Raw genomic sequence first — 445,987 nt, 5'->3', positions numbered from 1 at the left:
TTTTTTTATGAAATTTCGCTTTACGAAGGTTAAAGACCTGCGTATTATGCGCCCCACAGCAGGCACATAGCTCAGTTGGTTAGAGCACCACCTTGACATGGTGGGGGTCGTTGGTTCGAATCCAATTGTGCCTACCAAACAAATCCACACTGCTGTGTGGTAACAAAAAGGGCGATCCGCAAGGGTCGCCCTTTTTGCATTTCAGCTGTAGGAGCGGGCTTGCCCCGCGATAGGGCCCTAAAGGCCAGCCAAGAATGCTAAAATCCGCCGCTTGCATTCAGGAGATAGACGCGTGCGCAAAGTGGCGGTGGTAATGGCGGTGCTGGCTCTGGCCGGTTGCGAAAACGAAGTCGAAGGCGTGCACAAGCAGGTAGCCGAACACCTGCAGAACCCCAAGACAGCCAAGTTCGCCAACGTGCGATTCGACCAGCAAGGCATTATTTGCGGCCAGGTGCGCGGCAAGGACGACGCCGGCGTGTTCGTGCCGTATCGCAGCTACGTGGCGATCAAGCAGGCCGCGGGCGACTATCAGCTCATTATTGCCGATCAGGGCAGCAACCTGGCCATTCGCGAAAAATGCGGTGGCGCCGACCTGCAGCGCGCCGCCGACGCTGCGGCAGACAAACCTGCGCCCCAAGGCTGGGATGTCGAGATCGTCCAGGGCGCGAACATGGGCGCCCTCAGCGACATGACCGCACGCCTGATCGAAAAGCAGATTCCGTCCTCGGTGGTCTACCGCAACGGCAAGCCGGTGGTGCTGCTCGGCCCTTATCCCGACAAGGCGCAAGCCGAGGCGCAGCAAGCCGATGTCATGGCGCGCCTGGGCACCGACTCGATCGTCATCCAGCACGACGCCCCGCGCTAGTTTATTAAGGTTGAGAGTTATGAGGGCGAGGTATTCATTCTCAACTGATTGACTATGCTATGCGTGACGGTGAGTTGATCGATGTCTACAGCATGGCGCGTCTACGACGCCAGCCGCGCTGAGCAGGAGGGCCATATGTCTACGCTGGAGCGGGCCATTGCGGTTGCGGCGAGGGCACATGAAGGGCAGCGCGACAAAGGCGGAGCGGCCTATATCCTCCACCCGTTGCGGGTGATGCTGAGGGTGGCGACGGCCGAGCAGCGCATTGTCGCGGTGCTCCACGACGTGCTCGAGGATTCACCGATGACCCTCTCTGACCTTGCCCGCGAAGGCTTCGCCCTGAAGATCCTGGCCGCCGTGCAGGCGCTGAGCCGGCGCGATGACGAAAGCTACGAAGCCTTCGTGGTGCGGGTCGGCGATGATCCGCTGGCGCGGGTGGTCAAGCTGGCTGATCTGGCCGACAACAGCGACCTGTCGCGCATCCCCATGCCCGGCCCCGATGACATCGCCCGCCTGGCCCGTTACCAGCAGGCCAGCGCCTACCTGCAGGCGCTGGCCTGAGCCTCAACCGCAGGCGCTGAGGTTGACCGGGCCGACGAACTCGTTGCCATGGCCCATCACACAAGCCACCCGCTGGTTGCGCTGGCGCTCCCAGGGCTGCGGCGGGTAGGTCTTGTTCCAGGCTTCGTACAGCTGGCGGTCCTGCTTGGACAGTTTGAGGCTGTACTGCTTGCTCATATAAAAGTAGGTGCGCGCAATCATGCCGCGAATGGACGGCCGCGGCATGACCTTCTTGGCTTTGAAGTCCACCTGGGTCAGGCATGAGCCATATTGCCCACGCTGCTCGGGCAGCCAGCCGAAACTGAAGTTGCTGCGGTCGCCATTGACCTCGCCAATGCTCGGCACCAGGTTGTGCAGGTCGGCCTCGGCGCGCTGGTAGACCTTGTCATTGCGCGAGCAGTTCTTGCGCCCGCCGCTTTGCCAGCACTGGCGCTGGTGGCCGATCTGCCAGGCCGGGACGATATGCTCCCACTCGATGCGCGAGGCGCGGTTGGCATTTTTGCGCGGCACATACCCGCAGGCCTGCAAATCGACCTTGTTGCCGTTGTATTTGCAGCCGCAATAAAACTCGGTGGACTGCGGCGCATATAAACGCCAGGCGACCTTCTTGGCTTCGCTGAAGGTGCGCGGTGCATCGGCGTGGGCGGTGGTGGCACTGAACAACAAACAAGCTACTGCAAAAACCGGAAATCTCATGCGCTTTCAATCTTCCTTCGGCACAACCCAGAAAATCTGCACGCCACCGTCATCGCGGTAGGCGAGGGTGACGTTGTCGTTCTCGGCGATTTCGTCGAGCAGGGTGGCCCAGTCTTCAGGCGTTTCGTGCTCCAGGCGGAAGATCAGCGCGGCCCGGGCTTTTTGTGCGGTGGGGGAATTGATGATTTTCTGGATGCGGGTGCCCAGTTGCTCGTAGCTGCTGGCAGGGGCGGAAGTGGTGGCCACAAAGCGTTCCTTTTTTAGCTGTATGCGCATACAGTATTTTACTGTAAGCAATTTCGCAACAGCTCGTCGGTGAAAGAGCGCATGTGACCGCAAACCGCGCCATTTGCTGCGGTCTGTTTAAAGTATTTTTTGCCAGGGTAGGGGAGGCAGGCTTGCCCGTCCTACAGGGCGGGCAAGCGCTTGGGGGCTACTCGATCAGTATTCCCAGAAGATCCGCTGCAGCTCTTTGCTGTCCTGGGTCTTGGTCATTGCAACCATGGCCAGAATCCGGGCTTTTTGCGGGTTCAGGTCGTGGGCGACGACGAAGTCGTTCTTGTCGTCAGGCTGCTCGGCGTTGCGCAGCACGAAGCCGCCGGCATTGACGTGGGAGGAACGAATGATCTGCACGCCTTGCTTGCGCAGGTCGATCAGGGTCGGGGCTACTTTCGAAGACACCGAGCCATTGCCGGTACCGGCGTGGATGATCGCCTTGGCGCCATTTTGTGCCAGGGCCTTGTAGGCGGTGTCGGTGACGTTGCCGTAACCGTAGGCGATGTCGACGGCAGGCAGGCTGCTGATTTTCTTGATGTCGAATTCCGAGTCGACGGTGTGACGCTTGGCCGGCAGGCGGAACCAGTAGGACTTGCCTTCGACGACCATGCCCAGCGGGCCCCATTGGCTCTTGAAGGCTTCGGTCTTGATGTTCACCGATTTGCTGACGTCGCGACCCGACTGGATCTCGTCGTTCATAGTGACCAGCACGCCCTTGCCGCGCGAGTCCTTGTTGCTGGCAACAGCCACGGCGTTGTACAGGTTGAGCATGCCGTCAGCCGACATGGCGGTGCCCGGGCGCATCGAGCCGACCACGACGATTGGCTTGTCGGTTTTTTCTACCAGGTTGAGGAAGTAGGCGGTCTCTTCCAGGGTGTCGGTACCGTGGGTGATGACGATGCCGTCGACATCCTTGCTGTCGGCAAGCTCGGCAACGCGCTTGCCCAGTTGCAGCAGGTTTTCGTTGCTGATGCTTTCGGAAGCGATCTGCAGCACTTGTTCGCCGCGCACATTGGCCAGGGTGGCCAGTTCCGGAACGCCGGCGATCAGCTTGTCGACACCGACCTTGGCGGCCTGGTAGGTGGCGCTGTTGGCGGTGCTGGCGCCGGCGCCGGCGATGGTGCCACCGGTGGCGAGGATCACCACGTTGGCCAGTTTCTGTTGGTTTTCGACTTCCTTGGCGTTGACGCCTGCGGGCATTAACAGCAGCAGGGCCAAAGCGCCCGGAACGAAGGAATTAAGCGCAGCTTTCATCGTTGATCTCTCTTGTGTCTGGAGTTCGCTGTGTAACGCGCTAACAGAGGCAGATTCCGTACCAGAACAGCCGTTCGTCGGTTTTCATCTTCAATCTATTGATTTTCATGGGCTCAGAGCGCCTGGAAAAACATCGGCAAAGCATTTTCCTATTCGGAATTCCGAATATTGTGTACAAGAGGTGTTCGGTTTTCCGGTTATTTTTAGGATAATTCCTACGTGCGCTTTCCAAATGGTCTGCGGCAGCGGATTTGACAAAGTTTGGTTACGTTTTCATAGTGAGTTAACGCAAACGTTTGCGGCCCGATAAAAATCATAAGATCCGGAGTAAACCCATGAAGCTGCCCTTTGCTGGACGCCTGCTGGCGCTCGCTATGCTTTCCTCACTGTCCCTCGCCGCCCCCGTTTCCCACGCCCTGGCCGACGACGCCAAGCCGAAAGTCGCGCTGGTGATGAAATCGCTGGCCAATGAGTTCTTCCTGACCATGGAAGACGGCGCCAAGGCCTACCAGAAAGACCACGCCAATGAATTCGAGCTGGTGTCCAACGGCATCAAGGACGAGACCGACTCCAGTAACCAGATCCGTATCGTCGAGCAGATGATTGTTTCCGGGGTCAACGCCCTGGTCATCGCTCCGGCCGATTCCAAAGCCCTGGTGCCAGTGGTGAAAAAGGCCATGGATGCCGGCATCACCGTGATCAACATCGACAACCGCCTCGACCCCGAGGTGCTCAAGAGCAAGCACCTCAGCGTGCCGTTCGTAGGCCCCGACAACCGCAAGGGCGCGCGGCTGGTCGGTGAATACCTGGCCAAGGAGAAGCTCAAGGCCGGCGATCAGGTGGCCATTATCGAAGGCGTCTCGACCACCACCAACGCCCAGCAGCGCACTGCCGGCTTCAAGGATGCAATGGAAGCGGCGCAGATCAAGGTGGTCTCGGTGCAATCGGGCGACTGGGAAATTGCCAAGGGCAATGCCGTCGCCGCCTCCCTGCTCAACGCCAACCCCGACCTCAAGGCACTGCTGGCCGGCAACGACAGCATGGCCCTGGGCGCTGTATCGGCGGTGCGCGCCGCAGGCAAGGCCGGCCAGGTGCAGGTGGTCGGCTACGACAACATCAACGCCATCAAGCCGATGCTCAAGGACGGTCGCGTGCTTGCCACCGCCGACCAGTACGCCGCCAAACAAGCGGTGTTCGGCATCGAGGCGGCGCTGAAGATGCTCAAGGGTGAGAAAACCGATGTCGACGCCGACAACGTCATCCAGACCCCGGTCGAGCTGGTTACCCAACCCTAGTCGCAGCGTGCGCGCCTGCCACGGGGTGGGCGCCAGGAGAACAGGCAATGTCAGCGACTGCGGATGTCGTACTTTCAGTCAGCGCCATCGGCAAGACCTACGCGCAGCCGGTGCTCGGCGATATCGAGCTGAGCCTGCTGCGGGGCGAAGTGCTGGCCCTGACCGGTGAAAACGGCGCGGGCAAGAGCACCCTGTCGAAAATCATCGGCGGCCTCGAACGGCCCACCACCGGCCATATGCTTTACCAGGGCCAGCCGTACCAGCCCGGTAGCCGCGCCGCTGCCGAGCGCTTGGGCGTGCGCATGGTCATGCAGGAGCTCAACCTGCTGCCGACCCTGACCGTGGCCGAGAACCTGTTTCTCGACAACTTGCCCGGGCGCGCCGGCTGGATCAACCGCAAACGCCTGCGCCAACTGGCGGTGGCGGCCATGGCCCAGGTCGGCCTGGACGCCATCGACCCGGACACCCCGGTGGGCGAACTGGGCATCGGCCATCAGCAGATGGTCGAGATTGCCCGCAACCTGATTGGCGACTGCCATGTGCTGATTTTCGATGAGCCGACGGCGATGCTCACCGCCCGCGAGGTGGAGCTGCTGTTTACCCAGATCGAGCGCCTGCAGCAGCGCGGCGTGGCCATCGTCTACATCTCCCATCGCCTCGAAGAACTCAAGCGCATCGCCCAGCGCATTGCCGTGCTGCGCGATGGCAAGCTGGTGTGCGTCGAGGCGATGCAGCGCTACAACAGCGAGCAACTGGTCAACCTGATGGTCGGCCGCGAGCTGGGCGAGCATATCGATTTGGGCGTGCGCAACATCGGCGCGCCGATCCTCAAGGTCAACGGCCTCGGCCGTAGCGACAAGGTCAAGGACGTCTCGTTCGAGGTGCGCAGCGGCGAGATCTTCGGCATCTGCGGCCTGATCGGCGCCGGGCGCACCGAGCTGCTGCGGCTGATCTATGGCGCCGACCGCGCCGACAGCGGCACTATCGAGCTGGGCAATCCCTTGCGCGAAGTGTGCGTCGATTCGCCGGTGGCGGCGGTGCGTCAGGGCATTGCCCTGATCACTGAAGACCGCAAGGGCGAAGGCCTGCTGCTGAGCCAGTCGATCAGCGCCAATATCGCCCTGGGCAACCTGCCGGCGATTTCCCGCGCCGGCATCGTTAACAGCGGCGCCGAGCGCGAACTGGCCGAACGGCAGATCGCCGCCATGCGCATCCGCAGTTCCAGCCCCGAGCAGGTGGTCGGCGAGTTGTCGGGCGGCAACCAGCAAAAGGTGGTGATCGGCCGCTGGCTGGAGCGCGACTGTTCGGTGCTGCTGTTCGATGAGCCGACCCGCGGCATCGACGTCGGCGCCAAGTTCGACATTTATGGCCTGCTGGCCGAGCTTGCGCGCCAGGGCAAGGCGCTGGTGGTGGTGTCCAGTGACCTGCGCGAGCTGATGCTGATCTGCGACCGCATTGGCGTGCTCAGTGCCGGGCGCCTGATCGACACCTTCGAGCGCGACAGCTGGACCCAGGACCAACTATTGGCCGCAGCCTTTGCCGGCTATCAGAAACGTGATGCGTTGCTGCACGAAGCGGCGCCCAGGACGACCCCATGAAAACCACCCAACTGGACACCGCTGCCCCCAGCGCCAAGCGCAGCGGCAGCTACTACGGCCTCGGCACCTACCTGGGCCTGGCCGGCGCCTTGCTGGCGATGATCGTGCTGTTCTCGTTGTTGAGCAGCCACTTTTGGTCTTACGCCACCTTCAGCACCCTGGCCAACCAGATCCCCGACCTGATGGTGCTGGCGGTGGGCATGACCTTTGTGCTGATCATCGGCGGCATCGACCTGTCGGTGGGTTCGGTGCTGGCCCTGGCCGGTTCCGCGGTCAGTGTGGCGATGCTCGGCTGGGGCTGGAGCGTGATGCCGGCAGCCTTGCTCGGCATGGCTGTGGCGGCGCTGGCCGGCAGCATCACCGGCTCCATTACCGTGGCCTGGCGCATTCCGTCGTTTATCGTCTCGCTCGGCGTGCTGGAAATGGCCCGGGGCACGGCCTACCAGCTGACCGATTCGCGCACCGCTTACATCGGCGATGCCTTTGCCTGGCTGTCCAACCCGCTGGCTTTTGGCATCTCGCCGTCGTTCCTGATCGCCTTGCTGGTGATCATCCTCGCCCAGCTGGTGCTGACGCGCACGGTGTTCGGCCGCTACCTGATCGGCATTGGCACCAACGAAGAGGCGGTGCGCCTGGCCGGCATCGACCCGCGCCCGTACAAGATCCTGGTGTTCTCGCTGATGGGCCTGCTCGCAGGGCTGGCTGCGCTGTTCCAGATTTCCCGCCTGGAAGCCGCCGACCCCAACGCCGGCTCCGGCCTTGAACTGCAGGTGATCGCCGCCGTGGTCATCGGCGGCACCAGCCTGATGGGCGGGCGCGGCTCGGTGATCAGCACCTTTTTTGGCGTGTTGATCATCTCGGTGCTGGCCGCAGGCCTGGCGCAGATCGGCGCTTCGGAGCCAACCAAACGCATTATCACCGGGGCGGTGATCGTCATCGCCGTGGTCCTCGACACCTACCGCAGCCGGCGCGCGCGCAGGCGGAACTGAAACAATGGCAACCATCAAAGATGTCGCGGCACTGGCGGGGATTTCCTACACCACCGTGTCGCATGTACTGAACAAGACCCGCCCGGTCAGCGAGCCGGTGCGCCTCAAGGTCGAAGCGGCGATCGCTGAGCTCGACTACGTGCCCAGCGCCGTGGCCCGCTCGCTCAAGGCGCGCAGCACCGCAACCATCGGCCTGCTGGTGCCCAACAGCGTCAACCCGTACTTCGCCGAACTGGCCCGTGGCATCGAGGACGGCTGCGAGCGCAACGGCTACTGCGTGATCCTCTGCAACTCCGACGACAACCCGCAAAAGCAGCGCAGCTACCTGCGCGTGCTGCTGGAAAAACGCATCGACGGCCTGATCGTCGCCTCGGTCGGTGAAGACAACGACCTGCTCGATAGCCTGGCCAGCGTGCGCACGCCGATGGTCATCGTCGACCGCGCCCTGGAAGGCGTGGCCGCCGACCTGGTACGTATCGACCACGAGCAGGGCGCTTATCTGGCGACCCGCCATCTGCTCGAGCTCGGACATCGCGACATCGCCTGCATCGGCGGCCCGGCGACCACCAGCGTCGCCCAGTTGCGCCTGGCCGGTTTCCATCGGGCGCTGGCCGAAGCCGGGGTCAGCCCGCGCCAGGAGTGGCTGCTGAGTAGCGAATTTACCAGTATCGGTGGCTATAGCGCGGCAGCGGCGCTGCTCGAAGGCGAGCGGCCGACGGCGATTTTTGCCGGCAACGACATGATCGGCATCGGCGTATTGCGCGCCGCCGCCGAACGCAACATCTGCGTGCCCAGCGAGCTGTCGGTGATCGGCTTCGACGATATCCAGATCAGCCAGTACGTATTCCCGGCGCTGACCACCGTTGGCCAGTCGATTCGTGAGCTGGGCGAGAGCGCCGCCGAACTGCTGCTGCGGCGCATCGCCGAGCCGCTGCGTGGCGCGCCAGAGCAGCGCATTGTTGCGCCGAGCATCGTCCTGCGCGAATCCACCGCGCCGCGCCCCGACCTTTTCAATGATTACCGCTGAGAACGAGCCCGCACATGCAAGCCAATGTAGTAGTGGTAGGTAGCCTGAACATGGACCTGGTGACGCGTGCCCAGCGTCTGCCGCGCGGCGGCGAAACCCTGGTGGGCGAAAGCTTCGTCACCGTGCCGGGCGGCAAGGGCGCCAACCAGGCGGTAGCGGCGGCGCGCCTGGGCGCGCAGGTGGCGATGGTCGGCTGCGTCGGTGACGATGCTTACGGCCAGCAACTGCGCCAGGCCCTGGCCGATGAGCAGATCGACTGCCAGGCAGTGAGCATCGCTGCCGGGGTGTCCAGTGGCGTGGCGCTGATCGTGGTCGATGCTGCCAGCCAGAACGCCATCGTCATTGTTGCTGGTGGCAATGGCCAGTTATTGCCCGAGTCGGTGCAGCGCTTCGACGCCTTGTTGCAAAACGCCGAGGTGATTATCTGCCAGCTCGAAGTGCCGATGGCCACCGTCGCCTACACCCTTGAGCGGGGCAGGGCGCTGGGCAAGACGGTGATCCTCAATCCGGCACCGGCCAGCGGCCCGCTGCCGGCCGAATGGTTTGCCCATATCGACTACCTGATCCCCAACGAAAGCGAAGCCGAAGCCCTGTGCGGGCTGCCGGTCAACGACCTGGACAGCGCCAAAGCGGCCGCCACGCATTTGCTGGCCATGGGCGTTGGCAAGGTCATCGTCACCCTCGGTGCCCAGGGCGCGCTGTTTGCCGATGGCCAGGTGTTCAGGCATTTCCCGGCGCCAGTGGTGCAGCCTGTGGACACCACAGCGGCCGGCGACACCTTTGTCGGCGGTTTCGCCGCGGCCCTGGCGCGTGGCGAAGCGCAGGGCGCGGCGATTGCCTTCGGCCAGCGCGCAGCGGCGTTGTCGGTCACCCGAGCCGGTGCGCAGCCTTCAATCCCGCACTTGAGCGAGCTGCAGCCATGAAGAAGACGCCCTTGCTGAACATCGCCCTGTCGCGCCTGATCGCCTCCCTCGGCCATGGCGACATCCTGCTGATTGGCGATGCCGGTTTGCCGGTGCCGGCGGGGGTGGAGCTGATCGACCTGGCGCTGACCCCGGGTATTCCGGATTTCGCCAGCACCCTGCGCATTGTGCTGACGGAAATGCAGGTCGAAAGCCACGTGCTGGCGGAGGAAATCCTTCAGCATCAGCCGCCGGGCCTGACCGCCGTCGAGCAGTTGACCGCCCAGGGCGAACTGGGCGCCCGACGCCTGCTCAGTCACGAAGAGTTCAAGCAGTTGAGCCGCAGTGCCCGCGCCATCGTGCGCACCGGCGAGTGCCAGCCCTACAGCAACATTGCCTTGGTTGCCGGGGTGACCTTCTAGCTGTTCCATCTGATCATAAGGACGTGTCTTATGTTGAGCTGTGCCAAACGTTTGCTCCAAGGAGTGTTGCTGATGTCCGTGCTTTCGGCTGGCGCCCAGGCGGCGCCCATTGACCTGATTATCGATACCGACCCCGGCGCTGACGACGTGGTGGCGCTGTTCCTGGCCATGGCTTCGCCAGATGAACTGAAGATTCGCGCCATCACCACCGTGGCCGGCAACGTGCGACTCGAGAAGACCTCGCGCAATGCCCGCCTGGCCCGCGAATGGGCCGGGCGCGAAGACATTCCGGTATACGCCGGCGCGCCGAAACCGCTGGTGCGCACGCCGATCTACGCCGCCGATATCCATGGCGAAGAAGGCTTGCCCGGGGTAACGGTCAGCGAGCCGCAGAAGGGGCTGGCCAACGGCAGTGCGGTGCGTTACCTGATCGACACCTTGAGCAGCGCCAAGCCGCACAGCATCACTATCGCCATGCTCGGCCCGCAGACCAACCTGGCTTTGGCGCTGATCGAAGCGCCGCAGATCGTCAATGGCATCAAGGAAGTGATCGTCATGGGCGGTGCTCACTTCAATGGCGGCAATATCACCCCGGTTGCCGAGTTCAACCTGTTCGCCGACCCTCACGCTGCCGAAGTAGTGCTTAATAGCGGAGTCAAGCTCACCTACCTGCCGCTGGACGTCACCCACAAGGTGCTGACCAGCGAGGCGCGGCTCAAACAGATTGCCGACCTCAACAATGGGGCGAGCAAGCGCGTGGTGGATATCCTCAATGCCTACGTCAAGCAGGACATGAAACACTACGGCATGCCCGGCGGCCCGGTGCATGACACCACGGTGATTGCCTACCTGCTCAAGCCCGAGCTGTTCCGCGGCCGCCAGGTGTTCATGCAGGTCGACAGCCGCGACGGCCCGACCTTCGGCCAGACCATTACCGACTGGTATGGCACCCTGAAAGAGCCGGGCAACGTCACCTGGATTACCGAGGGGAATGCCCAGGGTTTTTTTGATCTGCTCAGTGCCCGTCTGGCGCGTCTGCCATAACCGGCTGGCTGTAACGCTCAAAGACCTGGTCGACGTAGCTGCGTGCGTCGTCCGGGCCCAGGTCCTTGACCAGCAAGTCGAGGGCGATCAGCAGCAGTTCTTCGGCGCTGGCCGGGCTGTAGGCGCTCTGGCCCTCGGGCCATTTGACCTTGATGTCGGCATCGATGATGTGGCTTGTCATGAACATTCTCGAATGAAACCTGCGCGCGCTGTCGGTTCAAATGCCGGGCCCTGGCGTTTGAAGGGGAGGCTGGCCTGCGCTCCGCCGATAGCTGCAGTAAATCATGGCCGCTGCGTGCAACGCACTGCGACTTAGGCATAAGCGCAGGGGGCGTGGCAAACTATCGGTGTTTTAGCTTGCCGGGACAGCGCAGTGCAGATCGACCTGAACAACCCCAACGACTTTACCCTCGACAACGTCCGGGCCCTGCTGGTGGCCGGCAATGGTGCGGTTCACAACCAGCTGCGGGTCAATCACAAGGGCATCGCCTGGTTGTCCCAGGTCACCGGTGGCCGCGAACTGCAGGGCCTGTCCTTTCGTCTGGAAACCTGGGCGGCAGGCTCCGGTTGTGTCGGCCCGCAGGTGGCCGATGACGAGCGCTGGATACGCCAGGTGTACAAGGCCCTGAAAAATAACTGGCCCAAACCTGCCAGCGATTACATCGACCTGTATTGAGCCTGTGCAAAATCCGGTCACGATTGCCCTTGGCCTGGAACGCTCTGGCTCGGGCACAATGGTCCGGTTTTGCAACGAAAAACCAGGAGTGCTGTCACATAGGCAGCATTCAAGTATTTAAGGAGGATTCATGTTCCGCACGCGTGCATCATTGGTAAGCCTGTTGGCTGTCGCCGTATTGGCAGGTTGCAGCAGCACTGGCGGCTCTTCGTCGAAGGCCCCGCAGGCTGCTGCCAACACCGATGGCCGTTGCCAGGCCAGCGGCGCCGAGTTCGCCATCGGCAAGCCGGCCACCCCCGAGTTGCTCGAGCAGGCGCGTAAAGCCAGCGGCTCGCAACTGGCCCGTGTGCTCAAGCCTCACGACGTCATGACCCTGGAATACCGCTCCGAGCGCCTGAACCTCAACGCCGACGAACAAGGCGTGATCACCCGGGTAAACTGCGGCTAAAACGGTCTCTGAGGGAGCGGGCTTGACCCGTGATAGGGCCATTACTGGTTCTATCGCGGAGCAAGCCCGCTCCCAAATCCCAGGCACAAAAAAACCCGCCACAAGGACGGGTTTTTTTATTCGGTCAGATCTTACTCTGGACGAACTTGTGCAGCCTGCATGCCCTTCTGGCCTTTTTCGGCAACGAAGGAGACAGTCTGGCCTTCCTTCAGGCTTTTGAAACCGTCGGTTTCGATAGCCTTGAAGTGAACGAACAGGTCGTCGCCGCCACCTTGTGGAGTGATGAAGCCGAAGCCTTTCTCATCGTTGAACCATTTTACGGTGCCGGTTTGGCGATTAGACATGGGTGTATCTCCAGGAAACATGATTTTCAGTAGTGCGGTGTTGCCGAGGCCAACAGGGTGCACGCCGACCATCATAGTCTAATTATGGGCTTGTAGCCCCTTTTACCTTCGCAGATTGCTGATCTGGAGCAAATTAGCGATGGATAACTGGCCAAAGGCCCTATTATTTCGGGTTTTTCGGGCCGCAGACCGCTGCAATATTTTTTTGCGCGCGCTCCATTACCGCTGCATCAACGCCATCCTCCAGGCTATCGAGGTCTTTCATCTCTTTGTCGCTGAGATTTTTCTGGAGCACGTCTCCGGCGCATTTGCAGTGCTGTTCGGCTTTATCCTTTGCCAGGCCTTGCTTCTGCGCCTGCGCTACGCAGGTCGACTGGTAGTTGCCGGGCAGTTTGCCGGCATGGGCTCCCAACGGCAGCAGCAGGGCAGAGGCAGCCGCCAGGGCCAGAAGAGACTGAAGTCGCATAACCAAACACTCCTTGGGGTCGAGTCTCACAAGAGTAGGACGCTTCACAAACTCTGAGCGGAAAAAATCCACGCAAGTTCACCGCCAAAGCTCAATTTGCGAATATTTCTGCCCAGCCGGCCAATCTGCCCGCAATCGCCCGAAGCCTTGTGCTAGCATGCTGCCCTTGAGCTCGCCGCCGGCTGTTTCTTGCAGCTTGCAGCTTGCAGCTCCCAACTGTTTTTTACTATTCCAGTCACTCTGGTTCGTTCCCTGGCAGGCCTTCGGGCTTCTGCCACTGTGAGGCAGGCTTTGCTTGTGCAAAGACAGGGGCGGATCGCGTACTGGCTCATCCCAACCCACGTGACCTTTGGTAGGGGTCACCACTAGGAGAGGAGGCGCCATGCCCATTATTACTCTTCCCGATGGCAGTCAACGTTCATTCGACAAGGCAGTTTCGGTTGCCGAAGTCGCCGCATCCATTGGTGCGGGCCTCGCCAAAGCCACCGTCGCCGGCAAGGTCGACGGCAAGCTGGTCGACGCCTGCGACCTGATCGAGAACGATGCCAGCCTGCAAATCATCACGCCCAAGGACGAAGAGGGGCTGGAGATCATCCGTCACTCGTGCGCCCACCTGGTCGGCCACGCGGTCAAGCAGCTGTACCCGACTGCGCGCATGGTCATCGGTCCGGTCATCGATGAAGGCTTCTATTACGACATCGCCTACGAGCGTCCTTTCACGCCCGAAGACATGGCGGCGATCGAACAGCGCATGCAGCAGCTGATCGACACCGAATACGACGTCATCAAAAAAGTCACTCCGCGCGCCGAAGTGATCGAAGTGTTCAAGGCCCGCGGCGAAGACTACAAGCTGCGCCTGGTCGAGGACATGCCGGATGAACAGGCCATGGGCCTGTACTACCACGAAGAATACGTCGACATGTGCCGCGGCCCGCACGTGCCGAACACCCGTTTCCTGAAATCCTTCAAGCTGACCAAGCTGTCCGGCGCCTACTGGCGCGGCGACGCTAAAAACGAGCAGCTGCAGCGCGTCTACGGCACCGCCTGGGCCGACAAGAAGCAGCTGGCTGCTTACATTCAGCGCATCGAAGAAGCAGAAAAACGCGACCACCGTAAAATCGGCAAGCGCCTGGGCCTGTTCCACCTCCAGGAAGAAGCGCCGGGCATGGTGTTCTGGCACCCGAACGGCTGGACCCTGTACCAGGTACTCGAGCAGTACATGCGCAAGGTTCAGCGCGACAACGGCTACCTGGAGATCAAGACTCCGCAGGTTGTTGACCGTTCGCTGTGGGAAAAGTCTGGCCACTGGGCCAACTACGCCGACAACATGTTCACCACCCAGTCGGAAAACCGCGACTACGCCATCAAGCCGATGAACTGCCCATGCCACGTGCAGGTGTTCAACCAGGGCCTGAAGAGCTACCGCGAGCTGCCGCTGCGTCTGGCCGAGTTCGGTGCCTGCCACCGTAACGAGCCGTCGGGCGCGCTGCACGGCATCATGCGCGTGCGTGGCTTTACCCAGGACGACGCGCACATCTTCTGCACCGAAGAGCAGATGCAGTCCGAGTCCGCCGCCTTCATCAAGCTGACCATGGATGTCTACGCCGACTTCGGCTTCAAAGACATCGAAATGAAGCTCTCGACCCGCCCTGAAAAGCGCGTCGGCTCCGATGAGCTGTGGGATCGCGCCGAAGCCGCACTGGCCGCCGCCCTCGACAGCGCCGGCCTGCCGTACGACCTGCAGCCGGGCGAGGGTGCCTTCTACGGGCCGAAGATCGAGTTCTCGCTGAAGGATTGCCTTGGCCGCGTCTGGCAGTGTGGTACCCTGCAGCTCGACTTCAACCTGCCGATCCGTCTGGGCGCCGAATTCGTCTCCGAAGACAACGGCCGCAAGCATCCGGTGATGCTGCACCGTGCAATCCTCGGTTCGTTCGAGCGTTTCGTCGGAATTCTCATCGAGCATTACGAAGGTGCATTCCCGGCCTGGCTCGCGCCAACCCAGGCGGTGATCATGAATATCACCGACAAGCAGGCCGAATTCGCCCAGAATGTTGAAAAAACTCTCAATGAAAGCGGGTTCCGTGCCAAGTCCGACTTGAGAAATGAGAAAATCGGCTTTAAAATCCGCGAGCATACTTTGCTCAAGGTCCCTTACCTTTTGGTTATAGGGGATCGCGAAGTCGAAACGCAAACCGTCGCTGTGCGTACTCGTGAAGGCGCTGACCTGGGCTCGATGCCCGTCGCTCAATTCGCTGAATTCCTCGCTCAAGCGGTTTCCCGGCGTGGTCGCCAAGAATCGGAGTAATTACTATTAAGCGTGAAATGAGAAACGATAAACGAGCTGCACCGAAGGCCCCGATCAACGAGAATATCTCGGCACGCGAGGTTCGGTTAATTGGCGCTGACGGCGAGCAGATTGGCATCGTCTCGATTGATGAAGCGCTTCGTATCGCTGAAGAAGCGAAGCTGGACCTGGTAGAGATTTCTGCCGACGCAGTACCGCCTGTCTGCAAGGTCATGGACTACGGCAAGCACCTCTTCGAAAAGAAGAAGCAAGCTAACGAGGCCAAGAAGAATCAGAAGCAGGTCCAGATTAAAGAAATCAAGTTTCGTCCAGGGACGGAGGAGGGGGATTACCAGGTAAAACTACGCAACCTGGTACGTTTCCTGAGTGATGGGGACAGGGCCAAGATTTCCTTGAGATTTCGCGGTCGTGAGATGGCCCACCAGGAGCTGGGTATGGAACTGTTGAAGCGGGTCGAAACTGACCTTTTGGAATACGGTTCCGTCGAACAGCATCCTAAGATGGAAGGACGCCAGCTGATCATGGTCATCGCACCCAAGAAAAAGAAATAACCACCAGGGCACGGCAGGCCTTGCGGTTATGTTTATCAACTGAATGCGGAGTATCCGAACATGCCAAAAATGAAAACCAAAAGCGGTGCGGCCAAGCGTTTCTTGAAAACGGCTAACGGCATCAAGCACAAACACGCTTTCAAGAGCCACATCCTGACCAAAATGTCGACCAAGCGTAAGCGTCAACTTCGTGGTAGCAGCTTGCTGAACCCGTCGGACGTGGCAAAAGTCGAGCGCATGCTGCGCCTTCGTTAATTTTTGGTTCTAGATAGAGGAAGTTACTCATGGCTCGTGTAAAGCGTGGCGTCATCGCTCGTAAGCGTCACAAGAAAATTCTGAAACTGGCTAAAGGCTACTACGGCGCTCGCTCGCGCGTATTCCGTGTTGCCAAGCAAGCGGTCATCAAGGCAGGCCAATACGCCTACCGCGACCGTCGTCAGAAAAAACGTCAGTTCCGCGCTCTGTGGATCGCTCGTATCAACGCTGGTGCGCGTATCAACGGTCTGTCCTACAGCCGCCTGATCGCTGGCCTGAAAAAAGCGTCGATCGAAATCGACCGCAAGGTTCTGGCCGATCTGGCAGTGAACGAAAAAGCGGCGTTTGCTGCGATTGTCGAGAAAGCTAAAGCCTCGCTGGCTTAAGTACCCCCGACAATCACCAGGTGTCATTTCCGGCGCCTGGTGTTAAACGTCTTAATAGGGGAAGAGCCTGCGCTCTTCCCCTATTTCGTATCTGGAGTCTGTACATGGAAAACCTGGACGCGCTGGTCTCCCAAGCCCTGGAGGCCGTGGAACGCGCTGAAGACATCAATGCCCTGGAACAGATCCGGGTGCAATTCCTTGGCAAGAAAGGCGAACTGACCCAGGTGATGAAGACCCTGGGCAACCTGCCAGCCGAAGAGCGGCCGAAAGTCGGTGCGCTGATCAACGACGCCAAGGAACGCGTCACCGAGGTCCTCAACGCGCGCAAAGCGGCGTTTGAAGAGGCCGAGCTCAGCGCCCGACTGGCCGCCGAGTGCATTGATGTAACCTTGCCGGGCCGTGGCCAGACCTCCGGTGGTCTGCATCCGATCACCCGTACCCTGGAACGCATCGAGCAGTTCTTCACCCACATCGGCTACGGCATCGCCGAAGGCCCTGAGGTCGAAGACGACTACCACAACTTCGAAGCGCTCAACATTCCCGGCCACCACCCGGCCCGGGCAATGCACGACACCTTCTATTTCAATGCCAACATGCTGCTGCGTACCCACACCTCGCCGGTGCAGGTGCGGACCATGGAGTCCACTCAGCCGCCCATCCGCATTGTCTGCCCGGGCCGCGTTTACCGCTGCGACTCGGACCTGACCCACTCGCCGATGTTCCACCAGGTCGAAGGCCTGTTGATCGATCGCGACATCAATTTCGCCGACCTCAAAGGCACCATCGAAGAATTCCTGCGGGTGTTCTTCGAAAAAGAGCTGGCGGTACGTTTCCGTCCGTCGTTCTTCCCCTTCACCGAGCCTTCGGCTGAAGTCGACATCCAGTGCGTGATCTGCAGCGGCAAAGGTTGCCGTGTGTGCAAGCAGACCGGCTGGCTGGAAGTCATGGGCTGCGGCATGGTTCACCCGAACGTGCTGCGCATGTCCGGCATCGACCCGGAAGAGTTCCAGGGCTTTGCCTTCGGCATGGGCGCCGAGCGCCTGGCCATGCTGCGTTACGGCGTCAACGATTTGCGCCTGTTCTTCGACAACGACTTGCGGTTCCTTGCGCAATTTCGCTAGGTCGCGCACCCGTAACGAATCTTTCAGGAGAGCAGGATGAAATTCAGTGAAAAGTGGCTGCGCGGTTGGGTCAACCCGCAGGTATCCCGTGACGATCTGGTCGCCCGTCTGTCGATGGCCGGCCTTGAGGTCGACAGCGTCACCCCGGCCGCCGGCCAGTTCAGCGGCATCATCGTCGGTGAGGTGCTGAGCACCGAGCAGCACCCCGATGCCGACAAACTGCGCGTGTGCCAGGTCAGCAATGGCAGCGAGACCTTCCAGGTAGTGTGCGGCGCGCCCAACGTGCGCCCTGGCCTGAAGATCCCGTTCGCGATGATCGGCGCCGAACTGCCGGGCGACTTCAAAATCAAGAAAGCCAAGCTGCGTGGCGTTGAATCCAACGGCATGCTCTGCTCGGCGGCCGAGTTGCAGATCAGCGAAGAAAACGACGGCCTGCTGGAGCTGGCGGCCGACGCCCCGGTGGGCACCGACATTCGCCTGTACCTGGACCTGGACGACGCCAGCATCGAGATTGGCCTGACCCCGAACCGTGGCGACTGCCTGTCGCTGGCGGGCCTGGCGCGCGACGTCGGCGCCCTGTACGACGTACCGGTGACCCGTCCGCAAGTGCCGGCTGTTGCCGCCACTCACGACGAAGTGCGCCCGGTTGAAGTGCTGGCACCGGCTGCCTGCCCACGCTACCTGGGCCGCGTTATCCGTAACGTCGACCTGACCCGGCCGACCCCGCTGTGGATGGTCGAGCGCCTGCGTCGCTCCGACCTGCGCAGCATCGACGCTGCCGTCGACATCACCAACTACGTGATGCTCGAGCTCGGCCAGCCGATGCACGCCTTCGATCTCGCCGAAATCAACGGCGGCATCCGCGTGCGCATGGCCGAAGAGGGCGAGAAGCTGGTACTGCTCGACGGCCAGGAAGTCACCCTGCGCCCCGACACCCTGGTCATCGCCGACCACAGTCGCGCCCTGGCCATCGCCGGCGTGATGGGCGGTGAGCACAGCGGCGTTGCTGCTGGCACCCGCGACATCTTCCTCGAGAGCGCCTTCTTCGAGCCGATTTCCGTGGCTGGCAAGGCCCGTTCCTACGGCCTGCACACCGATGCCTCGCACCGGTACGAGCGCGGCGTCGACTCGCAACTGGCCCGCGAAGCCATCGAGCGCGCCACCGGCCTGCTGCTGGAGATCGTCGGCGGCGAAGCGGGCCCGGTGATCGACGTCACCAGCGAAGCGCACCTGCCCAAGGTGGCCCCGGTCACCCTGCGTGCCGAGCGCCTGACCCAGATGCTGGGCATGGAAATGGCCAGCGCCGAGGTCGAGCAGCTGCTCAACGGCCTGGGCCTGAAAACCACCGCCGGCGAAGGCCAGTGGCAGGTTGAAGTGCCAAGCCATCGCTTCGACATCAGCCTGGAAGTTGACCTGATCGAAGAACTGGCGCGCCTGTACGGCTACAACCGCCTGCCAGTGCGTTACCCGCAAGCGCGCCTGGCCCCGCAAGCCAAGGCTGAGGCCCGTGGCGAACTGCCAGCCCTGCGCCGCCTGCTGGTGGCCCGTGGTTACCAGGAAGCCATCACCTACAGCTTCATCGACCCGAAACTGTTCGAGCTGTTCAGCCCGGGCGTCGAGCCGCTGCTGCTGGCCAACCCGATCTCCAACGACATGGCGGCCATGCGTGCCTCGCTGTGGCCGGGCCTGGTCAAGTCGCTGCAGCACAACCTCAACCGCCAGCAAGACCGCGTGCGCATGTTCGAAAGCGGCCTGCGCTTCGTCGGCCAGCTGGGCGACCTCAAGCAGCAGCCGATGCTCGCCGGTGTGGTCTGCGGCAGCCGCCTGCCGGAAGGCTGGGCCAACGGCCGTGACAGCATCGACTTCTTCGACGTGAAAGCCGACGTTGAAGCGGTACTGGGTTTCTCCGGCTCGCTCGCCGAGTTCACTTTCGTTGCGGGCAAACACCCGGCGCTGCACCCGGGCCAAACCGCACGCATCGAGCGCGACGGTCGCGAAGTCGGCTACCTGGGTGCCATCCACCCGGAGCTGGCCAAGACCCTGGGCCTGGATCGTCCGGTGTACGTCTTCGAGCTGGTCCTGGGTGAAGTGGCCGAAGGCCGCCTGCCGAAGTTCAGCGAATTGTCGAAATTCCCGGAAGTGCGTCGTGACCTGGCCTTGGTCGCAGGACGTGATGTTGCTTCGAGCTCGGTGCTTGAAGTAATTCGTGACAATGCAGGCGAATGGCTCACAGACCTCAGGCTGTTTGATGTTTATCAGGGTAAAGGCATTGATCCTGATAGAAAAAGCCTGGCCGTCGGCTTGACCTGGCAGCATCCATCGCGCACTCTTAATGATGAAGAGGTGAATACTGCAACCCAGAACATCCTCACCTCGCTCGAACAAAGGTTGAACACCACGTTAAGGAAATAGCGTATGGGTGCTCTGACGAAAGCTGAGATGGCCGAACGGCTGTACGAGGAGCTGGGCCTGAACAAGCGCGAGGCCAAGGAATTGGTCGAGCTGTTCTTTGAGGAAATCAGGCACGCTCTTGAAGACAACGAGCAGGTCAAATTGTCCGGATTCGGCAATTTCGACCTGCGCGACAAGCGCCAGCGGCCGGGCCGCAACCCCAAGACCGGGGAAGAAATCCCGATCACGGCGCGTCGGGTCGTCACCTTTCGTCCAGGGCAGAAGTTGAAAGCCCGAGTTGAGGCCTATGCTGGAACCAAGTCATAACGACGAGCTTCCGCCGATTCCAGGCAAACGCTACTTCACCATTGGTGAAGTGAGCGAGCTTTGCGCGGTAAAACCGCACGTGCTCCGCTACTGGGAGCAGGAATTCCCGCAACTCAACCCGGTAAAGCGCCGCGGCAACCGGCGGTACTATCAGCGCCAGGACGTGCTGATGATCCGCCAGATCCGCGCGCTGCTGTACGACCAAGGCTTCACCATCGGCGGGGCGCGCCTGCGCCTCTCTGGCGACGAAGCCAAGGACGACACCACCCAGTACAAGCAACTGATCCGGCAGATGATTGCCGAGTTGGAAGACGTCTTGGTGGTGCTGAAGAAGTAACCCTTATCGGGCCCGGAATTTTGGAAAAAATGCTTCCATAATTCAAAAGGTTAGGGTACATTCTTCAACGTTCTCAGCAACCAGGGGAACATGCTTCAAGCCCAGTCGGGGCGTAGCGCAGCCCGGTAGCGCACTTGCATGGGGTGCAAGGGGTCGAGTGTTCGAATCACTCCGTCCCGACCATTATTTACTGAGTAAAATCAGGCAGTTAAGCCGGTTATCTGAACCGGCTTTTTTGTGCCCGCGCAAAACATGCGCAAAACTCGCGCAAAACTACCCGGCGAAATCGCCGATATCCAGGTCAGCTTCGACCTCGGACCACACCACATCTTCGTGCCCTTTCTGGTAGTTCCTGGTCATGCCCTCGGTAGCATGCCCGGCGATCTTCTGCCCATCTTTGCCTGCTCGTTTGTACAGGTGAAGGGATAGGGCGCGCACCTCATGAAACCCCGGCATCTCCTCCTCTTTGAGGTCGCTGTAGCAGCCGGCGGCATCTCTCGCATCCTTGAAGGCCCGGGTGAGAAACCTCTCGTCCACCTTCGTCCAGTGATCTTTCCCTTCGCGTTTCTTCTTTCTTTCCGGCCGGCGGTGCACCAGATACGGCGACAGGATGTCGTCCCGGCACCTGGTCAGCACTTCGCCCAGTTGGTCGGTGATCTTGATTTTCAGCCAACCTGCGTCAGATGCTTTCTCGGTCTTGCTCTGGACCACGTACAGGAACCCGTCTCGCGCATCTTCAAACTTCATGTTGAGGATGTCGCCGCGGCGCTGTGCGGTGATCAACGCCAGGTCGATCGCGTTCTGCAGCCAGCGCGGGGACTTCTCGCGGATGGCCTTGAGGCCTTCGACGGTGTGGCGCTTGCGCTGCTTCTTCTCGATCTTGGGGATGGTGCTGGCCGCCGGGTTGTCCGGGCACAGCCCCTTCGCCGCAGCGTGATTGAACACATCGATGAGGATTGCCCGGGCCTGGTTGCTGGCGCGGGCCGTCAGTGGCTCCAGGAACTCAGCGACCATGCGGATGGTGATTTGGTCCACCGGCCGCTCGCCGAGGGCAGCCCTGACTTGCTTGAACCTGACTGCGTACAGGTCGAGCGTTGCCTTTGCCAGCTCCCGGGGCGGCAGTACGTCCCGCTCGTAGGTATCCAGGAACTCGGCGGTGGTGACTGTGGTTTCGCCCAGGACAGCGGCCACCAGGTCGCCGCCGCGCAGGAAGGTGGTATTTAGTTGCGAGGCAGCGTCGATAGCGTTGCCGCGGTCGGCGCCGAACTGGAACCACTTCCCGTCTGTGGGGCGCCGGTAGCGGTATGTGCCCCGGCGCGCGTCGAAGTAGAGGTTTTGGGGCAGGCCCTTGTTGGCCTTGTTCCTTGGTCGAGGAACCATCACGCAGCTCCTTTCAGCACCATGTCGACCAGCGGATTGCCGGTGGTCCGTTGGTAGGCAGACCAGTCAACGTACCAGATTTTCCCAATGCGCTCGCCGGGCAGCTTGCGGTTGCGCAGGTAATTGCGAATGGCTTGGGAGCAGAGCGGAGTGCCGTTCTCGCCCCATTTTCGGCGCTGGAATTCACTGATCTTGATCAGTTCTCTTTTCATGATTTTCTCCACGCCGCGCATGGCGGCAGAGGTGGGGAGGGGTTAGGCGATCGCTTCGAAGAGATCGATCTGCGGTACCGGGGTGTCCCGGGTGGTGATGGCGTCAGCGATGCGCTGTTGCGCGGTACCGAAATGGTCCTGGTCTTGCTCGATGCCGATGAACTGCCGGCCGAGCTGGATGCACGCGACGCCGGTTGTGCCGCTGCCCATTGTGTTGTCGAGCACCACCTGGCCCGGGTTGGTGTAGGTGGCGACCAGAAAGCGCATCCAGCTGACGGGCTTCTGAGTGGGGTGGTAGTTCGCCGTTTGCTTGTCGCTCGAGAAGAACTGCACCGATCTTGGGTACCGCTCTGTCGAGTCGTACTCGGTGAGCGACAGGGCCTTGCCGTAGCATTCCGAATTGACTGTCTTGCGCTTGGCTGTCCGCCGCTCGTGGCCTCTGGTCATCTGCGGGTTATACACGGGCTGGCGCCGATAGAAGACCTGGGCGCTTTCGTGGGCGCGCAGCGGCTGCTTTTTGGCGTTGAGAAATCCGGTTGCGTTGCCTTTCTCCCAGATCCATTCGTAGCGGTAGTCGGCTGGGTTACTGGCGATGACCATCGATGCGAACGGCTGGGCCGCGCAGAGCACAATGGCTGCCTCTGGCTTCGCGATCCTCAAGTACTGCTGCCACAGTGGCGCGAAAGGGATGATCACATCCCAGGCGCACTGGGTGGTGCCGTAGGGCAGGTCAGCCAGCACCAGGTCAACGCTGGCGCTGGGTATCGACTTCATCACCTCCAGGCAGTCGCCGTGGTGAAGGCTGATCTCTGTCATGGCCTCGGCCCCTTCCAGATCATCCAGGCCATGTAGAGCGGGGCGGCGATGGGTAGGAGGATCATGGTGTCAGTCCTTCAGCGGGAAGCAGTTCGGCAGCCATCTCGGCAGCGAAACCCACCGGCCACCAGTAGCGCGGGCGGTGATGCTCGGGGTAGCTGGCTTCGCGCAGAACAAGGCCTTTGCGCTCAAGGGCTTTGAACGTGCTGAGCACAGATGCAGCGGAGAGGTCGAGGCGGGCACCCACCTGGTAGCTCAACCCGCCCAGGCCGAAGGCGCAGGCTTGGTCGCCGCGCGCAAGCTTTTTGCAGTCTTGCTCATAGAGGTACGGCGTTTTGTTTCGGTATCGGAGCACGTTTGTGCGGGAAACCTCGCGAAGGGCATCGAGAACACCCTGCTGTTTGTCGGTCAGCTTCACAGCTCATACCTCTCTTCATTCCAGCGCACTGGCGCCTTTGCAGGGGTAGGGGTGTCTTGTTCGTGCGGGGAGAGCTGGCGTTCGGTGCCGGCCACTTGCGGCAGCCAGACTTTCACGCAGCTGATTGCGTTGTTGCCTAGCGAGTTCATGACGTAGCAGACGACACCGCGCGGCTTATCCTCGAAGGACCAGACACCGGACGGTAGGTCGCCTGCGCTGGCGCCGGTGGCCAGCAGCAGGAGGCAGAGGGCGAGGCGGGTCATGGTCAGCCCTCGGTGCCAATCAGGTAAGAGGGCTCTGTGGCTTCTTCCAGCCACTGGCGAAGGCAGCCGCACTCCGCGTGTGGTGGATCCTCATCGACCCATTGCTTGTCGAGCATGCTCTCGCTGGTCAGCTCAACGTCCCAATCCGCGTAATCGGAAGGGTCATCGCCGTTCATTTCGGCCAGTACGCGCCGCGCCTCCTCTTCGTTGGTGGCTGCCACCCAATCGCAGTCGCCGACCTGGAAGCAAAGGAGAAGCGGCCGAGCAGGCTGGCTGCCGTTGAGTTCAAAATCTGGGGCTTGGTTTTCAGCAGGCATGACTTCGTCCTTGCCGCCATATAGCGGCTGTTCAATAGAGGGGAGAGGGGTTAAAGCGGAAAGAGTACAAATGTACTCAATTGGTGAGAGTCAGGCATCGGGCCGCACGCCGTTGCCATTTACGTCTTCGCTCAGCTGAGCGTCGCACTCCGGGCAATCGGTAAGCCCGCAGGCCTCTGCCTCTTCGCACTGCTTGCAGCCTGGGGTTGGACCGTATTCAACAGGCGGCACAGCGCTGCCAGACAGAGCTGCCCGTGCGATAGAGCCGTCTTCAACAAACCATGCCTCGGACTCATGCCAGAGGATGTTCGCTGGCTCGCCGCTCACGTTGTCCCAATCGCCGCCCATGTCTTCCGAGAAGTGGTCTCGATCGGCGTAGAACTGCAGGGCAGAGCGCAGCGCCTTAACTTCCGGATCACGCGCAGCGAACGCCTTGGCACCCTGGTCGGCCATGTCGCCGGCGCTAAAGCCGCCGGAGCTTGGAGGGTGGAGGAAGATTTCGGCGCTTCCGTCTTCGTCGCACAGGTCGTTGGCAGTTGGCAGAGCGAATAGAACCTGGCCAGGGAATTCCATTTCAGCGATTCCACCTTCAAGCAGCCACTCCAGGCGCAGGCCTTCATCGGCATCCGCACGGGTGACTGCCACCGCTTGTATCAGGATTGGCTCGCCCTGGTGCTGGGCGGCTGGCTGGGCGAGAAGGGCGCGCAGTTGCTCCCGCGAATCTCCCAGGGCAAAGCCATTACGCGGGTTCGCGATGCTTTCGGCCAGTTCACGCGGCACGCTGACCATCTGTTCGGTGTTGCTGGATCGGTTTTCTGTGGGCATGGGGATACCTCGCGGCTATAGTTCTGGTGTTAAGTGCGAAACCTGGGAGAGAAAGTGGTGATCAAAAACAAGTTTCATGTTTTCTTGCTTGGTGCGGGGGGCGTGGCGTTATCACTGATAGTTTTAGTGGCTTCAATGTACGTTAATTATTTTTCGGCTCACATAGTGGTGGATCAGGAGAAATGGGGTCAGTTTGGTGACTACTTTGGTGGTGTTCTTAATCCAGTTCTTTCATTTATGGCGTTCGTGGCTGTTCTTTATAATGTTAAGTTTGGTGTAGGTGCGGAAGAGAGAAGTGAGATTCGGCATCGAGAACAGCTGGCGGAGCAACGGTTGTTTCAGTTGTTAAGTCTGATGGGAAATGCCGTTGAGCGCTCTGCAATTGTTGTTTCTGGCGCCACCGTTTCTGAATTCGAAACACATGTTGGCCTGCAGGCGCAACATTCCGCGGCGAGTGATTTGCGCATGATTCTGTCGACGGCAGCCAGGAAGGCGCAAGATCTTCAATGCGTAGAAGTGTACGGCGAGCTAAGAATGGAGTTTCGCTCGTGGAGGAGAAGGTGTTGGGGTGGTGTGGGTCAATATCTTGATTCAGCCTTTCTTGTATTGGATTACATTATGCGTGGCTCGACTTTGCCACCGGATTTTAAAAGGTTCGCGCTAAATGCACTTCGGGTTCAGATGACTGAGAGTGAGAGGCTTTCGCTCTGGTATTCAGCATTATTTTCTGCGGAGTACTCACACTTTCTTGAGCCGATGCTCGATGCCGGGTTTGTCGATGATCCTCATGGCTCATTGAATGATTTTATCAAGCCTTGGCGTGGTGAGTTAATGGCTGCAGCGATGGGTGCTCCCTCAGGTCAAAATTGAGCTGAGCCATTGCCTCAAAGGGCGTCATCTTTTCGTGCGAGGAGCGTTCCTTGCCGGGGTGGCGTGATTCGTTGAAGTGGGGAGGCGCTGGCGGGCAGCGTGGGAGGGTCAGTCGGTAGCGGCGTCGTCAGCTGCAGGCTTTGGCTGGTAGGTAAGCGTGCCGTCGAGGATGGCGGCCTTGATCGCTTCGAACTCCCAGGCGTAGTACTGCGACTCTACATAAACCCGCAGCTCGGGATAGTCGTGCTGCTTTCGGCGAATGAACGCTTCGGCCGCTTCCTTGGTGAAGTGGCTGTTCACGATTTCCCAGCGCTTGTTCCAGCCAGTGACGGTGTGGTCGTCGTGTTCGCCCAGGACTTCCCATTGGTCATCGGCATCAAGCTCCAGAAAATCGCACTCGTTTCTGGCCTGCACCACCCGATTCAGCTCTTCCTGCTCTTCCTCGTCGAGATCTGACCAGTATTCCTCGGGGCTGAACCAGCTGCTGTCTTCCAAGCACACCACCAGCCCCTCCGCGTAGTCAGGGTCATAGCCGTAGTCGATGCGCTTCTGCTGCACGGTAAACAGCGCGCATGCCGTGTGGTGCCACTTCACGCCCTGGCCGTTGCAGTGGTGGCGAAGGCGGGTGACGAAGTCCGACCAGGTGTCCGTGGTCATCGGGTGGCCGGTTGCCAGGCTTGGGCTGGCTTCGGTATCGCTCATGGCTTTCTCCATGCATGCGCCGCCCTCCGTGGCCGGATGCGGCATGGTGGCAATTTGGTTTTGGATGGGGTATTACGGGTGACCGGCATGGGGCCGGATCAAGGATAGAAAATGGTCGACTTGAAAGTAATTGATGAAGCAAACAAGCTTTCCGCGGCGATACCGGCTGCAATCAGTAAGCTTCAGGAATATGTGACTGAGCACGAAAAATCAGAAGACGATTATCTTGAGGTGGTAAGAGAGCTCGAAAGAGCAATCTCATCTGCTCATTCGAAGTGGCAGAAATTTGCAGAACAAAACTTCCCTAATTGGGGCTGATGATCTCGTCGCCAGGATCGCGTTTCAGCTCGGCCCGACTGGCTTGATCAAACTGTCGCGCTAGCTTTGGTGATATCTCAAAAGCTGGCGCGTCAGGTTGTTGCAGTCGGCGCGCCTGCTCTTGCGGCGAGGCTGCCAGGAACGACCGGTGCAGGTTCTGCAGTAGCTCCTGTAGTTGGGTGTAGCCGTGGGTTTTCATCGCTCCCTCCATTCCCACCCGCGTTCCGGCAGCCATCTCCACTTGCATCCGCTCGATGCCAAAGCGTTCTGCTTCGGCCTTCTTTCTGTCGCGGTAGTCCGCCGAGTGCTTGGCTGCCCCTGTCTTCTTCTCGGCCATTGCCGATACCTCGCAAGCCGCTGGGCGGCAAGTTGATCCATTGCTGGCGCCGGCCGTGCCGGACGCGGTTCATGCGTTTCAAGGCCTGTCGCTCCAGCGCGGAAAGTCGATTCCGTTTTCCTCGGCCAGGCGTACCAGGTAGTGGTTGCTGATGCCGAGTTTCTTGGCAACGAAGTTCCGGCTCAGGCCGATGCCGCTGTTCGCCCTGATCAGCTCGACCAGCTTGGCCTTTTCTTCGGCTTTGGCCTGGCGGGCAACTTCGCGCCGCTGGCGCTCTTTGTCGCAGCTCTGGAAGAAGATCCCGGCCTCTTTGGCAAGACGGTGCAGCTCCGTGCGACTGATGCCGAGGGAGCGATAGGCTTCGTCGAGGGTCATGGTCTTCGCCGCCACCCTCGCGCGCTCTACCAGTTGGCGCTTCTGCGTGGCAGCAGCCCGGGCGGTTGAGTCGCCTTCGGCGTTATGGCTGCTGTGGTGCGGCCGGCGAGGGCAGTATTCGAACGCGGGCAATTCGACTGGCTGCCCACCACCTGCAAAGAACTGGTCAATGCTGGCGCTGAGCTGATCCAGCACCTGCTGGCGCTCATTGGGGATAGGGCCGCCGATCATTGCCGCCCCACCAGCTTGCGCGTCGCAGCTGCCTCCAGAGCATCAACAAACCGCAGGGCTGCCTTGTAGGTGAAGCAGAAGCAGCGCGTCTTGCCGGTCTCCACGTCGACGATGTGCCACGCCTTGCCCTTGGCTACGGCCTTGTACCGCGGCTCGGTCGTTGGAGCGGGAAGGCCGATCTTGGCGTAGAAGTCAGCGGTGGCCAGGATGGTGCGTTCGCGCAGGGCGGCCAGGCCGTCCACGCGCTGCTGCATGGCTGGGTGCATGGTGAACTCCTCGGGGTGGGTGTCAGGCGTGCAGGTCGAAGGATTCGGCCTTGCGGATGATTCGAACTTGGGCAATGCGGCGCTCTGGCACACGGCGGTCGCGGCGCATCGGGTCGGTGTCGCCCGTGACAGCGTGCATAGCCATCAACCCGACCAGCAGGATGCACATCGGGCTGATGATCTGGCGCTTCATGGCTTCGGCGACCAGGGCCGCACGGCGGTGAACGCCGAGCTTGTACATCGCGTTTTCGATTCGGTTGGCCACGGTGCCCGGGGTGATCTGCATCAGGCGGGCAATCTCTTTGGCTGTCATGCCCTGAGCTACTGCAAGCAGTGCTTCAAGTTCACGCGGAGCCAGGCCGCGCCCGAGGAAGCCCTTCCAGGAGCCGCTGGTGATCGTTTCCATGATGAGTAACCTCGGGTGTTGGCTGCATTGGGGTGTGATCTGCCGGCGCTGATCTCCGGCTTGGCGGCCTAACTCTCTGATGCCTCAGTAGCTCGCCAACGAGACTAGGTTTGCGCATCAGCCTGCGCATTCAGATCACACTCCGATGCAGCCTGGTGATGGGGAACCAGGTGATCGGGCAGTTAACGTCAGGCTGACGTGGCGCTGGTTGTTACTGCTGAGTGCGCAGCTCGCTGCGCGGCACCCAGGAGGCGCCGGTTTTCACCATGCAGCCGACGTAGGGTGCGAAGCGGGTTTGGCGCTCGGTCTGATAGCCGTACCAAGAGCAGGATGCCCAGTTGGCGGCAGCGCTAATGGCCAGAGCCATCGCGCCGATGCCTGCTACTGCTGCCAGGCCTAAGCGCTTGCGCTTCAAGCTTCGATCCCGAAGTCTTTGAGGCGCAGCCCCAACTGGGTGCCGATCTCGGCCAGCACCTTCAGTTCTTCGGCGCTGATGTTGCCGTCGCCTTCCGCCACGGTGATCATGTTTACGAACACCTCCTCAGCATCGAGTGGGTTGTTTTTGATGTCTGCGATCTCACGCATGATGTTCATGCGACCCAGGCGGAAACCGGCCTGCAGTTGCTCGGTGAACAGGTTTACCGTGGTGGTGATTTCCTGGCCGAAGTGCTCCAGGTTCTTGTTGGCGCGGATCTGGATGTCGATCTGCGCCGCTTCGTTCTTGCTGATCTCGCCATCTGCCGCGGCGACCAGCAGGCAGCCGCCGACGATGGCTTGCATCAGGTCGCGATTTTCCAGTTTCTTGACTGCGCGCTTGGCGCCGAACAGTTTCTTTCCGATACCGAACATGGGGTGTTCCTCTGGTTGATTTCCCGTCTGGCCCTGTCGCCAAGGCCAGCCAGTGAAATCTGCCGCGACCCGCTACTGGCGTCGGTCTTTGGCAATCTTCGAATTGTTCTCTCCGGCCGCGACCCTGGTCCGCCGGATAACTGTTCTTGGCGCTTTACGCTGCACGCCTGGGTCAGTTGCCAACCCTCTGGACTGTTGAGGCCTGTCCATCGCTGCCTTCGTTGCTGGCCGGTGGTGATCCGGCATGGCGCTAATATCACGCAACGTGTTTATTCAAGTCAACACGTAACGTGATTATTTTTTTCGAAGGCAACAAAAAGCCCGGCACTTGGCCGGGCTTCAGGGTGTTGAGTGGGGCGCTACCAGAGCACTGAGGACCAGAACACCTTACCGAGAACAATGATCTCTTTTGCGATCATCTCCTCTGCGGTGTACTCCTCATCGGGGTGTTCATCGCGATTAAAGCTGCGCATCCTGATACCGCCACCAGGCAGGCGGTAAAGGGTCTTCACCCGTAATTGCCCGCCGTGGTTTATCGCGTACATCTTGCCGTCAACGATTGATGTTGAGCCTTGATCGACCCCGACAGTACTTCCGTCGGGAAGAACAGGCTCCATGCTATTGCCGCCAACGGTGACACAGACGGCTTCACTTGGCTGCACGTTTTGGCGCCGCAGTGTCAGCTTGCCAAATCGCAACCTGCGAGACTGTGACTGCTCGATGACCGTTCTACCTTGGCCTGCTGAAAGCTCAACTTCTTTGAGGTAAGGCACGTAAACCTCATCTCCATCCAATGGCGTGTCGTCATCCCATACGTCAATGGGGCCCAGGTAAGTCGCGTTTGCTTCCACCTTTGTTGCCGGCATTGCTTCAGCTTCGGTCTTCGGTTTGAAGTCGAGAATGAGCTCGGACGCCTCTACGCCAACCGCCTTGGCGATCAGGCTTAGATCGGCAAGGGTGGGCTCCCGGGTGTCCGTTTCATAGTTCCCGACACGGGATTGGGACTTCCAGCCGCACGCTGCTGCCAGGGCCGCCTGTGAAAGTCCGGCAGCCTTTCGGTGCCTTTTGATGCGCTGTCCAAGGGTCTCTTTCATAGGCGTGATTGTAATCACGTTATGAAATACCTTCCTTTCACTATTCGTGATTGTCATTAACACGATACGTGTTTATCCTGAGCGTACGTTAATGAGGAACCCCTATGAACAACGTTCGAAAGATTCGAGAGGGGGCGCGAATCAGCCAGGCCGCTTTGCGGCGGCAACTCAACTGGAACCAGTCGCGCCTCGCAAATTATGAGGCCGGGCGTCGAAGCCCAGGCCTTGAAGAAGCCCGGCTGATTGTGGCTGCGCTCAATGCGCTCGGTGCCGCTTGCTTGCTGGATGACGCTTTCCCGCCAGCGGATGGAAACAAAGACGCCGCCTGATTGCGAAACGAAGTATCCCGATCCTGGCACTGCGCCAGTAGATGACCAAAACACCTGCGAATCCATCCAGTACTGGAACTGCAGGCGAAAAAAAACCGCCTGGCAGGGCGGCTTCTTCAAAACAACGTGAGGTCGATTATGCACACTGCAGTCGATGCAAGCAACACCAAGCCCAGCGCGTCAGTTTTCGACAATTCGCCAAACCTGTCGCGTCAGGTCATGTCGTCTCGGGAGGTCGCCGAGCTGACCGGCAAGGCCCACGACAACGTGCTGCGGGATGCCCGCGCACTGGTAAAGCAGGGTGTCCTCAAATCTGAGGAGACCCCATACACCCACCCGCAGAACGGCCAGTCCTACCCGGAGTTCCTGCTCGGCCAGCGTGACACCTTCGTGCTGGTATCCGGCTACAACGCCAAGCTGCGCGCGAAGATCATCGATCGCTGGCAGGAGCTGGAGGGCAGGGTGGTTGGCCAGTTCCAAATCCCGACCACCTTCGCTGAGGCGCTGCGTGTTGCCGCTGACCAGGCCGAGCAGAATTTGCAGTTGCAAAAAGTGGTTGAGCAGCAGGCGCCGAAGGTCGCGGCCATCAAGCGCCTGGCTGCCGCCGGTGGCGCCATCTGCATCACCGACGCCGCCAAGCACCTGCAGTTGTCGCCATCCAAGCTATTCGACTGGCTGGAGCAGCACCGCTGGATCTTCCGTCGCAAGGGCTCTCGCCGCTGGATAGCTTATCAGCCGCGCATCACTGCCGGCCTGATGAAGCACAAGGTGACCGGCCTCAAGCCTGATGCTGAAACCGGCGTAGAGCGCGCCGCCTTTGATGTGCTGGTGACGCCGAAGGGCATTGCCCGCTTGGCTGAGCTTCTGCTGGAGGGCGTGTGATGGCTGGCGACTGGATCAAGTTTGAACTGACCACCCTGGACAAGCCTGAAGTCTGCCAGATCGCAGACCTGGCCGACATCGATCTCGACGCGGTGGTTGGAAAGCTGATGCGCGTATGGGGCTGGTTCGATCAGCAAACCGAAAAAGGTAACGCTCCCAGCGTTAGCAAAAAGTTACTGGATCGCTTGGTCGGCGTTATCGGCTTCTGCGAGCACATGAAGTCGGTCGGCTGGATGGTTGAAGCTGAGGGGGTTATTACCCTGCCTCACTTCGAGCGTCACAACGGCAAGACCGCTAAAAATAGGCTTCTCACGGCAAAGCGCGTAGCCAGCCACAAGGCTGCTAACGCAAAAGGTAACGCTGCTAGCGTTAGCGGCGCGTTACCTAAAGAAGATGTAGAGAAGAATGAAGACCCTCTCTCTGCGCACGAGCCTGTCGACCCTCGCATGCCTGGCGAGATGACCCTGGCTTGGGCGCCAGATGCCAAGCTGCTGAAGACCTATGCCGTGCACAGCGGCGTGGCGTTGACCCTGTTCACCGAGGAAGTGCGCCGTGCTTTCACCGCCCACTACCAAGCTCGCGGCCAAGTGAACACCCAGGCCGAGTGGGTGCAGATGCTGGTCAAGTGGGTGATCACCGATAAGGCCCGGGCGGCCGCCTCCAATGTCACGCAATTCAGGCCAAAGGGCGCACCAGTCGACGACTTCGATGCCGACGACGATCAGTGGGTGCCGGAGGTGCAATTGTGAAGAGCGTATCCGTGATTGCTCAGGGGCTGTGGTCCGATGCCAAGGCTGGCGAATTTATCCCGGCTACCACCCGCGATCAGCAGCCTCGCGACAGTGAAGACCGCAGCACGCTAGTCGCGGCGATCAACGATCTGTTCAAGGAGCTTCGTTCGATTCGGTCTGCATGGCGTCAGGCCTGGCCGGACAAGGAGACTTACCAGGCGGCGAAGCGCCAGTGGTACCAGGCGTTTCTCGAAGAGGGAATTTGCAGCCAGGGCCAGGTCGCGTTCGGCATGGCACAGGCCCGCAAACAACCCGGTGACTTCATTCCCAGCCCTGGCCAGTTCATCGAGTGGTGCAAGCCGTCGCCTGAAATGCTCGGGCTTCCACCGCTCGCCAAGGCCTATCGCGAAGCCTGCCGCAATGCTCACCCGGGAATGGCCGGGCAGGGCAACTGGTCGCATGACGCTGTCTGGCATGCCGCCAAAGAGTGCGGTTTCGAGAATCTGAACCGTCTGGCTGCCGACTTGAGCTTGAAGCTCTTCGAGCGGAACTATGCCATTGCGGTCCGCCGCGTCCTTGCCGGCCAACCTCTTCAAGCCATGCCGCTGGCAATTACGCTGCATGCCCCAACGCGCTCCACGCCAGAGGTAGCCCGTGAAGCATTGGCCGCATTGCGAGCGTTGCGAGGCGCCCGGACATGATCGATCCGATGCTGATCAAGCCCGAACTCACCGAGTACCACTGGGCTCTGTACGCCTGTGGCCATCTGCTCGACCTCACCTCCGAGCCACATCCGCCTGTGGGCCTGTATCGCGACGAACAGTCGGCGACCTTGCATGGCCTGCAAATGTGGCCCGCCACTTTCACCGTCATCGACCTCAACAAGGACGACCGAGCATGAAGCAGAGCAAGTTGACCAAAGCAGCGCGTGGCCGGGAATGCCAGGTGCGCATTCCGGGCGTCTGCAACGGCGATCCCGGCACTACCGTGCTGGCCCATTACCGCATGGCCGGCACCTGTGGCGTCGGCATGAAGCCGAACGACCTGCAGGGCGCCCATGCCTGCAGCGCCTGCCACGACGCCTGCGATGGACGCAGCAACATCGTTGATCGCGAGACCGCGCGCCAGTATCACGCCGAGGGCGTCATGCGCACCCAGGCCCTGCTGATCCGCGAGGGGGTGATTGCCGCATGAATAGCCAGAAACCTCCGACTCGAAATCCGCCACCACTCTTCCCCGGCAAGAAGACCCGCGCCAAGCCGGTAGACCGTGAAGGCCTGGAGCAGGCCTCGCTGATGCAGGAGCTGAAGTTGCGCTTCCCTGAGGCCTACAAGCTGACCTATCACGTCCCGAATGGCGGGCACCGGGTGAAGGCGGTCGCCGCCAAACTCAAGGCCCAGGGTGTGAAGGCCGGTATCCCTGACTTGGTGCTGCCGATGGCGCGCGGCGGGTACTTCGGGCTGTACATCGAATTCAAGGCGAAGCCGCCATACGACGCCGCCGTGTCGCCGAGCCAGGACGCCTGCATCCAAGCGCTGCTCGAACAGGGCTATCTGGCCATCGTGTGCCGCGGTGCCATCGATGCGATTGAAGCGATCCGCGCCTACCTGCTGCAGCCGCAGACGAGGGCGGCGGCATGAGCAAGACCCGCGCTGTGAAGTTCACCGACGCCGAGATTCGCCGGCAGGCCGCCGACCCTGCCGTGCACGACTTGCGCGACCCGCGTCACCCCGGCCTGTACCTGCGTTTCGGCCAGGACCGGCAGCGCGGGTCGTGGTACCTGGTCAAGGGCAAGGCCTGGAACCAGATCGCCCGTTATCCTGAGCTGGGCGCCGCCGCGGTGCTGGCCGAGCTGCCTGCGCTGCGTCAGCGCCTGCTCCGTGATCCAGACGCCGCCGTTGCTTTGGGCGGCCTGTCCACCGTTGGCCAGTTGCTCGACTGGTACAGCGACCGTATGAGCCGCGACCGCTCGCTGTCGGCCAAGCGCAAGACCGGCGCCAAGTCGGCCATTGCGTGCCACCTGAAGCCACGGCTGGCCGATCTGCCGATTCGGGCCCTGTCGGCACCTGAGTTGGACAAGCTGTTGATGTGGCCCGCGCAGGAAGTGCTTTCTCTGTCCTACGTGCGCCAACTGTTCGGCCTGCTGGTCGTCGCGTTCCGTCAGGCCCATAAGCTGGGGCTGATCGATACCAACCCCATGGCCGCGCTGAAGTTCGTCGACTTCACCAAGGCCCGGATCATGCCCAAGCCTGCCCGGCTGCGTGGCGTGCACCTGGTCGAGCTGGTACCCATGCTGGCCGGCCTGTTCGACAGCGAGCCCGGCGAGGCCATGCTTGCGCTGATGATGCTGTGCCACGGTACCCGGGTGGGTGAGACCCGCCTGGCGCGCTGGTCCGATATCTCGATGGCCGACAGCGAGTGGTTCATTCCGGCCGAGCACACCAAGACCCGAACCGAGCACCGGCTGCCGCTGACGAACCAGACCAAGGCCATGCTGAGCCGATACCGCGCTGCTCAGACCGCCCAGGGCTATGAGGGCATCTACCTGTTCCCGTCGCGGCGTGGCCGGGCCCTGAGCGAGGGTCAGGCCAGCGCCGTGTTCACCCGTCTGGGCCAGGGCGAGTGGACTAGCCATGACCTGCGCAAGGTCGCCCGCACTGCCTGGACTGACCTGGGCATCGACGGTCACATCGGCGAGATGCTGCTGAATCACTCGCTGGGCAAGATCGCCTCCACGTACATCAACACCCAGGCCCGGGAGCAGCGTCTGGCCGCGTTGGAGAAGTGGCACGCCTGGTTAGATGAACGCGGATTCAATGCGGTTCACAACCTGACAGGCGCCCAATATGAAGATTCGCAAAACCCTGTGCAGCCCTTGAGCGACGTGGCCTGCAAGGCAAATCCGAAAATTGTTAATAGCGAGGTTTCGAAATGACCAAAGACCCGTTTGCTCCGAGCATCAGCGTCTGCCAGCACGCATCCACCATCCTGGCGCTGCTCGTTGCCTGGCTCATGGGTTTCACGGGCTGGAGCGCGCTGCTTTTCATCTTGATCGTTGCCGGTGGAGGCGCCCTCGAGGGTGCCGTGCTGGCCCTGCGCAAGACTGGTTACCGAGGATGAGAAATAGCCACGGACCGGCCTTTGGCAAGCAGGCGGTGGAGCTGGATCAGTGCCCGGCCTGCCACGGCAAAGCGGTGATCAGGGGTGTGTTCCATGACCTGGCCTGCGTGCAATGCAACGCCTCGGGCTGGGTGGCTACCGCGACGGGGGAAGCGCTGCCAGTGGATGAGCTGGTCACCCAATTGAGCCTGCGCCTGCAGGCCGCACAGCGACAGATCAACGAATTGAAACAACCTCGGGCCGTTGGGCCGGAGGCGATTTATCAGGAAGGCAACCGGCTGGGCGCCGGGGGCATCAACTACACCGGGGATTGAGGGGAAGGACATGATCTATAGCAGTGTACTGGCGGCGGTCGTTTCGGCTCTCGCAGCGGAGGCGATCGACAATACAAGCAAGCAGGCCTGGCAGGAGCTGTATCAGCCCGGCAGCGAAGATGGGCACGACCTGGCGACATTGAGCCGGTCGGTGGAGCAGGGCGGAGTTACCCGCATGGATGCTGACTGCTGGGTATTCGCTCGGCTGCACAGCCTGTTGAAGCCGCGACACTGGGATGTCCTGGTTGCGAAGTTCAGCACCCACAAAGGTCGCAAGGTCCAGTCAATTGGCCGCCTGCAACCACTGGTGGCATCGCATGCGCCAAGCCTGTTCATTGTCAGTGCGGTGACGGCCTGGGCAATTCCAAAGCTGAAAGGTGCCGATGGTAAGCGCTCCAGCGACATGATCGTGCTGCCAGTAGAATTCTACGATATCAACCGCTGGGACCCGGAGGCCCGACCGGAACGCACTCGACGCCGCTGGAAGAAGGGCATTGAAGACCTGCTTGAGGAGATGGTGACTGAAGCGCTTGAGGCTGCCGCCGTGATTCTCGACTACGAAGGGCTCGCGATGAAAAATGCCGCTTGACATCAAATGGCCGCATGGCCGATTATTTACCCATGATGTCATTTCTGCGCGTTATCAGTAATTGCATCTTCAGAAGGTTTTAGGCAGCAGCGGCTACAGTGTCCGCTGATGCAGGTAGCAGGTCGGCGGCTTCACGACCCGTCAAGGTACTTGGGTTCCTCCTGGCATTCGTTCTTTTGGTTGGTCTCAGTTTTTCATCGAGCCTTCTTTTGAATATGCCGACCACGGCGGCACAGAGCGTGGAATGGAGTTTGTTTATGGTAAAAGCCCTTGTTTCGTCCCTGCTGGCTACTCTTAATTCGCTTGGAGTGAACTACCTTTCTTCAAGCCTGCTGCCTAAAGCCTTCTGAGATCATTTAACCCCGCGATTGCGGGGTTTTTTGTTTTTGAGTCAAGCCCGCCAAGTGCGGGCTTTTTCATTTCCGCTCCCCGAAAGGGAGGAATCGAGATGGCCCATATGCCAGAGAAAGACCCCGGCCTCTGGGCCGCCTTGATCGCCTGGGTGATCGCCCATCAGCCACAGCTATATGCCGCTGGCCTGTCCGTTGTTATCGCTGCGCTGCGTGTTGTGTACGGCGGCGGGACGCGGCGACAGATGTTCTTGGAGGGCGCCTTGTGCGGCCTCATCACCCTGGCCTTGGTGCCGCTGCTCGAATGGATGGGCCTGCCGCAGGGCATGGCCACCTTCGCCGGCGGTGCTGTCGGCTTCATGGGTGTGGAGAAACTGCGCGGCTACTCGGACCTTTTCCTGTCGCGCAAGGCGCAGGGCTGACCAATGAATCGAAAGCAGATTGCTACAGCAAACAGCCTGTTCTTCACGCGCGACCAAGTGCAGCGTCGCCTGGACACCGTTCTGAGTGGTTCCGGTGTCTCGCTGATGATTACTGGTGACTATCAGGTGCCGACTGTTCTGGCTGCTGTTGTGGAGCCGCTGGCAGATCACTTCAGGAAAGAGCTCGCCGACATTGATGGTCAGCTCAAGCTGATGGGATGGAGCGGCGAGTAAGCGGCGGGCCTCCAGAGCTGCGCCACGAATTCAAGAAGCGCCATTTCGTGGCGCGTCCAACCAGAGGTTCACCATGGACAACCAGCACAAGAAAATCACCGGCTACCGCGACCTTAGCCAGAGCGAGATCGACGGCATGAATTCGATCAAGGCCCTGGAGGCTGATGCCGGCGAGCTGTTCAAGCAGATCGGGCAGATTGAGGGGGTCGACCCACGCCTGCTGGCTCTGGCCAAGACCAACCTGCAGCAGGGCTTCATGTGGTTCGTGCGCTCGATTGCCAAACCTGCCGACCCCTTCAGCTGATGGCCAGGCTCACCTCCCTCAAGCCCCCCATGCAGGCGCAGCCGTCCCGGCTTGCCTCGGTGAACTCTGACTCATGGCGATCAACCAAGGGCACAGCCGCGCAACGCGGGTATGGGTACAAGTGGCAGAAGGCGCGGGCTGCCTGGCTAGAAGCTCACCCGCTGTGCGTGTACTGCCAGCGCGAAGGGCGGGTAACTGAAGGCTCAGTCGTCGACCATATCATCCCGCACAGAGGCGACATGAAGCTGTTCTGGGATCGGAGCAACTGGCAGACCCTGTGCCGTCCCTGCCATGACGTGGTCAAGACCGCCGAGGAGGCGTCAGGCCTGATCGGTTGATGCACGTCAGTGGCGTGCTGCATCGAGTTGAAGCACGTCAATTCCCCGATCTGGCGGGGGGGGGTGGGTCGAGAGTTCGAGGCTTTTCGCTCCTAGACCACCCCTCCCCGCACGCGCAGATTTTATTTCCCTATTGAGGTTTTTGTTAATGGCTTTAACACCCAAAAAACGCGACTTCATCGCCGCGGTGAGGGGAGGTGCGTCCAATCGCGACGCGGCCATTGCGGCTGGATGCCCCGAAAAGACTGCCTCTGCGGCTGGTTCCCGGCTCGCAAAAGACCCGGATGTGATCGCCGAACTGCACAAACTGAACGCCCTGCATCCTGTTAATGGGGCTGTTAAAGGTGTTAAAGGCGAAGCGGATGAGTCGGGCGTGGCGGAAGCGGTCGGCGAGGTCGAGCCTGCCGGTTTTGATCTTGGCGCGGCCTTGATGCATCGAGATCCCAAGTCATTCCTCCTGGCAGTGATGAATGACTTGGGCACCGAGCCAAAATTGCGCGTCGACGCGGCAAAAGCGCTCATGCCTTTTGTGCATCAGCGCAAAGGTGAGGGCGGCAAAAAGGAAGAGCGCCAGAAAGCCGCCGAGCAGGCTGCGAGCAAGTTCGGCCGCCAGGCGCCACCAAAGCTGGTCGCTGAGAACGGCAAGAAGGTGTAGCGATGGAATGGACCACCGCCTGCATCGATTGGGAAGAGCGCTTGATTTCAAGGCGTTCGATCATTCCGCCGCCGATTTTCCCTGAAGAAGCCGAACGAGCCCTGCAGATTTTCAAGGAGCTCAAGGTTCCCGATCTGCCTGGCAAGCCGCGCATGGCGGATTGCTGCGACGAATGGGTTTTCGATTTTGTCAGAGCCATCTTTGGTGGGTACGACAGCGAAACCGGTAAGCAGCTGATCCGTGAGTTTGGCCTGCTGATCAGCAAGAAGAACACCAAGTCCACTATCGCTGCGGGAATCATGCTGACAGCATTGATACTCTGCTGGCGTGAGGAAGAGGAACACCTGATCCTGGCGCCGACGCGCGAGGTTGCAGACAACGCCTTCAAGCCGGCCGCCGCGATGGTTAGGGCGGATGAAGAGCTAACCGCGATGTTCCACGTCCAGGACCACATTCGGACGATCACCGACCGCACCACCAAAAATAGCCTCAAGGTAGTGGCGGCCGATACCGACACGGTATCCGGCAAGAAGGCCGGCAAGGTTCTGGTGGACGAGCTGTGGGTTTTCGGCAAGAAGGCCGGCGCCGAGGCCATGTTCATGGAGGCCCTCGGCGGCCAGGTGTCGCGCAATGAGGGTTGGGTCATATACCTGACCACGCAGAGCGACGAGCCGCCAGCCGGCGTGTTTAAAGAGCGGCTGAAATATTGGCGTGATGTTCGGGATGGGATTGTCGAAGACCTCAAAACGCTGGGTATCTTGTACGAGTTCCCGGCCTGCATGGTCAGCGACAAGGATTACCTGAAACCCGAGAACTTCTACATCACCAACCCGAACCTGGGGCTTTCCGTCAGTGCCGAGTGGCTCGAAGATCAGCTCAAGAAAAGGCTGGCTACCAGCGACGGCTCGCTGCAGAAGTTTCTGGCGAAGCACCTCAATATTGAGATCGGACTCAACCTGCGCACCGACCGGTGGGCTGGTGCCGACTATTGGGAGTTTGCTGCCGAGACCGGTTTAGAGCTGGAGAGCCTGCTGGAGCGCTCCGAAGTAGTGACGGTGGGAGTTGATGGCGGCGGCCTTGATGACTTGCTCGGCCTGACCGTGCTTGGCCGGGAACCTGTCACGCGTCGATGGCTCCACTGGTCTCACGCCTGGGCGCACAACATCGTATTTGAACGGCGGAAGGATATCGCCAGCGCGCTGCGAGACTTCGAGCGGGCCGGCGACCTCACTGTCGTCGACCGACCTGGTGACGACGTCCAGCAGGTTGCCGACATTATCTGCGACATCAGGGATCGGGGCTTGCTGCCGGAGAAGCTGGCAATCGGCGTCGATGCGGCAGGCATCGGCGATATCGTCGACGAGCTGACCACCCAAGAGCGCGGGATCGTCATGGAGCAGATCGTGGCTATCTCCCAAGGCTGGAAACTCAACGGCGCGATCAAGATGACCGAGCGCAAGGTGGCCGGCGGTGAGCTGGTCCACTGCGGCAGCGCACTGATGAACTGGTGCGTCGGCAATGCCCGGGTCGTACCTCAAGGCAATGCCATCACGATTACCAAGCAGGCCAGCGGCTCGGCAAAGATCGACCCGCTGATGTCGACGTTTGACGCTGTTTCGCTGATGGCTCTCAACCCCGAAGGCGCTGGTGATATCCAGGGCTTCTTTGATAACCCGATCATGGTAGGAATCTGATGGCCGAGAAGAAACCGGGCCGGGTGAAGGCTGCGCTGCAAAACTGGCTTGGGGTGCCCATCGGCCTGAAGGACGGCGCATTTTGGCAAGAGTGGTTCGGCAGCTCTGCATCTGGAAAGCATGTATCGGTCGATAAGGCCATGCAGCTGTCCACGGTGTGGGCGTGCGTGCGATTGCTGTCCGAATCCGTTTCCACTCTCCCGCTTAAGCTATACCGGCGCCTCCCGGATGGGTCGCGCGAGGTGGCCAAAGAGCACCCACTGTACCGCTTGCTGTGCCGCATACCGAACGCCGAGATGACGCCGCAGCGCTTCATGCTGCTGGTGGTGGCGAGCATTTGCCTTCGAGGCAATGCCTTCGTAGAGAAGAAGATGATCGGTAGCCGGGTGATCGCCCTGGTGCCGCTCTTGCCTCAGTGCATGAAGGTCAAACGGCAGGACAACGGACGCCTCAAGTACACGTATAACGAGAATGGCGTTGAGCGCGACATTCCCGAGAAGAACCTGATGCACATCCGGGGGTTTGGTCTGGATGGAGTGTGCGGGATGCTCCCTGTCACCACCGGCCGCGAGATCTTCGGCTCGGCCATGGCGATCGAGGAGGCCGCGGCGAAGGTGTTCGCTCAGGGCATGCAGGCCTCCGGCATTCTGAGCAGCGACGCCAAGATCACGCCGCAGCAGCGCGAGCAACTTCGGACCAGCATGCAGGCGTTCATGGGATCGAAGAACGCCGGCAAGATCATGGTGGCGGAAGCAGGCTTCAAGTACCAGGGCATCACGATGAACCCTGAGGCTGCGCAGATGCTGGAATCCAGGTCTTTCGGGATCGAAGAAATGTGCCGCTGGTTCCGCGTGCCGCCCTTCATGGTTGGCCACATGGACAAGCAGTCCAGCTGGGCTGCCTCGGTCGAGGCGCAAAACCTCCACTTCCTCACCAACAGCCTGCGACCACTGCTCGTCAACATCGAGCAGGAAATCACCCGCTGTCTCATTGGCGAGGCTGATGCTGAAGAGTTCTTCGCTGAGTTTTCGGTGGAAGGCCTGCTGCGCGCGGATAGCGCCGGCCGCGGCGCCTGGTACAACACTGCGCTGCAAAATGGCTGGATGTCTCGCAACGAGGTGCGCCGCCTGGAGAACCTGCCTCCTATCCCTGGTGGCGATACTTACACGGTGCAGTCCGCGCTTGTCCCCCTGGATCAGCTCGGAAAGCCGGCCGCGGGTGTCTCGCCGGCAGCTTCGGCATTCATGCTTCGGCTGGTTTCGGCGCGCAACAACGACGACCGAGAGGCCATCAACAAGGCGGTCGAACTGGCTTCCGAGGCCCTCGAAACCGGAAACCCCGATGGGCCAATGATGGCTCACGCGCTGATATCGATGCCGCTGCTCAAAGCGGCCTGACCCGGAGCACCCCATGACACTGAAGACCCTTCCGGCAGCGCCGGCGGTGCGGCCGCACGCGCGCGTCGAATCCGACCTACTGCCAAAGGCCATGGAGCGCTGGAATCCAGCGATCAAGGCGGCAGCCGGTGACGACTCTACCACCATCACAATGTACGACCCGATCGGCATGGACTGGTGGACGGGTGAGGGCGTCACTGCCAAGCGCGTTAGCGCTGCACTTCGCAGCATCGGCGACAAAGACATCACCGTGAAGATCAACAGTCCAGGCGGCGATGTTTTCGAGGGCTTGGCGATCTACAACTTGCTGCGCGAGCACAAGGGCAAGGTAACCGTCCAGGTGCTTGGCCTGGCCGCCTCCGCTGCATCGTTCATCGCCATGGCCGGCGATGAAATCCAGATCGCCCGAGCCGGCTTCATGATGATCCACAACGCCTGGACCATCGCCGCTGGCGACCGAAACGACTTCACGGAAGTCGCTGACTTCCTCGACCAGATCGACGCAACCCTGGCCGACATCTACTCAGTCAGGACGGGTGATGAAGCCGCGGCGATGCGCAACCTCATGGACGTAGAGACCTGGATGGGCGGCAGTTTGGCAGTCGAAGCCGGCTTCGCGGACGGCCTGCTCCCATCGGATGCGGCACAGGAAGACCCGCAGGCCATTGCGCCTCAGCAGGTTGCGGCGCGCCGCCTGGACACGATCCTGGCCAAGCAGGGAATGCCTCGCTCAGAGCGCCGCTCCCTGATTCAAGAACTCAAGGGTGGTACGCCTGGCGCTGCCCCCTCCGGTACGCGCAGCGCTGCCGAAAACCAGGCCGACTTGGCCAACCACTTTGCCGATCTACAGGCCGCCATGTCGCGGTTCTCGGCAGCAGCCCTCAAGTAACCGGAGAAGATCCCATGGCAGACAATACCGCTGACCTGTTGAAGCAGGTCTCCAACGAGCTCAAGCAGGCCACCAGCGATTTCAGCAAGCAGGCTGAGAACGCGCTGGCTGAGGCCAAGAAGGCCGGAAGCCTGTCCGAAGAAACCAAGAATGCCGTCGACGAACTGGCGACCAAGTTCAACAGCCTGACCGAGGCCGAGAAGCAGCTGAAAGCCCAGCTGGGCGAGCTCGAGCAGGAGTTCGCCCGCCGGCCTTCGGCTGGCACCCCGCAACCCCAGGACAGCCTCGGCGGCGTTGTGATCAAGAGCGAAGCGCTCAAGCAGTTCGCGGCCAGTATCGAAGGTGGCAAGCGCGTCAACATTCCGGTCAGTGCCGCCCTGCTGTCTACCGATATCCCGGCCGGCATCGTCGAGCCCCAGCGCCTGCCCGGCATCGACACCGCGCCGAAGCAGCGCCTGTTCATCCGCGACCTGATCGCCCCGGGCCGAACCACTGCCCCGGCGATCTTCTGGGTGCAGCAGACCGGCTTCACCAACGCCGCCAAGGTCGTGGCCGAGGGTACCGCCAAGCCGTACTCGAACATCGAATTCGCATCGAAGCTCACCGGCGTGTCGACCATCGCCCACATGTTCAAGGCCTCCAAGCAGATCTTGGACGACTTTGCCCAGCTGGGTTCGACCATCGACGTTGAAATGCGCTACGGCCTCAAGTACGTCGAGGAGCAGGAGATCCTGTTCGGTGACGGCACTGGCGTGCACCTGCACGGTATCGTCCCTCAGGCCTCGAAATACGTCCCGGCATTCGAGGTGGAGAAACGGTCGGGCATCGATGATCTCCGCCTGGCGATGTTGCAAGCTCAGCTGGCGCGCTTGCCTGCTTCTGGTCATGTCTTGCACTTCATGGACTGGGCCAAGATCGAGCTGACCAAGGACTCCCTGGGCCGCTATATCCTCGCCAACCCGCTGGGTCTGGCTGGCCCCGTGCTGTGGGGGCTGCCTGTCGTGGCTACCGAGGTCGCTGCTTTCCTGGGCAAGTTCCTGACCGGCGCATTCCAGACCGGCGCTCAGTTGTTCGACCGTGAAGACGCCAACGTGGTCATCTCGACCGAGAACGCCGACGATTTCGAGAAGAACCTGATCTCGATCCGCTGTGAAGAGCGTGCAGCCTTGGCGGTGAAGCGTCCAGAAGCGTTCATCTTCGGTGAGTTCGCCGCCCCGGTCACTCCGTAACCCAATGTGAGGGCCGCACAAGATGCGGCCCCTGGAGGCATTCATGAAGCTGAAAACCCTGAAACCTCTGTACCTGGGCGGCCAAACGCTGGTGGAGGGCACGCCATTCGAGACCATTGAGCAGCACGGGCGCCAGTTGATTCAGAAGGGCTATGCCGAATTGGAAGACTCGGAGCGCGAGGTGGTGGTGACCATCTCGCAGGAAGATGCAGTTGGCGCGGGCGTGCTGACCGCCGGTAGCTTGGGCGCCGTCACCTTGCCGACTGCCCAGCCAATCGCCGCCTTCAAGGCGAAGCACAAAGGCGGCGGTAAGTGGATCGTGGTTGATGCCGGTGGAAATCAGGCCGGCGCCTTCTCTGGCGATCAAGAAGCAGCCAATGCGGAAGCCGAGCGTCTGACCGCCGGTGGCGAGCCAGAGCAGGCCGAGGAGTAAGCCATGTCCGTGATCGCCATCGACATTGCCATGCATCACTTGCGCGCAGAATCTGACGACCAGGTGCTGGTTCAGGCGCAACTGGAAGCGGCGGAAGAGGCGGCAATGCGGTTCCTCAATCGCCGTTTCTACTTGGATCAGGTAGCCCTCGACGAGGCCAGGGCTGGCGTGTCACAAGCGATGCAGGATGCCAAGGCGGCCAACGTGGCGGCTGTTGCCGCTGCCGAGGCCGAGCAGGATCACGCTCTTCGCTGCCGGCTGCTCGAGCATGCGCGACAGGCGCTGGCCGAAGCCTATGACCAGGCCGACACCATCGCCTATGGCATGGTGCTCAACCCGGCAATCCAAGCTGCCTGCCTGCTCAAGCTGGGCCACCTGTTCGCTAATCGCGAGGAGGTGGTGACCGGCACCATCGCCACCGAGCTTCCGCTGGCTTCACAGCACCTGTTGATGCCTTACCGCATCCGGATGGGTGTGTGATGCGAGCCGGGCCACTACGTCATCGTTGTATGCGTCGCGGTTATGTCGAGGGTAAGGACGCCCTCGGTCAGCCAACAAAGACCTGGGGCGACCTCGGCAAGCTGTGGGCTGAGATCAACATTCCATCGGGCCGCATGTATGAAGCCGCAGCGCAGATGCAGGTTCAGGTCAGCGCTGAGATCAACATCCGGTACCGCAAGGATGTGGTCGCTGGTCAGCACCTGGTCCACGACGGCATCAGTTACGAAATCATCGCCCCGCTGGCAACCAACCAGCGGGACATGCTCAAACTCATGTGCAAGACGGTGAAGCCCAAATGAGCAACGGATCATTGACTGTCGTCGGCCTGGGCGACCTGCAGGCCGACTTCGAGCGCCTGGCTCGGTCGGTGGGCAACAAGGTCGTGCGCGATGCTGTCATTGCTGGCGCGCGGGTCGCCCGGGACAAGACGCGGCAGGCGGCCCCATTCAAGACCGGCAAGCTGAAGAAGAACATTGAAGCCACCCGCGTGAAGCAAGGGGAAACCCCTGGTGGAGCGACGGCCGGAGTTCGCGTGAAGAGGCCAGCCGGCAAAACAAGTAAACCCCGCAAGCGTCCAGGCAAGGCAGGGAAGTCGACCACAACCGACTACGACGCGCCGTTCTACTGGCGATTCCTCGAGTACGGCACATCGAAGATGCCGGCGGCGCCGTTCATTCGCCCAACCTGGGATGCCAACCTGGCCGAGATCGAGAAGGCCACCGCCGACAAGCTCGCCGAAGGCATCGACAACGCAATCACCCGGTAACCCCCATGATTGAGCAATCCCTCATCGCCAGGCTTTCGCCCTTGGTGGACGGGCGCGTTTTCTTTGGCGTTGCCCCGGCCGATGCCGAGCAGCCGCGCCTGGTGATCCAGACCATCGGCAGCGATACAGGGTTCACCCTGGCCGGCTGGGATGGCTCCAAGGACCTCACCATCCAGCTCGACGCCTGGGGGGAGAGCTTCCTTCAGGCGTTGACCCTGGCCGGCGAGGCTTTCGCGGTCATGACCGCCGACGGCGATGACTTCACCACCGGCAGCGCAGATCGCCTGCCGGACGTTTTCGAAGATGATACCAAGCTCTTCAGCGTCAGCTGGGAGTACACCCTGCAACCATAGGAGGCCCCATGGCCGCGCAGAACCCAACCAAAGCGAAGTTCGTCAAAACGCAGGGTACCCAGCTCAGCGTTTCCAAGACCACCACCCTCGACCCGGCCGAGGTCGGCCTCGAGTTCGCGGACCTCTCGGTCACCATCAAGCAGCCCCAGTTCCAGGGCGGTCAGTCGGATGAGATCGAAGTGACCACCCTGGCCAGCGAGGCCAAGGAATACACCGTGGGCCTGGCTGACAACGGCACCTTCAGCATGTCCGGCAACTGGAAAGCTGACGATGAAGCCCAGACCGTGCTGCGCACCGCCCGAGATGATGGCGAGCCGCGGGCATTTAAGTCGGTGTTCAAGGACGGCACGTCCTCTGAGTTCCTTGGCCTGGTTACCCAGTTCACCTGGGACGCCGCACCCAACGGTACCGTTAACGGCACCTTCAACGTGCGCATCACCGGCAAGGTCGCCTTCAAAGTTCCTCCGGTGACCCCGTAATGGCGCGCGCAAAGATTGCAGGCGCACAAAGCCTGCGTACCATGGCGCTCGACCCTGCTCGCAACTTCAAGCATGAGCTGCTGGACGTGACGGAGTGGGATGGCGCAAAAGTCGTCGTGATGGCGCTCAGTGCTGGCGATTGGGCTGAGTACCGCCGCCGGGCTGCAGCTGCCGTGGCCGCCGCTCGCGCGGCTGTCGGGCTGAGCGAGATCCCTGAAGCGGAAGAGGGGGAGGCGCCGGCCGCGCGGCTGGTCGATATCGACTCCTCGCCGCTCTACGCCTTTGTTCTGGTGCGCACCCTGCTGGACGAGTCGCACGCCCGAATCTTCGAGGATGCGGATGTTGAGACCGTGGCCAAGGCGTTCAGCCCTGTGCACGACCGTCTGGTCGGCAAGGCCTTCGAGCTCAGCGGCGTTGAGGCTGGTGCTGGCGCTCAAGATCCAGTGGAAGCAGCGGGAAACGACTGACGGAGGAGCCAGAGTTGGCTTTCATGCTGACTCTGGCCCTCCGGCTGGGCATGACTTTGCAAGACCTGCGGGAGCGCATGAGCGCTGAAGAGCTGTTCCTATGGATGGCCTACAACGAGGAATCCCCGCTCAGCGATGCCCGGGGTGATATCCAGGCCTCGATCATCGCCGCGTCTACGCTCCAGGCCCAAGGCGCCAAGGTCACACCGATGGACCTCTTGCCGAAGTGGAAGCCGGACGCAGTGCGATCAGCCGAGGAAACGCCAGAAGAAGGGGAGGAGCTGTTCAAGGCATTCTTGATGGCCAGCGCCGACGGCGAATAGCGCCAACATTTTTAGAGCAGCATCCGTAGTGATAGAGTTCCCATTTTGCCGTCGAATAGGTGGGCAAGTGCTCAAGTACACGGAGTTCGATCGACAGAAGGTCAGGGATCTTCTGGATGAACATAACGCTGCAGTTGAAAGAGACGAAAGGATTATTGGTCATTCGCATGAAGCTATTGCGAGAAATAATCAAGAAATTGAGCGGCTTCGCGAAATCATGAGCGATTCCGAAAGAGCAATTTTTGATGAACTACTCGACTCCGAGATGCGAGTTGATGAGCGCAAGGTTAGAGAGGCATTGATCATTGCGCGACATGAGAGTCGAGAGGCTCAGGCCTCTTTGAAGTCTGAGCAAGACCAAGATCTAAAAGAAGCAGAAAACGGAGCGAAGATCACCTATTACCTGGTTTTTGGGGTATTGGGCGTGCTGCTTTTGCTGTTCCTTTTCCGTTAGTTTCAAGCCAACCTCAAACCCGCTTACTGCGGGTTTTTTTATGCCTGGAGAAAAGTATGGCAGGGCAGACTCTGCGCTCTCTGATTGTTAGCGTCTCGGCGGAAACAAGCGCGTATCAGCGTGAGATGGCTAGAGCTGGGCGAATGGGGCAGAGCTACCTCCGGACTATCACTTCTGGAAACCGGGACGCGACCAGTTCGTGGCGATCGCAAGAAGCTGCTGTTCGCGCTCAGGGTGCTGCGATGCAGTCGCTTACCTCGACGGTTGGGAGTTATGCAGCGGCTATGGCTGGCGCGCTGGCGGTGGGCAATGTTATCCATCAGGCTGATGCTTGGAATCAGGTCAATGCCCGGCTGAAGCAGGCCACCACCAGTACTGAAGATTTCGCAGTCAGCCAGAAATCGCTGTTTGAACTCAGCCAGCGAACCGGCACTTCGTATTCTGATAATGCTGGACTGTTTAGCCGGTCAGCATCATCGATGCGCGAATTTGGATATTCAACCTCCGAAGTACTTGGAGTAACCGAAGCGCTATCTATTGGGCTGCAGGTATCCGGCGCAAGCTCTGAGGGCGCATCAGCTGCTATTACTCAGTTTTCTCAGGCACTGGCTCAGGGCGTACTGAGAGGTGAAGAGTTCAACTCTATCGCTGATAGCGGAGATCGCGTTCTTCGAGCCCTAGCGGCCGGGATGGGAGTTGCACGGGGTGACCTCAAGGCAATGGCGGACCAAGGGCTCATCACTATTGATAAGCTCGTTCCGGCCCTGATCAGTCAGCTTGGCGTGCTGAACGCTGAGTTCGGCAAGCTGCCTCCTTCGGTAAGTCGCTCATCGACGGCATTTACCAACGCGTTCCAAGCTTGGATTGGTGGGGCGGATGAGGCCTCAGGAAGTATTGCTCTTCTGGCTGGCTCGATAGACCTTGTCACCAAGCACATGGACACCCTTGCCGCCTCTGTGCTGGTAGCCGGCGCTGCCTATGGCGGCTTGAAATTCGGTGAGATCGTCAAGGGGCTGAAGGATCAAGCTAACGCATCGCGCGATGCTCGCGCCGCCGAAATTGGTCGTACTGCTGCGCAGCTCGATGCCGCCACTGCTGCAGCCAGGCGCACTGCTACCGAGGTTGCTGCTGCTGAATCGCAAGTGGTTGCCACCAGATTCACCGATGCGCATACGGCTGCTCTCAGCCGCCTGCGCCTGGCTAGGTTGGCAGATGCCCAGGCAACGGCAGCGCAGACGGCAGCGCAGGTCGCGCAAACGGCAGCGTCCTCCCTGGCTGGCCGCGCTGGTTCGGCGCTGTTAGGCGTCCTGGGCGGACCGGCTGGATTGGCGATTACTGCCGGCACAGTTGCAGCGAGCTACTTACTGTTTCGCGACAGCAGCGACCAGGCTCGCCGCGCAACTATCGACCTGAAACGACCGGTGGAGGAGTTGCGCAAAGAGTTCGCAGCACTCGGCAAGGAACAGGCAAATTACAAGCTTGATGGCGTCTTGGAGCAGCAGGCTGCGGCGCAAGTAGCCGCCCAGAAGGCGCTTCGGGAAATCAGGGCTTCCGCTCAGGCGGGAGATAAGTGGGGAGATACCTTTAGCGCGAATCCATTTCAGCGGGATCGTGCGGTCACAGACTTCAATCGGCGAATTGCCGGCGGTCAGGATATCTACTCTGCTAGTCAGCAACTTGTTGCGGCTATCGGTCCGAATGAGCAGATGACCAAGGCAATCAATGCCTCGGCTGCTGCGTATGGCGATGCGATAAAAGCGTCGGGCGAGTATGGCGATGTAGCCAACATGCTGCGCGGCAGGTTGGATGACGTTGCTGCAGCTGCGGCCGGGGCTGGCGCAGGGCTCAAGAAGATTGAGGGGCCAGACCAGAAGACGATCGACGGCTGGACCAATTACACCAAGACCCTGGTGGAGCGCCTGAATGCTGCCCGCGATGGCGGCGACCCCATGGGCGAGCTGAATCGCCGCATCCAGCGCGAAGGTGTTGACCCCGGGGTTGCAGAGGGCTGGCGCATCCTGGTGCAGGCTGAGACGCAGGCCAAGGAGGTGGCGAAGGCGGCCGACGAAGCGCAGCAGAAGGCCAAAAAGGCTTCGGAGGACATCCAGCGGCAGGCCGAGCGGCTGAACGATGCCTACAAGCAAACCCTGGGTAACCTGACCCAGCAGGTCGCGCTCTATGATGAAACGACCGAGCTGGGCCGACTGCGTTACGACTTGGCCAACGGTGAGCTCTCTAAGCTGAGCGACCGGAACAAGGCCTTACTCGAAGGTAAGGCCATCGAGCTTGATGCGCTGAATGCCCGCAAGGCTTACGACGGTCTGATGTCCAGCCTGCAAAGCAAGGAGCAGGCTCTACTCGCTACCACACGCGAGCGGATGAAGGTGCTGGAAACGGCCAAGCGCGCCGGCACCCTGAACTCGGACCAGTACCGGGCGGGCGCTGATGCGATCTCCAAAGCGACCATCACTGAGGCGCCGGAGTATGGCGGCCTCGATGCTTCTGTCGCCGGGGCTTCCGGTGAGCTGATCAAGATCGCCGAGGCCGAAGCCGCGCTCAAGAAGTGGCACGACAAGCAACTGACGCTGCAGGCCGAGCTGCGCGACCAGATCCTGGCCGACCAGCAAAGTACGAATGAACAGCGCCTGGCTGCCGAACAGCAGTACCTGGACCGCGTAGCGGATATCACCAGGACCAACAACGAGCGCCTTTCCGGCATTCAGGATTCGTACAAGGTGGCGGTGGTCAGCACCTTCAGCGAGCTTTCGGGCCAGGCAGCGGACATGGTCGGCAAAATCGCCGGCGAGCAGTCCGGGGCTTACAAGGCCTTGTTCGTCGCGCAAAAGGCCTTCGCGGTCGCCTCGATCATCATGAACGCGCAGATCGCCGCGGCGAAAGCGCCGGCTGAGCTGACAGTGCTGGGCGGTATTCCAGTGGGTGCGGCGCTGCTGGCTGCTGGCTACGCGAACGCCGGCATGGTCGCCGGCATGGCCCTGGCTGGATTTTCCAGCGGCGGTTACACCGGCGACGGTGGCAAGTTCGAACCCAAAGGGGTGGTGCACGGCGGGGAGTTCGTCCTGCGCAAGGAGGTAGTGCAGCTGCCGGGCATGCGCGACTACCTCGAAGGCCTGAACAGGCGCGGCTATGCCACTGGCGGCTACGTCGGGTCGGCTGCTGCGCCTGCTTCGCTCGGGTATTCAATGCCACCTGTCGCCGATGGCGCTACTGCAGCGCCGCGAATTTCCATCCACATCAGCGGCGATGGCACGGGCGGCTCGGTTACATCCACTGAGGGCTACGAGGCCATGGGCCAGGCCATTCTCAACACGGTGCGCCAAGAAATGCCCAAGGTTGCCCGGGGCGTAATCATCCAGGAGAAGGGCCAGAACGGCCTGCTTGACCCCAGCAACAGGAGGAATGGGTGATGCCTGAAGTATTCACCTGGTCCCCGCGGGTGGGGTCGAGCGGGGACGTACAGGCCAATGTGCTCACTTCCCAGTACAACAACGGCTACAGCCAGCGTCTGTCGGTCGGGATCAACAACCTGGCCGGGTCTCATCAGGTTTCGTTCACGGGGACTGAGGCCTATCTGGCACCGATTCTGGCGTTCTTCATTCGCCACAAGGGCGCGATCAGCTTCCTCTGGAAGCCACCCTTGCAACCCCAGGGTCGGTACATCACCACAGGTGGATGGCAGACAGCGAGCCACGGCAAGGGGCGATACACGCTCAGCACCACCTTCCAACAAGTCTTTAGTCCATGAGGTAAAACATGATCACGGCAGACGACCAGAAGCTTGAGCCCGGCGACCTGATTCAACTGCTCGAGCTGGACGGCGAGTCGCGGGGTATGGGCACTTTGCGTTATCACGCGCATCAATGGGATGGCCCGATCTATTGGAAGGGGCAGGCCTACCTGCCAAGGCCGTTCGAGGTTGGCGGCTTTGGCCGTGGCACCGAGGGCAACACCAGCACCCCAATGTTGAAGCTGGGCAACCTCGACGGCGTCATCACGGCCCTGTGCGTTCAGTTCCACCACCTGGTGGGGATCAAGGTCACTGTCCGTGAGACGTACGCCAAGTACCTCGATGCCGCCAACTTCCCTGGCGGCAACCCGACGGCCAGCGACCAGGAGCGCACCAGTATTTCGTTTATCAACGTGCCGACCAGTATCGGCCGGCCGGAGATTGTGTTCGGCCTGGCGCCGCCGACCTCGGTAAAGGGGCAGATGCTGCCGGGCGGCTTGATCATGAACCGCTGCGAGTGGTGCCTGTGGGGTGAGTACCGCGGGCCCGACTGCAACTACACCGGCACCAAGATGTTCGATGCCGACGGCAACCCCGTCGACGATCCCGCGCTGGACCGGTGCGGTGGGCGCCTGAGCGATTGCAAAAAGCGTCACGGCGAGAACAGCCCTTTACCCTTTGGTGGCGTCCCTGGCGCCGGCCTGGTGTGACCATGAACAAGACTTTGCTGAAGCAGGTGCAGGCCCATGCCCAGGCCGAGCTACCCCGCGAATGTTGCGGGGTAGTGATTCGGGAGAATGGTCGGCGTGTGTACGTCCCGTGCCGCAACGACGCCCAGACGCCGAGCGAGCACTTCATCATCAACCCGGAAGACCAATGCGCCGCTGAGGATCGCGGCGAGATCGTCGAGATCGTGCACAGCCATCCGAATGCGCTGGCCGCGCCCAGCATGGCCGATCGCGTCAGCTGTGAGCTGCACGGCGTGCCCTGGTTCATTCTGGGCTGGCCGGGAGGCGACACGGCGACTATCAAGCCGGAGGGTTACCAGGCTCCGCTGCTGGACCGCGAGTTTCACCATGGCATTCTCGATTGCTATGCCTTGGTGCGCGACTGGTACGCCCGGGAGTGGAGCATCGACCTGCCGAACTTCCCGCGCCGCGATGGCTGGTGGAACGAGGGCGAAAGCCTGTACACGCGCCACTATGAGGATGCCGGGTTCTATCGTGCCGCCGACCTGCGCAAGGGCGACCTGATCGTGATGCAGATCGCCGCCCATGGCGGCGCCATGCCGGCAGCACCCAACCACGCCGGCGTGTACCTGGGGGACGGCCTGCTTTCCAGTGCGCCGGACCTGCATGCGGCGCCTGGCACTTTCCTGCACCACCGTTACGGCAAGAGGTCTACCCGGGATGTGTATGGCGGGATGTGGGCTGAGCGCACGGTGATGATTCTTCGCCACCAACGAGCACCGGAGAGCACCTGATGGCTATGCCAGTACCAGCCCCGGCTTTGCCGCCGGTTGTTGCCGTCCGCCTTTATGGCGTATTGGGCTCGCGCTTTGGCCGGGTTCACTACCTTGCAGTCGCATCTTGCAGCGAGGCGATTCACGCCCTGTGCGTGATGCTGCCGGGCTTTAGGCGCTTTCTGCGCCTGGGGCATGAGCGGGGGCTTGAGTTCGCGGTATTCCGCGGCAAGCAGAACCTCGGCGAAAGTGAGCTTGAAATGCGCTCGACCCAGGCTGATGACATCCGCATTGCTCCAATTGTGGTCGGCAGCAAGTCCGGCGGCTTGTTCTCCACCATCGCCGGTTTCGCCCTGATCGTGGTTGGCGCAATCACCCAGCAGTACTGGCTGGCTGCAATCGGCGCCGGCCTCATGCTGGGCGGTATCGCGATGAACATGGCCCCGTCCACTGCCGGCCTGCTGGGCGAGGAGGGCGACGGCAACAAATCGTCCTATGCGTTTGGCGGCGCTGTAACCACCACAGCGCAAGGACGCTGCAAGCCATTGCTTTACGGTGAACGCGATGTAGGGGGTGCCCTGGCCTCGGCGGGCGTTTATGCCGAGGACCAGGTCTGATCGAACAGCTTCAACGAACCGCCTACGGGCGGTTTTTTATTGCCCGGAGGAAAGCATGGGTGCAGCACTGAAGATTAGTGGAGCCAAGGGCGGAGAGAGCAAGCCTCGGCAGCCGTACAAGGCGCCCGACAGCGCGTTGTCGATCGCCACCGCCAAGATGCTCTACATCATCAGCGAAGGTGAGGTTGCAGGGCCGGTCAACGATGCACGGTCCTTCAAGCTGGACGGCACGCCGCTGATTGCACCCGATGGCAGCGAAGCGTTTCCGGGCACAACCTGGGAGTTTCGCTCGGGATCAGTTGATCAGGAGCATATCGCCGGCTTCCCGGCTGCCGAATACGAGCAGTCCGCCGGGCTGCCTGTGGAACTGCGGTCGGATGCCCCATGGACGCGTGCCATCACCAACCGCGAACTGTCGGCCGTCCGGGTTCGGCTGTCCTGGCCGCAAATCTGGGAAGTGAAAACCAATGGTGATCAGGTCGGCTACCGCATCGACTACACCATCGAACTGTCCGTGGATGGCGGGGCGTTCAGCACCGTGCTGTCTGCCACCCTCGATGACAAGGGAACCACCGAGTACGAACGCAGCCATCGCGTCGATTTGCCCCAGGGGTTCAGCTCGGCCGTTATCCGGCTTCGCCGCCTGACCCCGAACCGTAACGACAGCAACTTCGCCGACATCATGCGGGTGAAAGCCTTCACCGAGGTGATCGACGCCAAGCTGCGTTACCCGAACCTGGCCCTGGCGGCGCTGCAGTACGACGCTTCCCAGTTTTCCAACTTTCCCAAGTTCAGCCTGTTGTGCCGTGGCCGCATCATCAAGGTGCCAAGCAACTATGACCCGGCGACCCGCACCTACACCGGCAACTGGGATGGCACCTTCAAGCTGGCGTATTCGAACAATCCCGCCTGGGTCTGGTACGACCTGCTGTTGCATCGCCGATATGGACTTGGGCGACGCATCACCGCCGACATGGTGGATCGCTGGTCCCTGTATGAGATCGGCCGCTATTGCGACGTGATGGTGCCAGATGGCAAGGGCGGCCAGCAGCCGCGAATGACCACCAACGTTTACATTCAGGACCAAGCCGAGGGCTATGCCTTGCTGTCGGACCTGGCCAGCGTGTTCCGCGGTAGCAGTTGCTGGAATGGCTCTCAGGTGACAGTCATCGCCGACATTCCGGGGAATGATGACGGTTACGTGTTTACACGCTCGAACATCGTCGGCGAGTTTGAATTCGGTGCGATCGCGCTGCCTGACCGCCATACCCGCGCCAAGATCGGCTGGGACAACCCGGAGAACGAATTCAAGACCGAGCCTGCGGCGGTCACCAACGAGGACATGATCGGCGTGCTCGGGCACCGGATGCTCGATGTTGCCCGTTTTGCCTGCACCGTCGAGGGGGAAGCGATCCGCCACGGGGTGTGGGCGCTGAAGTCGGAGCAGTTCGAGACCTGGACCGTACGCTTTACCACCGGCATGGAAGGCCGCAACATCGAACCGGGTTCGATTATTGGAGTGGCCGATGAGCTGCTTTCGGGGCGCCCGAACGGTGGCCGCATCAGCTCCGCCACCAAACGCGTGATCACGCTCGATATCGATGCCCAGGTGCAGCCGGAAGACCGTTTGATTATCAACCTGCCGAGCGGCAAGGCTGAAGGTCGTATCGTCAAGTCGGTCGCTGGTCGTGCCGTCACTGTCCTGGCCGACTATTCGGAGCTGCCTGAGGCAGAGTGCGCGTGGTCTGTTGAGAGCGCTGACCTGGCTGTCATGCGGTTCCGCGTGCAGACCATCGAGCCGAAGGCGATGCATCAGTGGGAGATCAGTGCTGTTCAGTATGAGCCGGACAAGTTCGACGCGATCGACCACGGCGCGCGGGTAGACCCGCAGCCGATCACGATTTTGCCGCCAGGCGTGATTGATCCTCCGGCAAGCGTTAGCGTCGATTCGCGCAGTGTGGTGTCGCAGGGAATCGCCGTCACTACCATGCGGATCTCCTGGCCCGCGGTGAAAGGCGCAATCTCCTACAACGTCGAATGGCGCAAGGATAACGGCAGCTGGATCAGGCTTCCGCCAACCGGAACGCTCGGCGCGGAGGTCGAGGGAATCTACTCAGGGCTGTACACGGCCAGGGTCAGCGCCGTCAGCGTCATGGATGTTGCTTCTGTCTTCGCGATGAGCGCGGCCACTCAGTTGAATGGCAAGGACGGCTTGCCGCCGGCGGTCAGCCACCTGAACACCACCCCGCTGGTCTACGGCATCAAGCTGGCCTGGGGCTTCCCTGCTGGCGCCGAGGACACCCAGCGGACGGAAATCTGGTACAGCAAGACCACCTCGCGCGACGACGCGATCAAGTTGGGCGACTTCGCCTATCCGCAGGCCGAGCACGAAATGCACGGCTTGGCCGCCGGCGTGTCCTTCTTCTTCTGGGCGCGCCTGATCGACCGCACCGGAAACATCGGCCCGTGGTTTCCGGCAGGCGTTGGCGTCAACGGCCAGTCCAGCTCTGACCAGAGCGAGTACGAAGAGTACTTCAAGGACAAGATCGGCAACGGCGCGCTGTACCCGGTAGTGCGTGAGGAGATCGAGAAGATTTCCGGCGATGGCCCAGGCTCTGTGAATGAGCGCCTGGGCGAGCTCAACGAGCAGCTGCAGGAGCAGATCGGCAACCTGGTTGACGCGCTGGAGTACAACCCAGAGCAACCGTACCTGAAGGATGACGCTGTCCGCCTGGGCCAGCGCCTGTACCAGGCCAAGCAACCGGTTCCGGCAGATCCCTCTGGGGCGAATGCGCCACCGAACCCGCTGTACTGGCTGGATATCGGGCAGGTGGTGCAGAGCGCCAATGCCCTTGCTGCGCAGGTAGAACAGAATACGACCGACATTACCGATCTGGACGGCGTGGTCACCGCCCAGGCAACAAGCCTGCAATCGCTGCAGGCAGCTTGGCGTGCTGACGTTGACGACGATGGCGGCATGTCCGACGCCAACGCAGCCTGGGATGCCCAGGCCGGTATCAGTGAGCAGCGCAAGGTGTTTGCAACTGAGCAGCAGGCATCCGCTGAGCGCTTCATCGCGATTGACGCCAAGGTCGGGCAGAACGCCGCCGGGCTTTCCACCCTGGAAAAGGCGGTGGCCACCCAGAACGAGGCCACGGCCACGCGCCTGGATCAGCTGAAGGCGAAGGTCGACGACAACGCGGCGGACATTCAGGAGGTGTCCGAGGCGCAGGTGACAACCGACCAAGCCGTGGCTTCGATACGAACCTCTGTCGAGGCGGTTTACACCGCCGGCCGGGATGATACGGGGGAGGGCGACCTGCTCAGCGCATTGGACGCCCAGAAGTCGCAGGCCAAGTTCGCAAGCGATGTTCGCATCCTGGCGGATGCCGATCAGGCCCTGGCCCGGAAGTCCGAGACGCTCGAGGCCTCGATCGGCGAGACCAGCGCTTCGGTTCAGCAAGTCAGCCAGGCCGTGGTGAACCTGGATGGGAAAGTGAGCGCCCAGGTGACCATCAAGGCACAGACCACATCCGGCGGCAGAACCGTAGTTGCCGGATTGGCAGTGGGCAGCAATGGGGAAACCTCGGAGATCCTTGCATTCGCACAGCGCTTTGCGGTGGTCGATGAGGTTTCTGGCCAGATCTCTGTGCCGTTCGTGGTGCAGAACGGTCAGGTGTTCATCAACCAGGCGTTTATCAGCAAGGCCTTCATCGAGGAAGTGATCCTGGGGTCGACACTGCGGTCCACTGCAGTGAACTCGCAAGGGCTCCCGCTGCTGGAAATCAACATTCCGGCGGGCACATTCGTGCTTCGTGGCCAGGACGCCGACGGCTCGACGCTGCTGAATAACGGTGGCCATTACGTCTATGACGCCAACGGCAAATTGAGAACGGCAACCGGTCGATTGGTTTTGTGAGGGATTATGTCTATTTATGGAATGAGCGTGAGGGATGCCAATGAAGTGGAAACATTGGGCATGTCAGATTTCACATTGTCCAAGTTGGCACAAGTCATTATTCCGGCCTCTAACTCTACCGGCCAAGGTTTGCGGTCTGACTACATCGAACTTGATGTTCCGGGGTACGATCCTGCGACTTGCTTCGTAACGATTGTACCGCGTGTTTATGCTCAGTACGAACAGCCTGGATACTTCGATGGGTGGGGGTGTGTTCCTGTATATCGTGATCTGGGTGGCACTAAGATCGCGATATACACGTACACCAACAGGCGCTTCGCAACGGGTGTTGGCGGTAACTACCGTGACGAATGGATTTCATCGGTCGTTGAAAGCGTTGTTGAAGTCGTGAGGGTGATGTAATGGCCGAATATGGTTTTTACGCATCCAATGACTTTGGCTCTGTCACCATCACAAGTACCTATAAGGTCATGGTCTTTTCCGAAAGAGGCACCTTCAACATCACCTCTCGGTACACGGACCGCCCAGGAAGCGGACTTGTTACATTTGCGAAGCCCATCCTGACCCTGGAGCCCCCGCAGGTTTTTCTCCGGCATGTCTCAGGGGTGCACAGCACTCTGGGGCTATACGTCACGATGCTCGGATCATCGGGCGGCTGGACAGGGTTCTTAATCACTTCGGCGGTAAGGGGCGGCAATCAGTTGCAGAACTACCTGGTGGAGTATGTTGCCTGTAAGTATGCAGATGCGCCCAGCGCTGAAGTGTATGGGCGAAACATATGGGACGCCAACGGTCGAATTGTTTTTTCCTCCAGTGATCGTGTTGTCAGGTTCAATAAATTTACAAAGAACTGGACGAAATCACAGGGCGTTAACGTAGATGAGTATTTCAGCGGTTTAACGATTGACTCCGATGATTATATTTCTGTCACCAGTTTCGATCGAGGGGTTGAATGGTTTGCTGGTGGCGCTCGCTATGCCGGGGTAACCATTTGGGATTTTAACGCGCCTGCGCTAACTATCTTTTGCGACAAGCAAACGGGTGGCGGCTACAGCTATCCGTATGGTACTGACGGGACAAGCTTTTCAATTCCCGTCTGTAAGTTTCCAATTTCCAAGTATTACAACTAGGGGCGATCATATGCCATGGTACAGAACAGGCACGGTCGCCATCACGGCCGGCCAGAACACGGTGACCGGTACCGGCACGACGTTCACCTTGAATGCCCGGGTCGGTGACGCCTGGGTTGGCCCGGACGGCCGGCAGTACGAGGTGACTAACATCGCCAGCGGAACAGTACTGAGCATTCTCCCGGCTTACCAGGGCGCCACCGTAACCGGTGGCACCTACTCAATCACACCGATGCAGGGGTACGTGAAGGAATCAGCTGATCGGCTGCGCCAGGTCGTCGAGCAGTACGGCGCAACGCTGGTTCTGTTTGGTGGTGCTGCTGATGCGGTGACGCTAAGGGCAAACATTGCTGCCGCGACCCGGGGCCAGAACTCCGACATCACGGCGCTCCTGGGCCTGACCACCGCACTCAGCGTTGCCCAGGGCGGCACCGGCGGCAACACAGCTGCGGCTGGCCGCGCCGGGCTGGGGCTGGGAACGGCCGCCACGGCAAATGCCGTTGGCACGGTTTCCCAATCGGGCGGGGTATCGACGGGCGCGATCATCGAGCGTGGCTCCAACGCCTCGGGCCGCTACACGAAATTCGCCGACGGCACGATGATCTGTTCGGCAACGCTGAACTTCTCCCAGGCGGTCACCTTTGCCCAGGACGGGCTATTCATCGGGGCCACGCCGACGTTCGGCTTTCCGGCGGCCTTCATCGCGCCACCTCAGTTCACATTCAGCGCGCGGGCGCAGACGGTTTCCACCCAGCCCAATGCGGTGACCGCGACGACCTATCAGGGCCTGGTCATGTCCATGACTTCAAGGACCATCACAGCAGACTTCGTAATGACAGCCCAAGGCAGGTGGTACGCATGAGACTGAAACTGACCCCGATCCGCTCCGACGCCACCCTGGCCATTCACAAGCTGGGTGACGTGCTGACCATCAATGGCCTGGCCTATGACTTCGGTCCGCTGCCAGATGGCGCCACGCTCCCGGCCGAGGCCATTGGCTGCCCGTGGATCAACCAGCCGGTGGAGCGCATCAACGGCGTGTTGGTCATTCCGATCACCATGCCGCACGGCGCCGAAGCCGGGGAGCGATCGCGCTTCCCCGCGGACATTGTCGGCGCCCCGGACGGCCCGATTGCGCTGCCGACCGACCAAGATCCCAAGCCAACCGTAGCGGAAGCAACAGAGGAGACCGACGCATGATCGACTTCAGCCAGGTCAAAACCGCAGAGCAGAAAGCCAATGAGGCCCGCCAGGCAGAGCGCGAGGCGGCGCTGGCGTCCCGGCGTGCCGCCTATACCGCCGAGAGCGATCGCCTGAAGTTCGAGGCTGAATATGACGCGCTGGCGGCCAGCACTGAGCCCGATTACAGCACCTGGATCGCCGCGGTCGCCGCCATCAAGGAACGTTACCCGCTCCCGCAGTAACGGTCAGAGCGTCAGCGCACCCGCCATTGAGCGGGTTTATTTTTGCCTGGAGAAAAGCATGCCCTGGAGCAGAGCAGGAACAGTGGCCGTAACGGCTGGCCAGAAGACGGTCACCGGTACCGGCACGGCGTTCACCTTGAATGGCCGGGTCGGTGACGCCTGGGTCGGGCCGGACGGCCGGCAGTACGAGGTCACGAACATCATCAGCCCGACGTCGCTGAGCATCGAGCCCGGGTATCTGGGTTCGACGGTTACCGCAGGCACCTACGCCCTGGTGCCGATTCAGGGGTGGCCCAAGGCTGCAGCTGATCGGATGCACCAGATCATCGACCAGTGGGGCGTAGCGCTTTCCTCGCTGGGCGCCGTGTCGACAGAGAACGTGGTGCCGGTGACCAAGGGCGGGACGGGCGGCACGACGCAGGCTGGTGGTCGGAATGGTCTCGGCCTGAAGACAGCGGCGGTGGCGGATATCGTCGGCACCGTCTCGCAGGCCTCGGGTGTGCCCACCGGCGCGATCATCGAGTCAGGCACCAACGCGAATGGCGAGTACGTGAAGTTTGCCAACGGCACCCTCATCTGCACGGCGGCGGTTGTGCTCGAGTTCAGTTCGGCCACCACATTACTCAAGACCTGGCCATTTCCTGCCGCCTTTTCGGCAGCGCCAAAGGTCACCGCCACTCCGATTCAGGGCTCGTCAGCAGACTCAGCGCCAGTAACGTTTGCTGAGTACGGTCCCGCGATGGCCGCCTCTATCAACACCGTCCAGTGTGTGCCGCGCTTGTGGCGTACTGCCGGTGGCACCAACAGCTTCATCAGCACGTCCGTGGTCACCGCGCACTGCCACGCCATCGGCCGCTGGTTCAACTAGGAGAAACGCATGCCCCCTTTGACCGAGCAGCAGTTGCTGCAGATCCTCCCGAACGCCCGCCCAGTCGCGGGCATTTTTTTGCCTGCGTTGAACCGGGCCATGGCGCGCTACAAGATCGACAGCCAGGTGCGCGTGGCGGCGTTCCTGGCCCAGGTGGGGCATGAGTCGGGTCAGCTGCGCAACCTGGTGGAGAACCTAAACTACAGCGCCGAGGCGCTGGTGCGTACCTGGCCCAGCCGGTTTACCGCAGTGTCGGCCGCCGCCTGCGCGCGGCAGCCGGAGAAGATCGCCAACATCGTGTACAGCGGTCGCATGGGCAACACTCGCCCAGGGGACGGCTGGCGGTACCGTGGGCGCGGCCTGATCCAGCTCACCGGCCGGTCGAACTATGTCGCCGCCGGCGCCGGCCTGGCCCTGCCGCTGGAGGATAACCCCGAGCTGCTCGAGCAGCCCGAGCACGCCGCCATGTCCGCCGCCTGGTGGTGGTCGACCCACGGCCTAAACGAGCTGGCCGACGCTGGGCGCTTTCAGGATATTGGCAGCGTGATTAACACCGGCAAGCCCGGCCGGGTGCCGCACGGCGCCGCTGAGCGAAAGGCCCTGTATGACCGCGCGCTGAAGGTGCTGGCGTGATCAGCTGGCGCACGATCGGTGCAGCGGCATCGCTGGCGCTGGTGCTCTGGGCGTTCTGGGGCACCTACGAGCACGGCCGCTCGACCATGGATGCTGAATGGCAGGCCAAGAGCGAGAAGCAGGCCAATGAATTCCAGGCTGAACGAGAAGCTGCTGCTGTGGCGGTGATCAACTGGCAGGACGCAGAGCAGGCCCGGCGCCGCGCCCTTGAAGATCGGCTACAGGCCAACGATAAAACCCACCACCAGGAGCTGACCAATGCTCAAGCAACCCAGGCTCGCCTGCGCGATCGCCTCGCTACTTCTGATCTCCGGCTGTCAGTCCTACTCGCCGCCCCAGCCCAGGGTAGTGGCTGTGGGGTGCCAGCCGCCTCCGGCACCGGCGGCATGGTTCATGGAGCCGCGCGAGGCGAACTTGACCCAGCGGCTGCTCAACGAATTGTCGCCATCACAGATGCCGGCGACCAAGGATTGATTGCCTTGCGGGCGTGCCAAGCGTACGTGCGGGAAGTGCATAAATAGGGGGAGGTAATCAGTCGGCAGAACGCCGGAGGAGGGTGTTTTCTCTGTCTAATACTGCCGGTGTAAATGGCCTATTTGTTGGCCGAAAACCGTCGAAAATGGCGAATGCATATTAGACACTTGCAATGCATACGCCACGGATTTCAAGGCCTGGAGCCGATCTTTACCCATACTGCTGCAGTACTGATGGCTGGTTGCTACTTGGAGAAAAAAGTGCGCTCTACCTCAGCGATAAATTCTTGATAGAACTGCAGCCCCATTCTGGCCAGGATCGTAGGGTGCTTATCGGAAATCGGGTTACCCAGATGCGATGCTGGAGGGTTGTACCATTGACCATTGTTTTTTACGGGGAGGGCTACTGGGCGCGGCGGTATCTCAATGACATGGATAGGATCGCCACGGTACTGCAAAATCTCCCCGTTGGCGCCGATCTCTAAACTCTCGATGCGCCCTCCGCGAGGGTTAACAAAGTTCAATCCTCTGCCGCCAGGTTCGATTTTCGTCAAATCCTGAATGGAATGGGTGTCAGCATCGCGGGCGGCTTTCAGATAACGGAGCAGCATGTCTTTCCTGCGGAGTGCCTGGTACTTCCCCTGCCAGGGCTGAAAACTTGCCTGGATGGGAATGCAAGCCCGCTCCACCTTTATCCATGCCTTCTCAATGTGCCCCAGGAAATCCCTCCAATCGCTCTCGTACTGCTCAAATGAGCGAGCTTCCAACATGGCATCAACAGCTTGCTGAGCGGCTGTAAGGTTTGCTTTCGAGTGTTTCAGCTGATCGGTCATATCGCATCCTTTCTAGAGGCAGGCCTTGAAGTCAGTGTCTCATGCCGCGATTGGCCTGCGCAAAACCACCCGTCCAGGCCGCGTGTTTCCGTTTGCAAAACCACGAAAAACCCGATACTGTGGCGGTCCGGTTTAGGGTTTAATGTGAGTGAAATCAGCTACTTACTGACCTTTCGCCCGCTGCATGGGGTGCAAGGGGTCGAGTGTTCGAATCACTCCGTCCCGACCATTATTTAGAACGACTAAGCCACCTTCGGGTGGCTTTGTTGTTTCTGGGGTAGGGGGCTTTTTGGTTGAATTGGCCTTGTCAATATCCCGATTTTCTCCTCAGAATGGTTAGTGCTGGTCCTCGTGAAGCGGTGGCTCACATCGTATTTGTCGCCACTATCAACTGGTAAGCCCGGCGTCTGAGTTGTGGCTGCTGGTGCTTCCGTTCTTGAGATTAACCTTAATGAAAGGCCTGAGGTGCTTGGGCATCAATGTGCCGGGGGGATTTGAACCCCCGTCTTCAGCAAACTACTATACGAGAGCCCAAGCAAACCACTTCTCGCACAGACCCTAAGCAGGCCAATAAAGCCTCTTCAAGGGAACAATCCTCTTCGTCTCAGCATCCGTAGCATCGTAATGCTCAATCAACGCTCTAACTACATGATCCAGCGTCCACAGCGATAACGGAATCGATGCACGATCCGCTTCGTAAAGTGCGTCCTTACTGAAACCACCTGTACTGACGTACAAGCCACGATCGTCTTTATGCCGGCCACCGAGGAAACTACGAATATTCTGGCTACCCATCTGTCCCTTGCGGTGTTTCACCTCGACAACGATGCGAGGGTTCTCAAAGCCAAATCCGTCTGGGGAAGCAACAATGTCTTTCCCTCGGTCTGAACCCGGTGGTGAAACCTGAGTTTTGTAGCCCATCGCACGTAAAATCCCCGCAACCAGATGCTGCATTTCGTCCCAATCAATCTCGCTCAACCGGTCTTTGATTCGCTCGACTGCTTGAGATTCGATATCAGCAAGTGGGTCGGCAATAGCTTCATCGGTGACGTCGTCGGGCTCTGGTGCTGGGCCACCTTTTAACGCAGCCAAGACTTCTGCTGCCGCTCGGGCGGGCACTTCGAAAACGGTCAGGGTAGAACCCAGGCTGTTTTTGGTGGTTACACCCAGTTTCTCGCGTGACAGTTCTAGCGGTTGCCACTGTACTTTTCGAGCCAGCGCCATACCTTGCTCTGCCCATTCTGGGTGGTGTTCTGCCGCGCCGGTGAATGTGCCCACCTGGTAGAGCCGGTTTGCAGGAGAGTAGGTGATGACCCAATCTCCACTCTGGATTTCGTTCACGAAACGCCAAACTTGAGATGCACCCGAGACGATGGTGCCTTGCTTCATCTGAGGCTCGATTGACTGATACAAGGACATTAGCTGTTTGCGTCCGACGCCCGGTTTGGCATGTGGCGCTAACTGGACCCATCCGATGGCCGCTACTTCTCTTTCGCGAAAAGCGTCGTACAAGCTTCCCCCTTCGCCGCGAACCATCCACATCCGTGTCATATCATTTGCCTTGTCAGTTGATTTTGATGCCAGGCCACTGGGGCCGTGCAGGTCAGTAGGTCTATAGCGCGGAGTTTACTCGATCTGGAAAACGCCCCTACGCAAAACTAAATCGCTTGCGGTGCTTCTCAAGGTAGCGGCGATTGCCCTCACTCAAGGTAGGAATTGATGTGTATTGGTCTAGCCCCAGGATCTTGTGTTCCTCCGCTGCCAACTCGTCGCTGATCAGCAGTTGCCCATCCTCACCAAAAGAAATCAATCCACAGTCGAAGAGTCGATCAATGTGGGTGGCCAGCAGCAATCCGTTATCTGTATCCAACCTGGCTTTGTTGTCGGCTAAGGCCCAAGCTTGAATGTGCGAGGCGACTAATAGGTTGGGATTTTTTAGCCCGGTCAACGCACACTTTTTCTCCCAGCGTTTGAGCAGCCCTGTTCGAAACGCACCTTGGCCAACTCGAGCCTTTACGAGCGCTTCTCGCGTCGTAACGGAAGGGCTTTTTCCTGGCGATCCGGCATCTACGAGCTGGTCTTCGTAGTCAGCAACAACCTCGGCTTGTTCCAACAAATACAGCGCAGCATCGGCAGGCAACTGCGCCATGTAGATCTGATTCACACTGCCTTTGTTGTTGAACAACGATGGCTCTGTGCGGGCATCGAATTGCGCCTGGTAGGTGGGTGCAATGTCGTCGCTGCGTAAGAGGTGCTTGAGGTCGGTGAGGGTGATATCGACTCGGTGCCCTTGGTTGCTCCACTCGTTGAACGAGCGAGTTGGAGGGCGTTCGGCTTGGTAGGCATCGCGCTCGGCTTTGGCAATCGCGCGTAGGTAGTTGTCGTGGTAACAGAAGATCAAGTCTCCGGCTTTAACTTTACCGACGTTGTCCCAGTGGCGACGGGTTTGTACCTTGCCGGCTTGTGTACGCGAACTCAGTGGGGCCCAGAGAAAATTGCCGGCCCTGGCCTCTTTGTGCGTGGTACCTAGGTTCACCCAGAAAAATTGCATCTCGCGTCCTTACAGGTCTGGCATATCGCCAGCAACCATACCGCGAGATCCTACGAAAATGAAGGAATGGTCCTACTTGTTGTTACCAAATCGAGCGCAGGAAGGAGGTCCTCTGGCCAAGTCCTGATCTTGTCCAGCATGTCTGCATCAGGCACGGAAATCGCTGGGGGATCTTCGCGCCTGATGGAAAAACACTAAGCCAACGGCTCAATTACAGGTGGAAATCGCCCGCAGACTCCGGCTGGTACAGCACTTTCCTGATCCCGATCCGGCGGGTGCGGTCAGAAACTCGCCAGTCGATGGCGTCCCCCTCCTGATAGCCCAGGATGGCGGCGCCGATGTCGGAGCACACGGAGTACTTTCCGGCGCTGCTGTCTGCGTCTTCAGGGTAGACCAGGGCCACTTCGATCTCTTCGTCGTCCAGTTGCAGCAAGGCCCTGGAGTTCATCGTGACGACATTGCGCGCCACCTGCTGCGGTGTGACGACGATGGCTCGCTCAAGCTCATGTTCGAGCTCAACAACGGCCGGGCCTTGCTCGAGCGCGATCAGGCTCTCGAGCCTGGCTTTGTCGATTTCGGTGATGTAGATCTCGGTGGAGTCGGCAACGGCACCTTCGCGCAAGAACTGCAGATAGCGCGCCGCCGTCATGGAAAATGACTTCAATGTCGGCGTTTCGCTTTCAAGCAGAAAACCGCTGCGCACAAAGGCTTTCAGCGAGCGGGTGTTGTCGGGGTGGATTTTGGCGATGAGCTTCTCGGCGCGCATGTCGAGGAAGGCCAGTTTCATGCCTTCGCGGATTGTGCGCGCGCCAAGGTTTCGGCCCCATTTGTCGCTGTCTCCAATAACCAGGACGATCTCGCAATTGGAGCCGGTCTTGATCAGGCGGACAAAGCCCACCGGGGCATCATGCCGGTCGTAGGCCATGAAGAATCGGCCGCCCCGGTTGAATAGATGGGTCAGGATCGGCAATTGAGTCCGATCGATAACTTGCTCGATGGAGCGGGAGACATGACGCGAATCGCTCAAGTAGCAGGTAACGCGCTCATCTTCCAACCAATCCATGAGCGTCAGTGCATGTGCCCGAGTAATTTCCGGGCACAGCGAAATGAAAGGCTTGTTCATCTTCACCACAGTTATTTGGAAAGAATGAAAGCCCTTCATGGCTATGGCCATGACGGTTCTTTCGGCAACCGGCCATTTTATGGCAAAACGCTAGTGAATGGCGAATAGCCTGCGCACTCTGGCAGGCTTTTGCCGTTCTTTTCGATGACCTTGCCGATGAACATCCGCCCCTCAAATTCTTCAGAATTTCCTGATTCCCTGTAGTCCATTTCCCAATCATACTCGCACCGCCTTTAAGCCATTGCAGTGGTTCCTTGAGCGCTCTAGTCTCCGCCAGTCGTTGCCAATTCAACGACCGGTTTTGACAGACCGCAACAAATGAAACCATCTGTGCACCTGCGTAATGGCGGCTGTGCGTGGGGCACCTTCGTGTGCGCCGGGTTTCTTCGTTTACCGGTCTGTCAACCCGCGTACAGCTGCCACCTCTTTGTTTGACAGCTTGGGTGTGGCGGCTCCATCTAAACGGAGCAATACCTGATGTTAAAAATCGTCCCCGACCCACCTCACCACCCCAACCAATCCCTCGAAGACCTCCTGGTCCAGACCTCCGAATACCTGGTCCGCGCCCAGACCATCGCCCGACAATCCGTCCTGCTCTATCCCAAAGCTCCCGACCAGGTCCTCACCTTGGCGACCCTGCATGAAATCGAACACGCCTGGGCTCTGGTCGAAGTGGCCTTGAGCAAGGTGCAGTCACGCCACTGAGTTGCCAATAAGCAGACGCCCGCGTTGCTGACGAAATCCCTTGGCAACGCGGGCTAGCGATTTCAGCAGGAGGACCTGTCAATGGATGAGGATTTGAAGGCAGCCAGTACCTTGAAGACCGCTGGCATCGCGGCCTTCGGTGAAGGCGAAAGTGGGCATTCCACACAAAGGCTGTTCCGCGTCGAGCCCGGACACAGTGCGGCGTTCGCTCTGGAGCAGTCGTCGCTGCTGATGGGCTGCGTAAACCGGCTGACCCTGCAAGCCGGCATCGAGCACGACCCCAAGCTGGTCTGGGCGGCGCATTACCTCAGCGGCATGGCCAAAGCTCTGGTGGAGGATGTGGCTCACGCCATGCTGGACCGGCCGCAATGACGCAGCTGTTGGACCAGCGCTCGCCGAAGAGGCCGAGGCGATGACTGCGGGCGGGCAGCGCGGGCTAGTCCTGCGCCTCGTCTTCAAGCAAACGCAGCACCAGCGGCTCGATATCCAAAGCGCCTTTATGGTTAGCGTCCAGCAACTCGAGGTTCAACACCCAGTGCTTTTTCCCACGGCTCACTAGCTGAATCACCCCGAGGTCCTCAAGGATCGCAGCCAGGCGGCTCGACTCCGGCACCCGCTGTTGCCGGTTGATTGCCTGGTAGTAAGCGGTGCCGATGCCTGCTTCGCTGGTGCCGGCCGGCACACCGTCGGCGCTGTTGGCCAAGGGGAATTGCCCGCGGCCGAACTGCTGCCACAGGTAGTTGAGAGTGTCGTTGATTACCTGCAGCGGATAGCGGGTGATACTCGTGCCGCGGGCTTCAAAGCCCTGTTCGGTCAGGCGATAGAGAAAAGCCTTGCGCTGTGTGGGCGTCCAGCCTTCAGTCCAGCCAACTGTTGGTGCGATCATCGCGCTCTGGCTGGTAGCCTTTGGCTGCGGATTCGTTACCGTACCGCCGCCCAGGTCGTAGCCGATCATGAACAATGCCGCTTCCAGGCGTCGCAACGGGTTGCTGCCTGTACCGTCGTCCTGGTTGAAGCCGCTGTGCTTTGCATTGTCATGGGCAAGTACCGCCGCCAGTATCTGGCTGGCGCGGATGTTCCACTGCGCGTGCAGCGTACCGGCCTGCAGCGGCGGGAACTGCAAGTTGCCCTGGGACGGATCGCGCTGTTTGGATATGCCCTTGTTCGGCCTGGCCGACGCCCAGGGGAAGGCGAGCTCGGGCGGTACCTGGGTAAGTTCAGGCTCGACCTGCTTGCAGAACTTCACCACCGCCCAGCCCAGCGCGGCAGCAACGCGGCTGTCGTAGATCACCAGCTGCTTGCAGATCAGCGAGTAAACCTTGGTCATGCCGGCGTTGAAGCGCAGCTCGGGGTCAAGCAGCAGTTGATGATTCAGAGCACCGCTGTCGATTGCGTCGCGGGTGTCGATCAACACCTGGGCCAAGCCCTCTGCATTGTTGGTCAGCCAACTGACGTTACCGTTTTGTACGCCACCCCAGATCATCACATCAATGGCCGCGCGGCTGGCGGCCAGGTCTTCAGGCGCGGGCGCCAAGGCGCGTTGCAGTTGCTGCTCAAGCGCCGTCAGTGCGCGGGTGTTACTGGTGATGTCGCTGCCCTTGTCGATGTCCAGGTGCGCAATCGCCGGGTGCGGCCAGTGGTAGGTTTCATAGGCGTTGAACAGGCTACTGCAGTGCCAGGGCTCGCCACTCATGCGGTTCTGGTAGCCGTGGGCGAGGGTGGCGTTGTCCAGGTTGGCGCTCATCCATGCAATGAAGGCGTCGAGCAGGGGCTGGGCCATGGCGGTTTCCTTGTGGGGCGGCTTGGGCGTGCTGGGGGCGGGATTTTGGGCTAATCGGTTGATAGTGGCAATGTAGTATTATCGACAGAGATTCGTACAAGGAAGCCGACGATTGAAGTTCACTAGCAATATCGTGCCGCTGATAAAAGAACAGCTGCAAAACGACAAGGTTGATCTGAAGATTTTCTCGCCGTACCTGACCGGCTCGGCCGCGCTGGAAATTGCCCAGCTGGGTAAAAGCGCCAAGGTTTATACGTTGGTCAATGTGCAGGTGCTTGCCTCGGGCGCTTCGAATTGCGACACCATCAAAACCCTATTGGACAATGAGATCCCGGTCTACGTATTGCCCAAACTTCACGCGAAGATGGTTGTGGCCCGAGACCGCTTCGTGACGTTAGGTAGCCAGAATTTTACCGAGCGGGGTGCGACTGCGAACCTTGAAACCAACATTCGCGTTCGTGGGGTCAGCAAGGGCGTGCAGGCGTTGGTGGCGAAGATGGAGCGCCAGGCCACCTTGCTGACGCCAGGCTTTTTGGAGTCGGTGAATAAAGCCGCGCAGGTGCTGGTTGGCAAATACGATGCGTTGCGTGAGCAGGCCGACAAACTGGATCGCGACTTGATTGCTGCCGAAAAATCGCGCGCAAGTGCGCAACGCGGCGAACGGGCAATCGATGCCGAGGTTCGCTCGGAACTAGCCAAACGGCCGCAGTCCAATCCCCGCAAGTGCAGCATCGTTTCTCGCTTTGATGAGAAATACGCACGTCTTCAACACTCATTGAAAGGCGAAGAGTTGCTGACCTGGCCTATCGGCAAGAAAACCCACGACCTCAAACCCCAGCATCGCTATTTGTGTATCTCCGGTGCCGGCAAGCTTGGCTGGGTCAGGGTGAACAAGACCGTGTATTCGTTCATCGAGAATCGGATCGGCGTTGACAGAGGTCAAATCAAGGGCCAGGCGCAGTGGGGGGTGGCAATTGATGCGAGCGACAAAGCCTGCAAGGCCAAGAAGGGCGATTACAACTTGCGCGTGGCCGTGATCGATCGCGAGGATAAAGAGCTGTGCCATGTGTTTATGCGCTACAACACCGAAGACCTTGATGTTTATCCTGCCGTGATGCTCCGCAATTCAGGTAAACCCAAGGCGCCTGCCGATGAACGACGCAAGGCGGTCGAGTGGATCGATGCCAACACCGAAAGCTTCGCGCGGGACATCAAACGGCTGATCACCACGCCGTTCAAATTCGAGGAAAACCTGACGGGCGAGAGGGCGGATAAGTTCTTTGGCGCGGAGGGTACATCGCACACTTTGTGCCTGGTCAAACTGCGCTCCAACGTTGCGTTGCGGGTGCTTGAGCCCGAGGAAGAACCGGCTGGGTAGGGCAAAGTATGTTTATCTCACGCTCTGCAGGACTATTCCTACATATCATTGTTTTTCTTCTGGCTTTTGAAAAGTAGGACGACATACCTGGCAAAAATACACTTCTGAAACGTTGATTTTTAGCTGCTAAAACTAGGCCGCTCAAGCGCCTGCAACCTTCGGGTTTGCAGGCGCTTTCACGTTTCAGGAGACCCCATGAACGACTCAAGAATGAGCGGGCTTGGCGCGAGCCCGTCGCAGTACTTTGGGGGAAGCAGTGCTGTACAGTCAGTAGCGCTTAGCCTAACCGAGGAAGTGAATCGTGATCAGCCAGGCCCAGATGTGGGTATTTATTCGTCGATTCTATCCGTGTTTGATCGGTACATACCTATTGGCACTTTTCGCTACGGCAATGGCTACATTAAGCGTAATCAATACCTATTTTTTGAAGCACGCCTACGAGTCAGAGCTTGCGATGGGCATGCTGGCGGTCGGTACGCTGGCGATCACGTTAGGGACCTTCATCCTGATTCGTGGTCGCACTTGGGCGGTATGGATGATTGTTGTGCTGCTGTTTGTTTGCTTCCTTGCCACGCTCTCAACCTACGGTCGGTCATCTCATATGCTTCTGTTTGTGGCCTCATTGGCTGCATCCTTGTTCGGTTTGCTAATCATCAACAGCCGACGTTACCGCCAAATGTGCAAACGTGTGGTGGTCATACGCAGGATGCGGAATCGATGGCTAGCAAGCGGTGGTAAAGCATGATTGGCAAGGTAAGCAGTACAGGCTTCATCGCGGGGCAAGCCCGCTCCCACTCTGGCCGACAGAGGTTAAAGGGAGAGGGGATGGCCGTTCCTGGAGTTGTTACTCGGCGTCATTGCCCAGCCATGAGGTCAGTCCTTTGAAAGCGCCAAGCTTGCACGCCAAGAAAGCCCATTGCGCCAAGACACGTCAGTCCAATTATTCGGCCAGCCTGCGTCTCGCAGGCATCGATGTCACACCGGATGATGCTGAACGCAAGCTACCTGCCCGTGAAGCGATCCTCGAAGCCTATCGACAACAAGCCAAGGGCTAATTCTTGATCAGTATGGGGTAGGTCAGGATCCATACCGCTATACCGGTATGACGATTCAAGACGGCACTCTGCTGCGCGCTTAAGATTTGTATCGAGTGTCTGGCATGACTATTGGCACGACTTAAAACGTGTGCATAGCAGACGTTTGTCGTATCACTCGTGTACACCGGTCCAGGATATCGGCAACTAGCAATCTGATGGGGCACGATCATTCAAGCATCAAAAGATGCGTCCTACGCCCCTTCGTTTACTTCCTCTTTTGAGCGTGTAGGACGACACACACAGCAAAAATACACTTCTGAAACGTTGATTTTTAGCTGCTAAAACTAGGCCGCTCAAGCGCCTGCAACCTTCGGGTTTGCGGGCGCTTTCACGTTTCAGGAGACCCCATGAACGACTCAAGGATGAGCGGGCTTGGCGCGAGCCCGTCGCAGTACTTTGCGCGCCAGCGGATTGAAAGCCTGGTCAACGTGCCGAGGCTGTTTGCAGCGATTGATGCCGATCCTGGGATCGTTGGGGCAGGGGTGGTGTACATCGATGCGGACTACAACGTGGTGACGTTGCGGGAGTTTCGGCCGATTTGTAGTGTATTGCCCAAGCGGGTGGTGTTGCGGGAGGTGAAGCGACACTTGGCGCCAATGCAATACGTGGATCACTTGGTGCATCACCCCAGAGAGTCACAGGTTGTAACGGAAGCGTTGAAAACTTCCGTGACATGCGCTGGGGCGGTGATAGCGCTACGGGCTGTACTTGATGGTCCGGCAGTGAAGTTGTTTTCGCCCCCTATTGCATTGGCGATCAAGATCGTCGGGACGGTGGTCGCGGGCGCTGGGTTATTACTGTGTGGCATTGGTTCAGTCAGTACCGCTCTAGAGATTCATGATCCTGAGCTCAATGACAAGATGATGGAGCAGGAGTGGTATCGAACGATAGTCCCTCTGCTCGATTCGATTTCTTTGTTGGGGGCTGCGATCTCAACGCATGTGATCTTGCGATACCTTCAAATGCGAAAGGCTGCCACAGGGAACAGCTGGTTTGATCTTAGTAGGCCGCTGAGTCGTCAACAACGCAAAGCGTTGACCAAGGAAATTCTATCGATTCGCCATCCGTCATTGACTGCTAATCAGTTGAAGCTGAAACAGCACTTGGAATCGCTTCCGAAGCGTTACTCCAATACAGAGCTAAATAGCATCACCCTTTCGATGATCAGAGACGCAGTTGGAGTGGCCTTGGCAGTGCCGGGGAGCGCAATTTTGTACAGCATAGTCGTTGCATTGTATGAGGAATTTGAATCGTGACTTATCCCGTGAGGAACAAGAAATTTCTGAATCGCTACTTCCCCGTATACGCCGCAGCATTGATGCTGAGCTGTTTTTCCTTCTCACTGGCGATAGCACTCGCGAGCCTGCTTCATTTCAAGACCCATCCCGACCTACCCGAGTACATCATTTCTTCACTCGTGGTCTGCTCTTTGCTGCTGAGCGTGGGCAACATGCTTCAGCTTCGAGGGCGGCGCTCCGGCATGTGGCTTGTCGTCATGGTGCTTGGCGCGTGCATGCTACTAACTCTTTCCACCTATGGCCCCCGCACGCCCATGCCACTTTTTACCTTGGCGCTGTTGGCACCGTTGCTGGCTCTGCTTTTGTTCAACAGCGAGCGCCACCGCGAGATGCGACGGCGGCTGATGAGGTTGCGGGAGAGGGAGAACCGAGGACGGGGCGGGTTCACTTAGCGAGTTCGGCAAGGAGAACGGGCCAGTGCTAGATCCGTCGCAATTGCCGGCTTACATACGTCAATGCTCACTCCTTGCTATGGAGCGGATTTTTCCTGACTTTCATCTCCTTCACCGATGCGATCATCCGCCTGGGAGAGGCGTGTTTCGCAGGTGGCGCTGTTGGCGTATAACAGCCGCCGTTATCGAGAGATGAGCAAAACCCTGTCGGACATCCGGCGCAATCACTTCAAGCCTGTATCGGGCAAACGATAAAATCGAACCCTCACCCTCAAAGGTTCACGGATGAATCACCAAGAACAAATCAACGCCTGCCTGCGCCGCAATTTCCCGCTGCTGACCTTGAGCTGGTTGCTGTCAGTTGCTTCCCTCATGAGCCTGATGCTGGTGATTAACGGCGCACACTCTCTGAGCGCCATGAGTTCATCCGACATCCTGCGCGGCGTGAGGAACGGCGTGGTTATCCCGACCCTGCTGCACCTCTTGCTGGTGTGGGGGAGCACGCGGTTGATCTGGTGGTTGGTGGCACTGCTGGTGTGCTGTTTGCTGGTCGCTTTGGGGATGTATGCCCAGCGTCCACCTGGGCTGGTTTATTACCTGGCGCTTTTCTGTCCCCTGGCTGGTCTGCTGGTGTTCAACAGCCAGGGCTATCGGCGGCTATATGCAAGGTTTGTCGAGATCAGCAAGGCTCCGCGGGCCAAGCGCTTGCCGGGGCAGCCTGTGGATGTGTTGCGGTATCCGGGGATGGCGGCGTTTTTAAGGCGCTACATGGGCCGATCTTTCGCCGCGTTTTTCTTGACCATGGCCTCTATTGCGCTGGCAACGGTGCAGCTGGAGTACGCCTACTTTGCCGGGCATCTCGAGAACATGGGGTATGTGCTGATTGTGATTTTGCTCGGGGCGGCGGTGTGTGGCGTAGGCGCTGGTCTGATCGCTAACGGTTTTGCCTGGGGGGTATGGTGTCTCGTTGCGGTTGCGGTGACGAGTCTGCTGATGGCCATCGCCAGTTTGGGAGGCGGTCTCCATCTGTTTTTTTCCGCGACGTCGATTGCACTGCCTGCGGTGGCGCTGGTTTTGTTGAACAGTCACCACCATCGGCAGTTTTGTAAGCGTTTTGCTGTGGTTAGGCGGTTGCGTAAGGCTGGTCGGTAATGTGCTGGCCTCATCGCGGGTCAAGCCCGCTCCCACACGGTTCGGCGATGCTGGTGGCGGCTGCGCCCGCCTGATCGTCAGCGCATCTGGAACAACTCCTGATGAAAGTCTTTCGGCTTCAGCCCATGGGCCACCAGGTCGTCACGCAGGGCCTGGCCAAAGTCCGCAGGCCCGCAGTACCAGAAGCTCGCCTGCTGCCAGTCGGCAATTTCCTTGCGCAGGCGTTCGCCACTGAGCCGGCCATTTTGGCCAGACACACACAGGTGCAAACGCACGCCGGCCGCGGCCGCGTCGGCGCGCAGGTTGTCGATGGCGTCGGCAGCATCCGCGCCGCACGGGTGGAACAGGTCGATACTGTGTTGCCGGTCCGGCTCCAGCGCCAGTTGCTTGAGCCGGGCCACGAAGGGGGTGATGCCAATGCCGGCGCCGATCCAGACCTGCCGGGGCTTTTGGTCTTCGAAGGTGAAGCAGCCGGAGGGGCCTTCTACTGTCACCGGGTCGCCTTCTTTCAGCCGCGTTGGCAGCCGCCGGGTGTGGTCGCCCAGGCCTTTGGTGATAAAGCGCAGTTGCGCCGCTTGCGGGTCCCAGGCCGAGGCGATGGTGTACGGGTGCGGCCCCTCCGATTCGGATGAGGTCACAAAAGCAAACTGGCCAGCCTGGTGCCCGGGCCAGCCCGCTTGCAGGGCGATGTGGGTTTCCAGCAGGTTCGCCTGCGGGTAGTGGATCAGGGTCTGGATCTGGCCCTGGACCTTGCGCTGCTTGCCGATGCGCTTGAACAGTGCCTGGAGCGCCGCCAGCGTGCCGCCGACCAGCAGCAGGGCGGTGACGATGCCGATGGGTTGCAGCCAGTAGTCGAACTTGAGCAGCACCACGGTGTGGAACACCAGCACCAGATAGAGCGCCGCCAGCACCGTGTGGGTCTTGGCAAACCAGTGGTACGGGAAGCGCTTGACCAGGGCCAGGATGATCAGCACGCCGATGGCGTAGAACGCCCATTCCCCCAGGGTTTCGGCCAGCCCGCGCTGGCTGCGCAGCGCCTGCTCGATCGCGCCGAGTTCCGGCGCCGCGCCGCCGCCCTTGGCCGGCTTGACCAGCCAGCCCCAGCCAACCGCCCACTTGGTGCCCTTGGCCCAGACCCAGTGCACGCTGGCGAATACCAGGGCGCTGATGCCGAGCCATTTGTGCAGCCGGTACATTTTGTCGAGCCCGCCCAGCAGCGGTTCCGGGGGGCGCGGGCGCACGGCCAGCATCATCGCCACGCTCATGGCGGCGATGGCGATGACGCCGGTGTATTGCACCAGCACCGTGCGTAGCGAGAAGTAAGTCAGTGGGGTGGGCACAAAGGTATCTGCCAGTGCCCATAGCAGGGTCAAGCCGACGAACAACGACCACAACACTATCTTGATGCGCTTCAACTCTACTCTCCACCGTGAATGGTGTAGACATTCTCGGCGTTAAGCGGGCATCTGCGGGCGTGCTCTTATTGGTTAATTAGTTAAATATTGATATGGATCAATCAGTTAGCGAATAAAGTGAAAAGTTTCGCTGGACTTTGCTGTGAACGTTACTCATTACGCCTTTAGCGGATCGCCACCGGGTTGATATTTGACGGGGACAATCAGTTTTGCCCTGGGAGCACGGATGGCCGGGTTTTGCTGAGCTATGGCAACGCTGATAGCATTCGGCCATATTCTACGGAGGGAATGCTGTGGCACGTTGTTTTTACGGGCGGCTAGGGTTGGCCCTGGTACTGGTGTTGGCGGCGTCCACGGCGTTGGCGGGTAATAAGCCTTGCTCCGGGCGCAAGGGTGGGATTGCTGGATGTGATGGCGATCTGTTTTTGTGTAATGACGGGTCGATCAGTGCTTCTAAGAAAAGTTGCTCGGCGACCATGGGCGGCAGGGCGGCTCGGCCCGCGCTACAGCCGTTGCGCGGGGCAAGTGAGGGCTGTGGCTGTGGGACCGGGAGCTTCTGCACGGGGCCGCGGGGTGGGGTGTACTGCCTGACGCCCAGTGGCAAGAAGAGTTATCGGCGGCGGTGAGATCGTGCATTGGCTGCTGGTCTCATCGCGGGTCAAGTCGAGTCGTCGCACCGCCGCTCCCACAGGGGAGTGCTACACCCGGAACATCTGCATCAACCCCTGCTGATGATTGGCCAGGCGGTTCAGCGCCTGGCTGATCTGCGCCGATTCTTGCGCCTGCCCCGACAGCGACTCGGTCACATCGCGAATCCCCGCCACGTTGCGGTTCACTTCTTCGGCCACCGCGCTTTGCTCTTCGGCCGCCGAGGCGATCTGCAGGTTCATGTCGGTGATCACCGTCACCGCTTCGCCAATTCGCTGCAGCGCCGGTAGCGCCTGTTCGGCCTGGGCGACGCTGTCCTGGGCCTGGCGGTGGCTGCTGTGCATGGTGTCGACCACTTCGCGGGTGCCTTGTTGCAGGCCTTCGATCACCACGCGGATTTCGTCCACCGAGTCCTGGGTGCGTTTGGCCAGGTTGCGTACTTCATCGGCCACTACCGCAAAGCCGCGCCCGGCCTCGCCAGCGCGGGCGGCTTCGATGGCGGCGTTGAGGGCCAGCAGGTTGGTCTGCTCGGCGATGGCGCGGATCACTTCCAGCACCGAGCCGATCTGCTCGCTGCGGCTGGCCAGTTGCTGTACCTCTTGCATGCCGGCGGTCATTTCATTGGCCAGGCGTTCGATCGCCTGGGTGGTGTTGCGGATCATGCTCAGGCCTTCGCGGCTGGCAAGGTCGGCGCCGCGCGCAGCTTCGGCGGCTTGCGCGGCGTTGCGGGCGACATCCTGGGCGGTGGCGCTCATTTCCTGGGAGGCGGTGGCCACCTGGTCGACTTCGCGGTATTGCTGCTGCATGCCGGCGCTGGTCTGGCTGGCAATCGCCGCCGATTGGTCGGCGGTGCTGCGCGCATCCTGCACCGAGGCTTTGACGTCGGCAATCACCGGTTGCAGCTTGTCGAGAAAGCGGTTGAACCAGTGGGTCAATTCGCCGAGTTCGTCCTTGTTGGCGTAGTCCAGGCGCCGGGTCAGGTCGCCTTCGCCGCTGGCGATGTCCTTGAGCATCGCCGCCACACTTAAAATCGGCCGGGTCACGCCACGGGCGGTCAGCCAGATCACCACCAGGCCCACCAAGGCCGCCGCCAGGGCCATCAGCAGGCTGCTGAGGTTGGCACTGCTGTTGTGCGCGTCCAGGCGTGCGTTGAGTTCAATCGCCGGCGCTTGCAGTACCTGTTCGGGCACTTCCAGCAGCACGCTCCACGGTTGTGCGCCGGGCACCGGGGCGAACGACTGGCTGACCTGCAGCACGCCGTTGTCGCTGAACTCAGCCGCCTTGCCGGCGCGCATCTGCGCGGCCACGGCGCTGGCGTGCTGGCCGAACACTTGCTCGAATTTCTTGCTTAGCTGCGCGGCATCGCGGCTATGCCCTGCGAGCAAACCGGCGGGGCTGACGATGCTGACCTGGCCGTTGCCGTCGAACAGCTCCTTGCGCCCGTCCAGGCTCAGTTGCTGCAGGTTGTCGAGGCTGATGTCCAGGCCCATGACGCCGACGATCTTGCCGTCCTGCTTGAGCGGGAAGGCGATGCTGGTCATCAATGGCGTACGGTCGCCGACGCTGTCGAAGTACGGATCGACTACACAGGCTTCACCGGTTTCCAGCGGGCAGGTGAGCCAGCGGTTGTAGGCCGAGCCGTTGGCCGACAGGCTGGTGTCGGCAAGCATCGACTCGGGCATGGCTTCAGACTCCAGCTCGCCGGGCTTGGGCTGCGACCAGTACAGCGAGAAGCGTCCGTTCTCGTTGCTGCCGACCGCGGCCTGATCGCTGAAGGCGCTGTCCTTGCCGTCCAGGGCGTTGGGCAGGAACACCAGGTACAGGCCAAGCAGGTCGGGGTTCTTGCCCAAGGCCTTGCGGGTCTGTTCGGTCAGGTCGTGACGCAGGTTGTCGTTGCCCTGGGCCTTCAAGAACATCACCAGTTGCGCGACGCCATCGCCATACAAATACGCATCGCGAAAGTAGCGCTGGATATTCGCCGCCTGCAGCTGGGCCGAGGTGTGCAGGCGCAGCCGTGCGTTGTGGTCGAGCATCTGCGTGTTGGCAGTGTTGACCAGCGCGGCGCTGCGGCTCGACTGCATCAGCGTGGCCGCCATCAGCACCACCACGATGGCCAGCAGGCACAGGCCGGCGAGCAAAGTGATCTTCCATTGAATCAGCAGGCGGCGCAGCAGCATGAGGGCGTCCTTGTTCTGTCGGGTTGTTGAATGCACAAAGCCCGTCAGTATCGACGGGCTGTTTCCTACGGGCAGTTACTCGGCAATGAAGCTGGGCGGTGCAACCCTGAAGGCCTTGGTCAGGTATGCCAGGTACAGCACCCCCAGCGTCGCCCACACCCCGCCGAACAGCAGCGAGTGGCTGTCCAGGTCCAGCCAGAGGATGGCGATGATACAAAAGCCGATGGTCGGCACCACCAGGTACTTGAGCTTGTCCAGCCAGGTCTTGTTGCAGCCCTCGCGCAGGTAGCAGTGCACGATCACCGAGAGGTTGACGAAGCTGAAGGCCACCAGCGCGCCGAAGTTGATCACCGAGGTGGCGGTCACCAGGTCGAAGAAGATCGCCGACAGCGAGATCAGCCCGACGATGGCGATGTTGATCACCGGGGTTTTCCATTTGCCGTGCAGGCGGCCGAAGTAGCGCCGCGGGATGACGTTGTCGCGGCCCATGACGTACAACAGGCGCGACACACTGGCTTGCGAAGCCAGGCCCGAGGCCAGGGTATTGATGAAGGTGCAGCAGATGAAAATCGACTGGAACAGCTTGCCGCCGACATACAGGGCGATTTCCGGCAGGGCCGCTTCGTGGTCCTGGAACCGGTCCATGGTCGGGAAAAACGCCTGGATGTAGTAGGACACGACGATGAACACCAGGCCGCCGATCAAAGCAATCAGGAAGATCGCCCGTGGGATGACTTTCTGCGCGTTCTCGGTTTCTTCCGACAGGGTGGTCACCGCATCGAAACCCAGGAACGAAAAGCAGAGGATGGTGGCGCCGGCGACTAGGGCGTTGAAGTGCGTGCCTTGGTCGGCAAACGGCAGCAGGCTCCACGAAGTGCCGAGGCCTTCGCCGCTGTGCAGGCCGCGTAGGGTGAGGTAGATGAACACGCCGATGATCAGCGCCTGGATGGCGACGAACAAGGTGTTGAAGTTGGCCACCAGGTTGATGCTGCGCATGTTGATCAGGCTCATCACCGTGACGAAGCCCACTACCCAGACCCAGGCCGGCACCTCGGGGAACATCACCGACAGGTAGAGCTTGGCCAGCAGGGCGTTGACCATCGGCAGCAGCAGGTAATCGAGCAGCGACGACCAGCCGACCAGAAAGCCCACGTGCGGGTTGATTGCCCGGCGCGTGTAGGTATAGGCCGAACCAGACTCGGGAAAGCGCCGAACCAGCACGCCATAACTGACCGCGGTGAAGAGGATGCCCAGCAGCGCCAGCACGTAGGCGCTGGGCACATGCCCATGGGTGATGCCGGAGACGATGCCGAAGGTATCGAACACGGTCATCGGGGCGATGTAGGCCAGGCCAATGATGACCACTTGCCAGAGTTTCAGGGTCTTTTTGAAGTATGCGTCCGCTGCGGAGTCGAGAACCGTTCCTGTGTTCTGCTGGTGTGCTGCACGCGAAGAGACTGGCATGGATGGCGCTTGCCCGTAGGGTTTGAAATTATTTTTATGAAGGTGAGGCAGGGAGGGAAAATAAGAAGAGTGACAGAGGTGTGTCAATTAAATTTTTACAAGAAATTTCTGGTTGGTACGGTGCGGGGTTCGAAAAAGCGATCTGTGTGGCTCTATGGCGGGGTTTTTGGGTAAGAGTGCGTGTTGAATAAAATAGACGCTGAGCTTTGTGTTTTTCAAAGTAATCGATTTATATCGATTACCTTGTCGCCATCGCGGGGCAAGCCCGCTCCTACTGACGCCGCCCATGCTTGACCAGCAATTTCTCAAGCTTCTCCCACAACGCCGCCTCGGTACTGAACGCGACGTTGAAGCGCATCCACCCGGTCGCTTGTGAGTCGACCATGAACAACTGCCCGGGGCCGAGCATGATGCCTTGCTCCAGGGCGTCGTCGACCAGCGCCGCGCTGTCGGCGATGGCCGGGTGGCGGGTCCACAGGTACATGCCTTCATCGCCTTCGATAAAGCGCTCGAAACCCAGCCGCGTGAGCTGTTCGCTGACCTGCTGCTGCGCATCGGCCAGGCGCTGGCGCAGGCGTTTGAGGTGCTTACGCCAGCGGCCGTCGGTGATGGCCGCGTACACCACCCGTTCCATCACCTGCGAGGTGGTCAGGCCCGAACGCATTTTCAGTTGCAGCAGTTGCTGCATCAGTTCGGGGTTGGCCAGCATGAAACCGACCCGCACATTCGGCGAGATGCTCTTCGAGTAGCTGCCGACGTACACCACCTGCTGTAGATGATCGAGGCTGGTCAGGCACGGCAGCGGCTCGTTGATCATGTCGGCGTAGAGGTTGTTCTCCACCAGGCGAAAGCCGTGGCGCGCGGCCAGTTGCAGCAGGCGGTGCAGTTGCGCCAGCGGCGTGCGCGAGGCGGTCGGGCTGTGCAGGTGCGGCTGGGTGAAGAACACCGTCGGCCGGTGGTGTTCGAGCAGCCGTTCGAGGTGGTCGAGGTCGTAGCCGTTGGGCGTGCGCGGTACGCCCAGAAGGGTCGCGCCCTGAAAGCGCAAAATGCTCATCAGGTTGGGGTAGCCGGGGTCGTCCACCAGCACCACGTCGCCCGGGCGCACCAGGGTGCGCACGGCCAGGTCCAGGGCCTGGCTGGCGCCGTGGGTGAGCATCAGCTGGTTGGGGTTGGCGACGATGCGCAGGTCCTGCTGCAGGTTCTGCGCGGTGAGGGTGCGCAGTTCCAGCAGGCCCATGGGGTCGCCGTAGCCGCTCAATTCCAGCACGCTGCTGGCAACCTGGCGCATGCCCCGGCGCAGGCCGTCTTCGAACATCCAGTCGTTGGGCAGCCAGCCGCAGCCGGGCTTGAACGCAAGCTGGCGGCTTTCGAAGATTTGCTGCAGGTACCACTCGGAGTTGAATTCCGGCTTGCCCGGCGCCGGCTCACTGGCCTGGCTTTCGATCAGCTCCACGGCCGAGCGGTTGACGAAGAACCCGGCATTGCCGCGGCTGACCAGCAAACCCTGGGCGACCAGGCGGTCGTAGGCTTCGACCACGGTGAATGTACTGACCGAATAGGTGGCGGCGAAGGCCCGGATCGAGGGCACCTTGGCACCGGGTTTGAGGGTCTGGTTCTCGATCAACTCCCGCAGCCCGTTGATGATCTGGTTGACCAGCGGGGGCGATGCGTCGGGTCGTAATTCAAGCATGGGGAAGCTGTGCCTTCAGGTGTGCGTAACGCCGGGCGCCTGCAGGAAAACGCGGTGTACTGCATCGGCGGCCTGTACAGTGCAGTGGATTTTTCATCGCGCTGTGCATGGCTCTATGTGTCGGACATTTTTACATTAGGGGTCTGTTATCGCTAGCTAAAGCACGTTGAAGCAGTATGAATAATCACAATGACACACATGCTTTCACCCTTGGGCACCGCCCAACCGCTCCTTGCGCACAGGTGGCACTGACCCGCCATCGCGCCATTGCACCGTTCAATCCGACCAGAGGTAATTCGCTGGCCCTGTGAGCAGCGTCGCCGACCCATGACTTGGGCCGGGCGATTGCGGCTGCCCGCACCTTTACCGATTCGAATGGGTGAGACCGCTGTAGCAGGCGGTGTCACGAGTTTCCTTGCATAAAAAGAACACGAGGTAGCTACTGATGGACGCAACATCCACATCCACTTCCACAGCGAAGGTGGAGCACGAGAGCAAGCTCAGCGCTTCGCTCAAGTCTCGCCACCTGACCATGATGTCGATCGCCGGGGTTATCGGCGGGGCATTGTTCGTCGGCTCCGGCAGTGTGATTCACAGCGCCGGCCCCGCGGCCATCCTGGCCTACCTGGCCGGCGGCATCCTGGTGGTGCTGATCATGCGCATGCTCGGTGAAATGGCGACTTCATCGCCCGACACCGGCTCGTTCTCCACCTACGCCGAGCGCGCCATCGGCCGCTGGGCGGGCTTTACCATCGGCTGGTTGTACTGGTGGTTCTGGGTGATTTTGATGGCCTGGGAAGCCTACGTCGCCGGCAAGATTCTACACGGCTGGTTCCCGTCGATCAGCGTCAACGTGTTCGTCCTGGCCACCACCCTGGTGCTGATCAGCGTCAACTTCTTCAACGTCAAGCATTACGGCGAGTTCGAGTTCTGGTTCGCCTTGATAAAGGTGGTGGCGATCATCTGTTTCCTGGTGGTCTGCGGGTTGGCGGTAGTCAACCTGTGGCCCACCGGTGAAGTCCACGGCCTGAGCAACCTCACCGCGCAAGGCTTCATGCCCAACGGCATGGAGGCGGTGGTGGTGGCCATGCTCGGGGTGATGTTCGCCTTCCTCGGCGCCGAAATCGTCACCATTGCTGCCGCCGAGTCGAAGAACCCGTCCGAGCAGATCGTCAAGGCGACCAACTCGGTGGTCTGGCGGGTGTGCCTGTTCTACGTCGGCTCGATCTTCCTGATCGTCGCCCTGGTGCCGTGGAACGACCCGCTGATGGGCACCTCGGGTTACGGCTCGTACCGTCGTACCCTGGAGCTGCTGGGTATTCCGGGTGCGGAGTTTGTAATGAACTTCGTGGTGCTGACCTCGGTGAGCAGCTGCCTGATCTCGGCGCACTACACCGCCTCGCGCATGCTGTTCTCGCTGTCGACCCGTGGTGATGCGCCGTCGTTCTTCAAGATCACCCGTGCCGGTACCGGCGTGCCGGTGTTCTCGATCATCGGCTCGTGCTCGGTGGCGGTGTTCGTGGCCCTGATCAACTTCAGCGAAACCCTGCGCCCGAAAGACGTGCTCGACGTGCTGATGAACACCACCGGCATGATCGCCTTGCTGGTGTACCTGGTGATCGCCTTCTCGCAACTGAAGATGCGCCGCAAGCTCGAAGCCGAGGGCAAGCCGATCCGCCTGAAAATGTGGCTGTTCCCGTGGCTGACCTACCTGGTGATCGTGTTCATCATCGGCTGCCTGGTAACCATGGCCTTTGTCCCGGACTACCAGGTACTGGTGTTCTCCACCGGTGCGGCGGCGATTGTCGTGGCCCTGATGGGCGCGGTGTTGCACGTGCGGGCGGCGAAAAAAGCGCTGTCCTGACCCATCTGATCGCCGGCAATGCCGGCTCCCACAGGATTTGTGCTGTACACATGACCTGTGGGAGCGGGCTTGCCCCGCGATGTGGCCCTCAAGTTACCCGCAAAATCTCCCCCACCAACCAGCCCAGCGCCCGGTCCTGCCCGCGCTGGGCCAGGTGCACCAGCTCAAGCTCGAACGCCTCCAGCGCAAACGGCAAGTCATGCAGCTGCAACGGCAGCAGCGTGGCGAAGTGACGTGCCAGTTGCGTCGGCAGCACCACGCACAAGTCCGACGCCGCCACCAGGTGCGCCGCCTGCAAGTAGTTGGGCGTGGTGTAGACGATCTGCCGCGCCAGGCCTTGTTCCCCCAGCCATTGATCGACCATGCCGCGGGTCTGCCCGCCATGCACCCAGAGGTGGCGCAGGCGCAGGAAGGTGTCCAGATCCAGTGCGCCGTTCACCAGCGGATGATCCTGGCGCAGGGCAATCTGCAAGGTCTCGTTGCGCCAGTGATGACGGGCAAAGCGCGCCGGAATCTCGTCGAAGCGCCCCAGCACCAGGTCCAGCTGGCCACGGTCGAGGGCATCCACCGGCAGGCTTGGCGCCAGCGGGGCGATGTCCAGGCGCAGGTTCGGCGCGCGCTCCTGCAGGCGGCGCAGCAGGCCGGGCATGCACAGCTGTTCGACGAAGTCGGTCATGGCAATGCGAAAGGTCTGCCGGCTCAGGTGCGGGTCGAAGCTTTCACCGACATTCAGCGTTTGCTCGATCTGCTGCAGCGCCGAGCGGATCGGGCCTTCCAGGGCCAGGGCCTTGGGCGTCGGTTGCATGCGCCGGCCGATGCGCACCAGCAGCGGGTCGTCGAGCAGTTCACGCAGGCGCGCCAGGGCGTTGCTCACCGTCGGCTGGCTGAGGGCCAGGCGCTCGGCGGCGCGCGAAACGTTCTGCTCGCGCAGCAGCACGTCGAGGATGCGCAGCAGGTTGAGGTCGAAGGTAGATATATTCATATTGCAAATATCACACATATGAAAATGAAATTTCTCAAATAGTAGGCAGCTGCTTAGGGTGTCGGCAATCCTTCTTTTCGACTTAGGGGTGCCGGTGTGAGCAACGACTTCGATGTGCAGCAGGCCGCAGTGATAGGGGCGGGGACCATGGGCCGGGGGATTGTCATCAGCCTGGCCAGTGCCGGCATTCCGGTGTTGTGGCTCGATGCCAGCGCGCAGATGGTCAGCGCCGGCCTGAAGATGGCTGCTGACACCTGGGCCCATCAGGTGGTCAAGGGACGTATCAGCGAGGCGCAGGCCGAACAGAACCTGGCGCGCATTCGGCCGGTGGACGACTACGCAGCGCTGGCCGATGTCGACCTGGTGATCGAGGCGGTGTACGAGAACCTCGAGCTCAAGCAGGAAATCTTCCGCACCCTGGACCGCACCCTCAAGCCCGGCGCGATCCTCGCCAGCAACACCTCGGCGCTGGATATCGACGCCATTGCCGCCGTCACCCAGCGCCCGCAGCAGGTACTGGGCCTGCACTTTTTCAGCCCTGCGCACATCATGAAACTGCTGGAAATCGTTCGCGGCCAGCACACCTCGGCGGCCGTGCTCGAGCAGGCCAAAATCTTGGGCCAGCGCCTGGGCAAGATCGCCGTGGTGGCTGGCAACTGCCGCGGCTTTATCGGCAACCGCATGCTTAAAACCTATGCCGACGAGGCGCGCAAGATGCTCCTCGAAGGCGCGCTGCCCCACCAGGTCGATGGCGCCTTGCAGGCTTTCGGTTTTGCCATGGGCCCGTTTCGCATGTACGACGTGGTGGGTGTCGACCTTGAATGGCGCGCGCGCCAATTGGCCGGGCAGGGGATGGACAGCCCGCTGGTGCAGGTCGACAACGCCCTGTGCGAGCTCGGCCGCTTCGGTCAGAAGGCCGGCCGTGGTTACTACCAGTACGCCGAAGGCAGCCGCGAGGCCGAGCACGACCCAGAGGTCGATGCCCTGATCGAGCGTGTTTCTGCCGGCCTGGACTATCGCCGCCGGCTGATCAGCGCCCCGGAAATCGTCGAGCGCAGCCTGCTGGCGCTGGTCAACGAAGGGGCGAAGATCCTCGAAGAGAACATTGCCGCCAACAGCCACGACATCGATCGGGTCTACCTCAATGGCTACGGCTTCCCGGCCGCGGTTGGCGGGCCGATGCGCTGGGCTGACAGCCAGGGCCTGGCGTCGATCCAGGAACGTCTGGAGCGCCTGCAGCGCATGCTGGGTGAACATTGGCGGCCAGCGCCGCTGATTGCCCGCTTGGTCGCCGCCGGCAAAGACTTTGCTGTTGTCCAGGAGGGCCGGGCATGAGCTATCAGGCACCGCTACGCGATATGCGGTTCGTGCTGCACGAGCTGTTCGATGTCAGTGGCCATTGCCAGCAACTGGGCAGCGGCCTGGACCGCGAGACCATCGATGGCGTGCTCGAAGAGGGCGCCCGTTTTGCCGCCGAAGTGGTCGCACCGCTGAACCGCAACAGTGACGAGCAGGGCTGCCGCTTACAGGACGGTCAGGTGACCACGCCCGATGGCTTTCGCCAGGCCTACAAACGCTACGTCGAGCAGGGCTGGGCGAGCATGACCGGGCCGCTGGATTTCGGCGGCCAGGGTTTTCCACAAATGGTTTCGGCCAGTTTTCACGAGATGCTGATGGCCGCGTCGCTGTCGTTTCGCATCTACTCCGGGCTCACCGAAGGCACGGTGCTGGCGCTGGATCGCCATGGCAGCGCCGCGCTCAAGCAACGCTACCTGGCGCAACTGGTCAGCGGCGAATGGACCGGCACCATGTGCCTTACCGAGCCCCAGGCCGGCACCGACCTGGCCCTGTTGCGTACCCGCGCCATGCCCCAGGCCGACGGCAGCTACCAGCTCAGTGGCAGCAAGATTTTCATCAGCGGCGGCGAGCAGGACCTGAGCGCCAACATCATCCACCTGGTGCTGGCGCGTTTGCCCGACGCACCGCCCGGGGTCAAGGGCATCAGCCTGTTCCTGGTGCCCAAGCGGCTGGTCAACGCCGACGGCACCCTCGGCGCGCGCAACGCTTTGAGTTGCGGCGCGCTGGAACACAAGATGGGCATCAAGGGCGCTTCCACCTGTGTGATGAACTTCGACGGCGCCAGTGGCTGGCTGGTGGGCGAGGCCAACCAGGGCCTGGCCTGCATGTTCACCATGATGAACGACGCGCGCTTTCAGGTCGGCCTGCAGGGCCTGGGCATTGCCGAGGCGGCGTTCCAGGGGGGGCTGGTGTATGCCCGCGAGCGCTTGCAGTCGCGGGCCATCAGCGGCGCCAAGGCGCCGAACAAAGCCGCCGACCCGATCATCGTCCACCCCGATGTGCGGCGCATGCTGCTGACCCAGAAGACCCTCAGCGAAGGCTGCCGCATGCTCGCCGCCTACACCGCGCGCCAGCTCGATCTTGAACACCATTGCAGTGCTGCAAAACGTCGCGCCGCCTTGCTGATCCCGATCGTCAAAGCCTTCTTCACCGACTGCGGCCAGGAAGTCGCCAGCCTTGGCGTGCAGCTCTACGGCGGTCATGGCTTTATCCGCGAGTGGGGCATGGAGCAGTTGATGCGCGACAGCCGCATCACCCAGCTGTACGAGGGCACCAACGGCATCCAGGCCCTGGACCTGGTTCGCCGCAAGCTGCTCGGCGATGGCGGCAGTGAGCTCAATGCGTTGATCGATGAGCTGGCAACGCAGGTAAACCAGGCTACCCGTCAGGCGCAGATGGCCGAGCGGGTAGGGCAGTGCCTGCAGCAGTGGCGGGCGCTGGGCGAGTCGGTGCTGCAAGCCTGCCGCCACGATCCGGAAGAGATCGGCGCGGTGTCGGTGGATTTTCTCGCCTACTCGGCCTATGTGTTGTTGGCGGCCTTGTGGCTGCAAGCGGCAGAGCGCGCCAGCGCGGCCCTGGCGGCCGGCAGCAGCGAGGCGGCGTTCTACCAGGCCAAGCTGCAGGCGGCGGACTTTTACCTGCGCAGAGTCTTGCCCCGTGCTGGCGCCCACCGTGAAGCCTTGCTGGCCGGTGCGGGTTGCCTGATGAGCCTGCCGGAGGCCGATTTCGCTTTCTGATTTACCTGCGGGCATCACAACAACAACAACGAGGGACGCCGCATGCACTCATTCAGTTTTGCTACCACCGCGCAGATCCTCTGCGAAGCCGGCGCCGCCTTGCGCCTGGCCAGCCTGTGCCGCGAGCGGGGGGCGCGGGCGGTGTTGATCGTCACCGACCCGGGCATTGCCCGCCTGGGTTTGCTCGAGCCACTGTTGCCCGCTTTTGCCCAGCAGGGCCTGGCCGTAGAGGTGTTCGACCAGGTGCAGGCCGACCCGCCGCAAGCCTGTGTGCTGGAGGCAGTGCTGCAGGCGCGGGCGATGCACGCCGACCTGATCGTCGGCTTTGGCGGCGGCAGCTCCATGGACGTCGCCAAGCTGGTGGCGCTGCTGGCGCACCCGCAATGCCAGCAACTGCTCAGCGATATCTATGGCGTCGACCAGGCCCGTGGCCGGCGCTTGCCGTTGATCCAGGTACCGACCACCGCCGGCACCGGTTCGGAAGTCACCCCGATTGCCATCGTCACCACTGGCGAGCACAGCAAGATGGGCGTGGTCTCCAACCTGTTGCTGCCCGATCTTGCGCTGCTCGACGCCGACCTGACCCTCGGCCTGCCGCCAGCCGTTACCGCTGCGACCGGCATCGACGCCATGGTTCATGCCATCGAAGCCTACACCAGCAAGCTCAAGCGCAACCCGTTGTCCAACCTGCTGGCCCGCGAGGCGTTGAAGTTGCTGGCGGGCAATCTTGACCAGGCGGTGCACAACGCCAGCAACCGCGAGGCGCGCCAGGCCATGCTGCTGGGCGCGTGCCTGGCCGGCCAGGCGTTTGCCAACGCGCCGGTGGCGGCAGTGCATGCGCTGGCCTATCCGCTGGGCGGGCATTTTCATATCCCCCACGGGCTGTCCAACGCCCTGGTGCTGCCCCATGTGCTGCGCTTCAACGCTGAAGCGGCGGCGCCCTTGTATGCCGAGCTGGCGCCGCTGCTGCTGGGTGAGCGCCTGCGCGCCGGCGATGTGCACAGCCTCACCGCGCAGTTGATCGATGAGCTGGCGGAACTGAGCCCGCGCTGCGGCCTGCCGAGCCGTTTGCGCGATGCCGGTGTGCCTGAGGGCAGTCTCGAACAGCTGGCCCGCGATGCCATGCAACAGCAACGCCTGCTGGTCAACAACCCGCGCGAGGTCAGTGAAGCCGATGCCCTGGCGATTTATCGGGAGGCGTTCTGATGGAGCAGCCCGGGCGCGAGGCCTTTCGTCACTTCCAGCCGATCACCACGCGCTGGCACGACAACGACGTCTATGGCCACGTCAATAACGTCGTTTACTACAGCTTTTTCGATAGCGCGGTGAACAGCTACCTGATCGAGCACGGCGGGCTGGATATCCACCAGGGTGAAGTGATCGCCTTGGTGGTCAATTCCAGCTGCGACTACTTCGCCTCGATCGCCTTTCCCGAGCGCATCGAGGTCGGCCTGGCGGTGAGCAAGCTGGGCAACAGCTCGGTGCACTACCGCCTGGGCATCTTCAAGGCCGGGCAGCCGCAGGCCAGTGCAGTGGGGCGCTTTGTTCACGTATTTGTCGAGCGCGCCAGCAACCGTCCGCTAACCATCCCTGAACCCCTGCGGGCGGCATTGGGCCGTTTGCGTTGTGACTGACTGGAGTACATCGCCATGCAAGACGCCGTAATTGTCTCAACCGCGCGCACGCCGATAGCCAAGGCCTTTCGCGGCGCCTTCAATGACTTCAAGGCGCCGTCGATGAGTGCCGTGGCCATTCGCGCGGCGGTCGAACGCGCCGCCATCGAACCCGGCGAGATCGACGACCTGGTGCTGGGCACCGCCATGCAAAGCGGCACCGCTGCGACCAACCTGGCGCGCCTGTCGGTGCTGGCGGCGGGCTTGCCGCTGTCGGTCAGCGGCCAGACCATCGACCGCCAGTGCGCCTCGGGGCTGATGGCGATTTCGATTGCCGCCAAAGAGATCATGGTCGACGGCATGCAGGTGGTGATCGGCGCCGGCCAGGAGCAGATCAGCCTGGTGCAGAACGCCCATATGCAGGCCGCAGCGGCCGAGCAGGACGCAAGCGTAGTGCGCATGGCCGAGCATGCCTACATGCCCATGCTGCTCACTGCCGAGCTCGTCGCCAAGCGCTACGGCATCAGCCGCGAAGCCCAGGATGCCTATAGCCTGCAATCCCAGCAGCGCACGGCAGCAGCCCAGGCAGCGGGGCTGTTTGCCGATGAGGTCGTGGCGGTCAGCGTGCGCAAGAAAGTCGTCGACAAGCTCAGCGGGGCGATCAGCTACCAGGACGTGCAGCTGACCCAGGATGAAGGCAACCGCCCGCAAACCACCTTGGCGGGCCTGCAAAACCTGGCGCCGGTGCGCGAAGGCGGCTGCATCACCGCCGGCAACGCCAGCCAGTTGTCTGACGGTGCCAGTGCCAGTGTGCTGATGAGCGGGACGCTGGCGGCGCGTAGCGGGGTCAGGCCACTGGGCCTGTATCGCGGCATCGCCGTGGCCGGCCTGGCCCCCGAGGAGATGGGCATCGGCCCGGTGCTGGCGATCCCCAAGTTGCTGCGTCAGCACGGTTTGCGCGTCGATGACATCGGCCTGTGGGAAATCAACGAAGCCTTCGCCTGCCAGGTGCTGTATTGCGCACAGACCCTGGGCATCGACCCGGCGCGGCTCAACGTCAATGGTGGCGCCATCGCCATCGGCCACCCCTACGGCATGAGTGGCGCACGCATGGTCGGCCATGCCTTGCTCGAAGGCCGGCGCCGTGGCGTCAAGTACGTGGTGGTGAGCATGTGCGTGGGCGGCGGCATGGGCGCCGCCGGCTTGTTCGAAGTGCTCTGAAACCCTCAGCGCCCTGGCGCTGAACCACCCTGGCGCTCGGCCACCGCGCGCAAGGTGCGCAAGGACACGCTGGGGGCATCGAGGACGAACTGGTTGGCCAGCCACGAGGGAATGTCGCCGGCCGGATCGGCCTGCAGTTGGTAGGTCACTTCGGTGAGTTGCTCGCCCTTGGGCACGAAGGTCCACAGGCCCTGGAGCTGGCGCACGCGGATCTGCCCCGGCACATGCTTGACCATGCCCGGCACGGCCTTGATGCGCCGTACCAGGCTGCCGTCGTCGCGGCGCTCGCTCTGCACCTGGATGACCATGTCGCGGGTGCTGGCCGGCCAGGGCAGGGCGGTGGTCAGGTAGACCCAGGTGCTGTCGCCCTCGACCTTGAGCAGGCGCATGTCGGCGCAGCCGTACAGCCATTTGCAGGCAACCCGCAGGTTTTCCTGCAGCTCGCTCAAGGTCGACACGCTGGCCTTGATCAACGCCACGCCGCGAAACTGCTGGTAGGGCGAACCCGGCACCTCGCTGAGGTACACCTGGATGCCGTCTTCATCCTGCGCCAGGTGCCACTGTTCAGTGGCGCTGGCGCCGCTGCTGAGGGCCAGCAACAGGCACAAGACAAGGCGAAGGCGCATGAACAGGCTCCAGCGGTTGGGCGACTGTTCAGAGCATAGTGCCTGGGATCAGATCTGGACGAGCCGGCCCTTGTGTTCGGCTTGCAAACGGTCGCCGCGGCCGAACAGCTTGTGGCGCAAGGTTCCGTCTTCATATGCCGTGGGATAACGGCCACGGCGTTGCAGCTCGGGCACCACCTGCTCGACCACCGCTTGCAGGTCGTCGGGCACTACCGCATAGGTGAGGTTGAAACCGTCGATACCGGTGTGGTCGAGCCAGTCTTCCAGTTGATCGGCAATCTCTGACGCTGAACCGAGCAACACCGGGCCGCGGCCGCCGAGGCTGACGAACTCGGCCGCTTCGCGCACGGTCCAGCGCCGGTTCGGGTCGGCCTTGGTGAACACCGCCAGGGCAGTGCGGCCGGCGTCGTTGTCGATGTATTCGATCAACGCGTCGGGGTCGGCCCCTGCGAAGTCGATGCCGGTCCAGCCCGACAGCAGGGTCAGCGCCGCCTCGACGTCCACGTACTGGCGGTACTCCTGCAGCCTGGCCTCGGCCGCCTGGCGACTGTCGGCGACGATCAGCAGCGCCTGGGCGTAGATCAGCACGTCCTGCTCAGGCCGGCCGGCGTCGCGGGTGGCCTTGCGGATGCTCTCGACATAGCCGCTCAGCGCCGCCTGGGTCGGCGCGCTGATAAACACGCATTCGGCATGGTCGGCGGCAAAGCGCAGGCCGCGCGGCGAGGCGCCGGCCTGGAACAGCACCGGCGTGCGCTGCGGCGAAGGCTGGCTCAGGTGAATGCCGGGCACCTGGAAGTGCTCGCCCTGGTGGTTGATCGGGTGCACCCGGGCCGGGTCGAGGAACTGGCCGCTGGCGCGGTCCTGCAACACGGCATCGTCGTCCCAGCTTTTTTCCCAGAGCTTGTACAGCACCTGCAGGTATTCCTCGGCCAGCTCGTAGCGCTCGTCGTGGCCCAGTTGCCGCGCCAGGCCGAGGTTGCGTGCGGCGCTGTCGAGGTAACCGGTGACGATGTTCCAGCCCACCCGCCCGGCGCTCAGGTGATCGAGCGTGGACATGCGCCGGGCGAAGGGGTACGGGTGCTCGTAGGTCAGCGAAAAGGTGATGCCAAAGCCCAGGTGTTCGGTGACCCCGGCCATGGCCGGGACGATCAGCAGCGGGTCGTTGACCGGTACCTGCACGCCGCCGCGCAGGGCGCCGTCGGCGCTGCCCTGGTAGACGTCATAGATACCCAGCACATCGGCAATGAACAGCGCATCGAACAGCCCGCGTTCGAGCAGGCGGGCGAGGTCGGTCCAGTAACCCAGGCGATTGAAATCGACGCTGGTGTTGCGCGGATGGCGCCACAGCCCGGGGGACTGGTGGGTGGCGGCGTTCATGCTGAAAGCGTTAAAGCGGATGGTCTTGGACATGGTCTGTACTCAGGGCAGGACCGACACCGGGTAGACCGCATCGGCCACCTTCAGCGCTTTGGGGATCAGGCCCAGGCCCTGGAAGGTGTCGGCAAGCTTCTGCTGCTCGGCGGTGATTTTTGCGTCAATGGCCACGGCGTTGTAGTTGCGCCGCTCGCTGGCCACCTGTAGCACATCGGCGCCGATACCCAGTTGCGGTGCCAGCAGGGCAGCGACTTCGTCGGGCTTCTGGTTGGCCCAGCTGCTGACCTTGGCCAGTTCGCTGAAGAAGGTTTTCAGCAGCGCGCGGTTGTCGTCGGCAAAGGCCACCGACGACAGGTAGAAGGTGCGGTTGTTGGACAGCCCGCTGCCGTCGCGCAGGTTCTTCAGGCCCGGTTGCTGTTCGGCGGCGGCGAGGAACGGGTCCCACAGGGTCACGGCCTGGACGCTACCGGACTGCAGTGCGGCCACGGCGTCGGCGGCATTGTTGACGTAGGCCGGGGTGATGTCCTTGTAGCTCAGGCCGGCATCCTGCAGGGCCACGGCCAGCAGGTACTGGGCGTTCCAGCCGCGGCCGGTGGCCACGCGCTGGCCCTTGAGGGCGGCGACGTTGGCGATGTGGTCCTGGTCGCGCACCACCAGGCCGATGCCCTTGGGGTAGGGCTGCTCGGCGGCCAGGTACACCACCGGCTTGCCGGCAGCCTGGGCAAATACCGAGGGTGCATCGGCGGCATGGCCAAGGTCGATGGCGCCGGTGCTCAGCGCTTCGAGCAGCTGCGGGCCGGCGGCGAATTCGTACCAGCTGACTTTCACCCCTTGTGGCTCCAGGGCTTTTTCCAGGGCGCCGCTGCCTTTGAGGATGTTGATGCTGTTGAACTTCTGGTAGCCGATGCGCAGGGTCTTGCTCGCTTCGGCATGGGCCAGCGGGGCGGGCAGGATCAGCGCCGCCAGGGCGGCAAACAGGCCGCCGGTGAGCAGGCGACGCAGAGGGGAATGGGGCGTGTGCGACATGGGCGGACTCCTGGGATTCAAGGGCAAGGCATGCCCGAAAATATAAGGAGCCCGCGCAGGCCCTTCAATTTGTTTATTCCAAATTGTTAGATTGCTTTGTTATTTTTATATCCTTTTGTTGTGGGAGCGGGCTTGCCCCGCGATTGCGATATGACTGACAGACCGCTATCGCGGGGCAAGCCCGCTCCTACAGGGTTAAAACTGCCACTGCACACCCAGGGAATAGCCAGCCTGATTACCCTCGCTATGGGCAAAGCGGCTGTTGACCTCGGCAAACACCCCCAACTGCTCGGTGAACATCAACTGCGCGCCCACTTGCGCGCGACCAAAGTCCTTGTCGACGCTGCCCATGTCCGCTACCCGCACACGGCCGTCGGCATTGCTGGTGAGGTCGATCTCGTCCAGGCGGCCATCGGCCAGTTCGCGTACCCAGCGCACGCTGGCGTAGGGTTGCAGGGCCATGTTCGCCCCCAGGCCAACGCTGCCATGCAGGCGCCAGCCGAGGCTGGCTTCGAGGGCGTCGTAGTTCTGCTTTTCGTAGCCCAGGGCAGTGCGCAGGGCCTGGTCTTCGTGGAAGTCATCGATGCGATAGTGCATGTAGTCCAGGCCCGCCACCGGGCCGGTCTTCAAGGCGCCGAAGCTGAAGTCGTAGCCGCCGTCGAGCCGCGCGCCCCAGAACCACGCCGAGGTGTCGCCGGACAGGCGCTGGTCGAGCAGCACCGGGCCGTTGCTGGCCTGGATGTACACCGAGCGCTTGGTATCAAAGCTTGTATGCCCGGCGCTCAGCTCGCCGGCCAGCCATTGCGGGCCGCCGTCGTTGAGCAGGGCAAACAGCCCGGCCTGCCAGGCGTCGCCTTCGATGCGCCCGCCGTGGTCGAGGGCGTCACGGCTGCGCTGGAAGCTCAGGCTGGCACCGACAGTCAGGGCGTCATTGAGACGGTAATCGCCAACGCCATAAACGCCCACGCGTTTCGACTCGGGGTTGCCCGGCGCATCGAAACCGCTGTCTGGCGAAACTTCGCCTTCGACACCCACTTCACCATCAAAGCTGCCGACTGCCCGTGTGGCGTCCAGCAGGCTCAGCCAGCGGCGGTCATGCAAGCGGGTCAGGGCCTGGTGCTGGCGTTGCAACTGGTCTTCCATCTGCCGCGCCATAGCGCCGCCGGAGGCGGTGGAGGCGAGCAGGTCGGCGTTGGTCAGTTCCAGCACCAGGCGCGTCAGCAGCCGCGAGAAGTCGCTCAGGCGCTGGTCGATGCGCTGCTGGCCGAAGGCGTTGGTCAGCACTTGCTGGTTGTCTTCAGCCGGGTCGTGCCAGGTCGAGCCGCCGGGGATCGCCGGGTTGTCGGTCTGCTCGTAGCCGTCCAGGTCACCCAGCTCCCAATTGGTGGCCTCGATGAACAGCACCGGCACGTTGAGGCTGTTGAAGCTTTCGCCGTCGCTGCAGCAGCCGGTGCCGGCCGGGTATTCGGGGTTCAGGCCGGGGTTGGTGAACAGCGCGATGTTCATCTCCTGGGCGATGCGCAGCAACTGGTCGCGGTAGGCGCCCAGGGCCGGGTTGGCAATGCTGTTGCTGGCGGCGTGGGCGTACATCTTGTCGCCGGTGATCAGGCTGTCGAGGTTGATCATGCCCAACAGGTTGGCGCGCTGGCTGTCGCTCAATGACGCGACATAGGCGCGCGAACCGCGCAGGCCTTCTTCTTCGGCACCAAAACCGACCACTTCCAGGCCGTTCTCCAGGGCCACGCCGCCCAGGTTGCGGGCGATCTCGGTGAGCACGGCGGCGCCCGAGGCGTTGTCGTCCAGGCCTTGCAGGGTAGGGCGGCCGAAGTAGGTGTCGTAGTGGGCGCCGAGCACCACGTAGGTGCTGTTCTGGCCCGCGGCGGAGGCGATGACGTTCTGCGAACTGCGGTTGCCGGCCCAGGTGAAGTCCTGGCGGCGGGTCTGGTAGCCGAAGCCCAGTTGCGTTTGCATCAGGGCGGTAGCACCTTCGAAACTGGCGGTACCGCGGTAACGTCCGGGGTAGTCGTTGATCAGACGGTCCAGGGTCTGCCCGGCATATTGCCCATATTCATAGGCGCTGGCGCCGGAGGACAACATTGCACAACCCAGGCTTACAGCGACTGCTAACGGTTTGAACACGGCACTTTTCCTTATGTGTCGTTACGAAAGGCGCATCATAGGATGCGTCGCCTCGCAGTAAGCAGGATGTGTACCGTTTTGTGACTGATGTAGGAAATTAACGGCATGAAGGTTCAGATCAAACCTGCACTTGAGCGTGAAAAACAACACTTTGAGGCGATGCTTCCGGAGTATTTGCGCGAACTCGGTGTCGACGGGGACTATCCTTATTTACCGCTCTACTGGCAGGAGCCAGGGCGATTTGCCTACCTGCTGCTGGTTGAGGACGAAATAGCAGGGTTTGCCCTGGTTCGCCAGCAGCCAGAGCGCGCGGTGTACGAACTGGCTGAGTTCTATGTCGTCAGTGCCTATCGCCTGGCAGGGGTCGGCCATGCTGCGGCGCAGGGGCTGTTCGATTTGCACCGTGGCCCGTGGCAGCTATCGGTACTGGCGGACAACTTCGCCGGCCTGCGCTTCTGGCCAAGGGTCTTGCCGGCGGGGGCACATGCCGAAACCATTGAGACGCCCGAAGGGGTGCAATACACCCAGTTCGAGTTTGTCAGTGTTTAGCCGGCCAACTGGGCCAGCAACGCGGCGATCGCCACCTTGGCCACCTGCGCATCCTGCTCGGACCTGACCCCGGAAACACCCACCGCGCCAATCACCTGGCCGTCCACCCGCAGCGGCACGCCGCCTTCGAGGTTGGCGTTGAGCACCGGCACCGAGAGAAAGGCCGTGCGCCCGCCGTTGATGATGTCTTCGTAGACCTTGCTGTCCTTGCGCCCCAGAGCCGCAGTGCGGGCTTTTTCCTGGGCGATGTAGGCGCTGATCGGCGGGCAGCCGTCCAGGCGTTCGAGGGCCAGCGGGTGGCCGCCGTCATCGACCACGGCGATGCTCACCGGCCACTGGTTGGCCTGGGCTTCGGCGCGGGCGGCGGCAAGCAGTTGCGCGACTTCGTGTTGGGTCAGTACGGCCTTGCTGAGCATGGGGAGGGCTCCACGAGTGAGAGGCGAGCAGGATGCGTCATTACTACCGTAGACGTTGCTGGATGTTTCTTGTCACTGCCTGCGACAACAGGCCGCACCCCGTAATTACTGGGATACAGACGTACGGGGCGCTGCGCGCTGGAACCTGCGTCCACCACCATGACAAAATGCGAAGGTTTCTCGACATGCCCTCTATCCAGGGGCTGGCACCTTCCCGAAAGGATGGTTACATGACTGATTTACTGACCCGGCGCCAGGTTGTTGCCGGGATCAGCCTGCTGGGCCTCGGCGCCCTTGCAGGTTGCGACCCCCGTTCCGGTGGCGCGCTGGACTTCAAGTACGGCAAGGACATGAGCAACAAGATCCTCGGCCGTTCGTTCAAGCTCAAGGATACCCAAGGCAACGTCCGTACCCTCTCGAGTTTCTGGGGTTCGATGCCGATGGTGTTCTTCGGTTTCACCCAGTGCCCGGCGGTGTGCCCGACCACCCTGGCGCGCGCGGTGCAGATCAAGAAGCTGATGGGCCGCGATGCAGGCTTTTTGCAGGTGGTGTTCATCAGCCTCGACCCCGAGCGCGATACCCCCGAGGTGCTCGACGCCTACGTCAAGGCCTTCGACCCCTCGTTCGTGGCGTTGTCCGGCACCCTCGAAGAAACCGCGGCAGCCGCCCGCGAGTTCGGTGTGTTCTACGAGAAGGTGCCAGCCGGCGATACCTATACCATCTCGCACACCTCGACCAGCTACGTCTTCGATTCCCGCGGCCAGCTGCGCCTGGGCCTGTCCCATTCGCTCAATGCAAAAGAGTGCGCAGAAGACCTGCTCACTGTCATGGAGGTGTGTTAATGCTTCGCAACCCTGTCAAACGTACCCTGGCCGCGCTGGCCCTGATCGGCCTGGCCCTGCCGGCCATGGCCGAAACCACCGTCAGCGACGCCTGGGCGCGTGCTACCGTGCCCAACCAGAAGTCCAGCGGTGCTTTCATGACCCTCACCGCCAGCACCGACAGCAAGCTGCTCAGCGTCGCCTCGCCGGTGGCCAGGACCGTGCAGGTGCACCAGATGACCATGGAAAACGACGTGATGAAAATGGGCGAGGTCGACAGCCTGCCGCTGCCGGCCGGCAAGGCGGTGAGCCTTGACCCCAACGGTTATCACGTGATGCTCATGGACCTCAACCAGCAACTCAAGGAAGGTGAGCACGTGCCGCTGACCCTGGTGGTCGAGGATGCCAAGGGCGTCAAGCAGACCATCGAAGTGAAAGCGCCGGTGCGGGCGTTGAATGCGCAAGCCATGCATGGGCATGATCATCAGCCTATGCAGCACTGATAGAGGGCTGCTGCGCAGCCCATCGCTGGCAAGCCAGTTCCACAGTTCGGTGGGTGCTGGCTTGACCCGCGATCGTTTCAGCGCCGCCGGCGCCTGCCGGTGAGCATCGACAGCGGCAGGTTCTCCTTCAGCCGCCAGCTCTCGAACAGCGCCGCCGCAATGTGCAGGCACACCAGCGCCAACAGGGCATCGGCCATCAGCTCATGGATATCGCGCAGGCCGTCGTCGCCCCAGAAGTAATAAATCTCTTCCATCATGAAGCCGCTGACGCCAAGGCCGGCCATCAGCAGCAACATCAGCACCATCACCAGCGCGCCCAGCGGCGAATGGCCGAGGCGGTGGTAGTCTTGGCCGCTGAACAGGGCCTGCAAGTGCCACTTCAAGCGCGTGGGCGTTGGCCAGAAGTGCGCCCAGCGCGCCGCCGGGCTGCCGACAAAGCCCCAGACACTGCGCAGCAGTACGATCGTCAGGCCGTAATAGCCCAGCCAGCGGTGCCAGCCATCGCCTTCTTCGGTGAGAAAATAGCCGCCGACAAACACCACCACCAGCGACCAGTGGCACAGGCGCACCAGTGGGTCCCAGAGGCGCAGGCTATCGTCGCTCACCTCAGTCGATCTCTTCCTTGACCTTCTTGCCGGTGACCGGGTCGAAGTAGATCTCGACTTTTTTACCGTCTTTGTTCTTGCCGTAGATCTCGTAGCAATTGCCCTTGGTGACCTTGAACTCCTTGATTTCGTAGCCCTGTTTTTTCAGTTCTTCCTGAAAGTTGTTCTGGTCCTGCCATTGGTTCTTTTCAGCAGTGCTGCATTCGGTCTTGGCCAGGACGGCGGGGCTGATGACCAGCAGTGAGACAAGCAGAAGATGACGCATGACGAGTCCTCGGGTTGTCGAACAGGGGTGCCCGTTTGAGCTTATGCCAGGCTTGGCGACTTCGCTAGCGCCTCGTCCACCAGCTCGATCCAGTGCCGCACCGGGGTGCGCCCGGCGCCATCGAGGTGGGTCTGGCAGCCGATATTGGCGCTGACGATGACATCCGGCCGGCCGCTTTCCAGGGCATCGAGCTTGTTGTCGCGCAGTTGCCGGGCCAGTTGCGGCTGGGTCAGCGAATAGGTGCCCGCCGAGCCGCAGCACAGGTGGCCGTCGGGCACATTGCTGAGGTTGAAACCCAGGCGCTTGAGCAGGGCCTCGACGCTGCCGCCAAGCTTCTGCGCATGCTGCAGGCTGCACGGGCAATGCACTGCCAGCAGCTGGCCGCTGTGGCAGGTCAGTTTATCCAGGGGCTCGGCCGCGACGACCTCGACCAGGTCCCTGGCCAGTTCGCTGACCCGCCGGGCTTTGCTTGCGTACTGCCCATCGCCGTGCAGCAGCTTGGCGTAGTCCTTGACGAAGGCGCCGCAACCGCTGGCGGTTTGCACGATGGCTTCGGCGCCGGCCTCGATGGCCGGCCACCAGGCGTCGATGTTGTGCCGGGCGCGTTCAAGGCCACGGGCTTGGGCATCGAGGTGATAGTCGACAGCGCCACAGCAGCCGGCTTGGGGCGTGGCGGTGACGCTGATGCCCAGGCGATCGAGCACCCGCGCCGTGGCGGCATTGGTGTTGGGCGACAGGCCCGGTTGCACGCAGCCTTCAAGCAGCAGTACCCGTCGCTCATGGTGCGCTTGCGGGCGCGCCTGGGCCGTGGCTGCCGAGCGCGGCAGCTTGGCCTTGAGCGCTGCCGGCAGCAGGCTGTCGACGCTGCGCCCCAGTTGCACCAGGCGCTTGAACGCTGTCGGGTGGCTGGCCAGGTTACGCAGGCCGCTGCGCAAGGCCCGCTGCAGCGGCGGGCGGGCCACCGCCTGGTCGACCACGGCGCGGCCGATGTCCAGCAGGCTGTGGTAATCGACCCCGGACGGGCAGGTGGTTTCGCAGTTGCGGCACGACAGGCAGCGGTCCAGGTGCAGTTGGGTCTTGGCGCTGGCCGGTTGGCCTTCGAGCACCTGCTTAATCAGGTAGATGCGCCCGCGCGGGCCGTCCAGTTCGTCGCCGAGCAACTGGTAGGTCGGGCAGGTGGCGTTGCAAAAGCCGCAGTGCACGCAACTGCGCAGGATGCGCTCGGCCTCTTCGGCGCGGGCCAGACGCTTGGCGGCATCGCTCAGGGTAGTTTGCATGGCTCAGATCTCCGCGTACATCCGCCCGGGGTTGAAGATCCCTTGCGGGTCGAGGCGCTGCTTGAGTTGCTGGTGATAGCGCAGCAAGGCCGCGGGTAGCGGCTGGAACGGGCTGTCGCTGGCGCTGTAGCAGGTGGCATGGCTGCCCAGTCGGCTTGCAGCCGCGCGAATGGCCTCGGCCGGGGCCTCGGACTTGAGCCAGCGCTGGGCACCGGCCCAGTCCAGCAGTTGCTCGCCGGGCAGCTCCAGCAGCGGGCTGTGGTTGGGCAAGGATATGCGCCACAGCGGGCGCGGGTCGGCGAAAAACCCCAGACGCTGGTGGTTCAGGTCTTGCCACCAGCAAGCCTCGAAGCGCTCGCCGCCGAGCCGGTCGCGGGCGGCCTTGACCGAACCTTCACCGCCTTCCAGGCGCAGACGCAACACCGTGCCGTCATGGCAGGCGGCGCTGATCGGCAGCGGTTGCTGGCCCCATTGCGCCAGTTTCAGCAGGGCTTGCTGCGGGTCGAGCTGCAGGGCGATGTGCGCGTCGCAGCGCGGCTTGGGCAGCACTTTGAGCGACACCTCGCTGATCAGCCCCAGGCAGCCGAAGCTGCCGGCCATCAGCCGCGACAGGTCGTAGCCGGCGACGTTCTTCATCACCTCGCCGCCAAAGCGCAGGTGCAGGCCCAGGCCGCTGATCACCCGGGTGCCGAGCACGTAGTCACGCACCGAGCCGGCCCAGGGCCGGCGCGGCCCCGACAGCCCGGCAGCGAGCATGCCGCCGAGGGTGGCGCCGTCGTCACTGTGCGGCGGCTCGCAGGGCAGCATCTGCCCGGCGGCCTCAAGCGTCGCCGTCAATTCCGTCAGCGGCGTGCCGGCGCGGGCGGTGATCACCAGCTCCGTCGGGTCGTAGTTGACGATGCCGCGGTGCTCGCGGGTATCGAGCTCGATCCCGGCCACCGGGCGGCCGAGATAAGCCTTGCTGGCGCCGCCTCGAATGCGCAAGGGCGTGCCCTCGGCGCGGGCCTGGTTGACCTGTTCGAGCAGCGCCTGGCTGGCATCGTTGTTGTGCGCCAGCATCAGAAGCGCTCCAGCTCGGGGAAGGGCAGTTGCCCAGCGTGTACATGCATGGCGCCAAACTCGGCGCAGCGCTGCAGGGTCGGGATGTTCTTGCCGGGGTTGAGCAAGCGATGGGGGTCGAAGGCGGCCTTGACTGCGTGAAACAGGGTCAGCTCGTCGCTGCTGAACTGCGCGCACATCTGGTTGATCTTCTCGCGGCCGACGCCATGCTCGCCGGTGATGCTGCCGCCGACACTCACGCACAGTTCGAGAATCTCGCCGCCAAAGGCTTCGGCGCGCTCCAGCTCGCCGGGTTGGTTGGCATCGAAGAGGATCAGCGGGTGCATGTTGCCGTCGCCGGCATGAAAGACGTTGGCCACCCGCAGATCGTATTTATGCGATAGCGCGGCGATGCGTTGCAGCACATGGGGCAACTCGCGGCGCGGGATGGTGCCGTCCATGCAGTAATAATCGGCTGAAATTCGCCCGACCGCCGGAAAGGCGTTCTTGCGCCCAGCCCAGAACTTCACCCGCTCCACCTCGTCACGGGCCTGGCGTACTTCGCTGGCACCGGCCTGTTCGAACAGGGTACGTACCCGCTCGCAATCGTCGTGCACATCGGCTTCGACGCCATCCAGCTCGCACAGCAGAATCGCCTCGGCGTCGACCGGGTAGCCGGCATGAATGAAGTCTTCAGCGGCGCGGATCGCCAGGTTGTCCATCATCTCCAGGCCACCGGGAATGATCCCGGCAGCGATGATGTCGCCAACCGCGCGCCCGGCTTTTTCCACCGAGTCGAAAGCCGCCAGCAGCACCTTGGCCACCTGCGGCCTGGGCAGCAGCTTGACCGTTACTTCGGTGATGATCCCGAGCATGCCTTCGGAACCGGTGAACAGCGCCAGCAGGTCAAAGCCCGGGGCATCGAGGCTGTCGGCGCCGAGGGTCAGGCATTCGCCTTCAACGGTAAGGATCTCGACCTTGAGCAGGTTGTGCACGGTCAGGCCATATTTCAGGCAGTGCACGCCGCCGGCATTTTCGGCGACGTTGCCACCGATCGAGCAGGCGATCTGCGACGACGGGTCGGGTGCGTAGTACAGCTCATAAGGCGCGGCGGCCTGGGAGATCGCCAGGTTGCGCACCCCCGGCTGCACCCGCGCGGTGCGCGCGGCGGGGTCAATGGCGAGGATCTTGTTGAAGCGCGCCATCACCAGCAGCACGCCTTTTTCCAGGGGCAGGGCGCCGCCCGACAGGCCAGTGCCGGCGCCACGGGCGACCACCGGCACCTTGCGGGCAAAACACAGCCTGAGGATGCCTTGCACCTGCTCGAGGGTATGCGGCAGCAACACCAGCAGCGGCAGTGTGCGGTAGGCCGAGAGGCCATCGCATTCGTAGGGCTTGAGGTCTTCCTCGGCGTGGAGGATATCGAGATCGGGCAGTTGTGCCTGCAAGGCCTGCAGCAGCGCCTGTTTGTCGACGGCGGGCAGGGCACCATCGACGTTTTCGTCGTAAAGGATATTCATTGACAGCCAGTCACCGGAATGTGCCAGAAGTTGCTGGAAATCGTAGACGATAAACAGCACCTGGCACTGGCGACCCAGGCTCTTGGGCGATTGACCTCACGCGTGTCGCACACCCGCCACCCGCCTTTGCGGGCTAGCGGAAACGCGGCAGCGGGCGTTCGACGCTCAGCGAGGTGAGGGTTTTTCTGACCAGCTGATCATCGGCTTCGACGGCCTTGAGGGTGTCGCGGATCTTGCCGGCCACCGGCACATCGCCCTGGCGGTCGATCCAGTCGGCAATCTCCTTGCACGCCGAAGCGAGCCGGGCCTGGCGCTGGTTGATCAGGTTAAGGGCTGTGGTGATCTCTTTATCGGACATGAGGGAATCCTCCATCTGCGCGAATAAAGTGTAGCAGCGCAGAAAAATCCTGCGCTGGGCCCTCAGCCAGCCAGGCGCTCGCGCACGCGCATCAGCGCATAACCGAGCAGGTTCAGCCCTTGCCACTGGCGTGGATCGTCCGCTTGCGCGGCCTTGGCGTCCAGGCCGATGCCCCAGATGCTGTCCACCGGGCTGGCCTCGACCAGCACCTGGCCGGCGGTAGAGCGTAGAAATGTGCGCAGCCCCGGGTTCTGTTCGAACTTGAGCAGGTTGGCCTGCTCGACGATCGCCGAGCGCTCGGCCACCCAGGCGGCGTCATCGTAGCCGGCGACTTCGCGGCCCAGCTTCTTGGCCTCGGCCGGCGTGCGCGCGGCGAGAATTTTCGCCAACGTTGCCTGGTCGTCGAACAGCCGCGCCTTGCCGGCCATCATGTAGTGCTCGGCGCTGGGGTAGTGGAGGCCTTGCTCTTTGAAGCCGGCCTCGAACCACTGGCTGAAGCAGCTTTTGTCCGGCTTGCCCTCGACCTTTTGCCGGTGGCCCCAGAAGTACAGGTACTGCGGCGCCAGGCCCCGGTCGATAGCGCCAATCAGGCTGTCATTGTCGAGGATGTTGGCCAAAGCCTGGGAGGGTTGCGACATAGCGGGGAGTCTTCCATGAACGAATCGGGCCATGGTACTCCACGCCTGCGCGGTTGTGACAGCTTCGGTGCTGACGTACTATCCTTGCCAGCAAGCGATACCCCGCATACTTATAAATCTTTCCTCAGCGCACACGCTTCACTCAGGCCCGACCGGCATGAGTGTCTGGCGCTGGGCGCGTTTTCGTTCCCGGCAACCGCAAACGACTCGGAGCAAGGCTTTACTCATGAATACATCCGTGGATGCGCGAACCGGCAGTTGGCTGAGTGTCATCGCCCTGGCCCTGGCGGCCTTCATTTTCAACACCACTGAATTCGTCCCGGTGGCGCTGCTCAGCGACATCGGCCGCAGCTTCGACATGTCCACCGCCCAGGTCGGCCTGATGCTGACCATCTATGCCTGGGTGGTGGCCCTGGCCTCGCTGCCGATGATGCTGCTGACCCGCAATATCGAGCGGCGCAAGTTGCTGATCATCGTCTTTGCCTTGTTCATCCTCAGCCATTTGCTTTCGGGGGTGGCGCAGAGCTTTGGCATGCTGCTGGTCAGCCGTATCGGCATCGCCCTGGCCCATGCGGTGTTCTGGGCCATTACTGCCTCGCTGGCAGTGCGCGTAGCGCCGCCGGGGCAACAGGCCAAGGCCCTGGGGCTGCTGGCAACCGGTACCACCCTGGCGATGGTCATGGGCATTCCGCTGGGGCGGGTGGTGGGCGAGGCCCTGGGCTGGCGCACCACCTTCCTGGCGATTGCCGGGGTGGCTTTGGCAACCTTGTTGTGCCTGGTCAAATCGCTGCCGCTGCTGCCGAGCCAGAACTCCGGCTCGTTGCGCAGCGTACCGGTGCTGTTCAAGCGCCCGGCGCTGGTCACCGTGTATGTGCTGGTGGCGCTGGTGATTGCCGCGCAGTTCACCGCCTACAGCTACATCGAGCCGTTTGCCCTGAACGTCGCGCAGATCGGCGGCGAACTGACCACCGTGCTGCTGTTGCTGTTTGGCGGCGCCGGGGTGTTCGGCTCGGTGCTGTTCAGCCGCTACAGCGAGCGATTCCCGCAGGGCTTTCTGATCGGCGCGATCGCCATGCTGGCGACCTGCCTGCTGCTGTTGCTGCCGTTGGCCGCCGACTTCAGCCTGCTGGGCACCTTGAGCGTGTTCTGGGGCGTGTCGATCATGTGCTTCAGCCTGGCGTTGCAGTCCAAGGTGCTGATCCTCGCCTCGGACGCCACCGACGTGGCCATGGCCATGTTCTCTGGCATCTACAACATCGGCATTGGTGCCGGGGCGCTGATCGGCAGCCTGGTCAGCGTGCACATGGGCCTGGGCAACATCGGCTATGTCGGCGGATCACTGGCCCTGGCGGGGTTGCTGTTGTGCGGGGTGACGACCTACCGTTTTGCCCGCGCCTAGGGGCTGCGTTGCAGCCCATCGCCGGCAAGCCAGCTCCCACACGGACTGCGCAAAACCTGCGGGAGCGGGCTTGCCTCGCGATCAATCGCGAATCTTCAGCAGCCCATCGCAGCCCAGGCAACGCACCTTTTTCAGCTTGCGCACTTCGCTGAAGCCGACCCGGCGGGACAGCGCGGTGCCAACCTCATCCTTGTACAAGTGCATCATCGCTGCGTTGCACAGTGGGCAGCGCACCAGCATCGACAACGGAAAGGTCAGGCAGCCAAGGCCCAGAACCACCAGGATAATGGTGGTGCCCAGGCTTTTCGGCATCCAGTCGAACAGGGTCAGCACCATCAGCGGCGCGCCGATATAGATGATGAAGTCATTGATGTAGATATTCAGAAACGCCACGCGGCGGTAGTCGAGCTGGGGCATTTCAGTTCATCGAGTCATAGGGCAGCAGGGCGGTGTCGACCACCATGTCCGCCGGCAGGGTGACAATCGCAGCCACCGGGCAGACGATGGTCACCCAGCAGAATATCGTTGAATAACCTTCGTAGCCGCTGGCGCCAATCGTGGTCAGTAACTGGACGTTGGCCTGGGTGCCTTTGTAGTAGTCGCCGCTGCCATAGCTGTTGGAGCCGCGCGCAAGAAAAGTGCCGCAACTGGCCAGGAACAGGGTCGAGGCCAGGAGCAAAGAGGTGAGGATTCTGATGATGCCATTCCTTAGCAGATAGAGAAGCGAAACCTGCGCGCATTCTCGCACAACAGCGCTAGTATCCGCGCATCCCGCGTGCACTGAAGTACTCTTCGAGCACCTCTGGCCCGGCGCCGACCTGGGCCAGCGCGACGTAGCTGTCCGGGCGCAGCAGGTACACGCCGTCCCGCTGCAAGCCGGCCGCCTCGTGGGCGTCGCACCATTCGAACACTTCCAGCGGCATGCCGCGGTCGCTGCACCAGGCCACCAGGCTGCCGCTGGCGGCACCATACACCTGAACCTGCCAGCGCATCCGCGCCAGCCCGGCAAAGTTGTCGTGGGCGCCGTCGCTGACCCACGGCAGGCGCTCGCCACCATGTACCTGGCCGGCGCTGCCGACGCTCAGGGGCATGTCGCGGTAGTTCAGGGTGATTTGCGAAACGGTGCGGAACAAAAACGTCCGCGCAGCTTTGAGCGCCGCCACCCGCGGCAGCAGCACGGGGGCCAGGCGGGTGCGCAGCAGGGCGGCCAGGCGGCCGTCGGCGGTGATGAAGTTGAACACCTGGTCGGTGGTCGCCACCAACCGCTGGGCAAAAGCACTGCGCTCGATTTCGTAGGTTCCGAGCAGGGCTTCGGTGGCGCTGCCTTGCAACACGGCGGCAAGCTTCCATGCCAGGTTGATGGCATCGCCGATGCCGGTGTTCATGCCCTGGCCACCGGCCGGGCTGTGTACGTGGGCGGCGTCGCCAAGCAGGAAGGCGCGCTGGTGGCCAAACTGCTCGGCCACCCGGTGGTGCACGCGGTAGGTAGAGAACCAGTTGACCTGATGGATCTCGACCTTCAGGTGCTCCATGGCACGCTGGCTGACATCCTCGAAACGCAGGTCGCGGGGGTGTTCGGCACGCGCGTCGCGCACCGTGCCGATCAACCGCGCGCGGCCGCTGCCGGCCAGTGGGAATACGGCGAGAAAGTCGGCCTCGTCGAGGTCGACGTGCAGCTCGCCATTGAACGCCGGCCCCGCGCCATCGACATCGGCGACATAAAACACCTGCTCGTAAGTGCCGCCGGGAAAGCCGATGCCCAGGACCTTGCGCACCGTCGAGCGGGCGCCGTCGCAACCGGCGATGTAGTCGGCTTGGCAGACTTCCTCGACGCCGTCGGCATGGCGCAGGCGGGCGGTGACGCCTTCGGCGTCCTGGCTGAAGCCGAGCAGCTCGGTTTGCCGTTCGACGGCCACCGCAAAGCGCTGCAGGCGCTCGATCAGCAGTTGCTCGTGCTGGTCCTGCGGGTAGATATGCAGGAACGGGTAGGGCGTAAGCTCGGCGCCAATGCTGCTGAACGGCAGCCGCGCGGCGGTTTCGCCCTTGACCCACAGGTTGGCCGCCGGCACCTGGTGGCCCTGGGCGAGGACTGCCTCGGTCAGGTCCAGCTGGCGGTACAGCTCCAGGGTCCGCGCCTGCACCGCCAGGGCCCGGGAGGTGGTGCCGGGGCCGCTGGTCCTGTCGATGATCCGCACCTTGATGCCCAGCTTGCTCAGCCACAGCGCCAGCACCAGCCCGGTGGGGCCGGCGCCGATAATCAGTACGTCACAGCGGTTCATCGCAAGCGCTCCTCAGCGCTGGGCGAACGCCAGGTTCAGGCCCAGGCCGGCAAAAGAGGCAGCAAAACTGCGGCGCAGCCAGTTCTGTACCCGCGGCGATTCAATCACCGCGCGACGGAACAGGTTGGCCAGCAGGCCATACAGCACAAATACCACGAAGGTCATGAGCATGAACACTGCGCTCAGGCTGAGCATCTGCCCGCTCACCGAGCCCGCCTCGGCGCTGATGAACTGCGGCAGGAACGCCAGGAAGAAAATCGTCAGTTTCGGGTTGAGGATGTTCAGCAGGCAGGCCCGCAGGATCAGGCTGCCAGCGCTACCCACCGCGCTGTTGCTGTCGACGGCGAAGGCCGAGCGGTCGCGCCAGGTGGCGTAGGCCAGGTACAGCAGGTAGGCGACGCCGGCGAACTTCAGGCCCTGGAAGGCCAGGGCACTGGTGTGCAGGATCGCCGACAGGCCGAGGATCGAGGCCAGCAGGTGCGGGACGATCCCCGCCGTACAGCCCAGCGCGGTGTAGAGGCTGGCGCGCTTGCCGGCCACCAGGGCGGTGGAGATGGTCAGGATCACGCCGCTGCCGGGAATCAGCACGACGATCAATGAGGTAATGAGAAAATCCAGGCTCGGCATCGCGACAGGCTCCATCTCGTCTAGGTTGGCTGCAAGCATGTCTACAGACGTCAACCGTTCAGATCAAGTGTAAGAGCCCTGGCAGCTTTTGCTAGTCAGTCGTCGGCGCATGGCCTGGCTACTCGGCCTTGCCACGCACGATGCGCCCGACCTTGATTTCGTCGGCGTAGGCCTTGAGCTTGTCGGAGTCTTTGTACAGGCGATTCATCAGGTGCAGCACGGCAACCACGTCGACGCCGTCGATGCGCTCGGCCAGCTTGCTGATTTCACCGGCGGTGCGTTCCAGGTTGCCGGCGACGGCCTTGAGGTCGCGCTTGAGTTCGGCGGAAGATTTCTTGATGCCCATGGGGGTTCCGGGTGTGGGGTGAAAAGGGGGCATCGCGGGGCTTGCCCCGCGATAACTTTATCAGCCAGGAAACAGAAACGGGCTGACACCACTGCGCCCATAACCCTCGCGCTCCACTTCGGCGTCCAGCGCCAGGGAAGCGAGGTCATCGGCCAGCACTTCCTGGTCGCGGTCCTTTTCCGGGTACAGCACTTTCAGGTAGCTGTGGCAGTCGTTGCAGCTCTCGGCCTTGATCGCCGCATCCTGACGCTCCAGCGACCAGTAGTCGAGGGCGCCGGTGGCTTCGCAGTTGCTGCATTTTACCCGAACCATGTGCCAGCGGCTCTCGCACAAACTGCAATGCAGGTAACGCAGGCCGGCCTGGGCGCCGTTCATGATCACGCTGGCCACCGGCGCGCTGGCGCATACCGGGCAGTGCTGGCGCTGTTCGCCCAGCGAGGCTCTGGCCGAAGCCGGCAGGGCATTGGCCAACTGGGTGAAGTACAGCGACAGCGCGCTCCAGAGGAACAGCGCCTGGCCGCTGTCGACCTGCTCGTAGTTACCGGCCAGCAAGGCGCTGGCGCGCTCTTCCAGTTGCGCTGGCGAGTAGCCGCGCAAGGCGTCGAGGGTGCTGCGCACCGCTGGCGTGGCGTCGCCGTACAGTGCCTCGATCAAGGCGCCGAGCAGCTGCTGCCAGTAAGCGTCGCGCGGGTACTCTGCGCTTGCCAGCGGCGCCCGGCCGGCGTCCAGGCGCGCCGCCAGCCCGGCCGCCAGCGCTTCAGGCAGCGCCAGGGTGGCAAGCAGTTGCTGCTGAGCCTCGGCGATACCGGCACAAAACCCCAGGTAATCGCCCATGGCGTGGCCGTCGGCCAGCTGGCGCAGGCGCGCCGCGCGTTTTGAGTAACGGTCCTTGAGCGACGGCAGCAGCACCGCGACGATCTCGTTGACGCCACCGCTGGGCGTCTGCACCGGGGTCATCTGGATGCTGCTCATTTGTCGCTCCCGGCTTTGCCTTGCTTGCTGTTCAGCTGGCGGTACCAGCGGTCGTGGTGGGTCTTGGCCCAGCTGCGGCTGACGTAGCCGGTGACCATGCCGCGGATCGAACCCTTGACCCAGAATGCCAGGTAGGCATGGCCGATGATCAGCAGAATCAGGCTGATGCCGGCCAGTGCATGCACCAGCAAGCCGATGCGGATGGTCGGGATACTGAACAGCGGCGCGAAGTACGGCCGCCAGATCACCACGCCACTGAGCAGCAGCAGGCTGATCAGGCCCATGATGCCCCAGAACAGGATCTTCTGCCCGGCGTTGTATTTGCCGATGTTCAGCGCCGGCTCATGCTTGCCGGCCAGTACTTGCTTGACGTTCTTGAACCACTGCAGGTCTTCGCGTTCCGGCAGGTTGTAGCGCACGAAGCGCACGAACAGAAACATCAGCAGCAAAAACACCACCACGCCGAAAAACGGGTGGAGGATGCGCGCCAGCTGCGGGGTGCCGAACACCGCGTTGAGGCCGTTGAGTGAGGGGAAGAACCACGACAGCCCCGACAGCGCCACGGCGAAGAAGCAGATCACCATGAACCAGTGGCTGGCGCGCTCGATGAAGCGCGTTCGCAGGATCAGTTTGTCCTTGTTCATGCGTGGGTATCCTCTTCGATCTTCTGGTCCTGTTCATCGACTTCGTTGGGGCCGACGCCGATGTAATGGAACAGGGTGCCGGCCAGGGTGGCGAAGAACGCCGCCGCGGCCACCGGTTTCATCCAGCCTTTCCAGCCCTGGATGGCGTTGCTGATGCGCGGGTCGGTGGGCAGCTTGTGGTACAGCTGCGGCTTGTCGGCATGCTGCAGCACGTAGACCACGTGGGTGCCGCCAACGCCTTGAGGGTCGTAGATGCCGGCCCCGGCAAAGCCGCGGCCCTGCAGCTCGGTGACCCGTTCGCTGGCCTGGTGCAGCATGTCTTGCTTGCTGCCGAAGTTGATTGCCCCGGTGGGGCAGGTCTTGACGCAGGCCGGCTCCTGGCCGACCGACACGCGGTCGACGCACAGCGTGCACTTGTAGGCCTTGTTGTCCTTCTTGCTGATGCGCGGCACATCGAACGGGCAGCCGGCGATGCAGTAGCCGCAACCGATGCAGTGCTCGGACTGGAAGTCGACGATGCCGTTGGCGTACTGGATGATCGCTCCCGGTTGCGGGCAGGCTTTCAGGCAGCCGGGGTCGGCGCAGTGCATGCAGCCGTCCTTGCGGATCAGCCACTCGAGCTTGCCGCTTTCGTCTTCGACTTCATCAAAACGCATCAGCGTCCAGGTTTCGGCCGACAGGTCGGCCGGGTTGTCGTACACGCCAACGTTGTGGCCGACCTCGTCACGCAGGTCGTTCCACTCGTTGCAGGCCACCTGGCAGGCTTTGCAGCCGATGCAGATGCTCACGTCGATCAGCTTGGCCACTTCGGCCTGGTGATCGCGGGTGTGCGGCGCCGGGGTCAGCACGTTGGTGGCTGAGCGGCGGACGATGTCTTGGGATTGCATGGACATGGTATTCGCCCTCAGACCTTTTCAATGTTCACGAGAAACGCCTTGTACTCCGGCGTGTGGGTGTTCGACTCGCCGATGCCCGGGGTCAGGGTGTTGGCCAGGAAGCCCTTGCGCGTGCTGCCTTCGTAACCCCAGTGGCAAGGAATGCCGATGGTGTCGACATCCTGGCCATCGACGGCCAGGCGGCGGATGCGCTTGGTCACCACGGCCTTGGCCTTGATGTAGCCACGCTTGGTGCTGACCTTGACCAGGTCGCCCTGAACGATGCCCTTGTCGGCGGCGAGTTTCTCGCCGATCTCGATGAACTGCTCGGGCTGGACGATGGCGTTCAACCGCGCGTGCTTGGTCCAGTGGCGGAACAGCTCGGTGATCGAGTAGGTGGTCGCCACGTAGGGGAACTCTTCGCGCTTGCCCATGCGCTGGCGGTCGCTTTCGTACAGCCGCGCGGTCGGGCTGTAGGTCACGTTCGGGTGCAGCGGGTTGCTCGCCAGCGGGCTTTCGGTCGGCTCGTAGTGCTCGGGGAACGGCCCGTCGTTCATGGCGCCGACCGAGAACAGCCGGCCCAGGCCTTCGGGCAGCATGATGAACGGGTTGACCTTGCCACCGGGGGCGGCGGTGACGGCGAAGTCCGGCACGTCGACGCCGCTCCAGCGCACACCGTCCCAGCCGATCAGCTTGCGTTTCGGGTCCCACGGCTTGCCCTGCGGGTCGGCCGAGGCGCGGTTGTAGAGGATGCGCCGGTTCTGCGGCCAGGCCCAGGCCCAGCCCGGGGTGCAGCCCAGGCCGCTGTCGGCGTTGTCGCGGCGGGCCATCTGGTTGCCCTGTTCGGTCCAGGAGCCGGCGAAGATCCAGTTGAAGCACTGGGTCGTGCCGTCGTCGCGCAACTGCGAAAAGTCGCTGAGCAACTGGCCCTTGCGCAAAATCAGCTTGCCTTGCTCGTCGTGCAGGTCGGCCAGGGCGCGGCCGTTGGACTCCTTGGCCACTTCCTCGGGCTTGGGGTCCAGCGGGTCGGCGTAGTCCCAGGCCATATTGAGGATCGGTGCCGGGTTGGCGCCGCCTTCCTTTTCGTACAGCTCGCGGATCTTCAGGAACAGGTGGCCGAGGATCTTGCCATCGTGCCAGGCCTCGCCCGGAGGCGCCGCGCCGGCCCAGTGCCACTGCAGCCAGCGCCCGGAGTTGACGATCGAGCCGTCTTCCTCGGCAAAGCACGAGGAGGGCAGGCGGAACACTTCGGTCTGGATCGCCGCGGTGTCGACGTCATGCTGCTCGCCGTGGTTCTGCCAGAAGCTCGAGGTCTCGGTGGCCAGCGGGTCGATGATCACCAGGAACTTGAGCTTGGCCAGCGCTGCCTGGGCCTTGTTCTTGTCGGGGAAGGCCGCCACCGGGTTGAAGCCCTGGGCGATGTAGCCGTTGACCTTGCCTTCGTACATGCGGTTGCTGAAATTGAGCACGTCGTAGCTGTCGTCCCACTTGGGCAGCCAATCGAAGCCCCAGTCGTTGTCTTTGGTGGCCTTGTCGCCCCAAAGGCTTTTCATCAGGCTGACGAAGAATTTCGGCGTGTGTTTGTAGTAGTTGACCTGATCCTCCAGCAGCGCCACCGGCGTCACCTGCTTGAGGTAGGTGGCCATGTCGGTCTGCTCGTCGGACGGCAGGTTCATGTAGCCAGGCAGGCGCAGCGACAGCAGGCCCAGGTCGGTGTAGCCCTGGATGTTGGAGTGGCCGCGCAGGGCGTTGACGCCACCACCGGCCATGCCGATGTTGCCCAGCAGCAGCTGGATCATGCCCGAGCCGCGGATCATCTGCGCGCCGTTGGTGTGGTGGGTCCAGCCCAGGGCGTAGAGGAAGGTCGCGGTCTTGTCCGGGGCGCTGGTTTCGCCAAGGATCGCACAGATCTTCAGGAAGTCATCTTTCGGCGTGCCGCAGACGTTGGTGACCATCTGCGGGGTGTAGCGGCTGACGTGGGCCTTGAGCAGGTTCCACACGCAGCGCGGGTGCTGCAGGGTCAGGTCGCGCTTGGCGTAGCCCTTGCTGTCGAGCTCGTAGGTCCAGGAGCTGCGGTCGTAGCTGCGCTTGTTGGCGTCGTAGCCGCTGAACAGGCCGTCGTCGAAGTGGTAGTCCTCGCGCACGATCAGGCTGGCGTTGGTGTAGTGGCGTACGTATTCGTGCTGGATCTTGTCGTGGCTGATCAGGTAGTTGACCACGCCCATCAGGAAGGTCACGTCGGAGCCTGCGCGGATCGGCGAGTAGATGTCGGCCACCGCGGCGCTGCGGTTGAAGCGCGGGTCGACGACGATGACCTTGGCGCCGTTGCGGATCTTCGCCTCGATCACCCACTTGAAGCCCACCGGGTGCGCCTCGGCGGGGTTGCCGCCCATGATCAGTACAACGTTGGCGTTCTTGATGTCGACCCAGTTGTTGGTCATGGCGCCACGGCCAAAGGTCGGCGCCAGGGCCGAAACCGTCGGCGCGTGGCAGACCCGCGCCTGGCTGTCGGTGCCGAGAATGCCCAGGGCACGGGTGAAGCGCTGGTCGAGCGAGCCGGTTTCGCTGCTGGCCGCCGACGAGCAGAGCATGCCGGTGCTGAGCCAGCGGTTGACCGTGGTGCCCTTGGCGTTCTTCTCGATGAAGTTGGCGTCGCGGTCGTCCTTCAGCAGCCGGGCGATGCGCTCGATAGCGTGGTCCCAGCTGATGCGCTGCCATTTGTCCGAGCCCGGTGCGCGGTATTCGGGGTAGAGCAGGCGCTGTTCGCTGTGCACATAGTCGACCAGGCCGGCGCCTTTAGGGCACAGCGAGCCACGGCTGACCGGGTGATCAGGGTCGCCTTCGATATGGAAGATGCGCGCCTTGGCGTTCTTGGCGCCGTCGCCGAGGCTGTACATGAGAATCCCGCAACCGACCGAGCAATAGGTGCAGTTGTTACGGGTTTCCTTGGCGCGCAGCAGCTTGTACTGGCGCGACTGGGTCGCCTGGGCCACGCCCGGGGCAAAGCCCAGGCTTGCACAGGTGGCGGTGGCGACGCCGGCGGTACACAGCTTGAAAAACTGTCGTCTGCCAAGTCCCATGGGTATCTCCTCATTCTTATCGGCTGCACAAAGCTGCGGGCATAGGCATGCCCGGCAACAAGGCGTCGCAAGCGCAGTTGGCTGGGGTGTCGAAGCACGGTGTGTCGCAGGTCCCTGTCTGGCGCAGGGTTTTAAGCGGACGTATGCGCGCTAGTGTATTCCCGTACGGAATGTGGGACTAATCGACCTTGTTGATAGGTCTATCGACAGGATCTATCAAGGCCTGGGCCATGATCAACTGTTCGCCAGGCAACAGCAGTTGGACAGATACCCGCAATTCGAACAATTGTTTAAACCTTTGAAACCGCTCAACCCCAAGGTTTTCAAGGGATTTTGTGGTTGGCACGGACGCTGCAACAGCTCCCTTCGAGATTGACTATACCAATAGAAACTCGCCTATTTTTTAATCAGGTGGGGAGCAAGACCTTGAATTTCGTGCCTCGGGCAACATCCGTTTTATCCAAATCTTCGACCAAAGTAGTAGGCAAGGACTGGAAGCTGGCCAGCGTCGGCGCCGCCCTGTTGAGCCTGGCGCCGCTGGCCCAGGCCGAAGACGCCGCACAGACTGAAAAACGCCTGGAGACGGTTACCGTCCAGGCCGCCAAAGCCACCCCGGTAGAAGCGGCGCAGGCGCAACTGGACGAGATCCCCGGCGGTACCGGGCTGGTCCAGCAGGCGGAGGTGGAGAAGGGCCGCTCGGCCACCCTCGAAGACACCCTGGCCTATCAGCCGGGGGTGTATGCGCAGGCGGCCGGCGGCAACGATGCGATCAAGATTTCCATTCGCGGCTCGGGCGCCAACACATCGCCTGGCTACTTTCGCGAAGGCACCAAGTTTCTCTTCGACGGCCTGGCCCTGACTGGCGCCGGTGGCACGCCCTACGAGCTGCTCGACACCCAGGGCCTGAGCTACACCGAGGTACTGCGCGGTGCCAACGCCTTCGAATACGGCGCCTTGTCGCTGGGCGGGGCGATCAACTTCGTTACCAACTCCGGCCTCACTGCGCCGGGCAACCGCATCAAGGTCGAAGGCGGCAGTTTCGGCTGGCAGAAGCAGACCCTCAGCACCGGTGGCGTGGCTGGCAATGCCGACTACTTCATCAGTGTCGACAACTCCAAGCGCGACGGTTACCAGGACTTCACCTTCACCAAGGCCAAGGGCGTGGTGAGCAACTTCGGCTACCGCTTCAACCCCAAGCTGGAAACCCGCCTGTACATCCGCTACCGCGAGGAATACCACGAAAACTCCGGGGCCCTGACCCTGGCGCAACTGAAGAAGAACTCCTCGCAAACCAACCCCAGCACCCGCGCCACCCGCGGCGACTCGACCAAGGAAGGCTCGACCTGGGTCGGCAGCAAGACCACCTACACCTTCGATGACGATTCGACCCTGGTGGCCGGGCTGGTCTATCACAATTACCCGCAGATCCTCAGCAAGAAGAGCACGGTCAACCCCAACTACTGGGACTGGCGCGACATCAACTATTCGCTCAAGTACACCCGCAGCGACCAGCTGTTTGGCCTTCCGAGCACCACCACGGTCGGCTGGAGCAGCACCCAGCACATCCGCTCCGGGGTGCGCACCTACAGCGGCGACAAGGACCTGGGCCGGTTGCAGAAGCAGGTCGAGTACGACGGCTCGTTCGACCATGTGTTCTCACTGGGCAACGACCTCGGCCTGACCGACAACCTGTACCTGTCCACGGGCCTCTCGGCCATCGAGATCAAGCGCAATGTCGATGTCAATTTCAGCGACCGGCCCAACACCAGCGGCATCCCCAGCCACTATCGCTATCAGCAATGGAAACTGGCGCCACGGCTCGGCCTGCGTTACTACCTGACCCCGGACGTGCAGGTGTTCGGCAACGTCAGCCGCTCGATCGACCCGCCCAGCTCCTGGTCCAGTTCCGGCTCGGGGGTGACCACCAACTTCGCCAAGACCCTGGTGCCACAAAGCGCCAACACGGTTGAACTGGGGATTCGCGGGCGTTCGGAGATTTTCGACGGCAGCCTGACCCTGTACAAATCGTGGATCAAGGACGAGTTGCTCAACGTCGAAATCCTCCCGGCCACCAACACCTCGGCCGCCGTGGTCTCGACCTCCAACGCCAGCCCGACCATCCACCAGGGCATCGAGGCGGGGCTGACCACCAAGCTCTGGCAACGCGATAACGGCGATGTGCTGAGCTGGCGCCAGGCCTACACCCTCAACGACTTTCACTACCGCAACGACCCGCTGTTCAGCAAGAACGAGCTGCCGGGCCTGCCCAAGCACATCTACCAGGGCGAGCTGTTCTACCAGTACGCCAACGGCTTTTACGCCGGGGTCAACGTGCGCTCGGCATCGAGCACGGCGGTGGACTACGCCAACAGCTTCTACGCGCCGTCCTACACCCTGTGGGGCGCACGCCTGGGCTATGACGCGCCGAACAAGACCTGGCAGGTGTACCTGGACCTGAAGAACCTCACCGACAAGGACTACGTCACCGCCCTGGTGCCCAGCTACGACGCCAAGGGCCAGGACACCGCCTCGCTGTACCCGGGTGACGGCTTCGGCGCCTACACCGGGATTGCCTACAACTTTTGAGCCAGGGGCGGGTGCCGTTCGCGCGGCACCTGCAGGAGAACCGCATGAGAGTAATCGCAAGGCTGGGCGCGCCCGCCGTGCTTGGTGCGCTGCTGGCCCTGGGCGCCTGCAAGCCGGTGGAGCAATCGCCGGGGCAGGGCAGCAGCGGCATCGACGGCACGCTGCACAACGGCACCCTCAGCTATGGCGCGCAGGACTATTACGAGGCCGCCCCGGGCAAGCCCGGTGGCACCCTGCGGGTGTCGACGGCCTCCGACACCACGACGCTGGACGTGCATTCGATTTCCCACGGCAATGTGCAGTGGCTGGGGCGCATTCTGTTCGACTGCCTGCTGTACCAGGACGAGCAGGGCAATATCTCGCCGTGGCTGGCCAAGTCCTGGGAGATCTCTGACGACGGCAAGACCTACACTTTTCACCTGCGCGACGACGTGACCTTCAGCGATGGCGAGAAATTCAACGCCCGTGCCGTGCAGGTCAACCTTGAACACATGCGCGACCCGGCGACCAAATCGCCGCTGGCCGCTGCCTACATCGCCCCATATGTCGACGGGCGCATCGTCGATGAGTACACCTTCGAAGCGCACTTGCGCGAGCCGTATTCGCCGTTCCTCGATGTGCTGGCGCAGTCGTGGCTGAGCATGATCTCGCCCCGGCAGATCCTCGAAGCGCCAAAGACCATTGCCGAACACCCGATCGGCTCCGGGCCCTTCGTGCTGGAAAGCTACACCCGCGACCAGGGCGCCAACTTCGTCAAGCGCAAGGGCTACAACTGGGCGCCCGCAGTCACCCGCCACCAGGGCGAGGCCTACCTCGACCGCCTGGAGCTGAGCATCGTCCCCGAGCCGATGATCCGCTTCAGTACCCTGGAAGCCGGCCAGTCGGACTTCACCGTCGACGCCCCGACCCAGAACGCCCGGGCTATCCGTGACAACCCGGACTTGCAGATGCGCAGCCGCATTCGCAAGGCCAACCCGTTTCGCAGCCTGACCTTCAACGTCGAGCGCTTTCCCTTCGACGACGTGCAGGTGCGCCGCGCCGTGGCCAAGGCCATCGACCGCGACGGCCTGGCCTGGATCACCGGTTTTGGCGAGTACCTGGCCAAGGGTGATTTTCTCGCCGCCAACACCCGTTACTACGACCCGGCATTCAAGGATGTACTGGCCTATGACGTCGCCGAGGCCAACCGCATTCTCGACCAGGCCGGCTGGAGTGAGCGCGACGCCGAGGGTTACCGGGTCAAGAACGGCCAGCGCCTGGCCGCGCACCTGCTGACCTACGAAACCGCGGCCTACCCGAGCAGCATCGCCGTGGCCATCCAGGCCGACCTGAAGAAGATCGGCCTCAAGATCGACATCGACCTGCTGCCCCTGGCCCAGGTCACCCAGCGCCGTTACGCCAGTGATTTTCAGCTGATCGGCGGCGGCTACTGGCACACCAACACCCCCGATGGCCTGTACATCCTCTATCACAGCCAGGCAATCAGCACCGCCAAGCTGATCGGCCAGAACGCCGGGCGCTTTCGCGATGCCGAGCTCGACCGGGTACTCAGCGCGGCCCGGCAGACCACCGACCCGGTGGCGCTGAACGGCCTCTACCGCATCGCCCAGCAGCGCCTGGCGCAGACCATCCCGGCGGTGCCGGTGTTCGAAAGCCATGTGCTGCTGGCCTACCGCAAGCAGGTCAAGGGGCTGATTTTCGACACTTCGCACAACACCCCGTTTTTCACCAGTGTCTGGCTCGACCCGGAGGGCAAATGACTAGCTTGCAACGATTGGCCTGGCGCCTGCTGGCCGGCATCGGCGTGCTTTGGGGCGCGGCGACCCTGACTTTCCTGGCCATCAACCTCAGCGCCGGCGACCCGGCCCTGGCGATTCTCGGCGGCCCCGACGCCATGCCCAGCGCCGAGCTGATTGCCCAGGTGCGCGCCGAATACGGCCTCGACCAGCCGTTGTGGGTGCAGTACGGCCAGTACCTGGCGCGCCTGGCCCAGGGCGATCTGGGCGAGTCGTACCGTTTGCGCATCCCGGTGCTGCAGGTGATCGGCAGCCAGCTGGGCGCCACGGTGCAGTTGTCGCTGGCCGCCGCCTTGCTGTCGATTGTGCTGGCGGTGAGCTGCGCGGTGCTCACCGCCAACCGGCCGCGCTGGGTGCGCTCGCTGGTGTCCGGCACTGAACTGGTGCTGTCGTCGGCGCCGTCGTTCGTGATCGGCATCGTGCTGTTGCTGGTGTTTTCGTTCGGCTGGCACCTGCTGCCGCCATCCGGTTCCAACAGCTGGCAGGCGCTGATATTGCCGAGCCTGGCCCTGGCCCTGCCGATTGCCGCGGTGCTGACCCAGGTACTGCGCCAGGAGCTGGAAGACATCCTCGAACAGCCGTTTATCGCCATGGCCCGCGCCCGCGGCATGTCCGAGACCGGCGTGCGCCTCAAGCATGCCTTGCGCCATGCCCTGGTGCCGCTGGTGACGTTGTCGGGCTTTGTTTTCGCCAGCTTGCTGGGCGGTGCGGTAATCATCGAAATGCTCTTCGCCCGCCAGGGCATCGGCCGCTTGATGCTCGACGCCGCCGTGACCAAGGACATGCCCTTGCTGCTGGGCATCACCCTGTTGGCGGCGGCGATTTATGTGCTCGTCAACTTTCTCGTCGACCTGATCAACCACTGGGTCGACCCGCGCAGCAAAAGCCTATGAACCCGAATTTCAAGGACCAGCCATGAGTGCCCATGAACTGCCAACAGCCCTGGCTGCGAACTACGCAGGCCAGGACTACGTAAACCTGCAGGCGCGCTTTGCCCCGGTGTTTGCCCGCATTGCCGAAGGTGCGGTCGAGCGCGAGCAGCAGCGCACCCTGGCCCATGAGCCGGTGGCCTGGCTACGCGAAGCCGGCTTTGGCGCCCTGCGCGTACCCCAGGCATTGAACGGCGCCCAGGCCAGCCTGCCGGTGCTGTTTCGCCTGCTGATCGACCTGGCCGAAGCCGACTCCAACCTGCCGCAAATCTTTCGCGCCCACTTCGGTTTTGTCGAAGGCCGGTTGTCCAGTGGCGATACCGCTTCGCAACAGCACTGGCTGGCCAAGGTGGCGGCGGGGCAGTTGTGGGGCGCGGCCATGGCCGAACGCACCGACACCACCGGCAATTCGGTGCGCCTGCGCGCTGCCGACCCGCAGGCGCCCGAGGCCGGCTGGCTGCTGCACGGCGAGAAGTACTACTGCACCGGCGCCATCTATGCCGACTGGGTGGCGGCGGTGGCCATGCTCGATGAGGATTTTGTCAGCGTGGTGGTGCCGACCACGGCGCCAGGGGTCAGCCTGGAAGATGACTGGGACGGTTTCGGCCAGCGCCTGAGCGGCAGCGGCACTACCCGTTTTGCCAATGTCGCGGTGCCGCCGCAGCAGGTGCTGCGGCGCTTCAAGCCCGGCGAGCTGCGCGCCGAATCCTACCTGTCGGCCTTCTACCAGCTGTACCACCTGGCGACCCTGGCCGGTATCGCCCGCGCCGCGCAGCGCGATGCCGTGGCCTTCGTCCAGGGCCGCACCCGCGCCTTTGGCGTGCCGGGCCAGTCCAGCCCCAAGGACGACCCGCTGGTGCAGCGGGTGATCGGTCGTCTGTCGAGCCTGGCCTATGCCGCCCAGGCCCTGGTGCTGGATGTCGCCCAGGTGCTGCAGACCGTGCATGAAGCCGAGCTCGACGGTTCGATTGGCGAGGAGCACTACGTCGAGGCCGACATTCGCACCTACCAGGCCCAGCAGATTGTTCTCGAGCAGGTGCTCGAAGCCACCACCTTGCTGTTTGAAGTCGGCGGCGCCTCGGCCACCAGCCAGGCCCGGCGCCTCGACCGGCATTGGCGCAATGCCCGCACCCTGGCCTCGCACAACCCGGCGATCTACCGCGAGCGGGCGCTGGGCAATTACTACCTCAACGGCATCAGCCCTGGTGCCGCCTGGCGCCAGTTGCACGCCCAGGATAACGCCGCCCGCGATGAAGCCAGCGCGGTCTGACCCCACTCAAGGAGTTGCCATGAGCCAGCCTGCAAAACACATGAGCATCGGCATGAACATCCTCGGTTTCGGCGCCCACTCCGGTGCCTGGCGCCAGGCCGAGGTGCCGGCCAATGCCTATCTCGATCACCAGTACTACAGCAACATCGCGCGCATTGCCGAACGCGGCAAGCTCGATGCGATCTTCCTCGCCGACGGCCCGGCGCTGATCGGCGATGTTGGCCAGCATCCGGCCGGGCGCCTGGAACCTACCGTGCTGCTCACCGCCGTGGCCCTGGCCACCCGCCATATCGGCGTGATCGCCACCGCCTCGAGCAGCTATAACGACCCGTATAACCTGGCCCGGCGCTTCAGTTCGCTGGACCATATCAGCGGCGGCCGCGCGGCCTGGAACGTGGTCACCAATGCCGGTGATGCCGCCGCGCAGAACTTCGGCCTGGCCGGTGCGCCGCGGCACGTCGACCGTTATGCCCGGGCCGATGAGTTCATTGATGTCACCCTCAAATTGTGGGACAGCTGGGAAGATGACGCGGTGATCGGCGATGCCCGCCGTGGGCGTTTTGCCGACCCGGCCAAGGTGCATGCCATCGACTTTGTCGGCGAGCACTTTTCGGTCAAGGGCCCGCTCAACTTGCCGCGCTCGCCCCAGGGCCGGCCGGTGCTGGTGCAGGCCGGGTCTTCCGAAGGCGGCAAGGCCCTCGGCTCGCGCTATGCCGATGCGATCTTCACCACCCAGACCACCCTGGTCGACGGCCAGGCGTTCTATCAGGAAATGAAACAGCGCGCCCGCCAGTGGGGGCGCAACCCCGAGCACCTGAAAATCATGCCGGGGCTGTCGACGGTAATCGGCAGCAGCGAGGCCGAGGCCCAGGCGCGTTTCGACGAGCTTAACGCCTGGTACGGCGAAGAAGGGCTGATCAACCAGGTGGCGGCGCGGGTGGGCCTGGCGGTCAGCGAGCTGCAGCTGGATGCGCCGTTGCCCTGGGAGCGGATTGGCCCGGTGGCGGATTTCGAGCGCGGCTCCCACGGTTTTCTCGAAGCTCAGTTGAACCTGGCGCGGCGCGAGAACCTGACCATCCGCGAACTGTCGCGGCGCATCCTGGTCGGCCACCGGCTGATCGTCGGCACCCCGGAACAGGTCGCCGACAGCCTTGAGCACTGGTTCCGTGCCGGCGCTGCCGATGGCTTCAACATCATGCCGGACATGTTCCCTTCCGGCGTCGAGGTGTTCGTCGACCAGGTGGTGCCGCTGCTGCAAAAACGCGGGGTGTTCCGCCATGAGTACCAGGGCAGCACCTTGCGCGAGCACCTGGGCCTGCCGTACCCGGCCAGCCAGTACCAGCGCGCCGCCGAAGCGGTTTGAGCTTTTTACTTTCGATACGGAGCGAGCATGATCAAACGTAGATTGGGCCACAGCGACATCCAGGTCAGCGTGCTGGGGCTGGGCAGCATGACCTGGGGCCACCAGAACAGCGAAAGCGATGCCCACCGCCAGCTCGACGCGGCGCTGGCCGCTGGTATCAACCTGATCGATACCGCCGAGATGTACCCAACGCCGACCTATGGCGAAACCTGGGGCAGCACCGAGCGCTTCATCGGCAGCTGGCTAGCGAACAGCGGGCGGCGTGCCGAGGTGGTGCTGGCCAGCAAGATCATCGGCCCGGCACGCCAGCCGGGGGCCGGCGCGCATATCCGTGAGGGGCTTACACGCCACGACCGGGCCAATATCGTCGCCGCCCTGGACGGCAGCCTCAAGCGCCTGCAAACCGATTACCTGGACCTCTACCAACTGCACTGGCCGGACCGCACCACCAATACTTTTGGCCAGCGCGAATACCCCTATGTCGAGGATGACCGCGAAACCGTGAGCATCGCCGAGACCTTGCAGGTGCTGGCCGATCAGGTCGCCGCCGGCAAGATCCGCCATATCGGCGTGTCCAACGAAACCCCGTGGGGCGTGGCCGAGTTTTTGCGCCAGGCGCGTGAGCAAAACCTGCCGCGCATCGTCAGCATCCAGAACCCCTATAGCCTGCTCAACCGCCTGTACGAGGGCGGCCTGTCGGAGTTCAGCCAGCGCGACAACATCGGCTTGCTGGCCTATTCGCCGCTGGCCTTCGGCGCCCTGACCGGCAAGTACCTCAACGGCGCCTTGCCGCAGGGCTCGCGGCTGTCGTCGGTGTACCGCACCTTCAACCGCTACGACAGCCCCGGCGCCCATCAGGCCATCGCTGCCTATGTGGCGCTGGCGCAGGAGCTTTCGATCAGCCCGGCGCAACTGGCCCTGGCCTATGTGATCAACAAGCCGTTTGTCAGCAGCGCACTGACCGGGCAGACCAGCCTGGCGCAACTGGCCGACAACCTCGGCGCATTGCAGGTGAAGCTGGGTAGCGAAGCCTTGGCGCGCATCGAGCAGATCCACCGGCAGATCCCTAACCCGGCTCCCTAACGTTCAGTTCATGGAGGTGCCCGATGGCGCCGATCAATTCAACGGCAGCGGTGCTGCCGGTCAGCGGCCTGATCCCGGCCCCGGCGCGTTTTGCCAGGCGCCGGCCACTGGCGGTGCGCCCGGGGCTGGTGCTGGCGGCGCTGTTCGTCGTCTTTTTGCTGCTGGCGGCGCTGCAGCCAGGCTGGCTGGTGGCCGCCGACCCGCTTGATGCCAACGCCCGCCAGGCGTTCCAGCCACCGGGTAGCCTGCACTGGCTGGGCACTGACGAGAACGGCCGCGACATCCTCGCGCGGTTGGTCTACGCGGTGCGCCCGTCGCTGGTACTGGGCCTGAGTGCCACGGCGCTGGGATTGCTGCTGGGCACCGTGCTGGGGCTGCTGGCCGGCCTCGGCCCACGGCTGGTCGACGGCGCGGTGATGCGCCTGGTCGATGTGCTGCTGGCCTTTCCCGACCTGCTGCTGGCGCTGGTGATCATCACTTTTTTTGGCCAGGGCGCGCTCAACACCATCATCGCCGTGGGCATCGCCAGCGTGCCGCGCTATGCGCGCCTGGTGCGCGCGCAAACCCTGGTGGTGCGCAATGCCGGCTACGTCGAGGCGGCCACGACCCTGGGCCTGCCACGACGCCAGGTGATCTGGCGGCACGTGCTGCCCAATGCGATCAAACCGATTTTGATTCTCGCCACCATCGGCATCGGCAGCACCATCGTTGCCGGCGCCGCCCTGAGCTTCCTTGGCTTTGGCGCGCCACCGCCGCAGCCGGAATGGGGCGGCATGCTCGCCATCGGCCGCAACTACCTGGCCAACGCCTGGTGGCTGGTGGCCTGGCCGGCCCTGGCCATCACCCTCACCGTGGTTTCGATCACCGCCATCGGCCGCGAACTGCTGCGCCGCAACGAAGGTAAACGCCTATGAACGCTGTTCTTCAACACCCCGCGCCGCTGATCGAGGTCAGCGACTTGCAGGTGCGCTTCGGCCAGGGCGTGCCGGTGCTCAAGGGCATCAGCTTCACCGTGCAGCAGGGCGAATGCCTGGCGCTGGTGGGTGAGTCGGGCTCGGGCAAGAGCGTCACTTCGCGCACCCTGGCCGGGCTCACCGGAGCCCATGCGCAGTTGCAGGCCAGCCGCCTGGCCTTTGCCGGGCAGGACCTGCGCCAGTTCGACGAGCGCGCCTGGCGCCGGGTGCGCGGCGCACAAATCGGCTTTGTCATGCAAGACGCCCTGGGCTCGCTCGACCCCCTGCGCCCGGTCGGCAAGGAGATTGCCGAGCCGCTGCAACTGCACAGCGCGCTGAACCGCGAGCAGCGTCAGGCGCGGGTGCTGGAACTGCTGCGCGCGGTCGGCGTGCCGGAACCTGAGCTGCGCGCCCGCCAGTACCCCTGGCAGCTCTCCGGCGGCTTGCGCCAACGGGCGCTGATCGCCTCGGCGATTGCCTGCAACCCGCGCCTGCTGATTGCCGACGAGCCGACCACGGCGCTGGATGCCACGGTGCAGGCCCAGGTCTTGAGCCTGCTCGAATCCCTGCGCGGCGACAGCACGGCGATGCTGATTGTCAGTCACGACCTGGCGGTGGTCTCGCGCCTGGCCAACCGCGTGGCAGTGATGCACAACGGCGTGATCGTCGAGCAGGGCAGTGTCGAGGCGGTGCTGCAAGACCCGCAGCACCCCTACACCCAGTACCTGCTCAAGGCCGGTGCCGCCGTGCATTTTCGCCGGCCGCAGGCAGCAAAACTTGCGGCCGTGGCGCCACCCGTGGTGGAAACCAGCGCGCCGCTGTTGCAGGTGCAGCAACTGAGCAAGGCCTTCAGGGGCCCGGACGGCGCCTTGCGCACCGTGGTCGACAAGGTTTCGCTGCAGCTGCACAAGGGCCGCACCTTAGGGATTGTCGGCGAGTCGGGCTCGGGCAAGACCACCCTGACCCGGATGATCCTCGGCCTGGAAACCCCCGACAGCGGCGCGATCCAGATCAAGGGCCGGCCCTGGCTGCAACTCGATGACCAGGAGAAACGCGCGCTGCGCCGCAGCATCCAGGTGGTGTTCCAGGACCCGCTGAGCTCCTTCGACCCGCGCTACACCGTGCAGCGGGTGTTGTACGAGGCGCTGCAAGTGGCCGGGCACCTGCGCGCGCAGTGGCGCCCGCAGGCCGTCGAGTTGCTCACCCTGGTGCGCCTTGACGAAAGCCTGCTGGAGCGGCGCCCGATCGAGCTGTCGGGCGGCCAGCGGCAACGCATCGCCATTGCCCGCGCCCTGGCCGCGCAGCCGCAGATCCTGGTGTGCGACGAGCCGGTGTCGGCGCTGGATGTGTCGGTACAGGCGCAGATCCTCGAACTGCTCGACGACCTAAAACAGCGCCTGGGCCTGGCCTGCCTGTTCATCTCTCACGACCTGGGGGTGATCAACCACGTCAGCGACCAGGTGCTGGTGATGAAGGACGGCGTGGCGGTGGAAAGCGGCGCCGTGCGCGATGTTTTCGACCGTCCGCAACACCCCTATACCCGTGCCTTGCTTGACGCCATTCCACACCTGGAAAGCGGCCGTAAGGTCAGTTTCGAATTTCTCCGCCTGGCGATCTGATCGCCTGATTTGCACAAGGAAAGTCCATGCCTGGTTTATCTGCAGTACCGCATTTTGATCGTCGTAACCTCGACGACCTCAAAGGCAACACCGAAAACCTGCTACCGCTGATTGCCGCCGGCGCCGCGCAACGTGAACGCGAGCGCCAGCTGCCCTATGAAGCGGTACGCCAGATTGCCCAGGCCGGGCTCTACACCTGCCGCATTCCCGAGCAATATGGCGGCCCGGGTGGCAGCGTCAGCGATGTGATCGGCCTGCTGCTGCGCATCGCCTCGGTGGACTCCAACGTCGCCCAGGCGCTGCGCCCGGGCTTCGGTTTTGTCGAGGGCTTGTTGTCGTCAACCGCCGACGGCGCCGAGGCCGAGCGCCAGCGCTGGTTCGCCCGCTACCTGCAAGGCGCGGTGCTGGGCAATGCCGGTTGGGAAGTGGGCGGCGCCAATGGCGCGATCAGTGCGCGCATCGTGCGTGACGGCGAGCATTACCGCGCCAGCGGCAGCAAGTACTACAGCACCGGCTCCCTGTACGCCGACTGGGTCAGCGCCGTGGCCCTGGATGAAAACGATCAGCCGGTGTCGTTCGTGCTGCCGCGTGAGCGCCAGGGCCTGGAGTTGCTCGACGATTTCGACGCCATGGGCCAGCGCCTGACTGCCAGCGGCACCACGCGCCTGAATGATGTCGTGGTGTACGCCGACGAGATCCGCACGCGCACGGTGGAGGAGGGCAAGCGCACCATCGTCACGCCGTTCCTGCAGTTGTTCCTGGCCACGGTGCAGGCCGGCATCGCCCGCAATGCGCTGGACGACGCCAGCCGCTTTGCCCGCGAGCATGCGCGGCCGATCAAGCACAGCAGCGCCGCGCGTTCGGTGGATGACCCTTACGTGCAGCTCAGCGTCGGCGAGATCGCCGCCCGTGCCTTTACCGCCGAAGCCGTGGTGTTGCGCGCGGCGGCGTCGATCGACCGCGCCTGGGCCAGCGGGCTTGATCCACATCAGGTTGACCAGGCCGCCATCGACGTCGCCCAGGCCCAGTACATTGCCGCCGAGTCCGCGCTCAAGGCTGCCGAGTTGCTGTTCGACGTCGGCGGCGCCTCGACCACCGGCCGCAGCCACAATCTCGACCGCCACTGGCGCAACGCACGCACGGTCGCCAACCACAACCCGCGGCACTGGAAGGCCGCAGCGGTGGGTGCCTGGCAACTGACCGGCACGCCGCCGCCGACGTCGGGCTTGTTCTGAGGTGGGCAGTTTGCAGGCGCCGCTGTTGACCCACAGCACCGGGCAATCACGGCGGGTACCGATGATCATCGGCTGTGCGTTGCTGATGGAGTTGATCGACTCCACCGTGGTCATGACCGCATTGCCACAGATGGCCAGCGAGTTCGGCGCGCCGAGTGTGCGCATGAACCTGGTGGTGTCGCTGTACATGCTCGCCGCGGCCCTGGCAGTGCCGGTCAGCGGCTGGGCGGCGGACCGCTACGGGCCGCGGCGGGTGTTCGTGCTGGCGATAGTGTTGTTCACCCTGTCGTCGCTGGCCTGCGCCCTGGCCGGGTCGTTGCTGCAACTGTGCCTGGCGCGCCTGTGTCAGGGCGCGGCGGGGGCGATGATGGTGCCGGTGGGCTTGATGATCCTGCTGCGCTGGTCGCCGCGCGAGCAGCTGCTGCGCAACATGTCCTACCTGACCATCCCGCCACTGGTGGGGCCGATGCTCGGCCCGCCGCTGGGCGGTCTGCTGGTGACGCTGCTGTCGTGGCAGTGGATTTTTCTGGTCAACCTGCCCATCGGCGTGCTCGGGGTGTACCTGGTGCTGCGGCATATTCCCGATTACCCCGGCGACAGCCAGCAACGCCTGGACCTGCACGGCTTGCTGCTGGCCAGTGTGGCCCTGGCGTCACTGGTGTTCGGCTTCGAGGCGCTCGGCCATGGTTTGCTGGCGCGGCGCTGGGTGCTGCTGTTGCTGCTGATCGGGCTAATAACAGCGCTGCTCTATGTGCGCCATGCCCGGCGTTGCGCCCAGCCGCTGCTGGACTTTTCGCCTTTGCGCGTAGGCAGTTTTGCCGTGAGTTTCTGGGGTGGCAACCTGTTTCGCCTGGGCACGGCGGCGCAGCCGTTCTTGATGGTGTTGTTGTTCCAGCTGTGCTTTGGTTTAAGCCCTTTGCATGCCGGTTTGCTGACCTTCACCGGGGGTGTCGGCGCCTTTGTGGTCAAGCTGCTGGCGGTGCGTATCGTGCGCCGCTTTGGCTTTCGCCGCACCTTGAGTATCAATGCGTTGTTCACCGGTTTGAGCCTGGGCGCCTGCGCCAGTTTCAACCTCGACACGCCGTACTGGCTGGTGGTGTTGATCCTGTTCGCCAGCGGCCTGATCCGCTCCTTGCAGTTCAGCGCCATGGGTGGCCTGACCTATGCCGACGTGCCCGCCGAACTGCACAGCCGCGCCAGCAGCCTGTCGGCGGCGACGGTGCAGTTGACCATGAGCTTGTCGGTGGGGGTGGCTGCTTCACTGCTCAGTGTGTTGATGAGCTTGAAAGGTGAGCAGCAAGTGGCGGTGGCGGATATCGCCCTGGTGATTGGCGTCGGGGCGCTGCTGTGCATGGCTTCGGCGCTGGTGTTTCGCACGCTGGCGGCGGATGCGGGGAGTGAGATCTACCGCTGAGCTTTTCTCGACTGGACTGCGACCGCTGCGCGCTCGATCGCGGGTCGAGCCCGCTCCCACAGGATGGGTACAGGGCCTGCGATAAGGCCATTAGATCGACAAATTCAGCACCCGCTCGCCCTGGGTACTGCCCCCGGGCTGCCGGCGATTCACCGCCAGTTCGCCCATCTTGATCAGCCGGGTGCGGGTGACGTTGCGGCTCAGGCCGAGCAAGTTGGCGGTGTGCACCTGGTTGTAATGACTGAAGCGGTAGGCCGCGCGCAACAGTGCGTCCTCGACCTTCTCGTGCAAGGCGCCGCCAGGTTGTTCGAAGAGTTTCTGGAAAGCCCGCGCCAGCAAGCCTTCCGCCGAATCATCGCTGCCGGGGCTGTCGTCGGCGCGTTCGATGCGCATGTTCGACAGGCGCAGGTCCTCCTGGCGGATCACGCCGTCACGGCAGATCAGCAAGGTGTGATGGATGACGTTTTCCAGCTCGCGGATGTTGCCCGGCCAGCCGTAGCTGCGCAGCTTGGCTTCGGCCTCGCTGCTGAGGCTGACCTGGCCATAGCCCAGGCGCTGGCTGTAGGCCTGGATGAAGTGGCGGGTCAGCGGCAGGATGTCGCCCGGGCGTTCACGCAGTGGCACCAGTTCCAGGCTGACGACGTCGAGGCGGTAGTACAGGTCTTCGCGAAAGTGCCCGGCGTTGATGGCTTTTTCCAGCTGCACGTTGGTAGCGGCCAGTACCCGCACATCGATGGCAATGCTCTTGCGCGAGCCCAGGCGTACCACTTCGCGCTCCTGCAGCACGCGCAACAGCTTGACCTGGATCGGCATCGGCAGGTCGCCGATCTCGTCGAGGAACAGCGTGCCGCCGTTGGCTTCTTCGAACCAGCCGGCCTTGGCACTGAGGGCGCCGGTGAACGCACCTTTTTCGTGGCCGAACAATTCGGCCTCGACCAGCGACTCGGAAAACGCTCCGCAGTTGACCGCCACGAAAGGCTTGTCACGCCGGCCGCTGAGGTTGTGGATGTGCCGGGCGACCAGCTCTTTGCCGGTGCCGGTCTCGCCGATGATCAGCACGCTGGCTTCACTCGGCGCGACCCGCTGCAGGTGCGCCAGCAAGGCCCGTGACTTGGGGTCTTCGAACACCTGCGCGGTGGCGCGGATCGAGGTGGCCAGGGCCGGGGAGGGCGGTAGGGTCAACAATTGCATGGCGGTCACACTATGAGTAGAAGGTCGGAGTCGGCAATTGCCCGCGCAGGGCCCATTCACCGAGTTCGTGCAGCTTGTAGTCGAGCGGGTCGTGCAGGCTCTGGGTGCGCAGGTTGCGCCAGTGCCGGTCGAGGCCCACCGAGGCCTGGGTGGCGCGGGCGCCGGTGACTTCAAACACCTTGCTGCAAATCTCCAGGCCATCGCGGCTGGCGGCGACCTTGGCGGTAGCGATGCTCACCGCCAGGCGCCCGCGTTGTTCGGCGTTCAGCGCCGCGCCTTTGGCCCAGGCCTGGTCCAGCTCCTGGGCGGCCTGGTCAACCAGCAGCCGCGCACCCTGCAGGCGCACCCAGAAGTCGCCGAAATGCTTGAGTACATACGGGTCGGCGCTGCTCTGTTCGGCGAGCGATTTGAACCATGGCCGCGACTCGCGCAGGGCATAATCCCGGGCCTCTTCGAAAGCGCCCTCGGCGATGCCGAGGAAGATATTGGCGAAATGCAGCTGGGCAATCAGCGGCCGCAGGCAGGCGAACGGCGTGCTCAAGGGACCAGGGTCGAGCAGCAGGTCGCTTTCTTCCACCCGTACCCGTTCGAAGCTGGCGCTGCCGCTGTCGGTCTGGCGCTGGCCCATGTTGTGCCAGTCGTTGTGCAGGGTGATGCCGGTGCGCCCGCTGGGGATCGCCGCAATCAGCAGCTTGCCGCCGGCGCTCTCGTCCACCGCCGAGGCGATGAGCATCTCTGAATCGCTGGCGCCGGAGCAGAAGCTTTTTTTACCGGAGAACTCGCGAAAGCTGCCACGGTCCTTGACCACCGTGCGGGTGTCCAGCGGGTTGAGGGCATTGCCCCAGAACCAGCTCTTGTGCGCGGTCAGTTCGAACCATGGCTGCCACTGCGCGGGCGTGGCAAACAGGCGCACGGTGGCGAGCATCAGGTGATGAAAACCAAACACGTGGGCCAGGGAACTGTCGACCCGGGCGAATTCACGAACCACCTCGAAGGTTTGCCTCCAGCTGGCGCCCAGCCCACCGAACTCGCGGGGGATGCTCAAGGCCAGCAGGCCGCTGCTGCGGATGGCATCGCGTTCAGCCTTGGGCGTGCCGCCCTGGCGGTCGCGCTCGACGGCGCTGCGGGCGAACTCGCTGGCCAGTTCCCGGGCGATGTGCAAAGGGGTCGATGGAGTGCGGTGCAAAGGTGGCGCTCACTTGCTCGATGAGGATTGGCACCGATGCTAAAGGATCTAAAAAACTGAAAATAAATAACGTTTGGGTCTTTCGATATGTCGATTTGTATATTTCGTTTTGTTCTATATTCGTAAGTATTTATTCTTTTTAATTTTATTCGCTCGAGCGCAATCTGCACCTCAAGCACTGCGCGGCAGTGCACCCCAGGACGAGGAAGCAGCACATGACCATCAAGGCGATCAACGTACGCAATCAGTTCAAAGGCACGGTCAAGGAGATCATCGAAGGCCCGGTGGTATCGGAAATCGACGTACAGACCTCCGCCGGCATCGTCACCTCGGTGATCACCACCCGCTCGGTGCACGAGCTGGAGCTGCGGGTCGGCAGCGAAGTGATTGCCTTCGTCAAATCCACCGAGGTGTCGATCGCCAAGCTATGAAGGGCAGGAACAAAAACAGGCCGAGCCCCGGTGACGGGGCTCGGCCTTTTTGTTTCAGGACTGGCTGGTTTGCGGCAGGATCATCTGCGCCGGGGCATCGGCGGCCTTGCGCCGCGCCACCAGGTAATACAGCACGCTCGGTACGACCAGGCCGATGATCCACGACAGGTCAACGCCGCCCAGGTGGGCAACCATCGGGCCGGTGTAGAGCTTGGTGGAAATGAACGGCATCTGCACCAGCACGCCGATGGTGTAGACGATGATGCCAGGCAGGTTCCAGCGCCCGTAGCGGCCGTTGGGGTCTGCCAGCGCCGGCACGTCGTAGCGCTCCTTGGTGATGAAGTAGTAGTCCACCAGGTTGACCGCGCTCCAGGGCACGAAGAAGGTCAGCAGGAACAGGATGAACGACTTGAACGCGGCCAGGAACGAATGCTGGCCGAGCAGGGCGATCAACGTCGAAGCGCCAACGATGGCGAGGACGAAGAACAGCCGCTGACGGCGGGTGACTTCGATGTGCCCGCGAAAGCCACTGATGATGGTGGCGATGCACATGAAGCTGCCGTAGGAGTTGAGAGTCGAGATGGTCACCTTGCCGAAGGCGATGCTGAAGTACAGCAGCGCGGCGGTGGCGCCGGTACCGCCCAGGCCGACGATGTAGGCCACTTCACGGCCGGAGAACTGGCCGTTGGCAATCGCCGCGGCAAACACCCCGAGGACCATCGACGCCTGGGCGCCGACCACCGAGCCCAGGCCTGCGGCGAGGAAGGTCTTGAACGATGAGGTGTTGCTCGGCAGGTAGCGCGAATAATCCGCGACATAAGGGCCGAACGAGATCTGCCAGGACGCCGACAGCGACACCGCGAGCAGGAACGAGGCCCAGCTGAAGTGGCGGTTCTCCAGTAACTGGCCGATGTCGCTGATGACCATGATGCGGCTGAACAGGTAGACGAAGGCGATGATTCCCAGCACGCTGGCCACCCGGCCGATCCAGTGGATCATGCGGTAGCCGAACACCGTGGCAAGGACGATGACCCCGGCGAAAATCAGAATGCCGGCGCTGTCGCTGACGCTCAGCAACTGGCCGATGGCCTGGCCCGAGAGCACCGTGCCGGTGGCGGTGAAGCCCAGGTACATCAGGCACACCAGGGCAATCGGGATGGCCGCGCCGTACACCCCGAACTGCACGCGGCTGGAGATCATCTGCGGCAGGCCGAGTTTCGGCCCTTGGGCGGCGTGCAGGGCCATGACCGCGCCGCCGACCAGTTGCCCGAGCAGCAGGCCGATCAGCGACCAGAACACATCGCCACCGAGCACCACGGCCAGGGCCCCGGTGACGATTGCGGTGATTTGCAGGTTGGCACCCAGCCACAGGGTGAACTGGCTGTAGAGGCGTCCGTGTCGTTCGTTTTCCGGGATGTAGTCGATCGAGCGCCGCTCGATCAGGGGCTTGCTGCGCGAGGCATTGGCCTGGGTCATTGCTCGGGATCTCCGCCTATTGTTGTGTTGTCGCGGTCGGGTCGCCAGCCGAACGCAGGCGGGCGACTGAAACAGATATGAGCATGTATATACAAATACAGTCAAGTGGAGGTGTCGGCTTTGCGGCGTCCATCCGTCGCGATGGATGCTGCGATGATTTCGTGCATAAGGTTATGCTGTTGCGAAATATTACAAAGCCGTTGAGGGAAGCATGCCGTTAAAGGATTTACTGCTGGCGCTGGTGGTGATTGTCGCCTGGGGCGTCAATTTCGTCGTGATCAAGGTCGGCCTCGATGGCCTGCCGCCGATGTTGCTGGGCGCCTTGCGCTTTGCCCTGGTGGCGTTTCCGGCGGTGCTACTGGTCAAGCGCCCGCAGTTGCCCTGGCGCTGGCTGATTGCCTACGGCGCGACCATCTCCCTGGGCCAGTTCGCCTTTCTCTTCGAGGCCATGGGCAATGGCATGCCGCCGGGGCTGGCGTCGCTGGTGCTGCAATCCCAGGCGTTCTTCACCCTGTTTTTTGCCGCGATCTTCCTCGGCGAGCGGCTGCGCGCGGCCAGCGTACTGGGCCTGCTGGTGGCCGCCGGCGGCCTGGCCCTGATCGGCAGCGAAAACGGCGCCAGCGTGCCGTTTTTTGCCTTGCTGCTGACCCTGTGCGCCGCCGCGATGTGGGCCATGGGCAATATCATCACCCGGCGTTTCGGCAATATCGACCTGGTGGCCCTGGTGATCTGGGGCGGGTTGGTACCGCCGCTGCCGTTTCTGGCGCTGTCGTGGTGGCTGGAAGGCCCCGAGCGGATCGAAAGCTCGCTGCGCGGCATCGGCTGGAGCTCGGTGCTGGCGCTGGCCTACCTGGCGTTTATCGCCACCATGCTCGGCTACAGCCTGTGGAGCCATCTGCTGTCGCGCTACCCGGCCGGCAAGGTGGCGCCGTTTTCGTTGCTGGTGCCGGTGGTGGGCCTGAGCTCTTCGGCCTTGCTGCTGGACGAGCGCCTGACCCCGCTGCAAGGCTGGGGCGCGCTGCTGGTGATGGCCGGGCTGTTGATCAACGTCTTCGGCCCGCGCCTGCGCCAGTTGTTGCTGGCGCGGATGGCCTAGCAATGGGTGATTACGTCGGCATAACCCGGTAGACACAACGCCGATCACCGCTCAGCAGGTGTTCGCAGCGCTCCACCTGCGCCTGCTCACCGAGCGCGGCCTGGAACACCTGCAACTCCGAGCGGCAAAACCCCTGGCAGCGGCTGGCGGCCACGCAGATCGGGCAGTGGTTTTCGATGATCAGCCAGCCGTCGCCGCAGGCCTGCATCTGGGCCATGTAGCCGGCCCGCTCACGCAGTTGCACCAGCACCCGCACTTTGTCTTCCAGCCCCTGGGCCTGGTTGCAGGCCTGCTGGTATTCGGCGCGGCTGCTGGCTTCCATGCGGCTGATGAGCTGGTCGACCCCCTCGGGGCCGAACACCTGTTCGACGCTGTCGATCAGTTGCAGGGTCAGCACACTGTGGGTGTCGGGAAAGCGCCGCTGGGCGGCGTCGGTCAACATCCACTTTTGCGAAGGCCGCCCGGCGCCAGTGCTCGGGACACTGATGCCATTGATTTGCCCGGCGGCCTGCAGCTTCTGCAGGTGCTGGCGCGTGGCCTCGAAGCTGATCTGCAGCAGGCTGGCCAGGTCGGTGGTTTTCAACGCGCCGCGGGTCTTGAGCAAGAACAGGATGCGCTCGGCGCTTGAGGCGCTATCGAGGTTGCTGAGGCTCATCGGGCCATGACCTTGGGTGCAGTGCCAGTCAGGCGCCAGACCAACAGCCAGGTCAGCAGTGGCGCGATGGCAAACACCGCGAACAGCCAGGTCGCGGCCTGTTGCGCGCCAGCGACGCCGCCCGGCTCGACCAGCCCGGCACTGTTGCTGACCACCCCGGCCAGGGCTGCCGCCAGCGCCGTGGCGTAGAGCTGCACGGTGGTGATCGATGCCGAGGTCAGGTTTTCTTCACCGGGTGGCGCGGCGCTGAGCACCTTGGTCAGCAGGTGCGGCCAGCCCAGGCCGATCCCCAGGCCCACGCCGGCCAGCGCCAGGCAATACACGGCCAGGCCGCCAGTGCTGCCCAGCCAGGCCTGCTGGCCGGTCATCAACGCCAGCCCCAGCAGGGCCGCAAGGACGATGCCCGGGCCGACGCGGATCATCCGCTCGGCGGCCTCACCGGTGCGGCTGGCGCTGCACAGCGCGGCCAGGGTCCAGCCCGCCGCCATGGCCGCGGTCATGTAGCCGGCGGCCAGCGGGCTAAGGCCGTGAATGGCCTGGAGGAAGTAGGGGACGAAAATTTCCGTGGTCACTGCCGCAATCAACAGGCACATCACCGCATACAACTTGCCCAGTGAGGTGCCCAGGGAATAAGCACCAGAAGGCAGCAAGCGGCGCTCGGGCTGGTGGTCGAGGCGGGCGATGAGCACTGCGATGGCCAGGCCCGCGCCAATCCCGAGCAGGTTCCACAGCAGTTGCTGGGCCAGGCTGGCGGCAGAAATCGCCAGCACCGAGGCGACCAGGCAAGCAATCAGGCCATAGGGTGGGCGAGTGGCCCGGGTGCTGGCAGCCACCTTGCCGTGCAACTGGTTGATGACGATCAGCGCCAGCAGCGCCGCCACCGGCAGCAGCGACCAGAACGCCCAGCGCCAGTGGCCGCCCTGGGCAAAGATACCGCCTACCGCCGGCCCGCACAGGGTGGCCACGCCCCACATGCCCGAGACCATGGCCATGGCTCGGGGCCACAGGCGCTCATCGAAGATCAAGCGGATCAGGGCATAGCTCAGGGCGAACAGGATACCGCCGCCCAGGCCCTGGACGCTGCGACCGATCAGCAGCACCGGCATGCTCGGCGCGGCGGCGCAGATCACCGAGCCCAGGCTGAACACCGCCAGGGCCAGGAGAAAGGCCGCCCGCGCGCCCAGGCGCTCGATCAATTGCGCCGAGAGGGTCGAGCCGATGATCGAGGTGGCGACAAACAGCGTGGTGCTCCAGGCATAAAAGGCCAGGCCGCCGATATCCGCGATTACCGTGGGCAGGATGGTGGTGACGATATAGACATTGATTGCATGCAGGGCGACCCCGCCGGCCAGGGCAATCGAGCGCAGGGCGTTGCGCCCGTGGAGCAGTTCGGCCCATGACGCGGGCTGAGGGTGGGCGGTGTTCATCGGCGACTCCTTCGCAAGTAAGGCGGCAATGGAAGGGGAGTCTAGGTGGCTGGCATGTATTACACAACCAATTGCTTGTATAAATGGCCACGCAGCGGCCGACGGTTTTGTTACCATCGCGCTTTTTCCGCCCGCTCAATTGCGGGCGGCTGACAGGCAAGGCCGAAGGAGAGCAGCATGATCATTACCACCACAGGGACCATCGAAGGCCGGGAAATTTCCGCCTATCTGGATGTGGTCAGCGCCGAGTCGGTTCAGGGTATCAACGTGGTTCGCGATATGTTCGCCAGTTTCCGCGACTTTTTCGGTGGCCGTTCGCAAACCCTGGAAAGTGCGTTGAAAGAAGCGCGCATCCAGGCCACCGACGAAATCCGCGCCCGCGCGCGCAGCCTGCAGGCCGATGCGGTGGTCGGCCTGGACTATGAAATCAGCATGCCCTCGGCCCGTGGCGGCATGGTCGTGGTGTTCGTTACCGGTACCGCGGTGAAGCTCAGGTAAACGCCAGGGGTGCGACAAAACAGCCCGGCCATTGGTCGGGCTTTTTTGTTCTTGCCCGTGCGGTCCACAAATGACCGGCTAGTCTCAGAGTCACCAGGGTCAGTACTTTTCTGGGCAATCATCTGCTTGCCGGTACTGGTCCGCCATCGGAGGGAGACTGGGGCATGATTGAATCCTACATTGAGGACCAGGGCGACGAATTTCCCATCAACAGTGTGGTGCGCTGTGGCCAGAGCGGCTATCGCCTGGGCTTTGCCAACATGACGCTGGATGATGCGCAGGTGCGCCTGAACGCGCTACAGCGCAGCAAGAAGGGTAAGTTCACCCCGCGCTTGCCAGCGAAGAAGTAAACGAATCGACCACCACCCCGCCCAACGGCGGGGTTTTTGGGTTCTTCACGGAATCCCGGGGGCTATGATTCTTGGGTTGGGTTGCGGGCTTATCCATTCGGTGTGGCGCCGCTGTTGGCCCCTTCCGCCCTTACGGCGGGTCCCTTTTGTTCTTGGTGTAGAGACCGGACACATGGTGGACACATGTGCGGGGACATGGTTGACACATTATGGACCGTAGTCAGGCTTGTTCACGTCGATAGTCCGCAGGTGCTGATTGCAGAAATAGATTTCAAATAGGTCCTCGCCATCGGGGCTGGGACGTATCGCAATATGTTGCCCGCCCAAGCCTTTCGCGGCCCTGAAGTCGCGAAGTTACGGGCGGCGCCTGCACTGACGCATCTACGAAAGCAGATGTTGGCGAAGCCATGCTGACGCAGGAGCGGGACAGCCCGCTGATAAAACGAGCACCAAATTGTTTGGTCTTGATCTTGATGTTCATGCACGTACTTCCAGGCGCCGCGAAAAGCGACTTCAGGAGGCCGAGCGTAGGTGCCTGTAGGGGCGGTGCGCAGCCGAAGACGCGAGATGTAGACTTGCAAAGCAAGTCGTAGGCCGCGATGCCCCGGAAGGTGCCGTAGCGAGGGGACCCGGAGCGCAGCGTAGGGCCGTATGTAGGAGCAAGCGGTTTTGCCTACTTCTTCCCAAGAGAAAAGTAGGCCGCCGTAAAGGCGGAAGGGGCCAGCAGCAGCCCCACACTGAATGGATAAACTCGCAGCCTCAACATCCCAACCCGGGATTCCGTGAAGAACCTTTTTTTTGCATTGTTTGACCTTGCGCAAAGGTTGCGCGGCTGGCGCTCGCCTGATGCCGGGTTGTGTGCCTTACTAATGCCGCCATCAATACAGGAGCCATTCGATGCGTATCAGGGAAGAGACCTACTGGAACTGGGCTGACGCACAACTGCACAGCCGCAGTCATGACGAACAGCTCAGCGACGGCACCAGTATCGACGTTCAGGTGAGGCTGTCGCGCACCGGCGCCACTCAGTTGTTCCTCGGCATTTATACGCGCCAGGGCAAGGCGCTGGTCGAGGAGTACCACGACAATCGCCCCGGCGAGACCATGACCCGCGCCATGGTCTGGGGCGTTGACCGCGCCAGGGCGCTGGCCACCGGTGCCTTGCCACTGGAGAAGGCGCCGCTGCGCCGTCAGGCCTGAGGGTGACGGGCGCGGCTGGCCTGGACGATGCGTTCGGCCGGCACGCGCAGTTGGCGCAACAGGTACTCGGCAAATTCTGCAGAATACTCCTGCAGGTTAATCGCCTGTTGCATGCAGCCCAACCAGATAGCGCTGTGGCTTTCATTGATCGGCCATTGGGCATGGAAGGCCGGGATGGCGATCGGGCCATAGCGCTCACTGAACAGCCGCGGGCCGCCGAGCCAGCCACTGAGAAAACACGCCAGCTTATCGCGCGAAGCTTCCAGGCTTTGCGGGTGCATCTGGCGCACGGTCCGTGCCTCGGGGTTTTCATCCATCAAGCGGTAGAAGTCATCGACCAGGCGGCGCAGGCCGTCGATGCCTCCGGCGGCCTGGTAGGATGCATCGTCGGTTCCGAAAGTGGGGTGGGTCATAAGCGGGTTCTTGGCGCAAAGAGGGCATTCTAGCCCTGTACCGCCATAAATAAAAAAGCCCAATCCGCGTGGATTGGGCTCAAGCGTGGCTGGGGCAGTGCCGCACCCCAGCGACCCTTAGCAGAGACGGTCGATCACCGCGACGCCAGGCTTGTTCTGCAGCGCAGCCCACTCGCTTTGCAGGGTCTGCAGAACCCGACCGACATATTGAGTGTCGGCGGCGGCCTTTTTGCCAACGTAGCCCTGGCCGCGACGGTACATCTTCAGGCGGGCACGCATGTTCGGCTTGCGTTCTTCGAACTCGGCTTCGTCGCTCATGGTTTCCAGGCTGTCCAGGTGAACTTCACCGGTTTTGCAGACCCAGAGGATGTGGCTGTCGAGAGTGTCCTTGCGCGCGGCGAACAGCCGGGCCAGTTCTTCAACAGTCGGTTGATTGTTCAGATTCATCATAAAGCCCCCTTGACCATTCGTTGTTTGTTCGCACTTGGCGCATAACATGTAGCGTTAAATGAAAGCTGCTACAGCAGCGTCACAACTGGGGGCTTCTACACGCTGCCTTTTGGGCAGTACCCATCCGCACACAGCTCATGGATCTGTCGAGCTGCCTGGAACACCCTTGCCAGTACCCCCGATCGGGGAGACGACCTCATCATGCAAGGGGCGACGAACGGCGTCAACAGGTTTTGTAGTGTTTTTTTCAAGGCACTACATCTTGTCGGACAATGCCTCGAATTCGGGGCATTGATGCGTATCAGTCTGCGCAAAAGCGATCTGCGCAATCATGGACGCACATGTTCTAAAGGGAGTTACCGATGAATTCGCCGGCCAATGTGCCTGTCTCACAAACCGCCAGAGCCCGCGTGCCGATTGGCCTGCTGGTCGGTATCGCAGCGCTGGTCGGGGTGCTGTTGCTGCCGATGCCCGCCGACTTGCCAGTGGCCGGCCACCGGGTGCTGGCGATTCTGGCTTTTGCCGTGGTGGTGTGGATCAGCGAAGCGGTGTCGTACGAAGCCAGCGCGATCATGATTACCTCGCTGATGGCCTTTTTGCTCGGCACGGCGCCGACGGTGGCCGACCCTTCGGTGATCTACGGCTCCTCGGCCGCCATCACCCTGGCCCTGACCGGTTTTTCCAACAGTGCCCTGGCCCTGGTAGTCGGCGCCTTGTTCATCGCCGCGGCCATGACCCACACCGGGCTGGACCGGCGTATCGCCCTGGTGACCTTGTCGAGCATCGGCGTCAGCACCCGGCGCATCCTTCTGGGGGCGGTGGCCGTCACCGTGCTGCTCAGCCTGGTGGTGCCCAGCGCCACTGCGCGCAGTGCCTGCGTGGTGCCGATCATGATGGGGGTGATCGCCGCCTTTGGTGTCGACAAACGCTCGAACATCGCTGCCGGGATCATGATCATCGTCGCTCAGGGCACCAGCATCTGGAACATCGGCATCCAGACTGCCGCGGCGCAGAACCTGCTGACCGTCGGCTTCATGGACAAGATGCTCGGTGCGCGGGTGTCGTGGATCGACTGGCTGATCGCTGGCGCGCCGTGGGCAGTGATCATGTCGGTGGTGCTGATCGTCCTGGTGCTGAAAATGCTGCCGCCCGAAAGCGATGCGATTCCGGGTGGCAAGGCGGCAGTAAGCAAGACCCTGGCCGAGCTCGGGCCGATGACCGGCGCGCAGAAACGTCTGTTGGGCGTGTCGCTGTTGCTGCTGCTGGCCTGGGCCACCGAGGGCAAGCTGCATCACTTTGACACCACTTCGACCACCTATGCCGGGCTGGTGATCCTGCTGCTGCCACGGGTAGGGGTGATGACCTGGAAAGATGTGCAGGCGCGCATTCCCTGGGGCACGGTGATTGTCTTCGGGGTAGGCATCAGCCTGGGTACTACCTTGCTCACCACCCAGGCCGGGCAATGGCTGGGCGCGCAAGTGGTGGCCCATACCGGGCTGGATCAATTGGGTACCCTGGGGGTGTTCTCGATCCTTGCGGCCTTTTTGATTCTGATTCACCTGGGCTTTGCCAGCGCCACCGCCCTGACCTCGGCGCTGCTGCCGATTTTGATTGCGGTGTTGCAGACCTTGCCGGGGGACTTCAGCCGCCTGGGCATGACCATGGCCCTGGGCTTTGTGGTCAGCTACGGCTTTATCCTGCCGATCAACGCGCCGCAGAACATGGTCTGCCTGGGCACCGAGACCTTCACCGCCAAACAGTTCGCCCGGGTGGGGATTATCGTCACCTTGATTGGCTATGGGCTGATGCTGGTGTTTGCCGCGACCTGGTGGCAGTGGCTGGGCTGGATGTAGCAGCAAGGTTCATCGCGGGGCAAGCCCGCTCCTACACAGGTCTTGTAGGAGCGGGCAAGACCCGCGATCGCACCATCAGAAGTTCGCCGGGGTGTTGGCGCTGATGATCTCGGCCTCATCCTGGCCGATATTCTTGAAGCTGTGGGGCAGGGTGGTGGGGAAGTAGTAGCCGTCACCGGAGTTGAGGATGCTGACCTGGCCATCGACCCGCAATTCGATGGTGCCACGGGTCACCAGGCCGCACTCTTCGCCCTCGGCGTGCACGATCGGCTCGCCGGAGTCGGCGCCCGGCGCGTACAGCTCGCGCAACATGCGCATTTGCCGGCCTTCGACACTGGCCCCGACCAGCAGCATGCGCAGGCCGCTGTTGCCCAGGTCGGGCTGTTCGGTCGAGCGGAACACAAAGCGTTCTTCGCGGATCGGCTCGTCAAAACTGAAGAACTCCGCCAACGACATCGGAATGCCTTCAAGCAGCTTTTTCAGGGAACTGACCGAAGGGCTGACGCGATTCTGCTCGATCTGCGAGATCGTCGAGTTGGTCAGGCCACTGCGCCGAGCCAGCTCCCGTTGGGAGAGTTTGTTGCGTTCACGCACCAGTTTGAGTCGTGTCCCCGTGTCCATAGCCGCCTTATGTGTCAAAAATTTTGGGCGAGGCATTAAAACACATTCGAACCGGCTTTAGCGGCCCACCTGTTAGGCGGGCTTTTTCGGCTGCGGCCACAGCCCGACCAACAACAGCAGCGCCGCGACAATCAGGTACGGCAGGCGCGGATCGACGGCGTAGATCAGGGTCCCGGCCAGCGGCCCGATGACCACGCCCAGGCCCTGCACGGCGCCGATGGAACCGGCCGTGGCGCCTTGCTCGGAGGCGTCCATGGCGTTGGCCGCCAGCGCCGAAAACGCCGGGAACACCCAGCCCATGCCGCAGGCCGAGAAAAAGAAGCACGCCCACAGGCCCACGGCGCTGGTGGCCAGGGCGCTGGCGGCAAAACCTGCGGCGGCGATGCTGGCGCCGACGCGGATCATCCGCAGCGGTGGCCATTCGAGCTTGCGTACCAGGATCTGCGCCAGAATCAACGCCACGCCGACCATGGTCAGGGCGACGCCAGCGGTTTGCGCAGCATCGGCCGGGGCCATGCCCAGGCGGTCGAGGGCGAAGAAACCGACGGTGATCTGCGCCACCGACACGCTGAGCATCGCCACGAAGGCCACCAGCAGTGGCCGGCGCAGGCGCGGGTCGGCCAGGCGCACCGGGCGCGGCGGCTGTTTGAGGTGCAGTTCCTGGCGCTTGAGCTTGAGCAGCAGCACAAACGCCAGCATCGGCAGCACCGCCATTACATAGAACGGCAGGCTCAGGCTGAAGCGCGCCAGCACCGCCGCCAGGGCCGGGCCGATGACCAGGCCGAAAGCGTTGGCCGCCCCCAGCGAAGCCAGGGCCCGGGCGCGGTGCCGGGGTTCGATATTGTCGGCGATCAGCGCCGCGCCACCGACCGGCAACGCCGCGTAAAAAGCGCCGATCAGGCCGCGGCCCAGCACCAGCCCGGCAAAGGCCAGGGCGGCGCTGGGCAGCAGGTGCAAGGCGGTATCGATGAACAGGCACAACGCCCAGTAGGCGACGGTGAAACCCGCGGTACCGAGCAGCAACACCTTGCGCCGCCCCAGGCGATCACTGGCACGGCCCCAGGGGCGGGCCAGGAGCATCCAGATCACCCCGGCAACCGTTACCGCCGCGCCGGCTTGCCAGGTGGCCAGGCCGAGGGTGCGGGCAATCGGGCCGATCAACGAGACGAACGCCATCATCGCCATGGTGCAGGCCATGTTCGCCGCCAGCAGCGGGCGCAGGTCAAAGGGGGAGCGCTCGCTATGGTCGAGCACGGCAGGGTCCGTTGCGGTGGTCATGGGCTATCCAGGGCAGGTGAGGGCAAAGCGGTCGACGACCGGCAAAAGATGATAACGATTATCATCGGTTGACGTCGACCGCAAATTGCCGGCCTCAGAAATCGCCTTTGAGGGTCACCATGAAGTTGCGCGGTTCACCATAGAAGTTGCCCCAGGCCAGGGCGCCGACGCTGGAATAGTAGTGCTTGTCGAACAGGTTGTTGCCGTTGACGGCAATGCTCCAGTTGTCGTCCAGTTTGTAACCCACGCGCGCGTTCCAGATCGCATAGCCGGGCTGTTCGGTTTTCGCCGCGCGGTCCTGGTAGTGGTTGTCGCTTTGCGCATTGACCCCGCCGCCCAGGCTCCAGCGTTGCAGCGGGCCGTCCAGTTGGTAGTCGGCCCAGACCCGCAGCAAATGGCGCGGCACGTAGCTGGCGGTGAAGGTGGCGTCCTGGCTGGTGCTGTTGGTCTTGAGGTACTCAAGCTCGGTGTAGGTGTAGCCGGCCAGCACCTGCAGGCGTTCGGCCAACTCGCCGCTGAGCTCGGCTTCGAAGCCCTGGGCGCGGACCTTGCCCTTGTCGCTGTAGCAGTAACCGTCGGAGGAGCCGGCGCACACCGAGTCGTAATCGGCTTCGGCGCGGTGCGCCTCGATGGTGCGGAACAGGTTGAACGCCGCGTTCAGGCCGCCATCGAGCCATTCGCCCTTGATCCCCAGCTCGTAGTTGGCGCCGGTCTTGGGCTGCAGCGGACTGCCCTGGGCATCGGTGTAAGTGCCTTGGGGCTGGAAGATGTCGGCGTAGCTGCCGTACACCGACCAGGTCTCGTCCAGATCGTAGATCAGTGCGGCGAACGGTGTGACCTGGCCGTTTTCCTGGCTGCGGTCGTGCTGCCAGTAGTTCCAGGCCTGGGTGTAGGAGTCGCGCTGGCTGCGGTACCAACTGACCCGGCTGCCGAGCACCAGGGTCAGGGGTTCGGCCAGTTTCAGGCGCAAGGTTGCATAGGTGCCGATCTGCCGGGTGTCGCTTTCCACCGGCAGCGGGCCGCCACGGTAGGAGGCCGTCTGGTACAGGCTGTCTGGCGGCTTGGGAATGTCGCGGTCGGGGGCGAAGGGGTTCATGGTCACGCCCATCAGCTGGGTCATGTTGATCAGCGCGTAGCTGTCGCTGCCCTTGGCCCGGCTGGCGTTGGCGCCGACGATCAGCTCGTGCTCCAGGCCCCAGGCGGTGAATTTGCCGTCCAGGTAGGCATCCATGCCGTAGTCGTGCTGGTCGTAGTCGAACACGCCGGAGTACAGCTGGCTGTTGGCCGAAGTGCTGCCGACCGGCACGCTGCCCAGGGTCATGGCGTACTGCATGTCCTGGGTGTTGTGGCTGTGCATGGCGGCGACTTTCAGCAGCCACTGGTCATTGAAGTGGTGGGTAAGGTCGGCGAACAGGTTGACCCGCTGGCTTTCCCAGCTGTTCCAGGTCGCGCCCAGGCAGGTGGAACGCGACAGTTTCAGGTCCGAACCATCGCTGTAGCGTGGCAGGCCCTGCCAGCAGGGGGTGGCATTGAGCTTCTCGTAGGCGGCGCCGATGCCCAGGGTGGTGGCGTCGTTGAAGTCGTAGTCGAGGGCGCCGTAGACCACCTGGTCGTCGCGCTTGCCCATGTCGTAGAAGTACTGGCGGTCCTGGCCGGCGACCACCAGGCGGCCGCGCAGGCTGCCGGATTCGTTCAGCGGGCCGCCGGTGTCGAGCTGGGCGCGGTAGTTGTCCCAGGAGCCGGCTGAAAGGCTGACACTGGTGGCGGCCTTTTCCTGCCCGCGTTTGCGAATGAAGTTGACCCCGCCGGCGGAACTGCCCGAGCCCTTGAGCATGCCAGCGGCGCCGCGCAGCACTTCGACGCGGTCGTAGTAAGCCATGTCGCTGGCGAAGCTGTTGGCCTGTACATAGTTGCCACCCAGGTCCAGCGGCACACCGTCGTACTGGTACTGGCCGGCGAGCATGAAACCGCGCGAGTAGAAGTATTTACCGCCCATGGGCGAATCGTGCACGGTGATCCCCGGGGTTTTCTCCATCACCTGTTCGAGGGTGGTGAGGTTCTGCTCATCCATCATCTTGCGGGTGATGACCGTCACCGATTGCGGCGTTTCGCGCAGCGAATGCTCGCCCTTGGCGAAACTGACCTGGCGCGCGGTGAAGCTGTCGGTGGTTTCCATCGGCGCCTGCAAGGTGCTGGCGCCAATGGTGGTTGCACCCAGCTCCAGCGCACCGTTGCTGGCCGGCAGCGGGCGCAGCGAGTAGCTGCCATCGGCCTGGCGATAAGCCTGCAGGCCGCTGCCGGTGAGGATCCGGCTCAAGCCTTCGAGCACCCCGAAGCGGCCCTGCAGGCCCGGGCTGTGCAGGCTGGCAGTCAACTGCGCGTCATACGACAGGTTGACCCCGGCGGCTGCGGCAAAGCTGCCCAGCACTCGGCTCAGGGAACCTGCTTCGATGGCAAAGACCTGGCCGCTGCTGGTGCTGTCGGTCTCTGCCGCCTGGGCAACAGTGACGGGCAGCAGGGGCAGGGCCAGGGCGGCAGCCAGCAGATGGCGGCCAATCAACTGGGGAAGGGGGGCACGGGGGAAGCGGGGTTGCATGGAAATCCTCTTCGTTCGCAAATGAGATTATTTCCTACAGAGGCGGACGAACGAAAAAAAACAGGCACCCCCTGGCTGAAAAAATTCAACTCAGGTCGACACTGACCCAGAAGCGGTTGTAACGACGCACCTTGAGCTTGAACGAGGTGGCCAGGGCCGACAGCGCCGCATCGCTGTCGGTGAGCGAGAACGTCCCGGAAACCCGTAGCCCTTCAAGCTCGCTGGAGTAGGACAATAGCCCGGGGCGGTAGCGGCCGAGTTCGTCGAGCAACTCGCCCAGGCGCCAGTCCTCGACGATCAGGTGCCCACCGGTCCAGGCCGCTTCGCTGCTGGCGACGGCCTGCGCGGCCTGCACCGCATGGCTGTCGAACTGGCAACGCTGGCCGGCCTCGAGGCGTCGTGCCGGGGCCTGGCGCGGGTTGATGCGCACCGCATGCTCGAACACTTCGACCCGGCTGGCGGCCTCGCGCTGATCAACGCTGAAGCGCGTGCCCAGGGCTTCGACCAGGCCCTCGGCGGTTTCCACCCGCAACGGGCGCTGGCGGCCGTCTATGCCGCTAGTAAGAAAAATCCGCCCGTGGCGCAGGCGAATCAGGCGTTGCTGATCATCGAAGCGGATGTCCACGGCGCTGGCGGTGTCGAGCACCAATTGGCTGCCATCGGCGAGGCGCAGGTGACGGATTTCGCCGGTGGCGCTGTGCTCATCCGCCAGCCACTGCTGCGCCGGCTGGCTGCGGTAGCTGGCCCAGCCACCAAGGCCAAGGCCGCTGGCCAGCAGCAGGCCTTTGAGCACACTGCGCCGGGGCAGGCCCTGGGCTTCGCTGCGTTGCAAGGTGTCGAAGGCCAGCGCCCCCGGCACACTGGCCAGGCGCCCCTGCAACTGCTCGACCCGCGACCAGGCCCAGCGGTGCTCGGCGGCGCTGGCCAACCATAGGTGCCAGGCTTGCTGCAGTTCGGCCGGGGCATCGCCGGCGGCCAGTTGCACATGCCAGCGGGCGGCGGCTTTAAGCGCCTGGCGTTGGCGTTCGCGGTCAGTCATGGCTGGACATCGTAGGCGAGCAGCAGGCAGCGCTCGGTAGTCTTGATCAGGTATTTTTTCACCGTGGTCAGCGACACGCCCAGGGCCTCGGCAATTTCCACGTAGGTCATGCCCAGCCAGTTGGCCATCAGAAACGCCTTGCGCGCTTTGGCGCCACAGCCGGCCAGCAGTTGGTCGATTTCACGCAGGGTTTCCAGAATCAGCACCTGCTCTTCGGTGGAGATCTGTTCGGCTTCCGGTTGCGCGGCCAGCGCTTCCAGGTAGGCGCGCTCCAGTTGCTGACGGCGGAAATGATCGATCATCACCCGGCGTGCCACGGTCGCCAGGTAGTTGCGCGGCTCACGCAGCAGGCGCACCAGCTCCAGCGCCTCGGACGAGGCGAGGATGCGCACGAAGGTGTCCTGCATCAGGTCGGCGGCGCGCTGCGGGCAGCTCAGGCGCCGCCGCAGCCAGTGTTGCAGCCACAGGTGATGGTGCTGGTAGAGCTGGCCGAGCTCGGCATTGGGCGGTGACGGCGGTGCGCTCATCCTGGCTGCATCCCGAAAAAATGATGCAGATGATAAGCATTCCCAAAAAACTAATAAAGGGTTGTTTTCACCCCGCCGTCACCTGCGTTTACCAGAGGGCCAGGGTGTAGCCGACGATCAGGCGGTTCTCGTCGATGTCGCTGGTCAAGCCACCGCTGGAGCGGAAGGTGGCATTGCGCAGGCGTACGCTGACATTCTTCAGCGGCCCGCTTTGCACCACGTAGGCAATGTCGGTATCGCGCTCCCATTCCTTGCCGCCACTGACACTGGCGGTTTCGATATGGCTGCCATTGACGTAGCGGGTCATGAAGCTCAGGCCCGGCAGGCCGAGGGCAGCGAAGTTGTAGTCGTAGCGCGCTTGCCAGGCATCGGTCTCGGCCTTGGTGAAGACGTTGACGGTGACCAGGTTGACCGAATAAGGGTCCAGGCCCGGGTAGGCAAAATCGCCGTCGCCAGAAAGATTCTGGTAACCGAGGCCGAACTTGTGTGCACCCACGCCCAACGTCAGCATGCCGTTGAAGAAGCGGTTGTCGATCTTGCCGCCGTCGACCCGCGAGGCGGCGCGCAGGTCATGGCTGCCCTGTTCGCGGGTGTCGAAGTAGCGCAGGTCGCTGCGCAGGTTGATGCCTTCGGCCAGGGGCAAGTCGTGGACCAGGCCGGCATAGTGCTGGCGGTAGATGTCCTGCATCTGTGCGTAGTAGTAACTTACGGCCAGACGCGGGTTGATCGCATAGGTGCTGCCGGCCAGGTCCAGGTGATTGCTCTCGACCCCGGCGTAGCTCATGTCGTCGTTGCTCGAGGAGTCACGCAGGTTCTGTTTTTCCAGGCGGCCGAGGTTCAGGGTCAGGCCATTGATGTCTTGCGAGGTCAGCAGCCCGCCGCTATAGGTCGAAGGCAGCAGGCGTACGTCGTTGATCGCCGCCACCGGCAACATCGGCTGCAGGGTGCCGAGCTTGAGGGTGGTCTTGCTGACCCGCAGCTTGGCGGTCAGGCCCAGCTCGCTGTAGTCGTCCACTGGCTCCTGGCTGGCGCCAAAGGGCAGCAGACCGGTGCCACGGCGGTCGCGGCTGGAGTCGAGCTTGACCCCCAGTTCACCCAGGGCATCAAGGCCGAAACCTACGGTGCCTTCGGTAAAACCCGACTCCATTTTCAGGATAAAACCCTGGGCCCACTCCCGCGCCTGGCTCTGTGGCGCGCCGCTCTGGCGAAAGTCGCGGCTGAAGTAGAAGTTGCGCGTCTCAAGGCTGGCCTTGCTGTCCTTGATGAACTCGGCCTGGGCGAGGTAGGGGGTGAATGCGGCGCACAGGCCGGCACTCACCGTCAGCGAACGGGGCAGAAGCATTAGGGCTACCTTTGTTGTTGTTGTGTGTGGCGGGTGCCAGGTGTCTCTGCCTATATTGTTAACATATTATCTTTATTTTTGAATAGACATCTTTAGGTTGGAAATGGCCAGGAATGAAAAATAATTAAGATATTAATCCTTTGGTAACGGCCCCGGCCACATGCTGCGCAGCACGCCATCACGGCGGATCAGCCCGTGCACCAGCGCTGCGCCCAGGTGCACCAGCACGGTGGCAAACAGCACATAGGCCAGCCAAGCGTGGGCCTGGCGCAGCAGGGCATACAGCTGCAGGTCGTGGGGCAGCAGCGCCGGCAGTTGCAACGGCAGCGGGTAGCCACCGGCAGACTGCATGCCCCAGCCCAGCAGCGGCATCGCCAGCATCAACCCGTACAACAACAGGTGCGAAGCCTTGGCCGCCCAGCGCTGCGGTGCTGGCACGTCGGCGGGCAGCGGCGGGTGCGGCAGGCTCAGGCGCAGGCCGATGCGCACAATCACCAGCAGCAACAGCGCAAGGCCAATGGCCTTGTGCAGGCTGATCAACCAGGTATGGCGCGGCGACAGGTCGCTGACCATGCTCACGCCCACAAACAGCATGGCCAGGATCAGCACGGCCATCAGCCAGTGCACGGCGCGGGCCAGGGGGTGGAAGGCAACAGGTTTCATGGGCGGGCTCCCAGCTGCCCGGCTTCACGGGCGCGACGGTTGAAGGATTCCGAGTAGGCCGCCGAGCGGGCTGCGAGGATCGGGTCTGCGGACGGCCGGATGCCGCTCGGCAGAATCAGCGGGTCGAAGTTCAGGTCGCGACAGGCGCCTTGCTCCGCGGCATCGACCTGGTCGATCACCAGGGTGCCGGCGTTCACCGTGGGCCGTTGCGCGGGCCAGGGCTGGCTGGGGTCATCGACGGCATCGCCGGCTTCGGCCAGGGTCAGTTGCAAGGTCCAGCGCAGCGGGCCCTGGCCCAGGCGCTGGCGCAGGTCGTGTTGCAGGTAGTCGCGATCATCGACCTGGGCCGGCAATGCGGCGAACGGCGTTTGCGGCAGCAGGCTCCAACGCACGAAGCGGGCCTTACCAGCGGCGTCGATCAGGGCAAAGGCATTGATGCTGTTGTAGCTTGAGTTGGCGAAACTGTCCGAAGCTTTGTAGTCCTTGGCCCATTGGCGAAAGGCGGCGCTTTCCGGATGGGCGGCGAAAAACGCCTGCAGGCGCGCTGGGTCCGGTTTGCCGGTGGCCGGGTCCGGGGTCATGGCCAGTACCTGCTGGTAGAAGGCTTCGGGCGTGCCTACCGCCAACACCGGCGGGGTATTCATGCCGGTTCGCCACAGTTGGCCATCGTCGCTGCTCAGTTGCAGCGCCAGGCTACGGGTCGGCACGCTGGCATCGGCGCTGTGGGGGTTGGCGCCGCCGATGGCGAAGCGGCCGATCACCGGCACCCGGGCCTGGCTGAATGCCCGCGCGGTGGACAGCTTGGCCGCCGCGCCGCTGCTCTGGAAGTAGCCGCTGACGCACAGGCCCTTGGCGTGATTCTTACGGTAGCCGGGATAGTGCCCGGCCTGGTCTTCGAAGGTGTCGATAAAGCGCTTGGGGCTCAGGCGTTCGGCGCCGATCCAGCCTGCGGTGTAGGCAAAGCCAGCGGCCAGGGCCGCCAGCCCGAGGCCAATGGCAGCCAGGCGCAGGGCGCGGGGGCGGCCGTGTAACGGAGTGCTCATGGCGGTGATCCGGGTCAGTGAATGAGCCGGTACGACGCCGGTCGCAGAAATTTATTCCAACGCCCGGGAATAATTCTTCACCGCCAGCGTCTGCCTCGTACACTGATCGCCTACAGGCCAAGACTGCGGCAATGAACGAACTAGACGACGAGCAATTGCGCGAAATGCTTCAGCGCCTGCGCCGCTTCGCCCTGTGGCTGACGCGCGAGGCCAGCAGCGCCGATGACCTGGTCCAGGCCACCGTCGAGCGCGCCTTGAGCCGCCGCGGGCAACAGCGGCAAGAGGGCAGCTTGCGCGCCTGGTTGTTCTCGATCCTGTACCGGCAGTTTATCGACGGCAAACGCCGCGAACGCCGCCAGGCGCGCTGGCTGGCCTGGTTCGGCCGTGGCGAGGAGGCGGGCAGCAACACCGAAGACATCGTTGTTGCCCAGTCGGGCCTGGCGGCGTTTGCGCAGTTGCCCACCGAGCAGCGCGCCTTATTGTTGTTGGTCAGCGTCGAAGGCCTGAGTTACAAGGAGGCCGCGCTGGCCCTGGATGTGCCGATTGGCACGGTGATGTCACGCTTGTCGCGCGCCCGTGCGGCCATGCGCGAACTGGCCGAGGGCAACACCCCGCCCGCGGCGCTGCGGAGGTTGAAATGAGCTTGATCCCGTCTGATCACGAATTACACGCCTATGTTGACGAGCGCCTGGACAGCGAGCGGCGCCGGGCGGTGGAGCTGTACCTGGCGGCCAACCCCGAACAGGCGGCGCGGGTCGAAGCCTGGCGCAACGATGCCCGCCAGTTGCGCGCGGCGCTGTCCGGCTTTGCCGGGCAGGCGCCCAACCCGCGCCTGGACCCGGCCAACGTACGCCGTGAGCTGCGCCGTCGGCGCCAGCGGCGCTGGGCCAGTGCTGCGGTGCTGCTGGTTACCCTGGGCATCGGCGGCCTGGGCGGCTGGCAAGGGCGCGAGGCGATTCTGCTGGCCAGTAACCCGCCGATGGCTGATGCCGTGCAGGCCCATCGGTTGTTTGCCGATTCCAAGGCCCTCGACCTCAGCGCCCAGGACCCGGCGCGCCTGCAGGCCTGGCTGGGCCAGCACTTTGCCCATGTCGGCAACCTGCCGGACCTCTCGGCCTACGGCTTCACCCCGGTGGGCGCGCGGCTGCTGAGCAACGAGCAGGGGCCGGCGGCGCTGCTGCTGTTCGAGGACGCCCAGGGTCAGCGGGTCAGCCTGTTCTTGCGCTCGCCGGGTGAGCACTACGTGCGCATGCCCAGTGGCGAGCGCACCGACGGCCAGTTGCAGGCCCGCTACTGGTCGCGAGGTGACTACAACTACGCCCTGGTCAGCGCCGCGTCTGACAGCCGCGGTGAGCAGTTGCGTCAGGCCCTCGGTATCACTTTGTAGCTGGAATACCATTAGCGGCGTAAGCTCGAAACCGTTGTTCCTGTTGTCATTTCACTTCATTCGAGGTATCCGCCAATGAAGCGCATGCAAGGTTTGGTAATGGCCGCAGTGGTTCTGCTGGCCGGCCAAAGCGCACAGGCTTCGGCACCAGAGGTAAAGGATGCGCGTCTGGTTGCCCATGAGCAGGCAGTGCAGGCCTATGCAGCAAGAACCGGCAAGACTGCCCCCACTATCCAGGACTTTACCTACGGCAAATCTGTGGATGTCGCCCGTCTGATCGAACAGACGCCCATGGCCCGCGGCTGCGAAGCGGCGCCGATGCTGATGACCTTCGAGGACTCCAGTGGCCAGCTGGTTACCCTGCGTTATCGGCTCGAAGGTCTGTGCCCGCGTTTTCAGTCAACGCGATAAAGCGCCCCGGCAGCGGCGAGGGATCGTCGCTGCGCCACATCAGGTACAGCCCCAGGCGCGGGCTGGCCTCGCGCAAGCGGCAAAAGCGCAGCCCCGGCTGGGCATTGGCCTGGGCGGCTGCGGCCGGCACCAGGGCGATGCCGAAGCCGCAACCGACCAGGTTGATCAGCGTTTGCAGTTGCGCCGCCTGCTGGCTGATGCGCGGGTAAAAACCCGCGCTTTGGCACAGGTCGAGCAGTTGCTGGTGATAGCCTGCGCCCAGGGCTTGTGGGGTGAAGACAAAATCTTCATCGGCAAAATCCGCCAGGCTGACAGCCGCTTCGCCAGCGCGCGGATGTTCACTCGGCAGTACCAGCAAGATTTCTTCTTCCAGCAACAAACGGCTGCTCAGGCGTTCGCTCATCAGTGGCAACTGGCGGACCACGGCAATATCCAGTTGATCATCGAGCAACTGTTCGACCAACTGCGCCGACGACCCCTGTTGCAGCTCCAGCTGTACCTTGGGCCAGTCGCTGCGAAACTGCTTGAGCGCCTTGAGCAGCAGCGGATAGGGCTGCCGATACGCAGTTGGCCGGCGATGCCTTCGGCGACCTGGCGTGCCTGGACGATGCCGTGCTCCAGGGTTGCCAGGGTCGCCCGCGCGGTATGCACAAAGCTCGCGCCGGCGGCCGTCAGCGCCACGCCTCGGGAGTGTCGGGTAAACAGGGCAAAGCCCAGGCGCTGCTCAAGCCGGGCGATGGCCTGGCTCAGCGGCGGCTGGGCCATGTGCAGGCGCTCGGCGGCGCGGTGAAAGTGCAACTCCTCGGCCACGGCGATGAACTGGCGCAGCAGGCGGGTTTCGATCACGGGGGGCGTCCTTGGATCAGAAAAGCAGCCTGATTATGACCGAAAAATCGCCGTCTCAGATTGATGGCACTTTGTATGCGCTCTAGTATCTGCCGATTTGCCCGAGCCTGAGGACAGTCCATGAACGCAACAGGGAGGTCGCGCAGCGATTTCACGCCATTGACGGCGGCGGAAAGTCATTTGCAAGTGCATTGCAGACAAGGAACGACGGCGCAACTTGGTTCATCGCGACCGACCCAGGCAACGTTTGAAAACAGCATTCGGGCCGATTTTCTGCGGTTTCTGCTGCTCGGCGGCGATCGTTCTGCTCCCGTTCATGAGCGCGGGGTTGATCTGGCTGGGGCGTACATCGTCGGCCCGCTGGATTTGCGCAGCGCGGTGGTCACCCGTTCAATGAGCCTGAACGACTGTACCTTCAGTGACCCGCCCAATTTCACCGATTCACAGGTTTGCGGCTCTCTGGTCATGTCTGGCTGTTCAAGCCCGGGTCTGGAGGCCCAACGGTTGGAGGTTCGCGGCGCGGCGAACCTGAGCGGGTACCGTTGTTTTGGCCCGATGAACTTGCGCGATGCCCGGGTGGGCGCAAGTCTGTTGCTGATTAAGGCTAAGTTGAACGGGCGCAAACAGGCTGCGCTGGTCGCTGCACGCATCGAAATTGCAGGCTCACTGGTGATGCCTGGCGTTCTTGCCAGGGGCATGGTGTCTTTCCAGGAAGCCCGCATATCAGGTGAAGTGATTGGCCGGGGCGGGCGTTTCAATGGCAGAGGCGCCATCGCGTTACTGTTTGCCCATGCGCACGTCGAATCGGCAGTCCGTTTTTCCGATGAGTTCAAGGCAAAGGGGGTGGTGGTCTGCCTGGGCATTAAGGTTAAGGGAGTACTGGATTGCAGTAATGCGTTGTTCGATGGCATGGGGGAGAAGTCGCTGTTCCTCAACGAAGCCTGGGTGCAAGGCAATGTCTGCTTGAACAGCGCTTTCAGGTCAAGGGGAGCGGTTTACTGTCAGAACGCCCGGTTTGACGGCCAGCTTAATCTCGAAGACGCCCGCCTCAATGGTATGGGTGACTCGGCGCTGGACGCGGAAGGCCTGAACGTCAGACAGGATGTAGGCATGCGTGGCGATTTTGCTGCCGTGGGCGAGGTCCGCCTGATAGGTGCCCGTATTGACGGACAACTGGTTTGTGAGGGGCGTATTGAAGGGCAGCAAGGCATAGCGTTGTTCGCCGATGGGGTGGTTGTCGCGGGAGGCGTATTTTTCAGTAACGCCTTTCAGGCACTGGGAGAGGTGCGCCTGATCCGGGCCAGGATCGACGGCCAGTTGAATTTTAACGGTGGTGTCATAGATGGACAGGGTGGCGATGCGTTATCGGCTGACGGCATAGTTCTCCAGGGGGATCTGCACCTTAACCAGGGGTTCAGGGCGCTAGGTACATTTCGTCTTATGGGGGCCCAGATCGATGGCACTCTGATGTGCGGGCACGCCGAATTATGGGGCGGCGATCAGTGCTCCCTGGATGCGGCAAGAGTGGAAGTGAAGGGGCAGATCAAACTAGGTGAAGGGTTTCACGCGCGAAAAGCGGTGAGTTTCGACGGCGCCAGGGTCGCCGGTAGTTTCGATTGCACCAAGGCACGCTTTGCCGCTGAGGATGAAGTCTCGCTTGATCTGGAAGGCTTGCATCTGCAGGGGCCATTGTTACTCAGGGCGCTGGATCATCCGTTGAGCAACGCCTCGCTCGCCGGTGCGAGAATTGGCGAGCTGGACGACGATGAAAACACCTGGGGCGACAACATTGTGCTCAACGGTCTGGACTACCAGTCCCTGGCGGCGAGTGCACCAGTCAACGCTGCGTTCAGGGTCGCGTGGCTGGGCAAGCAGGTCCCCGCACTGTCGCGGGTAGGCCATCCTGCGAGTCCTGGCGATGACTTTCGCCCCCAACCCTGGCGCCATCTGCAACAGGTATTCGAGAACATGGGGCATACCGCCGAGGCCCGTGAAGTGGGGGTCGCATTTGAACGGAAACTGCGCGACATCGGCCATATCGGTCAGCCGCCACAGAACTGGTGGAAATGGACACATCCGATCTACACAAGCACGGCCAGAGGCTTGCACTGGCTCTACGGTCGACTCACCGGTTTCGGCTATCGCCCGATGCAACTACTGGTCTGGTTTCTGGCGATCTGGTTAGTCTGCGCTGGCTTCTATTGGTACGCTGCTTTGCAACAACGTGTGTTCGGCCCGAGCAACCCGCTGGTGTTCCAGCATGACGCCTACTTCGATTGCCGACCAGACCGGGGCGACGCCTGGCGGCAGGCCAACCCGGGGCTGGAGACGCCGCCCACCTACTACGGTGAAGGCAACTGGTACCTGTGCCAAACCCTGCGTGAGGAATACACCGGCTTCAGCCCGCTGGCCTATTCCCTGGATGTGCTGATGCCCCTGGTCGACCTGCAGCAGGAGTCGGACTGGGCGCCGCTGGTGCCGACACCCAAGCAAGGGTATTGGGACGAGTTCACATCATTTGGCTGGAAGCATTTCGTGCGCCTGCTGATCTGGTTCGAAATTCTGGTTGGCTGGGGTATCAGCTTGCTGATGGTTGCCATCGTCTCCGGCCTGGCGCGCCGCAGCGAGTAGTGCCCGGGAGCCTCCGATATCCCACGGATATCGGCGACCCTGTTCGATAGTATTCAACTTTGCAGCGCTCACTGGCTAGGCTGAACGGCCATCAGGAGACTGCTTGTGACCCCATTCAGAACCGTACTCATCACCGGCGGCGCCCGTGGCCTGGGCCTGGCCTATGCCCGCGCCCTGGCACAAACCGGTGCGCAAGTGGTAATCAGCGACCTTGGCACCGACCGCGAAGGTTGTGGCCACGATGCTTCGATTGCCGAGGGCGCCGCCGAACTGTTGCGCAATGAAGGCCACCAGGTGATTGGCCACAGCGCCGACCTTGGCGATGAGCAAGCGTGCCGACAGTTGATCAGCAAGGTGCTCGATACCTTCGGCGGCCTCGATGCGCTGATCCATAACGCCGGCTGGGTCGGTTACCAGAACATCGAAGACTGCAGCAGCGAATTCATCGAGCGCGCCCTGGCCATCAACGTCCACGCGCCGCTGTGGTTGAGCAAGCACGCCTGGCCGGCGCTCAAGGCGTCTGGCAGCGGGCGTATCGTGCTCACGACCTCGGACCGGGCCATGTACCTGCGCCATGCGCAAACCGGCCTGGGTGCCTACGCCGCCGGCAAGATGGCGCAACTGGGGATCATGAACGCCCTGGCCGCCGAGGGCGCCGAGCACGGGATTGCCGTCAACGCGATTTCGCCGGTGGCGCGCACGCGCATGTGGGGTCAGCAGGGCGAGCCCGAAGACCTCAAGCCCGAGTGGGTTGTGCCCGGGGTGTTGTACCTGGCCTCGGCAGACTGCCAGGACAGCGGCTACATCCTGCGGGCCAGCAACGGCCAGTTCTGCGCCACGCGCTTCGAGGAAAACCCGCAGGTGGACTATCCACGCGAGCTGCGCGGGGTGTCGGCAAGCACCGTGCGCGAGGTGCGGCAACGCTGGCAGATGATAAAAGCCATGTAATAGCGCTTGGTTTGCATCAGGGTATTAATTAGAATCAATCTCATTTGAGTCTAATCCATCCAGGTGCGTTGACATGAGCGAAGCGGCGGGCCCCACCGAGCAGACCCTGCAGGGCCTCTACCGAGAGCATCGCAGTTGGCTGGAGCGCTGGCTGTACCAGCGCCTGGGCAACCGCTGGGATGCCGCCGACCTCAGCCAGGATACTTTCCTGCGCGTGCTGGCCAGCCCCCAGGTGCTGAGCGAGTTACGCGAGCCACGGGCCTATCTGCTGACCGTCGGCAAGCGCTTGCTGGTCAACTTCCACAAGCGCCGCAGCCTGGAACGCGCCTATCTCGATGCCCTGGCCAGCCTGCCCGAGGCCCTGATGCCTTCGCCAGAGCAGCGCTGGCTGTTGCTGGAAACCCTGCAGGCCCTGGACGAACTGCTCGATGGTTTGCCGGCGGCGGTGCGTCGGGCGTTTCTCTGGTCGCAGCTTGAAGGCCTGAATTACGCACAGATCGCCGAGCGCCTGGCGGTCAGTGAACGTACGGTCAAACGCTACATGGCCCAGGCTTATGAGCATTGCCTGCTGGTTGAACTATGAGCCGCACCTTCAGCCGCGAAGCCCGGCAACTGGCGCGCACGGCCGCGCACTGGCTGGCCTTACTCGATTCCGGGCAGGCCAGCGCCGAGGATTTGCAGCGTCTGCAGCACTGGCGCGCGGCCAATGCCCAGCACGAGCAGATCTGGCAGCGCGCCGAGGGCTTGCGGCAGCGTTTCCAGGACGTGCCGCCAACCCTGGCCATGGCCAGCCTCGACCGTCCCGAAGCCAACCGTCGAACCCTGCTCAAGCGTGGCCTGGCTTTGGCGCTGGTGTTGCCCGCCGGCTGGCTGCTCAGCCAGCAGGTGCCGCTGCAGGCCCTGCGCGCCGACCTGCGCACCGCTGTGGGCGAGCGCCGTGGCGTGCGTCTGGCCGATGGCAGCTTGTTGCAGTTGAACACGGCAACCGCCGTCAACCTTGACCTTGCTCACCAGCGCCTGACCCTGGTCGAAGGCGAAATCGCCCTGAGCGTCAGCCGCGCCCAGGCGCTGCACGTTGACCTTGGCATGGCCCGGGTGAGCGTCGGCCAGGCCCAGGTGTGCCTGCGGCGCGACGCCGAGCAGTGTCGCATCGCCGTGCTCCAGGGCGCAGTGCAGGTGCAGCCGCGCCAGGGCCCGGCGCTGGCCTTGCAGGTCGGCGATCAGCTGACTATCACCGCCGACGGCAGTGGCGCCATGGACCGTTTCGACCCCCACCAGCCGGACTGGCGCGATGGCGTTCTGAGTGTCAACAACCAGCCGCTGGCGCAGTTTTTGCGTGAGCTGTCGCGTTACCGACCGGGCTGGCTGCACTGGCAGCCGGCGCTGGAAACGCTGCGCGTCACCGGCACGTTCCGCCTGGATGACACTGACCGGGTGCTGGCCCTGCTGGCGGCCAGCCTGCCGGTAGCGGTACAGGCGCGCAGCCGCTACTGGGTGACCCTGGTGGCCCGCGAGAAAACCGTGTGAGCGGTGCCGTGCTGTTGGTCGCCTGACATTTTTACCAGTAGCGCGCTGGCTTGCGGTTGGTGATGATGCCGGTTCAAAGGCTGGAGCCATACCGACATGGACGAGAACAACAAAGAGCGCCTTCGCCTGTATCAACCTGGAGACACCGTGGTGCTGTATGGCTGTTTTGCCGCCGAGTACGGGGTGATGGAAACCCAGTCAGGCGTGGTGCGCAGCATCGACTGGTGCACCCACCAGTTGCAGCTGTACTTCGCCTGCGATGATGAATGCCGCTGCATTCCATTCGCCAGCATCACTGCGGTGCTGGCGCCGGGTCTTTGCAGCGTCGCTGCAGGTGATCAAGGCTGAGCTTGCCTCAGGGCAGCTCGATCTGCGCGCAAAGGCCGCCGCCGTCGCGGTTGCTCAAGGTCAGGCGGCCGCCGATGGCCTGGGTCAGCTGCGCGGCGATGGCCAGGCCCAGGCCGGTACCGCCGGTGCTGCGGTTGCGCGAGTTCTCTACCCGGTAGAACGGTTGCAGCACCGCGTCGAGCTCTTCGGCGGGTATCCCCGGGCCCTGGTCGAGCACGCGAATCAGCGTGCCGTTGTTGGCGCCGCTGCGCACCTCGAGCTGCGCCGCGCCGGCAAACTTCAGGGCGTTGTCGATCAGGTTCACCAGCACCCGGCGCAAGGCTTGCGGGCGGGTTTCGAGCAGCGCGCCGGTCTTGTCGTGCAGCTCGACCTGCTGGCCGCTGTCCTGGTAGTCGAACACCAGGCTGTCGAGCAAGGCATCGAGGTTGACCCGGCACGGTGCCTCGTTGTTGCCATCGATGCTGCGGGCGTAGGCGACGCCTTCACGCACCAGGTGTTCCATGGCCTCCAGGTCGCTCCAGAGCTTGTCGCGATCACTGCTGCTGTCCATGGCCTCGACCCGCAGCTTCATCCGCGTGATCGGCGTTTGCAGGTCATGGGAGATCGCTGCCAGCAGTTGCATGCGCTCTTTCAGGTAGGCGCCGATACGTGCCTGCAAGGTATTGAAGGCCACTGCGGCATACACCACTTCCCGCGGGCCGCTTTCGTCCAGTTGCGGCCCCGGGGCATTGGGGTCGAGCTGGTCGACCGCTTCGGCCAGACGGGTCAGCGGGCGGATCGCGGTTTTCACCGCCAGCCAGGTGCACAGCAACAGCAGCGCCAGCTGGATCAGCAGCACCACCGGCAGCCAGCTCGACATCGGCACCGGCGCCGGGGTGACGTCGACGCTCAACGGTGCGCCGTCGGCCAGGCGCAGGCGCACCTGGAAGTGTGGCGTGGGCCCGGGGATGCTCTGGTAGTCCAGGGCGTACTGGCCACCCAGGGCCTTGCCGATGGACAGTGCGGCCATGGGCGCGTCATCCATGCTCAGCCGCTGGCCGGGTTCGCCGGCATCCAGGCGGTAGCGATAGGTGCGCCGCTCCAGGCGCGGCAGCCAGGCGGCGCGTTCGGCGGCCGGCAGGCGGTCGAGAATGGCCACCGAGGTAGCGACGTCCTGCTCGAGGTTACTGAGCATCATCGAGCGCGAGCTCTGGTAGCGCTCGTAGAACTGGAAGCTGAACGACAAACCGTAGGCCAACACCAGGCCGGTGAAGAAGATCAGCGCCAGGCGCGAGGCGAGGGTGCGCGGCCAACGCAGCAGGCTGCCCATGTTCAGGCCTCGACCCGCTGCACGGGCAAGGCGAACACGTAACCTTCGCTGCGCACCGTCTTGATATAGGCCGGCTCGCGGGCGTCATCCTGCAGGCGCTGGCGCAGGCGGCTGACCAAGAGGTCGATGGAGCGGTCGAAGATATCCGCCTCGCGGCCCTGGGTCAGGTTGAGCAGTTGCTCGCGGCTGAGCACCCGTTGCGGATGGTCGAGGAACACCCGCAGCAGCCGGTACTCGGCGCCGCTCAGGGCCACCAGGGTACCGTTGGCGTCGAGCAGGTGGCGCGCGGTGGTGTCCAGGCGCCAGTGGCCGAAGCCGAGCAGGCGGCTGCTTTCGCTGATGCTCAGGTTTGGCGGCAGCATGCGCGTGCGGCGCAGCACGGCGTTGATCCGCGCCAGCAGCTCGCGGGCCGAGAACGGCTTGCTCAGGTAGTCGTCGGCGCCCATTTCCAGGCCAATGATGCGGTCGGTTTCATCGTTGCGGGCGGTCAGCATCAGTACCGGCGTGGCCTTGTGCTTGCCGGCGCGCAGCTCGCGGCACAGCAGCAGGCCATCGTCACCGGGCATCATGATGTCGAGCACGATCAGGTCGACCACATTGGACTCGAGAAAGGCGCGCATCTGCCGGCCATCGGCGACGATGGTGGTGCGCAGCCCGTTCTTTTTCAGGTAGTTGCCTACCAGCTCCCTGATCTCGCGATCGTCGTCGACGACCAGGATGTGATCGACATGCTCCATCGTCCGGCTCCCGCTGTGGTGGTGGCGGCAAGTGTACAGAGCCCGGCAGGGCTTGCCTGCCGGGCTTTGTATTGCAGTGTATCTGCTGCGGCCATAGATACCTGGCGAGGCAAAGCGGGCCGATCCGGACACATTGGCGATACCCGGCGGGCCTGAAATAGCCAGCAACGGGGTGGCAGCCGCCACCTCTGTGCAAACTGATTCGGGAGTACCGCCATGAACCTCAAGACCCTTGCCACTGCCAGCCTGTTGACCCTGTTCAGCCTCGGCACCGTTGCTGCCCAGGCTAGCGAAGCGGTGGTGGTACAGCAATATCGTTACGGCCAGCAACTGGATGTGCACAAGGTCCTGGCCTTGCACGAGGACAGCAGCATGGGCTGCGGCGTGGTCAACGCTCAGATGGACTACCTTGATTCCCAGGGCAAGGAACACCGCCTGCAGTACCAGAAATTTGCCAGTGACTGCCATGAAGGCGGTTAAGCCATCGATCAGGGAGGTTCGTCCATGAACATCAATTTCAACACAAATCGCCGTCGGGCCCTGGGCATCGCCGCACTGCTGGCCGTGCTGCTGGCGCTGGCGGGCCTGGGCAACCGCCTGTTCGCCGGCACGCCGGCAAGCCTTGAGACACTGGGGCCGATGCCGGAACTGGCCGGCGCCGTGCAGTGGCTCAACTCGCCACCACTGGACCGCGCAGCGCTCAAGGGCAAGGTGGTGCTGGTGGACTTCTGGACCTACGAGTGCATCAATTGCCGGCGCAGCCTGCCGCACGTCAACACCTGGGCCAAGCGTTACGCCGACCAGGGCCTGGTGGTGATCGGCGTGCATACGCCGGAATACCCCGAGGAGCGAGTGGTCGACAATGTGCGCGAGCAAGTGGCCAAGCTGGATATCGACTACCCGGTGGCTATCGACAACGACTATGCGATCTGGAACGCCTTCGGCAACCAGTTCTGGCCGGCGCACTACATCGTCGATGGCAGCGGCCAGGTGCGCTATGTGCACTTTGGCGAAGGCGCCTACGACACCCAGGAGCAAGTCATCCAGCAACTGCTCAAGGAGCGTGACGGGCAGGCGGGGTGAAGATGTTCGGGTGGCGCTGGCCTCATCGCGGGTCCAGCCCGCTCCTGCAGAGGGCCTTGGCCAGTTGCCGGATTGCGGTTTCGATTTCACTGGCTGTCAGCGATGAATAGCCCAGCAGCCAGCCCTGCTGTTTATGTTCACCGGCATACAAACGGCTGAGCCCGGGTAGCTGCACACCGGCGCGGGCGGCCAGATTCATGGTGTGTTGCTCTGTCCAGCCTGGCTCGAGCACGCAGGGGATCTGCAGGCCTCCCGGCGGGCGCATGGCGGTGACGACGCCCGCCAGGTGCTTGCCAATCGCATCAAGCAGGCAGGCCCGGCGCCCGGCGTAGAGTTTGCGCATCGCGCGGATGTGGGCGTTGTAGTGGCCGTCGTCCATGAAGCGCGCCAGGGTCAGTTGCAGCACCTGCGGGGTGTGCCCGTCGATGATGCTGCGCGCCGCGCTGAAGGGCGCTACCAGCTCCGGCGGCAAGACCATGTAGCCGATGCGCAGGCCGGGGTAGAGGGTCTTGCTGAAGGTGCCGATGTAGAGGGTGCGCTGCTGGCAGTCCAGGCCCTGCACGCAGGCAGTAGGCAGGCCGTCGTAGTGGAACTCGCTGTCGTAGTCGTCCTCGATGATCCACTTGCCGTTCTGCGCCGCCCAGTCGATCAGCTCCAGGCGTCGCGCAAGGCTCAGGGTCGCGCCTGTGGGGTACTGGTGCGACGGCGTGACGTAGACGCAACTGGCGCCGCTTTGGTCGGCACGCAGCAGGTCGGTGCGGATGCCCTGGGCGTCGACGTCGATCGGCACGATCCGCGCCTGCGCCGCTTCAAAGGCCTTCTTCGCGCCGAAGTAACCGGGGTTTTCCAGCAGGATCGGCTTGCCGGCATCCACCAGCATTTGTGCGCACAGGAACAGCGCCTGGCGGGTGCTGCTGAGCACCAGTACCTGCTCGGGCATCACCTTGGCGCCACGTTCGAGGTTCAGGTAGGTGGCGATGGCCTTGCGCAGGGCTTCGCTGCCCTGCGGGTCGCCGTGCAGCAGGACGTTGCCGCGATGGTCCTTCACGGCCTGGCGCTGCAGGCGTTCCCAGACTGCAAGGGGGAACGAGCGGGTTTCTGGCAGGCCGGTGGCAAAGGCCTTGATCACCTGCTGGTCGCTGACGCCGCCGTTGTCGAACAGTGCCCGTCCGCGCAGGCTCAAGCCCTGGCCGGGCTCGAGATCACTGCGTTTTTGCGCCCCGGCCTTGATGCGCCGTTGCCCGCTGCCACGCAGTTGCGCGCCGAGGTTGTCCGGCACATAACTGCCCGAGCCTGCGCGGCGGACGATATAGCCGTCGCGCTGCAGCTGCACGTAGGCGTTCTCGACGGTGTCGCGGGCGACGCCCAGCGATTTGGCCAGGGCGCGGCTGGCCGGCAGTTTGACGCCGCCGGACAGCGCCCCTTCAAGGATCAGCGCGCGCAGCGCACGCTGGATGCGCTGGTGCAGGTCCAGCGTTGCGAACTCGGCGTCATTGACGCGCATCTTCAGGGTTTCAAGCTCGAACGTGGTTGCCATGTGGTCTGCCGCAAGTGAAGAAACTGGCCTGAACGATCAGCGCTTGGCCGCCTTGGCGCGCTGATTCTCGTCGCTGCGCGCCCGTGCCGGGATGTTCTCCAGCGAAGTGGGCTTGTCGGCGATGTTGATCACCGTCCACTCCCAGAACGCGCTGGTCCAGTAGGTCAGTTCACCGTCTTCGAGCAGCAGGTCGTGGCGGCCACTGCTGTGCGGCGCTTCTTTGGCCTGACGCATCAACGGCACCAGTTGCATGGCGCGTTCGCTGTCGGTGGTCTCCAGCGACAGCGAAACCTGGCGCAGGCGGTCATCCTTGTCGAAGGCCGCTTCGATGCGGCTGACCTCGACGCCGCCGAGTTTGTAGGGTTCGATGCCCGGTACCGGGTCGACAGCCTGGTAGTACTGACGGGGCACGTTGTAGTGCACGCCGTTGATCAGCCAGACCCGGGTGAAATGCCGCTCCATTACCTCCACGACCTGCGCGCGCGGCATGCCCAGCGTGAACTCGCCAAGGCTCAGCGCCGACCAGGCGGTGGTCGGGAACAGGGCACAGCAGAGCAAAAATGTCAGCATCCTTGGCACGTGGGGTCCTCCTTGAAATGAGCGCAAAGGGTACTGCAGCCCTCGCATCCACGCTAGGATCAGCAGTCCTGCACTGACAATGAGGTCACCTGTGAAATACGCCATTGCCCTGCTACTGAGCCTGATGCCGTTGCTGGCCAGCGCCGCCGAAGTCGGCGAACGCCTGGCGCCCTTTACCTTGCTTGACCAGCACGACCAGCCCTACAGCCTCAACGCGCAGACCCGCGTGCTGCTGGTGGCGCGCAACATGGACGGTGCCAAGCTGGTCCAGGCCGCCGTCGGTGAGCAGCCCAAGGGCTACCTGCAAGCACGCGACGCGGTGTTCGTCGCCGACATCCAGCGCATGCCGGCGCTGATCAGCAAACTGTTCGCGATTCCGGCCATGCGTGACTACAGCTACCGGGTGCTGCTGGACCGCGACGGCAAGGTGGTTGCGCGTTATCCGGGGGCTGAAGGCCAGGTGCTGTGGATTCAGTTGGAGCAGGGGGTTGTGGCGGGGCAGAAGGAATATGCCAGTGCCGAGGCGTTGGCCACAGCGCTCAAGGCGTTGCCGCAGCCATAGTGGATTTGAATGCAGCGCAACGCTGTGGGAGCGGGCTGGACCCGCGATCGAGCGCGAAGCGGTCGCAATCCAGACGCCACCTGATGGGGAGGCTGAACTGACCCCATCGCGGGGCAAGTCGGGTCGCCGCACGGCCGCACACACACACACATGGGCAGTGCAGGCAGGCGCAGATCTTACAGCGGCACCTGCAAGGTCGTCTTGACCCGATCCAGCACCACGATGGTGCGAAACCACTTCACGTTCGGATTGTCGTGAAACAGGCGCTGGGCGATGTCCTGGAACACGGTCATGCTCGCCACCGTCAGCACCAGCAAAAAGTCGGCGTCGCCGGTGACGTAGTAGCACTGCTGAATTTCAGGTCCCGAGAACGCACGCTTCATGACTTCCAGGTCTGCCGACTGGGTGCGGTCGGCGTGCACCTCGACCATCAGGGTAATCACCTGGCCGACTTTGTCCGGGTTGATCACCGCGGCATTGGCCTGGATTACCCCGGTCTTTTTCAAGCGCTGGATCCGTCGCTGCACCGAGGCGCTAGACAAGTGCACCTGCTCGGCCAGCTCACGCAGGGGCTGGCTGTTATCGCGCTGCAGGGCGGCAAGCAGGGCAAGGTCGAACTCATCCAGGTCCATGCAAAAATTTCTCATCTTGAGGGGTGAAAACGAGGGCACTTATCAGTGGCTGCGGAATAAATTATCACCCTCTGCTGGTCCTCATTAAGGAATTTGCAATGACCGCGCATAACTCCACGTTGGGCGTCGTGCTCAATGTTCTCGCCTCGGTGCTGTTCGCGGTGATGTACGCCTACACCAGCCTGCTCGCGCCCCTGGACGGCGCCGAAATCTATGGCTGGCGGATCCTTCTGACCGTGCCGTGCCTGACCCTGATGGTGATCGCCAGCGGGCACTGGCCGCAGGTGCGGCGGATATTCCTGCGCTTGTTCGAAGAGCGCTGGTTCTGGGCGATTCGCCTGGTTTCGGCGGTGTTGCTCGGCGCGCAGTTGTGGCTGTTCATGTGGGCACCGATCAACGGCTACGGCCTGGACGTGTCGCTGGGCTACTTCCTGATGCCGCTGGTGATGGTGATTGTCGGCCGCCTGGCGTTCAAGGATTCGATCAGCCGCCTGCAACTGCTGGCCTGTGCCTTGGCGGCGCTGGGCATCATCAACCAGATCGCCATCGCCAAGGCGATTTCCTGGCCGGTGCTGGTGGTGTCGCTGGGCTATCCGCTGTACTTCTGGCTGCGCCGGGTAACCGACACCAACAACATGGGCGGGCTGTGGTTCGACATGAGCCTGAGCCTGCCGGTGAGCCTGTATTTCGTGCTCAAGGGCGGGGTAGTGCTCGGCCTTGCCGGCGCAGCCTCAAGCTTGCCCTGGCTGGTGCTCGGCCTCGGCGCGATCAGCGCCGCAGCCCTGGGCCTGCAGGCGCTGTCGGCACCACGGCTGAACCTGACCCTGTTTGGCCTGCTGATTTATGTCGAGCCGGTGCTGCTGGTGGTCGCCGCGGTGCTGCTGGGCGACAGCATCGCCCCGGCGCAGTGGCCGACCTATATTGCGATCTGGCTGGCGGTGCTGGTGCTGGTGGTGGAGGGCGGTTTGAGCCTCAACGGCAACCGCCGCGCTTACTCGCCCAGCCGTTGCTCGCGTGAAGGCGGGTAGCCGAAGTAGGCGCAGTAGCACTTGCTGAAGTGCGAGACCGAGACAAAACCGCAGGCAATCGCCACGTCCATCAGCGGCAGGTCGGAATACTGCAACAGACGCCGGCTTTTGGTGATGCGCAGTTCCATGTAATAGCGGCTTGGCGAGGTGCCCAGTTGCGCCTGGAACAGGCGGTCGATCTGCCGGCGCGAACGGCCGCTGTAGGCCGCCAGTTGATCGAGGCTGAGGGTTTCTTCAAGGTTGCTTTCCATCAGTTCGACGATGGTGCGCAGTGGCGCGCTCATGGTTTTCTTCTGGCTGCTGTCGACCCGGCGAAAGCGCGCGCTGGAAAACGCCAGGATCTCCTCGACGCCCTCGGCCAGCGCTTCGCCATGTTGCAGCTTGAGCAGCGCCAGCATCATCTCTAGCGCGCCGTTGGGGCTGGCGGCGGTCAGGCGTTCGCGGTCGAGCACAAAGCTTGCCGGGGTGATGGTGCACTGCGGGCTGCGCTCGGCCAGGCTTGCCCGTTGTTCGGGGTGGATGGTGCAGTTGTAGCCCTCCAGCACCCCGGCACGGCCGAGAAACCAGGCGCCGTTCCACAGCCCGCCGAGGGCCAGATGGTGGGCGGCAGCATCGCTCAGCAGCTTGTCCAGCTGCGGGTACTTGAGTGGGGTACGCAGGCCGCCGCAAACAATCAGCATGTCGAGGTTGTCCAGCGCTGCGCGGTCCAGGTGCGCGGCATAAATCTCCAGGCCCAGGTCACTGGTGACCCGCTCGCTGCCCAGGGAGAACGGCGTGCTCAGAAACAGGTTGCTCTTGAGCAGGTTGGCCGTCACCAGTACATCCATGGCCACGGTAAAGCTGGCCATGGAGAAGTTCTCCAGCAGCAAAAAGCCCACCTGGTACGCCGGGGTCGAGGCAGCCTCGGGGTGCTTGAGGTTGAGCATGTTACTGGTGCTGGATTTCTTGCTGAACTGGCGAGGGGTGGGCAAGGCGCGGCTCCGCGAACTGGCAGGTTGAGGCGATGATGCCAGATATTGCCCGGCCCGCAATGGCAATCAGAATGAACCCCGGCTGGCTGCGCACACCTAACCTTCAGAACCCCTCTGGAGGCTACCCATGGAAAACGGTCATATCTGGATCACCCTTGCCGTATTGCTCACCCTGGTCGAACTCTGGGCCATCAAACGCATCATCGGCAGCAAGAGCCGGGCGGATCGCAAGATGTTGTGGATCGTGTTTATCGTCTTTGTACCCGTGCTGGGCCTGATTGCCTGGGCCGTGGCCGGGCCGAAAGCCAGCGCGGGGGTGCCGATTTCGCGGGAGGGTTGACCCGGCGGCTGGCGACAGGGATTGTAGGGGCGACGGCGCATCGTCGCGCCTGCATGACCCAAGGAAGCACTTCATGCCGCTGTTTGAAACCCCACGCCTGCTCGTGCGCGAACTCTCGCGTCAAGACCTGCCCGCCCTGACCGCCATTCTCAGCGACCCTGAGGTGATGAAATTCTCGGTGCGCGGTGTCTGCGACGAACAGATGACCGGGGCTTTTATCGACTGGTGCGTGCAGTGCTACGCCAGCTACGGCATGGGCCAATGGGCGCTGGTCGACAAGGCCAACGGCGAGCTGGTCGGTTTTTGCGGCGTCAGCCCGGAGCAGGTCGAAGGGGTAGAGCAGGCCAGCCTGGGCTATCGTCTGGCTACACGCTATTGGGGTCAGGGACTGGCCAGCGAAGCGGTGCGCGGCGTGCTTGAGCACGCGTTCAACGAGCACCGGCTGGCGGCAGTGATTGCAATTATTGAAGCGGCCAACATCGCCTCCTTGCGCGTGGCGCAAAAAGCCGGCTTCAATGCCTTCGATACTGTGCAGTTTCACGAGCGGCCGGTGCGGGTGTATCGGCTGACGCATCCGCACTGGAAGGCCCCATGACCACCAGCAGACACCTCGACCCGTTGCGCCAGGTCATCCGCCAACAAGCGGTTGCACCCGCACCTGCGCCGTGGCGGTTGACTGGCCAGTTCACCGTCGCCGGCCTGCTGGAGATCGGTTTTGACCGTGACAGCGAGCGGCTGCTGGTGGCTTCGAGTTCAGGCCGCAGTGTGATCGACTGTCGCAGCGGCGAGAAAATCGCCCGCGACCGCACCGACAACCTGGGCAGCGACCATTATCTGGAAACCCGCGGCATCGGCCCGCTCAACGAGCGGGTGATCCGCATGTCCGGCATCCAGGGCGGCGGCCTGCCGATCAGCACCAGCGATGGCTGGGTGGTGGAGAACATCACCCTGGCCTGGCCCGAGCAGCACCTGCTGCTGGTCGAGCCGGGTTCCTGGCTGCATGGCGCGCGCTACAACCGGCCCGCCAGGTTTCATACCCTGGCAATCGAGACCGAAGTGCGTGCCTTCGGGTTTTCCTATACCGGTTTGAGCCTGGTGATCGCCACCGGTGGCGAGTTGCTGATCTATGGCCGCGCGGCGGCTCTTCGCGGGTGAATCGTGTTGCCCGGGTTACGACCGCTTCGCGCTCGATCGCGGGCAAGTCCCGCTCCCACAGATTTCGGTATACAGACCCAATGCTGATGACTACCCAACCTTTCCATCCCTGCCAAGCCCTCGCTGATCTTCTGTTGCCGCACCTGCCGGCGGACAACGGCGATGGCTCTCACGACCTGACGCATATCCACCGGGTCTGGAGCAATGCCCGGCGGATTCAGGCCCGGGAGGGTGGTGATCTGTCCATCCTGCTGGCCGCCACGCTGCTGCACGATTGCGTCGCGGTCGAAAAGAACTCGCCGCTGCGCGCCCAGGCCTCGACCTTGTCTGCTGAAAAAGCTGCGCGGATACTCGCCGATCTTGGCTGGCCCGGCGAGCGCATCAGCGCTGTTGCTCATGCCGTCGCTACGCACAGTTTTTCAGCCGGCCTGGCGCCGGAAACCCTCGAGGCAAAAATCCTTCAGGACAGTGACCGTCTGGACGCCATCGGTATGGTCGGTGTGGCTCGCTGCTTCTATGTCGGTGGGCGCATGGGCTCGGCCCTGTACGATTTCACTAATCCCAGCGCGGCAGGCCGCGACTACCTGGACCACCAGTTCAGCCTCGAGCACTTTCACACCAAATTGCTGAAACTGGCCTCGGGCTTTCAAACCGGGGAGGGCGCACGTCTGGCGGCCGAGCGGCATCGGCGGCTTGAGCTGTTTGTGCAAGGTTTCATGGATGAGATTGGCGGCCCTCAAGACTGATGCGGGCGGCGCTGGAATCGTGCATTCTCGGCTGCCGAGCAACTTCAGCGAGAGCCACCAATGATCACCTGCTACCTGCGCTACGTCCTCGACCCCTACAAACTTGCCGAGTTCGAACACTACGGCAAACTCTGGATCCCGCTGGTGGAGCGCTTCGGCGGCCAGCACCACGGCTACTTCCTGCCTTCGGAAGGTGCCAATAATATCGCCCTGGCGATGTTCACCTTTCCAAGCCTTGCCGCGTACGAACGCTACCGCCAGGACTCGATGAACGACCCCGAGTGCCTGGCCGCCTTCCAGTACGCCCAGGACACCCGTTGCATCCTCAGCTATGAGCGCTCGTTCTTGCGCCCGGTGTTCGGGCAGGACTGATGAGCACGCTTTTTGACCTGGAACTGTTCGTGCGGGTGGCCGACGAGGGCAGCCTGTCTGCCGCTGCGCGCAGCCTCGACATCACCCCGGCAGCCGCCAGCCTTGCGCTCAAGCGCCTGGAAACGCGCCTGCAGGTACGGCTGTTTGCCCGTTCGACCCGCCAGCAACGGCTCACCGACGAAGGCCGGCGCTACCTCGACAGCGTGCGCCTGGCCCTGGGCGCGCTGGCCGAAGGCGAGCAGGCCCTGCGCGAGCAGGCGCTGGAAATGGGCGGCCTGCTGCAACTGGCGGCGCCCTCTGACTTTGGCCGCAGCGTGCTGCTGGCCTGGCTCGATGCGTTCAAGCGCGAATACCCGCGGGTACAGCTGCAACTGCTGCTCAACGACCAGGCCAGCGACCTGTACCGCGAACCAGTCGACGTCGCCCTGCGTTTTGGCGTGCCGGCCGATTCCGACATGGTCGCCTTGCCGATTCTGCTCGATCACCACCGCGTGGCCTGCGCCAGCCCCGAGTACCTGGCGCGCCACGGCACGCCCTCTATGCCCCAGGAGCTGGCTGACCATCAGTGCGTGATCTACCAGCGCAACGGCCGGCCCTATGACCTGTGGCGCTTTGTGCGTGGCAGTGAAGTGAACGAAGTGCGGGTGCACGGCGAATACCGCTGCGATGACGGTGAAGTGGCCCGGCGCTGGGCCCTGGCCGGGCGTGGCGTGGTCTACAAGGCCTGGCTGGACGTGGCCGCGGACGTCGCGGCCGGGCGTTTGCAGCGCTTGTTCGGCGACTGGCAGGGCGAGCACGCCCCGGTGTACCTGATGTGCCCGCACCGGGCGCAGGTGACCGAGCGGGTCAAGGCATTGCAGGGCTTTTTGCAAACACGCTGCCTGCAGTGGGCGGCCAAGGGGCTATAAGTAGGATATTTCCCACTCAATGGGAATCGAGTTTCACCTATTGAGAAAGACTGTGCACCATGGCGCCAAGGAGCACATATGACCTACACCACGCCCACCGATCGCCTGCTGCAGATCCTCGTCGCCCTCGGCCAGGCCAACGAGGCCGTGTCGGCCAAGGAGCTGAGCCTGCAACTGGACCAGCCCCTGAGCAGCACCTATCGGCACCTGAAGACCCTGCTGCGTTGGGGCCTGGCCGAAGACAACGGCCATGGTCGCTACCTGCCGGGCCCGGCCTGCCTGCAACTGGCGAAGAAGTTCGACCGCGAAGCACTGCTGGTGTCGCTGGCCAAGCCCGAGCTCAAGCGCCTGGCCGAACTCAGCCAGGAAAGCGTGGCACTGATGGTGCCGAGCAACGGCCAGGCCATTTGCATCGAACTGATCGACAGCCCGCAGCCACTGCGCTGCTGTTACCAGAAGGGCCTGGCGCAACCGCTGCGGGTCGGCGCGTCGGCGCGGGTGTTGCTGGCGCACATGGAGCCGGCGCGCAGCCTGGCGATTCTTGAAGAGCAGGGCCTGGAAGCCGAAGCACTGGACAGCTACCGCCAGAGCTTCGTGCAGATCCGTGACCAGGGCTATGCCATCAGTCTCGGTGAAATCGACGACGGCATCTGGGGCGTCAGTGCCCCGGTGCTCGACAGCCGCAACCGCCTGCATGGCGCAATCAGCCTGATGGCCCCGGCCATTCGCGCCCGGCAGAACAGCGAGCGCCTGACCCGCTGGACCTGCGACGTGGCCCTGCGCATCGGTGCGCGGCTGGACTGAATCTACTGGAGTACCCGCATGAACAGCACTACCGCACTGCCGCTCTGGCAGGGCCGCGTCGACGCCGCAGAAGGCACGGCGGCCCTGCGCTGGCACCAATGGGTGCAGCCCTGGGCTGATGACCAACCGGCTGGCAACGCCCTGGTGGGCCTGGCCTGTGACGAAGGGGTGATCCGCAACCAGGGCCGCAGCGGCGCCCGCCAGGGGCCGCCGGCCCTGCGCAAGGCCTTGGCCAACCTGGCCTGGCGTGGCCAGCGCCCGGTTTATGACAGCGGCGACTTCGTCTGCCTCGGTACTGACCTGGAAGGTGCCCAGCAGGCCTATGCCAAGCGGGTGACGCAACTGCTGGAGCAAGGGCATCTGCCGTTGGGCCTGGGCGGCGGGCACGAAATCGCCTATGCCAGTTTTCTCGGCCTGGCTGGCCATTTACGCCAGCAAGAGGCGCAGCCGCGCATCGGCATTCTCAATTTCGATGCCCACTTCGACCTGCGCCACAGCGCCCAGAGCAGCTCCGGCACGCCGTTCCGGCAGATTGCCGAGTACTGCCAGCAGGCCGGCATGGCCTTTGAATACTGCTGCCTGGGCGTCAGCGAGCTGAACAACACCCAGGCCTTGTTCGACCAGGCCCAGCGCCTGAACGTGCGTTATCGCCTCGACCGGCAGATGCAGCCGTGGAATATCGCCGCGCTGGAGACCTTCGTCGATGACTTTCTCAGCGGCATCGACCACCTGTACCTGACCCTCTGTCTGGACGTCCTGCCGGCCAGCCAGGCGCCCGGCGTCAGTGCGCCCTCGGCCCATGGCGTCGAGCTGATGGTGGTCGAGCACCTGGCGCGGCGCGCCAAGGCCAGCGGCAAGTTGCGCATGGCCGACATCGCCGAACTCAACCCCGGTCTTGACCAGGACCAACGCACCGCGCGCATCGCTGCACGGCTGCTGGCCAGCCTGGTCGACTGAAGCCCACAACCCCTATCCAACTATAAAAAGAAGAGTGTTAACCATGCTGACCCTGCAACTCGATGCTCTGACCACCGTCGCCCTGGCGCTCCTGCTGCTGGCGATGGGTGCGCAACTGAAGAAGCACAGCTACTGGCTGCGCCAGCTCTGTGTCCCGGCGCCGGTCATCGGCGGTTTTGGCTTTGCCCTGGTGGTGTGGCTGCTGCGTGACCAGCAGTGGCTGGACATCAAGCTCGACACCGCCATGCAAACGCCGCTGATGGTGGCGTTCTTCACCACCGTCGGCCTGGGCGGCAGCCTTGGCCTGCTGCGCCAGGGCGGCAAGATCCTGTTCATCTACCTGGGTGCCTGCTGGGGCCTGGCGCTGCTGCAGAACCTGGTCGGCGTGGGCATGGCCAAGGCCTTGGGCATCGACCCGCTGCTGGGGATCATGGCCGGCGCCGTGTCGCTGGAAGGTGGCTTTGGCGCCGCCGCAGCCTTTGGCCCGATCGCCGAGAGCCTCGGCACGGTCGGCGCCACTACAGCCGCGCTGGCCTCGGCGACCTTCGGCATGGTTGCCGGTGGCTTGCTCGGCAGCCCGGTGGCGCGTTACCTGATCGAACGCAAGAAACTGGTGGTACAGGCAGACCAGGTCGATGCCCTGCAAGCCCTGGAAAAAGCCAATGAAACCCCCGTTGTCAGCATTGATACGCCGGTGCTGCTGCGCTTGCTGACCTGCATGTTGGTGATCATGGTGCTCGGCTTCTGGATCGGCGATGCGCTGAAGGCGCACCTGGGTATCGTCCTGCCGGTGTACGTCGGCGCCATGTTCGTCGCCATCCTGGCGCGCAACTTCAACGACCGCGCCCGGGTCATCGAGATTCCCGACAATGCCGTCAGCACCTTGGGCGACATCAGCCTGGGCATGTTCCTGACCATGGCGATGATGAGCCTGAAGTTCTGGGAGCTGGAGCAACTGGGCCTGCCGCTGCTGGTGATCCTGGTGGTGCAAGTGCTGATCATGGTGCTGCTGTGCATCTTCGTCTTGTTCCGCCTGTTCGGCGGCAACTACGACGCGGCGGTGCTGTGCGCCGGCTACATGGGCCATGGCCTGGGCGCGACGCCGAACGCGGTGGCCAACATGGGCGCGATCTGCGACCACTACAAGGTGTTCTCGTACAAGGCCTTCATCATCGTGCCGCTGTGCGGGGCGGTGCTGATCGACATCGTCGCCTTGCCGCTGATTACCTGGTTCATCAACGCCTTCAGCTGAGGGTGCGGGGCGGGGCGCAAGGCCCCGCCGTGGCTATCCCAGCACCGCCAGCCAGGCCGAGGCAATCAGCAGCAGCGCCAACAGCTGATTGAAGCGCCGGGCCTTTTGCGGCGAGCGCAGCAAGCGTGCGCTGCCAACGCCCATCAGCGCCCAGCTGGTCATGCATGGCAGGGCGATGAGCAGAAACAAGAGCGCCAGTTGCAGCCTGTCCTGCAACGGGTTCGCGCTGGCGCTGCTGAAAACCCCGAGCACCGCGACCGCCATCAACCACACCTTGGGGTTGATCAACTGCAACAGTGCCGCGTCCCGGGCCCGCAGGTCTCGGGGGCTGTCGGGGCTGGCCAGCGGTGCTGCGCCAGCATTGAGCAATTGCCAGCCCAGCCAGCTCAACCAGGCCACGCCGAGCCAGGTCATCAGTTGCTGCACTCGCGGGTAGGCCAGCAGCACTTCACCCAGCCCCAGGCCGACCAGCAGCACCACCAGCGCGGCGGCCAGGCAAGCGCCAAGCACCAGCGGCAGGGTCGCGCGCAAACCGAAACGCGCGCCATGGCCGAGGATCAGGATATTGGTCGGGCCGGGGGTGATACTGGCGACAAAGGCGAACAGGGCAAAGGGCAGCAGATTGGGCAACATGATCGGACTCCAGTGCAGGGGAGCCCCATGTTCCCGGCTGGTGGGCTTTCAGTCTGGAAGCTTTGCGCAGCGGCGACGGTAATCGGCAGGTGTGAGCCGGTAGGCGCGGCGAAACCAGCGGCCCAGGTGGCTCTGGTCGGCAAAGCCGAGGGCGGCGGCGACCACTGCCGGGCTGTCGCCACGGGCCAGCCAGCGGCGCGCCTTGGCCAGGCGCAGCTGGATCAGGTAGGCATGGGGCGCCAGGCCAAAGGCACTCTTGAAGGCACGGTTGAGGCGAAAGCGATCGACCTGGCAGGCCTCGGCCAGCTCCACCAGGCCAATGTCCTCGGTGTAATGGGCGTGCAGATACTCGCGGGCGATGCGCGCCACCTGCGGCAGGCGTGGGTCGGGGTCGATGCGTTTGCGCCACAGGGTATGGCGGGTCATGCAGCCGAGCAGCTCGTCCATTGCCGTCTGCCGGAGCATTTTCAGCTCACCGCCATGCAACGCCTGAAAGGCCCGGGCAATGGCCCCGCACAGCTGCGGGTCGCCACTCAAGGTGTCGGCAAAGCTGGGCTGACTAGCTGCTGGCGCCTGCTCGAACAATGCTTGCAGCTCGCGCTCCAGCCACTGTGGGTCGAGGTAGAGCATCGAGTAGGTGAAGCCGTCCGCGGTCGGTGCATGGCCGTCGTGGATTTCCCCAGGTTCGAGCATGAATACCTTGCCCGGCGTGCTGAAGTGCTGCAGCTGGCGGCAATGAAACTGCTGCACGCCCTGCTCGGTGACACCGATCAGGTAGCTGTCGTGCCAGTGCGGGTCGTAGGCGTGGCCCTTGAAATGCGCGCGCACCGACTCGATGCCGGTGTCGGCGTCCTGGGCGAGATCGATCCAGTTATGGCTGGGCACGGCGGGCTCCGGGCAGTGAGGCATGCACGACCATAACCCGTTTGTGCGGCGGGGTTTAGAACAATTGTGCGCGCAGCTTACATCGGCAACGAGCGGTTCTCGATCACCCGTTTCATCACCAGGGTCGAGGTCAGGCGCTGCACATTGGGCAGGGTCGACAGTCGCTCGTCATACAACTGCTGGAAGGCTGGCAGGTCGCGGGTGACCACCTGCAGCAGGTAGTCCGGATCACCAAACAGCCGCTGCGCTTCGACGATCTGGGCAATCTCCTGCAGCGCCGCTTCGAAGGCGCTGACCGCCTGGCGATCACCTTCGCGCAAGGTGACGAAGACCATGGCCGAAAAATTCAGCCCCAGGGCGCCCGGCGCCAACTGCGCGCGGTAGCCCTGAATCACCCCGGATTGCTCCAGCGCGCGCACCCGGCGGTGACAGGGCGACAGGCTCAGGCCCACCCGGTCGGCCAGTTCGGTCAGCGACAGGCGCCCGTCGTTTTGCAGCTGCGCAAGGATCTTGCGGTCAATCCTGTCCATGGGGAAGAACCTTTCTGTTCTGGCCGTTAGTTCTGGAATATTAGAAAGATAATCCTATCAGCTTTTCTCTAATCTCCCGCTCAACGTCAGATCAGCGAGCGGAGGCAAGCATGCAGGCAAGAAAATTCCAGATTCAGCACCCGGAGCTGTGGCCATGACCTTGAACATGCTGGCCGCGTTCTGGGCGGTGTCGTTATTGTTGGTGATTACCCCGGGGGCGGACTGGGCCTACGCGATTTCCGCCGGGTTGCGCGGGCGGGTGGTGGTGCCGGCAGTGGCCGGGTTGCTGCTCGGCCATCTGCTGGCAACCCTGATTGTCGCCGCCGGGGTAGGGGGGCTGGTGGCCAGCAACCCCATGGCCCTGACCCTGCTGACTGTGGCCGGTTGCGGTTACTTGCTGTGGTTGGGCATCAACATGCTTGTTCATCCTTCAGCGCCGCAGGCCGGGCTGGCGCAACAGTCGGCGTCGTGGGCACGCTGGGCGTTCAAGGGCGTCTGCGTCAGTGGTCTGAACCCCAAGGTGTTCCTGCTGTTTCTGGCTTTGCTACCGCAGTTCACCGATGCCATGGCCGCCTGGCCCGTGCCGGTGCAGATCGTCACCCTGGGCCTGGTCCATGCTTTTAGTTGCGCGGTGGTTTACCTGCTGGTGGGCTTTGGCTCCCAGGCGGTATTGCAGGCGCGGCCGGCGGCGGCGCAGGTGATCAGCCGGGTGTCGGGGCTGGCGATGGTGGTGATTGCTGCGGTTTTACTCATCGAGCAATGGCTCGGTCACGGTTGAATGCACCGAAATTGACCGCCGATCCAGGGAAAAGCGCTTTAGCTCTTTCGACTTGGGGCAAGGGAAGGCACAATGCGTGTCCTTTTTTTGGCCGGCCTGGCCGGGGGCCTCGAAATGATCAAAACGCCGTACTACCTCATCGATAAAACCAAGCTGCTGCGCAACATGGAAAAGATCGCCTATGTGCGCGAGCAGTCCGGGGCCAAGGCCCTGCTGGCACTCAAGTGCTTCGCCACCTGGTCGGTGTTCGACCTGATGGAGCAGTACATGGACGGCACTACCTCGTCGTCGCTGTACGAGCTCAAGCTCGGTCGCCAGAAGTTCGCCGGCGAAGCCCACGCCTACAGCGTGGCCTGGGCCGACGATGAAATCGAAGAGATGCTCGACAACTGCGACAAGATCATCTTCAACTCCATCGGCCAGCTCGAGCGTTTTGCCGAACAGTCTGAAGGCAAGGTCCGCGGCCTGCGCGTCAACCCGCAGGTGAGCAGCTCCGACTACCTGCTGGCCGACCCGGCGCGCCCGTTCAGCCGCCTGGGCGAGTGGGACCCGGTGAAGGTCGAGGCCGTCATCGAGAAGATCTCCGGTTTCATGTTCCACAACAACTGCGAGAACGGCGACTTTGGCCTGTTCGACCAGATGCTGTGCACCATCGAAGAGCGCTTCGGCCACCTGCTGCACAAGGTCGAGTGGGTCAGCCTTGGCGGCGGTATCCACTTCACCGGCGAAGGCTATGCAATCGACGCCTTCTGCGGGCGCCTGAAAGCCTTCTCCGAGAAGTACGGCGTGCAGGTTTACCTGGAGCCGGGCGAAGCGGCGATCACCCAGAGCGCCTCGCTGGAAGTTACCGTGCTCGACACCCTCTACAACGGCAAGCACCTGGCCGTGGTCGACAGCTCGATCGAAGCGCACATGCTCGACCTGCTGATCTACCGTCTGAACGCCAAGCTGGCGCCAAGCGAGGGCGAACACACCTACATGGTATGCGGCAAATCCTGCCTCGCCGGTGACATTTTCGGCGAATACCAATTCGATCGTCCGCTGGCCATCGGCGATCGGCTGTCGTTTGTTGACGCAGCGGGTTACACCATGGTCAAGAAAAACTGGTTCAACGGCCTGAAAATGCCGTCCATCGTAGTGAAACAACTCGACGGTAGTGTCGAGCTGGTTCGTGAGTTTGGTTTCGAAGACTACTTGTCCAGCCTGTCGTAAGCTGGCAGTAAAGGAGAGCAAGAGAAATTGAAGAAGAACGTTCTTATCATTGGTGCAGGAGGTGTCGCCAAGGTGGTGGCCCACAAGTGCGCGCAGCACAACGACGAACTCGGTCGTATTGCTATCGCGTCGCGCAACATCTCCAAATGCCAGGCCATCATCGACAGCGTCAAGGCCAAGGGTAGCCTCAAGCAGCCCGCACAAATCAAGGCCTTCGCGCTGAATGCGCTGGACGTCGAAGCGACCAAAGCGCTGATCCGCGAAACCGAATCGCAAATCGTCATCAACGTCGGTTCCGCTTTCCTCAACATGTCGGTGCTGCGTGCCTGCATCGATACTGGCGTGGCCTACCTGGACACCGCCATTCACGAAGAACCGGGCAAGATCTGCGAGACGCCGCCCTGGTATGGCAACTACGAGTGGAAACACCTCGAAGAGTGCCAACAAAAGAACGTTACCGCCATTCTTGGCGTGGGCTTCGATCCGGGCGTGGTCAACGCCTACGCCGCCCTGGCCAAGCAACAGTATTTCGACAGCATTGATTCGATCGACATCCTCGACGTCAATGCTGGATCCCATGGCAAGTACTTTGCCACCAACTTCGACCCGGAAATCAACTTCCGCGAGTTCACCGGGCAGGTGTGGAGCTGGCAGAACAGCCAGTGGACCAGCAACACCATGTTCGAAGTCAAGCGTACCGACGACCTGCCGGTAGTCGGCTCGCAGAACCTGTACCTGACCGGCCACGACGAAGTGCACTCGCTGTCGAAGAATCTCGACGTGCCGAACGTGCGTTTCTGGATGAGCTTCGGTGAGCACTACATCAACGTCTTCACCGTGCTGAAAAACCTTGGCCTGCTCAGCGAGCAACCGGTCAAGACCGCCGAAGGCCTTGAAGTGGTACCGCTCAAAGTGGTCAAGGCGGTGCTGCCGGATCCGGCCTCGCTGGCTCCGGGTTACACCGGCAAGACCTGCATCGGCGACCTGGTCAAGGGCACCAAGGACGGCCAGCCGCGTGAAGTGTTCATCTACAACGTAGCGGACCACGAAGAGGCCTACGCCGAAACCGACAGCCAGGGTATTTCCTACACCGCAGGCGTACCACCCGTAGCAGCAGCGCTGCTGGTTGCCCGTGGCGAGTGGGACGTGCAGCGCATGGTCAACGTCGAGGAGCTGCCAGCCGAGCCGTTCCTCAAGGCACTGGATGTGATGGGCCTGCCGACTCGGGTTAAAGACGAGAACGGCGACCGTCCGTGGAACTGAGTTTCATACGGCGGTAAAACACCGGTTGCGCCTTGTCGGGCGTAGCCGGTGAACGGTCGAGGCGCCGGTCTGGCGCCTCGATTCAGAGTAAGTGGCTGTTTTAACAACAATTTGTTTGCCTGGGGGCTTCCCAGACGCAACCAAGTTTGATAAATTGCCAACCATTCTTGCAACGGCCCTCACGGGGCTGGCAGCGCAGGCCCGCAACTTCCCAGGTTGCGCCACGCTGCATCATCGCAAGCGAGTGCCAGGCACTCATCGCTACAGCTACAGGGGCGTCGCCAAGCGGTAAGGCAGCAGGTTTTGATCCTGCCATGCGTTGGTTCGAATCCAGCCGCCCCTGCCATTTTCTCGTTGCAAATTCCCAATACTTAAGAACTTCCTGGCAAGCCCGATCAGAAATGCCGCAGGGCGCCCATGCTGACCATCGCCGCCATCGCCAACAGGCAGACGATTGCCACGGCGTAGGCGATCGTGCGCCACGGTTGCCAGCGGGCCAGAAAGCACAGCGTGTGCAGCAGGCGGGCGACGGTGAACAACAGCATCAGCCCGGCCGTAAGCATGAGCGGCGGGTTGAACACCAGGCACAGCGCGCCGAGCACGAAAAACAGCGGAATGTTCTCCAGATCGTTGGCCCAGGCCTGAGCCGCACGGGCGACCTGCGGCAGTTCCTCGGCGCTCGGCGGGCGGCCGACCAGGCCGGCGTCTTCGGGGTTCTTGAAGGTCAGGCGGCTGATGCGATAGAAACCCTGATAGCAGGAGATCGCCAGCATCTTCACAAACAGCACGACCACGCACAGCGCGTAGATGGAAAGCAGCGTATTCATCTTCAATCCTTGAAAACCGGGAGCGCGATCATCGCCCGGATTGCCCGGGCGCGTATAGACCAACCGGCGCTCACCGGTGTCAGCAAGGCTCAGAACGTGGCTTTGACCTGCAGGCCGAACACCAGCGCGTTGTCGATGTTCTCAGCGGAAAACGCCCCCGGCTCGATGATGTATTGCACATCCGGGCGCAGGGTCAGCCACGGGGTGGCCTGGTAGCCGTAGCTCAGCTCAACCAACTGCTCGGCGCTGTCCAGGTTGGGGTAGGCAACCCCTGCGGCCACGGCGGCGTCTTGCTGCACATCACGGCTGCGCGGGTTGGGCACGGCGCGGCCATAGCCGAAGGCAAGCGTGTCACGCGGGCGGCCTTCGAACGGCTTGTACAGCACCACGCCTGCGCCATACCACTTGCTGAACGGCGAGGCGGCGGCGCTGGCGGCCGAGTACTGGCCGAAGGCATGCAGGCTGCGGCCCTCGGAGCTCTGCGAGGCCCACACGGCCTGGTCCACCAGCAGGTAATGGCCGCTGCGGCCGGACACCTCTTTGTCGCTGCCGATGCGTTTCACATCGGAGCTGTCGTAGTAGTAACCGAGCTTGTATTCACCGGGCAGTTCGCCGGCCAGCTTGTACACCAGCTCCACCGGGACCACAGTGCCGGTGGTGTGCTTGGGGCCCAGGTGCCAGGCGCGGCTGGAGTTGCCGTTGCTTTCGGGGTCGACGTTGAACGCCGCCACGCGCAGTTGCCAGGCCGGCGAAAGGTCGTATTTGACCCGCAGGCCCAGGTGCGCGTTGGGGTAGTTGGTCCAGCCGCTGCCGCCGGACATGTTCAGCGGATGGCCGCAGAAACCGGCGTTCATGAAGTTGCAGAGGATGCCGCTGTCGAGGCCTCCGAGGTCGTTGCCCATGGCCATGTAGCCGAGCTTGAGGTTCAGCGCCGGGGTGAACAGGCTGCGCTCGTAGCTCAGTTCAGTCAGGCGGGTGTAGAGGCCGCCGTAGTTTTCCTGAATCGGCAGGCGGTTGCCCACCAGGTCTTCGGAGGCACTGTTGCCGCGGCGGTCGTTGACTGTCAGCTGGACTTTGCCGCCGTTGTCCAGGCCGTACAGCTTGCCAAGATCAAACTGCACGCCCAGCTTGAGGTTCTGCGAGTAACGCGCCGAGCGGTGCAGGCCACCATCGGCGTTGTAGGCGGTTTCGCCGCTGTAGTCGCCAGTGAACTTGATGCCCTGTTCGTCGAGCTGACGGCGCAGGCCGCCCCAGTCGCCGGTCAGGGTGTTGCGGGTCATCAGGTCGTCGGCCAGGGCCGTGGTGCTGGCCAGGGCCAGGAGCAGGGCAGGGGTGATGCGAGAAGCGCGGGGCATTGCGGGGTATTCCTGGGAGTTCGGTAAAAGTCCCATCGCGGGTCAAGCCCGCTCCCACAGCTTCTGTGGGAGCCGGCTTGACCCGCGATGGGGGCGATGCGATTTACGGCAGCGCGTAGGCCATTACATAGTCGCCACGGTCCGTCGACTGACGCGCACCACCGGCGGTGATGACCACATACTGCTTGCCGGTTTTCGGCGACACATAGGTCATCGGGCCGCCCTGGCTGCCGACCGGCAGGCGGGCTTTCCACACTTCTTCACCGTTGGCGCTGTTGAAGGCGCGCAGGTAGAAGTCCTGGGTGCCGGCGATGAACACCAGGCCGCCCTGGGTCGACAGGGTGCCGCCAAGGGTCGGCAGGCCAACCTTGATCGGCAGGTGCATGCGGATGCCCAGTGGGCCGGTGTCTTCGACGGTGCCGACCGGCACTTGCCAGGCAACCTTGCGGGTCTTCATGTCGATGGCAGTGAGGGTGCCGAAGGGCGGCGCCTGGCACGGAATGCCGGCCACCGACAGGAAGCGGTTCTTGTTCACCGCATACGGCGTGCCCTTGAGCGGGACCGCGCCCATGCCGGTGTTCAGCGCTTCACCACCGGACGCGGCCTGGCCCTTGTTCTGCGACGGGATCATCTGAATCCACAGGCCCAGGCGCATGTCGTTGACGAAGATAAAACCATGCACCGGGTCGGTGGAGATGCTGCCCCAGTTCATGCCGCCCAGCGAGCCCGGGAAGCTCAGCGACAGGTCGGTGCCCGGTGCGGTGTACAGGCCGTCGTAGCGCATCTTCTTGAAGTCGATGCGGCACAGCAGCTGGTCATATGGGGTGGCGCCCCACATGTCCGACTCGGTCAGTTGCTGGGCGCCGATCTGCGGCATGCCCACCGATTTAGGCTGGGTCGGCGAGTACGGCTCGCCGGGGATGTTGCCCGGTTTGACCGGGGTCTCGACTACTTCGGTCAGCGGCTTGCCGCTGGCGCGGTCGAGCACGTAGATCTGCCCGGCCTTGGTGCCGATGACCAGCGCCGGCACCGACTGACCGTCGGCCTTGGTGAAGTCGATCAGGCTTGGCTGCATCGGCAGGTCAAAGTCCCAGAGGTCGTTGTGCACGGTCTGGTACACCCACTTCTCTTCGCCGCTGGTCGCGTCCAGGGCCAGCACCGAAGCGCCGTACTTGTGGTTCAGCTCGGTACGCTCGACGCCATAGATGTCGGTGGACGAGCTGCCCATCGGCAGGAACAGGGTGTTCATCGCCGGGTCATAGGACATCGGTGCCCAGCTGTTGGGGGTGCTGCGCACGTAGGTGTTGTCGCCAGTCGGCGCATTGCGATCTTGCGGGTTGCCCGGGTCGAAGGCCCAGCGCATCTGCCCGCTGATCACGTCAAAGCCGCGGATCACGCCGCCTGGCATGTCGGTCTGGACGTTGTCGGCAACCCGGCCGCCGACCACCACCGTGGTGCCGGCCATCAGCGGCGCCGAAGACAATTGGTAGAACGCGTCCGGGACATTGCCCAGGCCGGCCTTGAGGTCGACCTGGCCATTGTTGCCAAAGCCCTGGCAGAACTCACCGGTGTCGGCGTCGACCGCGATCAGGCGGGCGTCAATGGTGTTGGTCAGCAGGCGGCGCTGGCAGTTGGCACCGGCCGGCACGCTGGCGGCGATGATCGGGGTGCTGTTGGGCTGGGTCGGTTGGGCGATCGGCGCGCTGGCATCGAAATAGGCCATGCCGCGGCAACGCTGCCAGACTGCCGACTTGGCGTTGATCGGGTTCTTCCACAGCTCTTTGCCGGTGTCGGCATCGAGGGCGATCAGGTTGTTGTGCGGGGTGCAGATGAACACCTTGTTGCCAACCTGCAGCGGCGTCAGCTGGTCTTCGGCACCGTTGCCATCGCTGATGGCGACGTCACCGGTGTGGTAGGTCCAGGCCACTTTCAGCTTGTCGACGTTGCTGCGGTTGATCTGGTCCAGGGCGGCGAAGCGGCTGCCGCCTTCGCTGTTGCCGTAGTGGGCCCAGTCTTTTTGCGCGTTGGCCGGGTCGACCGCGGTCAGGCCCGGGCCGTCACCGGTGGGGGCAACGCTTGGGTGGGCGACGAACATATTGCCGGCCGCCACCGCCAGGGCGATTGCCAGCACTGCGGCCAGGCCATAGGCACCACGGCCTGGCGTGGCGCCGGCGGCACGCTTGAGCAGCGGGTACACCAGCGTCACCGCCAGGCCCATCGCGGCGAACATGAACAAGCGCGAGAACAGCGGCCAGAACACCAGGCCGACATCGGCCACGGCCCAGATCGCGGTGCCGAGCACAAAGGCGGCAAACAGCCAGGCCCCGGCCAGCTTGCGGCGGGCGATCAGCAGCCCGGAAAGCGCCATCAGCAGGCCGCCGAGCAGGAAGTACCAGGAACCACCGAGGCTGACCAGCTTCACGCCACCGGCGGCGAGCGCAAGGCCGAGCAGGGCGATGATCACGCCCAGGCCAACCAGGATGAATGTTGAGGCGCCGTTGGCGCGCGGTGAGTGCGTCATATCGAAAAGAACTCGAAGGGGGGAGTGGCCGAATGTTATACCCTTAGCAAGCTAATTAACAAGTTAGTACATAATTCGGCAAGGGCTGCATTGGCGCTGAAATCAGGGCAAATGCCCTCTCCCGCTGGGGGAGAGGGCGGGTATCAGACTTAAGTATCAGTGATGTCGCGGTCCTTGGTTTCCGGCAGGAAGAAGGTGCCGAGAATCGCCGTCATCACCGCGATGACGATCGGGTACCAAAGCCCGTAGTAGATGTCGCCGGTGGCGGCGACCATGGCAAAGGCCACGGTTGGCAGGAAGCCGCCGAACCAGCCGTTGCCGATGTGGTAGGGCAGTGACATCGAGGTGTAGCGGATGCGCGTGGGGAACAGCTCCACCAGCCAGGCGGCGATCGGCCCGTAGACCATGGTCACGTAGATCACCAGGATGGTCAGCAGCAGCAACACCATCGGGTAGTTGGTCTTGGCCGGGTCGGCTTTTTCCGGGTAGCCGGCATCTTTCAGGGCCGTGCCCAGGGTGGCGATGAAGGCGTCGTTCTGCGCCTTGAAATCGGCGGCCGGCATGCCGGTGCCTTCAAAGCTTTGCAGCACCTTGTCGCCGATATGGATCTGCGCGACGCTGCCCGGCTCTGCCTTGACGTTGGCGTAGGGGATGGCTTTTTTCGCCAGCACGCTCTTGGCCAGGTCGCAGGAGCTGGTGAATTTGGCCTTGCCCACCGGGTCGAACTGGAACGAGCACTGGTTGGGGTCGGCCACCACCGTCACCGGGTTCTTCTCCTGGGCGATGAACACGTCGGGGTTACCGTATTCGGTCAGCGCCTTGAAGATCGGGAAGTAGGTCAGCGCGGCGATGATGCAGCCGGCCATGATGATGCCCTTGCGGCCGATGCGGTCCGAGAGGCTGCCGAACAGGATGAAGAACGGCGTACCGATCAGCAGTGAGCCGGCAATCAGCAGGTTGGCGGTCTGCGGGTCGATCTTGAGCATCTGCAACAGGAAGAACAGCGCGTAGAACTGCCCGGTGTACCACACCACCGCCTGGCCGGCGGTGCCGCCGAGCAGGGCCATGATGACGATCTTGAGGTTGTCCCAGCGGGCGAACGACTCGGTCAGCGGCGCCTTCGAGGCCTTGCCCTCGGCCTTCATCTTCTGGAACACCGGCGACTCGCTCAGTTGCAGGCGGATGTACACCGAGACGATCAGCAGCAGGATCGACAGCAAAAACGGGATCCGCCAGCCCCAGGCCTCGAACGCCTCGGTGCCGAGAATGGTTCGGCAGGCGAGGATCACCAGCAGCGACAGAAACAGCCCCAGGGTGGCGGTGGTCTGAATCCACGAGGTGAAGTAACCGCGCTTGCCCTTGGGCGCATGCTCGGCGACGTAGGTCGCGGCACCGCCGTACTCACCGCCCAGGGCCAGGCCCTGGAGCAGGCGCAGGGTGATCAGGATGACCGGCGCGGCCACGCCGATGGTGGCGTAGTCGGGCAGCAAACCAACCACGGCGGTGGAGATACCCATGATCACGATGGTGATCAAAAAGGTGTACTTGCGCCCGATCATGTCCCCCAGCCGGCCGAACACAATCGCGCCGAACGGCCGTACGGCAAAGCCTGCGGCGAAGGCGAGGAGGGCGAAGATGAACGACGTGGTCTCGTTGACCCCGGCGAAGAAGTGCTTGGCGATGATCGCGGCGAGCGAGCCGTAGAGGTAGAAGTCATACCACTCGAACACCGTGCCCAGGGAGGAGGCGAAAATCACCTTGCGCTCTTCCTTGGTGATCCCGCGTTTGGGCGCGCTGCCCGTGGTTGTATTGTCGATTGCCGCCATGAGTCTTCTCCGTCTTGTGCTTGTAGGCCGGAGTTCCCACTGTCCTTGCCGCACCCAGGCCTTAGGGTGATGTCATCGGATTGCGCAAATCATGAACACAGACTGACGGCCTCGCATTGCTGCAAGGTTTCTTGAAGCATAATCAGGTTTGTCTGGATATCCACTCGCCAGCATCAGCGAGTGTGGGGATCACTCACTCGAACAGCACTTCAGAGGCCATTTGCGGATATTCGGCCTGCAGCGTAGCCAGGCACTTCTGCATCAGTTCGGCGTCTCTGGGCAAGCGCCTGGCAAAAGCCTCCCAGCCACTGAGCTGCAACTGTCGAGGCATCTGCACAAGTCCGGTAATCGCATCCCAGAAGGCATCCCAGTTACAGCCATACCATTCGGGAAAGCCGAGGGAGTCCCTTAACAGGTGATGCAATTGCCTGGCGCTGGTCACCTGGCCCAGATCAATCCTTACCACCTGCACGCGGCTCAATTGAAATGCCCCAGGTAGGTGAGCGTGGCGGTGCTTTGTGGCTGGCGCGAATGGGAGTGATCTGCTGAGCGGCGGTCGCCGTAAATGGCGTTGTCGCCGACGATGATGAAGTGGCTGAAAGCGTCCAGAGACCGGGAACACAATTGCGCTTTCTGCGCCTCGTCGGCCATCAGGCTGTGCACATATTCCAGCGACTCATCCAGCTCGACGAAGTCCGAATCCATGAACCACTCAAGCTCCTGGGCAAGCTGCCAGGACGGATTGCGATCTTCCCAGGCGGCGAATTCGGCAGCACTCGCGCTGGCGGGCGGCTCGGGTTGCCATTGCTCGAAAGCGAACTGGCGGGCGTGCGTTTCGCTTTCGAAGGTGGCGGCGAAGAGGTGGAAGGGGTAGTAGTCTGGATTGTCCATAATCTGCCTTGCGGGCTGGCCGGAAAGGGGCTGCAGGTTACCAGTGATCGATGTTCAGGATTACGACCGCTGCGCGCTCGATCGCTGGCAAGCCAGCTCCTAAAGCCAACGAAAATGTCTGGCCAACAACTAAACCTGCATATTCAACTTTGTCAGGGTGACGTTCTTGAACAGATCATCCTCTATCAACTCCGACACACCGCCTGCAGACATTTTGAACGAGATAAACGCCATGCTCTCGACCGGCACGCGTTGTAACGCGCTAATCAGGAAACTGGCGGCAAAGCCGTGGGTTACGATAATTGCGCATTCAACCTCAGCATCCAGCGTTGCGACAAAGTCGTAAATTCGACGTGCGAATTGCCGTCGGGTTTCAGCCCCGTCGCAGATGGCATGGTCCAGGCGCTCGCCGGGTTTCTCGGCGCAAGGTTTCATGATGCTGTCATGCAGCGCCTGGTCCATGCCCTCATGACTGCCGAACGACATCTCGCGCAACCGTGCGTCGAGGCTCGGCTCAAGCCCCAGGGCATCGGCAACTATTGTTGCGGTCTCTTTACAACGCAGCAGGTCAGAAGAGTAAATTGCCGGGCTTTTTGAAAACCCCTGAGTGGAAAAAAACCTGGCCAGAGCCTGGGCCTGTTCAATGCCTTTAGGTGTTAGCCTGGAATCAAACCAGCCGCCGACACGGTTATCGATGTGATGTTGTGCCTGTCCATGCGTAACAATGTAGTACCGCTTCATAGGTGGTTCACTTTTCATCCATTAAGTTGTGGTCAGAATGACCGCACGATTTTGCCCCAAACGCTGCTTCGCAGCGAGAAAACTACGGCCGGACGTCTATGGCGTGAAATAGCACGCCTGCATTTGCTGACAGCGCAGTGGTCCGGGTAGATGGCTCCAGTCTCCCGGCGACGGAAAAGTAAACGCACAGATCTGTTGCAGGGCTGCCGGGGTGAAAAACCCCTGGTTCCTGCCCAGCCTCACCGACCAGCAGTCCGCAGCCTGTTCGTTGCCACCATAGATCTGGTGGGCACATTCATGGCCGTAGATGAACAATTGAACATAGGGCGGTAGCGAAAAGTAGTCTGGGCGAAACAGCAATGCCCCAGGTTGGGCCATGGCGATGTCCGGAATATGCGCAACGTAGGAGATCGCCCCCATGCAACTGACGGGCGTGCCGGCGATGACGGGGTTGGGGCCGAGGATCTGAATGACCTGGGCGGGAGCAAGGGGAGTAAAGCCGACTGCAAGTAGCAGCAGACCGCAGGTGAACGTCGGCGCGCGCATAGAAGCCTCCTGAGCAGGGCGAAATCTTTTGACAACGTAATCACTGGGGCACTTGGAATACAGCCAACGAAGCCAGCTCGGCAGGTTCCGGGCATCGTTCACTACTTGCCGCAACCTGAGCAATCTGTGCTCTGAGCGTGGTAACCAAAGCCCCTCTGGCCATCCCGGTGACCTGCGAAGACTGCACCAGGTCGACAAAGTCCTGGGCGCGTTGGCCCGCCAGGTTGCAATCGCCCATGGACAATTCGGCAATGATCCAGTCCGAGACAATAAAAGCGCGTGTCCCGTTTATGCCGTATGCGCGCTCGTCCTGCAGCACCTTCAAGGCATCGCCATAGGCCGTGCGTCCTTCGTCGATTTTGCCGGTAAAAAACTTCAGCCTGCCTTTGAATCGATAGGCTTCAGACATCATTGAAGGGGCCGCAGTCTTGATGTTGACCGCCCGGTTGACCAGGATGTTGGCGCTCTTCCAGTCATAGATGTTCATTGCCTCGGAGATCAGTACTACCAATTGAGGAATCCCCACTTCATCACCCAAGCGTGGCAGCAGCGCCGTGGCATACTGAATATTGGCCAGCACTTGTGGAGCGATCATCGAGTTCATTGCTGCGATCATCGACGGGTTGTTTGATTCGAACTGTATTTTGACCATGCCTTGGCGAAGGCTCGACACCGCATTGACTGCGCTGTTGAACTCCTCCATGTCTCTAAGTCGTTGCTCTGTTGGTTTGTTCCAGAACACGTCGAGCAATGAGATGACGCTCAGTACGATGCCGACCGCCAGGGCAAAAAAACTCATGTTCTTTTGCATTCTTTCTATCACTGAGTCTTTTTTCGGCTTTTCCAGGTTTTCCAGCCGGGCATCGAAAGCATTTAGCGCGGCAGCTACCAGCGGATCGAGGTCTTCAAGATTGTTGTCATTCTTGCTTTCATCACTGGCCATGTTGCTCTCCTGGCGAGATGTGGACCTATCAACGTGTACCGATGTCGAACCTTGCTGGGCGGGTGGATTACCCCTGCCACCTCGTCAGGTTATCCAGAGCGCCACATGCCCCCGGTTATTGCCATAACAGTTCCAGGCATCATTGGCGTAGGCGTAGAAATATCCATCGCGCTTGGGCGTATAGCTGCAGCCATCGCCTATCAGGAAGGTCTCGGGTTTGATCAGGTAACCCTTGGCATCGACACCGTCACCATTGGCGATCGCGCCCACCAGGCAAAACCATGGGAACTGCTCGTGCCGTTTGGTAAAGCGGAAGCTGGCATCAGAATTGTTGAACAGCTTGCCGTACCAGCTTTCCACTTGGCCCAAGGCACTTGCCAGCAGGTGGGCGACTTCTCCCGGCTGGAAGTGACCGTCCGAAGCGCCCCCCGGGCCGCAACTGATCGAGCTGTCGAGCCATTCTCCGGACGCCTTGAAGGTGTAGGACTTCCCAGCCTCCAGCCAGACACCGGTCTCATTCCATGGCAGGCGAGCCGAGATATCCACGACCAGTGGCGGGGAGGGGGCGAGTAAACGCGATTGCCGATAGGGCGACTGGGTAATGGGCGGGTCGCTGTGACGCTGCCGGGCACTTTTGTGCAAGTTGGCCTGGGTGTCGGCGAGGTTGGCGATGCTTCGCGGCTGGGTGGGGAGCAGGTTGAACACGCCGTCGCAGGAGTCGTGCATCATGTCGTGGTAATCGGGCTTGATCTGCTTGATTGCAGTATTGAACTGCAAGCCGCAGTGCGCGGCTTCCTCGATCATCCACTGCAAGGCGCCGTCGGCCAGACCACATTCACGGTACCCGCCGCCGACATCAGAATGCACCCCCGGGAACCACAACTGCTGAACATCGCGTCCGGCGGGCACATTGGTCCACAGCGTGGGTTGGAAAGACGACCGGCGTTCATCCATGGCCAGCGCATGGCGCGCGGTTTTCACCGCTTTGCTCAGTGAGGTGTCGTGGAAGGTGTAGCGGTTGCGGTCGTCAAGCAAGTTAAGCAGGGCCATGTCGTCAGGAATGCCCAGGGCACCGACGGTATCCCAGACACCAATGAACCGCACCGGTATGCTCGCGCCCGGGGCGTTATGGAACATCCAGCCCTCGGCGTCCCAATCATCACGGGTTTCGAGTTTGCGTCGGTAGCCGCGCTTGAGCAATCGCTCGATCCGGCGCCATACCTCGGCCGGTTCAAGGTCTGCGATTTTCAGCAAGCCGCAACTGCTCATGAATCCGCACAGACTGCGTACGGTGTAAGCACCGCGGCTGAAACCGAACAGATAGATGTTGGCGCCCGGGGTGTAGCAGTAACACAGCTTCTGGTAGGCACTCATGATATTGGCATCCAGCCCGGCCCCGGTTCCTCCGCCAATGGCTTTGTCCCACCATTTGCCTGAAGTGCCCACGCCAGGATGGTAGTACTTTTCTTGCGACACACTCTTGGCATCGGTTGGCGCCACGGCATTGTGCAACCGGACCACATTGGTCGGAGCCGGTACGCCTTTATCGAGTTGGTCGGGAGTGTTCCAGGTGCCGTCGCAGCAAATCACGATGTTGGCCATGGCGATTTCCTTGCCCGGTGGCACGGACAAGCCTGGCAGCCACAACCTTTGGCGCGTGGGGAGGCCGGGGTGCGATCGCTGGCATAGTCAGGGTCACCTCAAAGTAGTGTGAGGGGGCGCTGACCACGAATATCCAGCGATAAATTGAGTCAAGATCAGTTCATCTGCAGCGTCAAGGCAAACCACCCCGGCCACTTGTGAGCCTTTTCAGCAAAGCTCTGTACTCAACCGGCTGCGGACAAAAAACGCACCTTGCGGACCAATCGCGCGGCCATTCGCCGAATCGAGGGTTTTGCAATATTCAGTCGCAGGTCAGCCCGCAATAGTAGCCAGCCCAACGTGACTTCCATGAGGCTGCATCGTGTATCAACGACTGTTGTGTTCGCTGTCCGTTTTGAGCCTGTCCATCGCCGCCCAAGCCGCAGAAAGTGTGCCGCTGGATACCCCGCGCCTGGCGCGTATCGACAACTTTCGCGATATCGCCGGCACCACCCATGCCTATTCCACTGCCCACGACGGTTTGATGCGCAGCGGCGTGTTCTACCGCTCCAACGCGCTGACGCCGTCGGCCGCAGACCTGGCCACGCTCAACGGCCTGGGCATCAAGGCGATTTACGACCTGCGCACCCCGGATGAGATCGCCGCCACCCCCGACACCCTGATCGAGGGCGCGCGCTATCGCAATATCGACATCATCGGCAACAACACCTCCGGCGCCGACATCACCCGCGTCAGCTTCACCAGTGCCGCCGATGCCATTGCCATGATGCAAGAGACCAATCGCGCCTTCGTCAACGATGCCGGCATGCGTGGCCAGTTCACCACGCTGTTCAATGAGCTGGCGGCGGGCGATGGTGCGGCGCTGTTCCACTGCACCGCCGGCAAGGACCGCACCGGTTGGACCGCTGCGGTGTTGCTGAGTATTGCCGGGGTCGACAGCGCGACGATCATGGACAACTACCTGGCCACCAACGACTACACCGCCGCACGCGTGGCGGCCACCCTGGCGCATATGCCGCCGGCTATGGCGGCGATCTATGCGCCGCTGCTGGCAGTGGACGCCAGCTACCTGCAAGCCGGCCTCGACCAGGTCACTGCGCAGTACGGCAGCATGGACAACTACCTCAAAGAGGGCCTGGGCTTGTCTCAGGAGACCCTCTACGTACTGCGGGCCAAGATGGTGTCCTACAACAGCCTGCCCGGCCAGCTGGGCCTGCTCGGCAACGCCGCGGCCGGCGCGCAGCTGTTGCAGCAGTTGCAGGACAGCAGCCTGTCGGGCACCTACAGCGCCTACAATTATTACCTGCAGTCGGCCATCGATGCCGGTGACCTGGCTGGCGTCGAATCGACCGTCGGTGGCCAGGTGCATGCCGACGCCGCCAGCTACCTGTTGCGCCAGGGCGCGCTGATCGACCGCGCCGCCGCGCCTTACAGCCGCGGCACTGAGCTTAAGGTTGGCCAGTACCGGTTGTGGAGTACTGCCCTGGCCAGCTACCTGGGCAGCGACGGTTCAAGCCATGCCGCCAGCAGCAACGAGCACAGCCAGGGCCTGATGATCGGCCTGACCCAGCGCTTTTCCGAGCAGCTCAGCGGCCACGCCGGCTTTGGCTACAGCCGTGGCAATGTCGGCGGCGCGGGCGGTGAGGCGGACACCGACCTGACCTTGTTCAAGGCCGGCGCGCGCTACGCTCCGGCGGGGCTTGAGCGTGGCCTGTTCGTCGATGCCGGCCTCAGTGCCGGCTGGCTCGATTACGCCAGCAAGCGCGAGCTTGGCGGTGGGCTGGGCGCGGCCAAGGGCGACAGCCATGGCACCCTCAGCGGCGCCAGCCTGGCCCTGGGCTACCGCGCACCGGTGAACGCCATCACGCTTGAGCCAAGCCTGGGCCTGCGCATCAGTCACCTGGACCTCTCGGGCTTCAACGAAAAAGGCAGCGAACTGGCCCTTGAGGTCGAGGGCATCCAGCAAACCCGGCGCAGCGCATTCGCCAATCTCGATGTTGCACTCGGCGCCATCGATCTGGGTGGCTGGCAACTGGTGCCGGGAGTGCAGCTGGGCTACGAGCATGTGCTGGGCGATCACCAGGTCGACAGCCAGGGTCACCTGCTGGGCCTGGACGTCGAACAGCGCGCCGCCTTCGACAACCGCGACCAGTTCACTGCCGGGGTCAACCTGATGGCCAGCCTGGGGGCGCTGAGCTTCGCTGCCGAAGTCGGCGCCAGCAGCGGCGGTGACAGCCACGGCGCCAGTGGCAGCCTCAAGGCCAGCTACTTGTTCTGACGGCCAGCCGGGCCAGCCCTGCGCCGCTGGCCCGCGCCGTTGCGCACGTCGGCAGGGCTGACGCCGAAGGCACTGTGAAAGTACTGACAGAACCTGCCGACATTGCTGAAGCCAAACGCCAGCGCCACCTCAGTGACCGACGCCGCGCCGCGTTGGCGCAGTGCATGGTGCGCGTGTTCCAGGCGCAGTTGGCGCTGGTAGGCGACGATCGACAAGCCCATGAAACGCCGAAAACCGTCCTGTAAGGCACGCAGGCTGACGTTGCACATTCGCGCAAGCTCGGTGCCGCTGACCTGGCTGTGCGGATGGGCCTGAAGGTACTCGATGGCCAGCTTCACATGTCGCGGCGCGATCAATGGCGCCGGGCGCTGCAGGGCCTGGCTGAAGTTGTGCGGCCAGACTTCTAGCAGTGCATCGACGAGCATTTCCTGCAAGCGCGCCGGCATCAGCGCCCCGGTGTGCAGCAGCAGGTCGAACTGGCTGCCGGTGGCCAGCTCCACCAGGGCCCTGATGCCCTGCAGGTGAGCCAGCGGCACTACTGGCTCAAAATACAACCTGCCGAGAATCGGCTTGCCCAGCAGCGTTGCCAGGCGTTCGGTAAACAGCGCCCGGCGGATCGAGATGCCGCACTGGTCGTGATCGTCCATCAAGCGCATCGCGCGCACATCGGCCTTGTCGATCGCCAGGCCCATGTGCCGAAAGCCCGCCGCGTCACGATCGGGATTAAGGATCAGGGTGCCGGAGGAGGGGATGACGAAGGTAATTTCATCCTGGGACTCGGGAAAACGGAAGGTGAAGTCACCGCGGTAATGCATGCGCCGAAAACTCACGCCGTCATGGCGGCCATAGACGCCACCGATGCTGATGTTACCGGGCAGCGGTGGGGTATCGGCGTACAGGTTGCCGAACAGGCTGCTGAACACTGCGCCGAAGTCGTCGCTGTGCATGCTGTCTGAGCGCAGGATGATCTGTTTGCGGGTCATGCTTGAGTACACCTTCGGGGTCACCTGGCGTGCGAGAGGTTTCGGGGCAGCAAAACATCAAGAGGCTAGCAGCTGGACGTGACAGCGGCGTGACCCATATGGGGGATAACAGGGTGCTTTACCCAGGCTGGCCAACCATTTGTCGGACATAATGCACTTTTGCCACCACCCTCTGGCCAGCCCGTATTTCCCTGCTTAACTGATCTGGGCTGCCAGGCAGGCAGCTATGCGCCCAGGGAGGGTTTCATACCCGTTGCACCTCGGTAAACCGTGCCCAACCGGGCATGGCCGTACCGGACCGCAGCGTCTTCGCCGCAGGCAATCTGCGCGTGACGCAGCGCGGAGGTTGCGACGCCGTTCGCCTGCATCCAACTGTGCGCCAAGGAAGTCGCCCGCCAGAAACAGCCCACGCGCTTGTTTCCACTCATTGTTTGCAATGGAGGCACCATGACTGACTCACTACAAGCACCTGTAATAGGACTCTTCCCCCTGTCCTACGTCATCGGCACCGATGCACCCGGCGCCCAGCGTCTGGTTCTCGATTTGCTGGTGCATCCGTCTGATCGTACCCTGCGCGGCAGCGCCCAGCTCACCCAGGCCACCAACCCGCCACTGGACCTGAACCTGGACGTCTGGGGCACCTACAGCTACCAGCTGTTCCTACCGCCGAGCCCGAGCAATATCCTCATCACCCTGCAAGGTAACCACGGCGGCCCGACGGCCAATTCGCCGATCATCTTCAGCCTGCACCTGGCGGTGGGCTCGGACTGGCAGAAAGGCCAGGCCGGTTACCGCTACCTGAATAACCAGGGGCAATGGATCGTGGTCGAGGCGCCAGCGCACCGCGAAGACACCCGTATCAAGGCCTTCGGTAACCTCGACATCCAGGCGCTATTGCACACCGCGACCCTGGAGGCGGCCATTGCCACCGGCGATGTCGCCCACCTCAAGGCCCTGGCGGCCGGTGATGCGGGCGCAGCCCTGAACACCGCCATCGATTCGACCAAGAGCACTTCCGGCAAAGCCGGCAAGTCCAGCCGCGCCTGACCAGACAAGGAGTCGTACCATGCCCGCAATCGGACTGTTCCACACCCGTCTCAACGTACGCACCGGCCTGCTCGGCGCCCCCGTGCTGACCCTCGATCTGTTGGTCAACACCGTGCACAAGAAGATCACCGGCGTGGCCAGCATCTTTGCTGCCACCTACCCGCCGCTGAACTTCCATGCCGATGTCTGGGGGGATTACTCGGACCTCAAGCTCGGCCTCAAAGGTGAGGGCCATATTGTTATCAACCTCACCGGCAGCCCCAGCGGCCCGTTCAGTACCCTGGAGCAGACCTTCCATCTGCACGGAATCCTTGATGCCAAGTGGGCCAGCGGCACCGCCAGCTATCGCTACCTGCGCCTGGATGGCGGCGGCTGGCAAGTGGTACCGCATGCCAACGTACGCCAGGCGCCGACCGAGACTCACCAGAGCCAGAAGGACGTCAGCGAACGTAGCCGCAGCCGCCTGCAGGCGGCGATTGGTCAGCTGGAAAGCGCGTAAAGGCGCGTGACAAGAGGGCAGCCCGGTAGCCCGGGCTGCTTATCGACTGCATCCAGGCGCTGCCAAACAAGGCTGCATCGGCGACAACGCTGACGATGGCTGCCGATTCAGCAGGGCGATGACTTTGAGTGCTTCGTGGCGGGTTTGCCCGAGTAATTGCGTCAGGCACAAGACTTCCCGGCGAAAACCCGGATAATGGCGGCCAAATCGTTTTGCTCGTATGGTATTCCCGCATGGAAATCAAGGTTAACTTTCTCGACAACCTTCGACTTGAAGCCAAGTTCGATGACTTCACGGTGGTGGCCGATCAACCGATCCGCTACAAGGGCGATGGCTCGGCACCGGGGCCGTTCGATTACTTCCTGGCTTCGTCGGCCCTGTGCGCGGCGTACTTCGTCAAGCTGTACTGCCAGACCCGCGATATCCCCACCGATAACATCCGTCTGTCGCAAAACAACATTGTCGACCCGGAGAACCGCTACAAGCAGATCTTCAAGATCCAGGTCGAGTTGCCGGCCGATATCAGCGAGAAAGACCGCCAGGGCATCCTGCGCTCGATCGACCGCTGCACGGTGAAAAAGGTTGTGCAGACCGGCCCCGACTTCGTCATCGAAGAAGTGGAAAACCTCGACGCCAACGCCCAGGCCCTGCTGATGCTCGACCCGTCCTCGGACACCAGCACCTTCATCGCCGGCAAGGACCTGCCACTGGAGCAGACCATCGCCAACATGTCGGGGATTCTCGCCGGCCTCGGGATGAAGATCGAGATCGCCTCGTGGCGCAACATCGTGCCCAATGTCTGGTCGCTGCACATTCGCGATGCGCAGTCGCCGATGTGCTTCACCAACGGCAAGGGCGCCACCAAAGAGGGTGCGCTGGCCTCGGCGCTGGGCGAGTTCATCGAGCGGCTCAACTGCAACTTCTTCTACAACGATCAGTTCTGGGGCGAAGACATCGCCAATGCCGAATTCGTCCATTACCCCGACGAGCGCTGGTTCAAGCCAGGCCGTAAAGATGCGCTGCCGGCGGAGATTCTCGACGAATACTGCCGCGAAATCTACAACCCCGATGGCGAGCTGTGCGGCTCGCACCTGTACGACACCAACTCGGGCAATATCGAGCGTGGTATCTGCTCGCTGCCGTTTGTGCGCCAGTCCGACGGCGAGGTGGTGTACTTCCCCTCCAACCTGATCGAGAACCTGTACCTGAGCAACGGCATGAGCGCCGGCAACACCCTGGCCGAGGCCCAGGTGCAATGCCTGTCGGAGATCTTCGAGCGCGCGGTCAAGCGTGAAATCCTCGAAGGCGAGCTGGCCCTGCCGGACGTACCGCAGGAGGTGCTGGCCAAGTACCCGGGCATTCTCGCCGGTATCCAGGGCCTGGAAGAGCAGGGTTTCCCGGTGCTGGTCAAGGACGCCTCGCTCGGCGGCGCCTTCCCGGTGATGTGCGTGACCTTGATGAACCCGCGCACTGGCGGCGTGTTCGCCTCGTTCGGCGCCCACCCAAGCTTTGAAGTGGCGCTGGAGCGCAGCCTCACCGAGCTGCTGCAGGGCCGCAGTTTCGAAGGCCTCAACGACCTGCCGCAGCCCACCTTCGAAAGCCACGCGGTGACCGAGCCGAACAACTTTGTCGAGCACTTCATCGACTCCAGCGGTGTGGTCTCGTGGCGCTTCTTCAGCGCCAAGGCCGACTTCGAGTTCGTCGAATGGGACTTCTCTGCCGAGGGTGAAAACGCCAACGCCGAAGAAGCCGCGGCGCTGTTCGGCATTCTCGAAGACATGGGCAAAGAGGTGTACATGGCGGTGTACCAGCACCTGGGTGCCACCGCCTGCCGCATCCTGGTGCCGGATTACTCGGAAATCTACCCGGTGGACGACCTGATCTGGGACAACACCAACAAGGCGCTGTTCTTCCGTGAGGACATCCTCAACCTGCACCGCCTGGATGACGAGCAACTGCAGTCGCTGGTCGAGCGCCTGGAAGAAAGCGAGCTTGATGATTACACCGACATCACCACCCTGATCGGCGTCGAGTTCGACGACAACACCGCCTGGGGCCAGCTGACCATCCTCGAACTGAAGCTGCTGATCCACCTGGCCCTGCAGCAGTTCGAGCCGGCCAAGGAGCTGGTCGAAACCTTCCTGCAGTTCAACGACAACACCGTCGAGCGCGGCCTGTTCTACCAGGCGGTGAACGTGGTGCTCGAAGTGGCCATGGACGACGAGCTGGAGCTGGCCGATTACGAAGCCAACTTCCGCCGTATGTTTGGCAACCCGCGCATGGACGCGGTGCTCGGCTCGGTGGACGGCAGTGTGCGCTTCCATGGCCTGACGCCGACCAGCATGAAGCTCGAAGGCCTAGACCGTCACCAGCGTCTGATTGACAGCTACAAGAAACTGCACGCGGCGCGGGCCAAAGTGGCCAATTTGTCGCGCTAAAAGGCGCCAGCAAAAACAGCACCTTCGGGTGCTGTTTTGGTTTATGCGCACAGGTTATAGCCATGTAGCCAACCGGTCTTGCCGCTCAAACGCTGGCGCTTGCCGCAGGCGGGGGTTGGCGTTTAGCTGAGGGTTCGTGTGAACAACCTCATCAGGTGCAGACCATGAGCACACCCCTGGATTTGCATGCGTTAAAGGCGCGCCAGCAGGCGGCGTGGGCCAGCGGCGACTACGCGGTGATAGGCACCACCTTGCAACTGGTTGGCGAGCGCCTGGCCGAAGCCTGCGACTTGCGCTGGGACGAAAAGGTCCTGGATGTCGCCGCCGGCAACGGCAATGTCACCCTGGCCGCCGCCCGCCGTGGCTGCCAGGTGACCTCGACCGACTACGTGCCCGAACTGCTCAAGCGTGGCGAGGAGCGCGCCCGGGCCGAGCACCTCAACGTGGCCTTTCAAGTGGCCGATGTCGAAGCCTTGCCGTTCGAGGACGGCGCCTTTGACGCCGTGGTCTCGACCTTTGGCGTGATGTTCGCCCCCGACCAGGCGCAGGCGGCCAGGGAACTGGGCCGCGTATGTCGTTCGGGCGGGCGCATCGGCCTGGCCAACTGGACCCCGCAAGGTTTTATCGGGCAGATGTTCAAGACCCTCGGCGGTCACGTGCCGCCACCGGCCGGTGCACAACCGCCGTCGCGCTGGGGCGATGAAGAGCAGTTGCACAATTTGTTCGGCGACGACATCGGTGCGATTAAGGTCAGCCGCGAACACTTCAACTTTCGCTATCGTTCGCCGGCGCACTTCATCGAGGTATTCAGAACCTGGTACGGGCCGGTGCACAAGGCGTTTGCCTCGCTCGACAGCGACCAGGCCCGCGCGCTGGAAAGCGACTTGACCCAACTGCTGAACGACAACAACGTGGCGGGAGGTGCATCGCTGGTGGTGCCGAGCGAGTACCTTGAGGTGGTCATCAGCCGCCGCTGAAATCATCGCAGGTCCTGCGCGCAAGCGGTGGGAGCGGGCCTTGCCCCGCGAAACGGTCGGTTGTGTTGTTTCATGGTCGAGCAAAGCAAAACCAGTAGTAGTAAATGAATGAGAAGTATTACCATGCACGGCTTTCCTTAGCTGCCAGGAGATCCCGTCCATGCCCCCGTCCAGCCCTCACGATGTTGGCGCGCTGTATCTGCAGCATCACAGCTGGGTGGTGGCCATGCTGCGGCGCAAGCTGGGCAATCGCGAGCAGGCGCTGGACCTGGCCCAGGACACCTTCGTAAAGCTTCTGCGCAGCGAGGTGCCGCCACTGCTGCGCGAGCCGCGGGCGTACCTTGGCACCATCGCCAGCCGCCTGTGCCTGCAGCATTTTCGCCGCCAGGCGCTGGAACGTGCCTACCTGCAAAGCCTGGCTCAGCTTGAGCCGCAGCATCAGCCGTCGGAAGAAACCCGGGTGCTGGTGCTCGAGGCGCTGGACGCCGTCGGCCAGGTGCTCGGTGGCCTGGCCAGCCGGGTGCGGGAGGTGTTTTTGCTGTCCCAGCTCGATGGCCTGACCTACCCGCAGATCGCCGAGCGCCTGGGCCTGAGCGTCAATGTCGTGCAGAAGGCCATGCTCAAGGCCTATCGGCATTGCTACGCTGCCGTGCACGGCGAATGAAGCCGATGCCCGCAGCCGAGCCGCGCCTTGACCCGCACATTCTGGAACAGGCGATGCTGTGGATGGTGCGCCTGCAATCGGGGGTGAGCTGCGATGCCGAGCAACTCGCCTGCCAGCGCTGGCGCCAGGAAAGCGCGGCCCATGAACTGGCCTGGCAGCGGCTCAGTGGTATCGGCCAAGGCCTGCGAGAAGGCACCTGCGGTTTGTCGGCGGCGGGGGCGCGCAGTCTGCTTGAGGCGCGTTCGCTGCCTTCGCGCAGGGCAGTCCTCAAGAGCCTGGTCGCCGGTGGCGTACTGATCGCCAGTGGCTACGGGGTACAGCAGCGCAGTGTGCTGCCGGGCCTGTTCAGCGATTACGCCACTGCCACCGGCGAGCGCCGCAACTGGACCCTGGCCTCGGGGCTGGCGCTGCAACTGGATACCCGTAGCGCCCTGGACAGTGATTTGCTCGATGGCGTCCGGGTGCTGACTTTGAACCGTGGGCGGGTATTGCTGGAGGTGGGGCAGGGCACCAGCGTCAGCCTGCGCACGGGCGAGACCCGGGTACGGCCAGCGGCACTGTCGCGGCTGGTGGTCAGCCGGCAACCCAGCGCGACGCTGGTGCAGATGCTCAAGGGCACCGTGCAGGTCGAGCATGGGCAGGACTCAGGCTTGACCCTGCAGGCCGGCTGGCAACAGCTTTACAGCAGCACCCGGGCCGGGCCGTTGCTGCCACTGGCAGCGGGCGCGCAGGCCTGGACCCAGGGCCTGCTGGTGGCGCAGCGCATGCCGCTGGCCGAACTGCTGGCCGAGCTCGACCGCTACCGCCCCGGCGTGCTGCGTTGTGATCCGCAGGTTGCCGGGCTGCAGGTCAGCGGCTCGTTCTCCCTCGATCAACCCGATGCCAGCCTTGAGCTGATCACCCAGGTGTTGCCGGTTCGCGTGCAGCGGCTGCTGGGTTACTGGGCCAGCGTTGTCCCGGCCTGAAATAATTTGCATTGGCGTTGGCAGGTTTTCTCGCTTCGCGCATCAAGACAAGGGAAAGCGCTGATCAGCCAGCGCCATGCCCACCTCTGCTCTCCAAGGACTGTCTCGATGCGTTGTCGCCTTACCCCCCTTGCCACTGCCGTTCGCGCCCTGATGCTGGGTGTTACCCTGGTCACCTTCAACCCAACCGTAATGGCTGCCCAGGCGAGCGCGGAGCAGGCCGGTGTGCGCAGTTATGACATCGCCCCGGGGAGCCTGGACAGCGTGCTCGGCCAGTTTGGCCAGCAGGCCGGGGTGATGGTCGCGGTGGACTCGCAGGTGTCCAACGGCCTGCACAGCCCCGGGCTGCGCGGCCAGTTCGCCGTCGACCAGGCACTGGCGCAAGTGCTGGCCGGCACCGGCCTGCAACCTGTGGTCATGGGCCAGGGACGTTACCGGTTGATACCCCGCGCCGCGGATGCCGGTGCCCTTGAGCTGGGAGCGACCAGTGTCAGCGCCGCCGGCCTGGGCGCCACCACCGAAGGCACGGGCTCCTACACCAGCGGCTCGACCAGCACGGCAACCAAGATGAACCTGTCGATCCGCGAAACACCGCAATCGATCAGTGTCGTCACCCGCCAGCGCATGGACGACCAGCAGCTGCGCAACATGTCCGATGTGCTCAACCAGACCCCAGGCGTGACTATGTCTCAGGACGGCGGCGAGCGCTTCAACATCTATTCGCGCGGCAGCGCCATCAACACCTATCAGTTCGACGGCGTCACCACCTACCAGGAAAACCAGACCCGCACCATGCCCAGCACCCTGCTGGACATGGCCATCTACGACCGGGTAGAGGTGGTGCGCGGTGCCACCGGGCTGATGACCGGGGCGGGCGACCCCAGCGGCGTGGTCAACGTCATCCGCAAGCGCCCGACCCGTGAATTCCAGGGTTATCTGCAAGGCGGCATCGGGTCGTGGGATTTCAAGCGCCTGGAGGCAGATGTCTCCGGGCCGCTGACCCCCACCGGCAACCTGCGTGGGCGCATGGTGGCGGCCAAGCAGCTCAACGACACGTTCATGGACTGGTACCAGCAGGACCGCGACATTCTTTACACAGCGCTCGAAGCCGACCTCAGCGACACCACCCTGGTGCGCCTGAGCATCGATCACCAGCGCTACCGGCCCACCGGCGGCCAGGGGGTGCCGATCCTGTTCAGCAACGGCCAGCCAACGGATTTCTCCCGTGATGCCAGTGCCGGCGCGCGCTGGGCGTCAGACCGCTTCGACACCAACAACTACAGCCTGGCGCTCGAACAGCAGCTGGCCAACGACTGGCAACTGAAGGTCGCGGGCACCTTCATGGATGTCGATCGCGACACCCGTAGCGGCTCCTACCAGAGCTCCACCGGCATGTCGTACATCACCCCCGAGGGCAATGCCACCATCAGCCAGGGCTGGTCCGAAGCCACCCAGCACCAGAAAGCCGTCGATGCCACCTTGCAGGGGCCATTCGAGCTGTTCGGGCAAACCCATGAACTGATCGTCGGCGCCAACTACCTCGACTACGTCAACCACCACTACGCCACCAGCGGGCGTTCGGCCATCGTCGACTTCAATACCTGGAACAACGAACTGCCCAAGCCCGACAAGGACAGCTTCGCCCCGGCGCTGGACTACGACGTCGACACCCGCCAGAGCGGCTACTTCGTCGCCGGGCGCTTCAACCTCAGCGACAGCCTGCACCTGATCCTCGGCGCCCGGGCCAGCAACTACCGCTATCACTACTATTCCAAGAGCCTGGCTTCCGGTTACGTGCTGGACTACAGCATGACCGAACGCGGCGAAGTCACGCCCTACGCCGGGGTGGTTTATGACCTGACGCCCGAGCAGTCGATCTATGTCAGCTACACCGATATCTTCAAGCCACAGTCGAGCCAGGACCGCAGCGGCAAGGTGCTGGAGCCGGTGGTCGGCAAAAACTATGAACTGGGCTGGAAGGGCGAGTTCTACGACGGCCGCCTCAACGCCAACGTCGCCGCCTACGTGATCAAGCGCGATAACGTCGCCGAGCTGGATGCCGGCTACACCGTGCCGGGCACCGACCAGGACGCCTACCGCGCGGTCAGCGGGGCCAAGACCAAGGGCGTTGACCTGGAACTGGCCGGCGAGCTCGCCCCGGGCTGGGAGCTGCAAGCGGGCTTTAGCCACTCGCGCACCGAAGACGCCGAAGGCCAGCGCCTGACCAGCCAGCTGCCGCTGGACACTTTCCGGTTGTGGACCACCTACCAGCTACCCGGCCAATGGCAGCGCCTGACCCTCGGCGGCGGCGCCAGCTGGAACTCCAGCAACTCGTTGTACTTCAGCCGCTACAACAGCCGCGTCAGCCAGGATGACTACGCGGTGTTCAACCTGATGGCGCGCTACCGGCTCAGCGATCATCTTTCTACCACCCTCAACCTCAACAACCTGCTGGACGAGAAGTACTACGCCGGGTTTTCCGGCAGCTACGGGCACTACGGGCCGCCGCGCAATGTGATGATGAATGTGCGTTACGACTTCTGAGGTTTGTAGTCGCAATGGATCTGCATGCTCTCTGTTTCGTTTCGATGGATGTCAAAGCCGCATTGTTTCAATGCGTCTTTGACCCTGTCGATAACCACCAGGTAGTGCGCTGCGCGTGCGCGCTGGCGAGTCAGCGAGGTAAAGACGCCAAAGGGCAGAAAGCGCAGCCTTTTTCCCTTTAACACAATGGAGACATCGACATGTGAGCCATCCACGTCATGGCCATTGGCGCCAAATATCTCGCCGACTTCATCCTTGCGACCGGGGTAGCAGGCGCAGAACACCTTGATGCCCAGCCAGCGTGAGAGTGTTCTGAACGAACCCAGATGGCTGTTTTTGTTTTCATACCCGCGTACCAGCAACAGCTCAATGTCGGGTGGCAGCGTTGATTGGGCCTCAATCAACTTATGGAAAGTTTCTTCATCGATGGCTACTTCAGAGGACGGCCAGCGCGGGGATACTCGTATCCCGTGGCGCTCTCCCTTTGGCAGTACAAGCATGCTGGGCGTTCTCAAATGGGGCTATCCGGGGAGAGGGGGCGGGTCAGATCAAGCACATCGACGACTGCACCGCTGAAAAAGTCCACGACCTCCAGACGGTGGGTCAGCAACTGATCGCCAAACCAGTCAGCGGCGAGCCGGCCGGGTGGGCCTTTGTGGCGTACAACCGTGGTTTCGATCTGGCCGCTGTCAGCCGCAAGGATGATGTCTTCACCCCAGTTCGAACGCTGCGTCGCCGAGATCGGCAGGCACAGGTGAGTAGCGGATTCATTGAACAGGATTGTCCCGGCGCCTACCTGACCATATTCGTCGATGTTCCTGGACCACAATGTCGCGCCGTTGCGATCGCAGCACAGCAGGCGGTTGTTTTCACCGGTGACAAACAGGTATTGACCATCACGGGAAAAGCGCAGGCTTCTGACCTTGGCGTCCAGCACCAGGGTGATCTTGTTGATCTCGCCACTGGCGCAATCAACCGTCAGCACACTGTTGCTGGCCCGCTCATCGGGTGCCCAGAGTTTGCCTTGCACGGGGTCGATGCAACCAAACCGGGCATCGACATTGCGGGCGATCGGTTCGCTGCATTCGCCGCTGTCCAGGTCGATGACCACCGGGCGCTTTTTATCGTTGCCGACCCCGACCAGCGCGTACCGGCCGCTGGGGTCCAGGTGCGACCAGTACGCCAGGAACCTGTCGGTTTCATGCAGCGCCGTGCGATCTTCAAGAAAGCTCAGGCGCGAGCGACTGGCGCCGCGCACCACCCGCCAATCGGTGCCTTGCAGGGCCATGCGCCGGCCATCGTGGGAGATGTCGCAAACCCTGTCGTCGGCCTGGGTACCGACGGGGTGGGTCAATGCACCGGTGTCCGGATCGTACTGGGTCAGGCAGGCGGGGCGAATACTGTCGCTTTTATCGAAGAACACCAGGCGGCGGGGTACATCAATGTACATTGCAACTCCGAAGGCCATTGGGCAAAGAGGCGCAAGGATAAAGCGTGTGCCGGCTGTATGGCGAGTGCTGTGCACTCGATCGCGGGTCGAGCCCGCTCCCACTGGTCCGGGGTGCACAGATCCATTGTGGGAGCCGGCTTTGCCGGCGATGAGGCCAGTAATGTCACGGCTATTGCTGGGGATCCTGCGGGCGGATCAGCGCCGGATCGGACTGCAACTGCCACTGGCTGCGCAGCGACTGCAACTGTGCCTCCAGGATCGACACACCGCGGTCACGCTGGGAGATGCGCTCGCGCTCGAACAGGTCAGTGAGCAGGCCAAGCAGGTTGCGTGATTCGGAGACCGACGCCGGTGTGCTCACGTCGCTTTGCAGCACGCCATCGGCGTAAGAGCGCACACGTTCATTGCGACTGGCCTGCTGGCTGACGCTGGCTTCGACCAGGCTGTTCTTGTCGTAGCGCAAGCGCGTGCTGGTGCTCGATTGGTCGCTGACCTCGTGGTAACGGTAGTTCTGCGTCGCCAGGGCGTCGACCAGCGCCATCTGCGGGTTGAGGCTGGTGTGGTAGGCGGCCGACAGGTTCGCTTGCTGATCCTGTTGCACCGCGCGGTTCGCCGGCGATGCACCACTGATCGTCGTTGACTGGGACACTTTGTAGTCGAAGCGATCCAGCTCGGTGGGGCGCAGCGGGTTGGGCTGTTGGCTGGTCTGGCTGATCGAGGCGCTGAAGTCGGCCAGGCCACTGAGCAGGGCGGTGTCTTTGGCGGCCAGCAGCGGGATGCGGCCGGTCGCTGGCCTGGCGATATCGTCGGCGCTGTTGAGCTGAACGAAGGCGTCCTTGAGCAGGCCCACCAGGTTCTCGTCGCCTTTGCCACGGCTCTGCGCCGCATCGAACTGGCTCAGGTAATTACTGATCGCCGCCTGGCGCTGGGCGCTTTTACCCAGCAGCGAAGTGTCACGGGTATCGAGGTTCAGTTGTACGTTACCGGCCGGGCCCTGCAGGCTGAGCTTGCGTGCGCTGTCATCCAGGGTCAGGTCGAACGTCAGCTGCTGGCCATTTACCGTGTCCAGCTTGGCGTTCATCTGCAGCGCGCTGAACAGGGTCGGGTCGAGCGTGGCCAGCTTGCCCAGTTGCAGGCGTGGTGGTTGCTCGCTCAGGCCGTTGATGGCGCCCTGAAAGCTTTCGGCCAGCGACGCCAGGCCCTTGAGCTCATCGCTGCTGAGCTGGCCGCCCTGTACTTCGGCGCTGACCGCCAGGCCTTGCTCATTGCTGGCCAGGGACAGGTTCACGGTGGCACCGGAAGCGGTGGTCAAGCTCAGGTTTACCGCATTGGCCGGGTGCTGGCGCAGGTTGTTGCTCTGCACCTTGAGTGCTTCGGCGCTTGGCTGGGCGCCGTCGGCGAAGGCGAACACCGATTGCGTAAACGACTGGCCGCCGTTGGCTACCAGTTGATTCACCAAGGCTGCGCCGAGCCCGTGGAAGCGCGAACCGATAGCGCTGGCCTGAACACCCACCATCATGTTCATGCTCAGCTTGTTCAGGTTGTCGTTTTCCAGCACATAGCGCAACGGCACCGCGAGGGTCCCGCGCGACGAATAAGTCGCTGCATCTTCGCTACGAGGGCTTTGGCCCAGGTTGACGGAGGTACTGGGCGGCGTCGCGAGCTGATCGGTGCGACTGCTGACAGCGTTGGCCGGTGTCGCCTGGGGGGCGGCGTATGCAGGGGCAATGCGCAGTCCTGCGTTGATTGGGTTCATGGTCGGTACCCGTGGTTTCCATACGTGTTCAGGGATATCGGCGGTGGATTTCAAAGCTTTAGTGTGCAGGGGCCGGCCTGCCCCGGGATGCGACCAACGCGCTGCCGTCGGCGTGCGCCAAGACCAGCACTTTGCGGCGCAGTGGGTTAGGATCAGCGCACGCTGCACTGCAGTCTGAACCCAAGGACGACACCTCAATGCACAGCCACTTCGCTCACATCAGCGAGCGTTTGCACAATCGCCGCTTCGCCGTCGCCAACAATGCCCAAGGGCTCTCCGGCACAGGTACGCTGTTCCACTATCAGGTTGAAGGTACTGCCATTTCGAGCACCTACCAGGGCGGCCGGATTCGTGTGGGGCATCAAGTCGGACGTGCCACGGGCGCCGATACCATCGAGTTGCTGTTTCACTGCCTGACCACCGAGGGCGAGCTGCTGTCCGGCTGGTCGCGTGGCACGATAGGCGTTGACGATGCCGGGCGGTCCACGCTGAGTTTCGTCTGGGGCTGGTTGTCGGGGGCGAGCGGGGGCGGGGAGTCGAGCTACGTCGAGGTCGCCGAGCAACCCTAGCGACGATAGTAGCGGCGGTCGTCCTCGTAACGGTAACGCATGGCCCGGTCATGGTGGCGTTCCCAATAACGATGGCGCTCGGCCTCGCGTCGGGCTTGCTCCCTGCGCCATTGTTCTCTGCGCCAGTTTTCCCGGCGCCAATCGTCCCTGCGGTCGTGCCAGCGGTGGTCATCGCGGTAGCGGTCGTCATGGGCCAGCAATGGCCCAGGCTGTTGCTCGGTCATGCTCGCCAGGCTCGGCCAGGGGCTTGGTGCAGGTTGCACAGCGCGGGCTTCGGGGGCCAGCAGCGGGGTGGACGTCTTCATCAGTGTGGCTGATGCCGAGCCCGCTGCCGCGAGTGCGAACAGGGCAGCGAGCAGCATCCGTGGGGCATGGAGTTTCATGAGCGAAGACAACCTCTGAATGACGATTGAACGTATCCCAATAGACCGGTAAACAGAGAAAAGTTCTATGGCTGCGCGGCTAAAGCGCTGGCGTATGATGCGCAGCCCTCTTTGCCGACAAGGATATCGCCATGCTCCCCAACAAGGCCTGCGCCGTGGTTGTTGCCGCCACCCCGAACCCCAGAATCCTCTTGTTTCGTCATCCGCTGGCGGGTGTGCAGCTAGTAAAGGGCACGATTGAACAAGGCGAAACGGCGGGCCAGGCAGCGCTGCGGGAACTGGCCGAAGAGTCTGGCATCAATGCCGCGACCCTTGCCGATGATCTTGGCTGTTGGGAGTCCGGGCATCTGGGGCAGGTCTGGTCGTTCCACCTGTGCCAGGCGAGCGGACCTTTGCCGGAGCAATGGACGCATCAGACGCTTGACGACCACGGCCACAGGTTCGAATTCTTCTGGGCTGCGCTCGAGCATTTGCCCCTTGCCGATTGCCATCCGGTCTTTCAGCGCGCGCTGCAGTTTTTATCGGCAAGCCTGAAAGCGCGCGGTCATTGGGCAGGCGAACAGCCGTTGCAGGACGATATACTCCGCGCCATTGATTGATGCTCAAGAGAACGTTATGCGCCAGGTTTTGCTTATCGTAGATGTCCAGTCCACCTTCAGCCCGCCCGAGTGGCTGGTCGATGGCGTGCGGGCGTTGTCAGAACGGATCCTGACGGTTGCCTCGGTCGAGTTGCACGATGAGCAGGTGACGCCGTTTGAACAGCAACTCGGCTGGCATCCTGCGGCCGAAGACGAAAGCCTGGTCGAGGCCGATAAAGTGTTTATCAAGCACGGTTACGGGCAGACCGCTGAAACCATCGAGTACATCAAGCAACTCGGCGTTGAGCGCGTGCTGGTGTGCGGCATCCAGACCGAAACCTGCGTGCTCGCCGCCGGCTTTGCGCTGTTCGATGCCGGGCTCTCGCCGACGCTGGTGACCGACCTTACGGTGGGCTCATCGCTGGACCGCTCGGGGCAGTTGGGCATCAGTCTGTGGAAGCATCACTTTCGTCAGGTTACGACCCGGGCAGAGGTGATTGCTGAGCTTGATGCTTGAGACCTCGCGGCAGATGCTTGAGGGATATTTTGATAGAGAGCGCTTTTAGCGCATCAGATAGGTGACGTTCGGAAACGTCCGACAGACGCGCGGGTCATGTTTTCCATAGTCTAGGTACTCTACTTACAAGGAGTACGCACAGTGGCGCATCATGGTTACATGTCAATTGTTGGCAAGCATCAAGGGTTGATCTCTGCAGGTTGTTCATCCTTGGACTCCATTGGCAATAGATGCCAGTCCGCTCACCTTGACAAGATCTTGGTGCTTTCTTTCTCTCACAACCTATCCAATGTAGATAACACCCAGTACGCGACGCACCGCCCCATCGTCCTCATCAAGCACGTCGACAAGGCAACACCATTGCTGGCGCAAGCCTTGGCTCGTCGCGAGAGAGTGAACTGCGAATTCGACTTCTACCGCACCAGCAGGAGTGGCAACCAGGAGCGATATTTCAGCATTCAACTTTGGGGTGGTGTGATTGTTGATCAAAGAATGGAAATGCCCCATTCCGTTCTGTTTAACGATCAAGATTCCCAGGAACAGTTGGCAATCAGTTACACCGACATCAACTGGACTCATCATATTGCCGCTACCACTGGTAGTGCCTCGTGGACGAACTCTCCGTGGATAGAGTGAGCAAACCCCACAAGGTGACCCCGCACGAATTCTGGGCGGTTAACGATGCTGCCGTCAGATTGAGCCAATATGCTTGCACCATCAGCGCTCAGCACATTGAAGACGGAGGATTGCGAAGTCGCTTCAATCGAGAAGTAACTGCCTTTGGGAAGTCGGTCGTTGAGGATGTTGAGCAGGCAAGAAAGCCCGTTGAGCACGGGCTTGAGGAAATCAACAACGAATATCGGTTTCTCAGGCAACAGGTCACTGAATATGCAAAACTGGTTGCTGGTTTGAGCGCTGGCGCCTTGCAGTTCGGTACAGGGGCGATGCTGTGTTACAGCTCGGCTGGAGTATTGTGCGGCCTGGCAGGTGCCCCCATGATGCTGCATGGATTGAACAACGCGTATGAGAGTGGTCGGAACATCATTCAAGGTCGCACAGATACGCAAGGCCCCCTCAGAAAAGCGTATCAAATGACGGCCCAGTCAGTGGGCGGGCGGGTGGTGCACGGGAACATGGCCTATGGCTTGAGTGATATCGGTTTATCAGTTTACGGGTTGTGGCGAATGGTACTTAAGCCTGATGCTTGGCGCCTGTTCCGCTATATCGACGCTGATAAAACTCGGGCTCATCGGGTCATGGGCTCTGGCCCGCTCGTCTTTGAGGTTGGCATCGACATGATGACCGGTGAGCAAGTGTACGTAGAGTCGCAGAACTGATTCCCGGGCTGTTCGTACTCTTGTCCATATCAGCAGTAGTTGTAGCCTTTGTTTTGAGGCACAAATCGTCGGGCGATGCCTTCAGCGGTTGGCGCTTCCTTGGCTGCCTGGCCTTCAACCTGTTTTTTGTGACTTACCATCTGCGCTTTCAAGACAATGGCTACTTGTTGCTGTTGGGAGAATACTCAGCGCTGGAAGGGCAATATCCCGTTGTCGGTTGGGTGTCGTTGCTCGCGATGCTGTTGCATTGTTTTGCTAGTCCGGTGAAATGGCGACTTGCTCGCTAAATGAAGCATCCTGAAATGTGCAGTCCCGACGTTCCTGAATCACGCACTGCCCATTTCTTCATACCCGGCAACAACGCGCGTTATCCGCGCTGCCCAAACGGCCCGGTGACCCCACTTCAATTATCGAATGGCAGTCCAGCGGGTGACGATTCACTCGGCAGTCGAAACGACAGCTTCGCTGGCCTCAGCTTCCAGTTTCAACCGGTCAGCCTTGCTGATGTATTTAGGCTTGCTCTTGGGCGCCAGTTTGGCGCTGGCCTTTTTCGCGTGGGCCTTTAACAGCTGCTTGATTTTCTTTTGACGGTTCACGTTGTCACTCGACTGGTAATTGCTTGAGAGCTACCCGCTGCGCGGCGCGGTGCTTCTTGATCCGGTACATATCGCCATCGGCATGGCTGAGCAGGGTATCGGCATTCTCCGCGTCCTGAGGGTAAAAGGCTACGCCGACACTGCACGACGGCATCGAGACAGCGCCGAACTCGGCACCCAGCGGCTCGGCCATGGCCGCGAGAATCTGCCCCACCTTGGCGTAGACGGCTTCCTGCGACGCGATACCCGGCAACAGCACGGTGAATTCATCGCCACCAATCCGTGCCACCGTGCCAGCCTCGCGCACACAGTCTTCCAGGCGCCGGGCAATCATGCAGAGGATGCGGTCACCCATGGCATGCCCATGAACATCATTGATCCCCTTGAAATCATTGACGTCGAGAAACAGCAACGCCAGTGCGCTTTGCTGGCACTGCGCCGTGCGCACGGCCGACTCCAGCCGATCATTGAACAGCGCGCGATTGCTCAGCGCCGTCAACGGATCATGATGGGCCAAAAAGCGTAACTCCGCTTCAGCCTCGTGCAGCGCTGTCACGTCCCGCGCCACGCCGATGCGCGCACCCACCTCCTCGGACCAGAACGCCGCCCAGAGGATGTGCACGATGCCGCCATCCTTGCGGATGTAGCGGTTACGAAAATCGACGTGGGATTGGCCGTTCATGACCCGGACAATGGAGGCCTTTGTAACCGCAAGGTCGTGCGGATGAATGTAGTCGGTGATCGGCGTGCCGGTCAGCTCGCCAGCGCGGTAACCCAGCAGCGCCTCGCAGGCATCACTGACAAAGACAATCTGGTGATCCCTGTCGACCACGAAGACCGTGTCCAGCATCAGGTGGATCAGTTTCGGGTACAGCGCTTGGAGGTCAACGGGCATAGGCTGGCACGTCCGGTGGGTGTCGGTGAATCGTAGCGCGATCGCCGCATTGCTAGTGCAGTTACGCTGCGCTTGCCAGCGTTTGTACATCAACCCTGGGCGGCTAGAAAAGCCCCGACGCTGTCTTCGAGCAAGGCCACCAGCTCCGGGTCCATGTACTGAAAATCGTCGGGAATATCCAGGGTATGGAGCCGCTTGTGCTCAAGCAGCCGCGCGTACTGCGCCTGCAGGCGATTGTGGTGCTTGCGTTCCATGACAAAAATCACATCGGCCCAGCGAATGTCCGCAGGGCCGATGGGTTTGCGCGCATTCGGGCTGGTGCCCGCCGACCGGGCATCGAAGCCTGGGCGGCGGCGCCAGAGCGCTTCTGCGGTAGGGCTGCGCCACTGGTTGCGGCTGCAGACGAACAGGAGGTTAGTCACTCTTGATCCAACAGTTGGCGGGTGGAGCGAACGGGATAGCTCAGGCCAAGCTGGCGTGCCCGTAGCAACTTGTCGCCACGGGTGTAGAGCAGCTTCCAGTTCTTTTCAGGCTTGAACAGCAGCGGGTCTGGCGCTTTAGTCTTGGCGTTTTTGCGGGCCTGGGAGCGTCTCCAGGCGCGGGTTCTGTGCATGATCATTTCCTCGTGAGTACCGGGTTCAGCAGCCGCGGTAATACGAGTTGGGCTTATAGTAAGCGCGAATCAGCGTTGCGGCTAGCTAGTCGCTGGTTTTCATGTAGGAGCGGGCTTGCCCCGCGATCAGGCCAGCCCAGCCAGCACATAAGGCGGCGCCTGGATTACGACCGCTTCGCGCTCGATCGCGGGGCAAGGCCCGCTCCCACAGGCCCCAATACACCTCTCTAGCGTAACGGCACGTAGATATCCGTCTGCCACTGCGCCTGCGGCGTCTCTGGATACACGTTCAGGTAATGAAAAAACAGCGGCTGATCGCGCAGCTCCTCACCACTGTCCGGCAACCAGTCGCGATAGATCGGATAGATGGATTCACCAATATGGTCGGGCGAACCCACATGCCGCACCACGGCATAGCGCCCGCCAGCAATCAGCCGCTCGTGCACGCCGGCTTCATTCGCCGCCACCGCCTCGTCGATCTCGCCACAAATGGCGAAACGAAAATCCTCCGCCGGCGTGGTATCGGGGTTGCTGTAAGGGATGCCAAAAGTGCGGCTCGACGCCACCGGCGACTGCCCGCTGGCCATGCGCCAGGCAATGAACCGGTTCACGCTCTGGCTGACCTGCGCGGGCGGCCCGCAGTGCTCCAGCGCCGCGACCCGGGTTTGCGCAAACTCGACAATACGTACCTGCATGATGACGCTCCTGGAAAAGTGAGGGATAGCGAACACCGCATTCCAGGCCTGCCAGTTCGGCTGCCGGCGAAAGCCGCTCGGCGACATCCCCAGCGCCCGGCGAAACGCCCGGCTGAACGCCTCGGGGCTTTCAAAACCTGCCGCGAGGGCGGCCTCCAGTACCGAAAGATCTGCATTGGCCGCCAACCGGTGCGCCGCCTGGCGCAAGCGCATCAACTGCACATAACGCGAAACCGGCACGCCGACGTACGCCGTGAACTGGCGGTGAAAGTGAAACACCGAAAAGTTCGCCACCTGGCTCAGGGTTTTTACCGACAGATCACCGTCGAGGTTGGCGTCGATGTAGGCCAGTACAGCGCTGAAGCGCAGGGTGTAGGCGGCGTTGGGCGGCAGGTCGGGCACGGCTTCAGGCTCTTGGAAGTACGGTCGGCATAGAATCGACTATACGCGCATGGCGGTGCCTAGCCGTGTTTGCTGATCTTCGTGCAACCTATGCTGAGTCACTGCTTGTAGCGCAGCATTCATCTCAATTTATCAATAAAAAAACCATACAAATCAATCAATTACTCATATGGCACAACCATTGCGAAGCCCCCCGTCTCTTTCCCCCTTGTGGAACATTGACGTTCATGACCGCTCCCTTCGCCCGCGTGCCCCTGTTGCTGGCCATCGCCGCAGCCTTACCCACGCTCCCCGGCTTCGCCGCCGAGCCAGCCCCCGAAGCCCTGCCCACCGTCACTGTCACCGCGCAAAAGCGCGAAGAGTCGGTGCAGGACGTGCCCTCGGCCATCTCTGTGGTCAGCGCCAGACAGATCGCCGACAGCGGCGGCGGTTTCAGTGCCGGCAAGGCGTTGCAGAACGTGCCCAACGCCATCGCCCCGGAGTTTGCCGGGCACCAGCGGCCGCGCTGGTACATTCGTGGCATGGGCTCGGGGGACATGGCCTCGACCACGGTTTACCCGGTGGGCATCTACACCGATGACGTGTATATCGACCCCCACGTAGCCACCGGTTTTCCGCTCTACGACATGGAGCGCGTCGAGGTGCTGCGCGGGCCGCAGGGCACGCTGTGGGGCAAGAACACCACCGGCGGGGCGATCAACTTCGTTTCGCGCAAGCCGGATTTCGAGAAAGCCAACGGTTACTTCAAGCTCGACCTGGGCAACTACAATTCGCGCCTGTACGAAGGTGCCTATGGCGATACGCTGATCGACAACAAGCTGGCCGCACGGGTGGCGTTTGTCGACCAGAGCGCCGATGGCCAACTGGAGAACCAGGTCGATGGCCACACCGTCGGCGATATCCACGACCAGGCCCTGCGCCTGCAGTTGCTGGCGCAGATCAACGACGACCTGCAGGCCACCCTGCAACTGCATGGCCGCGACTACACAGGCCAGGGCATTGCCACCCGCGCCTGGGGCTCGGGGCCGGGCGGCAACACGTTGTTTGGCCCGGCGCCGAAGCCGGATACCGACGAGGCCGCATTTACCGGCAAGGCCGAAGACCGCATCGAGCACAACGGTGTGCAGCTGGCGCTGAAGTGGGACCTGGGCGACCTGCAACTGGATTCGATCACCGCCTTCGACGACATCCACGAAAAAGCCGAAAGCCCGAACATGAGCATTTATGAATTCGGCCGCGGCTTTAACGATGACCGCTGGAAGCAGGTGTCTCAGGAGTTGCGTTTGTCTTCGGCGAAGAACCAGCCGCTCAGCTGGATCGTCGGCACCCATCTGTTCCACGAACAGCTCGACAGCCGCAACGACAACGGCCTGTTGCCCAAGCCCTACAACCAGGCCTTTGGCGTGGCCGATTATGGCCGTACCGATATCGACCAGCGCACCGACAGTTTCGCGATTTTCGGCAGCAGCACCTGGCAGGCCACTGACAACCTGAGCCTCACCGGCGGCCTGCGCTGGACCCGCGAAACCAAGGACATCGACCTGCACCGCGTCGCCGCGCCGGATGCCGACGCGGTCAGCTACAGCAGCGAACGCGACTGGTGGAAGCACTACAGCGGCGACCTGGTGACCCGCGTTGAACAGGACGAAAAGCGCACCTGGAACAAGCTCACCTACGACTTCACTCCCGAGTACCAGCTCAACGACAACGCGCGGGTGTATTTTCGTTATGCCAAGGGCTTTCGCTCCGGTGGTTTCAGCGGCGGTGCACAGGTGCAGGCCGAGGCCTCGGTGGTGGCACCGGAGAACGTCGATGCCTATGAACTGGGGGTCAAGAGCGAGTGGTTCGACGAGCGCCTGATCGCCAACGCCAACGTCTTTTACTACGACTACTCGGACATCCAGGTCAACGCCGTGTCGGTGCGCGACGGGCAGGTGGTGTCGCTGCTGACCAACAGCGGCCAGGGGGTGATTCGCGGCGCCGAGTTCGAGCTGCAGGCCTTGCCGTTCAGCAACCTGGAGCTGCATGGCTCGCTCGGCTTGCTGCATACCGAATTGCAGGACTTCGAGTCGGGTGGGGTTGATTACTCCGGTAACCGCATTGCCCGCTCGCCGTCGCGGACCCTCGCGGTGGGCGGCAGTTACCGGATACCGCTGGAAAATGGCGACGAAGTGCGCCTGGGCACGGACTGGCGCTACCAGAGCCGGATCTACTTCCTGCCCACGGCGCAGCAGGATCACAGCGTGTCCCAGGGCGGCTACAGCCTGGGCAATGCCAGTGCCACCTATCACCTGGGCGGGCGCTATGACCTGGACCTGACCGCTTATGTGAACAACCTGACCGATAAACAGTACAAGACCGACAGCGTGCCGCTGCCATTTGATATTGCCTGGGATGCGCGCGGGGATCGGCGTACCTTCGGGGTGAGTGCGACGACGCGGTTTTGAGCCGGGGCTGCCGGCCTCATCGCTGGCAAGCCAGCCACACAGGGTGCGATGACCATCGGTCGGGCTTGCGTGCAAGCCTGTCGATCCACCCCCCGGCCAATCGACCATCCTGCACATACCCCACGTGCAGGAGTACCCCCATGTCCTATGTAGACGGTTTTGTCCTCGCAGTCCCCACCGCCAACCGCGACACTTTTAAAAAGCACGCCGAAGAGGCCGCCGTAGTGTTCAAGGAATGCGGCGCCCTGAAAGTCATCGAATGCTGGGGCGACGATGTGCCGGATGGCAAGGTCACCTCGTTCCCCATGGCTGTGAAGCTCAAGGGCGACGAGACGGTGGTGTTTTCCTGGATCCTCTGGCCGTCGCGCGAGGTGCGCGATGCCGGGATGCAGAAGATGATGCAAGACCCGCGCATGCAGCCTGACAAGAATCCGATGCCGTTTGATGGCATGCGGATGATTTTTGGTGGGTTCAGGATTCTGGTGGAAGTCTAGATGTATCGCGGGGCAAGCCCGCTCCCACTGTAGGAGCGGGCTTGCCCCGCGATAGGCTCCCCGCTAAACCCTGAACCGCGCCACCAATGCCGTCAGCTGCCCGGCCAGCCCCGCCAGCGCCTGGCTGGCTTCGCGGGTTTCTTGCGCCCCGGCCGCCGAGCGGGTCGACAGGTCGCGAATGTTCAGCAGGTTGCGATCCACTTCCCGCGCCACCTGCGCCTGTTCCTCGGCAGCGCTGGCAATCACCAGGTTGCGCTCGTTGATCTCGCCAATGGCGCTGTAGATTCCCTCCAGCACCTGCCCCGAGGCCTGGGTGATGCCCAGGGTTGATTGCGCCCGCTGGGTGCTGGCGTGCATTGAGGCCACCGCCGCTTCGGTACCGTGTTGCACGCGGCCGATCATCTGCTCGATTTCCTGGGTCGATTGCTGAGTGCGGTAGGCGAGGGTGCGTACTTCATCGGCGACCACGGCAAAGCCACGCCCGGCTTCACCGGCACGGGCCGCTTCGATGGCGGCATTGAGCGCCAGCAGGTTGGTTTGCTCGGACACCGAGCGGATCACTTCCAGCACCTGGCCGATGTCGCGAATCTGCCCGGCCAGTTGCTCCAGGTGCTCGCTGCTGGTTTGCACTTCACGGGCCATGGCCTGGGTGCCGTCGAGGTTGTCGCTGACCTGGCGGCGGCTTTGTTCGGCCAGGTCATTCGAGGCGCTGGCGGCCTGGGAGGTGGACACGGCATTGCGCGCTACTTCTTCCACCGCGGTGGTCATTTCAGTGACGGCGGTGGCAGCCTGTTCCAGCTCCTGGTCCTGCTGGCGCAGGCTGTGCGAGCTCTGTTCGGTGATGCCATTGAGCGCACCGGCAGCTTCGGCCAGTTGCGTGGCGCAACTGCTGATCTGCCCCAGGGTGTCGCGCTGGCTGTGCTGCATGCGCTGCAGTTCGCTGAACAACTGGCCGATCTCGTTGCTGCTGTGCACCGCCACCGGCACGCTCAAGTCGCCGCCGGCAATACGCTGAAAGTGCTGCCCGGCGTCACGCAGCGGGCGCAACACGCGCTGGGCGATGAAGCTCCAGCACGACGCCGCGAGCAGCAAGGTCAGCAGCCCCAGCGCCACGCTCAGCACCTGGGCGCTGCTCAGGCGTCGATCGGATTCGAGCATGATCTGCTGGCTGCGCTCGTTCAACGCCGCCACCAGTTGCTGGCGCAGCGCCTGCAAGCGGCCCATGGCGTTGCCAGCGTCGGTGTTGACCCTGAAGTAATGCTGCAGGTCGTTGTTGCCGGTCGCTTCACGCTGGCCGGCCACGGCCTTGGCGTAGTCGCCGAAGGTGGTTTGCAGCTCGACGGCGAGGCCTTTAAAGGTGGGCTCCTGGGCATTGTTGACCAGCTCGCTGATCAGTTGCGCGCTGTTGCCCAGCAGTTCTTGCGACAGCTGCAGGCGTTTGTTGGCGCTGTCGCTGTGGCCGCCGCTCTGTTCGATAAAGCCCGAAGAGACATTGGCGCTGGCGCGGATCGCCATGAGCAAGGCGTTGTTCAGGCGATCCGACTGGTGCGCGGTCTGGTCCAGTTCGCTGATCTGCTGGTCGCTGCCCACCGCCGCGCGCCAGGCGCTGACGGTGGAAAACAGCAAGGTCAGGCTGAACAGCGACAGCACCCAGAACATACCGGTGCGGATTTTCAGGTCGGCGAACATGCGGGCAGTACTCCTTGAGTTGTTATCAGCACCACGCTTTGCCGCGGCAACGGCGGTGGGTGGTCTGCTATCGGAGTCGCCGGCGGCGGACTTGAGGGCGCTTAGCCTGCTTGTGTTCGATTACCGCACGCTGTTTGCCTCAGCGCCCCTCATGCTGGCGCCGATAGGCCCCTGGCTGCACGCCAACGGCCTTGCTGAAGGCGCGGGTAAACGCGGCAATCGACTGATACCCCACCGCTGCGCACACCTGCTCGACGGTGTTGTTGGCCTTGAGCAACTGGCAGGCATGGCGCATGCGCAGGGCCAGCAATACCTGCCCCGGCGATTGCCCGGCCAGTTCGCTGAAACGCTTGAAAAACGCCGAGCGCGACAGCCCGGTGCAGGCCGCCATGCTTTCCAGCGACCAAGGCTGCTCGGGGTGTTCGATCAACTGCTCGAGCAGGCTGGCAAAGTTGCCGTGGCGGGCCAGGGCGACCAGGCCGCGGATGCCCTGGTCGTCACTGACCCGCTGGCGCAGCACGTACAAGAACAGCAAGTGGCTCAAGCGTTCGAGCAAGGCCGAGGAGGGCGCAGGCAGGCGTTGGCATTCGGCCAGGATCAGCTCGAACAGCGCCCGCGCCGCGCTTAGCGCCGGGTCGCCGGCGCGCAGGATGATCCAGTCGTCCAGGCCTTCGATGATCAGCGACGACAAGCCCGGCTGAAAATGAAAGAAGCCGCACACCAGGCCCACGCCATCGGCGGCTGTACTGTCCAGCGGCTGCATGACCTGGCGCGGTTGCTGCCGGGCCAGCTCGCACTCCTCGGCGTTGGACAGCCGATAGTTGAAGTCGCGCAGCAGGAACACCGCATCGCCCGCTTGCAGGCAAATGGCCTCGGCCTGGCCATCGATATGCAGCCAGCAGTGGCCCTGGACGATCAGGTGGAAACTGGCCCGCGCCAGGCCGTGGGTGCTGGCGTGCCAGCCACCGCAGTAACGCCCGACATGGAACAGGCTGGCGTCTAGCTCAAGGCTTTCTAATAACCAATCGACTACTGGGCTGGATGAAATCATCTAATGAAAAGACTCAGGAGCAAGTAATAGCGACTGCAGAATATGGCAGGTAATTCTTATAACCAACAGACTTGTGGCACACCCTTAGTCAGCAGGAGTCCACTCCATGTCGCGCGTCACTGTCCATACTCTGCAAAGCGCCCCAGAGGCTGCCCGCCCTTACCTGGAAAACGCCCAGAAGGCTTCGGGCTTCATCCCCAACCTGCTCGGCGTGCTGGCCAGCGCCCCGGCAGCGCTGGAAACCTACGTCACCGTTTCGGCACTCAACGGCAAGGCCGAGCTGAGCCTGGCCGAGCGTGAAGTGGTGCAACTGGTGGCCGCCATCAATCATGGCTGCGACTTCTGCGTGGCCGGCCACACCGCCGTGGCACTGAACAAGGCCAAGCTGGCGCAGGAGGTGGTCGACGCCCTGCGCGCCAAGGGCGAGCTGCCAGAAGAGAAGCTCGAAGCCCTGGCAGCGTTCACCCGCGAAGTGATCGCCACCCGCGGCAATGTCAGCGAAGCCGGCTACGGTGCGTTTCGTGAAGCCGGCTACAGCGAAGGCAATGCCCTGGAGGTGATCCTCGGTGTCAGTCTGGCAACCCTGTGCAACTTTGCTAATGTGTTCGCCCAGACGCCGCTCAATGACGAGCTGAGCAAGTACCGCTGGCAGCCTTCGGCATAACGACCCTCGGCGCCAGCGCAAGCTGGCGCATTGTTAAAGGAGTAAACCCTATGCTCGATCCCGCATTGGTCGCGTGGCTGGATGCCCAGGCCGAAGCCCTCGACCAGGGCCACGGCGACCCGCAGGCGGTACTGGGGCAACTGGCGGCGGCGCAGGTGCTGCGCGTCGGTATTGACCAGAACCTGGGCGGCAGTGGCGGCACGGTCGCCGACGCGGTCGAGACGCTGGCCACGGTTGCCAGCCATTCCCTGGCGGCAGCCTTCGTGTTCTGGGGCCAGCGCGCCTTTATCGAATACCTGCTGCACAGCCCCAACGCCGGGCTGCGTGAACGCCTGCTGCCTGAGCTGCTTAGTGGCCAACTGGCTGGCGCCACCGGCCTGTCCAACGCCATGAAGTACCTCTCGGGTATCGAAGCGCTGCAGGTCAAGGGCCTGCGCGACGACCAGGGCTGGACCCTGGCCGGGCGCCTGCACTGGGTCACCAACCTGCGCAAGGGTGGTTTCGTGGTGGCGGCGGCGATTGAAGAAGAGGGCGCCTCGCCGTTCGTGCTGGCGATCCCCGATCACGCTGCAGGGCTGAGCCGCTCTGACGACCTTGAGTTAATGGGCCTGCAATCGAGCAACACCGCAGCCTTGAGTTTCGAACAGGTGTCGATCAGCCGTGACTGGCTGCTGCACGACAACGCCAAGCAGTTTCTGCCTGCCGTGCGCCCGTCGTTCCTGGGCCTGCAATGCGCCATGGCCATCGGCCTGGCGCGGCGCTCGTTGAGCGAAGTGGAAGGGCACCTTCAGGGCATGCGCTCGTTCCTTGGCGAGGCGCTGCGGGTGCTGCGCGAGCGCCTGGAAAACACCGTGGCCGAACTGAAAAAGGGCTTGCTCGACGGCCGTTTCCTGAGCCAGCCGGCGGCCTTGTTCAAGCTGCGCATCACCCTCGCCGAAACGGCTGCCGATGCCGTGCAGCTTGAGTTGCAAGCCAGTGGCGGCAAGGCTTACCTGACCGCCTACGGCGCAGGTTTTGCCCGGCGCTGGCGCGAGTCGGCGTTCGTGCCGATCGTCACCCCAAGCCTGGTGCAACTGCGCGCCGAGCTGCAGCGCCAGGCGTCGTCAGCATGACCGAGGTGTTGCTCGAAGCGCGTGGCATCAGCCTCGGCTACCCGCGTGAACAAGGCTGGCAAAGCGTGCTGGAAAATTTCGACCTGCAACTGGCGCCGGGCGAGGTGATCACCATCCTCGGCCCCAGTGGCGTTGGCAAATCCAGCCTGTTGCGGGTGCTGGCCGGTTTGCAGCAGGCCCGCGCCGGCAGCGTCAGCCTGCTCGGCGAGCCGTTGCAGGGCCCGCACCCGCGCCTGGCGGTGGCCTTCCAGGACCCCAGCCTGCTGCCCTGGCTGAGCCTGGAAAGCAACGTCGCCTTCGGCCTGGACTTCGCCCGCCAGCCCAAGCTCGCTGCCAGTGAGCGACGGGCGCGCATCGATCACGCCATCGAGGCGGTCGGCCTGCAGCATGCACGCGAGCAGTACCCGGCGCAGCTCTCCGGCGGCATGGCCCAGCGCACCGCGCTGGCCCGCTGCCTGGCGCGCCAGCCACAAGTGCTGTTGCTCGATGAACCCTTCGGCGCGCTGGATGAAGTCACCCGCGCCGACATGCAGCAACTGCTGCTGCAACTGATAGCCCGGCACAACACCGCGGCCATCCTCATTACCCACGATATCGACGAAGCCCTGCTGTTGTCCGATCGCGTGCTGCTACTGGGCAACCACCCGGCGCGCACCCTCGGCCAATGGCTCATCGACCTGCCGCAACCGCGCGAGCAGCGGGTCGAGGAACTGGGCGCGCTGCGCATCGACATACTCAAAACCCTTCGGCGGGCCAGCCGCACACCCGAACCTTCTTCTGAACCTATGCCGCTGCCGTCGGAGACTGCCCATGTGCCTGGACGACTTCACCCACACTCGTCGTGACTTCATCAAACTCAGCGCCTTGCTCACCGCCGGCGGCGCCATGCCGCTGCTGAACAGCCTGCAGGCCCGCGCCGCGAGCGACCCGGACGCACCGGTACGTATCGGCTACCTGCCGATCACCGACGCCACGCCGTTGCTGGTGGCGCACAACAATGGCCTGTTCGAAGCCGAAGGCATCAAGGCCGAGCGGCCGGTGCTGCTGCGCAGTTGGGCGCAGGTGATCGAGGCGTTCATCTCCGGGCAGGTCAATGTCATTCACCTGCTGTCGCCGATGACCGTCTGGGCCCGTTATGCCAGCAAGGTGCCGGCCAAAGTGGTGGCCTGGAACCACGTCGGCGGCTCGGGCCTGACCGTGGCCCCGGGCATCACCGAGGTCAAGCAACTGGGCGGGCAGACCGTGGCCATTCCGTTCTGGTATTCGATCCACAACGTGGTGGTGCAGCAGCTGTTTCGCGACCACGGCCTGACCCCGGTGTCCAAGGCCGCCACAGCCCAGCTGGCCGCCAACGAGGTCAACCTGGTGGTGTTGCCGCCGTCAGACATGCCGCCGGCCCTGGCCAGCAAGCGCATCGCCGGCTACATCGTCGCCGAGCCGTTCAACGCCCTGGCCGAAGACCTCAAGGTTGGCCGCGTGCAACGCTTTACCGGCGACATCTGGCGTAACCATGCCTGCTGCGTGGTGTTCATGCACGAACACGACCTGAACAACCGCCCCGAGTGGTCGCAGAAGGTGATCAACGCCATCGTCAAGGCCCAGCTGTGGACCCGCGAGCACCGCGCCGAAGCCGCCGCGCTGCTATCCAAGAGCGGGCCGAACAAATACACCCCGCACACCCCGCAGGTGCTCAGCCAGGTGCTGGCGCCGGCGGCCGCAGCCCGCGACGCCTACATCGCCAGTGGCGCGATCCAGCATGCGCAGTGGGACGAAAAGCGCATCGATTTTCAGCCTTATCCGTTCCCCAGCTACACCGAAGAACTGGTGTGTCGCCTGCAGAACACCCTGATCGAAGGCGACAAGGGCTTTCTTGCCGGCCTCGACCCGCAGCAGACTGCCCGCGACCTGGTCGACGACCGCTTCGTGCGCAACAGCATCGCAGCGGTCGGCGGGCTCAAGGCCTTCGGTTTGCCCGAGAGCTTCGAGCGTAGCGAGGAGTTTTCGATCTGATGGGCAAGCATGCAATCCATGGCGCCCTGGGCGTCGCCGGCCTGCTCGGCCTGTTGTTGCTGTGGTGGTTGGGCGTGCATGCGTTCGGCCAGGCCGATGGCCTGTCGGCGCGTTTTTCGCCGCAGGCGACCCTCAGCAGCCTTATCGAGCTGCTGGGCCAGGGCGAGGTGTACGAGCATATCTGGGTCAGCCTCAAGCGTATCCTTGTCGGCTTGCTGCTGGCCTTGCTGATCGGCGTGCCCCTGGGCTTGCTGGTGGGCAGCTATCGTCACCTGGAGGCGGCGACTACCCCGGCGTTCCAGTTCTTGCGGATGATCTCACCGCTGTCATGGATGCCGGTGGTGGTGATGCTGATGGGGGTGGGCGACCAGCCGATCTACTTCCTCCTGGCCTTTGCCGCGCTGTGGCCGATCCTGCTCAACACCGCTGCGGGGGTGCGTCAGCTCGACCCGCGCTGGCTGCAGTTGAGCCGCAGCCTCAGCGCCACACGCTGGGAGACCCTGTGCAAGGTGATCATCCCCGGCGTGCTCGGCCATGTACTGACCGGCGTGCGCCTGGCCATCGGTATTCTGTGGATCGTGCTGGTGCCGTGCGAGATGCTCGGAGTCAGTGCCGGGCTGGGTTACTTCATCCTCGATACCCGTGACCGGCTGGCGTATTCGGAGCTGATGGCAATGGTGCTGCTGATCGGCGTGCTGGGCTTTATGCTCGATGCCATTGCCCGTGGCCTGCATCGGCGGTGGGTGCATGCCTGATCGTGGGCAAGTTGCAGTGTTTTAGCGATTGATTTGCAAATTGCCTGTGGCCGTCTAGATTCTCATTCGGATCACGTTCAGTTTTTCAATGAAGCAATTGACCTTCGCCGACGTCAAGTGCGCAAGCCAGTGGATAACTCAAGGTCGCCTTACTGCCGCTGTTTGGAAATGCGTGCCGTAGATCGAACTTATCCTGCTGACAGCGTCATCGGAGAATGTCATGAGCCTCAGATCATTCACTGCAACTGTATTCCAGATCCCGATAGTGGCAATTGCTTTAGCACTATTGGCAGGGTGTGCCGAGCACCCACCAACGCCTGTTGCCCAGCCCCCTGAAAAGTCGCTCGCAACCTTGGTACAGATCAAGCGAATAGACAATTACTGCCTAGCGGTGGGGACGCGCGGTTCAGAGGCGCCCAATTATTCCCGTGTTGTTGAGCTGGCCATGTGCAATGACCGGGACCCCGCACAGCAATGGCAATACAACGAAGACAAGGAACTGCTTTCCGAGATCACCGACCCGAATGGCGAGCGATTGATGCTGTACGGGATGGATATAGTCGGTGGCAGATCGTCCGTTTCGGCGCGTTCACGACCTTCGACAATGTGGCCCCAGTACCGCTGGGAGCATGACGCCCAGCGAAACAGACTGACGACGCAAAACCCTAGCCACGCAGGGCTTGCGTTGACCGTGTTTGGCGCGGGTGGCGCTTGGCTGGACCCTTGGGTCAGTGGCCGTGTGACGCAGAACTTTACGATTGCACCGATTCAACAGCCCGTCGCTCCGTGGGTGCAAATCAAACAGAGTAATGACCACTGCCTGGCCGTAGGGGAGCTTGATGCTACGCAATCGCTCGCGACTCGCCGTGTCGGCCTGGTTACTTGCAACGCTACGGATCCAGCACAGCAATGGCGCCACACTGCAGATAACGAAATCATTTCTGCGGTGGCCGACGGCAAGGGCGGGGCATTACTGCTGGAGGGGGAAAATATAGAGGTTGGCCGAGGCGCCGTTTGGGCCCGCCCGCGCGCTTCAAAGGCACAGGCCTACCAACATTGGACGTACAACAGTCGGCGAAAGGGCCTCTTTCCTCAGGGCCCGGGCACGGCTGATAAAGCCTTGACCGCTTTTCTCGACGACCTGGGAATGTCCTGGCTGGACCCCTGGAACGGCACGCCAATGCAACGGTTCACGCTTGATCCCGTCAGCCCCTGACAGGTCAGCACGCTACCCCCACCAACTTGCCGCCTTGCTGCGGCAAGTTGATGATCGGGTTCTTGGGATGCTTTTGGCTTCAGTTCAATGGGCACCACGATGCACTCATAAGCTCTGTCGCCCATAAACCCGCGCCGCAACACTGGCAAGCGCTGCACACAACATCAGGCTAACCCCCAATGCCTGCCACTCACTCGCCAGGCTCAAGCCCGCGCCAATCAACGCGTAATACAACAACCCGAACAACGCCCCCGCCGTCCCCCGGCAATCGCCATACTCGATCAGCGCCGAACCCAGCAGCAGCGCAATCGCCATGGCGAAGGCGCCGAGCATGAAGGCCATGGCCACGGCGATCAGCCAGTGCTCGCCCAGCAGCAGGATCGCCAGCGCCGCCAGCAGGTTCACCGCGCATGCCAGGTTGAGCAGGGTTGCCTGGCTGACACCCCGTGCCAGCAATCGCGCATTGAGACGCGCGCCGAGCAGCGAGCCCAGCGCCAGCAGTACGCCGCTGTAGCCAAACAGGCTGTGCAACTGCAAACGCTGGAAAATGAACGGTGCCAGGCTGTACCAACTGAACACGCCGATGTTGAACAACGCCACCAGCAGCGTCGCCAGCAGCACCCGGCGATCACCGAGCATGCGCCGCAAGGTGCCGATCACACTGGCATGGTGGGGCGTTTGCGGGCGGGTTTCCGGCATCCGTTGCCAACTCCACAGCCATAACGCCAGGGCCATCAGCAACTGCGCGGCGAGCACGCCACGGTAACCCAAGGCCTGGGTCAGCAGCGAGCCGCTGAGCACGCCAATCGCCGGGCTGATGGCCAGGAACATGCCGATCAGGGAAAACACCCGCGCCAGTTGCGCACCGCTATGCACATCGCGCAGCGCGGTTTGCGTGACCACCGAACCGACCGCTGCGGCGAAGGCGGCGACGATGCGCGCGCCAAGCAAGCCGGCGAAATGTGTGACCAACAGGGCCGCCAGCGAAGCCAGGCCGTACAGCAGCAAGCCTGCGAGCAACGCCGGGCGTCGGCCCCAGAGGTCGCACAGGCGGCCCCAGACCAGCACGCCGACGGCAAAGGCGGCGAAATACAGCGACAGGGTTTGCCCCGCCTGTGCAGGCGTTACCCCAAAGCCCTGACCGATATCCACCAGGGCGGGGCTGTAGAGGGTTTCGCCGATCTGCGGGAACATCAGCAGGGCCGTGGCCAGGGGCAACCAGGTGCGTTGGGTCATGAGCAGGGTCCCGTGGTTAAAAGGGCGCTCATGGTAGGCGGCGGGCGATGGGTGTATTGTCGCGGTCTGGTCTAGAAATAGTGAAAATCGGACAACCTGCATGGCCTGGCTGGAACCTACCGCCCTGTTCAACCCCGAGCATGTCGATGCGCCCATCGTCGGCATCTGCTCGGCCCTGGGCGAGCACGATTCCGGCGTCCATCAGCACCGTATGGGACAGGTGCTGTTCACCCGCCAGGGCTGTGTGCGCATCGATGCCCAGGCGCCGGACCTGCTCTGCCTGCTGCCGCCGACCCGCGCGGCCTGGATTCCCGCCGGCGTAGCCCATCGGGCGCGAATGCGGGCGACCGTGGACTATCGCTCGGTGTACCTGGACACCCGCCACTGGCCGCGCTTGCCGGATGAAGTGGTGATCCTCGACGTCAATCCGCTGCTGCGCGAACTGCTCGAACGCATCGCCCAGGCGCCGTTCGAAACCGACTGGAGCCAAGGCGCCGCCGCGCACCTGGCCGGCCTGTGCATCGCCGAACTGCAGGCTGCCGGGCAGCAGCCGATGCGCTTGCCGCTGCCCAGGGACCGGCGCCTGGCGCGTCTGGTCGAGAACCTTGAGCAGTTGCCGCCGCCGCTGCAAGAGCTGGCCCGCACAGTGGGCGCCAGCGAGAAAACCATCGGTCGCTTGATTCGCCGCGACACTGGCATGTCCTACCAGCAATGGCGCCAGCAGTGGCGGCTGGTGCGGGCGGTGGAGCAGTTGGCGATCCATCAGCCGCTGACCCAGGTGGCGCTGGAGCTGGGCTTTGCCAGCGACAGTGCGTTCATCGCCTTCTTCAAAAGCATGACCGGCAGCACGCCGCGGGCGTATTGCCGCTGAGCAGAAGGTCAGCCCCAGGCTCAATCTTGCAGGTCGTCCTCGCTCATCCACTCCACGGCATCGGCCAGCGCCACTTCGGCCACCCACTCACTGAAACTGCGGGTCACCTGTTCATAGCTCAGATGCGAGCGCAGCTCCAGCTTGTCGGCAAACGACAGGTGCACGGTGATCACCTTGTCTTCGATCACCCCGTTGCGCACCACGAAAAAGGCGAAGTCTTCCCGGTCCTGGCGGCGGGCGAACAGGTAGACCTCGAAGTCCGCGCCGGTCTCCTTGGCAAAGGCCCGGGCGGCGAAGGCGTTTTTGTTCAGGTCCGGGCCTTGTTGCAGTGACGCCGGGGTATCGCAGAAATACCACGGCTCCCAGTCGGTCAGGCCTTTGTGAATGAACCAGCGGTAGGCAAGCGGGTAGGGCATGGGGTTGATCCGTCAATGAATACAGGCGCGGCGGTACTCGCCCGGCGTTACGCCATAGGCTTGCTTGAACTGCCGGTTCAAATGGCTCTGGTCGGAAAAGCCCAGGGCGAAGGCGACGTTGAACGGCAGGCAATCGTTTTTCAGCAGTTCGCGGGCGCGGCTCAGGCGCCGTTGCTTGAGCCAGGCATGGGGCGGCAGGCCGGTGGCCTGGCGGAACACCCGGGCAAAGTGGAAGGGCGAGAGGTTGACTGCCGTGGCCAGTTCTTCCAGCGATGGCGGGTAGGCCAGGCGGCTGTCCATCAGTTCCTTGGCCCGGGCCACGGCGCAGGGTTCGTTGCCGGGCGTGCGCGCGGTGCCGGCACGGGCATGGCGTTGCACCAGCAACAGCACCGCTTCGCGCCAGGCGGTTTGTTGTTCCAGGGCACTGGCGCCGTGTTCGGCCGAGCAGTGCAGCCAGCTGAAGGCCTTGGCCAGTTGCGGGTCGTGCAGCACGCTGGCGTCAAAGCGCGGCAGGCCGTCGCGCTTGAGCTCCAGCTCGTCGAGCACGCCGGTGATGCGCTCGCTGTCGGGGTAAAAACCGCGATAGCGCCAGCCATCTTCGCTGGCCTTGGCACCGGTGTGCAGCTCGTCGGGGTTGATCAGCACCATGCTGCCCACCGGCGCCAGGTGTTCGCTGCCGCGGTGCCAGAACCGCTGGGCACCGGACTCGATGATGGTGATCACGTAGCCTTCGTGCACATGGGGAGCGAAGCGCTGCTGAAAATAACGCGCGTGCAGCATCTCGGTATCACCGAGCGCCGAGGCTTGCCAGAAGCGGGTCTGTTCCTTGTGTGCAGGGTTCATGGGCTGCCGTTCAACCACCAACGAAAGACAAAAAAGAAGGCCATGCTCAGCAGCATGCTGATCAAGGTGCTGCGGGTCAACAGCACCAGCACCACCGCCACTATCGAACCGGCCAGGTACGGGTTGCTCAGGCTCAGGTCGAGCTGGTGCCCGGGCAAGAACACAATCGGCCCGCAAATGGCGGTGAGCATGCCCGGCACGGCAAAGCCGAGGAACTGCCGGGCATTGGAGCTCAGGCGCAAGGGCAGGCGCGGTTCCAGGAAGGCATAGCGGTTGAGGAACACCAGCAGGCCCATGCCGATAATCAGGGCGAAGATCATGCGCGTGCTCCACTGAATTTCTGGCAGACAAAGCCGGCGCTCATGCCCAGCAACCCGGCGGCCACCAGGCCGATGTCCCAGTGCCAGGCGCTGAACAGCACCGAGCAGAACAGCGACACCGCCACGCACACCACGGTGGGCAGGTTGCGCACCAGCGGCGCGATCAGGGCGACGAAGGTGGCGACGATCGAGAAGTCCAGGCCTAGCTGGTCGAGGTGCGGAATGTTCTGGCCGAGGATGATCCCGGCCAGGGTGAACAGGTTCCAGGCAATGTAGAACGTCAGGCCGACCCCCAGGGCATACCAGCGATTGAACTGCTGTTGGTCGTACTGGCTGGTGAGGGCGAAGAATTCGTCAGTGAGCAAAAAGCCCAGGCCCAGCCGCCAGCGGGTCGGCAGGCCCGACAGCACCGGGCGCATCGACAGCCCGTAGAGTAGATGCTGGGAAGTCAGCAACAGGGTGGTCAGCAGGATCGAGAACAGGTTGGCGCCGCCCTTGAGCATGCCGATTGCCACCAGTTGCGCGGCACCGGCAAAGACGATCGCCGACAGGCCCTGGCCTTCCCAGGGGCTGAGGTTGGCTTCGATGGCCATGGAGCCGGCCAGCAGCCCCCAGGGAGCGACGGCGAGGGACAACGGCAGGATGGCGATGGCGCCACGGATGAAGGCCTGGCGGGCGAACGGCGGACTGGACATGGACGGCAGCAACAACCAATGAACAAGGTTGTACAGCATGCCAGAGGCGGGCGCCGCTGACTTGAACGATCTTGCTGTCAGCGGCGCGGCAGAGGGCTTGGCGCTCAGTAGTGGTTGCTGGCCAGGCGGCGCTGCGCGGCGATGCAGCCATTGATGTCCACCGCTTTTTGCCAGTAGGCCTTGCTCTGCGCCGGGTCGGCGCTGGCCAGCAGGCGGTAGACCTCGGCCTGGTAGTCGCGCTGGCGGCCCCACTGCATGGCCAGGCCCTGTGGTTGCTCGCGATGGCACAACAGGCGCACGGCCGGTTGCGGGTAGTAGGGGGCGTACAGGCTGGCCAGGTTCGGCACGCTTTCGAGCGCGTTGCGGTAGTCGCTACGGCTGTAGTTGGGGCACCAGTTCTCGATGCCCAGGGCCGCCGGGGCAAAGCCCTGGCCCATGCTGGCTTCGAGCAGCGGGCAGGCGGCAGCGGAAATCTGTGCTGCCGGCAGGTAGGTGATGTAGTAGAGCGCCAGGCGATACTGGGCAGCCGGGTGGTCAAGCTCCACGGCTTTTTTCAACAGGCTCACCGCAGGTGCCAGGGTGCGGCCCAGGGCCTGGCCTTGCTGGGCAAGATCCTGGTCGGTGGTGCTGGTCTTGAGGGTGAAGCTGGCGCTCTGGTTGTCGGCCTGTTCCAGCAAACTCACGGCCTGGCGGTACAGCAGGTCGGCATGCGGGTCGATCTGTACGCCGGCAGCCAGTACCGAAGTCGGCAGCACGACGGCGAGCAGGCCGTGCAAAAGGGGCGAGCGGATCAAGGAAGTGCCTCTGAAATTCGGGGCCGGGCGGGTATGCATGTTGGCTTGGAGAAGACTGCGCTGTTCAGGGTTCAATCCGACTGTCCATAGTGTGGCTGGCCTGGGTGATAGCGCGCCATTCTAACCGCTCCGGGCCCGCGCCCGAAAGCGTAGCCCGTCAGGGCAACAGTTGCCGGATGTTGTAGGCCAGCCCGACGGCGGCGATGGCCAGCAGTACCACGGCGCTGATGGCGCTGATCAGGCGCCGGTCGAGGCGCTCGGCGAGGCGGCCGATGACCAGGATGTACAGGCCCAGAATGCCCAGGTCGAGCACCAGCCAGACCAGCGCCAACAGCATCAGGCTGTGGCTGAACTGCTCGGTGACCTGAATGAACTGCGGGAAGAAGGCGACGAAAAACAGGATGTCCTTGGGGTTCGACAGGCCAATGGCAAACCCCTGCCATAGCCCGCCCTGGCGCACCGCATACGGCGCGGCGGCGTGCGCGGGCCGGCGCAGTTCGGCCAGCGCGCCGAGGCCCAGAAAGCCGATGAACAGGCAGCCAAACACGCTCAAGGCGCTAAGCAGCAGCGGGTTGATCGCGGCGCTGCTGAAGATCAGCAGCGCCGCCAGGGCGATCAGCACCAGTGACGCGCCGTTGGTGCCCAGGGCGGTCAGCAGTGCCTGTTTGCGCCCGGCGCGAGCGGTGGTGTTGACCACCAGCGCCACCACCGGGCCGGGGCTGGCGATCAGCAGCACAACGGTCAGGGCGTAGGTAGCAAGCAGGGCACTGTTCACGGGCGGGTCTCGAGGGCGTTTGACGGGAGCGCAATTCTCGGCAGGCCCGGTCCGGTTGTAAAACGCCTGTTACTGTGGCCTTCTATTAGTTTGACTCATGCTAGAGGCGGCCATGACCGAACGCATTCCCGCATTGCAGGCGCTCAGGGCGTTCGAGGTGGCCGCGCGCTACGGTTCGTTCACCCGCGCCGGCGAAGAACTGGCCCTGACCCAGGGCGCCATCAGCCATCACATCAAAACCCTGGAAGGTCTGTTCGACTGCGCCCTGTTCGAGCGCCGCGGGCCGAAAGTGGCGCTGACCGAAGCGGGCCGGCTGCTGGCCCAGGAGCTGAAAATCGGCTTCAAGATCATCGAAAGCGCCTGCGGCCTGCTCAGGCAGGACCGCCAGCAGCTGCGCCTGAAGGCGCCCTCGACCCTGACCGTGCGCTGGTTGCTTGGCCAGTTGGCGCTGTTCAAGCAATGTGAAGAACACGCTCAGGTGCAACTGAGCAGCGTGTGGATGGACATCGATACGGTGGATTTTTACAGCGAGCCCTACGACTGCGCGATCCTGTTGGGCGACGGACATTTCGGCGCCGGCATCGCCAGCCTCAAGCTGTTTGACGAATGGCTGGTACCGGTGTGCCAGCCCGGTTACCCGGCAGATCTGGCCCATTGCGAGCTGCTGCACCCCTCTCCCGACCGGCGCGACTGGCGGCGCTGGTTGCAGCGCACCGGGGCTGCGGCCATCAGCCTTGAGCGCGGCCAGCTGTTCGACACCCTTGACCAGGGCATCTCGGCGGCTCAGCAAGGCCTGGGTGTGGCCGTGGTCGACCTGTTGCTGGCCAGCGCCGAGCTCGCCGCCGGGCGCCTGGTCACGCCGTTTGCGCAGGCGGTGGCCACCGGCGAGGGCTATTACCTGGCCTGGCTGCAGGCCAGCCCCAAGGCCCGCCAGGTGCAACAACTGGGGGCGTTCCTGGTGCAGCAGGTGCCACAATTGCCTGCCCAGGGCTTTGATTATTTATATGACTAATACTGCGGCGCGCCAGCATCGGGCAGCAGCCGCGTGCTCATGAAGTCGATGAACACCCGCAGCCGTGGCGGCACTTGCCGCCCCGAGGGCCACAGCAGGTAGAAGCTGCCGCGGCGCTCCATGTAGTCATCGAGCACGGTCACCAGGTCGCCGCGCTGCAACTGCTGGCGCACGGTGAAGTCGGGAATGCAGGTGATGCCGCGATCGCGCATGGCAAAGCAGATGCGCGTGTCGACGTGGTTGCAGACCATCGACACCGGGATCTCATAGGCGTGGCCGGCGGGCTCCTGGCGCAGCGGCCACTGTTCGAGCTTGCCGGTGCTCGGGAAACGGTAGTGCAGGCAGGTGTGGCGGGCCAGCTCGGCGGGGTGCGCGGGGCTGCCATTGCGCGCCAGGTACGCCGGCGAGGCCACCAGTACATGGTGAAAATGGCCAAGAAAGCGCGCGCTCAGGCGTGAGTCGCTGGGCGTGCCGCCGCGCATTACCACGTCAAAACCTTCGCCGATGATATCGACCATGCGGTCGTCGAAGTCCAGGTCCAGCTCGATCTCCGGATACTGCGCCATGAACTCGCTCAAGGCCGGCATCACCAGCGCAGTGACCTGCGGCAGGCTGATGCGCAAACGCCCGCGCGGCACTTCACTGGCCTGGGACAGCTCAAGCTCGGTGGCCTCGATTTCGGCAAGGATGCGCCGGCTGCGCTCCAGAAACTGACTGCCCTCGGCGGTGAGGGTGATGCTGCGCGTGCTGCGGTGAAACAGGCGTACGCCCAGGCGGCGCTCCAGGCGCGCCACGCGCTTGCCAATGGCCGAGGCGCTGACCCCCAGCGACTGCGCAGCGCCGACAAAACTGCCGGTTTCTGCCACCCGCACGAACACCACGAAACCACTGAGGCTATCCATCTGCATTTCCCGATTGCGGACACCGGTGTCCGTTATGAGCGGAATTGTACCCGGCTTTTTCCGTAGTGCCTGCAGGCTTAAAGTTCGCCCATCTTTCCTACAGGAGTTTCACCATGACCCACATCAGCTGCAGCGCCGATGGGCCGGCCGCACTGGAGCAGCCCTTGCCGGTCAGCGGCCTGCTGGCCCTGGCCATGACCGGCTTTATCGCCATCCTCAGCGAAACCTTGCCGGCCGGGCTGCTTGGGCAGATCTCCAGCGGCATGCAGGTCAGTGAGGCGATGGCCGGGCAGATGGTCAGCGTCTATGCCCTGGGCTCGCTTTTGACCGCCATCCCGCTGGTGACCCTGACCCAGGGTTGGCGCCGGCGGCCGGTGCTGTTGCTGGCGATTATCGGCTTCTTGCTGTTCAACACGGTGACGGCGTTGTCGAGTTCGTACTGGCTGACCCTGGTCGCGCGCTTCATGACCGGTGTTGCCGCGGGCCTGGCCTGGGGCGTGATTGCCGGGCATGCACGGCGCATGGTCAGCCCCGAGCAGCAAGGCCGGGCCATGGCGGTGGCGATGATTGGTGCGCCAGTGGCCTTGTCGCTGGGGGTGCCGGCCGGCACCTGGCTGGGCGAGTTGCTGGGCTGGCGCATGACCTTTGCCCTGGTGTCCGGCGCGACCCTGGTGCTGGTGGCCTGGGTGCTGTGCAAGGTGCCGGATTTCGACGGCCATGCCCCGGGCCAACGCCCCGGTATCGCTCAGGTGCTGCGCACACCCGGGGTGCTGGCGGTGCTGCTGGTGATCCTCACCTGGGTGCTGGCGCACAACGTGCTGTACACCTACATCGTGCCGTACCTGGCCTCGGTGGGCCTGGCGGCGAGCACCGGCATGGTCCTGCTGACCTTCGGCATTGCCGCCCTGGCCGGCATCGGCGTGGTCGGTGCGCTGATCGACAAGCACCTGCGCAACATGGTCCTGCTGAGTTTGTTCGGTTTTGCCGTGGTGGCGCTGGTGCTTGGTTTTGTCAGCCAGTCGGCGCCGCTGGTTTACCTCAGTGTCGCGCTCTGGGGCCTGACCTACGGCGGCGCGCCAACCCTGCTGCAAACCGCCAGCGCCGATGCCGCCGGGGAGGGCGCCGATGTCGCCCAGTCGATGATCGTCACGGTATGGAACTCGGCCATTGCCGCCGGTGGCCTGCTCGGCGGTGTGTTGCTCAGCCAGTGGGGCGTGGGCAGTTTCCCCTGGGTGTTGCTGGCGCTGATCGCCCTGGCCCTGCTGATTGCCGGTCGCGCCCATGGCCACGGTTTCGCCCCGGGCGCACGGGTGCCGAGCTAAGTTCGCCAGGCCGCCGCGCAGACGGGTAGAATCGGCGCATACACAGGCGTTTTCGAGGTTGCAGCGGTGGAGTTACAGCAGGGCTTTGTCCTGACCCGGCATTGGCGCGATACCCCGGCCGGTACCGTTGTCGAGTTCTGGCTGGCCACCGACCAGGGCCCACGGCGCTTGCGTCTGCCGCTGCAGACTTCAGTGGCGTTCATCCCCGCCGAGCAGCGGCGCCAGGCCGAGGCGGTGTTGCGCGGCGAGCGCGAGGTCGAGTTGCGCGAGCTGGCCCTGCGCGATTTCGAACAACGGCCGGTGCTGGGCTTGTACTGCCGCCAGCACCGTCAGTTGATCCAGCTGGAAAAGCGCCTGCGCGCCGCCGGCGTGCAAATCTACGAAGCCGATGTGCGCCCGCCGGAGCGCTACCTGATGGAGCGCTTCATCACCGCGCCGGTCAGCTTCAGCGGCACGGCCGATGCCAGCGGCGTGTTGATCGACGCCCAGCTCAAGCCCGCCGCCGATTACCGCCCCACGCTCAAGCTGGTGTCGCTGGACATCGAAACCACCGAACGCGGCGAGCTGTATTCGATTGCCCTCGAAGGCTGTGGCCAGCGCCAGGTGTACATGCTCGGCCCGGCCAATGGCGACGCCGCAGGCGTGGATTTCGACCTCCAATACTGCGACAGCCGCGCTCAATTGCTCGAACGCCTCAACGACTGGCTGGCCGTGCACGACCCCGATGCGATCATCGGCTGGAACCTGGTGCAGTTTGACCTGCGCGTACTGCAGCAGCACGCCACCCAGCTCAAGGTGCCGCTGCGCCTGGGCCGTGGCGGTGAGGCAATGGACTGGCGCGAGCACGGCAGCCGCGCGCATTTTTTTGCCGGGGCGGCCGGGCGGCTGATCATCGACGGTATCGAAGGGCTGCGTTCGGCGACCTGGAGCTTCCCCTCGTTCAGCCTGGAGAACGTCGCCCAGACCCTGCTCGGCGAAGGCAAGGCGATCGACACCCCGTACCAGCGCATGGACGAAATCAACCGCATGTTCGCCGAGGACAAGCCGGCGCTGGCCCGCTACAACCTCAAGGACTGCGAGCTGGTGACGCGGATCTTCGCCAGGACCGAACTGTTGACCTTCCTGCTCGAACGGGCCACGGTCACCGGTTTGCCGGCTGATCGCAGCGGCGGTTCGGTGGCGGCGTTCTGTCATTTGTATATGCCCTTGATGCACCGCCAGGGCTTCGTCGCGCCCAATCAGGGCGAGCGCCCGGAGGAGGCCAGCCCGGGCGGTTTTGTCATGGATTCGCGACCGGGCTTGTACGAGTCGGTGCTGGTGCTCGACTACAAGAGCCTGTATCCGTCGATCATCCGCACGTTTCTGATTGACCCGCTGGGGCTGGTCGAAGGCTTGCGCGAACCGGGCGATGAGACCTCGGTGCCAGGCTTTCGCGGGGCGCGTTTTTCCCGCAGCCGGCATTGCCTGCCGGCGATTGTCGAGCGGGTCTGGCAGGGCCGCGAGACAGCCAAGCGCGAGCACAATGCGCCGCTGTCCCAGGCGCTGAAGATCATCATGAACGCCTTCTACGGCGTACTCGGTTCCAGCGGTTGCCGCTTCTTCGACCCGCGCCTGGCTTCATCGATCACCATGCGTGGTCACGAGATCATGCGCCGTACCCGCGAGTTGATCGAAGCCAAGGGTTATACGGTGATCTATGGCGACACCGACTCGACCTTCGTCTGGCTCAAGCGTGCCCATGACGAGGCGGACGCGGCGCAGATCGGCCGCGAGCTGGTGCAGCAGGTCAACCAGTGGTGGCGTGAGCACCTGCGCGACAGCTATGGCCTGGACAGTGCCCTGGAGCTGCAGTACGAAACCCACTACAAGCGCTTTTTGATGCCGACCATTCGCGGCGCCGAGGAAGGCAGCAAGAAACGCTATGCCGGCCTGGTGCAACGTGGCCAGGGCACTGAAGAGATGATCTACAAGGGCCTGGAAAGCGTGCGCACCGACTGGTCGCCGCTGGCCCGGCAGTTTCAGCAGGAGCTGTACGAGCGCATCTTCAAGCGCCAGCCTTACCAGCAGTACCTGCGTGAGTATGTGCGCAAGACGTTGGCCGGTGAGCAGGATCAACTGTTGATCTACCGCAAGCGCCTGCGCCGCCCGCTGGCTGACTACCAGCGCAACGTGCCGCCGCATGTGCGGGCGGCGCGCATGGCCGATGACTTCAATGACCGTCAAGGCCGGCCGCGGCAGTATCAGAATGGCGGCTGGATCAGCTACGTGATAACCGTGGCGGGGCCGGAGCCGCTGGAGACGCGGCATTCGGCGATCGATTACGACCACTACCTGACCCGGCAATTGCAGCCGGTGGCGGATGCGATCCTGCCGTTCGTGGAGGATGACTTCACGGCGCTGATCGATCGGCAGATGGGCTTGTTCTAGCCGGACCTGCCTGCACCGACACTGTGGAAGCTGGCTTGCCAGCGATGGCTGCGTCGCAGCCGCTATTGAGTCCACACCACCCGCAGCAAGGCCACCATCAACCACGCCGTCGCCGCCAGGGCGGTGATGGTGCGCACATGGTTCCAGCGATTCCACACCCGTGCATAGGTTGGCCAGGCACTGGCCGCTTCGCTGCTGGCCGGGTCCAGGCGCGCCAGGCTCTGGTTGCGCGGCACGTTGAACAGCAGGGTCACCAGTACGTTGCCGAGCAGGTACAGGCCGCTGCCGATGCCGATGCACAGGCTGCCGGGCAGTGGCCAGCGCAGCCAGGCCCAGGCCAGCAGGATCGCGCAGGTGATGGCGGTGCCGAGAAACAACGAGAGGAACAGGCGGTTGAGCACCACCTGGTTGATCGACTGCATGGCGGTGACCGCGCTCTGTGCCGGGATGCGCTCCAGAGCCTGCATGACAAAGTTTGAGAAGGCGAAGAACAACCCGCCCATCAACCCACAGCCCAGGGCGGTAACAAGGATCAGCAGCAATAGCAGGGTGTCGGCAATGCTCATGGTTCAGGCCTTTTTCCAGGGTGGTCGACGGGCATGGCAGACGGCCTTCAGCTATCCTCAGAATCGGATGACAGACCTTTCGGTGTGTATCCAAAGTCGCACTTGGTAATCGGAAGTTACCTTTGCCTTGCCCACTCATCTGGCTCTGTAGTTTAGGCTCGCAACCCGGATCTTTCGTCGCGATTTGTAGTCTTTGATGCATGGAAATTGAAAGGAGATGCGCATGCTTGTTCGGTCACTGACCCTCGCCGCCTTGCTGGCCTTTGTTGCCGGTCCTGCCCTCGCTGCCGATAGCGATGACCCCTTGGGCCAGGAGCTGTACAAGACCCGCGCCTTGGTTGTCCTTGCTCCCAGTACCGCCGACCCGACCCTTCGCGCGTTGAACAAGGCCCTTGAAGACCCGGCCACCAAGGCTGCCTTCGAGGAGCGCAAGCTGGTGCTGTACAGCGTCGCCGGCATGATCGGCAAGCGTGATGACAAGTTTCTGGATCAGCAGGCGACCATGGCCCTGATCCGCAAGTTCAAGTTCAGCGCCCGGGATACGATGGTCACCCAGGTAGTACTGGTGGGCAAGGACGGCGAGCTGCACCGGATCGAACACACCGGCATCCTCGAGCCCAAGGCGATTTACGATGCAGTCGACCAGTTGCCGGCGGCCGAAAAGGCCATCGTGCCGCCGACCGTTGCCGACTTGAAGAGCGAGCCCGAAAAGGGCAAAAAAGACGCCAAGCCCGGCAAGGATGGCAAACCGGCCAAGCCGGCAAAACCTCCAAAGCCCCTGCCACCGCCCAAGCCGCTGGAGGACTGAGGCTCAGCGGTCGCCGAGCCCCCTTCGGGCAACTAACTGCCGGTCTTGACCTTGCTCCACACCCGGGTGCGGATGCGTTCGTACTTGAGTGGCAGCGGCTCCAGGGCGAACAGGGTGTCGAGCACTGCCTGGGGCGGGTATACCGAGGGGTTGTCGCGGATTTTTGCGTCTACCAGTTGCGCGGCATCCTTGTTGGCGTTGGGGTAGCCGAGGTAGTTGGTCGAGGCAGCGATTACCTCGGGGCGCAGCATGTAGTCGATGAAGGCCAGGCCTTGCTGCGGGTTGGGCGCGTCCTTGAGCAGGACCATGCTTTCGAGCCAGAACGGTGCGCCTTCGTGCGGAATGCTGTAGCGGATGTCGCGGCCATTGTTGGCGTTGTTGGCGGCAAGCTTGGCATCGAACACCCCGCCAGACCAGCCGAGCACCACGCACACGTTGCCGTTGGCCAGGTCGGAGATGAACCGCGAGGAGTCGAAATAGGCGATGTGCGGGCGCACCTTGAGCAGCAGCGCCTCGGCCTTGCGGTAGTCCTCGGGGTTCTTGCTGTTGTAGGGCAGGCCCAGGTAGTGCAGGGCGATGGGGATGATCTCGCCGGGTGCATCGAGCATGGCCACGCCGCAGTCGGCCAGCTTGGCGAGGTTTTCTTCCTTGAAGATCAGGTCCCAGGAGTTGAGCGGTGCATCCTTGCCCAGGCGCGCCTTGACCTTGTCGACGTCATAACCCAGGCCCGTGGTGCCCCACAAGTAGGGCGCGGCGAAGCGGTTGCCGGGGTCGTTGCCTTGCAGTTTGGCAAGGATCTGCGGGTCCAGGTGCGCCAGGTTGGGCAACTGGCTGCGGTCGAGCTCGGCCAGTACCCCGGCCTTGATCAGGTTGGGCAGCAGGTCGGCGCTGGCGAACACCACGTCATAGCCACTGCGCCCGGCCATCAGCTTGCTCTGCATGACATCGCTGTTGTCGAACACGTCATACATCGGGGCGATGCCCGAGGCCTGCTGGAACTCCTTGGTGGTGTTCGGCGCGATGTAGTCATACCAGTTATAGATGTGCACGCTGGGCGCGGCGGCCTGTGCGGCGGCCAGGTTTAGCAGCGCGGCCAGGGCCAGGGGCAGGCGACGGATCGACTTCATGAAGGGCACTCCGGATTCTTGTTATAGGGGTAGCGCTCAGGGGATCAGCAGTTCGCGGCGGCCATCGGCGTGTTCAAGGCGCTGGCCAGGCAGGTGCAGGCGCCGGTCGGCCAGGTAGTCGTAGTCGCGGCGAGCCAGTTCGAGTTGCCCAAGGTCCAGTTCGATGAGCTGCCGGCAGGGCTCGCGCCCGGCTTCGAACAGCAGGCGCCCGTGCGGGTCGACCACGGCGCTGCCACCGGCGAACACCAGGTTGTCATCGCCTGCACCGACGCGGTTGACCATCAGGGCGAAGGCCTGGTTCTCCTGGGCGCGGGCCATGATCGCGGTGCGGTGCACCGGGCCGTAGGGGTCCATGTTGCCGTTGCTGACCACGATCAGCTCGGCGCCCAGTTGCGCCAGGGCGCGGCTGCTTTCCGGCAGCTCGATGTCGTAGCAGATCAGCAGGCCGATACGCAGGCCTTTGAAGGTGGTGGTGGCGTAGCGATCACCGGGGGTGAACAGGCCGCGCTCCGAGGGCCACAGGTGGGTTTTGCGATAGCGCAGGGCGATGCCTTCGGGGGTCAGCAGCAGCGAGGTGTTGTAGAAGCGGCCATCGGCCTTTTCGGCCAGGCCGATCACCACCGCCACGTCACGTTTGCGCAGCGCCTGCAGCACCGCCTGGACGCTGGGGCCGTCCACCGTTTCGGCAACCTTTGGCAGCTGTTCGGCGCTGGCAAAACCCATCAGCTGGGTTTCCGGGAACACCAGCAGGTCGGTGTCGGCCGCACAACTGGCGATCGCTTCAAGGGTGCGTTGCAGGTTGTAGGCAGTATCGCCGTCGCGGCCGGCGAGTTGTATCAGTTCGATCTTCATCGGGGTTCCTTGCGGGGGGGCTGGAACCGAGTATGCGGCGCGACGGCGTAGGCGTTAATTACGTTGATGGAGTAACCCTGAATGGGTAATGGCGCTCAGATCTCGCGTTCGACAAAGGCAAAGTCATCGTCGATCAGTTGCTGCAGGTACTGATCGAAACTGTCGGCGATCACTTCATAACTGTCCGGGTCGTGCAGGTAGCGCACCACCTGGCCGACAGTGCCACCGGCGGCGGGGTTGAAGTCGATGTACAACTTCGAGCTGCCGCCGTTGTTCATGCAATGGGAGAAACACAGGCGCTGGTTCATGGCCAGGTCGCTGTCGATGCCCGCGCCGACAATTTCCGGGTAATCCTCCAGGTACTCGCCGTACATGCCGCGAATGCTGTCGGTGTAGCTCCGGGCGTCTTCGAGGATCTGCTCGCTGGCGCTGAGGTAATAGGGGTATTCGAACACGTCCGAACCGAGCACCAGGACGATGACCGTGCCGCCTGGGTAATCACGAAAATGAGTGCCGTCGATCTGCCCGAGCAATCGCAGCAGGCTGTCGGGGCACAGCGGGTAGTGGGCGCTGAGTTTTTGCAGGTCTGCGGCCGAAGCGCCGTGGGCGAGGTTCAGTTGTTCAAGCTCTTCGCTTGGCAGCGCCTGGCGCAGGCCGCTGAGGTAGGTTTCGACGAGTGACATGGGGCGGTTCCTTCCTGAAAGCGCAGAGGTGTGTGGCAGGCTGACTGAAATTCACCGGGATTGCCAGTGCTATGGGCGCGGCGGTGCGACGACTCGACTTGGCCCGTGATCAGCCTGACGCCGCGCTTCCACCGGCGTCCTACATTCGCATAGAATGATAGAAATTCTCATTTACTTTTTCGAGTCATCATGAGCGATTCCAACCCCGCCCTGCGCCAGCAGGTCAGCCACCTGTACCAGGCTCATCACCGCTGGCTGACCGGCTGGCTGCGCCCGCGAGTGGCGTGCCATGACCTGGCCGCCGACCTGATGCAGGACGTGTTTGTCCGCGTGCTCAGCGCCGACGATGCCGTCGACCGCCTGCGCGCCGTACGCGAACCGCGGGGCTACCTGGCGACCATCGCCCGGCGCTTGATGATCGACCATTTTCGCCGTGCGCGGCTCGAACGCGCCTGGCTGCAGGCGCTGGCCGAGCAACCTGAAGCCCTGGATATTTCCGCTGAAGCGCGGGCGATCCTGCTGGAAACCCTGTGCGAGCTGGATGCCATGCTCGCCGGCCTCGGCGCCCGGGTGCGCAAGGCTTTTCTGCTCTCGCAACTGGACGGCATGACCTACAAGGCCATCGCCGAAACCCTCGGCATCTCGGTGGTCACGGTCAATCGTGACATCGCCAAGGCCCTGCACCATTGCACGCTGTACAGCCTGCAACACGAGGCTGACTGATGGCCGCCCTCGATTCGCGCCAGCTCGCTGCCCTTGAGCAGGCCGCCGCATGGCGTGCACGCCTCGGTGACGAAAGCGCCGGCAGCGCCGAACACGCCGCCTGGCACGCCTGGCTGCAGGCCGACGAGCAGCACCGCTGGGCCTGGCAGCAGGTCGAGCGGGTGCAGCAACGCCTGCAGCAAATGCCCACGCGCCTGGCCGGGCGCACCCTGGAACTGGCCGGCCAGCAACCGGCGCTGGGCCGTCGCGGTGTGCTCAAGGGGCTGGTGCTGGCGGCGGGAGCCGGTGCTGTGGGGTGGGGCGGTTACCAGCAGGCGCGCCAGGGCCCCTGGTTCGCTGATTATCACACCCGCACCGGCGAACGCCTGAACCTGACCCTGGACGACGGCAGCCAGGTTCAGCTCAACACCGCCAGCGCCCTGGATGTGCGCTTCGACCCTCAACAGCGCCTGCTGGTGCTGCGCGATGGCGAGGTGCTGATTACCACCGCCAAGGACCCGGCCAACCGGCCCTTCCTGGTACAAACCCGCCACGGCACCGTGCAGGCATTGGGCACACGCTTTTCGCTGCTGGCCGGCGAGAACACCACGCGCCTGGCAGTGTTCGAAAGCCGCGTACAGGTGCTGGCGGGCGAGCAGGGTGGCGGTGCGCTGCTGGAGGCGGGCGAGCAATGCCGCTTCGCCAACCCGGCGCTGGTGCTCAGTTCGCCACTGGAGGGCAACCTGGATGCCTGGAGCAAAGGCCTGCTGATCGCCAACGAGCAGTACCTGGGGGCCTTTATCGCTGACCTGGCGCGCTACCGCCGCGGCTGGTTGCGTTGCGCGCCGCAAGTGGTGGGGCTGCGCATCAGCGGCACCTTCAGGCTCGACGACCAGGCACAGATCTTCCGCGCCCTTGAAAGCACGTTGCCGGTGCGGGTCAGCCAGCGCACGCCGTATTGGGTGACGGTAGAGGCACGCAAATAAAAGTATTTTTCATGCAAATGATATTAATTCGTCTTGTCGTTCGACTTATGGAAGGCAGGCCCACTGCCTGAATGCCAACCAGAAGAGAACGCATCGAATGAGAACCCGCCCGATTCACCACGCCCTGCGCTGTTGCGCGCTGTTGTTGCCCTTGAGCATGGCCCAGGCCGAATCGGCCGCGCGCAGCTACGACCTGGCCCAGGACGATCTTGGCCAGGTGCTGACCCGTTTTGCCGCCCAGGCCGGCGTGGTGCTGTCATTTGACCCGGCGCTGACCCGGGGCCAGCGTAGCGAAGGCCTGCACGGCCAGTACGGGGTCGAGGAGGGCCTGCGCGCCTTGCTCGCCAGCAAGGGCCTGGCACTGATCAAGGAGGCCGACGGGCGCTACAGCCTGGTGCGCGAAGTGAACGAGGCGGGTGCGATCAACCTCAGCGCCACCGAGGTCACCAGCAACCAGCTGGGGACCATCACCGAAGAAAGCCGCTCCTACACCCCCGGCACCATTGCCACCGCCACACGCCTGGTATTGACCCCGCGCGAGACGCCGCAGTCGATCACCGTGGTGACCCGCCAGCACATGGATGACTTCGGCCTCAACAACATTGACGACGTGATGCGCCACACCCCGGGCATCACCGTCTCGGCCTATGACACCGAGCGCAACAGCTACTACGCCCGCGGCTTTGCCATCAGCAACTTCCAGTACGACGGCATTCCCTCGACTTCGCGCAACGTCGGTTACTCGGCTGGCAACAGCCTCAGCGACATGGCCATCTACGACCGCGTCGAAGTGCTCAAGGGCGCCACCGGCTTGCTCACCGGCGCAGGCTCGCTGGGCGCGACCATCAACCTGGTGCGCAAGAAACCCACCGCCGAGTTCAAGGGCCATTTTGATCTGGGCGCCGGCAGCTGGGACAACTACCGCAGCGAACTGGACGTCAGCGGCCCGTTGACCGACAGCGCCAACGTGCGTGGCCGGGCGGTGGCGGCCTACCAGGACAAGCACTCGTTCCTCGACCACTACCAGCGCAAGACCAGCGTCTACTACGGTATCCTCGAGTTCGACCTCGACCCCGACACCCTGCTGACCGTCGGCGCCGACTACCAGGACAACAACCCCAAGGGCTCCAGCTGGTCGGGTACCGTGCCGCTGTACGATGGCAATGGCGATACCAACAATGTCTCGCACCACTTCAACAACGCAGCGAAATGGAGCAGCTGGGAGCAGTACACCCGCACCGTGTTCGCCAGCCTTGAGCATCACCTGGACAACGGCTGGGTGGCCAAGGCCCAGTTCGATCACAAGATCAACGGCTACCACGCGCCGCTCGGCTCGATCCAGGGCTACCAGCCACGCAAGGACGGCACCGCCGGCATCTATGCGCAGAAGTACACCGGCGAAACCGTGAGCGACTCCCTCGACCTGTACCTGAGCGGGCCGTTCCAGCTGTTCGGCCGCGAGCATGAACTGGTGATCGGCAACTCCTATACCGCCTCGCGCTGGAAGGGCAACGACTACCGCGACGTTACCCATGCCAATAACAACATCCTCGACTTTCCCAACTGGGACGGCGACATCGCCGAGCCTGACTGGGGCCCGGTGTCGGCGCGCACCGACGACAAGGTTCGCCAGAACGGCACTTACCTCACCGCGCGCCTGCACCCGATCGACGACCTGACCCTGCTGCTCGGCGGGCGCCTGGTCAACTACAGCTACGACGGCATCGACGCCGACAACAAGGAAAACGACCGCCTGATCCCTTACGTAGGCGCGGTCTATGACCTCAACGACACCTATTCGCTGTACGCCAGCTACACCGACATCTTCATGCCTCAGGACAGCTGGTTCCGCGACCGCACCGACCGCCTGCTGGACCCGGACGAAGGGCAGAACTACGAGGTGGGGATCAAGGGCGAGTTCCTCGATGGCCGGGTCAACGCCAGCCTTGCCTATTTCGAGATTCACCAGAGCAACCGCACCGTCGAGGACAACCAGTACAACGGCGACCCGACCAACCCGGCGGTGGGCTTCGCCTGGATGGGCGTCAAAGCCAAGACCAAGGGCTTCGAAGCTGAAGTCTCGGGTGAGCTGGCGCCGGGCTGGCAATTGCAGGGCGGTTACACCCACAAAGTAATTCGCGATGACGAGGGCCAGAAGGTGTCGACCTGGGAGCCGGAAGACCAGGTCAGCTTCTACACCAGCTACAAACTCAAGGGCGCGCTTGATCGCTTGACGGTCGGCGGCGGCGCGCGCTGGCAGGGCAAGGGCTGGCAGGTACTGCGCAACCGCCCCAAGGGCATCGACGAGGAGTTCGCCCAGGACCCGTTCTGGCTGGTGGACCTGATGGCCCGCTACCAGTTCACCGAGCGTTTTTCGGCCACGGTAAATGCCAATAACCTGTTCGATAAACGTTATTACACCAACATCGGTTTTTATAACTCGATGTCGTACGGTGACCCGCGCAATTTGATGCTGACCACACGCTGGGATTTCTGATCGGTTAAATAAAAAACGCCCCCTTGATCTATAAAAAAGGGGGCGTTCTGTTATTCCGGCTTACAATTGCTTATCGAGCGCCAGGCCCGGCTTCTACGGGCGGCTTCAGGATCAGGTAGGCTTTTAGCGCAAGGGCTGCAAAGCAGAAGGCCATGCCGGCAATGAATTGAAATGTAGTCATAAACTGCCCTCCAAAACAATTAACTGACGATTATAACATCTATAAATAATATAACTAGGCGTGGCGTTCGTGTTGCAACAACCAGCGCTTGCGTTCAATACCGCCGCCATAACCTGTCAGTGCGCCATTGCTGCCCACCAGCCGATGGCAGGGAATGGCCAGGCTCACCGGGTTCAGCGCATTGGCCAAGCCCACTGCCCGTGCAGCTGCCGGGTTACCCAGCTGTGCAGCAATCTGCCCGTAGGTGCGGGTAGTGCCTGGCGGAATTTCCCGTAACGCCGCCCACACCCGTTGCTGGAACGGCGTGCCGCCGGCATCAACTGCCAGCGCATCAAACGCCTGCAACTGGCCTGAGCAATAAGCCTGCACAGCATCGGCAAGCGCCGTCAGCCCAGCGGTTTCGCGTAATTGCACAGCGGCGCCAAAACGGGTGCGCAGCAACCGCAGCAGGCGTTTTTCTGGCTCATCGAATTCCAGCGCCAACAGCCGTTGGTCATCGCCGACGATCAGCACCTGGCCAATCGGCTCCGGCAGGTGCAGGCGGCGCAGCAGCAGTTCGCTCATGGGCAGTCCTCGTTTCAGGCGTGTTCGATCAGCATCACCGCCAGGGTGTCGGCGGCCAGGGCCTCGAACACGTGCGGGGCGTCGGCCGAATAGCTCATGTAGTCACCGGCCTCCAGAGTCACCGCTTGCTCGAGCGGGCCGACCCGGGCGCTGCCGCTGCAGAGGATCACGTGCTCAAGGGTACCCGGTGGATGCGGTTTTGACCGCCGCGGTTCACCCGGCTGCACCCGCAGCCGGTAGATATCGCGCTGCGCTCCGGCCGGGCAGGCGGCGAGCAGGGTGGCGGCGTAATGGGCCTGCTCGCTATGGCTGGCGGCGCCTTCAGCGGCGCGAATCACCTGCACGTGCTGGCGCGGCTGGCCCATCAGCCGGCTGACCGGCACCTGCAACGCAGTGGCCAGGGCCCAGAGGGTTTCCAGGCTGGGGTTGCCGACCCCGGACTCCAGTTGCGACAGGGTCGACTTGGCCAGGCCCGCGCGCTTGCCCAGCTCGGTCACCGACAGGCCCAGGCGCTCGCGCTCGCGGCGGATGGCGCTGGCCAGCAGCAGGATGGGGGAATGGGCTTCGATCATATGTTCTCTATACCGGTCATTTGTTCGCCTTGACGAACGCTGCTCATCTGTTCAGCATAACGGACCTTTGTTCGATATGACAGGAGTCGATTCAGCATGCACCTGAAAACACGTGGCACCCTGGAGATGACCGCGGCCATGGTGATCTCCGGCACGGTGGGCTGGTTCGTGCTGGCCGCAGACCAGCCGGCAGCGGCTGTGGTGTTCTGGCGTTGCCTGTTTGGCGCGCTGGCGTTGCTGCTGGCCTGTGCCGGCCTGGGCTTGCTCCGGCGCAGGGTGATTAGCGGCCGCCAGGCGCTGGCGGCGGTGTTGGGCGGGGTCGCGCTGGTGCTGAACTGGGTGTTGCTGTTCAGTGCCTATACCCATGCTTCGATTGCCGTTACCACCGTGGTTTATCACACCCAGCCGTTCATGCTGGTGGGTTTGGGCATGCTGCTGTTCGCCGAGAAGATGACCGTCAACAAGGTCGGCTGGTTGCTGGCGGCGTTCGCCGGGATGCTGCTGATCGTCATGGCCGGATCGAGCGTTGACAGCGTTGCCGCAGACTACCGCCTGGGCGTGCTGATGGCCCTGGGCGCGGCGTTTTTCTATGCCGTCGCTGCCGCTATCACCAAGCGTTTGCAGGGGGTGGCGCCGCACCTGATCGTGTTGATCCAGATGCTGGTCGGGGTGCTGCTGCTGGCGCCGTTTGCGCAGCTGCCGGGGTTGGCCCTGGCGCCCGCTACCTGGGCACTGCTGGCCACGATCGGCATCGTCCACACCGGCTTGATGTCGACCCTGCTGTACAGCGCCATCCAGAAAATCCCCACCAGCCTGGTCGGCGCCTTGTCGTTCATCTATCCGGTGGTGGCGATCCTGGTCGACTGGCTGGCCCTGGGGCATCCGCTGAGTGCGCTGCAACTGGCCGGTTCCGGCTTGATATTGCTGGCGGCGGCGGGGATGACCTTTGGCTGGATGCTGCGGATCACGACCGCTAAGTAGCGCTCTTGTGGGAGCCGCCCTTGCCGGCGATGGGCTACGCAGTAGCCCCGCAATCAGCCATCAGAACCAGCGGTCATTCTTTTTGCGCCCACGGCTCAAGGCCGGCAAGATCAAGCCCGCCAGCAAACCGGCACCGGCGATGCCGCCGCCGTACACCATGTAGCGCATCAACACCTGTTTGTTCTCGTCACCCAGGCGCGCCTGGGTGCTGCGCAGTTCCGACTGGGTGTCGCTCAGCTCGGCATTGAGCGCCTTGCTGCGTGCTTGCAGCTCGTCGATCAGCGCCTTGCGCGAGTCGAGGGTCTCTTGCATGCCTTGCACGCGGGTCTTCCAGCTGTCGTCGATGGTCTTGAGCTGTTCGCTGAGCTGGGTCACCTGCTCGGTCAGTTGCGGCAGGCGCTCGGCCTGGCCGGGCACGGCCTGCAGGTCGCTGCTGGTGATCCACACGGTGTCGCCGGATTCGCCGCGCACCTGGCTGTAGTTGCCCTGGGTGGTCAGTAGTGTGACCTTTTGCCCGGACTTGAGGTTGCCGACAATGCGGTGGCCGTCGGTAGGGCCGCTACGCACGTAGGTGCTCAAGCTGTCGCTGACCCAGCGCTCGCTGCTGGGCGCTGCCTCTTCGGCATGCAGCGGGTTGGCCAAAACCAGCAGGGCGCCTATCAGGCTGCCGGTCAGCAGGCGGCGCGCGCCCGGGTTGCAGGAGGAAAACAGCGCGGGCGCCGCAGAAACGGGACGAGAGATAGGCATGATGGTCTTCGCGTGAAATAAACAATAAAAGCCCGATGACTGGGCCGGTGAACAGTCGGCGTGCGCGCAGGCCGCCTGCTGAAAGACCATATTTCTGCGGGCAGGTTCACTGAAGGGGGTAGGAAAATAGCAGCAAATGTTGCGGGCACAGGCTGTGCCCGCAAGCGGGGGCGGGGCTTGAATCAGCTCACGACGCGGTAGCAGGGCACGTATTCGGCACCGCCCGGCAGTTTCATCCGGTGCTGGTCGACGAACGCCTGCAGCAGGTGGCCGAGGGGTTCGAGCACGGCGCTGTCACCTTTGATTTCGTACGGGCCTTTCTCTTCGATCAGGCGGATGCCCTTGTCCTTGACGTTGCCGGCGACAATCCCGGAAAACGCCCGGCGCAGGTTGGCGGCCAGTTCGTGAGGCGGTAGCGCGCGGCTGAGCTTGAGCCCGGCCATGTTCTCGTGGGTCGGGTCGAAGGGGCGCTGGAAGCCTTCTTCAATCTTCAGCAGCCAGTTGAAGTGGAAGGCGTCGTTGCGCTCGCGGCGAAACTGCTTGACCTCCTTGAGCCCGTCGACCATCTGCCGGGCCACTTCGGCCGGGTCGTCGATGATGATCTGGTAGTGCGCCTGGGCTTCGTCGCCGAGGGTCGCGCGCACGAAGGCATGCAGTTGCTGCAGGTACGGCGCGGCGCTCTTGGGCCCGGTGAGGATGACCGGGAACGGCAGGCCGCGGTTGTCCGGGTGCATGAGAATGCCGAGCAGGTACAGGAACTCTTCGGCGGTACCGGCGCCGCCAGGGAAGATGATGATGCCGTGGCCGACGCGCACGAAGGCTTCAAGACGCTTTTCGATGTCCGGCAGGATCACCAGTTCGTTGACGATCGGGTTCGGCGCTTCGGCGGCGATGATGCCAGGCTCGGTCAGGCCCAGGTAACGGCTGCCGCTCATGCGCTGCTTGGCGTGGGCGATGGTCGCGCCCTTCATCGGGCCTTTCATCACGCCCGGGCCGCAGCCGGTGCAGACGTCCAGCTTGCGCAGGCCGAGCTCGTGGCCGACCTTCTTGGTGTACTGGTATTCCTCGGTGCTGATCGAGTGACCGCCCCAGCACACGACCATTTTCGGCTCCACGCCAGGGCGCAGGGTGCGGGCGTTGCGCAGCAGGTGGAAGACGTAGTCGGTGATGCCCTGGGAGCTTTCCAGGTCGATGCGCTGGCTGGCCAGTTCGCTTTCGGTGTAGACGATGTCGCGCAGGGCGCTGAAGAGCATTTCACGGGTGCTGGCGATCATTTCGCCGTCGACGAAGGCATCGGCCGGGGCGTTCAGCAGTTCCAGGCGCACGCCGCGGTCTTGCTGGTGAATGCGTACCTCGAAGTCCTTGTAGGCTTCGAGGATGGTCTTGGCGTTGTCGACGTGCGCGCCGGTGTTGAGGATTGCCAGCGCGCACTGGCGGAACAGGGTGTACAGGCTGCCGGAACCGGCTTCACTCAGTTGCTGTACTTCACGTTGAGACAGTGTTTCCAGGCTGCCTTTTGGGCTGACAGATGCATTGATAACTTCACGTTGGGGCATTCTGGGTTTCCTGTGAGCGGGTAAACGTCCATCTTCAGAACACCACCATACCGACAAATTGTCGCAGCAACGAGTGCCTTTCGCTGTCAGGCCTTCCAGCCGACCGCCTGCAGGGCCTCAAGCAAACGCTCGGGGCGCAGCGCCAGGACCTTGCTGCCATGGGCCTCGAGGTCGGTGGCAGCCAGCAGGGCATTGACGATGGCTTCCTCGACGGCGTCCGCCGCTGCGCTGAACAACGCCGAGATATGGTCGTTGTTGACCATCTCAACCGTGCTGGTCGGCGCGCCGGGGTGGCCGAAGTTGGCTGCCGGCAGGCTGTTGCCGGTAGAGAAGGCGATGAAGATGTCGCCACTGGAGTCCTCGGTGCCGCCGCCGACCCGTGCCAGGCCGACGCTGGCCCGTTGCGCCAGGCGCGTGCATTGGTGCGGCAGCAGCGGGGCGTCGGTGGCCAGGGTGATGACAATCGAGCCCATGCCCGGCTCGCCGACATTGCGCGGCGCGCTGAACGGCGAATGCACCTCGCCCAGCACCTGGCCGACCGGGTAGCCGGCCACCCGCAGGGCGCCGCGTACGCCATAGTTGGCCTGCACCACGGCGCCGACGGTCCAGCCGCCGGCCACGCGGTCCAGGACCCGCGACGAGGTACCGATACCGCCCTTGAACTCGTGGCAGATCATCCCGGTACCGCCGCCGACGCACCCTTCGGCCACCGGCCCCGATTGCGCCGCGGCCAGTGCGGCGTGGACATGCTCGGCTGTTACGTGCTGGCCCCAGATGTCGTTGAGCACGCCGTCGTAGGTTTCCAGTACCGTCGGCATGCACCAGTAGGTGCGGGCCTTGGCCATCTCGCGCTCGGCCGCCACCAGCGCATCGCGGACCACGCCGACGCTGTGGGTGTTGGTGTAGGCAATCGGCGTGGTCAGCAGGCCGGCTTCGCGAATCCATTCAAGGCCGGTGGCATCGCCGTTGCCGTTGAGCACGTGCACACCGGCAAAACACGGCTGCAGGCTGGCGGCCTGGGCCCGTGGTTCGATCACCGTGACGCCGGTATTGACCGCGTGGTCGCCGCTGCCGCGCTGCACGGTGTGATGGCCGACACGCACGCCCGGCACGTCGGTAATGGCGTTGAACGCGCCAGGGGTGCCGACGCCGATACGAATGCCCAGATCACGTACACGCATTGATTCACAGCTCCTGTTGGAAGGTTCGAGGGGCGCGCAAGGGCCGTTGTTCGCAGCGCATGACAAGTGCTTGAGCAACGGCAATACTGCGTGCCGGTGTGCAGAGTCTAGGAGCCCGACCTGCCGCTGGCGATTCCCCCCAATCGTTACCCCCTAGGAGTTACCGGTGAACCTGCTATTCGAAGCCGCTGCCCATCACCATGGCCTGGCCCGGGTCATCGACCAGTTGGGCAAGCCGGGGTTCTGGCATCAGCTGATCGTGCTGCTCGATCAACTGCTGCCGTGCGACACCGCCCTGGCCTTGCTGGTGGAGCGCGAGGGCGCGCCGCAGGTGCTGGAGGAATTCGACCGCGGCTTTCGCGATGCGCCGGCGGCAGCGCCCCTGTACCTGGGCGGTCTGTACCTGCTCGATCCGTTCATCCAGGCCATGCGCGACGGCCTTGCCGATGGCGTGTACCGCATGGAAGAGGTCGCCCCGGACGAGTTTCGCAAGAGCGACTACTTCAACAACTACTTTCGTGCCCTGGTCGGCGAGGACGAGCTGCAACTGATCCTCAACCTCGATGCGGGCAAGGTGCTGGCCATCTCGCTGGGCGCCAACCAGCGTTACGACCCTGCGACCATAGGCCAGCTGAGCCTGCTGGCGCCGTGGCTGCTGGCCTTGATGCGCCAGCACTGGCACCAGCAGCATCCCCGGCAGGTTGCCGAGCATTCGACCCCGGTCGAGCGGGCGCTGGAGCATTTTGGCAGCGACACGCTGTCGGCGCGTGAGCTGGAAATCGCCCGCCTGGTGCTGCGCGGCAACTCCAGCAAGGCCATCGCCAAGCGCCTGGACATCTCCCAGGAGACGGTCAAGGTGCACCGGCGCAACCTCTACAGCAAGCTTGGGGTCTCGTCCCAATCGGAGCTGTTCAGCCTGTTTTTGCAACACCTGGGACAACATGACCATCAGGAGTGAATGATGCTACGGATACTCGGCAAGGCTTCATCGATCAACGTGCGCAAGGTGCTGTGGACCTGCGCCGAATTGCAGCTGCCGTTCGAGCGCGAGGATTGGGGCTCGGGCTTTCGCTCGACCGAGGATGAGGCGTTCCTGGCGCTGAACCCCAACGCCATGGTGCCGGTGATTGTCGACGGCGATTTTGTCTTGTGGGAGTCCAACAGCATCATCCGCTACCTCGCCGCCCAGTATGGCGGCCAGGCGTTGTACCCGGCCGAACCGAAGGCGCGGGCGCGGGTTGATCAATGGCTGGACTGGCAGGCCACCGACCTCAATGGTTCGTGGAGCTACGCCTTTGTCTCGCTGGTGCGCAAGGCACCGACCCACCAGGACCCGCAAGCGCTGGCGGCGGGTTGCCGCAACTGGGCGAAGCACATGACCATCCTCGAACGTCAGCTGGAACGTACCGGGGCCTATGTCAGTGGCCAGGACTTTGCCCTGGCGGACATTGCCATCGGCCTGTCGGTCAACCGCTGGCTGCAGACCCCCATGGAGCGCCCGGCGTTGCCGGCGGTCGAGGCTTACTATGAGCGCCTGAACGAACGTGAAGGCTATCGCTTGCATGGGCGCAACGGGTTGCCGTGAGGCCTACTGGCCTCATCGCGGGTCAAGCGTCGTGAGAATCTGATGCGCCACCTTCACCCGCTCGGCAATCGGGTAGTTCTTGTTCGCCAGCAACACAATGGCGATGCGTTTTGACGGCACGAACGCCACGTAGGCACCAAAACCATCGGTCGAGCCGGTCTTGTTCAAGAAGGTGTCGGCTGGCAGCGGCCGCGCCGGTTTCAGCCAGCTCACAGGTTGCGGCTCCAGCACCATCGACGGCGCATTGCCGGCCTGCAACTGCTCAAGGCTGACCGGGTAGGCATACTGCTCCCAACCCAGGCCCTGGGTCATGGCACCGACCTGGTAATAGCCGGTCTGGGTGGTGGCGATGGCCCGTTGCAGCGGTTTGCTCAGGCTGTGCGGCTGCATGTTCAGGTCCAGGTAGTGGAGCAGGTCCACGGCGGTCACTTTCAATCCATAGGCCTCGCCATCCAGCGGCCCGGGGCCCACGCGCACCGCTTGGTCCTGCTTGTTGTATCCCTGGGCATAGTTGCCCATCTGCGCGCCAGGCACTTGCAGGTAGCTGTGTTGCAGGCCCAGCTGCGGCAGCAGCTGTTGTTCCATCAACTGGGCGAACGGCGTTCCCAGGCTTTTCGCCGTGAGGTAGCCGAACAGGCCCAGGCTGGGGTTGGAATACACGCGCTGAGTGCCCGGCGCGTAGTCGGCTTTCCAGTGGCCGTAGTAGCCGGCCAGGTCGGCTTCGCCCTTGACCGCGTCAGGGAACTGCAAGGGCAGGCCGCCCGCGCTGTAGGTACCAAGGTTGAGCAGGGTGATGCCATCGAACGCGGTGCCTTTGAGTGCGGGCCAGTTCTTGCTGGCCGTATCGCCAAGGCTCAGCTTGCCACTGGCCTGGGCAAAGCCTGCAAGGGTGGCGGTGAAGGTTTTACTCACCGAGCCGATCTCGAACAGGGTGTCGGCATTGACTGGCTGGCCGCTCTGTTTCGAGGCCACTCCGTAGTTAAAGTAGTGCTGCTGGCCATCGACGCTGATGGCCACGGCCATGCCGGGGATTGCCTGTTGCTGCATCAGCGGGCGCACGACGGCGCTTACCGTTGACTCCAGCGGCGTCTGCGCAAGGCTTTGCCCGGCAACCAGGCAAAGGGTAAAGGCAGCCAGAATCCCTGGCTTGAGGTTGGTTTTTTGGTGCATGATCGGCAACCTTTCCTTAAGTGGACTGTTGTGAGCCTGGCTGCAGCAGGGAGCGCCAATCTAGGCGCTTTGCCCAGGTTGCACAAACGATGATATTTCGCAGCAGCCATTAGAAAAATTTGGGAGTCTGCATGATCCGACCACACCTGCCCCTGAATGCCCTGCGTGCCTTCGAGGCTTCGGCCCGGCACTTGAGCTTTACCCGCGCGGCCATCGAGCTGTGCGTGACCCAGGCGGCGGTCAGCCATCAGGTCAAGAGCCTCGAGGCCCAGCTCAAGGTCGCCCTGTTCAAGCGCCTGCCGCGCGGGCTGATGCTCACCCGTGAAGGCGAAACCTTGCTGCCGGTGCTGCGCGAATGCTTCGACCGCATCGCCCAGACCCTCGACTGCTTCGACGGCGGCCACTACCGCGAAGTACTCACCGTCGGCGCGGTGGGCACCTTTGCGCTCGGCTGGCTGCTGCCACGCCTGCCCGAGTTCCAGGCCCTGCACCCGTTTATCGATTTGCGCCTGTCGACCAACAACAACCGCGTCGATATCGCCGCCGAAGGCCTGGACTACGCCATCCGCTTTGGCAGCGGCGCCTGGCATGGCATCGATGCCCAGCCGTTGCTGGAGGCGCCGCTGTCGGTGTTGTGCGTGCCGTCGATTGCCGTGCAGTTGCACAGCCCGGCTGACCTGCTGCAACACACCCTGCTGCGTTCCTACCGCAGCGACGAGTGGGCCGAATGGTTCCAGGCCGCCGGCCTGCCGGGCGCGGTACAGCCGTCGCGGACCATGGTCTTCGATTCGTCGCTGGGGATGATGGACGCCGCCCTGCAAGGCGCCGGTGTGGCCCTGGCGCCACCGCTTATGTTCGAACGCTTGCTGGCCAGCGATGCCATTCGCCAGCCATTTGCCCTGGGCATCAGTACCGGCAGCTACTGGCTGACGCGCCTGCAGTCCAAGGCCGAAAGCCCGGCGATGGCGGCGTTCAAAGCCTGGCTGTTGAAGGCAGCTACAGGCTGAAACGCGAAGGCCGGCAGCCTTGCAGCTCGGGCGCCAGTCGGCTGTCGATCAGCTCTTGGGCCACCAGCCGGCCGACCACGGCCGCCAGGGTCACGCCCGAATGCATCACCGCCAGGTACAGGCCGCTGACAGTTGGCAAGGCACCGATAATGGGGATGCGATCATCCGGCATGGGTCGCAAGCCAACCTCGGTACTGATTAGCTCAAGGCCCTGGCCGCCGTGCAAACTGTTGCGGATGGTAGTGCGCGCCCGCTGGGCAATGCCCTCGGGACCGTCTTCGCCGTCGGCGTCGAGGTAGTCTTCGGCGGCCAGGATCAGCTCCGGCGTCGGTTGGCGGATTTCCAGTTCGCTGCTGGCGATCAGGGTGTGCACCAGCCGCTGTTGCGCCCGCAGGCGGATCAGGATCGACGGCGACGGATGCAGTGGCAAGCTGACGCCCAAGGGCTGCAGCAAGGCCTTGCACGCGGTGCCTGCCGCTACGACCAGGCGCTCGCAGCTGATCCGTCCCTCTGCGCTGACAAGCGCGGCGACGGCGCCGTCCCGGCATTCAATCGCCAGCACCTGTGTGTCGCTCAGCACCCTGGCGCCGTTGGCCTGGGCGCGTTCCAGCAGCAAGCGGGTCATCGCCAGCGGGTCGATTGAGCCTTCCTGCGGTGCAAACAGCGCCTGCTGCAGTGGCGCTTTGTACTGCGGCTCAAGCTTTCGCACGCGAGCCGGGTCGATCGGCTCGACGCCAGCGGCGGGTGAGGGCGCTGCACTGAACGACAGTGCGCCGCTCCAGTTGATCGGCGCCGTGCCCAGCTCGTCTTGCAGGCGGTGATACTCGCCAATCGCCAGATTGCGCAAGGCGGCGAATTCGCCAGGCTGCGGCGCCGTGGTGTTGATCCAGCCAAAGGCTCGCGAGGTGACCCCCAGGCCCGGCTGGCCCTTGTCGATCACTGTCACCTGGGTGTGCTTGCTCAGGTGATAGGCAATCGAGGCACCGACGATACCGGCGCCGATGACCACCACGTGCGGGCGCTCGGCCTCGGCTGTCATTGGCGATTCTCCGGCCAGGTGGCGGTCGGGAAGTAGCTTTCCATGCCCGGCTCCTTGTGCTCGACGCCGTCGCGTTGCCAGTAGCAGGTCAGGCGCGCGTAGTTGTCCAGGTCACCGTGGATCAGGCAGGTCGAACGGTGACCGGGCCAGGTGAAACGCAGCACCTTGGCCTTGGCAATGGCCGCGACCTCGACCTGGCCGATGGCGGTGCGGGTCTTGCCGTCAATGGTCGTTGCCAGCAGCAGTTGCCCGTCCACATAGCGCAGCGTGGCCCGGCCCGAATACGTGGCGCCGTTGTCCGGCGCTTTGCCGATCAGTGCATAAGGCCCGACCACGAAGCCGTACAGCGGGTCCGGATAGTCCTCGTCATCGGCTACGCAAACCGTGCCGACCAGCAACAGACTCAGCAGCAACAGCCTCATGGCAGGCACGGGGCGATCCTCTTGTACGTTCACTTCAAAGCCAACTGCCGGGTAATGGTCGGGTCGCTGATCTTGTCGTCGTCGATCAGCAGCAAGGCCTTGGAGAGGATGATCGACAGCAGCGCGTCGCCCTCGAACGGCAGGTACTGCGGGGTGTTTTTCTGCCGCGCCTTGGCGTCGGGGACGATGCACAGGTACTGATCGTTGGGCAGCATCAGGATGTTGCCCGAGCCCAGGTGGATCTTGTAGCTGCGCAGCTTGCCGGTGACCTCCAGGAAGCGCCCGTGCAGGGTCCATTTGTCTTTGAGGCGGGTCATGCGCGGCAGCAGTTTTTCCAGCAATTGCTTGCGCGTTTGCGCGGTGGCGCCCAGCTCGCCGAACGAGTGGTTGTGCCAGTAATCGCGGTAGCGGCCGTCCGGCCCGCCGTCGGCCCACAGCGGGTCGTTGGCCAGCGAGGCGACGCCGACGAACAGGTCGACATCGCGCATCACTTCGCTGAGCACCAACGGCGGCACCTGGTCCAGCGGCAAGGGCGCAGCGTCCACGGCGTTATCCCAGCGGTTCAAGGCATAACCGCCGCCACCGGCATGGGCGCTGCGCTGGGCGGCGTCGATGGGGTAGAAGCGTACCTGGTCGCTGCTCAGGCGCAGGAAGGCGCCGGCTTCGTTGGTATCGACGCCATAGTCGTCGCCCACGCCCTCGATCCAGAACTCGGCACGCAAGCCCCAGGCCGGCAGCTCGCGGGTGGCCGGCGGGTAGGTGTCATCGACCATCAGCCGCAGCTTGTTGCGCCAGCCGCGGGCGGCGGCCAGGGCGTGGAACTGGTGCTGGCGCAAAATGTGCGCGGCGAAGCGGTTGGAGTAGCTGGCGGTGTTGCGCTCGGCTTCGGTCAGCAGGTAGACCTCGCGGTGGGCCTGCTTGAACGGCTGGGTGATCTGCAGCGCTTCAATGCGCTCGCGCCAGGCCAGGACCTCCTCCAGCGGGCGGCCGATCGGGTGCCAGAGGCGCACTTGCGCCGCGCTGGAAGGGCTGATGGTTTTACCGTCCAGGGTTTGCAGGCAGCCTTCGTTGAACACCACGGCGTGCTGCTGGCCGCCGTCGCTGATCACCCAGATCAACCGCCGCGCCAGGGTGCCGATCAGCGGGTGGTCGAGGTAACGCTCCTGCCATTGATCGTACGGCCAGTGCTTTTCCAGCAGGAACAGGCTGTCCAGGCGCTCGGCCTGGGCCGGCAGCATGGCGCCGATGTCCTTGAGCGCGCCTTGCAGCTCCTTGAGCTCGTCCTTGTAGTCGGCCTTGACCTTGGCCGGCACCGATTTTTGCGGCGTGCCGTCGGCGCGAAACCAGCTCAGGGTAGCGGCCTTGCCATCGACCTTGAGCTCGGCGACAAAGGCGCCGTCATCAAAACTTTCGCGGCGCACGCCGACCTGCTCCAGACCGTAGGTCGGCACGCCGAGTTCTTCGATCTGGTCACGGGGCAGTTGCAGTGCTTGGGCGGCGCTGGTGAAGGCTTTTTCGATTTCCTTCTGCGCGGTGCCGAACTTGACCCGCACCTTGAGCAGGGCCAGTTGTCCGACTGCTTCGCTGGTTGGGATCGACGACAGCGCGAACACCGCCGCGTTGCCGACCTTGGGCGCCCGTGGGCCGATGCCGCGCACCTTGCGGTAGGCGCTCAGGGCCAGGCGGGCGATGGCCCGGGTCAGTTCGCTGTCGGCCAGCGGCGCGCACATCCACAACAGGCCGCGCAGCACCGTGGCGTTGCCATCGTGCATGCGTGCGCGGTCATCGGTGCTTTCCCAGCCGACGTTGAGCAACGCGCCGCAGCGCCCGGCATCGACCCGCGCAAACCAGCGCAGCAGTGCCGCCCGCAGCGGTGCTTCACCGACCTTGGCCAACAGCGCCTGGGCGTTCTTCAGCCATTTCGCCGAGGGCCGCGCCGAAGTTGCCGCAGCGGCCTGACGCAACAGCGCCAGCCAGTCTTCGCGCACCTCGGGGCTCAGTTGTTCGAGGTCTTCCAGGGCCAGTTGGGTCCAGTGTTCGCACGGTGCCAACACCTGCCAGGCGCCGCTGCCCAGCAGCGGGTCGAGCTTGGCCAGCAGTTGTTCGCCGAAGTTGCCGTAGTGGCCCAGGTCGGCGCACTGGCTGCGCAGCATGATCAGCAGGTCACGCAGGTCGGTTGGCACTGTGCTGAAGTGTTGCGCGATGACCCAGTCGGTCACCGTCAGGGTTGGCAGGGTGCCGTAATAGGCAAAGCGGTAGCTGGTGAACCACTGCAGCACAGGCTCGGCCAGCTGGCCGACGTCGGCGCCGTTTTCCATCAGCCAGGTCATCAACGCCGGCAGTACGCCGTAGTCGAAAATGTGCGAGAAGGCATGGCCGGCACTGGCGGTGCTCAGCTCACCGTTGTAGGCCACCACCCGTTCGATCAGCGCCAGCACCAGGCGCGTGCGCAGCGCCGGGTCAGGGCTCAGGGCCATCACCGCCGGCAATTTGCCGAGGGCGAAGACCATGGCGTCGGGGCGGCCGTGAATTTTTTGCAGCAGCGGTAGCAGTTCGCCGATCAGCTCATGCTCGTGGCGCAGTTCGGAGCCGGCCAGCAGCGGGTAGCCGTCCGGGCCGATGTGCTCGACCGGGCCCAGTTCGGTTTGCGCGCGGTCGTGGCGAAACGCCTGAAGTTGTTCCAGTGCCATGAGGTTCAGCCTCCTACCAGCGGGGTCAGTTTGATGAAATTGACCACGCTGTCGTGGCGGATGGTCAGGACTTCGTCGAGGCTTTCGGCCTGACGCTCGTCGAGCAGGATGAAAAAGCCATTGCGCTCGAAGGCCTCACAGGCGATGTCGACCTGCTTGCGCCAGTCGATGGTCTGGCGCTCGACGACAGGCTCGCCATTGAGCGCAGCTTCCAGCGGTTCGGGGCTGACCAGGCGCTGGCGCCGACTGTGGCCGGTTTCAGTGCTGCGCTGCAGGACTTCCTGATGGACCCGCTCGCGGATCAACTGGCGCACGGTGATGGTGTCGGTGGCAAAGTGCAGGGCGAAATCGTCGAAGACTTCGCCCGAAACCGACTCGTCGCGGACGGTGAGCGTTGCCATGGGAACTCCTTTTCTGGCAAGAGGCAAAACGAATGGGCGCAAGAGTATCAGGCTGGTCGGCGGATTTCGACGTGCAGGCGCTCAACCATCACTGCCGTTGCGTGCGCGAAAGAACTCCCCCGGCGGCAGGCCGAACTGCTTGCCGAAGGCGGCGATAAACGCCGACAGTGATTCGTAGCCGCAGGCCAGGGCCACGTCAGTGACCCGCTCGCCGCGCTCAAGGGCCGGCAGGGCGCAAAGCAGGCGCATGCGCTGGCGCCAGAGGCGAAAGCTCAGGCCGGTTTCACGTTGAAAACGCCGGCTCAGGGTTTTCTCCGACACCCCGGCTTGCCGCGCCCAGTCGGCCAGCCCGGTCGGCGAATCGGGTTGTGCCTGCAGGTGGCTGCACAGGGCGCGCAACTCAGGGTCCAGTGGCAGCGGCAGCATCAATTGCTGTTGTTCTGCATTGTCCAGCTGGTCGAGCAGCACCTGCACCAGGCGCCCGTCGGGGCCCTCGCTGTCGTATTCCACCGGCAGTTCGCTGAAGCTGCGGATCAGCTCGCGCAACAGCGGCTTGACCGCGACTACCCGGCATTGCGGCTCGCGCCAGCTTGCCGGTGCTTGCTCCAGGTACAGGCTGCGCAGGCAGGTGTCGTCGGCGCAACTGACCCGGTGCGGCACGTGCGCCGGCAGCCACACTGCGCGCTGCGGCGGCACCAGGTAGAAACCCTGGTCGGTGTGCACCTCCAGCACGCCGCGAATGGCATAGGACAACTGCCCCCACGGATGGCTATGGCGGTAGCCGAGCACCACATTGGGCAGCGCCTGCACGTGGCCATACACCGGGCGCGGCAGTGCCGTCAGCTGCTCCAGTGACTGCGGGGTGAAGGCGGGCGGTTGTCCTTTTGGCGACACTGGCGGGGCGCTGGCGTTAGTCAAGATCGGGCAAAGACCTTAACGTCTGCGGCGCCACAATAACAAGCCGGGAGCGGCCATGAAGTACCTGCGGATGCTGTTCGACAATTTCACCCTGGCGCTGCTCGGGGTCATCCTCATTGCCACGCTGCTGCCCTGCGAAGGCAGTGGCGCCGTGCTGTTCGGCTGGTTGACCAACCTTGCCATCGGCCTGCTGTTCTTTTTGCATGGCGCCAAGCTGTCGCGTGAGGCGGTCGCCGCCGGTGCCGGGCACTGGCGCCTGCACCTGCTGGTGTTTGCCTGCACCTTTGTGATGTTTCCGCTACTGGGCATGCTGCTCAAGCCGCTGTTGCTGCCGCTGGTGGGCGATGAACTGTACCTGGGCGTGCTGTACCTGTGCGCCTTGCCGGCCACGGTGCAGTCGGCCATCGCCTTTACCTCGCTGGCCCGTGGCAACGTACCGGCGGCGATCTGCAGCGCGGCGGCGTCGAGTTTGCTCGGCATCGTCTTGACGCCGTTGCTGGTGGTGCTGCTGATGGGCGTCGAGGGTGACAGCGGCTCGAGCCTCGATGCCGTGCTGAAAATCGTTGTGCAACTGCTGGTGCCGTTCGTGGCCGGGCAACTGGCGCGGCGCTGGATCGGCACCTGGGTGGCGCGCAATGCCCGCTGGTTGAAGAGCGTCGACCAGGGTTCGATCCTGCTGGTGGTTTATACCGCCTTCAGCGATGCGGTGGTCAGCGGCCTGTGGCATGCAGTACCTGCGTCGCGCCTGCTGGGCCTGGCGCTGGTCTGCTGCCTGCTGCTGGCGCTGGTGCTGTGGCTGACCGGTGCGCTGGGGCGCTGGCTGGGCTTCAACCTCGAAGACCGCATTACCATTTTGTTTGCCGGCTCGAAAAAAAGCATGGCCACCGGCGTGCCGATGGCCCAGGTGCTGTTCGTCGGCGGCGGTATCGGCGCAATGATCCTGCCGCTGATGCTGTTCCACCAGATCCAGCTGATGGTCTGCGCGGTATTGGCCCAGCGCTATGCCGCGCGTACTGAAGAGCCCTCGCTTACAACAGAACCCCTTTGACCGGTTGCAGTGGTGCCGGCGCCGCCTCATCGGCCAGCTCGCGCACGGCGATTTCCAGGTTGCGGCACATGGCGTCCAGGGCCAGGTCGTTGGGCTGGGTGTCGAACGGGTCGGCGATCTGGTCACCCAGGGCATCCAGGCCGAAGAAGGTATAGGCCAGCACGCACACGGCAAACGGCGTGAACCAGCCGATGCTGTCGACCAGGCAGAACGGCAGCAGGAAGCAGTAGACGTGGACGATGCGGTGCAGCATGAGGATGTAGGGGTAGGGGATGGGCGTGTTTTTGATCCGCTCGCAGCCACCCAGCACGTACGACAGCCGGTTGAGCTGCTGGTCGAGGTTGGCCTGGATCACCTCGCCGGCGCCGGCATCGCGGGCCTGGGCCATGAAGCGCTGGCCGAGCAGGCCGAGCAGGCGGCTGGCAGGCGCATCGCTGCTGGCCAGGGTGGTGCGCGTCGGGGTGTCGAGCAGGCGCTGGCGGTCGGCGCAGGCCGGGGTGCCGCGCAACTGGTCACGCAGCACGTAGGCGAAAGCAATCAAGGGGTCGAGCAGGGCGCGGCGCTGGCTGGCGTCGAGGTCGGGCAGCAGGCTCAGGGTCTGGCGGGTCAGGTTGCGGCTGACGATCAGCAACTCGCCCCATAGCGTGCGCGCTTCCCAGAAACGCTGGTAGGCCACGGTGTTGCGAAAGCCGAGGAAAATCGCCAGGGTCAGGCCCCAGAGGGTAAAGGGCGTGGCGGTGAGGATCACCTTGTACTCGAACAGGGTGCCATGGGTGGCTACCACTGCCGAGCTGATCAGCACGGTGTACAGCACCTTGCGCCAGATCGCCGGGATGATCGAGCCCTTGAGCGAAAACAGCAGGACGCGGATGGAGGGTTTTTGTGGCTGGATGATCATCAAGGCAAACCTTGGCAGTGGCGCGAAAATATCCGCGCCACTGTAAGGCAAAGGCGCCTGCGGTAGCTAGACGCTGCAGAAGGTAAGTTGCCGATCAACTCACCTGGACAGGCTAGGCAGTTGTTAAGGTGAAGTTGTCGAGGTAGGAGTAGTCTCGGCAGATGACCACCATCCAGGCAATCTGCTCGCCGTCTGGAGCGTTGTATTTCACCTCATGATGCTTGGGTTCTCCGGTGTATGACAAAGTGCCTAGTAGGTTGCCACGCTGCCCATAGTACTCGACCTCTCCAGGAAATTGCCTCCAGGTCCAGAAGAACTTCAGCTCGGAACACGGGAGTACGGGAGTGATCTGCAGTTTTTGCGGATTGTTCGGCTGATGGTGCTGCTGGCGCTGCAGTGTGATGGCTGGACCTTCTCGCATGCCGGGTTCTGCGGGTGTAGGTTCGATGAAGGCGTTGATGCCCAGAGGATCTTCGAGGAGCTTGATGGTCATGGTCTTGCTTAGCAGTTGAACTTCCTGACCTTGGGAAATTGTTTGTGCAGGCTGGCCATCGAGGTTTTCGGTGATAGTAACTGGGTAAATCCGGATGTCGTCGTAACTTAATTCGCTTCCCTCAATTATTGGGTTAAGCGTGTCATCGTCTCCAACCAGCGTTAGATGATGGCTTGCGTTGTCGGCTTGGAATGTCCAGCGTAGTGTTTGCCATTCGGTCCCTCGCACCACGAGTTTCTGCAGTTCAGTTTCATGGTCCACAAGGAACCATAAGAGTGGATTCATTGAGGTTATAGTTTTGCGTTTGACTCGCAAAGATACATGGTAATGAGTACCGGGTGTCAGCCCCTCGAGCATTTTTCTGAGTATGCGGCCCTTGAGGGTTCCAGCCCAGTTTTCATATCCAATGTAGTAGTTGCTTTGGTCTTCCAGAATGGTGAGCAGGCTGCCATTGGGTTCTATCCGCCAACCATTCCATGGGTCATTGGCGGGTTCGAAATCGGTGTGATCGATGAACAGTTCCATACGCCCTGCCTCCGGGGTGGAGCCTGTCGGTCGACAGGCCTCGGTGCATTCGAGCACCGCCAGGACGTGCTGGCTACTGGCAAAAATACTAGGTAGCGCGGCTATTCATGGCAGCAGTGGGGTGGTTGGGCGAGGTCTTGGTAACGGTCATGGTGGCGCACCCAGTCCATGGTGCCTTCCTCGTTGCGGCCTTTGGGCATCAGGTCGAGAAAGTTGTAGGTACCGACCAGCATGTCCAGGCCGCGGGCGTAGCTTGAGTAGGTGTGGAACAGCGTGCCGCCGGCATCGCGGTAGAACACGCTGAGGCCCGGCAGCTCGGTTTCCTCGCCCGAATACGGCTCATAGTTGTACTGGTCGCTGCCCTTGGCGCCGACGCCGAAGTCCTGGTTGAAGCTGCTGGCATGCGACGAGACCCAGGGAAACTTCCAGCCCATGCGTTGTTTGAAGGCCTGGAACTGGGCGTAGGGCGCGCGCGACACCGCCACCAGCGACACATCGTGGTGGGCCAGGTGCAGGTTGGCGCCGTCGAAATGATCGGCCAGGAACGAACAGCCCGGGCAGCCTTCATCCCAGCCTTCGCCGAACATGAAGTGATAGACCAGCAGCTGGCTGCGGCCGGCAAACAGGTCGCCAAGGCTCAGGCGGCCCTCGGGGCCTTCGAAGCGGTAGTCCTGGTCGACCCGCACCCAGGGCAGGGCGCGGCGGGCCTTGCTCAGTTCGTCGCGCTGGTGGGTCAGGGCCTTTTCATGCAGCAACAATTGGCGGCGGGCGCTGAGCCATTCGCTGCGCGAGACCACCTGGGGGTTTTGATGGTTGTCCATGGGTACGGCTCCGCTGGGGGGAATGTATTCATGGTCGATTGTCGGGTGGGGGATTCGACAGAGGTGAGTGCAGGGCTGATGAACGGTGGTGAATTCATCGCGGGGCAAGGCCCGCTCCCACTTTCAGCCGGACATCCGCCCGATCAACGCCCACAAGCGCTCATCGTCGAAATCCTCCACCACCAACTGCGCACCAGCCTCCAGCAAGGCTTCAGGCCGCTGGCTGGTCGATAGCCCGACGGTAAAGATCCCCGCGCCGCTGGCCGCCTTCACTCCCGGCAGCGAGTCCTCGAACGCCAGCGAATGCGCCGCCCGCGCCTGCAGGCGTTCAAGGCCGGTGAGGTAGGGCAGCGGGTCGGGCTTGGCCCGGGCCAGTTCTTCGGCCACCAGCACATGCTCGAAGCGTTGCTCCAGACCCATGGCGGCGAGCATGTGCACGGCGTTGGCCCGTGGCGCGTTGGTGACCACGGCAACATCGATGCGCTGGCGTTCGGCATGTTCGAGCAAACGCAGCAGGCCGGCGGTGGGCTGCAAGGTTGGCGACAGGGCGCGAAAGCGCGCCTCCTTGCGCTCGGCGAACAGCTGGTGCTCGCTCACCGGGCGGTCGGGGAACAGGTAACGGCACAGGTCGGCATTGGCCCGGCCGCTGACGTGGGCATCGAACTCGGCTTCGGTGAACACCCGGCCTTCTTCGAGCAACAGCTGTTGCATGGCCAGCAGGTGGAGTTTGTCGGTATCGGTCAGGGTACCGTCGAGGTCGAACAACAGGGCATCAAGCATGGTCGGCTTCCGCTGCGGTGGCCGGCCATGATAACCGGATCAGCGGGGCTGGTCAGATGCGTAGGAAAAGAGTACAAATGTACTCCATGAATAAACTATCGCCCAAACGCCGCGCTATCCTCGATTTCATTCGCCAGCGCATCGCCGATCAGGCCCAGCCGCCAAGCCTGGCCGACATCGCCACGGCCTTCGGTTTTGCCTCGCGCAGTGTCGCGCGCAAGCACATCCAGGCGCTGACCGAGGCCGGTTTCATCGAGGTCACCCCCAACCAGGCCCGTGGCATCCGCCTGGCCGGTGCCTTGCGCCGCCCCGAGGTGCTGGAGATCCCGGTGCTCGGCCAGGTCGCCGCCGGCCGGCCGATCGGCCCGGACGTGGATATCCACGAACAACTGATGCTCGATTCGCACCTGTTCAGCCGCTCGCCGGACTACCTGCTCAAGGTGCGCGGCGACTCGATGATCGACGCCGGCATCCTCGATGGCGACCTGGTCGGCATCAAGCAGCAGGCCGAGGCCCGTGACGGGCAGATCATCGTCGCGCGCCTGGACGGCGAGGTGACCATCAAGCGCTTCGAACGCGCCGGCGGGCATTACCGCCTGCTGCCGCGCAACCCGGCCTATGCCCCCATCGAGGTCGGGCCGGAGCACGACTTCGTCATCGAAGGGGTGTTCTGCGGCCTGGTGAGGCGCGGCTGATGGGCGCGGTGGTCAGCCTCGACGGCCTGCTCGACCAGCAACGGCTTTGGAAGGGCCGCCCGCAGGCCTTGCCCCAGGGCCTGCAGCCCAGCGGTCATGCCGCCCTGGATGCGGCACTGCCCGGTGGCGGCTGGCCGCCCGGGGCGCTGACCGAGCTGTTGCTGGCGGCCGAAGGCTGTGGCGAGCTGCAATTGTTGTGGCCGAGCCTGGCGCGCCTGACCCGGGCCGGCGAGCGGGTGGTGCTGATTGCGCCGCCGTTCATTCCCTACCCGCCGGCCTGGCAGGCGGCCGGGGTCGACCTGCAGTGGCTGGCAGTGGTCCAGGCCACTGCCGGCGAAGTACTCTGGGCCGCCGAGCAGTGTTTGCGCTCGGGCAGTTGCGGCGCCGTGCTGTGCTGGCCGCACAAGGCCGATGATCGCGCCTTGCGCCGCTTGCAGGTTGCCGCCGAAAGCGGCCAGACCCTGGCCTTTGCCTGTCGCCCGCAACAGGCTGCGCTCAACCCGTCACCGGCGGCGCTGCGCATTGCCGTCGATGCCCAGCCGGCCCAGTGGCGGGTGCTCAAGTGCCGCGGCGGCCTGGCTCCGGCCACGCCCATTGCCTGCCCCGGGCGAGGCTGATGGATCATGCTCTGGGCCTGTATCCTGCTGCCGCAGCTGGCACTCGACGCCGTGCTGCGCGCCCGCGACGACGCCGACACGCCATTGGTGCTGCTCAGCGGCCCGGCCCAGCGCCGGGTCTTGCAGGCGGTCAACCCGCCAGCCGCTGCCCTGGGGCTGCGCGCCGGGCAGGCGCTGACCACCGCCCAGGCCCTGGCCGGCAGTTTTACCTGCGTCGAGCACGACCCGGCAGCTATCGAGCAATTGCAGCAGTTTCTGGCCGCCTGGGCCTATCGCTTCAGCTCCCAGGTCAGCCTGCATTACCCACGGGTGCTGTTGCTTGAAGTCGAGTCCAGCCTCGGCCTGTTCGGGCCCTGGCCGGCCTTTGAAGCGCGGCTGCGCGCAGAGCTCAAGGCGCTGGGTTTTCGTCACCGCATCGTCCTGGCCAGTAACCCGGTGGCGGCGCGCATGCTCGCCAATGCCCACGACGGCCTGGCCCTTGAGTGCCCGCAGCAAACCCGCGCGGCGCTGGAGCAGATGCCCATCGACCGCGTCGGCCTGCCCGCCGAGGCCGCCAACGCCTTGGCGCGCATGGGCCTGCGCCAGCTCGGCCAGGTCCTGGCCTTGCCCCGTGATGCCCTGGCCCGGCGCTTTGCCGCAGCGGTGCAACTGCACCTGGACCGCCTGCTCGGGCGCCGGCCCATGGCCCTGGAATTCTATTTGCCACCGGACCGCTTCGATGCGCGCCTGGAGCTTAACTTCGATGTCGAATCCCATCAGGCCCTGCTGTTCCCCCTGCGCCGGCTGATCAACGACCTTGCCGCCTTCCTCGCCGGGCGCGACAGCGGCGTGCAGCGCTTTGCCCTGCACCTGGAGCACGGCGAAGGGCCCGACACCTGCGTGCCGGTCGGCCTGCTGGCGGCCGAGCGTGATCCGTCGATGCTGTTCGAGCTGGCCCGTGGCCGCCTTGAGCAACTGCAGATTGCCGCGCCGGTGCGCAACCTGCGCCTGCTGGCCGAAGACCTGCCGGCCTTCGTGCCGCAGCGCGCCGAACTGTTCGATCCGCGCCCGCAACAGAACCAGCCCTGGGAGCAACTGCGCGAACGCCTGCGCGCGCGGCTGGGCGACGAAGCGGTACGGGGGCTTGCGGCCCAGGCCGATCACCGCCCCGAGTGCGCCTGGCAGGCGGGCGACGGGCCGCGCCAGGCGCTGGCGCTACCAGGTGCGCCACGCCCGGGCTGGCTGTTGGCCGAGCCTCAGGCCTTGCCCGGCGTCGGCGTGCAGTTGCTGACCGGCGCCGAGCGCATCGAGTCCGGCTGGTGGGACGGCGGCGATGTGCGCCGCGATTACTACCGGGTGCGTACCGCCAGCGGTCTGTACGGCTGGGCCTACCGCACCCTCGGTGAAGACGGCCGCTTGTGGCTACAGGGCTGGTTCGCATGAACACCCCGGGCTACGCCGAGCTGCACTGCCTGTCCAACTTCAGCTTCCAGCGCGGCGCTTCCAGTGCCCAGGAGCTGTTCCAGCGTGCCCGCCAGCAGGGCTACCAGGCCCTGGCGATCACCGACGAGTGCACCCTGGCCGGTATCGTCCGTGCCTGGCAGGCAGCCAGGGCGGCGGGCCTGGCGCTGATCGTCGGCAGCGAAGTGCGCCTGCACGACGGCCCCAAGCTGGTGCTGCTGGCCGAGAACCTTGGCGGCTACCAGCGCCTGTGCAAGCTCATCACCCTGGGCCGGCGACGGGCGAAGAAGGGCGAGTACCAACTGCTGCGCGAAGACTTCGCCACGCCCCTGGATGGCCTGCTGGCGCTATGGGTGCCGGACGGCAGTGAGGCTGACCAGGCCAGCGGCCACTGGTTGCGCGAGGTGTTCGCCGAGCGGCTGTGGCTGGCGGTCGAGCTGCACCGTGGCGCCGATGACCCGCGGCGCCTGCAACAGTTGCTGGCCCTGGCTGAGCGCCTCGATATTCCGGCCGTGGCCAGCGGTGATGTGCACATGCATGCCCGTGGTCGTCGTGCCCTGCAGGACAGCATGACCGCCATCCGCCATCACTGCAGCGTGGCCGAGGCCGGCCAGCGCCTGTTCGCCAATGGCGAACGGCACCTGCGCCCGCTGGCGCAACTGGCCGAGCTGTACCCGCCGGCATTGCTCGAAGAAAGCCTGCGCATTGCCGCGCGTTGCCAGTTCGACCTGGGCCAGTTGCGCTATCAATACCCTCGCGAACTGGTGCCCGAAGGCCAGACGGCCAGCGCCTGGCTGCGCCATCTGTGCGAGCGCGGCCACCGTGAACGCTGGCCCGGGGGCATTGGCGACAAGGCGCGCCAGTCCCTGGAACACGAGCTGCAACTGATTGCCGAGCTCAACTACGAAAGCTACTTTCTTACCGTCCACGACATCGTCAACTTCGCCCGGGGCCAGGGCATTCTCTGCCAGGGGCGCGGCTCGGCGGCCAACTCGGTGGTGTGTTTCGTGCTCGGCATCACCGAGCTCGACCCGATGAAAAGCCACCTGCTGTTCGAGCGCTTTTTGTCCCGCGAGCGCGACGAGCCGCCGGACATCGACGTCGACTTCGAACACGACCGCCGCGAAGAAGTCCTGCAGTACGTGTTCCGCCGCTACGGTCGTCATCGCGCGGCGCTCACCGCCGTGGCCAGCACCTACCACGCTGCCGGTGCAGTGCGCGATATCGCCCGGGTGCTGGGCTTGCCGGTGCAGCAGATCAACGCCCTGGCCGATTGCTGCGGGCGCTGGAGCGACCGCCTGCCGCCGCCCGAGCAACTGCGCGAAGCCGGTTTCGACCCCGACAGCCCATTGCTGCGCCGGGTGCTGGCGTTGACCGGCGAGCTGATCGGCTTTCCCCGCCACCTGTCCCAGCACCCGGGCGGTTTCGTGATTTCCGAGCAGCCGCTGGACAGCCTGGTGCCGGTGGAAAACGCCGCCATGGACGAGCGCACGGTGATCCAGTGGGACAAGGACGACCTCGACCTGGTCGGCCTGCTCAAGGTCGATATTCTTGCCCTGGGCATGCTCAGCGCCTTGCGCCGCTGTTTCGACCTGCTGTATCGCCACCGTGGCCGCCGGTTGACCCTGGCGAGCATCCCGGCCGACTGCGCGGCGACCTACGCGATGATCGGCCGCGCCGACACCGTCGGTGTGTTCCAGATCGAGTCGCGGGCACAAATGGCCATGCTGCCGCGGCTCAAGCCGAAGAACTTCTACGACCTGGTGATCGAGGTGGCTATCGTTCGCCCCGGGCCGATCCAGGGCGACATGGTTCACCCGTTCCTGCGCCGGCGCCAGGGGCTTGAGCCGGTGAGCTATCCGTCGGATGCGCTGAAGCAGGTGTTTGAGCGCACCCTCGGCGTGCCGTTGTTCCAGGAGCAGGTGATGGAACTGGCGATGGTCGCCGGCGGTTATTCGGCCGGCGAGGCCGACCAGCTGCGCCGGGCCATGGCCGCCTGGAAGCGCCACGGCGGCCTGGAACCGCACCGCCAACGGCTGACCCAGGGCATGTTCGACAACGGCTACAGCGCAGAATTTGCCGAGCGCATCTTCGAGCAGATCAAGGGCTTTGGCAGCTATGGCTTCCCTGAGTCCCACGCCGCCAGCTTCGCCTTGCTGACCTATGCCAGTTGCTGGCTCAAGTGCCACGAGCCGGCAATCTTTGCCTGTGCGCTGATCAACAGCTGGCCCATGGGCTTCTACAGCCCCGACCAGATCTTGCAGGACGCCCGCCGTCATCACCTCGAGATCCGTCCGGTGGATGTCTGCCACAGCGACTGGGACTGCAGCCTGGAGCCGGGGGCAGGGGACGCCCTGGCCATTCGCCTGGGCCTGCGCCAGGTGCGCGGCTTTCGCCAGCAGGACGCCTTGCGCATCGAACAGGCGCGGGCCGAGTGCGGCTGGCGCGATGTCAGTGACCTGTGCCTGCGGGCGCAGCTCGATGCCCGTGCGCGTGAGCTGCTGGCCGATGCCGGGGCCTTGCGTGGGCTTGCCAGCGACCGTTACCGGGCGCGCTGGAGCGTGGCCGCGGTGCAGGCGCAACTGCCGTTGTTCGCTGGCATCGAGGCGCCAGTGGAGGCACCGGTGGATTTACCGCAACCGTCGCTGAGCGAGGACATGTTCGCCGACTACGCCAGTGTCGGCACCACCCTCGGCCCGCACCCGCTGACCTTGCTGCGCCGCCGCCTCAATGCCCTGGGGTGCCGCAGTTCGCAAGCGCTGGAGCAGGCCGAACACAACGATCGGGTCAGCGTGGCGGGGCTGGTGACCGGGCGCCAACGACCGGGGACCGCCAGCGGGGTGACCTTCGTCACCCTTGAAGACGAGTTCGGCAACGTCAACGTGGTGGTCTGGCGTGACCTGGCCGAGCGCCAGCGGCGGGTGCTGGTGGGCGCGCAACTGCTGCGGGTGACTGGAAAGCTGGAGTGCGAGAGCGGGGTACGCCACCTGATTGCCCAGCGCCTGGAGGATCTGAGCCCGCTGTTGCAGGGGCTGGATGTGCGCAGTCGGGACTTTCACTGAACAGCATCGCGGCCCTCATACCATCGACAGATGCTGCTTGCGTGTCGGCGGCGCAAAGGCCCGGTCAATCGCGCGCAAATCTTCACTGCTGAGCACCAGGTTGGCCGCCGCCGCATTCAGGCGCACATGCTCAAGGTCCACCGCCTTGGGAATGGCAATCACGCCGTCCTGGCGAATCACCCAGGCCAGGCTCACCTGCGCCGGCGTCGCACCATGGCGCTCGGCAATCTCGGCCAGGGTCGGGTGCTTGAGCAAGCGCCCGGCCTGGGCCAGCGGGCAGTAGGCCATGGTCGGCAGGTTACGCTTGTGGCTCCAGGGCAGCAGGTCGTATTCGATGCCGCGCTGGGAGGGGTTGTAGAGCACCTGGTTGACCGCGCAATCACCGCTCAGCTGATACAGCTCGCGCAGGTCGTCGACATCGAAGTTGGACACGCCCCAACGGCCGATCTTGCCCTCGACGCGCAAGCGCTCGAAGGCTTCGACGGTTTCCGCCAGCGGGTACTGGCCGCGCCAGTGCAGCAGGTACAGGTCGATGTGTTCGGTGCCCAGGCGCTTGAGGCTACGTTCGCAGGCCGCGGGAATGCCTTTGAGGCTGGCGTTGTGCGGGTACACCTTGCTGACCAGGAACACCTGCTCGCGACGCCCGGCAATGGCCTTGCCTACAACGGTTTCCGCGCCGCCTTCGGCGTACATTTCGGCCGTATCGATGAGGTTCAGGCCCAGCTCGATACCGTGCTGCAAGGCGGCGACTTCGGCGTGCTGGCGGGCCGGGTCTTCGCCCATGTACCAGGTGCCCTGGCCGATGGCCGGGATGTTGTGTTCGGCAAGTTTCACGGTACGCATGTCACCTCCTGTGGGCGGATATGTTCAAGCAATACATCGAGCAGCGCCTGCGCCGCTGCCGAGAGTTTATGGTCGGCCAGCAGGGTCACGCCAATACGCCGTTCTATACTCGGTTCTACCAGCGGCACGCAACGCGCGCCCAGCTCCTGCATCTGGCCGATGCACAGCGCCGGCACGGCACTGACGCCCAGGCCGTTGGCAACCATGCGGCCGATGGTCGACAGCTGATGGCTTTCAAAGGCTACCGCCAGCTTGCCGTGTTCGGCGGCCAGGTGTTGCTCCAGCAGCAGGCGCACCGCCGAAGGGCGTTGCAGGGCAATGAAGTCTTCGCCCAGCAGTTCACGCCAGCTTACCTTTGGCTGTTGCGCCAGCGGCGAGTCGGCTGGCACCACGGCGACGAAGCGGTCCAGGTACAGCGGCTTGAAACGCAGCGGCTCGCTGGCTTCGGGTTCGAAGCCGATGCCCAGTTCGACGCGGCGGTGGCGCACCAGTTCCAGCACTTGTTCGTTGATGACGTCGTGCACCGTGACGTTGACCCTCGGGTAGCGCTGGCGGAATACCTTCAGCGCCGCCGGCAGCAGGTTGCCGGCAAAGGCCGGCATGGCGGCGATCGACACCCGCCCAAGCTGCAGGGTAAAGCGCTGGCGCAGCAATTCTTCAGTGTTGTCCCAGTCGGCCAGCAGTTGCCGGGCCAGCGGCAGCAGCACTTCGCCCTCCGGCGTCAGGCTGACGCTGCGGGTGGTGCGGCTGAGCAGGGCGCCGCCGAGGTTGTCCTCAAGGGCCTTGATGGTCAGGCTCAGGGCAGGCTGCGACAGGTGCAGGTGTTCGCCAGCCTGGGCAAAGCTCTGGTATTTGGCGACGGTGACGAAGGCGCGCAGCTGTTTGACGTTCATCGGGCTAGGCTATTCTTTTGAAAAGTTAATCAATCGATCATAAAAACAAAATTAACAAATAAGTGCTCAGGGGTGAAGATGGTTCAAACGCTCGCCGACACCCCTGTCGGATCAACAACTACAAAAGGCGGATCAGCATGGCCGGACTGGACAAGCGCGTAGCAACCTATGAACAGGCCCTTGAAGGCCTGACCGACAACATGACGGTACTGGCCGGTGGTTTCGGCCTGTGCGGCATTCCGGAAAACCTCATTGCCGAAATCAAGCGCCGTGGCGTCAAGGGCCTGACCGTGGTCTCCAATAACTGCGGCGTCGACGGCTTTGGCCTGGGCGTGCTGCTTGAAGAGCACCAGATCCGCAAGATGGTTGCCTCCTACGTGGGCGAAAACGCCGAGTTCGAGCGCCAACTGCTCAGCGGCGAACTTGAAGTGGAACTCACCCCGCAAGGCACCCTGGCCGAGAAAATGCGCGCTGGCGGCGCCGGCATCCCGGCCTTCTTCACCGCCACCGGCTACGGCACCCCGGTCGCCGAAGGCAAAGAGGTGCGCGAATTCAACGGCCGCAAGTACATCCTTGAAGAGTCCATCACCGGCGACTTCGCCATCGTCAAGGGCTGGAAGGCCGACCACTACGGCAACGTTGTGTACCGCAACACCGCGCAGAACTTCAACCCGCTGGCCGCCACCGCCGGCAAGATCACCGTGGTCGAGGTCGAAGAGATCGTCGAGCCGGGCGTGCTGCTGCCGAGCGAAATCCATACCCCGGGCATCTATGTCGACCGGGTCATCGTCGGCACCTTCGAGAAGCGTATCGAAAAACGCACCGTCAAAGCCTGACCCGACCCCAGAACAATAAAGAGATCCTGACCATGGCACTTACCCGCGAACAAATGGCCCAACGTGTAGCCCGTGAACTCAAGGATGGCTACTACGTCAACCTCGGCATTGGCATCCCGACCCTGGTGGCCAACTATGTCCCGGCCGATATGGACGTAATGCTGCAATCGGAAAACGGCCTGCTGGGCATGGGTGAATTCCCCACCGAAGCGCAGCTGGACGCCGACATGATCAACGCCGGCAAGCAGACCGTCACCGCCCGCACCGGCGCCTCGATCTTCAACTCGGCCGAATCCTTCGCCATGATCCGCGGCGGTCACGTCGACCTCACCGTGCTCGGCGCCTTTGAAGTGGACGTGCAAGGCAACATCGCCTCGTGGATGATCCCCGGCAAGCTGGTCAAGGGCATGGGTGGGGCGATGGACCTGGTGGCCGGTGCCGACAACATCATCGTCACCATGACCCACGCCTCGAAGGACGGCGAGTCCAAGCTGCTGCCGCGTTGCAGCCTGCCGCTGACCGGCGCCGGCTGCATCCGCAAGGTGCTCACCGACCTGGCATACCTTGAGATCGAGAACGGCGCCTTCATCCTGCGCGAGACTGCGCCGGGGGTGACGGTTGAAGAGATCATCGAGAAGACCGCGGGCAAGCTGATTGTGGCGGATGATGTTAAAGAAATGACCTTCTGATCTGAGTTTTTCGTAGTTCTTGCTGGCCTCATCGCGGGTCAAGCCAGCTCCCACAGAGTGGACCTTGTGGGAGCGGGCTTGACCCGCGATGGGGCCTTGTGCCGTTCCAATAAAACCAATAAAAGGAAAATCCCGTGGCCGCTGATATCCAAGACAGCCGCTCCGCCCGTTTTGCCCTGCGTTGCTCGAACTGGGCCGAACGCTGGTTCCCCGACTCCTGGGTGTTCGCCGCCCTGGCCGTGGTGCTGGTGTCGGTCGCTGCCCTCGCCATGGGCGGCAAACCCACCGATACCGCCAAGGCCTTCGGTGACGGTTTCTGGAGCCTGATCCCGTTCACCATGCAGATGGCTTTCGTGGTCATCGGCGGTTACGTGGTGGCCAGCTCGCCACCTGCGGTCAAGCTGATCGACCGCCTGGCGCGCCTCCCCAACAACGGTCGTTCGGCGGTGTGCTGGGTGGCGTTGATCTCGATGGTCGCCTCGTTGCTCAACTGGGGCCTGTCGCTGGTGTTCGGCGGTTTGCTGGTGCGCGCCCTGGCCCGGCGCAGCGACCTTAAAATGGACTACCGCGCCGCCGGTGCCGCCGCCTACCTGGGCCTGGGTGCGGTGTGGGCCCTGGGCCTGTCGTCTTCGGCCGCGCAACTGCAGGCCAACCCGGCCAGCCTGCCGCCGTCGATCCTGGCGATCACCGGGGTGATCCCGTTCACCGAGACCATCTTCCTCTGGCAGTCGGGGGTGATGCTCGCCGCGCTGGTGGTGGTTTCGCTGGTCGTGGCCTATGCCACTGCGCCGGGCCCCAACAGCGCCCGCAGCGCCGAAGCCTGCGGCGTCGACCCAAGCTTCTCGGCACCGCCAACACCGCAGCGCACCCGCCCGGGCGAGTGGCTGGAATACAGCCCGATCCTGATCCTGCTGCTGGTGGCGCTGGCCGCTGGCTGGCTGTACAACGAGTTTTCGACCAAACCTGCGATCACCGCGATTTCCGGGCTGAACACCTACAACCTGCTGTTCATCATGGCTGGTGCCTTGCTGCACTGGCGCCCGCGCAGCTTCCTCGATGCCGTGGCCCGGGCGGTGCCGACCACCACCGGGGTGCTGATCCAGTTCCCGTTGTACGGCTCGATCGCGGCGATCCTGACCCAGGTCCAGGGCGCCGATGCGCAGAGCCTGGCGCACCACATCTCGACCTTCTTCGTACAGATCGCCACCCACGATACCTATGCCTTGCTGATGGGCGTGTACTCGGCGGTGCTGGGCTTCTTCATCCCCTCGGGCGGCGGTAAGTGGATCATCGAAGCACCGTACGTGATGCTGGTGGCCAACGACCTGCAGTACCACCTGGGCTGGGCGGTGCAAATCTACAACGCCGCCGAGGCGCTGCCGAACCTGATCAACCCGTTCTACATGCTGCCGCTGCTGGGCGTGCTGGGCCTGAAGGCGCGCGACCTGATTGGCTTCTCGTTCGTGCAATTGCTGGTGCACGTGCCGCTGGTGCTGTTCCTGCTGTGGATCCTCGGCACCACCTTGCAGTACACGCCGCCGGTGATGCCGACCCCGGCGGGTTGATCAGCCAGGAATCATCGCAAAGCCGACGCCGAAGCGGTTCCAGGCGTTGATGGTGGCGATGGCCAGGGTCAGGTTGACCACTTCGGCTTCGCTGAAGTGCTCGAGCAGCGCGCGGTACTGGTGCTCCGGGGCGCGCTGGTCGGGCAGGCGGGTCAGGCTTTCGACCCAGGCCAGCGCCGCCCGCTCGCGCGGGCTGAAGAATTCGGTTTCGTCCCAGACGCTCAGGGTCTGCAGGCGCGCTTCGCTTTCGCCGCTTTTGCGTGCATCGTTGGCGTGCAGGTTGACGCAGTAGGCGCAGCCATTGATTTGCGAAGCACGCAGGCGCACCAGCTCCAGCAGCGAATTCTCAAGCCCCGATTTACCCAGGGCCATTTCCAGGCCGACCATGGCTTTGTAGGCTTCAGGCGAGTGTTTGGCCCATTCGATACGATTGCTCATTGCTGCTCTCCGCTAAGGTCCGCCACAGGCGGCGATGGCGCTACCTTAGCGCCAGGTACGGCGTACTCGAATAGCCAATTTTGCCCTTTGTCAGGAGGCCAATCAGTCAAGGGCCTGGAGCACGTCGCGCAGGCGGTCCAGGGCCGGGTCGATGTCCAGCCGTTCGATGGCGCCAAAGCCCAGCAGCAGGCCCTGGCGCACCGGCACGCGGGCATGGAAGGGCGCCAGTGAATACAGGCCGACCTCGACCTTGCGCGCCATGCTGATCAGAAATTCGACGTCCAGATCGCTCCGGGCCAGGGCGCTCAAGTGATAACCGGCAGTGGCCGGCACCACTTCGAACCAGGGCGCAAGATCACCCTGCAGGCGGGCCAGGATGCATTCGCGGCGCGCGGCATAGACCTCGTGCACGCGGCGGATGTGTTTTTGCAGCGAGCCTTCGCTGATGAACTGCGCCAGCGCCCACTGGTTGAGGGTCGGGGTGTGCCAGTCGGTCAGTTGCTTGGCGATGCATATCGCCTCGCGCAGCGCTTCGGGGACGATGCAGTAACCCAGGCGCAGCTCCGGCAATAGTGTTTTGGAGAAGGTCCCGACATAGGCCACCAGGCCGTGGCGGTCGAGGCTTTGCAACGAGTCGGTGGGCCGCCCTTCATAGCGAAACTCGCTGTCGTAGTCGTCCTCGATGATGATCGCGCCCAGCGCTGCGGCACGTTCGAGCAAGGCCTGGCGGCGCGCCGGGCTCATCGGCATGCCCAGCGGGAACTGGTGCGAGGGGGTGACGTAGATCAGCCGTGTACCCTCGGCGATCTGCTCGACGCACATGCCCTCGGCGTCGACCGGCACGCATTGCAGCTCGGCGCCCTGGGCCAGGAACAACTGGCGCGCCGGGGTGTAGCCGGGGTCTTCCATGGCCACCTGGCAACCGGGTTCGACCAGCACCCGGGTGATCAGGTCGAGGGCTTGCTGGGCGCCGTTGCAGACCACCACGTCCTGGCTGCTGCAACGCACGCCGCGGGCGAAGGCGATATGCCGGGCGATCGCCTCGCGCAACTCCGGCAGGCCCTGGTGGGCGCTGTAGCGGGCGCTGCTGTGGCGGATCTGGCGCAGGGCGTATTGGCTGCAGCGGCGCCAGTCATCGAAGGGGAACTGCACCTTGCTCGAGGCGCCGCCGATAAAGTCGTAGCGCAACATCGGCAGTTTGAGGTCAGCCAGCGGGTTGGCCCGGGCCCGCCATTTGGCCAGGGTGGCGGCGCTGGCCAGGGGGATGCTGGTACTGGGTGGTGGGTTGCGGGTGGCGGCAGGGGTGATAAAGCTGCCTTTGCCGACCTGGCCGCTGAGCAGGTTGTCGTAGGTCAGGCGCGAATAGGCTTCGGCCACGGTCTTGCGCGACACCCCCAGTTGCTCGGCCAGCAGGCGGCTGGGGGGCAGTTGCGTGCCGGCCGCCAGGCGGCCGCTGTCAATGCCGTCGCGCAACTGCTGGTAAAGCTGCTCGGCCAGGCCCTTGCGGCCCTGCAGGCTGATGTGGAGTTCCATGGTGAGGGGCGTATCCGCAGGCGTTTGTCTGGCGTTCAGGTTACCTGATTCGCTGCCGTTGATCCCCTGGTGCAACGCCCATGCCCGCAGCGCGCCACACTCAACGGGTCGAGGTTCGCCGGCACTGCGGCGAACCGCTTGCGTGCACAGGAGAATCACCATGAGCCTGCGTTATCTGCCGGGTTTGAGCCTGTTGCTGGCGGCGACGGCCCAAGCCGCCACACCGGTGCCGGTCTATCACTATGGCATGCCCGTGGATGTCGCCCGGGTGCTGCAGTTGAGCGAACCGGCCAGCGACACCTGCGAGGTGGTGCTGGCCAGCATGGTCTATGTCGACTCCGCGGGCCGGCAACACAGCCTGCAGTACCTGAAACTGGCCCGGGTCTGCACCGACCGCGGTTAGTCCCAGGCTGGCGCCAGGCTCTCGGGGCTGGTCAGGCGCAGGCCGCTGTCGAGGGCGGCGATCCTGCCCATGTCGTCAGCGCTGAGCTTGAGTTCGCGGGCCTTGAGGTTGCCGGCCAGGTTCTCGCGCCGGGTCGAGGACGGGATCACCGCATAACCCAGCTGCAGGGCCCAGGCCAGGGTCACCTGCGCCGGGGTGGCGCCGTGCTGCGCGGCGATCTGCTCGATCACCGGGTCGTGCAGGACCTTGCCGTAGCCCAGGGTCATGTACGAGGTCACGGCAATCCCCTGGCGGTGCATGAAGTCCACCAGCCTGCGGTTCTGCAGGTACGGGTGCAGCTCGATCTGGTTGGTGGCGATGGCGTCCTTGCCGACCACCTCAATGGCTTGGCGCAGCAGGTCGATGGTGAAGTTGGATACGCCGATCTGCCGGGTCAGGCCCTGCTTTTGCGCTTCGGCCAGGGCGCCCATGAACTCGCTGACCGGCACTGCGCCCTGGGGCGATGGCCAGTGGATCAGGGTCAGGTCGAGGTAGTCGCTGCGCAGCTTGTGCAGGCTGTCCTTGAGGCTGGGGATCAGCTTGTCGGCGGCCAGGTTCTCGGTCCAGATCTTGCTGGTGATGAACAGCTCGTCACGGTCGATGCCGCTAGCGGCCACGGCCTGGCCGATCTCGGCTTCGTTGCCGTAGATCTGCGCGGTGTCGATGGCGCGGTAACCGAGTTCGAGGGCGGTGGCCACCGAATCGATCACTACCTGGTCCTTGAGGCGGAAGGTGCCAAGGCCAAGGGCGGGAATAGTCATGAGCGGGTTCCTCCGGTGCGAGCGTTGATAAACAAGACGTGCAGTATTGCGACTGTGCCCACGCAGAAAAATGCCCGTTGCCGCACAAGCTTTTTGCTTGCAGCGCACGAATGCTCCGGCAGTGGTAGCCTTGCAGGGTCAGTCGCAACGGATTCGGCCATGGCCCAGCACAAGCTCAGCATTCGTCAACGCAACGTTGACAACATCCTTCTGGCGGCGGAAAAGGTCTTTGCCGAAAAAGGCTTCGCCGGCACCGCCATGGCCGACATCGCCGAGGCCGCGCAGCTTCCACGCAGCAACGTGCACTATTACTTCAGCACCAAGGCCGAGCTGTACCAGGCGGTGCTGTTCGGCCTGCTCGATGTGTGGAAGCAGGATGCCCTGTGTTTTGAACTGTATGACGATCCGCGCATCGTGCTGAGCAGCTACATCCGCGCCAAGATGAACCATTCGCGCACCCGGCCCCATGGCTCCAAAGTCTGGGCCAACGAGATCATCCATGGTGCGCCGAACCTCGGCGCGGCGCTGGACGACCCGCTGTACGACTGGGCGAAAATGAAAGAAGCGAAGATCCGCCAGTGGATCGAAGACGGGCGGATCCTGGCGGTGGAGCCCTCGGGCCTGCTGTACATGATCTGGGCCTCGACCCAGCACTACGCCGACTTCAGCCACCAGGTCGGGCTGCTCAACGATCACCAACCGCTGTCGGAGCTGCAGTTCGAACGGGCGGTACAGACGGTGACCAGTGTGATCCTCAGGGGGATCGGGCTTGAGCCCTGATCAAAAGCATCGCTGGCAAGCCAGCGATAGGGCCCTGATCGTCAAAAGCTGAACTCGATCTCCTCGTACAAGCTTCCCGGCTCCAAGCCATCGGTGCTGTGCAACTCGCTCTCCTTGCCCAGCGCCTCCAGCAACGGCCGCCTTGGCACTTCGGTGCCGGCCTCGGGGTTGCCGTGCTTGCCGGGCATGGTCGACAGCACGCTGGTCAAACGTTGCGGTGTACCGGCCTTGCCGCGTTTGTTGAAGCCGCCCCAGAGGCTTTTTGGCGTGGCATTGAGGCTGCCGTGGTGGCCGACCTTGTACAGGTCGACGTCTGCCAGCAACGCGCGAATGTCCGGCTGGCTCAGTGCGTAACTCCAGTTCTCGATCTGCGCATCGCCCGGGAACAGCAGCTTCTTGCCCGCCACTTCAAACAGCAGGATCAGGCTGGTGTTGTTCATTGCCTTATCCAGCGCGGTGACGATCTGCAGCAACTGCTCGCCACGGGCTTCGCGCACCCGCCGGGCGATCCAGCGGGTGCTCATCGGCAGCTTGCTGCCACGGGTCGCCGGGTAGTCGGCAAAGGGCCCGGGGTCGTCGTCCGGCGCAGTGACCTGGGCATCGACCAGTTGCCGGTGCAGGTGCCAGAACTCGGCCGGGTCACGGCTGCGCTGCTTGCGGATCGAGGTGCTCTGCTCGACCGTGGGCGGGCCGAGAACATGGGTACGCACACCGGGCAACAGCTCGGCCAGAGCATCGTCGCTGCCGAAAAAGGCATAGGCGTTGCGCTTGCCCATACTCGCCAGGTTGTTCACCGCGCTGGCGTTGGAGATGTTGTCTTCGCCGATAAACCCCAGGCGTCTGGCCAGCTCTGCGGACAACCCATGCTTGCCCTGGTCGAGCAGCTTGACTACGGCGCTGGCCAGGGCATTCATGCTCTTGAGGGTCTGGGCCATGCTGCGCGCGCCGCGCAGGCCCGGTTGCTCGGGGGCGATGGCGTCTTCGGCCAGCTCCAGCTGTTCGGTCCAGGGTTGCAGCACCAGCTCAGGTGCCAGGCTGCGAATCACATCGCCACTGGCGGTGCCAGCGCGATTGCTGGCAAAGCCGCTGATATGGTCGGCGTGCCGGTGGGTGGCGACCACCGCATCGAGCTTGCCCGCACACTTGGCCTTGATGTCTTCGGCGATCGCTAAAAGGCGCTGGCCCTGGGCAACGCCCTTGGGCATGCCCATGGAGCCGAAGTCGATCAGCACATGGCGGCGTACGTCACCGGGGTAGTTGAAACGCAGCAAAAAGCAGTCGCCAAAACCGACCTGGTAGGCATAGAGGGTCAGGCTGGTCGGGTTCATGCTTGCTCCTCGCGCAATGGGCCGACCTGCCAGGCGCGGTGGCGGTGCAGTTGCGCCAACGGGTTGCGCAGGTCCAGCTCGCTGGTATCGAGACCTGCCAGGTAGCTCAAGCGCCGCAATTGCCACTGGCCGTCGTTGAGCGGGCGCTGGACGTGATACTTGATGCGCCCGTACTGGTCGAAAATCAGCGTGCCGGCGCCGTAGACGGTGAGCGCGTCGGTGGTCTTGATCCAGGCCGGGCGCGGGCTGATGTTGCACACGCTCTTGAGCTCGGCGCCAAAGATGTTGGCCTTCATGATGTATTCGCACACGCTCTCGCGCAGCAGCAGGCCGTCGGTGCCCAGGCGGATGCTCGGGCGCACCGACACCACTTCGGTGTAGGCGCGCTCGTCGATGCCCAGCACCGCACGGTTCTCCCAGAGAAAACGGAACACCTCTTCGTCGTCGCGCAGCATCGAGTCGAAGTGGCTGTTGCGGTATTGCACCTGGCCGTTGTCGGCAAAGCCGTGCCAGCAGCCGTCGCTGTCGGTGCGCGCTGGCGGCGGATTGATGCCGAAGGCTTCGAAGGTGGTGCGGATGATCAACCGGTAGTCGTAGCGCGAATCGTCCGGGGCCACTTGGGCATCGACGGTGAGCAGGGCGGCCAGGTAGTCGCCGAACTCCAGGTCCAGCGGCGGGCAGTAGTCCAGGGCGCGGATGGCGATGGTCAGCAACTGGTCGGCGGCCTTGGCGCCTTCTTCAACCACTTCGCGCAGGTTGTACAGGTTGTCGCCAAAATTGCCCAGCTCGCCCAGGCGCGCCACCCACAGCGCGAGCATGCTGCGAAGCATGGCGGCGGCGAAAACTTCGCCACGGTTGTGGGCTTCGGCGAACTGCTCGTCGCTCAGGTAATCCGCCGACGGCGGCAGCATCACCGAGCGGCGCAGGGCATTGGCGCGCAGGCCTTCGAGTTGCTGGCCGAACTCTTCGCCGATACCGAACAGCAGCGACTCGGCAAGGTTCTGCGGGCTCAGCTGGTCGCCGTTGAGCAGCCGGCGATCGCCCTGTACGGTGAGCTCGATACGCCCGCCATTGGTCAGGGCGTACTCGATGATTTCGCGCAGGGAAAACACCGACAGCAGCGCCACCACGTCGGCAAAGCCTTCGTGGAAGGCTGCCTGATCGGGCCCCGAGGCATTCATGAAGCCGCCGCGCAGGCCGTCGAGAATCGCGTGGGTGGCCTCGTGGGCGACGATGTCGTGGGACAGGCAGGTGAACACGTGCCGGCCGTCGAGGCCCTTGAAATAACCGAACATCAAGGCGCGGTCGGCCCGCGAGTAAAAGGCATTGGCCTCGACGAAAGCATGCGGCACCACATGCAACTGGTGGCCCTCGAAGCCCCAGCCGACCCGGCGCCCCAGGGCCATCTCGAAGCGCGCCAGGGTGCGCATGACCACCGCGTAGACGTGCTGGCAGTGGAACGCCGGATTGCCCAGCAGCGCCTCGCCGGGCTGATCGAAGGGGTCGATCATCGCGCCGCTGGTGGCGTCCTGCTGGTAGGCGTGGGCGTGGTACAGCTGGTTGCGCGAGGCGTCGAAGTCGACCACCTTCAGGCGGTAGCCGGTGGGGCCCAGGCCGAGGGTTTCCAGCGGCACGCTGACCCGGGCGAACAGCAATTGGCCGCGGGCATCACGCACCGCCGGGTCCTGGGCGAGGATGGTGAAGGTCTGGCTATTGGCTTTGACGACCATGGGCAGCACTCCTGTGCACCAGGCTTACATCATTGGAAATACTCTCAGGGTAGCTTCAATGGCTCGTATTCCAAGGGCGTTTCGTTGCCCTTGCGGTCGATCCGGTAGTGCTTGCCGTCGCGTTGTACGATGGCCTGGCCGTCGCGAAAAAAACCGGGTCTGTCATAGATATAGGGCAGCACCACCTTGCCCTTAAGGTCGATAAAGCCCCATTTGCCTTCTTTTGCCGCGCTCAGCAGATTGTCGTTGATCAGCCGTCCGCCCCAGGTATTGTAGGCGAAGCCGTCGTATTCGAAAGGCAGCACCACTTTGCCGGATGTGTTCATCAGGCCGCTTTTTTTGCTGGCGCTGTCGTTCAGCAGCACATAGCCCTTCTCGGTAATGGGTCGCGAGCTGAAGCGCAGGGGGATCACCTGCTCGCCCTTGCGGTTGATCATGCCGAACAGGTTGCCTTTGGCGACTACCGCCAGGCCATCCTTGGCGTCGTCGAAACCCTCTACCCAGTCATACTCGAACGGCACCACGGTGCGGCCCCGGGTATCGATGTAGCCACACTCGGAATACGTCAGGCAGACGCCTGCCAGGCCATCGCTGAACGGCCCGGGGCGCTTGTAGAGGGTCGGGATGAGCAACTGCCCCTTGCGGTCCATGTAGCCCCATTTGTTGTTGATGCGAACGGCTGCCATGCCTTCGTGGTAAACCGGTTGCAGCTCGATGGACGGCGCAACGATGACCTTGCCGCTGGGGTCTTTAAGGCCATACAGGTCATTTTCCTTGAAACTGACCGGGTCGGCGGGGGTGGCGCTGCAGGCCGCCAGGGCAGCGCCCAGGCACAGTAACGGGAGGGAGCGAAAGAGGGCCTTCAATTCAGTGCATTCCTTGGCAAGGCGAGGTAAGGGCAAGGCGCGCACCTTAGCCGATCGCGCCGCACTTGCCCAGCCATTCAACCGCGGGCGAAAGCCTCAAGGCCGGCGCCTTCGAGGCGGTAGCGCACCCATTCATCCTGGGGCAGGGCGCCCAGGGATTTATAGAACTGGATGGCCGGCTCGTTCCAGTCGAGCACGCTCCACTCCAGGCGCCCGCAGCCGTTGGCCAGGGCTTCGACGGCGATATGACGCAGCAACTGCTTGCCGGCACCGCCACCGCGTTGCTCGGGGGTGATGTACAGGTCTTCGAGGTAAATGCCGTTGCGCCCCAGCCAGGTCGAGTAGCTGTAGAAGTACACCGCATAGCCAATGGCCTGGCCGTCGCGCTCGCAAATCAGGCTCAGGGCCTTGGCGCCGTCGTCGAACAAGGTGCGTTCGATGTCGGCCCGGGAGGCGATTACTTCGTGGACGGCGCGCTCGTAGTCGGCAAGCTCGGTGATGAAGGCGAGGATCTGGGCGGCGTCTTCGCGCCGCGCGGGGCGGATGGTCAGGCTCATGGCAGGCTTCCGGCGGGTGAGGTAATCGCCCATGTTAGCCGGAACCGGCCTTGAGCGTCATCGCTTCGCTGCGCAGCCATTTGAGCACCAAGGCAAAGGCCAGGCTGGCCAGCGCAGTCATGCCGGCCAGGGGCCCGGCGCTGCCATCGGAGAGCTGGCCGATGACCAGGCTGCAGAGCGCAGTGAAGGCCATCTGGATGAAAAAGAACAACCCCGAGGCGCTGCCGGCGATGGCCGCATAAGGCTGCAGCACCGCCCACTGGCAGGCCGGAATGGCCAGGCCCACCGAGAGCATGATCAGCAGCATCGGCAGGACGATCGCCAGCAGCGCGTCGGGCCACAGCCGGGTGGCGAGCATCAGCAGCAGCGCGCCAGCCAGGTTGAGCACCAGGGCCTGGCCGAGCAAGGCATCGGCGCTGTAGCGGCCACTGCGCCGGCGAAACAGCTGCGAGCCTACCAGGTAGCCACCGACGGTGACGGCGAACACCGCGGCGTACTGCGCTGAACTCAGTCCCAGGCGGCGTTGCAGCAGGGTCGAGGACTCGGCGATGAACGGGAAGTAGGTGCAGTAAACGCAGGCAATCGCCAGTGAATAGCGCATGAAGTAGCCGTCACCGAGCAGGCGCAGGTAGACCTTCAGCACCGGTTGCTGACGCAGCCCGTCCACTTGCGGCGGGCGGGTTTCCGGCAGGCGCAGGGCGATCAGCAGCAGGCTCAGGGCAGCGCTCAAGGTCAGCAGCAGGAAGATCCAGCGCCAGCCCAGGCCGGTTTCGATCAGGCTGCCCAGCACGGGCGCAATCATCGGCGACAGCGCCATACCCATCGACAGGTAGCCGAGCAACTGGCCCTGCTGCTGGCGGTCGAAGTGATCACGCACCATCACCCGGCCAATCACCGCCCCGCAGCAACCGCCCAGGGCCTGGAACAGGCGCGCGGCAATCAGCACCTCGACACTGTTGGCCAGGCTGCAGGCAAGGCTTGCCAGCAGGTAGATCGTGCCGCCGAGCAGCAACAGCGGGCGACGGCCAAAGCGGTCGCACAGCGGGCCGCTGATCAGCATGCTCAGGGCGTAGCCGAGCATGTACAGGGTCAGGGTCAGGTGCAACTGAGCGTCGCTGGCGTGCAGGGCAATGGCGATGTCGGGCAGGGCGGGCAGGTAGATGTCCAGGGCCACCCGCGGCAGGCAGACAATCATCAGCAGCAATAGAAGCCAGGTTCGCGGGCCGGGCGAGAAGGGGGTGGGCATTGAACGGTTCCTTGTGATCGATGCGCAGACCTTAGCGGCCAATGTGGTTTAATCGGCAGCGCCATTAAGAACAAACCTGATTGGACCACTATGCGCACAGGCAAAGCCGCCATCGCCCTCGATCTCCCGCTGCCCACGGCATTGGCCCAGGGCAAGCAGCAAGGCGCCTATGCCGCCCTGCGCGATGCGATCCTCGACAAGCGCCTGGCGGCCGGCAGCCGCTTGCCCTCGACGCGCACCCTGGCCGAGCGTTGGCAGCTGTCGCGGGGCACCCTGGAGCTGGTGTTCGAGCGTCTGCGCGATGAGGGCTATGTCAACCGGGTGGCCGGCTCCGGTACCCGGGTGTGTGCAGTGGTGCCTGACGCCTTTATCGCTGCTGGCAGTGAGCCGGCAGCGGCGCCGGCGTGCCAGCCGCTCAGCGCACCGAGCACGGCCAGCGGCGCCGGTGTGCAGGTGGGTGTGCCGTTTGTCGCGCGCCTGGCCGACCCGGCGCTGTTCCCGCTCAAGGCCTGGTCCCAGGCGCTGGCCAAGGCCCTGGCGACAGCGCCGGCAGCCTTGCTCAGCTCGCCGGATGCGGCCGGGCTGCCGGCCCTGCGCGAGCAGATCGCCGACTACCTGCGCCGCTATCGCGGCATCCGCTGCACTGCCCAGGACCTGATCGTCACCAGCGGCATCCGCCAGTGCATCGACCTGTTGGCGCGCAGTGTGATCCGCCCGGGCGACAAGGCCTGTGTCGAAGACCCCGGCTACCGCACCGCCAGGTCGCTGTTTGCGCGGGCCGGGGCGCAGGTGGTGGCGGTGCCGGTAACCGCCGAGGGCATCGACGCGCAAGCGCTTGAGCGTCACCTGGATGCCCGCCTGGCCTGCGTGACCCCGGCGCACCAGTCGCCGTTGGGCGTGACCCTGTCGGTGTCGCGGCGGCTGATGCTGCTGGACTGGGCCAAGCGTGCCGAGGCGTGGATCGTCGAAGACGACTACGACAGTGAATTCAACTACAACAACGCACCGCTGCCGGCGCTCAAGGCGCTGGATCACGGCGACCGGGTGATCTACTGCGGCAGTTTCAACAAGACCCTGTTCGCCGGTCTGCGCGTGGGTTTCATGCTGGTGCCGGCGAGCCTGCGCGCACCGTTGCTGGCGACCCTGCAGGGCACCGGCGGCGCGGTCGGGGTTACCGAGCAACTGGGCCTGGCCGAGTACCTGGCCAATGGCAGCTTCGTACGCTACCTGAGGCAGGCGCGCCAGGCCTATCAGCAGCGCCGCGACCTGCTGCTCGCCTGCCTGGCCGAGCATGCGCCGGGCCGTTATGAGGTCAGCGGCCAGCAAGCCGGTTTGCACTTTGTCCTGTGGTTGCCGGCAGGGGCGGATGAGCAGGATTTTTGCCAGCGCGCCGCCGACCAGGGCCTGCAACTGCAACCGATCGGCAGCTTCTGCGAGCAGGTGCAACTGCGGCCTGCGGTGATGATCGGCTTCACCGCCCTGAGCGATGCGCAGCTGCGTTTTGCCGGGCGCAAACTGGCGGCGCTGCTGTACGAGGTTTCTTAATCGGCGGGTAACCGGCATGCTAGGACACGCTCGATTTCCCAAGGCCACTAAAGGAACCTGCGATGACCTGGTCCGCCGCGCAGTACAGCACCTTCGAGAACGAACGCACGCGCCCGGTGCGCGACCTGGTAGCGGCGCTGCCCAACCACACAGTCGCCAGCGCCGTGGACCTTGGCTGCGGCCCGGGCAACTCCACGCAAGTGCTCGCCAGCCGCTATCCCGAGGCGCAGGTGACCGGCCTGGACAGCAGCGAAGACATGATCGCCGCCGCCCGCCAGCGTTTGCCGCAGCTGGCCTTCGAAGTGGCTGATATCGCTAGCTGGAGCGTCGATGAGGGTGTCGATGTGATCCTCGCCAACGCCTCGCTGCAATGGCTGCCCGACCACGCGCTGTTGTACCCGCAGCTGGTACGTCAATTGACGGCCGGTGGCAGCCTGGCGATCCAGACCCCGGACAACCTCGACGAACCGGCCCACCGCCAGCTTCGCGAGATCGCCAAACTGGGCAGCTGGGCCAGCAAGGTCGGTGACCTGAAACTGCCGCCACGGCACACCGCTGCCTATTACTACGATGTGCTCAGCCCCCATTGCCGGCGCGTGGACGTCTGGCGCACCACTTATTACCACCCGCTCGCAGGCGGCGCGCCGGCGGTAGTGGAGTGGTTCAAGGGCTCGGCATTGCGGCCGTATCTGGCGGCGCTGGATGCCCAGGAGCAGGCAGACTTTCTGCAGTACTACCTGCAGGCGATGGAGCAGGCCTATCCGCCTGCCGCCGATGGCACGGTGTTGCTGCCGTTCCCGCGCCTGTTCATCGTCGCCACGCGTTAGGCAATGCGCTGCTGACGTCGCGCCTGCCACTGGCGCATTACGTGCAGGTAGACCAGGCCGTTGACCAGCACCACCACCGAGCCGAGCACCAGCTGGATGCCAGGCGTCAGCCCCGCCGGGTAGATGATCGGCCAAATGTAGTGCTCGATGAAGCCGCCTTCATAACCGGCCAGGCCCGAGGCCTGGCGCAGGCGGTTTTCCCACTCGGTGAGCGGGCAGGTGAGGTGAAAGAACTCCACGGCCATGCCCCAGCTCATCGCCGGCAGATGCCACCACATCGCACCGCGCCATTTGAGCACCAGCAAACCGCCAAACAGCACGAAGACAATGAACAACAAGTGAAACAGCACCAGACCATCGGCGCCCAGGCGGTAAAGCATGACGATTCCTTCCTCGCGGGGATATTCCTGTAACCGTCATGATATAGGCATTCGCGGGATGGCACGATTGCCATGATCAGTCTGGCCGAGGCATGCTTGAGCCTTTCTGCCCGCGGAGCCCGCCATGGAAGCCTCGACCCTGCTACTCTACGTTATCGCCGCCAGCGCGGTGATGATCACCCCCGGCCCGGCGATGCTCCTGGCCCTGAACAATGGCGCTTCCCACGGCATGCGCGTGGCCGGTTTCGGCATGGCCGGGGCGATGCTCTCCGACCTGGTGTTGATTGCGGCGGTGGGCTGTGGCCTGGGGGCCTTGCTGCAGGCTTCGGAGCAGCTGTTCAGCGTGGTCAAGTGGGTGGGCGCGGTGTACCTGCTGTACCTGGCCTGGGTGCTTTGGCGGGCGCCGAGCGGGGCCTTGCAACGTAGCACGGTGAGCGCTGGCGCCACGGGGCGTTCGGCCTTCTTGCGGGCCTTGTTCGTCGGCTTGTCCAACCCCAAGGGCTTGCTGTTCTTCTCGGCGTTCCTGCCGCAGTTCATTCGCCCCGAGCAACCGGTGGCCGAGCAGTACCTGGTGCTGGCGATCATCAGCGCGGCGATCGACGGGCTGATGATGGCCGTCTACGCCTATGGCGGGCGGCACGCCATGCGGCGCTTTTCGGCGCGCACCATGCAGTGGATCAACCGCAGTTGCGCCGGCATGCTGGCGGCGCTGGCAGTGGGCTTGAGCCTGTACCGGCGCAGTGATCTACGCTGAAACCGCGGTACCCCACTTGAGCCGAATCTACAGGAACCACCATGAATGGACTCACGGTAGTGAGCGCTCAGGCGTTGTGGCGCGAGCTGCTCAGTGGCGCAGGTATTGAACTGAACCTGAAGCGGCGTCCGGGGCGTGATGTACAGTTTGACCATCAGGTACAGCAGGCGCTGCTGGCGTCGGTACCTTCACTGGTTGCTCACCCATCGGTGGAGGCCCTGTTGAAGGCAGATGCGCGCAGTGGTTTGGCTCAGGTCAGCGTCGAGACCTTGCTGGTGGCGGTACTGACCTCCCAGCGCGATTTCGGTGTGATGATGAAGGATATCCTGCAGACCTTGGCCCTGGCTGAGGCGCAGGGGCAGCAGCCGCTGAGCGTGTCTTTTCGCTTCAAGAATGTGAGCAATCCTATCAAGTCGACGCTGGAGGCATTTCGTCAGAGTGTTGAGCGGCTGGAAAGGGTATTGGTTTCTCGGTATGAGTTAGCTTCGGCCGTTCAGCTCTGGGAATTAAGGAATAGCTTGAAATCGTTTGTGTCGGGGGTCGGCAGCACGAAATGCGAGGGGTTTCCCCAGGTGCTGCCTATGCCGGCTACTCAGCATGCCGAATTTGATCATGTAGTGCTGCGTCTTGCGCAATTGCTGAATGATCTTAGAAGCTGGTGTGGGAGCATGGCTTCAAGCAGGGATGGTCTAATGGCCTCTCGGTTGCCCAGCTTGTCAGAAGTGGATCGTGCACGGATCTCGGCAACCCACGATCAGGTAGATGCCGGAATCGAGTTCTACCTCAGGTCGATTGTCGAGGGAGTCCGCCAGGGCAGGCTCGCCCCCCAGGATATTGTGGCGAGCGTCACACCAACACTCGACGCACTGACAACACGCGAGCAATGGGTCGATCGCACCCGCAAGGAGTTGCTTGACCTGCTCAACCTGCCTTTATGGCGCAAGCGCCACGAGCTCTATTCCGTATGGGTTGGCAGCGTTATGCTGCAAACTGCAGCGCGGCGTACCGAAAGCCTGCAATTCCATCCCGATGCAAATGGGGTCTTGTCTTTCGCGTTTGGGGGTAGCCGGCTGGCGTCTTACCAGTGGCAGGGTGAGCAGTATGATGTCTGGGCAGAGTTGCGCTCCGACCTGGTAGGGACCAGTAAAAAACGCAAAGTCGGTATTCAACCGGACTTTCGCATCCTGCGCGTCGATTCTGCCGGCGACCGTAACAGCAACACCCGTTTTGTCCTTGAGTGCAAACATTACCTGAACGCCAGCCGCGGCAACTTTACCGTTGCCGCCGATGACTATGCGCGCAGTTGTCCGCAGGCGGATGTGTTCGTGGTCAACCATGGTCCCGCAGATCACACTGCTCTTGTGGCTGCCAATGACGCTCTGGCGGTCAGCCGCATTCGTTATATCGGCGAAGCGACTGCAGAAATGGAGCGTCTACAGCCGAAGCTGGCCACCCAGATCGAAAACGCACTATTCGTTGAAACGCTTGACGTTGCTGCACAAACACTAACAAAAGACACTGGCCCTGAACTTACAAACGGCCGGGCAGGAAAAGTATGCCTGAGCTGGAGCGCCGCACTCGGAGATCTGGATGTCGCCCTGAACATGCCGCATGCGTCGCTCAATGAACAGCCAAGCGTGAGTTACGCAAACAGGGGCGATCTGGAAAGGTCGCCTTACGCCCGTCTTGTCCAGGATGTAATGACGGGCCCGGGAATGGAGGTCATCGATATCTCTTATTGGTACTACAGGCGCTACGATATCGTGGTAACCAACTATTCCAAGGTTGGCGAGCTCACCGCCGAACATGTCTGCTGCACAGTCACACTGGGCACGAATGTACACACGTTTTATCCCAAGCCTGTTCAGCTCGAAGCCAACCGATGGCAGGTTGGCCGAATTGAGCTGATCAACGGCAAGCCTACGCTGTTTGAGTTCGAGCCCGAGTAGCCTTGTGAGCAAGGCGACCTTGGCGCTTTGCAACGCCAAGGTCGTAACCTCATGCCTCAGGACGCTTCGCGGTAGGGGTTGCGCGGGTCATGCAGCCAGTCAAGAAACGGCTTGCCGGTGTCCTGCGGGACCATCTCGATGCAGTCCTGTACCGGGCAGGTGATTTGGCACAGGTTGCAGCCCACGCATTCGGCGTCGATCACCTCGTAGCGGTGGCTGCCGTCGGTCTGCTTGAGGTTGGCGATGGCCTGGTGCGAGGTGTCTTCGCAGGCGATGTGGCAGCGCCCGCAACCGATGCATGCCGCCTGGTCGATCCTGGCCACCACCTGGTAGTTGATGTCCAGGTACTTCCAGTCGGTGGTGTGGCCCACGGCGCGGCCCTGGAACTCCTTGAGGCTGCGGTAGCCCTGGCTGTCCATCCAGCGCGAGAGGCCGTCCTTCATCTCGTCGACGATGCGAAAGCCATGCAGCATCGCCGCCGTGCACACCTGCACCGCGCCGCAGCCGAGGGCGACGAACTCGGCGGCGTCACGCCAGCTGCCGATGCCGCCAATACCGCAGATCGGCAGGCCGTGGGTGGCCGGGTCGCGGGCGATTTCGGCAACCATGTTCAGGGCGATCGGCTTGACCGCCGAGCCGCAATAGCCGCCATGGGTGCTCATGTCGCCGACAATGGGGTGGGCAACCATGCGTTCGAGGTCGACGCTGGTGATCGAGTTGATGGTGTTGATCAGCGACACCGCGTCGGCGCCACCACGATGGGCGGCGCGGGCCGACTGGCGGATGTCGGTGATGTTCGGTGTCAGCTTGACGATCACCGGCAGCGAGCAGTACGTCTTGCACCAGCGGGTGACCTGTTCGACGTACTCCGGCACCTGGCCGACCGCCGCGCCCATGCCGCGTTCGGGCATGCCGTGGGGGCAGCCGAAGTTGAGCTCGATGCCGTCGGCGCCAGTGGCTTCGACCAGCGGCAAAATGGCTTTCCAGGATTCTTCGACGCAGGGCACCATCAGCGAGACGATCAGTGCGCGGTCTGGCCAGTCCTTCTTCACCTGGGTGATTTCGCGCAGGTTGATTTCCAGCGAACGGTCGGTGATCAGCTCGATGTTGTTGATGCCCATGACCTCGCGGTTGGCCCCGTAATGCGCCGAGTAACGCGACGAGACGTTGACTGCGGCGGGGTCTTCGCCCAGGGTTTTCCAGACCACGCCACCCCAGCCGGCCTGGTAGGCACGGACCACGTTGTAAGCCTTGTCGGTGGGCGGTGCGGAGGCCAGCCAGAACGGGTTGGGCGCCTTGATGCCAGCGAATTCGATCGACAGGTCAGCCATTATGCAGCCTCCACATTGAGCATCAGGTGCGCATGCATGGCCTCGGCGGCCAGCTTGCCGTGCTGCACGGCCTGGACGGTAAGGTCCTGGCCGAGCTGGGTGCAGTCGCCGCCGGCGTATACGCCGGGCAGGCTGGTGCGCAGCTGCTCGTCGACGCGAATGCGCTCGCCCTCGCGGGCCAGCTGCTGGCCGCTGCTGTCGCTCAGGGCACCACCATCGAAGGCTTGGCCGATGGCTTTGAAGATCGCGTCGGCAGCCAGTTCGAAGGTCTCGCCGGTTGGCTGCAGGCGGTCATCGCTCAAGTGCGTGCGGGCAAAGCGCATGCCGCGCACCCGGCCCTGATCGTCGAGCAGCACTTGTTCGGGCTGGGCCCAGGTCAGCAGGCGTACCTGGTTGTCCTTGGCGATGTGTTGCTCGTGCGCGGTGGCGCCCATGTCCTCGACGCCACGGCGATACACCAGGTTGACGTCGCGGGCACCGAGGCGGGCCATTTGCACGGCCATGTCGATGGCGGTATTGCCGGCGCCGAGGACGATGCAACGGTCGGCCACCGGCAGGGAGGTGAGGTCATCGGCCTGGCGCAGTTCGCGGATGAACTCGGTGGCGGCGAGCATGCCCGGTGCTGCCTCGTTGGCCAGGCCCAGCTGGCGCACGGCATTCAGGCCCAGGCCGAGGAACACCGCGTCGAACTGCTGTTGCAGCTCGGCTAGGCTGAGGTTGTCGCCCAGTACCTGGCCGTGGCGGATTTCGATGCCGCCGATCTGCAGGACAAAGTCCAGCTCGCGCTGGGCGAAATCGTCGACCAGCTTGTATTTGGCGATCCCGTATTCATTGAGGCCACCGGCTTTTTCCCGGGCTTCGAAAATCACCACGTCATGGCCGTGCCAGGCCAGGCGGTGGGCGCACGACAGCCCGGCCGGGCCGGCGCCGACCACGGCAATGCGCTTGCCGGTGCTGGCGGCGCGCTGGAACGGGTGCTGGGCAAACTCGGCGTGGTCTACCGCATAGCGCTGCAACAGGCCGATCAGCACCGGCGCGCACTCCTGGTGGTTGTTGCGCACGCAGGCCTGCTGGCAGAGGATCTCGGTGGGGCACACCCGCGCGCAACTGCCGCCGAGGATGTTGGCCGAGAGAATCTTCTGCGCCGCGCCCTGGACGTTCTCCTGGTGGATGTTGCGGATGAACGAAGGGATGTCGATCTCGCTGGGGCAGGCGTTGACGCAAGGCGCGTCGTAGCAATACAGGCAGCGTGAGGCTTCCAGCGCGGCCTGACGGGCGTTCAACGCTGGCGCCAGGTCGCTGAAGTGTTCGGCGAGGGTGGCGTTGTTCTCGGACGGTCGGGGGAGGTGGTTGAGGGAATCGATCACGGTGGGTTCCTCATTTTTTTATTTTTTGGGGAAGGCTTTGCCTTCCATCGCGGGTCAAGTCGAGTCGTCGCACCGCCGCTCCCACATGTGGGAGCGGGCTTGACCCGCGATGCTCTTCAGCGCTTAACGGCGACCGGCCGGGAATGCTCGGCCCGCTTGCTGAGCAGGTCGAACACCGCCGGGTACGCCGGCCGTTCGATGTAGCGCCCGGCGCCGCGCTCGGCGCGCAGGTCGCCGTTGGCCCAGACCAGCTTGCCCTGGCTGAGGGTGTGGCTGGGGATGCCGCGCACGGTCTTGCCTTCGAAGATGTTGAAGTCCACCTGCTGATGGTGCGTGGCCGCCGAGATGGTCCGTGTGCCTTGCGGGTCCCAGAGCACCAGATCGGCGTCGGCACCGACGCGCAGGGCGCCCTTGCGCGGGAACAGGTTGAAGATCTTCGCGGTGTTGGTCGAAGTCAGGGCGACAAAGTCCTGCATCGACAACTTGCCGCTGTTGACCCCTTCGTCCCACAGCACTGCCATGCGGTCCTCAATGCCGGCAGTACCGTTGGGGATGCGGCTGAAGTCGTCGCGCCCGGCGGCTTTCTGTTCGGCGCAAAAGCAGCAATGGTCGGTGGCGGTGGTGTGCAGGTTGCCCGATTGCAGGCCGTGCCACAGCGCCTCCTGGTGGCCGTCCTGGCGCGGGCGGAACGGCGGGCTCATGACGTAACCGGCGGCGGTTTGCCAGTCGGGGTGGCGGTAGACGCTGTCATCCAGCAGCAGGTGCCCGGCCAGCACTTCGCCGTAGACCTGCAGGCCCTTGTTGCGCGCGTAGGTGATTTCATCCAGGGCTTCGCGGGTCGAAACATGCACCAGGTACAGCGGCGTGCCGAGGGTTTCAGCGATGCGAATGGCGCGGCTGGCGGCTTCGCCTTCGACCTGCGAGGGCCTTGATAGCGGGTGCGCTTCCGGCCCGGTAATGCCCTGGGCCATCAGCTTGCGTTGCAGGTGATAGACCAATTCGCCGTTCTCGGCATGCACGGTCGGCACCGCGCCGAGCTCCAGGCAGCGCTCGAAGCTGGCGACCAGGGTGTCGTCGGCGGCCATGATCGCGTTCTTGTAGGCCATGAAGTGCTTGAAGCTGTTGACCCCGTGCAGGCGCACCAGTTCGCCCATCTCCTCGCGCACCTGCTCGCTCCACCAGGTCACGGCGACGTGAAAGCCGTAGTCGCTGGCCGACTTCTCGGCCCAGCCACGCCACTGGTGGAAGGCTTCGAGCAAGGACTGCTGCGGGTTGGGAATCACGAAGTCGATGATCGAGGTGGTGCCGCCGGCCAGGCCCGCGGCAGTGCCGCTGTAGAAGTCTTCGCTGGCCACGGTGCCCATGAAGGGCAATTGCATGTGGGTGTGCGGGTCGATGCCGCCGGGCATCAGGTACTGGCCGCTGCCGTCGAGCACTTCACAGCCGGCCGGCACTTCAAGGTCAGGGCCGATGGCCTTGATCACGCCGTCGGCACACAAGACATCGGCGCGGTAGCTTTCTTCATGGGTAATCAGGGTGGCGCCACGAATCATAAGCGTCATCAGATGCTCCTCGCAGGCTTGACCGGTTGTTACCGGTTCTAGGTTTTGTACTTTTTTCAGCGTAGGCGAAAACCTGTCATCGCTGTCAGGAAATGAATCTAGTCGGCGATTTCAGATAGGGCAAATATTTAATTTATATGCATATAACAAGGTTAACTTACTGATTTGTAAGAGTTATATGATTTGAGAAGTGCTGAGGGAAAACGACCAGTGGTCCTGTCGTTCTTGACAGGTTGTAGAAATGGTCAAGATTTCTCATGGGCAACCGTGATTGCCCACATGCCCGTGCAATGCAACCAACTCCCAAAAACACAACAACAGTGGAGCGGCCATGCAGCAGACCAGATCGCAGGTGAGCGAACGCGACGGCTTGTTCGAACTCGACGCCGGCAGCGACGTCCTCGACAGCCCCAGGTATAACCACGACATCGCCCCGACCAAGGTGCACGAGCGCACCTGGAACAAATGGCACATCACCGCGCTGTGGGTCGGCATGTCGATCTGCGTGCCGACCTATACCCTGGGCGGCGTGCTCACCGCCTATTTTGGCCTGACCGTGGGCGAGGCGCTGCTGGCGATTTTGCTGGCCAACACCGTGGTATTGATCCCGCTGACCTTGAACGCTTTTCCCGGTACCAAGTACGGCATTCCCTTTCCGGTGCTGCTGCGTTCGTCCTTCGGCATCATCGGCTCCAACGTACCGTGCCTGATCCGCGCCCTGGTGGCTTGCGGCTGGTTCGGCATCCAGACGATGTTCGGCGGCCTGGCCATTCACCTGTTTCTCGGCTCGCTGTCGGCGGACTGGAAAGCCCTCGGCGGCACCGGCGAGGTGATCGGCTTCATGCTGTTCTGGTGCCTGAACCTGTGGGTGGTGCTGCGCGGCGCCGAGTCGATCAAATGGCTGGAAACCCTGTCGGCGCCGCTGCTGGTGCTGGTGGGAGCGGGGCTGCTGGTGTGGGCCTTGCCCAACGTCTCGATCAGCGAGTTGATGGCCCAGCCGCCCAAGCGCCCCGAGGGTGCCAGTGTCTATGGCTACTTCTTTGCCGGGCTCACTGCGATGGTCGGGTTCTGGGCCACCCTGTCGCTGAACATCCCCGATTTCAGCCGCTACGCGAAAAGCCAGAAGGACCAGATCCTCGGGCAGATCTTCGGCCTGCCACTGACCATGTTCCTGTTCGCCGCCCTCGGCGTGGTGCTGACCGCAGCCTCTGCCTCGCTGGTGGGCGAAACCGTGTCCGACCCGGTCAGCCTCATTGGCCATATCCAGAGCCCGATGTGGGTGGCGCTGGCCATGGCCCTGATCATCATCGCCACGCTGTCGACCAACACCGCAGCCAATATCGTCTCGCCGACCAATGACTTCCAGAACCTGGCGCCCAAATGGATCGGCCGCACCACCGCCGTGCTGCTCACCGGCCTGGTGGGCTTGCTGCTGATGGGCCATGAGCTGCTGAAAAAGCTCGGCTGGATCGTCAGCGACGTCAGCCTGGAGAGCGTCTATTCCAACTGGCTGCTGGGCTATTCGAGCCTGCTCGGGCCGATTGCCGGGATCATGGTGGTCGACTACTTCATCACCCGCAAACAGACCCTGGACCTCGCCGGCCTGTACCGCGACGACGTCTACCCGGCCTGGAACGCCGCTGGCTTCATTGCCTTCGGCGTGCCGGTGGCGCTGACCCTACTGTCGCTGCACAGCAGCGCCTTCAGCTGGTTCTACGACTTTGGCTGGTTCACCGGCTCTGCCCTGGGCGGGCTGATCTACTACGCCCTCGGTAGCTTCAGGGCCGCCCGCACGGCCAACCTCAAACCCACCGTGTAAGCCCATGGCCCGCAGAGGCCAGGCACGTGATGCAGGAGACGCACATGCAAACCGCTCAGGATGTTCTGCAATCGACCCAACGGCATATCAACGGCGAACGCCTGTGGCAGTCGCTGATGGAGCTGGCCCGGCTTGGCGCCACGGTCAAGGGTGGCGTTTGCCGGCTGGCTTTGACCGACCTCGATCGCCAGGCCCGCGACCTGTTCGTCAAATGGACCGAAGAGGCCGGCTGCACCGTCAGCATTGATGGCGTCGGCAACATCTTCGCCCGCCGCCCGGGGCGCAACCCGCAATTGCCGCCGGTGATGACCGGCAGCCATATCGATACCCAGCCCACCGGTGGCAAGTTCGATGGCTGCTTTGGCGTGCTGGCCGGGCTGGAAGTGCTGCGCACCCTCAACGACCTCAAGGTCGAAACCGAAGCGCCGCTGGAAGTGGTGGTGTGGACCAACGAAGAGGGCTCGCGCTTTGCCCCGTGCATGATGGGTTCGGGGGTGTTTGCCGAAAAATTCACCCTGGCCCAGACCCTGGCCAAGACCGACGCCGACGGCATCAGCGTCGGCGAGGCGCTTAACGCCATTGGTTATGCCGGGCCGCGGGCGGTCAGTGGTCATCCGGTGGGCGCCTATTTCGAAGCGCATATCGAGCAGGGGCCGATTCTTGAAGACCAGCACAAGACCATCGGCGTGGTGCTTGGCGCGCTCGGGCAGAAGTGGTTCGACCTGACCCTGCGCGGCGTCGAGGCCCACGCCGGGCCAACGCCGATGCACCTGCGCAAGGACGCCCTGGTCGGCGCCAGCGCCGTGGTGGCGGCGGTCAACCGCGTGGCCCTCGAGCACCAGCCCCATGCCTGCGGTACGGTCGGTTGCCTGCAGGCCTATCCGGGCTCGCGCAACGTGATACCTGGCGAGGTGCGCATGACCCTGGATTTCCGTCACCTGGAGCCGGCGCGGCTGGATTCGATGATTGCCCAGGTCAAGGATGTGATCAGCAGCACCTGCCAGCAGCACGGGTTGACCTACAGCCTGACGCCGACCGCAGACTTCCCGCCGCTGTACTTCGACGAGGGCTGCGTGCAGGCGGTGCGCAGCGCAGCCCAGGGCCTGGGCTTGTCGCACATGGATATCGTCAGTGGCGCCGGGCATGACGCGATCTTCGTCGCCGAACTGGGCCCGGCGGGGATGATCTTCGTCCCCTGCGAAGGCGGCATCAGCCACAACGAAATCGAGAATGCCGCGCCGCAAGACCTGGCCGATGGCTGCGCGGTGCTGTTGCGCTCGATGCTGGCCGCGGCCCAGGCGGTGGCGCGGGGCAGGGAAGCGGCTTAGGCCCTGATCGCGGGGCAAGCCCGCTCCTACTGTAGGAGCGGGCTTGCCCCGCGATGGGACTAAAGGCTGTCCTGCACCATCTGCAAAAACGTCGCCACCAGCCGCCGTGAGCTCTGCTCGCGCAAGCACACCAGGGTCTCGGTCAAACGCCGCTGGCAATCGACAATCGGCAACGCACACACCCGCGCATCGGCGCCGAACTCGGCGGCCGACACCACGCCCACGCCAATCCCCACCACCACCGCCTCGCGCGCAGCTTCCCGGCCTTCGACCTGGATCGCCGCGCGGATGCGCAGGCCGGCGCGGGCCATTTCTTCTTCCAGGGTCTGGCGGGTGACCGAACCCGGTTCACGCAGCACGATTGGCGTGTCGTCAAGGTCGGCCAGGCTGATCGAACCACGGCTGGCCCAGGGGTGGTTGTGCGAGACGAAGGCCACCATCGGGTCGCTGCGCAGCGGCACGCACAGCAGCCGGTCATCATCAACGTCGCGGCCGAGCAGGGCCAGGTCGGCCTGGTAGTTGAACAGCCGCAGCAGCGACTCGTCGGTATTGCCGGTCTCGACCTTGACGCTGATCCCCGGGTACTGCTGGCAGAAGCGCGCAATCTGCGGCAGCACGTGCACCGGCGCATCCACCGCCAGCACCAGGGTGCCGGTCTGCAAGGCGCGCGAATCCTGCAGCAGCTCATGGGCTTCGGCCTCGCAGACGAACAAGCGCTGGGTGATCGCCAGTAAACGCTCGCCCAGATCGGTCAGTTGCACCGAACGCTTGTTGCGGTGAAACAGCAAAACCCCGAAACGTTCTTCGAGTTTACGCACCTGGTCGGAGATCGCCGGCTGGGTCAGGAACAACCGTTCGGCGGCGCGGGTGAAGCTGCCGTGCAGGGCAACTGCGTGAAAAGCCTTTAACTGAGCGTGGGACACCGACATCGCAGCACCTGTTACAAGCTGAGCTTATTTGTGAAATACGATAAATCGATTTTATTTATCAGTCAGTAATTGTTTCTATCTGAGCAGGTGACGGGTTCGACCGGCCGTCACGCAGTGCGCAACACAACAACAAGACAGGCGTTTTTTTCAAATTCTGCCGGCACACTCAGCTCTCGAGGTCAGATCCCACCATGAACAAACACGTTGCAGATATCAAACGTTGGCGCGTGCAGATTTTTGCCATCACCTGGCTGGCCTACGCCGCGTTCTACTTCACCCGCAAAGCCTTTTCGGTGGCCAAGCTCGGCATCGCCGAAGACCCAAGCTTCACCCTCGACAAAATGGCCATGGCCAACCTCGACGCCATCTACCTGACCGCCTACGCATTCGGGCAATTTACCTGGGGCATGCTCGCCGACCGCTTCGGCCCGCGGGTGGTGGTGCTCGGCGGCCTGGTGATTTCTGCCGCCGCTGCCGTGGTGATGGGCAGTTACGCGACCTTCCCGATCTTTGCTACCTGCATGCTGGTCCAGGGCCTGGCGCAATCGACCGGCTGGGCCGGGCTGTGCAAGAACATCGGCAGCTTCTTCCCGTCCTCCCAGCGCGGGCGGGTACTGGGGCTGTGGAGTTCATGCTATGCCTTTGGCGGCCTGGTGGCCTCGCCGTTTGCTGGCTGGTGGGCCTACACCCTGATCGGCAGTTGGCATGCGGCGTTCATCTCCAGCGCGGCGGTGGTGGCGCTGGTAGCGGTGCTGTTCTTCATCTTCCAGCGCAACAAGCCTGAAGACGTCGGTTTGCCGGCGGTGGAGCCCGAGCCCGAAAGCATGCTGCCGGGCTCGACGATTTGCAGCATCTGGGCGCCGTTGCGCGAGATCCTGCGCAACCGCACGGTGCTGACCCTGGGGCTGGCGTACTTTCTGTTAAAACCGGCGCGCTACGCGATTCTGCTCTGGGGCCCGGTGATCGTCTTCGAACAGATGCCGTCGGTGGGCAAGGTTGGCGCGGCAATCATCCCCACCGCCTTCGAGCTGGCCGGCTTGCTCGGCCCGATCATGATCGGCCTGGCCTCGGACAAACTCTTCGGCGCCCGGCGCATGCCGGCCTGCGTGATCAGCCTGGTGGTGCTGACCGTGGTGCTCGGGCTGTTCATGGCCGCCCTGCATACCGGCAGCGTATTGCTGGTGGTGGCTTTGCTGTTTGTCATGGGCCTGACCCTGTACGGGCCAGACTCGATGATCAGCGGCGCGGCAGCCATCGACTTCGGCACCGCCAAGGCCGGCGCCACTGCCGCAGGCTTCGTCAACGGCTGCGGTTCGGTCGGGGCGATTCTCGGCGGCCTGCTGCCGGGCTATTTCGACAGCGTCACGGTGTTCATTGTCTTTGCCGGTTGTGCGCTGTTTTCCGCCCTGGTGCTGCTGCCGCACTGGAACAGCCGCCCGGCCAGCCCCGAACACACCCCGGCCGTTGCTCCCAACACGGCCATGGCGATCAAACCGCTGCGTACTTGAACTTATAAGGAAGCCGACATGAGACCGTTCTGGCTGCAACAGGCGCTGGACCAGGAAGTTGCACCCGCGTGCCCGCCGCTGGCGGCTGATACCGACTGCCAGGTGTGCATCGTCGGTGGCGGCTACACCGGCCTGTGGACGGCGCTCATGCTCAAGGAGCACAACCCGGCGCTGGATGTGGTGCTGATCGAGGCCGACATCTGTGGCGCCGGCGCCAGTGGGCGCAACGGCGGCTGCGCGCTGTCGTGGTCGGCCAAGTACTTCACCCTCGAACGGCTGTTCGGGGCGCAGGAGGCGGTGCGCCTGGTCAAGGCTTCGGAGCAGAGCATCTACGCCATCGGCGAGTTCTGCCAGGCCCACGGTATCAACGCCGACTACCGCCTGGACGGCACCTTGTACACGGCCACCAACCGCGCCCAGGTCGGCGCCACCGATGGCGTGATTGCAGCGCTTGAGCGCCAGGGCATCAACTCGTTCCAGCGCCTGCCGGTTGCGCAGGTGCAGCGCCTGGCGGGCTCGGCCAAGCACCTGGAAGGCTGGTTCTCGCCAGCGGCCGCCACGGTACAGCCGGGCAAACTGGTGCGCGGCCTGCGCCGGATCGCTTTGCAAAAGGGCGTGCGCATTTATGAGGGCACGGCCATGAGCGGTTTGCAGCAAGGGCCGCAGGCGCTGGTCGAAACCGCCCGTGGCAATATCCGCGCCGGTCGCGTGGTGCTGGCCCTCAACGCCTGGATGGCGCGGGCCTTCCCGCAGTTCGAGCGCAGCGTGGCGATCGTCTCCAGCGACATGATCATCACCGAGCCGCAACCGCAGTTGCTCGAACAGATCGGCCTGACCAGCGGCATCAGCGTGCTCGATTCGCGGATCTTCGTGCATTACTACCACAACACCAGCGATGGCCGGCTGATGCTCGGCAAGGGCGGCAATACCTTCGCCTATGGCGGGCGGATGCTGCCGGTGTTCGACCAGCCGTCGCCCTATGAGCCGTTGCTGCGCCGCAGCCTTGGCGAGTTCTTCCCGGCCCTGGCCCAGGTGCCGATTGCCGCGACCTGGAACGGGCCGTCGGACCGTTCGGTGACCGGCTTGCCGTTTTTTGGCCGGCTCAATGGCCAGGGCAACGTGTTTTACGGCTTTGGCTACTCGGGCAGCGGCGTCGGCCCCTGCCACATGGGCGGGCAGATCCTTTCGTCGCTGGCCCTGGGCCTGGACAACCCATGGACCCGCTCGCCGCTGGTCAACGGCCCGCTGGGCTACTTCCCGCCGGAGCCGATCCGCTACCTGGGCTCGCTGATGGTGCGCAATGCCATCCGTCGCAAGGAGCAGGCCGAAGACAACGGCCGCCGCCCGCGCCACCTTGACGTGCGCCTGGCGCGTTTTGCCGCTGCTGCGGGCAAGGCCGACAAGGGCTGAAGGGTTTTTTTGTCGATGGCCTGCGGAGCGTATAAACTGCTTGCCACTTTGGCCGGTCGCTACCTGAACCGGCACCTGAAACAAGAGAGTCGAGATGGGCGCACAGTGGAAAGCCAAGCATAGAGAAGTCGCAGCCAACGCCAAAGGCAAGATCATGGGCAAGCTGTCCAAAGAGATCCAGATCGCTGCCAAGTCCGGCGCCGACCCGGACATGAACCCGCGCCTGCGCCTGGCCATCGAGCAAGCCAAAAAGGCTTCGATGACCCGCGAGACCCTTGAACGTGCCATCCGTAAGGGTGCCGGCCTGGACGGCGACGCGGTGCAGTACACCGCCGTCACCTACGAAGGTTTTGCCCCGCACCAGGTGCCGCTGATCGTCGAGTGCCTGACCGACAACGTCAACCGCACCGTGGCGCAAATCCGCGTACTGTTCCGCAAGGGCCAGCTGGGCGCTTCCGGTTCGGTGGCCTGGGATTTCAACCATGTCGGCCTGATCGAAGCCACGCCGGCCAGCCCTGACGCTGACCCGGAAATGGCCGCCATCGAAGCCGGCGCCCAGGATTTTGCCGAAGGCGAAGAAGAGGGCGCGACCCTGTTCATCACCGACACCACCGACCTCGACGCCGTGCAGAAAGCCCTGCCGGGTCAAGGCTTCACCGTGGTCTCGGCAAAAATCGGCTACACCCCGAAAAACCCGGTCAGCACCCTGAGCGATGAGCAGATGGCAGAGGTTGAAGCCTTCCTGGAAGCCATCGACGATAACGATGACGTGCAGAACGTCTATGTAGGTCTGGCGGGTTGATGTAAACCTTCCGCTCCCACAGGTACATTGTGGGAGCGGCGGTGCGACGCCTCGACTTGACCCGCGATTCAGACGCCGCGAAGCCGCTGACAAACCTCGGCAAACCCCGGACGCAGCATCACCTCATCCCGTACACACTCGCGCTGCACCCCCCGCAACACCTCGCAATCGCCCTCGCAACACGCCAGCAATTCCCCCAGCAACACCCCAAACGCCAGCACCTCGATCCGCTGCAGCGCTTCAGTCGCCACGCTGCCATCCAGCGGATGGAACGACGCCGCGCCAAAGTCCCCCAGCAAGCAGTCGCCATGCTCGTCACACAGCACGTTGTGCGCATACAGGTCGCCATGGGTGATGCCGTGCCCGTGCAAATGCGCGCCTACCGCTGCAATGGCAGCGGCCAGGCGCCGCACGCTGGCAAGGCGCAAACGCCGCTCGCGCGGATAACAGTCGCGGGTGCATGAATCCAGGCTCGGCGGCCCGGCCAGGTTGAACCAGCTCGGCTCGATCAACTGCATCACCAGCGCCGGCAGTTGCTGCGGGTGGTTGTCGATGCGCCCGGCCAGGCGCACCAGTTGCGGGTGATCGCCGGCGGCAATGCAGGCACTCATTTCGTTGAGCGGCAAGCCGTCGCTGGTGATCTCGCCCTTGTACAGCTTGACCGCCACCGGCGCGCTCTGCTGCTGCCAGCGCGCCTGGTGAATGACCCCGGATGCGCCCTGGCCCAGTACCTGTTCAAGGTCGATCTGCTGCCAGTCAATCACCTGGCAATGGCCAGGATCTTGCGGCGTGCAGTAGCCCGCCGTCATGGGGTTGCCGGCGTAGGCCAGCCAGGCCAGGCGCGGCATCTGCAGCAACCAGTCGGGCAGGGCCGGCAGCCGGTTGGCCGACAGGCGCAGCAGTTCAAGCCTGGTGCAGCGCGCAAGGCTTGCCGGCAGTTCGCGCAGGCGGTTGCCGGCAAGCATCAGCTTTTGCAGGTGCGGGCAATCGCCCAGGGCTTCGGGCAGGGTTTCGATGCGGTTGTCGGTCAGCACCAGGGCCCGCAGCCGTGGTGGCAGCGCCGCGCCGCTGACCTGCTCGATCTGGTTGCTCTTGAAACCGACCATTTCCAGCATCGGGCACTGGCCGATGCCTTCGGGCAGGTGGCGAAAGCGGTTCTGCGAGCAGAACAGCACCTTGAGCTGGTGCAGCCGGCCCAGGTCTCCGGGCAAGTCGCTCAAGTTGTTACCGGTCAGGTTGAGTACCTGCAGGCTGTCGGCCAGGTCGAAAATTTCCCGGGGGAAGTGTTCCAGCCCGCAGGCCAGGTCGAGGCGGGTAATGCCCGCCAGACGGCCGGCTTTGAGGTCTTCAAGGGTATGCATGGGGTTGGCGGCAGGCTCGTAAATAAACGCCGGTCATCATACCGGCAAGATGCGACTTAAGTCCCATGGCAGACTGACAACTGCGGTCCATACTCGAAGCTCGCCCTTTATTAATAACAACAAGTTCAGGGTTCTACATTCGATGACATACCAGCACAGCTACGCCCGCTCCATCGCCGATCCTGCCGCCTTCTGGGCCGAACAGGCCGATCACCTGGCCTGGTACCGCAAGCCCCTGCAAACCCTTGTTGAAAATGCCGATGGCAGCCACCAGTGGTTCGCCGACGGCCGTCTCAACAGCTGCTACCTGGCCCTCGACCATCAGATCGAACAGGGCCGTGGCGAGCAGACCGCGCTGATCTATGACTCGCCGGTAACCGGCAGCCAGCAGCAGTTCAGCTACAACCAGCTGCGCGATGAAGTGGCGCGCCTGGCCGGCTTGCTGCGCGAGCTTGGGGTCGAGAAGGGCGACGGGGTGATCATCTACATGCCCATGGTGCCCCAGGCGGCCATGGCCATGCTCGCCTGTGCGCGCATTGGCGCGGTGCATTCGGTGGTGTTTGGCGGCTTTGCCGCCAACGAGCTGGCGCTGCGCATCGACGATGCCCGGCCCACCCTGCTGCTGACTGCTTCGTGCGGGCTGGAATTCGACCGGGTCGTCGACTACAAGCCGCTGGTCGACCGCGCCTTGCAACTGGCCAGGCACCAGCCGCGCCAGGTGCTGGTGCTGCAACGCCCGCAAGCCACCGCAACCCTGGTCGAAGGCCGCGACCTCGACTGGCTCGAAGCGGTGGCCACGGCCAGAGCAGTGGCGCCGGTGGAACTGGCCGCCGCTGACCCGCTGTACATCATGTATACCTCGGGCACCACCGGCAAACCCAAGGGGATCGTGCGCGAAAACGGCGGCAACGCCGTGGCCCTGAGTTTTGCCATGCGCCATATCTATGGCATGCAGGCGGGCGACGTGTGGTGGGGGATTTCCGACGTTGGCTGGGTGGTTGGCCATTCGCTGATCGTCTACGGGCCGCTGATGAATGGCTGCACCACGGTGTTCTACGAAGGCAAGCCGATCCGCACCCCGGATGCCGGCGCCTACTGGCGGGTGGTCGAGCAGTACCGGGTCAACGGCCTGTTCTGCGCGCCCACCGCCATGCGCGCGATCCGCAAGGAAGACCCCGACGGCGAATTGCTGCGCCGCTATGACCTGAGCTCCCTGCGCCAGCTGTTTCTGGCCGGCGAGAAGCTTGATTCCAGCACCCATCAATGGCTGGAGGCCACCAGCGGCAAGACCGTCCACGACCACTGGTGGCAGACCGAAACCGGCTGGCCGGTGACCGCACCGTGCGTGGGTATGGAGGGCAGTGCAGCGCGGCCGGGCTCGAGCAACCGGGCGGTGCCGGGCTACAACGTACAGGTGCTGGATGATGACGGGCATCTGCTCGGCGCCAACCAGCAAGGCTCGATCGTCATTGCCTTGCCGCTGCCGCCTGGCTGCAGCCAGACCTTGTGGGGCGACCACCAGCGCTACCTGGATGCCTACCTGAAGACCTACCCCGGCTATTACCACACCGGCGACGGCGGCTATCTGGATGAAGACGGTTTCGTCTACATCATGGGCCGCACCGACGACGTCATCAACGTCTCCGGCCATCGCCTGTCTACCGGCGAGATGGAAGACCTGGTGGCCCGCCATCCGGCCGTGGCCGAGTGCGCGGTGATCGGCGTGCACGACGAGATCAAGGGCCAGGTGCCACTGGCGCTGGTGGTGCTCAAGGACGGCCAGGACCTTGCCCAGGCGCAGTTGCAGAGCGAGCTGGTGGCCAGCGTGCGCGAGCAGATTGGTGCGCTGGCCTGTTTCAACCAGGTGCGGGTGGTCAAGCGCCTGCCCAAGACCCGCTCGGGCAAGATCCTGCGCGCAGTGCTGCGCAAGATTGCCGATCAGCAGCCGTATACACCGCCTTCGACCCTGGATGATCCGGCGGTGTTGGTGGAGATTGAAGCGGTGTTGGCGAGCCTGGCGCGGGTTGGGTAGGGCTTTCATCGCGGGTCAAGTCGAGGCGTCGCACCGCCGCTCCCACAGGACCTGCACCAACCTCAAGATCACTGTCAATCCTGGACTGCCCCCAAAAAGCTGGACAGTTTTAACCAGCAGCCTGGCGCAACTGCCCCAACCGGCTACGGGTGCGGGCCAGGTCGCTGGCGCTGCCGCCCAGGCTTGCGGCCAGCGGCAGGTTGCCGATCAGCACCAGGTGCTTGTCCTGGTCGTAGAGCACGTCCACCAGGTTGACGAAGCGCTGCTGGGCGGCAATCGAGCAGTCTTCAAGGTTCGGCAGGCAGTCGATGATCCAGTGGTCAAAACGCCGCGCCAGCTCCAGGTAGTCGATCACCGCGGTGGGTTGCTCGCACAGCTCGACAAAGTCAAAGCCCACCGTGCGCTGCTCGCTCAGGCGGGCGCGCAGGGTGCGCTTGCCAACCTCCAGTAAAACCGGTGCGTCACCTGGCTCGGGCAACTGCAGGGCCTGGCGCTGTTGGCGGCTGCCCGGCCACAGGTAATGGCCCTGGGTAAAGCGCTGCTGGCCAGCCGCGCCGGGCAGGCTGCGAAAGTCTTGCTCGCCGCCGACTTCCAGCACTTGCATACGGCTGTTTATCAGGCGGATCACCGGCTCGAAACGCTGGTGATACAGCGGGTTGGGCAGCAAGCCTTGCGGCGCGTAGTTGGAGGTTACCAGGAGAAAAATCCGCCGCTCGAACAAGGCCTGGAACAGCCGGGTGATGAGCATGGCATCGCCGATGTCATGCACGTGGAACTCGTCGAAACACAGCACCTGGCAGTCGTCGAGCAACTCATCCAGGGTGCAGGCCAGGGCGTCGTCCTGCTGGCGATGATCAAACATGCCCTGGTGCAGGCGGGCGAAAAAGTCATGAAAGTGCAGGCGGCGCTTGCGCGCCTGGGGCAGGGCCTGGAAGAAACCGTCGAGCAGCCAGCTTTTGCCGCGCCCGACCGCGCCGTACAGGTACAGGCTGCGCGCCTGGCCGCTCTCAATTTGCGCTGCCTGGGCCGCCATATGGTCGATGACGTGCAACTGGCTGGCGCTCAGGGTGTAGCCGCGGGCTTGGGCCTTGGCGGCAAAATGCTGACGAACGGTCGCCGCCACGCTGTTGTCTTCGGCCACCGGCGTGCGTAAGCGACGCCAGGCGCGCAACGGCGAACGTATCCAGGAAGGGGGCAGGGCAGGCAAACCGGGCTCCTCGGGGCAACGGCACTCAAGGGCCAGCTTGAGCGAGGGCGGCTAATTTAACCAATATGAATAAGGCCGGCCAGCGATCTCTGAACGGGATAAGTGATGGCTTCTATCGCGGGGCAAGCCCGATCCTACAGATAGATCTTGTACGGGGCTTATACATTTCCCTGCAAACTGGCAGGTTTTTCCTTCACTGCTACCCTCAAGGTCAGATCACTCCTGCGTTGAAGGATGACAAGGTGAAGGGACGCTCTTTGGCGACGCTGCTCGGGCTGAGCATGGCCAGCACGGCAGGCGCCGCCGATTTCATGGTTGAAGTCAAAGTGCAAGTGGAGCGCGGCTGCCTGCTCATCCACCAGCCCCGCGATGCCGGCGCCCAGGCCCTGGGCGTGCTCGATTTCGGCCGCACGGCGCGGCTGGACGACCCGGCCGGCCCGCTCAGCAGCCAGTTGCTCGCGCTACGCCCGCCACGCCTGGAATGCAACCCCGACACCGCTTACCAGGTGCAGGTCGATGGTGGCCAGCACGGCGGCATCGGCGAGGTGCGTTACCTGGCCAGCAACCAGCCTGCGGCGCAACCCATACCCTACCGTTTGTACCAGGACCCGGCCTGGCGCCTGCCGCTGCCGGTCAATGTTGCCCAGCATGCGCGGGTGCCCGATTCGGGCTCGGTGGCGCTGCCGTTGTATGCGCGTATCGACCGTCTGGCCCAGGTGCCGGCGGTGGGGCGTTATTCGGACCTGCTCAAAGTCACCGTCACCTGGTAACCGGGGCGGCGCCTGCTAAAGGAACTGGCAGTATGAAACGGGTATTGCTGTTGACGGTTGGCCCACTGCTGTTGCTCAGCCCCGATGCTTTCGCGGCCATGAGCGGGCATATCCAGGCGCGCCTGGTGATCAGCAGCGCCTGCCAGATCAGCGGCGGGCCGGGCACCCTGGAAACCCCAGGCGGCGGTGTACTGGATTTTGGCAGCCAGGGCCCGAGCTGGACCAACCCGCTGCGTTCCGGCATCGAAGAGGCCACCGGTGACGGCAGCCTGCAGGTGCGCTGCAACCCGGCGGTGCGCGCCTTTACCGTGAGCATCAACGGCGGTGCCAACGGTGATGGCGCCACCCGGCGCCTGAGCAATGGCCGCGAGCTGATCCCCTATGAGCTGTCTGCCGACCCGTCGGGCCGGGCCCGTTACAACATCGGCCAGACCCGCAATTTTTCGGTCAGCAGCGCCGCGCAGATTCCGATTCCAATCTACGGTGCAGTAGTCGCCCATCCCAAGGCGCTACCGGCCGGCATTTACCGCGACACCCTGATGGTGACCCTGGACTGGTAATACGCAAGGAGTGACTCATGCACCCGAACCTCTCACGCTTGATTTTCGCAGGCCTAGGCCTGGCGCTCGCCACCCAGGCCCAGGCGGCCACGGTAACCGGCAACATCACCGCCACCCTGACGCTGATCGCCAGTTGCCAGGTCAACGGGGGCGGCGGTGCCAGCGGCCTGAACTTCGGTACGCTGAACTTCGGTACCCAGGAAGCGCTGTTCACCACTGCCGGCGGGCAGGTGCTGGGCGGCGGCGGTGGCGCCATGAGCATCCTCTGTTCCAGCGGCACAGTGCCGGTGATCAAGGTGCGTGCCGGCGCCCACGACAGCCAGTCGCCCGGCGGCAGCCGCGCGCTCTACGACGGCGTGGCCAACTACGTGCCGTATGACTTCTACACCGATTCAGGGCATACCCAACTGCTGGTCATCGACGGCACCATCACCTTGCCGACCAGTACCGGCGTGGCCCAGACGGTCAACCTGTATGGCCAGGCCAAGGGCAAGGCGGGCCTGCCAGCCGGGGTGTATACCGACACGGTGGCGGTCGAGCTGAGCTTCTGAACCGTGCCCCGCGCCTTGCCCGCGCTGCTGGCCCTGGCCGCCTTCAGCGTACCGCTGCCCTTGGCGGCGGTGCTGACCAGTACCTTTCAGGTCAGCGCCACGGTGGCGGCCGGCTGCCTGGTGGTGGGCGGCGTGAGCAACTACGGCAACCTCAATTTCGGCAGCTATTCGGCGCTGTCGACCAGCAGCGTCACCACCGCCCTGGGCGGCACCACAGTGACCCTGCAGTGCACGCCGGGAGTGAGCTTGAGCATGAGCGTCGATGCCGGGCTGAACAGCGCCAGCGGCACGCGCAACCTCAAGCGCAGCAGCGGCACCTCGCTGGTGGCCTACCAATTGTTTCGCGACGCCGGCTTCAGTCAGAGCCTGGGCATCAACCAGAGCGTGGCGGTGAGCTACAGCGATCCGACCACGATCAAGTTGCCGGTTTACGCCCGGGCCCAGTTGACCGGCAACCTGCCGGCCGGCAGTTACACCGATGTGGTGCAGGTGGTGCTGACCTTTTGAACGGCGCCGCCAGATGAATATGACAATAAGGAGAGTGTGCATGGAAGTAGGCGCCGGCAGTTCGCGCTTGAGCTACACCCTGTTGAGCTGTGCCCTGGCGCTGTTGTGCAGTGCGCCGTTGCAGGCCGCCACCTCGGTACTGATCTGGCCGATCGATCCGGTGCTGGAGGCCAATCAGAAAGCCGGCGCGCTGTGGCTGGAGAACCGTGGCGATGCGCCGGCCAACCTGCAGGTGCGGGTGTTCGCCTGGCGCCAGGGCGAGTTCGACGACCAGTACCAGGCCCAGCGCGAGATTATCGGCAGCCCGCCAGTGGCCAACATCGCCCCGGGGCAAAAGCAGCTGATTCGCCTGACCCGCACCGGCAGCTCGCCGGTGGGCCAGGAGCAGGCCTACCGGATCATCATCGATGAAATTCCCCCGGCCTTGCCGGCTGCGGCCAGCGCCGACAAGGCCCAGGCGGCGATCCGCTTCCAGATGCGTTATTCGGTGCCGCTGTTCGTCTACGGTGAAGGTTTGTGGGGCAAGCCTGACCCCAGTGGCCAGCGCGGTGACAGTGCGGTGGGCAAGCCGTTGCTGAGCTGGCGTCAGGTCTCTGTACAAGGCAAGCCCTATGTGGAAATCCGCAACAGCGGCCCGGTGCACGCGCGCCTGACTGACGTGGTGCTACAGCAGGGCAGCCAGAGCCGGCCGCTGGTGGAGGGTTTGCTCGGCTATGTGCTGCCCGGCGCCAGCATGCGCTGGCCGGCGCCGCAGCCATTGGGCGCCGCTTCAGTGCTCAAGGGCCGGGTCAATGGCCAGGAGCCAGCGCAAACCCTGAGCCAGGGGCAATGAACGACAGTTAGCAGCACTACAGGGGCCAGGGAGGACCCGGTAATGGTCGGATACTGTGTGTGAGCATCTCTTCGGCGCTGCGGGCCTGTGGCCTGACCGTGCTGGGCTGTGGATCGCTGCTGGCTGGCGAACTGCCGCCGCCCCCGGCCAGCCTCGAGGCGGTCGCCGATGCGCCGTTGTTCCTGGAACTGCTGGTCAACCAGATGAGCAGCCCTGAACTGGTGGCGGTGCAGCAGCGCGCCGGGCGCCTGTACATGGCCACCGCCGACCTGCAGGCAGCTGGCATTGAGCTGCCCGGCGAGTACGGTGACGAAGTGGCGCTGGACAGCATCCCCGGCCTGCACACCGACTACGACAGCCAGGGCCAGCGCCTGGTGCTGCAGGTGCCACCGGCCTGGTTGCCGACCCAGCGCATCGGCAGCCGCCAGCTGTATCCGGCCAGCGAAGCGCGCAGCAGTTTTGGCGCCTTGCTCAACTATGACCTGTACTTCAACGATACCGACGACGGTGGCCGCTACCTGGCGGCCTGGAACGAGCTGCGCTTGTTCGACAGCTGGGGCACGCTGTCGACCACCGGCCAGTGGCGCCAGTCCCTGGGCGGCAACGACTACGCCGACAGCCAGGAAGGCTTTCGCCGCTACGACACCACCTGGCGCTACACCGACGAAGCGCGCCTGCTGACCCTGGAAGTCGGCGACGTGCTCAGCGGCGCCTTGCCCTGGACCAGTTCGGTGCGCCTGGGCGGCCTGCAACTGTCGCGCGACTTTGCCGTGCGCCCGGACCTGGTCACCTATCCATTGCCGGCCTTCGCCGGGGAAGCGGCGGTGCCGTCCTCGGTGGATCTGTTCATCAACGGCTACAAAAGCTCCAGCGCCGATTTGCAGCCAGGCCCCTACACCCTGACCAACGTGCCGTTCATCAACGGCGCCGGCGAGGCGGTGGTGGTGACCACCGATGCCCTCGGCCGGCAGGTGTCGACCACCTTGCCGTTCTATGTCACCAGCAGCTTGTTGCAAAAAGGCCTGGCGGACTTCTCGCTGGCCGCCGGCAGCCTGCGCCGGGACTACGCGCTTCGCGACTTTGCCTATGGCCCGGGGGTGGCCGCCGCCAGTTTGCGCTACGGCCTGAGCGACAGCTTCACCCTCGAAAGCCACGCCGAGGCGGCCGAGTCCCTGGCCCTTGGCGGGCTGGGCGGCAACTGGCAGGTGGGCAACTGGGGCGTGGTCAATGCGGCGCTGAGCCAGAGCAGCTTCGACAGCCGCAGCGGCCAGCAACTGAGCGTCGGCTACCAGTACAACAGCCAGCGCCTGGGCTTCAATTACCAGCGCCTGCAACGGCGCGGCGACTATGCCGACCTGTCGCTGGTCGACAGCCCCTACACGCGCCTGAGCCAGCGCAGCGAACAGGTGACCATGAGCGTCAACCTCGAACGCTACGGCAGCCTCGGCGCCGGTTACTTCGATGTGCGCGCCGGTGACAACTCGCGCACCCGCTTGCTCAACCTCAGCTGGAGCAAGCCGTTGTGGCGCAACAGCAGCCTGTACCTGTCGGCCAACCGCGAAATCGGCGACAGCCAGTGGGCGGTGCAGGCGCAACTGGTGATTCCGTTCGACCTGCGCGGCACCCTGAGCTTTAGCGTTGAGCGCAACAAGGAGGGCCAGAACCAGCAACGGGTCAACTACAGCCGCGCGGTGCCCAGCGAAGGTGGCTTGGGCTTCAACCTCGGTTACGCCGACGGCGACCGTGAGGCTTACCGTCAGGCCGACGTCACCTGGCGCCTGCAGTCGGTGCAACTGCAGGCCGGTGCCTATGGCAGCAGCGACAGCATGACCCGCTGGGCCGATGCCAGCGGTTCGCTGGTGTGGATGGACGCCGGGCTGTTCGCCGCCAACCGTATCGACGATGCCTTCGTGGTGGTCAGCACCGAGGGTTTTGCCCAAGTGCCGGTACGCTACGAAAACCAGCTGGTCGGGCGCACCGACAAGAACGGCCACCTGCTGGTGCCCTGGAGTAGCGCCTACTACCGCGCCAAGTACGAGATCGACCCCATGGAACTGCCGGCCAACGTCCAGAGCCCGCAGGTCGAGCAGCGGGTGGCGGTGCGCCGGGGCAGCGGCTACCTGCTGGAATTCCCGCTGCAACGGGTGGTGGCGGCGAGTATCGTCCTGGTCGATGGCAACCATAAGGAACTGCCCCTGGGCAGCCAGGTGCGCCATGAGCAGAGCGGGGCGCTGGCGGTGGTCGGCTGGGACGGGCTGGTGTACCTCGAAGGGCTGGCCGCGGACAACAGCCTGCAGGTGCAGATCGCCAACGGCGGCAGTTGCCGGGTGCAGTTCAAACTGGCACCCGAGCAGGACCAGGTGCCGCTGATCGGCCCGCTGGTGTGCCAATGAAGCGCCTGCTGATGCTCCTGGCCGTGCTCGCCAGCCCCCAGGTGCACGCGTTGTGCTCGGTGATCGATACCGCGCCGGCAAGCTTTGGCAGTGTCAGCTCGACCCTGGTGCGCACCACCGTGCAGTCGGCCTCGACCCTCAATGGCGGGCTGCAATGCACCGGCTCGCTGGTCAGCCTGCTGGCCAGCGACGATCACTTCTACGCCACTTTCACCCCACCGGCCGGCAGTACCGGCCTGCTCGGCCCCACGGGCGATGTGATCGGCTACACCCTGTACGCCAACAACACCACCAACTACCCGATCGCCCGCAGCCTGCCTTACGACTTTGCCCGCAACGGCATCCTCGATGCCTTGGGCCTGCTCAACGGCACCACGCCCAAGTCGGTGCCGCTCTACCTCAAGAGCCTGAGCGGCAGCAACGTCGCCGCCGGCCTTTATCAGGAAGTCCTGACGGTGTACTGGAACATCAGCTACTGCTGGGGCATCGGCATCGGCAGCATCTGCCTGGGCCGGCAGAACCTCACCGGCACCACCAGCCTCACCGTGAGCCTGACAGTCACCAATGACTGCCAGATCACCAGCCCCAACATCAGCTTCGGTAGCGCGCCGGTGGTCGGCGGCTTCAGCACGGTCAACAGCAACGTCAATGTCTCCTGCACCAAGGGCAGCAACTACACCGTGGGCCTGGACGATGGCCAGAATGTCTCCGCCGGGCGCCGGCGAATGAAGTCGGCGGCCAACAACTATATGGCCTATGACATCTTCAAGAGCGCCGGCAGCGTGCGTTGGGGCAGCGTCACCACGGCCCGGCGGGCCAGCAGCGACGCCGATATCAACCCCGGTGTGGGCACCGGCACCGGCAGCCAGATCTTCAACTACAACGCCAAGGTCTACACCGACCAAGCCACACCGCCCGCCGGCACCTACCTGGACAACGTGATACTCGACGTGCAGTTCTGAGCCCGTGCGCCTTCGCTCAGCCACCAGTAACCCAGGGCCACGGCATTGAGCAGCGCGCCATAGGCACACACCAGCAGCCAGCCGCCCCAGGCATAGGCCAGGGTCGAAGTCAGCGCGCCGAAGGCACTGCCCACCGAGTAGAACAGCATGTAAGCAGCGGTCAGCCGGCTGTGGGTGGCTTCAGGCAGGCGGTAGATCAGGCTCTGGCTGGCGACGTGCACGGCCTGCAGGCCCAGGTCGAAGACCACCACGCCGAGCAGCAGCGCCCACAGCGAATATTCAGTCAGGGCGATGGCCGCCCAGGACGCCAGCATCAATAACAGCGAGCCGCCACTGACCCACTGGCCCAGGCCGCGACCCACCAGCGCCCCGGCCCGCGCCGCCGCCAGTGCGCCCGCCGCGCCCGCCAGGCCGAACAGGCCCACTTCGCTGGTCGACAACGACAGCGGCGGGGCGCTCAGGGGCAACACCAGCGGCGTCCACAGCACCATCGCCGAGGCGAAGCTGAGCAGGGCCAGCACTGAGCGCCGGCGCAGCAGCGGTTCATCGCGCAGCAGCAACGCCAGTGAATGCAGCAGCTCGCGGTAACTGCCCGCCGCCTGCACCGGTTGTTGCCGAGGCAGCACGCGCCAGAGCAGGGCGGCAATCACCAGGGTCAAGGCCGCCGACAGCCAGTAGATCGAGCGCCAGCCGGCGAGGTCAGCCATGGCCCCGGACAAGGTACGCGCCAGCAAAATGCCAATGACGATGCCGCTGGTGATCACCCCCACGACATGACCGCGTTCGCTAGCCGCCGACAGCGTCGCGGCGTAGGCCACCAGTACCTGGGTGACCACCGCCAGCAGGCCGGTCAGGCCCATGCCCAGCAGCAGCCAGGGCGTGCTCGGCGCCCAGGCGATCAGCACCAGGGCCAGGGCCGAGAGCAGCGACTGGCCGACGATCAGTCGCCGGCGGTTGAGGCGATCGCCCAACGGCACCAGCAACAACAGGCCCAGGCCATAGCCGACCTGGGTCAGGGTCACCACCAGGCCGACCAGGCCGGGGTCGATGGCAAATTCCCGGGCCATGGCTTCGAGCAAGGGTTGCGCGTAGTAGACATTGCCCACAGCCAGGGCGCAGGCCACGGAGAACAGCAAGATGACGGCGGATGACATTCGGTGTTGGGGCTGCATGGGGTCGATCCTTCTGGTTGCATAATGAAACCAGTTGTACGCTAGAGAAACTGGTTTTATATTGCAACCACTTTCACTGGCGAGATTTCCCATGGTCCAACGTACCCGCCTGCAAGACGCCGAATGCCCGGTGGCGCGTTCCCTCGATGCCATTGGTGACTGGTGGTCGCTGCTGATCGTGCGTGATGCCTTCGATGGCCTGAAGCGCTTCAGTGAGTTCCAGCGCAACCTGGGCATGGCCAAGAACATCCTCAGCACCCGCCTGCGGCAACTGGTCGAGCACCAGATCTTCGAGCTGGTGCCGGTGTCCGAGGGCAGCGCCTACCAGGAATACGTGCTCACCGAGAAAGGCCTGGGCCTGTTCCCGTTGATCGTCGGCTTGCGCCAATGGGGCGAGGCGTTCTACTTCGCCGAGGGCGAGGCCCATTCGCAACTGGTCGACCGCGAACACGGCAAACCGGTCAAGGCCCTGCAGTTGCGCGCCGCCGACGGCCGCCTGCTCGGCCCGCACGACTGCGTGCGCCTGCCGGCCCGGGGCTGAGCCTGGCAGCCAGCTACAACCTTCACGGCAGCCACGGGCAAGACGGCCATTGCCAGCGCGCGCAGAGTAGGACCACTGTCATCCTTCTGCTCGAGGTCTTTTGCCATGTCGCTCAACGACACGCTCAGTGCGCACCTGAATCGCGGCACGGTCGGCTTTCCCACCGCCCTTGCCAGTACCATCGGCCTGATCATGGCAAGCCCGGTGATCCTCACCGCGACCATGGGCTTCGGTATCGGCGGCAGTGCCTTCGCCGTGGCCATGCTGATCGCGGTGGTGATGATGCTGGCGCAGGCGACCACCTTTGCCGAGGCGGCGTCGATCCTGCCGACCACCGGCGCGGTGTACGACTACATCAACTGCGGCATGGGACGTTTTTTCGCCATCACCGGCACGCTGTCGGCCTACCTGATCGTCCACGTCTTTGCCGGCACCGCCGAGACCATGCTGGCCGGGGTCATGGCCCTGGTGAACTTCGAGCACCTCAACACCCTGGCCGAATCGGCCGGTGGTTCGTGGCTGCTGGGTGTCGGCTTCGTGATCATCTTCGCCATCCTCAATGCCTTTGGCGTCAGCGCCTTCGGCAAGGCCGAGATCATCCTTACCTTCGGCATGTGGACCACGCTGATGGTCTTCGGCGTGCTCGGCCTGATGGCCGCGCCGGCGGTGGAGCTGGAGGGCTGGTTCGGCGTGTCGCTGGTCGGCACGGACCTGGTGACCATCCTCTCGCTGGTGGGCATGGCCATGTTCATGTTCGTCGGCTGCGAGTTCGTTACGCCGCTGGCGCCGGATTTGCGCCAGTCGGCGAAAAGCATGCCGCGGGCCATGGCCCTGGGCCTGCTGGGGGTGGCGACGTGCATGTTCATCTATGGCGCGGCGATGAAGCGCCAGGTCGACAACGTGCTGCTCGACGCCGCCAGCGGCGTGCACTTGCTCGACACGCCCATGGCCATCCCGCGCTTTGCCGAACAGGTGATGGGCGATATCGGCCCGCTGTGGCTGGGCATCGGCTTTCTGTTCGCCGGTGCGGCGACCATCAACACGCTGATGGCCGGGGTGCCGCGGATCCTCTACGGCATGGCCGTGGACGGCGCCTTGCCCAAGGTGTTCACCTACCTGCACCCGCGCTTTAAAACGCCGCTGCTGTGCATCCTCGTTGCCGCCCTGATTCCGTGCCTGCATGCCCTGTGGCTGGGCGGCAACACCGACCGCATCATGCACCTGGTGCTGGCGGCGGTGTGCGCCTGGAGCACCGCGTACCTGCTGGTAACGCTGTCGGTGGTGATCCTGCGCATTCGTCGCCCGGACCTGCCACGGGCCTATCGCTCGCCGTGGTTCCCGCTGCCGCAAATCCTCTCGAGCGTCGGTATTGTCCTGGGCATGTGGTTCATCACCCCGCCGGGCATGGACCCGGCCGACATCTACGTGCCCTTTGGCCTGATGCTGGCCGGCACCGCGGTGTATGCGCTGTTCTGGACGCTACTGGTGCAGAAGGTCAACCCGTTCAAGCCGGCTTCGGTGGAAGAGGTGCTGGCGCGCGAATTCGCTCATCAACCGGGGACTGCACATGGCTATTGCCCTGCGCCAACTGTGGCAAAGGCTGTCTGATCGGGCGCCGGCCGGCTATCGGCCGGGGCTGACCCTTGAAAAGCTGCAACGCAACCTTGGCCTGGACAGCTTCGAGGTGCTCGGCCCGGGCTTTGGTCGCTTCAACTGGGCCGGGCAGGCGGTGCAGGTGCGCGAGCGCTGCGAAGCGCAGTTGCTCATGCACCTGGTGCTGAGCGAATTCAGCCTGAGCCTGCCTGCCACAGGGCAGGGCAGCGCCCACCTTGAACTGCACCACAGCGGGTCGTTGCGCCGCAGCGGCCTGCGGGTTCAGCTGCGTCAGGGCGAGCCGGCGTTGCAGGCCGAACTGCAACGGCGCCTGCTGGCCGATAGCGCATTGCTGCAGGCGCTGATGCCGCTGGACTTCAAGCGCCTGCGCCTGCACAGAAGCGACGGCCAATGGACCCTGACCCTCGAGCACATCGGCGCCAGCGAGGTGGTCAACCGCCTGCCGGCCTTTCGTCGCTACATTCGCCTGAGCCCCGAACAACGCCAGCACCTGCTGGCCGCGCTGCAAGGCGTGCCGGGGCTGTTGGCCGGGCTCTGAGCCGGCCATCTGGCATCAAACCTGCTTCCACTCTGGCTGCTTCACGCAAGTTGCGCGCACATAGATAACATGTTAACTATTGCCCAACAAAAACAAGATGCCATTGTGGAGGTACCCATGAGTATCCATCACGCCAGCAGCCCTGCGCTGGAACGCTGGAACGCAACGATGCAGAACATCTGCGGGGTGTACGAGACGGAACTGGCGTTCAACCCCTCGCTGTTCATCGGCGAGATTTCCACCTGGTCGCGCGGCGGCCTGGCCCTGGCCAATCTGCGCACCAACGCCGGGCTGATCCGTCGCAAGGGCCTGAACAGCGACCGCGACAACGACCAGCATTGCTTTCTGGTCAGCCAGCGCACCGGCTTCTCGCAGATCACCCAGAACGGCGTCAGCATCCAGCTGGCACCCGGCGAAATGCTCCTGATGGACGCAGCCGGTGCCTGCGAAATCATGCCCTTCGGCCTGATCGAGCACGCTTCGCTGTCGTTGTCGCGGGCCGAGGTGTGCAAGCAGCTGGGCAGCGACAGCCGCACCTTCGGCAAGATCTCCCAGACCCGCGCCTGCGGGCGCATGCTGCACCTGCTGATGGACCAGCTGTGCAAAGAGCAAAGCGCCGGCGAAGACGAGCAGGGCGAAGGTCAGGCGCTGCACAGCGCCTTCCTGTCGCTGCTCGGTTCGGCCCTTGAAGGCAGCGACGACCTCTGCGCGTTGCCGGCCTCAATACAGGGCGCCAACCTGCGCAGTTATGTGCAAAAAGTCATCGATGACTCCCTCGGCCAGGCCAACCTGACCCCGGTCAACCTCGCCAACCGCCTGAACATTTCCGTGCGCCACCTCTACCGCCTGTTCGAAGAGCAGGGCGACAGCGTCTGCCGCTACATCCAGCGCGCGCGCCTCAAACGCAGCGCCGCCGACCTCGCCAACCCGGTGCTCAAGCGCGAGTCGATCACCACCATTGCCTACAAATGGGGCTTCACCGACTCGGCGCACTTCAGCCGCTCGTTCAAGAAGCAGTTCGAGCAGTCGCCCAAGGACTACCGCGCCAGCAGCCTGGCCTGATCAGCGTTTGATCGTTGCTGGCTTGACCGCAGGATGCGGTCTGTATAGGCTCGTCCGACCTGGATACCTACCGATAGGTAGGTAGAGCACCAAGCGCCAGCCAGGTCCCGTTTTTATCTGGAATCAAGTCTATGCACAGTGCAGCCTCCACGCCGACCGCCCGGGTCGGCTTCGCCATTTCCCTGGCCCTGATCGGCGCCCTCGGGCCCTCGGCGGTCGACATGTACCTGGCCAGCATGCCAAGCATCGCCAGCGAGTTCGCCACCTCTTATGCCGGGGTGCAACTGACCCTGACCGTGTTCCTCCTGGCCATGGGCGCCGGGCAGTTGTTGTTCGGGCCGCTGGTCGACACCCTCGGTCGGCGCCGGCCGTTGCTTGCCGGTTTGCTGGTGTTTGTCTTGAGCTCGCTGGCCGCCGCTGCCGCGCCCGACCTCAACAGCCTGCTGCTGGCGCGTTTCATCCAGGGCCTGGGTAGCGCCCTGACCCTGGTGGTGATCATGAGCATGGTCCGCGACGTTGCCGAAGGCGCGCGGGCGGCGCAGATCTTCGCCTTGCTGATGACCATCGAAGGCCTGGCGCCGGTGATCGCCCCGGCATTGGGCGGCTTTGTCGGTGCGCACTTTGGCTGGCGGGCGATCATGCTGGTGCTGGCGGCATTGGGCGTGCTAGTGCTGATCAACTCGGCGCTGATGCTCAAGGAAACCTTGCCCGAGGACAAACGCATGGCCTGGCAGCCTCGGGAGTTCTTGCGCACCTACGTACGGATCGCCCGCGACCGCCAGTTCCTGCGCCCGGCCCTGGCCTTGTCGGCGGTGTTCTTCTTCTTGTTTGCCTACATCGGCGGGGCCGCTTTCGTTTACCAGCATCACTTCGGGCTGTCGGTCGAGGCGTTCGGCACCTTGTTCGGCGCCACCGGCGTGGCCATTCTGCTCGGCGCCATCACCGCGGGCCGCCTGGTGGCGCGCAAGGGCCTGGTGCGCCTGGCCCGCTGGGGCGCTGCGTGCATGCTGGTCGGCGCCGTGCTGGTGCTGGCCGGTGCGCTGAGTGCGGCGGGGCTGGTGGGTATCGTTGCCGGCATGGCGGTTGCCATGTTCGGCCTGGGCATTGCCGAGGCCACGCTGATGTCGCTGGTGATGTCTTCGCAGAGCACCGCGCTGGGCTCGACTGCTGCGTTGCTCGGTGCCTTCCAGTTGATCATTTCGTCGTTCGCCACGCCATTGTCGGGCATCATGGCGCCTTTGGGCGCGGCGCACTGGGCGTTGTTGCTCGGCCTTTCGGCGCTGTGCGTGGCGCTGCTGGTGCACATCAGCACCCGCCATGCCGAGCCGCAGGTGCACAGCCTGGCTGGGCATTGATCCGTATTTGTTGGGGGAGACACCGCTATGAGAAGCCTGACGCCGTCGGCGGAAAAGATCTGCGCGATTGCCGTCGAGCAGTTTGCCGAACTGGGTTATGACGCCTCGTCGCTCAACGATATCGCCGCCGCGGCGGGCATGCGCAAGCCGTCGTTGTATGCGCATTTTGCCGGCAAGGACGACCTGTTCCAGGTGGTCTATGCCCGGGCCCTGCACGCCGAGCACGAGTACCTGGAGGCGTGCTTTGCCGAGCAGGTGCCGACCGGCGAGCTGCCGGGGCAACGTTTTGCCGAGCGCTTGAACGCGCGCTACCAGGCCTCGGCGCATTTGCGCTTCATGCTGCGCACGGCGTTCTTCCCGCCCAGTGAACTGCGGCCGGTGATCTGTGCCGGCTTCGAGGCCTACCTGGCGAGGCTGGGCGAGTTGTTTGCCCAGGCGTTGCGCACGTTCGCGCCGGGGCTGGAGGAGGGGCAGCAGCGCTTGTATGGCGATGCCTACCTGGGGATCGTCGACAGTTTGAATGTCGAGTTGATCTATGCGGGGGCGGAGGCGTTCGAGCGGCGGTTGGCGGCGCTTTGGTGGATGTTCGGGATGTCGTTGGCAAAGCTTTAGGGCCTCATCGCGGGTCAAGCCCGCTCCTACAGAGTGGCTCTGTGTGAGCGGCGGTGCGGCGACCCGACTTGACCCGCGATGCGTCTAGTCAGACCACCGCAAAATAATGCTTCACAAAGCTCTCGCTGAGAATCTCCCAGAGCACCGGCGTGCCCTTGGTCACGAACCAGCTGTCACCCACGTTGTAGGTGCGGCTCACACCCGTGGCTTCGTCGGTCAGGCGCACCTGGCCGGTGACTACCACGGCCTGTTCGTTGAACGGGTAGACCATGCGGAACTTGCCGGTGGTGGTGCCAAAGTAGGCGCTGCTGACCGGGTCGGTCGGTGCACCGAAGGTCATTTTGCCGAAGGCGCGTACTTCGCCTTCGAGTATCTGCGAGCCCAGGTCGGCAACGGTGCCCCAGGCGTCGAGTTGGCTGAGCTGGAGGTTCGGGGTGACGGCAGTCAGGGTCATGGCAGTGTTCCTTGAGGGTTGAAAGAGTTGGGGCTTAGCGCCGGCCATTCCAGTAGCCGGACAGCTGGTGCCAGGATTTGCCGGCGGTCAGCAGCACCGAGCGCAGTTGATCCTTGGCCGGGATGGTCGGGCGTGGCACCGAGCTGATCAGGTCATAGCGCGCCGAGCCTTCGCTCATGCCTTCGGCCAGGGCCTTGCAGATGATGTGGCTGGGGGTGACGCCAAAACCGGAATAACCTTGCACGTAGAAAGCGTTGCGCCGACCGGGCAGGGTGCCGATCTGCGGGAACAGGTTGGGGCTGCAGGCCATCGGCCCGCCCCAGGCCAGGTCGATTTTCACGTCCTTGAGGTAGGGGAAAATCTTCAGCATCAGGTTGCGGTTCCAGGCCTTGAGATCGCCCGGGATGTGTTCGACCAGCGGCGTGGCGGCACCAAACAGCAGGCGGTTCTCGTTGGTCACCCGGTAGTAATCGATCACCGGGCGGATGTCGCTGTAGGCCCCGCGAATCGGGCTGATGCGCTGGATCAGCTCGTCCGGCAATGGCTCGGTCATCATCTGGAAGGCGTAGGTGTTGATGGTCGAGCGGTGCAGCTCCGGCTCCAGCTTGTTGAGGAAACTGTCGCAAGCCCACAGCAGCTTGCTGGCGGTCACCGAACCGCGCCCGGTGCGCACGCGGATGCGCTCGCCGTACTGCACCTGCAGCGCCGGGCTGTTCTCGAAAATGCGCACGCCGTGTTCGCTGAGCGCCTTGGCTTCACCGAGCAACAGGTTCAGCGAGTGCACATGGCCACCGCCCATGTGCAGCAAGGCGCTGCTGTAGGCGTCGGAGCCGATGATCTGCTTGACCTCGCTGCCACCGAGAAATCGGATCTCATGCTGGGAGTTGACCGACTTGAAGTCCTTTTCCCAGGCGCGCAGGGTTTTTTCCTGGCGGGCGTTGAAGCCCATGTAGCCATAGCCGTGACAGAAGTCGGCGTCGATGGCGTACTTGGCGATGCGGTGCTTGATGATGTCGGCGCCCAGGTCGCTGATCTCGAAGATCTGCCGCAGGCCATCGTCGCCGACGTGCTGCTTGATCTTCTCCAGATCATGGCCGATGCCGGCCATGATCTGCCCGCCATTGCGCCCGGTGCCGCCAAAGCCCAGGTAGCGGGCTTCGAGCACGACGATGTTGGTGATGCCTTTTTCCGCCAGCTCCAGGGCCGTGTTGATCCCGGAAAAGCCGCCGCCGATGATGACCACGTCGGCGTCCACGTCCTGTTCCAGGGTCGGGAAGCTCAGGTTGTATTTTTTGGTGGCGGTGTAGTAGGTCGGCGTTTCGATGTTGATCATGGCGCAGCCTGAAAAGTGAAGTACTGATGGGCTCTATTAAGGCCTTGCCCGGCGCCTGCGTCTTGACCCTGCGTGCCGCCGGCCTTGACTGCCGGTGCCAGGGCTGTGGCAAGGCGTTGATTTTGTTAAAGTGTTAACAAAGTAGCCTGATGATTAGCCTTCCCATGCCCCAGCCGCGCCCGTCGTTGACCCTGACCTTGTTGCAAGCCCGCGAAGCGGCCATGCGTTTTTTCCGCCCCTCGCTCAACCAGCACGGGCTCACCGAGCAGCAGTGGCGGGTGATCCGTATCCTGCGCCAACAGGGCGAAATGGAGATCTACCGCCTGGCGGAACTGGCCTGCATCCTCAAGCCGAGCATGACCGGGGTGTTGGTGCGCATGGAGGCGGCCGGCCTGGTCAGCCGGCGCAAGGCCGAACAGGACCAGCGCCGGGTACTGGTCAACCTGGCGCAAAAGGGCGAGGAGATTTTTGCTTCGATGAGCCAGTGCATGGAGAGCAATTACCGGCGCATTCAGGAGCAGTTCGGCGAGCAGAAGCTGCAGGCGTTGCTGGGCTTGCTGGAGGAGTTGAAGCAGGTGGGGCGGTGACTGCATCGCGGGGCAAGCCCGCTCCTACGGGGATGTGCAGGAGCGGGCTTGACCCGCGATGAGGCCAGTACAGTCAATACACAGAAGGCCCAGACGAGCCCACTACCACATCCCCCTTGAACTTACCCGCCAACCCCTGCAAGCCCTTCATCAGCACCGTGGTATCGACCCCCACCGCCACAAAGCCTGCGCCCAGTTCCAGGTAGCGCCGCGCCAGGCCCTCATCGGCACTGAGAATCCCCGCCGCCTTGCCGGCCTTCTGGATCTGCACGATCGCCTGTTCAATCGCCGCCTGCACCTCGGGGTGCCCGGGGTTGCCGCGATAGCCCATGGAGGCACTCAAGTCCGCCGGGCCGATGAACACCCCGTCAACGCCCTCGACTGCCGCAATCGCCTCAAGGTTGTGCAGCCCTTCAAGGCTTTCGATCTGCACCAGCAGGCACATCTGCTCATCGGCCTGGTCGAGGTAGCCGGGGATGCTGTTCCAGCGCGAGGCCCGCGCCAGGGCGCTGCCGACGCCACGCACGCCCTTGGGCGGGTAGTGCATGGCGCGCACCAGTTCGCGGGCCTGCCCGGCGCTTTCGACCATCGGCACCAGCAGGGTTTGTGCGCCGATATCCAGCACCTGCTTGATCAGCGCGGTGTCGCCGATCACCGGGCGGATGATCGCCTGGGCCGGGTAGGGGGCGATGGCCTGCAACTGGCCGAGCATGCCGCGCAGGTCGTTGGGCGCGTGTTCGCCGTCGATCAGCAGCCAGTCGAAACCGGCGTTGGCGGCAAGCTCGGCACAGTACGGCTCGGCCAGGCCAAGCCACAGGCCGATTTGCGCCTCGCCGCGTTGCAGGCGTTGTTTGAAGCGGTTGACGGGCATGTCCATGGGCAATTCCTCAAACGAAACGGCAGGCAATCGAACCGAGCATGTCGTAGTCGACATGGAAGGTATCGCCGGGGTTGGCCGCCACCGGGCGGGTGAAGGAGCCGCCGAGAATGATTTGCCCGGCTTCAAGGGTGACGTCGTACGGCGCCAGCTTGTTGGCCAGCCAGGCGACGCCCTTGGCCGGGTGGTTGAGCACCGCCGCCGAAACCCCGGACTCTTCGATCACGCCGTTGCGGTAGAGCACCGCCGGCACCTTGCGCAGGTCGATATCGCCCGGACGCACCGCGCGCCCACCCATGACCACGCCGGCGTTGGCGGCGTTGTCGGAGATGGTGTCGAAGACCTTGCGGGTGGCCTGGGTTTGCGGGTCAATCTGCTGGATGCGCGCATCGATGATCTCCAGCGCCGGGATCACCCACTCGGTGGCATCGAGCACGTCGAACAGGGTCACGTTCGGGCCCTTGAGCGGCTTGCCGAGGACGAACGCCAGCTCCACCTCGACCCGCGGCACGATAAAGCGCTCGAAGGGGATGTCGCTGCCTTCGTCGAAGAACATGTCATCGAGCAGCGCGCCGTAGTCCGGTTCGGTGATGTTCGACGACACCTGCATGGCCCGTGAGGTCAGGCCGATCTTGTGGCCGACCAGCTTGCGCCCGCCCTCGATTTTTTGTGCGACCCAGGCGCGCTGGATGGCGTAGGCGTCCTCGATGCTGATGCCCGGGTGCTCCAGGGAGAACTGCCGCACCTGTTCGCGGCTGCGTTCGGCGCGCTCGAGCTGGGCGGCGGCGTGCAGGATCTGGCTGTGGTCAAGCATGGCGAAATCTCTTACTGAGGGTTGACGATGGCAGCCTTGGTGCGCAGCACCAGCAAGCCGCCGAGGGTGATGAACAGCGCCAGTACGTACAGGGCCAGGCTGGCGCTCTGGGTGGTGTCGCGCATCCAGCCGATCAGGTACGGGGCGAGGAACGAGGCGATGCTGCCGAACGAGCTGATCAGGGCGATACCGGCGGCCTGGGTGGTGTTCGACAGGAATGCAGGCGGCAGCTGCCAGAACATCGGCAAGGCAGCGCTGGCGCCCATGCCGGCGATGATCAGGCCGCCCAGCACCATCACCGGGTTGCCGGGTGCCAGGCCGGCCACGGCGATGCCGGTGGCCGACATCAGCAGCGGCACGCACAGGTGCCAGCGGCGTTCACGCTGACGGTCGGAGGAACGGCCACAGGCGATCATGAAGAAGCACCCGGCCAGGTACGGCACGGCGCTCAACAGCCCGACGCGGCCATCGCTGCCGATGCCAGCGCCGTGGATCAGGGTCGGCATCCAGAACGCCAGGGTGTTGACCGCCAGCATCACCGCAAAGTACACCGCCACCAGCAGCCAGACCTGGCTGTCACGCAGGATGCCGGCAAACGAGGTGATGGATTTGCGCTGCTCTTCCTGGTTCAGTTGCTCGCGCAGTTGCTGCTTTTCAGTGCCGTTCAGCCAGCTGACACTCTCGAAGCTGTCGGGCAGGCACTTGAGCACCACCAGGCCGAGCAACACCACCGGCGCGCCTTCGATCAGGAACATCCACTGCCAGCCACGCAGGCCGGCGGCGTCGTGGAACAGCTCGAGGATGCCGCCCGACAGCGGCCCGCCGACCACCCCGGCCATGGGCACGGCGATGGCGAACAGCGCGGTGATCTGCCCACGACGGCGGGCCGGGTACCAGCGGTTGAGGTAAACCAGGATGCCGGGGAAGAAGCCGGCTTCAGCGACGCCGAGCAAAAAGCGCAGGACATAGAAGCCCGAGGCCGATTCGACCCAGAGCATGCTGGTCGACAGCGTGCCCCAGACCACCATCAGGGTGGCGATCCAGCGCCGTGGGCCGACGCGGTCCAGGGCCATGTTGCTGGGTACGCCGAACAGCGCGTAGGCAATGAAGAACAGCCCGGCACCAAAGCCGTAGACCGTGTCGCTGAAGTGCAGGTCGCTGCTCATCTGCATCTTGGCAAAACCAATGTTGATGCGGTCCAGGTGAGCGAACAGGTAGCAAATCAGCAGCAGCGGCATCAGCCGCCAGGTGATCTTGCTGTGGGTCGAGTCATGTTGGGCAAGGGCAGCGTGTTGGGCAGTATTGGCTGTGCTCATGATCTTGTACTTTTTGTCAGAGGGCCGTTGGGGAGGGCGGGTGGCTGTGGTTCAGCCCGCCTGGTTTTGCAAAAAGGCGTGAACGTTGTTCTGTTTGAAATTCAGCTGCGGGTGCAGCTCGATCATCTCGAACGACAGCGCCAGCAGGCGTTGGCTTTGCAGCTCGGCAAAGTGCGCGGTGATCACCGCGAACAGCGCCTCGGCGACCTCGGTGCGGGTTTGCAGATCGCGGCCGTGGCCGACCTTGAGGGTCATGTGGACGAAGGCGTAGTCGTGCTTGCCATCGGCCATGCGCCAGCTGTCCAGGCGCACGCCACGGCTGCGGATGCCGCCCAGGGGAAACACGCCGCTGGCGCCCAGGCTGGCGTGGACCTTGGCGAACAGGCCGGGCAGGTCGGCCTGTTGCTCGATGTTGTCGGTGTACTCAATGATGAAATGCGGCATGAAGATCTCCGTTTGAACGGCGGCAAGCGGCAAGCGGCAAGCTACAAGCGGCAAGAGCGCGTGCTCTTCGCTTGCAGCTTGTGGCTTGAAGCTTGTGGCTGCTGCCTTCGCGCTACAGCGGGAAGATGGCGTTGATCTGGCCGGTGCCGGAGCTGCCGAACGGCTCGGTCAGGACCTCGACCGGCTTGTTGTAGTCGGCACCGCCCAGCAGGCCCAGGAGCATCGCCGTGTCGTGCATGCCGCCTTCGCCGTAGCAGTGGTTGGCGTAGTCCGGGAGCATCGCGCAGAACTCCTTGAAGCGGCCCTGCTTCCACAGCTCGACCACGCGCAGGTCCATCTGCTTGTCGAATTCGCGGGTCCAGTTGTGGATGTTGGCTTCGGCGTTACGGTCATCGGAAAAACGGTGCGACAGCGAACCTGAGGCCAGCACCAGCACTTTGCGGTCGCTCTTTTCGATGGCCCGGCGCACCGCGGCGCCGAAGGCGAAGCTGTCTTCCAGGCGGTGCCAGGCGCACCAGGCGGCAATCGACACGACCTTGAGCTTGTGCGCGTCGGGCACGTCCATGTGCATGTAGCGCATCGGCACCAGGGTGCCGTATTCAAGCTCAAGGCTTGGGATGTTGTGGGCCAGGGTGCGCACGTCGGCGGCGTTGGCTTCAAGGCCGATCAGCTCGCCCAGTTGCGGGCAGCCGGGGTACTCGAAGTCCATGTTCTTGATGAAGTGCGGCAGCTCGTTGCTGGTGTAGGTGCCCTTGAAGTGTTCGCCACAGTTGATGTGGTAGCCGCTGTTGACCAGCCAGTGGACGTCGAACACCACGGCGGTGTCGGCGCCCAGTTCGCGGGCGCGGCGGCCGATTTCCTTGTGCCCGGCGATCGCCGCCTCGCGGCAGCCATGATGCTTGCCGGGCAGTTCGGACAGGTACATCGAGGGTACGTGGCAGACTTTGGCTGCCAGGACGACTTCGCCCATGATGGAACTCCTGGAAATTGTTGTTCTTGTGTGCGATCGGTTGCGCCTCATCGCGGGTCAAGCCCGCTCCCACAAGGCAGCCTCAAAACCTGTGGGAGCGGGCTTGCCCCGCGATGCTGTCAGACGCCCCAGCGCGGAATATGGTGACTGCCCATCGAGATACACACGTTCTTGATCTCGGCAAACACCTCGAAGCTGTACTGCCCGCCCTCACGGCCGGTGCCTGAACCCTTGACCCCGCCGAACGGCTGGCGCAGGTCGCGCACGTTCTGGCTGTTGATGAACACCATGCCGGCCTCGATGCCGCGGGCCAGACGATGCGCCTTGCCGATGTCCTGCGTCCAGATGTACGAGGCCAGGCCATACTCGGTGTCGTTGGCCAGTCGCAGCGCCTCGGCTTCGTCCTTGAAGGGGATCAAACACACCACCGGGCCGAAGATTTCTTCCTGGGCGATGCGCATGTTGTTGTTCACGTCGGCAAACACCGTCGGCTGAATGAACTGCCCGCGGGCCAGGTGCGCCGGCAGGTTGGCCGGGCGCTCAAGGCCGCCAGCGAGCAGGGTCGCGCCTTCCTCGATGCCGATCTTGATGTAACCGGTGACCTTGTCATAGTGGGCCTGAGTGATCATCGAGCCTACCTGGGTTTGCGGGTCTTGCGGGTCGCCGACGATCAGGCGCTTGGCCCGCGCGGCAAACTCGGCGACGAACTGCGGGTAGACGCTCTGCTGGATGAAGATACGGCTGCCGGCGGTGCAGCGCTCGCCATTGAGCGAGAAGATGGTGAACAGCGCCGCATCCAGGGCGCGCTCAAGGTCGGCGTCTTCGAAAATCAGCACCGGCGACTTGCCGCCCAGCTCCATGGAGTACTTTTTCAGGCCCGCGGTCTGCATGATCTTCTTGCCGGTGGCGGTGCCGCCGGTAAAGGAGATGGCACGCACGTCGGGGTGGCGCACCAGGGCGTCGCCAGCGGTGGCGCCGTAGCCCTGGATGACGTTGAGCACGCCGTTGGGGATGCCGGCTTCCACCGCCAGGCGCCCCAGTTCGTTGGCGGTCAGCGGCGACAGTTCGCTCATCTTCAGCACTGCGGTGTTGCCCAGGGCCAGGCACGGCGCGGTCTTCCAGGTGGCGGTCATGAATGGCACGTTCCACGGCGACACCAGCCCGCACACGCCCACCGGCTGGTACAGGGTGTAGTTGAGCATCTGGTCGTCGACCGGGTAGGTATGGCCGTCCATGCGTGTGCAGACTTCGGCGAAAAAGTCGAAGTTATGCGAGGCCCGCGGGATCAGCACGTTTTTGGTCTGGTGGATCGGCAAACCGGTGTCGAGGGTTTCAAGCTCAGCCAGGTGCGGCACGTTCTGCTCGATCAGCTCGCCGAGCTTGCGCATCAGCCGCGCGCGCTCCTTGGCCGGGGTGTTGGCCCATTTCGGGAACGCCTCTTTCGCTGCCGCTACCGCCTGGGCCACTTCTTCGGCGCCGCCGCTGGCGACTTCGCCAATGGCCTCGCCGGTGGCCGGGTTGTAGTTGACGAACACGTCTTTGCTTTCGACCTCACGGCCGTTGATCCAGTGTTTGATCATGCTGCTCATGCCTCTTGGCGGTTGAGGGCGAAGAACTCGGCTTCGCTGACAATACGGTTGACCAGGCGCCCGACGCCTTCGACTTCGACCACCACTTCATCGCCCGGCACCACGTCGGCCAGGCCTTCGGGGGTGCCGGTGGCGATCATGTCGCCCGGCTGCAGGGTCATGAAGCTGGACAGGTATTCGATCAGGTAGGGGATGTCGAAAATCATGTCCTTGGTGCTGCCTTGCTGCTTGAGCTCACCGTTGATCCAGGTGCGCAAGGTCAGGTTGGAAGCATCCGGCACATCGGCGACATCGACGATCCACGGCCCGACCGGGTGGTGGCGTCGCGGTTCTTCACCCGCAGGTTGGGCCGGTAGTAATTCTCCAGGTAATCGCGAATCGCGTAGTCGTTGCACACCGTGTAGCCGGCCAGGTACTCCAGCGCATCCTCGCGCTTGACGTTGCGCGCAGGCTTGCCGATCACTGCCACCAGCTCGCACTCATAGTGCATGTAGGCGACGTTGTCCGGGCGCCAGCTGACCTGGTTGTGGCCGGTGTAGGTGCCCACCGACTTGACGAACGCCAGCGGTTCGGTGGGCGGCGTGAAGGCAAGCTCGGCGGCGTGGTCGGCGTAGTTCAGGCCCAGGGCGAACATATTGCCGGTGGCCGGTGGCAGCCACTCGACCTGCTGCTCGGCGAGCAAGCGGCCATCGGCCAGGCGCACGGCGTTGTCGGCCTCGACGGTGACGGCGTGGACTTCGCCCTGGTAACGGATACGTGCGTGTTTCATCAGCGCTTCTCCTGCGCGGCAACGATGCTGTTGGTCAGGCGTCCGAGGCCGCTGATCTCGACTTCAACCTGGTCCCCGGGCAGCACATCGACGCGGCCTTCGGGGGTGCCGGTAATCAGCACATCGCCTTCGTGCAGGGTCATGAATTCGCTGATCTCGGCGATCAGCTGGGCGACGCTGCGAACCATGTTGGCGGTGCTGTTGTGCTGGCGCAGGGCGCCGTTGACGAACAGCTTGATGCTCAGTTGCTGCGGGTCGGCGACCTGCGCGGCCGGCACCAGTTCAGGGCCCAGGGCGCAGAAACCGTCGCGGCACTTGGCCTTGACCGCCGGGCGGTAGTAGCTGTCTTCGGGCAGGCTGAATTCGTTGACGATGGTGTAGCCGGCGACATGGCTGAGGGCCTCGTCGACGCTGACCCGGGTGGCACGCTTGCCGATCACCACACCCAGGGCCGGGCCCGGTTGCAGGTGCTCGATGCCTTGCGGGTAGACCACCGGCTGGCCATGGCCATTGCGGGTGTTGGGGGTCTTGATGAACAGCACCGGCTTGACCGGTGGCTTTTGATAGGGCGGCTGTTCGAATTCGGCGAGACGCTGGTCAAGCAGGCCCTGGTAGTTCAGCGCAACGCCGAACAAGGTACCGCTGGCAGCATCGTGCAAGGCACGGCTCATGGGGTTCTCCTGGCTGGGGCAGGGGCAGGGTCCCTGCTCGAATAATTGTTAATGTGTTAACGTTATAATTAAGATGTTAACGAAATGCAAGCGGCTTGCAGCAGGAGTAAGCTGGCGGCATAACAACAAGCGTGAGCAGGGCCATGCGCGAGCAACAACCAATCCCCAACATCAACATCGGCCAGGTCTACGATCAGCGCTACAGCGATGCCGAGGTGCACTACGACAAGCTCGGCAACCTCGCCGGGTTTTTCGGCCGCAATATGCCGGTGCACCGCCATGACCGGTTTTTCCAGGTGCATTACGTCAAAAGCGGCACGGTGCGGGTGTACCTGGACGACCAGCAGTACGTCGAATCGGGGCCGATGTTTTTCCTTACGCCACCGACCATCCCGCATTCCTTCGTAACCGAACCCGATGCCGACGGCCATGTGCTGACCGTGCGCCAGCAACTGGTCTGGCAGCTACTTGAAGCCGATCCCGGGTTGGCGCCGGGGCCGCAGGTGGCGCCGGCCTGCGTGGCCTTGAGCGGCCTGGAACCCAGCTACGCCGCCGAGGCGCGGCGCCTGGCGCTGCTGTTCGATGAGCTGCACAGTGAAATCAACGCCAGCGCCGCCGGGCGCGGGGCGGCGCTGGAAAGCCTGACGCGGCTGATCATGACCAGCCTGCTGCGCCTGTGCGCGCGCTCGCTGCCGGCGCGGCAAACCCGTCATGAAGACTTGCAGGTGTTTCATCGTTTCAATGAACTGATCGAGGCCCACTACCTTGAGCACTGGCCGCTGGCGCGCTATGCCCAGGGCATCGGCGTCACCGAAGCGCGGCTCAACGAAGTGTGCCGGCGCATCGCCGACCTGCCGTCCAAGCGCCTGATTCTCGAACGCCTGATGCAGGAAGCACGGCGCCTGCTGCTGTACACCGGCAGCTCGGCCAACGAGATCTGCTACCGCCTGGGCTTCAAGGACCCGGCGTACTTCAGCCGGTTCTTTTTGCGCTATGCGCAGCTGACGCCGGGGGAGTACCGTCAGCGTCAGGCTGGATTGCGCTAGGCCTGGCCGCGCAGCCAGAGGTTGTCGAAACGCCAGGTGCTGAACAGTGTCTGCTCGGCTGCGGCGCCGCCGACCTGGCGCGAAAACGCATCGAGTAGATTCACATAGCCCCAGATCAGCAAGCCGCCGCGCTCATACTGAATCTGCTGGGCCTGGTGCACCAGCGCGCTGCGCTTGGCCAGGTCCGGCTGGGCCATGGCCTGGAGGAACAGTTCGCTGAACTGCGGGTCGTTGAAGTGGGTCTTGTTGGCCACGGCGAAGGGCGCGTCGATGTGCATGGCGCTGGCCAGAAACGGTGCGCCGATGGTGCCGCCGGTGCTCAGTTGCCACTGGTCGTGCTGCGGGCCGTCGAAGGTGGCCTGGTCGACCTGGCGCACCTTGAGGTTCACGCCGATGGCCTTGGCCTGTTCGGCGAACACCAGCGCCGAGGCCAGGGCCGGGCCGCTGGTGGTCACCAGTTCGACTTGCAACTGCTCGTAGCCGGCTTCGCGCAGCAATTGCGCCGCCCGTTGCGGGTCATGGGGGCGCGGGCCGAGGCTGTGGTTGAAGGTCGGGTCATCAGGTGCGTACAGGTCGTTGGCCACCCGGCCCTGGCCGTTCAAGGCACGGCGCACCAGCTCCGGGCGGTCGGCGAGCAGGCGAAAGGCCTCGCGCACCTTGGGGTTGTCGAACGGCGGTTTGCTGGTGTTCATCTCGAACGACAACCAGTTGCCGCTGACCGAAGTCACCAGTTGCAGGCGCGGGTCGCGTTCGATGATCTGCAGCTGCTCGCTGGGCAGGCCGTTGGCCATGTCGATCTGCCCGGCGCGCAAGGCCGCCAGGCGCGAGACCTGGTCTTTGAAGTCGATGATCTCCAGTTCGTCGGCGTAGGGTTTGCCGTCCTTGTAGTAGTTCTCGAAGCGGCTGAACACCGAGCGCTGGCCGGGGCTAAAGCTTTTCAGCTTGTACGGCCCGGCACCCACCGGGTTGGTCACCGGGTGGTAATCGACCGGGACGATGCCGCCGAAGTTGACCCAGGTTTCGGCCAGCGGCAGGTAGCTGCGCCCGTCCTTGAAGCGGATGCGCACGGTGCGCGCGTCGAGTTTCTCCAGGTTGTCGCGATCGACCCAGTGCAGCAGCGCGGCGTAAGGCGACGCCAGTTGCGGGTCGGTCAGGCGGCGAATGGAAAAGATCAGGTCGTCGGCATCGATGCTCTTGCCGTTGTGAAACTCAAGGCCCTGGCGCAGGCGCACGGTCCAGCTGCTGGCGTCGGCGCTGGCTTCGGCTTCTTCAGCCAGGGCCAGGCGCGGCTGCATCTGCTCGTCCCATTCCCACAGCTTGCTGTACAGGGCAAAGCCGCGGACGATGCCGCTGCCGATCGGTTTGTGGGCATCGAGGTTGCCGACCTGGCCGCCGGCCAGCACGCCCAGGCGCAGGCGCCCACCATGGCGCGGCTGGTCGCTGGCCGGGCTGCTGGCGGCCGGTGCGTCAGGGCCGCAGCCGCTGAGCAGCAGGCCGCCGCCCAGCGCCAGGCTGTAGCCGAGAAAGCGTCGGCGCTGCTGATCGAAAAGGTCCATGGCCTCAGGCTCCTGCTGCACCCAGGGCTGGCGCCTGGGTGTCGATACGCTTGAGCGGCGCCCGCTCGCCGCGAAAGTGCGGGAGGATGTGCTCGCCCAAGCGGTAGGCTTCTTCCAGGTGCGGGTAGCCGGCGAGGAAGAACAGGTCGATGCCCAGCGCGTTGTACTCGCGAATCCGCGCCACCACGTTGGCGTAGCTGCCGACCAGCGCCAGGCCCGGCGGAATGCCGATGTAACCAAAACCGGCCCAGACGTTGGGGTAGATGAAAAAGTCGTCGAACGGCCGGGTTTCGTCCTTGGCCGCGTACTCATTTTCGTAACTGAGCTTGCGCGCGGTGCGCAGCCCGGCATGGGCGGCCACAGCCTTGACCGCACCTTTGGCCACGCCTTCGTCGAAGAAGCGCTTGGCCTCGGCCAATGCCTGGGCTTCGGTCTCGCGGGTAATCACATCGATCGACAGGCCGAAGCGGATATTGCTGCGGCCATGCTTGAGCGCGCGCTCGCGTATGTCGGCTATCAGCGTGCGGATCTCGTCCGGGTGCTCGGCGCGCATCAGGTAGAAGTCGGCGTGGCGGGCGGCGAATTCCCGCGCGGCGATCGACGAGCCGGCGGTGCAGATCAGCGGCAACTCGGCCTTTTTCTGCGGGCCGCGCAGGCCGCCGCCTTCGGCCTTGTAGAAGCGCCCCTGGTAGTGGAAGTTCTCCGAGTGCCAGTATCCCTTGACCACGTCCATGAACTCGGTGGCGCGCTCGTAACGTTCATCGTGGTCGCTGAAGTCGCCAACCTGGCGCTGCACGCTATCCGAGCCGCCATTGATGATGTTCCACACCAGGCGGTTGCCGCTGGCGCGCTGGTAGGTCGCCGCTTGCTGCACCGCGATCCAGGGCGTGTAGTGGTAGGGCTGGAAGGCGGTGACGTAGCTCAACGTGCGGGTTTCGCGGGCCAGCAGCGAGCACACTGTCCAGGGCTCTTCGCCGGACGGCGCGTTGACCATCAGCGCGCCGCCGAAGCCGTTGATTTCGGCGGCGCGGGCGATCTGCCCGAGGTAGTCGATGTAGGTGAAGTGATCACCCACGGCAAAGTTCGATACGGCGCCGGTGCTGTCGCCGCCGGCATGCCAGTCGCCGCGGTTGCGCGGGTCGCCGGGGAGGAACTGGGTTTCGCCGTGCAAGGGCAGGCGGGTGAAGAATTCAATGCTCACGGTCAGCGTCCTTATTGCACGGTGGGGTTGCAGAGGGGGGCGATGGGCTGGTCGTTGAACACCTTGCGGGCAAACGGCAGCGAGTCCTTGAGCGAGGCGTTGACCGTCTCGCTGTGGCCCAGACCCTTGTACAGGTGGCCTTCGACGATCGAGCCGGTCTTGCAGGCGTCCTGCATCAGCGCCACCTGGGTGGCAGCCGCCGGGGTCTTGTCTTCGGCGCCGGTGCCGATGAAGATCGGCTGGGCGAGTTTCAGGGTCGGGTAGGAGACCTGCGCCAGCCACGGCTTGAGCTGCTCGCCGCTGTTGGCCTTGCGGGTGTTGGCCGGGGTCAGGCCGGTGCCGAGCACATCGGCCACCAGCGACGACAGGCAAGTGCTGCGCGCTTGTTCGAACAGCGGCAGGGCCTTGTCGGTGTAGAAGTCGCGTGGGTCGATGCTCGGGTCGTACTGCTGCGCCGCCAGCAGGGTGTAGAAACCGTAGGCCAGCGAGGCGTCGACCTTGTCCTGGTCCTGTTCGCCGACGTTCTTGGCGCCGACGGTGTAGATCACCCCGGTGCCGACGCTGCCCTTTAGGCCCAGGTCCGGGGCATAGGTGGGCGCATAGGCGGCCGAGGCGAAGGCGCCGGCGCCGCCCTGTGACTGGCCGACCACCAGCACCTTGTTGGCCAGCCCCGGCACCCCGGCGATCACCGCGCGGGCGGCATCGAGGATGCCGTAGGCGGCCATGCGGTTGTTCAGCAGCGGATGGCCGCCGGGCACGCCCAGGCCCTGGTAGTCGGTGGCGACGATGGCGTAGCCCTCGTTGAGCCAGCGCGTCAGGTACTGCACGTCGCGGTAAGAGCGCCCGGCCCAGGACGGCGCGCAGACATCCGCCACGCCCACAGTGCCATGGCCCCAGGTCACTACTGGCCAGCCGCCTGCCGGCGCCTGGCCTTTGGGGATGAACAGCGCGCCGGAGACCGCCACCGGGGTCTTGCCGTCGATGCCGTCGGTAGAGCTGTAGAGAATGCGCAGTTGCGAGGCGGCGCCAGGCAGGCTCAGGGTCTTTTCCAGCGGTTCGCTGCGCAGCAGTTTGCCCGGTTTGCCAGGGATCGCCTGGCTCCAGCTGTAGAACGCCGAGACCCGGCCATCGCCTTGCAGCGGGTCGGGCTTTGGCGCGAAGGTTTCTGCGGCCACGGCGCTGAGCGACAGGGCCAAAAGGCTCAGGCCAAAGGCGAAGGTTTTTTTAAGTTTCATCGAGAGGTCCTTGCACGGTGCGTTTGCCAGGCTTGAGCGAAATGCGTGCCAGGGCGCTGCAGGGCCCGGTTTTGCGGGGCCGAAATGCCTTCAAGGGCAATCCTGGCGGCGCGTCGATGCTGGCTGGCAGCCACGGGTTGCTGGGCGACTGCTGCTGTGGCAGCAGCGACAAGCGCATATCTCTAGTTGGAATATATAAATGCTAATTAATAATTATTTGTTCTAATTTGTTTCGGGCACTATGGCCCTGCGCTTTCACTGCCAGGAATGCACCATGTCGCTGATAACCCATCCCCATGCCCGGGAACTGACCAAATCCGTACGCGCCACCGTTCTGGTGTTCAAGGACCCGCGCTCCCAGGAACTGCTCAGCCGCATCGAACGCCTGGCGCCGAGTGAAGCCAACACCCTGATCATCGGCGAGACCGGCACCGGCAAGGAACTGGTCGCCCGCCATATCCATAAACTCAGCCGCCGCGGGCGCGAGCCGTTCGTGGCGGTCAACTGCGGCGCCTTCGCCGAAACCCTGGTCGAGAGCGAACTGTTCGGCCACGAGAAGGGCGCCTTTACCGGTGCCACCAACAGCAAGGCCGGTTGGTTCGAAGCGGCCAATGGCGGCACGCTGTTCCTCGATGAAATCGGCGACCTGCCGTTGAACATGCAGGTGAAATTACTGCGCGTGCTGCAGGAGCGCGAAGTGGTGCGCCTCGGTTCGCGCACACCGATCCCGATCAACGTGCGCCTGGTGGCGGCGACCAACGTCAACCTTGCCGATGCGGTGGTGGCCGGGCATTTCCGTGAAGACCTGTTCTACCGCCTGCACGTGGCAACCATCCGCCTGCCGCCGCTGCGTGAACGGCCTGGGGATATCCTGCCGCTGGCTGAGTTTTTCCTTGAAGAGCACTGCCAGCGCCTGGGTTACAGCCGCGCCAGCCTGAGCCTGGAAAGCGAACGCAAGCTGCTCTCGCACAGCTGGCCGGGCAACATCCGCGAGCTGGAAAACGCCATTCACCATGCGCTGCTGGTGTGCCGGCAACAGGTGGTGCAGCCGGCCGACCTGCACCTGGTGGACATGCGTTCGGTGGGCATCCGCCAGGAAGAACACAGCCAGCCGCTGCGCATCGCCAGCGAGCCACCAAGCCTTGAAGCGGCGCTGACGGCGCTGTTCGAGCAGAACATCGCGGACTTGTACGAGCATATCGAGCAGACGGTGTTTCGCAGCGCGTACCGCTTCTGCCATGGCAATCAGTTGCAGACCGGGCGCTTGCTGAATATCAGCCGCAACATCGTGCGCGCGCGGCTGGAGAAAATTGGTGAGTTGAAGCGCACGGACGGTGTCGCCCTTTAGGGCCTCATCGCGGGGCAAGCCCGCTCCCACAGAGTGGGACCGGCTTGACCCGCGATGCTTAAAGTTCATCTGATCCGTATAATTACCGCCAACCTGAATCTGTAACTCAGTACACCCAAAAGCCATAGTAACGGCCTCCCTGATGAGGTCCGAACCATGTATCAGTATGACGAGTATGACCGTGCGCTGGTGTTCGAGCGCGTGGCGCAATTTCGCGATCAGGTGCGCCGGTTCATGGCTGGCGAACTGAGTGAAGAAGAGTTCCTGCCCCTGCGCCTGCAAAACGGCCTGTACCTGCAAAAGCATGCCTACATGCTGCGCGTGGCCATTCCCTACGGCACCTTGGGTGCCCGGCAGCTGCGCACCCTGGCGCAGATCGCGCGCGAGTACGACCGTGGCTACGGCCACTTCACCACGCGCCAGAACATCCAGTTCAACTGGATCGAACTGGCCCAGGTGCCGGACATCCTCCAGCGCCTGGCCGAGGTCGAGATGCATGCGATCCAGACCTCCGGCAACTGCGTGCGCAATATCACCACAGAGGCCTTCGCCGGGGTGGCCGCCGACGAGTTGCTCGACCCGCGGCCGCTGGCCGAGATCCTGCGCCAGTGGTCGACCATCAACCCGGAATTCCTGTTCTTGCCGCGCAAGTTCAAGATCGCCATCTGCTCGGCCATCGAAGACCGCGCAGCAATCATGATGCATGACATCGGCCTTTATCTTTACCGCGACGGCCGTGGCCAGATGTGCCTGCGGGTGATGGTCGGCGGCGGCCTGGGGCGCACGCCGATCCTCGGTCTGCAGATTCGCGAAGGGCTGGCGTGGCAACACCTGTTGTCCTACGTCGAAGCCATCTTGCGCGTGTACAACCGCCATGGCCGGCGCGACAACAAGTACAAGGCGCGGATCAAGATCCTGGTCAAAGCGCTGGGCATCGAGGCGTTCTCCCGCGAGGTGGAGGAGGAGTGGCAACACATCAAGGACGGTCCGGCGCAACTGACCGAGGACGAATTCCAGCGTGTCGCCGCCGCCTTCGAACCACCGGCCTACGACAGCGTCATCGATGATGAGCTGGCCTACGACACCCACCTGGCCCAGGATCACGCCTTCGCCCGCTGGGTGGCCTGCTGCGTCAAGGCGCACAAGGTCCCGGGTTATGCCAGCGTGGTGCTCTCGACCAAACCGGGCGATGCCTCGCCACCGGGCGACCTGACCGATGCGCAGATGGACGCGGTGGCCGACTGGTCGGAGCAGTTCGGTTTCGGCGAGATCCGTATTGCCCACGAGCAGAACCTGATCCTTCCCGACGTGCGCAAGCGCGACCTGCACGCGCTGTGGCGCCTGGCCTGCGAGCGCGGCCTGGGCACCGCCAACATTGGCCTGCTGACCGACATCATCGCCTGCCCGGGCGGCGACTTCTGCGCCCTGGCCAACGCCACCTCGATCCCGATTGCGCAGTCGATCCAGCGCCGCTTCGATGATCTTGACTACCTGCACGACCTGGGTGAGCTGAGCCTGAATATCTCCGGCTGCATCAACGCCTGCGGCCACCACCACATCGGTAACATCGGCATCCTCGGCGTCGATAAAAACGGCAGCGAGTGGTACCAGGTGACTCTCGGTGGCGCCCAGGGCAAGCACAGCACCTTGGGCAAGGTCATCGGCCCGTCGTTCAGTGCCGCCGAGATCCCCCAGGTGATCGAGCAGATCATCGCCACCTACTGCGCTTATCGCGAACTGGACGAACCCTTTGTCGACACCGTGCGCCGGGTCGGCCTGGAGCCTTTCAAGGAACGTGTCTATGCCAAGCGCCCGGAGGAGCTGATATGCGTAATGTGATTGGCCTGCGCAACGGTGAAGCGCAGTTGATCGAGGACGATCCCTGGCAGCTGTTGCGCGAACCCGGCGAGCTGCTGCCTGACGGCCTGGTGATCTTGCCCCTGGCCAGCTGGATTGCCCGCCGTACCCAGCGGCCCTTCGGCCGTGATGGCGTGTTGCTGGGCCCGGATGACGAGCTTGAGCCGCTGCGCCCGTGGCTGCCCCAGGTGCCACTGATTGCCGTGGATTTCCCGAGCTTTCGCGATGGTCGTGGCTACAGCCAGGCTTACCTGTTGCGTAGCCGCCTGGGCTGGCATGGCGAGCTGCGCGCGGTGGGCGACGTGCTGCGTGACCAGCTCAGCCATATGCGCCAGTGCGGTTTTGACAGCTATTCCGTGCGCGAAGACAAGTGTGCCGAGGATGCCCTCAAGGGCCTGGCCGGCATGAGCGTGCTGTACGGGCGTTCGGTGATCGAACCACGGCCGCTGTTTCGTCGGCGCTGACGCCGTCGCCGGGTTCGGGCTACCATGCCGGATCGCCCGTTCGACAGGATGTTGCTGCATGCCATTCACTACCCGCGTTGCCCGGCCCAGTGATGCCGAGGCGCTGAGCATCGTCGCTGGCCAGACCTTTGCCCTGGCCAGCCCGCCAGACGCTGCCGCCCAGGCGTTGCAGGCGTACATCGACACGCAGTTGCAGCCCGAGCACTTTGTCCTGCACCTGCTCAATCGGCGCAAGCGCCTGCGCGTGCTGGAGCACTTGGGCACAGTGGTGGGCTACAGCCTGCTCGACAGCACACCCGAGGTATTGGGAATTGCTGAAGCGGACGGCTTGCCGGAGCTCAGCCGCTGCTACGTGCTACCCGAGCACCATGGCCACGGCGGCGCCCAGCAGTTGCTCGACGACACCCTGGCGCAGGTCAGCGGCGCCATTCGCCTGACCGTCAACGAACAGAACGCCCGGGCGATCCGCTTCTACCAGCGCAATGGTTTTGGCAAGGTCGGCGAGGCCGTGTTCGAATGCGGGCCGGAGCGCCATCGCGACTGGGTGATGGTCGCGCGGCGTTGATAAAACTGGTTAAAGTGGCGTTCACCTCTTATTGCTCAAGGTTCTGTTCATGACTGATCTCAGCGCATTTCCGATCACCCGCAAATGGCCGGCCAAACAGCCCGAGCTGCTGCAGCTGTATTCGCTGCCCACGCCCAACGGCGTCAAGGTGTCGATCATGCTCGAGGAGATCGGCCTGGCCTACGAGGTGCACAAGGTCAGCTTCGAGAGCAATGACCAGCTCACCCCCGAATTCATCTCCCTGAGCGCCAACAACAAGATCCCGGCGATCCTCGACCCCAACGGCCCGGGCGGCCAGCCGCTTGCGCTGTTCGAGTCCGGGGCGATCCTCATCTACCTGGCGGAAAAAACCGGCAAGCTGCTGCCGGCCGACCCGGCCAGGCGCTACCAGACCCTGCAGTGGCTGATGTTCCAGATGGGCGGCATCGGGCCGATGTTCGGCCAGCTAGGGTTCTTCAACAAGTTCGCCGGCAAGGACTATGAAGACAAGCGCCCGCGTGACCGCTATGTGGCCGAGTCGCGGCGTTTGCTCGGGGTGCTCGACAAGCGTCTTGAAGGGCGCGACTGGGTGATGGACGAGTACAGCATTGCCGACATCGCCATTGTGCCCTGGGTGCGCAACCTGATCGGATTTTATGAGGCGGGCGAGCTGGTCGGCTTTGACGACTTTGCCAACGTCAAGCGCGTGCTCGCGGCGTTTGTGGCGCGGCCGGCGGTGGAGCGGGGGCTGAAGATCCCTGCTTAGCGCCCAATCGCGGGGCAAGCCCGCTCGCACATACCTGTGGGAGCGGGCTTGCCCCGCGATGACTAAAACACCTGCCGAAACACCCAGTACAACCCCCCGGCCAGCACAATCGCCGCCGGCAAGGTCAGCACCCAGGCCATCAGCAGGTTGAACAGGGTGCGCATCTGCAAGCCCGAGCCATTGGCAACCATGCTCCCGGCCACCCCGGACGACAGCACGTGGGTGGTCGACACCGGTAGCCCGTACATGTCCGCCGCGCCAATGGTGCACATCGCCACCAGCTCCGCCGAGGCGCCCTGGGCGTAGGTCAGGTGGGTCTTGCCGATCTTCTCGCCGACGGTCACCACGATGCGCCGCCAGCCGACCATGGTGCCCAGCCCCAGGGCGATGGCCACGGCGATCTTCACCCACAACGGAATGTAGCGGGTGGCGCTGTCGATCTGTTGCTTGAACAGCTGCACCTTGGCCTGGGTATCGACATCGAACTGCGCCAGCTGGTGCTTGTCGATCAGGCGGATGGCCTCGGAGGTCAGGTACATGTCGTTGCGCACGTTGGCCATGGCCTCAGCGGGCACCCGGTTGAGCGAACCGTAGCCTTTGACTTCGCTGCCGATCATCCCGGCCAGCGCCGCCAGGGCCGGTAGCAGTTCGTCGCTGGCCTGTGGCTGGCGGATGAAGGCGCTGAGGGTCTGTCGTGGGTCCGCCGGCGCTGCTTGCGGGGCGCTGCGCTGCAAAGCCTGCTGGGTGACCTCGGCGACGACGGCGAACTGCAGCGACTGGTCGGCCGGCATGGTCCGGTTCAGGGCGTAGGCCATGGGCAGGGTGCCGACCAGGATCAGCATGATCAGGCCCATGCCTTTTTGCCCGTCGTTGGAGCCATGGGCGAACGACACCCCGGTGCAGGTGAGGATCAACAGCCCGCGAATCCACCAGGGCGGCGGCGTGTTGCCGACCGGCGCCTGGTACAGCTCGCGGCGCTTGACCAGCATGCGCAGGGCCAGCAGCAATAGCGCCGCGCAGGTAAAGCCCACCAGCGGCGAGAGCAGCAGCGAATAGCCGACCTTGCTGGCCTGGGCCCAGTCCACGCCGCTGGTGCCGTCGCGCCCGTGCATCAGTGCGTTGGCGATACCAACGCCGATGATCGAGCCGATCAAGGTATGCGAGGACGAAGCCGGCAGGCCCAGCCACCAGGTGCCCAGGTTCCAGATGATCGCCGTCAGCAGCAGGGCGAACACCATCGAGAAACCGGCCGAGGAGCCAACCTGCAGAATCAGCTCCACCGGCAGCAAGGCGATGATGCCGAAGGCCACCGCGCCGCTGGACAGCAGCACGCCAAGAAAGTTGAAACAGCCGGACCACACCACGGCCACCGACGGCGGCAACGAATGGGTGTAGATCACCGTGGCGACGGCGTTGGCGGTGTCGTGAAAACCGTTGACGAACTCGAAGCCCAGGGCAATCAGCAACGCCAGGCCGAGCAGCAGGAAGGGGGTCCAGGTGGTGACGACGGTGCCGGTGGCGTCGATGTCGCGCAACACGCTCCAGGCGGTATACACAAGGCCGGCCACCAGCAGGCCGAAAAACAGGGTCAGGGTGGTACGGCCGGGTTTGTGATCCAGACGTGGGCGTGGATCGTGGTTGGCCAGCGATGGGCTGCCAGCCAGGGTCGGGGTGGTCATGATGACGGGTCCGGGTTACCAGAAAGGGTCTAGCCTTGCCCGGCCATGATAAAAACAATCGGTGACAGCACCGTGACCTCGGTCAAGGAAAGTCCTAGGATCAAGGGACCTGCCGATGGAGGGTAACGATGATCCGCTGCAAACGCGTTTATGACCCGCAGGACGCTGCCGATGGCCAGCGGGTGCTGGTCGACCGCCTGTGGCCGCGCAACACGCGCAAGGACCAGCTGCAGGCCCTGTGGCTGCCGCAGGTGGCGCCGTCAACGGCGTTGCGCCAGGCGTTTCATCAGGGTGAAGTGGACTTTGCCGGCTTTGCCCAGCGTTATCGCCAGGAACTGACGGCGCAGCCGGCGCACTGGTGGAAGCTGCTGGGCATGGCCGGGCAGGGCGACCTGACCTTGCTGTATGCCGGCAAGGACACCGGGCACAACAATGCGATGGTGCTCGCGCAATGGCTTGAGGATGAGCTGGAGCGCCAAGGGCCGGGGAGTTCGCCGGTGTGTTATGCCGACGAGTTCAAATCTTGAAAAGCATCGCGGGTCAAGTCGAGTCATCGCACCGCCGCTCCCACAGTGGCCAGGATCAATGCAATCCTTGTGGGAGCGGGCTTGACCCGCGAAGAGAACCACTATGACCTTGCAACTGACCCCCGCCACCGACCAGCACCGCACCTTCGCCCGCGACCTCACCCGGCGGGCCATGCTGCCCTATTACTGCGAGTTCGACCTGCTCTGGCAGGAAGAAGCCTTCGACCAGGCCTGGGGGTGGCGCGAGCAATGGCTGATCAGCGACGCCGAACAGCCGCTGGGTTACTTCAGCCTCAGCCAGGACCGCCAGGCCCTGTTCATCCGTGAACTGCACCTGCTCGAAGGTTTTCGCGGCCGCGGCATCGGCAGTTGGGTATTAACGCAACTGGCCGACTGGACCAGCCAACGGCACTTGCCGCTGCTGCGCCTGATGGTGTTCAGGAGCAACCCGGCGCAGGCGTTGTACTTGCGCCACGGTTTCGAGGCGGTCGGCGAGGACGAATGTTTCGTGCGCATGCAGCGGCGAACTGACATTTTTACCAGTAGCGGCTGAGTGAACCTCGGGCATAGAGTCGACCGGGCATGGCAGTAACCGGATCAACTGACTCAAGGTGAATTCAAATGAGCACTGTCAAACCGTTTTCTCGATCTAATTCCAGCCTGGACGTGTCGCCAGCAGAAGCTGATTACGACGCTGTCATTCACGCCACCCTGACTATCCGCAACGCCAATGGCCAACCGGTACCGGGTGTTCAAGTGGAATGGAGTGAGCGTGATGGTAAAAAGCAAATCGAGATTGAAAACCCCACCAATGCCACTGACGCCAATGGCCGGGCGACCTGTGAAGTGAGAAATGGCACTGTGCCCATAAAACCCGGCCTGGGGGGCAAGGGCACCCTCCAGGCTTTTATCGGTGATGAGTATTTCCACGCTGACGTCAGCTTCCGTGACAAGCAATAATCTCGCTAGCGAGCTCCCCGTGTCGTCATAAGGACGACCCCCTGCTGAGCAACGGTGGCTTCCAGCAGTTTGCTCTGCACCGGCAACAGGTCGCCAATCAGCAGGTTCTGCAAAATCGGCTTGCCCTCGAAGGTGTTCGGCCCCAGCACCACCTGCTGCACACCCTCGACCCGCACCACCGCCTTGCCGACCTTGCCCAGGGTGTTGCCGCTCAAGGTCAGGGGGCCGGCCAGCGGCGTGGCATTGCGCAGGCTGACGGCGTATTCCGGGCTGTTGCCGATGCGGTTGCCGATCAGGCTGACGGCGCCGACCTCGCTGGCATCCACGGCGCTGCCCTGGCTGTTGCCGATCAGGTTGTCGCTGATCAGCAACGGTGCGGCTGCGCTCGGCGTCAGGTTGCGCAGCTGGATGCCGTTGCCCCGGCTATCGCCAATCAAGTTGCCGCTCAGTAGCAGGGCACCCTGTTGCTCGCTGACTTCGATGGCCGCCTTGTGCGCGCCAAGGATCAGGTTGTGCTCGATACGTGCGCGGGTCTGGCCGCGCAGGCGGATGCCGCTGTTGTTGTCGATGCCGCGTAGCTGGTTATTGCGGACCACGACCTGGCTGTCGCGCACGTCGATGGCGTACTGCTGGGACTGGCCGAACTGGCTGTTGTCGATCTGCGCCTGGCTGTGTTGCAGCTCTACCGCGCTGGACAGTTCATTGAACTGGCTGTCGCGGATGATCAGCGTGGCCGGGCGGGTGGATGCCGCCTGCTGGCTGCTCAGGGCGGTGCTCAGGCCGCGCGAGAGGTTGGCGTTGTAGCCCAGGCGATTGAGGGTCGAGCCGATCACCTGGGTGTGGCTGCCGGCCCAGGCCACCACGAACGGCCGCCAGGTGCGCTCGGTGCTGCCGGGCTTGTCGCCGGCGACGCTCTCCAGGCGCGACTGGTTCAGGCCCAGCCAGCCCTGGTTGATCAGCGCCGTGCCGGAGTAGCTGTACAGGTACAGGCTGGTGCCTTCGAGCAACAGGCCGCCGTCGCTGGCGATCACCAGCGGGTAGCTGAGCAGGTAGCCGTCCTTGTAGCGCTTGATGATCTTCGGGTCGTTGAGGGCCTCGTGCAGTTGCGCCAGGCTGATGCTGCCGCCGCGCACCATTACCGCTTGCGGGTGATGCGCCTGGTAGCCGGCGATGGCGCGGAACAGGCCGTTGTTGACGAACGGCTCGAACGGCCAGCTGCCGGCCTGGGAGGAGAACATCGGTTGCAGGCTGACACTGGCGCGGCCGGCCGGGCGCGGGCGTTCGCTGACCTGCAGTTGCACGGCCTGGCTGACCTGTTGCTGCAACTGCTGCAGGTCGCGCTGGTGTTCGGCGCTGTCTACCGCGCGCAGTGTTTGCTGCAGCGGCAAGCTCTGGCTGGCAGCCTGGGCCAGGGCGCTGAACAACAGCGCCAGGCAGGAAAGGGTAAGCGGGCGGGCAAGCATGGCCATGACGGTTCGTCCTTGGGTTACGGCAGTGTGGGATAGAACGGCTTGAGCGGGCCGCCGATCTGGCTGTAGTTGTCGACCTCGCCATCCTCGCTGTCATACAGCTGGCGGGCCAGGCGGTTACCCGGGGCGCGCTGCAGGAAGGGGATCAGCCAGGCCAGTTTGTACGGGGCGACGTCGCTCTGCGATTTGCCCTTGAGCTCGGGCAGGCCGTCGGGGGCGAGGATGCTGCGGGCGGCGAAGTTGGCCAGTAGCTCCAGGGTCTGCTGATCGTCGCTGCTCCACGGCAGGTCGTTGGCCCGCGCTGACTCGGCCAGCAACACCAGCGGCACCAGGGCGTACTGGCTGTAGGTGGCGGCCAGCTTGCTGCGCGCCACTTCCAGCGGCAGGTAGGCGTAGCTGCCGTCAGCGGACTTCACCGCCTGCTGCAGGCCGCGGCGCAGGTTGCCGTCGGCCCACTGGATGAAGTCGTCGCGCTGCACCAGCATGCCGGTCGCCGCCACCGCCCAGGCCGCCCAGTAGTCGTGGTTGTTGAACCAGCTAAAACCGGGGCCGCGACGCGGCTGGTACTCGGCGATGATGCGCTCGCCCAACTGGTTGAACCAGGCCTGCTGCGCCGGTGACAGTTGCAGCTTGGCGTCGCTGGCGGCCTGGGTCATCAGCAGGGTCGAGGCCATGGCCGCCACCGCCCATTTGCGCGCGGCCATGCCGGTGCTGCTGGCGTCGGGGTTAAGCAGCGCACCGGCCCTGGCCCATTGCTCCAGCCACTGGTCCTGGCAGGCCAGGGCCATGTTCGCCTCCTGCGGATTCTTCGCCCGCTGGAAGCGCTTGCTGGCGTAGATCAGGCCGCCGATGAACTGTTTGACCTGCTTGCCGATCTGTTCGCTGTTGGCGTCCGGGCTGCTGCGCAGGGTCGACTTGCTGGCGTCGCGCTGGTCGTACTTGCTTTGTAGCTGCAGGCTGCCGGTGTAGGGCGGCGGTGCTTGTTTGCTGCAGCTCAAGGTGCGGTAGTCGGCGATCATCGCCGATTGCGCGGTGGCCCGTGGCGGCCAGATCGAGCTGGCCGCCAGGCTGTCGGCCAACTGCAGGCTGGCGCACAGGCCCAGGCCCAGCGCGGTCCAGGTCTTTACAGGCATACGCGGGTTTCCACTTGGGTGGCGGCGGTGCCGGGCTTGGTCGGCTCCATGAACACCGACAGCAGGTTGGCCCCGGCAAATTCCTTGGCCCGGCTCAATTCAAGGTAGTACTGGCCGCCGCTAACCACCGCCTCGCGGCGAAACCAGACCTTGTCGCGGGCGCCGTTGTCGTAATAGACGATCACGTAGAAATCCTTGACGTTCTTGTCGCTGATGCGGATATCGAGAAAGCCCTGGCCGTTGCCGAGGTGCTTGCGGTTTTCGCCTGCGTTGCTGAGCAGTTCGATGCGTTCGTTGACCCGCAGCGGCGGGCGCTCTACCCGGTTGGCCAGGACTTCGGTCGACACCGGGCAACCGCCCTTGATCGCCGGGATCAGCTGGCGGTACATCTGCTCGGATTCCAGCTGGTAGTTGGCCGGCAGTTCCCAGATGATCAGCTTCGGCGGTGCCTTGGGCTTGTAGTTCTCTGACAGCAGGTATTCGAGCAGCGAGCCGTCCTGGCCGACGCCGGGCAGGGCGTAGTTGAGGATGTCGACCTCAAGGTACTGCTTGAGGTAGCCGTCGAAGTTGAACTGCTTGCTCTCGTCTTCACGGGCGGCGGCGTTACTGTCGCCAACCAGGATCACCTCTGGGTCCGGCGCGTCGTCGAACAGCGCATCGGCACCAGCGGCCTCGGGGATGGTCTGGTAGCCGCGCACGTACTGGAAACCGTAGTTGTTGCCGCAGATATAGCTCAGCGCCAGGTTCAGGGTGCCGTCCTTGGGCACCATGACCCCGGGTTCGGTGCGGTAGCTTTTTTTGCTCAGGTCGGCGTAGAACGGCTGGCGACGGATTTCTTCGGCAACCAGCCGCGCCGTAGCTTGGGCACCGGCCGGGGTCCAGTGGTGGTCACGGCGAAAGAAGAACTCGCCCTTGGGCGGGGTGTGCACCAGTTGCATCAACGGCGGCACCACCGCGCCACCGGCGCGCAATTGCTGCAGGTAATTTTCCAGGTTGCCGCTGGCGCGGGCAAAGTCGAAGCCATGCAGCTTGTCGGCGTAAAGCTTGTCGCGGTGCATCAGGCCACGGGTCGGTTGCACCGCCATGGCCACATGGATGCCCTGTTGGCGAAAAGCGGCCATCAAGCGCGCGAACTCCGGGCGCATGGGCGCCGGGATGCCGAAGTCGTTGGTCAGGTCGACCGCCGAGCGGAACAGCCAGCGGTCCTTGGCCGGAACGATCTCGCGCATCAGCTTCATGCGCCCTTCGGCGTAATTCTGCGGGTTGCGCAGGCCCGGGCAGACCATGCACTCAAGGCTCGTGCAACTGGCCTTGGCGGGCTCTGCGGCCACGCTCGGCGCGCTCAGCAGAGGGCCCAGCAGCGCCGCCAGGCCAAGGGGAAGAATGCGCTTCATGATCACTCGCTCGGGTCGATGCTGTTGGCCAGGCTCATGCTCTGGTAGCCGGCGCCCTTGGGCAGCAGCACATAGCTGTAGGAGCGGCCCTTTTTCAGGAACAGTTCGTCGAACCGGGCAACGTTCTGCTCATCGACGTAGGCGGCAAAGCCGATCTTGATCTCGTTGACCATGCGGCTGCCGGTCTGGTCCTTGCCCAGCGGGTCGACGATCACGTGCTTGCCATCGACAGTTTTCAGCGCTGCCTGGCCCGGGGTCAGGTTGTAGAAGGCGACCTGGGCTTTCTTCGGCTCGTTGACGTACTTGTCGGCGATCAGGGTCAGCTTGCTGCCATCGAAGACCACGGTGCTGGCGGCGTTGGCCTTGAGCTGCGGCTCGATGGCAGTACCGCCGACGGCGATCTTGTGCGCGCCGGCCGGGGTGAAGCGGTAGCCGCTGAGCTGGCCGGCGGCGACCCGTTGCGCGGTGATCTTGCCGCTCAGGGTCACATCGATGTTGCTGCCGGACAGGTTGAGCACGCGCACGAAGGCCGAGTCGGCCGGGGCCACGGCGTCGTAGAGGTCGGCGTTGCCTTCGGCGGCATGAACGGCGGCGCTGCCCAGCAGCAGGGCGGAAGTGGCGAGCAGGCGTTGCAGTGCAGTGTTCATCAGTCTCTCCTTAGAAATGTTGGGTCTGGCCGGGGCGGCTCAGCGAGCCGAGGCGGTGGGCGAGCAGGGTGCGCAGGGGGAATTCCCAGACCACGGTGTCGATCTCGGGGTTGCTCAGCTGGTCGCTGGCAAGGAACTGGCTCATGGCCTCGAACGGCCCGCGGGCTTCCACCGACACGCTCAGCAGGTCGCGGTTGAGCGCCTCCTTGAGAAAGCCGACGAAGTTCCAGTCATCGATCTTGCTGTAGCTGGTACCCACCAGCATCAGGCTCTGGGTTTCACTGGCAAACAGGTCGCTGGCGCTTTGCTCGGCCTTGAGGGTTTCGTACAGGGCGATCTGGTTGGGGCCGAACTGCGGCGCCAGTTGCGCGTGGTTGAACTGGATGTAGTTCATCAGGTCGCCCTTGACCGTCTTGTCGGCGACTTTGTGCGACAGGTAACGCTGGTCACCGAGCAGTTCCGGGTGCTGGCGGGCCAGCTCGTAGGCACTCAGGCGCGCGCCTTGCGGGCTCCAGTGGGTGTCGGACTTGAGGAACAGCTCGGGGCCGGCAAGGTTGGCCAGAAATGCCGAGCGCAACGGCGTGACGGCAATCTCCTGCGCCTGCAGGCGCTCGACGAAACGGTCGTAGAGGCTGATCGCCCGTGGGTCGACGGCGCGCTCGGTGTGCGCGGAATACACGTCGACTTTCATCGGCAGCGGCAGCACGATCAGGCGCTTGTTGTGGGCCTTGAGCTGCTGCTCGATCTCGGCGATCTGCTTGAGCTGGCCGTCGAGGTTGGCCTCAAGGTTGTTCGGCACGCGGTATTCCTGGTTGGTGTAGAGCCAGCCGTCCTTGCCCAGCACCACGCCCTTGGTGCCTTCGTCGAACAGCCGGTACTGGGCGTTGGCCCACAGCTCGACCGACGGCTCACGGAGGAAGAAGCGCTTGTCGTAGACCTGCTCGAATTTGCGCAGCAGCTTGCCGTCGACGAATAGGTTCCAGGCGTCGGTCTGGTTGCGGGCAAAGCTCAACACCGGGGGCAGCGAGTAGACGAACATGCCCGCCAGCAGGACGCCGAAGGCAATGCCGTTGACCTTGCTGGCCGAATTCATGACCGGGTACATGGCGGTCTCCTAGAACTGAAAGTACAAAAAGGGCGAGAACGAATGCGCCGCCAGGCTGCTCAGCGCCAGGGCAAAGCCAGCCCACAGCAGCAGGGCCTTGAGGCCGCCGACATGGCGCATGAAGTACTGCTCCTTGTTGACGGCGTAGAAGCGCACGTTGTTGCTGCCGGCCAGCACCAGCCAGCACAGGGCGATGGCGGCGAACGACATGGCCATCTTCGAGGCGCCAAGCACGTACAGGTCCAGCGAACCGAGGCCGTTGAGGCCGAACAGCGCCTGGTAGATGTCGATGCTGTGGCGCAGGTCGTTGGTGAAGAACAGCGGCATGCTCAGGATGATCAGCACGAAGGTGCGCAGGTTGCGGCCCAGGTGGTAGGGCGTGGTGATCTTGGTCGCCAGGTTGAATTTGCGCTCGATGACCATGCCCAAGCCGAAGAACAGCCCCCAGCAGATAAAGGCAAAACTGGCGCCGTGCCACAGCCCTGACAGCAGCATGGTGTAGACCAGCGCCGGCAGCGCCCCGGCGATGCGCTTGCGCACCAGCGGCATGTACACGTAGTCGCGCAGAAAGTGCGCCAGGGTCATGTGCCAGCGCGCCCAGAACTCGGTGATGCTCTGCGACACATACGGCTGGTTGAAGTTTTCCGGAAAACGCAAACCCATCATCAAGGCCAGGCCCAGGGCCATGTGGCTGTAGCCGGCGAAGTCGAAGTACAGCTGCAGGGTCGAGACCACCAGGCCGAACCAGGCATCGCTCAATTGCAGGGTGCCTTCGCTGATGAACAGCACGTTGATCGGCGCCAGCTGGTCGGCGATCAGCACCTTCATGATGAAGCCGAGCATGAACCGGCACACGCCCAGCGAGAACAGCTCCAGCGAATGGGTGCGCTGGCGCAGCTGCGGTGCCAGCTGGCTATAGCGCAGGATCGGGCCGGCCACCAGGTGCGGGAACAGCGCGACGAAGGCGGCGAAGTCGATGAAGTTGTTGGTCGGCGTGGCGTCCTTGCGGTAGATGTCGACGATGTAGCTCAGGGCATGGAACACATAGAAGGAGATACCCAGCGGCAGGAAGATCGTCTCCAGGGTGAAGGTGTTGATGCCCAGCGGCGCGAGCAGGGCGGCCAGCACCTCGGCGCCGAAGTTGGCGTACTTGAAGTAGCCCAGGGTCGACAGGTTGCCGATGATGCCGATCCACAGCAGGCGGAACGCCCAGCGCTTGTCGCCGGCATCCAGGCGCGCCTTGATGCGCAGGCCGAACCAGTAGTTCCAGTAGGTGATGGCGACGAACAGCAGCAAAAAGTCCGGCCGCCACCAGGCATAGAAGATGTAGCTGGCGGCGACGATCACCGTCGAACGCCACGGCGCCCGGGCGAGGAAGTACACGGCCAGGAACAACGGCAGGTAGAGGAACAGGAAGACGTTGGAGGCGAAGATCATCTCGGGTTCCGTCCTTAGTAGCTGACCACGACGCCGAAGGTCAGCTGGTAGTCATCACCACTGTCCAGGGCGTTGCCGGCGTTGAGGTAGCTGGCGCTGACCAGGGCGTTGACGTCCAGGTGCTTGCCATCGATGGCCACTGGAAACATCTTCCAGTAGTAGTTGAGGTCGAGCATCTGCCCGACGTCCTTGCCGCCGCCGTGGTTGCCCTGGGCAATGGCGCGGTTGCGCGCGCTGCGCTGGTCGCCTTCAAGGCGAATCGGCAGGGTGCCGTTGGCATCGCGCAGCTTCAGTTCGGTGAGGCGAAAATCCAGGGCGCTGCGCGGTGTCGGGTTGGTTTCCAGGGCGATGCCGTAGTAGCTCAGATTGCGCAGGTCGAGGCTGACGAAAGAGCTGGCCAGGCGCGTGCTGTAGCTGCCCTGGCGGGTGATGCGGTCGGACTGGATGGCATTCAGGCGAAAGCCGTCGTTGTCGTTGCTCGGCTTGTCGGTCAGGCCGCCGCGCAGGGCCACCCGTGGTGTCCATGGCAGGTCGTGGAAGCGCTTGCCGATTTCGCCCAGGGCCGCCCAGCCGCTGGCGTTGTGGCCGCTGCTGGTGAGGCCGTTGACATCGGTGTTGTCGACCTTGCCGTCCAGACCCGCGAGTTCCAGGTGGTAGTCGCTGAACAGCGGCGTCAGGTCAAGATCGTCAGCCTTGAAGAACAGCCCGTAGCGCATGCCCTTGAAGTCGTAGCGGTCTTCGGCGTCGTGGCCGCTGTGGTCATTCTCGTGCATCAGGCGCACGCCGGCCCAGTTGTGCTCGCTCCAGCGGTAGGCGTACTCGCCCATCAGGTAGGTGGTGCGCTCCTCGCTGTCGGCCAGGCGATTGACGTCGCTGTTGTAGTTGTAGAACTTCTGCGCCACGGCGACAAAGCCACGGGAGAAGGTGTCGTTGTAGTTGAAACGCAGCGACTCGATGCTGTCGTCCCACCAGATGCCGTAATCGTCGAAATAGCGCTGGCGCCCGGCCGACAGCGAAAAACGCGGGTCGTCGCCGAGCAGGTTGCGTTTCACATACAGCTCGCGCAGTTCGGCGTACCAGCCTTCGGGCTGTTCGCGGTCGAGGTTGTTGGCGTTTTCGTTCTGCACGCTGGCCGACTCGCTGGAGTCGTAGTTAAGCCACAGGCGGCCATAGACCATCCACTTGGCCCAGCGTTTTTCCGGCGAGTACCAGGCGAACGACGGCTCGTAGCGCAAGCTGTAGAACATCTCGCGGCTGCGGCCGACTTCGGAGTTTTCCGGGCCGTAGCCGGTTTGTACGGTGAGCTTGTTGAAAAACTCCGAGGTGATCACCGGCTCGCTGCCATCGGCGACCCGCACCGGCTCGCTGCTGTCGGCCTCGGGGCCGGTGACTTCTTCCAGGGCGTGCGCGGGGTACAGCGGCGCCAGGGCCAGCAGGGCGCCGAACAGGGTGTGGTGGGCTTTCACAGGGTTGCCTCCTTCAACAGATCGTTGCGTGCCGCCAGGGCGCGCGCGATGTCATCCTTTTTCAGGGTCTTTTCCAGGCGCGTGACCAGGCTGCGGGCACCGTTCTCGCCCAGCGCCACGGCCACCTGGGCATAGGTGTAGGCCTTGACCGGGTCATGGCAGATGGCACGGCCGTAAGCGTGCAGGGTGGCCATGCGGTACCAGGCGGCGGTGGAGCCGGCCCGGGCCTGGGCCTGGAAAATCTCCAGGGCCTTGTCCTGGTCGGGCTGGTCGGCCACGCCCTTGCTGTAGTACTCGGCCAGCAGCAGCTCGGCGTCGGGGTAGCGGCTGGCAACCAGCTCGTCGATCAGCGCGCGGGCCTTGTCCGGGTCCAGGGTCAGCCAGTTGTTGACCATGTAGAACGAGGCCTGCAGCGCCTTGGCCCGGGTCGCTTCGCGGGTCCGCACCTGGTCGATCAGCGCCTGGGTCTCTTCGGCGTTGTGCTCGGTGGGGTTGGAAATCATAAAGTTGGCCTTGGACACCATCGCCGGCACGAAGCCGCGCTCGACGGCGTTGTCACGCCAGCGATGGGCTTCGCCGCGGGCCAGGTCCAGGGCATCGCTGCGCTGTTTCTCCAGGGCCAGTTGCGCGGCATCCGGCTGCACCCGCGCCGGGCCCATGGCACTGGCCTGGCGCTGGTAGCGGTCGGCTTCCTGCTCGGCGCGCTGCACGCTGTTGATGCTGTCGAGTAGCGAGCCGATGCGGTGCACGATTTCAACCGCCAGGGTCGGGCGCAGCGCTTCGAGGCTGCGGGCAAAGGCCGGGAAGGTGCGGTCCTGGTCGTCGCCGAGAAAGCGGTAGTAGCGGTCGATCGCCCGCACATCGACGCGCACTGCCTGCTGGTACCAGCGCTCGGCGCCGGCGCGGTCGCCCTGGCGCTCGGCCAGCACCGCCTGGTACAGCTCGGGACGGCAGTTGAGCAGGCACGACTGTTGGTACAGCGCCAGCAACTGCGCCGCCTGTTCGCTGGAGACCAGCTGTGGGTACACCAGGAACACCTCCAGGGTGGTACTGGCATTGCGCGGGTCGAGGGTCGCCGGGTAACGCGTCAGGGCCTGGGCCATCCACTGCTGTTGGCCCTTTTGCAGGCTCGGGGTGCGGTCCAGCAGGCGCGCCAGCGAGGCCAGCGCCGGCACCTGGCCGCGGCCGTCGGCAAACGCCTCCTGGTACAGGGCGATGACGTCTGCGCGGCTGGCGCCATCGCTGTTGGCCAGCACGTCACCGAGCAACAGCTTGGACGCCAGGTCACCGCGCTCGGCCAGGATGCGCAGGTCGGCACTGACATTGGCGCTCGGGTCCTTGTACAGCGCGTAGCGGATCTGCTCCAGGCTTTGCCCGGCCAGGGCATTACCGGCACAGGCCAGGCCAAAGCCTGCCAGCAGCAGGCGGGAGGGCGTCTTCGCATTCATTGCCTATTCCTTCCTTGGGGGTGCTTAGCGCGACGCCGTGAACGGCAGGCCCAGGTACAGGTCCACTGCCACCGGCTTCTGGTACGCGGCGCGCGGCAGCGGGCTGTCGGGGGCGATGGTCAGGGCCAGGTTCTTGTTGGCTTCATCGACGCGAGAGTCGATGACCTTGCCGCTGAAGGTCTCATCCAGGCCGAACACCTTGAGGTCCACCGAGGTCACCCGGCCGATGTCGGCGAGCTTGTCGAACGGCACGTTGGCGGTGACGAACAGGCCTTCATCCCTGGGCAGCAGATGCACCAGTGGCGCCTGCTTGTAGCCAAAGCCGTCGAGGGGCTTGCTCGGGAAGTACAGCTCGCAGTCGCACGGGCTGTTGATCACGGTTTCGATGGTGGCGCGCCCGAGCAAGGTCTGCAGGTCGCCGGGCGAGAGGTCGGCCACCGCCTTCATGTCGGCCGGGCTGGTGAAACTGGTGGCCAGCTGGGTGGAAATGCTCGCCACCGGCGCGCCGGCCTTGACCTCGGTCTGCCCCGGCGCCAGGAGGAACTTCACATAGCCGTTGTCGGGCATGCTGATGACCTGGGCATTGGCCGAGACCTGGGCCTGTACTGCCGGGATACGGAAGAACAGCAGGTAGCACTTGTAGGCGACAAAGCCCAGCGCGGCGAGGCCGGCGGCGGCATACAGCAGGGTGCCGAGGGTGGCCTTGAGGCGCTCGCCAGAGCTGCGCGCACTGGCGTACTTGTGCTTGCGTTCCTTGATGTAGTTTTCTCGCTGCATCACGTTGAACAGGCCATTGATGTCGGCGATTTCGCCCGACAGGTAGGCGCTGATGATGTAGCGCAGGATGTCGCGCTTTTGCGAATCGAGCTCGACGAACTGGGCGCCGACTTCCTGGCCGCGCTGGGAGACGATCTTGATCTGGCTGTCGATGTTCAGGTCGACCTGGTTCAGGCGCAGCTGGATCGAGGCGTGGTACAGGCTGCCGATCTTCAGCGGCTCGGGGTGGACCAGGCCGATGCCGCCCAGGGAGATGTCCTGCAGGGTGCTGTCGAACGGCGGCTGGCCGGCCGCGCTGAGCTTGACCCGGGCATTGAGTTTGGTGCGCACGTACTGGCGTTCGTCGATGGCTTCGTGGACTACGTTGGCCGGTACTGCGGGTGTGCTTGAGCTACTCATGGCAGGCGCCTTTCCTTAACGTTGCGTGAGTTCGAGAAGAACCGAGATGACCCCGAAGAAAATCGCGATGGATGAAAACAGCATCGCCTTCGAGGACCAGCGGTTCAGGGCGGCATCGAAGTTGACGGCGCCGTTGCTTAATGTGGTTTTTTGCCGGGTCCAGCTCTGCTGGTCCATGTGGAACAGGGCGTAGACTTTCATCAGCGAGCCGATGATCTGGTTGTAATAAAGAACGAACGGGTACACCGGGCTGACCGGGTGGCCGGCGAACAGAAACAGCACGGTGACGATGCTGCGCGACAGCAGCACCCAGAACAGGTACACCAGCAGGTACTGGATGCCGAACACGATGCCGGCGACCACCGAGGCGGTCAGGCCCATCAGGCAGGTCCACATCGACACCCGCTGATCGAGCAGCACGTAGAGGGTGAACAGGCCCAGGCGAGCGCGGCCGAGCAGGGCGGTGGCGCGAAAGTTCTGGCGCAGCGAGTTGCCGTACCAGCGGAACATCAACTGGCGGGTGGCGCGCCAGAAGCTGTTGTCTGGTGGATGCTCGACGGTCAGGGTGTTGCTGTCGGGCACGTAGAAAGTGTCCCAGCCGGCGCGCATCAGGCTCAGCCACGACGACTTGTCGTCCCCGGTCAAAAACTGAAAGCGCCCCAGGCGCCAGTGCTGGAGAAAATCCGCCTCGACGTCGCGGATGAAGTCCGGGTCGGTCATGACGCTGGCGCGAAAGAACGACAGCCGTCCGGTCAGGGTCAGCACCCGGTGCGACAAGGCCATCGAGCACATGTTGATGTGCCGCTGGACGAAGCGCATCGAGTGCCACTGGCGCATCAGGCTGCTGCCTTCGACTTCGCAGAACTCGTTGGTGGTCAGGCCGCCGACGTTGGGCAGGTAGGCAAACAGCTTGACTGCACGCTCGACGCAGCCGGGCAGCATCATGGTGTCGCCATCGACCACGCCGACCACCGAGTCTTCCAGCGGCATCTGCCGTGACAGGGCGCGAAAGGCATGGGCCAGGCCGTCACGCTTGCCGGTGCCACGGGCGCGGACGATCACCAGCTTGATGTCATCGCGGTCCTTGACCTCGTTGCGCATGATCTCTTTGATGAACTGCTCGTCGCCCTTTTCGACGATCGAGGCAATCACCGTGCACGGCACCTTCAGCCGCTGCACCTCCTGGAACACCGACTGGTAAACCTTGAAGGTGGTGTGGGTGGGGATGCGAAAACTGGTCACTACCATGAACATGTGCGCCGGCAGCGCCGCATCGCCCATGCGCTCGACCGCCTTGCGCATGCGCGGGAACTTCCAGTGCAGAAAGTACATGCCGCGCAGGTAATGGACGATGGCGTTGCCATAGCGCCACATGCCCAGTGCACCGATGATGAAGATGAACTTATGGTGCGCAGGGTCGAGGTACTGCGGCGCGACCATCTCCGACGCCAGCGCGATCAGGCCGAACAGGCAGGCCCAGGCGCAAAACCGCGCGCCTGCCTGCAGGTAGTCCGGCCGGCCCGAGGGCGGCTGTTGCTGTCGTTCCATGTAGTCGTTGCTCCTGTGTTCGGGCCGCACCCGGCTGAATGACATGCGCACTGTTCGCGCCTGGCCAGGACAAGGCCGGCCGGGCAGGAGGCAGGTGGGCAGTCAGTCAGGCGGGGCGCCTGGGTCAATCGCCGGGTACTCTCTGGATGGAGTACTTTCTGGCTGGAGTGCTCTTTGCTGGAGTACGGGGCCTTACCAGCAGATACCTTCACGCCGGGCATCGCTGCCGTGGGCCATGAAGCCGACCAGGTCGATGATCTGCTTGCCGTCGCTGGCATCCAGGGCTTGCGCAAAACGGTCATCGTTGTTGCCCAGCACCACCACCTCGGCGTCGCGGATCACCTGCTGCAGGTCGTTGCACAGCAGCGACGAAACGTGGGGGATCTTCGACTCGATGTATTCGCGGTTGGCACCGAACACCCGCGCGTACTCGACGTTGGCGTCGTAGATGGTGAGCTCGTAGCCTTTGCCGATGAGCATTTCCGCCAGCTCCACCAGCGGGCTTTCGCGCAGGTCGTCGCTGCCGGCCTTGAAACTCAGGCCCAGCAGGCCGATACGGCGCTTGTCCTGACGGGTGATCAGCTCGAAGGCGTTCTTCACCTGGTTGCGGTTGCTGGCCATGATCGAGGCCAGCAGCGGGTGCTCGACGTCCAGCTGGCCGGCGCGGTAGGTGAGGGCGCGCACGTCCTTGGGCAGGCACGAGCCACCGAAGGCGAAGCCGGGGCGCAGGTAGTAGCGCGACAGGTTGAGCTTGTAGTCCTGGCAGACCACATCCATCACCTCGCGGCCATCGACGCCGGAGGCCTTGGCGATGTTGCCGATCTCGTTGGCAAAACTGACCTTGGTCGCGTGCCAGACGTTGCAGGTGTACTTGATCATCTCGGCGACTTCGATCGACTTGCGAATCACCGGGGCGTCCAGGCCCTGGTACAACGACTGCAGCAGGTCGCCCGATTGCGCGTCCAGTTCGCCGATCACAGTCATGGCCGGAAAATCGTAGTCCTGGATCGCGGTGCTTTCGCGCAGGAACTCGGGGTTGACCGCCACGCCGAAGTCGATGCCGGCGCGCTTGCCGGAGTACTTCTCGAGGATCGGAATCACCACGTTCTTGGCCGTGCCGGGCAGCACGGTGCTGCGCACCACGACGGTATGACGGCTGGCCTTGTCGCGCATGGCGGTGCCGATTTCGCGGCACACCGCTTCCATGTAGACCAGGTCCAGGTCGCCGTTTTTCTTGCTTGGGGTACCCACGCACAACAGCGACATCTCTGTAGCCAGTACCGCAGCCTGGACATCCGTGGTGCCGCGCAGGCGGCCATGGCGCACGCCATCGAGCAGCAGTTGCTCAAGGCCCGGCTCGACAATGGGCGACTTGCCCTGGTTGATCATGTCGATCTTGGCCGGCGAGATGTCCACGCCCAGCACCTGATGGCCCCGTGCAGACAAACAACCGGCACAGACAGCGCCTACATAACCCAATCCAAAAATACTGATATTCATAGTTCCCTCTCCCAAGGTGCAGCGAAAGCTGACCGAGATACTCAGTTAAACGGCATGGTCGACGCGGCAGACGCGCAAGAAAAAGCAGCGCGCTAAAAGGAGGCGATGCAAGCGTTTTTCGTTGTCTTATTACATCCTAAGGGAGTTTTTTAAACTTCGGCAAGCAGTCTCTAACTCTTGCTTGGATAAAGTTTAAATCCACTCTGTTAAAGTTTAAAAACCGTTAAAAATCAATGATTTAAAGTTTGTGGTTAGTTCGGCGTCAAAAATCCGATAACAGCATTTTGCCGAGAAAATGGCGCCAGAAAGCCGTTGCCTTTGTGGCTTTTGACGATTTTCATGGTTTTTTTGACGGGGCTTTTGCATGCGCTATGGAACTTCTTTATTCTCCCCGCGTTGTTGTATTAGTGGCTGTTGATTTCGTCGGTGATGGCACTTTAGCTATTAAGCAAAGTTGTTGGCTTATTAGCGCCTTGAGTAACAAGTGTGGGGCACAGTTGCAGGTTGTCCAGACAACCCCGGACAGGTAGGGCGGGCTTTGACTTGTGCCGCGCGGCTGATCGCGGCATAGTTCGGGCTTCGTTCGAGGCACGCCATTGACGGCTGTGTGCTCATCCATCCGGATGCTGGATAAAGGACGCCAAGCAAATGAACGGAATCGGTTCGCGTATCAGGGAAGAAAGAGAACGGCTGGGCCTGACCCAGCGCGCCTTTGGCGACATTGGCGGGGTAGAGCCCAACGCCCAGGGCAAGTATGAAAGCGGCGAGCGCACGCCCAAGGCCGACTACCTGGCGGCAGTGGCGGCGCGCGGGGTCGACGCGTTGTATGTATTGAGCGGAGTGCACACGCCGGTCGAACACAGCAGCCTGAACACCCAGGAAGAACAGTTGCTCAGCAGTTTTCGCCTGCTGCAAGAGGCCGACCAGGCTGCCGTCCGGCAGTTGCTCGGCAGCCTTGCCGAACGTGCCCAGATGCCGCCGGCGAGAGCGGGCGGCTATGAGCGCGGGATGTACGGGCGACTGTCGGGCAAATGAAAAAATGACGTCAGGTAAATGACGTCTTCCGTTAGGTCTACGGCTGTATTTTTTGCTAAGGTGGCGGGATCCAATTACCGCCGCAGTGCGAGGTGTCTGCTTGATTAGGGTGCTGGTGGTCGATGACCACGATCTGGTGCGTACGGGCATCACGCGCATGCTGGCCGATATCGATGGCTTGCAGGTGGTGGGCGAGGCCGACTCTGGCGAGGCATCGCTGAAGGTTGCGCGCGAGCTCAAGCCCGATGTGGTCCTGATGGATGTGAAAATGCCCGGTATCGGCGGCCTGGAGGCGACGCGCAAACTGCTGCGCAGCCACCCGGACGTGAAAGTGGTGGCGGTGACCGTCTGCGAAGAAGACCCGTTCCCCACCCGCCTGTTGCAGGCTGGCGCCGCCGGCTATCTGACCAAGGGCGCCGGGCTGGACGAAATGGTCCAGGCCATTCGCCTGGTGTTTGCCGGCCAGCGCTACATCAGCCCGCAGATTGCCCAGCAACTGGCGCTCAAGTCGTTCCAGCCGCAAGGCTCGCCGTTCGATGCGTTGTCGGAGCGGGAAATCCAGATCGCACTGATGATCGTCGGTTGCCAGAAGGTGCAGATCATCTCCGACAAGCTGTGCCTGTCACCGAAAACGGTCAATACTTACCGTTACCGGATCTTCGAAAAACTCTCGGTCACCAGCGACGTCGAGCTGACGCTGCTGGCGGTCCGCCACGGCATGGTTGACGCCAGTCTCTGAGCGCATTCATGACACCTGTGTTCGATTCAAGCGCATTCCTGGCGACCTGTAGCGGTCGCCCGGGCGTCTACCGAATGTTCGACGCTGAGGCCCGGCTGCTGTATGTGGGCAAGGCCAAGAACCTCAAGAAGCGCCTCGCCAGTTACTTTCGCAAAGCTGGCCTGGCGCCGAAGACGGCTGCCCTGGTGGCGCGCATCGCCCAGGTCGAAACCACCATCACCGCCAACGAGACCGAGGCGCTGCTGCTCGAGCAGACCCTGATCAAGGAATGGCGGCCGCCGTACAACATCCTGCTGCGCGACGACAAATCCTATCCTTATGTCTTTCTTTCCGACGGCGACTACCCGCGCCTGGGCATCCACCGTGGGGCGAAGAAGCAAAAGGGCAAATACTTCGGCCCGTACCCCAGCGCTGGCGCCATCCGCGAAAGCCTGAGCCTGCTGCAAAAGACCTTTTTCGTCCGCCAGTGTGAAGACAGCTACTACAGCAACCGCACCCGGCCGTGCCTGCAGTACCAGATCAAGCGCTGCAAGGCGCCTTGTGTCGGCCTGGTCGAGCCCGAAGAATACGCGGTGGATGTGCGCCACTCGGTGATGTTCCTTGAAGGCCGTAGCCACCAGCTGACCAACGAGCTGAACGCCGAGATGGAACAGGCGGCCATGGCTCTGGAATTCGAGAAGGCCGCCGAGCTGCGCGACCAGATCGCCTTGCTGCGCCGCGTGCAGGACCAGCAGAGCATGGAAGGCGGCAGCGGCGACGTCGATGTCGTCGCCGCCTTCGTCAACCCCGGTGGTGCTTGCGTGCACCTGATCAGCGTGCGCGGCGGGCGGGTGCTGGGCAGCAAGAACTTCTTCCCGCAAGTGGGCATCGAGGAGGAGGTGGCCGAGGTCATGGCCGCATTCCTCTCGCAGTATTACGTGGGCAACGCCGAGCGCGAATTGCCGGGCGAGCTGATCGTCAACGTCGTCCACGAGGATTTTGCCGCCATCACCGCTGCGATCGAAACCCTGCGCGGCCGCGAGCTGACCATCAGCCACCGGGTGCGCGGCACCCGTGCGCGCTGGCAGCAACTGGCGGTGACCAATGCCGAGCAGGCACTGGGCGCGCGCCTGGCTAACCGCCAGCACATGGCCTCGCGCTTCGAGGCCCTGGCCCAGGTGCTGGCCCTGGACGAAACCCCGCAGCGCCTGGAGTGCTACGACATCAGCCATTCCAGCGGCGAAGCCACCGTCGCCTCGTGCGTGGTGTTTGGCCCGGAAGGGCCGCTCAAGTCCGATTACCGCCGCTACAACATCGAAGGCGTAACCCCGGGCGACGATTATGCGGCCATGCATCAGGCCCTGACCCGGCGCTTTGGCCGGCTCAAGGACGGTGAGGGCAAGCTGCCCGACGTGCTGCTGGTGGACGGCGGCAAGGGCCAGCTGAACATGGCCCGTGAAGTGCTGCAGGAACTGGCGGTGCCCGACCTGATTTTGCTCGGGGTGGCCAAGGGCACCACGCGCAAGGCCGGTTTCGAAACCCTGTACCTGAACGACGTGGCCCACGAGTTCACCCTCAAGGGCGACTCGCCAGCGCTGCACCTGATCCAGCAGATTCGCGACGAAGCCCACCGCTTCGCCATCACCGGCCACCGCGCCCGCCGCGGCAAGACCCGCCGCACCTCGACCCTTGAAGGCGTCGCCGGGGTCGGCCCGAAACGCCGCCGCGACCTGCTCAAGCACTTCGGTGGCTTGCAGGAGCTGACCCGCGCCAGCGTCGAAGAAATCGCCAAAGCACCGGGAATCAGTAAAAAGCTTGCCGAGTCGATTTATGCCAACCTGCATAGCGAGTAGAATGCCCGCTCACTTTGCAGCCAGTTGTGCCGATGAATATTCCAAATCTGCTTACCGTTCTTCGCGTCCTGCTCATTCCGATCTTCATTTTGCTGTTCTATGTTCCGTATCACTGGAGCTATATCGCAGCGAGCAGTGTCTTCGCCATCGCCGCGGCCACTGACTGGCTGGACGGTTACCTGGCCCGTCGCCTGCAGCAGAGCACGCCGTTCGGTGCCTTCCTGGACCCGGTGGCCGACAAGCTGATGGTGGCGGTGGCCCTGGTATTGCTGGTGCAAGTGCACGCCAACTTCTGGCTGACCCTGCCGGCGGCGGTGATCATCGGCCGCGAGATCGTGGTCTCGGCGCTGCGCGAGTGGATGGCCGAGCTTGGGGCGAGGGCGCACGTGGCGGTGTCGAACCTGGGCAAGTGGAAAACTGCGGCGCAAATGCTCGCCCTGGTGATCCTGCTGGCCAACCCACCGGTGCTGACCTTCTGGGTGATTCTTGGCTACGCCTTGCTGATGATTTCTGCCGGCCTGACCCTGTGGTCGATGGTGCACTACCTGCGCGCCGCCTGGCCGCACCTGCGCGAAGGCTCGGAGCAGAAATAAAGCTTTTTTGAATCAAGGGCTTGACGAGATTTATTGAATCGTTACAATAGCCCCCATCACAACGCGGGAATAGCTCAGTTGGTAGAGCACGACCTTGCCAAGGTCGGGGTCGCGAGTTCGAGTCTCGTTTCCCGCTCCAAATATGGCGCTACAGCATTCAGCAGAGTGCTGTGGTGATAGAAAAAAGGCCCTTCGGGGCCTTTTTTCGTTTCTGCTGTTCGGTGCTGGGCAGGTGTCTAGTCCAGGGCACTGACGCATCGTTGAACCATCAGTGCCTTGAGATGAATTCACCATCCGTGTCTACGGCAATGCGGTCCATCGTCTTCTGCGTGTCTTTGACGATTTCGCCAATTCGGTGCGCTTCCTTGGCAAAGCCTTTGGCTGCCAAAAGTGGCAGGCTTTCTTGCAGGGCCTTCAGGGTTTGGCGGATATCGGCAGCGGCCTTGAGGTTTCGGTGCGGGTTGTCCATTGGCTCTCCATTGACGGTCTGTGAAGTGGCAGTGCCCGCCCACGCAGGGCGGGGCAGCCGCTTCAGGGTTTGCGCGAAGTAACCGCCGTCAGCGACAGCGTCACGGGACCGGTCGGTACGGCAGAGGCTACGGGGGCTGTCAGTTGCATCTCCATCACACCTTCCTCGCGGGTCTGCATGTAGGGCGTGTGCTCCAGCTTCTCGACCTGCAATGAGGTGACACTGGCCTGATCACGGTGACCGGCAAGGACGGCGTGCTTGAGAACGTCCGTGTCGGGTGTTTGCCCACGGTCGATCACGCTCAGTAATCCGCCGGGACGCAGCACTTCATCGGCCAGTTCATAGACGCTGTTCTGCACGAAAATTCTATGCTCGAAGGCGGTTGGCATCAGGCGAGTGTCCACCGCGACGTTGTGGCCTCGGGCGTTGTGGGTGCCGAGCAGCCAGCAGGCCACCGCGTCGAATCGAGGTTGGGCCTTGAGCCACTGCTCAAGTTGCGGGTCACCCAGGGCATCGCCTTCGATCAGCAGGCAATCAGCCTTGGGCGCATCACCCGGCGCGCAGTAGTCGAGTCGGTAGGCGTTGTCGTCCAGGCTTTGGGCAGATTCGCGTGCAATGACCGCGACCGAGTAGCCGTGTTCTGAGAGCAGGGCCTGAGTGGCTGCTATGCAGTGGGGGTTCTCTTCCACGCAGACCACGCTGTGACCATTCTTCAGCAGCGCCAGGGTGGAATGGCCGACGCCGCAACCAATCTCCAGGATGCGCAGGTAGCCCTCAACCTGAGCGGTCATCCAGGCATAGTGTCCCTGGTTGCGGTGGCTGTTGGCATTGACCCGCCAATTGCGGGTGTACTCGCGGCGAAACTGCTCCAGCTGGTGCAGTGCGCGCGGCATATGGGTGGTCCAGGGCGGTGAGAGGCTGTCGCCTGAGTTTGGCGATTTCTTGTTGTTCACGGTAAGTCCTTTGCCTGAGTTGTTTCGACGATCTGCTATCGCCAGGCTGGATCTTCGGGCAAGGAGCGTGCACAGGGCAAGCGGCGGGATGGGGAGAAATCGCAAGTGGTCAGGGCGCGAAGCCTGCCGGTTTTGCTAAATGCTTTCAGCCAAGGCTCTGGCACGCGCCTCAACGACATTTCATACACTCGACTGACCGGTCGCCTGGACACATTGTCTTGCAAATTGGGTGAGTGGTCACCCGAGGTTGCCGCGTTCGTCGTAGACGTAATGCTTGGCGCAATAGTCGCGCAAAAGGTTGTCGAGGATGTTCGAAGAACAGCTCGCTGGCGAGGATTTCAACCTGCTCGACCAGGGTACGGGTACGTTCGTCCGTGGCGCAGAAGAACAGCACGCCGCTCCAGTGGTCATCGTCTCCGGGTTGTGGACGTTGTGCTCGACAAGCTGTTGCAGGGCTTGCTTCAGCTCGGCAATTCGGGTTTTCAGTTGGTCCATGGCCTCATCCTCCGTTGACGCTGAGGTGTGGTCGCAATCCGTGCGAACAAAGTGCTCTTTGGTTTCGGGTTATCGATGCACGCTGCCGTGAGAGGCGCTGGCAATCAGGCTGGCGCCACAGGCGGTTTTCATGCCGTCGAGCGCGACCGGGATACCGTTGATGCTGTAGGTGCTACTGCCTTCGATGATGGGGAAGATGCCTTTGCAGAGCGGGCAGGAGACTAGGTTGCCTTTGCCGGACATGGGGCGGCCGTTTAGTTTGGTATGAGGGATGGAATCGGTGACAACACCACCATGGTCTGTAAGGTCGCCAAGTCTAATTATCGGAATCATGAATGCTATTCTCTGTTGTTCGTTGCTATGGTATTGAAGGGAGTCAAATTTGTGTTCATGCTGTGCCTCCGCTAGGGGGTTATTGATGTACGTAAAATGACTATTGAGTTTCTAAAAGTCTGAAGGTTAGGGTTGAGGCTCTTTGTTCTACAGGACAGTCGGCAATTAAAGTAAGTTCGGAACATTTGTCGTGTCCCCATAACTGACAAGAGATTCTGAGCGAGCACGGTTCGGTATCTGTTCTAAAGATGTCAAAAGGAACTCTGCCTGTACTATCCGGGGTGAAGGCTACGTCAAAAGGTGGGAGCCTAAGGTCTGAAACGTTCTCACCTGATCGTTCCAGTTCTTCAGCGATTTCTTCGTAAATGGCCGGTGTTATTCCAGCAGACTCCAGCTTTGCTTCTGTACCGTCTTTTATGGTCCTGAGGAGATCGTCAGCAAGCTGGTAGGCTTTTTTATTATCAAGGTTTTCCATGTTTTTATTTCCTTCGCTTTGGGATGGTGGTGTTTGATGTTGCGGAGGCACCAATGTCTGAGAAATATGCATCCGCTTTCAGGATGCTGCATCTCGACTGTTGTGATGTCAGTCCTGCTCGTCTAACCGCTTTATAAGCAATACGACGTTCAGCTGCCAAACTTCCTCCGCCCCTCTGATCCTGAACCCGATTTGCATTATAGTGGGGAGTGCCGCGTGTAGTGCCATCCATATTCCTTCCTTGAAGTACTACAGCCGGCGCATCGTAATAGTCATACTTTGGCAAGTTGCCAACAGCTGCATGTTGATAAATATGATGTGAGTCATAGAGCCCGCCTCCAGCTGCTTTCATGTCTCGATGGCTTCCGACTTGTACGCCACCTTCTTCTAGAATTTTTTCACACTCGGCTATACTTGGTCTGCAGCATTTACTTAGGCCAAATGGGTCGGTCCATGCAACTGGATTTGGTGCGTACGAGTAAACGTTGAGTCCCCCCGCAAACCCGATCGGATCCTTGCCAACAAACCGCCCGACCCCCGGATCATAGTACCGATACCGGTTGTAATGCAGCCCTGTCTCGACATCGAAGTACTGCCCCTGAAAGCGCAACGGATTGTGGATGCCCGCGCGCTTGGCGGTGTCGCTGCGTTTCTCCTGTGCCGCGCCCCAGGCCTTGTAGGTGCCGCTCCAGGCCACTTCGCCCTGTTCGTCGGTAAGCTCCATGGGCGTGCCCAGGTGGTCGCACTGGTACCAGGCAAACGCATCGAAGGGCGTTGGCGCGGGCTTGTGCTGCCAGACGGGATCACGCTCGATGTCGTAGGGAAAGTCGTAGACGGGCTCGAGCAGCAACTTGATGGAGCGGTGTTCCAGCGCTTGAGCAACGGGCACGAAGGTGCCGGGCTCGTACACGTAGTGGGTCAGGCGGGCGCCAAGGTCATGGGGGCGGTTTTCGAAGGCCAGGGTGTCGCCATCCCAGCCGTAGAGGGTGTTGCCACAACCGTACTGCTGATCGAGCTTGCGCTGCTCGTTCTGGTTCCATGCGGGACCGGCCTCGCGGCGGTGCTGGTACTTGGCGCGGTTGCTGGCCGGGTCGAAGGCCAAGGATTCAAGCGGTAGCCCTTACTCCCTGGCAGCACTCACGGTGATACGACCTGCTTGTAATAGCTCGATGCAGATAACCGTTTCATCGCCGCGGGAGGGCATTGACTCCTGGATGATGACGCCGTCAATGCAGGCGGTGCGCATGCGGTGGCGCAGGGCCCTGCCTTGAGGGTCGAAGAACAGCTCGCTGGCGAGGGTTTCAACCTGTTCAACCAGAGTGCGGGTGCGTTCGTCCGTGGCGCAGAAGAACAGCACGCCGCTCCAGTGGTCATCGTCGTCCGGGTTGTGGACGTTGTGCTCGACAAGCTGTTGCAGGACTTGCTTCAGCTCGGCAATTCGGGTTTTCAGTTGGCCCATGGCCTCATCCTCCGTTGACGCTGAGGTGTGGTCGCAATCCGTGCGAACAAAGTGCTCTTTGGTTTCGGGTTATCGATGCACGCTGCCGTGAGAGGCGCTGGCAATCAGGCTGGCGCCACAGGCGGTTTTCATGCCGTCGAGAGCAACCGGGATGCCATTGACGCTGTAGGTGCTGCTGCCTTCGATGATGGGAAAGATGCCTTTGCATAGTGGGCAGGAGACTAGGTTGCCTTTGCCGGCCATCGAGCGACCCCCAAGGCTGGTGTGAGGGATAGAGCTAATAACTGAACCGCCGTGGTCCGTTATATCGTCAATTCTTATTATGGATGTCATTCAGTGCTCAACAATAGAATATATACTGTTTGTAGGGCTAGGTTGGTCCGGGGCGGTACCCTAAGTTTAAGTTGTGTCGCTTTTGCTCACCTTTACGTAAGAAGCGATGCCAGTTCTTTCCGCTAGCGAGGGCGGAGTCCGTCCAGTAGTGGTTGCGAACTGTATTGCCGTTAGCGTCAATTAGATTTTTGTGTGCGAGAGTTTTGAGTAGCTTTCTTAGCTCGCGATTAATTAATGTTGCGGTTTGAGAGGAGTCAGCCCCAAAGTGCGATGCGCCAATGGCAAACTCGTCCTCTCCGCCAAATGTAGCTGTTACAAATCCAACCTTGTTCTCCCTGGTTAGGTTTTTTTGCTCAGGCCCCAGTATATTTTCGTCTTTGTCCTTGGGACCAACAAGGAAGGAAGTTTGATGATGTCCAGTAGGTAGCGTGGTGGTTTCGATTGGTGTGTACGGTTTGGAATAGTCATCGGATGCATATAGATTTAGCTGGGTGCTTGATGTTAATTTCGTAACTATTTCAATGAATTCATCGAATGTCATGAATATATTTATGTCCACTTAAGGTTGTCCTTTGGTTTTGCAGGGGCAGTATGGTCTGAATTGAACTTCGGCAGGTGTGTCGTTTCCCGTTGTTTTTGTTTTTAGATCATTTATTGCGCCGACTTCGCGAGATACCGGAGTGCCATCTGCTTTTTGTCTTCCTACATTGCCGTAGATGATTTTCCCATCTTTTTCCTCGAATATTATATCCGGTCTGCGCCCTTGTTTATGTCCGCCAGGTGTAGGTATGAGCCTCTCTGGTTTCCTCCCGCCACCTGCGTGCACGGTTCCGTTAGCATCAACTACTTCTTGTCCCCACTGAGCAATAGCTTCGTTATGCGGACCTTTTCCTCCTGGTACGGGGCCCCGCTTAGCGAGCCCCAGCGGATCAACCCACTCAACCGGATTCGGCGCATAGGCATAAACATTCAACCCACCCGCAAACCCAATCGGATCCTTCCCAACAAACCGCCCGACCCCCGGATCATAGTACCGATACCGGTTGTAATGCAGCCCTGTCTCGACATCGAAGTACTGCCCCTGAAAGCGCAACGGATTGTGGATGCCCGCGCGCTTGGCGGTGTCGCTGCGTTTCTCCTGTGCCGCGCCCCAGGCCTTGTAGGTGCCGCTCCAGGCCACTTCGCCCTGTTCGTCGGTAAGCTCCATGGGCGTGCCCAGGTGGTCGCACTGGTACCAGGCAAACGCATCGAAGGGCGCTGGCGCGGGCTTGTGCTGCCAGACGGGGTCACGCTCGATGTCGTAGGGAAAGTCGTAGACAGGCTCGAGCAGCAACTTGATGGAGCGGTGCTCCAGCGCTTGAGCAACGGGCACGAAGGTGCCGGGCTCATACACGTAGTGGGTCAGGCGGGCGCCAAGGTCATGGGTGCGGTTTTCGAAGGCCAGGGTGTCGCCATCCCAGCCGTAGAGGGTGTTGCCGCAGCCGTACTGCTGATCGAGCTTGCGCTGCTCGTTCTGGTTCCATGCGGGACCGGCCTCGCGGCGGTGCTGGTACTTGGCGCGGGAGCGCTTGCACAGGCGCCGGCCGAGGGCGTCATAGGCATAGTAGACAGTCAGCCGATCATCCTCGTAGTGCGTCAAACGGTCGTAGAGGTCCCAGCTGAAGGTGGCTTTCTTGCCGTTCTCGATGCGCTCCTTGAGGTTGCCGCGTTCGTCGTAGAGGTAGTGCTTGCCACAGTAGTCGCGCAGCAGGTTGTCGAGCAGTTTGCTGCGCGGGTAGCCGTTGCGCTCCTGGGGTGCCTGCGGGTCGAGGAGGTTGCTGGCCGGGTCGAAGGCGAAATGTTCGCTATTTGCCAAACTGCCTGCTTCGAGCAGGCGGCCAACAGGATCGTAGCGGTAGTTGATGGCGCCACGGCGCAGGTCCTGGATGTTGGTGAGCTGACCGGCAACGTCGTAACGGTAGTTGCGCACTGACAAGCGGCTTGACTCACCGCGTCGAGCGACGGTCTGTTCCTGCAAGTGACCGTTCGGTGTCCAGCTCTGGCGTTGTTGCAGGCCGTTGCCTTGCTCGCGGCCAATCTCTCGGTGCAGGTCGTCACGCTGATAATTCAGCAGTTCCCGATCGTCCAGCTTCAGCGCCAGCAGGTGGCCGCTGCCATAGGTCAACCAACTGACCCGATGGCCATCGGGACGGACCGTGGCAACCCGCTGGTTCAGCGCGTCATACTCGTGCCGCCAGATGGCAACATGGGGCTTTTTCAGGTAGCGCAGGTACTGGTGTTCGCGCGTGTTGTTGCCGGCGGCATCGTAGAACCATTGCAGCTTGCAGGCGTCGTTCTCGGCGAGCAGCAGATTGCCGTTACCGTCGTAGGCGAACGTTTCGGTTTGCCATTGCTGCGCCGTCCTCTGGCCTGCCTGGCGCATTAGCAGTCGGCCCAGGGGGTCGTATTCGAAACAGGTGACGCGATCGCCATCAAGGCGGCGGGTAGGTTGGTTGCTGCCGTTGTCGTAGAGGTAGTGGGTGGTTTGCTGGTCGAAACCGGTTTCCTTCAGCAGGCGGCCAACCGGGTCGTACTTGAAGGTAGCCGTGCTGTTGTTCTCGTTGCGCAGCTCGACAAGCTGGCCAAGCCGGTCCCAGCGGTAGTTGAGGATGCTGCCATCGGCGTTCCGGCGTTGCTGGATCAGCCCCGCTTCGTTGTACTGCCAAACGGTGCGGCGCTGCAGGGCGTCGATGTGGTCGAGAAGACGGCCTTCGGCATCGCGCTCGAAACGCTCCTCGGTCTTGTCCGGGTGAACAATACGGCTGAGCTGACCTGCCTGGTAATGGTAGCTGGTGACCATGCCCGCGGCGTCGGTGACTTGGGACAGTTGCCCCAGCGCGTTGTATCGCCATTGGCTGGTTTTGCCGGAACAGTCGGTGTAGCGGATCAGCTGGCCGTCGGCGTTGTAGGCGAGTTTTTTCTCTGCGCCGTTGGCGTCGATGATGGCAACGGGCAGGTTGTCGCTGTTGTACCTGTACTGGGTCTTGTGCTCCAGCGGATCGAGGGTTTCGATGATGTTGCCGCGCGGGTCGTAGTCGTACTTCCACAGCCCGCCCTCGGCATCGCGGGTCTTGAAGCGCAGGTCCTGGTCGTCATAGGCATGGTGGACGCTGGTGCCGTCGGGGCGGGTGTGCTGGACCAGGTTGCCGCGCTCATCGTAGGCGTAGCTGTCGACACTGCCGTCGGTGTGGATGTGCTGGGTGAGGTTCTTGGCGTCGTCGCGATAGAACCACTCCTCGTTGCTATCGGGATGGATGATGCGGTAGGTGTAGCCGAGGACATCGTAGTAATACAGCGTCTCTTGACCGTTGGCGTCGAGCAGGCGTGTCAGGCGGATGTTCGGGTCCCAGCTCAGGCGGGTGTCCTGGCTGCCATCGTCGGCCCATTCTCGAACCGCTTTGGCATCCGGCCCGTTGCCTTGCCATTGCAGGTTCATGCCGCGACCGGTGCGGTCGGTGTAGCGGGTTAGCAGATGGTGCTGATAGTCATAGTTCCATTGAGCATCGTGCTCGTCGCGGGCGGCACGCAGGTCACCCTGGTGGTCGAACTCATAACGTGCCAACTGTCGAAGCGCTTGGCCGTCATGCATGAGCCAAAGTGCCTTGATTCGACCCTGGTCGTCGATCTGGGTATGGATGTGCTGGTGCGGGGTGTCGTTCTGGTAGGTGAGCAAATCCGAGAGCACGCTGTGTTCAGCGTGTTGGTGCTCGTAGTGCAAGGCAATGCGGGCACCGCCGCGCAGGCTGATGGCTGTCAGGCGGAACTGATTGCTTACCCGTTCGTAGTGCTCCTGGCTGTCATGCCCCCGAAGCAGTACCAATTTGTTTTTGCTGGTGCGCGCAATGACCAGGTTTTCAATCGGGTCGAGATGGTGATGGTGAACATCGGGAAGCGGGTAGTGGTGGCTACGCCCATCGGTCGCATGGTAGGTGAGTTGATCTTCGCTCAGATCGAAGCGGCTGGAGAACGGCGTGATCCAGCGGGCACCGAACGGGTTGTTGTCGAAGGCTGAGAGTGAGGAGCGGTAGGTCCTGTTCCACACCAGGGGGAAGGTGCCGGGAAGCTCGAAGTCGGTATGGACAATTGTTTCGCTGCCCATGGCGAAGCTGATGCTGCACTGGGTGCCAGCTTTGCTTCCCTGCTTTTGGCAGTTACCGTCAGCGCGGGCAGAGCGCTGGGCCGGACTGGCTTGAGTGCCATTTTGCGGCTGTGGCCTTCTGGCTTCGTTGGTTCTGCCAGGCGCCATGTTGGCCTGGTGTGGGGCATTCTTGCGTCGCTGCAAGGCACTGGAAAGCGCCCTGATGAGGGTAAGAAGGCTGTCCGGATTGGTTTCACTGCCTGTCTGGATGATCTTGTCGCTGGCGATATTGCCAATCTGCTCGATGCTCGCCGCAACGGGCTCAAGGGTTTTCTGCAACTGTTGCTTTTGTCTGTCGCCCAAGCCGATATCGTCTTTTCCAAAGCCGAAGCCGGTGCGTCTCTTGAAGGCATCGGCCGCTTCAACTATCAGGCTGATTCCGGGAAAGAGCACGGTTAGTGCCACGTCCTGTACAGCGCCGCTTGCCACCGAGCGGATGAGGTCAGCAAGGAATTTACAAACCTCGATGACCTTTTGTGCAAAGGCCTTGAGGATGCTGTGCAGGGTGGCTTCAACCTCCTTGACGAACGCCTCGAGATCGCCGGGGCAGACATCGGCCAGCGCGCTTTCTATGGTGGTCAGCAGCGCCTGGCTGATGTCGCCTTTGGTGGTTCTGAGTGTCTTCAGTGAAGGGCGCATGACCGCTCGGGCTGCTCCGACTCCAGGGAGAGGAACCAGGCCGAACAGGTTGATCCCCAGGCCGACCCAATTGTAGAGATCGGCCCTGTAGGTGGCGTCGCCCTGGGCCAGCTCAATGATGTCGCCGATCGCATCGGCCGCAGCGAAGATCGAGCCCGCGACGGGTAGCATTTCACCGACAGTAATAACAGTGCGCCAGTTGACGGCATCACCGGTGAGCCCGGTCAGCCACTGCGCCAGTTTGTCGGTGCCAGCCCTTACATCCTCTTCGGTAAAAGTATTCTTGGGCGCGACCGCACCTTCACATCGAGCCATTCGGGCCGCCTCCGTTACTGGTTCGATTTGCGGGAATACCGGGAAGGGAGAGGGGCAGTCCTTTATCAGCGGACTCCATTGCGAAGAGGCGGTCCAGCGTCTGCTGGATGACCTGCGACGGCCGCAAGGTAGTCATGGCGCCGGGTGTCGCTGCTGATCGTGCTGCTTGCTCTGCAAATGGCGCTGCCGAGGCGGCGCGAGTCTTGTCTGTGCCGAACAGCACCTTGACCGGTCCTGGCGCCAGGCCTGCCACCGCCGCAAAGCCGTTGTCATCCAGCGTGCCCTTGAAAACCTGCCCGAGTGCATCCTCGACCTGATACTCCGAGCCCTTGAACGCAAAACCATTGGCGTAGTGCTGGAACAGCTCAAGATTGCCTTTGCCGGCTTTTGGCCCTTCAGGAAAGGCCGCCGCCTGGCTCTTCGCGCCTTTGTAGAAAAAGTCTGTGGCGTGGGTTGTGTACACGCCGCTGGTGGCGTGGCTGATGCCGCCGGCGTTGTAGGTGGTGCTGCTGCCCGCCGCCTGGATCACCAGTTCCTCCTTGGCGCTGAGGATGATGCGTTCGGCGCTGACGGTGACCTTGAGTTTGGCCAGCAGGTTGATGCTGTCTTTCAAGGCGCGGATGTCGATATCGCCGGAGGCTGCGACCAGGCGCCAGCCGAGGCTTTGCACGAAGGTGCGCAGGCCTCGGCTGACACTGATCAGCAGGCGCTTGCCGACGGCCAGGCTGGTATGCCCGCCACTGCTCAGGCCCAGGTGTTCGCCGCTGGCCAGGTGGGTGGATTGCGGCGTGCTGCTGGCGATCCCGGCCGGGCTGTCGAGGACCAGGAAGGGTTCACTGAACTCGGGGTATTGATTGGCATTCGGGTTGCCGGTACCGCGGCCGCGTATGCCGTCGTGCTGGGCCTGCAGCGCATCGGCGACTTCGTCCTGGTCGCCGCTTTCCTGGGCCAGGTGGTCGCGGGCTTCGCTGGCGAAAGTGGCGTGGTATTGCTGGGCGGTCTTCAGGCGTTCGGCGGTTTGCGGCAGGTCGGTGTGGTGGGAGGCGGCGCGGGCGCGCAGTTCGCTGGTCAGCAGCAGGCCGCCGCCGGCACGCACCACGCCGTGGGCGTCGGTGCGCAGTTCGAAGCCTTCACCCCGGGGCTGCCCGCCACCGGGCCGGGGATGGGTCAGGTAGCCCAGGTTCAAGGCACTGGCGGCGTGATCGCTCATCAAGGTGGCGCTGATCTGCCCGCTGGTGTCGTCCAGGCGCAGTTCGTTGTGGCGCTGGCCGTGGTGCTCTTTGCTGCGCAGCGGGCTCAGTGCCTTGAACTCGGGCAAGCGATACGGTGTGCGGTTGATCGCGTGATAGCTGCGGCCCATGATCATTGGCTGGTCCGGATCGCCGTGGAGAAAGCCCACCACCACTTCCTGGCCGATCCGCGGCAGGGCCACATGCCCCCAGCCCGCCCCGGCCCAGGTCTGGGCGACGCGCACCCAGCACGAGCTGCGATCGTCTTCGCAGCCTTCGCGGTCCCAGGGAAACTGCACGCGCACGCGGCCATGCTCGTCGCAGTAGATTTCCTCTTTGGCCGGGCCGACCACCATGGCGATCTGTGGCCCTTCGATGCATGGCTTGGGGCGCGCCGGGGCATGCCATTCAACGGTATCGGGGATCAAGGTGGCGGTCAGGCTGTACCAGGTGCCGTGTTCGCTTTCGGCAGACTCTTCTTCCAGGGCGGTGTGCTGGCGGCCTTGGTGCTTGATCTGGATTGGCCGCCAGCCGCTGTTGAGGTCTTCGCGGGGATGGCCACTGAGGGTGAAGGCCTTGCCCGGCAGCAGACGCGCATCGTCGCCTTCGACCTCGGCGGTGCGCGCATCACCGCGCAGGGCCTTGAGGCGGGTCTGGGTGAAGGGTTTGCCGGCGTCGTCGTGCTTGTAGCGACCGGGGTAGTCGTAGCGCTCGTAGTCGACGGTCTGGCTGCCCATTTCGGCGGCCAGCACGTTTTGCTCCAGGTTGTAGCGCGGATGGCTGAAGGTGTAGTCACGCTGGGTCTGGCAGCTGGTCCGTACCTGTTCGCGGTAGGTGAACTGGCGCAGGGACGGTTGCCAGGCTTCGCCCCCCGGATTGGCCTCATACAGCACCGGCCCGCCCTCGATGGCGCCGAAGGTCGCGATATGGTCGGCCTGGATCAGCCGATGGCCGGCTTCGCTGTGCTCGAAGCTCGACAGCAAGCCTTCCTCGGCCGCCAGGCGCAGGTAGAAGTCCAGGTCCAGTTCGCCCGCCTGCACGCAGTACTCGCGGGGCAGGTGGGTTTCGCTCAGGTGCTGGCGGGCCTGGCCCCATTGACGCTCCTTGCACAGTTGCTCAAGGATCTGCGGCACGCTGCGTTTCTGGAAGATGCGCCAGTCGGAGCGCAGTTGCGCGCGGGCCAACTGCGGTTCGATCACGGCGCGGTAGCGGGTGCGGCGAAAGCCGGTCTGGCCCTGTTCGAAACGACTGATCAGGCCATGCACATGGCGAACGGCCTGGTTGCCCTGCCAGAGGGTCAGAGCCGCAGGCTGGTCGAGCAGGGTGGCAAAGTCGGCGTCGGCGGTTGCACTGACCAGCTCGATGGTCAAACGATAGAGTTGGGAAATACCCTCGTTCAGTTCAAAAGACACCACATCAAAGTCAATGTCAGCCGTCGAGCTGAAGGTAAAACGCACATCGCGCTGGCCGGGCATGGCAACTCCTGCTGTTCATTGCGTCGGGCAGGTCGAATGGACGTGGATGGAACGTCCAACAAGATTTGTTCTTACAGAGGGGGGAGACAGTAAGAGGTAACTTACTGCCTTGTCTTTGTTGGGCTTCCTAAATGCTTGTGGGAAAAGTCACTTGTTGTTTTTGGGGTGTTTTTTGCAGGCGTAGTCGTTTGCTCTGCTGATTACAGAGCGGTTTAAGTGCACGTTATTGAACGCAACTAAGCGCATCGCACGCGTAGTTTTTTCCGGCTCATACTCAGGGAGTGGCGGCCTGCCGGGTTCACATCACCGGCTGCTGGCCGGTGCGTGCGGGCCAGACGAAGCTGGTGTTACGCACGCTGTTGATGATTTCCAGCTGGTGAAAGGAGTTGCTGCTGGCATACAGCGCCATGAAGTGCGAGAGCACGCTGCCAAACAGTTGCAGGTCGCCCTCGTTGTCGAAGGCGCTGGGGTTGACCCTGAGCGTGGTGAGCATGCCGCGCACGGGCAGGCCCTTGATCAACCAGTCAGTCGGCGCCGTGCTGGCGTGTTCGATAGCGTTCAGGCGGCGCTGGGTGGCGCGCTTGTGCTGCAGGTCATAGGGCGCCACGAAGTCATAGACTTGCAGCACCGCCTTGAGCGCGTCGGCGCAGGACAGCGACAGGTCATTCAGGGCCAGGTTGGAAAGCAGTACCCACTGCACATCCCCGTGCAGGTCGTCATCCAGCGCCGGTGGGTAACAGCGGGTCGGGCGGGTCAGGTTGCGGTAGGTGGCAAACGAGGGCGTGGCCTGGGTGGTGAGGTTGATATCGCCGATGTCCAGTTGCAGGGGCAGGTTGCCATTGCAGCAGGTGAGGTCGATGTTCAGGGTCTGCTGCTCGCCCCGGTAAGGGCGTTGATCACCGTGCAGCAGGCGGATGACATGGCGCGCCCGCTCTTTGATCAGGTCTTGTTCGAGCGTCACGCTGTAATAGTGTGCGCTACGCTCTTCGGCGCGTTCGACACGCCGGGGCAGTGCTTCGTAGGGCGCAAACTCCAGGCTTTGTTGATCCTGCGAGGTCTGCGTGTCCCGGCGTCGGGTAGCGACCTTGTCAACGCTGAAAATCTCATAGGCCTGCGCTTGCCGCCCGCTGGGTTGCACGGCTTCGCAGACGGCCTGCCCGTCAAGCGGGATGGGCCTGGCCGGGTGGTCGAAGAGGTTGATGGCCGGTGTGCAGTACAGTGAAAGGCTGTCGCGGTCGAGCTGGAAACCGTTGGGGAAGGGCGCGTCAAAACGCAGCTCCAGGCGGATATGCTCGGCTGCGGCGTCCGGCCAGTAGCGGCGTAGTTCGGTCAGGTTGAAGCCGTGAAAGCGCTGCGGGAAGTAAAAGTACTCCTGTATCAGGCGGTAGCCATCCAGGTGCTCGCCCGGGCTTGGCAGGAGTGCCTCGCCGGGTTCGAAACCGGCAAAGGTCAAGGTCGCGGGCGGGAGGGAATAGCGATGGTCGTTGATGTGCAAAACCACCTTGTGCAGGTGCTGTGACAGCCATTGGTAGAGCGTCAGGGCGTTGCTTGCAGCGTCTCCCAGATGAAAGCTCAACCGGTCGCAGTCGAGCTGGCGCAGCGGTTGCTCGGTCAGCGCGCCAAGGTCGATGTGGACGATGGATTTGTTGGCACTGTCGATGTGGCAGATCTCATCGATGACCAAGGGGTAGAGGGTCACGTCGGTACAGGTGCGAAAGGTACAGTTCACGCCGTCGACCGGCTTGGAGAACAGCGCGGTACCCTTGGGGATCAGCTGGCTTTCGCTCAGCGCATGATCGATCGGGTCGAAGCGCACCAGGGTGACGCTGGGCAAGGGCCGAAGGAAATTGGGGTAGACCAGTTGCAGCAGCGGCTGGGTGATTTCCGGCAGGTGGTCGTCGATCTTCATCGCAAGCTTTGCAGTCAGGAATGCAAAGCCTTCCATCAATCGCTCGACGTCGGGGTCAGAGGCTTCGCTGCCGAGAAAGTGCGCCAGGCGCGGATCGTCTTCGGCAAATTCGTCGGCCAGTTCGCGCAGGCGCCGGCGTTCTTCCATATAGCGACTTTTTAATGACATGTGCGGCCCTGCGTGAACGTTTACATTCAACGTATTGGGGGAAGTTGTTTAATGTCTTTTATTGTTTGTAGGAAGCATCTTTAATGTTTTCTTTTCAAACTTCTGTGTATCGCTCGGTCTGAGTTTATTGTTTTCGCCAGAGGGGCTGAAGCGTCAATGCAAATGTTTTGACAAGATGTAAGTTCGTATTTTCTGGAGTATGTATTCAGACGTGTTTGAGCGTGCTGCTGGTAGAGAACCGGGCGCAGATGCAGCATCGTTCTCATCGCTGACGAAGGCCTGCTCGCCGGGCCAAAAAAATACCGTGTTTACCCCCTCGCACCCGCTACCGCGCCTCGAAAAACACTGATAGCATCCTGCCACTTACCTTGATTGCAGTTCGCGCATTTCCTCGCGCATGTTCCCCGCTACTACACTCGCCATGCCACCTGTGCCTGGCACGTAGGGCGGTGCCTGGGTTGCCAGCCAGCGGCTGCTGACCAACGGTAATCAGGTTCGCGCCGCTGCAACCGATACACAACGCATACAACCAATAATGAAAGGATGCAGCGAGATGAAGCACGGAGCCTGGTGCCTGGCGTTGATGATGGTCGCAAGCCTGGCGCAGGCTGCCAGCGATAGCGATCCGCTGCTCGAGGGCGCGACCTCGAGCGTCAGCGAAGTGCGCGGCGTGCTGCGCGCGCGCTCGCAGGCGGTGCTGGCCAGCGAGCTGGCCGGGCGGGTGGTGGACATGCCGTTCGCCGAAGGCCAGTCGTTCAGCAAGGGCGATGTGCTGGTGCGTTTTGATTGCAGCGCTTACCAGGCCCAGCAGAATGCCGCCGGCGCTGCCGTGCGTGCGGCCCGTGAAGAGCTGCGCAACAAGCAGCAACTGGCGGCGCTCAATTCGGTCGGGCGCTTCGAAGTGACCCTGGCCGAAGCGCGCCAGGCGCAGGCCCAGGCCGAGGCGCAGGTTTATCAGGTGCAGGTGCAGCGCTGCCAGGTCAAGGCCCCGTTCGACGGCCAGGTGGTTGCCCGTAAGGTCCAGGCCCACGAAAGCGTGGCCAGCGGCGCGCCGTTGCTGGAAATCGTCGACAACCGTTCGCTGGAGGTGCACCTGCTGGTGCCTTCGCGCTGGCTGGGCAAGCTCAAGCCGGAACAGACCTTCAGCTTCGTCCCCGATGAAACCGGCGCGCCGCTGCAGGCGGTGGTCAAGCGCCTGGGCGCGCGCATCGATGAAGGCAGCCAGACCCTGCTGCTGATCGGCACGCTGCCGGCCGACAGCCGCGGCCTGCTGGCCGGCATGAGCGGCACCGCGCACTTCGCCGGCCAGCCATGAACGCGCCAGTAGCCAATGGCATGGAGCAGCTGCTGGCGCATTACCTGCGCCTGGAGCATCAGGCCCGCGCCGCGACCACGGTCGAGGCGCTGGCCTTCAGCATGGTCAACGACCCCCAGCCGCTGTTCGCCTTTCGCCACGCCGCGCTGCTGATCGCTGGCAAGGTGCGGGCGTTGACCGCGATCAGCGTGGTCGAGGCGAATGCGCCGTTCGTGGCCTTCATCGAGCATGCTGGCGCGCAGTTGGGTAAAAGCGCCCGCCTGGACACCAGCGGGCCGCTGAACCCGGACAGTTTCGATCAGGCCAGCCGCGATGACTGGCAGTCGTTGTCAGCTGCCCACGCCTTCTGGCTGCCGCTCAAGGACCGCCAGGGTGTGGTTTTTGGCGGTTTGTGGCTGGCCCGCGACAACCCTTGGGTCGAGGCCGAGCACAGCTTGCTCAACCACCTGGGCGAGTGTTACAGCCATGCCTGGCTGGCCTTGCAGCCGGGCAAACCATGGCGCCTGCGCTGGCCGGCACGCAGCCGCTGGGCGATCGGCGCCGCAGCCCTGCTGGTGCTGTTGGTGCCGGTGCGCCAGTCGGTATTGGCGCCGGCCGAAGTGGTGCCACGCAACGGCCAGGTGGTGGCCGCACCGCTGGATGGGGTGATCGCCGAGTTCCTGATCAAGCCCAACCAAGCGGTGCAGGCCGGGCAGGTGCTGGTGCGCTTCGACGCCACCAGCCTCAAGGCCCAGGCCGATGTTGCCGAGCGCACCCTCGGGGTCGCCGAGGCCGAGCTCAAGGCCAACACCCAGCGAGCCTTTTCCGATGCTGAATCCAGCGCCCGGCTTGACCTGCTGGCCGCCCGTGTCGAGCAAAAGCGCGCCGAGCGCGATTATGCCCGCGAGCTGCTGGCGCGCGCCGATGTGCGTGCCGAGCGTGCCGGTATTGCCGTGTTCGCCGACGCCCAGCGCCTGACCGGTAAGCCATTGCAGACCGGCGAGCGTCTGCTGGAAATCGCCGACCCGGCCCAGGCCGAGCTGCGCATCGAGCTGCCGGTGGCCGATGCCTTGAGCCTTGAGCCTGGCGCCGAAGTGGCGCTGTTTCTCGACAGCGACCCGTTGCACCGCCATGGCGCCGAGCTCGAACGCGCCGCCTACGAAGCGCAGAACACTCCGGCCGGGCAACTGGCTTATCGCCTGGACGCACGCTTTACCGACGCGCCGCCGCGCATCGGCCTGCGTGGCACCGCCAAGCTGTTTGGCCAGCGTGCACCGCTGGCGCTGTACCTGCTGCGCCGGCCGTTGGCGGCCCTGCGCCAGACGGTGGGCCTTTGATGCTGCCGGCACTGCGCCCGGACCTGCAACTGTCGCCCGCCGCGCCAGGGCTGGACGGCGCTGCGCAATGGACCCTGGCCGACCCGCTGCGCGGGCGCTATTTCAAGCTCGGCGCGCCCGCCATGCGCCTGTTGCGGTACTGGGCGCTGGGCGATCCGGCGCGGGTGCTGGCCGCGGCCAATCGCGAACCGGGCATGCCGCTGCCGGGCACGGCCATTGAGGAGCTGTTGCGCTTTTTGCGTGGCCATGACCTGGTCACCGCCAGTGATGACGAGCAACGGGCCAGCTACGCCGACAAGGCCGCCCGCCAGCGCCAGGGGCTGTGGACCCAGTTGCTGCACAAGTACCTGTTCTTTCGTATCCCGTTGTGGCGCCCGGATGCCTTTCTCAACCGTACCTGGCCGTGGCTGGCGCGGTTCGGCCCGAACCTGCTGCGCTACGGCCTGCCCACGGTACTGTGCCTGGGGCTGTTTCTGGTCATGCGCGACTGGCAGCGCTTTCTCGCAACCTTTCCCCACCTGTTGAGCCTCGGCGGTGCTGCAGCCTTTGCCATCGCCCTGGGCTTTGCCAAGTTGTGCCACGAATTCGGCCACGCCTACATGGCCAAACGCGCCGGCTGCCGGGTGCCGAGTATGGGCCTGGCGTTCATGGTGCTGTTGCCGATGCTCTACACCGATGTCAGCGATGCCTGGCGCGTGCAGGACCGCCGCACCCGCCTGTTGATCGGCGCCGGCGGGGTGCTCGCCGAGTTGCTGCTGGCCTGCCTGGCCCTGCTGGCCTGGTCGCTGTTGCCGGACGGGGCAGGGCGCACGGCGGCGTTCATGCTGGCCAGCGCCACCTGGATCACCACCCTGGCGATCAACCTCAACCCGTTGATGCGCTTTGACGGCTACTTTCTGCTCAGCGACCTGTGGGCGGTCGACAACCTCCAGGGCCGGGCCTTCGCCCTGTGCCGCTGGCGCTTGCGCGAGGCGCTGTTCGGTTATGGCGAGGCGGCGCCCGAGCCGTGGTCGGCGGCCATGCGCCGGCGCTTGTTGAGCTGGGGTTACGCCGCCTGGCTGTGGCGCGCAGTGCTGTTTTTCGGCATCGCCCTGGCGGTGTATCACTTGTTTTTCAAGGCGCTGGGCATCTTTTTGATGCTGGTCGAGCTGACTTGGTTCATCGCCTTGCCGGTCTATAAGGAGGGCCAGCACTGGTGGCAGCAACGCCAGCGGGCGCAACCGCGCAAGGTGCTGGGCCTGGGCCTCGGCCTGCTGGCGGTGCTGCTGGTGCTGGTGTTGCCGTGGCGCAGCGATGTCGAGGTGCCGGCGCTGCTCGAAGCGTCGCGGGTCAGTGCCCTGCATGCACCGACCGCAGCGCGTATCCGCGAGGTGCATGTGCAGGACGGCCAGCGCGTGGCCCGCGATCAGTTGCTGGTGGTGCTGGAGTCACCGGACCTGGAATCGCGCCTGCAGATCGTACGGCGCGAAATCCAGATCCTGCAGCTGCAATTGCGTCGCCAGGCCGGGCGCAGTGAAACCGCCGCCGACAGCGGCATCCTCGAGCAGCGCCTGGCCGAGGCGGTGGCCGAATACCGCGGCCTGGCCGCCCAGCGCGAGCGCCTGAACCTGCGCGCGCCGCACGCCGGGGTGATACGCGACCTGGCCGTGGGCCTGGCACCGGGCCGCTGGATTGCCGCGCAGTTGCCGCTGGCTGCAGTGGTCGAGGAGGGCCTGCGCCTGCGTGGTTACCTGGCCGAAGCGGACTTGTGGCGGGTCGAGGCCGGCGCGCCCGGGCATTTTGTTGCCGATGATCCGCTGCGCGATTCGCTGCGGGTCAGCCTCAGCGATATCGACACCACCGGGGTCAGCGCCATCGATCAGGAGGCGCTGGTTTCCGAGCACCAGGGCCCCATCGCCATCCGCCGCGACGAGAACCGCCGGGCGCAGCCGCTGCAGGGGCAATACGGCGTACGCTTTGCCCTCGAAAACAGCCCGCCTGGGGGCCTGCAACGCCCGGTTCGCGGGCTGGTGGTGCTCGAAGGCAAGGGTCAATCGCTGCTGGCATCGGCATGGCGACGAATGGCTGCGCTGGGGGTAAGAGAAAGCGGATTTTGATAGTGCGATTGTCAGACAATTAGAATAAAATGCCATCACAATGATCTCACGCCAGGCGTGGGGCATTGGGGCGGACGGATCAATGCTCAGCATCTCGCAGGGACGCTACACACGATGAACCCACTCGGTTTGAGTTTCCGCCCCATCGGCCAAGGCGACCTGCCTTTCCTTGAGCATTTGTACGCCACCACCCGCGCCGGCGAAATGCGCCACAGCGGCTGGTCGGCCGAGCAGATTGCGCAGTTTCTGCGCCAGCAATTCAATGCCCAGCACCAGTATTACCAGGCCCATTACCCGGACGGTGAGTTCCTCCTGGTCGAACGCCAGGGCCAGGCCATCGGCCGCCTGTACCTGTTCTGGGGGCAGACTGCACTTAACCTCATCGATATCGCCTTGTTGCCCGCCTGCATTGGCCACGGCACTGGCAGCGCCATTCTCGACGACTTGCTGCGCCGCGCCGACCAGCGCGGGCTGGCCTGCGAGCTGTGTGTCGAGCACTACAATCCGGCGCAACGGCTGTATGCAAGGCTTGGTTTTATCCCGGTCGGCGAGTCGGGGGTCTACCGCCGCCTGCGGCGTGAGCCGGTGCCTGGCTGCCTGATGGCGCAGGCCTCATGAGCGCCGCCGGCCAGTTCCCCATGCCCACCTTCGCCGAGCTGCAAGCGGCCGACCGCCATGCCTTTGCGCTCTGGCTGGGGCCGGAGCAGCGCGTAGCCGTCGAACGCGTGCAACTGAGTGAGGGCGTGGCCATGAGCGCCCGCCACGAATGCTTCCTGGTGTTTTTCGCCTTGCCCGCCGGCCTGCTGCCGCAGCAGGGCGTGTACCGCGTTATCGGTCCGCAGCAGCAGGAATGGTTGCTGCTGATGACCCCGGTGCAGCCCGAGCCCGATGGCCGCCATGTGCTGCAGGCGGTGCTGCACCGTGAGCGGGAGCCGCAGGCCTGAGCGCCCTGAACTGATCTGTTCACACCCACAACCCAAAAACAGGTAATGCCAGATGAGTGATCCCTTCCTCGGTGAGATCAAGATGTTCGGTGGCAACTTTGCGCCCCGTGGTTATGCAATGTGCAGTGGGCAATTGATGGCGATATCGCAAAACGCCGCGCTGTTTTCGATCCTCGGCACGATCTATGGCGGCGACGGCCGGGTCACCTTCGGCTTGCCCGACCTGCGCGGCCGCTCGCCCGTCGGTTGGGGCCAGGGCCCGGGCCTGGGTGAAGTCGATCTCGGTGAAACGGGAGGTAGCCAGAACACCACGCTGACCGTGCAGCAAATGCCGATGCACAGCCATCCGCTAATGGTCTCGACGGAAGCTGCCGGCGCCGACAAAGGCACGGCAAGCCTGGTGCTGGCGCAGAGCGGCGATGCCAACCTGGGCACGGTCAACATCTATGGCAACCCCACGGCGCTGACCAACCTGGCAGCGCAAAGCTGTGGCGTTGCCGGTGGCAATCAGCCCTTCAACAACCTCAGCCCGTACCTGGGCCTGAGCATGATCATCGCCACCGAAGGCATCTTCCCTTCGCGCGGTTGATGAACCGGCGTGGTGGCGCGTGATGCGCGCCACCGCTGCCATAGCCGTTCCATAGCAGTTTTAGGGCAACAACCCGTACAGCCTGAGGTGCAACATGAAGTTCATCGACCGATTCAAACGCCAGGGCCGGCCAGTGCCCACCCCTGCCGTTCAGGCACCGCTGTTGTTTGCCCTGGAACCGCGGATCATGTTCGACGCCTCGGTTGCGGTGGTTGCCCAGGAGGCAACTGCCGAGGCCGCCAAGGACACCGGCAAAGACAGCGCAAGCGATACCGCGCAGGCCGACAAGGCCGCGCTGGCCACGGCCGATACGCGTGGCGCCAGTGCCAGCGAACGCCATGAAGTGGTGTTTGTCGATGGCCAGATCAGCAACCCGCAGGATGCCCTCAAGGGCCTGCCGGCGGGCAGTGAAGTGGTGGTGCTCGACCCGGGCAAGGACGGCCTGCAGCAAATGGCCGACTACCTCAAGGGCCGCAGCGACCTGGATGCCATCCATGTATTTTCCCACGGTGCGTCGGGTACCGTGCAGTTGGGCAATGTCTGGCTGAGCAGCAGCAACCTTGCCGATCACGGCGAGACGCTGCAGTCCATCGGCCAGTCGCTCAAGGCCGACGGCGACCTGATGCTGTATGGCTGCCAGGTCGGCAAGGACGATGCTGGCCAGGCCTTTGTCAGCCAGCTGGCAAGCCTGACCGGTGCCGACATCGGCGCCTCCAGCGACGACACCGGTAGCGGTGCTCTGGGCGGCAACTGGACCCTGGAGCGCAGCAGCGGCCCGCTGGCAACCACGGCCCTGACGCTCAACGATTACCAGGGGCTGCTGGCCACCTCCTGGAGTACCGGCAGCGCGCCGCTGAGCGGCACCACCATCGCCGCCGGGAGCCGGGTGGTGGTGGGCGACTTCGACAACGACGGCGACGCCGACATCCTCTACCAGACCGGGGGCAATGGTTCGCTCTGGGCATTCGCGCGCAGCAACGGCAACGGCAGCTTCACCCTGCAAAGCCTGGCGCAATCGCCCTTTGCCGGGTTGTCGCTGCCGGACCACACTGGCTCCAACTACCACGTTGCCGACTTCGATGGCGACGGCGACCTCGATGTGCTGGCCGGGGTCAACAGCACTACCGGCACCTACCTGCGCAACGACGGCGGCAGTTTCAGCAGCCAGTCGACGGCAAGCTTCCCGGCGCCAGCGGCCGGCTCACGGATGCTCGCCGCTGACTTCGACAACGACGGCGACGCCGACCTGCTGTACCAGACCGGCGCCAACGGCACCGGTTTCGCCTATGCGCGCAGCAACGGCAACGGCACCTTTACCTTGTTGACCCTGGCGCAATCACCCTTTGCCGGGTTGACGCTGCCGGACCACAACGGCAGCAACTACTACGCCGCCGACATCGACGGCGACGGTGACATCGACGTACTGGCCGGCAGTAACGCCACCACCGGGGTCTACCTGCGCAATGACGGCGCCTCCTTCAGCAGCCAGTCAACCGCCTCGTTCCCGGCCCCGGCAGCGTTCGGCCGCATGGTGCTGGCCGACTTCGACAGCGATGGCGATGCCGACATCCTCTACCAGACTGGCGGCAACGGCACAGCTTTCGCCTATGCGCGCAGCAACGGCGACGGCACCTTCACCCTGCAGACCCTGGCCCAGTCGCCGCTGGCCGGCCTGAGCCTGGTCGATCATACCGGCACCACCTATCGCGCCGCCGACTTCGACGGCGACGGCGATATCGACCTGTATGGTGGGTTCAACGCCACCGCCGGCAACCTGTATGTACAGAACGACCGCCCACCGATCGTGGTCAGCTCGACGCCCAGCGACAACGCCAGCAACGTCGACACCAACGCCAACATCGTGCTGACCTTCAACGAAGCGGTGAGCAAGGGTAGCAGCGGCAACATCTACATCGTGCGCACCTTCGACAATGTCGTGGTCCAGACCATCGCCATTGGCAGTGCGCAGATCAGCGGCTCCGGCACCACCTGGACCATCGCCCTGCCGGTCCCCCTGGCACTGGGCACCGGCTATGCCATCCGCCTGGACGCCAAGACCTTCGTCGATGGCGATGGCGCGATTTTCAAGGGGGTGAAGAACAACACCACGCTGAACTTCACCACCAAGTCCAATGACCCGCCGGTGCTGGGCAACCTCAATGGCGACAGCAACACCTTTATCGAGGGTGGGGCGCCGGTGCTGCTCGACGCCGGCGGCAATGCGCTGCTCACCGACCTGGACTCGGCGGACTTCAACGGCGGCAACGTCACCGTGGCGATCACCGCCAACCGGGTCAGCGGCGAAGACCTGCTGGGGATCTTCAACCAGGGCAGCGGGGCCGGGCAGATCGGTGTCTCGGGCAGCAACGTGACTTATGCCGGGGTGATCATCGGCAGCTTTGCCGGCGGCAGCGCCAGCAGCAACCTGGTGATCTCGCTCAACAGCAACGCGACCGCCGCTGCGGTGCAGGCGCTGGTGCGCAACCTGACCTACAGCAACAGCAACAATGGCGATATCTCAACCGCGGCGCGTACGGTGCAGGTCAGCATCAACGATGGCGACAGCGCCAGCGACGCCAGCGCCCTGGTCAGCGTCAATGTCAGCGCGGTCAACGATGCACCGACGGTAACCGCCAGCGGCGGCACCCCGACCTTCACCGAAGGTGGCGCGCCGGTCGACCTGTTCAGCGCGGTGGTGGTGTCTACCGTCGAGACCGGGCAGGGCATCAAGCAGCTGACCTTCACCGTCAGCAATGTCAGTGATCCCGGCAACGAGCGCCTGACCCTCGACGGCAGCAACATCGACCTGGTCAACGGCGCCTCGGGCACCACGGCCATCAACGGCTTCAGCTATTCGGTGACGCTCAGCGGCGCGACCGCGACGGTGACCCTGACCAAGGCCGCCGGCATCAGCAGCGGCCTGACCCAGACGCTGATCGATGGCGTGCAATACAGCAACCTCAGCCATGCGCCGACCATCGGCACCCGGGTGATCACCTTGAGCGGCGTGGCTGACACCGGCGGCACCGGCAATGGCGGTGCCGACAGCACTTCGCTGGCCATCAGCGCAACGGTCACGGTGCAGGCCAGCAATGATGCGCCCAGCCTATCGGGCGGGCCGTTCGTGCTGCCGGGCACCGATGAAGACAGCAGCTCCAGCGGCCAACTGATTGCAAGCATTCTCGCCGGGCTGAGCCATGGCGATGTCGACGGCGCCGGTTCGCTGAGCGGCGTCGCCGTGATCGGCAGCAGCGGCAATGGCTTCTGGCAGTACTCCAGCAACGGATTCAGCTGGGCCGACATCGGCGCGGTCTCCAGCAGCGCCGGCCTGCTGCTGTCGAGCACCACGCAAGTGCGTTTCGTCCCCGATGGCATCAATGCCGGTAGCGCCAGCCTGACCTTGCGGGCCTGGGACCAGACCAGCGGCACGGCCTCCAGCAACTCAGTACGCCACACTGGCGACACCACCATTAACGGCGGCAGCAGCAGCTTCTCGGTCGGCACCGCGCAGGCGCAGATCACAATCAGCGCGGTCAACGACGCGCCGCTGCTGACCCCGACTGCACCGGTGCTCATCGGCATCACTGATGGCCAGCTGAACAACCCCGGGCAAACCGTTGCCAGCTTCCTCAGTGGCGTAACCGATGTCGACACCGGCGCCCTTGTCGGTATCGCCATCACCGGCCTGAACAGCGGCACCGGCACCTGGCAGTACAGCACCGATGGCAGCACCTGGAGCGATATCGGCGCCGTGGCCGGCAACAGCGCCTTGCTGCTGCGCGGTAGCGACAAGCTGCGCCTGGTGCCCGACGGCGCCAACGCCATGGTGGCAACCCTGACCTACAAGGCCTGGGACCAGACTGGCGCCTCGGCAGGGCAGCAGGGCAGCAAGGTCGACACCACGGCCAGCGGCGCCAGCACGGCGTTTTCCATCGCCAGCGACACTGCCAGCATCACCGTCACGGCGGTCAATGACGCGCCGAACCTGAGCACCAGCGCTGGCAGCGCGCACTTCGTCGAGGGCAACAACGGCCCCTCGACCCCGGTAGTCATCGACAGCGGCCTGACCCTGAGCGATTCCGACAACAGCACCCTGGCCAGCGCCAGGGTCAGCATTATCGGTAATTTCCAGGGCGGTTTCGACGTGCTGGCATTTACCAACAACCCGGCAACCATGGGCAACATCAGCGCCAGCTACGACGTTTCCACCGGCGTACTGACCCTGACCTCCGCAGGCGCCGCTGCCACCCTCGCGCAGTGGCAGTCGGCATTGGCCTCGGTGACGTTCAGCAACCAGAGCGAATCGCCCAGCACGGCTACCCGGACCCTGAGTTTCGTGGTCAACGACGGCACCCTGGACAGCCCAGCCGCGACGCGCACCTTGACCGTGGCGACAGTAGACGACACCCCGGTGATCGCCACCAGCGGCGGCAGCGAAACCTACTTCGAGAACGCAGGGCCCGTGGCAATCGACAGCGGGCTGACGCTCAGCGACATCGACAGCAACACCCTGGCCAGCGCTACCATCAGCATTACCGGCAACTTCCGCGCCGGCCAGGATGTACTGGAGTTCAGCGCCGGTTCGCCGATTACGGGCAACATCAACGCCAGTTACAACGCCGCGACCGGCGTCCTGACCCTGACTTCGGCGGGGGCCACCGCGACCCTTTGGCAGTGGCAGGTCGCCCTGCAATCGGTGGGCTATCGCAACGTTTCCGACAACCCCGACACCTCGACGCGCACCGTCTCGTTCTCGGTCAATGACGGCAACAGCGACAGCGCCGTCGCCAGCAAGGCCGTCAACATCCAGGCCGTCAACGACGCCGGGATCCTCAGCGTACCGAGCAGCCTGAACTTCAATGAAGATGCTTCTGGCACGGTGTCGGGCATTTCCATCAGCGATGCCGATGCCGGCAGCGGGCAGGTCACCCTGACCCTGAGCGTGGCGCTGGGCCAACTGCGCGCCAACAGTGGCGCCGGCGTCACGGTCAACCCGCTGGGCAGCGGTCTGATACTGGTCGGCTCGGTAGCGGACATCAACGCCTTTATCGCCGCCAACGGGGTCTCCTACATCGGCGCCGCCAACGGCAACGGCAATGTCAACCTGACGGTGACCTACAACGATGGCGGCAACACGGGCAGCGGCGGGGCGCAGCTCACTCAGCGGGTGGTGACGCTGGCCATTGGTGCGGTCAACGATGCGCCGGTCAACCAGGTACCGAGCAGCCAGAACGTCCTTCAGGACGGCTCGCTGACTTTCAACAACGGCAACGGCAACCTGATCAGCATCAGCGATATTGACGTCGGCAGCGCCGCCTTGCAGGTGACCTTGACCGCCAGCAATGGCCTGCTGACGCTGTCGAGTTTCAGCGGCCTGGTGTTTACCGTCGGCAGCGGCACGGGCGATGCGAGCATGACCTTCACCGGCTCGCAAAGCGATATCAACGCCGCGCTCAACGGCCTGGTGTTCTCCCCGGTGGCCGGCTACCACGGTTCGGCCAGCCTGCAGATCACCACCAGCGACCAGGGCGGCAGCGGCAGCGGCGGGGCGCAGACCGACACCGACACCATTAACATCAACGTCGCCTCGTTGAACCCGCGGGTTACCGATGTCTCGGCGCAGAGCGCCAATGGCAGCTACAAGACCGGCGACAGCATTACCCTGACCCTGACCTTCGACCAGATGGTCAGCGTCGACACCACTGGCGGCATCCCGGCCTTGCTGCTGGAAACCGGCCTTATCGATCGCTATGCCACCTATGTGGCCGGCTCGGGCACTAACACCCTGACGTTCCAGTACACCGTGCAGGCCGGTGATACCAGCGCCGACCTCGACTACGCCGGCAGCGCCGCCCTGGCCCTCAATGGTGCAGTGATTCGCAACGCCACCTTCGACAATGCCGTTTTGACCTTGCCAACGCCGGGCGCCGCCCACTCGCTGGGGGCCAACCATAACCTGGTCATCGACGGCATCAACCCGCAGGTCACCAGCGTCAGCGTGCCGGCCAATGGCACCTACGTCGCCGGCCAACAGCTGGACTTCACCGTCAACCTCAGCGAGGCGGTGACGGTGACCGGTACACCGCGCCTGCAGATCACCCTGGACACTGGCGGCACCGTGTTCGCCGATTACCTTTCCGGCTCCGGGACCGGCGCGCTGGTATTCCGCCTGACGGTCAGCAGCGGTCAGCTCGATAGCAACGGCATCACCCTTGGCAGCAACCTGGTGCTCAACGGCGGATCGGTTCGCGACCAGGCGGGCAATCTGGCAGTCGCGACACTCAACAACGTCGGCAGCACCACGGGCGTCAATGTCGATGCCGTGGCGCCGGTTATCGGCAGCGTCGCGGTACCGGCTGCGGGCAGCTACAAGGCCGGCGACGTGCTGAGCTTCACCGTCAACGCCAGCGAAGCGCTGATCGTCGATACCTCCACCGGTACGCCGCGCCTGCAACTGACCATTGGCGGGCTGAGCCGCTATGCCAGCTATGTGTCCGGCTCCGGTAGCGGCCAGTTGCTGTTCCAGTACAGTGTCGATGCCGGCGTCAACGATGCCGACGGCATTCAGCTCGGCAGCACCCTGGACCTCAACGGTGGTACGCTGCGCGACGCCGCCGGCAACGGCCTGGTGCTGGCCCTCAACGGCCTGGGCAGTACCGCCGGCGTGCTGGTCGATACCCTGGCACCCAGCGCTGGAGCGCTGCTGGCCATCGATGCCAGCCCGAGCAATGCCGGCAGCGTGCGCTACAACTTGACCTTCAGCGAAGCGGTCAGCGGTGTCGATGCCAGCGACTTCAGCCTGGTGTTCAGTGGCACGGCCAACGGCAGCATCAGCAGCGTCACCTCGCTGGACGGGCGCACCTACAGCGTACTGGTGTCCGGGCTGAGCGGCGTTGGCAGCCTGCGCCTGGACCTCAACAGCAGCGCCACCGGCATCAGCGACGCGGCCGGCAACAGCTTGAGCAATGGGCAGAGCGGCGCCAGCTACCAGATCGACCGGGTGGCACCGACGGTCAACAGCGTTACGGTGCCGGCCAACGGCAACTATGTCGCTGGCCAGCACCTGGACTTTACCGTCAACCTCAGCGAGGCGGTGATGGTCACCGGTACACCGCGCCTGCAAATCACCCTCGACACTGGCGGCACAGTGTTCGCTGATTATCTGTCCGGCTCTGGCACTGGCGCGCTGGTGTTCCGCCTGACGGTCAGCACCGGCCAGCTCGACAGCACCGGCATCAGCCTGGGCAGCGGCCTGGTGCTCAATGGCGGTGCACTGCGCGACAGCGTTGGCAATGACGCGCTGATCAGCCTCAGCAACGTCGCCAGCACCAGTGGCGTACGGGTCGACGCTGTGCTGCCGACGGTGGCCAGCGTGTCGGTACCGGCAGCAGGCAGCTACAACGCTGGCGACGTGCTGAGCTTCACGGTCAACGCCAGTGAAGCGCTGATCGTCGATACCTCTGCCGGCACGCCGCGCCTGCAGCTGACTATTGGCGGGCTGACCCGCTATGCCAGCTATGTGTCCGGCTCTGGTAGCGGCCAGTTGGTGTTCCAGTACAGCGTGCAAGCCGGTAACAACGATGCCGATGGCATCCAGGTCGGCAGCACCCTGGATCTGAACGGTGGCACAGTGCGCGATGCGGCAGGCAACCCCCTTAACCTGGGCCTGAACGGGCTCGCCAGCACCACAGGGGTGCGTATCGATACCGCAGCGCCACAAGTGGCGGATATCGTTCGCGTCGATGTCAGCCCGAGCAACAGCGGTTCGCTGCGCTACACCGTGAGCTTCGACGAGAGCGTCAGCGGCGTCGACCTGGCCGACTTCAGCCTGGCCTTCAACGGCAGCGCCAGCGGGCGGATCAGCAGCGTGACGCAGCTTGACGGGCGCACCTACAGCGTCCTGGTCGACAACCTCAGCGGTGTCGGCACCCTGCGCCTGGACCTGAATCCGACCGGCACCGGCATCACCGATGCGGCCGGCAATGCCCTTGCAGGGGGCCTGCAAGGCAGCAGCTACAGTATCGACCGCGTGGCGCCAAGCGTGACTGCGGTGGCGGTGCCGGCGGCGGGCAGTTATGTCGCCGGGCAGGGGCTGGAGTTCAGCGTGCAGCTGGACGAAGCGGTGCTGGTCGATACCGCCGATGGCGCGCCGCGCCTGGCGGTCACCCTGGACAATGGCCGGGTGGTGTATGCCGACTACGTTTCCGGCTCCGGCAGCAACACCCTGGTGTTCCGCCTGACCATCAGCCCGGGCCTGCAGGCCAGCAATGGCCTGAGCGTGGCGCCGAGCCTGGACCTTAATGGCAGCACCGTGCGTGATGCACGCGGCAACGATGCCGGCACCGGCCTGAGCAACGTCGCCAGCACCGCCGGCATCCTCGTCGATGCCCGGGCACCGCGGCCTGCCGAGATCGCCGTGCAAACTCCGGCAACGCCCGGCGAGGGGACGCTGAGCTACACCTTGAGCTTTGACGAGGCGGTCAGCGGCGTCGATGCCGCTGACTTCAGCGTGCTGTCCAGCGGCAGCGCCACGGGGGTGGTGCAGTCGGTGCAGCAACTGGATGCGCGTACCTACCGGGTAACTCTGGGCAGTATCAGCGGCCAGGGCGGCCTGGGGCTGAGCCTCAACGCGCTGAACAGCGGCATCCGCGACGGCGCCGGCAATGCCCTGGCGGTGTCGATGAGCAGCCCGCTGTATCAATTGCCGAGCCAGGATGTCGGCGATCTCGAATTCCGGGTCAATCCGCCCGTCAGCAACCCGGCGGTGAGCGTGCCGCTGCTGCAGCCACAAGTTCCGCAGTTGCCGTCGGTTGCCAGCACGTCGCCGATGCTGCCCGCGCCGCTGTTCGAGGAGCGCACGCTGGGCAGTGGCATCGACACCCTGGGCAGCATTTTCATTCACAACGGCCTCAGCGCGCCGAGCTTCATCGCCCAGGTATTTGCCAGCAGCGATGGCAGCGGCGACGGATCGGGGCAGGGCTTTCTCGGTTTTGGCGGCGGTGATGGGGGCGTGTTCGGCAGCAGTACCTTTGCCGCCCTGTTTGCCCGCGAGGCGGCGCCGGAGGGCGAGTCGATGCGGGTTTTCGACGGCAAGCAGTGGCGCACCACCGACCCTGCCCAAGGCTTGCGCGCAGTGTTTGGCGCCGCCTCGCTGGAGCAGCAGTTGCAGGACATCAAGGACGCCGAACAGCGTCCTGTACGCGAATTGGCCATGGCTCTGGCACAGCCGACACAGATCGGCAACCGGACCTGAAACGCCAGCACTTATTCAGAGATGATCGAGCCGTACCAGGGGGCGGCCCAAGGATGAAAAAAAGTCAGAAACTGTTCAGCGCCAGCTTGCTGGCGCTGGCAATCAGCGGATGTGCGGTTACCAGCGAACCGATCGAGCGCAGCATCAGCGAGGAGCGCGCGCGCACCGACCTGGTCAGCATGTTCAAGGACCAGGAGCCGCTCAACGGCCCGCTGACCCTGCACCAGGCCATGGCCCGGGCGGTCAAGTACAACCTCGAATCACGCCTTAAGGTCATGGAAGAAGCCCTGGCCAAGCGCCAGGTCGACCTGGCGCGCTTCGACATGCTGCCACGCATGGCCATGGAAGCCGGCTACGCCGGGCGCAACAATGTCAGCGCTTCGAGCAGCCAGAGCGTGCAGACCGGCACCCAGTCCCTGGAGCCGTCGACCTCCCAGGACCGCGACCGTGAAGTGGCGGACCTGACCATGGTCTGGAACGTCCTGGATTTCGGTGTCAGCTACGTCAGTGCCAAGCAGCAGGCCGACCAGCGCCTGATCCTCCAGGAACGGCGCCGCAAGGTCATCCACACCATCACCCAGGACGTGCGCTCGGCCTATTGGCGGGCGGTCGCGGCGCAGCGCCTGCTGACCCAGATCGACAGCCTGATGGGCCGCGTGGCCCAGGCCCGGGACAACAGCCAGCACATGAGCAGCCAGCGCATTGGCGACCCGGTGCAGTCGCTCAGCTACCAGCGTGCGTTGATCGAGGCGACCCGCCAGCTCGAAGAGCAGCGCCGCGCGCTGTCGCTGGCCAAGACTGAACTGGCGGCGCTGATCAACCTGCCGCTGAACACCGACTTCAGCCTGGCGCCGGAAGAGGGCTACACGGTGCCGCAGTTCAAGGGCGACTTCACGCGCCTGGAGCAACAGGCCCTGGCCAGCCGCCCGGAACTGCGTGAGCAGGACTACCAGGCGCGGATCAGTGCCGCCGAAACCCGCAAGGCCATGCTGCGCCTGCTGCCGGGGCTGGAGTTCTCGGCCGGCGGGCACTACGACAGCAACTCCTTCCTGGTCAACCAGAGCTGGGCGGATTACGGCGTCAAGGTGACCTGGAACCTGTTCAACGTGCTTTCGGCCCCGGCGGCCATCAAGGTCGCCAAGGCCGGCGAAGACGTCGCGGCGGCGCGCCGCCAGGCGATGTCGATGGCGGTGCTGGCGCAGTTGTACGTGGCCAACGCCAACTACAACGAGGCCGCACGGCAGTTTCGCACCAGCGAAGAGCTGGCGGCACTGGACGGGCAGATCGCCGAGCAATTGCGCAACCGCTACCAGACCCAGAACATTGGTGAGCTGGAGCTGATCCAGGGCGAGCTGAACAACCTGCAGACACAGTTGAAGCGCGACCTGTCGTATGCCGAATTGCGTAATGCCTATGCGCAGTTGTACGTCAGCTCCGGTACCGACCTGTTGCCGGACACCCTGCCGGACGGCAAATTGGCGACCATTGCCTCGGCGCTACAAAACAGCGAGGCGCGCTGGGCACAGTGAGGCGATGCCTGGGTTCAGGGGCAGGGTCCGATCGCCTGGCCTTGCCAAAGCGCCCAGGCTGTCTCCCAACCCTGCTCGTGGGTTGCAGCCGGGATGATCACCCGTTGATTGCACCGGCTGGATGCCTGCGTGCCGCGAAAACTGGCGCTGATCTCGGCGCTGATCACCTGGTCGCGGCCGCCCAGCAGATGGCGCTGGGGCAATGCTACAAGGCGTTGGCGATAGACCATCGGGTCGAGCGAACCGTTCAGGGGCGACAAGCCTTTAAGCTGTACCCATAAGCCTGGATCAAGATTGCCGGCAAGGGTCTGGATCTGCGTGACATCGTCCCGTTGCGCGGCCAGCAGCACGGCCAATGCCGCACCACCTGAATAGCCCACCAACTCGAACTGGCGATTGCCAACGCGCTGCTTGAGCCGGTCCAGGGCCTGGCTGAGGCTGGTCACCACCTCCTGGGAAAAACGCCGATCAGTCCACAGCGCCGCCGTGCAGCCTGCAGCCGAGACAAACTGGCAGGGCCGGGCAAGGTAGGCGTTGGGGGCTGGATCATTGATCGCCAGGCGCGCCACCAGCAGGTTGCGCGGGCTGGGGTCGAGGCTCGGCTGGCTAGCCGTGGCCCAGGCATGGCCGTCGCCCTCCAGGTACACCCGCAGGCGCTCGGTGGGGCGTTGCTCAGACGGCGGCAAGAGGACCAGCGGGAATGCCTGGCCCGGCACGATTTGTACGTGGCGACCGTGCTGTTCAGCCAGCTCCTGCAGCGCTTGAAAGGGGGATTGGCAGGCACCAAGAAGGGCGCTGACCAGCAGCGCCCCCAAGGTTCGACCGACGCCGGCCCACGGGTGTGGGCCGGCAAGGTGTTGACTCATCAGAAGTCGTAACGGACTTTCGCCGAGAACACGTCGGCATCGAAGCCCGACTTGCCGATGTAGTCGTAGTTGACGCCCAGGGTTACCGCGCCCAGCTTGTAGTCGGCGCCCACGCCGGCTTCATAGCTGTCACGCGCCGCCTTGGCACCGCTGGTCACGAACGGCGTGCTGCCGAGCAGGAAGGTCGAGGTGCTTTTTGCTTCGTCAGCGGCAAAGTCGTGATACGCCATCAGCTTGGCTTGCGGCTCCAGGGTACCGGCGCCGAGGGCGACGCTGCCGGCCACGCGCAGGCCAGCACCGAGCTCGATGGCTTCATAGCGCTGGTCTTCGACTTTGAGCGCTGCCGAAGAGCCTTTTTCACGGTAGCCGTCGATGTTGACCAGGCTGTAGCGGGCCGCCAGGCGCGGTTCGACCAGCACTTGCGGGTTGATGTGATAGGTGTAGCCACCGACCAGGTTCAGGCCCAGCAGGTCGCTGTCATAGTCGGCCTTGGCTTGGGTGCCGGCAATGCTGCGCTTGCTCTGGTTGTCGTTGAAGCCGTAGGTCAGGCTGGCATCGACGAAGTAGTTGCCGTGCTCGAAACCGCCGTAGAGGGTGAAAGCATGGCTGTCGACTTCGGTCTGGTTGCCGCTCTTGCCGTTGACGTCGGTGTTGATGAAGCTGTACGCCAGGCCCAGGGTCAAGTTGTCGTTGAGCTTGCCATCGGCACCGACGGCGATACCGCGGCTGTAGGCGTTGTAGCCGGCCACGCCGTCACGCAGGTCCTGGCTGGCATCGCTGTACAGCGACTGCACCCAGACGCCAGCTTCCTTGAAGCCTTCACCCGAGGAGGCGCCGCGCAGCGAGCTGGTGCGGCTGCCAGTGACGTTGCTGACCAGGTTCTGGCTGGTGGTGGCCGCCTGGGTCGCGCCACCGTTGGTTTCCGGGGTCAGCTCGGAGGCCAGCTTGGCGACCTGGGCTTCGTCGGCGTTGAGCAGCGCCTGTTTGAACGGGTCGTTGTTGGCCAGCTTGGCGATCATGCCGTCGGCGGTCAGGCTGCCCAGGGCTTTCTGGCTGTTGGCCGAGCCGCCCTGGTTGGTGATGATCTGTTCGACTTCTTCCTTGCCCTTGCCGGTGACCACGGCCACCACCTGGTTGTTGTCGACGGTGAAGCTGTCGACCTTGAGCAGCGCCGAGCTGCTGACCAGGTTGAGTTTGCCATTCGGGTCGACTGTTTCGCCGTCGGCGCCCAGCAGTTCGATCTGGCCGGCTTGGAGCAGGGTGTAGCGGCTGCCATTGGCGTTGAAGTCTTCGCCCTTGGCCGCCAGTTGCAACTGGGCGCCCTGGCCGAACTGAGTGGTGCCGCTGACCTTGAGCACGGCGCGGTTGGCGTCGGTGGCGCTGCTCAGGTTCAGGCCCAGGGCCGAGTTGCCGGCGACGTACAGGTTACCGTCGATGCTGGTGTGCGGGGCTTCGAAGGTCAGGGTGGTTTTCAGGTCGTCGCTGAGGCTGCCGACATCGATCCAGCCGCCGTCTTTCATGCGGATGTTGGCGCCGTCAGCGCGGCTGTCGGTACCGGTGAAGGAGGTGTCGCCTTCGATCTCGATGTTGCTCAGGTCGATCAGGTTGCCGACGATGACGCTGCCTTTGCGCAGGATCAGCTCGACCGGGCGGTTGCTTTGCGAGGCGTCGATGGCTTCGTCGGCAGAGATGATCGAACCGCTGTTGAAGATGTTGAAGTCGCCTTCGGCTTTGTACCAGGGCTGGGCACCCGGACTGTCGAAGTCGCTGAAGCCGATGGCGATGGCGGCGTCTTCGGCGCGGATGGTGCCGGTGTTGACCAGGTGGTTGTTCATGCCGGTGAAGCTGGCGCCGTCGATGCGGATGCCCTCGGCGTCGTCGCCATTGGCAATGATGGTGCCGTGGTTCTCGATGCCGGCCAGGTCGACCATGTCGGTGTACATGCCCGAGCCGCTGGTGGTGGCGTCGATGCCGGTGGCGCCGGCGCCGGTGACCTCGATCAGGCCGCGGTTGATGACCTTGCCGACGATCTCGCCGCCTTCAAGGTTGATGCCTTTGGCATCTTCGCCCTTGGCGATGATCTTGCCGCTGGCGGCGTTGAGCAGGTCGCCCTTGATCACCGACGAGCCGGAGAAATCCACGGCGCGGGCAACATCACGGCCGCCGTCGTCGCTCAATGGCGCACCTTCGGCGTACAGCAAACCTTCGTTGATGACGCTGCCGCCGATCTTGGCCGGGTCGATCATCAGCGCGTTGGCGCCACCGCCGATGGCAGAAATACTGCCCTTGTTGATCACGTCGCCGCCAACGCTGTTGGCCACCCACGGCTGCGTACCTTCCCACACGTCCATATCGACGCCGCCGGCGAAGTCGCCGGTGCTGTTGATGGTGGCGTTGAGAATCAGGTCTTTCTCGATGCTCGAGCCATTGAGCTCGATGGCATCTTCGTCGCTGCCGCCGCTGTAGGCGCCGTTGATCTCGAGGTTGCCGCTGTAGCGCTGGTGCTCGCTTTTGAAGCCGGCGTTGGTCAGTTGCACGGTTTCAGCGAGGGCGGGCAGGGCGGTGGCGGTTACGGCCAGGGCGAGCAGGGTTTTGCGGAACATCACGGGGGTCACGGTTCATTCCTTTAGCGGCGTTTTAAGTGCTTCGCTTCCGTGCGGGGCTGGACCTTGCGCTGACAAAAAGACAGGGCCACGCAGAAGAGCGCGGCGATGGTAAATTAGTTGACGTCAAAATGATATCACTTGCCTGTACAAGTGCTATTTGACCCGGAACGGTTGCGCCGCCATGAACGCCACCGGCAGTAGCGGCACGGCGAGGATCATCAACACGCCATCCGCAGTGACAGTGACCGGTGTCAGCAGCACCTGGGTGACCTTGCTCTTTTCCCTGTAGGCCGAAACTTGAAGGGTGTAGGTGCTGTTCAGCGTGTTGCCCTCCAGGGCGCTGATGTCCTTTCTCGCCTTAAATCGGCTGCCTTGAATTTTGTAGCGACGCACCAGGGCGTCCTGTTGCGTTGAGACCACAAAGCCCAGCGTTTTTGCCTCGTTGATCTCATGTGCCTGGAGTTGCGCAAGCCCGGGCATCCTGAGCTCGAACTCGCCGTCCAGGGTTTCATACATGCTGACGTGAACCGGCAGAAACTCGGCCTGCATCCTGGCATGCAACCCTGAGCGAATCGCCTGCAACAGCGCGGGTTCGACGAGGATGAAGTAATGGTACTTTTTGCCCAGCACCACAAAGCTCTTCTGGTCTGCCGTCACATAGAGCTGGCCAACCTGCTCGGTATAGACTTCATCGCTGGCTCGCGGCTCGTACAACTTGCTGGTCAGGCAGCCACTGATGCTGGCGATGGCCAGTGCAGACACTGCGGCCCTGAGCAATCGTGACCTGGGTGGGGGCTTGTGCATGTTTTATCCATTCCATGGAGGGACGTTGGTGGATCATAACCTGCAAGTGGTGCGATAGCGTCTAACAAACTGCGCAAGGCAGGCCCGCCACAACAGCGGGCCTGCTGCATGGGTCAGAGCTTGGGCAGTTGCCCGACACGCCCCATCATTTCCGTCACCACCTGCAGGTCCAGAAGGAACTGCTCCACCGTCTTGAACTCGTTGTCGTTATGCCCGGTGTACTTGACGTCGGGCATGGCCAGGCCGAACTGCACGCCGTTGGGCAGTTCATGCACCGAGGTGGCGCCTGCGGAGGTGCCGAATTCGTGCTTCATGCCCAGGTTCTCGCTGGCAACCGCCAGCAGCGCCTTGACCCATTCGCCCTCGGGGTTGCGGTACATTGGCTCGGCGATCGAGTAGTCGAAGGTCGGGCTGATGTGGCTCTGCTTGCTCCATGCATCCAGCTTGCCGGCGATTTCGCTCTTCAGGGTTTGGGGGCTTTTGCCCTTTGGCACCCGCAGGTTGACCGCCAGTTTCAAGGCTTTGTCATCGAGGCCAACGTAGGTCAGCGAGGTGGTCAGCGGGCCCATGAAACTGTCGGAGAAACCCACGCCCAGTTTGCCGCCCAGGTAGTCCAGGCCCCAGTTGTCGGCGGCGTAGCGAGCGGCGTCGGTGATGTGGTTGTGTTTGAGGGCAATCTTGCCATCAAGGCCGTTGATGAAGCCGAGCATCCGCGCCACCGGGTTGACCCCGGACTCAGGTTCAGAGGAGTGCGCCGAGACGCCAGTGACGGTCAGCTTTACATCCTTGCCGTCGACCTTGGCGCTGACTTCGAAATTGCCGCCATTGGCCTTGACGTACTCAGCGCCGGCTTTTTGCAGGCTGGCTGCCAGTTCGGCGGGCTTGTCGGTCACCAGGGTCGCCACCGAAGTCGAAGGGATCTGGTTGGTGGCCAGGCCACCGCTCAGGGTGGTGATTTCAGCGCCGTTGCCTTCGCCTGCGCGGCGGGCAAAGCTGGCCATGACCGTGCCGTAGCCTTTCTCGGCGATCACCACCGGGTAACCACCGTCCAGCGCCAGGTTGTAGTTGGGCGTGGGGTTGCGTTCGAAGTAGTAGGGGATGGCGTCGCCGGTGGTCTCTTCGGTGGTGTCGACCAGCAGCTTGAAGTTGCGCGCCAGTGGCAGCTTTTCTTCCTTGATGATCTTCATCGCGTACATCGCCACGACGATGCCGTTTTTGTCGTCTTCGGTGCCGCGGCCGTACATGCGATCGCCAATCAGGGTGACCTTGAACGGGTCAAGGCGGGTGCCGTCCTTGAGTACCCAGTTCTCTGGCGTCACCGGTACTACGTCGGCGTGGGCGTGGATGCCGACCACTTCATCGCCTTTGCCTTCAAGGGAAATCTCATAGACACGGTTGTCGATGTTACGAAAGTTCAGGTTGAAAGCCTTGGCCAGACCTTTGATCTTCTCGGCGATCTTGATGAACTCGGGGTTGTCGTGCTGCTCGACGCCGTCGACCCGGAAGGTCGGGATGGCCACCAGCTCACGCAGGGTCTGGGTGGCCGCATCGCCGTACTTGACCCGCGCATAGATGCCCAGCAGGCGATGGATTTCGTTCTGTTGTTCAGCCGTCAGCTGCTGGTTGGCGAGGAAGGCGGCGATGCTCTGGTCGAGTTTGTCGGCCTTGCCGAGTTCGCTTTTCGCCAGGCTGGCGAGGAACTGGCGGAAGTCCTTGACCGAAGTGTCGCTGAAGCTCTTGAGAATGGCCGCGCTTTGCTGTGGGGTGAGGTTGGCATAGGCAGGCGTGGTGATTGACGCCAGGCCAGCCAGCATCAAGGTGGCCGCGGCCAGTTTTTTCAGGGCGAAATTCATTGCGGGGGGCATTCCTTTGCAGGCAAATAATGAGAAAGGATGGGTGCAACAAAACATTTCCAAGCTACCACCATGAGGGCCTGGTACGGGAGTGCCTGAAGTGGGATGTGTCGCACAGAAACGTAAAAGCGACGCAGAAACGAAAAAGCGTCGGGAGGGAATGGCGTGGAGTTTTCAGTCAGCCGCGCACGGCTCGGCATCGAAGCAGGCCTCCAGTGCCTCGATGTCATCCGGGCGGGGCAGGCTGATCCGGTGCGTCAACGACAGGGTCATGGCATCGGTATCGATGTGCAGGGTGTCGGTGAACAGGGGCAGCGCCAGGACTTCGCCACTGCGCAGGTGCATCAGCACGAAGGGCCGGTGCGCGGGCAGTTCGACGCAGAGTTGGCCGTTGTGGCCCAGGGCTGGAGCCGTGAGGTTGAACAGTTCGATGCGCAGCCTGGCGGGAAGAAAGTCGATTTGCTGGTCGATAGGGGCGGCGTTCCAGTAGGCAAAGTCGAAGTCGGCGGGTAGCCCGGGCCAGGGCTTTGCCTGCCAGGCTTTGTTATAGGTACCGGCCAGGGCCAGGCGTGGTGCCCAGTCCCGGCCCACCACCCCGAAGCCTGCCGGGCAGTAACCGTAGGTGGCCGATAGCTGGGCCATGTCGGCCGCACTGATGTCGCCGTCCGGGTGGTGAGTGATGTGCAGGTGGGTCACCGGCCGCTCGAGTGCTTCGATTTGCGGGGCTGCCAGGCGTTGCAGTGGCGTTTGCAGGGACCAGGCGTGTTTTTCGTGACGCTTTTCGATCCAGCCCCGGCCCAGGGGGTTGCTGTAGCAGACCTGATGGAGCAGGTAGGGCTCGGCGCTGGTGCCCGGGTAGCCGGGGTTGGCCAACACGCTGCTGCCGCCAAAGGCATACTCCCAACGCAGCGGCACGCAGGTGGCCGGCTCCGCGGCAGACAGGCGCCAGCCGCTGAACAGACCGTGTTCAAAGTAGCGCGGGCCGCTGAAACGCAGCTGTTTGTCGAGCAGTATGTCGCACGCGGTTTCGCCCTGAGGCGCACTCAAGCGGATGCCGGCGGTCCAGGACGTTGCCGGTTCGCCGCCGGGGGCGTGGGCATGGCCGTTGACGATCACATCGCAGCGCGGTTTGAACGGCGCCAGGTCGCTTTCTTCATAGACACTGCTGCGGCCTTGTTCACCGAAGTAGCGATCGGCGGCGCAGAGCAGGGCCGGTTCCTCAGCCATCACTTCGGCACTGCAGTGCCCCGGCTGGCCGGCAATCGGCAGCAGGCGATAACCAACCTTGATGACCACCACGGGATGTTCGTTGCCCCGCGGGTCGAGCGCGCTGAAACACAGCGCGGCAAAGGGCGTCTGGTTGTGAAATTCCATCGTGGGTCCTTGAATTGATGTCGACATCCTTGCCGTTGATTGGGGTAGCGCCCTGAGCCTGAGCCTAAGGCTGCAGGGGACGCGTCAGGGGAATCTAGGTGGGTGGGGCTTTCTGCCTCAAGAGACGAGATGGAAATCAGACACGTCCTACATAGCTCTTTGCTTTTGTCTGTCAGATATGTCGGATGAGATCTGGATTTTTGTTGACTAGGGGCTGTTTCTTTTACGGGCATCAAGGTGCCGTCCGTGATTCCAGGTCCAGATCTTCCGGCCATTTCACTTTGGGCGCGAGGCGTCGAGCTAGATTGAAGGTGACCTTTTCGTTGTTCCAGTCCCGGGGCGGGCGAGGGAAGGCAGGGAGCGCCTGCGGTCCCTGCTGCATGAACAACTGAGCCAGGGCCCAGTACATTTCACCCTGCTGGATGCCGTGGGCGAAATGGAAGCGATCGATGACCTTGTTGGTGCCGGGGCTGACCACGGCGAGGGTGACTGTTTCGATGAAGCCGCCAGTGCCCATGGGGCCATACACACTACAGGCCTCAGCGCGCAAATCGTCCCAGTTGTAAGCTTCAACCCGTACCCCCCAGGCACTGCGGCTGAACGGTCGGCGTCCGTCATGAAAGAAGCGGTAGACGTAGACTTTGCGGCGCAGGCGGTTGAAGCGAATGGGCTGGTCGCGAGGGGCTTCTACGTCCATTCTCCAACAGTAGATGCCTCCCCATACGCTTGTAATCAATACGATTAGAGAAGCTACATTGTCCAGGGCTGGGGGGGCGTTGCCTGTTATTTTGAGGTAAGTAGTCAGAAAAATAACCGTGGCTATAGCGCACAATAAGAGAAAGAAAGATATCCAGATTCCGATGCCCTGTGCTAGCAGTTTTGAACTGGCTATTTCAAGATAGATTTCATCGGAGTGATTAGGGGGGGTTAAAAGTATCGATGGGTGTGGGCGGGTGTTCGGAGTTTCGTTGGGGGCATTTAAGTCGCGCTTCCAGCCTGGGGCCGGTTTGTCAAGAAAGGGGGAGGCGCAGGCCATAGATGGACTCCAATAAATATAAATTGGGTATTCGCACCCGGTTCACGTGTTTATGTTATAGGCGGGAATTACTTTCAGACATGGAGTCTGTACAACAAAGCGCCGTCCGCGATTCCAGGTCCATGTTTTCTGGCCACTTCACCTTGGGTGCCAGACGACGGGCTAGATTGAAGGTGACCTTTTCGTTGTTCCAGTCCCGGGGCGGGCGAGTGAAGGCAGGGAGCGCCTGCGGTCCCTGCTGCATGAACAACTGAGCCAGGGCCCAGTACATTTCACCCTGCTGGATGCCGTGGGCGAAATGGAAGCGATCGATGACCTTGTTGGTGCCGGGGCTGACCACGGCGAGGGTGACTGTTTCGATGAAACCGCCAGTGCCCATGGGGCCGTACACGCTACAGGCCTCAGCGCGCAAATCGTCCCAGTTGTAAGCTTCAACCCGTACCCCCCAGGCGCTGCGGCTGAACGGTCGGCGTCCGTCATGAAAGAAGCGGTAGACGTAGACTTTGCGGCGCAGGCGGTTGAAGCGAATGGGTTCGTCTCGGGGAGGCTCTACGTCCATTCGCCACATATATACGCCGCCCCACAAACTAGTAACAAATGGGAGTAGCAAGCTTAAAGCGAGTAGGGGGGGTGGTGCGTTGCCCGTGTCGACGATGTAGTTAGACATGAAAATTGGAGGTGCTATAGATGAGAAAAGAAAACAAATGGCTAGCCAGATGCCGATGCCGCGGGACCTAACAGTGGCGCGGGGCAAGTCTAGGTACAATTCATCAATATGGTTGGGGGCGTTGAGCAAAATGTGAGGGTGTAGCTTTACTGTCTGTGCTTGATTGGGGCCGGGAAGGTCGTACTTCCATCCGGGCGCTGGCTTGTTGAGTAAAGGCTGGATGATGCCCATGAAATTGGCTCCTGGAACAATAGAAGAAGCAGTTGGCCCTGTAACGACAGGACGTCGAAGGTTTCTGGTTATTGTCTGATACTTACCTCGACGACGTTAACGTAAGCGTTGCATATGCGTCAGGAACATAGCGGTCCGGCCAATAGGTCAATGATAACGTGGACGCTTCAGTTTTTTTAAATTGGCGGCCAGGCGGCAGTATTAACACTCCCGTAATATCCAAGATTTGCATTGTGCTGTTATTGTTTAACTTAATTGTACGAATACTGGAGTTTGGCGTGTCGCTGTCTGCTACATAGTCAATCGCTTTCGGCGGTTTCGACGTGCCCGGCGCTGCATTGAGTTCGCTAGTTGGGGAGTTCAAGCTGCCTTTGACGGCTATTTCGGCTGTCTGCCGTTTGGACGGTCCGTCGCCTTCACGATGAAGATGGATCGTCCAATGATATGCAGAGCGGTCTGATTGGAAATATGGCAGTGACAGACAATATTGCAAACGCTGCTCATATCTGGCCGTCGCAGGCCCTCCCGCGAATAGAACCTGTGTGGACAAAATTGAACGAAATTCCATTCCGGCGTTGATGCCCAATGTTGCAGCATTAAGTTCTGCGATGGCTATATGGGCATGCTGGGGCGTGTTCCAATGGGTTTTTGGTGTTTCATTCGCCCGGCCGAAGAAACATCTTTTGGCCCAAATCTCGAGGGGGGAGGACTCTCTTCCTTCAGCGAGTTTATATAGTCCGTACCCGATTAGTCCTAGCGCTACAGCTATTCCAATAGGACCCAACAATGCATTGGCTCCCATAACGGCAGCATATATACCCAAACTCACCCCTATGCCAGATGATGTCATAGATATGACGTAAAGGTTCGCTGCGCCGATGTCACCGCTTTTTAAACTACGTTTGGCTGCCATACCGGCCTGGGTCGCGTCGAATAGGCCTGCCACCGCCCCAACGACGGCCCCCGTTCTCACAAGAACTCTGCCTGTGTTGACTGTAGCGGCAGCAGTAGCGGTTGCCCGCGCAGTCAACGCACCCGCCTGCTGAATCTTCACCGCCCCTACTTCCAGCGCCTTGCCTACGATCTCCACACTGCCGCCCAGCACCCCCAGGGTGCTGCCAAGCAAAGCCATTCTGGCTTCAAGCGATTTGTCGCCGATTGTCTGATCAACGGCTTCAAGGTTTTTTTTCATGGAGTCGGCAAGCAGGTACATTCCTCCCAGAGCAAGCAGCAGCTCGCCACTGCCTGCGATGCCGCGCAATCCGGTAAAGCCTGTGCGTACCCAGTTGGCCGCTTGCTGTGTGGAAACCTTGATCCCGTCCAGCAACGCTCGGGCCTTTGGGTCCAGGCTGCCGACGGTTACGACGATGCCTTCCAGGAGGTCCTGTGCGCCTTTGCCCGCGCGGTTGATGGCATGATTTGCTTCGCTCATCAGTTCACGCTGAAGTTTTTCCACTTCGCCTTCCACCCAGACACTGACGGTGATCATCTGGTCGGCCAGCTTGGGGTCCAGCACCGCTAGGCTCAGCAGTCCACCCTGGATCATCGGGATCACATTCCTGCGCACTTTGCGTTCGTCGTGATTCACCTTGCCCAGGCTCTCCTTGATTCCTTCGGTGCTCTGGTTGAAGGCCTCGACAGCCTTGCGTTGCCGTTCACGCAGGTGTTCACACTGCAGGGCGTAGTACTCGCTGAGCTTCATCTGCACCTTGAGCTCGGTTAGGTGAATGCCGTTGTGCAGCAGTTGAATGGCGCTGTTGAGCCGGGACACAGCTCGCTCGACACCTGGCCCGAGCGCAGGCTGCAGGCGTGCGCTGGCGGCATTGAGGGCGCCCAGCAGTTGGGCCATGGCGTCTTGCACAGACGTGCGCAGCAACTGCATCGACTCGTCGCTGGCCAGTATCTTGCTCAGTGCAGCGTAGAGTTTTTCGCTGTCGTTCCAGTCGGTATCGGTGCTGGCCTTGAAACTCGGCAGCAGCTCGGCCAGCAGTTGCCTGTCACGCCGCAGCAGCGCGCGGTAGACGGGGCTCTGCGGGTTGCGCAGCCAGGTGTCCCAGAGCATCGCCGTAGGCCCCGAGTCGGCGTCAGTACTGTCTGTTACCGGGGCCTCGCTGATCCCGCCACTCAGGCACAGCGCCATGGTCTGGCTGTAGGCCTGGCCCGAGGCAAAATCGGCACCGTCGTAATCGTGCTGTTCGCAGCATAAAAAGGCCGGCGTGCGGCAGGCCCCGGCGTAGGCTCGGCCGGCACCGTCGATGATGCGCTGGAAGCTTGCCAACTGCTGGTCATAGCGCTGCTGGAACTCAGCGCGTTGCTGCTCGTTGTAACGCTCTTCCAATCGTCTGGTGTGCTCGAGGGCGCGCTCGTTGACCAGCCTTTCGCGCACCCGTTGGGGATCGGCAAACACCGGTGGGCCATCGCCGGTGAGCGGGTCGGGGGTGGCTGGCGTTTGCTGTTGCGCCCAGTCGCGATGCATGGCGCGGATCGCCAGCAGCAGTTGCGAGGTCTGCTGTTGATAGGCCCGGTCCGGGGTGTTCATCCACTGTTGACGGTGTCCAATCCAGCCGTTGCGAATCCTGTTGAGTTCCTGCACCAGGCCGATGCTGTCGTCCAGTTCCAGGGCCAGCACGCCGTGTGGCAGATCATGATGGGCGATGGCGTTGCGCAGGTAGCCTCGCAACGCGGTCAGGCGCCCGGCTCGAGTGTAAAAACCATGCACGCTATCAAAGCTTGGACTGGGCTGCTGTCGGTACTCGTAGACTTTGTTGTCCACCTGCAGGTTTTCGGCCGTCATGGCCCAGCCGACGCTGGCCGGATCGTTGCGTGCTGTGCCCAGGTCAAGCGCTAGAAAACGCTCGGGAAAACGCCCGCTCTTGTAGGCGGCGAGGACGCTGGCGGGCCACGGATCGCTGGCAAAGGCCAGCCACGCCATGGTGTATTTTTGCGTGTCGATGTTCAGGAACGCCGCTGGGCAGTCATGCCCGGCCGCGATGCAGCTATCGGCCAACGGTGTCTCGTTGGTGGCCGCAGGCTGGTAGGGGTTGAACTGACGCAGGTAACCGTCGGGCGTGACCTGATAGGCCTGCCAGACCTGGCGGTCGAGCAGCACGTATAGGTAACCTGCCCGCAGGGTGCGCCAACCCATGCGGGTATTGTCGTCAGGCAGGGGGTATTCATGGGCCAGGCGCGGCACCACGGCCTTGCGCAGCGGCAGGATGGGCATGCCCTGACGCTGGCAGACTGTGCATTGGTCGTTGTTGACCAGGCATTCGGTGGTGGCGATGGCGAGTTGCGAAGTCAGGCTCAAGGGTATGCTCCTGCATGGCTCAGGTCGGTGACAATCCGTTGCCAGCTGTTGTCGTTGCAAGGGGCGAGCAGGGTACTGAGCGATGCTGTTCCTCGAGCCGCCTGGTCGATCAGTGCACGGACGCGGGCGTGCTCATGCAGCCGCAGATCCAGCAACAGGCAGTGCATGGCCAGGGTGATGATGTCGTGATGGTTTTTCAGGCCCAACTGACGGGCCTGGTGTATCTGGTAATGGGCCTTGGCAGCGGCATGGGGCGGCAGTGTTGTTGCACCTGTCCAGCGCGCCGGCGCGAACGTCAGCGGCAGGCTGAGGGCGCGTCGCCAGGTGGCAAGTAAGGTTGACACCAGCACCACCTCCTGCTGCACCTCGCCAGCGAGTGGACGAGGTACGACACTCGCGTGCGGATGGCTACTGATGACGCTGCTGGCACCGCTGGACATCGGAAACAGCCAGTGTTGAATCGGCCACCAGAATCCCTGTTCCGCCTGCTTCAACGTGCCGGCCAGCAATTCCAGGCGCAACGGTTCATACACCGGAAAGAACTGTGTGCCCTGTGCCATGGGCAGATGCCCGAGCGCGATCAGGTGCGCACTGAATGCAGCGGTGGTGACGCTGCTGCTGAGCCAGCCGCAGACGTAGCGTCGGGAGCGCGTGGCGTCCTCGTTTACACGCTGTGCCGAGAGTGACAGCAGACGCTCCGAAGGCCGGGCGCCGGGGCTGGCCAGGGTCACCAGCACCGGGCAGGCGTGCGGCGTGTGCTCAAGGTCCGGACGCCACACGCGGGTGAGGGCGTCGTCGCCCAGTGTCTGGCGCAGCGCCTCGATATGCAGGGGATCGTCCGAGGCACAGTCAGCCAACGGGTCGAGCAGCAGGTACAGCGTTGCTTCGGGCGTGTAGATCTCATCAACGAACTTCTGCACAAGCGCCGGCGTCATCGGTTTTTCTCCACACAGGTTTGCCCTGCCTCGGGCGAGAGCTGCAGGGAAAAGGGCTGTGCGCTGCCCGGCGCAGTCATTTGCACCGGCCCCTGTAGGGTAATGGCCAGGCCATTGAGGTGAATGCCCTGGGCATCGATCGTCAGGCTGCCGCCAGGGCCCTGAATGACCAGGCGCTCGCTGGCTTGCAGCTGGTAGGTTGTGGTGGTGCGCTGCATGCCCTGGCCGGCGCTCAGGTGATGCTGGCCGTGGGTGAGGTGCTCGCTGTGGCCGCCGACTTCGGTGCGATGGTTGGCAGTGGTGGCGTCAAAACGGTCATTGCCGACGCGCTCCCAGCGGTCATTGCCGATGCTGATCTCATGGTTCTGGCCAATGTTCAGCGAGCGGTTCAGGCCTATGTCCTGGGACTGGTTGTGACCGATGGAGAGGGTTTCATCGTTGCCCACCGTCTCACTGCGATCATTGCCAACAAACACCCCATTGTTGTGTTTGATATGAACGTTCTTGTCCTTCTGGGCATGGATGAACACCTCTTCCTGCCCCAGCTCATCCTCAAAGCGCAGCTCGTTGAAGCCCTGGCCCTTGTGGCTGCGGCTTTTGATGGTCATGCGCGTTTTGTGCTTGGGCAGTTGATACGGCGGCAGGTTGGTTTCGCGGTAGGCGCGGCCGGTGGCGATGGGCTGGTCGGGGTCGCCGTCCAGGTAGCTGATGATCAGTTCCTGGCCGACCCGGGGGATGGCCATGGCGCCCCAGGTGGCGCCGGCCCAGCCCTGGGCGACGCGGATCCAGCAGGAGCTGTGGTCGTCCTGGTGGCTGTCGCGGTCCCAGGGGAAGCTGACTTTGACCCGGCCCCATTCGTCGCAGTAGATCTCTTCGCCGGGCGGGCCGACCACGCTGGCGATCTGCGGGCCGTCGATGCGCGGCTTGGGCCGTAGCGGCGCTTTCCAGTCGGCGTCCCAGCGGATGGCGCTGGCGCTGAGCCGGTAGGCGGTGCCGCTGTCGCTGGCGAAGGCCTCTTCGAGCAGGCTGCTGTGCTGCGTGCCGTGGTGCTCGATGGCGATGGTGCGCCAGCGGTCGTTGAAGTCCTCGCGCGGGTGGTCGTTGAGGTCGAAGGCCAGGCCCGGCTGCAGACGCGCGTCATCGCCTTCCATGTGGGCCAGGCGGGCGTCGCTGCGCAACGCGGTCAGGCGGGTTTTGGTGAAGGGCTTGCCGCTGGCGTCGCGCTTGTAGCGGCCGGGGTAGTCGTAGCGTTCGTAGTCGCTGTGCTGGTGGTCGAGGTCGCTGGCGCCGACGGCGTTGTGCTGCAGGTTGTAATAGGGGTGGGTGAAGGTGTAGTCGCGCTGCACCTGGCGCGCGCTGCGCACCTGTTCGGTGTAGTGAAAGCGCTGCAGGGCCGGCTCGGCGCTGTCGCCGCCGGCCAGCGGCTGGTAGAGCACCGGGCAGTGCTCGTGGGTGCCGATGGTGCCCAGGCCGCCGACGCGGTCGGTGAGCCACAGGGTATGGCCGTCGGCACGGTGCTCGAAGCTGTACAGCAGGCCTTCTTCGGCGGCCAGGCGGGCGATGAAGTCGAGGTCGCTTTCGCCGGCCTGGACGCAGTATTCGCGCGGCCGGTGGTCGAAGCACAGGTAGGTTTTGACCTCGCTCAGGCGCTGGGCCTCGAGCACCGCGAGGATGATCTCGGGCACGCTCTGGCCCTGGAACATGCGCCAGTTCGAGCGCAGGCCGGCGCGCGCCAGGCTGGGTTCGAGCACGGCGCGGTAGCGGGTGCGGCGAAAGCCGGTGTCGCCCTGGCTGAACAGGCTGACCAGGCCGTGCACGTAGCGCACCGGGGTGTCGCCCCGCCACAGGGTGAACAGCGCGGCCAGGTCGAGCACGCGGTTGAAGTCGACGGCCGGGTCGTGGCTGGCCAGCTCCAGGCTCAGGCGAAAGGGCTGGGACAGGCCTTCCTCGAGGTGGAACTCGACCACCTCGAAGGCGTCGCCCTGCAGGGGCTCGAAGGTGAAGCGCAGGTCGCTTTGGCGGGGCATGGGGGGCTCCTTGTAGGGTCAGTCGACCAGCCAGCTGGCGTCGCCGTTTTCCAGGGTGCCGCCGTGGTCGGTGGTATCGCCGACCCGGGCCACAGAATGGCCGCCAATGGTCATCGACGACGAGCCGCTGGTGATGCTGGCGCCGCAGCCGAGGGTGTCACCAACCCGGGCAATGGCGCGGCCGTTGACGGTGAAGCTGTCGGCGCCACTGTCGACCGTGGTCGGGCCGCAGGTGGGGCAGTGATGGTTGTGGCCAAGTAGTACGATGGCAGGCATATCGCCTCCTGATCGGTGCAGCAGGAAAGGGGTGCGCCACAGGCGAGCCGTGGCGCAACGGTACGGGCGCAGCGGTTAGGCCGGTTTGCGCCAGTCGTCAGAGGCCTCGGTGCCGGCCACTTCATGGCTCCAGCTGACCTTGCGGTAGGCCAGGCTGGTCTTGATCAGCTGGGTGTAGTTGGCGTTGTCGCTGTCCTGGGCATGGGGCAGCACGGTGTGGATGTCGACCACGGTGGCGTCTTCCAGCTTGGTGGTGAAGAAGTGCTCCTGCTTGCCGTCTACCGAGGTCCGAAACCACTTCACCTCGACAGTCGGCAGCATTTCGCCGGTGGCCAGGGCCTGGTAGAGCATCGGCGAGGCCTTGCTCAGGGCGCTGGTGAAGATCAGTGGCTTGTGCACCCGCTGGCCTGACGGCTGGCCGCTCTGCGGGTCGGTCGGGGTGGTGATCTGGTGATCGATTTCCTGGGCGAGGATCTCGTCCTCATGGCCTTCGACATAGACGTTGCCGACCGAGTCGGCGGTGAAGGCGCCCTTGGTGATGTGGCCCTGGTTCTGGCCGTGGATGCTGATGTAGGCAGGTGTTGGCATGACATGCTCCGTGTCGCGTTCGATTGAACGACCCGCAGGTCGCCACCGTCGCCATGACGGTGAGTGTGTTGGCCCGATGGGCCAGGCTTTGCAGGCGCCCGGGGGCGCGCTGAAAATCGTTCAAAGGCTGAGAATCCGTTCCAGCGACACCAGCACCTGTTCGCTGATGCTGTTCAGGCGCAGGGCGTAGGCGCTGTAGGCGCCCACCAGGACCACGGCGGCCAGGGCCCAGGGTGTCCACAGCGGCAAGCTGCGCTTGAGCCGGTAATTGCGTGGGGCAATGTTGCGCAGCGGCTCGGTCAACTGCGTGGGCGTTTCGCCCCTGAGCGGGCGCAGCACGCCGTGCAACTGGGTGATGATCTTCTGCACCTCGACCTCACCGTTGGCCTGCTTGCCGTACTTGCCCTTGAGGCCCACGCACAGGCACAGGTACATGAACTCCAGGACGTGCTGGTACTTGGCCGCTTCGCTGGACATGCGCGCCAGCAGGGTGAAGAACTTTTCGCCGCCCCAGGATTCATGGTGCAAGGCACTGAGCAACGGCTGCTGTCGCCACTCGCCATGAAAGCCCCAGGCGCTGCTCATGACCACTTCATCCACCAGCAGGCAGAGGCTGTAGGAGTAGGCCTTGAGAGTGCTGGGTTGGTAGTCGAGTTGGGCGACTTCTTCCATTACCGTGACGATCTGGTTGTGAATGCTCTGGCGCAAGGCCAGCACCTCATCGTGCGCGTCCAGGCTATGCAGGCGCAGGACCAGCCCGATCAGCGGCATGGCGGCATCACACAGCGGGTTCCACGACAGCCCGCGCAAGTCGAACTGCGGGTCGCAGCGCAGCGGCCCGGGAGCGCCGGCGGGGTTGCCGTTTTTGTGCAGCACCGCATCAAAGTGGAGCTCTTGATTGCTCGGTTCCTGGCTGGCATCACGCATCTTTTTCACTCCTGATGGCCCACAGCTGCAGCTCAAGCTCAGGGAAGTCACCGGCGATGTGGAAGCCAAAGCCGCTGGCGCTGCGCAGGCTTTGCCAGGCCGGGTCGTGGCGGTCGAGTTCGAAGTAACTGAAGCCGGCGTGGAACGGCAGGTGGCGTGGCGCCACCGGCAGGGGGATCAAGGGGATGCCCGGCAGTTGCAGGCTGATCAGCCGGCCCAGGGTTTCGCTGGAACTGATCTTGATCTGCCGCGGCAACTGCTGGCGCAAGGTCTCCAGCGGCAGGTTGGCGCGTACCGCCAGAATGAACTCGGCGTTGTCCAGCAGTCGCTTGTCGCCCAGTGCGGCGCTCATGACGCCGTACTCCAGGGTTTCGATCGGCAGCGATACCGCCCGTGGTTGCAGCACCGTACCCAGGGCCCGGCGCAGGGTAAGTTCCAGGGGCTTGAAGCACAGGTGCAGGTTGTCGTGCTGGTAGGCCGGGCATTCCTCGGGCAGGTGGCTCTCATCGGTGAAGGTCACCAGCTCGCCGCAGGCCTGGGCAAAGGTGATGTACAGGCGTTCGGGGTGGATGTGGCGTTGCCGGTTCAGGTGCTGGAACAGCGGGTACCAGCGGTTGAGGGTTTGCAGCAGGTTGAAGTCGGTGACGTCGGCCACCCCGGACTGCCCGGGCGAGCCGATGCGTTCGGCCAGGTTGCGCGCCCGTTCACGCATCAGCCCGGTGATTTCGCCCAGGTAGCGCTGCAGCGCCGGCACCGCCTGCAATGACAGGCTGGTGGGATAGAACTGCTCGTCCATCACCAGGCTGCCGTCGGGGCGCTTGTCGTGGATCCTGCCCACGGCAATGCTGGTGAAGGCGCTGCGGTCATCGCGTTCGAGCATCAGTTGCAGGTTGGGGACCGCCAGGTTCATTTCCACCTGGTCGCCGCTTTCGCTGTGGATGTCATGCACCGGCTTGCGCTGGGCGATGTAGCGGCTGTTGGCGTACTGCTCGGGCCAGCGCACCTCCAGGCCTGCGGCGGATTTGAGCGGCAGCGTCAGGTAGACCACCTGGTTGACCAGGCCGCTGTCGCTGATTTCCAGTGGCGCTGGCGGGGCCAGGTCGCCGGGGATGTCGAAGACGCTGCCGTCAGGCAGGATGCCCCGCGCACGATTGATCGCCACCTTGGCAAAATTGAGGAACTCGTTGTTCAGCTCCAGCTCGCTGAAGCCGTACGGCGCCGGGTTGAGGCTTTCGACCCGCTGTTGCGCGGCGGCCTCCATAGCGCGTACCTGTTGCTGGAAGTGCTGGGGTTTGACGAACAAACCCTCGTGCCAAATGACCGGGTTGCGTGAACTCATTGTCGGGCTCTCTGAAGGTAAGGGGCGCAAGCTGGCGTCATCGGGTTTCACCCTTGAGCTCGACTTGCGCCTGGCCAAGCTCGACCAGCAGCGCGTAGCGCCGGCCCTTGGGTTCGACGCGCAGCAGCTGCTTCCACTGGCTGACCTCCTCGTTGTGGTAGTCGGCGATCACCGCGACGAAGCGCGTCTGCTCATCAAGGGGCTGTGGGTCGATGAACTTGAACTGGCCGGGCCGCAACAGGTAGTCGTCGACGCGGATATAGGTGCTGCCCAGGGCGTGTTTCAGGTCGAGCGCCAGGGCTTGGGCGCTGGCGCTGATCAGCAACGAGTCGTCGCTCAGTTGCAGGACCCTGAACGCCACCGGCGTGGCAATCAGTTGCGGGGCAAGGTGCTGTGCCGAGGTAGCCAGGTGGACGCCGGCAGCCTGGTAATCGCCCAGGGGCGACTCCTCGACCCAGGACGCCTGGGGTTCAGGCGCAGGTTCTTCACGCAGGGGTGATTGCGCCGGGGCGTTTTCGTACAGATGCTCGAGCACCGCTTGCAGCTTGTCTGCCAGGGCCTGGGGGCTGCTGGCCTTGATGTCGAGGCGGTAGGGCGCCTCGGCGGGGTGTACGGCGGCCATTGGTGCGTTGCCTGGGGTGACCAGGCGGCGGTTGACGTCATCGCTGGCGTGCAGGCTCAGCGAGTACTGGCTGGGTTGATCATCGGGCCCGCCCACCGGCGTCGAAGGGTCGACGATCACCTGGCCGAGCTTGCCCAGCAGTGTGCAGCCGCCGAGGGTCAGGGCTGCCAGCAGCAACAGGCCCAGGCGCAGTGAGCTGGCCGCTGCCGGGTGTTTCCTGCCACGCGCAACAGGTGGGTGGCGGTGGTTGGGTGCGGGCTGGCGATGGGCTGTTGCCAGCGGCATCGACGGCGGCGCGCCCAGGCCCAGCAACGGGTCGTGCTGTTCGCGCGGATCCAGTGGCCGGCACAGGCGATCGAAATCCGCGCACAAGGCCGGGGCAGGCACAGGCGCTGGCTGCAGCGGGCGGGTATTGGCGTGCCAGTCCTCCAGGCCGTCCTCGTGCCCGCTGAGCAGCTCGGCCAGCGAACGCTGGCTCAGGTGGCGTGGGTCATCGTCGGCACAGGCAGCGCTGTGCAGGTGCACGACGATCCGGTAGACACCGACCTTAAGCCAGTCGCCTTCGTTCAGGCGAACGGTGGCGCCGCGGCCCAGGGGCAGGTCATGGCCATTGAGGTAAGTGCCGTCGCACAGGTCGGTGACACAGAAGCGGCCTTCATGCCAGTGGATCCGGCAGTGCTGCGGGCGCACGCGGCCAGAGCGGTCACGCAGCAGCCAGTCGCAGCCGTGGCTGCCGATCAGGCCGCCGCGGTAATCAATGCCCCGGCTGGGCAGGCAGCCATGCAGCAGCTGCGCCGGATTAGCGATCACCAGGGTCAGCTTCATGCGCGCCCCCTGATCCGTACCACGGCAGGGTGGCGCTGTTGCTGGCTCTCGATGAAGCTGGTCCAGCCCAGGTGGGTACCGCCCTGGCGCTGCAGGTTGAACGGCGGTACGTCCTCTGCGCACAGGCGCAGCTCCAGATCGTAGGCGGTCACGTCGCGCAGCAGAAACTCCAGCAACTGTCGCAGGCGGGCGAACTGCGTACCACTGGGCAGAAACTGGCGAAAGCGCGCCTGGGACAGGTTGGGGATCACCAGGGTGAATTTGCTGGCGCGGGTCCGGGTGCGCTCGCCAACCACGAAACTGTTGCCCAGCTGGCCGTTGCGCTCGCCCAGCACCAGGCGCTGGCGCGAGGGCACGGGCACGGTGCGCCGTTCGAACTCACGTAGGTAGACGCCCTGTACATCGAAGCAATGCTCGACGATGCCGGACACCATCGACGGCGGCCGGCTGCGGCTGGCGATCAGCCCGGCAAAGCTCAGCAGACGGCCCCAGGGCAAGGGCGTAGCACCCCGCAGGTCGTTGTCGTTCAGGCCGATCAGAGAAAACACATAACGCGAAAAACGGTCGCGCGCCCCGGGCTGGAAGCGGATGTAGTAGCGGTACTTGCGCCAGCTCTGGTGCAGCAGGGTCAGCAGGCGATGATTGAAAAAGTCCAGGAATGCCGGGCGAATCCCGCGCTCCTGGGCCTGCTCGTAAGCCAGGCGGTCGAGGTAGTAGGCGGGCAGGGGCGAGTCGCTGCCCTGCAGGCCGAAGAAGCTGGTCTGCACCCGATAACGCTGGTTGCCGCTGGCGTCATCAGCCAGCACGCCCGCCCGGGTTACGTCGGACGCCGGAAAGCCGAGGCTGGCCTGGCTCTGAAGGCGAACCCGGCGGCGCGTGGCCAGGGCCGCAGGCAGCGCTTCGAGGTCGTCGCCGTGCAGGGCGTGCAGGTGCTCGAGCAGGCGATGGAACGAATAGTTGCGGGCGTCGGCCAGCAGCGCTTGGGCTAGATCAGGGGTTGCCTGCCGGTCAACAGTGGCCATTCATAGTGCTCGTTGTTGGTGGTGTTGATCACTTCCAGGCGATGGAAGGAATTGATGCTGGCGTAGAGGGCAAAGAAGCGTGACAACACGCTGGCGAACAGGTACAGGTCGCCCTCGCAGAGAAAGGCCTGCTGGTCCAGGTGCAGGCAGGTCTGCAGGCCGCGCACCGGCAGGCCCTTCATCAGCCAGTCGACCGCGCAGGTCTGGGCCTTTCCAATGCCATTGAGGCGCTTGCGTGTGGCCCGGGCCTGCTGCAGGTCATGCAGGGCGGCAAAGTCGTAGGCGCGAATCACCGCCTTGAGCGGCTCGGCCGACAGCAGCGACAGGTAGTTGAGCGACAGGTTGGAAATCAGCGTCCAGTGCAGGCTGCTGTCGAGTACCGGCCGGTAGGCGCGGGTCGGCGCGATCAGGTTGGTATAGGTGGCGAACGAAGGCGTCGCCTCGGTCGACAACGACACATCGCCGACCCCCAGGGCCTGGGGCAGGTCGCGGTTGCTGCAGGTCAGCTCGATCGAGGCGGTTTCGCGCTCGCCGATGTACAGGCTCTCGTCGCCGCGGACAAAGGCGATGCGATGGATCAGGCCATCACGGCCATGGGATTCTTCGATGTGGGTGCGAAAGTACAGGGCGGTGCGCCCGCGGGCGAGTTCGATCTCGTGCTGGAACGACTCGAAAGGGGTGAAAGTGCGCAGCGGCTCGCCCTGGCGTTCCTTGTCGCTGGCATCCCAGCCGGCCACCCGGTCGACACTGAACACCTCATACGCTTCAGGGTGCTTGCCCGCAGGCCGGATGCGCCGCTCCAGCTGGCGTCCGTCGAGGGCAATGGGCTCGGCATCGTGGCTGAACAGGTTGACCGCCGGTGCGCAGTACAGCTGCAGGTCGCGGGTGCGCAGGCGTATGTTGGCCGGCATGGGCCGGGAGAATTCGAACTCGAAGCGAATCTGCCCGCAGCTCAGCGCCGGCCATACCCGGGCAAGGCCAGTGAGGCTGAAGAAGTGAAAGCGCTGGGGGAAGACGAAGTACTCCTGCAGTATCCGGTAGCCGTCGAAGACATTGCGCGGGTAGGGCAGCAGCGCCTCTTCGGCGCTGAACCGGGAAAGCCGATGTTCTCGGCCGACAGTCCGTAGGTGTTGCCATCGATCTGCAGGGTCAGGCGTTTCAGGTAGTGGGCAATCCACAGGTACAGGGTCTGGGCCGTGGCGTCGTCACCGCTGAGGTGAAAATCCAGTTGCTCGCACTCCAGGCTGTCGAGCGGTTGCGGGGTCAGCACCTTGAGATCGATGCGCAGCATTGAGGTCTCGCGGCTGTGCGCATCACTGACCTCTTGCATGGCCAGGGGAACAGGTTGACTTCGGTACAGGTGCGAAACTCGCACGACACACCATCCACGGGCTTGGCGAACAACCGCGTGCCCTTGGGCAGCACTTTGCGCCGGGTGATCGCGTCAGGTCGCGGCTCGAAGCGCACGATGGTGGCGCTGGGCAGCGGGCGCAGGTAGTTGGGCCAGAGCATCTGCAGCAACGGATGGGTCAGCTCGGGCAGGTCGTCGTCGATCTTCATGCCCAGCTTGGCGGTAAGAAAGGCGAAGCCTTCCAGCAGGCGCTCGACATCCGGGTCGCCGGCCTGGTCGCCGAGAAACTGCGCCAGTTGCGGGTTGTCTTCGGCAAACTCGCGGCCCAGCTCGCGCAGGTAACGCAGTTCATCGGCAAAGCGTTGTTTCAAGCTCATGGTCTTCTCACTTCACCCGGGTGTAGCCGTCGCGGCCATGGATGGCCACTTCCAGTTGCACCTGTTCTTCCCTGTGCTCGAGCCGTACCTGGCAGTCGAGGCGAAAGTTGAGCTCCAGCGGCAGGTCCGGGTCAGGCTGATAACGCACACCGGTGACCTTGATCCGCGGCTCGAATGCCTCGACCGAGCGGCGAATGTCGGCGCTGATGGCGATCAGCAGGTCGTTGCTGCCCTGGGCGGCGCCGTTGAAATCGCGCAGGCCCAGTTCAGGGCTGCTTTGCGAGCAGCCCTGGCGGGCGTTGAGCACCTGTTCAAGGTGCCGCTTGATCGCTTCGATCGCCTGCCGGGCCTGGCTCTGCGCCGTGCCCGGACGGTAGTGCGGGGCGTCGGGCTCGAGGCGTTCGAACAGGCTGTTGACGCTCATCTACTGGGTGTCCAGGCGGCCAACCAGCGAGATCTCGAAGTTGGCGCCCATGTACTTGAAGTGCGGGCGCACCGCCAGCGAGACCTGGTACCAGCCCGGGTTGCCGGCCACCTCCTGGACTTCGATCTGCGCGGCGCGCAAGGGCCGGCGGCTGCGTACGTCGGCAGACGGGTTGTCCTGGTCGGCAACGTATTGCTTGAGCCAGGTGGTGAGTTCGCGCTCGACGTCCTGGCGCTCCTTCCAGCTGCCGATCTGCTCGCGTTGCAGCACCTTGATGTAATGGGCCAGGCGATTGACGATGAACAGGTAGGGCAGCTGGGTGCCCAGCTTGTAATTGGTCTGCGCTTGCTGGCCTTCGCGGGTCTTGGGGAAGGTCTTGGGTTTTTGCACCGAGTTGGCCGAAAAGAACGCCGCGTTGTCGCTGTCCTTGCGCATGGTCAGAGGGATGAAGCCGGCTTCGGACAGCTCGAATTCCTTGCGATCGGAAATCAGCACTTCGGTGGGGATCTTGGCCTGCAACTGGCCCATGGCTTCGAACAGGTGCACCGGCAGGTCATCGACCGCACCGCCCGATTGTGGGCCGATGATGTTCGGGCACCAGCGGTAGCGGGCAAAGCTTTCGGTGATGCGTGAAGCCATCAAAAACGCCGTGTTGCCCCACAGGTAGTGATCGTGATTGGCGTCGATGCCCTCGTCGTAGCAGAAGCTGCGAATCGGGTTCTCGGTGCTGTGCCAGGGCGAGCGCAACAAAAAGCGCGGCAGGGTCGCGGCCAGGTACTTGGCGTCTTCCATGTCCCGCAGGCCGCGCCATTTGGCATGCGCGGGGCCTTCGAAGATGTCGTTGACTTCCTTGACCGCGGCCAGCTCCTGGAAGCTCTTGAGGTTGAAAAACTCAGGCCCTGCGGCCATCACGAACGGTGCATGGGCCATGGCGCCAACCGCTGCCACGTAGCCAAGCAACTTGATATCCGGCGACGACGGGCCGAAGGTGTAGTTGCCGATCATCGCTGCCACCGGCTCGCCACCGAACTGGCCGAAGCCTGCGCTGTAGACGTGCTTGTACAGGCCGCTGCGGGTGATGTCGCCGGCATTGTCGAAGTCGTCGAGCAACTCCTCCTTGGTGACATGCAGCACCTCGAGCTTGATGTTCTCGCGAAAATCCGTGCGATCGACCAGCAGCTTCAAACCGCGCCAGGCCGATTCCAGTTGCTGGAACTGCGGCTGGTGGAGGATCTGGTCGATTTGCCGGCTCAAGGCCTGGTCGATTTCGCTGATCATCTGGTCGACCCGGTGTTTGTTCACCGGTTGCTGGTGATCACCGCTTTGCAGGATCTCGCTGATGTAGGCGGCCACCCCCTGGCGGGCGATGGCGTAGCCTTCCTGGGCAGGGCGGATCGTGGTGTTGGCCAGTAGTTGATCGAGCAGCGAGGCGTGTTCATCGGTCGTCAGGACCTGGGCTGCAGCGCTTTCCTTGGGCATGGTGGGTTCTCCGTTCATAACTGGGATGCAGGGCAGGGGGAGTCAGTGTTAGTTGCGCGGTTGTTATGCGTCGGTAACCGTATTTGTTGCATCCAGTACCAGGTCGAGTTCCTGGGCCAGGCGCTGGCGAGTGGCTTCGTCACTGAGCAGGCTTTGCAAGTGCTTGCGAAAGGCCGGTACATTACCCATCGGCCCTTTAAGGGCGACCAGTGCTTCGCGAAGTTGCAGCAATTTGTTCAACTCCGGTACTTGCCGGGCGATGGCATCCGGGCCGAAGTCATTGATCGAGCGAAAGTGCAGGTGCACGTTCAGGTCATTGTCGCGGTCGGCGCACAGTGTTGACGGTACTGCCATCTGCAAACCCACCTCAGCCTCGGCCAGCACGGCGTTGAAGCTGTCCTTGTCAATGCGCACCGGGCGGCGCTCCTCGAGGCTCGAGGTATCGCCGCGGCCCAGAAAATCCCCGGTGACCAGCAGTTTCAGCGGCAGTTCGACTTCTGCCTGCTGATCACCGGTAGCGGGTACATATTTGATATTGATGCGCTCTTTGGGGGCGACGGAACCGTGCATTTTAGACATGGGAATATCCATTTCAGGCTGTAGGTCATTTATATTAGGAATGGATCCAATACCCTTTGTCATGTCGGATGCTTCCTAAAATGTTCTGATTAATGCGTAGGATAATTCGCCAATATTCCGATTTACGTTTAAAGCTGTGTTTATGTTTCTTGCTTGCTCTTCCTGTATTTGGCGGTTTGCTGTTTTTTTGCCTGTTGCAGCTTGCATTTCATTTTTTAATTGAGTGATGCTTTAAATACGTTTTATTCGACTGAACAACTATCGGCAAACTTGTATGAGTTGCAGCTGAGGAGTGGCGATGGGCGCTATGGGCAAGGAGTGGCGATACAGGTGGCTGGGCCTGTGCGTAGCGGTATTGATGCCAGCCAGTGCGCTGGCGGCGCCGCTGGACTGCACTTCGATCGTTTCGCCGCTCAAGCGCCTGGCCTGTTTCGACGAAGCCGCTGGTACGCCACCGGGCCCGGCGCCGGTGGCGAGCCCGGCTTCGCGGGTAGGCCTGGTACCGGCTGTCGTCGACCTGGTGCAGCGCAATGAGCAGCGCCGCGCCGCGGACGACTTTCGCTTCCTCGCATCGCTCTGGCCCGAAGCCGATGATGACAGCCGCCAGCGGATGATCATTTCCGCGCCCGCGCTGGGCGTCGCGCCGCCGCGGCCTTACCTTGCGATCAGCTGCGAGGCGAGTATTTCCCGGGTGCAACTGGTGCTGGATGAGCCGCCCGGGCCCAACCGAATCCGCCTGCAACTGCTCAAGGACGACCAGCCGGTTGCCGATGCCTACCCCTGGCAAGTGCTCGACGATGCCGGTTTGGTGGTTGACGCCGGGCGCGGGCTGCAAGCTATTGCCCTGCTGCGGCGCATGGGCGACGGCCAGCGCCTGAGGGTGAAAAGCGATTACCCGCCACTGGACGGGCTGGTTTTCGATGCGCAAGGTTTGGGTGAACTGATAGAGCAGGAGCGCCAGTTATGTCGCTGGTGATCGACCTCCCGGCCGGCGCTCTCACGCAGCTGTTGGCGCCCATCGAGGCCGACCGGCCCGCCGGCTATTTTGATGTGGAAGATGAAACCTTCCAGGCCATCGACCAGGAAATGGTCAAGCTGGGCGGCCTGCGCGAGAACACCATCGACTGGCCGTACATCGATGAAGCCTCGCGTCAGTACCTTGCCACTCAGTGCAAGCACCTGCGCATTCTCGGGCATCTGCAGGTGGTGTGGCTGCGCACTGCAGAGTGGGGGCACTGGAGCGCTGCCCTGACACTGCTGGCGGGCATGGTCGAGCATTACTGGGACAGTGCCCACCCGGTGCCAGGGCCGACCGGCTACCTGAACAAGCGCAAGCAGGTGCTGCGCCTGCTCGAAGGGCTCGGCCAGGCGCTGCCGAGCCTGCAGCGCAGCAGCTTTGCCGAGGTTCATCAGGCCGACGCCGAACAGGCCCTGGCCAGCTTGCTGGACGGCATCGAAACCACACGGCTCGAGCCCGCAGCGATCGAAGCGCTGCAATTGCAACTGGGCAAGTACCGCGAACGCTGCCTGCCGGCCCCGGCAGGTCGCGCGGTAGCTGCCGACGCCGGCCTGAGCCCGGCATTCTTCGCAAGCACGGCGCCGGTGGGCAATGAGCGCGAACAGCGCCGGGCCTTGCTGAACATGGCTGAACAGATCAACCAGCAGGACCCCTACGACCCGGTGGGCTATCAGTTGCGGCGCTTCGCACTGTGGACCCCTGTGCGCACCGCGCCGTCGGTCACCCGCGAGCGGCGCACCGAACTCAGCGCGGTGCCCCGGGATATCGTCGACAGCTACCACGACGCCCTGGCCGCCAACAACGTCGAGCCCGCGTTGCTGATGCGCATCGAGCGCAGCGTTGGCGCCTCACCCTACTGGTTGCGCGGCAGCTTTTTGGCGGCCAGCGTGGCCTCGCGCCTGGCCATGGACGAAGTGGCGGGTGCCATTCGCCAGGCCTGCGAGCGCTTCGCCTGCCGATTACCGGGTTTGACCAGCTTGTGCTTCAGCGACGGCACGCCGTTCGCTGATGCCCAGACCCTGGCCTGGATCAGCGGCGCCGATCAGCCCGAGGCGGCGCACAGCCCGGTGCAGGAGTTCGCCGGGCTGCGCGACGAACTGATTGCCCAGCTTGATCGCGAAGGCGTCGAGGTCGTGCTGTTGCGCTTGCAGGAACTGCAAGCCGAGCAGCAGGCCCCGCGCCAGCGCTGCTATGCCACGGTGATTGCCGCCGACCTGTTGGCGGCCCGCGGTCTGGCGTGGCTGGCGGACGATCTGTATGCCGGCGTTGCCCGGATGATGCGCGAGACCAGCGCACAGGGCTGGGAGCCCCAGTTGTACCTGAAGGTGGCACAGCGCTCTGGCGCCGACCCGCTGATCACTGCAGTCAAGGAGTAGCGAAAATATGGATAGGGTCTGGAGTCACCTCAAGCGTTGGCGGCTGCCGATGCTGCGCCAGTTCAACCGGTCACTGGCGTTGCTGGTGCTGCTGGGCGTGTTGCTGGTGCTGGGCGCAATCTGGTGGCTGGGCCCGCAATGGGTCTGGAATGACCATCGACCCCTGGCGCAACTGCCCATGCGCGTGGCCGCCAGTGTCGTGGTGCTGGTAGCGCCGCTGCTGGCTTGGGCCTGGCGGGTACGCCGGCGATACCAGGCGTTTCAGGCCGAGCGCCAACAGCAGGCGGCGCGCCAGGCCGACCCCTGCCTGCCCCATGTACAGGCGCAGGAGCGGGCGCTGGCGCGCAGCCTCGATCACCTGCTCAACAACATGGAGCGCCGCCGCTCGCTGTACCAACTGCCCTGGTACCTGGTGCTCGGGGCGCAGAATGCCGGCAAGACCAGCCTGATTACCCGCTCCAACCAGAGCTTCGCCCTGTCCCAGGTCACCCGCGCGGGCGCCAGCGCCCAGCAGGATCCCGACCTGGTGTACCCGATCGACTGGTGGATAGGGGACGAGGCAGTGCTGTTCGACCCGCCGGGTGAACTGCTCAGCCAGCCTGAAGGGCCATTGCCCCACCAAGCCAGTGCCGAGGGCGAAGACAGCGTTCAGCAGGGGCTCCCCGTCGGTACTCACCAGCGGCTGTGGCTGCACCTGCTCGACTGGCTGGCCCGCACCCGCAGCCGTCGCGCCCTCAATGGCGTGGTGCTGGTGATTGACCTGCAAAGCTTGCTGACCCAGGCGCCGGAGCAGCGCAAGGCCCAGGCGAACCTGCTGCGCACACGCTTGTATGAACTGACCCGGCAGTTGGGCACCCGCCTGCCGGTGTACGTGACCCTGAGCAAGGTCGACCTGCTGGAAGGTTTCGAAGAGTGCTTTGCCCGGCTTTCGCCGAGCGGGCGTGAAGCATTGCTGGGCTTCACCTTCAGCCTGGCGGCAGTGGACGACTTCGATGCCTGGCAGCAAGAGCTGGCCAGCCGTTACGACAGGTTTGTCGAGCTTCTGGGGGCGCAGGTATTCGACAGTTGCGCCCAGGCCCATTCGTTGAGCGAGCGTCAGCGGCTGGTGGCGCTGGTGCGCCAGTTATCCGCCCTGCGTCCGGCACTGCTGGGTTTTTTCGCCGAGATGCTCGGCAGCGACCGCTTCACCACGCCGGTACTGGTACGGGGGGTGTACTTTTCCTCGGTGTACCAGCAGGGTACGCTGAGCAACGCCTTCGTCGACGAGGCCGGCAAATCCTATCAACTGCCGTCGCCGGCAGCCGAGGTAAAGCCTGCCGGCGGCAAGGTGGTCTATTTCGCCCAGCAGCTGTTCCAGCGCGTCATCTACCCGGAGGCGGGGCTGGCCGGCGACAATATCAAGGTCGCCCGCAGCAAGCGCCGGCTGTTGCTTGCCGGGTTTGCCGTCGCTTCATTGGGCTGCTTGCTGGCGGTGGGGCTGTGGCAGCTGTACTTCAGCGTCAACCGTGACAAGGCGGCCAGTGTCCTGGCCAAAAGCCAGGAGTTCAGTGCACGGGATATCGATGCCAAGGTTGACACCACTGGCCGTAATCTTTTGGCGCCGCTGGACCAGATTCGTGACGCGGTGTCGGTGTACGGCGACTATCGTCAGGCCTGGCCGCTGCTGTCCGACATGGGCCTGTACCAGGGCAAGAAGATTGGCCCGACGGTGGACGAAGCCTACCTCAAGCTGCTGTCCAAGCGCTTTTTGCCGGCCATCGCCAGCCGCGCCCTGGAAGCTGTCTTCGCTGCGCCTGCCGGCAGTGACGAGCAACTGCAGGCGTTGCGCGTGTACCGCATGATTGAAGATCGAGGCAATCGCCAGGCGGCCATTGTCGAGCAGTGGGCAGCTCGGCAATGGCAGCGCGCCTACCCCGGGCAGGGGCAGGTGCAAGCCGACCTGATGCGCCACCTCGACTACGCGCTGAAGTACGCCGACGCCGATCTGGCGCAGCACCACGAAAAAATCGCCCAGGTGCAGCAGGCCTTGCGTCAGCGGCCCATGGCCGAGCGGGTTTATCTGGCTCTCAAGCGCCAGGCGCAGGCGCGTCTGCAGCCGGCGCTGGACCTGCGCAGCGAAGTGGGCCCGGCCTTTGACATCATCTACCAGGTGCCGTCCGCCAGTGAGGGCGACAGCCTGTTGCTGGCTCCGCTGCTCACGGCCAAAGGCTACAAGGCTTACTTCGAGTCGGGTAGCCGTAACCTCATCGAGCTGGCAATGATCGACCAATGGGTACTCGGCGAACGTCAGCGCCTGGATTACTCCGAACATGACCGCGAGGTGCTCGGCCAGCGCGTTCGCGCCCTGTACCACGCCGACTATGTGGATAGCTGGCGCCGGGCACTGAGCCAGGTTTCGATCGTCGATTTTCGTGACCTGGGCCACGGCGTGGCGGTGCTGGAGCAGGTGACCGGGCCTGGCGCACCGGTGCGCCGCCTGCTGGAAACCCTGCGCGACAATACGGTGATCTTCGCATCGCTGCCGGTGGCCGAAGTTGAGCCGCTAGCCGGTGCGCAAATGGCTACGGATGGGCCGCCCCAGGCGGTGGCGATCCGCCGGGCATTTTCCGGCCTGGCGGAGTTGATCACGCCCCAGGCTGACCGGCCGTCCTACTATGACGAAACCCTGCGTGCGGTCAGTGCGGTGTACGACTACGCCAAGGCTGTGCACGACAGCCCCGACCCGGGCGAGGCCGCATTGAAAGCGGTGTTGCAGCGCTTCGCGCTGGGCGGCGCCGACCCGATTGCCAACCTGCAGCGTATCGCCGCCGGCTTGCCCGAACCGCTCAACCAGCAGGCCAGAAAGCTTGCCGACCAGACCGCCCAGGTGTTGATGATCACCGCCCTGGGCGAACTGGAAAAGCGCTGGGACAGCGAGGTCTACAGTTTCTACCATGAGCGCCTGGCCAATCGTTACCCGTTCAGGCCTGCTGGCGAGGATGCCTCGCTGGAAGACTTCGAGAGCTTCTTCGGCCCCAAGGGGCGCTTGCAACAGTTTCAGGACCAGTACCTGAGCGTATTCCTCAAGGACAACCTTGACGCGCTGTACTCCGATGCCCTGGGTGGCTACCTGGTGCGCAGCGATGTGCTGGAGCAACTGCAGCATGCCGAACGCATCCGTGACACCTTCTTCAACAACCGCGGCCACCTGGCAGTGCAATTGAGCATCGAGCCGCTGGCCTTGAGCAGCAGTCGCCTGAGCAGCCTGCTGAGCATCGATGGCCAACTGGTCCCGTACCGCCATGGCGCGCCGCAGCGCACCGGGCTGGTCTGGCCCAATGACCTGGGCAGTGCCAGTGCCAGCCAGCTGACGCTGGTGAACAGCAGCGGTAACACCGCCAGCCTCAGCTATCGTGGGCCCTGGTCGCTGTTTCGCCTGCTCAGCCGCGCCCAGCTCAATGGCCGCACCGACACCAGCGTCGATCTGACCTTTGCCGTCGCCGATGGCCTGATGCGCTACCGGGTCGAGGTACAGAAGGCCAACAACCCGGTGACCCAGCGCAGTTTCGCCGGGTTTGCCTTGCCCAGGACCTTGCTTGAGGCGCGCCGTCCTGAAGAGTCGTAGATACGCGCCGGTGTACCCGCGGGCTCGCCCCTCGGGCTTTGTTGATTGCCGTCAACCACCACAGCGCGCCTTCGCGCTAGTCTCGAGCCCAGTGCCAGACTCGCGCCGAGGCCCCGATGCTCTACCCGCTGCTGTTAACCCTGCACCTGTTCGCCGCGGTGATGTTCATCGGCACGGTGTTGTTCGAAGTGTTGTTTCTTGAACATATCCGCAAGCAACTGCCGGCCAGGCTCATGCTGCAACTGGAACAGGCCATCGGCCAGCGTGCGCGGCAGTTGATGCCGTGGGTGTTGCTGGTGCTGTTCAGCGCCGGGGCAGGGATGGTCTGGCTGCGCTACGTGCCGCTGCTGGCGGCGCCGCTGCAATCGTCGTTCGCCACCTTGCTGCTGGTGAAAATCATCCTTGCCGCCAGCGTGCTCGGGCACTTCCTGCTGGCCATGCTGTGGTTTCGCAGCGGGCAGATGAGCAGCGGCCGGGTGAAGTTCATTCATCACAGCGTGTTTGCTCATGTGCTGCTGATTCTGCTGCTGGCCAAGGCCATGTTCTACCTGAGCTGGTAGCCAGCCGCGCCACGCTTGATGCAAATCAAGGCCTGTGCGCCGCTCAGGGCAGACACTGAGGCTCCGCAGCCCGCCTGGGAGCCCGCCATGCTTGATTTACACCATCGCCACCCGCAGCCCGTCAGCGCGCACGGGCAATGGCCGGGCGAGCCCGGCGGGCATGCCGATACCCGCAGGTTCCACACCGGCATCGGTTCGCTGGATGTGTTGCGCGCCCTGCGCGCGAGCCGTAAACAGCACCGGCCGTTGTCGCTAAGCGTGCAACTGGCGGCCGGGCTCGATGAGTTGGAGCAGGGCGCCTACCTGCGCGGTCTGCAACGAGAGATCGCCCTGGTCGGCTGCCACCTGGGGGCCGACCAGAGCATCGAGCAGTTCCGGTTGAGCGGTGCCACCCCAGGCCATGAGGTATTGCAGCAGTTGATGGAGCACCTGCGCCAACGCTTCAGTTTTTTGCCACACGAACTGGGTGACTACGCTGTTGAAGTTGATTTGCACCACACCCGGTGGGCGACCATGGGGCTGTTGCGCGACCTGGGTTTCAACCAGGTCAGCATCGGTGTGCCCGATTGTGGCCAGGGCGGTGTGCTGTCGGCTGCCGACTGGCAGAACCCGGCGCCGATCCATTCGCTGATCGATGCCGCGCGCACCTTCGATTTTCGCTCGGTGAGTGTCGACCTGGGCTATGGCCATGCCTGGCAGACCCCGGACAGCTTTGCCCGCAAGCTTGCCACCCTGATCGAGCTTGAGCCCGACCGCCTGCAGGTCTTCGACTACAGCCAGCCGCCGGCGCGCTACGCCCACTGTGCCCGACAGGCACCCTGCAGCGAGCAGGACAAAGCCCTGATGCGGCGCCTTTGCTTTGCCCAGTTGCTGGCTGCAGGTTACCAACACATCGGCCTGGGCCAGTTCGTGCGCGCCGACGACGACCTGGCCATCGCCCAGGAGCGCGGGCGCCTGCGGCGCAATTGCCAGGGGTTCACCCGGCACGGCTATTGCGACCATGTCGGCCTGGGCCTGGGCGCGATCAGCCAGTTCGATGCGCTCTATGCGCAGAACGCCCTGACCCTGGCGCACTACCTGCAGCCGTTGCGCAACGATCAGTTGCCTACGTGCCGCGGCTGGCGCTGCGCGGCCGATGAGCAACTGCGCCAGTGCGTCAGCGAGCGCCTGGCCTGTGACCTGGAGCTGGATATCCAGGCCATCGAGGCGCGCTACGGCGTGGATTTTCGTCAGCACTTTGCCAGTGCCTGGCGCCAGCTGGAGGCCATGCAGCGGGACGGACTGGTCGAGCTGTCGGCGCGTTACATCAGTATCTTGCCCGTCGGCCGGGTGGAAGTGGATGCCATCTGCCAGCTGTTCGAACAGAACAGCCAGGGGCTTGCCTTCCATCAGCAATGGGTCGATCACGATGCCAGCCTTTGAATTCAACCGCGCCCTGGTGCACAAGTACGATCGTCCGGGGCCGCGCTACACCTCGTACCCGACCGCGCCGCAGTTTCACCCGGCCTTCGCCGTCGATGACTACCTGCAGGCCGTGCAGGCCAGCAACCAGGCGCCGAAACCCAAGCCGCTGTCGGCCTATATCCATATCCCGTTTTGCCAGAGCCTTTGCTATTACTGCGCCTGCAACAAGATCATCACTCGCAAGACCCATCGCGCGGCCGAGTACCTGGGCTACCTTAAGCGTGAGATCGCCCTGCAGGGCGCGCTGTTCGAACGCAGCCGCAGGCTGACCCAACTGCACCTGGGCGGCGGCACGCCGACCTACCTGAGCAACGCGCAACTGGCCGAGCTGATGGACTGCCTGCACCAGGCGTTCAACCTTGATGACAGCGACGATCATGAGTTTTCCATCGAAGTCGACCCGCGCACCCTCAGCACCGGGCAAATCCAGACACTGCGCAGCCTGGGCTTCAATCGCCTGAGCTTCGGCGTGCAGGATTTCGATGCCGATGTGCAGGCAGCGGTCAATCGCCGGCAAAGTGAAGCGCAGATCTATGCATTGGTGGCCGCCGCACGGCAGGCGCGCTTCAAGTCTGTCAGTGTCGATTTGATCTATGGCCTGCCACTGCAAACGGTACAGAGCTTCGACGTGACCCTGGAAAAGATCGTTGCCCTGCGCCCGGACCGTATCGCCGCCTACAGCTATGCGCACTTGCCCGAACAGGTGCGCGCGCAGCGGATGATCCGCCCCGAGGACATGCCGCCGCCGCAGCGCAAGCTGGAGTTGCTGGAGCTGACCATCCAGCGCCTGACTGAGGCCGGTTACGTGTATATCGGCATGGACCACTTTGCCTTACCGGACGACGAACTGGCCCTGGCCCGTGCCAACGGTACCCTGCAGCGCAACTTTCAGGGGTACTCGACCCACGCCGACTGCGACCTGATTGGCCTTGGTGTGTCGGCCATCGGCAAGGTCGGCGACAGCTATAGCCAGAGCGTCAAGCTGCTGTCGCAGTACTATGCGCGGCTTGACCAGGGCCTGCTGCCGATCCAGCGCGGCTATCGCTTGAACGCTGATGACCTGCTGCGCCGTGAGGTGATCAACCAACTGATGTGCCATGGCCGAATCGATTTTGACCGCGTTGAGGCAGCCCACGGCATCCGCTTCAATGACTACTTCGCCGAGGCCCTGGAACAGCTGGCCGAGCAGGTGGATGATGACCTGCTCATGCTGCAGGGCGATGCCCTGGTGCTTTTGCCCCAGGGCCAACTGATGATGCGCAACACCGCTATGGCCTTTGACGCCTACCTGGGGAGCGGGCGCAAGGGCCGGTTCTCGCGCACGGTCTAGTGTGGAGTTGGGTAGGTCTTATCTGCCTGGCCGGGCGCTCTGGTCGAGCGCGGCAGCAGCAAAATGCGCCGGCTCGCGCAGCACCTGCTCGGCGAACAACCCGACCACTGTGCCGATCACTGTCAGCGTTGGCGTGGCGGCCGGGCATCGCCGAGCCAGGGTTGGCAATGACGCGAGGGTGCCGCGCAGCACTTGCTGGTCGGCGCAGGTGCCGCGGCTGATCAGCGCTGCCGGGGTGTCGGCGGCGAGCCCGGCGGCTATCAACTGTTCGCTGATCAGTTGCAGATTGGACAGGCCCATGTAGAACACCAGGGTCTGGCTGCTGTCGGCCAGGCTCTGCCAGGGCAGGTTGAGTGCGCCGTCGTGTTGCAGGTGGCCGGTGACGAAGCGGCAGGAGTGGACCAGGTCGCGGTGGGTCAAGGGGATCCCGGCATAGGCGCTGCAGCCGGCAGCGGCGGTGATGCCCGGCACAACCTGGCAATCGATGCCGTGGCGCAGAAGAAAGTCGAGCTCTTCGGCGCCGCGACCGAAGATGAACGGGTCACCGCCCTTGAGTCGCACCACCCGCTGGCCGCGTGCGGCGAGGTCGGCCAGCAGTTGGTTGATCTGCGCCTGGGGCAGGCTATGGTAGCCGCTGATCTTGCCGACGTAATGGCGGCTGCAGGCGGGCGGGATCAGCGCCAGAAGTTCACCGCTGATCAAGCGGTCATAGACCACCGCGTCGGCCTGCATCAGCAGGCTCCAGGCGCGCAGGGTAAGCAGGCGTGGATCACCGGGGCCGGCACCGACCAGGGCGACTTCGCCGGGGCTGAAGGACGAGTGCAGGGCGGCAGGTAGAACGGAGGCACAATGCATGAGGGCGTTCCTTGTTCCATCATCAGGAGGGCCGGCTGGCCGCCTGTGTCGGCGGCTTGCCGGTCAGGTTGTCAGTGCGTTACGCAAGGAATGCCGGCAGTGGGCGGTAGGCCGATTTCTTCATCGCTCAGGTGGCAGCCCGGGTCCTGGCCCCAGAGATCACCGGCGGCCCAGGCGCGGGTGCGGGTGTTGCCATTGCAGATGCTCAGCCAGCGGCAGGCGGCGCAACGCCCGGTCACCGCGCGCGGATGCTCGCGCAGGCGCAACAGCAGCGGGTCGGGCTGCTCCAGCCACAGGGTGCGAAACGGTGTGCGGCGCACATTGCCCACCGAGTGCTGCCACCAGTAAGTGTCGGGGTGCACTTCGCCGGTGTTGTCGATATTGGCAATGGCACAGCCCGAGGCATTGCCACCCCAGGCGCGCAGCATCTGTTCCAGCTGCGGATAATGTCCGGGCAGGTGGCGGGCAGTCCACTGCAGCATGAGGATCGCGTCGGCATCGTTGTTGCCACTGACAAAGTCGCTGTCGCGCCCGTGCTGGATGTCGTCCCAGGCCTGGTCGAACAGCAGGTTCATCGCCTCACGGCTCATCTGCTGCAACGCGTCGAGCTTGCGGCTGCGTTTGCCGCGGCCGCTGTAGTTCAGGTGTGAAAGGTAGAACTTGTGCACGTCACAGTCGCGCATCAGGGTCAGCAGCGCTGGCAGCTGGGCGTGGTTGTCCTGGGTCAGGGTGGTGCGCATGCCGACGCGAATGCCCTGTTCGCGGCACAGGCGCATGGCCTTGAGCGAACTGGCGAAGCTGCCCTTGAGCTGGCGAAAGGCATCGTGGGTGGCCTCCAGGCCATCGATGCTGATGCCGACGTAATCAAAGCACGCCGCGCGAACCCGGGCGATGTTGTGCTCATTGATCAGCGTGCCGTTGCTCGACAGGGCAACGAACATGCCTTTGTCGCGGGCGTGGGCGCTGAGCAGGAACAGGTCGCCGCGCAGCAGCGGCTCGCCGCCGGAGAGGATCAGCACCTTGACCCCGGCATCGGCCAGGTCATCGATCACCTGCAGGGCCGCTTCGGTGTCCAGCTCGTCACGAAACACACTGTCGGCCGAGGTGGCGTAGCAGTGCTTGCAGGTGAGGTTGCAACGCCTGAGCAGGTTCCAGATCACCACGGGTGCGCGCGGGCTGCCCGCTGGGCTGGTGCGCGGGGCAGGGCCGTGGCCGGCCAGGGCGCGCAGGTAATGGCTGATCCTTAACATGCAACGCTCCTTGCTCAGTGGCTGGTGGGCAGGCGTAAACCGGTTTTCTTCAGGATGCGGCTGCTGACCAGCATGTCGTCGGCCTGGCACGCCCCCCCCAGCAAGTAACGCAGGTGCTCGCGGTAACTGTCGATTTCGCAGGCGCTGCGGCCGTGGACCATGGCGAACAGGTTGTAACGCCAGGCGCCGTTGCGCGGGCGCCGGTAACAGTGGCTGACAAACGGCTGAGCGCCAATCAGCCGGCCCAGACGTGGCATCTGCGCATCGTCGACATCCCAGACGGTCATGCCGTTGAAGCGATAGCCCAGGCGGTAGTGGTTGGGCACTGCGGCGATGCGGCGGATGGCGCCCTCGGCCTGCAGGCGCCTGAGCAGCTCAAGAGTGGCTTCGACGCTCAGTTGCAATTGCCCGGCCAGCCAGCCCCAGGGGTCGTCGACCAGCGGCAGGCCGGCCTGGGTCAGTTCCACCAGGCGCAGGGCCAGGGTCTGTTCAGACCGGGAAATACAAACCGACATGGTAGGTCTCCTCCTTGGGCAGGTTCAGCGGGGGCAGGCCGGTACGCTGCTGGATGCGCAGCAGGGTATCGTCAAGTGCCTCGCGGCTGGCGCAGCCAAGTACGAACCACATGTTGAAAGCGTGTTCGCGACGATAGTTGTGGGCAACTTCAGGCATGTCCTCAAGTTCGGCGGCGACGGCTTCGAAGCGCGCTTCGGGCACCTGCAGCGCCGCCAGGGTAAAGGCGCCGCCGAGGCGTTCGATGTCGAACATCGGCCCGAAGCGGGTCAGGGTGCCGTCGTCGAGCAAGCCTTGCAGGCGTTCGCGCAACTGCACGCTGCTGCTGCCCAGTTCTTCGGCCAGCACCTGCCAGGGCTGCGGCACCAGCGGCAGGCCCAGCTGCAGGCGGTTGATCAGGCGGCGGTCGAGTTCATCCATGGGCGTTTGCTCCGCTGCTGGCGGGGGCGAAGCGGCCACCGCACTGTTTGAACGCCTGGGTGCTGAACAAGACCTGGTAGGGCAGGTCGCTGAGCAGGTGCTGCTCGAGCAACGCCGCGATCTGCGCCTCGACGCGCTCGCGCTGGCGGCCATGGACCATGCAGAACAGGTTGTAGCGCCACTGCGGCAAGCGCCGCGGCCGCTGGTAGCAGAGGCTGACCAGCGGCTCGCGGCCCAGGCGCTGGCCGACTTCGTCGACCAGCGCGTCAGGAATGTCCAGCACCAGCATGGCGTTGGCAGTAAAGCCCAGGGCGCGGTGATTGAGCACCAGACCCAGGCGGCGGAACAGGCCTTGCTGCTGCCACAGGTTGACCTGTGCCAGCACGTGCTGTTCTGGTGCGCCGATCTGCCGGGCCAGGTGCTGGTAGGGCCGCGCCAGCAGCGGCAGGCCAGCTTCGAGCAGGCGCCGCAGGGCCAGGCTTTGCTCAGTATCGAGCATGCAGTTCATGGGGCGTCTCCCAGGGCAAAACCGAGGTCGATGCGGTAGGCGGTGAGCATCGGCAAGTCCAGCGGCACCAGGCCGGTGTCGGCTTGCAGTTCGTCGAGGATGCGCTGCAGGTGCGGGCGGTCGGGCCCGGTCAGCACGAACCAGAGGTTGTAGTGGTGCTCGCGGGCATAGTTGTGGTTGACCTCGGGGTACTGGCTGACGCGTTCGGCCACCTGCTGCAGGCGCTCGGCGGGCACGGCCAGGGCGGCGAGGGTGCTGGCGCCGGCGTGGCGGTGTTCGAACACCGGGCCGATGCGCGACAGGCTGCCGCGCGCGGCCATCTGCTGCAGGCAGGCGATGACTTGCTCCTCGCTGCAGTCCAGTACCCGGGCCATCTCGCGGTAGGGTTCGGCGCAGATCGGCATGCCGTGCTGGTAGTGTTCGATCAGGCATTGTTCAAGGGTTGTCAGCGGCATCTCAGTACCCCATCCGTTGCGCGCGGCTGCTGAAGAAAATGCCACTGGGGGAGGCGGCCTTCAGGGTGGAGAGCTGCTTGAGGCTGTACGGATCCCAGATCTGCACCTGGTCGCTGTCACGCACCGACAGCCACAGCTGGTCGCCACGGGCGCTGAATTCCATGTGCAGCACGGCGGGGCCGGGCTTGAGCTCGGCGACCAACTGGTGGGATTCACTGTCGATGACCTGCACTCGGTCGTTGTCCGGGTAGGCGAAGTTGACCCACAGCTGGCGCCCGTCCGGGCGCGCGGTGACGAACACCGGTTGCCCGGCGACGGCGATGGCGTCGGTTTGCTGCCAGGTGCGCGCATCCATCACCAGTACCTGGTGGCGCCCGACCGCTGGCACGAATGCCTGGTTGTCGGCCAGTGCCCAGCCTTCCAGGTGCGGCATCTTGTACACCGGTAACCTGGCCTGGCCGCGGCCGTAGTCGCCGAGCACACGCTTGACCCCGCGCTCCGGGTGCCAAAGGTCAAGCTGGGCCATGCCGTCCTCGCCGAACAGCCCGGCCATGTAATAGCGGCCATCGGCGCTGATCAGCGCGTCGTAGGGTTGCTTGCCGATATCGGTGAAGCGGGTGATCTGCGGCGTGTTGCCGTGGCTGAAGTCGGCGCTCCAGATCTCACCGCTGTCGAACAGGCTGAACACGAAGCGCTGGCCGGGCGCGTCCACCAGGCCGACCACCCGCGAGCGCTTTTTACCGTCGGCGAGCAGGGTCGCCGGGATGTCCGCGACCAGCTCGAGGCTCTGTGCATCGAAAACCTTGACCCCGCCCGGCTCGTAGTTGGACACCGCAATCAGCTTGCCGTCCTGGCTGATGGCACCGCCGATGCTGTTGCCGCCCTGGATAAGGCGCTTGGCGATGCGTTGCTCGAGCAGGTCGATTTTGCTCAGGCCGCCGTCGCGGCCGAACACATAGGCGTAGCGTTGATCGCGGGAAAACACCGCCGAGGCATGGGACAGGTCGCCCAGCCCGTCGATGCGCGCCAGGGCTATGCCGGCGCTGCTGTCGATGATCTGCACGCTGGCGCTGGCGCGCTCCACCACCAGGCCCAGGTCGCCGGTGCCGCGCAGCGGCGCCTGGGTGCAGGCGCACAGCAGCAGTGCGCAGGTGGCGGATAACAGTACGCGTCGGATCATGGGGCGGGTGCTCCTTGTAATAGATGATCGACCAGCCAGTCGATGTCGTCGGCGCTCAGCAGCGCCTCCCAGGCCGGCATGGCGGTACCGGGGCGGCCCAGGCGCACGGTGGCGATCAGGCCGTCGCGGGGTTTGCCGGCCAGGGCCGCCGGGGTCAGTTGCGGACCCAGGCCGCCGGTCAGGTGCAGGCCGTGGCAGGCGCCGCAGTCCTGGGTCAGCAGGTGTTCGAGCTGCGCCTGGCGCTGGGCGTCAGGCGCAGCGAATACAGGGGGGCAGAGCAGGAGGGTCGCCAGGTAGGCAACACAGCGGTATGACTTCATGACGCCCTCCCTGGATGGGTTACTTGAGGCTCAAGACCCAGTTGGCCAACTGTTTGGCTTCTTCATCACTGACCGCATTGGCCGGCATCGGGATCGGCCCCCAGTTACCCTGGGTGCCGTTCTTGATGTGGCTGGCCAAGGTTTCAGCGGCGCCACTGACTCCGGCGTTCTTTGCCGCTACTTCCTTGAGCGCCGGGCCCACCAGTTTGGCTTCGACGGCATGGCAGGCGACACAGGACTTGCTCTGGAACAGCGCCAGCCCGTCATCGGCCAGGGCCGCCTGCAGGCTCAACGCAGTGGCCAGGGTCCACAGTGAAAGCAGGGTATTTTTCATGACCGCTCCTTGCGTTGATAAAGCTCAATAAATGTCGTGTTGGGTGTTGTAGACATTGAACTTGCCGGTTGGCGTGATCAGCCGCTTGTCCTTGATCACCTGCTTGAGCGCCAGGGTCTTGTCGTCGATCACCACCAGCGCCGACTCTTCGGTCTGGCCGTTCCACACCGAGAACCACACCTCGTCACCGGCTTTGTTGTATTCGGGCTGGACCACACGCAGGGCGCCTTGCTTGATCCCCGAGTACTCGGCAATCGGCAGCACCTTGTAGCCGGCATCGAGCTTGTCGATATCGAACACCGCCACTGACTGGCTTAGCTTGGCATCGGGGTTGAAGGTGGTGTCGACATACAAGTGACGCGATTGGGGGTGGGTCTTGATGAACAGCGAGCCGCCGCCCTGGCCCTTGAGCGAGCCGACCTGTTTCCAGGCGTACTGCGGGTGCTTGAGCGGGTCGGTGCCGATCATCGAGATGCCGGCATCACCCAGGTGGCTGGTGGCCCACACCGGACCGAACTGTGGGTGCACGAAGTTGGCGCCACGGCCCGGATGCGGGATCTTGCCGACGTCGACCAGGGCCGTCAGGCGCCGCTCCTTGGAGTCGATCACCGCCACTTTGTTGGCGTTGTTGGCGGCAGTCATGAAGTAGCGGTGGCTGCTGTCCCAGCCGCCGTCATGCAGGAACGGCGCGGCGTCGATACTGGTGATGGTGAGGTTCTTGATGTCTTTGTAGCTGACCAGCATGACCTTGCCGGTTTCCTTGACGTTGACGATGAACTCCGGCCATTCGTGCGAGGCGATGATCGCCGCTACCCTGGGTTCTGGGTGGTACTCCTGCTTGTCGACGGTCATGCCGCGGGTCGAGACGATTTGCCGGGGCTCCAGGGTCTCGCCGTCCATGATGGTGAACTGCGGTGGCCAGTAGGCGCCGGCGATGGTGTATTTGTCTTCATAGCCCTTGAACTTGGAGGTTTCCACCGAGCGCGCCTCAATGCCGACCTTGATCTCGGCGACCTTGGTCGGCTCTTTGGGCCACAGGTCGATCATGTCGATGCGCGCATCGCGACCGATCACCAGCAGGTAGCGGCCGGAGGCGGAGATCCGCGAGATGTGCACGGCATAGCCGGTCTCGATTAGCTTGACGATCTGCTTGCTGTCGCCATCGATCAGGGCGATCTTGCCGTCGTCGCGCAGGGTCACCGAGAACAGGTTCTGCAGGTTGAGTGTGCTCAACTGCCGGGTGGGGCGGTCTTCGGGTTTGACCAGCAGCTTCCAGGTGTTGCGGGTTTCGGCCATGCCCCATTCCGGCGGTGTGGGCGGGGTGTGCTGGATGAACTGGGCCAAGCTGGTGATCTGCGCCTTGGTCAGCGCATTGGAGGTGCCCCAGTTGGGCATGCCGGCGGGCGAGCCGTAGCTGATCAGCGCCTCCAGATAGGCCTGGCCACGGGCTTGGGTGATGTCCGGGGTCAGCGGCTTGCCGGTGGCGCCCTTGCGCAGTACGCCGTGACAACCAGCGCAGCGCTGGAAGTAGATCTGCTTGGCGGCATCGAAGTCGGCCTGGGTCATGTCCGGCGCGCCGGGGCTGGTGACCATGGCTGCTTGCGCGCTGGCGCTATTCTGTTCGGCGCCGACGCTGGTGGGCAACGCCAGCGCCAGTGCCGAACAGAGGCTGGCGAGGCTCAGGGCAAAGGTTTTTCGGTTACTGATCAGCATTCCTTCTCTCCTCAGGCTAGACCTTTGCGATGTGCTGGAACGCCAGAACAGAGCGCAGGTTCTTGGTGCCGGGAAAGGCTATGCCGGAGCAGGCCGCCGACCGCTTGACGGCGATCAAGTTTGCCGGCCATGGCGCTTGCCAGGTTGTCGCAGGGGCTCTTAGCGTGGTCGTCGAACCCGCTGTCTATCCAGGTAAGCCATGGACCTCACAGAACCCCGCTGCGAACCCTTTTACCAAGCGCAAGGCAACGAACTGACGCTGTTCGAACAGGCCTGGCGCCACGGCATGCCGGTGCTGATCAAAGGCCCCACCGGCTGTGGCAAGACCCGCTTTGTCCAGCACATGGCCCACCGTCTGAACCTGCCGCTGCACACCGTCGCCTGCCACGACGACCTCAGCGCCGCCGACCTGATCGGCCGCCACCTGATCGGCGCCCAGGGCACCTGGTGGCAGGACGGGCCGTTGACCCGGGCGGTGCGCGAGGGTGGCATCTGCTACCTCGACGAGGTGGTCGAGGCGCGCCAGGACACCGTGGTGGTGCTGCACCCGCTGGCCGATGGCCGCCGCGAGCTGTTTCTCGAACGCACCGGCGAAGTGCTGCAGGCGCCGCCGTCGTTCATGCTGGTGGTGTCTTACAACCCCGGTTACCAGAACCTGCTCAAGGGCATGAAGCCCAGCACCCGCCAGCGTTTCGTGGCCCTGCGGTTCGACTATTCGCCCGCTGCCGAAGAAGCGCGCATCGTGCGCCGCGAGGCCGGGGTCGATGGCGCCCTGGCCAACCAGATCGTCAAGCTCGGCCAGGCCTTGCGGCGCCTGGACCAGCATGACCTGGAAGAAGTGGCCTCGACCCGCCTGCTGATTTTCACCGCGCGGATGATCGGCGCCGGCATGAACCCGAGGCAGGCCTGCCTGGCTTGCCTGGCCGAGCCGCTCAGCGATGACCCGGTGACGGTGGCGGCATTGATGGACGTGGTCGATGTCCACTTCGCTTGAAGCGGGCGAGCGACGTTTGCCGGGCGACCTGGCGATGTGGCTGTTCATTCTCGCCGAGCTGTCGGTGTTCGCCATCCTGATCCTGGCCTTTGCCGTGACCCATCACCTCAAGCCGCAGCTGTTTGCCGCCAGCCGCGCCTTGCTCGACGCCTCCACGGGCCTGGCCATGACCCTGAGCCTGCTCAGTGCCGGGGCTCTGGCGGCGCTGGCCCAGGTGCAGGTGCGCCAGGGGCAGTCGAGGCGGGCGGCATTGTTGCTGCTCGCCGCCTTACTGGTCGCCTGCCTCTACGTGTGGCTCAAGCTCGGCGAATACCGCCACCTGCTCGGCGCCGGGCTGGGTATCGAGCGCAATACCTTCTTCACCTTGTACTGGATTCTCACGGGCTTTCATTTTCTCCATGTGCTGCTCGGCATGCTGATCCTGGCCTGGCTGGCGCGCACGGCCTGGCGTCGCGGCTATGGCGCTGGCCAGTGCCGCGGCTTCGAATCCGGGGTGCTGTACTGGCACATGGTCGATCTGGTCTGGGTGCTGCTGTTCCCGCAGGTTTACCTGCTCGGTTGAGGAGGGCGCATGCCCACATCGATAGTTCTTTTGCTGTGCTGGCTGGCCCTGGCGTGCCTGAGCCTGGGCACGGTGATGCTCGGCCAGGGCACGTTCATCCTGCTACTGGCAGCGGCCAAGGCCTGGCTGATCACCGACGGCTTCATGGAACTGCGCCATGGCCCGCAGCACTGGCGCTGGTTGTTGTTGAGCTGGGCCCTGGTGCTGGCGGCGCTGGTGGGCCTTGGCCTGCACCTGCGCGGCTAATACCTGAGTAAAACCATCGGCGTTTCTTGATTGCCATCAAGCAGGTTTTGCCCCCGCACTTTCTATCATGGCCGGGCCAAGCAATGAGGACGCGACCATGTCAGAGACCTTCACCAAAGGCATGGCCAGGAACATCTATTTCGGCGGAAGCGTGTTCTTCTTCCTGATATTCCTGGCCTTGACCTACCACACCGAACAAACCTTTCCCGAACGCAGCAACGTCGCGCAATTGACCGACGCGGTGGTGCGCGGCAAGACGGTCTGGGAGCAGAACAACTGCGTCGGCTGCCACACGCTGCTGGGCGAGGGCGCCTACTTTGCGCCGGAGCTGGGCAACGTGTTCAAGCGCCGCGGCGGCGAAGAAGGCTTCAAGCCGTTCATGCATGCCTGGATGAAGATGCAGCCGCTGGGGGTGCCCGGACGTCGGGCCATGCCGCAGTTCAACCTGAGCGAACAGGAGGTCGACGACATCGCCGAGTTCCTCAAATGGAGCTCGAACATCAATACCAATGGCTGGCCGCCAAACCAGGAGGGCTGAGTGATGAACGTTGCCAATCCACATCTGAAATTTGCCTCCCAGGCCGTTGCCAAACCCTACTTCGTGTTCGCCCTGATCCTGTTTCTCGGTCAGGTGCTGTTCGGTTTGATCATGGGCCTGCAGTATGTGATCGGGGACTTCCTGTTCCCGGCCATTCCCTTCAACGTGGCGCGCATGGTGCACACCAACCTGCTGATCGTCTGGCTGCTGTTCGGCTTCATGGGCGCGGCCTACTATCTGGTGCCGGAGGAGGCCGATCGCGAGCTGCACAGCCCGAGGCTGGCGATGGTGCTGTTCTGGGTGTTCGCCGCTGCCGGCGTGCTGACCATCCTCGGCTACCTGCTGGTGCCCTATGCCGGCCTGGCGCGGCTGACCCACAACGAACTGCTGCCGACCATGGGCCGCGAATTCCTCGAGCAGCCGACCATCACCAAGCTGGGTATCGTCGTGGTCTGCCTGGGTTTTCTCTACAACATCGGCATGACCCTGCTCAAGGGTCGCAAGACCACCGTGAGCATGGTGATGATGACCGGCCTGATAGGTCTTGCGGTGTTCTTCCTGTTCTCTTTCTACAACCCCGGTAACCTTGCCCGTGACAAGTTCTACTGGTGGTGGGTGGTGCACCTTTGGGTCGAGGGCGTGTGGGAGCTGATCATGGGCGCGATGTTGGCGTTCGTGCTGATCAAGGTCACCGGGGTCGACCGTGAGGTGGTGGAGAAATGGCTGTACGTGATCATCGCCATGGCGCTGATTACCGGCATCATCGGCACCGGTCACCACTTCTTCTGGATCGGTGCGCCCCAGGTGTGGCTGTGGGTCGGCTCGATCTTCTCGGCGCTGGAGCCGCTGCCGTTCCTGGCCATGGTCATGTTCGCCTTCAGCATGGTCAAAAACCGTCGGCGTCAGCACCCTAACCGCGCTGCCACGCTGTGGGCCAAGGGCACCACGGTGACGGCGTTCTTCGGCGCCGGGGTCTGGGGTTTCCTGCACACCCTGGCCCCGGTCAACTATTACACCCATGGCACGCAACTGACCGCCGCCCACGGCCACCTGGCCTTCTATGGTGCCTACGCGATGATCGTCATGACCCTGATCAGCTACGCCATGCCGCGCCTGCGCGGGCTTGGCGAAGCGGCCGATGAGCGTTCGCAGACGCTCGAAGTGTGGGGCTTCTGGCTGATGACCCTGTCGATGGTGATGATCACCTTGCTGCTCACCGCTGCCGGCGTGGTCCAGGTGCTGCTGCAACGCTGGGCCGAAGACGGCAGCGCCTTGCCGTTCATGTCCACTGCCGATCAGTTGCGCGGGTTGTTCTGGGCGCGGCTGGTCAGCGGCGTGGGCTTTCTCGCGGGCTTGCTGTGCTACCTGCTGAGCTTTCGTCAGCGCGGGCGGGCAGCGCTGCGCGCGCCGGCCAGGGTCGTGCCGTCATGACCCCGGAGTTTGCTTGATCAACTGCGGCCCGGCTGTTGCAGCGGGCCGCTTTCTGCTTTGTGCAAAGGAGGCAACATGGCCTTCACGGTTGAAATGGAAGAGTGGGTTGGCAGTGTCTGGCATCGTTTCATCACCCGCCGGGCGAGTGCCGATTTCCCCGAGGCGCAAGTAGCGCTGGCGCCGCGACAACGGGCCCTGGCCCTGTTGTTCAGGGCCATGGGCGGGGCGGCCGGTATGGGCGTGGAAGCGGCCAGCGAGCGTGACCTGCTGCTGCGCCGCAGCCTGTTGCAACAGATCGCCGGCACCTGCAAACAGGCGCCTTTGGCCTGGTGCGATCGGCATAACCTGCGCCTGCCGGCGCAGCTGGCGGTGTTCGCGGACGCTGCCTTGAACCAGGAGCTGTACCGCTGGCTGGCCATGCTCGCGGCGCAATCGGGGCCGATGCGTCATTGGGGGCGGGACAATCAGCGCTGGACGCGCGAGCTGCTGCAACGCTTTCCGGGATTGGTGGGCCGTTACCAGCGGCTGGTCGATGCCCATCTGCAACTGCGCCCGGATCCGGCCGCGTTGAGCGCCGATGAAGCGCGGCTTGAGCGCGCCTTGCGCCAGGCCCTGCGCGAGCCGGGCAGCGTCGAGGAGTTTCCGCGCAGCGAACGGGCGGCCTGGCCACTGCCGTTGTGGCTGTATCCACCCCTGCAGCTTGCCAGCGCCCAGGCTGGCGACCTTGAAGACGCCCAGAACGAGCTGCCCAATACCCCCGGCGAGCAGCAGGGCGGCCGCAAGCGCGCCAGCCGTATCGATGACAGCCCGACCAAGGGCGGCCTGTTGATCGTGCGCCTGGAGAACCTGTTCAGCTGGACCGAACATGTCGATCTCGACCGCTGGGAGGATGACAGCGAAGACCCGGACGCCGCCCGGGTGGCTGAAGACCTTGATCAACTGACCCTGTCGCGCACCCGTATTCGCAAGGGCGGCGGGCTGAAACTGCACCTGGACCTGCCGCCGGCCCAGGTCGACGACATTCCCCTGGGCGACGGCATCAAGTTGCCGGAGTGGGACTATCGCCAGAAGCGCTTGCAGGCCAACTTCGTCAACCTGCAACTGCTTGAACCCCGCGACTGCGAGCCCCAGCCACTGCCAGCACGGCTGCAAACCTCGGCACGGCGCTTGCGCCGGCAGTTCGAGCAACTGCGCAGCGATCGCCAATGGTTGCGCCAGCAACCTCAGGGCAGCGAGCTGGATTTGCAGGCCTGGCTGGATTTTCATGTCGAGCGCGTGCATGGCCCGTGTGCCGAGCGCGGCCTGTTCATGCAACAGCGCCACACGCGCCGGGATCTCGCCTGCCTGCTGCTGGCGGATGTGTCGATGTCCACCGATGCGCACCTGAACGATGAACAACGGGTGATCGAAGTGATCCGCGACAGCTTGCTGCTGTTCGGCGAAACCTTGTCAGCAGTGGGGGATGACTTTGCCTTGTACGGCTTCTCCTCGCTGCGTCGCCAACAGGTGCGCCTGCAGCAATTGAAAGCCTTCGAGCAACGCTACAACGATGTCACGCGCGGCAAGATTCAGGGCCTCAAGCCCGGTTACTACACCCGCATGGGCGCGGCGATTCGCCAGGCCAGCCAGTTGCTCGGCGGCTGCAAACGGCGGCGCAAGCTGTTGCTGCTGCTCACCGATGGCAAGCCCAATGACCTGGACCTCTATGAAGGGCGTTATGGCGTTGAAGACACCCGCGAAGCCGTGCACGAAGCCCGGCGCATGGGCCTGACACCCTTTTGCATCACCATCGACCGCCAGGCCGGTGCCTACTTGCCGTACATGTTCGGCAGCAACGGCTACGCACTGATACGCCAGCCCGAGCAACTGCCGCAGCGTTTGCCGCAGCTGTATCGGCAGTTGACCCAGCCCTAGCGCGGCAACCACAACACCATCGCTACGCAGAACAGCGTCAGGCCGATGCAAAACCACAGAAAACGCAGTTGCTGGCGTGCCCCGGCCAAGGCTGCGCTGGCCGGCAGCGGCATGCCGCAGTGCTCGCAGGTGCTGGCCTTGGCTGGGTTGGTGTGTTCGCAGTACAGGCACACGGGCAGGGCATTCATTCAAATTGCTCCAGGCGCGGTCGATCAAGAATGGCGATGCGCCGACCGTCCTGAGTGATGATCTTTTCATCAATCAGGCGCCGGATGATCCGCGAGAAGGTTTCCGGCTGGATCGACAAATGCCCGGCGATCAGTTGTTTGGCCATCGGCAGTTCAAACTGTGGTGCCATCGGTTGTGCGCGCATCAGTTGCGTCAGCAGGTAGCGCACCACCCGGTGGGTGGCGTTCTTCAGCGATAGCGTTTCAATTTCGTTGACCCGCTGGTGCAGGCGCACGCACAGCTTGCCCAGCAGGGCGAAGGTCAGCCGGCTGTTGCTCTGCAGCAGGCGCATGTAGGTGCTGGTCGACAACCGATACAACTGCGATTGCCCCACCGCGTCGGCCGATGCCACATAGTTGGGGGTGTCCATCAGCATCATCGCTTCGGCGAAGGTCTGCCGCGGGCCGATGACTTCGAAAACCTTCTCCTGGCCGTCGGGGGTCAGGCGGTAGATCTTCACCGCACCGGCAATCACGAAGTAGAACGCTTCGGCCGCCTCGCCCTGGCGGAACAGCGGCTCGCCCTTGTCGACGCTGAGCAACTGGCTGCTACCCATCAATTCGTCTAGTTGTTCGTCGTTCAACGGCTCGAACAGGTGGTGCGAGCGCAGTATCTGGTGGTGGACGCGGTGAAGCACCATGGCGATTCATCCTCAAGCGGGAAAGGGACACGGACCTGATCGAGCAAGAGCCGGGCCAGGCGGCAAGCCCCGGGGCGGCGGGGTTGTAATTACCTGAGGGTAAAAAATACCCTGTAAAACAAGGTTCAATTGACCGTGAAAGGGTTGTTCGTACCTTTGTACTGCCAGCTTCACTGCGCATTTGCGCCAGGGCACAACCCTTGCAGCAAGGTAGTCAACAGCGATTGGCAGCCTACGCTGTAGCCCGCTGTACGCCTTGACGTACGACAAGGGCGCCAGGCTGCCGATGGCAGATGATGACGCCGGGCTTTGTCCAGGCTCGGCAACCAGGTAAGGAGAGGCTTGATGCAAGTTCTTGATCGGCGTAAAGCGTTGGCCATCGCGCCGCTGTTGCGCTTGGCGTTCCGGCCACTGTTCCTCGCGGGCTGTGCGCTGGCAGTGCTGGCGATACCGCTGTGGCTGGCGGCCCTGAACGGCACCCTGGGCAACTGGCAGCCGGCCGGCGGCTGGCTGGCCTGGCACCGGCATGAACTGGTGTTCGGTTTTGGCCTGGCGATCATCGCCGGTTTTCTGCTTACGGCGGTGCAGACCTGGACCGGCCAGCCGGGCCTGAGCGGCAAGCCGCTGGCCGGCCTGGCGTTGCTCTGGCTGGCCGGGCGGGTGGCGTGGCTGGTGAATGCGCCCTGGCCGTTGCTGGCGCTGCTGGAACTGGGCTTCCCGCTGCTGGTGGCAGTGCTGATGGGGCGCACCCTGTGGCAGGTGCGGCAAAAACGCAATTACCCGATCGTGATGGTATTGCTGCTGTTGACGGCGGTCGATGGCCTGTCGGTGTATGGCCTGGTGCAAGAGCACGACGGTTGGCAGCGCCAGGGCGTGCTCGGCGGCATCTGGCTGGTCGGGGCGATGATGGGCCTGATTGGCGGGCGGGTGATTCCGTTCTTCACCCAGCGCGGCTTGGGCCGCACCGCGGCGGTAGTGCCCTGGCCCTGGCTCGACTGGCTGCTGCTGGCGGGCTCGGCGCTGGTGGCGCTGTTGTCTGCGGCAGGGCCGGCGTTGCAGGTCAATGCCGGCATTGGCTTGCTGTTCGCGGCACTGGCGCTCGGGCATATCGTGCGGTTGTGGCGCTGGCATGATCGTGGGCTTTGGCAGGTGCCGCTGCTGTGGTCGCTGCACCTGGCCTATGCCTGGTTGGTGCTGGCCTGCCTGGGCATGGCCCTGTGGCATTTCGGTGCGCCGTTGAACCCGAGCCTGGCGGTGCATTGCCTGACCATCGGCGCCATGGCTGGGTTGATCCTGGCGATGATCGCCCGGGTCAGCCTTGGCCATACCGGGCGGGCGTTGCAGCCGCCGGCGGGGATGACCCTGGCGTTCATCCTGCTCAATCTGGCCGGGGTCAGCCGGGTGTTGCTGGTACTGTGGCTGCCGCTGGGCGGTTTGTGGCTGGCGGGCGTGTGCTGGGTGCTGGCGTTTGCCTTGTATGCCTGGCGCTATGCGCCGATGCTGTTGCGCGCCCGGGTTGACGGGCACCCTGGTTAAGCGCCTGGAGGCGAAGGATGCTGTATCCGTATTTGCTGGTGGTTCATCTACTGGCGGCCATCGCCTTTATCGGCACGCTGTTTTTTGAACTGCTCATCTGGCAGGCGGCGCGCCGCCACGTGCCGGCTGCGGCGCTGGCCGGGGTAGACCAGGCGCTGTCAGTGCGTTCACGCAAGGTGCTGCATGGCGTGGTGTTGCTGCTGTATGGCGCGGGGCTTGGCCTGGCCTGGCATCACCGCGCAGCCTTGAGCGAACCGTTGGCCAGCAGCTTTGCCAGCCTGCTGAGCCTGAAGATCGTCCTGGCCCTGAGCATCATTGGCCATTACCTGTTGCTGGCGTACTGGCTCAAGCGCGGACGCTTGAGCGAGGGGCGTGCGCGTTGGATTCGCTGCAGTATTCTTGGCCATATGTTGGTGATCGTGGTACTGGCCAAGGCAATGTTCTATTGGCATTAAACTGCGCCGTACTCAGACGGGCCCTTGCCTGGATTACAACTGCTGCGCGCTCGATCGCGGGTCAAGCCCGCTCCCACAGGTTTGGCGTACACAGACCCATTTGTAGGAGCGGGCTTGCCCCGCGATGAGGCCAGTGCGTCAAGCCAGGGCTTTGACGAACAGCACATCGTTCTCCAGATGAATATGCTGCAGCAAATCCTCGCGAAATTCCGCCAGCCCACGGTACAGGGTACGCCATGTGTTGCAGGCACCTTCCGGCGCGCTGATGTCGTCGGTCAGCAAGCTCAAACGCTCCAGCGCCTCACCATGCTGGTCGTGCTCCATGCGCATCACCTGGATCGGCGCACCCGCCTGGCGACCCATGCCCCGTTGCAACATCGGGAACAGCACCTGTTCCTCCTTGAGCATGTGCCCTTCAAGTTCCTGCTGCATGTCCTGCAGGTGGTCGGCCAGGCCGTTGGGGCACTGGGCGTGGCCGCCATGGACCTGCTCGACGCGTCGGGCCAGGCGGATCAGTTCCGGCAGTTGCTCACGGTGACGATCGTGGTAGCGGGTGAGGATATGGGCGATCAGTTCGGTCGGGTTCATCAGGGGGCCTGCTCTGCTGGCAAAGTGTCCCAGGGTGATTGCATCGCCCATGCCAGCTTTACTTGCCCGAAATCAAGGTCTGGCGCCGGGCTTGTGGTGAAATCTACCCGCCTGCCTGCGGGTAGCGATAACCATAGAGGGTAATAACTACCATGCTGCGTGAAAGCCTGGCCGCCGACCTGATCGTCGAACTGCCCAATGCCGTGCGCTTGCAGCGTCTGGTGCAAACCCTGCGCGAATACTTCAACTGCGGCGCGGTCGGCCTGTTGCGCCTGGAGGGCGACAGCCTGCGCCCGCAGGCCAGCGTCGGGCTGGTCCACGAAGCCCTCGGCCGGCGCTTCGTGATCGCCCGGCATCCGCGCCTGGCAGCGATCATGGCTTCGCGCGAGCCAACCTGGTTCGAACCCGACAGCCGCCTGCCGGACCCTTACGATGGCCTGCTCGACAGCGCACTGCATGAGCCCTTGGCTGTGCACGACTGCATGGGCGTCAGCCTTTACGTAGAAGGCCAACTGTGGGGTGCGATCACTCTCGATGCGTTGCAGCCGGGGACCTTCGACAGCGCTGCCCGCGATGAACTCAAACGCTGCACCTTGCAGATCGAAGCGGCCCTGCGGGTGACCCGCCTGGAGCAGGAAAACCGCAGCCTGCGCCTGTCGCGCAGCGAACCCCAGGACCTGCGTGCGCCGCTGGAAGCGAGCGAGATTCTTGGCCACAGCCCGGTGCTGCAGCAGTTGCTCAACGAGATCGAACTGCTCGCCGACGCCGAACTGCCGGTGTTGCTGCTGGGCGAGACCGGGGTCGGCAAGGAGCTGTTCGCCCGCCGCTTGCATGGTTTATCGCGGCGCCGCCACAAGCCGCTGATCCAGGTCAACTGCGCGGCCTTGCCCGAATCCCTGGCCGAAAGCGAGCTGTTCGGCCATGTCAAAGGTGCGTTTTCAGGCGCCAGCAGCGACCGCGCCGGGCGCTTCGATGCGGCCAACGGTGGCACGCTGTTTCTTGATGAAGTCGGCGAACTGCCGTTGAGCGTGCAGGCCAAGCTGCTGCGCACGTTGCAGAACGGCGAGATCCAGCGCCTGGGCGCCGACAAGCCGCTGCACGTGGATGTGCGCATCATCGCCGCGACCAATCGGCACTTGCCCGACAGCATCCGCGACGGTCTGTTTCGCGCCGACCTCTACCATCGCCTGTCGGTGTATCCGCTGCCGATCCCGCCGCTGCGCGAGCGCGGCGACGATGTGTTGATGATTGCCGGGCAGTTCCTTGAGCTCAACCGCACCCGCCTGGGCCTGCGCGGCTTGCGCCTGTCGCCGGCGGCCGAGCGGGCGCTGCTGGCTTACCACTGGCCGGGCAATGTGCGTGAGCTTGAGCATGTAATCAGCCGCGCCGCGCTCAAGCAACTGAGCCGCGAGGGCAGCCGCAACCTGATCATTACCCTGGAGCCGCAGGTGCTCGACCTCGACAGTGCGCCGGCTGCCGCGCCAGTGGCAGAGCAGGGGGCACCACCGGCGCTGGCGTTCAGTTCCCTGAGCGAAGCCGTCGACGCCTGCCAGCGCCAGGCCATTGCCCAGGCCCTGCGCCTGAGCGGCGACAACTGGGCCAGCGCCGCGCGGCTGCTGGCGCTCGACCCGAGCAACCTGCACAAACTGGCCAGGCGTTTGCGCCTCAAGTAACGCCGCTGGCGTTGATGGCGGTCAAGGTGCGGGCGTGGCGCTGCTTACAGACTGCGCACAACTAAACAGGAGCTCACCGCCATGCCGTTGTCCCTTGCCCAGATGCGTCGCAACTACACCCTCGGTGGCCTGCAGGAAGCCGAAGCGCCGCTGGAGCCTCTGAGCCTCTTTGCCCAGTGGCTGCAACAGGCCCGCGAAACCGAGCGCGAGCCGGTGGAGGCCAACAGTATGCACCTGGCCACGGTTGACGCCACTGGCCGCCCGCATTGCCGGGTATTGCTGCTCAAGGGCGTTGACGAGCAGGGCTTTACCTTCTTCGGCAACTACCAGAGTGCCAAGGGCCAGGAACTGGCAGCCAATCCCTATGCGGCGATGACTTTCTTCTGGCCGGGGCTGGAGCGCCAGGTTCGCATTGAAGGGCCGGTGGCGCGGCTTGACCCGCAGCTGTCCGATGCTTACTTCGATTCACGCCCCGAAGCCAGCCGCCTGGGCGCCTGGGCGTCGCCGCAAAGCCGGCCGCTGGCCGACCGCGACGCGCTGCAGGCAATGCTCGCGCAGACCATTCGCCGCTTCGTCGAACAACCCCTGCGCCGCCCCGAGCACTGGGGCGGCTACTGCCTGAGGCCTGAACGCATGGAGTTCTGGCAAGGCCGTGCCGACCGCTTGCACGACCGCCTCGACTACCGCCATCAGGGCGGGCAGTGGACGCGCCAGCGCCTGGCGCCCTGAACCCGAAGAGATACCTCCAAGGAGGAATAGGTTCGCTCAGGCTTTAGGTTCAGGCTTGGGCCCATCCCTATCTCACCGGAGCCCAGGCCATGGCCCATCTGGCGCAACGCACGTTTGAACCCCTGAACATCGCTGTGCTGACCATCAGCGACACGCGCAACTTTGATACCGACAGCTCGGGGCAGACCCTTGTCGACCTGCTGCAGGCGGCCGGGCATGTGCTGCTTGAGCGCGACCTGGTCAAGGACGATATCTACCAGATCCGCGCCACGCTCTCGCGCTGGATCGCCGACCCCAAGGTGCAGGTGGTACTGACTACCGGCGGCACCGGCTTTACCGCCCGCGACAACACCCCGCAGGCGGTGCTGCCGTTGCTGGACAAACACGTCGAGGGCTTTGGCGAGTTGTTCCGCCAGGTGTCGCTGGCCGAAATCGGCATGTCCAGCCTGCAGTCGCGCGCGCTGGCCGGCATGAGCAATGGCGTGCTGGTGTGCTGCGTGCCGGGTTCGCCCGGCGCCTGTCGCACGGCCTGGACGCAGATCCTCAATAGCCAGCTCGACAGCCGCACCGGTCCGTGCAATTTCGCCCCGCATCTCAAGGCTCAACCCGAGCAGGCCATCGACGCCTGTGGGACGCGGCCATGAGCGGGCGTGTGTGCGACAGCGGCAAGCTGATCCCGGTCGACCAGGCCATCCGCCATTTGCTTGAACAGGCGCCGCCACCACCGGCGGCGCAGATGGTTTTGCTGGAGCAGGCCCTGGGCCGGGTGCTGGCGGCCGATATCCATGCCCCGCGCAGCCTGCCGGGCTGGGATAACAGCGCCATGGACGGTTTTGCCTTCAGGGCCGCCGACCTGCCTGCGGCGGGCGGTTGCCTGACCCTGGCCGGGCGCATCGCTGCCGGCCAGCAGGCCAGTACTGCATTGCAGCCAGGCCAGGCGCTGCGCATCTTTACCGGCGCACCCTTGCCGCCAGGCGCCGACACGGTGGCCCCGCAAGAGCTGTGCCGGGTTGACGGCGAGCAGGTCTGGCTGCCGGCCGCAAGCCTTGGCGCGCATGTGCGCAAGGCCGGCGAAGAGGTGCGCGAAGGTCATCTGCTGCTGCAGGCCGGCAAGCGCCTGCGCGCCCAGGAGCTGGGCCTGCTGGCCGCCTCGGGGCTGGCCTGGGTCGAGGTCCATCGGCCCTTGCGCGTCGCTTTGCTGAGCAGCGGCGACGAGCTGCGTGAACCCGGCCAGCCGCTGGCCCCGGGGCAGATCTACAACAGCAACCGCTATTGCCTGACGGCCCTGTTGCAAGGCTGG

At 63.4% G+C, this 445,987-nt stretch carries 439 protein-coding genes, 4 tRNA genes and 5 pseudogenes (1 of these 448 only partly in view); 233 read left to right on the top strand and 215 right to left on the bottom strand.

Translation table 11 applies throughout. From position 1 onward, the window contains the following. Window positions 1-60: 60 nt before the first annotated feature. The 3 genes from LOY54_RS17835 (at window position 61) to LOY54_RS17825 (ending at window position 1,426) form a co-directional block, all read left to right on the top strand. A tRNA-Val gene (locus LOY54_RS17835) sits at window positions 61-137 on the top strand. Between the two features lie 155 nt (window positions 138-292). Further along, entirely contained in the window at window positions 293-865 is a 573-nt protein-coding gene (locus LOY54_RS17830) for an SPOR domain-containing protein (RefSeq protein ID WP_093381124.1), read from the top strand. A gap of 135 nt (window positions 866-1,000) precedes the next feature. Then, window positions 1,001-1,426 (top strand): GTP pyrophosphokinase, encoded by a 426-nt coding sequence (locus tag LOY54_RS17825; RefSeq protein ID WP_258610730.1) that lies wholly within the window; start codon window positions 1,001-1,003, stop codon window positions 1,424-1,426. A 3-nt stretch (window positions 1,427-1,429) separates the two neighbouring features. Here the strand turns inward: LOY54_RS17825 and LOY54_RS17820 are convergent, their stop codons facing one another. The 3 genes from LOY54_RS17820 to LOY54_RS17810 all read right to left on the bottom strand — a co-directional run bounded on the left by LOY54_RS17820 (window position 1,430) and on the right by LOY54_RS17810 (window position 3,652). Beyond that, on the bottom strand, window positions 1,430-2,122 hold the full coding sequence (locus LOY54_RS17820; RefSeq protein WP_258607443.1) for an endonuclease I family protein: 693 nt from the start codon (window positions 2,120-2,122) through the stop codon (window positions 1,430-1,432). A gap of 6 nt (window positions 2,123-2,128) precedes the next feature. Beyond that, window positions 2,129-2,398 (bottom strand): DUF1654 domain-containing protein, encoded by a 270-nt coding sequence (locus LOY54_RS17815; RefSeq protein WP_045194563.1) that lies wholly within the window; start codon window positions 2,396-2,398, stop codon window positions 2,129-2,131. Between the two features lie 165 nt (window positions 2,399-2,563). Next, window positions 2,564-3,652, bottom strand: coding sequence for an asparaginase (locus tag LOY54_RS17810; RefSeq protein WP_038994567.1), 1,089 nt, complete (start codon window positions 3,650-3,652; stop codon window positions 2,564-2,566). A 335-nt stretch (window positions 3,653-3,987) separates the two neighbouring features. On the opposite strand from LOY54_RS17810, the gene LOY54_RS17805 reads away from it, so the two are divergent. The 7 genes from LOY54_RS17805 to LOY54_RS17775 all read left to right on the top strand — a co-directional run bounded on the left by LOY54_RS17805 (window position 3,988) and on the right by LOY54_RS17775 (window position 10,929). Further along, on the top strand, window positions 3,988-4,947 hold the full coding sequence (locus LOY54_RS17805; RefSeq protein ID WP_258607441.1) for a sugar ABC transporter substrate-binding protein: 960 nt from the start codon (window positions 3,988-3,990) through the stop codon (window positions 4,945-4,947). Between the two features lie 47 nt (window positions 4,948-4,994). Then, complete coding sequence (locus tag LOY54_RS17800) at window positions 4,995-6,545, top strand: sugar ABC transporter ATP-binding protein (protein WP_258607439.1); 1,551 nt, start codon at window positions 4,995-4,997, stop codon at window positions 6,543-6,545. Continuing rightward, a complete protein-coding gene (locus LOY54_RS17795) occupies window positions 6,542-7,534 on the top strand; it encodes an ABC transporter permease (RefSeq protein WP_258607438.1) in 993 nt (330 codons plus the stop codon). Before LOY54_RS17800 ends, LOY54_RS17795 begins: the two co-directional genes overlap by 4 nt. Window positions 7,535-7,538: 4 nt before the next feature. Further along, on the top strand, window positions 7,539-8,561 hold the full coding sequence (locus LOY54_RS17790) for a LacI family DNA-binding transcriptional regulator (RefSeq protein WP_258607437.1): 1,023 nt from the start codon (window positions 7,539-7,541) through the stop codon (window positions 8,559-8,561). Between the two features lie 14 nt (window positions 8,562-8,575). Next, entirely contained in the window at window positions 8,576-9,484 is a 909-nt protein-coding gene (rbsK, locus tag LOY54_RS17785; RefSeq protein WP_258594126.1) for a ribokinase, read from the top strand. Next, window positions 9,481-9,885 (top strand): D-ribose pyranase, encoded by a 405-nt coding sequence (rbsD, locus tag LOY54_RS17780; RefSeq protein WP_045194548.1) that lies wholly within the window; start codon window positions 9,481-9,483, stop codon window positions 9,883-9,885. The genes rbsK and rbsD overlap by 4 nt, the downstream gene beginning before the upstream one ends. A 72-nt stretch (window positions 9,886-9,957) precedes the next feature. Beyond that, window positions 9,958-10,929, top strand: coding sequence for a nucleoside hydrolase (locus tag LOY54_RS17775; RefSeq protein ID WP_408980523.1), 972 nt, complete (start codon window positions 9,958-9,960; stop codon window positions 10,927-10,929). Here the strand turns inward: LOY54_RS17775 and LOY54_RS17770 are convergent. Next, window positions 10,901-11,110 carry a hypothetical protein gene (locus LOY54_RS17770; protein ID WP_045195702.1) on the bottom strand — a complete coding sequence of 70 codons (210 nt, stop codon included), beginning with the start codon at window positions 11,108-11,110 and terminating at the stop codon, window positions 10,901-10,903. The genes LOY54_RS17775 and LOY54_RS17770 overlap by 29 nt on opposite strands. Window positions 11,111-11,302: 192 nt before the next feature. On the opposite strand from LOY54_RS17770, the gene LOY54_RS17765 reads away from it, so the two are divergent. Both LOY54_RS17765 and LOY54_RS17760 read left to right on the top strand, forming a co-directional pair. Next, the gene (locus LOY54_RS17765) at window positions 11,303-11,605 is read left to right on the top strand and encodes a hypothetical protein (RefSeq protein WP_258607435.1); all 303 of its coding nucleotides are present in this window, start codon (window positions 11,303-11,305) and stop codon (window positions 11,603-11,605) included. 130 nt (window positions 11,606-11,735) lie between these two features. Continuing rightward, window positions 11,736-12,053: an I78 family peptidase inhibitor gene (locus LOY54_RS17760; protein ID WP_093381150.1), complete on the top strand. Its 318-nt coding sequence runs from the start codon at window positions 11,736-11,738 to the stop codon at window positions 12,051-12,053. A gap of 131 nt (window positions 12,054-12,184) precedes the next feature. On the opposite strand, the gene LOY54_RS17755 is transcribed toward LOY54_RS17760, so the two are convergent. Beyond that, window positions 12,185-12,397 carry a cold-shock protein gene (locus tag LOY54_RS17755; protein WP_007956027.1) on the bottom strand — a complete coding sequence of 71 codons (213 nt, stop codon included), beginning with the start codon at window positions 12,395-12,397 and terminating at the stop codon, window positions 12,185-12,187. A 163-nt stretch (window positions 12,398-12,560) separates the two neighbouring features. Then, window positions 12,561-12,935, bottom strand: coding sequence for a hypothetical protein (locus tag LOY54_RS17750; protein ID WP_408980522.1), 375 nt, complete (start codon window positions 12,933-12,935; stop codon window positions 12,561-12,563). 310 nt (window positions 12,936-13,245) lie between these two features. On the opposite strand from LOY54_RS17750, the gene thrS reads away from it, so the two are divergent. The 9 genes from thrS to LOY54_RS17705 all read left to right on the top strand — a co-directional run bounded on the left by thrS (window position 13,246) and on the right by LOY54_RS17705 (window position 20,719). Beyond that, window positions 13,246-15,168, top strand: coding sequence for a threonine--tRNA ligase (gene thrS / locus LOY54_RS17745; RefSeq protein WP_045194537.1), 1,923 nt, complete (start codon window positions 13,246-13,248; stop codon window positions 15,166-15,168). Beyond that, window positions 15,168-15,719 (top strand): translation initiation factor IF-3, encoded by a 552-nt coding sequence (gene infC / locus LOY54_RS17740; RefSeq protein ID WP_174242331.1) that lies wholly within the window; start codon window positions 15,168-15,170, stop codon window positions 15,717-15,719. The genes thrS and infC overlap by 1 nt, the downstream gene beginning before the upstream one ends. A 60-nt stretch (window positions 15,720-15,779) precedes the next feature. After that, on the top strand, window positions 15,780-15,974 hold the full coding sequence (gene rpmI, locus LOY54_RS17735) for a 50S ribosomal protein L35 (RefSeq protein ID WP_045194535.1): 195 nt from the start codon (window positions 15,780-15,782) through the stop codon (window positions 15,972-15,974). A gap of 29 nt (window positions 15,975-16,003) precedes the next feature. Continuing rightward, entirely contained in the window at window positions 16,004-16,360 is a 357-nt protein-coding gene (gene rplT, locus LOY54_RS17730) for a 50S ribosomal protein L20 (protein WP_010222414.1), read from the top strand. 104 nt (window positions 16,361-16,464) lie between these two features. Beyond that, complete coding sequence (gene pheS, locus LOY54_RS17725) at window positions 16,465-17,481, top strand: phenylalanine--tRNA ligase subunit alpha (protein ID WP_038994580.1); 1,017 nt, start codon at window positions 16,465-16,467, stop codon at window positions 17,479-17,481. A 36-nt stretch (window positions 17,482-17,517) separates the two neighbouring features. Continuing rightward, the gene (gene pheT / locus LOY54_RS17720) at window positions 17,518-19,893 is read left to right on the top strand and encodes a phenylalanine--tRNA ligase subunit beta (RefSeq protein WP_258607434.1); all 2,376 of its coding nucleotides are present in this window, start codon (window positions 17,518-17,520) and stop codon (window positions 19,891-19,893) included. A 3-nt stretch (window positions 19,894-19,896) separates the two neighbouring features. Continuing rightward, on the top strand, window positions 19,897-20,199 hold the full coding sequence (gene ihfA / locus LOY54_RS17715; RefSeq protein ID WP_002553164.1) for an integration host factor subunit alpha: 303 nt from the start codon (window positions 19,897-19,899) through the stop codon (window positions 20,197-20,199). Next, the gene (locus LOY54_RS17710; protein ID WP_038994582.1) at window positions 20,180-20,536 is read left to right on the top strand and encodes a MerR family transcriptional regulator; all 357 of its coding nucleotides are present in this window, start codon (window positions 20,180-20,182) and stop codon (window positions 20,534-20,536) included. Before ihfA ends, LOY54_RS17710 begins: the two co-directional genes overlap by 20 nt. Window positions 20,537-20,642: 106 nt before the next feature. After that, a tRNA-Pro gene (locus tag LOY54_RS17705) sits at window positions 20,643-20,719 on the top strand. A 90-nt stretch (window positions 20,720-20,809) separates the two neighbouring features. On the opposite strand, the gene LOY54_RS17700 is transcribed toward LOY54_RS17705, so the two are convergent. The 7 genes from LOY54_RS17700 to LOY54_RS17670 all read right to left on the bottom strand — a co-directional run bounded on the left by LOY54_RS17700 (window position 20,810) and on the right by LOY54_RS17670 (window position 24,767). Further along, window positions 20,810-21,916, bottom strand: a complete 1,107-nt coding sequence (locus tag LOY54_RS17700; RefSeq protein ID WP_258607433.1) for a phage integrase Arm DNA-binding domain-containing protein — start codon at window positions 21,914-21,916, stop codon at window positions 20,810-20,812. Next, window positions 21,916-22,128 carry a hypothetical protein gene (locus LOY54_RS17695; protein ID WP_258607432.1) on the bottom strand — a complete coding sequence of 71 codons (213 nt, stop codon included), beginning with the start codon at window positions 22,126-22,128 and terminating at the stop codon, window positions 21,916-21,918. The genes LOY54_RS17700 and LOY54_RS17695 overlap by 1 nt, the downstream gene beginning before the upstream one ends. 42 nt (window positions 22,129-22,170) lie before the next feature. After that, the gene (locus tag LOY54_RS17690; RefSeq protein ID WP_258607431.1) at window positions 22,171-22,944 is read right to left on the bottom strand and encodes a site-specific DNA-methyltransferase; all 774 of its coding nucleotides are present in this window, start codon (window positions 22,942-22,944) and stop codon (window positions 22,171-22,173) included. Window positions 22,945-23,005: 61 nt separating this feature from the next. Beyond that, window positions 23,006-23,362, bottom strand: a complete 357-nt coding sequence (locus LOY54_RS17685) for a hypothetical protein (protein ID WP_258607430.1) — start codon at window positions 23,360-23,362, stop codon at window positions 23,006-23,008. Next, window positions 23,359-23,625, bottom strand: a complete 267-nt coding sequence (locus LOY54_RS17680; protein WP_258607429.1) for a hypothetical protein — start codon at window positions 23,623-23,625, stop codon at window positions 23,359-23,361. The genes LOY54_RS17685 and LOY54_RS17680 overlap by 4 nt, the downstream gene beginning before the upstream one ends. 2 nt (window positions 23,626-23,627) lie before the next feature. Continuing rightward, window positions 23,628-23,942 (bottom strand): hypothetical protein, encoded by a 315-nt coding sequence (locus tag LOY54_RS17675; protein WP_258607427.1) that lies wholly within the window; start codon window positions 23,940-23,942, stop codon window positions 23,628-23,630. 90 nt (window positions 23,943-24,032) lie between these two features. Further along, window positions 24,033-24,767, bottom strand: coding sequence for a hypothetical protein (locus LOY54_RS17670; RefSeq protein ID WP_258607426.1), 735 nt, complete (start codon window positions 24,765-24,767; stop codon window positions 24,033-24,035). 57 nt (window positions 24,768-24,824) lie between these two features. Here LOY54_RS17670 and LOY54_RS17665 point away from each other — a divergent pair, with 57 nt between their 5' ends. Beyond that, window positions 24,825-25,637 (top strand): hypothetical protein, encoded by an 813-nt coding sequence (locus LOY54_RS17665; RefSeq protein WP_258607425.1) that lies wholly within the window; start codon window positions 24,825-24,827, stop codon window positions 25,635-25,637. Between the two features lie 108 nt (window positions 25,638-25,745). On the opposite strand, the gene LOY54_RS17660 is transcribed toward LOY54_RS17665, so the two are convergent. Beyond that, window positions 25,746-26,339, bottom strand: a complete 594-nt coding sequence (locus LOY54_RS17660; protein WP_258607424.1) for a hypothetical protein — start codon at window positions 26,337-26,339, stop codon at window positions 25,746-25,748. A gap of 111 nt (window positions 26,340-26,450) precedes the next feature. On the opposite strand from LOY54_RS17660, the gene LOY54_RS17655 reads away from it, so the two are divergent. Then, window positions 26,451-26,657, top strand: a complete 207-nt coding sequence (locus LOY54_RS17655) for a hypothetical protein (RefSeq protein WP_258607423.1) — start codon at window positions 26,451-26,453, stop codon at window positions 26,655-26,657. Here the strand turns inward: LOY54_RS17655 and LOY54_RS17650 are convergent. The 7 genes from LOY54_RS17650 to LOY54_RS17620 form a co-directional block, all read right to left on the bottom strand. Continuing rightward, window positions 26,644-26,994, bottom strand: coding sequence for a hypothetical protein (locus LOY54_RS17650; RefSeq protein ID WP_258607422.1), 351 nt, complete (start codon window positions 26,992-26,994; stop codon window positions 26,644-26,646). The two genes, LOY54_RS17655 and LOY54_RS17650, sit on opposite strands and share 14 nt — an antisense overlap. Before the next feature lie 78 nt (window positions 26,995-27,072). Further along, the gene (locus LOY54_RS17645) at window positions 27,073-27,600 is read right to left on the bottom strand and encodes a hypothetical protein (RefSeq protein ID WP_258607421.1); all 528 of its coding nucleotides are present in this window, start codon (window positions 27,598-27,600) and stop codon (window positions 27,073-27,075) included. Further along, the gene (locus LOY54_RS17640; RefSeq protein ID WP_115086266.1) at window positions 27,597-27,866 is read right to left on the bottom strand and encodes a hypothetical protein; all 270 of its coding nucleotides are present in this window, start codon (window positions 27,864-27,866) and stop codon (window positions 27,597-27,599) included. Before LOY54_RS17640 ends, LOY54_RS17645 begins: the two co-directional genes overlap by 4 nt. Window positions 27,867-27,888: 22 nt before the next feature. Beyond that, window positions 27,889-28,272, bottom strand: a complete 384-nt coding sequence (locus LOY54_RS17635; protein WP_115086267.1) for a response regulator transcription factor — start codon at window positions 28,270-28,272, stop codon at window positions 27,889-27,891. Window positions 28,273-28,483: 211 nt separating this feature from the next. Continuing rightward, entirely contained in the window at window positions 28,484-28,687 is a 204-nt protein-coding gene (locus LOY54_RS17630; RefSeq protein WP_258607418.1) for a hypothetical protein, read from the bottom strand. Next, complete coding sequence (locus LOY54_RS17625; protein ID WP_258607416.1) at window positions 28,684-29,121, bottom strand: tellurite resistance TerB family protein; 438 nt, start codon at window positions 29,119-29,121, stop codon at window positions 28,684-28,686. The genes LOY54_RS17630 and LOY54_RS17625 overlap by 4 nt, the downstream gene beginning before the upstream one ends. A gap of 359 nt (window positions 29,122-29,480) precedes the next feature. Beyond that, complete coding sequence (locus LOY54_RS17620) at window positions 29,481-30,215, bottom strand: helix-turn-helix transcriptional regulator (RefSeq protein ID WP_115086270.1); 735 nt, start codon at window positions 30,213-30,215, stop codon at window positions 29,481-29,483. Window positions 30,216-30,319: 104 nt separating this feature from the next. On the opposite strand from LOY54_RS17620, the gene LOY54_RS17615 reads away from it, so the two are divergent. The 43 genes from LOY54_RS17615 (at window position 30,320) to LOY54_RS17405 (ending at window position 61,787) form a co-directional block, all read left to right on the top strand. Next, the gene (locus LOY54_RS17615) at window positions 30,320-30,544 is read left to right on the top strand and encodes a helix-turn-helix transcriptional regulator (protein ID WP_115086271.1); all 225 of its coding nucleotides are present in this window, start codon (window positions 30,320-30,322) and stop codon (window positions 30,542-30,544) included. Between the two features lie 219 nt (window positions 30,545-30,763). Continuing rightward, window positions 30,764-31,426, top strand: a complete 663-nt coding sequence (locus LOY54_RS17610) for a Rha family transcriptional regulator (RefSeq protein WP_258607415.1) — start codon at window positions 30,764-30,766, stop codon at window positions 31,424-31,426. Beyond that, complete coding sequence (locus LOY54_RS17605; protein ID WP_258607414.1) at window positions 31,426-32,175, top strand: DnaT-like ssDNA-binding domain-containing protein; 750 nt, start codon at window positions 31,426-31,428, stop codon at window positions 32,173-32,175. The genes LOY54_RS17610 and LOY54_RS17605 overlap by 1 nt, the downstream gene beginning before the upstream one ends. Beyond that, window positions 32,172-32,858, top strand: coding sequence for a replication protein P (locus LOY54_RS17600; protein WP_258607413.1), 687 nt, complete (start codon window positions 32,172-32,174; stop codon window positions 32,856-32,858). Before LOY54_RS17605 ends, LOY54_RS17600 begins: the two co-directional genes overlap by 4 nt. Then, window positions 32,855-33,058, top strand: coding sequence for a hypothetical protein (locus tag LOY54_RS17595; protein WP_258607412.1), 204 nt, complete (start codon window positions 32,855-32,857; stop codon window positions 33,056-33,058). The genes LOY54_RS17600 and LOY54_RS17595 overlap by 4 nt, the downstream gene beginning before the upstream one ends. Next, complete coding sequence (locus LOY54_RS17590; protein WP_258607411.1) at window positions 33,055-33,351, top strand: DUF1364 domain-containing protein; 297 nt, start codon at window positions 33,055-33,057, stop codon at window positions 33,349-33,351. The genes LOY54_RS17595 and LOY54_RS17590 overlap by 4 nt, the downstream gene beginning before the upstream one ends. Next, entirely contained in the window at window positions 33,348-33,797 is a 450-nt protein-coding gene (locus tag LOY54_RS17585; protein WP_258607410.1) for a VRR-NUC domain-containing protein, read from the top strand. The genes LOY54_RS17590 and LOY54_RS17585 overlap by 4 nt, the downstream gene beginning before the upstream one ends. Beyond that, entirely contained in the window at window positions 33,794-35,092 is a 1,299-nt protein-coding gene (locus tag LOY54_RS17580; protein ID WP_258607409.1) for a site-specific integrase, read from the top strand. The genes LOY54_RS17585 and LOY54_RS17580 overlap by 4 nt, the downstream gene beginning before the upstream one ends. Next, complete coding sequence (locus LOY54_RS17575; RefSeq protein WP_258607408.1) at window positions 35,089-35,277, top strand: hypothetical protein; 189 nt, start codon at window positions 35,089-35,091, stop codon at window positions 35,275-35,277. Before LOY54_RS17580 ends, LOY54_RS17575 begins: the two co-directional genes overlap by 4 nt. Further along, window positions 35,274-35,591 carry a hypothetical protein gene (locus LOY54_RS17570; RefSeq protein WP_258607407.1) on the top strand — a complete coding sequence of 106 codons (318 nt, stop codon included), beginning with the start codon at window positions 35,274-35,276 and terminating at the stop codon, window positions 35,589-35,591. Before LOY54_RS17575 ends, LOY54_RS17570 begins: the two co-directional genes overlap by 4 nt. A gap of 10 nt (window positions 35,592-35,601) precedes the next feature. Beyond that, window positions 35,602-36,180, top strand: a complete 579-nt coding sequence (locus LOY54_RS17565; protein ID WP_258607405.1) for a hypothetical protein — start codon at window positions 35,602-35,604, stop codon at window positions 36,178-36,180. Window positions 36,181-36,628: 448 nt separating this feature from the next. Then, window positions 36,629-36,952 (top strand): phage holin, lambda family, encoded by a 324-nt coding sequence (locus LOY54_RS17560; RefSeq protein ID WP_258607404.1) that lies wholly within the window; start codon window positions 36,629-36,631, stop codon window positions 36,950-36,952. 3 nt (window positions 36,953-36,955) lie between these two features. Next, window positions 36,956-37,186 (top strand): hypothetical protein, encoded by a 231-nt coding sequence (locus LOY54_RS17555; RefSeq protein WP_258607403.1) that lies wholly within the window; start codon window positions 36,956-36,958, stop codon window positions 37,184-37,186. 73 nt (window positions 37,187-37,259) lie between these two features. Then, entirely contained in the window at window positions 37,260-37,490 is a 231-nt protein-coding gene (locus tag LOY54_RS17550; RefSeq protein ID WP_083333958.1) for a hypothetical protein, read from the top strand. Continuing rightward, a complete protein-coding gene (locus tag LOY54_RS17545) occupies window positions 37,490-37,828 on the top strand; it encodes an HNH endonuclease (RefSeq protein ID WP_258607402.1) in 339 nt (112 codons plus the stop codon). The genes LOY54_RS17550 and LOY54_RS17545 overlap by 1 nt, the downstream gene beginning before the upstream one ends. Window positions 37,829-37,976: 148 nt before the next feature. Continuing rightward, the gene (locus LOY54_RS17540; protein ID WP_258607401.1) at window positions 37,977-38,483 is read left to right on the top strand and encodes a terminase small subunit; all 507 of its coding nucleotides are present in this window, start codon (window positions 37,977-37,979) and stop codon (window positions 38,481-38,483) included. 2 nt (window positions 38,484-38,485) lie between these two features. Next, the gene (locus tag LOY54_RS17535; protein WP_258607400.1) at window positions 38,486-40,177 is read left to right on the top strand and encodes a terminase large subunit; all 1,692 of its coding nucleotides are present in this window, start codon (window positions 38,486-38,488) and stop codon (window positions 40,175-40,177) included. Next, complete coding sequence (locus tag LOY54_RS17530) at window positions 40,177-41,574, top strand: phage portal protein (protein WP_258607399.1); 1,398 nt, start codon at window positions 40,177-40,179, stop codon at window positions 41,572-41,574. Before LOY54_RS17535 ends, LOY54_RS17530 begins: the two co-directional genes overlap by 1 nt. Before the next feature lie 13 nt (window positions 41,575-41,587). After that, complete coding sequence (locus LOY54_RS17525; protein WP_258607398.1) at window positions 41,588-42,463, top strand: head maturation protease, ClpP-related; 876 nt, start codon at window positions 41,588-41,590, stop codon at window positions 42,461-42,463. Between the two features lie 14 nt (window positions 42,464-42,477). Continuing rightward, the gene (locus tag LOY54_RS17520) at window positions 42,478-43,692 is read left to right on the top strand and encodes a phage major capsid protein (RefSeq protein ID WP_258607397.1); all 1,215 of its coding nucleotides are present in this window, start codon (window positions 42,478-42,480) and stop codon (window positions 43,690-43,692) included. Window positions 43,693-43,735: 43 nt separating this feature from the next. Continuing rightward, window positions 43,736-44,125, top strand: coding sequence for a hypothetical protein (locus tag LOY54_RS17515; protein WP_258607395.1), 390 nt, complete (start codon window positions 43,736-43,738; stop codon window positions 44,123-44,125). Window positions 44,126-44,128: 3 nt separating this feature from the next. Further along, window positions 44,129-44,605: a head-tail connector protein gene (locus LOY54_RS17510; RefSeq protein WP_258607393.1), complete on the top strand. Its 477-nt coding sequence runs from the start codon at window positions 44,129-44,131 to the stop codon at window positions 44,603-44,605. A gap of 29 nt (window positions 44,606-44,634) precedes the next feature. Continuing rightward, window positions 44,635-44,925, top strand: coding sequence for a phage head closure protein (locus tag LOY54_RS17505; protein ID WP_258607391.1), 291 nt, complete (start codon window positions 44,635-44,637; stop codon window positions 44,923-44,925). After that, window positions 44,922-45,392, top strand: coding sequence for an HK97-gp10 family putative phage morphogenesis protein (locus LOY54_RS17500; RefSeq protein ID WP_258607389.1), 471 nt, complete (start codon window positions 44,922-44,924; stop codon window positions 45,390-45,392). The genes LOY54_RS17505 and LOY54_RS17500 overlap by 4 nt, the downstream gene beginning before the upstream one ends. A gap of 5 nt (window positions 45,393-45,397) precedes the next feature. Continuing rightward, entirely contained in the window at window positions 45,398-45,745 is a 348-nt protein-coding gene (locus LOY54_RS17495) for a DUF3168 domain-containing protein (RefSeq protein ID WP_258607388.1), read from the top strand. 8 nt (window positions 45,746-45,753) lie between these two features. Next, window positions 45,754-46,224, top strand: coding sequence for a phage tail tube protein (locus LOY54_RS17490; RefSeq protein ID WP_258607387.1), 471 nt, complete (start codon window positions 45,754-45,756; stop codon window positions 46,222-46,224). Beyond that, entirely contained in the window at window positions 46,224-46,691 is a 468-nt protein-coding gene (locus LOY54_RS17485; RefSeq protein WP_258607386.1) for a phage tail assembly chaperone, read from the top strand. Before LOY54_RS17490 ends, LOY54_RS17485 begins: the two co-directional genes overlap by 1 nt. A gap of 23 nt (window positions 46,692-46,714) precedes the next feature. Continuing rightward, window positions 46,715-47,014 carry a DUF4035 domain-containing protein gene (locus LOY54_RS17480; protein ID WP_258607385.1) on the top strand — a complete coding sequence of 100 codons (300 nt, stop codon included), beginning with the start codon at window positions 46,715-46,717 and terminating at the stop codon, window positions 47,012-47,014. 67 nt (window positions 47,015-47,081) lie between these two features. Then, complete coding sequence (locus LOY54_RS17475; protein ID WP_258607384.1) at window positions 47,082-47,468, top strand: hypothetical protein; 387 nt, start codon at window positions 47,082-47,084, stop codon at window positions 47,466-47,468. Window positions 47,469-47,710: 242 nt separating this feature from the next. After that, the gene (locus LOY54_RS17470; protein WP_258607383.1) at window positions 47,711-50,893 is read left to right on the top strand and encodes a tape measure protein; all 3,183 of its coding nucleotides are present in this window, start codon (window positions 47,711-47,713) and stop codon (window positions 50,891-50,893) included. After that, window positions 50,893-51,231 (top strand): phage tail protein, encoded by a 339-nt coding sequence (locus LOY54_RS17465; protein WP_258607382.1) that lies wholly within the window; start codon window positions 50,893-50,895, stop codon window positions 51,229-51,231. The genes LOY54_RS17470 and LOY54_RS17465 overlap by 1 nt, the downstream gene beginning before the upstream one ends. Before the next feature lie 8 nt (window positions 51,232-51,239). After that, window positions 51,240-51,923, top strand: a complete 684-nt coding sequence (locus LOY54_RS17460; RefSeq protein ID WP_258607380.1) for a phage minor tail protein L — start codon at window positions 51,240-51,242, stop codon at window positions 51,921-51,923. A 2-nt stretch (window positions 51,924-51,925) separates the two neighbouring features. After that, the gene (locus LOY54_RS17455) at window positions 51,926-52,696 is read left to right on the top strand and encodes a C40 family peptidase (protein ID WP_408980520.1); all 771 of its coding nucleotides are present in this window, start codon (window positions 51,926-51,928) and stop codon (window positions 52,694-52,696) included. Next, window positions 52,696-53,292 (top strand): tail assembly protein, encoded by a 597-nt coding sequence (locus tag LOY54_RS17450; protein WP_258607378.1) that lies wholly within the window; start codon window positions 52,696-52,698, stop codon window positions 53,290-53,292. The genes LOY54_RS17455 and LOY54_RS17450 overlap by 1 nt, the downstream gene beginning before the upstream one ends. A gap of 55 nt (window positions 53,293-53,347) precedes the next feature. Next, entirely contained in the window at window positions 53,348-57,211 is a 3,864-nt protein-coding gene (locus LOY54_RS17445; RefSeq protein WP_258607377.1) for a phage tail protein, read from the top strand. A 21-nt stretch (window positions 57,212-57,232) separates the two neighbouring features. Then, a complete protein-coding gene (locus LOY54_RS17440; RefSeq protein WP_230090964.1) occupies window positions 57,233-57,613 on the top strand; it encodes a hypothetical protein in 381 nt (126 codons plus the stop codon). Then, entirely contained in the window at window positions 57,613-58,341 is a 729-nt protein-coding gene (locus LOY54_RS17435) for a hypothetical protein (RefSeq protein WP_258607376.1), read from the top strand. The genes LOY54_RS17440 and LOY54_RS17435 overlap by 1 nt, the downstream gene beginning before the upstream one ends. A gap of 10 nt (window positions 58,342-58,351) precedes the next feature. Then, window positions 58,352-59,203: a phage tail protein gene (locus tag LOY54_RS17430; protein ID WP_258607375.1), complete on the top strand. Its 852-nt coding sequence runs from the start codon at window positions 58,352-58,354 to the stop codon at window positions 59,201-59,203. Continuing rightward, entirely contained in the window at window positions 59,200-59,541 is a 342-nt protein-coding gene (locus LOY54_RS17425) for a hypothetical protein (RefSeq protein ID WP_258607374.1), read from the top strand. Before LOY54_RS17430 ends, LOY54_RS17425 begins: the two co-directional genes overlap by 4 nt. After that, window positions 59,538-59,765, top strand: a complete 228-nt coding sequence (locus LOY54_RS17420) for a hypothetical protein (protein ID WP_258607373.1) — start codon at window positions 59,538-59,540, stop codon at window positions 59,763-59,765. The genes LOY54_RS17425 and LOY54_RS17420 overlap by 4 nt, the downstream gene beginning before the upstream one ends. Window positions 59,766-59,823: 58 nt before the next feature. Continuing rightward, window positions 59,824-60,633: a phage tail protein gene (locus tag LOY54_RS17415; RefSeq protein ID WP_258607372.1), complete on the top strand. Its 810-nt coding sequence runs from the start codon at window positions 59,824-59,826 to the stop codon at window positions 60,631-60,633. A gap of 9 nt (window positions 60,634-60,642) precedes the next feature. Beyond that, on the top strand, window positions 60,643-61,266 hold the full coding sequence (locus tag LOY54_RS17410; RefSeq protein ID WP_258607371.1) for a glycoside hydrolase family 19 protein: 624 nt from the start codon (window positions 60,643-60,645) through the stop codon (window positions 61,264-61,266). Next, window positions 61,263-61,787 carry a lysis system i-spanin subunit Rz gene (locus LOY54_RS17405; RefSeq protein ID WP_408980519.1) on the top strand — a complete coding sequence of 175 codons (525 nt, stop codon included), beginning with the start codon at window positions 61,263-61,265 and terminating at the stop codon, window positions 61,785-61,787. Before LOY54_RS17410 ends, LOY54_RS17405 begins: the two co-directional genes overlap by 4 nt. A gap of 197 nt (window positions 61,788-61,984) precedes the next feature. On the opposite strand, the gene LOY54_RS17400 is transcribed toward LOY54_RS17405, so the two are convergent. The 4 genes from LOY54_RS17400 to LOY54_RS17385 form a co-directional block, all read right to left on the bottom strand. Next, window positions 61,985-62,572, bottom strand: coding sequence for a hypothetical protein (locus LOY54_RS17400; protein ID WP_258607370.1), 588 nt, complete (start codon window positions 62,570-62,572; stop codon window positions 61,985-61,987). Window positions 62,573-63,130: 558 nt separating this feature from the next. Further along, window positions 63,131-64,123, bottom strand: a complete 993-nt coding sequence (locus tag LOY54_RS17395; protein ID WP_258607369.1) for a restriction endonuclease — start codon at window positions 64,121-64,123, stop codon at window positions 63,131-63,133. A 97-nt stretch (window positions 64,124-64,220) separates the two neighbouring features. After that, complete coding sequence (locus LOY54_RS17390; RefSeq protein ID WP_258607368.1) at window positions 64,221-65,123, bottom strand: HNH endonuclease; 903 nt, start codon at window positions 65,121-65,123, stop codon at window positions 64,221-64,223. Between the two features lie 211 nt (window positions 65,124-65,334). Further along, complete coding sequence (locus LOY54_RS17385) at window positions 65,335-66,297, bottom strand: bifunctional GNAT family N-acetyltransferase/nucleoside diphosphate kinase regulator (protein WP_258607367.1); 963 nt, start codon at window positions 66,295-66,297, stop codon at window positions 65,335-65,337. 426 nt (window positions 66,298-66,723) lie between these two features. Here LOY54_RS17385 and LOY54_RS17380 point away from each other — a divergent pair, with 426 nt between their 5' ends. Continuing rightward, window positions 66,724-66,951 carry a hypothetical protein gene (locus tag LOY54_RS17380; RefSeq protein ID WP_258607365.1) on the top strand — a complete coding sequence of 76 codons (228 nt, stop codon included), beginning with the start codon at window positions 66,724-66,726 and terminating at the stop codon, window positions 66,949-66,951. Between the two features lie 81 nt (window positions 66,952-67,032). Further along, the gene (locus LOY54_RS17375) at window positions 67,033-67,323 is read left to right on the top strand and encodes a DUF3077 domain-containing protein (protein WP_258607363.1); all 291 of its coding nucleotides are present in this window, start codon (window positions 67,033-67,035) and stop codon (window positions 67,321-67,323) included. Window positions 67,324-67,387: 64 nt separating this feature from the next. Here the strand turns inward: LOY54_RS17375 and LOY54_RS17370 are convergent, their stop codons facing one another. Beyond that, a complete protein-coding gene (locus tag LOY54_RS17370) occupies window positions 67,388-68,731 on the bottom strand; it encodes a hypothetical protein (protein ID WP_258607362.1) in 1,344 nt (447 codons plus the stop codon). 112 nt (window positions 68,732-68,843) lie between these two features. On the opposite strand from LOY54_RS17370, the gene LOY54_RS17365 reads away from it, so the two are divergent. From LOY54_RS17365 to LOY54_RS17340, 6 genes are all read left to right on the top strand, one after another. After that, window positions 68,844-70,109 carry a phospholipase D family protein gene (locus tag LOY54_RS17365; protein WP_258607361.1) on the top strand — a complete coding sequence of 422 codons (1,266 nt, stop codon included), beginning with the start codon at window positions 68,844-68,846 and terminating at the stop codon, window positions 70,107-70,109. 301 nt (window positions 70,110-70,410) lie between these two features. Continuing rightward, window positions 70,411-70,854, top strand: coding sequence for a hypothetical protein (locus tag LOY54_RS17360; protein ID WP_258607360.1), 444 nt, complete (start codon window positions 70,411-70,413; stop codon window positions 70,852-70,854). A gap of 136 nt (window positions 70,855-70,990) precedes the next feature. Then, window positions 70,991-71,164, top strand: coding sequence for a YhfG family protein (locus LOY54_RS17355; RefSeq protein ID WP_156160163.1), 174 nt, complete (start codon window positions 70,991-70,993; stop codon window positions 71,162-71,164). 389 nt (window positions 71,165-71,553) lie between these two features. Continuing rightward, window positions 71,554-72,462, top strand: coding sequence for an NAD synthetase (locus tag LOY54_RS17350; protein ID WP_258607359.1), 909 nt, complete (start codon window positions 71,554-71,556; stop codon window positions 72,460-72,462). Further along, the gene (locus tag LOY54_RS17345) at window positions 72,459-72,896 is read left to right on the top strand and encodes a hypothetical protein (protein ID WP_258607358.1); all 438 of its coding nucleotides are present in this window, start codon (window positions 72,459-72,461) and stop codon (window positions 72,894-72,896) included. The genes LOY54_RS17350 and LOY54_RS17345 overlap by 4 nt, the downstream gene beginning before the upstream one ends. Before the next feature lie 285 nt (window positions 72,897-73,181). Continuing rightward, window positions 73,182-74,048 carry a hypothetical protein gene (locus LOY54_RS17340; protein ID WP_258607357.1) on the top strand — a complete coding sequence of 289 codons (867 nt, stop codon included), beginning with the start codon at window positions 73,182-73,184 and terminating at the stop codon, window positions 74,046-74,048. Between the two features lie 77 nt (window positions 74,049-74,125). Here LOY54_RS17340 and LOY54_RS17335 read toward each other — a convergent pair whose 3' ends face one another. Beyond that, complete coding sequence (locus tag LOY54_RS17335) at window positions 74,126-75,463, bottom strand: ferric reductase-like transmembrane domain-containing protein (protein WP_258607356.1); 1,338 nt, start codon at window positions 75,461-75,463, stop codon at window positions 74,126-74,128. A 293-nt stretch (window positions 75,464-75,756) separates the two neighbouring features. On the opposite strand from LOY54_RS17335, the gene LOY54_RS17330 reads away from it, so the two are divergent. Next, window positions 75,757-76,089, top strand: coding sequence for a hypothetical protein (locus tag LOY54_RS17330; RefSeq protein WP_258607355.1), 333 nt, complete (start codon window positions 75,757-75,759; stop codon window positions 76,087-76,089). A 72-nt stretch (window positions 76,090-76,161) separates the two neighbouring features. Here the strand turns inward: LOY54_RS17330 and LOY54_RS27665 are convergent, their stop codons facing one another. The 4 genes and pseudogenes from LOY54_RS27665 to LOY54_RS17315 form a co-directional block, all read right to left on the bottom strand. Then, window positions 76,162-76,917 (bottom strand): methyl-accepting chemotaxis protein, encoded by a 756-nt coding sequence (locus LOY54_RS27665; RefSeq protein WP_371128676.1) that lies wholly within the window; start codon window positions 76,915-76,917, stop codon window positions 76,162-76,164. A gap of 102 nt (window positions 76,918-77,019) precedes the next feature. Continuing rightward, window positions 77,020-78,027: pseudogene (locus tag LOY54_RS27660) on the bottom strand (HAMP domain-containing protein); the annotation flags it as partial. A 336-nt stretch (window positions 78,028-78,363) separates the two neighbouring features. Beyond that, a complete protein-coding gene (locus tag LOY54_RS17320; protein WP_258607354.1) occupies window positions 78,364-79,752 on the bottom strand; it encodes an APC family permease in 1,389 nt (462 codons plus the stop codon). A gap of 271 nt (window positions 79,753-80,023) precedes the next feature. Further along, window positions 80,024-81,442, bottom strand: a complete 1,419-nt coding sequence (locus LOY54_RS17315) for a PLP-dependent aminotransferase family protein (protein ID WP_045194357.1) — start codon at window positions 81,440-81,442, stop codon at window positions 80,024-80,026. Window positions 81,443-81,887: 445 nt separating this feature from the next. On the opposite strand from LOY54_RS17315, the gene LOY54_RS17310 reads away from it, so the two are divergent. Further along, window positions 81,888-83,306, top strand: a complete 1,419-nt coding sequence (locus LOY54_RS17310; protein ID WP_045194356.1) for an amino acid permease — start codon at window positions 81,888-81,890, stop codon at window positions 83,304-83,306. A gap of 88 nt (window positions 83,307-83,394) precedes the next feature. Here the strand turns inward: LOY54_RS17310 and LOY54_RS17305 are convergent, their stop codons facing one another. After that, the gene (locus LOY54_RS17305; RefSeq protein WP_371128644.1) at window positions 83,395-84,288 is read right to left on the bottom strand and encodes a LysR family transcriptional regulator; all 894 of its coding nucleotides are present in this window, start codon (window positions 84,286-84,288) and stop codon (window positions 83,395-83,397) included. A gap of 96 nt (window positions 84,289-84,384) precedes the next feature. On the opposite strand from LOY54_RS17305, the gene LOY54_RS17300 reads away from it, so the two are divergent. Genes LOY54_RS17300 through LOY54_RS17280 form a run of 5 tightly spaced genes read left to right on the top strand, consistent with a single transcriptional unit; the run spans window position 84,385 to window position 90,217 of the window. Beyond that, window positions 84,385-85,623 (top strand): 3-hydroxyacyl-CoA dehydrogenase, encoded by a 1,239-nt coding sequence (locus LOY54_RS17300; RefSeq protein ID WP_258607352.1) that lies wholly within the window; start codon window positions 84,385-84,387, stop codon window positions 85,621-85,623. Beyond that, entirely contained in the window at window positions 85,620-87,383 is a 1,764-nt protein-coding gene (locus tag LOY54_RS17295; RefSeq protein WP_258607350.1) for an acyl-CoA dehydrogenase C-terminal domain-containing protein, read from the top strand. Before LOY54_RS17300 ends, LOY54_RS17295 begins: the two co-directional genes overlap by 4 nt. Before the next feature lie 42 nt (window positions 87,384-87,425). Next, window positions 87,426-88,589, top strand: coding sequence for an iron-containing alcohol dehydrogenase (locus LOY54_RS17290; RefSeq protein WP_258607349.1), 1,164 nt, complete (start codon window positions 87,426-87,428; stop codon window positions 88,587-88,589). Next, a complete protein-coding gene (locus LOY54_RS17285; protein ID WP_258607348.1) occupies window positions 88,589-89,017 on the top strand; it encodes a thioesterase family protein in 429 nt (142 codons plus the stop codon). Before LOY54_RS17290 ends, LOY54_RS17285 begins: the two co-directional genes overlap by 1 nt. A 15-nt stretch (window positions 89,018-89,032) precedes the next feature. After that, window positions 89,033-90,217: an acetyl-CoA C-acyltransferase gene (locus tag LOY54_RS17280; protein ID WP_258607347.1), complete on the top strand. Its 1,185-nt coding sequence runs from the start codon at window positions 89,033-89,035 to the stop codon at window positions 90,215-90,217. Window positions 90,218-90,222: 5 nt separating this feature from the next. On the opposite strand, the gene LOY54_RS17275 is transcribed toward LOY54_RS17280, so the two are convergent. The 4 genes from LOY54_RS17275 to LOY54_RS17260 all read right to left on the bottom strand — a co-directional run bounded on the left by LOY54_RS17275 (window position 90,223) and on the right by LOY54_RS17260 (window position 95,382). Next, window positions 90,223-90,843: an START domain-containing protein gene (locus tag LOY54_RS17275; protein ID WP_258607346.1), complete on the bottom strand. Its 621-nt coding sequence runs from the start codon at window positions 90,841-90,843 to the stop codon at window positions 90,223-90,225. A gap of 48 nt (window positions 90,844-90,891) precedes the next feature. Continuing rightward, window positions 90,892-92,253, bottom strand: coding sequence for an LLM class flavin-dependent oxidoreductase (locus tag LOY54_RS17270; RefSeq protein ID WP_258607345.1), 1,362 nt, complete (start codon window positions 92,251-92,253; stop codon window positions 90,892-90,894). A 9-nt stretch (window positions 92,254-92,262) separates the two neighbouring features. Continuing rightward, window positions 92,263-93,243, bottom strand: a complete 981-nt coding sequence (locus LOY54_RS17265) for an aliphatic sulfonate ABC transporter substrate-binding protein (RefSeq protein ID WP_258607344.1) — start codon at window positions 93,241-93,243, stop codon at window positions 92,263-92,265. 195 nt (window positions 93,244-93,438) lie between these two features. Beyond that, window positions 93,439-95,382 carry an autotransporter outer membrane beta-barrel domain-containing protein gene (locus LOY54_RS17260; protein WP_258607343.1) on the bottom strand — a complete coding sequence of 648 codons (1,944 nt, stop codon included), beginning with the start codon at window positions 95,380-95,382 and terminating at the stop codon, window positions 93,439-93,441. A gap of 105 nt (window positions 95,383-95,487) precedes the next feature. Between LOY54_RS17260 and LOY54_RS17255 the strand changes: the two genes are divergently transcribed. Then, entirely contained in the window at window positions 95,488-95,931 is a 444-nt protein-coding gene (locus LOY54_RS17255; RefSeq protein ID WP_258607342.1) for a GNAT family N-acetyltransferase, read from the top strand. Here the strand turns inward: LOY54_RS17255 and LOY54_RS17250 are convergent. Next, on the bottom strand, window positions 95,928-96,347 hold the full coding sequence (locus LOY54_RS17250; protein WP_258607340.1) for a heme-binding protein: 420 nt from the start codon (window positions 96,345-96,347) through the stop codon (window positions 95,928-95,930). The two genes, LOY54_RS17255 and LOY54_RS17250, sit on opposite strands and share 4 nt — an antisense overlap. Window positions 96,348-96,577: 230 nt before the next feature. On the opposite strand from LOY54_RS17250, the gene LOY54_RS17245 reads away from it, so the two are divergent. Then, window positions 96,578-97,189 carry an SCO family protein gene (locus LOY54_RS17245; protein WP_038995914.1) on the top strand — a complete coding sequence of 204 codons (612 nt, stop codon included), beginning with the start codon at window positions 96,578-96,580 and terminating at the stop codon, window positions 97,187-97,189. Continuing rightward, on the top strand, window positions 97,189-97,671 hold the full coding sequence (locus tag LOY54_RS17240) for a copper chaperone PCu(A)C (RefSeq protein WP_258607339.1): 483 nt from the start codon (window positions 97,189-97,191) through the stop codon (window positions 97,669-97,671). Before LOY54_RS17245 ends, LOY54_RS17240 begins: the two co-directional genes overlap by 1 nt. 77 nt (window positions 97,672-97,748) lie before the next feature. Here the strand turns inward: LOY54_RS17240 and LOY54_RS17235 are convergent, their stop codons facing one another. From LOY54_RS17235 to LOY54_RS17205, 7 genes are all read right to left on the bottom strand, one after another. Next, window positions 97,749-98,276, bottom strand: coding sequence for a cytochrome b/b6 domain-containing protein (locus LOY54_RS17235; protein WP_258607338.1), 528 nt, complete (start codon window positions 98,274-98,276; stop codon window positions 97,749-97,751). Between the two features lies 1 nt (window position 98,277). Further along, window positions 98,278-98,541, bottom strand: a complete 264-nt coding sequence (locus LOY54_RS17230; RefSeq protein WP_045194315.1) for a PepSY domain-containing protein — start codon at window positions 98,539-98,541, stop codon at window positions 98,278-98,280. A 41-nt stretch (window positions 98,542-98,582) separates the two neighbouring features. Continuing rightward, window positions 98,583-99,818, bottom strand: a complete 1,236-nt coding sequence (gene glcF / locus LOY54_RS17225) for a glycolate oxidase subunit GlcF (protein WP_258607337.1) — start codon at window positions 99,816-99,818, stop codon at window positions 98,583-98,585. Window positions 99,819-99,821: 3 nt separating this feature from the next. After that, complete coding sequence (glcE, locus tag LOY54_RS17220) at window positions 99,822-100,877, bottom strand: glycolate oxidase subunit GlcE (protein WP_258607336.1); 1,056 nt, start codon at window positions 100,875-100,877, stop codon at window positions 99,822-99,824. Then, window positions 100,877-102,376: a glycolate oxidase subunit GlcD gene (gene glcD, locus LOY54_RS17215; RefSeq protein ID WP_093387457.1), complete on the bottom strand. Its 1,500-nt coding sequence runs from the start codon at window positions 102,374-102,376 to the stop codon at window positions 100,877-100,879. Before glcD ends, glcE begins: the two co-directional genes overlap by 1 nt. A 133-nt stretch (window positions 102,377-102,509) precedes the next feature. Further along, entirely contained in the window at window positions 102,510-102,734 is a 225-nt protein-coding gene (locus tag LOY54_RS17210; protein WP_010222367.1) for a hypothetical protein, read from the bottom strand. Between the two features lie 62 nt (window positions 102,735-102,796). Continuing rightward, a complete protein-coding gene (locus LOY54_RS17205) occupies window positions 102,797-103,372 on the bottom strand; it encodes an NADAR family protein (protein ID WP_258607335.1) in 576 nt (191 codons plus the stop codon). Window positions 103,373-103,598: 226 nt separating this feature from the next. On the opposite strand from LOY54_RS17205, the gene LOY54_RS17200 reads away from it, so the two are divergent. Next, complete coding sequence (locus tag LOY54_RS17200; protein ID WP_258607334.1) at window positions 103,599-104,771, top strand: sugar transporter; 1,173 nt, start codon at window positions 103,599-103,601, stop codon at window positions 104,769-104,771. 81 nt (window positions 104,772-104,852) lie between these two features. On the opposite strand, the gene LOY54_RS17195 is transcribed toward LOY54_RS17200, so the two are convergent. The 9 genes from LOY54_RS17195 to fdnG all read right to left on the bottom strand — a co-directional run bounded on the left by LOY54_RS17195 (window position 104,853) and on the right by fdnG (window position 113,594). After that, window positions 104,853-105,188 (bottom strand): hypothetical protein, encoded by a 336-nt coding sequence (locus LOY54_RS17195; protein WP_045194304.1) that lies wholly within the window; start codon window positions 105,186-105,188, stop codon window positions 104,853-104,855. Window position 105,189: 1 nt separating this feature from the next. Then, the gene (locus tag LOY54_RS17190; RefSeq protein WP_306764570.1) at window positions 105,190-105,450 is read right to left on the bottom strand and encodes a YceK/YidQ family lipoprotein; all 261 of its coding nucleotides are present in this window, start codon (window positions 105,448-105,450) and stop codon (window positions 105,190-105,192) included. A gap of 76 nt (window positions 105,451-105,526) precedes the next feature. Next, window positions 105,527-107,050: an FAD-dependent oxidoreductase gene (locus LOY54_RS17185; RefSeq protein WP_258607333.1), complete on the bottom strand. Its 1,524-nt coding sequence runs from the start codon at window positions 107,048-107,050 to the stop codon at window positions 105,527-105,529. A 12-nt stretch (window positions 107,051-107,062) separates the two neighbouring features. Further along, window positions 107,063-107,677, bottom strand: a complete 615-nt coding sequence (locus tag LOY54_RS17180; protein ID WP_123565625.1) for a LysE family translocator — start codon at window positions 107,675-107,677, stop codon at window positions 107,063-107,065. A gap of 118 nt (window positions 107,678-107,795) precedes the next feature. After that, complete coding sequence (locus LOY54_RS17175; RefSeq protein WP_045194298.1) at window positions 107,796-108,023, bottom strand: hypothetical protein; 228 nt, start codon at window positions 108,021-108,023, stop codon at window positions 107,796-107,798. Between the two features lie 60 nt (window positions 108,024-108,083). Beyond that, the gene (gene fdhE / locus LOY54_RS17170; protein ID WP_258607331.1) at window positions 108,084-108,995 is read right to left on the bottom strand and encodes a formate dehydrogenase accessory protein FdhE; all 912 of its coding nucleotides are present in this window, start codon (window positions 108,993-108,995) and stop codon (window positions 108,084-108,086) included. Beyond that, the gene (locus LOY54_RS17165; RefSeq protein WP_258607329.1) at window positions 108,992-109,639 is read right to left on the bottom strand and encodes a formate dehydrogenase subunit gamma; all 648 of its coding nucleotides are present in this window, start codon (window positions 109,637-109,639) and stop codon (window positions 108,992-108,994) included. Before LOY54_RS17165 ends, fdhE begins: the two co-directional genes overlap by 4 nt. Further along, entirely contained in the window at window positions 109,636-110,526 is an 891-nt protein-coding gene (fdxH, locus tag LOY54_RS17160; RefSeq protein ID WP_275559268.1) for a formate dehydrogenase subunit beta, read from the bottom strand. The genes LOY54_RS17165 and fdxH overlap by 4 nt, the downstream gene beginning before the upstream one ends. Before the next feature lie 17 nt (window positions 110,527-110,543). Next, window positions 110,544-113,594, bottom strand: coding sequence for a formate dehydrogenase-N subunit alpha (gene fdnG, locus LOY54_RS17155; RefSeq protein WP_258607327.1), 3,051 nt, complete (start codon window positions 113,592-113,594; stop codon window positions 110,544-110,546). A gap of 498 nt (window positions 113,595-114,092) precedes the next feature. Between fdnG and LOY54_RS17150 the strand changes: the two genes are divergently transcribed. From LOY54_RS17150 to LOY54_RS17105, 10 genes are all read left to right on the top strand, one after another. Next, window positions 114,093-116,180, top strand: a complete 2,088-nt coding sequence (locus LOY54_RS17150) for a TonB-dependent receptor family protein (RefSeq protein ID WP_408980597.1) — start codon at window positions 114,093-114,095, stop codon at window positions 116,178-116,180. Between the two features lie 44 nt (window positions 116,181-116,224). Then, complete coding sequence (locus LOY54_RS17145) at window positions 116,225-117,940, top strand: ABC transporter substrate-binding protein (RefSeq protein ID WP_258607325.1); 1,716 nt, start codon at window positions 116,225-116,227, stop codon at window positions 117,938-117,940. Beyond that, complete coding sequence (locus LOY54_RS17140; RefSeq protein WP_093381307.1) at window positions 117,937-118,869, top strand: ABC transporter permease; 933 nt, start codon at window positions 117,937-117,939, stop codon at window positions 118,867-118,869. The genes LOY54_RS17145 and LOY54_RS17140 overlap by 4 nt, the downstream gene beginning before the upstream one ends. Window positions 118,870-118,891: 22 nt before the next feature. After that, window positions 118,892-120,175, top strand: coding sequence for an acyl-CoA dehydrogenase family protein (locus LOY54_RS17135; protein ID WP_258607323.1), 1,284 nt, complete (start codon window positions 118,892-118,894; stop codon window positions 120,173-120,175). A gap of 19 nt (window positions 120,176-120,194) precedes the next feature. Further along, the gene (locus tag LOY54_RS17130; protein ID WP_213603926.1) at window positions 120,195-121,538 is read left to right on the top strand and encodes an LLM class flavin-dependent oxidoreductase; all 1,344 of its coding nucleotides are present in this window, start codon (window positions 120,195-120,197) and stop codon (window positions 121,536-121,538) included. A gap of 27 nt (window positions 121,539-121,565) precedes the next feature. Next, window positions 121,566-122,621 (top strand): NADP(H)-dependent aldo-keto reductase, encoded by a 1,056-nt coding sequence (locus tag LOY54_RS17125; RefSeq protein WP_258607320.1) that lies wholly within the window; start codon window positions 121,566-121,568, stop codon window positions 122,619-122,621. A 23-nt stretch (window positions 122,622-122,644) separates the two neighbouring features. Further along, entirely contained in the window at window positions 122,645-123,535 is an 891-nt protein-coding gene (locus LOY54_RS17120; RefSeq protein ID WP_093381314.1) for an ABC transporter permease, read from the top strand. After that, entirely contained in the window at window positions 123,532-125,193 is a 1,662-nt protein-coding gene (locus LOY54_RS17115; RefSeq protein ID WP_258607318.1) for an ABC transporter ATP-binding protein, read from the top strand. The genes LOY54_RS17120 and LOY54_RS17115 overlap by 4 nt, the downstream gene beginning before the upstream one ends. Before the next feature lie 26 nt (window positions 125,194-125,219). Then, complete coding sequence (locus tag LOY54_RS17110) at window positions 125,220-126,428, top strand: acyl-CoA dehydrogenase family protein (RefSeq protein ID WP_258607316.1); 1,209 nt, start codon at window positions 125,220-125,222, stop codon at window positions 126,426-126,428. Window positions 126,429-126,489: 61 nt separating this feature from the next. Then, entirely contained in the window at window positions 126,490-127,842 is a 1,353-nt protein-coding gene (locus LOY54_RS17105; RefSeq protein ID WP_258597814.1) for an MFS transporter, read from the top strand. Between the two features lie 90 nt (window positions 127,843-127,932). Here the strand turns inward: LOY54_RS17105 and LOY54_RS17100 are convergent, their stop codons facing one another. Both LOY54_RS17100 and LOY54_RS17095 read right to left on the bottom strand, forming a co-directional pair. Beyond that, window positions 127,933-129,033, bottom strand: coding sequence for a sigma-54-dependent Fis family transcriptional regulator (locus tag LOY54_RS17100; protein ID WP_093381322.1), 1,101 nt, complete (start codon window positions 129,031-129,033; stop codon window positions 127,933-127,935). Window positions 129,034-129,043: 10 nt separating this feature from the next. Then, the gene (locus tag LOY54_RS17095; RefSeq protein ID WP_258607314.1) at window positions 129,044-130,219 is read right to left on the bottom strand and encodes an acyl-CoA dehydrogenase family protein; all 1,176 of its coding nucleotides are present in this window, start codon (window positions 130,217-130,219) and stop codon (window positions 129,044-129,046) included. Window positions 130,220-130,434: 215 nt separating this feature from the next. Between LOY54_RS17095 and LOY54_RS17090 the strand changes: the two genes are divergently transcribed. Continuing rightward, on the top strand, window positions 130,435-130,650 hold the full coding sequence (locus LOY54_RS17090) for a molybdopterin-binding protein (RefSeq protein WP_010227092.1): 216 nt from the start codon (window positions 130,435-130,437) through the stop codon (window positions 130,648-130,650). Between the two features lie 54 nt (window positions 130,651-130,704). On the opposite strand, the gene LOY54_RS17085 is transcribed toward LOY54_RS17090, so the two are convergent. Further along, the gene (locus LOY54_RS17085; RefSeq protein ID WP_258607312.1) at window positions 130,705-132,126 is read right to left on the bottom strand and encodes a cytosine permease; all 1,422 of its coding nucleotides are present in this window, start codon (window positions 132,124-132,126) and stop codon (window positions 130,705-130,707) included. Between the two features lie 211 nt (window positions 132,127-132,337). Between LOY54_RS17085 and LOY54_RS17080 the strand changes: the two genes are divergently transcribed. Continuing rightward, complete coding sequence (locus tag LOY54_RS17080) at window positions 132,338-133,222, top strand: EamA family transporter (protein WP_123566206.1); 885 nt, start codon at window positions 132,338-132,340, stop codon at window positions 133,220-133,222. Window positions 133,223-133,232: 10 nt separating this feature from the next. Here LOY54_RS17080 and LOY54_RS17075 read toward each other — a convergent pair whose 3' ends face one another. Both LOY54_RS17075 and LOY54_RS17070 read right to left on the bottom strand, forming a co-directional pair. Further along, window positions 133,233-133,877: a metalloregulator ArsR/SmtB family transcription factor gene (locus LOY54_RS17075; protein ID WP_258607310.1), complete on the bottom strand. Its 645-nt coding sequence runs from the start codon at window positions 133,875-133,877 to the stop codon at window positions 133,233-133,235. Continuing rightward, the gene (locus tag LOY54_RS17070) at window positions 133,874-135,304 is read right to left on the bottom strand and encodes an MFS transporter (RefSeq protein ID WP_213603936.1); all 1,431 of its coding nucleotides are present in this window, start codon (window positions 135,302-135,304) and stop codon (window positions 133,874-133,876) included. The genes LOY54_RS17075 and LOY54_RS17070 overlap by 4 nt, the downstream gene beginning before the upstream one ends. Window positions 135,305-135,481: 177 nt before the next feature. Here LOY54_RS17070 and LOY54_RS17065 point away from each other — a divergent pair, with 177 nt between their 5' ends. The 3 genes from LOY54_RS17065 to LOY54_RS17055 all read left to right on the top strand — a co-directional run bounded on the left by LOY54_RS17065 (window position 135,482) and on the right by LOY54_RS17055 (window position 137,352). Beyond that, window positions 135,482-135,802, top strand: a complete 321-nt coding sequence (locus LOY54_RS17065) for a YbjQ family protein (RefSeq protein WP_045194264.1) — start codon at window positions 135,482-135,484, stop codon at window positions 135,800-135,802. Window positions 135,803-135,966: 164 nt separating this feature from the next. After that, window positions 135,967-136,152, top strand: coding sequence for a hypothetical protein (locus LOY54_RS17060; RefSeq protein ID WP_045194262.1), 186 nt, complete (start codon window positions 135,967-135,969; stop codon window positions 136,150-136,152). Between the two features lie 897 nt (window positions 136,153-137,049). After that, complete coding sequence (locus LOY54_RS17055; RefSeq protein ID WP_045194260.1) at window positions 137,050-137,352, top strand: hypothetical protein; 303 nt, start codon at window positions 137,050-137,052, stop codon at window positions 137,350-137,352. On the opposite strand, the gene LOY54_RS17050 is transcribed toward LOY54_RS17055, so the two are convergent. Both LOY54_RS17050 and LOY54_RS17045 read right to left on the bottom strand, forming a co-directional pair. After that, the gene (locus LOY54_RS17050; protein WP_093381334.1) at window positions 137,343-137,765 is read right to left on the bottom strand and encodes a group II truncated hemoglobin; all 423 of its coding nucleotides are present in this window, start codon (window positions 137,763-137,765) and stop codon (window positions 137,343-137,345) included. The two genes, LOY54_RS17055 and LOY54_RS17050, sit on opposite strands and share 10 nt — an antisense overlap. A 117-nt stretch (window positions 137,766-137,882) precedes the next feature. Further along, window positions 137,883-138,215: a hypothetical protein gene (locus tag LOY54_RS17045; protein WP_283817199.1), complete on the bottom strand. Its 333-nt coding sequence runs from the start codon at window positions 138,213-138,215 to the stop codon at window positions 137,883-137,885. 362 nt (window positions 138,216-138,577) lie between these two features. On the opposite strand from LOY54_RS17045, the gene LOY54_RS17040 reads away from it, so the two are divergent. Continuing rightward, complete coding sequence (locus LOY54_RS17040; RefSeq protein ID WP_195884522.1) at window positions 138,578-140,068, top strand: DASS family sodium-coupled anion symporter; 1,491 nt, start codon at window positions 138,578-138,580, stop codon at window positions 140,066-140,068. Between the two features lie 75 nt (window positions 140,069-140,143). Here LOY54_RS17040 and LOY54_RS17035 read toward each other — a convergent pair whose 3' ends face one another. The 8 genes from LOY54_RS17035 to LOY54_RS17000 form a co-directional block, all read right to left on the bottom strand. Further along, the gene (locus LOY54_RS17035; RefSeq protein WP_010226800.1) at window positions 140,144-140,689 is read right to left on the bottom strand and encodes a cupin domain-containing protein; all 546 of its coding nucleotides are present in this window, start codon (window positions 140,687-140,689) and stop codon (window positions 140,144-140,146) included. Between the two features lie 72 nt (window positions 140,690-140,761). Next, window positions 140,762-141,967, bottom strand: a complete 1,206-nt coding sequence (locus LOY54_RS17030; RefSeq protein WP_258607307.1) for an MFS transporter — start codon at window positions 141,965-141,967, stop codon at window positions 140,762-140,764. Window positions 141,968-142,061: 94 nt separating this feature from the next. Next, a complete protein-coding gene (locus tag LOY54_RS17025; protein WP_258607305.1) occupies window positions 142,062-144,563 on the bottom strand; it encodes a TonB-dependent siderophore receptor in 2,502 nt (833 codons plus the stop codon). A gap of 85 nt (window positions 144,564-144,648) precedes the next feature. Next, the gene (locus LOY54_RS17020; protein ID WP_258607303.1) at window positions 144,649-145,602 is read right to left on the bottom strand and encodes a FecR domain-containing protein; all 954 of its coding nucleotides are present in this window, start codon (window positions 145,600-145,602) and stop codon (window positions 144,649-144,651) included. Then, complete coding sequence (locus LOY54_RS17015) at window positions 145,599-146,129, bottom strand: sigma-70 family RNA polymerase sigma factor (protein ID WP_258607301.1); 531 nt, start codon at window positions 146,127-146,129, stop codon at window positions 145,599-145,601. The genes LOY54_RS17020 and LOY54_RS17015 overlap by 4 nt, the downstream gene beginning before the upstream one ends. An 88-nt stretch (window positions 146,130-146,217) precedes the next feature. Then, the gene (locus LOY54_RS17010; protein ID WP_258607300.1) at window positions 146,218-147,471 is read right to left on the bottom strand and encodes an OprD family porin; all 1,254 of its coding nucleotides are present in this window, start codon (window positions 147,469-147,471) and stop codon (window positions 146,218-146,220) included. Window positions 147,472-147,603: 132 nt separating this feature from the next. Beyond that, window positions 147,604-148,134, bottom strand: coding sequence for a cytochrome b (locus LOY54_RS17005; RefSeq protein ID WP_045194240.1), 531 nt, complete (start codon window positions 148,132-148,134; stop codon window positions 147,604-147,606). Further along, the gene (locus tag LOY54_RS17000; protein WP_258607299.1) at window positions 148,131-149,177 is read right to left on the bottom strand and encodes a catalase family peroxidase; all 1,047 of its coding nucleotides are present in this window, start codon (window positions 149,175-149,177) and stop codon (window positions 148,131-148,133) included. Before LOY54_RS17000 ends, LOY54_RS17005 begins: the two co-directional genes overlap by 4 nt. A gap of 131 nt (window positions 149,178-149,308) precedes the next feature. On the opposite strand from LOY54_RS17000, the gene LOY54_RS16995 reads away from it, so the two are divergent. The 3 genes from LOY54_RS16995 (at window position 149,309) to LOY54_RS16985 (ending at window position 150,975) form a co-directional block, all read left to right on the top strand. Next, complete coding sequence (locus LOY54_RS16995) at window positions 149,309-149,818, top strand: sigma-70 family RNA polymerase sigma factor (RefSeq protein WP_093381355.1); 510 nt, start codon at window positions 149,309-149,311, stop codon at window positions 149,816-149,818. Next, window positions 149,815-150,564 carry an anti-sigma factor gene (locus LOY54_RS16990; RefSeq protein WP_258607298.1) on the top strand — a complete coding sequence of 250 codons (750 nt, stop codon included), beginning with the start codon at window positions 149,815-149,817 and terminating at the stop codon, window positions 150,562-150,564. The genes LOY54_RS16995 and LOY54_RS16990 overlap by 4 nt, the downstream gene beginning before the upstream one ends. 75 nt (window positions 150,565-150,639) lie before the next feature. Next, entirely contained in the window at window positions 150,640-150,975 is a 336-nt protein-coding gene (locus tag LOY54_RS16985; RefSeq protein ID WP_258607297.1) for a DUF2790 domain-containing protein, read from the top strand. Here LOY54_RS16985 and LOY54_RS16980 read toward each other — a convergent pair. Beyond that, window positions 150,920-151,821: pseudogene (locus tag LOY54_RS16980) on the bottom strand (LysR substrate-binding domain-containing protein). The gene LOY54_RS16985 and the pseudogene LOY54_RS16980 overlap by 56 nt on opposite strands. A gap of 120 nt (window positions 151,822-151,941) precedes the next feature. Here LOY54_RS16980 and LOY54_RS16975 point away from each other — a divergent pair. From LOY54_RS16975 to LOY54_RS16955, 5 genes are all read left to right on the top strand, one after another. Next, window positions 151,942-154,452, top strand: a complete 2,511-nt coding sequence (locus tag LOY54_RS16975; protein WP_258607296.1) for a hypothetical protein — start codon at window positions 151,942-151,944, stop codon at window positions 154,450-154,452. Between the two features lie 105 nt (window positions 154,453-154,557). Further along, the gene (locus LOY54_RS16970) at window positions 154,558-155,400 is read left to right on the top strand and encodes an SDR family NAD(P)-dependent oxidoreductase (protein WP_249744422.1); all 843 of its coding nucleotides are present in this window, start codon (window positions 154,558-154,560) and stop codon (window positions 155,398-155,400) included. 73 nt (window positions 155,401-155,473) lie between these two features. Then, complete coding sequence (locus tag LOY54_RS16965; RefSeq protein WP_258607295.1) at window positions 155,474-155,983, top strand: sigma-70 family RNA polymerase sigma factor; 510 nt, start codon at window positions 155,474-155,476, stop codon at window positions 155,981-155,983. Further along, complete coding sequence (locus LOY54_RS16960) at window positions 155,980-156,927, top strand: FecR domain-containing protein (RefSeq protein ID WP_258607294.1); 948 nt, start codon at window positions 155,980-155,982, stop codon at window positions 156,925-156,927. The genes LOY54_RS16965 and LOY54_RS16960 overlap by 4 nt, the downstream gene beginning before the upstream one ends. Window positions 156,928-157,023: 96 nt before the next feature. Continuing rightward, on the top strand, window positions 157,024-157,275 hold the full coding sequence (locus LOY54_RS16955) for a hypothetical protein (RefSeq protein WP_258607292.1): 252 nt from the start codon (window positions 157,024-157,026) through the stop codon (window positions 157,273-157,275). A gap of 7 nt (window positions 157,276-157,282) precedes the next feature. Here LOY54_RS16955 and LOY54_RS16950 read toward each other — a convergent pair whose 3' ends face one another. After that, window positions 157,283-158,572 (bottom strand): HAMP domain-containing sensor histidine kinase, encoded by a 1,290-nt coding sequence (locus LOY54_RS16950; RefSeq protein WP_258610726.1) that lies wholly within the window; start codon window positions 158,570-158,572, stop codon window positions 157,283-157,285. A gap of 14 nt (window positions 158,573-158,586) precedes the next feature. After that, window positions 158,587-159,321 (bottom strand): response regulator, encoded by a 735-nt coding sequence (locus LOY54_RS16945; protein ID WP_258593996.1) that lies wholly within the window; start codon window positions 159,319-159,321, stop codon window positions 158,587-158,589. 216 nt (window positions 159,322-159,537) lie between these two features. Between LOY54_RS16945 and LOY54_RS16940 the strand changes: the two genes are divergently transcribed. Together LOY54_RS16940 and LOY54_RS16935 are read left to right on the top strand one after the other, a co-directional pair. Beyond that, window positions 159,538-159,801, top strand: a complete 264-nt coding sequence (locus LOY54_RS16940; RefSeq protein ID WP_093381371.1) for a DUF2790 domain-containing protein — start codon at window positions 159,538-159,540, stop codon at window positions 159,799-159,801. Between the two features lie 24 nt (window positions 159,802-159,825). Beyond that, window positions 159,826-160,404 carry a thioredoxin family protein gene (locus LOY54_RS16935; RefSeq protein ID WP_093381373.1) on the top strand — a complete coding sequence of 193 codons (579 nt, stop codon included), beginning with the start codon at window positions 159,826-159,828 and terminating at the stop codon, window positions 160,402-160,404. Window positions 160,405-160,426: 22 nt separating this feature from the next. Here the strand turns inward: LOY54_RS16935 and LOY54_RS16930 are convergent, their stop codons facing one another. Continuing rightward, a complete protein-coding gene (locus LOY54_RS16930) occupies window positions 160,427-161,941 on the bottom strand; it encodes a PLP-dependent aminotransferase family protein (protein ID WP_258607290.1) in 1,515 nt (504 codons plus the stop codon). A 36-nt stretch (window positions 161,942-161,977) separates the two neighbouring features. After that, complete coding sequence (locus tag LOY54_RS16925; protein WP_258607288.1) at window positions 161,978-162,511, bottom strand: hypothetical protein; 534 nt, start codon at window positions 162,509-162,511, stop codon at window positions 161,978-161,980. Between the two features lie 100 nt (window positions 162,512-162,611). On the opposite strand from LOY54_RS16925, the gene LOY54_RS16920 reads away from it, so the two are divergent. Continuing rightward, window positions 162,612-163,082 (top strand): FAD/FMN-containing dehydrogenase, encoded by a 471-nt coding sequence (locus LOY54_RS16920; protein WP_258607286.1) that lies wholly within the window; start codon window positions 162,612-162,614, stop codon window positions 163,080-163,082. Between the two features lie 176 nt (window positions 163,083-163,258). On the opposite strand, the gene LOY54_RS16915 is transcribed toward LOY54_RS16920, so the two are convergent. After that, window positions 163,259-163,714: an Lrp/AsnC family transcriptional regulator gene (locus LOY54_RS16915; protein ID WP_045194217.1), complete on the bottom strand. Its 456-nt coding sequence runs from the start codon at window positions 163,712-163,714 to the stop codon at window positions 163,259-163,261. Window positions 163,715-163,812: 98 nt separating this feature from the next. On the opposite strand from LOY54_RS16915, the gene rarD reads away from it, so the two are divergent. Beyond that, window positions 163,813-164,742 (top strand): EamA family transporter RarD, encoded by a 930-nt coding sequence (gene rarD, locus LOY54_RS16910; RefSeq protein WP_093381383.1) that lies wholly within the window; start codon window positions 163,813-163,815, stop codon window positions 164,740-164,742. Here the strand turns inward: rarD and LOY54_RS16905 are convergent. Then, window positions 164,706-165,713, bottom strand: coding sequence for a GlxA family transcriptional regulator (locus LOY54_RS16905; RefSeq protein ID WP_258607284.1), 1,008 nt, complete (start codon window positions 165,711-165,713; stop codon window positions 164,706-164,708). The two genes, rarD and LOY54_RS16905, sit on opposite strands and share 37 nt — an antisense overlap. Window positions 165,714-165,840: 127 nt before the next feature. Here LOY54_RS16905 and LOY54_RS16900 point away from each other — a divergent pair, with 127 nt between their 5' ends. The 9 genes from LOY54_RS16900 to gltS all read left to right on the top strand — a co-directional run bounded on the left by LOY54_RS16900 (window position 165,841) and on the right by gltS (window position 172,247). Beyond that, a complete protein-coding gene (locus LOY54_RS16900) occupies window positions 165,841-166,053 on the top strand; it encodes a PLD nuclease N-terminal domain-containing protein (protein WP_038995826.1) in 213 nt (70 codons plus the stop codon). A 73-nt stretch (window positions 166,054-166,126) separates the two neighbouring features. Beyond that, complete coding sequence (locus tag LOY54_RS16895) at window positions 166,127-166,648, top strand: GNAT family N-acetyltransferase (protein ID WP_258607282.1); 522 nt, start codon at window positions 166,127-166,129, stop codon at window positions 166,646-166,648. Continuing rightward, the gene (locus LOY54_RS16890; protein ID WP_213603960.1) at window positions 166,645-167,208 is read left to right on the top strand and encodes a hypothetical protein; all 564 of its coding nucleotides are present in this window, start codon (window positions 166,645-166,647) and stop codon (window positions 167,206-167,208) included. The genes LOY54_RS16895 and LOY54_RS16890 overlap by 4 nt, the downstream gene beginning before the upstream one ends. Before the next feature lie 86 nt (window positions 167,209-167,294). Next, complete coding sequence (locus LOY54_RS16885; RefSeq protein ID WP_045195652.1) at window positions 167,295-167,954, top strand: HD domain-containing protein; 660 nt, start codon at window positions 167,295-167,297, stop codon at window positions 167,952-167,954. Window positions 167,955-168,014: 60 nt separating this feature from the next. Further along, window positions 168,015-168,326 (top strand): NIPSNAP family protein, encoded by a 312-nt coding sequence (locus LOY54_RS16880; protein WP_258607281.1) that lies wholly within the window; start codon window positions 168,015-168,017, stop codon window positions 168,324-168,326. Next, window positions 168,326-169,234 carry a LysR family transcriptional regulator gene (locus tag LOY54_RS16875; RefSeq protein WP_258607280.1) on the top strand — a complete coding sequence of 303 codons (909 nt, stop codon included), beginning with the start codon at window positions 168,326-168,328 and terminating at the stop codon, window positions 169,232-169,234. Before LOY54_RS16880 ends, LOY54_RS16875 begins: the two co-directional genes overlap by 1 nt. Window positions 169,235-169,312: 78 nt before the next feature. Further along, window positions 169,313-170,038: an IclR family transcriptional regulator gene (locus tag LOY54_RS16870; RefSeq protein WP_038995818.1), complete on the top strand. Its 726-nt coding sequence runs from the start codon at window positions 169,313-169,315 to the stop codon at window positions 170,036-170,038. An 18-nt stretch (window positions 170,039-170,056) separates the two neighbouring features. After that, window positions 170,057-170,995: a formimidoylglutamase gene (gene hutG / locus LOY54_RS16865; RefSeq protein ID WP_258607279.1), complete on the top strand. Its 939-nt coding sequence runs from the start codon at window positions 170,057-170,059 to the stop codon at window positions 170,993-170,995. Window positions 170,996-171,038: 43 nt separating this feature from the next. Further along, window positions 171,039-172,247, top strand: a complete 1,209-nt coding sequence (gltS, locus tag LOY54_RS16860; protein WP_093381397.1) for a sodium/glutamate symporter — start codon at window positions 171,039-171,041, stop codon at window positions 172,245-172,247. A gap of 33 nt (window positions 172,248-172,280) precedes the next feature. On the opposite strand, the gene LOY54_RS16855 is transcribed toward gltS, so the two are convergent. From LOY54_RS16855 to LOY54_RS16845, 3 genes are all read right to left on the bottom strand, one after another. Beyond that, window positions 172,281-172,877 carry a LysE family translocator gene (locus LOY54_RS16855; RefSeq protein WP_258610725.1) on the bottom strand — a complete coding sequence of 199 codons (597 nt, stop codon included), beginning with the start codon at window positions 172,875-172,877 and terminating at the stop codon, window positions 172,281-172,283. A gap of 51 nt (window positions 172,878-172,928) precedes the next feature. Next, window positions 172,929-173,765 (bottom strand): AraC family transcriptional regulator, encoded by an 837-nt coding sequence (locus LOY54_RS16850; protein ID WP_258607278.1) that lies wholly within the window; start codon window positions 173,763-173,765, stop codon window positions 172,929-172,931. A gap of 77 nt (window positions 173,766-173,842) precedes the next feature. Then, complete coding sequence (locus LOY54_RS16845) at window positions 173,843-174,295, bottom strand: Lrp/AsnC family transcriptional regulator (RefSeq protein WP_258607277.1); 453 nt, start codon at window positions 174,293-174,295, stop codon at window positions 173,843-173,845. Between the two features lie 154 nt (window positions 174,296-174,449). Between LOY54_RS16845 and LOY54_RS16840 the strand changes: the two genes are divergently transcribed. From LOY54_RS16840 to LOY54_RS16825, 4 genes are all read left to right on the top strand, one after another. Next, window positions 174,450-175,073: a LysE family translocator gene (locus tag LOY54_RS16840; RefSeq protein WP_258607276.1), complete on the top strand. Its 624-nt coding sequence runs from the start codon at window positions 174,450-174,452 to the stop codon at window positions 175,071-175,073. Window positions 175,074-175,187: 114 nt separating this feature from the next. Beyond that, window positions 175,188-176,285 (top strand): carboxynorspermidine decarboxylase, encoded by a 1,098-nt coding sequence (locus tag LOY54_RS16835; protein ID WP_258610724.1) that lies wholly within the window; start codon window positions 175,188-175,190, stop codon window positions 176,283-176,285. A gap of 27 nt (window positions 176,286-176,312) precedes the next feature. After that, on the top strand, window positions 176,313-177,548 hold the full coding sequence (locus tag LOY54_RS16830; protein WP_258607275.1) for a saccharopine dehydrogenase family protein: 1,236 nt from the start codon (window positions 176,313-176,315) through the stop codon (window positions 177,546-177,548). 271 nt (window positions 177,549-177,819) lie between these two features. Further along, a tRNA-Gln gene (locus LOY54_RS16825) sits at window positions 177,820-177,894 on the top strand. Window positions 177,895-177,943: 49 nt separating this feature from the next. On the opposite strand, the gene LOY54_RS16820 is transcribed toward LOY54_RS16825, so the two are convergent. The 10 genes from LOY54_RS16820 to LOY54_RS16775 all read right to left on the bottom strand — a co-directional run bounded on the left by LOY54_RS16820 (window position 177,944) and on the right by LOY54_RS16775 (window position 188,800). Continuing rightward, window positions 177,944-178,375 carry an MAPEG family protein gene (locus LOY54_RS16820; RefSeq protein WP_258607273.1) on the bottom strand — a complete coding sequence of 144 codons (432 nt, stop codon included), beginning with the start codon at window positions 178,373-178,375 and terminating at the stop codon, window positions 177,944-177,946. 89 nt (window positions 178,376-178,464) lie between these two features. After that, window positions 178,465-179,730 carry a carbohydrate porin gene (locus LOY54_RS16815; RefSeq protein ID WP_258607271.1) on the bottom strand — a complete coding sequence of 422 codons (1,266 nt, stop codon included), beginning with the start codon at window positions 179,728-179,730 and terminating at the stop codon, window positions 178,465-178,467. A 103-nt stretch (window positions 179,731-179,833) separates the two neighbouring features. Next, window positions 179,834-182,251 (bottom strand): glucose/quinate/shikimate family membrane-bound PQQ-dependent dehydrogenase, encoded by a 2,418-nt coding sequence (locus LOY54_RS16810; RefSeq protein WP_258607269.1) that lies wholly within the window; start codon window positions 182,249-182,251, stop codon window positions 179,834-179,836. Between the two features lie 149 nt (window positions 182,252-182,400). Next, entirely contained in the window at window positions 182,401-184,077 is a 1,677-nt protein-coding gene (locus tag LOY54_RS16805; protein WP_093381417.1) for an MFS transporter, read from the bottom strand. Window positions 184,078-184,270: 193 nt separating this feature from the next. Then, on the bottom strand, window positions 184,271-184,543 hold the full coding sequence (locus tag LOY54_RS16800; RefSeq protein WP_309475670.1) for a barstar family protein: 273 nt from the start codon (window positions 184,541-184,543) through the stop codon (window positions 184,271-184,273). Between the two features lie 11 nt (window positions 184,544-184,554). Continuing rightward, window positions 184,555-184,968, bottom strand: a complete 414-nt coding sequence (locus LOY54_RS16795) for a hypothetical protein (RefSeq protein ID WP_258607264.1) — start codon at window positions 184,966-184,968, stop codon at window positions 184,555-184,557. 129 nt (window positions 184,969-185,097) lie between these two features. Beyond that, a complete protein-coding gene (locus LOY54_RS16790; RefSeq protein ID WP_258607262.1) occupies window positions 185,098-185,709 on the bottom strand; it encodes a histidine phosphatase family protein in 612 nt (203 codons plus the stop codon). A gap of 96 nt (window positions 185,710-185,805) precedes the next feature. Further along, window positions 185,806-186,255: a hypothetical protein gene (locus LOY54_RS16785; protein WP_258607260.1), complete on the bottom strand. Its 450-nt coding sequence runs from the start codon at window positions 186,253-186,255 to the stop codon at window positions 185,806-185,808. Window positions 186,256-186,295: 40 nt separating this feature from the next. After that, window positions 186,296-187,198, bottom strand: coding sequence for a hypothetical protein (locus tag LOY54_RS16780; protein WP_258607258.1), 903 nt, complete (start codon window positions 187,196-187,198; stop codon window positions 186,296-186,298). Between the two features lie 84 nt (window positions 187,199-187,282). Then, entirely contained in the window at window positions 187,283-188,800 is a 1,518-nt protein-coding gene (locus tag LOY54_RS16775; protein WP_258607256.1) for a DUF2235 domain-containing protein, read from the bottom strand. A 361-nt stretch (window positions 188,801-189,161) separates the two neighbouring features. Here LOY54_RS16775 and LOY54_RS16770 point away from each other — a divergent pair, with 361 nt between their 5' ends. Further along, on the top strand, window positions 189,162-191,078 hold the full coding sequence (locus LOY54_RS16770) for a tyrosine-protein phosphatase (protein ID WP_258607254.1): 1,917 nt from the start codon (window positions 189,162-189,164) through the stop codon (window positions 191,076-191,078). On the opposite strand, the gene LOY54_RS16765 is transcribed toward LOY54_RS16770, so the two are convergent. Beyond that, window positions 191,066-192,061 carry a helix-turn-helix domain-containing protein gene (locus LOY54_RS16765; RefSeq protein WP_408980518.1) on the bottom strand — a complete coding sequence of 332 codons (996 nt, stop codon included), beginning with the start codon at window positions 192,059-192,061 and terminating at the stop codon, window positions 191,066-191,068. The genes LOY54_RS16770 and LOY54_RS16765 overlap by 13 nt on opposite strands. A gap of 447 nt (window positions 192,062-192,508) precedes the next feature. Here LOY54_RS16765 and LOY54_RS16760 point away from each other — a divergent pair, with 447 nt between their 5' ends. The 7 genes from LOY54_RS16760 (at window position 192,509) to LOY54_RS16730 (ending at window position 201,195) form a co-directional block, all read left to right on the top strand. Next, complete coding sequence (locus LOY54_RS16760; RefSeq protein ID WP_258607251.1) at window positions 192,509-193,108, top strand: DUF1842 domain-containing protein; 600 nt, start codon at window positions 192,509-192,511, stop codon at window positions 193,106-193,108. Between the two features lie 19 nt (window positions 193,109-193,127). Then, window positions 193,128-193,607 carry a DUF1842 domain-containing protein gene (locus LOY54_RS16755; RefSeq protein WP_093381430.1) on the top strand — a complete coding sequence of 160 codons (480 nt, stop codon included), beginning with the start codon at window positions 193,128-193,130 and terminating at the stop codon, window positions 193,605-193,607. A gap of 233 nt (window positions 193,608-193,840) precedes the next feature. Next, window positions 193,841-196,045: an OsmC domain/YcaO domain-containing protein gene (locus LOY54_RS16750; protein ID WP_213603982.1), complete on the top strand. Its 2,205-nt coding sequence runs from the start codon at window positions 193,841-193,843 to the stop codon at window positions 196,043-196,045. Between the two features lie 164 nt (window positions 196,046-196,209). After that, window positions 196,210-197,022 carry a class I SAM-dependent methyltransferase gene (locus tag LOY54_RS16745; RefSeq protein ID WP_258607250.1) on the top strand — a complete coding sequence of 271 codons (813 nt, stop codon included), beginning with the start codon at window positions 196,210-196,212 and terminating at the stop codon, window positions 197,020-197,022. 160 nt (window positions 197,023-197,182) lie between these two features. Further along, on the top strand, window positions 197,183-197,686 hold the full coding sequence (locus LOY54_RS16740) for a sigma-70 family RNA polymerase sigma factor (RefSeq protein ID WP_258607249.1): 504 nt from the start codon (window positions 197,183-197,185) through the stop codon (window positions 197,684-197,686). 5 nt (window positions 197,687-197,691) lie between these two features. Next, window positions 197,692-198,651 (top strand): DUF4880 domain-containing protein, encoded by a 960-nt coding sequence (locus LOY54_RS16735; RefSeq protein WP_258607248.1) that lies wholly within the window; start codon window positions 197,692-197,694, stop codon window positions 198,649-198,651. Between the two features lie 108 nt (window positions 198,652-198,759). Then, window positions 198,760-201,195, top strand: a complete 2,436-nt coding sequence (locus LOY54_RS16730) for a TonB-dependent receptor (protein WP_258607247.1) — start codon at window positions 198,760-198,762, stop codon at window positions 201,193-201,195. On the opposite strand, the gene LOY54_RS16725 is transcribed toward LOY54_RS16730, so the two are convergent. From LOY54_RS16725 to LOY54_RS16715, 3 genes are all read right to left on the bottom strand, one after another. Further along, a complete protein-coding gene (locus LOY54_RS16725) occupies window positions 201,183-201,695 on the bottom strand; it encodes a hypothetical protein (protein ID WP_093381439.1) in 513 nt (170 codons plus the stop codon). The genes LOY54_RS16730 and LOY54_RS16725 overlap by 13 nt on opposite strands. Before the next feature lie 11 nt (window positions 201,696-201,706). Continuing rightward, window positions 201,707-202,645, bottom strand: coding sequence for a YncE family protein (locus tag LOY54_RS16720; protein ID WP_258607246.1), 939 nt, complete (start codon window positions 202,643-202,645; stop codon window positions 201,707-201,709). A gap of 169 nt (window positions 202,646-202,814) precedes the next feature. Further along, the gene (locus tag LOY54_RS16715; RefSeq protein ID WP_258607245.1) at window positions 202,815-204,401 is read right to left on the bottom strand and encodes a hypothetical protein; all 1,587 of its coding nucleotides are present in this window, start codon (window positions 204,399-204,401) and stop codon (window positions 202,815-202,817) included. 197 nt (window positions 204,402-204,598) lie between these two features. Here LOY54_RS16715 and LOY54_RS16710 point away from each other — a divergent pair, with 197 nt between their 5' ends. Continuing rightward, complete coding sequence (locus LOY54_RS16710; protein ID WP_258607244.1) at window positions 204,599-204,970, top strand: hypothetical protein; 372 nt, start codon at window positions 204,599-204,601, stop codon at window positions 204,968-204,970. On the opposite strand, the gene LOY54_RS16705 is transcribed toward LOY54_RS16710, so the two are convergent. Next, window positions 204,967-205,353 (bottom strand): hypothetical protein, encoded by a 387-nt coding sequence (locus tag LOY54_RS16705; protein ID WP_258607242.1) that lies wholly within the window; start codon window positions 205,351-205,353, stop codon window positions 204,967-204,969. The two genes, LOY54_RS16710 and LOY54_RS16705, sit on opposite strands and share 4 nt — an antisense overlap. 131 nt (window positions 205,354-205,484) lie before the next feature. Here LOY54_RS16705 and LOY54_RS16700 point away from each other — a divergent pair, with 131 nt between their 5' ends. The 4 genes from LOY54_RS16700 to LOY54_RS16685 all read left to right on the top strand — a co-directional run bounded on the left by LOY54_RS16700 (window position 205,485) and on the right by LOY54_RS16685 (window position 207,785). After that, window positions 205,485-205,952: an NUDIX domain-containing protein gene (locus LOY54_RS16700; RefSeq protein ID WP_258607240.1), complete on the top strand. Its 468-nt coding sequence runs from the start codon at window positions 205,485-205,487 to the stop codon at window positions 205,950-205,952. A 16-nt stretch (window positions 205,953-205,968) separates the two neighbouring features. Further along, window positions 205,969-206,448 (top strand): cysteine hydrolase family protein, encoded by a 480-nt coding sequence (locus LOY54_RS16695; protein ID WP_258607238.1) that lies wholly within the window; start codon window positions 205,969-205,971, stop codon window positions 206,446-206,448. A gap of 141 nt (window positions 206,449-206,589) precedes the next feature. Beyond that, the gene (locus LOY54_RS16690; RefSeq protein WP_093387481.1) at window positions 206,590-207,084 is read left to right on the top strand and encodes an Hcp family type VI secretion system effector; all 495 of its coding nucleotides are present in this window, start codon (window positions 206,590-206,592) and stop codon (window positions 207,082-207,084) included. Continuing rightward, window positions 207,057-207,785: a DUF4225 domain-containing protein gene (locus LOY54_RS16685; RefSeq protein ID WP_258607237.1), complete on the top strand. Its 729-nt coding sequence runs from the start codon at window positions 207,057-207,059 to the stop codon at window positions 207,783-207,785. Before LOY54_RS16690 ends, LOY54_RS16685 begins: the two co-directional genes overlap by 28 nt. Window positions 207,786-208,222: 437 nt before the next feature. Here LOY54_RS16685 and LOY54_RS16680 read toward each other — a convergent pair whose 3' ends face one another. From LOY54_RS16680 to LOY54_RS16660, 5 genes are all read right to left on the bottom strand, one after another. Further along, window positions 208,223-208,381, bottom strand: coding sequence for a DUF2986 domain-containing protein (locus LOY54_RS16680; protein WP_093381451.1), 159 nt, complete (start codon window positions 208,379-208,381; stop codon window positions 208,223-208,225). A 4-nt stretch (window positions 208,382-208,385) separates the two neighbouring features. After that, complete coding sequence (locus LOY54_RS16675) at window positions 208,386-209,276, bottom strand: sensor domain-containing diguanylate cyclase (RefSeq protein WP_045194143.1); 891 nt, start codon at window positions 209,274-209,276, stop codon at window positions 208,386-208,388. 89 nt (window positions 209,277-209,365) lie between these two features. Further along, window positions 209,366-209,698, bottom strand: a complete 333-nt coding sequence (locus tag LOY54_RS16670) for a low molecular weight protein tyrosine phosphatase family protein (RefSeq protein ID WP_045194142.1) — start codon at window positions 209,696-209,698, stop codon at window positions 209,366-209,368. Continuing rightward, the gene (locus tag LOY54_RS16665; RefSeq protein ID WP_258607236.1) at window positions 209,695-209,889 is read right to left on the bottom strand and encodes a hypothetical protein; all 195 of its coding nucleotides are present in this window, start codon (window positions 209,887-209,889) and stop codon (window positions 209,695-209,697) included. Before LOY54_RS16665 ends, LOY54_RS16670 begins: the two co-directional genes overlap by 4 nt. A gap of 227 nt (window positions 209,890-210,116) precedes the next feature. After that, window positions 210,117-210,986, bottom strand: coding sequence for a GyrI-like domain-containing protein (locus LOY54_RS16660; protein ID WP_258607235.1), 870 nt, complete (start codon window positions 210,984-210,986; stop codon window positions 210,117-210,119). Window positions 210,987-211,213: 227 nt separating this feature from the next. On the opposite strand from LOY54_RS16660, the gene LOY54_RS16655 reads away from it, so the two are divergent. Together LOY54_RS16655 and LOY54_RS16650 are read left to right on the top strand one after the other, a co-directional pair. Continuing rightward, the gene (locus tag LOY54_RS16655) at window positions 211,214-213,433 is read left to right on the top strand and encodes a TonB-dependent receptor (protein WP_258607234.1); all 2,220 of its coding nucleotides are present in this window, start codon (window positions 211,214-211,216) and stop codon (window positions 213,431-213,433) included. A gap of 140 nt (window positions 213,434-213,573) precedes the next feature. Next, window positions 213,574-213,927, top strand: coding sequence for a DUF1428 domain-containing protein (locus tag LOY54_RS16650; RefSeq protein ID WP_258607233.1), 354 nt, complete (start codon window positions 213,574-213,576; stop codon window positions 213,925-213,927). 63 nt (window positions 213,928-213,990) lie between these two features. Here LOY54_RS16650 and LOY54_RS16645 read toward each other — a convergent pair whose 3' ends face one another. Further along, window positions 213,991-215,616, bottom strand: coding sequence for a methyl-accepting chemotaxis protein (locus tag LOY54_RS16645; protein ID WP_258607232.1), 1,626 nt, complete (start codon window positions 215,614-215,616; stop codon window positions 213,991-213,993). Between the two features lie 139 nt (window positions 215,617-215,755). After that, entirely contained in the window at window positions 215,756-216,667 is a 912-nt protein-coding gene (locus LOY54_RS16640) for an AraC family transcriptional regulator (RefSeq protein ID WP_258607231.1), read from the bottom strand. Between the two features lie 106 nt (window positions 216,668-216,773). On the opposite strand from LOY54_RS16640, the gene LOY54_RS16635 reads away from it, so the two are divergent. From LOY54_RS16635 to LOY54_RS16610, 6 genes are all read left to right on the top strand, one after another. Continuing rightward, complete coding sequence (locus tag LOY54_RS16635; RefSeq protein WP_258607229.1) at window positions 216,774-217,331, top strand: carboxymuconolactone decarboxylase family protein; 558 nt, start codon at window positions 216,774-216,776, stop codon at window positions 217,329-217,331. 50 nt (window positions 217,332-217,381) lie between these two features. Further along, window positions 217,382-218,443 (top strand): acyl-CoA dehydrogenase family protein, encoded by a 1,062-nt coding sequence (locus LOY54_RS16630; RefSeq protein WP_258607228.1) that lies wholly within the window; start codon window positions 217,382-217,384, stop codon window positions 218,441-218,443. Beyond that, the gene (locus LOY54_RS16625) at window positions 218,440-219,288 is read left to right on the top strand and encodes an ABC transporter ATP-binding protein (RefSeq protein ID WP_093381472.1); all 849 of its coding nucleotides are present in this window, start codon (window positions 218,440-218,442) and stop codon (window positions 219,286-219,288) included. The genes LOY54_RS16630 and LOY54_RS16625 overlap by 4 nt, the downstream gene beginning before the upstream one ends. Continuing rightward, the gene (locus tag LOY54_RS16620; RefSeq protein ID WP_258607227.1) at window positions 219,254-220,453 is read left to right on the top strand and encodes an ABC transporter substrate-binding protein; all 1,200 of its coding nucleotides are present in this window, start codon (window positions 219,254-219,256) and stop codon (window positions 220,451-220,453) included. Before LOY54_RS16625 ends, LOY54_RS16620 begins: the two co-directional genes overlap by 35 nt. Next, on the top strand, window positions 220,453-221,208 hold the full coding sequence (locus LOY54_RS16615; RefSeq protein ID WP_045194130.1) for an ABC transporter permease: 756 nt from the start codon (window positions 220,453-220,455) through the stop codon (window positions 221,206-221,208). The genes LOY54_RS16620 and LOY54_RS16615 overlap by 1 nt, the downstream gene beginning before the upstream one ends. 220 nt (window positions 221,209-221,428) lie before the next feature. Beyond that, window positions 221,429-222,424 (top strand): RICIN domain-containing protein, encoded by a 996-nt coding sequence (locus LOY54_RS16610; protein WP_258607226.1) that lies wholly within the window; start codon window positions 221,429-221,431, stop codon window positions 222,422-222,424. Window positions 222,425-222,529: 105 nt separating this feature from the next. Here LOY54_RS16610 and LOY54_RS16605 read toward each other — a convergent pair whose 3' ends face one another. Beyond that, window positions 222,530-223,660 (bottom strand): MFS transporter, encoded by a 1,131-nt coding sequence (locus LOY54_RS16605; RefSeq protein ID WP_258607225.1) that lies wholly within the window; start codon window positions 223,658-223,660, stop codon window positions 222,530-222,532. 100 nt (window positions 223,661-223,760) lie between these two features. On the opposite strand from LOY54_RS16605, the gene LOY54_RS16600 reads away from it, so the two are divergent. Beyond that, entirely contained in the window at window positions 223,761-224,531 is a 771-nt protein-coding gene (locus LOY54_RS16600) for a helix-turn-helix domain-containing protein (protein WP_195884467.1), read from the top strand. Between the two features lie 20 nt (window positions 224,532-224,551). Here the strand turns inward: LOY54_RS16600 and LOY54_RS16595 are convergent, their stop codons facing one another. The 6 genes from LOY54_RS16595 to LOY54_RS16570 all read right to left on the bottom strand — a co-directional run bounded on the left by LOY54_RS16595 (window position 224,552) and on the right by LOY54_RS16570 (window position 228,374). Beyond that, window positions 224,552-224,947, bottom strand: coding sequence for a hypothetical protein (locus LOY54_RS16595; protein WP_258607224.1), 396 nt, complete (start codon window positions 224,945-224,947; stop codon window positions 224,552-224,554). Between the two features lie 12 nt (window positions 224,948-224,959). Continuing rightward, window positions 224,960-225,790, bottom strand: a complete 831-nt coding sequence (locus tag LOY54_RS16590; protein ID WP_045194125.1) for an AraC family transcriptional regulator — start codon at window positions 225,788-225,790, stop codon at window positions 224,960-224,962. Then, window positions 225,787-226,110: an AzlD domain-containing protein gene (locus LOY54_RS16585; protein ID WP_045194124.1), complete on the bottom strand. Its 324-nt coding sequence runs from the start codon at window positions 226,108-226,110 to the stop codon at window positions 225,787-225,789. The genes LOY54_RS16590 and LOY54_RS16585 overlap by 4 nt, the downstream gene beginning before the upstream one ends. After that, window positions 226,107-226,805, bottom strand: coding sequence for an AzlC family ABC transporter permease (locus tag LOY54_RS16580; RefSeq protein ID WP_045195646.1), 699 nt, complete (start codon window positions 226,803-226,805; stop codon window positions 226,107-226,109). Before LOY54_RS16580 ends, LOY54_RS16585 begins: the two co-directional genes overlap by 4 nt. Window positions 226,806-226,909: 104 nt before the next feature. After that, entirely contained in the window at window positions 226,910-227,638 is a 729-nt protein-coding gene (locus LOY54_RS16575) for a sel1 repeat family protein (protein ID WP_258607222.1), read from the bottom strand. Between the two features lie 118 nt (window positions 227,639-227,756). Continuing rightward, on the bottom strand, window positions 227,757-228,374 hold the full coding sequence (locus LOY54_RS16570) for a LysE family translocator (protein WP_258607220.1): 618 nt from the start codon (window positions 228,372-228,374) through the stop codon (window positions 227,757-227,759). A gap of 112 nt (window positions 228,375-228,486) precedes the next feature. Between LOY54_RS16570 and LOY54_RS16565 the strand changes: the two genes are divergently transcribed. After that, window positions 228,487-229,386: a LysR substrate-binding domain-containing protein gene (locus LOY54_RS16565; protein ID WP_093381494.1), complete on the top strand. Its 900-nt coding sequence runs from the start codon at window positions 228,487-228,489 to the stop codon at window positions 229,384-229,386. On the opposite strand, the gene LOY54_RS16560 is transcribed toward LOY54_RS16565, so the two are convergent. Continuing rightward, on the bottom strand, window positions 229,383-230,288 hold the full coding sequence (locus LOY54_RS16560; RefSeq protein ID WP_093381496.1) for a LysR family transcriptional regulator: 906 nt from the start codon (window positions 230,286-230,288) through the stop codon (window positions 229,383-229,385). The two genes, LOY54_RS16565 and LOY54_RS16560, sit on opposite strands and share 4 nt — an antisense overlap. A gap of 113 nt (window positions 230,289-230,401) precedes the next feature. Between LOY54_RS16560 and LOY54_RS16555 the strand changes: the two genes are divergently transcribed. Together LOY54_RS16555 and LOY54_RS16550 are read left to right on the top strand one after the other, a co-directional pair. Beyond that, window positions 230,402-231,610 carry an MFS transporter gene (locus LOY54_RS16555; protein ID WP_123566294.1) on the top strand — a complete coding sequence of 403 codons (1,209 nt, stop codon included), beginning with the start codon at window positions 230,402-230,404 and terminating at the stop codon, window positions 231,608-231,610. 66 nt (window positions 231,611-231,676) lie between these two features. After that, entirely contained in the window at window positions 231,677-234,037 is a 2,361-nt protein-coding gene (locus LOY54_RS16550; protein ID WP_258607219.1) for a DNA polymerase II, read from the top strand. A 62-nt stretch (window positions 234,038-234,099) separates the two neighbouring features. Here LOY54_RS16550 and LOY54_RS16545 read toward each other — a convergent pair whose 3' ends face one another. Further along, complete coding sequence (locus LOY54_RS16545; protein WP_258593915.1) at window positions 234,100-234,603, bottom strand: DUF1772 domain-containing protein; 504 nt, start codon at window positions 234,601-234,603, stop codon at window positions 234,100-234,102. Between the two features lie 223 nt (window positions 234,604-234,826). On the opposite strand from LOY54_RS16545, the gene LOY54_RS16540 reads away from it, so the two are divergent. Further along, the gene (locus LOY54_RS16540; RefSeq protein ID WP_258607218.1) at window positions 234,827-235,411 is read left to right on the top strand and encodes a DUF4174 domain-containing protein; all 585 of its coding nucleotides are present in this window, start codon (window positions 234,827-234,829) and stop codon (window positions 235,409-235,411) included. A gap of 32 nt (window positions 235,412-235,443) precedes the next feature. On the opposite strand, the gene LOY54_RS16535 is transcribed toward LOY54_RS16540, so the two are convergent. The 3 genes from LOY54_RS16535 to LOY54_RS16525 form a co-directional block, all read right to left on the bottom strand. Continuing rightward, entirely contained in the window at window positions 235,444-236,538 is a 1,095-nt protein-coding gene (locus LOY54_RS16535) for a polyamine ABC transporter substrate-binding protein (protein ID WP_258607217.1), read from the bottom strand. A 36-nt stretch (window positions 236,539-236,574) separates the two neighbouring features. Then, window positions 236,575-237,390, bottom strand: a complete 816-nt coding sequence (locus LOY54_RS16530; protein ID WP_093381505.1) for a carbon-nitrogen hydrolase family protein — start codon at window positions 237,388-237,390, stop codon at window positions 236,575-236,577. 95 nt (window positions 237,391-237,485) lie between these two features. Then, window positions 237,486-238,073: an SMI1/KNR4 family protein gene (locus LOY54_RS16525; RefSeq protein WP_258607216.1), complete on the bottom strand. Its 588-nt coding sequence runs from the start codon at window positions 238,071-238,073 to the stop codon at window positions 237,486-237,488. A 189-nt stretch (window positions 238,074-238,262) separates the two neighbouring features. On the opposite strand from LOY54_RS16525, the gene LOY54_RS16520 reads away from it, so the two are divergent. The 3 genes from LOY54_RS16520 (at window position 238,263) to LOY54_RS16510 (ending at window position 242,258) form a co-directional block, all read left to right on the top strand. Further along, the gene (locus LOY54_RS16520; RefSeq protein WP_093381507.1) at window positions 238,263-238,796 is read left to right on the top strand and encodes a sigma-70 family RNA polymerase sigma factor; all 534 of its coding nucleotides are present in this window, start codon (window positions 238,263-238,265) and stop codon (window positions 238,794-238,796) included. Beyond that, entirely contained in the window at window positions 238,796-239,761 is a 966-nt protein-coding gene (locus LOY54_RS16515; protein WP_258607215.1) for a FecR domain-containing protein, read from the top strand. Before LOY54_RS16520 ends, LOY54_RS16515 begins: the two co-directional genes overlap by 1 nt. Before the next feature lie 97 nt (window positions 239,762-239,858). Then, window positions 239,859-242,258, top strand: coding sequence for a TonB-dependent siderophore receptor (locus LOY54_RS16510; protein WP_258607214.1), 2,400 nt, complete (start codon window positions 239,859-239,861; stop codon window positions 242,256-242,258). Between the two features lie 235 nt (window positions 242,259-242,493). Here the strand turns inward: LOY54_RS16510 and LOY54_RS16505 are convergent, their stop codons facing one another. Beyond that, window positions 242,494-243,003: a methylated-DNA--[protein]-cysteine S-methyltransferase gene (locus LOY54_RS16505; RefSeq protein WP_213604021.1), complete on the bottom strand. Its 510-nt coding sequence runs from the start codon at window positions 243,001-243,003 to the stop codon at window positions 242,494-242,496. Between the two features lie 14 nt (window positions 243,004-243,017). Next, the gene (locus tag LOY54_RS16500; protein ID WP_258607213.1) at window positions 243,018-243,575 is read right to left on the bottom strand and encodes a helix-turn-helix domain-containing protein; all 558 of its coding nucleotides are present in this window, start codon (window positions 243,573-243,575) and stop codon (window positions 243,018-243,020) included. A gap of 96 nt (window positions 243,576-243,671) precedes the next feature. Here LOY54_RS16500 and LOY54_RS16495 point away from each other — a divergent pair, with 96 nt between their 5' ends. Beyond that, the gene (locus LOY54_RS16495; protein ID WP_258607212.1) at window positions 243,672-244,556 is read left to right on the top strand and encodes a DMT family transporter; all 885 of its coding nucleotides are present in this window, start codon (window positions 243,672-243,674) and stop codon (window positions 244,554-244,556) included. A gap of 60 nt (window positions 244,557-244,616) precedes the next feature. Here the strand turns inward: LOY54_RS16495 and LOY54_RS16490 are convergent, their stop codons facing one another. From LOY54_RS16490 to LOY54_RS16480, 3 genes are all read right to left on the bottom strand, one after another. Next, window positions 244,617-245,303 carry a TIGR04211 family SH3 domain-containing protein gene (locus tag LOY54_RS16490; RefSeq protein WP_093381520.1) on the bottom strand — a complete coding sequence of 229 codons (687 nt, stop codon included), beginning with the start codon at window positions 245,301-245,303 and terminating at the stop codon, window positions 244,617-244,619. A gap of 182 nt (window positions 245,304-245,485) precedes the next feature. Continuing rightward, window positions 245,486-246,859, bottom strand: a complete 1,374-nt coding sequence (gene ppnN / locus LOY54_RS16485; RefSeq protein ID WP_045194108.1) for a nucleotide 5'-monophosphate nucleosidase PpnN — start codon at window positions 246,857-246,859, stop codon at window positions 245,486-245,488. An 86-nt stretch (window positions 246,860-246,945) separates the two neighbouring features. After that, window positions 246,946-248,040 carry a P1 family peptidase gene (locus LOY54_RS16480; RefSeq protein WP_258607209.1) on the bottom strand — a complete coding sequence of 365 codons (1,095 nt, stop codon included), beginning with the start codon at window positions 248,038-248,040 and terminating at the stop codon, window positions 246,946-246,948. 166 nt (window positions 248,041-248,206) lie between these two features. Between LOY54_RS16480 and LOY54_RS16475 the strand changes: the two genes are divergently transcribed. Together LOY54_RS16475 and LOY54_RS16470 are read left to right on the top strand one after the other, a co-directional pair. Continuing rightward, window positions 248,207-248,998 (top strand): helix-turn-helix transcriptional regulator, encoded by a 792-nt coding sequence (locus LOY54_RS16475; RefSeq protein WP_258607207.1) that lies wholly within the window; start codon window positions 248,207-248,209, stop codon window positions 248,996-248,998. A 3-nt stretch (window positions 248,999-249,001) separates the two neighbouring features. Next, a complete protein-coding gene (locus LOY54_RS16470) occupies window positions 249,002-249,625 on the top strand; it encodes a glutathione S-transferase family protein (RefSeq protein ID WP_045194105.1) in 624 nt (207 codons plus the stop codon). 12 nt (window positions 249,626-249,637) lie between these two features. Here the strand turns inward: LOY54_RS16470 and ampC are convergent, their stop codons facing one another. Further along, on the bottom strand, window positions 249,638-250,795 hold the full coding sequence (ampC, locus tag LOY54_RS16465) for a class C beta-lactamase (protein ID WP_258607205.1): 1,158 nt from the start codon (window positions 250,793-250,795) through the stop codon (window positions 249,638-249,640). A gap of 131 nt (window positions 250,796-250,926) precedes the next feature. On the opposite strand from ampC, the gene LOY54_RS16460 reads away from it, so the two are divergent. Beyond that, window positions 250,927-251,802, top strand: a complete 876-nt coding sequence (locus tag LOY54_RS16460) for a LysR family transcriptional regulator (protein ID WP_093381532.1) — start codon at window positions 250,927-250,929, stop codon at window positions 251,800-251,802. On the opposite strand, the gene LOY54_RS16455 is transcribed toward LOY54_RS16460, so the two are convergent. From LOY54_RS16455 to LOY54_RS16435, 5 genes are all read right to left on the bottom strand, one after another. Then, window positions 251,792-252,841 carry an FAD-binding oxidoreductase gene (locus LOY54_RS16455; protein ID WP_258607204.1) on the bottom strand — a complete coding sequence of 350 codons (1,050 nt, stop codon included), beginning with the start codon at window positions 252,839-252,841 and terminating at the stop codon, window positions 251,792-251,794. The genes LOY54_RS16460 and LOY54_RS16455 overlap by 11 nt on opposite strands. Continuing rightward, the gene (locus LOY54_RS16450; protein ID WP_093381540.1) at window positions 252,838-253,263 is read right to left on the bottom strand and encodes a hypothetical protein; all 426 of its coding nucleotides are present in this window, start codon (window positions 253,261-253,263) and stop codon (window positions 252,838-252,840) included. The genes LOY54_RS16455 and LOY54_RS16450 overlap by 4 nt, the downstream gene beginning before the upstream one ends. A gap of 29 nt (window positions 253,264-253,292) precedes the next feature. Next, window positions 253,293-255,953, bottom strand: coding sequence for a DUF4132 domain-containing protein (locus LOY54_RS16445; protein ID WP_258607203.1), 2,661 nt, complete (start codon window positions 255,951-255,953; stop codon window positions 253,293-253,295). Window positions 255,954-255,958: 5 nt separating this feature from the next. After that, on the bottom strand, window positions 255,959-256,354 hold the full coding sequence (locus LOY54_RS16440) for a hypothetical protein (RefSeq protein WP_258607202.1): 396 nt from the start codon (window positions 256,352-256,354) through the stop codon (window positions 255,959-255,961). 81 nt (window positions 256,355-256,435) lie between these two features. Beyond that, entirely contained in the window at window positions 256,436-257,248 is an 813-nt protein-coding gene (locus tag LOY54_RS16435; protein ID WP_195886011.1) for a helix-turn-helix domain-containing protein, read from the bottom strand. Window positions 257,249-257,327: 79 nt separating this feature from the next. Between LOY54_RS16435 and LOY54_RS16430 the strand changes: the two genes are divergently transcribed. Beyond that, window positions 257,328-258,320 (top strand): bile acid:sodium symporter family protein, encoded by a 993-nt coding sequence (locus LOY54_RS16430; RefSeq protein ID WP_258607201.1) that lies wholly within the window; start codon window positions 257,328-257,330, stop codon window positions 258,318-258,320. Here the strand turns inward: LOY54_RS16430 and LOY54_RS16425 are convergent. The 4 genes from LOY54_RS16425 to LOY54_RS16410 form a co-directional block, all read right to left on the bottom strand. Next, entirely contained in the window at window positions 258,301-259,218 is a 918-nt protein-coding gene (locus LOY54_RS16425) for a bestrophin family protein (RefSeq protein ID WP_258607200.1), read from the bottom strand. The genes LOY54_RS16430 and LOY54_RS16425 overlap by 20 nt on opposite strands. 112 nt (window positions 259,219-259,330) lie before the next feature. Continuing rightward, complete coding sequence (locus LOY54_RS16420) at window positions 259,331-260,236, bottom strand: hypothetical protein (protein WP_258607199.1); 906 nt, start codon at window positions 260,234-260,236, stop codon at window positions 259,331-259,333. Window positions 260,237-260,337: 101 nt separating this feature from the next. Then, window positions 260,338-261,057 carry a thioredoxin family protein gene (locus tag LOY54_RS16415; protein ID WP_258607198.1) on the bottom strand — a complete coding sequence of 240 codons (720 nt, stop codon included), beginning with the start codon at window positions 261,055-261,057 and terminating at the stop codon, window positions 260,338-260,340. A gap of 123 nt (window positions 261,058-261,180) precedes the next feature. Further along, on the bottom strand, window positions 261,181-261,837 hold the full coding sequence (locus tag LOY54_RS16410; protein WP_258607196.1) for an HAD family phosphatase: 657 nt from the start codon (window positions 261,835-261,837) through the stop codon (window positions 261,181-261,183). A 77-nt stretch (window positions 261,838-261,914) separates the two neighbouring features. Here LOY54_RS16410 and lexA point away from each other — a divergent pair, with 77 nt between their 5' ends. The 4 genes from lexA to LOY54_RS16390 are packed head-to-tail and all read left to right on the top strand — an operon-like array spanning window position 261,915 to window position 267,651. Next, entirely contained in the window at window positions 261,915-262,532 is a 618-nt protein-coding gene (lexA, locus tag LOY54_RS16405; RefSeq protein WP_045194093.1) for a transcriptional repressor LexA, read from the top strand. Further along, window positions 262,532-263,149 carry a translesion DNA synthesis-associated protein ImuA gene (imuA, locus tag LOY54_RS16400; protein WP_258607195.1) on the top strand — a complete coding sequence of 206 codons (618 nt, stop codon included), beginning with the start codon at window positions 262,532-262,534 and terminating at the stop codon, window positions 263,147-263,149. The genes lexA and imuA overlap by 1 nt, the downstream gene beginning before the upstream one ends. A gap of 6 nt (window positions 263,150-263,155) precedes the next feature. Continuing rightward, a complete protein-coding gene (locus LOY54_RS16395) occupies window positions 263,156-264,571 on the top strand; it encodes a DNA polymerase Y family protein (protein WP_258607194.1) in 1,416 nt (471 codons plus the stop codon). Continuing rightward, window positions 264,547-267,651 (top strand): error-prone DNA polymerase, encoded by a 3,105-nt coding sequence (locus tag LOY54_RS16390; RefSeq protein ID WP_258607193.1) that lies wholly within the window; start codon window positions 264,547-264,549, stop codon window positions 267,649-267,651. Before LOY54_RS16395 ends, LOY54_RS16390 begins: the two co-directional genes overlap by 25 nt. Before the next feature lie 15 nt (window positions 267,652-267,666). Here LOY54_RS16390 and LOY54_RS16385 read toward each other — a convergent pair whose 3' ends face one another. Both LOY54_RS16385 and LOY54_RS16380 read right to left on the bottom strand, forming a co-directional pair. Then, a complete protein-coding gene (locus LOY54_RS16385; RefSeq protein WP_258607192.1) occupies window positions 267,667-268,494 on the bottom strand; it encodes an aldo/keto reductase in 828 nt (275 codons plus the stop codon). After that, a complete protein-coding gene (locus LOY54_RS16380) occupies window positions 268,482-269,387 on the bottom strand; it encodes a LysR family transcriptional regulator (RefSeq protein ID WP_258607191.1) in 906 nt (301 codons plus the stop codon). The genes LOY54_RS16385 and LOY54_RS16380 overlap by 13 nt, the downstream gene beginning before the upstream one ends. A 137-nt stretch (window positions 269,388-269,524) precedes the next feature. On the opposite strand from LOY54_RS16380, the gene LOY54_RS16375 reads away from it, so the two are divergent. The 3 genes from LOY54_RS16375 to LOY54_RS16365 all read left to right on the top strand — a co-directional run bounded on the left by LOY54_RS16375 (window position 269,525) and on the right by LOY54_RS16365 (window position 272,477). Then, the gene (locus LOY54_RS16375) at window positions 269,525-270,223 is read left to right on the top strand and encodes a CoA transferase subunit A (protein WP_045194087.1); all 699 of its coding nucleotides are present in this window, start codon (window positions 269,525-269,527) and stop codon (window positions 270,221-270,223) included. A 32-nt stretch (window positions 270,224-270,255) separates the two neighbouring features. Next, window positions 270,256-270,912 carry a CoA transferase subunit B gene (locus LOY54_RS16370; protein ID WP_045194086.1) on the top strand — a complete coding sequence of 219 codons (657 nt, stop codon included), beginning with the start codon at window positions 270,256-270,258 and terminating at the stop codon, window positions 270,910-270,912. A gap of 134 nt (window positions 270,913-271,046) precedes the next feature. Then, window positions 271,047-272,477 carry a short-chain fatty acid transporter gene (locus LOY54_RS16365; RefSeq protein WP_045194085.1) on the top strand — a complete coding sequence of 477 codons (1,431 nt, stop codon included), beginning with the start codon at window positions 271,047-271,049 and terminating at the stop codon, window positions 272,475-272,477. On the opposite strand, the gene LOY54_RS16360 is transcribed toward LOY54_RS16365, so the two are convergent. Together LOY54_RS16360 and LOY54_RS16355 are read right to left on the bottom strand one after the other, a co-directional pair. Then, window positions 272,478-272,915, bottom strand: a complete 438-nt coding sequence (locus LOY54_RS16360; RefSeq protein ID WP_045194084.1) for a carboxymuconolactone decarboxylase family protein — start codon at window positions 272,913-272,915, stop codon at window positions 272,478-272,480. A 102-nt stretch (window positions 272,916-273,017) separates the two neighbouring features. Next, window positions 273,018-274,448 (bottom strand): PLP-dependent aminotransferase family protein, encoded by a 1,431-nt coding sequence (locus tag LOY54_RS16355; protein WP_258607190.1) that lies wholly within the window; start codon window positions 274,446-274,448, stop codon window positions 273,018-273,020. Between the two features lie 160 nt (window positions 274,449-274,608). On the opposite strand from LOY54_RS16355, the gene LOY54_RS16350 reads away from it, so the two are divergent. Further along, the gene (locus tag LOY54_RS16350) at window positions 274,609-274,851 is read left to right on the top strand and encodes a DUF2790 domain-containing protein (protein ID WP_045194082.1); all 243 of its coding nucleotides are present in this window, start codon (window positions 274,609-274,611) and stop codon (window positions 274,849-274,851) included. Here the strand turns inward: LOY54_RS16350 and dkgB are convergent. Next, window positions 274,848-275,651 (bottom strand): 2,5-didehydrogluconate reductase DkgB, encoded by an 804-nt coding sequence (gene dkgB, locus LOY54_RS16345; RefSeq protein WP_258607188.1) that lies wholly within the window; start codon window positions 275,649-275,651, stop codon window positions 274,848-274,850. The genes LOY54_RS16350 and dkgB overlap by 4 nt on opposite strands. A 159-nt stretch (window positions 275,652-275,810) precedes the next feature. Between dkgB and LOY54_RS16340 the strand changes: the two genes are divergently transcribed. After that, a complete protein-coding gene (locus LOY54_RS16340; protein ID WP_045194080.1) occupies window positions 275,811-276,431 on the top strand; it encodes a TetR/AcrR family transcriptional regulator in 621 nt (206 codons plus the stop codon). A gap of 41 nt (window positions 276,432-276,472) precedes the next feature. Here the strand turns inward: LOY54_RS16340 and LOY54_RS16335 are convergent, their stop codons facing one another. From LOY54_RS16335 to LOY54_RS16315, 5 genes are all read right to left on the bottom strand, one after another. Then, the gene (locus tag LOY54_RS16335; protein WP_258607187.1) at window positions 276,473-277,759 is read right to left on the bottom strand and encodes a hypothetical protein; all 1,287 of its coding nucleotides are present in this window, start codon (window positions 277,757-277,759) and stop codon (window positions 276,473-276,475) included. Continuing rightward, a complete protein-coding gene (locus LOY54_RS16330) occupies window positions 277,756-279,489 on the bottom strand; it encodes a hypothetical protein (protein WP_258607185.1) in 1,734 nt (577 codons plus the stop codon). The genes LOY54_RS16335 and LOY54_RS16330 overlap by 4 nt, the downstream gene beginning before the upstream one ends. A gap of 44 nt (window positions 279,490-279,533) precedes the next feature. Beyond that, the gene (locus tag LOY54_RS16325; protein ID WP_176794246.1) at window positions 279,534-280,355 is read right to left on the bottom strand and encodes a WG repeat-containing protein; all 822 of its coding nucleotides are present in this window, start codon (window positions 280,353-280,355) and stop codon (window positions 279,534-279,536) included. 77 nt (window positions 280,356-280,432) lie between these two features. Continuing rightward, window positions 280,433-280,912 (bottom strand): GNAT family N-acetyltransferase, encoded by a 480-nt coding sequence (locus LOY54_RS16320; protein WP_045195638.1) that lies wholly within the window; start codon window positions 280,910-280,912, stop codon window positions 280,433-280,435. Between the two features lie 34 nt (window positions 280,913-280,946). Continuing rightward, window positions 280,947-282,158 carry a multidrug effflux MFS transporter gene (locus tag LOY54_RS16315; RefSeq protein ID WP_258607183.1) on the bottom strand — a complete coding sequence of 404 codons (1,212 nt, stop codon included), beginning with the start codon at window positions 282,156-282,158 and terminating at the stop codon, window positions 280,947-280,949. A gap of 90 nt (window positions 282,159-282,248) precedes the next feature. Between LOY54_RS16315 and LOY54_RS16310 the strand changes: the two genes are divergently transcribed. Both LOY54_RS16310 and tam read left to right on the top strand, forming a co-directional pair. Then, on the top strand, window positions 282,249-283,703 hold the full coding sequence (locus LOY54_RS16310) for a PLP-dependent aminotransferase family protein (RefSeq protein ID WP_258607182.1): 1,455 nt from the start codon (window positions 282,249-282,251) through the stop codon (window positions 283,701-283,703). A gap of 62 nt (window positions 283,704-283,765) precedes the next feature. Further along, window positions 283,766-284,530: a trans-aconitate 2-methyltransferase gene (gene tam / locus LOY54_RS16305; protein ID WP_258607180.1), complete on the top strand. Its 765-nt coding sequence runs from the start codon at window positions 283,766-283,768 to the stop codon at window positions 284,528-284,530. Here tam and LOY54_RS16300 read toward each other — a convergent pair. Continuing rightward, complete coding sequence (locus tag LOY54_RS16300; RefSeq protein ID WP_045194073.1) at window positions 284,527-284,910, bottom strand: DUF2784 domain-containing protein; 384 nt, start codon at window positions 284,908-284,910, stop codon at window positions 284,527-284,529. The genes tam and LOY54_RS16300 overlap by 4 nt on opposite strands. A 124-nt stretch (window positions 284,911-285,034) precedes the next feature. Between LOY54_RS16300 and LOY54_RS16295 the strand changes: the two genes are divergently transcribed. Beyond that, complete coding sequence (locus tag LOY54_RS16295) at window positions 285,035-285,664, top strand: LysE family translocator (protein ID WP_258607179.1); 630 nt, start codon at window positions 285,035-285,037, stop codon at window positions 285,662-285,664. Between the two features lie 41 nt (window positions 285,665-285,705). After that, window positions 285,706-287,613 (top strand): hypothetical protein, encoded by a 1,908-nt coding sequence (locus tag LOY54_RS16290; RefSeq protein ID WP_258607178.1) that lies wholly within the window; start codon window positions 285,706-285,708, stop codon window positions 287,611-287,613. A gap of 56 nt (window positions 287,614-287,669) precedes the next feature. Here the strand turns inward: LOY54_RS16290 and preA are convergent, their stop codons facing one another. The 3 genes from preA to hydA all read right to left on the bottom strand — a co-directional run bounded on the left by preA (window position 287,670) and on the right by hydA (window position 291,873). Further along, window positions 287,670-288,947 (bottom strand): NAD-dependent dihydropyrimidine dehydrogenase subunit PreA, encoded by a 1,278-nt coding sequence (preA, locus tag LOY54_RS16285; RefSeq protein WP_093387493.1) that lies wholly within the window; start codon window positions 288,945-288,947, stop codon window positions 287,670-287,672. Further along, window positions 288,944-290,311 (bottom strand): NAD(P)-dependent oxidoreductase, encoded by a 1,368-nt coding sequence (locus LOY54_RS16280; RefSeq protein ID WP_258607177.1) that lies wholly within the window; start codon window positions 290,309-290,311, stop codon window positions 288,944-288,946. The genes preA and LOY54_RS16280 overlap by 4 nt, the downstream gene beginning before the upstream one ends. Before the next feature lie 116 nt (window positions 290,312-290,427). Beyond that, window positions 290,428-291,873 carry a dihydropyrimidinase gene (gene hydA, locus LOY54_RS16275; protein WP_258607176.1) on the bottom strand — a complete coding sequence of 482 codons (1,446 nt, stop codon included), beginning with the start codon at window positions 291,871-291,873 and terminating at the stop codon, window positions 290,428-290,430. A gap of 331 nt (window positions 291,874-292,204) precedes the next feature. Between hydA and LOY54_RS16270 the strand changes: the two genes are divergently transcribed. Both LOY54_RS16270 and LOY54_RS16265 read left to right on the top strand, forming a co-directional pair. Continuing rightward, window positions 292,205-293,692 (top strand): NCS1 family nucleobase:cation symporter-1, encoded by a 1,488-nt coding sequence (locus LOY54_RS16270; protein ID WP_195884425.1) that lies wholly within the window; start codon window positions 292,205-292,207, stop codon window positions 293,690-293,692. 44 nt (window positions 293,693-293,736) lie between these two features. Next, window positions 293,737-295,020: a Zn-dependent hydrolase gene (locus LOY54_RS16265; RefSeq protein ID WP_258607174.1), complete on the top strand. Its 1,284-nt coding sequence runs from the start codon at window positions 293,737-293,739 to the stop codon at window positions 295,018-295,020. A 59-nt stretch (window positions 295,021-295,079) separates the two neighbouring features. Here LOY54_RS16265 and LOY54_RS16260 read toward each other — a convergent pair whose 3' ends face one another. Beyond that, window positions 295,080-295,949, bottom strand: a complete 870-nt coding sequence (locus tag LOY54_RS16260; protein WP_045194066.1) for a LysR family transcriptional regulator — start codon at window positions 295,947-295,949, stop codon at window positions 295,080-295,082. Between the two features lie 191 nt (window positions 295,950-296,140). Here LOY54_RS16260 and LOY54_RS16255 point away from each other — a divergent pair, with 191 nt between their 5' ends. From LOY54_RS16255 to LOY54_RS16245, 3 genes are all read left to right on the top strand, one after another. After that, window positions 296,141-297,457 carry an MFS transporter gene (locus tag LOY54_RS16255; protein WP_045194065.1) on the top strand — a complete coding sequence of 439 codons (1,317 nt, stop codon included), beginning with the start codon at window positions 296,141-296,143 and terminating at the stop codon, window positions 297,455-297,457. Window positions 297,458-297,475: 18 nt separating this feature from the next. Continuing rightward, window positions 297,476-298,867: an FAD-dependent oxidoreductase gene (locus LOY54_RS16250; protein WP_258607172.1), complete on the top strand. Its 1,392-nt coding sequence runs from the start codon at window positions 297,476-297,478 to the stop codon at window positions 298,865-298,867. A gap of 94 nt (window positions 298,868-298,961) precedes the next feature. After that, window positions 298,962-299,669 (top strand): YebC/PmpR family DNA-binding transcriptional regulator, encoded by a 708-nt coding sequence (locus LOY54_RS16245; protein ID WP_045194063.1) that lies wholly within the window; start codon window positions 298,962-298,964, stop codon window positions 299,667-299,669. A 68-nt stretch (window positions 299,670-299,737) separates the two neighbouring features. Here LOY54_RS16245 and LOY54_RS16240 read toward each other — a convergent pair whose 3' ends face one another. Further along, the gene (locus LOY54_RS16240; RefSeq protein ID WP_258607170.1) at window positions 299,738-301,030 is read right to left on the bottom strand and encodes a leucine-rich repeat-containing protein kinase family protein; all 1,293 of its coding nucleotides are present in this window, start codon (window positions 301,028-301,030) and stop codon (window positions 299,738-299,740) included. Between the two features lie 142 nt (window positions 301,031-301,172). Here LOY54_RS16240 and LOY54_RS16235 point away from each other — a divergent pair, with 142 nt between their 5' ends. Then, entirely contained in the window at window positions 301,173-303,062 is a 1,890-nt protein-coding gene (locus LOY54_RS16235; protein ID WP_258607168.1) for a propionyl-CoA synthetase, read from the top strand. 109 nt (window positions 303,063-303,171) lie between these two features. Here the strand turns inward: LOY54_RS16235 and zapE are convergent, their stop codons facing one another. Beyond that, window positions 303,172-304,269, bottom strand: a complete 1,098-nt coding sequence (zapE, locus tag LOY54_RS16230) for a cell division protein ZapE (RefSeq protein ID WP_408980514.1) — start codon at window positions 304,267-304,269, stop codon at window positions 303,172-303,174. A 242-nt stretch (window positions 304,270-304,511) separates the two neighbouring features. Here zapE and LOY54_RS16225 point away from each other — a divergent pair, with 242 nt between their 5' ends. From LOY54_RS16225 to LOY54_RS16195, 7 genes are all read left to right on the top strand, one after another. After that, the gene (locus LOY54_RS16225) at window positions 304,512-305,039 is read left to right on the top strand and encodes a spore coat U domain-containing protein (RefSeq protein ID WP_258607166.1); all 528 of its coding nucleotides are present in this window, start codon (window positions 304,512-304,514) and stop codon (window positions 305,037-305,039) included. Window positions 305,040-305,071: 32 nt separating this feature from the next. Further along, window positions 305,072-305,599, top strand: coding sequence for a spore coat U domain-containing protein (locus LOY54_RS16220; RefSeq protein WP_258607165.1), 528 nt, complete (start codon window positions 305,072-305,074; stop codon window positions 305,597-305,599). 17 nt (window positions 305,600-305,616) lie between these two features. Next, window positions 305,617-306,150: a spore coat U domain-containing protein gene (locus tag LOY54_RS16215; protein WP_045194058.1), complete on the top strand. Its 534-nt coding sequence runs from the start codon at window positions 305,617-305,619 to the stop codon at window positions 306,148-306,150. A gap of 3 nt (window positions 306,151-306,153) precedes the next feature. Beyond that, a complete protein-coding gene (locus LOY54_RS16210; protein WP_093381657.1) occupies window positions 306,154-306,657 on the top strand; it encodes a spore coat U domain-containing protein in 504 nt (167 codons plus the stop codon). A gap of 40 nt (window positions 306,658-306,697) precedes the next feature. Beyond that, entirely contained in the window at window positions 306,698-307,489 is a 792-nt protein-coding gene (locus tag LOY54_RS16205) for a molecular chaperone (protein ID WP_093381660.1), read from the top strand. A 65-nt stretch (window positions 307,490-307,554) separates the two neighbouring features. After that, window positions 307,555-309,882 (top strand): fimbria/pilus outer membrane usher protein, encoded by a 2,328-nt coding sequence (locus tag LOY54_RS16200; protein ID WP_249744440.1) that lies wholly within the window; start codon window positions 307,555-307,557, stop codon window positions 309,880-309,882. Continuing rightward, window positions 309,879-310,844: a spore coat U domain-containing protein gene (locus LOY54_RS16195; RefSeq protein WP_258607164.1), complete on the top strand. Its 966-nt coding sequence runs from the start codon at window positions 309,879-309,881 to the stop codon at window positions 310,842-310,844. Before LOY54_RS16200 ends, LOY54_RS16195 begins: the two co-directional genes overlap by 4 nt. On the opposite strand, the gene LOY54_RS16190 is transcribed toward LOY54_RS16195, so the two are convergent. Continuing rightward, on the bottom strand, window positions 310,808-312,016 hold the full coding sequence (locus LOY54_RS16190; RefSeq protein ID WP_258607163.1) for an MFS transporter: 1,209 nt from the start codon (window positions 312,014-312,016) through the stop codon (window positions 310,808-310,810). The genes LOY54_RS16195 and LOY54_RS16190 overlap by 37 nt on opposite strands. A gap of 91 nt (window positions 312,017-312,107) precedes the next feature. Here LOY54_RS16190 and LOY54_RS16185 point away from each other — a divergent pair, with 91 nt between their 5' ends. The 6 genes from LOY54_RS16185 to LOY54_RS16160 all read left to right on the top strand — a co-directional run bounded on the left by LOY54_RS16185 (window position 312,108) and on the right by LOY54_RS16160 (window position 317,738). Beyond that, complete coding sequence (locus LOY54_RS16185; RefSeq protein ID WP_213604068.1) at window positions 312,108-312,557, top strand: helix-turn-helix domain-containing protein; 450 nt, start codon at window positions 312,108-312,110, stop codon at window positions 312,555-312,557. Between the two features lie 105 nt (window positions 312,558-312,662). Then, a complete protein-coding gene (locus LOY54_RS16180) occupies window positions 312,663-314,165 on the top strand; it encodes an APC family permease (RefSeq protein WP_045194052.1) in 1,503 nt (500 codons plus the stop codon). Continuing rightward, window positions 314,125-314,709: a DUF3156 family protein gene (locus LOY54_RS16175; protein ID WP_258607162.1), complete on the top strand. Its 585-nt coding sequence runs from the start codon at window positions 314,125-314,127 to the stop codon at window positions 314,707-314,709. The genes LOY54_RS16180 and LOY54_RS16175 overlap by 41 nt, the downstream gene beginning before the upstream one ends. 117 nt (window positions 314,710-314,826) lie before the next feature. Beyond that, on the top strand, window positions 314,827-315,771 hold the full coding sequence (gene feaR / locus LOY54_RS16170) for a transcriptional regulator FeaR (protein WP_195884416.1): 945 nt from the start codon (window positions 314,827-314,829) through the stop codon (window positions 315,769-315,771). Between the two features lie 131 nt (window positions 315,772-315,902). Further along, window positions 315,903-317,126 (top strand): multidrug effflux MFS transporter, encoded by a 1,224-nt coding sequence (locus LOY54_RS16165; protein WP_045194049.1) that lies wholly within the window; start codon window positions 315,903-315,905, stop codon window positions 317,124-317,126. Between the two features lie 27 nt (window positions 317,127-317,153). Continuing rightward, a complete protein-coding gene (locus tag LOY54_RS16160) occupies window positions 317,154-317,738 on the top strand; it encodes a TetR/AcrR family transcriptional regulator (RefSeq protein WP_093381681.1) in 585 nt (194 codons plus the stop codon). An 88-nt stretch (window positions 317,739-317,826) separates the two neighbouring features. Here LOY54_RS16160 and LOY54_RS16155 read toward each other — a convergent pair whose 3' ends face one another. After that, complete coding sequence (locus LOY54_RS16155) at window positions 317,827-318,192, bottom strand: cupin domain-containing protein (protein ID WP_093381683.1); 366 nt, start codon at window positions 318,190-318,192, stop codon at window positions 317,827-317,829. 34 nt (window positions 318,193-318,226) lie between these two features. Next, window positions 318,227-319,525 carry an FAD-binding oxidoreductase gene (locus tag LOY54_RS16150; RefSeq protein ID WP_258607161.1) on the bottom strand — a complete coding sequence of 433 codons (1,299 nt, stop codon included), beginning with the start codon at window positions 319,523-319,525 and terminating at the stop codon, window positions 318,227-318,229. Between the two features lie 164 nt (window positions 319,526-319,689). Between LOY54_RS16150 and hpaR the strand changes: the two genes are divergently transcribed. Then, window positions 319,690-320,112 (top strand): homoprotocatechuate degradation operon regulator HpaR, encoded by a 423-nt coding sequence (gene hpaR, locus LOY54_RS16145; protein ID WP_093381688.1) that lies wholly within the window; start codon window positions 319,690-319,692, stop codon window positions 320,110-320,112. 73 nt (window positions 320,113-320,185) lie between these two features. Here the strand turns inward: hpaR and hpaI are convergent, their stop codons facing one another. From hpaI to LOY54_RS16105, 8 genes and pseudogenes are all read right to left on the bottom strand, one after another. Then, window positions 320,186-320,989, bottom strand: a complete 804-nt coding sequence (gene hpaI, locus LOY54_RS16140) for a 4-hydroxy-2-oxoheptanedioate aldolase (RefSeq protein ID WP_258607159.1) — start codon at window positions 320,987-320,989, stop codon at window positions 320,186-320,188. A 10-nt stretch (window positions 320,990-320,999) separates the two neighbouring features. Beyond that, on the bottom strand, window positions 321,000-321,803 hold the full coding sequence (gene hpaH, locus LOY54_RS16135; protein ID WP_093381696.1) for a 2-oxo-hept-4-ene-1,7-dioate hydratase: 804 nt from the start codon (window positions 321,801-321,803) through the stop codon (window positions 321,000-321,002). 11 nt (window positions 321,804-321,814) lie between these two features. After that, window positions 321,815-323,119: an MFS transporter gene (locus LOY54_RS16130; RefSeq protein ID WP_093381700.1), complete on the bottom strand. Its 1,305-nt coding sequence runs from the start codon at window positions 323,117-323,119 to the stop codon at window positions 321,815-321,817. Window positions 323,120-323,170: 51 nt separating this feature from the next. Next, a complete protein-coding gene (locus LOY54_RS16125; protein ID WP_045194041.1) occupies window positions 323,171-323,563 on the bottom strand; it encodes a 5-carboxymethyl-2-hydroxymuconate Delta-isomerase in 393 nt (130 codons plus the stop codon). Between the two features lie 112 nt (window positions 323,564-323,675). Next, on the bottom strand, window positions 323,676-324,533 hold the full coding sequence (gene hpaD, locus LOY54_RS16120; RefSeq protein ID WP_195884412.1) for a 3,4-dihydroxyphenylacetate 2,3-dioxygenase: 858 nt from the start codon (window positions 324,531-324,533) through the stop codon (window positions 323,676-323,678). A gap of 119 nt (window positions 324,534-324,652) precedes the next feature. Continuing rightward, window positions 324,653-326,113, bottom strand: coding sequence for a 5-carboxymethyl-2-hydroxymuconate semialdehyde dehydrogenase (gene hpaE / locus LOY54_RS16115; protein ID WP_045195632.1), 1,461 nt, complete (start codon window positions 326,111-326,113; stop codon window positions 324,653-324,655). Between the two features lie 5 nt (window positions 326,114-326,118). Next, window positions 326,119-326,891 (bottom strand): annotated as a pseudogene (locus tag LOY54_RS16110) (fumarylacetoacetate hydrolase family protein). Next, the gene (locus tag LOY54_RS16105) at window positions 326,891-327,562 is read right to left on the bottom strand and encodes a fumarylacetoacetate hydrolase family protein (RefSeq protein ID WP_045194038.1); all 672 of its coding nucleotides are present in this window, start codon (window positions 327,560-327,562) and stop codon (window positions 326,891-326,893) included. The pseudogene LOY54_RS16110 and the gene LOY54_RS16105 overlap by 1 nt, the downstream one beginning before the upstream one ends. 143 nt (window positions 327,563-327,705) lie before the next feature. Between LOY54_RS16105 and hpaA the strand changes: the two genes are divergently transcribed. Next, window positions 327,706-328,608 (top strand): 4-hydroxyphenylacetate catabolism regulatory protein HpaA, encoded by a 903-nt coding sequence (gene hpaA, locus LOY54_RS16100; protein WP_045194037.1) that lies wholly within the window; start codon window positions 327,706-327,708, stop codon window positions 328,606-328,608. Here hpaA and LOY54_RS16095 read toward each other — a convergent pair. Genes LOY54_RS16095 through LOY54_RS16085 form a run of 3 tightly spaced genes read right to left on the bottom strand, consistent with a single transcriptional unit; the run spans window position 328,605 to window position 332,600 of the window. After that, a complete protein-coding gene (locus tag LOY54_RS16095; RefSeq protein ID WP_195884409.1) occupies window positions 328,605-330,164 on the bottom strand; it encodes an ABC transporter substrate-binding protein in 1,560 nt (519 codons plus the stop codon). The two genes, hpaA and LOY54_RS16095, sit on opposite strands and share 4 nt — an antisense overlap. A gap of 4 nt (window positions 330,165-330,168) precedes the next feature. Beyond that, complete coding sequence (locus tag LOY54_RS16090; RefSeq protein WP_258607154.1) at window positions 330,169-331,365, bottom strand: LLM class flavin-dependent oxidoreductase; 1,197 nt, start codon at window positions 331,363-331,365, stop codon at window positions 330,169-330,171. Between the two features lie 11 nt (window positions 331,366-331,376). After that, the gene (locus LOY54_RS16085; RefSeq protein WP_258607152.1) at window positions 331,377-332,600 is read right to left on the bottom strand and encodes a lipase family protein; all 1,224 of its coding nucleotides are present in this window, start codon (window positions 332,598-332,600) and stop codon (window positions 331,377-331,379) included. 274 nt (window positions 332,601-332,874) lie between these two features. Between LOY54_RS16085 and LOY54_RS16080 the strand changes: the two genes are divergently transcribed. The 5 genes from LOY54_RS16080 to LOY54_RS16060 all read left to right on the top strand — a co-directional run bounded on the left by LOY54_RS16080 (window position 332,875) and on the right by LOY54_RS16060 (window position 337,579). Continuing rightward, window positions 332,875-333,948 (top strand): sigma-54-dependent Fis family transcriptional regulator, encoded by a 1,074-nt coding sequence (locus LOY54_RS16080; RefSeq protein WP_258607150.1) that lies wholly within the window; start codon window positions 332,875-332,877, stop codon window positions 333,946-333,948. A gap of 156 nt (window positions 333,949-334,104) precedes the next feature. Beyond that, window positions 334,105-335,787: a nitrite/sulfite reductase gene (locus LOY54_RS16075; protein ID WP_258607148.1), complete on the top strand. Its 1,683-nt coding sequence runs from the start codon at window positions 334,105-334,107 to the stop codon at window positions 335,785-335,787. Then, window positions 335,775-336,269, top strand: a complete 495-nt coding sequence (locus LOY54_RS16070) for a DUF934 domain-containing protein (protein ID WP_258607146.1) — start codon at window positions 335,775-335,777, stop codon at window positions 336,267-336,269. The genes LOY54_RS16075 and LOY54_RS16070 overlap by 13 nt, the downstream gene beginning before the upstream one ends. 58 nt (window positions 336,270-336,327) lie before the next feature. After that, window positions 336,328-336,834, top strand: coding sequence for a GNAT family N-acetyltransferase (locus LOY54_RS16065; protein ID WP_258607135.1), 507 nt, complete (start codon window positions 336,328-336,330; stop codon window positions 336,832-336,834). Between the two features lie 49 nt (window positions 336,835-336,883). Then, window positions 336,884-337,579 carry a glutathione S-transferase N-terminal domain-containing protein gene (locus tag LOY54_RS16060; protein WP_258607134.1) on the top strand — a complete coding sequence of 232 codons (696 nt, stop codon included), beginning with the start codon at window positions 336,884-336,886 and terminating at the stop codon, window positions 337,577-337,579. 62 nt (window positions 337,580-337,641) lie between these two features. Here the strand turns inward: LOY54_RS16060 and LOY54_RS16055 are convergent, their stop codons facing one another. Further along, entirely contained in the window at window positions 337,642-339,258 is a 1,617-nt protein-coding gene (locus tag LOY54_RS16055; RefSeq protein ID WP_258607133.1) for an inorganic phosphate transporter, read from the bottom strand. A 128-nt stretch (window positions 339,259-339,386) separates the two neighbouring features. Here LOY54_RS16055 and LOY54_RS16050 point away from each other — a divergent pair, with 128 nt between their 5' ends. The 3 genes from LOY54_RS16050 (at window position 339,387) to LOY54_RS16040 (ending at window position 340,745) form a co-directional block, all read left to right on the top strand. After that, on the top strand, window positions 339,387-339,785 hold the full coding sequence (locus LOY54_RS16050; protein ID WP_258607132.1) for a DUF488 domain-containing protein: 399 nt from the start codon (window positions 339,387-339,389) through the stop codon (window positions 339,783-339,785). Window positions 339,786-339,888: 103 nt separating this feature from the next. After that, the gene (locus LOY54_RS16045) at window positions 339,889-340,338 is read left to right on the top strand and encodes a GNAT family N-acetyltransferase (RefSeq protein WP_258607131.1); all 450 of its coding nucleotides are present in this window, start codon (window positions 339,889-339,891) and stop codon (window positions 340,336-340,338) included. 68 nt (window positions 340,339-340,406) lie between these two features. Beyond that, window positions 340,407-340,745: an Ig-like domain-containing protein gene (locus LOY54_RS16040; RefSeq protein WP_045194025.1), complete on the top strand. Its 339-nt coding sequence runs from the start codon at window positions 340,407-340,409 to the stop codon at window positions 340,743-340,745. Window positions 340,746-340,750: 5 nt separating this feature from the next. Here LOY54_RS16040 and LOY54_RS16035 read toward each other — a convergent pair whose 3' ends face one another. The 11 genes from LOY54_RS16035 to LOY54_RS15985 all read right to left on the bottom strand — a co-directional run bounded on the left by LOY54_RS16035 (window position 340,751) and on the right by LOY54_RS15985 (window position 355,068). Next, window positions 340,751-342,214 carry a right-handed parallel beta-helix repeat-containing protein gene (locus LOY54_RS16035; RefSeq protein ID WP_258607130.1) on the bottom strand — a complete coding sequence of 488 codons (1,464 nt, stop codon included), beginning with the start codon at window positions 342,212-342,214 and terminating at the stop codon, window positions 340,751-340,753. A 17-nt stretch (window positions 342,215-342,231) separates the two neighbouring features. Then, window positions 342,232-343,347, bottom strand: a complete 1,116-nt coding sequence (locus LOY54_RS16030) for a polysaccharide lyase (RefSeq protein ID WP_258607128.1) — start codon at window positions 343,345-343,347, stop codon at window positions 342,232-342,234. Further along, window positions 343,338-344,741: an alginate O-acetyltransferase AlgX-related protein gene (locus LOY54_RS16025; protein WP_258607127.1), complete on the bottom strand. Its 1,404-nt coding sequence runs from the start codon at window positions 344,739-344,741 to the stop codon at window positions 343,338-343,340. Before LOY54_RS16025 ends, LOY54_RS16030 begins: the two co-directional genes overlap by 10 nt. A 2-nt stretch (window positions 344,742-344,743) precedes the next feature. Next, window positions 344,744-345,388 carry an alginate O-acetyltransferase AlgF gene (locus tag LOY54_RS16020; protein WP_258607126.1) on the bottom strand — a complete coding sequence of 215 codons (645 nt, stop codon included), beginning with the start codon at window positions 345,386-345,388 and terminating at the stop codon, window positions 344,744-344,746. Between the two features lie 10 nt (window positions 345,389-345,398). Beyond that, on the bottom strand, window positions 345,399-346,493 hold the full coding sequence (locus tag LOY54_RS16015) for an alginate O-acetyltransferase (protein ID WP_258607125.1): 1,095 nt from the start codon (window positions 346,491-346,493) through the stop codon (window positions 345,399-345,401). Between the two features lie 9 nt (window positions 346,494-346,502). Next, on the bottom strand, window positions 346,503-347,930 hold the full coding sequence (locus LOY54_RS16010) for an MBOAT family protein (protein WP_258607124.1): 1,428 nt from the start codon (window positions 347,928-347,930) through the stop codon (window positions 346,503-346,505). Between the two features lie 14 nt (window positions 347,931-347,944). Beyond that, a complete protein-coding gene (locus LOY54_RS16005; RefSeq protein ID WP_258607123.1) occupies window positions 347,945-349,396 on the bottom strand; it encodes an alginate export family protein in 1,452 nt (483 codons plus the stop codon). Beyond that, entirely contained in the window at window positions 349,393-350,844 is a 1,452-nt protein-coding gene (locus LOY54_RS16000) for a sel1 repeat family protein (protein ID WP_258607122.1), read from the bottom strand. The genes LOY54_RS16005 and LOY54_RS16000 overlap by 4 nt, the downstream gene beginning before the upstream one ends. A 24-nt stretch (window positions 350,845-350,868) precedes the next feature. Beyond that, window positions 350,869-352,020 (bottom strand): PilZ domain-containing protein, encoded by a 1,152-nt coding sequence (locus tag LOY54_RS15995; protein ID WP_258607121.1) that lies wholly within the window; start codon window positions 352,018-352,020, stop codon window positions 350,869-350,871. A 15-nt stretch (window positions 352,021-352,035) separates the two neighbouring features. Continuing rightward, window positions 352,036-353,568: a glycosyltransferase gene (locus LOY54_RS15990; protein ID WP_082075380.1), complete on the bottom strand. Its 1,533-nt coding sequence runs from the start codon at window positions 353,566-353,568 to the stop codon at window positions 352,036-352,038. Window positions 353,569-353,760: 192 nt separating this feature from the next. Continuing rightward, window positions 353,761-355,068 carry a nucleotide sugar dehydrogenase gene (locus tag LOY54_RS15985; protein WP_045194015.1) on the bottom strand — a complete coding sequence of 436 codons (1,308 nt, stop codon included), beginning with the start codon at window positions 355,066-355,068 and terminating at the stop codon, window positions 353,761-353,763. Window positions 355,069-355,716: 648 nt separating this feature from the next. Between LOY54_RS15985 and LOY54_RS15980 the strand changes: the two genes are divergently transcribed. From LOY54_RS15980 to LOY54_RS15960, 5 genes are all read left to right on the top strand, one after another. Then, the gene (locus tag LOY54_RS15980; RefSeq protein WP_045194014.1) at window positions 355,717-356,103 is read left to right on the top strand and encodes a helix-turn-helix domain-containing protein; all 387 of its coding nucleotides are present in this window, start codon (window positions 355,717-355,719) and stop codon (window positions 356,101-356,103) included. A gap of 100 nt (window positions 356,104-356,203) precedes the next feature. Further along, window positions 356,204-356,842, top strand: coding sequence for a UvrY/SirA/GacA family response regulator transcription factor (gene uvrY / locus LOY54_RS15975; protein WP_010221877.1), 639 nt, complete (start codon window positions 356,204-356,206; stop codon window positions 356,840-356,842). An 8-nt stretch (window positions 356,843-356,850) separates the two neighbouring features. Continuing rightward, window positions 356,851-358,674, top strand: coding sequence for an excinuclease ABC subunit UvrC (uvrC, locus tag LOY54_RS15970; protein WP_258607120.1), 1,824 nt, complete (start codon window positions 356,851-356,853; stop codon window positions 358,672-358,674). A 32-nt stretch (window positions 358,675-358,706) separates the two neighbouring features. Beyond that, window positions 358,707-359,267, top strand: coding sequence for a CDP-diacylglycerol--glycerol-3-phosphate 3-phosphatidyltransferase (gene pgsA / locus LOY54_RS15965; RefSeq protein WP_010221879.1), 561 nt, complete (start codon window positions 358,707-358,709; stop codon window positions 359,265-359,267). Between the two features lie 63 nt (window positions 359,268-359,330). Further along, a tRNA-Gly gene (locus LOY54_RS15960) sits at window positions 359,331-359,406 on the top strand. A gap of 129 nt (window positions 359,407-359,535) precedes the next feature. On the opposite strand, the gene LOY54_RS15955 is transcribed toward LOY54_RS15960, so the two are convergent. The 12 genes from LOY54_RS15955 to tssF (LOY54_RS15900) all read right to left on the bottom strand — a co-directional run bounded on the left by LOY54_RS15955 (window position 359,536) and on the right by tssF (LOY54_RS15900) (window position 373,696). Continuing rightward, the gene (locus LOY54_RS15955; protein ID WP_213604116.1) at window positions 359,536-359,736 is read right to left on the bottom strand and encodes a hypothetical protein; all 201 of its coding nucleotides are present in this window, start codon (window positions 359,734-359,736) and stop codon (window positions 359,536-359,538) included. Between the two features lie 62 nt (window positions 359,737-359,798). After that, window positions 359,799-360,689, bottom strand: a complete 891-nt coding sequence (locus tag LOY54_RS15950; protein ID WP_258607117.1) for a methyltransferase domain-containing protein — start codon at window positions 360,687-360,689, stop codon at window positions 359,799-359,801. 237 nt (window positions 360,690-360,926) lie between these two features. After that, window positions 360,927-361,184: a hypothetical protein gene (locus LOY54_RS15945; protein ID WP_258607115.1), complete on the bottom strand. Its 258-nt coding sequence runs from the start codon at window positions 361,182-361,184 to the stop codon at window positions 360,927-360,929. 69 nt (window positions 361,185-361,253) lie between these two features. Beyond that, window positions 361,254-361,514 (bottom strand): PAAR domain-containing protein, encoded by a 261-nt coding sequence (locus LOY54_RS15940; protein ID WP_408980596.1) that lies wholly within the window; start codon window positions 361,512-361,514, stop codon window positions 361,254-361,256. 103 nt (window positions 361,515-361,617) lie between these two features. Then, window positions 361,618-361,992 (bottom strand): hypothetical protein, encoded by a 375-nt coding sequence (locus LOY54_RS15935; protein ID WP_258607112.1) that lies wholly within the window; start codon window positions 361,990-361,992, stop codon window positions 361,618-361,620. 4 nt (window positions 361,993-361,996) lie between these two features. Next, complete coding sequence (locus tag LOY54_RS27470) at window positions 361,997-363,094, bottom strand: RHS repeat-associated core domain-containing protein (RefSeq protein WP_309475652.1); 1,098 nt, start codon at window positions 363,092-363,094, stop codon at window positions 361,997-361,999. Window positions 363,095-363,112: 18 nt separating this feature from the next. Beyond that, the gene (locus LOY54_RS15925) at window positions 363,113-363,451 is read right to left on the bottom strand and encodes a hypothetical protein (RefSeq protein WP_258607111.1); all 339 of its coding nucleotides are present in this window, start codon (window positions 363,449-363,451) and stop codon (window positions 363,113-363,115) included. A 69-nt stretch (window positions 363,452-363,520) separates the two neighbouring features. Then, window positions 363,521-363,784 (bottom strand): PAAR domain-containing protein, encoded by a 264-nt coding sequence (locus LOY54_RS15920; protein ID WP_258607110.1) that lies wholly within the window; start codon window positions 363,782-363,784, stop codon window positions 363,521-363,523. Between the two features lie 37 nt (window positions 363,785-363,821). Continuing rightward, window positions 363,822-364,325 (bottom strand): hypothetical protein, encoded by a 504-nt coding sequence (locus LOY54_RS15915; RefSeq protein ID WP_258607109.1) that lies wholly within the window; start codon window positions 364,323-364,325, stop codon window positions 363,822-363,824. An 18-nt stretch (window positions 364,326-364,343) separates the two neighbouring features. Then, on the bottom strand, window positions 364,344-368,915 hold the full coding sequence (locus tag LOY54_RS15910; RefSeq protein WP_258607108.1) for an RHS repeat-associated core domain-containing protein: 4,572 nt from the start codon (window positions 368,913-368,915) through the stop codon (window positions 364,344-364,346). After that, window positions 368,902-371,619, bottom strand: coding sequence for a type VI secretion system Vgr family protein (locus LOY54_RS15905; RefSeq protein WP_258607107.1), 2,718 nt, complete (start codon window positions 371,617-371,619; stop codon window positions 368,902-368,904). The genes LOY54_RS15910 and LOY54_RS15905 overlap by 14 nt, the downstream gene beginning before the upstream one ends. Before the next feature lie 298 nt (window positions 371,620-371,917). After that, complete coding sequence (gene tssF, locus LOY54_RS15900) at window positions 371,918-373,696, bottom strand: type VI secretion system baseplate subunit TssF (RefSeq protein ID WP_258607106.1); 1,779 nt, start codon at window positions 373,694-373,696, stop codon at window positions 371,918-371,920. Window positions 373,697-374,279: 583 nt separating this feature from the next. Here tssF (LOY54_RS15900) and LOY54_RS15895 point away from each other — a divergent pair. The 8 genes from LOY54_RS15895 (at window position 374,280) to LOY54_RS15860 (ending at window position 390,738) form a co-directional block, all read left to right on the top strand. After that, a complete protein-coding gene (locus LOY54_RS15895) occupies window positions 374,280-375,011 on the top strand; it encodes an efflux RND transporter periplasmic adaptor subunit (protein ID WP_408980595.1) in 732 nt (243 codons plus the stop codon). Continuing rightward, window positions 375,008-376,327, top strand: coding sequence for an efflux RND transporter periplasmic adaptor subunit (locus LOY54_RS15890; protein ID WP_258593784.1), 1,320 nt, complete (start codon window positions 375,008-375,010; stop codon window positions 376,325-376,327). The genes LOY54_RS15895 and LOY54_RS15890 overlap by 4 nt, the downstream gene beginning before the upstream one ends. Continuing rightward, window positions 376,324-378,423, top strand: a complete 2,100-nt coding sequence (locus tag LOY54_RS15885) for an HlyD family efflux transporter periplasmic adaptor subunit (RefSeq protein ID WP_258607103.1) — start codon at window positions 376,324-376,326, stop codon at window positions 378,421-378,423. Before LOY54_RS15890 ends, LOY54_RS15885 begins: the two co-directional genes overlap by 4 nt. Before the next feature lie 114 nt (window positions 378,424-378,537). Next, window positions 378,538-379,041 carry a GNAT family N-acetyltransferase gene (locus tag LOY54_RS15880; RefSeq protein WP_195884376.1) on the top strand — a complete coding sequence of 168 codons (504 nt, stop codon included), beginning with the start codon at window positions 378,538-378,540 and terminating at the stop codon, window positions 379,039-379,041. Next, complete coding sequence (locus LOY54_RS15875) at window positions 379,038-379,367, top strand: DUF6916 family protein (RefSeq protein ID WP_052676460.1); 330 nt, start codon at window positions 379,038-379,040, stop codon at window positions 379,365-379,367. The genes LOY54_RS15880 and LOY54_RS15875 overlap by 4 nt, the downstream gene beginning before the upstream one ends. Before the next feature lie 52 nt (window positions 379,368-379,419). After that, window positions 379,420-379,956: a phage tail protein gene (locus LOY54_RS15870; RefSeq protein ID WP_045194004.1), complete on the top strand. Its 537-nt coding sequence runs from the start codon at window positions 379,420-379,422 to the stop codon at window positions 379,954-379,956. Between the two features lie 94 nt (window positions 379,957-380,050). Continuing rightward, complete coding sequence (locus tag LOY54_RS15865; protein WP_258607101.1) at window positions 380,051-389,209, top strand: DUF4347 domain-containing protein; 9,159 nt, start codon at window positions 380,051-380,053, stop codon at window positions 389,207-389,209. Between the two features lie 53 nt (window positions 389,210-389,262). Continuing rightward, window positions 389,263-390,738, top strand: coding sequence for a TolC family protein (locus tag LOY54_RS15860; protein ID WP_045194002.1), 1,476 nt, complete (start codon window positions 389,263-389,265; stop codon window positions 390,736-390,738). A gap of 14 nt (window positions 390,739-390,752) precedes the next feature. On the opposite strand, the gene LOY54_RS15855 is transcribed toward LOY54_RS15860, so the two are convergent. The 20 genes and pseudogenes from LOY54_RS15855 to tssB all read right to left on the bottom strand — a co-directional run bounded on the left by LOY54_RS15855 (window position 390,753) and on the right by tssB (window position 416,253). Further along, on the bottom strand, window positions 390,753-391,604 hold the full coding sequence (locus LOY54_RS15855) for an alpha/beta hydrolase (protein WP_258607098.1): 852 nt from the start codon (window positions 391,602-391,604) through the stop codon (window positions 390,753-390,755). Then, window positions 391,604-394,219, bottom strand: coding sequence for an autotransporter outer membrane beta-barrel domain-containing protein (locus LOY54_RS15850; protein ID WP_408980512.1), 2,616 nt, complete (start codon window positions 394,217-394,219; stop codon window positions 391,604-391,606). The genes LOY54_RS15855 and LOY54_RS15850 overlap by 1 nt, the downstream gene beginning before the upstream one ends. Window positions 394,220-394,363: 144 nt before the next feature. Next, window positions 394,364-394,972 (bottom strand): hypothetical protein, encoded by a 609-nt coding sequence (locus LOY54_RS15845; protein ID WP_258607096.1) that lies wholly within the window; start codon window positions 394,970-394,972, stop codon window positions 394,364-394,366. A gap of 155 nt (window positions 394,973-395,127) precedes the next feature. Beyond that, complete coding sequence (locus LOY54_RS15840) at window positions 395,128-396,867, bottom strand: dipeptidase (RefSeq protein ID WP_258607094.1); 1,740 nt, start codon at window positions 396,865-396,867, stop codon at window positions 395,128-395,130. Between the two features lie 174 nt (window positions 396,868-397,041). Beyond that, window positions 397,042-398,241, bottom strand: coding sequence for a DUF2169 domain-containing protein (locus LOY54_RS15835; protein ID WP_258607093.1), 1,200 nt, complete (start codon window positions 398,239-398,241; stop codon window positions 397,042-397,044). A gap of 232 nt (window positions 398,242-398,473) precedes the next feature. Next, window positions 398,474-399,277 carry a DUF6708 domain-containing protein gene (locus tag LOY54_RS27465; protein WP_309475651.1) on the bottom strand — a complete coding sequence of 268 codons (804 nt, stop codon included), beginning with the start codon at window positions 399,275-399,277 and terminating at the stop codon, window positions 398,474-398,476. Window positions 399,278-399,332: 55 nt separating this feature from the next. Then, window positions 399,333-400,175 carry a DUF6708 domain-containing protein gene (locus LOY54_RS27460; protein WP_309475650.1) on the bottom strand — a complete coding sequence of 281 codons (843 nt, stop codon included), beginning with the start codon at window positions 400,173-400,175 and terminating at the stop codon, window positions 399,333-399,335. Between the two features lie 82 nt (window positions 400,176-400,257). Then, on the bottom strand, window positions 400,258-403,482 hold the full coding sequence (locus tag LOY54_RS15820; protein ID WP_258607091.1) for a T6SS effector BTH_I2691 family protein: 3,225 nt from the start codon (window positions 403,480-403,482) through the stop codon (window positions 400,258-400,260). Continuing rightward, window positions 403,479-404,417: a hypothetical protein gene (locus LOY54_RS15815; RefSeq protein ID WP_258607089.1), complete on the bottom strand. Its 939-nt coding sequence runs from the start codon at window positions 404,415-404,417 to the stop codon at window positions 403,479-403,481. The genes LOY54_RS15820 and LOY54_RS15815 overlap by 4 nt, the downstream gene beginning before the upstream one ends. Further along, window positions 404,414-406,444: a type VI secretion system Vgr family protein gene (locus LOY54_RS15810; RefSeq protein WP_258607087.1), complete on the bottom strand. Its 2,031-nt coding sequence runs from the start codon at window positions 406,442-406,444 to the stop codon at window positions 404,414-404,416. Before LOY54_RS15810 ends, LOY54_RS15815 begins: the two co-directional genes overlap by 4 nt. Window positions 406,445-406,462: 18 nt before the next feature. Then, window positions 406,463-406,720 carry a PAAR domain-containing protein gene (locus LOY54_RS15805; protein ID WP_093381831.1) on the bottom strand — a complete coding sequence of 86 codons (258 nt, stop codon included), beginning with the start codon at window positions 406,718-406,720 and terminating at the stop codon, window positions 406,463-406,465. Window positions 406,721-406,795: 75 nt separating this feature from the next. Beyond that, entirely contained in the window at window positions 406,796-407,308 is a 513-nt protein-coding gene (locus LOY54_RS15800) for an Hcp family type VI secretion system effector (RefSeq protein WP_045197961.1), read from the bottom strand. Window positions 407,309-407,428: 120 nt separating this feature from the next. After that, window positions 407,429-408,235: a type IVB secretion system protein IcmH/DotU gene (icmH, locus tag LOY54_RS15795; RefSeq protein ID WP_258607085.1), complete on the bottom strand. Its 807-nt coding sequence runs from the start codon at window positions 408,233-408,235 to the stop codon at window positions 407,429-407,431. Beyond that, window positions 408,228-409,574, bottom strand: coding sequence for a type VI secretion system baseplate subunit TssK (gene tssK, locus LOY54_RS15790; RefSeq protein ID WP_258607083.1), 1,347 nt, complete (start codon window positions 409,572-409,574; stop codon window positions 408,228-408,230). The genes icmH and tssK overlap by 8 nt, the downstream gene beginning before the upstream one ends. A 37-nt stretch (window positions 409,575-409,611) precedes the next feature. Then, the gene (tssJ, locus tag LOY54_RS15785) at window positions 409,612-411,021 is read right to left on the bottom strand and encodes a type VI secretion system lipoprotein TssJ (RefSeq protein ID WP_258607082.1); all 1,410 of its coding nucleotides are present in this window, start codon (window positions 411,019-411,021) and stop codon (window positions 409,612-409,614) included. Further along, a complete protein-coding gene (tssG, locus tag LOY54_RS15780) occupies window positions 411,018-412,043 on the bottom strand; it encodes a type VI secretion system baseplate subunit TssG (protein WP_258607081.1) in 1,026 nt (341 codons plus the stop codon). Before tssG ends, tssJ begins: the two co-directional genes overlap by 4 nt. Then, window positions 412,007-413,771 (bottom strand): annotated as a pseudogene (gene tssF, locus LOY54_RS15775) (type VI secretion system baseplate subunit TssF). Before tssF (LOY54_RS15775) ends, tssG begins: the two are co-directional and overlap by 37 nt. Window positions 413,772-413,778: 7 nt before the next feature. Beyond that, the gene (gene tssE, locus LOY54_RS15770; protein ID WP_258607080.1) at window positions 413,779-414,195 is read right to left on the bottom strand and encodes a type VI secretion system baseplate subunit TssE; all 417 of its coding nucleotides are present in this window, start codon (window positions 414,193-414,195) and stop codon (window positions 413,779-413,781) included. Next, window positions 414,196-415,674, bottom strand: coding sequence for a type VI secretion system contractile sheath large subunit (tssC, locus tag LOY54_RS15765; protein ID WP_045197971.1), 1,479 nt, complete (start codon window positions 415,672-415,674; stop codon window positions 414,196-414,198). It lies immediately after the preceding gene. A gap of 63 nt (window positions 415,675-415,737) precedes the next feature. Continuing rightward, window positions 415,738-416,253: a type VI secretion system contractile sheath small subunit gene (tssB, locus tag LOY54_RS15760; protein WP_045197973.1), complete on the bottom strand. Its 516-nt coding sequence runs from the start codon at window positions 416,251-416,253 to the stop codon at window positions 415,738-415,740. A 298-nt stretch (window positions 416,254-416,551) separates the two neighbouring features. Here tssB and vasI point away from each other — a divergent pair, with 298 nt between their 5' ends. From vasI to hemN, 6 genes are all read left to right on the top strand, one after another. Beyond that, window positions 416,552-417,229, top strand: coding sequence for a type VI secretion system-associated protein VasI (gene vasI / locus LOY54_RS15755; protein ID WP_258607079.1), 678 nt, complete (start codon window positions 416,552-416,554; stop codon window positions 417,227-417,229). Next, window positions 417,217-418,647: a type VI secretion system protein TssA gene (gene tssA, locus LOY54_RS15750; protein WP_258607078.1), complete on the top strand. Its 1,431-nt coding sequence runs from the start codon at window positions 417,217-417,219 to the stop codon at window positions 418,645-418,647. Before vasI ends, tssA begins: the two co-directional genes overlap by 13 nt. 7 nt (window positions 418,648-418,654) lie before the next feature. Then, window positions 418,655-422,251 (top strand): type VI secretion system membrane subunit TssM, encoded by a 3,597-nt coding sequence (gene tssM, locus LOY54_RS15745; protein WP_258607077.1) that lies wholly within the window; start codon window positions 418,655-418,657, stop codon window positions 422,249-422,251. A 116-nt stretch (window positions 422,252-422,367) separates the two neighbouring features. Further along, on the top strand, window positions 422,368-422,811 hold the full coding sequence (locus tag LOY54_RS15740) for a CopD family copper resistance protein (protein WP_258607076.1): 444 nt from the start codon (window positions 422,368-422,370) through the stop codon (window positions 422,809-422,811). 87 nt (window positions 422,812-422,898) lie between these two features. Continuing rightward, entirely contained in the window at window positions 422,899-424,233 is a 1,335-nt protein-coding gene (locus LOY54_RS15735; protein ID WP_258607075.1) for a coproporphyrinogen III oxidase, read from the top strand. Next, window positions 424,220-425,605, top strand: a complete 1,386-nt coding sequence (hemN, locus tag LOY54_RS15730; protein WP_258607074.1) for an oxygen-independent coproporphyrinogen III oxidase — start codon at window positions 424,220-424,222, stop codon at window positions 425,603-425,605. Before LOY54_RS15735 ends, hemN begins: the two co-directional genes overlap by 14 nt. An 18-nt stretch (window positions 425,606-425,623) precedes the next feature. Here the strand turns inward: hemN and cobA are convergent, their stop codons facing one another. From cobA to LOY54_RS15680, 10 genes are all read right to left on the bottom strand, one after another. Further along, window positions 425,624-426,460 carry a uroporphyrinogen-III C-methyltransferase gene (cobA, locus tag LOY54_RS15725; RefSeq protein ID WP_258607073.1) on the bottom strand — a complete coding sequence of 279 codons (837 nt, stop codon included), beginning with the start codon at window positions 426,458-426,460 and terminating at the stop codon, window positions 425,624-425,626. A gap of 71 nt (window positions 426,461-426,531) precedes the next feature. Continuing rightward, complete coding sequence (nirJ, locus tag LOY54_RS15720) at window positions 426,532-427,710, bottom strand: heme d1 biosynthesis radical SAM protein NirJ (protein WP_258607072.1); 1,179 nt, start codon at window positions 427,708-427,710, stop codon at window positions 426,532-426,534. A gap of 14 nt (window positions 427,711-427,724) precedes the next feature. Further along, complete coding sequence (locus LOY54_RS15715) at window positions 427,725-428,225, bottom strand: Lrp/AsnC family transcriptional regulator (RefSeq protein WP_123566166.1); 501 nt, start codon at window positions 428,223-428,225, stop codon at window positions 427,725-427,727. Further along, a complete protein-coding gene (locus tag LOY54_RS15710) occupies window positions 428,200-428,643 on the bottom strand; it encodes an Lrp/AsnC family transcriptional regulator (RefSeq protein ID WP_123566165.1) in 444 nt (147 codons plus the stop codon). The genes LOY54_RS15715 and LOY54_RS15710 overlap by 26 nt, the downstream gene beginning before the upstream one ends. After that, entirely contained in the window at window positions 428,636-429,151 is a 516-nt protein-coding gene (locus LOY54_RS15705) for an AsnC family protein (protein WP_258607071.1), read from the bottom strand. Before LOY54_RS15705 ends, LOY54_RS15710 begins: the two co-directional genes overlap by 8 nt. After that, window positions 429,148-429,606, bottom strand: coding sequence for an Lrp/AsnC family transcriptional regulator (locus LOY54_RS15700; RefSeq protein WP_123566163.1), 459 nt, complete (start codon window positions 429,604-429,606; stop codon window positions 429,148-429,150). Before LOY54_RS15700 ends, LOY54_RS15705 begins: the two co-directional genes overlap by 4 nt. Window position 429,607: 1 nt before the next feature. Beyond that, complete coding sequence (locus tag LOY54_RS15695) at window positions 429,608-430,786, bottom strand: cytochrome D1 domain-containing protein (RefSeq protein WP_258607070.1); 1,179 nt, start codon at window positions 430,784-430,786, stop codon at window positions 429,608-429,610. After that, window positions 430,783-431,106, bottom strand: coding sequence for a cytochrome c (locus LOY54_RS15690; RefSeq protein ID WP_258607068.1), 324 nt, complete (start codon window positions 431,104-431,106; stop codon window positions 430,783-430,785). Before LOY54_RS15690 ends, LOY54_RS15695 begins: the two co-directional genes overlap by 4 nt. Before the next feature lie 19 nt (window positions 431,107-431,125). Beyond that, window positions 431,126-431,440 (bottom strand): c-type cytochrome, encoded by a 315-nt coding sequence (locus LOY54_RS15685; RefSeq protein ID WP_258607067.1) that lies wholly within the window; start codon window positions 431,438-431,440, stop codon window positions 431,126-431,128. A 24-nt stretch (window positions 431,441-431,464) separates the two neighbouring features. Continuing rightward, window positions 431,465-433,153 (bottom strand): cytochrome D1 domain-containing protein, encoded by a 1,689-nt coding sequence (locus tag LOY54_RS15680; protein WP_408980511.1) that lies wholly within the window; start codon window positions 433,151-433,153, stop codon window positions 431,465-431,467. 199 nt (window positions 433,154-433,352) lie between these two features. On the opposite strand from LOY54_RS15680, the gene LOY54_RS15675 reads away from it, so the two are divergent. The 6 genes from LOY54_RS15675 to LOY54_RS15650 all read left to right on the top strand — a co-directional run bounded on the left by LOY54_RS15675 (window position 433,353) and on the right by LOY54_RS15650 (window position 438,838). After that, window positions 433,353-434,147, top strand: coding sequence for a CbbQ/NirQ/NorQ/GpvN family protein (locus LOY54_RS15675; protein ID WP_258607066.1), 795 nt, complete (start codon window positions 433,353-433,355; stop codon window positions 434,145-434,147). Further along, complete coding sequence (locus LOY54_RS15670; protein ID WP_258607065.1) at window positions 434,131-434,709, top strand: cytochrome c oxidase subunit 3; 579 nt, start codon at window positions 434,131-434,133, stop codon at window positions 434,707-434,709. The genes LOY54_RS15675 and LOY54_RS15670 overlap by 17 nt, the downstream gene beginning before the upstream one ends. 9 nt (window positions 434,710-434,718) lie before the next feature. Continuing rightward, window positions 434,719-434,955 carry a cytochrome C oxidase subunit IV family protein gene (locus LOY54_RS15665; RefSeq protein WP_258607064.1) on the top strand — a complete coding sequence of 79 codons (237 nt, stop codon included), beginning with the start codon at window positions 434,719-434,721 and terminating at the stop codon, window positions 434,953-434,955. A gap of 97 nt (window positions 434,956-435,052) precedes the next feature. Further along, window positions 435,053-435,493 (top strand): cytochrome c, encoded by a 441-nt coding sequence (locus LOY54_RS15660; protein WP_115087143.1) that lies wholly within the window; start codon window positions 435,053-435,055, stop codon window positions 435,491-435,493. A gap of 3 nt (window positions 435,494-435,496) precedes the next feature. Continuing rightward, window positions 435,497-436,924, top strand: a complete 1,428-nt coding sequence (locus tag LOY54_RS15655; protein ID WP_258607063.1) for a cbb3-type cytochrome c oxidase subunit I — start codon at window positions 435,497-435,499, stop codon at window positions 436,922-436,924. A 75-nt stretch (window positions 436,925-436,999) separates the two neighbouring features. Beyond that, on the top strand, window positions 437,000-438,838 hold the full coding sequence (locus LOY54_RS15650) for a nitric oxide reductase activation protein NorD (RefSeq protein ID WP_258607062.1): 1,839 nt from the start codon (window positions 437,000-437,002) through the stop codon (window positions 438,836-438,838). Here LOY54_RS15650 and LOY54_RS15645 read toward each other — a convergent pair. Further along, on the bottom strand, window positions 438,835-439,026 hold the full coding sequence (locus tag LOY54_RS15645) for a protein DnrP (RefSeq protein WP_258607061.1): 192 nt from the start codon (window positions 439,024-439,026) through the stop codon (window positions 438,835-438,837). The two genes, LOY54_RS15650 and LOY54_RS15645, sit on opposite strands and share 4 nt — an antisense overlap. Beyond that, the gene (locus tag LOY54_RS15640; RefSeq protein ID WP_123566151.1) at window positions 439,023-439,706 is read right to left on the bottom strand and encodes a Crp/Fnr family transcriptional regulator; all 684 of its coding nucleotides are present in this window, start codon (window positions 439,704-439,706) and stop codon (window positions 439,023-439,025) included. The genes LOY54_RS15645 and LOY54_RS15640 overlap by 4 nt, the downstream gene beginning before the upstream one ends. Before the next feature lie 345 nt (window positions 439,707-440,051). Here LOY54_RS15640 and LOY54_RS15635 point away from each other — a divergent pair, with 345 nt between their 5' ends. Next, entirely contained in the window at window positions 440,052-441,242 is a 1,191-nt protein-coding gene (locus LOY54_RS15635; protein WP_258607058.1) for an NnrS family protein, read from the top strand. Between the two features lie 17 nt (window positions 441,243-441,259). After that, window positions 441,260-441,697 (top strand): hypothetical protein, encoded by a 438-nt coding sequence (locus LOY54_RS15630; RefSeq protein WP_258607057.1) that lies wholly within the window; start codon window positions 441,260-441,262, stop codon window positions 441,695-441,697. Between the two features lie 138 nt (window positions 441,698-441,835). On the opposite strand, the pseudogene LOY54_RS15625 reads toward LOY54_RS15630, so the two are convergent. Continuing rightward, a pseudogene (locus LOY54_RS15625) lies at window positions 441,836-442,270 on the bottom strand (hemerythrin domain-containing protein); the annotation flags it as partial. Between the two features lie 167 nt (window positions 442,271-442,437). Between LOY54_RS15625 and norR the strand changes: the two are divergent. The 4 genes from norR to glp all read left to right on the top strand — a co-directional run. Continuing rightward, window positions 442,438-443,958 carry a nitric oxide reductase transcriptional regulator NorR gene (gene norR / locus LOY54_RS15620; protein ID WP_258607056.1) on the top strand — a complete coding sequence of 507 codons (1,521 nt, stop codon included), beginning with the start codon at window positions 442,438-442,440 and terminating at the stop codon, window positions 443,956-443,958. Window positions 443,959-444,039: 81 nt separating this feature from the next. After that, window positions 444,040-444,687, top strand: a complete 648-nt coding sequence (gene pdxH / locus LOY54_RS15615; protein WP_093381862.1) for a pyridoxamine 5'-phosphate oxidase — start codon at window positions 444,040-444,042, stop codon at window positions 444,685-444,687. An 89-nt stretch (window positions 444,688-444,776) separates the two neighbouring features. Continuing rightward, window positions 444,777-445,331, top strand: a complete 555-nt coding sequence (gene moaB / locus LOY54_RS15610; RefSeq protein WP_258607055.1) for a molybdenum cofactor biosynthesis protein B — start codon at window positions 444,777-444,779, stop codon at window positions 445,329-445,331. After that, window positions 445,328-445,987: the 5' portion of a gephyrin-like molybdotransferase Glp gene (glp, locus tag LOY54_RS15605; RefSeq protein WP_258607054.1), read on the top strand. 576 nt of this gene lie beyond the right edge of the window; the window shows 660 of its 1,236 coding nt (coding positions 1-660); its start codon is at window positions 445,328-445,330; its stop codon lies off the right edge, out of view. Before moaB ends, glp begins: the two co-directional genes overlap by 4 nt.

It is taken from the genome of Pseudomonas sp. B21-032 (assembly GCF_024748965.1).
GTDB lineage: Bacteria > Pseudomonadota > Gammaproteobacteria > Pseudomonadales > Pseudomonadaceae > Aquipseudomonas.
Note: the sequence above shows the minus strand (reverse complement) of the source record. Positions and strands in the feature narration are given on the sequence as shown.

Bases quoted from the DNA above. Each gene is read 5' to 3' on its own strand.
- LOY54_RS17050 (WP_093381334.1), bottom strand. From the start codon at position 137,765: ATGACCCACCCCACTTTCGGAACCGACGATGCATCCTACCAGGCCGCC.
- LOY54_RS17650 (WP_258607422.1), bottom strand. From the start codon at position 26,994: ATGGCCGAGAAGAAGACAGGGGCAGCCAAGCACTCGGCGGACTACCGC.
- LOY54_RS16380 (WP_258607191.1), bottom strand. From the start codon at position 269,387: ATGAACGTCAAACAGCTGCGCGCCTTCGTCACCGTCGCCAAATACCAG.
- LOY54_RS17075 (WP_258607310.1), bottom strand. From the start codon at position 133,877: ATGAGCCTCAGCAACCTCGATAGCGCCTCAAGCGCCGAGCGCATCCTG.
- LOY54_RS17485 (WP_258607386.1), top strand. From the start codon at position 46,224: ATGGCGCGCGCAAAGATTGCAGGCGCACAAAGCCTGCGTACCATGGCG.
- hpaD (WP_195884412.1), bottom strand. From the start codon at position 324,533: ATGGGCGAAGTCGTCCTGGCAGCCAAAGTCTGCCACGTACCCTCGATG.
- LOY54_RS16700 (WP_258607240.1), top strand. From the start codon at position 205,485: ATGCTCCCCAACAAGGCCTGCGCCGTGGTTGTTGCCGCCACCCCGAAC.
- LOY54_RS17120 (WP_093381314.1), top strand. From the start codon at position 122,645: ATGGCGCCGATCAATTCAACGGCAGCGGTGCTGCCGGTCAGCGGCCTG.
- LOY54_RS15860 (WP_045194002.1), top strand. From the start codon at position 389,263: ATGAAAAAAAGTCAGAAACTGTTCAGCGCCAGCTTGCTGGCGCTGGCA.
- LOY54_RS16315 (WP_258607183.1), bottom strand. From the start codon at position 282,158: ATGCCCACCCCCTTCTCGCCCGGCCCGCGAACCTGGCTTCTATTGCTG.
- LOY54_RS17585 (WP_258607410.1), top strand. From the start codon at position 33,348: ATGAATAGCCAGAAACCTCCGACTCGAAATCCGCCACCACTCTTCCCC.
- LOY54_RS16520 (WP_093381507.1), top strand. From the start codon at position 238,263: ATGAGCGATTCCAACCCCGCCCTGCGCCAGCAGGTCAGCCACCTGTAC.
- LOY54_RS16875 (WP_258607280.1), top strand. From the start codon at position 168,326: ATGAGCACGCTTTTTGACCTGGAACTGTTCGTGCGGGTGGCCGACGAG.
- LOY54_RS16640 (WP_258607231.1), bottom strand. From the start codon at position 216,667: ATGATTTCATCCAGCCCAGTAGTCGATTGGTTATTAGAAAGCCTTGAG.
- LOY54_RS17570 (WP_258607407.1), top strand. From the start codon at position 35,274: ATGAGAAATAGCCACGGACCGGCCTTTGGCAAGCAGGCGGTGGAGCTG.
- hpaE (WP_045195632.1), bottom strand. From the start codon at position 326,113: ATGATCAAACACTGGATCAACGGCCGTGAGGTCGAAAGCAAAGACGTG.
- LOY54_RS16410 (WP_258607196.1), bottom strand. From the start codon at position 261,837: ATGCTTGATGCCCTGTTGTTCGACCTCGACGGTACCCTGACCGATACC.
- LOY54_RS15705 (WP_258607071.1), bottom strand. From the start codon at position 429,151: ATGAACTGCATGCTCGATACTGAGCAAAGCCTGGCCCTGCGGCGCCTG.
- LOY54_RS16615 (WP_045194130.1), top strand. From the start codon at position 220,453: ATGGGCAAGCATGCAATCCATGGCGCCCTGGGCGTCGCCGGCCTGCTC.
- LOY54_RS17280 (WP_258607347.1), top strand. From the start codon at position 89,033: ATGCAAGACGCCGTAATTGTCTCAACCGCGCGCACGCCGATAGCCAAG.
- LOY54_RS16705 (WP_258607242.1), bottom strand. From the start codon at position 205,353: ATGAAACTCCATGCCCCACGGATGCTGCTCGCTGCCCTGTTCGCACTC.
- LOY54_RS16250 (WP_258607172.1), top strand. From the start codon at position 297,476: ATGAGACCGTTCTGGCTGCAACAGGCGCTGGACCAGGAAGTTGCACCC.
- LOY54_RS16300 (WP_045194073.1), bottom strand. From the start codon at position 284,910: ATGCTTTACCGCCTGGGCGCCGATGGTCTGGTGCTGTTTCACTTGTTG.
- LOY54_RS16955 (WP_258607292.1), top strand. From the start codon at position 157,024: ATGGACGAGAACAACAAAGAGCGCCTTCGCCTGTATCAACCTGGAGAC.
- LOY54_RS17515 (WP_258607395.1), top strand. From the start codon at position 43,736: ATGAAGCTGAAAACCCTGAAACCTCTGTACCTGGGCGGCCAAACGCTG.
- LOY54_RS16310 (WP_258607182.1), top strand. From the start codon at position 282,249: ATGCGCACAGGCAAAGCCGCCATCGCCCTCGATCTCCCGCTGCCCACG.
- hutG (WP_258607279.1), top strand. From the start codon at position 170,057: ATGAACAGCACTACCGCACTGCCGCTCTGGCAGGGCCGCGTCGACGCC.
- fdnG (WP_258607327.1), bottom strand. From the start codon at position 113,594: ATGGGACTTGGCAGACGACAGTTTTTCAAGCTGTGTACCGCCGGCGTC.
- LOY54_RS17670 (WP_258607426.1), bottom strand. From the start codon at position 24,767: ATGCCCACAGAAAACCGATCCAGCAACACCGAACAGATGGTCAGCGTG.
- LOY54_RS16775 (WP_258607256.1), bottom strand. From the start codon at position 188,800: ATGGCCAACATCGTGATTTGCTGCGACGGCACCTGGAACACTCCCGAC.
- LOY54_RS17105 (WP_258597814.1), top strand. From the start codon at position 126,490: ATGATCATCGGCTGTGCGTTGCTGATGGAGTTGATCGACTCCACCGTG.
- LOY54_RS16415 (WP_258607198.1), bottom strand. From the start codon at position 261,057: ATGGACAACCATCAAAACCCCCAGGTGGTCTCGCGCAGCGAATGGCTC.
- LOY54_RS16045 (WP_258607131.1), top strand. From the start codon at position 339,889: ATGACCTTGCAACTGACCCCCGCCACCGACCAGCACCGCACCTTCGCC.
- LOY54_RS15640 (WP_123566151.1), bottom strand. From the start codon at position 439,706: ATGGTGCTTCACCGCGTCCACCACCAGATACTGCGCTCGCACCACCTG.
- thrS (WP_045194537.1), top strand. From the start codon at position 13,246: ATGCCCATTATTACTCTTCCCGATGGCAGTCAACGTTCATTCGACAAG.
- LOY54_RS15710 (WP_123566165.1), bottom strand. From the start codon at position 428,643: ATGGATGAACTCGACCGCCGCCTGATCAACCGCCTGCAGCTGGGCCTG.
- LOY54_RS17465 (WP_258607382.1), top strand. From the start codon at position 50,893: ATGCCTGAAGTATTCACCTGGTCCCCGCGGGTGGGGTCGAGCGGGGAC.
- LOY54_RS17125 (WP_258607320.1), top strand. From the start codon at position 121,566: ATGATCAAACGTAGATTGGGCCACAGCGACATCCAGGTCAGCGTGCTG.
- LOY54_RS17435 (WP_258607376.1), top strand. From the start codon at position 57,613: ATGGCCGAATATGGTTTTTACGCATCCAATGACTTTGGCTCTGTCACC.
- LOY54_RS15925 (WP_258607111.1), bottom strand. From the start codon at position 363,451: ATGGGCCAACTGAAAACCCGAATTGCCGAGCTGAAGCAAGTCCTGCAA.
- LOY54_RS16785 (WP_258607260.1), bottom strand. From the start codon at position 186,255: ATGCGCGCGCCGACGTTCACCTGCGGTCTGCTGCTACTTGCAGTCGGC.
- LOY54_RS16095 (WP_195884409.1), bottom strand. From the start codon at position 330,164: ATGGACCTTTTCGATCAGCAGCGCCGACGCTTTCTCGGCTACAGCCTG.
- LOY54_RS16190 (WP_258607163.1), bottom strand. From the start codon at position 312,016: ATGCAGCCCCAACACCGAATGTCATCCGCCGTCATCTTGCTGTTCTCC.
- LOY54_RS15685 (WP_258607067.1), bottom strand. From the start codon at position 431,440: ATGAAAAATACCCTGCTTTCACTGTGGACCCTGGCCACTGCGTTGAGC.
- LOY54_RS17370 (WP_258607362.1), bottom strand. From the start codon at position 68,731: ATGGCCCAGCCCCTGCTCGACGCCTTCATTGCATGGATGAGCGCCAAC.
- LOY54_RS16270 (WP_195884425.1), top strand. From the start codon at position 292,205: ATGCAGCAGACCAGATCGCAGGTGAGCGAACGCGACGGCTTGTTCGAA.
- LOY54_RS17530 (WP_258607399.1), top strand. From the start codon at position 40,177: ATGGCCGAGAAGAAACCGGGCCGGGTGAAGGCTGCGCTGCAAAACTGG.
- LOY54_RS15875 (WP_052676460.1), top strand. From the start codon at position 379,038: ATGAGCGCCGCCGGCCAGTTCCCCATGCCCACCTTCGCCGAGCTGCAA.
- LOY54_RS15800 (WP_045197961.1), bottom strand. From the start codon at position 407,308: ATGCCAACACCTGCCTACATCAGCATCCACGGCCAGAACCAGGGCCAC.
- LOY54_RS16060 (WP_258607134.1), top strand. From the start codon at position 336,884: ATGACTGATCTCAGCGCATTTCCGATCACCCGCAAATGGCCGGCCAAA.
- LOY54_RS17130 (WP_213603926.1), top strand. From the start codon at position 120,195: ATGAGCCAGCCTGCAAAACACATGAGCATCGGCATGAACATCCTCGGT.
- LOY54_RS16990 (WP_258607298.1), top strand. From the start codon at position 149,815: ATGAGCTTGATCCCGTCTGATCACGAATTACACGCCTATGTTGACGAG.
- LOY54_RS15680 (WP_408980511.1), bottom strand. From the start codon at position 433,153: ATGCTGATCAGTAACCGAAAAACCTTTGCCCTGAGCCTCGCCAGCCTC.
- LOY54_RS17000 (WP_258607299.1), bottom strand. From the start codon at position 149,177: ATGAGCACTCCGTTACACGGCCGCCCCCGCGCCCTGCGCCTGGCTGCC.
- LOY54_RS16070 (WP_258607146.1), top strand. From the start codon at position 335,775: ATGCGTAATGTGATTGGCCTGCGCAACGGTGAAGCGCAGTTGATCGAG.
- tssJ (WP_258607082.1), bottom strand. From the start codon at position 411,021: ATGAAGCTGACCCTGGTGATCGCTAATCCGGCGCAGCTGCTGCATGGC.
- LOY54_RS17175 (WP_045194298.1), bottom strand. From the start codon at position 108,023: ATGGGCATCAAGAAATCTTCCGCCGAACTCAAGCGCGACCTCAAGGCC.
- LOY54_RS16730 (WP_258607247.1), top strand. From the start codon at position 198,760: ATGCGTTGTCGCCTTACCCCCCTTGCCACTGCCGTTCGCGCCCTGATG.
- LOY54_RS16745 (WP_258607250.1), top strand. From the start codon at position 196,210: ATGAGCACACCCCTGGATTTGCATGCGTTAAAGGCGCGCCAGCAGGCG.
- LOY54_RS16185 (WP_213604068.1), top strand. From the start codon at position 312,108: ATGGTCCAACGTACCCGCCTGCAAGACGCCGAATGCCCGGTGGCGCGT.
- LOY54_RS17390 (WP_258607368.1), bottom strand. From the start codon at position 65,123: ATGCAATTTTTCTGGGTGAACCTAGGTACCACGCACAAAGAGGCCAGG.
- LOY54_RS16735 (WP_258607248.1), top strand. From the start codon at position 197,692: ATGCCCGCAGCCGAGCCGCGCCTTGACCCGCACATTCTGGAACAGGCG.
- LOY54_RS15985 (WP_045194015.1), bottom strand. From the start codon at position 355,068: ATGAATATCAGTATTTTTGGATTGGGTTATGTAGGCGCTGTCTGTGCC.
- LOY54_RS16695 (WP_258607238.1), top strand. From the start codon at position 205,969: ATGCGCCAGGTTTTGCTTATCGTAGATGTCCAGTCCACCTTCAGCCCG.
- rplT (WP_010222414.1), top strand. From the start codon at position 16,004: ATGGCTCGTGTAAAGCGTGGCGTCATCGCTCGTAAGCGTCACAAGAAA.
- LOY54_RS16385 (WP_258607192.1), bottom strand. From the start codon at position 268,494: ATGCGTACCGTGAAACTTGCCGAACACAACATCCCGGCCATCGGCCAG.
- LOY54_RS17605 (WP_258607414.1), top strand. From the start codon at position 31,426: ATGGCTGGCGACTGGATCAAGTTTGAACTGACCACCCTGGACAAGCCT.
- LOY54_RS17340 (WP_258607357.1), top strand. From the start codon at position 73,182: ATGAATCACCAAGAACAAATCAACGCCTGCCTGCGCCGCAATTTCCCG.
- LOY54_RS17545 (WP_258607402.1), top strand. From the start codon at position 37,490: ATGGCCAGGCTCACCTCCCTCAAGCCCCCCATGCAGGCGCAGCCGTCC.
- LOY54_RS17135 (WP_258607323.1), top strand. From the start codon at position 118,892: ATGAGTGCCCATGAACTGCCAACAGCCCTGGCTGCGAACTACGCAGGC.
- LOY54_RS16630 (WP_258607228.1), top strand. From the start codon at position 217,382: ATGCTCGATCCCGCATTGGTCGCGTGGCTGGATGCCCAGGCCGAAGCC.
- LOY54_RS16810 (WP_258607269.1), bottom strand. From the start codon at position 182,251: ATGACGCACTCACCGCGCGCCAACGGCGCCTCAACATTCATCCTGGTT.
- LOY54_RS17240 (WP_258607339.1), top strand. From the start codon at position 97,189: ATGCTTCGCAACCCTGTCAAACGTACCCTGGCCGCGCTGGCCCTGATC.
- LOY54_RS17675 (WP_258607427.1), bottom strand. From the start codon at position 23,942: ATGCCTGCTGAAAACCAAGCCCCAGATTTTGAACTCAACGGCAGCCAG.
- LOY54_RS16540 (WP_258607218.1), top strand. From the start codon at position 234,827: ATGCTTGTTCGGTCACTGACCCTCGCCGCCTTGCTGGCCTTTGTTGCC.
- LOY54_RS16525 (WP_258607216.1), bottom strand. From the start codon at position 238,073: ATGTCACTCGTCGAAACCTACCTCAGCGGCCTGCGCCAGGCGCTGCCA.
- feaR (WP_195884416.1), top strand. From the start codon at position 314,827: ATGAGTATCCATCACGCCAGCAGCCCTGCGCTGGAACGCTGGAACGCA.
- norR (WP_258607056.1), top strand. From the start codon at position 442,438: ATGCTGCGTGAAAGCCTGGCCGCCGACCTGATCGTCGAACTGCCCAAT.
- LOY54_RS16430 (WP_258607201.1), top strand. From the start codon at position 257,328: ATGAAGTACCTGCGGATGCTGTTCGACAATTTCACCCTGGCGCTGCTC.
- LOY54_RS15655 (WP_258607063.1), top strand. From the start codon at position 435,497: ATGAACGTTGCCAATCCACATCTGAAATTTGCCTCCCAGGCCGTTGCC.
- LOY54_RS16535 (WP_258607217.1), bottom strand. From the start codon at position 236,538: ATGAAGTCGATCCGTCGCCTGCCCCTGGCCCTGGCCGCGCTGCTAAAC.
- LOY54_RS17795 (WP_258607438.1), top strand. From the start codon at position 6,542: ATGAAAACCACCCAACTGGACACCGCTGCCCCCAGCGCCAAGCGCAGC.
- LOY54_RS16710 (WP_258607244.1), top strand. From the start codon at position 204,599: ATGCACAGCCACTTCGCTCACATCAGCGAGCGTTTGCACAATCGCCGC.
- LOY54_RS17055 (WP_045194260.1), top strand. From the start codon at position 137,050: ATGCGTATCAGGGAAGAGACCTACTGGAACTGGGCTGACGCACAACTG.
- pheS (WP_038994580.1), top strand. From the start codon at position 16,465: ATGGAAAACCTGGACGCGCTGGTCTCCCAAGCCCTGGAGGCCGTGGAA.
- LOY54_RS17760 (WP_093381150.1), top strand. From the start codon at position 11,736: ATGTTCCGCACGCGTGCATCATTGGTAAGCCTGTTGGCTGTCGCCGTA.
- hpaA (WP_045194037.1), top strand. From the start codon at position 327,706: ATGCGCGAGCAACAACCAATCCCCAACATCAACATCGGCCAGGTCTAC.
- LOY54_RS15735 (WP_258607075.1), top strand. From the start codon at position 422,899: ATGCTTGATTTACACCATCGCCACCCGCAGCCCGTCAGCGCGCACGGG.
- fdhE (WP_258607331.1), bottom strand. From the start codon at position 108,995: ATGAGCAGCATCCAGATGACCCCGGTGCAGACGCCCAGCGGTGGCGTC.
- LOY54_RS16925 (WP_258607288.1), bottom strand. From the start codon at position 162,511: ATGCTGACATTTTTGCTCTGCTGTGCCCTGTTCCCGACCACCGCCTGG.
- LOY54_RS17815 (WP_045194563.1), bottom strand. From the start codon at position 2,398: ATGCGCATACAGCTAAAAAAGGAACGCTTTGTGGCCACCACTTCCGCC.
- LOY54_RS27465 (WP_309475651.1), bottom strand. From the start codon at position 399,277: ATGGCCTGCGCCTCCCCCTTTCTTGACAAACCGGCCCCAGGCTGGAAG.
- LOY54_RS16845 (WP_258607277.1), bottom strand. From the start codon at position 174,295: ATGGACAGGATTGACCGCAAGATCCTTGCGCAGCTGCAAAACGACGGG.
- cobA (WP_258607073.1), bottom strand. From the start codon at position 426,460: ATGCATTGTGCCTCCGTTCTACCTGCCGCCCTGCACTCGTCCTTCAGC.
- LOY54_RS17115 (WP_258607318.1), top strand. From the start codon at position 123,532: ATGAACGCTGTTCTTCAACACCCCGCGCCGCTGATCGAGGTCAGCGAC.
- LOY54_RS15635 (WP_258607058.1), top strand. From the start codon at position 440,052: ATGCAAGTTCTTGATCGGCGTAAAGCGTTGGCCATCGCGCCGCTGTTG.
- LOY54_RS16500 (WP_258607213.1), bottom strand. From the start codon at position 243,575: ATGATCGAAGCCCATTCCCCCATCCTGCTGCTGGCCAGCGCCATCCGC.
- LOY54_RS16915 (WP_045194217.1), bottom strand. From the start codon at position 163,714: ATGGACCTGGATGAGTTCGACCTTGCCCTGCTTGCCGCCCTGCAGCGC.
- LOY54_RS17440 (WP_230090964.1), top strand. From the start codon at position 57,233: ATGAGCGTGAGGGATGCCAATGAAGTGGAAACATTGGGCATGTCAGAT.
- LOY54_RS16015 (WP_258607125.1), bottom strand. From the start codon at position 346,493: ATGTACCCGGTCATGAATTCGGCCAGCAAGGTCAACGGCATTGCCTTC.
- LOY54_RS16945 (WP_258593996.1), bottom strand. From the start codon at position 159,321: ATGGAGCATGTCGATCACATCCTGGTCGTCGACGACGATCGCGAGATC.
- LOY54_RS16655 (WP_258607234.1), top strand. From the start codon at position 211,214: ATGACCGCTCCCTTCGCCCGCGTGCCCCTGTTGCTGGCCATCGCCGCA.
- LOY54_RS16340 (WP_045194080.1), top strand. From the start codon at position 275,811: ATGGCCCAGCACAAGCTCAGCATTCGTCAACGCAACGTTGACAACATC.
- LOY54_RS17480 (WP_258607385.1), top strand. From the start codon at position 46,715: ATGCTGACTCTGGCCCTCCGGCTGGGCATGACTTTGCAAGACCTGCGG.
- hpaI (WP_258607159.1), bottom strand. From the start codon at position 320,989: ATGGACATGCCCGTCAACCGCTTCAAACAACGCCTGCAACGCGGCGAG.
- LOY54_RS17415 (WP_258607372.1), top strand. From the start codon at position 59,824: ATGCCCTGGAGCAGAGCAGGAACAGTGGCCGTAACGGCTGGCCAGAAG.
- LOY54_RS27460 (WP_309475650.1), bottom strand. From the start codon at position 400,175: ATGGGCATCATCCAGCCTTTACTCAACAAGCCAGCGCCCGGATGGAAG.
- glcD (WP_093387457.1), bottom strand. From the start codon at position 102,376: ATGAATATCCTTTACGACGAAAACGTCGATGGTGCCCTGCCCGCCGTC.
- LOY54_RS15740 (WP_258607076.1), top strand. From the start codon at position 422,368: ATGCTCTACCCGCTGCTGTTAACCCTGCACCTGTTCGCCGCGGTGATG.
- LOY54_RS15905 (WP_258607107.1), bottom strand. From the start codon at position 371,619: ATGCCCGGCCAGCGCGATGTGCGTTTTACCTTCAGCTCGACGGCTGAC.
- LOY54_RS16605 (WP_258607225.1), bottom strand. From the start codon at position 223,660: ATGACCCAACGCACCTGGTTGCCCCTGGCCACGGCCCTGCTGATGTTC.
- LOY54_RS15650 (WP_258607062.1), top strand. From the start codon at position 437,000: ATGGCCTTCACGGTTGAAATGGAAGAGTGGGTTGGCAGTGTCTGGCAT.
- hpaH (WP_093381696.1), bottom strand. From the start codon at position 321,803: ATGCTTGACCACAGCCAGATCCTGCACGCCGCCGCCCAGCTCGAGCGC.
- LOY54_RS17100 (WP_093381322.1), bottom strand. From the start codon at position 129,033: ATGCAATTGTTGACCCTACCGCCCTCCCCGGCCCTGGCCACCTCGATC.
- LOY54_RS17555 (WP_258607403.1), top strand. From the start codon at position 36,956: ATGAATCGAAAGCAGATTGCTACAGCAAACAGCCTGTTCTTCACGCGC.
- LOY54_RS16320 (WP_045195638.1), bottom strand. From the start codon at position 280,912: ATGAGCCTGACCATCCGCCCCGCGCGGCGCGAAGACGCCGCCCAGATC.
- LOY54_RS16665 (WP_258607236.1), bottom strand. From the start codon at position 209,889: ATGCACAGAACCCGCGCCTGGAGACGCTCCCAGGCCCGCAAAAACGCC.
- LOY54_RS17470 (WP_258607383.1), top strand. From the start codon at position 47,711: ATGCAGTCGCTTACCTCGACGGTTGGGAGTTATGCAGCGGCTATGGCT.
- LOY54_RS16265 (WP_258607174.1), top strand. From the start codon at position 293,737: ATGCAAACCGCTCAGGATGTTCTGCAATCGACCCAACGGCATATCAAC.
- LOY54_RS17505 (WP_258607391.1), top strand. From the start codon at position 44,635: ATGCGTCGCGGTTATGTCGAGGGTAAGGACGCCCTCGGTCAGCCAACA.
- LOY54_RS17495 (WP_258607388.1), top strand. From the start codon at position 45,398: ATGATTGAGCAATCCCTCATCGCCAGGCTTTCGCCCTTGGTGGACGGG.
- LOY54_RS16635 (WP_258607229.1), top strand. From the start codon at position 216,774: ATGTCGCGCGTCACTGTCCATACTCTGCAAAGCGCCCCAGAGGCTGCC.
- LOY54_RS16870 (WP_038995818.1), top strand. From the start codon at position 169,313: ATGACCTACACCACGCCCACCGATCGCCTGCTGCAGATCCTCGTCGCC.
- LOY54_RS16130 (WP_093381700.1), bottom strand. From the start codon at position 323,119: ATGAGCACAGCCAATACTGCCCAACACGCTGCCCTTGCCCAACATGAC.
- tssF (WP_258607106.1), bottom strand. From the start codon at position 373,696: ATGTCATTAAAAAGTCGCTATATGGAAGAACGCCGGCGCCTGCGCGAA.
- LOY54_RS17655 (WP_258607423.1), top strand. From the start codon at position 26,451: ATGGTCGACTTGAAAGTAATTGATGAAGCAAACAAGCTTTCCGCGGCG.
- LOY54_RS17090 (WP_010227092.1), top strand. From the start codon at position 130,435: ATGACCATCAAGGCGATCAACGTACGCAATCAGTTCAAAGGCACGGTC.
- LOY54_RS17660 (WP_258607424.1), bottom strand. From the start codon at position 26,339: ATGAGCGATACCGAAGCCAGCCCAAGCCTGGCAACCGGCCACCCGATG.
- LOY54_RS15675 (WP_258607066.1), top strand. From the start codon at position 433,353: ATGGACCTCACAGAACCCCGCTGCGAACCCTTTTACCAAGCGCAAGGC.
- LOY54_RS17045 (WP_283817199.1), bottom strand. From the start codon at position 138,215: ATGATGAATCTGAACAATCAACCGACTGTTGAAGAACTGGCCCGGCTG.
- LOY54_RS16510 (WP_258607214.1), top strand. From the start codon at position 239,859: ATGAGAACCCGCCCGATTCACCACGCCCTGCGCTGTTGCGCGCTGTTG.
- moaB (WP_258607055.1), top strand. From the start codon at position 444,777: ATGGCCCATCTGGCGCAACGCACGTTTGAACCCCTGAACATCGCTGTG.
- LOY54_RS15660 (WP_115087143.1), top strand. From the start codon at position 435,053: ATGTCAGAGACCTTCACCAAAGGCATGGCCAGGAACATCTATTTCGGC.
- LOY54_RS15980 (WP_045194014.1), top strand. From the start codon at position 355,717: ATGAACGGAATCGGTTCGCGTATCAGGGAAGAAAGAGAACGGCTGGGC.
- LOY54_RS16125 (WP_045194041.1), bottom strand. From the start codon at position 323,563: ATGCCGCATTTCATCATTGAGTACACCGACAACATCGAGCAACAGGCC.
- LOY54_RS17070 (WP_213603936.1), bottom strand. From the start codon at position 135,304: ATGAACACCGCCCACCCTCAGCCCGCGTCATGGGCCGAACTGCTCCAC.
- LOY54_RS16085 (WP_258607152.1), bottom strand. From the start codon at position 332,600: ATGAAACTTAAAAAAACCTTCGCCTTTGGCCTGAGCCTTTTGGCCCTG.
- LOY54_RS17165 (WP_258607329.1), bottom strand. From the start codon at position 109,639: ATGAACAAGGACAAACTGATCCTGCGAACGCGCTTCATCGAGCGCGCC.
- LOY54_RS16445 (WP_258607203.1), bottom strand. From the start codon at position 255,953: ATGGCACTGGAACAACTTCAGGCGTTTCGCCACGACCGCGCGCAAACC.
- LOY54_RS16575 (WP_258607222.1), bottom strand. From the start codon at position 227,638: ATGCATACCCGCCCGGCCCCGAATTTCAGAGGCACTTCCTTGATCCGC.
- LOY54_RS17695 (WP_258607432.1), bottom strand. From the start codon at position 22,128: ATGAAAAGAGAACTGATCAAGATCAGTGAATTCCAGCGCCGAAAATGG.
- LOY54_RS17690 (WP_258607431.1), bottom strand. From the start codon at position 22,944: ATGACAGAGATCAGCCTTCACCACGGCGACTGCCTGGAGGTGATGAAG.
- LOY54_RS16055 (WP_258607133.1), bottom strand. From the start codon at position 339,258: ATGACCACCCCGACCCTGGCTGGCAGCCCATCGCTGGCCAACCACGAT.
- LOY54_RS16165 (WP_045194049.1), top strand. From the start codon at position 315,903: ATGCACAGTGCAGCCTCCACGCCGACCGCCCGGGTCGGCTTCGCCATT.
- LOY54_RS15995 (WP_258607121.1), bottom strand. From the start codon at position 352,020: ATGAGTAGCTCAAGCACACCCGCAGTACCGGCCAACGTAGTCCACGAA.
- LOY54_RS16600 (WP_195884467.1), top strand. From the start codon at position 223,761: ATGGCCTGGCTGGAACCTACCGCCCTGTTCAACCCCGAGCATGTCGAT.
- LOY54_RS16595 (WP_258607224.1), bottom strand. From the start codon at position 224,947: ATGCCCTACCCGCTTGCCTACCGCTGGTTCATTCACAAAGGCCTGACC.
- LOY54_RS16470 (WP_045194105.1), top strand. From the start codon at position 249,002: ATGCTACGGATACTCGGCAAGGCTTCATCGATCAACGTGCGCAAGGTG.
- LOY54_RS16180 (WP_045194052.1), top strand. From the start codon at position 312,663: ATGTCGCTCAACGACACGCTCAGTGCGCACCTGAATCGCGGCACGGTC.
- LOY54_RS16895 (WP_258607282.1), top strand. From the start codon at position 166,127: ATGCCGCTGTTTGAAACCCCACGCCTGCTCGTGCGCGAACTCTCGCGT.
- LOY54_RS16560 (WP_093381496.1), bottom strand. From the start codon at position 230,288: ATGGATAGCCTCAGTGGTTTCGTGGTGTTCGTGCGGGTGGCAGAAACC.
- LOY54_RS16245 (WP_045194063.1), top strand. From the start codon at position 298,962: ATGGGCGCACAGTGGAAAGCCAAGCATAGAGAAGTCGCAGCCAACGCC.
- nirJ (WP_258607072.1), bottom strand. From the start codon at position 427,710: ATGTTAAGGATCAGCCATTACCTGCGCGCCCTGGCCGGCCACGGCCCT.
- LOY54_RS15865 (WP_258607101.1), top strand. From the start codon at position 380,051: ATGAAGTTCATCGACCGATTCAAACGCCAGGGCCGGCCAGTGCCCACC.
- LOY54_RS16585 (WP_045194124.1), bottom strand. From the start codon at position 226,110: ATGATCTTCGCCCTGATTATCGGCATGGGCCTGCTGGTGTTCCTCAAC.
- LOY54_RS16555 (WP_123566294.1), top strand. From the start codon at position 230,402: ATGACCCACATCAGCTGCAGCGCCGATGGGCCGGCCGCACTGGAGCAG.
- LOY54_RS17550 (WP_083333958.1), top strand. From the start codon at position 37,260: ATGGACAACCAGCACAAGAAAATCACCGGCTACCGCGACCTTAGCCAG.
- LOY54_RS17085 (WP_258607312.1), bottom strand. From the start codon at position 132,126: ATGACCCAGGCCAATGCCTCGCGCAGCAAGCCCCTGATCGAGCGGCGC.
- LOY54_RS16805 (WP_093381417.1), bottom strand. From the start codon at position 184,077: ATGGCGGCAATCGACAATACAACCACGGGCAGCGCGCCCAAACGCGGG.
- LOY54_RS16820 (WP_258607273.1), bottom strand. From the start codon at position 178,375: ATGAATACGCTGCTTTCCATCTACGCGCTGTGCGTGGTCGTGCTGTTT.
- pdxH (WP_093381862.1), top strand. From the start codon at position 444,040: ATGCCGTTGTCCCTTGCCCAGATGCGTCGCAACTACACCCTCGGTGGC.
- LOY54_RS15890 (WP_258593784.1), top strand. From the start codon at position 375,008: ATGAACGCGCCAGTAGCCAATGGCATGGAGCAGCTGCTGGCGCATTAC.
- LOY54_RS16765 (WP_408980518.1), bottom strand. From the start codon at position 192,061: ATGACCCGCAAACAGATCATCCTGCGCTCAGACAGCATGCACAGCGAC.
- glcF (WP_258607337.1), bottom strand. From the start codon at position 99,818: ATGCAAACTACCCTGAGCGATGCCGCCAAGCGTCTGGCCCGCGCCGAA.
- LOY54_RS17565 (WP_258607405.1), top strand. From the start codon at position 35,602: ATGATCTATAGCAGTGTACTGGCGGCGGTCGTTTCGGCTCTCGCAGCG.
- LOY54_RS17825 (WP_258610730.1), top strand. From the start codon at position 1,001: ATGTCTACGCTGGAGCGGGCCATTGCGGTTGCGGCGAGGGCACATGAA.
- ihfA (WP_002553164.1), top strand. From the start codon at position 19,897: ATGGGTGCTCTGACGAAAGCTGAGATGGCCGAACGGCTGTACGAGGAG.
- LOY54_RS16620 (WP_258607227.1), top strand. From the start codon at position 219,254: ATGTGCCTGGACGACTTCACCCACACTCGTCGTGACTTCATCAAACTC.
- pgsA (WP_010221879.1), top strand. From the start codon at position 358,707: ATGAATATTCCAAATCTGCTTACCGTTCTTCGCGTCCTGCTCATTCCG.
- LOY54_RS16235 (WP_258607168.1), top strand. From the start codon at position 301,173: ATGACATACCAGCACAGCTACGCCCGCTCCATCGCCGATCCTGCCGCC.
- LOY54_RS16455 (WP_258607204.1), bottom strand. From the start codon at position 252,841: ATGACAGCCGAGGCCGAGCGCCCGCACGTGGTGGTCATCGGCGCCGGT.
- LOY54_RS16930 (WP_258607290.1), bottom strand. From the start codon at position 161,941: ATGGCAACCACGTTCGAGCTTGAAACCCTGAAGATGCGCGTCAATGAC.
- LOY54_RS16025 (WP_258607127.1), bottom strand. From the start codon at position 344,741: ATGAAGCGCATTCTTCCCCTTGGCCTGGCGGCGCTGCTGGGCCCTCTG.
- LOY54_RS16495 (WP_258607212.1), top strand. From the start codon at position 243,672: ATGCACCTGAAAACACGTGGCACCCTGGAGATGACCGCGGCCATGGTG.
- LOY54_RS15645 (WP_258607061.1), bottom strand. From the start codon at position 439,026: ATGAATGCCCTGCCCGTGTGCCTGTACTGCGAACACACCAACCCAGCC.
- LOY54_RS16940 (WP_093381371.1), top strand. From the start codon at position 159,538: ATGAACCTCAAGACCCTTGCCACTGCCAGCCTGTTGACCCTGTTCAGC.
- tam (WP_258607180.1), top strand. From the start codon at position 283,766: ATGACCTGGTCCGCCGCGCAGTACAGCACCTTCGAGAACGAACGCACG.
- LOY54_RS17490 (WP_258607387.1), top strand. From the start codon at position 45,754: ATGGCCGCGCAGAACCCAACCAAAGCGAAGTTCGTCAAAACGCAGGGT.
- LOY54_RS16515 (WP_258607215.1), top strand. From the start codon at position 238,796: ATGGCCGCCCTCGATTCGCGCCAGCTCGCTGCCCTTGAGCAGGCCGCC.
- icmH (WP_258607085.1), bottom strand. From the start codon at position 408,235: ATGCGTGATGCCAGCCAGGAACCGAGCAATCAAGAGCTCCACTTTGAT.
- LOY54_RS16840 (WP_258607276.1), top strand. From the start codon at position 174,450: ATGACCTTGAACATGCTGGCCGCGTTCTGGGCGGTGTCGTTATTGTTG.
- LOY54_RS17810 (WP_038994567.1), bottom strand. From the start codon at position 3,652: ATGAAAGCTGCGCTTAATTCCTTCGTTCCGGGCGCTTTGGCCCTGCTG.
- LOY54_RS16755 (WP_093381430.1), top strand. From the start codon at position 193,128: ATGCCCGCAATCGGACTGTTCCACACCCGTCTCAACGTACGCACCGGC.
- LOY54_RS17400 (WP_258607370.1), bottom strand. From the start codon at position 62,572: ATGACCGATCAGCTGAAACACTCGAAAGCAAACCTTACAGCCGCTCAG.
- tssB (WP_045197973.1), bottom strand. From the start codon at position 416,253: ATGTCTAAAATGCACGGTTCCGTCGCCCCCAAAGAGCGCATCAATATC.
- LOY54_RS17640 (WP_115086266.1), bottom strand. From the start codon at position 27,866: ATGCACCCAGCCATGCAGCAGCGCGTGGACGGCCTGGCCGCCCTGCGC.
- LOY54_RS17145 (WP_258607325.1), top strand. From the start codon at position 116,225: ATGAGAGTAATCGCAAGGCTGGGCGCGCCCGCCGTGCTTGGTGCGCTG.
- LOY54_RS17040 (WP_195884522.1), top strand. From the start codon at position 138,578: ATGAATTCGCCGGCCAATGTGCCTGTCTCACAAACCGCCAGAGCCCGC.
- LOY54_RS17575 (WP_258607408.1), top strand. From the start codon at position 35,089: ATGACCAAAGACCCGTTTGCTCCGAGCATCAGCGTCTGCCAGCACGCA.
- LOY54_RS15810 (WP_258607087.1), bottom strand. From the start codon at position 406,444: ATGCCCCGCCAAAGCGACCTGCGCTTCACCTTCGAGCCCCTGCAGGGC.
- LOY54_RS17025 (WP_258607305.1), bottom strand. From the start codon at position 144,563: ATGCAACCCCGCTTCCCCCGTGCCCCCCTTCCCCAGTTGATTGGCCGC.
- LOY54_RS17020 (WP_258607303.1), bottom strand. From the start codon at position 145,602: ATGACTGACCGCGAACGCCAACGCCAGGCGCTTAAAGCCGCCGCCCGC.
- tssG (WP_258607081.1), bottom strand. From the start codon at position 412,043: ATGGCCACTGTTGACCGGCAGGCAACCCCTGATCTAGCCCAAGCGCTG.
- LOY54_RS16255 (WP_045194065.1), top strand. From the start codon at position 296,141: ATGAACAAACACGTTGCAGATATCAAACGTTGGCGCGTGCAGATTTTT.
- LOY54_RS15910 (WP_258607108.1), bottom strand. From the start codon at position 368,915: ATGGCTCGATGTGAAGGTGCGGTCGCGCCCAAGAATACTTTTACCGAA.
- LOY54_RS16420 (WP_258607199.1), bottom strand. From the start codon at position 260,236: ATGGAACTGTTCATCGATCACACCGATTTCGAACCCGCCAATGACCCA.
- ppnN (WP_045194108.1), bottom strand. From the start codon at position 246,859: ATGCCCCAACGTGAAGTTATCAATGCATCTGTCAGCCCAAAAGGCAGC.
- LOY54_RS15815 (WP_258607089.1), bottom strand. From the start codon at position 404,417: ATGACGCCGGCGCTTGTGCAGAAGTTCGTTGATGAGATCTACACGCCC.
- LOY54_RS16780 (WP_258607258.1), bottom strand. From the start codon at position 187,198: ATGGCCAGTGATGAAAGCAAGAATGACAACAATCTTGAAGACCTCGAT.
- LOY54_RS16360 (WP_045194084.1), bottom strand. From the start codon at position 272,915: ATGAGCAATCGTATCGAATGGGCCAAACACTCGCCTGAAGCCTACAAA.
- LOY54_RS16750 (WP_213603982.1), top strand. From the start codon at position 193,841: ATGGAAATCAAGGTTAACTTTCTCGACAACCTTCGACTTGAAGCCAAG.
- LOY54_RS15945 (WP_258607115.1), bottom strand. From the start codon at position 361,184: ATGGACCAACTGAAAACCCGAATTGCCGAGCTGAAGCAAGCCCTGCAA.
- LOY54_RS17230 (WP_045194315.1), bottom strand. From the start codon at position 98,541: ATGCGTCATCTTCTGCTTGTCTCACTGCTGGTCATCAGCCCCGCCGTC.
- LOY54_RS17770 (WP_045195702.1), bottom strand. From the start codon at position 11,110: ATGACAAGCCACATCATCGATGCCGACATCAAGGTCAAATGGCCCGAG.
- LOY54_RS17005 (WP_045194240.1), bottom strand. From the start codon at position 148,134: ATGAAACCTGTTGCCTTCCACCCCCTGGCCCGCGCCGTGCACTGGCTG.
- LOY54_RS17615 (WP_115086271.1), top strand. From the start codon at position 30,320: ATGAACAACGTTCGAAAGATTCGAGAGGGGGCGCGAATCAGCCAGGCC.
- LOY54_RS16330 (WP_258607185.1), bottom strand. From the start codon at position 279,489: ATGGTCGTCAAAGCCAATAGCCAGACCTTCACCATCCTCGCCCAGGAC.
- rbsK (WP_258594126.1), top strand. From the start codon at position 8,576: ATGCAAGCCAATGTAGTAGTGGTAGGTAGCCTGAACATGGACCTGGTG.
- LOY54_RS16425 (WP_258607200.1), bottom strand. From the start codon at position 259,218: ATGATCATCCAGCCACAAAAACCCTCCATCCGCGTCCTGCTGTTTTCG.
- tssE (WP_258607080.1), bottom strand. From the start codon at position 414,195: ATGAGCGTCAACAGCCTGTTCGAACGCCTCGAGCCCGACGCCCCGCAC.
- dkgB (WP_258607188.1), bottom strand. From the start codon at position 275,651: ATGACTATTCCCGCCCTTGGCCTTGGCACCTTCCGCCTCAAGGACCAG.
- LOY54_RS16815 (WP_258607271.1), bottom strand. From the start codon at position 179,730: ATGCCCCGCGCTTCTCGCATCACCCCTGCCCTGCTCCTGGCCCTGGCC.
- LOY54_RS16220 (WP_258607165.1), top strand. From the start codon at position 305,072: ATGAAACGGGTATTGCTGTTGACGGTTGGCCCACTGCTGTTGCTCAGC.
- pheT (WP_258607434.1), top strand. From the start codon at position 17,518: ATGAAATTCAGTGAAAAGTGGCTGCGCGGTTGGGTCAACCCGCAGGTA.
- LOY54_RS17775 (WP_408980523.1), top strand. From the start codon at position 9,958: ATGTCCGTGCTTTCGGCTGGCGCCCAGGCGGCGCCCATTGACCTGATT.
- LOY54_RS17315 (WP_045194357.1), bottom strand. From the start codon at position 81,442: ATGCTTGAATTACGACCCGACGCATCGCCCCCGCTGGTCAACCAGATC.
- LOY54_RS17535 (WP_258607400.1), top strand. From the start codon at position 38,486: ATGGAATGGACCACCGCCTGCATCGATTGGGAAGAGCGCTTGATTTCA.
- LOY54_RS16900 (WP_038995826.1), top strand. From the start codon at position 165,841: ATGGAAAACGGTCATATCTGGATCACCCTTGCCGTATTGCTCACCCTG.
- LOY54_RS15895 (WP_408980595.1), top strand. From the start codon at position 374,280: ATGATGGTCGCAAGCCTGGCGCAGGCTGCCAGCGATAGCGATCCGCTG.
- LOY54_RS17195 (WP_045194304.1), bottom strand. From the start codon at position 105,188: ATGCCCCAGCTCGACTACCGCCGCGTGGCGTTTCTGAATATCTACATC.
- LOY54_RS16370 (WP_045194086.1), top strand. From the start codon at position 270,256: ATGGCACTTACCCGCGAACAAATGGCCCAACGTGTAGCCCGTGAACTC.
- LOY54_RS17410 (WP_258607371.1), top strand. From the start codon at position 60,643: ATGCCCCCTTTGACCGAGCAGCAGTTGCTGCAGATCCTCCCGAACGCC.
- LOY54_RS15665 (WP_258607064.1), top strand. From the start codon at position 434,719: ATGCCCACATCGATAGTTCTTTTGCTGTGCTGGCTGGCCCTGGCGTGC.
- LOY54_RS16205 (WP_093381660.1), top strand. From the start codon at position 306,698: ATGGAAGTAGGCGCCGGCAGTTCGCGCTTGAGCTACACCCTGTTGAGC.
- lexA (WP_045194093.1), top strand. From the start codon at position 261,915: ATGTACTCCATGAATAAACTATCGCCCAAACGCCGCGCTATCCTCGAT.
- LOY54_RS17595 (WP_258607412.1), top strand. From the start codon at position 32,855: ATGATCGATCCGATGCTGATCAAGCCCGAACTCACCGAGTACCACTGG.
- LOY54_RS15870 (WP_045194004.1), top strand. From the start codon at position 379,420: ATGAGTGATCCCTTCCTCGGTGAGATCAAGATGTTCGGTGGCAACTTT.
- fdxH (WP_275559268.1), bottom strand. From the start codon at position 110,526: ATGCAATCCCAAGACATCGTCCGCCGCTCAGCCACCAACGTGCTGACC.
- hemN (WP_258607074.1), top strand. From the start codon at position 424,220: ATGCCAGCCTTTGAATTCAACCGCGCCCTGGTGCACAAGTACGATCGT.
- LOY54_RS16450 (WP_093381540.1), bottom strand. From the start codon at position 253,263: ATGAGGCTGTTGCTGCTGAGTCTGTTGCTGGTCGGCACGGTTTGCGTA.
- LOY54_RS16335 (WP_258607187.1), bottom strand. From the start codon at position 277,759: ATGAACCCGACCAGCCTGACCCTCTATGCCTACCAGGTCGGTTTTGGC.
- rarD (WP_093381383.1), top strand. From the start codon at position 163,813: ATGACCGCGCATAACTCCACGTTGGGCGTCGTGCTCAATGTTCTCGCC.
- LOY54_RS16675 (WP_045194143.1), bottom strand. From the start codon at position 209,276: ATGCCCGTTGACCTCCAAGCGCTGTACCCGAAACTGATCCACCTGATG.
- LOY54_RS17455 (WP_408980520.1), top strand. From the start codon at position 51,926: ATGAACAAGACTTTGCTGAAGCAGGTGCAGGCCCATGCCCAGGCCGAG.
- LOY54_RS16590 (WP_045194125.1), bottom strand. From the start codon at position 225,790: ATGAACCCTGCACACAAGGAACAGACCCGCTTCTGGCAAGCCTCGGCG.
- LOY54_RS16035 (WP_258607130.1), bottom strand. From the start codon at position 342,214: ATGGCCATGCTTGCCCGCCCGCTTACCCTTTCCTGCCTGGCGCTGTTG.
- LOY54_RS17375 (WP_258607363.1), top strand. From the start codon at position 67,033: ATGGATGAGGATTTGAAGGCAGCCAGTACCTTGAAGACCGCTGGCATC.
- LOY54_RS17800 (WP_258607439.1), top strand. From the start codon at position 4,995: ATGTCAGCGACTGCGGATGTCGTACTTTCAGTCAGCGCCATCGGCAAG.
- LOY54_RS17275 (WP_258607346.1), bottom strand. From the start codon at position 90,843: ATGCGCCTTCGCCTTGTCTTGTGCCTGTTGCTGGCCCTCAGCAGCGGC.
- LOY54_RS15700 (WP_123566163.1), bottom strand. From the start codon at position 429,606: ATGCCGCTGACAACCCTTGAACAATGCCTGATCGAACACTACCAGCAC.
- LOY54_RS16160 (WP_093381681.1), top strand. From the start codon at position 317,154: ATGAGAAGCCTGACGCCGTCGGCGGAAAAGATCTGCGCGATTGCCGTC.
- LOY54_RS15805 (WP_093381831.1), bottom strand. From the start codon at position 406,720: ATGCCTGCCATCGTACTACTTGGCCACAACCATCACTGCCCCACCTGC.
- LOY54_RS17010 (WP_258607300.1), bottom strand. From the start codon at position 147,471: ATGCTTCTGCCCCGTTCGCTGACGGTGAGTGCCGGCCTGTGCGCCGCA.
- tssA (WP_258607078.1), top strand. From the start codon at position 417,217: ATGTCGCTGGTGATCGACCTCCCGGCCGGCGCTCTCACGCAGCTGTTG.
- LOY54_RS17560 (WP_258607404.1), top strand. From the start codon at position 36,629: ATGGCCCATATGCCAGAGAAAGACCCCGGCCTCTGGGCCGCCTTGATC.
- tssC (WP_045197971.1), bottom strand. From the start codon at position 415,674: ATGCCCAAGGAAAGCGCTGCAGCCCAGGTCCTGACGACCGATGAACAC.
- LOY54_RS17540 (WP_258607401.1), top strand. From the start codon at position 37,977: ATGGCTTTAACACCCAAAAAACGCGACTTCATCGCCGCGGTGAGGGGA.
- LOY54_RS15880 (WP_195884376.1), top strand. From the start codon at position 378,538: ATGAACCCACTCGGTTTGAGTTTCCGCCCCATCGGCCAAGGCGACCTG.
- LOY54_RS16150 (WP_258607161.1), bottom strand. From the start codon at position 319,525: ATGATCAACATCGAAACGCCGACCTACTACACCGCCACCAAAAAATAC.
- LOY54_RS17245 (WP_038995914.1), top strand. From the start codon at position 96,578: ATGACTGATTTACTGACCCGGCGCCAGGTTGTTGCCGGGATCAGCCTG.
- rbsD (WP_045194548.1), top strand. From the start codon at position 9,481: ATGAAGAAGACGCCCTTGCTGAACATCGCCCTGTCGCGCCTGATCGCC.
- LOY54_RS15990 (WP_082075380.1), bottom strand. From the start codon at position 353,568: ATGGAACGACAGCAACAGCCGCCCTCGGGCCGGCCGGACTACCTGCAG.
- LOY54_RS17425 (WP_258607374.1), top strand. From the start codon at position 59,200: ATGAGACTGAAACTGACCCCGATCCGCTCCGACGCCACCCTGGCCATT.
- LOY54_RS15690 (WP_258607068.1), bottom strand. From the start codon at position 431,106: ATGAAGTCATACCGCTGTGTTGCCTACCTGGCGACCCTCCTGCTCTGC.
- hydA (WP_258607176.1), bottom strand. From the start codon at position 291,873: ATGACGCTTATGATTCGTGGCGCCACCCTGATTACCCATGAAGAAAGC.
- LOY54_RS17110 (WP_258607316.1), top strand. From the start codon at position 125,220: ATGCCTGGTTTATCTGCAGTACCGCATTTTGATCGTCGTAACCTCGAC.
- LOY54_RS16545 (WP_258593915.1), bottom strand. From the start codon at position 234,603: ATGAGCATTGCCGACACCCTGCTATTGCTGCTGATCCTTGTTACCGCC.
- LOY54_RS17295 (WP_258607350.1), top strand. From the start codon at position 85,620: ATGAGCTATCAGGCACCGCTACGCGATATGCGGTTCGTGCTGCACGAG.
- LOY54_RS15920 (WP_258607110.1), bottom strand. From the start codon at position 363,784: ATGACATCCATAATAAGAATTGACGATATAACGGACCACGGCGGTTCA.
- LOY54_RS17350 (WP_258607359.1), top strand. From the start codon at position 71,554: ATGAACGACTCAAGGATGAGCGGGCTTGGCGCGAGCCCGTCGCAGTAC.
- LOY54_RS17620 (WP_115086270.1), bottom strand. From the start codon at position 30,215: ATGAAAGAGACCCTTGGACAGCGCATCAAAAGGCACCGAAAGGCTGCC.
- LOY54_RS15840 (WP_258607094.1), bottom strand. From the start codon at position 396,867: ATGAATTTCGCCCTGAAAAAACTGGCCGCGGCCACCTTGATGCTGGCT.
- LOY54_RS17200 (WP_258607334.1), top strand. From the start codon at position 103,599: ATGAATACATCCGTGGATGCGCGAACCGGCAGTTGGCTGAGTGTCATC.
- LOY54_RS17015 (WP_258607301.1), bottom strand. From the start codon at position 146,129: ATGAGCGCACCGCCGTCACCGCCCAATGCCGAGCTCGGCCAGCTCTAC.
- LOY54_RS17635 (WP_115086267.1), bottom strand. From the start codon at position 28,272: ATGGAAACGATCACCAGCGGCTCCTGGAAGGGCTTCCTCGGGCGCGGC.
- LOY54_RS17755 (WP_007956027.1), bottom strand. From the start codon at position 12,397: ATGTCTAATCGCCAAACCGGCACCGTAAAATGGTTCAACGATGAGAAA.
- LOY54_RS16350 (WP_045194082.1), top strand. From the start codon at position 274,609: ATGAGCCTGCGTTATCTGCCGGGTTTGAGCCTGTTGCTGGCGGCGACG.
- LOY54_RS16175 (WP_258607162.1), top strand. From the start codon at position 314,125: ATGGCTATTGCCCTGCGCCAACTGTGGCAAAGGCTGTCTGATCGGGCG.
- LOY54_RS17445 (WP_258607377.1), top strand. From the start codon at position 53,348: ATGGGTGCAGCACTGAAGATTAGTGGAGCCAAGGGCGGAGAGAGCAAG.
- LOY54_RS17680 (WP_258607429.1), bottom strand. From the start codon at position 23,625: ATGACCCGCCTCGCCCTCTGCCTCCTGCTGCTGGCCACCGGCGCCAGC.
- LOY54_RS17645 (WP_258607421.1), bottom strand. From the start codon at position 27,600: ATGATCGGCGGCCCTATCCCCAATGAGCGCCAGCAGGTGCTGGATCAG.
- LOY54_RS15855 (WP_258607098.1), bottom strand. From the start codon at position 391,604: ATGAGTCAACACCTTGCCGGCCCACACCCGTGGGCCGGCGTCGGTCGA.
- hpaR (WP_093381688.1), top strand. From the start codon at position 319,690: ATGCCCCAGCCGCGCCCGTCGTTGACCCTGACCTTGTTGCAAGCCCGC.
- LOY54_RS15670 (WP_258607065.1), top strand. From the start codon at position 434,131: ATGTCCACTTCGCTTGAAGCGGGCGAGCGACGTTTGCCGGGCGACCTG.
- LOY54_RS17060 (WP_045194262.1), top strand. From the start codon at position 135,967: ATGATTGAATCCTACATTGAGGACCAGGGCGACGAATTTCCCATCAAC.
- LOY54_RS15915 (WP_258607109.1), bottom strand. From the start codon at position 364,325: ATGACATTCGATGAATTCATTGAAATAGTTACGAAATTAACATCAAGC.
- LOY54_RS16290 (WP_258607178.1), top strand. From the start codon at position 285,706: ATGAATGGACTCACGGTAGTGAGCGCTCAGGCGTTGTGGCGCGAGCTG.
- LOY54_RS16715 (WP_258607245.1), bottom strand. From the start codon at position 204,401: ATGAACCCAATCAACGCAGGACTGCGCATTGCCCCTGCATACGCCGCC.
- LOY54_RS16155 (WP_093381683.1), bottom strand. From the start codon at position 318,192: ATGACCCTGACTGCCGTCACCCCGAACCTCCAGCTCAGCCAACTCGAC.
- LOY54_RS16000 (WP_258607122.1), bottom strand. From the start codon at position 350,844: ATGAATGCGAAGACGCCCTCCCGCCTGCTGCTGGCAGGCTTTGGCCTG.
- LOY54_RS15935 (WP_258607112.1), bottom strand. From the start codon at position 361,992: ATGGAAAACCTTGATAATAAAAAAGCCTACCAGCTTGCTGACGATCTC.
- LOY54_RS16050 (WP_258607132.1), top strand. From the start codon at position 339,387: ATGATCCGCTGCAAACGCGTTTATGACCCGCAGGACGCTGCCGATGGC.
- LOY54_RS16080 (WP_258607150.1), top strand. From the start codon at position 332,875: ATGTCGCTGATAACCCATCCCCATGCCCGGGAACTGACCAAATCCGTA.
- LOY54_RS16995 (WP_093381355.1), top strand. From the start codon at position 149,309: ATGAACGAACTAGACGACGAGCAATTGCGCGAAATGCTTCAGCGCCTG.
- tssK (WP_258607083.1), bottom strand. From the start codon at position 409,574: ATGAGTTCACGCAACCCGGTCATTTGGCACGAGGGTTTGTTCGTCAAA.
- LOY54_RS16295 (WP_258607179.1), top strand. From the start codon at position 285,035: ATGGAAGCCTCGACCCTGCTACTCTACGTTATCGCCGCCAGCGCGGTG.
- LOY54_RS16625 (WP_093381472.1), top strand. From the start codon at position 218,440: ATGACCGAGGTGTTGCTCGAAGCGCGTGGCATCAGCCTCGGCTACCCG.
- LOY54_RS16020 (WP_258607126.1), bottom strand. From the start codon at position 345,388: ATGAACACTGCACTGCAACGCCTGCTCGCCACTTCCGCCCTGCTGCTG.
- LOY54_RS16985 (WP_258607297.1), top strand. From the start codon at position 150,640: ATGAAGCGCATGCAAGGTTTGGTAATGGCCGCAGTGGTTCTGCTGGCC.
- LOY54_RS16240 (WP_258607170.1), bottom strand. From the start codon at position 301,030: ATGCATACCCTTGAAGACCTCAAAGCCGGCCGTCTGGCGGGCATTACC.
- LOY54_RS16740 (WP_258607249.1), top strand. From the start codon at position 197,183: ATGCCCCCGTCCAGCCCTCACGATGTTGGCGCGCTGTATCTGCAGCAT.
- LOY54_RS17805 (WP_258607441.1), top strand. From the start codon at position 3,988: ATGAAGCTGCCCTTTGCTGGACGCCTGCTGGCGCTCGCTATGCTTTCC.
- LOY54_RS17065 (WP_045194264.1), top strand. From the start codon at position 135,482: ATGATCATTACCACCACAGGGACCATCGAAGGCCGGGAAATTTCCGCC.
- LOY54_RS17820 (WP_258607443.1), bottom strand. From the start codon at position 2,122: ATGAGATTTCCGGTTTTTGCAGTAGCTTGTTTGTTGTTCAGTGCCACC.
- LOY54_RS16010 (WP_258607124.1), bottom strand. From the start codon at position 347,930: ATGATCTTCGCCTCCAACGTCTTCCTGTTCCTCTACCTGCCGTTGTTC.
- LOY54_RS16795 (WP_258607264.1), bottom strand. From the start codon at position 184,968: ATGGACAATCCAGACTACTACCCCTTCCACCTCTTCGCCGCCACCTTC.
- LOY54_RS16490 (WP_093381520.1), bottom strand. From the start codon at position 245,303: ATGCCTATCTCTCGTCCCGTTTCTGCGGCGCCCGCGCTGTTTTCCTCC.
- LOY54_RS17520 (WP_258607397.1), top strand. From the start codon at position 42,478: ATGGCAGACAATACCGCTGACCTGTTGAAGCAGGTCTCCAACGAGCTC.
- LOY54_RS17510 (WP_258607393.1), top strand. From the start codon at position 44,129: ATGTCCGTGATCGCCATCGACATTGCCATGCATCACTTGCGCGCAGAA.
- tssM (WP_258607077.1), top strand. From the start codon at position 418,655: ATGGATAGGGTCTGGAGTCACCTCAAGCGTTGGCGGCTGCCGATGCTG.
- LOY54_RS17580 (WP_258607409.1), top strand. From the start codon at position 33,794: ATGAGCAAGACCCGCGCTGTGAAGTTCACCGACGCCGAGATTCGCCGG.
- LOY54_RS16065 (WP_258607135.1), top strand. From the start codon at position 336,328: ATGCCATTCACTACCCGCGTTGCCCGGCCCAGTGATGCCGAGGCGCTG.
- LOY54_RS27665 (WP_371128676.1), bottom strand. From the start codon at position 76,917: ATGCAGCAGCAATACCGCGAAGTCGACCAGGTGGCCACCGCCTCCCAG.
- vasI (WP_258607079.1), top strand. From the start codon at position 416,552: ATGGGCGCTATGGGCAAGGAGTGGCGATACAGGTGGCTGGGCCTGTGC.
- LOY54_RS17625 (WP_258607416.1), bottom strand. From the start codon at position 29,121: ATGTTCGGTATCGGAAAGAAACTGTTCGGCGCCAAGCGCGCAGTCAAG.
- LOY54_RS16530 (WP_093381505.1), bottom strand. From the start codon at position 237,390: ATGAAGATCGAACTGATACAACTCGCCGGCCGCGACGGCGATACTGCC.
- LOY54_RS16395 (WP_258607194.1), top strand. From the start codon at position 263,156: ATGCTCTGGGCCTGTATCCTGCTGCCGCAGCTGGCACTCGACGCCGTG.
- LOY54_RS16195 (WP_258607164.1), top strand. From the start codon at position 309,879: ATGAAGCGCCTGCTGATGCTCCTGGCCGTGCTCGCCAGCCCCCAGGTG.
- LOY54_RS16835 (WP_258610724.1), top strand. From the start codon at position 175,188: ATGATCAAAACGCCGTACTACCTCATCGATAAAACCAAGCTGCTGCGC.
- LOY54_RS16890 (WP_213603960.1), top strand. From the start codon at position 166,645: ATGACCACCAGCAGACACCTCGACCCGTTGCGCCAGGTCATCCGCCAA.
- LOY54_RS16460 (WP_093381532.1), top strand. From the start codon at position 250,927: ATGATCCGACCACACCTGCCCCTGAATGCCCTGCGTGCCTTCGAGGCT.
- LOY54_RS17185 (WP_258607333.1), bottom strand. From the start codon at position 107,050: ATGAACCGCTGTGACGTACTGATTATCGGCGCCGGCCCCACCGGGCTG.
- LOY54_RS17450 (WP_258607378.1), top strand. From the start codon at position 52,696: ATGGCTATGCCAGTACCAGCCCCGGCTTTGCCGCCGGTTGTTGCCGTC.
- LOY54_RS16505 (WP_213604021.1), bottom strand. From the start codon at position 243,003: ATGAGCGAACTGCTGCTGCGCCGCCTGCACCTGCCGGAGCCGATTGGC.
- LOY54_RS17035 (WP_010226800.1), bottom strand. From the start codon at position 140,689: ATGGACACGGGGACACGACTCAAACTGGTGCGTGAACGCAACAAACTC.
- LOY54_RS17250 (WP_258607340.1), bottom strand. From the start codon at position 96,347: ATGCTCAGCAAGGCCGTACTGACCCAACACGAAGTCGCGCAACTGCTT.
- LOY54_RS16790 (WP_258607262.1), bottom strand. From the start codon at position 185,709: ATGAAGCGGTACTACATTGTTACGCATGGACAGGCACAACATCACATC.
- imuA (WP_258607195.1), top strand. From the start codon at position 262,532: ATGGGCGCGGTGGTCAGCCTCGACGGCCTGCTCGACCAGCAACGGCTT.
- LOY54_RS17290 (WP_258607349.1), top strand. From the start codon at position 87,426: ATGCACTCATTCAGTTTTGCTACCACCGCGCAGATCCTCTGCGAAGCC.
- LOY54_RS16580 (WP_045195646.1), bottom strand. From the start codon at position 226,805: ATGTCCAGTCCGCCGTTCGCCCGCCAGGCCTTCATCCGTGGCGCCATC.
- LOY54_RS16215 (WP_045194058.1), top strand. From the start codon at position 305,617: ATGCACCCGAACCTCTCACGCTTGATTTTCGCAGGCCTAGGCCTGGCG.
- LOY54_RS16760 (WP_258607251.1), top strand. From the start codon at position 192,509: ATGACTGACTCACTACAAGCACCTGTAATAGGACTCTTCCCCCTGTCC.
- LOY54_RS17420 (WP_258607373.1), top strand. From the start codon at position 59,538: ATGATCGACTTCAGCCAGGTCAAAACCGCAGAGCAGAAAGCCAATGAG.
- LOY54_RS17205 (WP_258607335.1), bottom strand. From the start codon at position 103,372: ATGTCGCAACCCTCCCAGGCTTTGGCCAACATCCTCGACAATGACAGC.
- LOY54_RS17210 (WP_010222367.1), bottom strand. From the start codon at position 102,734: ATGTCCGATAAAGAGATCACCACAGCCCTTAACCTGATCAACCAGCGC.
- LOY54_RS15630 (WP_258607057.1), top strand. From the start codon at position 441,260: ATGCTGTATCCGTATTTGCTGGTGGTTCATCTACTGGCGGCCATCGCC.
- LOY54_RS16075 (WP_258607148.1), top strand. From the start codon at position 334,105: ATGTATCAGTATGACGAGTATGACCGTGCGCTGGTGTTCGAGCGCGTG.
- LOY54_RS17700 (WP_258607433.1), bottom strand. From the start codon at position 21,916: ATGGTTCCTCGACCAAGGAACAAGGCCAACAAGGGCCTGCCCCAAAAC.
- LOY54_RS16355 (WP_258607190.1), bottom strand. From the start codon at position 274,448: ATGGAACTCCACATCAGCCTGCAGGGCCGCAAGGGCCTGGCCGAGCAG.
- LOY54_RS16440 (WP_258607202.1), bottom strand. From the start codon at position 256,354: ATGGCAACGCTCACCGTCCGCGACGAGTCGGTTTCGGGCGAAGTCTTC.
- LOY54_RS17610 (WP_258607415.1), top strand. From the start codon at position 30,764: ATGTCGTCTCGGGAGGTCGCCGAGCTGACCGGCAAGGCCCACGACAAC.
- LOY54_RS15955 (WP_213604116.1), bottom strand. From the start codon at position 359,736: ATGGACAACCCGCACCGAAACCTCAAGGCCGCTGCCGATATCCGCCAA.
- LOY54_RS16965 (WP_258607295.1), top strand. From the start codon at position 155,474: ATGAGCGAAGCGGCGGGCCCCACCGAGCAGACCCTGCAGGGCCTCTAC.
- LOY54_RS17265 (WP_258607344.1), bottom strand. From the start codon at position 93,243: ATGTCGCACACGCCCCATTCCCCTCTGCGTCGCCTGCTCACCGGCGGC.
- LOY54_RS16720 (WP_258607246.1), bottom strand. From the start codon at position 202,645: ATGTACATTGATGTACCCCGCCGCCTGGTGTTCTTCGATAAAAGCGAC.
- LOY54_RS16975 (WP_258607296.1), top strand. From the start codon at position 151,942: ATGAACGCAACAGGGAGGTCGCGCAGCGATTTCACGCCATTGACGGCG.
- LOY54_RS17710 (WP_038994582.1), top strand. From the start codon at position 20,180: ATGCTGGAACCAAGTCATAACGACGAGCTTCCGCCGATTCCAGGCAAA.
- LOY54_RS17790 (WP_258607437.1), top strand. From the start codon at position 7,539: ATGGCAACCATCAAAGATGTCGCGGCACTGGCGGGGATTTCCTACACC.
- LOY54_RS17140 (WP_093381307.1), top strand. From the start codon at position 117,937: ATGACTAGCTTGCAACGATTGGCCTGGCGCCTGCTGGCCGGCATCGGC.
- LOY54_RS17460 (WP_258607380.1), top strand. From the start codon at position 51,240: ATGATCACGGCAGACGACCAGAAGCTTGAGCCCGGCGACCTGATTCAA.
- LOY54_RS16480 (WP_258607209.1), bottom strand. From the start codon at position 248,040: ATGCGTGTACGTGATCTGGGCATTCGTATCGGCGTCGGCACCCCTGGC.
- LOY54_RS15715 (WP_123566166.1), bottom strand. From the start codon at position 428,225: ATGTCGGTTTGTATTTCCCGGTCTGAACAGACCCTGGCCCTGCGCCTG.
- LOY54_RS16960 (WP_258607294.1), top strand. From the start codon at position 155,980: ATGAGCCGCACCTTCAGCCGCGAAGCCCGGCAACTGGCGCGCACGGCC.
- LOY54_RS17380 (WP_258607365.1), top strand. From the start codon at position 66,724: ATGTTAAAAATCGTCCCCGACCCACCTCACCACCCCAACCAATCCCTC.
- LOY54_RS16880 (WP_258607281.1), top strand. From the start codon at position 168,015: ATGATCACCTGCTACCTGCGCTACGTCCTCGACCCCTACAAACTTGCC.
- LOY54_RS15835 (WP_258607093.1), bottom strand. From the start codon at position 398,241: ATGGAATTTCACAACCAGACGCCCTTTGCCGCGCTGTGTTTCAGCGCG.
- LOY54_RS16610 (WP_258607226.1), top strand. From the start codon at position 221,429: ATGAGCCTCAGATCATTCACTGCAACTGTATTCCAGATCCCGATAGTG.
- LOY54_RS17500 (WP_258607389.1), top strand. From the start codon at position 44,922: ATGAGCAACGGATCATTGACTGTCGTCGGCCTGGGCGACCTGCAGGCC.
- LOY54_RS17430 (WP_258607375.1), top strand. From the start codon at position 58,352: ATGCCATGGTACAGAACAGGCACGGTCGCCATCACGGCCGGCCAGAAC.
- LOY54_RS17310 (WP_045194356.1), top strand. From the start codon at position 81,888: ATGGACGCAACATCCACATCCACTTCCACAGCGAAGGTGGAGCACGAG.
- glcE (WP_258607336.1), bottom strand. From the start codon at position 100,877: ATGCTGGCGCACAACAACGATGCCAGCCAGGCGCTGCTCGAACAGGTC.
- LOY54_RS17180 (WP_123565625.1), bottom strand. From the start codon at position 107,677: ATGCCGAGCCTGGATTTTCTCATTACCTCATTGATCGTCGTGCTGATT.
- gltS (WP_093381397.1), top strand. From the start codon at position 171,039: ATGCTGACCCTGCAACTCGATGCTCTGACCACCGTCGCCCTGGCGCTC.
- LOY54_RS17590 (WP_258607411.1), top strand. From the start codon at position 33,055: ATGAAGCAGAGCAAGTTGACCAAAGCAGCGCGTGGCCGGGAATGCCAG.
- LOY54_RS17385 (WP_258607367.1), bottom strand. From the start codon at position 66,297: ATGGCCATAGCCATGAAGGGCTTTCATTCTTTCCAAATAACTGTGGTG.
- LOY54_RS17305 (WP_371128644.1), bottom strand. From the start codon at position 84,288: ATGAATATATCTACCTTCGACCTCAACCTGCTGCGCATCCTCGACGTG.
- LOY54_RS16030 (WP_258607128.1), bottom strand. From the start codon at position 343,347: ATGCCTGTAAAGACCTGGACCGCGCTGGGCCTGGGCCTGTGCGCCAGC.
- ampC (WP_258607205.1), bottom strand. From the start codon at position 250,795: ATGCACCAAAAAACCAACCTCAAGCCAGGGATTCTGGCTGCCTTTACC.
- LOY54_RS17255 (WP_258607342.1), top strand. From the start codon at position 95,488: ATGAAGGTTCAGATCAAACCTGCACTTGAGCGTGAAAAACAACACTTT.
- LOY54_RS16260 (WP_045194066.1), bottom strand. From the start codon at position 295,949: ATGTCGGTGTCCCACGCTCAGTTAAAGGCTTTTCACGCAGTTGCCCTG.
- LOY54_RS15695 (WP_258607070.1), bottom strand. From the start codon at position 430,786: ATGATCCGACGCGTACTGTTATCCGCCACCTGCGCACTGCTGCTGTGC.
- LOY54_RS16105 (WP_045194038.1), bottom strand. From the start codon at position 327,562: ATGAGCCGTGCCTTGCACGATGCTGCCAGCGGTACCTTGTTCGGCGTT.
- LOY54_RS17030 (WP_258607307.1), bottom strand. From the start codon at position 141,967: ATGACCACCGCAACGGACCCTGCCGTGCTCGACCATAGCGAGCGCTCC.
- LOY54_RS16885 (WP_045195652.1), top strand. From the start codon at position 167,295: ATGACTACCCAACCTTTCCATCCCTGCCAAGCCCTCGCTGATCTTCTG.
- LOY54_RS17270 (WP_258607345.1), bottom strand. From the start codon at position 92,253: ATGTCCAAGACCATCCGCTTTAACGCTTTCAGCATGAACGCCGCCACC.
- LOY54_RS17395 (WP_258607369.1), bottom strand. From the start codon at position 64,123: ATGACACGGATGTGGATGGTTCGCGGCGAAGGGGGAAGCTTGTACGAC.
- LOY54_RS16375 (WP_045194087.1), top strand. From the start codon at position 269,525: ATGGCCGGACTGGACAAGCGCGTAGCAACCTATGAACAGGCCCTTGAA.
- LOY54_RS17320 (WP_258607354.1), bottom strand. From the start codon at position 79,752: ATGCCAGTCTCTTCGCGTGCAGCACACCAGCAGAACACAGGAACGGTT.
- LOY54_RS17080 (WP_123566206.1), top strand. From the start codon at position 132,338: ATGCCGTTAAAGGATTTACTGCTGGCGCTGGTGGTGATTGTCGCCTGG.
- rpmI (WP_045194535.1), top strand. From the start codon at position 15,780: ATGCCAAAAATGAAAACCAAAAGCGGTGCGGCCAAGCGTTTCTTGAAA.
- LOY54_RS16725 (WP_093381439.1), bottom strand. From the start codon at position 201,695: ATGCTTGTACTGCCAAAGGGAGAGCGCCACGGGATACGAGTATCCCCG.
- LOY54_RS16040 (WP_045194025.1), top strand. From the start codon at position 340,407: ATGAGCACTGTCAAACCGTTTTCTCGATCTAATTCCAGCCTGGACGTG.
- LOY54_RS17525 (WP_258607398.1), top strand. From the start codon at position 41,588: ATGACACTGAAGACCCTTCCGGCAGCGCCGGCGGTGCGGCCGCACGCG.
- LOY54_RS16650 (WP_258607233.1), top strand. From the start codon at position 213,574: ATGTCCTATGTAGACGGTTTTGTCCTCGCAGTCCCCACCGCCAACCGC.
- uvrC (WP_258607120.1), top strand. From the start codon at position 356,851: ATGACACCTGTGTTCGATTCAAGCGCATTCCTGGCGACCTGTAGCGGT.
- LOY54_RS16645 (WP_258607232.1), bottom strand. From the start codon at position 215,616: ATGTTCGCCGACCTGAAAATCCGCACCGGTATGTTCTGGGTGCTGTCG.
- LOY54_RS17285 (WP_258607348.1), top strand. From the start codon at position 88,589: ATGGAGCAGCCCGGGCGCGAGGCCTTTCGTCACTTCCAGCCGATCACC.
- LOY54_RS16565 (WP_093381494.1), top strand. From the start codon at position 228,487: ATGACCGAACGCATTCCCGCATTGCAGGCGCTCAGGGCGTTCGAGGTG.
- LOY54_RS16935 (WP_093381373.1), top strand. From the start codon at position 159,826: ATGAACATCAATTTCAACACAAATCGCCGTCGGGCCCTGGGCATCGCC.